This is a genomic window from Nitrosomonas sp. H1_AOB3 (genome assembly GCF_015709435.1).
GTDB classification, from domain to species: domain Bacteria; phylum Pseudomonadota; class Gammaproteobacteria; order Burkholderiales; family Nitrosomonadaceae; genus Nitrosomonas; species Nitrosomonas europaea.
Genome location: NZ_CP054389.1, coordinates 115,344 through 576,716, shown reverse-complemented (window position 1 = coordinate 576,716; position 461,373 = coordinate 115,344). Strand labels below are relative to the sequence as shown.

The following is a 461,373-nucleotide window of genomic DNA, read 5'->3' as shown; positions in this document are numbered from 1 at the left end:
CCCATTCAAGCTGTCTGGTATTCACAAAATGGCCCAACCCCGGATGAAAGGGATCGACATGGTAATCTTCCAGATAAACCTCGATGAAGGTTTTCCAGTTGCACTGATAGTGGTCGATCTGAGCACGATCCAGTACATACCCTGAGAAATCCAGCTCGTTACGTGAGCCCATCCCTGCAAGATCCCGGTTAATGTCACGCTTGCCGGCAAAAATCATCCCGTTCCAATGCTGCAAAATCGTTTTACCCAGATTCAGGCAAGGATTCTTACTGAAATGTGGTGCTCCCAGCAATTTGCCATCCATTGCATAAGTCCAGCGATGAATCGGGCACACTATATTTCTGGAACTGCCCCGTCCCTCCAGAATGGTTGCCTGACGATGGCGACAAATATTCGACAGCAGTTCGATACCATTCTCGTTACGAACCAGGATTCTGGCATTGTTTTGTGTGGCCGGCACATAGTAATCACCCATCTCCGGCACCATCAATTCGTGCCCGACATACCCGGGCCCCTGGTCAAACAACAGCTGTTTTTCCAGCTCGAAGATCCGCGGATCTAAGTACCAGTCAACAGAAAGTTGCGGTTGTGCAACAGCAGTATCAGGAGTTTGTACAAAGCTGGACATATATTTTCAGTACCACCTCTCAGTCAGGAATAAATATCAGAACCAACCGGGAAAGAATTAAATTTTGTCGCGACAGAATACCTTAGCAGTGAATATGATCTTTTTCCACAAAATCAAACCGCAATGGCAAAAGAACATCCCTCGCCCGTAGATGCCCCTGCCGCGGGTATGATGATGCCAAACGGACTGCGAACCTGCCACTTCAAGATTTAAACCACACTACTTTACTCATCGACTATAATCAGGCGCTGATATCAGGTTCACAATCTGCAAAAACCGTTAAAGTGGCGCATTATCCTCTTCTATTACAGGATTACAATTGTAATATGCCACCAACGAGCGGATTGTCATGTCACAAATGATCTAACTCGCACCACTTCAATGAAATGAAAACAGATAACAAGCAAACAACCATTCAACTGCTCATCACAAGCCTGTTCGCATTAACTCTGACAGCTTGTGACAGCCAGCAGGAAGCCACATCGAATAAAAAACCGGTTGCACAGGCACAAGGGCCCGCTACCGGGATACTGGCCGATTCGGCAGTAGAGGGGGTGTCCTACTCTGCCTCATCAGGTGCATCAGGTATGACTGATGTAACCGGACTTTACAAGTTCAATCATGGTGACAGTATCGAATTTCATATCGGCAAACTGAATCTCGGCAAGATTCCCGGAACAGGGCTCACCACGCCGATCGAACTGGCTGCGGGTGACCGGAATAAACTGCTCAATCTGCTGGTTCTGTTCCAGTCACTCGATGCTGACAACAACCTCGCAAACGGTATTTCCATACCCAAAACTGCGGCTGATGCCCTGGATGCTTCACTTGATCTGAAAGCAGATCCCGGCACCTTTCCCTCTTCTCCTGCACTCGCTACTGCACGGGAAGCCGCTGGCATAGCTGGCAGCATTAAAACAGCGGATGAGGCCAATGCACATTTTCTGTCGCAGGCAGTCAACCTGCTGGGCGGCCATCTCTGGGTGAACCAGGACGACACCAGTTTAAACTTTTTCCGCTTTTCAACCGATGGCAGCGGAGAATATCTGCATGGGATTGCCACACCGGACGATTCATGTGACGCAAACCGTGCATGCGGCAGCAAACTGGTATTTACCGCCGGTGTCGAGTACGGAACAGCCAAAGCAACTGAATACGATGAACGAGGCTTCAAACTCGTCAGCACACCCGAAGTCGATACCGATCTTCAGTCAGGACTGTCTCATCCTCGCCCCAACTGGCGTGTTTATACCAACGGAAATGAGCTGATCATCTCCGATATCGTCATTGTGCAACGCGAAAGAGAACAGGCAAGTCTGTTCGGTGAATTGTTCCATATCTCGAAACCGATTGAGCTCAGTTCTGATGATGAAGTAGCCGAAACTACGGTGCAGGAAATTCGTTACCATAAAATGGATAACTCCCAGAGTATCGTTGGTGCCTGGACAATGGACAAGGATTCGATCAAATCGCCTGTCTTCCTGTTCTTCCCCGATAACCGCTACATGCTGGTTGACCCGGTCGGCAGTGCTACACAATCCACGCCGGCTGCGTGCGCAAAACCCGGAGTCGAGCTGGCCACTTATGCATTTGATGCAGCCAGCGGCACACTCAAATTATCCAGCTTTACCTACAATACGGCCGGCTGCGCGGGCTTGTCGGAGTACAGTGGAAAACCGATCACCTTCAAAATTGATACTGGCGCACAAAACGCAACACTCTCTGGAGAAAGATTGGCGCCCATCACATTACAACGCCTCTCCAACTGACAGTATTTCTGAGAAACATCAATTTACCGGAAGAATATTCTGATCACGATGTTCTTCCGGTAAATTAAGCCCGGACATCTCCGGTATGATAATCATCCGTGTTGCGCTCGATGTTCCGATTGACCGGCTGTTCGATTATCTCGCCCCGGATGCAGACACAGCAGATATCGGCCGGTGCGTACGTGTTCCTTTCAGTAGCCGGCAAATTTCCGGGATTATCATCTCTGTCTGCGAGACCTCGTCCGTCCCGGAAAGCAAACTGAAATACGCCGGTCAGATCGACCGTCAAACCCCTCCCCTGCCTCAACCATTGCTCGGGTTATTCGAGTTCTGCAGTCGTTATTACCATCACCCGATCGGACAGGTCGTCATGAATGGCTTACCCGTATTACTGCGGAAGTTCAAACATACCGGGAAAGAGCAGCCCCCGAGCTGGAGATTGACCGATACGGGCAAATCCATCACCCTTGCCGATCTCCCGATTCGGGCAAAGGCAAAACGCCAGTTGATCTCCTTACTGTCCGAACGTGGAATCATTACTGCTGAAATCTGCAAGGCCATGTCATCGCATTCCCGCAAGCTGTTGCATGAATTCAAGGATCTGGGCTGGGTAGAACAATTCACTGCCTTGCCGGAAAAAGCTGTATTCAGTACGGCATCTTCCCCTGCTCCAACCGCTGAACAAGCGCAGGCCATATCCGAAATCCTTGACAGAACCGGAACGTTTACACCCTGGTTACTCAACGGCATTACTGGTAGTGGCAAAACGGAAGTCTACCTGCAGGTGACTGCTTCATTACTGGCACAACAAAAGCAGGTTCTGATTCTGGTTCCCGAAATCAATCTCACCCCGCAACTGGAAGCAGTTTTCAGGAAACGCTTCCCGGGAACAACACTGGTCAGCCTGCATAGTGGATTGAATAACAGTGAACGCTTGCAAGGCTGGCTGCAGGCACAACGGGGAAAAGCCGGAATCGTTCTGGGCACACGCCTGGCAATCTTTACCCCGATGCCTGAATTGAGCCTGATTATCGTCGATGAAGAACAGGATCATTCTTTCAAACAGCAGGATGGATTGCGTTACTCTGCACGTGATCTGGCAATTTACCGGGCCAGGCAGGCCAATATACCCGTCATTCTTGGCTCAGCCACTCCTTCTCTGGAAAGCTATCACCAGGCTCGCACCGGCCGCTACAGGTTGCTGCAACTGCACTCACGGGCAATCAGCCAGGCTGCACTGCCAACCATTCGCTGCATCGATTTGCGTGTCATTCCAGCTCAGGAAGGATTGTCGGAACCAGTACTCGATGCACTGCGCCACTGCCTTGCCAGAAAACAGCAAAGCCTGGTGTTCATCAACCGGCGTGGCTATTCTCCGGTATTGCTCTGTAAATCCTGCCGCTGGATTGCAACCTGCAAACGCTGCTCCAGCCGTCTGGTCGTCCATTTGCGTGACCGGCAACTGCGCTGCCACTATTGCGGTGACCAGCAACCCGTCTCACCGGCATGCCCGCAATGTGGAGATCCTGATGTCCTGCCGTTTGGTCACGGAACACAACGGGTCGAGGCAGCCCTAATCAGACATTTCCCGGAAGCACGCATCTTGCGTGTCGATCGCGACAGTATTCGCCACAAAGGCGCCTGGCAGCAGATGCTCGATCGCATTCACCGGGGAGAAGCGGATATTCTGGTCGGCACCCAGTTACTCGCAAAAGGACATGATTTTCCAAATCTCGCGCTGGTATGCGCGCTCAATGCCGATGCATCACTTTACAGCACCGACTTTCGTGCCGAAGAACACCTTTTTGCACAGTTGATACAGGTAGCAGGGCGTGCCGGCCGGGCAAATGTGCCCGGCAGCGTTCTGATTCAGACTGAATTTCCACAACATCCGCTCTATCAAGCATTAATACGGCAAGATTACGCAGCGTACGCACAGGCTCATCTGAAAGAACGTAGATCCGCCGGTTTCCCCCCGTTTGTTTACCTGGCGGTATTGCGCGCAGAAGCACCAGTATTAACAGATGCCCTGGAATTTTTACGACAGGTAGCTGCACTCGCAGCCGTTACGGAGAATTACCCTCATATCCAGCTTTTCGACCCGGTTCCCGCTCACATGACACGGCTCAAGGGGCTGGAACGTGCTCAACTGCTGATTCAGGCCCGCTCACGCAGGCATTTGCAAACATTTCTAGGTGACTGGCATCAGCGTATCACTGCATTACCAGCCCACAGCAGAATACGCTGGCACCTGGATGTCGATCCACTGACACTCTGAGATCGAGTCAGGATAATCTGCGAAAATTTTCCTCAATCCCTGGCGCCGCGAATCAATAACACGGGAATCGATGCCATCCGTACCACTCCCTCAGCCACACTACCAAGCAGCAACCGGCTGAAGCCCGAATGGCCGTGTGTACCGATTACAATCAGTTCTGCCTGCCAGCGTTCCGCTTCTTTCACCAGAAGACTGGCGATCCGCTCATTGTTCGATTGAACCAATCTGGTTTCGACTGGAATACCGGATGCGCTGACCACTGCGGCAGCTTCGGCAAGTATTTTCTCGCTGCTGCTGTGGATCGTTTTTTGCAGTTCCTCGTAATTGAAGTAGTTCTCATCGACCAGATAGATTGCATCCTCGTAAACATATACGAGTTCAAGACAAGCACCTAACCGCTTCGCCAGTTTGACTGCCTCCTGCAAAGCAGAATTGGAAGTAATGCTGCCATCAACCGGAACCAGAATTTTCTGATACATCAACACCTCCTGCAAGAAATGCCTGAATCAATAATTGGTACCCATCTATCATTCATCTCAGGCACTGCGCAAACGGGTGTACCTGATCATTATCACAACCAGCATGGGCAGTACGAAGCCTAAAACCGACACGGTAATCAGCAAAGTACCCAACTCACTGTAATCAGCAGAAACCAGTATTTCACCGGTTTTCGTATCTTTGACCTCACGAGTGACCGTAAACACCTGATTGATATATTTGGTTGTCAACTGTGAAGCAGATAAAGCCAGATTGGTAAAAGATGCCATGACGGCAAAAAAAGTCGCCTTGAGTTTTTCAGGTGCAGAATTGGCAATCCAGGCCAGCATCGGAATCATCGATATCTGCCCCAGTGGCGATTCGAGAGCAGTATCGATCACCGCGATAAAGCGGGCATCGACGACTCCACCCGTATGCGCCGAAGTCCATTCGTGTAAACCGAAATACATGGAAATAACCGGCAGTGACAAAACGGTACCGGCAATAGTCAGTGTACCAATGACATAAGCCATCGATCGTTCAGCCATGAAACGCCTGAAGATAAACATACCTGCAAGCGTCAATACTGAACCGATCAAGGAAAGTGTCGCCATAAACTGCTGATCGAAACCCAGCTCATCGATCATCCACCAGGTCGAACCTGCACCTGATGCGGGCATGGCACGGAACACAAATACCAGCAAAGCAGTTCCTACCAGAACGTTACGCGCATCGTTTTCCAGCTCGGCAGTCAGCTGCCGGATCAGAAACAGCACAATCGCCATCGACAGGCAGAATATGATTTCCTCGGCATAGGAAACCTGCACGAGCCCGACTCCCAGGGAAACAACGGTAAAAGCCAGCCCACCACCGAGTATCCACCAGTTGACAGGAGGCGCATCGTTATGCACCCCCAGCAGAATATCGATTTCATTGCGATCCAGCCCCCGGGCAGCATGCCGTTTCAGCTCACGCCATTTCAGCCACCCTGCCAGCCAGATTCCACAGACGGATACAAATGGAATCACGAGCGCAAGCTGATAAACAGTCAGATAGGCTGCAGTCTTGTCCGCATCCGAGAAGGAAGCAACGTCTTTCATGAGAACGACATTTGCGACTGCAACCAAGACGCCGCCACCAATAATGGCAACACGACCCAGCGTCTGCATCGTGATATGCATCTGCTTACGTTCTTCCAGACCGATCAGCCGACCATCCGGCTCAACTCGTGGTACGGCTTCCACGGTCATGGCGTCGGCCACCACATCCTGCAGCACATAACCGAGAGGTGCCAGCAGGGACGCCAGTACATACCATTGCGCCAGCGGCGCAAATTCACGCATGGCCTCATCATGCCCGAGTAACCCGATCATGATGAGCAGACTGGTCGCGATCAATCCTGCTCCCAGATAGACCAGCAGACTCTTCCAGCGCCACATCAGATCCACCAGATGACCCAGCGGCATTTTCAGCGCCCAGGGCAATGCCATCCAGAAACCGAGTGCTGCCAGAAATTCTGCTGACAACCCCAGCCTTTCCTTGACGTAAAAAGTACCAACGATCCCGGTCAGGCTGGAAATACCGGCTGCCAGATAAACCATCAGGGGTGGCAGATAAGAGAACCGCATCTCCCTGCCCAAAGCTAGCAAATTGACATCAATCCACCGCACCACCGTGACAGGCAGCCTTGTCACGGCAAACCAGATATCCATCTATAAATCAGCTGGGACGTTTACCGATACGTACCTGGATATCCTGCTGGCCTCCATGGCGCAGGATGGTGAGGGTAGCTGATTTGCCAGGCGCAAGTGATGCCACCATATTCAGCATTTCAGACGAGTTAAAGATGGGTTTGCCATTTACCGCCACCAGAACATCCCCGGGTTTGATCCCGGCATCATCGGCCGGCCCGTTTTTGAGCACACCGGCAATCAGTGCACCTCCTGCTTTCTTCAAGCCGAACGATTCAGCCAGCTCCGGAGTAAGATCCTGCATGCTCACCCCCAGCCAGCCGCGTACCACACCCCCCGTTTCGATGATCTGCTGCATGATCTGTTTGGCAGCATCTACCGGAATGGCGAATCCGATCCCGAGCGAACCGCCGGAACGTGAATAAATCGCTGTATTGATCCCGATCAGATTGCCGGAAGTATCAGTCAGCGCTCCTCCCGAATTACCGGGATTGATTGCCGCATCGGTCTGAATAAAGTTCTCGAATGTATTGATGCCCACCTGAGAGCGCCCCAGCGCACCGATAATCCCCATGGTCATCGTTTGCCCCACTCCGAATGGATTACCGATTGCCAGTACGATATCTCCCACTCTGGCCTTTTCGGATTCACCGAAAGTAATACTGGGCAGTTCACCCAAATCAATTTTCAGCACAGCCAGATCGCTTTCAGGATCTGATCCGATGATGCGCGCCTCAGCGTTTCTTCCATCCATCAGTGCGACCTGAATCTCGCTGGCCGCTTCCACCACATGATGGTTCGTGAGAATATAGCCTTCAGGACTGACGATAACTCCTGATCCGAGGCTGCGCTCGGTTCTCGGGCCAAAACGGTCACCAAAGAACCGTTGGAAGAAAGGGTCATCCATGAATGGATGGGAAGGCGCTCTGACTTCCTTGCTGGTAAAAATATTCACCACGGAAGGCATTGCCACTTCCGCCGCTGTATGGAATCCGCCAGCACTCAGCGCTTGTTCGACATTTGCCCTGGTTGCTTCACGGATAGTCGCGAGCTTCCCGCGTGGAGTCCACGGCAGCAACTCGGGACGCAAAGTCGAAACAACGAAAAAAACGGCAAGGAGGACAGTTACAGTTTGTGTAAAAATCAGCCAGAGTCTTTGCATGGAAAATCCTGCATCCCAAATAAACAGAAAAGGTATTATGCATCAAAATATGCTGGAGAATTATCTGAATGACTTGCTCGGCATTCAGCAGTTTCGTGACTATTGTCCCAATGGTTTGCAGTTGGAAGGGCGTGCTTCGATACAAACGCTCGTCAGTGGCGTAACCGCCTCACAAGCCTTGATACAGGCGGCAGTGGGTTTGCGTGCAGATGCAATCATCGTGCACCACGGTTACTTCTGGCGAGGGGAAGATGCCTGTCTGCGCGGCATGAAGCGTCATCGTATCGCCACATTGATCAAACATGACATCAACCTTTATGCCTACCATTTGCCGCTGGATGCGCATACTGAACTGGGCAACAATACACAGCTTGGAAAAAAACTTGGAATAGTGGAGGCAGGTCGCTTCGGCGAACAGAATATCGCCGCTTACGGGCATTTTCCGGAATCAGTCAGCCTCGATGAGCTAAGCAACCTGCTAAACTCGGTGCTCGGCCGTAAACCGCTGATCATTGGCGATCCACTCAAACCCGTCCGGCGTGTCGCCTGGTGTACCGGAGCAGCACAAAGCTATTTCGAGGAAGCGATCAGACTGGGCGTGGATATATTCATCACTGGTGAGATTTCCGAGCAGAATGTACATACCGCCAGAGAATCCGGCACGGCCTTTATTTCAGCAGGACATCACGCCACCGAGCGTTACGGGATACAGGCGCTGGGTGAGCATCTCTCGCAGAAATTCAGTATTGCACATCATTTCATCGAAGTGGAGAATCCGGTATGACTGTATACCGGCATGTATCAGACACAGAAATCATGAACAAAAATGGCCTACCGTTCTCAAACGATACAGAAAGTACGACCTACCGGTTTTCATCCTTATCATCCAACTTCTTGCTTTTTTTACGGGGAAGCGTCCACCAGATGAGAAAAATAAACAATCCCAGCGCCAATGCTCCTTCGAGTGCCAAAACCCACATATTCTTTCCGGATAAAATGTTTTTACAAAGCAGCTACTTTAACCGATATCTGCTGAAAACCCAATTTACCGCCCTGCTGGTCTCGATTTCATTCGGCCTGACAAGCTGCAAAACTGAAACGAGCATTACCACTCGGCCTGCTACCCCCCCGGCAAAGGTAGCTGCCATTCCCACTGATCCACAACCGGCACAACCTGCTCGGGATATGGGAAACAAAGTAGAAAAGAAGTCACTCAAGGCTGCCAGCTGGTCGATGCTGCCGGGTTGGCAGCACGAAAACCTGATTCCGGCATGGAATACTTTCATACAAAGCTGCAAATCGCTCGAACGGCGCCCATCCTGGCAGGAAGTATGCGCACAAGCCACTACCCTCCGGCCTACCAGTGAACGAGCCATCAGGAACTTTGTTGAAAACCACTTTGCCCCCTATCAGGTGACCAACCCGGACGGCACTACTACCGGGTTAGCAACAGGCTATTACGAGCCACTGCTCAAAGGCAGCCGCAAATACTCCAACCGTTTCCGTTACCCGATTTATTCCGCCCCGGACGATCTGCTGACGATCGAACTGAAAGACACACAATCCGGAGCGGGTCAGACCTCGTTACGCGGTCGCCTGCAGGGACGAAAAATCATCCCCTACTACACCCGTGCCGAAATCGAGAACAACCGCAACCTGCTGAAAGGAAAGGAGCTGTTATGGGCTGAAGATGAAGTGGAACTGTTCTTTCTCCAGATACAGGGGTCCGGCCGTGTCGTGCTGGAAGATGGCAAAACTGTAAAAATCGGCTTTGCTGATCATAATGGATACCCCTACCGCTCCATCGGAAAAATATTGATCGATCGGGGCGAGCTGCCTGCCTGGAAGGTATCCATGCAAGCCATCAAGCAATGGGGTCGGCAAAATCCTGCCAAACTGAAACCTTTGCTCCAGCAGAATGCACGTTACATTTTCTTTCGTGAACTGCCGCCTGATCTCACTGGGCCGGTTGGCGCGCTGGGAGTACCTTTGACTGCCGGCAGAAGCCTGGCCATCGATCCGGAAAGCGTCCCGCTGGGCGCACCGGTTTACCTTTCCACCACCTGGCCCAATACAGCACAGCCGCTCAATCGGCTGATGATCGCCCAGGACACCGGTAGCGCCATCAAAGGCGGAGTACGTGCCGATTTTTTCTGGGGGCACAGCCCGGAAGCCCAGGTTCAGGCCGGGAAGATGAAACAGCAGGCTCAGATGTGGGTTTTGCTCCCCAAACAATACCGGGAATAACGGCAGAAAACAGTAAGCGGGTCGGATACCAGGTTATTTACTTGCCGCCTGATCCAGCTGTTTTTCGATTTCCTGCTGCGGAATAAACCCGGGTACCACCGAACCATCAGCAAAAATCAGGGTAGGTGTTCCTGTAACCCTGTTTTCTCGACCTGATTCCAGCAATTTTTGCAAGGGTGTTTGACAGCCCTTGCCGGCCGGAGCAACTGATCGCAGCATGAAATCATCCCATGCCTTGACCCGATCTTCAGAACACCAGATTGCTTCAGCCGTTGTCATGGAACCGTTGAGAATGGGATAAAGCAGGGTATGGATGGTGACATCCGTCACATTGACCAGCTCTTTTTCCAGCCTTTTACAGTAAGGGCAGTTCGGATCGGAATATACGATCAGCATGCGTTTTCCGTTTCCCTTGACTGTTTTCATCGCATGCTCCAGCGGCAGGGTATCGATTGCGATCCGCCGCGCATCGCGGATCTGCTGCATACGCTCGCTGGTCAGACTAACCCGTCGTTTGGCATCGACCACATGCCCCATAAAGAAATAATCTGCCTTCTTATCTGTATAAAACACTTCTCCGTCGATCACAACCTCATACAACCCCAGATAAGGGGTCTGGGTCACGCTCTCAATTTTGCTTTCCGGAAAATGGGCCTGAATGGTCTCTTTCAGATCAGCACTATCTGCCAGGACGATTCCGGCAAAAAACAGGCCCGGCAGAATCAATGAACGTAAAAACAAATGCATACCATTTCTCCAGTATAAAATCCAATATCCATAAAAAGATTCATCAGCTCAGCGCGTGGCGCATCAACCTGTTTTTCAGAAGTGGCAGACGGTTGGTAATCCCGAGCCCCACATTCCTGATGCGCATGATTGCTGCATCCTCACTGCCAAATAGTTTCTGCAGTCCGTCCGTCACCCATCCCATGGCGAGAATATCCTCCTTGCGATTGCGCTCATAACAACGCAGCAAAGAAAATTCACCACAGTCCCCTATTCCGCCAAACTGCCGCTGCAGGCGAGCCAGTTCACGAACATCGCGCAATCCGAGATTCACTCCCTGGCCGGCAAGCGGATGAATGCCATGCGCCGCATCACCGATCAAAGCCAGTCTTGGTTTAATGAGTGATCTGGCATGTACGAAGTTCAACGGAAACCCGAGTGGCGCGGTAACGAGCCGCATGCTCCCCAGCTCATACTCCGCTGCCCGGGCAACCCGGTCGCATAACGCCTCGGCGGACAGATTGAGCAGTTCATCTGCAAGTGCCGTATTCGCCGACCAGACCATGGAAACCCGTTTCCCCGACAATGGCAGAAGTGCGAGAATGCCATCACGGCGAAACCACTGATACGCAATGTGATGATGCGCCCGCTCCGTCTCGAAATTGGCAACGACACCCGTCTGATAATAACTGTGACGGTCAACCCCGATTCCTGCCTGCTCACGCACCCGGGAATTGATACCATCTGCACCGATCAGCAAAGCTGTCTGCAAAACCGTGCCATCTGCCAAAGTCAGTTCGACATGAGAATCTTGCCAGGCAAGTGAGTCACACTGTGCGGGACAAAAAATCTGTACATTTTCCGCACTAGCCAATTCTTCCCAAACTGCATGCTGCAACTGCCGATTCTCGATGATACAGGCCAGTTCCGGCACACCACTTTCATAAGCGCTGAAATCGATTCTGGCCGCATTATCGTCTCCATGCACCCGCATTTCATGGACGGGCGTAATACGCGCTGCATTCATTCGTTGCCAGATACCAGAGGATTGCAAGAACTCCACACTGCCCGGGCTGATCGCATACACCCGTGCATCCCAGCTATCATCATCGGGCAATGGCGCAGGCGGCCGTGATTCGATCAGCGCCAGTCTGAGCCCGCTACCTTTGAGAGCAGCCAGCAGACTGGCTCCTGCCAGCCCACCTCCAATCACTACAATATCGAATTTCATCACCGGATCATCCTGAAAACCGTGTTGAGTATACTGCCCGGCTCGCTGCGCACTCGCCAAATATGTACATGAAAAACAATGAGATAATGATTTATTTTCAGCAGGTTACGAATCCTGCCTGACAGATGGCCGGGACTCTCAGGATTATACTAAGGAACTTCTGCCCAAATCACTGTTTTGAACAGCATTCAGAAAATAAGCTCAGCCGGCAGATTACAGATTGGCAGCTTTATTTGCCATAGCTCAATCATCCCCGTTTTCTTCCATCAGAAGAGCTATCCTGCCATTTCCAGCGCAGCCAGACACGCAGTCGTCTGAAGCTGTTTGCATCGATGCTGTCCGGCAGGATAACCACCGTATAATAGTGCTTTGTTCGTTCCTTCCGCAGGCAGAGTACGGTCATATAAGGGGCAACAAAAGTACTGGTATCGACAACGGTATCAATGTATTCATCTGCATGAGCTTTCATTCTGCAGCTGTTTCTGCCCGTCAAATGCAGTGCGACGATGGATCGTGGTGATGTGAGCCATGCATAGCGCCGCAAGTAATAATAGAGGCTGCCTGCCAACAACAGGGTAATGATAAGCTTCACTACCACAGGCAGTGCCAATGGCCAGAATACGCCGGCTGCCGTACAATGCGCGAGACTCAACAGCACGGCCAGTCGGCTGGAAGGTTGCAACTGGATTGAAAGTTCATTCATCGACTGGTTACCGGATCACCCAATGTAATGCTTTTTCCGCTTATCCATGAATCCCGACTGGTTTACATTTCTGACTCACCGTAATGCCCATATCGAACAAAATCGGGTGCTGCACTTTGGACAACCTGCTGCCGAACTGGCACAAGCAGCATCAGGCCCGGTATTGATCGATCTCTCTCACCTTGGCCTGATCCGTCTTTCTGGTGAGGATGTACAAAATTTTCTGCAGGGGCAGTTGAGTTGTGATGTCCGCTCGGTTGATTCCACACAAGCCAGTCACGGCGGCTATTGCACGCCCAAAGGCCGTTTGCTGGGCAGTTTCCTGTTATGGCAGGATTCCGATAACAGTTATCTGATGCAGCTCCCGGCAGAGCGAGTGGAAACGATTACCAAGCGCCTGAAAATGTTTGTGTTACGGGCAAAAGTATCGATTCAGGACAACACCGATGATCTCATTCGTATTGGTATTGCTGGTAAGAATGCGCTGCTATCGTTGCAAAACATGCTGCCAGATACGACCATTTCACCTGCGCCATTGGCTGTAACCTCCATTCCGGACGGGCAGATCATTTGTCACAGTGAAAACCGGTTTGAAATCATGACAACTTCGATCCAGGCACCTTCATTGTGGGAACAGCTGAACAAACAGGCACATTGTGCAGGTGCGGCAATCTGGGACTGGCTGGAAATCCGTGAAGGAATCCCCACCATCTTCAATGCCACTCAGGAGCAGTTCATCCCGCAAATGGTCAATCTGGATATCATTGGCGGAGTCAGTTTCAAGAAAGGATGCTACCCGGGCCAGGAGATCGTCGCTCGCACCGAATATCTCGGCAAAGTAAAGCGCCGTATGTACCTGGCTCACCTGGATGCAGATTCATGCCAGGATATCGCAGCAGGCGATAGCTTGTTTGGTACAGATACCGGCGATCAGGCATGCGGAATGATTGCCAACGCTGCACCTGCACCTGCCGGGGGAGTTAATGTTCTGGCTGTGATCCAGATCAGCAGCGTGGAAGCTGGCTCCATCCACTGGAAAACACCGGATGGCCCGCAATTGGCGATACTATCTCTCCCCTATGCGATCACCTGATACTCCCGCCGGAACAGTGCTGCGATACTGATTTGCGACCACAAGCCACCCGACCTCAGTAAACGTTCAATCCGCTGTACCGTTACGCGTCAGCAACTGTACGATGCTGGTATGGCCCTGTTTCCTGGCCCAGCCCAAGGCTGTACCATCAGCTTCATTTCGGACCAGCGCATTCGCACCCTGTTTCAGCAACAGCTCGACGGTATCGTAATGATTGCCACGAACAGCCATCATCAGTGCCGTCGTACCGTTATCAGTCGCAGCATCGATCCTCACTCCGTAATTCAGCAGAAACTCAACGATTTCCTTATAACCTTTACTGGCGGCGTAGATCAGCGGATTCCATCCATCATGGTCGATTTTGGCACCTTTTGCGTATAGCCGCTTGACCAGATCCAACTGCCCGTAATAGCACGCCAGCATGGTAGCCGTCTCACCATATTTGTTGCGAAGATCCGGATTTGCACCAGCCTCCAGCAGCAATCCACCCATTTCCGGATTTTTATTTCTGGCCGCCAGCATCAGGGCCGTTTCACTTTGCAGATCGCGCGCATCCGGGCTGGCTCCTTTCGTCAGCAAATCCCTGACACGGTGAGTCTTATTGTCTTCGACCGCTCGAACCAAGTCCTCATCAACCCCGGCATGGGCAGGTGAATAGAGACAAAAGGCACAAAACAGAACGATGACTGATGCAATACTCCATTGTGTCCACAGGGATCTGTTCATCTCAAACCACCTTGAATAAGTTGAAGAAGTTGTTTGTCGTTACCGCAGCAATTTCGACAAGCGTCGTTTCACGCAAATGGGCAATTTCCTCGGCAACATGCCGGACGAACGCCGGCTGATTGGTTTCACCCCGGTGAGGAACAGGGGCAAGATAGGGTGAATCCGTTTCGATCAGCATCCTGTCAGCGGGTACTTTTTTCGCCACCTCTTTGATGATTGCCGCATTCTTGAACGTCACGATCCCGGAAAACGAAATGTAAAAATTCAAATCAAGCGCACGTCTGGCGATTTCCCAGGACTCGGTAAAGCAATGCATGACGCCCCCGACGCTGGCTGCTCCCTCTTCTTCCATGATGCGCAGTGTATCTTCTGCAGCAGCACGGGTATGAATGATCAGGGGTTTACCGCACTGCCTGGCAGCACGGATATGTCGCCGGAATCGCTCACGCTGCCATTCGAGATCGCCCTTCAGCCGGAAATAATCCAGACCGGTTTCCCCCAGCGCAACGACCTTTGCATGATCCGCCAGCTTCAGCAGCTGCTCCACCTCTGGCTCTGCTGTATCTTCATAATCGGGATGCACACCCACCGAAGCAAAGAGATTCGAGTGTGATTCAGCCAGAGCGAGCACACGCGGAAAATTTTCCAGATTGACGCCAACGCATAACGCATGAGTGACCTGGCTGGTTTGCATGTTCACCAGCAACTCATCCAGGCTGCTGGCGAGATCAGGAAAATCAAGGTGACAATGAGAATCGACAAACATAGGATTTAAAAACTAACGCTATCTGGTTTTATAATTAAAAATAGTATCAGGAAAATATAAACGCTTCTGTCTATGATTCCGCGATCCTGCCGACTGTTGCAGATTTGAAAACAGCTTTATCCACATCCGCCCAGCAGTTGGGGGTTTCGAACAGACGCACATGTTCCAGCTCCAGCCTGCCAGCGTATCTGTTCCGGAATGTGTGGTGCAATATATCGAAAGCAATCAGGGCGAGATTCTCCGCCGTGGGCTGCACTTCCAAAACAACCGTTTTATGATTTTCCAGCGATTGCAGAAATTCCAGCACGCGAGTATCACCAGCATAAACCAGAAAGGCATGATCCCACCGATCCACCAAAGCTTCTCTGATAACGCGTTTGACATCGGAGAAATCCATGACCATGCCTTGCTCCGGCACCCCGGCATCAGCGATAATACCCCCTGCAATCGTAACTTCCAGTACATAACGGTGCCCGTGCAGATTGCGGCATTGGCTCAGATGCGTGGATATACGATGACCCGCATCGAATTCGAATTTTCGTGTAATCAACATCCCGGAAATTATAGCATTGTCACCTTCTGCCGGACGATTGAGCCAGGATGATCACAGCCGTGACAGCGCCGGACTGACCTACGTTTATCCGGTCGTTTCCCGCCGTGCAGGTGGCGTATCCATCGGCATCAATCTCAACCCCAACAACGCATGCAACTGGCGCTGCATTTACTGCCAGGTACCCGATCTCAAACGCGGCACTGCGCCAGTCATCGATCTGGTCAGACTGGAGCAGGAGCTGCGTGATTTTCTGCACGAACTGGTTTATGGAAACTTCATGCAGGAGAAAGTCCCACCTGAAACCAGAGTCATCAAAGACATCGCCTTATCTGGAAATGGTGAACCGACCAGCGCACGGGAATTTGAGCAGATCATCGAAATCATCGGCAGAGTAAAAGCTGATTTCCCTCTACCGGAAGAACTCAAACTGGTGCTCATCACCAATGGAAGTCTGATCAACCGCATGTATGTACAAAAGGGGTTGCATCTGATGGCAGGGCTCAATGGTGAAGTCTGGTTCAAGCTGGACAGCGTTACGCAAACCGGCCGCCTGCGCATCAACAACACCCGGGCAAGTCTGCAACGTATGCGCGACAATCTGCAAACAGCTGCATCACTTTGCCCGACATGGCTGCAGACCTGCGTATTCAAACTGAAAGGTGTACACCCGGATACCCATGAAACCGATGCCTATATCGGCTTTATTCGCACTCTTTTGCAGGAAGGAACCCAAATTCGGGGAGTGTTACTGTACACCCTGGCACGCCCGGCTTTACAACCCGAAGCACCCGACCTATCGAAAGCCGATCCGGACTGGATAAAAACCTTCGCCGACAAAATCCGGGCACTTGGGATACCTGTAAGAACTGCCTTTTAACAACAGCAGTTGTTTGAAAATATCAGATTCATTTCAATTGTTTGGCTGATTTCTTGAGATTTTTATACAAATCGGGATACTGAGCCTTCAGCATTGCCGCAACGATCAGATCATCCCGTTTTATTTTAGTCAGATCGATATGTTCGATATGGACCAGCCTCAATAACTCTCTCACTGCTTTCGGCATTTCCCGTCCGCTTTCATAGCGCGAACCACCACTCTGGGTGACACCAACCTTGCTCCAGAACTCATGCTGATTCAATCCCAGTTTCTGACGAATTTCTTTCGGGTTAGGTATGCTCTTAAAAAGTTTCATTTTTTATTGAATATCAAAAATATAAGATGGTTATTCAGTGCAACATCATATTTTTGTTATCGTCATAAAATGGTTTAGCTTAAGCTCATCTATTCATTCATCAAGGATATTTTTACCCGCTTCTTTATCCTTTTAGCATGATCCTTGATCAGAACAATTATTCCCCAGGAATATTGCCGGCAGTAAGTCAACGCCTTCCAATCAAACAGCCTGAGAACGATACAGGATTCAACAACGCAATATCGATTGATAAACAGGTTGCAAAAGAACTTGATTCAGATAACAGACTGACACAAACACCATTTACTATGAGATTGGAATATCGGAGAGAAGTTCGCCAAGTGCAATAACCCGATAAAATCTGCTCAGGTGATAAAGCCCTTTCTACCTTGCGTAGAAAGATCCTTTCTCATTCAGCCATTTAAGGATAGAAAAAAACAACATATTTTGCGATGATTCTTCTGTAGGCGAAACCGATAGCACTGGCAGAGGACTACACTATGAGTAAAGCTGCTAAAAATCCCGATACTCTCTTTCCCGTTTCATCGCCCGCCAAAGTGTGGCCCTCCCGACATTCAGCCGGGCAGCGATTTCAGCAGTACTCAATGTACCGGTTGCAGATAATTGTTGTGCCAGCCTGATCTGCGCCTCCTTGATCGCGAGCGGACGACCAAGACGTTTACCACGCCGCCGGGCTGCCTGAAGACCGGCTTTGGTCCGTTCAGAAATCTGAACACATTCATATTCCGCAATCGCACCAATCACATGAAATAGTAACCGTCCGGTCGCCGTTTCCGTATCTATGCCATCGGTAATCGACCTAAAACCGATCTTGCGCGTTTCCAGTACCTGAAGAATATTGATCAAATCCTTGAGGGATCGCCCCAAGCGATCCAGCTTCCAGACCACCAGCATATCCCCCGGCCTGAGAAGTTTCAGCACCTTATCCAGAGCGGGCCTGGCATTGTTTCTTCCTGTCAGCTTTTCTGTGAGGATCTCGCTGCATCCATCTTTAGTCAGATGGTCGATTTGCAAATCAAGGTTCTGGTCTTCAGTAGACACACGAGCATAGCCAATTTTCATTAAATGCACCTACTACAATCGTAAAAAAGGATCAAAAACAGAAGAACAACAAGGCAGGAAGATCCAAAAAGGATCGTATCTGACAAACCAACGCAGAAGTGCCGGTGCTGATTCCAGTAAAGTTGAAACCGGTTGATTGACCATATCGGGCAGATCTGGGTGATGATAGATCCGGTAGATAGCCGAGGTGAGTCCACCCCCCTAGCCCAGTTACATAATAGCCTTAGGGAATCTATGAAAAGCTACCTGCATTGCCATTTCTGCGTTAAAAGTCGGCATCAAAATGCTCATTTATTATGTATAAACTCCGCTTTTTCGCCGATTTTTGCCTTGAACTGACTGCCTCGCTAACGTTTTTCAGAGGTTCCTTAGCATCGATTTCATGTTTTACAGCAGATTATCGCTATGGAGATATGATAATCCATGATTATAATATGATATTTTCATACATTTTGCCTAAGAACCTGTTTACGATCTTTTTGTTATCCCTGATAATGCATGGATGAAAAGAATCGAGTATGCCAGCGATATCAGTAGAGAGAAGTTTGCCGAGATAGAGCTGCTATTGCGCAGCGTACGACGCAGGACCAAGCCCACGAAGGTGGATCTGTACGAGGTGTTCTGCGCGGTGCTGTACCTGCTGCGCACTGGTTGCCAATGGAGATTCCTACCCGGAGAGTTTCCCAAGTGGCAGAGTGTATATGCTTATTGGAGCAAGTGGAGTGAGCCCGACCAGTACGGCGTGAGCGTATTGGAGCGGGCACTCAAAAAATCAGGTTGGCGCGGTCCGAGAGAAACAGGGGCGCAACGTTTGCAGCGCGCTCTTGATCATGGACGCGCAGAGCGTGAAAAACACAGACACGGCCGACCAGAAAGGTTATGACGCTGGCAAGAAGGTATCGGGTATCAAGCGCCATATCGCTGTCGATACCCAGGGTTTGCCGCATGCTATTGCGGTGACGACGGCGGAAGTGACTGACCGTAAAGGTGCATTGCAAGCTCTGGAGCGCTGCAGGCTGGGCTTGGGGCAAGTACAAAGTTTGCTGTGCGATAGTGGCTATACTGGAGAACCATTCGCTGAAGGCGTGCGAGAAATTCTGGGCGAAGCTGTCACGGTGCAGATTGCCAGGCGCAGTGAACTGCATACCTTCAAAGTTATGCCCAAACGCTGGATCGTCGAGCGTAGTTTCGCCTGGCTGGAGAAGAGCAGAAGATTATGGAAAAACTGCGAGCGTAAGCTCAACACCAGCTTACAGTTCATTCATCTGGCCTTCCTGGCATTACTGCTCAAAAGATCGTAAACAGGTTCTAATTGTTTAGTCCCACTTTGTGATGGTATGGATTGATGATAAAACGTTCAGGTTCGTTTTGCCAGCATTTGATGATGTATTCGTAAGGTGTGAGTCCTCGTAAGGTTTTGAGTCGCCTGGCGAAGTTGTAGGCATTCAGGAAGCTGTAAAGATGCTCTCGCAACTGTTGATGATTTTCATAATGATAGCGTTTGACGGTTGCTTCCTTGAGGGTGCGGTTCATGCGTTCGACTTGACCATTGGTCCAGGGGTGATTTGGCTGGGTCAGGCGATGTTCCGTACCATTTTCCAGGCAGACACGGTCGAAGATATGCAAGAAAGCATGCCTGTCTGTTTTGCGGTGGGTGAACTGGATGCCGTTGTCTGTGAGGATAGTATGGATTTTATAGGGTACGGCGGCGATGAGATTGCGCAGGAACTGCGCTGCTTCCATCTTGCCGTACTTGGGCAGTAATTCAGCATAAGCGAACTTGCTGGTTCGGTCGATGGCGACGAATAGATACAGTTTGCCTTCTTCTGTCCGTACTTCGGCAATGTCGATATGGAAATAGCCGATGGGATATTGGGCGAACTTTTTTCTGGCAGGTTTCTCGCCTTCCACCTCCGGTAAGCGGCTGATGTTGTGGCGCTGGAACAGGCGATGCAGTGATGATCGGGTCAGGGTGGGAATGCTGCTTTGCAAGGCGTAAAGGCAGTCATCCAACGGCAGCAGCGTATGTTTGCGGAAGGCTACGCAAGCGGCTTCCTGCTCTGGTGTCAGAACCGTGGAACGCGGCTCTTTCGGACCCATCCTGGCATCGTGCGTAAAGTTGCGCTTCTTCCATTTCGCCACCGTCTTGGGATTGATGGCGTAGCGCCTGGCCAGCACATTCAGGCTCTCTTCACTATGTTGTATCGCTCGACGCACCGCCGCTGTCGTGCGGGCGCTCCCGTGTAATATCTGTCCCATAATTCCTCCTGTGTCGGTAGCAAATCATACAATACACCATCACAATGCGGGACCAAACATCTAAGGAGTTATGATCATGGCGACCGTGCGTAAGACCATCTCACTAACCAACCAGCAAGATGCCTGGATTACCGCACAAGTCGAAGCTGGGCGATTCACGAATGATAGCGAGTTAATTCGTGACCTCATCCGGCGCGAGCAGGAACGAATGGCCGAAATTGATAATATCCGGGCCGCACTCATTGATGGCGAGCAAAGTAGGGAGCCGCAGCCGTTCGATTTTGATCAGTTCAAAAGACATAAGCTGGCGCAGCACAAACCAGGTTAATGCATGGCTGAATATCATCTCAGCCCGGCAGCGCAGCGTGATCTTGATGGAATTTTTAACTACACCTTTCAACAATGGGGCGCAGATCAGGCCGTACGCTATATCGATATATTGGAAGCCGCCTGTACCGAGTTAGTCGAGACATCATCCCAGGGACAGGACTGCAGCTATATTCGACCAGGCTATCGCTATCGCCACGTTGAACGCCATATTACTACCGAATAGAGCCTTTCGGTGTGGCCATCATCCGTATTCTGCACTATCGGCAGGACGTTCTCAGGCATCTGTAACATACGGCTTTGCCGGTACGTGTTAATTCCCCTCAGACGCTCTCGGGCTGAAGGCAAGATTATCATTGGAGAAACGAAGGTAAGCTATTCACTGTAATCAATAGCCAAATCACAACATGAAATCGTTTCTCAACCCACTCATCTTTTTCACACTTTTCACTACTATCGTATCCTGCACCCCATTATCCACTCTCAACCCCACAGTTTCAGTCATCAGTTCGGTCGTTTTCGTTTCAGATTCCGGGCAGGTAGTACAGGCGATTTACCGGGATGATGACACGGTTACGCTTACCTTCCCGAACAACAGAATAGAGATGCTCAATCTTGCGGTTTCTGCATCAGGTGCACGTTATGTTGCAGGAATGAATGAATGGTGGGAGCATCAGGGAGAAGCCACCTATTCTGTCAATGATGAGCGGGTGTTCACGGGCAGACTGCAGCGCCAGCCTGCTAATTGAAGGAGTAACCGGGCGAATACCCGGTTTTAAGAAAGTATATTACAGTGCTTCAAACACACCGGCAGCTCCCATCCCGCCTCCGATGCACATGGTAACCATGCCATATTTGAGTTTGTGACGTCGTAAACCACTAAGCAGAGTGGCCACCCGAATGGCACCGGTTGCGCCCAGCGGATGCCCCAGTGCGATCGCCCCTCCCAGCGGATTGACTTTCGCCCGATCCAATCCGAGATCGTTGATTACTGCGAGACTTTGGGCAGCAAACGCCTCGTTCAATTCGATCCAGTCGAGTGCATCCTGTTGGATCCCGGTCTGTTCCAGCACTTTGGGAATCGCCTTGACAGGACCTACTCCCATGATTTCCGGCGGCACACCCGCCACTGTATAACCAATGAATCGCCCGATCGGCGTCAGATTGAAGCGCTGCAATGCTGCCTCGCTCACCACCATCACTGCACCAGCTCCATCCGACATCTGTGAGCTGTTACCGGCGGTTACAGATCCCCGGGCGGCAAATACCGGGCGTAATCGGGCAAGTGCTTCCGCGCTGGTATCTGCCCGGGGGCCTTCGTCGATATCCCGGACAATAGCTGTATTTTGGATTTCATGCGTATTCAGATCCGGCCGGTTTTCCTGAACGGGATAAGGTGAAATCTCGTCTCTGAATTCACCTTGCTCGATGGCGCGAATCGCGCGGTGATGGCTTTCCAGGGCAAATGCATCCTGTTCCTCCCGGCTGACTTTCCACTGTTCCGCCACTTTCTCCGCAGTAATGCCCATGCCGTAGGCAATGGCTACCTGCTCACTGCCTGGTTTGAACAGCGCCGGATTCATCGCGACCTTGTTACCCATCATCGGCACCATACTCATGCTTTCGGTCCCGCCAGCAATAATGACATCCGCTTCTCCCAGCCGGATCCGGTCGGCCGCCATCGCAACTGCCTGCAGACCAGAAGCACAAAACCGGTTGATCGTCACACCCGGCACACTGACCGGCAGACCAGCCAGCAGCAACGCCACGCGAGCAACATTGATCCCCTGCTCCGCTTCCGGCATGGCACAACCGACGATCACATCCTCGATTGCCGCGGGATCGAGTCCCTCACACTGTTTCAACACTGCCTGCAGCACATGCACCAGCAAATCATCCGGCCGCACATCCTTGAACATACCTCGTGGCGCTTTGCCTACTGGTGAACGTGTAGCGGCTACGATATAAGCATCCTGCACCTGTCTGGTCATGAGCTTCTCCTTCCATCCTTAAATTTTTGTTTCATTGCGCCCATCTTCTGCAATTTGAAATCACTCTACTCAGTTTCGCAGCGGTTTGCCGGTTTTCAGGGTATGCGCAATACGATCCTGGGTTTTCTCAGTTGCCAGTAATTCAATGAAGGCGGTCCGCTCCAGTTTCAGCAACCATTCCTCATCCACCTGGCTGCCGGCGACGATATCGCCACCACACATGACATGCGCAATCTTGCTGCCGATCAGATAATCATGTTCGGAAATAAACCCGCCTTCCAGCATATTGACCAGGATACTCTTGATTGTCGCGATTCCCGTAGCGCCTGCCACCACGATTTCACGCGGACGCAACGGGGGACGGTAACCTGCCTCGGCCAGTGCAAGCGCCTGTGCCTTGGCAACATACAGCAATTCGAGACGATTCATAATGATCACGTCGGCAGGTTTCAGATAGTGCATTTCCTTTGCCTGTTCCGCACTCTTCGCCAGTTGCGCCATTGCCACCGTCTGGAAATAATGTTTCAGATAAGGAAAAGGATCACCATCGACCGCATTACGCGCAGCACGCAAAGCAAACTCCTTGCATCCTCCCCCGGCCGGCAGCAATCCCACTCCTGCCTCGACCAGGCCAATATAGCTTTCCATCGTCGTCACCGCACGATCACTGTGCATGACAAACTCACACCCGCCCCCCAGCGCCAATCCATCGACGGCTGCAACGGTCGGTATCAGACTGTAACGGAGATGCTGTGAAACCTGCTGGAAATGCGCAATCATCACCTCCACTTCAGCCAGCTTCCCGGCCATCAGCATATCAGCCACATCCAGACTGCGAGCTGCCTGCAAGATAGCCGACTGGGTAGCGCCCCTGATCTGTTTGATGAATTTCTCGAATGCTGAAGGAGGAGCAGGTGGTGCGGGTGGTGCTTCAGTTTTGGGCCGCTCGGTTGCCTTTTTCAGGTTGGCACCCAGTGAAAACGGCGGTTCGGTCTGCCAGATCACCAGTGCACGAAAATGATGTTCAGCCTCGGTAATGGCCTGCTGCATTCCTTGCAGTACCAGATTGTCAATCGTATGTTTTTTGGTCTTGAAACTGACGATGGCAACCTGATCTCCGGTATGCCACATACGCAACGCATCCGTTTCAAAAACCGTTTCACCATAAACGATTTCCTCGCCCACCAGCCTGTCGGGAAAAAGCTGACGCCGGTACACTGGCAACTGCGAACGTGGTTGCCAGCTTTCCGTTATCGGAGCATAAGAACCTTCCTGCGTATGTACTCCCTGGACAGCACTCTGCCCGACTGTCTGCACCCAGGCCGGCAAGGGTATTTCAGCCATGGCCTTGCCGGCAGCAATATCCGCCTCTATCCAGCCGGCAACCGTACTCCACCCTGCTGCTTGCCATATCTCGAAAGGACCTCGTTCCCAGCCGAATCCCCAGCGTATCGCCAGGTCGAGATCACGCGCATTATCGGCGATCTCTGCGAGATGTATCGCACAGTAGTGGAACAGATCCCGGTGAATCGCCCATAAAAATTGGGCCTGTGGGTGCGGATGATCATGCAGCGCAGTAAATCGGGCTACAGGATCTTTCTGCTTCAGCAGCGCCTCGATTTCGTCGTCCACTTCGTTCTGTGCCGGCTCATACGTATCTGTGGCCGGATTCAATACATGGATGTCCTTACCCTGTTTCTGATACACCCCTTTGCCACTCTTCTGCCCGAGCGCACCATGATCGACCAGTTTCTGCAACCAGTCGGGAATAGTGTAGTAAATATGCCAGGGATCCTCCGCAAGGCCGTTCTGCATGGTTTGCACGACATGCACCAACACATCCAGCCCGACCAGATCAGCAGTACGGAATGTGGCACTTTTCGGCCGGCCGATCAGCACACCGGTAAGTTTATCTACCAGATCGAACGCCAGGCCAAACTGCCGGGCATGATGCATGGTCGCCAACATGGAAAAAACCCCGATCCGGTTGGCAATGAAGTTGGGAGTATCCTTGGCACGAATGATCCCTTTACCCAGACTGGTCACCAGAAAGCTCTCCAGCGCATCGAGTACCGCTGCATCGCTTTGCGCGCTCGGGATCAACTCCACCAGATACATGTAACGGGGTGGATTGAAAAAATGGATACCGCAGAAACGTGGTTGCAAGGCCTCAGGAATAACCGTGGCCAGCTGATTGATGGAAAGGCCGGAAGTATTGCTGGCTAAAACAGCCTGGTCATGCAGATAAGTAGCAATTTTCTCGTATAGTTCCGATTTCAGCTCCAGCCGTTCGGCAATCGCTTCGATCACAAGATCACAGTCCCTCAATTTTTCCAGATGCTGATCGTAAGTGGCCGGTTCGATACAGTTTGCCCGGTCGATCACCGACAAAGGTGCAGGTTCCTGTTTCTTCAGTTTCTCGATCGCTTTCAGTACATTGGCATCGGGATTTCCAGATTCGGCCGGCAGTTCGAACAGTAAAGTCTCTATGCCGGCATTGACCAGATGTGCGGCAATTTGCGCACCCATGACCCCCGCTCCCAGTACTGCAGCCTTTCTTACGATGAATGGATTGCTCAAGATACCTCCTGCGTGATCAGATTTCAGGGCAAATACTACCTGCTCACAACAAGAGCAGGATCAATCCTGTTAAAAAGATTACAAGCATGAACCCCAAAGAGCAAGCTGTTACTACCGGAGCTGATCATGCGGCTCGACCATGCCTCACGGGTTGCTCACATGTTCCTGTGCAGTAGCAAACAGATACGATTTGCCTGGTGAAAAAAGATAAATCAGCCGGAGATACTCTTTATCCACCGGCTGAGTGAAGGCAGATCAGTCTGAACGAGTGTTCGATCTGCCTGAAAAAGTGTGGAAACGCATTATCTTCAGAGGAAACCTGGAGGGTCACTTGCTTGCGGACGAAGCATCCATACCGACACGCGCCAGCCAACTCTTGACATATTCCTGGCCGACCAGCCCGGTCTTGGCTTCACGCTGATGGCTCTGATCATAAAAATAGGTGCGCGGCACCTCGCCATACCAGCGCCGGTCGATCTCAAAACGCAGGCGTTCCGGCATATCCTCGGCAAACACCCACCGCTCGACCTTGTTCAACCCGTAATCAGCAAGATGAGAAACGATCTCCGGCTCATCATCCGGCGTATCCGCCGCAATCAGCACCAGATTCAGATCAGGATGCTGTTGCTTGAATTCACCGAGCATTTTCAGTTCAGTTGGACAGTAAGTACATGTCAGCGACCAGAGAAACAGTACGAAAGGTTTGCCTGCATGCTCTTCCTGAATCTGCGTCATACTTCCGAGTACAAACGGACGTACACCCTCGGTCGCCGATGCAACCCCGGCTATCGTCAACAGCCAGATAAACAGTAAACGACGCATCATAAATCCCCCTCTGCATTAAAGAAGCGCACTCCATCTCTGGCACTGTTCCACACGACGAGTGGTTTCTGTGCACCGACTACAAATACTGGCAGGTCGGCTGCACCACCGGTCGTTGCCACAGCACGAGCTGCTGACCAGGTATCGCCACGATCAGCCGAAACGGAGGCCATCAATTGATAATTATTGCCATCAAATTCGCGCCAGACCAGATAAACCTTCTTTCCATACGCAAATACAGCTGGGTAACCCGGCTGAAAATCAAGGTCACCAAATGCGTGCGGTGCGGTCATATTCTCACCGTCAGCACGCCGGTAAAACAATCCGGGATTCTGCGGATTCCCGGTAAACCACGCCAGATGGCGGCTACCGGCTTCATCCACTGCGATGTCGCCACCATGATGAGGACAGGCATTGATTTCCCAGTTATCCTCACTTGCCCGCAACACTTTTGGTTGCGAATCCAGTCGTGCCAGTGCGAAATCACGAATGCTGCCCTCGAACACATGCCGCCAGAACACAACCGGTACCCCATCGGAATCGAGCGTCATGCCGATTCTGCAGCATTCACAGGCATGATCGGCCAGTTTACGATTCGCAGAAAAATTCGCCCCGCCATCTTCCGACACTGCATAGTAAACCGTGGTGCCAACATACTTCTGCCCGGTCTTGCCAGCCGCATCACGCTCACGTCCGTCGAACCAGGCCAGCGTCACACGGCCATCGTCACCCAGTGTCAAGGCGCTGAACCCATGGCTGATTTCGCCGTGGTCATCGTTCACGGTCACGGGCTCTGAAAAAGTACGGCCACCATCGACAGAACGGGCAAAACGGATATTCCCGGCAAACACCTTCGGCAGCGCCTGTACCCAGGTTACTGCGATCACTCCGTTACGCACCGCGATCTTCGGCCGGTTCTGGTTTTCCGCAAGAATCGCTTCAGGTTGCGGATTTACCGTTACACCTTCAGAAAAATGCTTGCCGCCATCTTCCGAGTGGCTCACCCGGATATGACCATCCTGCATGCGTGCCAGCCACAACCCTCCCTTTTCATCAGATGCCACGGAAACAGCCATGCCAACCGATCGTGTGCGCATTTCCGCCCACATTTTGTTCATATCGTGACCGGATTTTGCTGATTTGGACTGGGTGTCATGCACATGTTCAGCCACTACAGTCAAAGGAATCACTGCAGAAATCACAGCGAGCGCAACAACCGTAATGAAATGTTTTACTGACATCATCGATCCCTTGAAGTTAATCATCCATCAAACCTGAATATGGAAACGACGATTATTTATATATAGCGGCAAAGAACTGCACAGCAAATCATATAAATAAATCGACCTGGCCGATTGTATCCTTACATCCGATATTCCAGACCCGCAAAGAAGGAACGGCCATCTCCCGGCAGGAATTGCGCCTGGTCGATTCCCCTGGCGTTGTCGATGACACCCGTGGTAGCAGCATACTTGCGATCGGTCAGATTGCGCGCCTCGGCAAACCAGGAAAAGCCGGTTTTGTTGCGCTTGCCGATCTTGAAACCCAACAGCGCGTAGGAGTCTGCATACACCGTATTGGCGTGATCCACGTAATACTTTTCGGGCGACCATTCCACGTTCGGACCAAGATAATAGCCTTCCGGATGACGGTAGGTCAGCTCAGCCTTATAGAAATGACGCGGAATACCGGCAAGCTGATTATTGCCGAAAGTAGGATCACCATCAAACTTGAAATCATTGAACAGGTACATCTGGCGCAGATAAAACATTTTTGCCAGCTCTACATCCAGCCCCAGCTCAACTCCCTGATGTACCGTTTTACCCGCATTGACCGTACCCAGCGGAGAACTGGTCACAGGATCGACCAAGGCGAGCAGCTCATTGCGCACATGAGCACGATACAGTGCAATGTCCCATTCGGCCATATCAAACAATCGGCCCCGGCTACCGACCTCAAACGTGATTGCGCGTTGTGCCTTGGCAAAAACGGGGGCGATAACCGGCCCGGCAGTCAGCTCGGAAAAACTGGGTGGCTCGAAACTGGTACTGACGTTGCCAAAAAATTGTATCTCCGGATTCAGCTCATAAATCAATCCTGCTTTGGGCGTAAAGCGTTGATAGTTCTTGCTTCGATCCAGAGCGCCTGCAGTGAACAAATCCTTCTGCTTGCGTGTGGTGTAGGTGTACTGCGCACCGGCGATCAGCGAAAGTTCCGGCAGCAGATAAAATTGATTCTCCCCATAAACCACATAGCTGCTGACATCCTGGTCAAACTTGGCGGTACGCGCGCCTGCTCTGCCACCAACGTTGACGAACCGGTTATCCATCACGGTGCCCCAGGTCGGTTCGAAACCAGCCACAAAGCGGTTGCGCCAGCCGGCGATCGGCATTTCATTGATATAGCGCAACCCCAGACCATAATCATGCGAGGGTTGATCCAGCACCTGAAAAATCGGATGCCACAACTGCTTGTGTGAATAAAAGGCAGAGAACTCCAGTTGCTGGCTATTCCCCAGTTTGAACACAGTGCGATTGGCCACCCGGATCAGATCGAAATCACGCTTTTGCCGACCCATCAGACTGTTGGCATTTGCCTGGGTAGGGTCCGACCTGAGCTGTGCCTTGGTCAGATTACCCGGCAATTGCGAATCGGTTTTGGTATAAGTCAGATAAAAACGGGTTTCCAGATCAGGCGTGATGCGATAACCGACATTACTGAACATGCGCCAGTTTTCCTGCTCCGACCAGTCACGGAAACCATCCTGGCTGTAGCGGGAAACACTGGCAAAATAATCCAGCGAGCCATGCACACCGCCGGAAGAGAGCATCAGACGGTTATAACCAAAACTGCCTGCCTCACCACGCGCACGGAAACGTTCGGCATCATAACCGGTAGGGGTAACGAAATTGATCGCGCCACCCAGTGTGGTCGATCCAAACTGCAGCGCATTACCTCCCCGGTATACCTCGATGTAGCGTGCTGCCAGCGGCTCGATTGCCTGAAAATCCCCTCCGCCATCGGCCAGATTCAGCCGGGAGCCATCCTGCAACAGTTTGATACCGCGCATATGGAAAGTGCGCTGGATACCGGAACCGCGTATCGACAGACGTGCTTCCTCAGCACCAAAACGAGGCTGAACGAACACCCCCGGCGAGTAGCCCAGCGCATCCTGCAGCGTCGAGGCACGGCCGGTAGCGTAAGATTCGCTGTCAATGACATTCGCACCTCCCGGAACCTGACGCATGGTAGCTTTCACTTCCGGCAAACTCGGTACAGTCAGCGATGCCTGCCCCGGTGCAACTACTTTGATCGTTTCCAGCTGTACCGGATCATCCGTGTTCTGCGCCTGCGCCCATGTAGATGCCATGGCTGCCAGCACCCCGGTTACCGCAATCGCCAGCGGTTTTCGGGCCATAATATTTCCGGCTATTTGAGCAGACAGTCGTACCCGACCAACCCCTTTTCCCTTCATTTCTTCTCCTTCCTCTGGAATTATTAGTATGGTGTTCACGTAAACCACTAATGTTAAGCCCAGTAGAAAGGCATCTCAATGCGACAAATTGTCGCACCTTGAAGAAAAAACAAACGGATTAACGGGTTAATTCGAAATTCGGATCAGCAAAAAAAGCTAGGGAATACCATTTTATTCGGTTTCCCGGCATACCTCATTACCGAGGTATGCCGCTTTGATCTATTTTATGTCTACATCCGATACTCCAGACCAGCAAAGAAGGAGCGGCCATCTCCCGGGAAGAACAAGGCCGAGTTTGCGCCACCAAAGGCACCAACCCCCGCGATGTCGGTTACGGAAACCGTCGCCGCATATTTCTGGTTAGTCAGGTTACGCCCCTCGACAAACCAGGAAAAGCCGGTTTTGTTACGCTTGCCCAGCTTGAACCCGAGCAGCGCATAGGTATCGACAGACAACGTATTGGCATGATCCACATAATACTTCTCGGGTGACCATTCCACATTCGGACCGGCATAATAGCCGGCAGGATGGCGATAGAGCAGCTCCGCCTTGTAGAAATGACGCGGAATACCGGCCAGCTGGTTGTTTCCGAAAAGCGGGTCGCCATCAAACTTGAAATCGCTGAATGTATACATCTGGCGCAGGTAAAGCATTTTTGCCAGTTCCATATCCAGACCCAATTCCACTCCCTGATGCACGGTTTTATCCGCATTGACCATTCCTATCGGGAAACGGGACACTGGATCCACGCGGGCAAGCAATTCATTGCGCACATGTGAGCGATAGAATGCAACATCCCATTCGGCGATACCAAAACGGCCCCGGCTTCCCACTTCGAAGGTCAGTGCGCGCTGGGCACTGGCCAGTACCGGTGTCGCCTGCCAACTGGCCAGCTCGGAAAAACTGGGTGGCTCGAAACTGGTACTGACGTTGGTGAAGAATTGAATTTCCGGATTCAGGTCATAGATGAGTCCTGCCTTGGGGGTGAAGCGTTCGTAGTTTTTCTTCTGCCGCGGATCACCCGTATGCAGATCTTTCTGTTTGAGTGTCATGTTGGTGTACTGGGCACCCACCACCAGTGCAAGTTCCGGCAGCAGGTAAAACTGATTCTCTCCATACACCGTATAACTGCTGACATCCTGATCATATTTGTGAATTCGCGGGCCAGCCTCACCATTGATATTAACGAACTGGTTATCCATCACCTTGCCCCAGCTTGGCTCGAAACCGGCCACAAACCGGTTACGCCAACCAGCAACCGGCATTTCGTTGATATAGCGCAACCCAAGGCCGTAATCATGCGAAGGCTGCTCCATCACCACATAAATCGGGTGCCATACTTTTTTATGCGCATAGAATGCGGAAAATTCCAGTTGCTGGGCCTCACCCAATTTCATCACAGTACGATTGGCCACGCGGATCAAATCAAAATCCCGCTTGTACCGCGCTATATTGCTGTTAAAGAAATTTGCCTGCTTCGGGTTGTCTTTCAGTTCTGCTTTGGTCAGCTCGCCTGGCAATTGTGAATTGGTTTTGGTATAGGTCAGGTAAAAACGGGTTTCCAGATCGGGCGTGATTCGATACCCGGCATTGCTGAACATGCGCCAGTTTTCCTGCTCCGACCAGTCACGGAAACCATCCTGGCTGTAGCGGGAAACACTGGCAAAATAATCCAGAGAACCATGCACACCACCGGAAGAAAGCATCAGACGGTTATAACCAAAGCTGCCTGCCTCACCACGTGCGCGGAAACGTTCAGCATCGTAGCCGGTGGGCGTAACGAAATTGATCGCACCACCCAGCGTGGTCGATCCATACTGCAATGCATTGGCACCCCGATAAACTTCGATATAACGTGCTGCCAGCGGCTCGATCACCTGAAAATCCGCGCCACCATCAGCCAGATTCACCCGTGAACCATCCTGCAAAATCTTGATGCCACGCAAATGAAAGAAACGCTGGATGCCGGAACCGCGAATTGACAGACGCGCTTCCTCGGCACCGAAACGGGATTGAACAAACACCCCCGGCGAATACCCCAGCGCATCCTGCAACGTCGAACCCCGGCCATTGGCATAAGATTCGCTGTCAATGATATTTGCTCCGCCCGGGATTTTGCGCATTTCATGCTGCGCCTCAACCAGCGTTGGAACCGTAAGCGACCCCTGCCCGGATGCCACGACCTCGATTGTTTCCAGTTGCACCGGTTCCTTTTTACTTTCCGCCTGCGCCCACGCCGATGTCATGCCCGCCAGCACACCCGCCACCGCAACCGCCAGCGGTTTTCTGATCATGGCATCCCCAGCCTTGAGCAGATGTTGTCGCGATTGCTCAAATCTTTTTGTTCCCTTCATGTTTTTATCCCTGTTATGAAACCCTCAAAGTGATTGCAGTTACTGCAGAGCACCCATCATAAAGCGGGAGAAAGGGCATAACAATGTGACAAATTGTCGCATCACCGGCTAACAGCGGATAAAACGCATTTTGAAGTGGTGGCGAAAGCAACCCGCTTCCCGCTATCGGGATTTAGGAAGCCCTTGATTTATTCTGCCACCTGGATTGCTTCCTGCTTCATTACCTTCGCTGTCGCAACGACATTTATTGATTTAATCAGAGGTTTCAGGGAACCTCTGAAAAACGTCGGCGAGGTAGTCAGTTCAAGGCAAAAATCGGCGAAAAAGCGGAGTTTATATATAATAAATGAGCATTTTGATGCCGATTTTTAACGCAGAAATGGCAACGCAGGTAGTTTTTCAGAAGTTTCTCAGCTACTGAAAAACTGCTTCAGTGCCTTGATGATGTACTCATGGTCCTGAACACCGGCGCTTTCCCGGATACTGTGCATCGCCCACATCGGGCAGCCGATATCGATACTGCGTATGCCGAGCTTTGCCGAAGCAATCGGCCCGATGGTACTCCCACAGGGTAGATCGGAGCGGTGTGAATAACGCTGGTAAGGTACACCGGCTGCTTCACACCAGCGCATGAAATGCGCAGCAGAAATACTTTCGGAGCTATAGCGACGGTTGGCGTTGAATTTGATGACCGGACCCCGGTTCACGAAGACTTTATGATCCGCATCGTAGGATGAAGGGAAGTTGGGATGATAGGCATGCGCCATATCTGCACTGATCAGAAAACTGCGGGCAAACGCACGCGCACCATCCTCCGGATCTCGTGAGGCCGACAGATTGATGCGTTGCAATACATCGGACAGGAAACTGCCTCCGGCACCAATATGACTTTCACTACCGATTTCTTCATGATCGAAAAATGCGCATACCAGTGTGCTTTCGGCGTGATCCAGAATGGTATCGTCCAGCACTGCCTGCAGTCCGGCATGGCAACTGGCCAGATTATCGATCTGGCTGTTGGCATAAAATTCCTGATTTACTCCCCAGAGTGTCCCTTTCTGGGTGTCATAAACCACGAGATCCCAGGACAGAATTTGTGTGGCGGGGATACCAGCCTTCTGTTCCAGCAACGCCAGAAAATAAGGCTGTGGCAACTGATCGTCGGTCAGTTGTGCAAACAACAGCGGCAATTCATTCTGTTTATGCAGCTTCAGCCCATCCTCATTGACTCCCCGATTCATATGAATCGCCAGATTCGGCAAACGCAGCAGAGGCTGATCAAAACAAATCCGTTTGTGCGCAACCTGTCCACCGTCATCGGTATAACTGATGCGCCCGGCCAGGCTCAGATCCCGGTCAGTAAACGTCGCCAGAATCGGCCCGCCATAAATTTCGACCTTGAGCCGGGCCAATCCATCGCTGGCGCTTACCCCGTTCGGCCTGATCCGCAACCCGGGTGAATCGGTATGCGCCCCGACAATCCTGAAACCCGATTCGGCAGGTGCCTTGCTCCCCAGGATAAACAAAACAATGGAGGAATCATCCCGTACTACATAGTACCGTCCACCCGCCTGCAATGACCACTTGTCTGTTTCTTCCAGCCGGATGAACCGAAATTCCCTGAGCGTTGCCTCGATTGTAGCCACCGCATGCCACGGACTGGGACTCTGGTCGATGAAATTCAGCAAATCTCGTACATACCGCTGAGCTGTCATGATTGATATCTTTGAATGTTATTTACGTCAGAAACCGGCGCTTGCCTGAAACCGGACGAATCAGGATACAGTTTCAGGAGGTTGTTAATACCTATTTTAACAGGCTGCCTTACTGAAACTCAGCCTCCACTTCAAAGTACAAAAACGGGAGATCTATTTCGATTTGTTGATTTTATGGTGGAGAGGATTATCTGATTGACTCCAGCATGGCAGTCAATTGCAGCAAGAGTTTGGGAATCTCATCCTGAATGATGCTCCAGATCGTATCGTTATCGATACCGAGATAACCGTGTATCAGCCGATTGCGCGTAGCAATAATCATACGCCAAGGAATATCGGGATGTACCGACCGGATATCATCCGGAATATGGGTCGCTGCCTCGCCGATCAATTCGAGATTGTGCAGCGTAGCGTCGTAATTCAGGCCACTGGCTTCAAAGCGTATCTGGTCGAGTATACCTGCACCTTCTCGACGAAACTGATCATGTCAGTCAGGTAAAAACGCCACTCGCGGGTCAACTCAAACATAAACCGCTTCTTTTTCGATGAAAGGACGCAGCTCCGGCCGCAGCGCCTTCTCGGATACCAGATCTACCGAGCAACCCAATGCATCTTCCAGGTGGAACTGAACGCCAAAATAACGCGCTGCACTTGCCACACCATCGAATACCATCAGCACATCAACATCACTGTCATCACGTGCTGTATCTCGTGCTATGGAGCCGAACAAAGCCAAACGACGAACACCGTACCGAACTGGCCAATATAGGTTTACTATGGCGCAATACTGCCAAAACCTGATCGCGATTCATGTGTTTCCTCCTGAAACCAGCAGACCCGACGCCACCTCGGGGGTTTTCTTCGGCATCGGGTCGGCTCATCATAGCATCACGAACACAATACTTTAACCTCATCCTACCGAACCCACATTAACAGCTCGGTAGCTTCAATTACGTAAGCACACTCTGCAGATATTTTTACTGATGTCTCAGATCACATAATCGGGCAGAAAAACACCTGTACTTCAATAACTGAACGCAGCTTCGAGCAGATAGGTACGCTGCGGATAGGGATGAAATACCCAGGCCTTGTCGTTGTTGAGGTTGCTGATACCGAATGAGAATCGGCTTTTCAGCCCGTTGTTGAACCGATACCGGTAGCTGGTCTTGAAATCCATGAAGAAGAAATCGCTCTGGGCACCGAATACGTTGTTCTTATAGTCCCTGTTATCAGGATCATTATAGGAATCGCTGGTATAGCGGCCGGACAGGGAAACATCCCAGGCATCCGTCACATGGTAAGTACCGAAAACATTGACTCGCCAGTGTGGCAGGCGAATGACCTGTTTCCCGGTCAGGCTGTAGTTGGCAGGCACGCCGGTTGATTCGGTGAATCTCACGACCGGCCCGTCTTCCACTTTTGAGTTCATCCAGGTACCGTTGAACATAAAATCGAACCGTGAGCCCAGAATATTTCGCTGTTCGAAGATCAGCTCCACACCGGTTGTACCAACTTCACCGATATTCTGGAAAGCGCTGGTTGTAAGTGCTCCCGAGGCGGAAGTGATCTGGCGGATGGCATCCTTGATGTCATCCCGAAATACGTTGACACGAACATAACCCTTCGGTAACCCGTACTCCATCATAAAATTATGATGCACGCCATTTTCAGGTTTGAGCGTCGCATTCGCAATCAGAATACTGGTAGGTGTACCAAGTGACTGAAAAAGCTCTGCAATCACCGGGAAACGGTGCGCACGCCCGAAGGAATAGCGGAATTTCCACTGTCCAGGCTCATATCCCAGTGAAACCTTCGGAGAAGTGGCTGTTTCGGTGCGATCGGGCACGGCCACATTGGAGGCGACTCCCTTGCTTGCTTCCCACCATTCCTGACGCACACCGGCGGTAATATCCCAGTCCGGCATGAAGCGGAACATGGATTGGGCAAAGATCGCGTGGGTCGATGTACGGCCATCATTATTGCGGTTGGCCTGCAATGCACCCCGAGTCAGATCTTCATAACTGGTCAGGCTATATTGCCGGAAACTGAGGTTGTACTGGTCAAAATGGTATCCGGCCAGAAACGACAGTTTGTCGTAACCCAGCAGCATGGGCGTACTCAGCTTGAGATCGTAATTCCACCAGTTGAATTTGCGGAAATCCTGCAATTGCCCGGCACCGGTATTGCCCGGATCGGCATGATTGAAAAACGCCGTCGCACGAATATCCTTCAACACATCGAAATAGCTGAATGTGGTATCGACATCCCAGTCGGGCGTCAGCGCACCGCGCAGCGACAAACCCAGATTCAGCGTCTCACGCTTGTCACGACTCTCACCGAAACCACTGCGCACCACATCGAAGCGTGTGCCATCCAGAGAAGCATTACCCGGAGTCGAACAGGTGGCAACCGAATTACAGGTAGGCGCATTCCCTCCCCAGAAATAATCCCCGTTCGCCGTATACAGGTAGTTGCTCGGATGGTTCTGGTTGCGGGTACGCTCTTCATACGCCACGGTAAACAACGCCTGCAGATCGGAAGTGATGTCGTACCCAAATTTACCCTTGAACAGGTGAGTATTCACTTTTTCGGGACCGGTATCACCATAAATGATACTGGGTGTACCGCGCGTATCCGGTGTCCTGATACCCCCCGTCACCGATGTTCCTCCAGGCACGCTGGATAACCCGGTATTATCAATAAAATAAGACATTGGCTGACCCTGAGCTTCCAGCCGGTTGTAAGCCAGGAACACCGTAAACTTGTCCTGAATCCTGTTGCCGTAGGAAAAATACTGCCGGTCACCAATGAATGTTCCTTTATCCTCCCCGTAATTCTTGTAGGGCTGAATGAACAGGCTGCCTTCAAAGTAAAATTCCTGCTTGTGCGGCATGCGCGTTCTGATATTGGCAACGCCCCCTATCGAGTTGCCGCTGTACTCGGCCGAGAAAGGGCCATAAACGACATCAACCGAGTCGATTTCATTAGGGCCGACCAGCGACCAGCGCGGCGCACCATTGAAAGAAGCCTGCAGAAAGTTGTGCAACGGCAGACCATCGGCATAAACCATGCTGCGCGCAGTTGAAAACATATCGGCTCCGCGAATCCCCAGCACACCATTCGGATCGCCCACGTAGCGCTGACGTATTTGCAGGCTGGGCATGTATTTGAGCACTTCTTCGGTAGTTTGCGCATTCTGCTGTTCGACCTGTGCCCGGGTTACGCGCATCGAAGGCGAAGTAAAGTGCGAATCCCGCTCTATTTCACCTGTAATCACCATTTCCCTGAAAACAGTTTCATTCTGGCCAGCCGGCTCACCACTATCCTTCTCTTTCTGTTCATTCAGGTTGTCACTATTGCTCGATTTACCGGTTTGCACCTGTTCGTCCGCCGCTTGCGCCAACTGCTCCCCTGCGTGCTCCCCGTTTGCGCCTGATACCCGGATTCCGTCTGAACTGTTGTCTGCCTGTGTTGAAAGATTTTTGCGGGAAAACTGTTTCTGTTGTTCGACATCTTGAGCTGCCCAGGCTGATGAGGCGCAAAGCAGGCCAATCAGTGCCAGAGGGAACTGCTTCATGGTCTGATCCTTTCGATTTTTATTGGTAATTAGTATTTGCAGCAGCGCCTGATGCCATTGCGATCCATGTCATAAGCCGCCTGCTGCTTATTATTGTTTTAAAGATTCTCAGCCGTCGGATCGGTTGATGACTCTTTCAACGGGCAAAACCCGCAAACCCTCGTTTTCGGTATTCCATACAACCAGAGCTTTACTGTCACTGATGAGCGGTACCGGGTAATCGTTTGCGCCGGCAGACAACATCAGGCGCCATGGCTCACTCCAGGTTTCGCCACCGTCATTCGAAAACATCATCTTTGCGGAATACACGTTTCCGTCAAATTCACGCCAGGTGAGGATGACGGTTTCACCATGTGCCACCACTGCAGCATGGTTGGGCTGCGCATCCATATCACCCAGTGCCATGGGTTCCGATTCCTGGTTGCCGCTGATCCGTTTATAGAACTGCCCCTGTGCAGCAGTGCCGCTGGTGAACCAGGTCAGATGCAATTGCCCTCTGCCATCTGTCGCAAGACTGCCACCGTTGTGCGGGCAGGCATCGATCTGCCACTCATCGCGGGTAACTCTTCTGACGCCTTCTTCCACTTTATCCAGGCTGGCCACGGCAAAATCACGGGTATTGGTGCCGAAAATATTCCGCAGCAGCACGACCGGCCCCTCACTGGTCCAGGTAAGCGCAGTCCGGCAGCATTCGCAGGTATGCTGGTGAATTTGCCGGTTTGGCTCAAAGTGCGCGCCATTGTCGAACGACTGACTGCTGTAGAGTGAGACCCCCTTGAACTCCTCCCCTTTTTCCCTCGCTGCATCACGATCTCTGGCATCCAGCCAGGCCACCACCACCCTTCCTTTTCCGTCGATTGCCAGGGAATCGAAGCGGTGACTGGTCACACGGCCATCATCGTTCAGAACGATTGGCTCTGAGAACGTCCGACCTGAATCGGTCGAACGCGAGAACTTTATATTTCCGGCATATTTTTCCGCCAGCAGCTCCGTCCAGGTGACCAGCACGGTGCCATCACGTGCCACCTGGATCTTGGGACGATTTTCGCCATCATTGCCTATGTTTTCCGGCACAGGAGTAACCGTCACCGATTCGGAAAAATGCTTGCCATCGTCTTCTGATCTGGAAACCAGCAAGCGCTGATCAATCACTTTTGCCAGCCACAACTGCCCTTCCTGATCCAGTGTTACTCCCACTGCAAGTGCGGTCTTTGGGGGCTTTGAGGCTTGCATGACAGACGGTTGCTGAGTTGGGTCGCCGGTACCTGGCCCGGCTGCGATTGCAACCACAGAAGCGAGTGTGAGAAAGAATCCGGCCAGCGTGGGGAAAGAATAGGTCGACTTCTTCATGGTTCACGCAAAAATTCGGAGAATAACCGATTCCAAAAAGGATGGAAATGCGACAAATTGTCGCACCTCGCCGTACAAATGAAGCTCCGCATGATTCATGCAGAATCGGCTGCAATACAAAACACAATTGATTACGTTAATGATAATTGTTATTATTAGTATTAAATACAATCCATTCTGTCTGATCCAGACTGATATTTTCACCACGAGGAGATACCGTATGCATGCACCTGCCATTCTGCGACAGTCGGGAATCGATGCTTTATTAGCAGGAGATGGATCGTCCGAGATCATGGTAACCGATTCCCCTTCTCCCCCGGTGAAGCGTTCAAAAATCTGGGAACTGAGCAGAACCTATCACTGTCCTGTCATCGGCCTTTGTCTGCCCGCCTCGGATCTCGAGCGTTTTGCCAAACGCTTTCATTTCAAAGCTTCGATAAACAATGCGCACGATCTGCACGTTGAAGCAGTCTGCCGCGTAACCTCCAGAAACGCCGTATCGGAAACGATTCATAAATATCTGGACAGACTGTACGAAAACCACATTAAACAGTTCGACGCCGCCAAAACCGACAGCGAGGTGCTGGCGCTTTGGGAAACCTGTTTTACCAACGGAAGAATAGCCGGTCCATTATGGGCAGCACTCACCCACAAACGGATCAGCTCCGAAGGCAGAGAGCAGATCCATGACAGGGTTCACATGCACATGCATGAGGCGGTTGCCGAGCTGTCAGCCACGCAGCACCGGCTCAACCAGGCGGAACAAATGCTGAAGGAACTGGCCGGGCAACTGGAACAGATCAGAGAAAAGCACGTACAGACCGAATCGCGCCTGCGCCAGCAACTGCAACAGGCTGCGTCTGAAATCAAGCAGTTGCAGCAATCCCGGCGAGAAAGCGAGACCACCCGCCAACGGCTGGAAACACTGGAATCAGGCCAGGCCATACTGCAAATGGGTCAGCGCCTGATGCAACTAACGGTGGAAAACGAGCAGCTGCAGATCAAAGCGGCACAGGCCGACGATCTCAAGCAATCACTCAAAAATGCCTGCCACAACCTGACCGAACTCTATCACGAGCGCGATACGCTTCGTGCCGAGCGGGATACATTGGAAAACCTGCTGCTGACCCTCAATTCCGATAGTACCGCGGATACGGAAACAGAGAATACCGCCGAAACAAAAGCTGCTTCTTACGAGTGCATTCTGTGCGTAGGTGGCCGATCCACGCTGCTGCCGCAATATCGCACACTTGCCAGACAGCTTGGCCTCAAATTATCACACCATGATGGCGGCCAGGAAGATGCACTTTCGCGCTTGCCGGAAATGATCTATGGCGCTGCAGCAGTCATCTGCCCGACTGATTACGTCAGTCACGCCGCTTACTATCAGGTCAAAAGACTTTGCCGACTGGGGCACAAACCCTGCCTGCTGTTCAAGGGCACAGGCGTTTCCAGCTTTGCAGCAGCACTGACAAAAATCACATCAGGCCAGGCCAGTATCAATAGTTCTCCCGTCGATACAGTTGAAACCACGACATAACACTACGGCGCAGTCGGCCTGCATGACAGTCGTACCCTCATCCATAAACACATTTTACGATTCACAACCCGGAGGAAATATGCTTTTCTGGATTAAAACAATCCAAACCGCTGCATGGTTTTATTTATTGACGTTCGCTCTGCTTGCAGGATCGGTGCACGCAGCCGAACCGAAACCGGCCGATCAGACCGGTTTCCTGATAGTTGCAGCTGACCGGGGATTTGTCGGTAATGAAGAAATCCGTGATGCTTTTGCATCGTTCTCAGCCAATCACCCGGCTGCACTGGTCTTTGTTACTGACGAGCGCACCCGGCAAACGCTGCAATCCGGTCTCGCCAGCCTGCACCAGCAGAATATAGGCCGTATCGTCGTACTGCCACTATTCATTTCTGCTGCAGAATCGCGCTATCAGCTCATCCGCACACTGGTCACGGAAGAAAACCAGACGATCCCTGTAACTTTTACGAAACCTTACGGAGAAAGCTATTTCGCTGTCGAGGCACTCGCCACCCGCTTGCGCGGCATGCAGCATACCGCTCAGCAACATCTGCTGGTAGTGGGTTACGGGGCACAGAACGATACTCACCGGCGGGCGATGTATGACGACTGGATGCGCATTGTCAAACAGGCATCACAGGGAGTCAGTTTTCGTTCGATCAACTCTCTGATTCTTCTGGAAGCACAAAAAGACGAAGAACCGGAAAGTTATGGCAATAAGACAAAACAGCAGCTTGCCACTGCATTGTCATCTTTGGGCACGGCTACCAAAAACAATAAAAATCAGGTAATTGCATTCGCCCTCGGCCCCAAATACGACAGCATGATGTCACTCGAATCACGGCTGGAACGGCTGTTACCTGAAAATGCAGCACTCAATCACTTCGAGATCGAACCACAACATCTGGCCATGTGGATGGAGCGCGAAGCCAGCCGCAATCTGCCTCTGGCCGAAGAAGATACCGGTGTCATCCTGTTTGCTCATGGCTCCGACTTTCACTGGAATGAAAATCTGCGCGTAGCGGTAGAGCCATTGATGAAACGCTACAAAATCGAATTTGCCTTTTCCATGGCGGATCCATACACGATCGAACGTGCCCTGCACAAACTGGAACAGCGCGGCGCAAAAGCAGCCATTGTTGTCAGCGCCTTTGCCAGCCGCAGCTCCTATCGCAATGAAATCGGTTATCTGGCCGGTCTGGATATCGAAAATCAGGACGACCACATACATGACAACAACAGTGGACACGGCAGCCATGGGGGACATGGGGGACATGGGGGACATGGGGGACATGGGGGACATGCAAAATCCAGCACACCGGTTCCCAGAATCCTGACGTCTCTGCCGGTTATCTGGACAGGCGGTTACGAAGACAATCCCCTGTTTGCCAGTGCATTGTTCGATCGCGTACTGGCACTCTCCAAAGATCCAGCCAGAGAAACAGTGATTCTGACCGCACACGGCACTCAGGATGATCGGAAAAATGATAAGTGGCTGGAGAAACTCAACAGCATTGCCAGCCAGATGCATGATCAGGGAGGCCAGAAATTCAAGGCATTCAAAGTTGCCACCTGGCGTGAGGATTGGCCGGACAAACGGGCACCCTGGGTCAAAAAAGTAAGAGCCATGGTCACCGAAGCCAGCAAGCAAGGTGACAGGGTGATCGTCATCCCTGCCCGTACCACTTCCGTCGGGCCGGAAAAGCGGTTTCTTGCCGGACTGGAATTCGAACTGGGTGAGGGTTTCGCACCCCACCCCTTATTTACTCAATGGGTAGATGAACAAATTCGACAGGGACTCAAACTGCACGAAGATGCACTTGCCCGTTAAGTACCCGTAATGGCTGCTTGTTGCCATTACCTGAATCCAATAAGAATCCAGGTTGATTGAAGACCTGTTCTAACCAGCCAGCCAGCATTGAGCCAGCCAGCCGGGAATAATTTATTTTCTGGGGGAATGCTATGTTTTCAAGGTTCAAATGTTGTCCGGCTGGCTGGAAGGTTTATCTTGCCACCACCATTACTTTTTCGCTGTTTATCCATCCTGCTCGTGCAGAAACTGCATCGGCCGACACTGAGCCTGTCGGTAAACTCATTGCCGCTACCAATCTGCAGGAAGTCACCGTTACCGCTACCCGTACCAGCCGGAAGGTCAGCGAAATACCGGAATCAGTCAGTGTAGTCGATACCGAACAGATACGAACCCGACAGGCGGCTGATATCGGTGATGTGCTGCGTTATCTGCCCAATATCGATCTGGGCGGAGGACCACGCAATCTGGGCATCAGCCCGACGATACGCGGCATGGCCGATGACCGCATCCTGTTCCTGCTGGATGGAGCCAGACAGGATTTCAACCGGGGGCATAATGCCCGTATTTTCACTGACCCGAGCCTGCTCAAGCGAGTAGATGTCATGCGCGGCCCGGCTTCTGCAATCTGGGGAAGTGGTGCCCTCGGTGGTGTCATTTCCTTCACCACGCTGGATGCAACCGATCTTCTGCGCCCGGGTGAACGCTCCGGGATCAAGGTCAGGGGAGGATTCCAGAGTATGAATGAGCAATATATCCCCGGAACCAGCATTTACGGTCTGGTTGGAGAAGAGTTTGACTATCTGCTGGATTTCTCTTACCGCAATGCGGCCGATGATATCCGCCATGGTGACGGTTCCAAACTGCAAAACTCTCAGTTTCAATCCTATGCCGGTCTGGCCAAATTCAACTGGACACCGGGCGATCATCGCTTCACATTTTCCACACAAACCTTTGATCAGGCCGGGAAAGTCCCTGCCAATTCGCAAACGGCTTCCACCCCGGATACCCTGGTAGATCGGGACACCGAACAACGCAATTACACATTGCGCTATCGCTACGAGAATCCTGACAATACCTGGTTGAACCCGGAAGTGCTGGTTTATCACAACACGACTCACAGCCTTGAGAAACGGCTGCTTGACCGGAGACGTGACGAGACCGATTTTTCCACCACGGGTATCAATGCGCGTAACAGCTCACGTCTCGATCTGAGCAGCTTCGCCACCCAATTGATTACCTACGGGGTCGATTATTTTCACAATGAAGCCAAAGGAAAACGTAACGGTGCCATACGACCGGAATTCCCCCGCGGTAACGCAGATGTGGTAGGTGTGTTCCTGCAGGATGAAATTACGTTGTGGGATCGGTTGTCGCTGATTCCCGGTGTACGCTGGGATTATTTCCGCAGTGAAGCCGAAGGCATAGCTACCAGCGCCAATAAAAATGACCGCGTCAACTTCAAAATCGGCGGATTGTTCAAGGTTACTGAATGGTTTTCACTCATCGGCAATTACAGTGAAGCATTCCGCGCTCCGACACTGGGTGAATTGTTTACCACCGGGACCCATTTCACCTGCGGCCCGGGCTGTGCCAATCTGTTCGTACCCAACCCCAATCTCAAACCGGAAACAGCATTCAACAAAGAGGTGGGAGCACGCATACAGAAATCTGATCTGCTGTATGAGGATGATCGCCTGGCTATCCGGGGAGCCTATTTTCATAACAAGGTCAAAGATTTCGTCGACCTGATGGTCGACTTCGTGTTCTTCCCGGTCCCCGGTAACCCTGGCAGAGGAGGCGTCACGACCAGTGACAATGTGCGTGATGCCGTACTGGAAGGATTCGAAATAGAGGCAAACTACGCAGCCAAATACGGCTATACCGGCTTCTCCTATTCCCAGACGCGCGGCTACAACCGGACGGATGGAGGAGTATTGTCCAATGTCCAGCCGGATAGATGGATTGTAATGGCCGGTCTGAACTGGCCGACTTACGACCTTTCCCTCGGCTGGCGCAGCAGCATCGTCGAAGCACAGAATCGTGTACCGACAGGTGGAACCCCTACTCCTGGTTATACGCTGCATGACGTTACACTGAGCTGGCTGCCGCAGAATGGCTCATTAAAAGGGGTACGGCTGGATTTCGGCATCGACAATCTGACCGATAAGGATTACCGGCGCCACCTTAACGTGCTAAGAGATCCGGGACGCAACTACAAACTGGCCGTATCTTATCAATTTTGAATCTGCAACTGGATCACTATCCACCACAGCTAACTTCGATACTTTGCTCGCGATTTGCGGCTCAAATCTTACTGGAGGTATCTCTAAAAATCTGATTATGTGGGATGAAGCAATCCAGAATGTTCACCAACTGTTCCGGGTTGCTTTGTCTTTGCAGGCTCATTACGGATTCGTGTTGTGAGACTGCAAAGGTATTCAACTTTTACTCAACGTAACCACATCGATTACGCCACCTGGATATATCAGACCAGATCTACCGGCGACGTAGCCACAGCATAGCCAGGCCACCCAATACAATTAACAGCGAGCTGGCAGGTTCGGGAACACTATTACTCTCAGGGCCGTTAATCGGGATAGTAATAGGAGGGGGAGTAACCCGAATTGTACAACTGTAGTAAAAGTTCGGCCCAGGAGAAGAGCAGAAATCGTTGGAGTCAGCATTGGCAACTCCAAAGAAAGAAAACAGTGTTACTGCAAATATAATTTTTTTCATAAAAAGTTCCTGATTAAATTTGTTTGAAACCTTCCTGATGGGCAGAACCCATAAAATTTTTAAGATACCCGACCAACGAGCCAAATTCCGGATACCAAATATTCACAAGCATTTATCATGCCACCATCAATAAACTTTATATTACAACAACTTAATAAAGAATAATTATGACATGTAAATATTTTCGACAATTATGGCTGCTTCGCAAGCAGTTTTACGAATAAAAACCACCTCTCTATCCACATAAAATAATTTTAACTACCTGTAAAAACAATAAAACCAATACACAAAAGTGTAAAAATTTCCGACAGAATTGTGATTCTTCTGCAAGTGATAATTAATAAACCACCCCACCGCAAGCTGCAGAGTAGTTTATTTTTTTCAACAAAAATACTTGCACAAATTATTTTAATCATTATAATGATAATCGTTCTCATTCAATATTCAGCCAGAGCATAATATGAACTCAGTCGATGTCAAATACCACGCAGATCCCGGGCTAAACAATGAGCTGGTTTCGCCATTTGCACAGTTCCCCATCAAACTGATCAGCAGTGAAAACCTGTTTGGAACAGGCAAGGAAGTACTCATTCAGCATCGAGGAGAACAGTATCATTTACGTCTGACGCGTAATGACAAACTGATACTGACGAAGTAATCCGTAAACCTGCATGATGTACTCTCACGCTGACAAACATCAACTTTCCTGGTAATCACTGGCAGTTCTCTCTCCTCTTCCAGTGATTTGTGACGGCAAGCCAGCCCCCTCCTCCCGGGCAAGCCAGCCTTTTTTCTGATACGGAATCGATCATGAAATTCTTCCAAAGAACAGTACTGGAGCCGGCATATCAGGGAGCGCAACTCCATCCCGGTAAACTGTCCGGAATCTATCAGAATGAAATCCTCTGCAATTCGCTTTTCCATCACTACAAACAACGCACACTGAAACTGGGGCGAGAACTGGAATCGCGACTGAAGCACCTTTATCACCTGGTCCGTATGGCCTTGCCTGGTACTGTTTCCGCGAATACAACCCGGCGTTCACCTGCAAACTCTATTCACACTGAAGTTCAGATCGACAGCCGTACTGACACACATCTCCCCCGAGTATCTGATGACGAGGATTTACGCTGGATCAGAACAGGCCTGCCGCATCAATATCATGCTTATCTGGCCATCGATCGTCTGAAAAGCAGTCATCATCTGGCGGGCCAGTCTGTCCTGTGTATCGGTGGGCGTGCTGCACTCTATCCGAATTACCATCAGTTGATTGAAGCTGCCGGGGGACATTTCATGGTGTTTCGTGGCGGTGCACAGGACAACAGTGAATGCTTGCTTGCCCTGCTCGCTCGTGTAGACAGCATCATTTGCCCGGTTGACTGTATCAATCATGAGGATTTTTTCACCGTCAGACGCTATTGTCAGCGTACCGGCAAAAACTGCGTCATGCTGGAGCGTTCTGATCTGGTCACTTTCGGCAAGGCAGTAGAAACCCTTGCCCGGGGTGATTGCCACAACTCCGGAACTGACTTTCTCAATCAGTCTGCGGCCTGATCACCGCAGACTGCTTCCACCTTCAGCAGATTCTTTAATCATGATTGAATTGTTAGTATTTCGATTATGGTTATCAAAAATTTGTTTTAAAGAACCTATCCATGCACACCAGAAGAAACAATAACCCGTTTTTGTATTCCTGCCTGACCCTGTTTATCCTGATTTTCCTGTCTCTGTCATCCTCTCTGGCGCAAGCCGGGAAAGTACGGGAATACTGGATTGCAGCGGAAAAAACAGACTGGAATTACGCACCGACCGGTGCAAACCAGATCGATCCCGCAAGTGATCTGGGAGTCTGGGGTAAAACCCTGACTTACACCAAATATCGTTATATCGGTTATACCGACAGCGGTTATTCCCACCCCCTGCCCCAGCCGGAGTGGATGGGGATTCTGGGACCCACGATCCGTGCTGCGGTAGGTGATACCATCAAAGTCCATTTTCTGAACAAGACCGATATGCCACTTTCCATGCACCCTCACGGCGTGATGTACGATAAAGACAACGAGGGTGCAGATGGCAGCAAAGGTGGCAGTATTCCACCGAGTGAGCGCTACACTTATACTTGGATCGTCGACCAGGATGCCGGCCCCGGCCCGGGTGATCCTTCATCCATCGTCTGGCTGTATCACTCGCACGTGATGGCAGAGGAAGAAGTCAATCTGGGACTGATCGGAACCCTCATCATCACAGCTGCCGACAAGGCGCATTCAGACAAGAATCCGGCTCCGCGCGATGTCGATCAGGAATTCATCGCGCTGTACATGATCTTCAACGAGGAAAACGATGAGGAAAGCGGCCTGAAACATGCGATCAACGGCCGGATTTTCGGCAATCTGTCCGGTTTTGAAACCAGGCGCGGACAGCGTGTCCGCTGGCATCTGGTCGCACTGGGCAATGAAGTGGACAACCATACCGTACACTGGCACGGGCAAACCGTGCTCGATCATGGCCGCAGAACCGATGTCGTCGAAATCATGCCGGCCAGCATGACTTCCGTCGACATGGTTCCCCGCTCACCGGGCAACTGGCTGTTTCATTGCCATGTCAACGATCACATGATCGCAGGTATGGCGACCCGCTGGCTGGTGAAGTAGCAAAAATCCTTATTGATTCAGACACGCATCCCAGTAAGGCATCCCTTCAAACCGCTGGCTTAGAAAATCGACAAATGCCCGAACCCGCTGCGAGAGGTGGCGGGTTTGCGGGTAAATGGCATAAGCAGCCAGCTGGGCGTAGTGGTATCCGGTCAATATCGGGATCAATGCACCGCGCTGGATTTCCCGGTAAACGATAAAAGTTGGCAGCAATACGATACCCAGACCATCGACGGCAGCATCACGGAGAAATTCTCCGTTACTGGCCTTGAAATAGGGAATGATCCGGGTTTTGATCAACTCTCCCGTGGTGCCATAAACATTCCAGTTATCGCTGTGACTGACCAGGTTATAAACCAGGCAGCGATGCCGGATGAGTTCTTCCGGCGCTTGCGGCGTGCCCATGCGCTCAAGGTATGCCGGGCTGGCACACATGACAGCCTGAATAGGTGCAAGGCGACGTGCGATCAGGCTGGAATCGGGCAGGTTTGCGATGCGGATGGCAAGATCAAAACCTTCCGCCAGCAAATCGACCTGCCGGTCATTGAAATCCAGATCAAATTCGATATCCGGATGAGTTTGCAGAAAGGTGGAGATGGCGGCCCCCAGATGCATCAAGCCAAAACTGAGCGGAACCGCCACTTTCAAATGACCTTTCAGCCTGCCGTGAGATTGTGACGTGGCGTGCTCGGCTTCGAGAACATCAGCGAGGATGCGCACGGATTGCTGATAAAAGGCGCGCCCGCTATCGGTGAGATTCATTTGCCGCGTGGTGCGGTGAAACAATTCCACCCCCAGATGTTCCTCAAGCTCCTTCAAACGCCGGCTGACAACGGATTTGGCTACATCCATGCGATCGGCAGCCGCACTGATGCTACCTGTTTCTACAACACGCACAAACGCATTCATATTTTCGAATCGATCCATAACGCCTCCCCATTGTTGCCAATACAGGAACAATCATTTCCAAAAAACGATATTTATTCCTGTTAAAGCAACGATGATAATGCTTCCAGTAAGCAGAATCTGTCAATGCATCACAGAAAAGGAGAAAACGATGAATACATCGATGAATGCTGTACGAATCATTCCCGCAATGGCGGTACCCGAAGGTGCCGGCGTGATCGTACATCGTACGATTGGCACACCGGTGCTGCGCAATTACGACCCTTTCCTGTTGCTGGATCACATCGGCAGCGATAATCCGGATGATTACATCGCTGGTTTTCCGCCACATCCGCACCGCGGGTTCATCACTTTCACTTATATGCTGGATGGTCATATGCAGCATCAGGACAGCATGGGCAATACCGGTGATCTCGGGCCGGGATCAGCGCAATGGATGAAAGCAGCCAGCGGCGTGATTCATTCGGAAATGCCGAAACAGGAAAATGGTTTACTGCGTGGATTTCAATTATGGATCAACCTGCCGGCAATCAACAAAATGGATCACCCGGAATATCAGGAATTTCCCGCAGCCGCTTTCCCGGTGGTCGAAACTGCGGATTACCGGCTGAAAGTATTGATCGGCCGTTTCGGCGATACCGTTGCACCGATTCGGGATGATCTGACGCAAGTGACTTATTTCGATGTGCAGTTACAGCCCGGGCGGCATTTTCAACACCGGCTGCCAGCGCAAAACACAAGTTTCATCTATCTATTCGAAGGAAACGGACAGTTTAACGGCCAGGATATCGGGCTTCATTCCCTGATTGCAGCTGGCACTGACAGCGGCACTTTCGACTTTGTCGCAGGAAAAAAAGGCGCACGTTTTATCGTAGTCAGCGGTAAACCACTGCATGAACCGGTCGTGCAACATGGCCCTTTTGTCATGAATACCCGCGAACAGATCGATCAGGCACTGAAAGATTTTCAATCCAATCAATTTGTGCGTGACCGGGCGTGGGTTAAACGGAATCAATAAAAACGATCATTCATTTCAAGGAGACAAAAATGGAAAAAATCAGTCAATTCGTGGCACGGCTCTTTCTGGGGCAAATATTCCTGCTCGCAGGCATTTCCAAAATCAGCAGCTACGCTGGCACGCAGGGCTATATGGACGCGATGGGCGTACCGGGCACGCTATTGCCACTGGTGATAGCACTTGAGATCGGCGGCGGTCTGGCGATCATCGCTGGCTGGCAAACCCGGCTGACATCCATCGCGCTGGCAGTATTTACGCTGGCAGCTGCGGCCATTTTTCACAACAATCTTGCCGATCAGACACAAACGATCATGTTCATGAAAAATATTGCCATTGCGGGCGGTTTCATGCTGCTGGCCGTGCATGGCGCGGGCGGCTACAGCCTGGATAGCCGCCGCGCCCGGCCTTGATGAAATCCGGATTATTCGTGGCGATCATTAACCCGGTTGCATGCAACCGGGTTTTTCACGAATGGATGATTGCTTGTCATTCAGGATGTAAACAAAGCAAAGCTTGACAGTTGTTCATTCTCCGGTAGTGTAACGACAAAGGAATCTCTGATTAAGTCCTCCATGAACCGCATTGCAGGCAAAATCGTGATGATCGCAAGAAGCACGACGAAAGTCGTAGCCATAGCTACGATGCCGAGGAGTGCGACACAGTGAGCGCATGATTTTGCCACAACCCTGCAGGGTGCTGGTTTTGCAGACGGACTGCAGCATTGAGCTCGTTGTGAAGGCCAACCATTCACTGCCTCACTCACCTTGCGTTCCATCCGCAAAATACAGTGTGCAGCCATGTGGGATCTGATCAGAAGTTCCTGAAAACCACTCAAAAACTCGGGGAGGAATCATGCTTGAATTTCTTGTTGTACTTATCCTGTTGATCGTGGCGAGTGTGGCACTGTTCGCAGTGCCGTTCCTGCGTATCAATATTGTTTCCAGCCTTGTTTTAAGAATCTTTCGCAAGCTGTTGCCTCAAATCTCGCAAACCGAGCAGGAAGCACTCGATGCCGGCACGGTATGGTGGGAAGGGGCGCTGTTCAGCGGCAAACCCGACTGGAATCAGCTGCTTGCCTACCCCAAACCGGAGCTGACCCCGGAAGAAAAAGCCTTTCTCAACGGACCGGTTGAACAGTTATGCGCCATGCTCGATGAATGGCACATCACCCATGAACGCCACGATCTGCCCCCTCACGTCTGGCAGTTCATCCGGGAAAACCGCTTTTTCTCGCTGATCATCCCCAAGGAATACGGCGGACTTGGTTTTTCTGCACTGGCGCATTCGGAAGTAGTCATGAAAATCAGTTCGCGCAGCAATACGGCGGCAGTGACTGTGATGGTGCCCAATTCACTCGGCCCGGCTGAACTGCTATTGCATTACGGAACGGAAGAACAAAAAGATCACTATCTGCCACGGCTGGCGAATGGCAGCGAGATTCCCTGTTTTGCGCTGACCGGGCCGGACGCCGGTTCAGATGCAGGGTCGATTCCTGACACCGGTATCGTGTGCCGGGGGGTATTCGATGGCCAGCCCGATGTACTGGGTATTCGCATCAACTGGGAGAAACGCTACATCACGCTGGGACCAGTTGCCACACTACTGGGGCTTGCTTTCAGACTGTACGACCCGGATGGATTACTCGGAAACGAAAAAGAAATCGGCATCACGCTCGCGCTGATCCCAACCAGTACATTGGGTATCCAGATCGGCCGCAGGCATTATCCCCTGAACGGAGTTTTCCAGAACGGGCCCAATTCCGGCAAGGATGTCTTCATTCCCATGGACTGGGTCATCGGCGGACAGGACAAAGTAGGGCAAGGCTGGCGCATGCTGATGAACAGCCTCTCCGTCGGCCGGTCGATTTCGCTGCCGGCCACCAGTGTCGGTGCAGCCAAGCTGTCGGCCTGGAGCAGCGGGGCCTATGGCCGGGTACGTGTACAGTTCAAATTACCGATCGGCTATTTCGAAGGTGTAGAAGAAGCGCTTGCGCGTATCGCCGGCAACACCTACATGATGGATGCAGCACGTGTCATGACTGCCGGCGCGGTCGATCTGGGCGAGAAACCTTCCGTCATTTCCGCAATCGTCAAATATCATCTGACCGAACGCAGCCGGCAGATCATCAATGACGCCATGGATATTCACGGTGGCAAGGGCATCTGCCTGGGCCCCTCCAATTATCTGGCGAGAACCTATCAGCAGACACCCGTAGGCATCACGGTGGAAGGCGCGAACATCCTGACACGCAATATGATCATCTTCGGGCAAGGCGCCATCCGTGCCCATCCTTTCACACTGCGAGAAATCGATGCTGCCTGGGATCAGGACAAAAAACGTGGATTACGGGCATTTGACGAGGCGCTGACCGGGCATATCGTCTTCACCTTCAGAAATGCGTTCCACAGTCTGATCTACGGATTCAGCACGCGGCTGGTCAAAGACATACCGCAAAACGTAACGCACGAAACAGTGAATTACTACCGGCAACTGACACGCTTCTCCGCAGCATTCGCACTGTTGACCGATATCGCCATGCTGAAGCTGGGTGGCGCACTCAAACGGCGTGAACGTCTTTCTGCGCGCCTGGGTGACATTCTCAGCATGATGTATCTGTGCTCGGCCACCCTCAAGCGTTTTGAGGATGATGGCCGCCCTGCGGCAGATCTGCCTCTGTTACACTGGTCGGTACAGGATGCGCTTTATCGTACCCAGCAGGCATTCCATGAGTTTCTGCTCAATTTCCCCGTGAGCAGAATCACGCGAGGATTGCTGCGGTTCATCATTTTTCCGCGGGGTATGCGTTGCCTGCCCCCTGCCGACTCACTCTCTCATGAAGTCGCACGGCTCATTCTGACCCCCGGGGAAGTACGTGATCGCCTGACGGCAGGCATCTACCTGCCCGAGCAGGATAATGAACCACTGGCCCTGCTCAAAAAAGCCCTGGCCTGTACCATCGACTGCGAACCCATCGAGGCCAGATTGCGGCAAGCCGTCAAAGATAAAGCGATCACCGCCCACGAACATGAGCAAATCAACCAGGCGCTGGCACAAGGGATCATTACCAGTAAAGAAGCCGCCTCGCTTGAACAGATGAAAACCCTGCGGCGCCGGGTCATCATGGTGGATGATTTTCCTGCTGATCTCCGCCAGACAGGCAATTCACACGGAGAAGCCCCGCTATGAACCCGACGACCCACACCCTGCCCACTCACAACCTGGACATGATTCCGGTCGAAACGGCCCGAACACTCGACGGCCTGTTCAGAGAACGTGTCAGACGTTCTCCCCATGCTACAGCCTACCGCGACTACGATGTCAGCGAGGAAATCTGGCGGGATTACACGTGGGACGACATGGCGAATGCCGTCAAACGCTGGCAGATGGCACTTTCACAGGAAAATCTCTCTCCTGGTGACCGGGTAGCAGTCATGGCACGCAACTGCCCGCAGTGGGTGATGTTTGAACAGGCTGCACTGGGATTGGGGCTGGTGGTCGTCCCGCTTTATACCGAAGATCGGGCAGAAAATGCGGCCTGGTGTCTGGATAATGCAGGCACCGCGCTACTGCTGCTGGAAAACATGACGCGATGGGAAGCCATGAACGAGGCCATGCCCGGACTTCAGCAACTGAAGCGTATCGTCATTCTGGATGCTTCCCCCGAAGATGTTCACCAGACGGGCGACAAGCGCGCCATCGCACTGCAGGACTGGCTGCCGGAAACACCGGGCGATATCCCTTCCGTGCAAAACGACCCTCATGCACTGGCCACCATCATTTACACGTCAGGGACGACCGGCCGCCCGAAAGGGGTCATGCTGAGCCACAACAATATTCTGTCCAACGCATACAGCAGTGCACAGGTTGTCACTGTCAGACCGGATGATGTACTGCTGTCTTTCCTGCCGCTATCACATACGTTCGAACGCACGGCGGGCTATTACGTACCCATGCTGTGCGGTGCCACGGTAGCGTATGCCCGGTCCATCCGCCAATTGCAGGATGATCTGCTGATCATCCGGCCGACCATCCTGATTTCGGTTCCCAGAATTTATGAAAGAATCTATGCAGGAATACAGGCCAAACTGGCGGAAGGGCCTGCAATTTCCAGACTGCTGTTCAAACTGGCAGTCGATATAGGATACAGCCGGTTTGAACGACAACAGAAACGAGCCGGCTGGCAGGTTTCACACTTGCTGTGGCCGCTGCTCGATAAACTGGTTGCGCGCAAGGTCATGGAAAAACTGGGAGGCCGTTTGTGGCAGGTCATGAGTGGCGGTGCGGCATTATCACCGGAGATCTCACGTGTCTTCATCGGCCTGGGATTACCTATCCTGCAAGGATACGGCCTGACTGAAACGAGCCCGGTTGTCTGTGCCAATCGGTTGGACGATAATCTCCCGTCAAGCGTCGGCCGCCCTGCTCCCGGTGTGGAAGTCAAGCTGGGAGAACAGAATGCCCTGCTGATTCGCGGACCCAATGTCATGCTCGGCTACTGGAACAATCCGGAAGCCACTCATGCCATTCTATCCGCAGACGGATGGCTCAATTCCGGAGATACCGCCAGTATCGATGCACAAGGCAGAGTCACCATCACCGGCCGGCTGAAAGACATCATCGTTACTTCTACTGGTGAAAAAATCCCGCCAGCTGATATGGAGGCAGCCATTCTGCGTGATCCGATCTTCGAACAGATCATGATCGTCGGTGAAGGCCGCTCCTATCTGAGCGCACTGACAGTACTGAGCAAGCGCGGATGGGAAGTTGTCGCCACCCACTGCAATGCAAAAAATGATCCCCATGCACTGGCGTGCGACGAGTATGCGGAAGAAATCATTCTGGAGAAAATCGCACGCCAGATCAGCGGATTCCCTGGCTATGCCAAGGTTCACCGTGCATTACTGATTTCCGACCCCTGGACAGTAGAGAATGAAATGCTCACTCCGACCCTCAAGCTGAAGCGGAAAAAGATTTATGAGCACTACCAAGGTGAAATCGACCAGCTTTATGCCAGCCGTTAGGGAAGCCGTACAACTTCTGGAAGAATGATACCGGTCAGCTGCTCTTTCGATCGATACAAATATCGTATCTTCCAGTAAGAATTAGAATATTCCAGAAATTTATTTATTAACAATCATATTGTTAGCACTATTTAAAGGAGATTATGCGACAAATGAGCCAGATTATCGGACATCCAGTGTCGTATATATTACGTTAGCTGTCATGGACGCATCCGTCATTGCGCCAATCGTCGCCGCACTTGCTGCTCTAGGTGGCGTCGCCCTCACTGCATTTGTTCAGGCTCGCAACCAAGTGAGGAATCAAGCTTTCCTGGCAGCTATGGAGGTAGAGAGGCACCTTCGCAAGCAGCAGGCCCTAGACCAAGCGGAGATGCTAAAGAGGCTGGTCGTCATGCACAAAATTGTCAGTAAGATTGAGCGCGAGTTCTCAATCACGAACTTAGTCATTCTGTTGCAAGCGAACACGACCAAGGCCGGGTACGATGCGCGATATCTGGAGATATGCGGCGAAGCAGATGAGCTGACGGCACTCGCGCATCTTTACGAACCTGCAATTTATGACGAAGTCGAGCGCATGAACGGGCAGATGAACATGTTCTGGGGAAACTTCAAGCAGGTGTTGTATCAACGTGCCAACGGAGAGGTAACCGGTCATCAGAGTCCTGCCTTGACTGGCGCACATGCAGCGGCGAGGGAGGTGGCAACGTTGGGGCGGGCGGTTAAGTACCATCTATCACAGCGTATGCGGAGAGTCCGAAATGACTGCTAACTCGACGTTAGTAGCAAAAGAAGGAGGCACATGAAAGCACGGCTAGATACCATGATGAGAAACTTCAAGATGAAGCCACTTGAGGAGGTCATCTCATATTTGGAGCACCTCGGTGTTGCTGTTGCATTCATGGCAGGGTCCGTTGCCATCATGAAGTTTCGAGCATTGTTGGTTCCAGAGTACCCCTTCGTCGCTGGTTTCATTGGCTTTGGCTTGTTCATCAGCTCCTTCGTAGTGCTCGTCTGGGTCGCAATGTCAGGCTGGCACAAGATACTGGAGCATCGAGGCTACACCCGGAGCAACCATGTGCTTGGGTTCATACTCGTCTTTGTATCCAGTCTTTTTGTGGTTGCTGGTATCTATGCGACACTCAGCTCCTAACGATTAAGGTTATGTATAAATGGCTGGAAACATAACAATTCAATCAGCCGATGCCTTCGGTGCGGATAATTTCAAACGTTAACCAGAAGAGAAAAATGAAAGGGAATTGTCTATGTGGAAGTGTAGAGTTCGAAATCGATGGAAACGAATTCAATATATATCAATGTCATTGTTCTCTGTGCAAAAAGCAGAGCGGAAGTACCTCAAACTCGTCCACAATTGTCGCTAAAGAAAATCTTCGATTCATCAAAGGTAAAGATTTCATAAGTTCATGGGTCAAGGATACTGGTTTTCGGTCAGATTTCTGCTCAAGGTGCGGCTCACCTGTTCCGAATCCGTTAAGAAATCTCGATTTATACTGGGTTCCCGTCGGTTTGCTTCCAGTTTCGGTAAAAGCTACTGTAATTGCACATTTGTGTATCAGCACCATTTCCAGTTGGCACCTATTAGAACCTGGCGTGGCTAAATTTCAAGACGTTCCGGATCTTGGGTTATTAAAAGAATTGCTAACAGGTAGCTCGCATGGCAACTAACAACCGATTGCAGAAAAACATCAGGCACCGCAACGATGCATTGCCGTAGTTTTCCTCCGATTGCAAGCCCAGGCTCATGGGTATTGATTCTTGGCACGATGCCCGGGAAAGTTTCACTTCGTGAGCAGCAGTATTATGCTCACCCGCAAAACCTCTTCTGGAGAATCACTGCGGAGATTCTCGGTTTCGATGCCACAAGCGCATATCCTCTACGCGTATCTTCGCTAAAGGATCATGGCGTTGCGCTCTGGGATGTGCTGCAGTCATGTACGCGCGAAAGCAGTCTGGATGCTGATATCGTAGCGCATACGATCGTGCCAAACGACTTCGGTCACTTTTTCACGGCCTGTCCTGACATCCGACGGGTGTGTTTTAACGGTGCGAAGGCAGCAACACTGTATGCCCGACATGTCAAACCGTTCTTACAAGACGCTCCCACAGTCGAGTATGTGCAGCTTCCCTCCACAAGTCCGGCGAATGCTGCTATTCCGCGAGCCGATAAGCTCCGCGCGTGGAGTGTCATTAAGCATAGCGCCTAATCCGCGACTGGAGTCGGCGTGCTCCAGCAAATTTCAGCAGGACACTTCACCATAAAGCAGCGCCTTTTCAACTTTTTACGATAAACCGGAGAAAAGATATGCGCCTCTTGATCGTTTTTTTACTGTTGTTGCCACTGCCTTCGCTGGCATTGCCACAGTGCGGATCAGAAGCGATTTTGCAGGCCCAAAAGCTCCTTTCCTTTCATGTCGATGGTGATGACCGTGCACACGTCGATCCGAAAGCAATTGCTCTGCCATCTATCCGCAACCCGGCCAACAGGAAACAGAAGTTCCTGGTGTTTGAAGTTGGCGGTACAGTTTACAAAGGTAAATACCGTATGCGGCTGATCTACTACCCGCTCAGTAGCGAATGCGTGCTCATGGGCCAGGAAATCCTGGAGCTCGCATCCCCGTAATGAAGCTGCGGCCTGACAATTCGTCCAGGCTGATGCCGCCTTGCAAAGTGACTTAATTCGAGTGTTATCTGGTATCTGGTTACCGCACACACAGTCTTGCATACTCTAAATAAGATGCTAATATAAGCGCTTTATTTGGATCTCACTGGAGTATTTATGCACCAAATACTGGCTTCATTTAGCGCAAGCATCTCTGAATTAAAGAAAAATCCAACAGCTTTGTTAAGAAAAGCCGAAGGGGAGACTATCGCTATTCTCAACCATAACCTGCCAACCGCTTACCTTGTTCCAGCCGAGGTATACGAGTTGTTGATGGAGAAATTGGAAGATTATGAATTAGGCGAAATTGTTAAGGCCAGGCAAGCGGAAAAACATTTGGCAATTGAAGTATCGCTTGATGACTTATAAATTAAAATTTTTGCCAAGTGCAAAAAAAGAGTGGGATAAACTGGACAGCAGCATCAAAACCCAATTTAAAAACAAATTAAAAAAATGCCTGGAAAATCCTCATATTCAGCCTAATAAACTACGTGGTTTTGATAACGCTTATAAAATCAAACTCCGCTCTGCAGGCTATCGACTTGTTTATGAAATCAATAATCAGGAAGTCGTTGTTTTCGTTATTGCTGTAGGCAAAAGGGAAAACAATAAGATTTACGATAAAGCAATCAACAGAACCAAAACTTAACGCTTACCCCGCTCACTATCCGGCTCCTGTCAGCCGGATTTCCAATATCAATACGTATGGACTCTACAAAGGCCAGTCTATTGCGCAAAAGAACTTTTCTTTCCTGGAGTAGTGGCAAAGACAGTGCATGGGCGCTTCATGTCCTGCGGCAAGATCCGCATGTCGATGTGATCGGGTTATTTTGCACAGTCAACAAAGTGTTTGATCGTGTTGTCATGCATGGCGTAAGGGTGGCACTGCTACAGCAACAAGCAGAAAGTGCCGGTCTGCCGCTACACATCATCGAGATTCCCTATCCTTGCAGCAATGACGAATATGCATCCGCCATGTCTGCGTTTGTTGATTCCGCCAGAAAGGAAAACATTGAGTGCTTTGCATTTGGCGATCTCCTGCTCGAAGATGTGCGGCAGTATCGGGAAGATCGTCTGAATGGAACCGGGATAACACCCATTTTTCCGCTTTGGGGCATTCCAACAAAAACCCTCTCCCGGGAGATGGTGGCCGGTGGATTAAAGGCTGTGATCACCTGCATTGATCCGAAACGTATTCCGGAGAGTTTCGCGGGCAGGGAGTACAACGAATCTTTTTTAGATGATATTCCGGGTAGCGTTGATCCTTGCGGTGAATATGGTGAGTTCCATACCTTCTCATTCGATGGGCCCATGTTTCAGAATCCGATAGACGTAGTGTTGGGAGAAACTGTCCATCGAGATGGTTTTGTATTCACCGATCTGCTGTCACTCACATCCAGCACCGAGCCGACCCATTAGTTTTCGCTCGCCCTCCTCTATTACCACAAATGAATTTCTCAATGTTTTCGATACCTTTTCAAGATTCAGGATACTCTCCGATCATCGCCTGAGAATTGGCAATACCGTCATAAGCTGGCAAAATCTGCAATTTTCCGGATCTGGCTTCATTGTATGCTTACGCCATATCAGGTCTGGCTAAGGCATGATCCCATTTCCAGCCTCTATTTACTTGTCAAATAATCCGGTGGTAATCCCGCCTGCCAGGCAGGAAACTGAACTACTCTGCACTGGCAGCCACAATCATTCTCACTATGAAAGCTTTATTTTTTCTGCGCCATTACAACGATATCGATCACATCACGCCGGTAATTTCAAAATGGTCAGAATCTGGTCATGAAAGTCTCGTAGTTCTGCTGGGCCGTCCCAAATTTCTCAAGGATTACCGCATCAAGTTCCTGAGCACGCTCGACCGCGTTCGAGTCGCCCCTATCCGGCGTTTGCTATCCCCGCTGAAGTTTATGCAATGGCGCCTGCAGACACTTCTCCTGAACAGAAGCGTGAAGCGCCTTTTTCTGATTGGCAAACTTATCGAGAAGTTGGCCCGAAAATATGATGCTCAAAAACGTACAGCAGTCTGGCAAAGCACTGCCGGACGGTTGCTGGAGCATAGCTTCAGCGATGGGAATGAAGGTGGAGTAGTTGTGTTCGACTGGATCACCAGCGATTCGCCTGTCCCGATCGAATGGGTTGAGATCGTTGTAACGATGGCAAAAGCCCGGGGTCTCGGTGCGGTATCTCTACCGCATGGTGACAGCCCGCATGCCAGTCAGCTGATACGCCATCATGAATGGGTTCTGAAGCCGGATGCCTTGTACTCGGCTGCAAGAATATTCGACAAACTCGTAGTTCCCAACGAATTGTGTGCAACCCGTTTCCGGCCATTTCTGAGCAACGAGGCGATTGCCGTTCTGGGTTCACCACGCTACTGCGACGAATGGCTGGATAAACTTGCCACACTGTCACCAGTCCCCCGGTTAAAAACCAACCAGGACACCCGCCTCAGAATCGTCATGTTCCTGAGAAAAAGCGAATTCACCACATTCTGGGAAGAAGTCGGTGAAATCATTGGCATGATCGCCACATTTCCGGGAGTGGAACTGGTGATCAAGCCCCATACACGGGGAGGCTGGAGACAACCGCTGACTGGCAGCGCCTCTCTGCGCCAGCTTGCAAACGTACGTGTGGCAGAAGACAGCGAGCATTCGATTTCTCTGATGAATTGGGCCGATATCATCATCGATCTGGCTACTTCGGTGGTGTTTGAGGCTGTCAAGGCAAAAAAACCGGTGATGGCAGCCGATTATCTCCACGCCGGCCGGTCTGCTCTGGCTCACTTCATGCCGGAAACAGAACTGAAATGCCGGGATGATGTGTACACAATGATCGACAGATTTTTAACCGCGGGATACGATTCCTATTATGTGGAGGCGCATCGTCAGCGCTTCATCGAAGAAATGCTGCATGTCGGCGGCGCTGATGTCCTCCCGCGTTATGTCGCTCTCCTGGAAGAGCAGACAATGCGCAAGAAACCGGATCAGGCCAATAACACGAATACTCCTGAATAATATGGCCTCCGACAAAGCAAATGCCTGTCTGATTTGCACCGGCCGGCAACCGATCCACCCCATTACGCGCTTGTACCGTTATGCAGGTTTCATTGAATGGGATACCGGTTTTTCACAAATGAGGACGATTCCATCCCCGGAAGTTCATTTTGGCAGCCCCGGTCAGACACCCGGCCACCTGCGCGATATCCTGGCAGAACAGATCACAGCTGTACCTGCTGGAGGTACTATCAACTGGGTAACCTATTATTTCCGTGACCTTCGTCTTGCCAAAGCACTCATTCAGGCGCACAAACGGGGCGTCCGCGTTACGCTGACCCTCGAAGGCAGACCGCGTATTCCATACGCCAATGATGCAGTGATCGCCCTGCTCTCGGGGCCTGACGGGCTGGGTGAAGCATTGCGCATCGTTACCCTCCCCGGTGTACCGTCACCCGCAACGAAATCATGGAAACCCCAGCTGCACGAGAAACTCTACTGTTTCTCGCACCCAGAGCCCGTTGCCTTCATCGGCTCCTTCAATCCATCAGGCAACGGCCCGGGAGATGATCCCGATATCATCCGGGAGATCGGTGATCAGGATTGTGGTTACAACGCTTTGATCGGTCTCAAGGATCCGGTTCTGGTCGAGAAACTGACAGAACATGCAAGACGGCTGCACCAGTCACCGCCCGGGCTTTTCTACCGGTTCACCGCTGATACGAGCAGTGATATCCATGGTACAGATACCGATATTTATTTCTGGCCCCGGACCGGTGCACATCCTGTCGTGCAATTTTTATGCAAAATCGGCAGCGGCGCACGTGTCCGCATCGCAGCCTCGCATATCCGGATGGAAAGCGCGGTCGATATCATGGCCGGGCTTGCAAGGCAGGGCGTTGCACTGGAAATACTGGCCGAATCCACCCTCAGGCGTGTCACACCCAGGGTGGAACAGCGTCTGGCCAACGCCGGAATCCGGTTCAGACGCATCCAGCCTTCCGGCTCTCTGCCCATGCATCTCAAATTTGTACTGATTGAAGAGGGTGATCGTGTCTGGTCGATCTTCGGAAGCTTCAACTGGACCAAACCTTCATTCTGGCTGAATCACGAAATCGCCGCGATTTCCAGTAACCCTGTCATTTTCGAATCCCTTGCACGCTGTTGGGATATGCTGAAGAACGAAAGCAACTGATCAAGGAAACAGCAGCTTTCCATCGGTGCTATTCAGACAAGAAAATAAAATCTTCCTTTTGACTGAAATGGATACGCAGAAAAATACCTATAACGCTGTCCATCCCCCATCGATGACCAGATTTGCACCCGTCATATAACTGGATGCATCCGAAAGCAGAAAGAGGATGGCTCCACGATACTCCTCTTTTTCCGACATACGCCCCAGAATGGTTCGCGAAGAATAGTGACCGGTAAACTCGGAATCGTGTTTATTCCAGACACCGCTGGGCGTGAGCAGATTGATGCGAATGGACGTATTCATGTAATAGGCAGCCAGAAATTTGGTGAGCCCCAGCAACCCTGCCTTACACACCGAATACACCGCTGGTTTATAGGTCTGCGCTTCCTGCCCGGCTTTTTTGTAGATACGTTGATCCGGCCCCACGAGACCGTAATTGGATCCGAGAAAAACGACGGATCCCCTGCCGGATTTCTCCATTATTCTGCAGGTGGCCTGTGCGAGCTGGAATGCACCCGTCAGATTGACATCCAGAGAAATCTGCCAAAGCGCCAGGGGAAATTCAGTAAATTTTGAAAAGCGGGAAGTATCAGAGCCTTGCTCAAATTTCGGATCGATCGCGGCACTATGAACGACCCCATCGATCCGGCCAAACCGATCTTCACATAATTGTGCGATGGATTGGCATGAATCCGCACGGGTCACATCCAGCACCTGAATCAGGACGTGTACATCCGGATGGGAAGCAATTATTTCATTTTTCAATAGCTCCAGCCGGTTACCATCCAGATCACCCAGTATCAGGTCCGCACCGGCTGAAGCAGCTGCAAGAGCGAATTCCGTACCGAGAAGGCCCGTCGCACCGCTGATGAGAACGGCCCGCCCGCTGAGATCAAAGGGCGTTCCTTTATAGAGTTGGTTCATAATCTGACCTGCCGTCCGGTTTGAAGAGATTGTCTGGCTGCAAGCGCTGTATTCAGCACATCGATACCCTCCTGCAAAGTGACTCGCGGAATCGATCCGCCGGGAATACCTTCGATGAACTCCTTCATCATGGACAGAAAAAGTTCATTCCGATCCCAGGAAGGTGCCAGGATGACTTCCTCCAGGAGATGCCCATTCTGCTGCAGTGTAGTGAGGCGCGCAGGATAATCCCAATCGACGATAGCCTTTTCAGCAACGATATTCATATGCCGAACCGGGGGTTTGCGCCAATAATCCATACGGAGCTGAACACAGATCCCCTGCTCCGTTTCGAATGAAATGAGCGCTGTATCTTCTGCCGTGACTTCCAATGAGGTTCGATGCCCCCCGATGGCAAAGACACTCCTAGGTTTGCCGAAAAGCCAGTGCAGATAATCCAGCTCATGGATCAGTGTGAGTATGACACCGCCTCCCTGATCAGCCCGTGCCGCATAACTCTGCCGATAATCCTCCCACGGATGCCAGTCAGGCAGATACTCGCCCAGATCGACCTGTACGGAATAGATTTTTCCCAGTCTGCCCTGCTGCATCCACTCTTCGATTTTCCGTAATCCCGGATGCATTCTGAGCTGACAACCAACCAGCACGCGAGGCCCGCGCGGATCAACACAGCGCATCAACTCGGACAAATGCCGTTTTTCATGTGCGACAGGTTTTTCCACATAGACGTGACATCCAGCTTTAAGCGCCCTGACAAGGGTTTTCAGGTGTAACGAAGTCGGATTGGCCACCACCACCAGATCAAAGTTTTGCTTGAGTGCCTGATCGAGGCTCTGAAACAGCTGCACATTTTTCGGGATGATCTGTGCGGGAGGCGGTAAATTTCGGGTACGCACTGCGCCCAATTCCCGAACCCCGAGTGTATACAAATTATTGAGATGCCTGACTCCGATGGAACCCAGTCCGACTACCACAGCCTTCAAAGCTGAAATCTTCAAAGGGTGACTCCCCGTTTTTCCATCAGAAACTCAGCCAGTTGAAACGAAAATTCATCATCGATATCGATCGAATCTCTGCCTTCAATCTTCAATGGCAGTATGCGGGTGCCCGTGAGGGATTTTTTTTCCAGAATCGTCCGGGTACGTATCAGATCCAGATAACCGACCTGCCAGTAGACCGCAGGCAAACGTTGCCTGGGCTCGTTAAAAGGTTCCGGAACACCGGGAATATTCAGCAGAGCCCGCAGGAAACCATTGTCATCGATGGTCCACATCTTGTAAGGGTTCTGCGCCGGCTCGGTCACTCCACGCACAGAATCGGCCTCCGGATGTTTTTTCAGGAGTTCGACCGCTTCCTCTATTTTTTCAACCCTGCGCGCAGGAGAGGTAGGACGGAACTGAAAAATGGCATCGGGAAGAGGCACATGGTTTTGTTCCAGCCAGCCCAGAAAATGCAGGAACACCGGCAGATCGCGCGTATCGTCCTGTGCCAGATCGGCCGGCCTCAGAAAAGGCACTTCTGCACCGGCATTTCTCGCTACCTCTGCAATTTTCTCCGAATCGGTGCTGACAAACGTTTTCTGAATGGAAGGCGATTTGAGCGAAATTTCAATTGAATGGGTAATCAGCGGCTTGCCACATAACAACCGGATATTTTTATGCGGCACGCCTTTTGACCCTCCCCGCGCGGGGATGAGAGAATAAATCAACATTGGCTAGAATTTATCTAATCAGATTCCGAATAAACAATATGCGAGTAAAGTCAAATTCTGGCGATTCTGCAAATCAGCATTTTGCAAACCGGTCACCAGCTCTTCCGGCCGGCACATGGTAAAAATGACAGACAATTCTACTGTTTAAGCACGCCGGATGCACATAAACCCTGCAAACTGTTTAAGCACGCCGGATGCACATAAACCCTGCAAACTGTTTACAGTTCAGCACGCTTATTCAAACCAGGATTACCGCAATCAGGACATGAGCAAAACATCCGCCGAGGCAACGAAACAATGGTATAAGGCATGGGCACATTCATAAGCGATAAGCGCGCCACACCGACCCTAGACAACATTGACACATTCCAGGGTATGAATTTTTATATTCCTGTCATACACACCCGGCAATAATTACCTCCATCAAACAGGATTGCAGCATGCGCATTGAAAAAAAGATCAAGGATCATCTGGTTTTTTCCGGAGACAGTATCCTCGATGCTCTGAAACGCATCAATGACAACCAGTCCCGCATCGTTTTCGTCGTACAGGATAACGGGGTATTGATCGGGGCGGTCAGCGATGGTGATGTACGACGCTGGATGACTCAGGCAACCGAATTCAATCTGAATCTGCCGGTCGATCACGTGATGAACCGTAATTTCATTGCTCGGCCGGTTACCGAATCTCAACATCAAATTGCCGATTATTTTGATCACAAACGCGACATCATTCCGCTGATCGACGAACAGGGACGTTTTGTCGCCCTGGCGCGAAAATCAGCCACAGGACTTCAGATCGGGGACTTCCTGATTGCCGACCAGAATCCCGCATTCATCATCGCCGAAGTCGGTAACAACCACAACGGCGATATCGGCCTTGCGAAAGAACTGGTGAATCTGGCAGTGGAAGCTGGAGCGGATTGTGTCAAATTCCAGATGCGGGATCTTTCCTCCCTGTACTCGAATCAAGGCAGGAATGCGGAAGCGGGTTATGACCTCGGATCACAATACACGCTGGATCTGCTCAATAAATTCCAGCTGAGCCATGACGAGCTTTGTCAGGTATTCGATTACTGCAGGCAGCAGGATATTTTGCCCCTGTGCACACCCTGGGATCTGGTAAGTGCCCATGTACTGGATGAATACGGACTGGAAGCCTTTAAAGTGGCTTCGGCTGATTTCACCAACTACGAAATGCTGGAGACTCTGGCGAAAACGGGCAAACCATTGCTCTGCTCCACCGGAATGAGTTCAGAAGCAGAAATCAAAGGTTCAATAGATTTATTGCGCCGACTGGGAGCTCCCTTTGCCTTGCTGCACTGTAACTCGACCTACCCTGCTCCCTTCAAGGATGTAAACCTCAATTACCTGCCGCACTTGAAACAATTGGCAGGCACGGTAGTGGGTTATTCCGGTCACGAACGCGGGTTTGCGGTACCGCTGGCCGCCGTTGCCCTTGGAGCCCGCATCGTGGAAAAACATTTCACTGTCGATCGCAGTATGGAAGGCAACGACCACAAAGTCAGCCTGCTGCCAGAAGAATTTGCAGAAATGGTGCGGCAGATTCGTAACATCGAGGAAGCCCTGGGACAAGGCGGTGAGCGCTCACTCACACAAGGGGAAATGATCAATCGTGAAAATCTGGCCAAAAGCCTGGTAATCAATTGCGATCTTTCGCAAGGGCAGCTTATCAGGCGCAGTATGATCACAGTGAAAAGCCCCGGGCAGGGTCTGCAACCCAATCGTATCGATGAGCTGGCAGGTAAGGTGGCACAGCGCGATTTCAAGGCCGGAGATTTGTTCTTTGAAACGGATATCACCCCGAAATCAGTCAAAAAACAGCACTATGTCTTTTCACGCCCTTACGGGATCCCGGCACGCTATCACGATTACCGCACGCTGATCGAGGGAATGAAAATCGACTTTGTCGAGTTTCATCTGAGCTACCACGATCTGGACGTAAAGCTGTCTGACTATTTCTCTGATCCGCTGTCGATCGGTTATGCCGTGCACAGCCCGGAGCTGTTCGCTGGTGACCATATTCTCGATCTGGCAAGCCATGATGCGGATTATCAGGCGCATTCCATTGCCGAATTGAAACGCACGGTGGCTGTAGCTGCCGAGTTGCGCCAGTATTTCCCGGCGACACCGAAACCGGTACTGGTACTCAATGCCGGAGGCTGGACGCCACAGAATTTCCTGCCGGTTGAAGCACGTACGAAACTTTATGACAAAGTAGCCAAAGCACTGGATGAAATCGACTTGAGTACTGTTCAACTGGCTATTCAGACCATGCCCCCTTTTCCCTGGCACTTTGGGGGGCAGAGCCACCATAACCTGTTTGTCGACCCGGATGAAATCGCGGCATTCTGCGAAAAAACCGGCCATCGTATCTGCCTCGATGTTTCACATTCCATGATGGCCTGCAACTATTACCAGTGGGATTTCAATACGTTTCTCAAGAAGGTGCTGCCGCATACCATCCATCTGCATATAGTCGATGCCAAGGGAGTGGATGGTGAAGGAGTTCAGATCGGCCATGGTGACGTGGATTTCACCTTGCTGCGTGATCAGTTGAACCAATTTTCCCCCGGAGTACAGTTCATACCTGAAATCTGGCAGGGTCACAAAAATAAGGGAGAAGGATTCTGGTCGGCATTGGCATTTCTGGAGAAAACGAGCCTCTAGGGAACCTCTGAAAAACGTCGACGAGGCAGCCAGTTCAATTCAACGCGGGTTCAGGACTGGCAATAATTGTTCCCTTTGACTCTCGAATATTTAATAATGACGCAATTCCCCGAGTAAATCGCCTGCTGGTTTCCCGCGCTTCTTACTGCCAACCTATTCCGATCTGACCGAACATGGCTGCTACTTCTGCTTCAACCCTGATCATTCCCGTCGAAAACCAGGTACGCGAACTGGATGCAAAGCTCCTGCTGGCTTGCGTAGCGGCTGAGCGCGGGTTTCCGGTGATCATCGGCTCACGTGCCTTCGTTCATTTTGAAATCGCATCACTGCCACGCGGCATCTATCTGGCAAAGAGTATGCGCAGCCTGAGTAATTCCATGTTCAGGATCATTCGGATGCTCGGGCACGAAATCGTTGCCTGGGAAGAGGAAGCGCTGGTTCACCCGCCAGCCGACACTTATTACACATTGCGACTCTCTCCCACTACGATCAGGAATGTTTCCCATATTTTTGCCTGGGGTCAGGAAAACGTCGATCTGCTTCAACACTATCCGCAGTTTCCGGAAAATCTGCCTGTTCACCTGACCGGAAATCCACGTGGAGATATCCTGCGGCCGGAAATGCGCGCCTATTTTGCGGCAGAAGTAGAACGTCTACGCAATCTTTACGGTGATTTCATTCTGATCAATACCAATTTCACCGACGTCAATCCTTTCATCCCCAATATCGGCCTGTTCATTCCGGCAAAGGATGGAGATAAAAAATCCCGGCGCGGACAAGCCGGGATCGGTATGAGCGAAGAATTTGCCGAAGGCCTGTGGCACCACAAGAAAGCCATACTGGAAGATTTCAGGCAGCTCATCCCGGCGCTGGAGCAGGCATTCCCGGATGTCACGATCGTGGTACGGCCTCATCCAAGTGAAAATTTTCAGGTTTATCACGATATCGCTGCTCGATGCCAGCGCGTAAAGGTCACGAATGAAGGCAACGTCATCCCCTGGCTTCTGGCTTCGAAAACCATGGTGCACAACGGCTGCACGACTGGCCTGGAAGCCTATGCTCTGGGAGTTCCGGCCATTTCCTATCTTGCAACCTTCAATGAATATTACGACTACGATTTCCAGGGCCTGCCTACCCGGCTGAGTTATCAGTCATTCAATTTCAGCGAGCTCCAGGATACCCTGTCCCGAATTCTGAACGGCGATCTGGGCGCTCCGGGAGGCGAAGAACGCAAGACACTCATCGATTACTATCTGGCGGCACAGAACGATCGTCTCGCATGTGAACGTATCGTCGATGTTCTGGAAGAAAGTGGCTACAGTCAGTCCCAACCACCGGCAAGCACTGCTCCGGTGTATCTGGCAGGATGGGCACTTGCAAACCTCAAAGCCACGCTGACCCAGCTAAATATGCGCCGCCCCGGACCGAACCGACTTTCTTACCACGATCACCGTTTTCCCGAAATTCCGGTTGAACAGATCGAACAGAAAATTGCACGATTTGGCAACCTGCTGAATCGCTTCGATTCCATCAAAGTAAAACAGCATTCACGCCATCTGTTCAGAATAAACAGTTCACTCTGAATAACCCGTGGCAAAGCAGTTGAGTGCAGGGTTTCTGGATCGCCGCGTCACTGCGTGACTCGCGATGATGAAGTGAGCATGGCGCAACTGCGCAATAATCGAAACGAAAGCATAGCTCGCACCGGCTTCTGGCTCAAAATTTTCTCGATTGCTTCTGTCCGTGCAGCAGAAAGACGGTCGGCTTTTTTTGCAGATCAGGCCAGTTGCCTGCACGCCACTCGCCAATCGATTTTGTTGATACGTATTCATCTGCCTGGGTCAGATTGCAGGCTACACATAAATCTGTTTCCGTATGGCATTGCTGCACCAGCGCTTCCAGCAGTTTCTGGTTGCGGTAGGGGGTTTCGATGAAGATCTGGGTTTCATCTGCTGTGATGGATGTTTGTTCCAATCGGGCAATCTCTTTATTTCGTATGTCCGATGCAACCGGCAGATAGCCATGGAAATGGAAACGCTGACCATTCAGCCCGGAAGCCATCAATGCCAGCAAAATCGAAGAAGGGCCGACGAATGGCACCACCCGGACTTTCTTTTGATGTGCCATCCGGACGAGTGCGCCTCCGGGGTCGGCAATTGCCGGACAACCCGCTTCGGAAAGCAAGCCGACATCCTCTCCGGCGAGCAGTGGCGCCAACAGTGCCTCAACTTCACCTGCAGGGGTATGTTCATCCAGCACTTCCAACTTGAGAGTTTGTATCGCCCGCAGCGGATTTATCTGCTTGAGGAAATGGCGAGCTGTTTTGGGATGTTCGACGATAAAACGCTCCAGCAGGCTGACTTGCTGCCGGACTTCAGCCGGCAGTATCCAGGCGAGATCGCCTTCACCCAGGGGAGTCGGGATCAGGTACAGGGTGCCGTGGAGCGTGGCATCTGGAGGCATGTTCTGCAGATCAGTGCAGCACGCGCGGCACGCTCAGGATGAATTCAGGAATTTCCACCGAAAAATGAAAACCGTCTTCAGCCACCATCTGATAGGAGCCCTTCATCGAACCGGCAATCGATGAAATCGCAGTTCCGCTGGTATATTCAAAGGTTTCACCGGGTTTGAGCAAGGGTTGCTCGCCGACTACGCCCAGCCCGCGCACTTCACGCGTAACGCCATCCCCGCTGGTGATGATCCAGTGGCGGCTCACCAGTTGTGAAGCCACACTGCCGGTATTGTTGATCGTAATGGTATAAGCAAACACGTACCGCTCCGCCTCGGGATCAGACTGATCTGGTAAATAAATTGTGCGTACTTCCACCTTGATGCTATATTTTCGTTCGTTTTCCATATGCCATATTCCACACTATTTTAAGAGTGACAGCAAGCAGCCGTCATATCAGAGCTGCGCTGTATCAGCCAAAGGGGAAACCTGTACCAGAATTTTCTGAGATCTCGAATCACGTGAGTTACTCGAAACCAGTGCCGTAAAGATTCAGAACAATCCTGCCGTATCCATACCAGCATCATGTTGTAACCGACAAAGGCTAACCTGTCGTAAGGCGGGGGCGCAAAGTTTCCGGTCCTGATCCATGATCAGGAAAGCGGGACTGCCGAAGTTCGCATCCGATTTTCCATTCGGGCATGCGTGCTGATGAGTCGGCTTTCTATAACCCATCTTCTCAAGGAGCCGTGCATGGCAAATGCAAAACCAGTTTGCTCACTCTTTCACTCTACTTTTCATGATGGTATTGCCAGTGTTTTTCACCGTTCTTTCAGCTTTCCATTTCTCCTGATTCTGCTGATCGCCTTTTCCGGCAGCGGCTACGCCAATTCGAGCAAAGAAACCCGGGCAGCTGCCAGATCGGAATCTGCTGGTAAAACTGTTTCATCCCGCTGGGCGAAAGGCCGCTTGCTGGTCATTCCCCGTGCCGGTTTGACTACGATGGAATTCGATAAAGCCACCAAACCATATGGCGTGAAATCCAGACGCAGGCTCAACGGACTGAATGCTCACGTCTACGAACTGCCCGATGGCGTGGATGAAGTCAAAGTATTGGACAAACTCAAGAAAGACCGGCGCTTCAAGGCGGTAGAGCTGGACAGGCTGGTTGAACCTGCTCAAGTCGTCACTGACCCCGCTTTTGGCAACAGTTGGGCACTGCCTAAAATTCAGGCGCCTGCCGCCTGGGATATTGCGACCGGTGACGGTATCACCATCGCGATTCTGGATACCGGTGTGGATGGCACTCACCCTGATCTGGCCGCCAACATGCTTCCCGGCTGGAATGCGTATGACAATAATACCGATACCAGTGATATCTACGGCCACGGTACCAAAGTGGCCGGCACGGCAGCCGCAGTCGCCAATAACGGTGCCGGCAGTTCCGGATTGGCCTGGAATGCACGCATTCTGCCGGTGCGTATTTCCATGCCGGATGGCCGTGCATACTTGAGCGACATGGCCAAAGGTATCCGCTGGGCGGCAGACAACGGCGCCAGAATAGCCAATATCAGCTACGGCGGTGCAGAAAGCCTGACTGTCCAGTCAGCTGCCAATTACATGCGCAGCAAGGGTGGAGTGGTAGTCATGTCCGCGGGTAATTCCGGTGGATTGAACAATTTTCCCGCCAGTAACGCCATCATCGTTGCTTCAGCTACGGACAGCAAAGATGCCCGTGCCAGCTGGTCCAGCTACGGGCCTTATGTCGATGTGGCAGCCCCCGGTGTGAGCATCTATACCACGATACGCGGTGGTGGTTACGGCTATGTCTCCGGCACATCCTTCTCCAGCCCGATCGTAGCGGCAGCTGCTGCATTGCTGTTTTCCATCAACCCGGATCTTGCTCCGACGGATATCGACCAGATGCTGACCGCTACTGCGCAAGACCTTGGCAACGCCGGATATGACCAATATTACGGCCATGGCCGTATCAATGCCGCCAGTGCGGTCAATGCTGCCCACGCACGCATCAGCGTAGACAGAACGGCACCGCTGATCAGCATTGCTTCCCCCACTGGTGGAACAGTCTCTGGCAGCGTTCCGGTAGATGTCAATTATTCCGACAACAAGGGCGTGGTGCGGGTGGATCTGTACGTCAACGGCCGCAAAACAATCGAAGATACTCAACCACCTTTCGCCTTCGCCTGGGATACCACGACACTGGCTAACGGCAGCTATACGCTGGTCGCATATGCCTTCGATGCCGCCGGCAACCAGGGCACTTCTTCCACTGTGAATGTCACGGTAAAAAATACTGTGGCCGATACCACCCCGCCGACGATCAGCATTACCTCCCCTGCCGGTGGAGCCGTCGTCTTAGGCAGTGTGCCAGTCAATGTCAATTCTTCCGACAACATTGGAGTGGTACGCACGGAGCTACACGTCAATGGTAAAAAAGTGATGGAAGGTACCGGCTCCAGTTTTGTCTGGGATACCAAATCACTGGCAGATGGCAACTATACGCTGGTAGCGTATGCCTTTGATGCTGCCGGCAACCAAGGTGCTTCCTCTCCGGTAGCTGTCAGTGTAAAAAATACCGGCACTACTACAAATACCGAACCACTGCCGCAAATCAACTCATTCAACCTCAGGGATGGGCAGAACGTCAGCCGTAACCAGAATATCAGGGTAACTGCCGACAGGAACACCCGCAAAATCAACCTGAAAATCAATGGCGGCATTATCGCCGCTGCTAACGGTAACTCGTTGAGTTATCGCTGGAATACCAGTGCGATCCCCAAAAATAGTAATATCACCGTCACGGCAGAAGCATTCAATGCCAAAGGGGATGCCACCAGCAGAACAGTCACGGTAAGAAATTAGTAAACTTCTTCATCTCCATTCTCAAACGCCCTGTTTCCACAGGGCGTTTTTTTGTCGGGAAAATTGACAGTGTTATATTGAAGCCAGGCTTATAGCGTATAAGGATGTTTATAAACAACAACATAATATATTGGCATGTTTTGTGCTTATATATGCTCACACATTTACATTACGTAATAGCACCAATAAATAAAGACAATCTGGAGAAAAATGAAATTGGCACACTGGACTACGAGTATTGCAGGCACGATGCTGGCGTTTGCTGTTACCACGGCAAATGCAACCCCGTCAGTTAATGATGTAAAGTTTGGTCCAGACATGAACCATCTTCAATCAGCAGACGCTTATTATGGCCCCGTAGAAAATCAGAAAGGCAACAATAATGATCCCAATAAAATTTCTGACCAAAGCCCGGGCTCTATCGAAAGTTTTGTTAATAGTCACACTTCAGGTTGGATAACCGAGAGTGGAACAACGATGAGCATAGGAAATGGCTGGAATTTTCTGGTAAGAGATAACAACGGTACTGGTACTGGTGCTGCTAGTTATGGTGGTTTCAGCTTCACACTTGCGGCCGCTAACGATCAGAATGGCCAGCCCAATCCTGCTGCATGGACGTTGACAGTTGCTGATCTTACTCCAGATTCAGGGCTGTCTCTCCCGTTCATGATGGATTTCGTGGTTCACATGCATGGTGGAAGTAATAACAGCTTTTATTTTTTCGATGACAGAACAGTTGAGACTTCTAATGCGGGTACTTTCCAGATAACATTTACAAATAATGGAGGAAACCCCCCCGGCCTTTCCAATTTTGATCTGCTGGTTCGGGATCTGCGTGATATCCCTACGCAGCCCCCAACAGAAGTCGATATTCCTGAACCGGCCAGCATGTTGCTGTTTGGGGCCGGGTTACTGGGACTGGGGTTGAGCCGCCGCCGTAAACTGGTCTGATCAGAAACAGATAACAAAATAACCATAAGTGAAACAAAGACTCAGGCGCCGGGAAACCGGCGCTTTTCTTTTATACTTTTAGTTTTATTCAGGTTTCAGTTGGTAAAACAAGCGGTCGCTCGCTGCGCCAAATACGGATCACTTTTATGGCGCTTTTTTCCCTCAGATAAATCATCCTGAAAGGAGCAAAGATAATTTCCCGGATATGGGAGAGTTGGAACTCAGGCACTATTCTGCCCATATCCGGATGGTCGGCCAAAATCTGAATATGCTCGATTATTTCTTGGGCAAATTTGAAACCAACATCAGGAACACCTTCTGCAGTGTAATAACTGATCATGGTTTCCAGGTCATTAAAAGCAGAATTGGAAATGCTGACTTTCATTCGATGCCTAAACGCTTTTTCGCCTCAGACAATGACATGGTATTGCCCTCTTTGATGTCCATAAGACCTTGGGCAACCGCTTTGACAAAAGCCAGCTCTTCCTGGCTCTTTTCATATTCATCGAGGTCTTGCACTACAGCCACACCTCGGCCACGACTGGTTAAAAGAACAGGTCTGCGAGTTTCTTTAACTCGGCTTACAACGCGACCAGGATTGACTTTTAAATCTGCAAGGGGAATTACATCTTCAGAGAATTTGATTGTCATGACTGCCTCCAAAATGATTTAGACCAGTTTATAGCACCTATTAACATAACTTGTAAAAAGACATAATTGAGGGTATGCAGCCCGCGTCATCGGTTCGGAATGATGTGGTTCAATAGATCTGTACACTGCAGTCAGGAGATGATCACAAGGAAGCAGTATTCAAAAGAGTTCAAACTGGACGCTGTTAGTCTGGCACTGGATCAAGGAGTATCGGGAAGATAGCAACGGACAGGCATTCAGGGGTAACGGCAAGCTGACCCCGGAGCAGGAGGAAATCAGAAATCAAAGGATCAGGTCCAGAATCAATAACACTTGTTATCTTATTTTCTTCATTCTCGGCCTGTCCCCTATTATTTCTAGCTGCCGATAATTTCATTTAAACCTTCAACAATCTGCGCAAGCTCTTCAGGAGCAATCGCCCCGATCTTCTTACCAATGCGTTCAGTGGAAAGTGTACGGATTTGACTTATCTTTACCCAGGAGCGTTTAGGCAAGCTGGATTTCAGAATTTCGTATGTCAACGGAAATCCGGCGCGCTGTTCCTGACTGGTGAGCGCCATAGCAATGACTGTTCCGGACCGCTCATTGAATATATCCTGACTCAGGACAAGAATCGGCCGCTCACCTGATTGCTCTCGACCAACAGTTGGATTGAGATTAGCCCACCGGATCTCGCCCCTCAATATTTTGGCCACGCAACCAGCTCCTCAGACAAACCTTCGTCTGCCATTGCCTTTTCAAAGGCAGGATCAAGTTTTGCGCATTCCTCGGCCAGACGGCTACGATCCATGCGCTCCAGCTTTTCCTGCACAGCCTCCTGGATCGCACGGCTGCGGTTAGCAAATACACGCTGCCTCACCAGCGCATCCACTCTGGCAAGCACCTCTTCTTCGATTGTGATAGCTACTTTGGTCTGACTCATAACGACACCTTACTTTGGTATGACGATTTATCATACCTTCTAAATTTTGTCAGTACAACCTGAAGTAGCTAACAATTTAGCCCTCTATCACAACCTTGCGAAAAACAGCGGTGATTAGCGCTCAGGTAGAGATAAATTCCACGAAACCCGGAATCAATAACACTTGTCAACTTAAAAACAGCTTGATCAGGTATAAAAAAGGGTATTTATGCTTCGGTTTCCCAGGGATTAATTACATTCAAACCTGCAATGTCCTCAAAATCAGCGGTATTACGCGTAGATAAGAGCATTCGATATGCCAGCGCAATCGCAGCGATCTGAGCATCCTCCACGCTGATGGGCCGACCCATTCGGGTCCGTGTAGAAACGATACGCCCATAGTAACTGGCCGCGATTTCATCAAATGGCAGGCAGCGCCCGGCAAAATCCTCATCGAACATTGTCCGGGCGGCCTGGCTTAAACTTTTCTGTCGCTTACTCTCCGGCATCAGTGCCAAGCCTAATTCGATTTCGGCACGGCTAACAGCGTTTGTCCAGATCTCATTGGGCGCCTGCCTGTCCAGCCAAACAACCACTTGAGTAGCGGGTTGCAGACGCATAAATTCAGAAAGCACATTGGTATCGAGCAAAATCATATTGGCTCATCCCAACTCGGCGGAGTGCGCGGCACCTGACGTGCGGGCAAAGCAAACTCTTCGCTTGTTGACTCAGCAAAGCGACTCAGCAAATGCTGGCCAAATGGGAATTGACTACTACCAGCACGAGAAAGCTCCTGCCGAAGGATTCGCCGCACCTCCTCTTCCATTGACACCCCATGCTGCGCCGCACGAATACGCAGCAACCGTTTGGTTACATCGTCCACATTGCGAATGGTCAACGTTGCCATAAGAAATCTCCCAGATTGACATCAATGCTATCATTATCAGCATTGATATCTTAGCTGTCAAACAAGAAAAATGACGGGGAAAACGGAGACAAACCATGGTTATCATTAACGCTAGGCTTATTTTCTTGATTCGCAACCTGACCCTCATCACGCTTTGGTGATCAGAACGGCAACGGCCGGATCAGCTTCCATTACCGCGACAACCGCCCGCCACTACCAGGCCGACGTTCCTATGCCCACACTGCGGCGAACCGATGCAGATGATTTGACAGCGTATTTCACCAACAGCAATCAGACAACAAATGACGAAACTGGCAACAGAAATGACTGTGCACACCTGTCCACTGACAAAAGACGCGCTGACCAGCGCCACGGCCACATTCGGCCGAAAAATGGGAAGAACGTGGGGTAAACCACAGAAATTACCCAGTTATTCAGGTCTGAGTACCGACACCAGCACTCTCCGGTGAAAACGCCAGACCTTCAACCCAACTTCAGGGCGACCACGACATAACCTTAATTGTTATGGCTTTATGAGACCATTTTAAAGTACCATAATTAGTCTTTACTATTCCTGTTCTTTGGATCAAAGCCATGCCAAATAAAATACTTACTGAAATTGCAGCCAGCATATCCGAGCTCAAAGCCAACCCGATGAAGGTAGTAGCCAGCGGTAAAGGCATGCCAATCGCCGTGCTAAACCACAACGAACCCGCCTTTTATTGCGTACCCGCCGCCGCCTATGAAGCAATGATGGAATTGCTCGATGATATCGAGCTGCTAAAAATCGTGAAAGAACGAATGGACGAACCCAGCGTCAAGGTCTCGCTCGATGACCTATAAACTGGAATTCAAAAAATCTGCACTCAAAGAATGGGAAAAACTCGGCCATACCATCAAAGAGCAATTCAAGAAAAAACTCAAAGAACGACTGGAAAATCCTCATGTACATTCAGCAGCTTTGCCTGGGGCCAAAAACATATACAAAATCAAATTGCGCCAACCTGGATACCGCCTCGTATACTCCGTTGAAGATCAAACTATTACGGTAACTGTCATCGCTATCGGCAAACGCGACCGCAATGAAATTTACGATATAGCTTTATCACGATTGCATGACAAATCCTAAGCTATAACGCTGGAATCAAGCCATACAGCGAAGTGAGGTGTGATGCAATAGCGGTTATTTATCAACTATCAACCGCTGTTCATTGCGAAATCCTGCAAGGATGAAGCAATCCAGTGCCTTCGCTACTCTTGTTGCCGATCTGTTTAGACTATTTTCTTGATTCGCGACCTGACCCTGATCACGTTGAAAATATTGGCATGATAATTAATCATACTTTTCAAATTTCACCGGTCAACCTGAAGCAGCCAACGCTGTGCTCTGCGGAAATTTGGGAGCGGCAGCGAGTAAATTTTCCGTAGCAGCGCCTTGCTAGCTGCTGACACTTTCCTATCTGTCCGGTCCCTAATAATTCTTAAGATAGCAAAGAACGTGATAACAAAAACAGAAATTAAAATTCTTATTTATTTATTTAACCTATTGGTCAGAGCACCATAAAAAACTAAATGTGTGTATATGAAGATCGTTTTATTAAAGATTCAGCAGGGATACCCAGCTCATAGTGAAGTCTCTGAATCATTCTGAGTGTCAGGGAACGTTTGCGGTTTAGAACTTCGTATACGCGATTACTTTTTCCAATCATGGGTTCCAGGTCTTTTACAGTCAGGCCTTTCTGTTCCATTTCAAATTTGATGGCTTCAACAGGATCAGGCAGATCAAGTGGGAAATGTTTTTGTTCATAGGCTTCGATCAGTGTTACCAGAATATCCAGTTTGTCACCTTCGGATGTGTTGGGTTCTGCAGTCATAAGCATTTCGACTTCCTTTAGTGCTGTGCGGTAGTCGGTGTCTGTTCTGATTGGTTTGATATCCATGGTCTTCTCCATTGAATCAGATAGTTTGCGCATCGATCCGATCATATTGGGCATGGGTGCCTATAAATCGGATATACACAATTTTATAAGGGTAATTAATCCATACCACCAGCCGATATTTGTTTCCGGCAATATTGAATACCGCCCTGCCATCTTTAAGGATACTGGCATTCTTGAAGTCTGCTTTGACCTCCGCAGGTGATGACCAGTCAGCCTTCAGTGCATGTCTGTGCCATGCAAGCGTTGGTTGAATTGCATCTGCACGAGACGAGTCGTTTTCCCAAAACACCTTCAACGTAGACAGAGCAATTACTCTCATAAAGGAATATTAGTCCCATTATGGGATTTTGACTATTAATTCGATAAAGGAATCCCACACTCATAGATTTCTCTGATCTGCCTCCAATCTTTATGTCTCATCTACTGAGTAATCCAAAGGGAGCGCTGACTTTTCAGGCTTATGTCTTCGCTCGCCGCCCGTTACTCCAGAATCATTTGATGACGACAACCCGAATTATCAGCAAATCAACAAGTCAAAAATCCAGAATCAATAACGCTTGTTATACTTATTTTCTTGATTCGCGACCTGACCTCGATCATGCAGGCAGCGCGGCATAACTGTTCTCATCAGAATGAAGCGGTAAGCCAGTCAGGAAACCGTGGTCTCTCTCCTATTGTTTCCCGCTTTCCTTACGAATGCTTGAGATCGCGATAGAAATTTTCGTGCGGTCCGATTGCTTCGAGATACACCAGATACACAGCCTCATCGATACTGTAGCTGAGCAGATATAATTGATTCTGGCTGTGGAATTTATAGACCAGGAGCTCCGCCAGATCTCCTTTTTTGCGCTCACCTATTGCCGGCCTGGCTGCCACAACCTTAATCGCAGCATTGACATCCCGCGCTACATTATCGTGTCATTTTTGATTTGGGAATGGAATTACTACAAATGTAGAAAGATTGAATCCAGGGGTTAGATTGCTTTGTGCTTTTGGCATATCATGATGACAAAATGGCTGTCCTTGTGAGGAGGCTGCAGACCAACGCAGCAACCCAGTCTCTCATTGCCATTACGAAACGGCGAAGCCGGTGAAGCAATCCAATGCCTTCGTTGTCATCGCCGCTCGCTTAATTCTGATGGGTTGATCCCAAGAGGTGTCTGGCGCGATTCGTCGCAGCCATGATTTGAAGAAACGGATGTATCGGCTACTGCAAACGGAGAGCATGTTCCAAAACCAGCGGCTCGCACCGCCATGGATTCCTTTACTCGCCTGACTCCAGCCGGCTAACGGGTGCCCCCTATTATTACTCAATCTCTTTCTCGTCCCTCACGAACCGCAGAAACGATCTCACGCCGACTCAGATCAAGCGGTACAGCTTCTACCGCCAACGGCGAAGGGCTATCCCCCACCGACTGGATAATAAAGATTCCCATCACGACGCATGATCCGAACCGCACCCTCCTTCTGAGCATTGTCGAGCACTGCAGCAAAATTTTGCCGGGCCTCAGAGAATGAATAGACTTTCATGACCTCAACCTCCAGCGTTTCGATACCCAGTGCCTCGGCATGGACCTTGAGCACCTCATCCAACGTTCTTCCAGGGCGACAGGCGGAGTCATCGCCGCTTGCTTGATCTTGACGGATATCCCCCATTATTTTCAACGATATCGAGGTGATAAACCGGTTTTTTAGCTGCTACATTGACTCGCAGAGAGTGCAAATGCGATATCTGGAAACGTCCTTAGCAATTTACCATCCATCGTTACCAGCTTCGCACCCAGCTTTATTGCCAGTGCAACAAATTCGCAGTCATAAGCTGAGCATTCGCTGTCACGCACCAACTCCAGAATACTGAATGAATTCACTTCATACTCAGCGCCAGCGAGTAAATCCTCTGCCTCACACTGGAGATTATATGCCTGCAAGAATGTCAGGCTCCCGCGCCTGAAATACCCGGCCAGAATGTTTCGAAACTCACTTCGCCACAAAACCGGTGCTACCCAATCAGGATCATGTTCAAACAAGGCTTCTGCAGCGGCGGTGTATTCGCCGGGCAGATAAAAATAAGCCAGTACATTTGAATCCACGACGATCATGGGCGCCCCTGTCTTTTCATAACGTCAATATCGCATGCCTGAAATTTTTCGGAGTTCAGCCCAGCCCGTAACTGACGGGCGCGCTCCAGTCGTTCGCCGGGGGAGATTCTGGTTGGCATGAGCACGGTCTCAAGGCACACAATGATTTCACTGTTGAGGCTGCGGCGGTGCACTTCTGCAGCAACTTTGAGCCGTTCGTACACATCATCCGGAATATTTTTCAGTGTTAAGGTTGTAGGCATGGCGTTTCTAAGTTTTCTAATTGAAATGGAACCATAATGGTTCCATTGTATAGTCAGCCTCCTGCCCGGGCAAGTTATAGGCTAAACCGATGAAATCGGGTAGTAGTGGAAAAGCGGTTGCCCAATGATCTGGCGAAGATTCTGGCGATACTCATACCGTACAAGTATGGATCAAGCGCAATGCGGTCAAATGACTGCTCGATTTCATCCAGAAACCGCGCGCCTAATCGGGATAGGAAGGCACCTTGGATTTTCTCCTCCCACACCACCGGGCATACGGATCACGTACCACGGCGCTTCACATAGTTGGGGTCATACATAAAATCCCCGTCTAGGTGCATCGTATTCCGGCTAAAACACCAAACAGGATGGGCTTTGTGGTTCAATCCGATGATTTGGCGCTTCAGAAAATTGCATGGAGTTGTGATCACTTCGCTCAAATCAAGCAAATCAAGGGGGCAGATCCAGAATCAATAACGCTTGCTGTACTTATTTTCTTGATACCAGACCTGATCCCAACTATGTGCATTCAACAACCGGCTCATAGCGTGGTTTGCTTTGCAGTCATGACATAGCCTTAACGTTATGTTCGACTTTTCCACCGATGCGGATTTCGGCTGCCATGCATTACCGCAACCACGATGATTGTTGCTTTCTTTACTTGAAAATAGATACCAAAAGGAAACCGTCTGATAACTGCGCGTCTTGTACCGCGATGAACATTCGGGTATGCCAGCGGGGTTTCTGCAATATTCGATAACGTTGTCGTCACTTCATCGAGAAATTTGTGACCCAGTCCTTGCCGCTGCTCTTCATACCAAGCCGCCGCATCTGCCAGATCCTGCTCTGCTTCCGGCCGGAGTCGAACTTCACAGGTCACAAATTACGCCGAATTTCTGCGATAGCCTCCAACGCTGATCGGCCTGGGTTTTTATCGACCTCATAGGCGTTTAGACGTCTATCGAGTTCAGCCTTTTGTTCAGTGGTAAGTCGCAGCATCTTTTGATCAGACGCGATGCTATCCCATAAATCCTCAACAAGCTGTATGCGCTCGTCAATTGGCAATTCGGTGAGCTTTCTATTCATCATGATTGCTTTATCCGACTGTAATACTTTCATAAAGAAATGCAGAATAGCGCATAACGTAAATTTATACGATAGTAGTCAGACAACGAAGATGGGACTGGCAACGAAGATATAATCGTGTAAACTCAATCCACTGACAAAGCAGCACGTCCACCGGCGTCAGCATTTCCCGGTAAAGACACCGGACTTTCCGCCCGATTCAGGGAAAATCACAAAAAGCTGTTTCCAGAGAACCCGGAGCCGGGCTTGTTCACCGACCGGTTCATGGCGCAGTTTACTTCGCGCTGCGCGTTCGCAATAACAGTTTTTATCCAAACGCTCAAACAACCGCCAATTTCCCTTTCAGTTCCCGCCTTCATTGTTTAAAAAAGAAAACCTGTTTTTCCTGCTTATTTTGCTAAACCTTTCCCCGGGTTGTCCGTTTACTGCTCTCAACGGCGGTTGAAAATTCTGCAAACACTGAAAGCAGATCAGAGCCGGAAAACGTCGGTGGCACAGGCGCCACAACACTTTAAAAAGTAGTACCACTCTGAAGGAGAAACTGAAATGCCACAAGTTATCAATACCAACATTGCGTCACTCAATGCACAACGTAACCTGAATGTATCCCAGAACTCATTGAGCACCGCCTTGCAGCGTTTATCCAGCGGCTTGCGCATCAACAGCGCCAAGGATGATGCTGCCGGGCTCGCGATTTCCGAGCGTATGACCTCACAAATCCGGGGTATGAACCAGGCTGCGCGTAATGCCAATGATGGTATTTCACTGGCACAAACGGCCGAAGGTGCACTGGTCGAAATTGGCAATAACTTACAGCGTATTCGCGAGCTGGCAGTGCAATCGGCTAATGCCACCAATTCAGAAGATGATCGTGAAGCGCTACAAAAAGAAGTCACCCAGTTGATTGATGAAATTCAACGCGTGGGTGAGCAGACCAGTTTTAACGGTACCAAGCTGCTGGATGGCTCCTTCGCAAGTCAGATATTCCAGGTAGGAGCCAATGAAGGTGAAACTATCGATTTTACCGATATAGCTGATGTTACAGCGAGCGGATTAAGTGTCGATAGCGTTGATATTACTGGTACTGATGGTACTGCTGCTGCGACTGTAATTACAACCATAGATGACGCCCTCAAAATCGTCAATAGCACTCGTGCAGATTTGGGTGCTATCCAGAATCGTTTTAGTTCTGCAATAGCCAATCTGCAAACTTCAGCTGAAAATCTGTCTGCTTCCCGCAGCCGGATTCAGGACGCAGACTTCGCTGCTGAAACCGCCGCACTGACCCGTGCGCAGATTCTGCAGCAAGCGGGTGTGGCGATGCTGTCACAAGCCAATGCATTGCCGAACAATGTGTTGTCGCTGTTGAGATAAGCACTGCGTTCGTCATCGCGAGGAGTAACATGACGTGGCGATCCAGCTTCGGGTAACTGACTGGATTGCCACGGCGGCTTACAACCGCCTTGCAAAGGCGGTACCCCTCGTCATCGCGATGACAAGTCAGCCAGGCAAAAACTGATCAGGTAGATTAAAAGGAGATTGACATGAATATCAACGCAGTAACTGCTGAACTATTTCAGGCTACAGCACCCGTTCAGCCGGCAACGCCTGCTGCCCGGACAGGAGAGCGCGAGATGGTGCCTGTTGCCCAGCCTCCGGCTGAAACCAGCGACATCAAACCGGAACAGGTGAAAGAAGCGGTAAATCAGATTCAGCAGTTCACACAAGCGTTAACACAGAATCTGAAGTTTTCCATTGATGAGGACACTGGCAAAACCGTGGTCAAGATTGTTGATGCGCAAACACAGGAAGTCATTCGGCAGATGCCTTCGGAAGAAGCAATCAAGATTGCCAGCGCGCTGGGAAAGATACAGGGATTGTTGTTCAACGGCCAGGCCTGAGAAAGTGCTGCAAAATTGTTGCAACTCGCGCCGCTCTCCAGAGCTTTTCCGGTTATTTGATTATTTTCACACTATTTCTCAAAGTTCACCGCTGTCCAGCCGTAAACAGAAACAACAGGTAATAAATAATTTCACCCACAGACAGGGAAGAGGAAACACATCATGATTTCAGCACCGGGAATCGGCTCAGGACTGGATGTCAGCGGAATCATCAGTAAACTGATGGAGATCGAGCAGCAGCCACTGACGCAGCTCAACACCAAGGAAGCAAAACAGCAGGCGCAGCTCTCTGCCTTTGGCAGCCTGAAAAGCGTGCTCTCAACGTTTCAGGACAGTGTGAAGGCGCTGGCCAAACCTGCACTGTTCAATGGCTACAAAGCCACGCTGGCAGATACGACTGCAGCCACGGTAAGCACTTCTTCGAGTGCTGCGGCCGGCACGCACGACATCGAAGTGCAATCGCTGGCGCAAGCGCAGAAAATCAAGTCAGAAGCATTTGCTACCACCGATACCGTAATCGGCAGCGGCACACTTACGATCGAATTCGGCACGTATAACGAAGATGGCACGTTTACCGCCAATGCGGAGAAAGCAGCCAAAACCATCACGATCGACCCGGCCAAATCAACCCTGGCAGATATTCGCAGTGCCATCAATGAAGCGAATGCGGGAGTGACGGCCAGTATCGTCAACGATGGCAGCGGCAACCGGCTGGTGATTTCTTCCAAAGATAGCGGGTTGGCCAATGCGCTGAAGATCAGCGTGGACGATACCGATGGCAATCACACCGATAACGCCGGGTTATCGAAGCTGGCGTTTGATGCTTCGACTGGCGGCGTCAGCAACATGACCGAAACCGTAGCAGCCAGAAATGCAGTCATGGTGATCGACGGCATTACAGTGACGAAGTCATCCAATACCATCAACGATGCGCTGGAAGGGGTGACGTTCAACCTGCTCAAGGCCAACCCTGGCACAACGACCACGCTGACAGTGGAGAAGGACAAAAGCAGCGTTGAGGCAGCAGTCAATGCGTTTGTAAAAGCGTACAACGATCTGGAAAAAACGATCGGCAATCTTTCCCGTTACGATGCGGCCAACAAGCAGGCATCGGTGCTGACCGGAGATTCCACCGTGCGCATGATACAAAACCGGATGCGCGCCATGCTGAACGGCAATCAATCCGCTGCCGGCGGAATCAACTCGCTGTCCGAACTGGGTATCAGCTTTCAGAAGGATGGCACACTGGCGTTGGATAACAACAAACTGAGCGCCGTGCTGAATAATCCGGACAAAAATATTGCAGCATTTTTTGGTGACATACCCGGAGCCACCACTACTTCGTCCACCACCAGTCAAGCAGTCAATGTCAGCGACAGCCTGATCTCGATTATCAACCAGCCGCCCACCTTCACACCGGGCAGCCTGGCAGTGAATATCAGCCAGCTTGCCACACAAGGCAGTGCGACTGGAAGCAAGGTAGCCGAGCTGAGCATTAATTCAATCCTATTTCCCAATAATGTGCTAAATCTAATAATCGATGGCGTCAGCGCCAATATCACATTAGCCAGTGGGAACTATACAGCTGTAACACTCGCCGCAGAAATCCAGTCGAAGATCAACAATAACACTACCTTCTCCAATGCCGGTGTTTCGGTTGCGGTAACACAGAATGCAGGCAAGCTGAGTATTACTTCCAGTCGTTACGGATCAGCTTCCAGTGTTCAGATCACCGGTGGAAATGGCAAGGACAATATTTTTGGAACACCCGCGCAGACAGCAGGCCAGAATGTGGCTGGCACGATCGGCGGCCAGGCTGCCACGGGTTCCGGCAAGGAGCTGAGCAGTAACGGCCTGACACTGAAAATAGATGGCGGCAGCACGGGTAACCGGGGAACCGTGGATTTCGTGGAAACCACTACCACCACTTCGTCCACTGCACCATCGACCCCTGGGTTCATCACCCAGCTGGATCAGTTGATCACAGGGATGACTCGCAGCGATGGCCTGATCAGCAGCCGCATGGATGGCATCAACAGTACGATCAAAGGAATCGGCAAACAGCGTGAAGCGTTGGAATTCCGGCTGGAAAGTGTGGAAAAACGCCTGCGCGCGCAGTTCACCGCGCTGGATACGATGATTGCCAGCATGAACCAGACCAGTAACTATTTGCAGCAACAACTGGCGAATCTGCCAAAGATCGGTGAATAAATAGCCGATAGCGTAACTGCACACTCATTTCTGAAAAGGAGAACTCATGTTTACTGAATCCCCCAGCCGCGCGATCAGCAGTTATCAGCGAGTGGGCGTCGAATCCGGCGTGGTATCCGCCGATCCGCACAAACTGATTCTGATGCTGTTCGAAGGCGCGCGCCAGGCATTGGACTGCAGCCTGCTGTATATACAGCAGAACAGGATTGCCGCCAAAGGGGAAATGATTTCCAAAGCGATCATGATCATCGACCATGGCCTCAAAGCCAGTCTCGACAAAACAGCCGGCGGAGAACTGGCCAACCGGCTGGAACAGCTGTATGACTACATGACCGCCCGGCTGCTTACGGCCAATCTGCAGAACGATGCCGTGATCATCGAGGAAATCAACTGCCTGCTGGGCGAGCTGCATGAAGCGTGGGCATCGATTGGGAATCAGCCTGCCGGAAAAACAGATGTACAGACAGCAGTCAAAAATACGATCGAGGATACGGCCGGTACAGGTGCAATGGCATGAAGCCCGACACCTCATCCGGATATTCACCCGAAGACAATAAAAACGGTATGCAGATCATCGCCACGTATGAAGCCATACTGGCAATCACTGACCAGATGCTGCAAGCGGCAAAAAACAGCGACTGGGACAAGCTGGTAGCATTGGAACAGGATTGTAAACGCCTGACCACCTGGCTGATGGAACAGCACACTTACGAGCAACTGAGCGAAGAACAGAAGAAAAAAAAGATCAGCCTCATCCACGGCATACTGGAACGTGATGCCGAAATCCGTGCCATTACCGAACCCTGGATGGCACAACTGCAAAACAAACTGACCAGCTACGGCCACAAACGAAAACTGGGACAGACTTATCAAACTGATTCGTAAAACCGGATCACCACGTTTCGCAACACAGCGCTTATCACTGTCACTCTATGCTTGAACACTCATCTGAATAAACATATTTTAGTCGAGGAAGAGAAGGGATAGAGGCCGGTTCCATCTTTGACTATTGAGGCTGTTCGCAATGTGGATCACCCTTCCCTGCGATTACATGTATCAAGCGGCAAACTTCAGGGGATATATGCAATTTCAATTAATCTTTCTTATCGGATTACACTGGAATTCCTGATCGAGGATAAGCAAATTATCCCGATCAATATTGGAAACCACGATATTGTTTATTAACTTGCGAATGAGATGGCCCGGTAATTTCCGAGAGACCTGAATCATTCTTTTGTTAATGGTTTGAACAAATAGATAAGCGGTTAGAATCGTTAGCCCTTTGTATCGATCGCTTTATGGTCTGCTCATTTGCCGCCACGCTGATGGTAAGGGGACTGGTTGTGGCCGCTATCCGGTTTTTACCCTGATTCTGAAACGCCTGGCGACGTTCACAAAAACGGCAGTAGCGGTGCGGTTGGTTGTATCAGCAATCGAGCGGCTAAGAAACCTCTGCAAAACATTGCCATCACTGCGTTTTTCAGAAGTTCCCTAACTGCTGCCTATTTCATGAACCGCCTGACAGTATCCAGCAGCAGTTCATTTTCAGGATGTTCTTCCAGCGCTGACTGCCAGATTTTTTCGGCATCTTCCTTTGCACCGTTCATCCAGAGCAATTCGCCGTAGTGTGCTGCAATTTCAGGATCGGAGCGAGCGTCGAAGGCAAGTTTCAGGTAATTGACTCCTTTTTTCAGATCACCCATACGGTAATAAACCCAACCAAGGCTGTCCATGATGTAGGGATCATCGGGAGAAAGTTCGATGGCTTTCTGGATCAGTGCCAATGCTTCCGGCAGTTGCAGACCACGCTCAGCCAGGCTGTAGCCCAACGCATTATAGGCATGGGCGTTATCCGGTCTCAACTCGATCAGTTTGCGCAAATCCCGTTCCAGTACATCCAGCTTGCCGATCTTGTCAGCCATCAGTGCCCGGTCGTACAACAGTTCGACCTGATCCGGATACTTTCTGAGATAAGCATCCAGCAGATCATACGCGCCACGAAACTCGCCACTATCCCGCAGCAGCTGTGCTTCAGACATCAGCAACTGTGTACGCTGCTGTTCATTTTCAACCTGAACGGTTTTCAGATATCTTCTGGCAGCGGCTATTCCATCCCGCTTTGCCAGCAAGAAAGCATAGCGCACCCGGGCAGCGATATAACGTTCCCCACCCGTCACCCTGAGGTAGGCATCCATTGCTTCAGCATTGTGCTGTGCAATTTCATGGATACGCCCCAGATTGAAATGAATCGTGTTGGTGTCCTCAAACCCGAGTTGCAGGGCACGTTTGAAATACTTTTCTGCACTCCCCAGGTCATCCAGCTCGGCAGATAAAAGGCCGATCGCCAGCGCAATATCAGGGTTGGAGGGGTTTACCTGCTCCAGTTTCTGGAACTGCTCACGCCCCCGGTCAAATTCTCTCTCCTCCATGAGCATGCGGATATAGGCAATCCGTATATCATTGGCTCTGGGAAATCGGTCGAGATACTGATCGTAAAAAGACAATGCCTTGTCTTTATCAATTTTCTGCAGAATCTGCCCCTGATGCACGGCGGCCATTTCCCATTCCGGCCGTAATTCGAGCGCCTGATTCATGGCTTTTGCCGCAAGTTTGAATTCATTGGCAGACCATGCAGCCTGGGATACAGCAAAATGGGCTTCCGGCAAATCAGGGTAGGATGCCGCAAGCTGCTGCACCAGTTTCAGCACGGCTTCTCTGTCTGGATGATGAGACAGGAGTTTGTTGATCTGCATGAACGCTTTATCGACAGTTTCCGGCTCCAGCTTCAACAACTGTTCAACGTGGGGACGGACATTATCGAGCTGACCGTTCGCAACGAACAGCGCTACTGCCGCCTGGCGCGCATGCATGGAATCAGGCTCCAGTGCTACCCATAAATCGATGGCTTCTTTTGCCTCCCCGAAATGACGCGTCCGCAGTGCGATATCAGTCGCATGTTCAGCGATCCTCGGGTTGCGTGTTTCTCTTGCCAGCCGGATGAAACTTTCCACTGCAACGTCTGGCATATTTCGCTGCAGGGCCGTTTCTCCCATCAGAAAATCAAAGAGGGAATCAGCAGTCAGTTCCGTGGCGGGTGCTGCACCGGCGGAAGCTGCGGAACCATGAGCAATGGCATCCCCCGTTCTGGGGAGTTGGGTACATCCCGCCATGCTCAGCAATAATGCTAACTGTATCGTCAAAATAACTTTCATTTCGTATGGCCTTCGGCAACCTTTTATCTGTACTGAGACTTCCAAACAACAAATCCGGTTCTTATGTTAGTTACTAATTACGGCATATCCACTGATTTCAAGATATTTCACTCGAGTAAGTCCGGAAAAACCTCTGCACTCATTCGCTATTCTTTCCTCTTTCCAGATTTTCTTTAAAACGCATCATTGCCGGTTGGCGGAGATAGATTCGGAGCAGGCTGGTTTTGTGGAGGCGGATTAAATCCAGTACCCGGCAATCCCGGCATCGGCGTATCGCCCTGCATGTTTCCCCGACCTTCCGCCTGCTGTTTTTCCTGCCCTCCTGCAGTACTGGCAGCATGGACAAATTTCCAACCCTGATAATTCCCGGCCTTTTCAAAAGCAATGTAATCTGCCGGAAAATTGGCACGCTTGATCGGCACGCCAGTCGAAAGACTGTAGACACCGGTAATCCCGCCGTCCTGCTGCCTGACCAGCCCCCAGTTGTAGCTGTTCGTCATCGGATCGGGGTAAATTCTTCTGAGATGCCGTTTCACTACCAGAGAACGCTCATCCTTGAGCAACTGTTCAAGAGATGCCGGGTAGCGGCTGGCACCCGCCTCCCCCGCTCTCCCCGACACTTGAGAATCGTTATAGTAGGACTCGATCGCCCGCCGGAACTGGTCACCGGCGAACAGCAGTTCCAGCTCCTTTTCCCGTTTGACTTCTGTCTGCCAGATCAACCCGGCGGCAGCCAGCATCACGCCCGCAAGCATAACAGCAAACAGCATCCAGATATAAATATATCCCCGTTCTTGCCGGCATGACATTGTCACCATTTCTCATAAAACGTCCCGTCCAGCGCCTGCCGGTCGGAAGTCGTATGCACATCGAACACGCCTTCCATTTCAGGATCGGGCGGCGGAATTTCCACCCAGACGTTTTCCTCGGTAATCGGATCGACAGGTATCGCGCGAATATAACGATCCTCGACCAGTTGATGCAGATCGGTCGGATATTTGCCGGTATCGGCAAAATATTTGTCGATCGCGTCGCGCAGAATACTGAGATTCTGCTTGAGTACCGTTTCCTTCGCCCGGTCGACAGAATTGAAGTAACGCGGCGTCACAATCGTGAGGAGGATAGCAATAACGACCATCACCACCAGTAATTCGATCAGCGTGAACCCCCGTTCACGCCAATGGCCACCGGGCCGCTTCAATCGGTTTGATACCGATTGGATCACAGTCTGATCAGCGAGCTTTACCATTGATTGTAGGGAATCCCGTTCAATCCCGCTTTTTCGGAAAGGGAATAAACATCGTAAATGTCATCTCCCTCCTCCGGACTGTCGGGCGGGCTGGCATAACTGCGTTTTCCCCAGGTTTCGGCAGCAGGTACCTCAGTATCCGGAAACATCGGATCGCGCGGCAAACGGCGCATGAAAAAGATTTTCTTGCTGTCAGGGTCTTTTACGTCGTCCATGCCCGTATCCAGATCTTCCAGCCGATGAGGATAGCCGGTTTCATCAGCCTTTTTTTCGACTAATCCCTCATCCGCCGCCTGCTTATAGGCATCGATCGCCGTGCGGATCTGGCGCAGCGCTATACGCAATTCTCGCTCCTTTTCACGTTTGACGACCATTTCACCTAATGGCATCGCCGCGGAAGCCAGGATTCCCATGACTGCCACTACGATCATCAGCTCGATCAGGGTAAATCCGCGGCAAGATGCTGTCTGCAACATATCCGCTCAGAAAAGACGAAGAAATGTCATCACTGAATCCTGATACTCGCTGCCGGTGGCAGATTCACTTCAACCGGCTGCCCTGTCTCATCCCGCACCTGCAGATTCTGTAAAGCAATTTCAGTTGAAGTTGCATTTGTGCTGATCACCTTGAAACGCAGCACCGCTGTCATTCCGGTGGATTGATCCCGGCCGAGCTTCAGGCTGCGCATTCCGGATTTTTCCCCGCCATCCACCAGTTCCAAAGTATCCGGGTCATAGGTCAGGTTCAACTCGCCGGATAGCATGGGATCCTGGGTCACCAGCCTGACAGTAGCGGTAAATTCCCGGCCTCCCGCCACACTTTCCGGCACACGCAACGTCAATGAGGGAGAAGCCTCTCTTGCCTGCGTAACCGCTTCCTCAAACAGATCGGGTGCCGCTCCGAATAACCCGGCAGATCGTGCCCGTCCTAATGACATATATCCTCCGTCTGACGCACTGTTCGAGGATTCCATCGCCAGTGAACGCGGTGCCGTTTTCCGTATGATTACAGGCAGTTTCCCGGCGGCGCTGGCCGTACCGGAATAAAACTCGCTTTCAAAGTGGTTGGGCTGAATGACATTGCGGACGATATGCGGTGTGATCAGCAGAATTATTTCGGTTTTGTTATGTTTTCTGACCTGCTTGGAGAAAATATCACCCAGTACCGGTATATCGGTCAACCCGGCGATACCCGATCTTACTCTGCTCAGATCATCCTGAATCAGTCCGGCCAGCACCTGTGTCTCTCCGTCCCGCAGCTCCAGAACCGTTTCCGCCGTACGTGTGCCGATGACGATGGCCGTGGCTGCATTTTCTCCGCTCCCGGATCTTTTTTCACCGAGATTACTGCTGACTTCCAGCAGCGCTTTCAAGGTGACCTCATTATTGGTTCTGACCACCGGTTCGACTTCGAATTTCAGCCCGACATCGATATAAGTTGCTGAAGCAGCCGATCCGACATTGGCTGTATTCGTGACCGTGAACACCGGCTCCTTGTTACCGATATGGATTTTTGCCTTCTCCCGGCTTTTGACACGAATGCGGGGGTTGGCCAGCACATCCGCGTTGGTCAGGGTCCTGCCGAAATCGATTCTGGCCTGATTGCTGATAGTGAAACTCCGCAACCCTTCGAAGCCGGTATTCTTGATCATGCTCATTTTAACCACGGAATCCGCCGCTGCCTGAGCGGGTGTACCTATACCGGGAACGGCACTGAATGTCACCGAAGTAGGCATATTTGGCCCCAGATCGAGCGTGCTGTCACGTTTCACTTCCAGTACTACCACATCCAGCATCACTTCCGGATCGGGAAAATCGTTGATGGCAACCAGACGTTCCACCAATCGGATCATCTCCAGCGTATCCCGTATCACGAACAGGTTGAGTTTCTCATTGACGTAAATGTCACGTGCCTTGACCAGTCCACGAATCATGGCCACCATCTGTTTGACATCCGTATTGGCAACGTGAAAGCTGCGCACGACCAGCTCCTGATAATCCTTCTGCTTGGCGGGTGTATCCGGATAGATCAGCAGCGTGTTGCTGTTGAGTACCTTGTACGCGAGCTGATTGGTCAGGAGCATCAGTTTCAGCACATCTTCAATCGAATTATCACGGACGAAGATTGAAGCCGTTGCTTCCTGCTGAACATTACGATCGAATACGAAATTGATGCCGGCCGTGCGCGAGATCAACTCAAACATGGTTTTCAGCGATGTATCGCGGAACTCCATGGTAATGGGCTTGCTGAATTCGGTTATCAGAGACAATTCAGACATCTCGGCCCGTGCAATCTGTTCACTGAGCGCCTTGATCAGTTGTCTCGCTTCAGATTGCATCGGATTATCGGCCAGTACCCCCCTTACGATTTTTTCTGCTCCGTCTACATCACCATGCGCAAGTGCCTCTTTTGCCTGATTGACCAGAACGATATGGCGGCGCTCCAGATCAACCGCATCCAATCCTTCCCGGGCACGTTCACTACTGGCCCTGATATTCAGTACACGCTGATAATTCTGCTCGGCCTGATCCAGATTGCCAGCAAACCGGGCGTTATCTGCCTCGAACAGAATCTGGCCGATGATGGTGTCACGTTCTCTGGCCAGCGTCGCGCCGACTTCCCTGTCACCCGGTTCCTCACGAGCGGCCTGTTCCAGCTTGCCCAGACCCTCTTCCAGCCGCCCTTCTGCAATCAACCGTTTTCCTTCCAGAAAAGATGGATTTCGCGTCGTATGCATCGCACAACCGGTGATCAATGCGAGCAGCAGCAATATCAAGATTCTTTTTGTTGTATTCATCCCCACTTTTCCAGATATTTAAGGAACCTCTGATCAAGTCCCAATAGCTACAACCTTTGTCGCGCTTCTTGCGATCATCACGATTTTGCCTGTAATGCGGTTCATGGAGGACTTAATCAAAGGTTCCCTGATCGATAGTCAATGTCTGTCTGATACCCAGCGGAAGATAAGTCAGTTCGATCGTATCTTCCCGGATCCGGTCGATCCGGTATTCAGTGCCGATCCGCTCCCCCGCACCGGCAACATAATTCTGATCTGCCTGGGCGAGAAAGACCCGGATCTTCCCTTCGGAAACGACCCGGCCCAGATATTCGAACTGCAATGGTGGCGCGGATGGCCGCCTTACCACCTCCTCCTTCCGAGGCTGGAAGATCTGCGGGTTAAAATCAGTAGATGCAGTACGTTTGGGCTCCCAGGACGTCACAGCGAATATATCGTCCGCCTTGGCGCTGAATTTCCGTTTTCCCAGCTGATCGACCGGTAATGTTTCGTGTGTTTGCCGTATTTGTCGGGTTTGTCCGGCAGTACGCCTGTCAGCGGAAATATCCACTGCCGGCTGCACCACATCCTCCACGGATAACTCAGTCCCCTCATCGACCAGCAACGCAGCCAGTACGGTAGCCGCCAGAGCACCCCAGAGAATCAGTTTCCGGTAAAGTGTGCCGGCCATGTCAGATTCCACTGAAAACCCGGCAATGAAGCAGGTTGGAGAACACGGCCGCCAGGACTGCCAGAAGTGATTTGGATAACGAAGATAAATGCTTAGTAGTCATTCAGATAAAGGTGCATGTTCAGGCGCGCATCCACTCTGCCGGCCTGTATGGTTTCGCGCCTGATGATGATATCAGCCAGCGCGAGTGCCGGCACGGCCTGCAATGCGCTTGCAATGAATGCGCGAATCTGGGGATAGGTCCCACGCAACGGCAATTGAATCTCATAGCGTACCAGTTTCGATTCTTTTTCCACCTTCAGCCGGTAATCACTGCTATTCAGCTCCACACCACTGTCTTTGGCGATCCTGTCGAGTTCACTGATCCAGTAAGGGGAAGAATCACTGCGCGGAAGGAAATCATAAAAAACCTGCAATGCCTGATTATTGTTCAGCTTCGCCTGACCGGCAGAATCAGGCTGTGCCTGCTGCATTGCCTGTACTTTGCTTTTCAGCCCTTTCAGGTGCTCCTTCTGGGGCATGACTGCCGCTATAAAAAATACCAGCGTCAACACGAGCAATCCCGCCCCTGCCCGGCCGACGGTCCCCAGACGGGTAACCTGCCAACGTGCCCTGACCAGCCAGTTTTCTAAAGCGATTCGTGCCACGTTGCAATGATTGAAAAAACAATGGGACGGCGTGGATGATCCTGCCGGGCTTTATAGCTGGCCAAATGCGCATTTTTCAGTACCGGCTCCAGTTCGAGTGCCTGGACATACTCCACCAGAGCGGCAAGATCTCGCGCTTCACCCGTAATACGGATGGTCTGACCGGTAACACTGGGCTGCAGCGACAGCAGTGCAATCTGCTCGCTGGCAGCCAGTTCCAGCGCATCGAACAACGCTTCCCAGGGTAGATTGAGCTGGCGCAGAATATCATCCGCCTGTTTAAGCTCCTGCTGTGTGGCTTTATTGATGCGCGCCATCGGCGTTCGGGGCTGCCTGGTGTGTTTCTGCTGCTGAACGATGCGCGCCTCGCGTGCTTCCCAGTACGTGATTTTCGACATGGTCTGCTTGAGCGTATACATCACTGCAAGCAGCAGCACCATTCCCAGAAACAGCAGCAGATAATCCACCAGTGGAATCTGCTGCCTGCGGTAGGGGAAATTCAGTTTCAGACTACGCATGATTCTGGCTGTCATCCATTCCTGTTACCCCGGGAAAATACGAAGGTGCGGGATGTTTTTCATCTGGCAGGCGTACGAACTGCCAGCGGAGATCATGCACCGGTAACTGTCCGGTCAATTCGGGAGCGAACACATACACCCGCTCTACCGACCGATCCGGGCTGAGAATGATCGATTCCTGTTTCAGTGCTGCCAACAGTTCTTCCTGCAGATTCTCCACGACTCTCTGGTTGCGTGCACAACGCCAGGCGCCCTCGGACAGCACAACCAGGCAGAACCGCCCTGTTTCCACCAGAACAAACCACACCTGCTTTTCAACCAGCCGCTTCGACCAGTGATCCAGCGCCGCAGCAAGATAAGGTTCTATGCACGCAAACCGGGTATCGTATTGCCGGGCGAACATTATCAGCTCTGACTGCAAATCGCGTGCGATGGCCGCACACAATGCGCCGCCATAAGGGTCCCAGGTACTCAGGCTGAGTTCCCAGTCATCGATACGTTCACCGTAAATTTCGCGCATCTGGAAACCGGCATAAGCCATCAATTCATCCGGATTCGCCAGGGAAGGCTGCGGTGCGATGACACCATAGCGAACGAAGTGATTGGATAGCGTGATATGCAACTCGCTACCCCGCCTGAAACGATCATCCATCTGTCCGATCATCTGTTCCAGCAATCGCAGAGGCGCTTTCCACTGCTGTCTTGAATCATTTTCCTGAACACACACGCCTGATTGCCTGAACTGCTGCACAGGCCTGATACCGCGTGCAATCCCCGTCAGATCGACCCGATCCGGAGCCAGAAAAATCTGAATCCGATTACGCCACGACAGTGACACGATTGGCCTCCTGTAAGCTGGTCTGTCCGGTTTTAACCATATCCAGCGCCGCTTCACGCAAGAAACGGGTGCCGTTGAGCCGGGCTGCCTCCTTGATGCGACGAATTGGTGCCTGCGCAATGATCAGCTCACGGATTTCATCATTCAGCAGCAAAATCTCGGCAATTGCGCTGCGCCCGCGATAACCGCTACCCCGGCAATGGCCGCACCCTTTGGCAGAGCGAAAATCGAACTGCTCTGCCTGTTCCGGGGTAATCCCCGAATCTGCGATCATCTGCTGACCCGGCTGTTCTGCAACCATGCAATTCGGGCACAGCAGGCGCACCAGCCGCTGCGCCACGATGCCGTTCAGTGCCGAAACAAAACTGTAAGGGTCAACACCCATGTGTGCAAACCGGCCAATCACGTCAAACACGTTGTTGGCATGAACCGTGGTAAAGACCAGATGCCCCGTGAGTGCAGCCTGAATTGCAATCTGTGCCGTTTCGGCATCGCGAATTTCACCCACCATGATTTTGTCAGGATCGTGCCGCAGAATCGAACGCAATCCGCGGGCGAAAGTCAGCCCCTTTTTCTCGTTGACCGGTATCTGCAATACACCAGGCAACTGATATTCGATTGGATCCTCGATCGTAATGATTTTGTCATGGCCGTGATTGACTTCCGAAATGGCGGCATACAGCGAAGTCGTCTTGCCGCTGCCGGTCGGCCCGGTCACCAGCAGCATGCCATACGGCTCCGCGCTGAGCCGGCGTACGCTGGCAATGGAAGTTGCGTTGAATCCCAATTGGTTCAGTGTCAATCCTTCGACATGATCGGTCAGCGCCTGACGATCCAGGATCCGCAACACGGCATCTTCCCCAAAAATGCTCGGCATGACCGATACGCGGAAATCGATTTCCCGCCCCTGGATGGAAACCTTGAAACGGCCATCCTGCGGAATGCGGCGCTCGGCAATATCCAGATCCGACATGACCTTGATCCGGGAAATCACCTGCTCGGCCAGATTCGCCTCCTGCATGGTGCCTATACTGGTCAGCACACCGTCGATCCGGTATTTGATGGACAATGCGCCCGGCGTGGTCTCCAGATGAATGTCGCTTGCCTGCGATTTATGCGCATCGTACAGGGTCGAATGAACCAGACGCACCACCTGACTGGTCCCTTCGTGAATCGTTTTGAGTGATAACTCCTCGATACCACTCTGGATCAGATTTTCCTGAACAGAAGACAGCACATTGTCCATCGCACGCATGGTCTGTTCCTGCTGCACGAAAAAGGCCGCCAGATCTGCCGGATGCACCAGATGCCACAATGCATCCACCGGTACATATTCCTCCACCCAGTCGCGCAGACCCGTCCGGAAAGGATCACTCACCGCCAGCAGATACGATTGATCCTGTTTCTGCAGCAACATGCATTCACGTTTGGCAGCCAGTGCAAAAGACAGTCTGTCAAAAGCCGGATGCAATGCATGCAGATCATTCATGGTCAGTACCGGCATGCGCAGCACTTCCCCCAGTACAGTCACCAGTTCATCTGGCGTGCCCTGATAAGTTTCTTCCAGTACTCTGATCAGTGAGGTGCTGCGAGCGATGGCCTGTTCACGCGCCTGGCTGAGCATAGCCGGATCGATCGCCGGTTTATCCGGCAGGGCGACGTTGGTCTGCATCAGTTGATACTCCCCGCCAGTTCGAAAATCGGCAGATACATGAGAATGATGATGCCGCCGATGACGGTTCCGATCACTGCCATCAACAATGGCTCGATCAGCTTGGTCATCCATTCGACCCAGCGTCCGATTTCCTCATCGTGAAAATTACCGATGCGTTCCATCATGTCACCCATCATCCCGGTGCGCTCCCCCACACGCAGCATACGGCTTCCCACTGCAGTGGTCAGCTCTGCGCTCTGCATTGCACTGGAAATAGCCTTGCCTTCACGGATGAGTGCAGCAGCTGTTTTCACCCGTGGACGAAAGTGCGGCTGCAACAGGTCGCTGACCATTTCCAGCGCCTGGGTCACGGGAATCCCGCCGCGCAGCAGCATCCCCAGCGTTTTGTAGAAACGGGCAAGCTGATAGACCCGCATCCTCTCGCCGATTGTTGGAATGCGCCATACCGCGCGCAACAGATGAGCCCGGATCTGCGGCCGGGAAAAGGTATAAAACGCTGCTGTCAGAAAGAGCGCTGCCATTCCTGCCAGCATCCAGCCATTCTTCTGCACCAGGTGCCCCCACTCGATCAGCAGCATGGACATCCAGGGCAGATCCGTACCCATATCTTCATAAATGGCGCTGAATTTAGGAACGACGAACACCAGCAGGAAGATGGCTACCAAGCCCCCGAGCACCAGCAGCAGAACCGGATAGATGGACGCCCCCACCAGCTTTTTGCGCACCAGATCCATCTGCGACTGATAGACGAGATAACGTGATAGTGCTTCGCCCAGATCCCCCGTCTGTTCGCTGGCACGAATGGTGGCGACATACAGTGACGGAAATACCTGCGGATAGAATTCCAGCGCACGCGAAAACGTTACTCCTTCACGCAAGCGCGCCAGTATCTGCTGGAGTAACTCGCGTGTCACACTGTCCTCTTCTTTCTCGACCAGTGTTTCGATACCCTCTACCAGACTCAAGCCGGCTGTCAGCAAGGCAAGCAGTTCCTGGGAAAAATCAGACAGCGGAAAACGGGAACCCGATCTGGGCAGAAAACCGGAAAAATTCCGCCGTATACTCAGGATCACCCCCCCTTGAGCACTGATCCGGTTGCGTACCTCGGCTTCACTGGCCGCATCGAGTTCGAGCAGCACAGCGCCTTTTCCGGCCAGCAAGGCTCTTACCGTGTAACGCATCAGCGGTATCGAATACGGTTACCAGTTGGTGATATCCGCATCCTCACCACTCCCTCCGGGCTGGCCATCCTTGCCGAATGAGAACAAATCGAAATCGTTCTGCGCACCCGGATATTTGTATTGATAGGGCCTGCCCCACGGATCGGCCGGCAGACGCTTGCTCAAATAAGGTCCCTGCCATCTCGGCTCATTGGCAGGGGCGGTGAGCAATGCATTCAGCCCCTGCTCGGTCGTGGGATAAGTTCCAACATCCAACCGGTACTGATGCAGTGCCTTTTCCAGGGAATCTATCTGAGCCTGCGCCATTTTGACTTCGGATTTACCCACTTGTGAAAAATACTTGGGCCCGACATAAGCCGCCAGCAAACCGATGATGACCATGACGACCAGCAATTCGAGCAAAGTGAACCCGCGTTCATAAACCATACACGGCCGGATGTTTGACGCATACTTCATATTTAGGTGATCCTTGAATTTAGATTTTTCCGGAAAGCTCCCGGGAAGAGTGCAGATGAGCAAAAGGAATATGATCTGGAAACCGGGGATATGGCCAGTTCGGCAGGTTTGTTGACATGCAGGCAGAAGATCGTCTGTTACAGAGCGATGACATACGCATCATACATTGCCTTTGCAACTCGTTCCCATCCCCATATCATCGGTGGCCCGAAATGGAAGGAGAACTACTCCCCACCACGGCCAAGTTTTGACATATTTCAACCCCGGTATAGTAGAGTTGCGTTCCATCCCGGTCAAGCGGGAAAATATGACATCTATTTCCGGGATCGGGCCCTGTTCACCGCCCGGTAACTTGGAACAAGTATGCACATCCTGATCAACCTGAAAGATTCTGCAGATGAAGTTGAAGTTTACGAAAATGCATGGATTGGGTAACGATTTCATCGTGATCGATGCGATCAATCAGTCCGTTTCTCTCGATCCTGCCACGATCCGCCGGTGGGCAGATCGTCATTTCGGTATCGGATTCGATCAATTGCTGGTGGTGGAAAAACCCGGAGAAAGTGGGGATTTCCGTTATCGCATCTTCAATGCCGATGGTGGAGAAGTGGAACAATGCGGTAACGGTGCCCGCTGCTTCGCCCGCTTCGTACGTGATCACGATCTGACCCGTAAAAACACTATCCGCGTCGAAACCGCATGCGGCATCATCATGCCAACTGTAGAGGAGAATGGTGAAGTCTCGGTCGATATGGGCATTCCCCGATTCGATCCGGCCCGGATTCCTTTCATCACGCAGGAACGTGCCCTCACCTACCCGCTGAATGTCAATGACCGGGAAATCGAGATTTCTGCCGTCTCGATGGGTAACCCGCATGCCGTACAAATTGTGCCGGACATCGATCTGGCACCCGTCACGAGCGAAGGACCTGCAATCGAATCACACCCGTTTTTCCCTGAGAAAGTAAATGCCGGTTACATGCAGATCGTGGATCGCACCCATATCCGGTTACGTGTTTTCGAACGCGGAACCGGTGAAACACTGGCTTGCGGAACCGGCGCCTGCGCCGCGGTCGTTAGCGGTATTGCCCGCGGGCTGCTGGATTCCGAAGTACAGGTAACCATGCGTGGCGGCAATCTTCGTATCCGCTGGGAGGGAGAAGATCAGCCGGTCTGGATGACCGGGCCGGCCGTTTCGGTGTTTGAGGGTACGATTGATCTGTAAACACCATACAAACATGACAGGTAGCCAGGAGGATTATCACGGCCGGAAGCTGCCTGTCCGATTGATTTTGCGTCACTGCCAACCCGCCCGCATTTTTCCAGCCCGGATCAACTCACCTGCCCCATCATGCGCACACTGATCACCTATATCATGGTTTTTCCGAAGCGCAGTGCATTCGTACTGGTTGCGCTGCTGCTGGCCGGCATTGCCGAAGCACTCAGCCTGACTGCACTGCTTCCCCTGTTATCCATCGCAGTAGGTGAATCGATCGATTCCAGCATGGGCAAACTGGTAGTCGATACGCTGCATCAGGTCGGGCTGTCACCCACACTGGAAATCATTCTGCTGGTCATCGTCGGCGGCATGTTTCTCAAAGGTGCGATTCTGTTGCTGACCAACCAGCAGGTGGGCCATACGGTTGCGCATGTCGCCACTGCGCTGCGGCTGGACCTGATCAAGGCGCTGCTTGCCAGCCGGTGGCAATACTATCTGCGCCAGCCTGCCGGTGCGCTGGCAAATTCAATTGCCACCGAGGCTTATCGTGCCGCCATGGGTTTTGAACATAGTGTCAATGTGCTGGCACTGGCAATCGAAGCACTGGTATACAGCATCGTAGCCCTGTTCATTTCGTGGGAGGCCACGCTGGCGTCACTGTTGATCGGCACTATCCTGTTTGTGGTACTCAATCGCCTGGTCAGAGCAGCCAAACGCGCCGGTAACAAACAAACCCATTTACTGCGTCATCTGCTGACGTACCTGTCCGATGTACTCGGCTCGGTCAAATCCCTGAAAGCCATGGCACGCGATAACGTGGCCGATGCCATACTGCACGAACAGACCCGGATGCTGGAAAAAGCGACACGCAAGGAAGTCACCAACCGGGCAGCCCTGCTTGCCCTGCAGGAGCCTATCCTGGCAGCCCTGACAGCAAGCGGCCTGTATCTGGCACTGGTGGTCTGGAAATTGTCATTGCCGGAAGTCATGGTCATGGTCTTTCTACTGACCCGGATTCTGGGATTGCTGAATAAAACGCAGCGCCGTTATCAGCAGCTCGTGGCCCAGGAAAGTGCCTACTGGGCCTTGCGCAATGCCGCTGAAGAAGCACGTATGGAAGCAGAAAGATCGACCGGTACGCTGGTACCGACTCTGGAACAGGGGTTGAACCTGCGCCACATCGTTTTCGGTTATGAACGAAAAACGATTTTCAGCGATTTGAATCTTGAAATTCCGGTTCACTCGTTCACCGCGCTCATTGGTTCCTCAGGTGCCGGCAAAAGTACCCTGCTCGATTTACTCTGCGGGCTGGCTGAACCGAAATCCGGTGAAATCCTGATCGACGGGGTATCCTTGCATCATATCGACCTGCGCCGCTGGCGGCACATGATTGGCTACGTTTCTCAGGATACCGTGCTGCTGCACGATACCATCCTGAACAATATCCTCGTGGGTGAGCCTGCGATCAGCGTCGAAGATGCGGAACGCGCACTCAGACAAGCCGGCGCATGGGATTTTGTCAGTTCATTCCCCGACGGAATCCATACTGTCGTTGGCGAGCGGGGCGGCATGCTTTCAGGAGGACAACGGCAACGCATCGCCATTGCCAGGGCATTGGCTCACCAGCCGAAGCTGTTACTGCTGGATGAACCTACCAGTGCGCTGGATCCGGAAAGTGAACGCATCATCTGTGCAACGCTGCAGAATCTGGCAAAGGAATTCACGATCATCGCCGTTTCCCATCAACCTGCCGTCATCAACGCGGCAAGCCAGGTATTCATCGTTTCCAATGGCAAAGCAGAGTTACTGTCCGATGCTGCTGCCCACCTGCCTGATATTACAGGTGCGAAAGAAGGGAACTGATCCGCTCGACTCGTGCAGCGTATACCTGGCGATTGATTCGCATAGGCAGATCGGCTTTACCGGCGTGTGACTGGTTGAGCTGCATGGCAATGGCACCTGCATCCACGCCAACCGCAACCTGTAATGCTTTGCTCAAATGTTCCTTCTGGGGATAGGGTTTGTCTGCGAAACCCGGTCGCCCGTGAAAATCGCTGGCACACGCCTGCAGAAAGGCCTGGAAACGAGCTTTCTTGCGATAGGCATCCGTTGCCTGCAACATGTCGGCAATGGTTGCGGGGCGTAATTCCAGCGCCCGGTGAACATCGCCGTGAAAACGCGCTACCAGCAGCGCCAGATCCCTGGATTCTCCGGGAACCCGAATACGTTCGCACAACCCCATGACCAGTTCCACACTGCGCGCTTCATGGCCAATATGGCGTGGCCATTCATCAGGAGAGGTCGTTCCTTTTCCCAGATCATGAGTCAACCCGGCAAAACGCACTTCGAGAGGATATTGTTTTGAAGCAGCATGGTCGATGACCATCATGACGTGAATACCGGTATCGATTTCGGGGTGAGCGTGCGCAGGCTGCGGCACACCGAACAAAGCATCCACTTCGGGCAGAATGCGGGCAAGCGCACCACACTCCCGCAAAACGTAAAACATGCGTGAAGGATGAGATTCCATCAACCCGTGAGCTATTTCCTGCCAGACCCGCTCCGGCACCAGTGCCTCTGTCTCACCGGTATGAACGATCTCTTTCATCAGTTCGAGCGTTTCCGGTGCAATCTGAAAACCGAAGCGTGCCGCAAATCGTGCAACCCGTAACACTCTCACGGGATCTTCGACAAACGCCGGACCGATATGGCGCAGAATGCCCGCCTGCAGATCCGCAATTCCTCCGAACGGATCGACGATATCGCCTGCCTCATCCCTGGCCATGGCATTGATCGTCAGGTCGCGACGCGCCAGATCCTCCTGCAGAGTCACACCGGGAGCCGCATAAACTTCAAACCCCTTGTAACCTCTGGCAATTTTCCGCTCGGTCCGCGCCAATGCGTACTGTTCATGTGTTTCAGGATGCAGAAATACCGGGAAATCCTTGCCCACCGGGCGGTAGCCCAGCCGCACCATCTCCTCCGGAGTGGCTCCCACCACGACGTAATCCTGATCCTTGACGGGCAACCCCAGCAGTTCATCACGTACGGAGCCCCCTACCCGGTAAATCTTCATATCCAGGATCAGCGCTTCGGGGCAACCGTCCCGAGCCGCTGTTTCAGAGTCGGCTTGTTTGGATGACCGAAATTATTGGCGTAATACATCGAATTACTCAGCACCACTTTGACGTAGTCACGTGTTTCGTTGAACGGAATGGTCTCGGCATAGATCGCCCCTTCCAGCGGCCGGATATCTCTCCATTGCCGTGCCCGCCCGGGCCCGGCGTTATAGGCAGCCGCTGCCAGTAATGGCTGATCGTCCAACTGACCCAATACATGCTTCAGATAGTAGGCGCCCAGCTGAAGATTGGTATTGATATCGGTCACCAGGCTGGTATGAAAATCCTGTAAACCCAGTTTGCCGGCAACCCACTTGGCTGTCGCCGGCATCAACTGCATCAGGCCGGTTGCTCCGGCACTGGACTTGATATCCGAGATAAAGCGGCTTTCCTGTCGTATCAGTCCGTATACGAACGCTTCATCCAGCTGATGCTGCTGCAGGACTGTATGCACCTGCTCACGATAAGGCGCCAGATAACGCAGACTGAAGTCATGACGCGCAACGGTTTTGATGGCCGTATTGATCGCCCGGTCATAAATGCCATGACGCTGAGCCACTCTGGCTGCTGCCAGCAGTTGTTCATCGCTGAAATGCTGTATCGTCCAGATCCATTCACGATTTGCCTCTATCCGCTGATCGAGCCGATACAGCGCCAGCGCCCGGCGAATCCCCGGGTTCTGTTCCATGAGATGGATTTCTTCCGGCCTGACCTGATACTCGTCAGCCGGAACACTGAGCATCTCACCCAGTTCTTCCCGGGCCATCTGTCCGTAAAAACTGTGTTCACGGCTCAGGGAAACGAGCAATGTATTGGCTTCAGAATTCTTTCTGCTGACTTTCAATGCGCGTGCACGCCAGTAACGCCAGACATCCTCCTGCTGCATTGCGGCAGGCATCTGGCCAAGCGTGTCCAGCAACATTTTCCAGTTGCCTTCACGCAATGCTATCCGTGCTTTCCATGCCTGTTTGGTTTCAGATAACGGATAGACATGTCTGCCCGTCGTGGCATCCATGAACCAGTTCATGGCGCGCGAATCCTGTCTGATCGCTGCCCAGTAGGCGAGATTCCCGGTGAAATAAGATCGATCCGCTTCAGGAAATTGCCCGCGGATTTTATGCCAGCGGGCCAGTGCCTGATTGGTCTCACTGCGCAACAGGCGCAACAGCGCAAACAATACGATTTCACGATCGGCACGCGACTGGACGGATACCGGCCGATCGAGGAAACGCCGGGCATCTTTGATCACGGCATTCAGTTTTTGTAAATCGAGAGCCTGATGGCGCGGGAGATATTTGTTTATGTTTCTGGCCACACCTGTATTGCCGGCTTCGAAGGCCAGCCTGATTCGGGTCCAGACATCCTCTACCGAGATGGCACCGATCCTGACCAGTGAATCGAATACGGTCACACAACTGGCCGGCATATCACGCCCGGTGAACCAGAGTGAACGAACCTCCCCGTTTGCAGTTTTATCTCCCGTGGCCAGCCGGTGTTGCAATGCATAACACTGCAGGCTCTCTTCCCGATTGACCAGCTTCGGATATTCTTCGGCAAACGTCGCCCACTGCTGGCGTTTGCCGAGAATCTGCAACCAGTCCGCCCGCAGTCTGTCTGCTACGAAACTGCCGTCGTGACGTGCCAGAAATGCCCTGACTGCCCCGGTCTCTGCGGTTACCAACGACAGGCGCAACCGAAAGTATTCGGCATAAGGCGACAGCACATGGTACTTCATACGTTCGGCGTATTCGGCAACACGTGCTGCATTACCCGCCCGGAATGCTTCCCGTATTTCCAGGTAATCTTCATCCCCCCCGGCAACGAGCAGCTGTGACCAGAACGCCAGTAACACCCCGATAAATATCTTACTCATGACTACCCGTCTATTCATACCATGATCAAAATCAAATCCGGCCGTGCGGCTGACCGGTTGCAACCAACCCAGCCTACAGGGGAAACAACATACTCATGTCATAATAAAAGGGCATATCGTTCATCTATTACCGTCAGAGCCAATCGTTTTTTGTTATGGATTTTCTGAGAAATGCTGCAAGAAACTACAAACTCTTATCAGATCACCCCTTGCGCCAGCATTGCCTCGGCCACTTTCACAAATCCGGCAACATTGGCACCATCCACATAGTTGACCGTACCGTCAGGCTTCTTGCCGTATTCGGTGCAGGAATGATGAATGGCACGCATGATTTCCTGTAACCGCATATCGACTTCTCCGCTCGTCCAGGAAAGTCGCATGGCCTGCTGGCTCATTTCCAGACCCGAGGTAGCCACTCCGCCCGCGTTGCTCGCCTTGCCAGGTGCAAACAGTACTTTCGCATGATGGAATCGTTCCACGGCACCTGCAGTGCATGGCATATTGGCACCCTCGGCCACACAATTCGCACCATTCCTGATCAGTATTGCGGCGTCGTTTTCGTTCAGTTCATTCTGGGTCGCACAGGGCAAAGCGACATCCACCGGCACATGCCACGGTTTTTCACCCGGAAGGAACTGTGCTTCCACCCGTTCAGCAAATTCATTGACACGCCCGTAGAGACGATTCTTGACTTCGGCCAGAATTGCCAGTTTTTCTGGTGTAAAACCGGCTTCATCCACCACTGTACCACTCGAATCTGAAACCGTGACTACTTTGGCACCCAGCGACATGGCCTTGTCAATGGCAAACTGTGCCACGTTCCCGGAACCGGATACGGATACCCGCATGCCTTTCAATGAACAACCGGAGTGATTCAGCATCTCTTCGGCAAAATAGACCAGACCGTACCCGGTAGCTTCCGGCCGCAGCAGCGATCCCCCGAAGGTCAGGCCTTTGCCGGTAAATACACAGTCCGAACGGTTGGTCAGCTTCTTGACCATACCGGCCATGTAGCCGACTTCCCGTCCGCCCACACCGATGTCTCCGGCAGGTACATCCGTATCCGCACCGACATGCCGGAACAGTTCGGCCGCATACGCCTGGCAGAAGCGCATGATTTCACCGGGACTTTTACCCTTGGGATCAAAATCTGATCCACCCTTGCCTCCTCCCATCGGCAATGTTGTCAGTGCATTCTTGAAAGTCTGCTCAAATGCAAGGAATTTGAGAATGGAAAGGTTGACTGACGGATGGAAGCGCGTACCCCCCTTGTATGGGCCGATCGCCGAATTATATTGAATGCGGTACCCCCGATTGACCTTGACTTCACCCCGATCATCCACCCACGCCACCCGGAATATGATCATGCGCTCCGGCTCGATCAGCCGATCCAGCAACCCCTGCTCAGCGTAACGAGAATGATCGACGATAAAAGGCCACAAGCTTTCAATGACTTCTGAAACGGCCTGCAGGAATTCGGGTTGCCCTGGATTCCTTTCGGAAACATAATTCTTGAATTCCTCGATACTGCTGTATTTCATTTTTCATCCCCCCCGGTAAATAACGTAAAAATAAATGCACAAAAAATCGGCCACCAACCCACCGCCGATAATAATCGCAAAATTTCACTGGCTCCGGGGAAGATTGTAAGCTATTTCTGAAAAAACCCTGATGCTATACAGACTATTTGCCACAAGAAAGAAACAGGCTGCCATTATCTCATCGAAACCCGGTTGCATAGTCCGTACTGCATCTTATAAAATGTGAATAGTTCTCATTAACTTATTGAATTAACATATGCACTCGCGTGATTACCAGGAGGATGTCGCACCAGCCGCCAACCCTGCAATGCAGCAGGTTCACTTTCTCTACAGCGATCATCATTGGCTGTACGGCTGGTTGCGCTTTCGCCTGGGCGATGCGACCGATGCAGCCGACCTGGCGCACGATACCTTCGTGCGCCTGATTGCCCGCCCCCGGCGCTTCGACAGCAGCCAGGAAGCCCGCGCCTACCTGCGAACCATCGCCAACGGCCTGTGCATCGACCTGTGGCGCCACCGCGAAATCGAACGTGCCTGGCTGGAGACCCTGGCTACACAACCCGAGGCGTACGCGCCCTCGGCCGAGGAACAGACAGCGGTACTGCAGGCGCTGCACGAAATCGATGGCATGCTGCGCCATCTGCCGCTCAAAGCCGCTCGGGCTTTCGTCCTGGCGATGGCCTGCGGCATGACGCACCAGGAAGTCGCACGCGAGCTGGGCGTGTCCTCGCGCATGGTCGGACACTACATCACCCGGGCCATGCTCCATTGTATGCAACTCGAAGCACGCAATCTGGGCCAGGCCGGCGCCATCGCTCCATGAGCACTTCACCCACAGGCCAGAGCCCGGCCATGCCCTCGCATGAAGCCATGGAGCAGGCCGCCGCGTGGTTTTCGCTGCTGCAATCCGGAACGGCTACCGATACCGACCGCGCGCACTGGCAAGACTGGCTGGCCCGCACCGAGGATAATCGCGCCGCCTGGGCGTTCATCGATCGAGTCAGTCAGCGCTTCCAACCCCTGCAGACCGATACCTCGCCGCGCCTGGCCGCAGACGCACTGCAGGTAGCCAGGCGCCGGCTTGCCCGGCGCCGGATCGTACTAGGCGTGGCCGTCATGGCCGGTGCGAGCGGCGTGCTCAGCTGGGCTGTCTGGCAACGGCCTAGGACCTGTTAACACTAATTAAATAATCTACAATCAGAGCGAAATGGATGAAGAATCGGAAAACTGAATCCAACTTGTCAAAGCGAGAGAAGATTCTTCTGAATCTCTTCAGGCGACGAAACAGCCGCTCCACCTCATTACGCTTTTTGTACATTTCAACATCGTACTCCCATGGCGATACACGATTTGCTTTTGGTGGCACCACTGGAATCATCCCCAGATCAAGCACTAACTGCCGGGTTTCATCCCCTTCGTACGCTTTATCCATGATCACGTGAGTGTCAGAGAATCCCTTATTCTCCAGGGTTTTCAGCAACTTTCGTCCTTCTGGCGCATCACCGGCCTGGCCGGGGGATAACGAAAACACTACCGCGGTTCTGGCATCTGCCGCGACCAGATGAATTTTGGTAGTCCAGCCCCCTCGTGATTGACCGATAGCTTGAACACCGTTTTTTTTAGTGCACCAGTACCATCAGGATGGACTTTGACTATCGTACTATCCAGCGACATGTGATCCACTTCCAGCTGTATCAGCTTGTTTTGCTGGAGTGCGAGGAAAACCCGATCCAGGACGCCATTCCTAGCCCAACGGTTGGCGCGCGTGTAAATGCTGTGCCAATTGCCGAATTTCACAGGCAGACCACGCCACTTACAGCCGTGCTCTGCAACATACAAAATCGCGTTGAGCACTTCCAAATTCGAGAGTGTGACGTTACCCCGTTGTATCGGCAGTAGATTTTCAATAAGCTTGAATTGCAATGCAGATATTTCCATTCGGTAATTTTAATACAAATAGTGTTAACAGGCCCTAGGAAAAATGCTCAACCAAGTACAGTACTGCAATGACAGCATCGTCATCAGCAAGAACGGCAAGCCAGTCGCACTCGTCAATGCTGAAATGTTTGCCTGCATCCTGCGCATACGTGAGCGCTTCGACACGCCGAGTAAGCGCATTGCCGAAAGTTATGCCGATATACCGGTCGAAGAAGGTCTGACCGAGATCGATGCCGTCGTGGCTGCTGAGCGCAAGCAGCACCGCTGATGCCGGGTCTGCGCATCGTGCCCGACACCAGTACACTGGTGTCGGGGTTAGCATACCCGGCCAATATCCCGGGACGCATCATTAATGCCTGGCGGCAAGGCGGATTGAATGTAGTACTGTCGCATTACATCCTGGATGAAATGATCAGAGTATTGCCGCGCTTGAGCAGGATTCAGATGACCCCGGCAGAAATCCGCGTTTAGCAAACAGTTTCATGTTTCTGGCCGACGTCGTCGAGCCGCAAGGGTCACAGGACTCAAATCTGCGCGATTCTGGCGATCAACCTGTACTGCTGACATTGATAACCGCTCAAACTGACTATCTGGTGACTGACGACAAGGATCTGCTGGCACTGGCGCGCGATTACCCCATCGTCACGCCTGCCGAGTTCTGGTCACGTCACGGAGAATGATATAGCGAAGCTCAGATAGATTGATTATAATTTACAGATGACTTATCCCATTTCATTTCGCCGCAAAGTTTTATCAGTTCGAGAGAAGGAAGGACTCACCATTGTGCAAACGGCAGCCCGTTTTTGTGTAGGAATTGCCAGCGTGACACGCTGGATAAAAAATCCTGTTCCTCAGGAGACCCGTAACAAACCGGCAACGAAGATCGACATGGCTGCGCTGGCTCGTGATGTACGGGAATTTCCAGACGCCTATCAGGCCGAACGGGCTCGTCGACTGGGTGTGAGCGAAAAAGGTATCGGCCACGCACTAAGGCGTATGAACATCAGCTATAAAAAAAACACTGCAGCATCCCAAAGCGGACGAAGACGAACGGCGCATCTTCCAGAGACGATTAAAGCGTATCAAGCTCAAAACCGTGTCATCGTCTATATTGATGAAAGTGGTTTTGCTCACGATATGCCACGAACACACGGGTACGCGCCCATTGGCAAGCGATGTCATGGAGTGTGTGATTGGCACGCAAGAGGCCGTGTCAATGTCATCGGCGCATTAATCGATAAATGTCTGCTGACGGTGGGATTGTTCGAAAGCAATATCGATGCAGATACTTTTTTCGGCTGGACGATACACGATCTGTTGCCAAAACTCCCGCCAGCGTCAGTCGTGGTCATGGATAACGCGACCTTTCACAAGAGGCTGGATATTCAAAATGCAATCACACAAGCCGGACATACGCTTGAATATCTGCCAGTGTATTCACCTGACCTTAATCCTATTGAGCACAAATGGGCTCAAACCAAAGCAATCAGAAAACAACAAAACAAAACCGTCGAGCAACTCTTTAAAATCGAATCATTTTATGTGACGTAGGCTATAATATGCCGGCAGCCAGTGAAAACATCACCATTCATTGCCTGTCTGAGGGGTACACCTGATCTCCGGCCCTGAAGCGGTTAAGGAACCTCTGAGAAACTACCTGTGTTGCCATTTCTACGTTAAAAATCGGCTTAAAATGCTCATTTATTACGTATAAACTCCGCTTTCTCACCGATTTTTGCCTTGAACTGACTGCCTCGTCGACGTTTTTCAGAGGTTCCTTAACGCTCATACGCCAGGACAGGCGCAAGCCACCTTTCTGCTTCTTCCAGCGTCCACCCTTTGCGTCTTGCATAATCCTCGACCTGATCTTTTCCGATTTTTCCGACGGCAAAATAACTGGATTCGGGGTAAGAGAGGTAGAAGCCGGATACTGCTGCAGTCGGCACCATGGCAAAAGATTCCGTTATGACGATTCCGCTGCGTTTTTCCGCTTCCAGCAGAGCGAACAGCGGCCCCTTCTCGGTATGATCAGGGCAGGCAGGATAGCCTGGTGCCGGACGGATTCCCAGGTATTGCTCGTCGATCAACTGTTCATTGTCCAGACTCTCATCTTTCACATAGCCCCAGAATTCTCGCCGCACCCGTGCATGCATGTGTTCTGCAAACGCTTCAGCCAGACGGTCAGCCAGTGCTTTCAGGATGATGGCACTGTAATCATCGTTTTCAGCTTCAAAAGCGCGTATGCGTTCATCGATACCGAAACCGGCGCTGACGGCAAACAAACCGATGGTATCGTCCAGCCCGGTTTCACGCGGCGCAATGAAATCGGCCAGTGCCAGATTGGGACGCCCTGCCGGTTTGGCCGTCTGCTGCCGCAAGGTGTGCCAGGTCATGATCACCTGACTGCGACTACGGTCAGCATAAATCTCGATATCATCTCCATTGACGGTATTGGCCGGGAACAGGCCGATAACGGCGTTGGCGGTGAGCCATTTTTGCTCGACGATTTTTCTGAGCATATTCTGGGCATCGCGAAACAGATTGCTGGCTGCTTCCCCGACGAGTTCATCCTGCAGGATGGCAGGATAGCGCCCGTGCAGTTCCCATGCCTGGAAGAAAGGTGTCCAGTCGATGTGCGGCACTAGTGTTTCCAGCGGATAGTTGTTGAGGGTGCGCAACCCCAGGAAATCCGGCGCTGGCGGAGTATAACGGGCCCAGTCGGTTTTGAGCGCATTGGCCCGAGCTTCCTCGAAAGTGAGCAGCTTGGACGGCCCTTTCTTGTTGCGGTGCTGCACTCGGCTCTTCTCCTGCTCGGCCTTGACCTGCCGGACATAGTCATCACGCAGATCCTGCGACATCAGATTGCTGCACACCCCAACTGCCCGGCTGGCATCCGGCACCCATACAGTCACCCCGCCGTAATGGGGCGCGATTTTGACTGCCGTATGCATCCGCGAAGTAGTAGCGCCGCCGATTAACAGTGGAACGGTGAATTGTTCACGCTCCATTTCCCGGGCAACATGCGCCATCTCTTCCAGCGAAGGGGTGATCAGGCCGGACAGACCGATCATATCGACCTGTTCACGACGAGCTGTTTCCAGAATCTGTGCACTGGGAACCATCACCCCCATGTTGATGACTTCAAAGTTATTGCATTGCAACACGACGGAAACGATATTTTTGCCAATGTCGTGCACGTCCCCTTTGACAGTGGCGATCACCACCTTGCCCTTGGGTTTGCTGTCGCCGGAAATTTTTTTCTCTGCCTCGATGTACGGCAACAGATAGGCAACCGCCTGCTTCATCACCCGTGCCGACTTGACCACCTGTGGCAGAAACATCTTGCCTGCGCCAAACAGATCCCCCACTACATTCATGCCATCCATGAGCGGGCCTTCGATCACCTCGATCGGTTTGCCTCCCTGGCTGTCGATCTCCTGCCGGACGAGCTCGGTATCCTCGACGATGTAGGTGCTGATACCCCTGACCAGTGCATGAATCAGGCGCTGCCGCACCGGTTCATCACGCCAGGCAAGGTCTTCGACCTGTTCCTTTTTCTGGCCTTTGAAATTTTCCGCAAACTCTACCAGACGTTCGGTCGCATCAGGCCGCCGGTTCAGCAGTACATCCTCGACATGTTCCAGCAGATCAGGCGGAATGTCGGAATAAACCCCAAGCTGACCTGCGTTGACGATACCCATGGTCATGCCTGCCTTGACCGCGTGATACAGGAATGCGGTATGAATGGCTTCGCGGATCGGTTCGTTACCCCGGAACGAGAAGGAAACATTGGAAACACCCCCGCTGACTTTGGCATAAGGCAGCGTTTGCCGGATGACGTGTGTCGCCTCGATAAAATCCACTGCATAGTTACTGTGTTCTTCGATACCCGTAGCAATGGCAAAAATATTGGGGTCGAAAATGATATCCTCGGGTGGGAAATCAGCCTGTTCAATCAGTGTATGGTAACAACGCGTGCAGATTTCCACCTTGCGCTGCAAGGTATCGGCCTGCCCGGTTTCGTCGAAAGCCATGACAATCACCGCGGCCCCGTAACGGCGTGCCAGCCTGGCATGATGTAAAAACTCCGCTTCACCTTCCTTGAGGCTGATGGAATTGATGACCGCCTTACCCTGGACACATTTCAGCCCGGCTTCGATCACCGACCATTTGCTGGAATCGAGCATGATCGGCAACCGGCTGATATCCGGTTCGGCAGCGAGCAGATTCAGAAAGGTCACCATCGCCTTCTGTGAATCCAGCATCGCTTCATCCATGTTGATATCGATGATCTGTGCGCCGTTCTCCACCTGGCTGCGCGCGATCACCAGCCCTTCAGCATAACCGCCATTGAGAATCAGCCGGGCAAATGCCTTGGAGCCGGTGACATTGGTACGTTCACCCACGTTTACGAACAGGGAATGTTCATCGATATTGAGCGGCTCGAGGCCGGAAAGCCTCAGTTTTTTAGGAATATCGGGCAGTGGGCGCGGAGGGATGTCCCGTACCGCTTCTGCAATGGCGGCGATGTGTTTCGGCGTAGTCCCACAACATCCCCCGACGATGTTGACGAACCCTGATTGCGCAAAATCTTTGATCAGACGGGCAGTATATTCCGGCGTTTCGTCATAACCGGTTTCCGCCAGCGGATTGGGCAGACCGGCATTGGGATGGGCGCTGGTGAAAACCTCAGCCACATTGGATAATTCTTCCACGTAGGGGCGCATCAACTCCGCACCCAACGCGCAGTTGATTCCCACCGAAAGCGGACGCGCATGCCGTACCGAATTCCAGAAAGCTTCCGGTGTCTGCCCGGAAAGATTACGTCCCGAAGCATCGGTAATCGTGACCGATATCATCACTGGCAAGCGTAATCCATGCGTTTCGAAATACTGATCGATGGCAAACAATGCGGCTTTGGCATTCAAGGTGTCAAAAATGGTTTCGACCAGCAGAATATCCGCGCCTCCGTCGATCAGCCCGCGCACCGACTCGGTATAGCTTTCCACCAGATCATCGAAGGTAATGGCCCGGAATCCGGGATCATTGACATCCGGTGAGAGTGAAGCCGTTTTGGTGGTAGGCCCGATCACACCGGCAACGAAACGGGGCCGGTCAGGTTGCTGCGTTTCCATTGCCCGCGCTTCCTCACACGCCAGGCGCGCACCCGCCACATTCAGTTCATACACCAGATCCTGCATGTGGTAATCCGCCATCGACGGCGCATTCGAGTTGAACGTGTTGGTCTCGATGATATCCGACCCGGCTTCGAGATAAGCGCGATGAATGGAACGGATGACTTCCGGTCTGGTCAGGCAGAGCAGATCATTGTTGCCTTTGAGATCATGCGGAAAATCAGCAAAACGTTCCCCCCGATAATCCGATTCGGTCAGTTTGTAGCTCTGGATCATCGTACCCATGGCACCGTCGAGCATCAGGATACGTTCGGCAAGCAGCTGTTTCAGCAAATCAGCACGTTCATGCATTGTCATGACAAGTTCAGGAATAAAATTATTCAGTCAGTAAAAAAGCAGCCTTATCCTCGTAAAGGATGGCCATCCGGTATTCTATGTATTCCATTGTGTACTCAGCCAGGCAACCAGAGATCAGGAATGTCATCCAGGAAAAATTTCCATCCGGCTACGCAAACGATGCAACGTTTCTTCTCTTCCAAGCAACTCCAGCACTGCATCGATTGCCGGGGTTTGCGCTTCTCCTGTGACCATGACACGTAACGGCATCGCCAGGCTGGGAAATTTCAGATTGTGTGAAGAAACCGTTTGTTTGATTTCGTGATGAATGGTCTCCCGCTTCCATTCGATCTGTGCGAGGCGATCGACCAGGTATTCCAGCACCGGACGTATTTCGGCAGTGAAATACTGCGTCCTGAGTGCTTCAGGAGGCTCGATCGTCCGGAAAAAATAAGCGGATGCATCGGCCAGTTCTTCGATAGTGCTGGCACGATCTTTCAGCAGATTGACGATCTTGAGCAAGTTCTCTGTCGCTGGCAGAGGGTAGTTTCTCTCCCGCAGAAAGGGCATGACCAGCTCCACCAGCCGCGCATCATCAGCCGTTTTCAGGTAATGCTGATTCAACCAGGTCAGTTTCTCGGGATTGAACTTCGCCGGTGAACGACTGATCGCAGCCAGATCAAACCATTCGACCAACTGCTCCCGGCTGAAAATTTCCTCATCCCCGTGTGACCACCCGAGTCGCGCCAGATAATTGATCAAAGCTTCCGGCAGATAGCCCTGATCGCGGTAATGCATCACCGATACCGCACCGTGCCGTTTGGAAAGCCGTTCACCATCCGCACCCAGGATCATCGGCACATGCGCATACTGCGGGATGGCTGCACCCAGCGCCTTGAGAATGTTGATCTGACGGGGAGTATTGTTGACATGATCGTCACCGCGGATGACATGCGTGATTCCCATGTCGAGATCATCGAGCACCACACCGAAATTATAGGTGGGCGTACCATCACTCCTCAGCAATACCAGATCATCCAGCTCATGGTTGGCGACACTGATTTTACCTTTCACCAGATCATCGAACACCACATACCCTTGTTGGGGTGTTTTCAACCGCACGACCGGCTTGACACCCGCCGGAGGAGTTTGTCTGCTGTCGCGCCAGCGACCGTCGTAACGCGGTTTCAACCCGGCCAGGCGCTGCTGCTCACGCAATGCATCCAGCTCTTCTCTGCTGGCATAGCACTGATAGGCAAGGCCCTGGGTAAGCAATTGCTCTGCCACTTCCTGATAACGATTCAACCGCTGCATCTGGTAATACGGCCCTTCATCATAATCGAGTCCCAGCCAGGCCATTCCATCGAGAATCGCCTGTACGGATTGCTGCGTCGAACGTTCAAGGTCAGTATCTTCGATTCTCAGAACGAATTTCCCTCCCTGTTTTCGGGCAAACGCCCAGGAAAAAAGGGCAGTACGCGCACCACCGATATGAAGATAGCCGGTAGGACTGGGGGCAAAGCGTGTTTTTACCATCTGATTACACTAAAGTTGGAAGTTGTGATACGCGGTCGTATCTGTCTCCGGGAATCCCGGTGGATACGTGCAGGCAAAAAACTCCCCGGCTGAGCCGGCATGAAGCAGGTTGATACCACTATCCCTACAACCCTTGTTTTTTGCTGACGGTGCATTATGTTACCATGAACGGCGTATTTTCCTGTCGCCCCCGGGTGGTACGATATTTAGCCCCACTGAAGGTATATTGGTATGGTGCGCTACCAACGCAGGAAAAGTTATGAAATGGATATTACACAGCACAGGCGTGCCGGAAAACTCGACCGGCATCTTGTACGTGAGCAACAGCCAGCTTTGAGCCTTCTCCATTTGAACAAATTTAATAAAATTACCGTAACATAATTTACATTGTGTTTTACTATTGTCCCGTTGAGTGGTTCACATTGAAATGATCTCGACCGCTATTTAGGACTTGTGTATAGTGAAGATAAGGAGATGGTGTTCCTCCTTTTGAAGAAACCGCAGCCGTTTAGCGCTGCTGATGACGCCTACAGGACCTGACCTTCGTTAGGGCTGTAGGCGTTCGTGTTTACATCCTTTAGCATTGTCAGCCCGATTGTTTCGAGCGAATGACCAATAATGTCCGATGCAGATAGACACCAACCAAGACGGAGACTCCAATGACGACGTCTAGTACTCAAACCCTCCATACGCGTGAAATCCTAGACTCGCACGGCAATCCCACTATTGAGGTTGACGTTCAACTGGAAGGTGACGCAACAAGGCATACCACGGTGCTATACGGTCTGGAAAACATTTTTTCACACGCTTTTCTGGGTTAAGCCGAGGGTTGATTTGGTAAACGTTTTTTACGAGGAAGCAGGTGCGCTCAAGGTCGGCAGCATTCTGACCGACAATACGACCTCTCTGCAGATCGAATCTGCACATGGAAAGCGCTCCAAGATCAAGGCCACATTGGTTCTGTTGCGCTTCGAAAACCCGCCCATGCATGGATTCATGCAGCAGGCACAGGAAAAAGCGGCCGACATCGACATGAATTTTCTATGGGAGTGCTGCGAAGAGAACCGGGAATTCACCGGACAGGAGCTGGCTGGTGATTATTTCGGCCACACACCTGACCCTCTCGAAACTGCCGCCATCCTGATTCTGCTCAGCCAGAATCCGATTTATTTTCATAAGAAAGGAGTGGGGCGTTTCAAGGCGGCCCCGCCGGAAATTCTGCAGGCTGCGCTTGCCAGCCGTGAAAAAAAACGACTGGCCGAGGAAAAACAGGCCGGTTACGTGCAGCAATTGATGGCATTCGAACTGCCCGATACCTTCCGGCCGCTGCTCGATGACCTGTTGTACAAACCGGACAAAAACACGATCGAATGGAAAGCACTGGAAACCGCGTGCGACGCTACCCGGTTGAGCGTGCCCAGGCTGCTGGAACGATGCGGTGCCATTCCCTCAACGCATGATTACCACTATAACCAGTTTTTGTACGAACACTTCCCGGAAGGTATCGACACAGACGCATACCCTGCCGACTTTCACCTCATGGACCCGGAAGATTTGCCAGTGGCCGGCGTCAAGGCATTCAGCATCGACGATGCCACCACGACTGAAATCGATGATGCCTTTTCAGTCACCCCGCTGAACTTCGGCAGTTTCCGGATCGGAATACACATTGCCACCCCTGCTTTGGGAGTGGCACCGCACTCCCTGCTCGATAAATTTGCGGCAAAACGCCTGTCCACTGTCTATCTGCCCGGCCGCAAAATCACCATGCTGCCGGAAAGCGTGATACAGCACTTTACACTGGGAGAAGCACACCACCGGCCGGTACTCTCGCTCTATCTGGAAGTTGCGGATGATTTCACCGTTACTCGTACCTTCAGCCGGATCGAAACCATCGAGGTTTCCACCAATCTGCGCCTCGATTCGCTCGAACGGCAATTCAACGAAATCACGCTGCGCGAGAATCAGACGGATTATCCCTTTGCCCATGAGCTGAGATTGCTCTGGAATTTCTCCTGCAAAATGGAAAAATTGCGCGGCAAGGATCAGGACATCAACAGCGAAAAGATCGACTACAGTTTTATCATCGATCAGGATCGTGTTTCGGTTTACGAACGCCGCCGGGGAGCGCCCATCGATAAAGTGGTATCGGAACTGATGATTTTTGCCAACGCCGAATGGGGCAAACAACTGGCAGATGCCGGTTACGCCGGGATTTATCGCAGTCAGGGAAACGGCAAGGTGAAAATGAGCCTTTCCCCCGCACCGCATCAGGGGTTGGGCGTATCCCAATACGCCTGGAGCAGTTCACCCATGCGACGGTATGTCGATCTCATCAACCAGCGCCAGTTGATCGCGCTGGTATCGGGCAATCCACCTCCCTATACCCGCGAGGATGATACGCTGCTGATCGCCATGCGCGATTTTGAAATGGCGTATGCAACCTATGCGGAATTCCAGCGCGGCATGGAACGCTACTGGTGCCTGCGCTGGCTGCTGCAGGAAAACATCAGCACATCCGGTGCCATCGTCATCAAGGAAAACATGATCAAACTGGACCGCCTGCCACTGATCGTACGTATACCTTCGTTACCCGAACTGGCACCCGGCACATTGGTGGCCGTCGGTGTCTCACAGATCGACCTGATCGATCGATCACTCAATGCCAGCTTTCTTGGCAAAAGTGAAGGCTGATGATCGATGCAAATCACCGCGGTTTTCAACTCCCCCATGCAGCCCGACTACAGGATTTTTCCGGCACTGCTGATCTCGCTGCTGTTGCATACAGCCATCATTGCGGGCGTATCACTCAGCCTGCCTGAACAGAAAACGACCAAGGTCACCAAGTCCATGGATGTGATTCTGGTCAACAGCAAATCTCAAACCAGACCCGTGGATGCCAAAGTGCTGGCGCAGGCCAATCTCGATGGCGGCGGGAATGTAGCAGAAGATCGGCGAGCGAAAACCCCCCTGCCGGTTCTGCCAGGTGTGAAGCCGGTGACAAGCCTGTCCGAAGTTACCCGGAAAACCAGACAGCTGGAAAAAGAAGTCAAAAAACTGCTGACTGCAGCTGAAAGCAAAGCCAAGGTCGTACAACCCCTGCCCCACACAAAACCGGGGCAGGATAAGCCCGTACAGAATCAGCCTGCCGCCCTCAATCCGGACAACCATGACAATCTGTTGCAGCGCAGCCTCGAAATCGCCCGTCTGGAAGCACAAATCGCGAAAGACCATGAAGCCTACCAGAAACGGCCAAAACGAAAATTCATTGGCGCACGCACTCGCGATTACCGCTTTGCCCGCTATCTGGAAGACTGGCGGCTCAAGGTCGAACGCATTGGCAACCTGAATTACCCGGACGTCGCCAGAAAACAAAAGCTGTACGGCAGCCTGCAACTGACGGTCGGCATCCGCTCTGATGGCAGTCTGGAATCGATCGGGATCGACCGCTCCTCGGGAGTACAGGTACTGGATGATGCAGCCATTCACATAGTGCGGCTGGCCGCACGTAACGGGTTTTCACCTTTCCCGCCCGATATCCGCCGCGATACCGACATCCTGCATATCACCCGCACCTGGGTATTTTCCCGTGCGGATAAACTGCTGAGTGAATAACGCAATTTTTCCGGATACCTGAGGTAAAGCAGAATGGATACCTACGCAGTCATCGGCAACCCGGTTGCGCACAGCAAATCGCCCTTCATTCATGCCCGGTTTGCACAACAGACCGGCCGGATCATCCATTACACCGCCCTGCTCGCACCACTGGACAGGTTCGAGCAGACTGTTCTGGATTTCCGGAAAACCGGCGGCAAAGGCATGAATATCACTGTTCCCTTCAAATTCGAAGCCTTTACACTCGCCAGCCGGCTGACCGATCGCGCCAGTGCTGCACGTGCAGTCAACACTTTCCGGTTTGAAGAAACAGGAGAAATACTCGGCGACAACACCGATGGTGTCGGATTGATACGTGATATCGAGGTTAATCTGAATTTCCCGCTGGCAGGCAAGCGCATTCTGCTGATGGGTGCAGGTGGTGCCGCAAGTGGCGTCATCCTGCCACTGTTGCAGCAGCAGCCTGACCTGCTGGCCATCGCCAACCGCACGCCAGATAAAGCAGTGTCATTACAACGCCAATTCGCCAGTTACAGCAATATCACAACCGGGCATTACCATGATTTTGCCGGGCAGCATTTCGATCTCATCATCAATGCCACTTCAGCCAGCCTGCACAACGAACTCCCCCCCGTACCGGCAGATCTGTTCCGTAACGCTTTTGCCTACGACATGCTGTACAGCAGCAGGCTGACACCGTTTCTGGAGCTTGCCAGGGTGCAGGGAGCTGGATATCTGGCAGATGGTGCCGGCATGCTGGTAGAACAGGCTGCAGAATCCTTTCTGCTGTGGCACGGGATCCGCCCGGAAACGCAGACCGTCATCAGACAGCTCAGGGATAATCTGCGCCACCCTACCTCGTGAAATTGGCACAAGCACGCCGACCTGCCACCTCTAAACCGAGGCTGATCAGTACCTGGCTGTTACGGCCGCTGTTGCTGCTCCTGACAGCCGCCCTGCTCTACCAGTCCTGGTTCCTGCTGCATATTGTCTACTGGCGTTCATATTCCCCGACCACCAGCGCGTTCATGCAGGATCGCCTGAAGATCATGCGCCAGCAAAACCCTGCTGCAAGCTTACAGCACCAATGGGTCGATTATGAACAGATTTCCAGCCATCTCAAGCGAGCAGTCATTGCTGCCGAGGATGCCCGCTTCCTGCAGCACCAGGGGTTTGATTACAAGGCGATTGAAACTGCCTGGAAAAAAAATCTGAAGCAACGCAAATGGGCAGCTGGCGGATCAACCATCAGCCAGCAACTCGCCAAGAACCTGTTTTTATCCACTGAAAAAACTGTGTGGCGCAAATCCCAGGAAACCCTCATCACGCTCATGCTGGAAGAATTTCTGACCAAGCGTCGTATTCTGGAAATCTATCTGAACATCATCGAATGGGGTGATGGTATCTTCGGAATCGAGGCAGCCGCCCGTCATTACTTCGGCATATCCGCTGCATCACTCACACCCGCACAGGCGGCCTGGCTGGCATCGATCATCCCAAACCCGCGTTTTTACGACACCCGCCGTACATTACCGAAATTGCTCAACAAATCCAGGATCATTCTGTCACGCCTGCCGGCAGCAAAAATTCCATGACAAAACAGAAAATGGATACGAACCGGCTTCTGCCGCGAATGGATCCGCCTTATTCGCCTGCTTACCCCGCCCTCACCTCACTTATCCTGATCGATGTATTTCATAATAATGTCACCCGATCTGCGAGAAAATTCGAGCGGCTGGAATCATAAGGACGTAACAAAGATATCAGAATGAAAAACACACAACCCTATTCATGGTGGCTGCTTCCCTGCCTGCTGACCACGCTTCCGGGCTGCCTGTCACCGATCACACTGCATCACGCGGTAAGCGCCTACGATGATGCCATCACCAGTACGATTTCCAGACAACTGCTGACGAATATTGCCCGTGCCCGCCATCACCAGCCGATCCATTTCACCGGGGTCTCGAATGTGGCGGCCACTTTCGATTTTCGTTTCAGTGCAGGCGCCACTCCCGCACTGGGTGGGCTGGCCGGAACAACACTGATGCCGCTATTTGGTGGCAGTGTGGCGGAAAATCCCACAATCAGCATCGTCCCGATCGAGGGTGAAGAATTCACCAGACGGCTGCTGACACCTTTCCAACAAAACAAATTCATGCTGTTACTGCGCCAGCGTTTCGACATCGACCTGCTGCTGAGACTGATGGCGCAGGAGGTACGCATTCAGGAATCGACATCACAAACGACTTATCGTAATACCCCGTCCGATATGACAGGCTACGAAACATTTCGCAAGGTGGTACTGCATCTGTCGGCAATCCAGGATCGGGATCAGCTCTATGCTGAACCGCTGAATCTGGAATACGACTGGACCCTGCCTGCGGCAGCGGTATCCGCCGAAGGCTTCCATACGCTGGCAAAGGAATTCGTCGTCCACCACGATCGGCAGAATGATCTGTTCATTCTTCACCAGAAAAAACAGGGGCCGATCCTCATCACCAACTACGATCCTGGCATCCTGTCCGAAAAGGAACGTGCACAGTTGAGCAAAGAGGCGGAAGGATGGGAGCCGAATGATGTGGCGTTCGACATCCGTCCTGGTGGAATGGGGGGAGAATGGCCCATGAAGGGTATTTTCCGGTTAAGAAGTTTTCACGCAATCATCAGCGCTCTCGGCCGTTCACTGAGCGATGAGCCGGAATACCACGTAGAAAAAGATCTACGCACACTACCTGTCTCCCGTGATGAAAATCCTGTTGCCACGATGGCGCTTCTCGTGACGGATACCCCCTCGCCGAATACCGATCTGTCAATCCGTTCACATGACAGGCATTACGCAGTGGATACCCAAGGGCAGCAGGCCCGCTGGAATCGCGATGCATTTCAGATGCTGTACCTGCTGTTTCAGATGACGGTGACCGACTTGCCGCGCACAGGTGCCCCCGGTATCACCATCGCCAAATGAACGGTATCGTACCGGATACTTTATCCACCAGTGACGAGGCATCAGGAACAGCCCACCATCGTACCCAAGCCGGGTGCAACTGCACTACCACCTTCACCCACAATAGGATGAATTTGGTCGCATTGTCTACCTCCCGCTTGAAGGTACTAAGATTTTCCCGAGTGTCCGCATCGAAATGCAGTGAAGGTTCTTTCTCGATATGACGGATCGTCTCCGAGGCAAGATACATACCGTTACACACGTTGGCCATCACAGTCGCTGGCAGGCAGGCGAATGAACCATGTTCCCTGACCTGCTGACCGATGCTGCCGGCCACAGCAGCCAGTGAAAGCAGCAATTCCGGTGTAACGACCCGGGCACGCACGTATCCAGACAATACAGCACGTGAATCAACCGGTGCAGGTACGATATTCACAATCGAATCCCGGGTTACTTGCGCAATGGCGGTAACTGTGTCACCTCGTACATATCCCCTTTTTCCTGACTCTTTCGTGATGTGGTGACCTGGTTGATAGCCCTATACTTCGCAGCTGCAAAAACGAAAATACCACGCCTCCGCAAGCATCCATGTCGTCGCCCTGTCTTTTTTCTGTAAAAAATTCCATGCTAAAATGAAAAACGGATACAGGCTGAATGTGCTGGTCCGATTCCGACTGATCCGGATTTCCCTGTCTTTTATATACCGTTTACAGCCAGTAGATGCATTTTTTACTGCTGCAACGATGATTGGATCCGTGAAAAAACGCTATACCCCCGATCGGTATTCCGATCATTCGGAAAAATTTCACGGAATCATCTTTTTCTTTTCATCTTCTAAACGGTATTTCTGACATCAGACAACCACGTGGCAGGTGTGTGCCTCGCCAGTTCGATTGTATAACCACCCTCGACCGACAACTTCGATTACAGATCAGTCATGACTGAAGAAAATCACGAAAACCTGGAAGACAAGCTGCAGAAAGTCACCTATCTGCTGCAAAAATACAAACTGGTCGAAGGTTTCGTCCGTCTGCAGGATACGCCCGAGCCGGAACTGATCGAATCGATCATACAAAAACAGAATCTCTCCAATCTGCGACAGGCACTGGACAAGCTTCACCCGGCGGATATCGCCCATATCCTTGAAGCTTTGCCTCTCGAAGATCGGCTGATCATCTGGGGGCTGGTCAAGGCCGAGCAGGATGGTGAGGTACTGCTCGAAGTCTCCGATGCCGTTCGCCAAACGCTGATCGAGGACATGGACAGCGAGGAGCTGGTTGCTGCGGCAGAACAACTGGACGCGGATGAAATTGCCGATCTGGCCCCTGATTTACCCAGCGATGTCATGGAAGACGTCTTCCAGGCATTGCCTATGGAAGAACGTGAGCAGCTGCGTGCCGCCATGTCCTACTCCGAGGATGCGGTAGGCGCACTGATGGATTTCGATGTCATTACCGTACGTGGAGATGTGCGCATTGAAGTCGTGCTGCGTTACTTACGCCGGCTTGGCGAATTGCCGGATCATACTGATCAGCTGTTCGTGGTCGACCGTACTGAACAACTGCAGGGAGTCTTGCTGTTGAACCAGTTGCTGGTAAGTGACCCTGAAGCCACTGTGATGGAAGTCATGGCGCGCGACACGGTCAAATTTCTTCCAGACGATAAGGCTGAACAAGCCACTCATGCATTTGAACGGTACGATCTGGTAACCGCCCCCGTCATTTCTTCAGAAGGGAAGCTGCTGGGCCGAGTAACGGTCAACGCAGTCATTGACTTCATGCGTGAGAAGGCAGATCTCGAAGCACGCAGCCAAGCCGGTCTGAGCGAAGAAGAAGATCTGTTTGCTCCCATCTGGAAAAGTGTACGCAACCGCTGGGCCTGGCTAGCGATCAACCTGGTCACGGCATTCATTGCTTCTCGCGTGATCGGATTATTCGAGAACTCGATCGAGAAACTGGTTGCACTTGCTGCGCTGATGCCCATTGTAGCGGGGGTAGGTGGAAATTCCGGTAATCAGACCATCACCATGATCGTTCGGGCCATTGCGCTGGGACAGGTGAATCAGGACAGCACCTTGAAACTGATCAGCAAGGAAATCGGTGTCGGTATCGTCAATGGCATCGTATGGGGAAGTGTAGTAGGGCTATTCACCTACGCCATCTACCGTAACATGCAACTGGGTCTAGTCATGGCACTCGCCATGCTGCTGAATCTGCTGCTGGCTGCATTCGTCGGCGTACTTATCCCGCTGACACGCAAGAAGTTCGGGCGTGATCCTGCCCTCGGCTCCAGTGTCCTGATCACTGCCGTCACTGATAGTGGCGGTTTCTTTATTTTCCTGGGCCTGGCTACGTTATTCCTACTTTGATGTTTCAGCCCTGGCCGGAAACACGGACAGATAAAACTTATAGGCCAGGTGCGGTACCAGACGGTAAAGCGGCATGCGCAGCCAGTGGCTGCGCCAGTAAAGCCACATACGCGCGTATCCCGCCATCCTGGAAGGGTGATCAGGATGCTGCGGCAGTAATGCCAGCGGTACGCAATGATGCATGACACGCCGCGCCAGCCAACCGGGTTGCCGATCGAGCTGTTTTTCCAGATCATCCGGAATCGCTGATCGCAGCAATAAGCGACTGAAATACAAACTGTAAAACAGCGGATTTCCTAATCCGAGCTGATTAGCGCGCTCGATCAGCTTTTGTTGAAAAAACGGCTGCTGACTGCTGAAAAACAGCATCATCTCGTGAAAATCGAGCAGATGCCGCAGATCGTCGGCCAGCTCGTTGTTCTGAAACAGGTTGACTGCACAATGCAGCACCATATCTTCCGGGCTCAACACATAAATACCTGCATCTTTCACTTTGACCGCTGCTTCCCGGAATGGCAGTGGATCGATCTTCAGCTTGCCCAGCGGTGAAGAAAGTGTATGGTGAACATCCACTTCAACACTGCGTTCAGGATGCACCAATGCGGGAATTTCATGACTCCACTCACGATAGTAACGCTCATCGTAGTCGGTCAGTGCATGATGCCGCCAGCCTTTCTTCAGCAGGCTGGATTCGATCTGACCCAGATTTTCTTTCGACACCAGCAAATCCAGGTCAGCAAACATGCGCCCCGGAGCATTCGGCAGATCCTGCAACAGATATGCCATTCCCTTGAGGACGATAACCGGGATATCCTGGCCATCCAGCGCCCAAATCACCCGGTTCAGCTCCCAGTTGACCGATTGCTGCTGTTTTCTTGCCTGAATTAAGCTAGAGCGCAACAGATTGGAAGCACGCCGCGGAATTTTGTCCAACAGCTCATCTTTTTCCAGTTTGGCTGCAAGGTAGCCGGATAGCTGCGCCCGTCTCGCCAACCGCAACAATAATTCCCATTGCCGATTGTCGTATCTGGTCAGGGAAGCAGGCTGAACGATCGCTTCCAGCAGCAACCGGTGATGATCTGGCCTGGTATCAACCTTAGCCATCGGTCAGTTCATCCAGCGCGGCCAAAGCGCTATCGAAATCGGAATAAACCAGTTTGCGGCACTCACAGTTACGAACCAGACTGGTTACCGCATCAAATGCGGTTTCTCCCAGCACTTCGTAATTGAATGCATTGGTTGCCAGCAACAGAAACGCCTCGGATTGCGGCAAAGATTCCAACCGCAAAGCAGCACCCGCTGACCATTTCGGAAAAACGATCCAGCGTGGTTTCGCAGTTTCATCCGCCCGTTCGATACTTTCCTGCGGCGGGCGCACATGGGCAACCGTTCCTTTCAATGTACCCGGTATTTCCGGCCCCAGCACTGCTTCCGGCAGATAATCACGAATCACCCCGATCGATTGATTTTTGAGCGGCATCAACCGGGGTAGCGGAAAAAATTCACCCGACTGCGGATCCATCAACCCAAATTCATCGGAAAACAGCCGATAGCCACGGTGAATCAGTGCCGTGCACAAGGTTGTCTTGCCGCTGCCTGGCCAGGCTGGCAGCAACAGTACATGGCCATTGCGCTCCACGGCAGCAGAATGAAACAGTAACAGGTGATTGACACGCATGGCGATGACGAGATTGATACCCCATTCCAGTGTTGCCAGTGCTTGCTCTACAGGAACAGGTGGGAATGGAGCGCGGCCATCGACTTGAAACTGAATCAGCCGGACAAATGGCCGCCTGATCGAATGTTTAGGAATTATTCGAACATGAAATTCAGCAATTTCTGTTTCATCCACCAGCGAGTAGTGGGAGTACATCCGATAGAGTTGATCGGTAAGTGAGGGTAAGCAGGTCTGAATAGACAGATTGAACGGCCCTGCTTTTACACGCAGACCTGATCCGGCAAGTAATGTGCGTAACTGATCCAGCGAAAATTGCTCAACCTTCACGCGTGTTCTTTCACTCTGGTGATCAGGCCAAGTGTTTCAAAACGATGTAGCGTTTTAGCGATTTGTCCCGGAAAATCTTTGTCAGGTTGCAACGAAAAATACTCTGATAACGCTTTGCAAACTGTTTCCAGCGTGGCAGGAGATTGATCAAGTATCGTGAGGATTTTCAGCCCCATCTCATTCAGAAAATGGGTTTTACCGGATTCCGGCTGGAATACAGTAAATTCACCTTCCCAATTCTCTATGCGTAATGATAAGAAACAAGATAAATACCAGTCATTCATTCGACCTACACTATCACTACTAACCGCTCGGTGGAATCCAAAAAGAGCCAAATGCTCCTTGAGAAAGCAAAATCCCACCTACTGGTGGATTTTCACACTCTTCTGGACTATTTGCCAAAAATACATTCGGAGAATCACCCAGATCGTAGGGTGGAGCAGCTGACTGGTCTTCATTTGGATCTGGAATAGCACACGCATATTTCCCATCAACTTGATGTACATCCTCCGGAGCAGCCGGACCTACCAAATTGCTTGATCGCGCTAGTACCGCACCACTATGCAGCGTCATGATAACCGGAATGGCGACCGTGCTCTTGAGCAATCGCCTGCGCGCCGGCTGAGGAGCAGCAGCTGTTTGTCCCTGAATTTTTTCTTCTGTCACGTTAATCACCTTTCATGTAAAAAACATACAAAACTTAGGGAAATAAAATATCGCCAGTATAACAACAGGAAGCCAATAAAGTCTGCTGTTGTACTTTTAACATGCATATTTCGTACCATACCGTAAAGAATAATTTAATACCATAAAAAACATGAAGATAAAAACCACTCCCGGCCATGGCTGATCAGTAATCCACAAAAATGTAAAATTATTCGACATTCATTGTCTCATAGCATCTGCCCGCTCGCCGGTAAAAGAACGCTCTGTACCACTACAATTCCCGATTATCCCTGACTCAGCTCATTCGGCCATTGCACAACGGCAGAAAGTGGAAAAAATTCCGACGCGGCCGAAATCCTCATGGAATGTTCGCATCCGGCAGCATCTCCGTTTTTTTCTGATAACTCTTTCCATCCTCTTCCTGGCGTTTGTAAAACACGTAATACAACACGGGCAATACCAGCAATGTCAGAATCGTTGAGGAAAGGATACCACCAATCACGACCGTGGCTAGCGGACGCTGTACCTCAGCGCCAAGACCAGTTGCCAGTGCCATGGGAATGAATCCAACGGCATCGGTGAGCGCTGTCATCAGCACCGGGCGCAATCTTGTGAGCGCACCAATTTGTACAGCATCCACCAGGGCGCGGCCTTCCTGGCGTAATTCGCGGATGAAAGTCAGCATGACCAGCCCGTTGAGCACTGCGATTCCTGACAGCGCAATGAACCCAACCCCGGCTGAAATGGACAGCGGAATGTCACGCAGCCATAGCGCCAACACCCCTCCCGTCAGCGCGAACGGCACACCGGTGAATACCAGCAACCCATCCCGGAAATTGCCGAATACGGTATAAAGCATCATAAAAATCAATGCCAGCGCAACCGGTATCACGATCTGCAAACGTTCCGCCGCTGAAATCATTTGTTCGAACTGACCGCCCCACACCAGCCAGTAACCCGGTGGAATCCGAATTTTTTCATTGACCAGCATTTGTACTTCCCTGACGAAGGAGCCCAGATCACGCCCTCGCACGTTGGCTGTTACTACCACCCGACGCTTGCCATTCTCGCGGCTGATCTGGTTCGGCCCCTGCATGATTCTGAAATCAGCCACCTCACCCAGCGTCACAAAAGCGGTTGAGCCAGCCAGCGGCAATTGTCCGGCCAGCAATCCTCCCTGTGTGCCAGGTTGAACCGGCAAACCAAGGGGTAAATAACGCAACGCTTCAATATCGGCCCGCAACGATTCAGGCAGACGCACCTGCAATTCAAAACGACGATCCCCTTCGAAAATCAACCCGGCACTTTTACCCCCCACTGCGATAGCCACTGCATCCTGCACATCGGCAACATTCAGCCCATAACGCGAAACATTGGCGCGATCGGCCTGGATGGATAACACTGGTAATCCGGTCACCTGCTCCACTTTCACATCCGCAGCCCCTGGCACGGTTGCAACCAGTGCTTCGATATCCTCCCCCAGGGCAAGCAGCTTATCCAGATCATCACCGAATACCTTGATGGCGACATCGGCACGTACTCCTGAAATCAGCTCATTGAAGCGCATTTCGATCGGCTGAGTAAATTCATAGTTGTTACCCGGCACTTGCAACACCGCTTTCTCCATTGCAGCAATCAGTTCATCTTTGGTCCGGTACTGTTCAGACCACTCCGATTGCGGCCTGAGCATGACAAAGATATCCGCTACGCTGGGTGGCATTGGGTCGGTCGCAACCTCGGCCGTTCCAATTTTGCTGAATACCTGCTCCACTTCCGGAAACGACTGAATCACCTTTTCCAGTTCCCCCTGCATGGCAATGGCAGTGGAAAGGCTGGTACCGGGAATACGAATTGCGTGCAGTGCAATATCACCCTCATTCAGGCTGGGTACAAATTCACTGCCCAGACGTGTAGCGAGCAACACTGATAACCCCATTACCACTGCGGCAACGGTGATAGTCAAGCCCTGATTACGCATCACTACCACCAGCATCGGCTGGTAGAAACGTTTACACCATACGACGATCCGGCTTTCTTCATCTGCCACTTCGCCGGTCAGAAACAGGGCAACAGCTGCCGGCACGAAAGTGACTGACAGAATCAGCGCACCCAGCAATGCTGCCACCACGGTAAATGCCATGGGATGAAACATTTTGCCTTCCACGCCAGACAGCGTAAAAATCGGCAAGTAGACAATCATGATGATCATCTGTCCGTAAATCAGCGCGCGCCGTACCTGTTGCGTGGCTGTAAACACCAGCTTCAGCCGTTCTTCCCGGCTCAATGCCCGCCCCAGCCTTGCCTGTTCCTGCGCAAAACAGCGGATGCTGTTCTCGATGATGACGATGACACCATCGACGATGATGCCAAAATCCAGCGCCCCCAGACTCATCAGGTTGGCACTGACATGATTGACGACCATGCCGCTGAATGTAAACAGCATCGACAGTGGGATGACGAGTGCCGCGATCACCGCTGCACGGAAATTACCGAGAAACAGGAACAGTACGACGATGACGAGCGCGGCGCCTTCGATCAGATTGCTGGAAACGGTATGAATCGTGCCATCGATCAGTGTGGTTCGATCATAAACAGGAACGACCACCACCCCAGCCGGCAGTGAGCGGCCAATTTCCGTCAGTTTCCCGGCAACCGCATGGGCCACGGTACGACTGTTTTCCCCGATCAGCATAAGGGCGGTTCCCAATACCGTCTCTTCACCATTACGGGTGGCAGCACCTGTACGTAATTCCTTGCCAATCAGTATATCGGCCACATCCTTGATGCGTAACGGAGTTCCCTGCCTGCTGCCCAGCGTAATCTCACCGATTTCATCCAGATTGCTGACCTGGCCGGGCAAACGTACCAGATACTGCTCGCCCCGTTTTTCGATGTAACCTGCCCCCAGATTAAGATTGTTACGCTCGAGCGCCGCCACGATTTCCTGCAGCGTCAATCCGTAAGCGACGAGTTTTTCCGGGTAGGGAGTAACGTGGTACTGTTTGACGAACCCGCCGATGGTGTTGACTTCGGTCACGCCTTCCACCATGCGTAATTGCGGCCGAATGATCCAGTCCTGGATTTCGCGCAGATCAGTAGACGTGTAGGCAGTTCCATCTGGTTTGCGTGCGTCCGGAATACTTTCGACTATCCACATGAATATCTCACCCAGTCCGGTGGAAATCGGCCCCATTTCAGGTTCGATACCGGCAGGCAATTGCCCCCTCGCTTCCTGAATACGCTGACTAACCAGTTGTCGGGCAAAATAAATATCTGTTCCTTCCCGGAATACTACCGTCACCTGGGATAATCCATACCGCGATAATGAGCGCGTGTAATCCAGCCCGGGCAACCCTGCCATGATGGTTTCAACCGGGAAAGTGATGCGCTGCTCGACTTCCATGGGTGAATAACCTGGCGCTGCGGTGTTGATCTGCACCTGCACATTGGTAATATCGGGCACGGCATCGATCGGCAGTTTCTGGTAGCTGTACAAACCCAGTGCCGCCATCGCCAGCACTGCCAGCATGACCAGTCCACGATGCCGGATCACTGCTGCAAGCATACGTTCAAACATGAGTGACCTCCCCGACCAGATCACGGTAGCAGCCAGCAGAACAAAAAGAAATCAGACTGGTAAACACAATAATCGGGCAGCACGGAAGATCAACCGGTATTTCCTCAGTGATCATGCGCGGCTCCTGCTTTACCCAGCTCTGACTTGATGATGAAACTGTTACTTACGGCATAGCGCTCGCCTGCGAACAAACCTTCGATCACCTCGGCCATCCGGTTATCACTGCGCCCCAGTTTGAGCGGACGCATTTCGAAATAATCGCCATAACGGCCAAATACGACTGACTGGTCACCGATTGTCTGAATCGCTTCCAGCGATACTGCCACCGGAACTTCGGCTGCTTCGGTCTGCAAATCAGCTTTGACGAACATGCCAGGCCGCCATCGTTCATCCTGATTATCGAGCTGCACCCGTGCAACCGCTGTACGAGTCTGTTCGTCGAGCAGCGTCGTCACATAGGTGACTTCTCCTTCCCGCGTCAGATCATAGGCATTTGCCCGGATGACGGCACGCTGGCCTACATGAACCTGGTGCAGATTGCCGGGAAAAACCCTGACAGCCGCCCAGATCGTGGAAATGTCGGCGATGATAAATGCAGTTTTATCCTCCTTAACGACTTCTCCGGTAACGATCGCTTCATCGATAACAATTCCGGAAATGGGAGAGCGGATTTCATAACGGGCAAGATTTTTCCCGGATAAATCGGATTTCGGCTGCACACCCAGTGCCAGCAAGCGTTCAGCCGCCAGCTGGGTGGTAATACTGGCTTCTTCCCGCTGCTGCCTGGCAGTAAGGTAATCCTGTCTGGCGGTAATCTTCTCCCGCCATAACTGTTCTTCCCGATCATAAATCGTTTGCGCCAATGTTTGTCGCCTGCGGGCAAGCAGATACTGGCTGTGCAGATCAGCCAGCATGGCGCTTTCCATGACAGCAAGCACCTCACCTTTTTTCACCCGCTGCCCGTGGTGGCGTTTGATAGACACCACCATACCGGGCAGACGAGGAACTACATGCACAATATTATGTTCATTGAAGATGATTTCACCCGGCAGGGTAATCTCCGAGCGGATAACAGCAGGACCGGCCGTGGCCAGCTCGATATCGCTGCTTTGCATCATCGTATCGGACATTTCCACTCGTGCCTCGACCTGGCTGTGATTCCAGCGATAGGCCTTGCCCTGATACTCAGCAGCGACGACCAGTTCGAAAGAATGCGGCTCTTCCACTTCCTGGTCACTGATCAGATAGTCGCTTTCCGGCCGGAAATGAAACAGTTGCGCCGGCCTGCCGAGGCGTGACAATGCCACCGTTACCTTCACCTCTGCCGGTGACAAGGATTGCTTCTGCCAGTATGGATAGATTCTGAAGTGTGGAAACACACCCTCTTCATGGATGATCAGTTCCAGGCTCAAATCGTCTTTCGTAAATAATTCCCCGCCCCTGGATCCGGTTGCTGATCCGGATTCAGTTTCCGGCTCCGCAGAAGAAAATCGCTCTACGATATCCGGGGATCCGCCGATCAGCAGCCATGTTCCCAGCAGGATACCGGCCAGAATAACCGCTACGATGGGTAACCGTCCGGTAACGTTCATTGATTGTGCTCCTTCCCTTGATTGTTGAGTCTCGTTGAATCCGTAGCTGAATCAGCAAGCGGTGCTGCAATCAACTGCTCGATCGTGTTGACCAGGCGCTGATAATTGGCCAGCGCCCGCACATAAAGAATGCGATTCTGAAAAAAAGTACGCTGAGCATCCAGCATTTCCAGAAAACTGAATTTGCCCAGTTGATACCCCCGGTTGGTGATCTCGAAGGCATTCTGTGCACCCGGCAGCACTGCATCATGTAACACCCTGATTTCATTCCGGGCTGCCAGCAGACTCTCGTAGTTACGTACAAACTCAGTCCTGAGCTGCAATTCGACCGACATCCGTTCATCCATTGCCTTGTTCAGGCGCTGGCGAGCTTCCAGCTCATTCCCCTGATTACGGTTAAAAATCGGAATGGGAATCGACATCCCCACCACGGCAGTAGTGTCGTCCGTTCCCAGATAACGCCGAATACCCGCATCGACCGTTATATCAGGAATTTTCCTGGCTTTTTCCAGCTCGACCATCGCCTCGCGTTGTGCAACATTCTTGAGACTTTGCCGCACGACCGGGTTTTCTTCGAGGCGCTTTACCAGCTGATCAAACTCCGGTATCTCGACGAATGATTCCAGTTCTCCCAGCACCCGGTCGAATCGAGGTTCTGCTTCACCCCAAAGTAAGGCAAGCTTCGTTCTGGCGGCTGACAGGCTGCGCCGGGCCTGTTCCAGCTCGATGCTTGCAGTGGATAGCGCAACTTTCGAACGAATTGCCTCCATGGGCGGTGCTTTCCCGGCTTCGACCCGTTTAACCACCGTCTCCATCGCAACCTGGACCAGATGCAAGGTATCGTCCATTACACTCACCTGCGCCTGATTTTCCAGCACATCGACAAAGGCACTGGCGGTACGTGCAATGATTTCCAACCGTTTGGCGGCATGAGCCTGATCGGCCAGTTCCTGCCCAAGCGTTGCTACATTCACCCGGGCCGGCCGCTTACCGCCAAGTTCAATCAACTGACTGATACGGAAAGTCGCAAATTTCTGAATGGCACTATTGGAAGAGTTGATGTCTTCCGCTTCGATACTGAACTCCGGATTATTGAACAGACCGGCCTGTAATTTCGTACCTTCATGAGCGGCTATTTCTCTGGAAAAAGCGGATAACTCAGGGTTATTCTGCAAAACCAGTTGCAGCACCTGTTGCAAGGTAAGATCCCCTTTTTCACTGATACCACCTGCCTGTACATCCGCGGTCAGCGCTGCAGCATTTGCGAGCGCCACGCCATAATTCTGGACAGGCATCATTCCTGTCAGTACGAACGCCAGGAAAAATATCGCCCCCCCCTGGTGAAATGACCCGGGTCTTCTTTCTACCTGATATTCCATCATGATGATTGATAACGAAGTCATGCTGTGAAAACACGTCGAACGTGACACAGCGAATAAACCGGATTGCCGAACGGCCAACCCGGCGGCTACCCGGCTCTGCTGCAGTTTCAGCCAGCCAAGACTGGATCAGGAAAGTAATCGGGGAGGGTGGTAAAGACGGTCGGGAATCGTTTCCGGAAAAGAGCTGTCAGCAATTTCCGGTGTCATCTCCCTCACGTCAGCAGTATTTATCTGCAATGATGCGGGCAGGTAAAACGGTTGAAACTGGCCGGCAGCGTGCAGACACAAGTGAGTAGCGGCATCCAGATCAACACTGTCATCAAGCGCGTGGTGCAGCTCAAGATGCGCATCGGGATACATCAGAAACAACTCCCTGTAATGATGATGCGCCAGTTCATGCGTGAACACCTTACCGTTGAATGACCATCCGAACGTATTTGTCAGCATGCTGACAAGAAATGCCAGAATGATCAGCCTGGCAGAGGAAGGTTTATTCATTATCACCAACGGAAAGTTTATTCATCTGGAAAACAGCGACAGGTATCTACATTGGGCTGCTGCAATGTAACATGAAAATACGGATTCCGGCCATTCCACAGCCAGATGGAAAAATAGGGAAAATGGTTCAGCATTTGGGCAGAGGATTGGCAACGCTAAAACAGTTCCACCCCCTCCTCCATCAACATCTCCACCAGTGCTATCAGCGGCAGTCCGATCAGCGCGTTAGGATCTTCCCCGGTAATGCGTTCAATCAGAGCAATCCCCAGACCTTCCGCTTTTGCACTGCCGGCACAATGGTAAGGTTGTTCCTTTGCAAGATAGTGCTCGATCTGACTGTCGCTCAACTCGCGATACTTTACCGAACACGGTATGACACGCGCCTGCAGACGGGTTGTACGACTGTTGAACAGGCATAGCGCCGAATGAAAGATGACTTCCCTGCCACGCATCAAACGGAGTTGTTGGACAGCATTTTCATGACTCAATGGTTTGCCCAGTTGTATTTCCCCCAGGGCTGCAACCTGATCTGCTGTGATGATAAGTGCATCAGGAAACAGCTTTGCTACCGCATGTGCCTTTTCTTTTGCCAAACGCAACGCAGTTGTCCCAGGCGCTTCCCCGGGCAAAGCAAACTCGTCGACGGCCGGACTTGCGGTTTCAAAAGGTATCTGCAGACGCTGCAGCAGTTCACACCGGTAAACCGAGCTGGAACCCAGTATAAGCGGAGGGTAATTCGTGCGATTTTTCAAAATATTATAGTAATATGCCGATTTGTGATTTTGACACTTTGTTATAAAAAATATAACATGCGCGCCTTATGTTCGACCAACTTGTCATAGATGCACTGGATTTTGTCCGCAGTGGCAAATCACTTCAGGGAAATGTCCCCCTGCTCAATCTTGAGCGTCTAAGAGATTATCTGACAAACTCAGCGGGAGAATTGGCTTATCTGGTCACCGGATTACTGGATGAACGTGACAGGCCGCTGCTGAAAATGTCAGTCAACGGAATCATCGACTTGAGTTGCCAGCGCTGTCTGGAAAAGATCGAATACACACTCGATGTGAAGACAGCACTGCTTCTGGCCCGAAACGAGGATGAGTTGTCACGTTATGACGAAGATATGTTTGTGGATGCGATTTATGCTTCGAATGAACTCGATATTCTGGCTTTGATAGAGGATGAAGTGATCCTGAGCCTGCCGGTTTCCCCTCGTCATGAAGATACCGCCGGGTGTCACCCGTCAACTGGAACCGGAATACATGAAGCCGCCGTAAAAGAACATCCTTTTACCGTGTTGGCGTCACTGAAGCAATCACATTGAACCGGTACTTTTATAAGTCGTTTTTACTCTGGAGTTAAACATGGCTGTACAACAAAACAAAAAATCCCCCTCCAAGCGCGGGATGCATCGCTCTCACGATGCGCTGACCAATCCTCCGCTTGCGATCGAACCCACTACCGGGGAAACCCATTTACGGCATCACATCAGCCCGAACGGGTATTATCGCGGCAAAAAAGTAATCAAAACCAAAAACGACGATTGATGGTATCTGCCCATACTGCATTAGCCCTGCTGTCAGATCCTTCTTGACAAGTGAATATAACGGTAGCAATTGATTGCATGGGTGGCGATCACGGTCCGCATGTCACAGTTCCATCAGCTGTTGAATACTTGCATCACGACTGCGAAACCAACATTATTCTGGTTGGTAAACCCGAGGTCATTTCCAGAGAATTGGATGCGCTTAAGGTATCGCCCGGCTCGCGGCTCAGATTACACCCGGCGAACGAAGTCGTCGGCATGGATGAACACCCGGCTGTTGCCTTGCGCAACAAGAAAGATTCTTCGATGCGTGTAGCACTCAACCTGATTAAAAGTGGTGAAGCACAGGCATGCATCAGTGCAGGAAATACAGGCGCATTACTGGCCACTTCCCGATTTGTGCTCAAAACCATCCCGGGAATAGACCGACCCGCACTGGCAGTTATCCTTCCAACCATTTCAGGGCATACCTACGTGCTGGATCTGGGAGCAAACGTAAACTGTACAGCTGAACATTTGCTTCAGTTTGGCATAATGGGAGCAACACTGGTTTCGTCAGTCGAGAACAAACCCAATCCAAGTATCGGCCTGCTGAACGTTGGTGAGGAAGACATCAAAGGTAATGATGTAGTCAAGCGGGCAGCCGAGTTGTTTCGTTCCAGCGGTTTGAACTTTTATGGCAACATCGAGGGGGATGACATTTACCGCGGGACGACCAATGTAGTAGTATGCGACGGCTTTGTCGGCAATGTCGCACTCAAAACTTCGGAAGGACTGGCTCAAATGCTGGCAAGTTATCTGCGTGAAGAGTTCAGGCGTTCCTTATTCAGCAGGCTGGCAGGACTGGTGGCCTTACCGGTGATCAATGCCTTCAGGCGGCGGGTTGATCACCGCCAGTATAATGGAGCGAGTCTGCTGGGGTTACGGGGTGTTGTCATCAAAAGTCACGGATCAGCCGACAGCTACGCTTTCCGCTGTGCCATCAGGCGTGCGGTGGAAGAAGTACGTGGTGGCACGTTACGGAACATCGTCGAGCATATTGAGACATTGCGAAACAATATTGAACAAAACATCGCACAACCGGTATCGATAGAGTAAACATGACCATGTATTCACGGATCATTGGCACCGGCAGTTACCTGCCGGAGAAAATCCTGACCAATCAGGACCTCGAATCGATGGTTGATACCAGCGATGAATGGATACGGACGCGTACCGGTATCGAACGACGGCATATTGCTGCAGAAGGCCAGATGGCAAGTGATCTTGCGCTGGAAGCAAGCCGGAATGCCATTGAGGCTGCAGATATCCAGGCAAAGGACATTGATCTGATCATCGTCGCAACGACGACACCGGACATGATCTTTCCAAGCACAGCCTGTATTCTGCAGAACAAGCTTGGTATATCCAACGGGCCGGCCTTTGATGTGCAGGCTGTCTGCAGCGGATTCATTTATGCGCTGGCCACGGCAGACATGTTTGTCAGCTCCGGGAAAGCGCGTAATGCGCTGGTTGTTGGTGCTGAAGTCTACTCTCGTATCATGGACTGGAACGACCGCAGTACCTGTGTCCTGTTTGGTGACGGTGCAGGAGCAGTGATTCTCACTCGTGATCAGAAACCGGGGATCCTTTCATCCCATCTGCATGCAGATGGGAGTTACAGCCAGGTTCTCACAGCACCTGCGTCGATCCATTCCGGTAAAATACAAGGGACTCCTTTCATTACCATGGAAGGCGGTACAGTCTTCAAATTCGCGGTCAAAGTCCTGGAAGAAGCCGCACTGGAAGCACTGCAAGCGAATCAGCTGCAACCTTCCGATATCGACTGGCTGATTCCACATCAGGCCAATATTCGCATCATTACCTCGACGGCAAAGAAACTGGGTATCCCTGAAGAAAAAGTGGTAGCAACGGTTTCACAACACGGCAACACCTCGGCTGCTTCCGTTCCACTGGCACTCGACCAGGCAGTACGTGACGGTCGTATCCAACCGGGCCAGCATATCGTGCTGGAAGGTGTAGGAGGAGGATTCACCTGGGGATCAGTTCTGGTACGCTGGTAAAATATGAAAGCCGCTTTCGTTTTTCCCGGACAGGGATCTCAGTCAGTTGGTATGATGAATAGCTATTCCGAGCTGCCATCGGTACGTGGAACTTTCAATGAGGCATCGGATATCCTGCAACAGGACCTATGGTCGCTGGTCAGTAACGGACCTGAAGACAGTCTGAATCTCACTACCAATACCCAGCCTGTCATGCTGGCTGCAGATGTATCCATTTACCGGGCGTGGCAACAGGCAGGGGGAATTGAGCCGCATTATCTGGCCGGCCACAGTCTTGGTGAATACGCTGCGCTGGTTGCAGCTGAAGTACTCACTTTTACTGATGCCCTGAAACTGGTTCGTTATCGTGCAAAAGTCATGCAGGAAACCGTTCCCGAAGGAACCGGAGGCATGGCAGCTATTGTCGGACTAGATGATGATATCGTCTCTTCAGTATGCACCGAAGTAATAAATGCGATGCCAGATACATCGCTTGAACCGGCAAATTTCAATGCGCCCGGCCAGGTGGTGATTGCCGGCCATTCCCAGGCAGTTGCCCGAGCAGTAGTGCTCGCAAAATCAAAAGGAGCAAAGCTGGCGGTCATACTGCCAATGAGTATTCCTTCACACTGCTCGCTCATGCAATCGGCAGCAGAAAAGTTTGCTCTTCTACTGGAAGAAATTGCGCTGCAACCTCCCCGCATTCCTATTTTGCATAATGCTGACGTCCAGCAACATTCTGAAACCGCTTCCATTCGTGAGATACTTGTGCGCCAGCTCTATCGTCCGGTTCGCTGGACAGAGACCATTCAGGCCATCGCGGCACAGAATGTAAAATATGTCGTGGAATGCGGTCCGGGTAAGGTGCTGTCCGGACTGAACCGGCGCATCGATAAGAATCTGGAAAATATCGCGCTGACCGATTCCGGCTCACTTCTCAAAACGGTAGAAACGTTGAAATAATACGTCGGCAATATACCATCAGAAATAGTCATTCCAATTACTCACAAATTCTCGGATGCTACTGGAACATAAAATCGCACTGGTAACGGGCGCAAGCCGTGGAATCGGCAAAGCTATCGCACTTGAGCTGGGAAAGCATGGCGCTACCGTCATCGGAACCGCCACTTCCGAAACTGGAGCCGGCCATATCAGTCAGTATCTCAGCGAAGCTCGCATTTCGGGGATGGGGCTGATCATGGATGTCAGCAACATCGAGCATATCAAGAGTGGTATTGAGACCATACAACAATCACTGGGAGATGTTGCAATACTGATCAACAACGCCGGTATCACACGAGACAACCTGCTGGCCCGCATGAAGGATGATGAATGGGATAACGTTATCCAGACCGATTTGAAATCCGTGTTCTGTCTCAGTCGTGCCGTACTGCGCACCATGATGAAAGCACGCAGCGGTCGGATCATCAATATCTCATCAGTAGTGGGCGCAACCGGAAATCCTGGACAAACCAACTATGCAGCGGCCAAGGCCGGGATGATCGGTTTCAGCAAGTCACTCGCAAAAGAAATTGGCAGCAGAAACATCACTGTGAACTGTGTAGCTCCAGGCTTTATCGATACCGATATGACCCGTTCTCTTTCGCCAGATCAACAACAATCACTGATTCAGCATATCCCTCTCGGAAGATTCGGGCGCCCTGAAGATGTCGCTGCGGCTGTCGTTTTTCTGGCTTCTCCGGCAGCAGACTATATTACTGGAGCCACACTTCACGTCAATGGCGGAATGTATATGGAGTGAGCGGGTTATGGACATTTTTATCCAGGCCCTCTCAAAACCGGGAAAGGTTCAATATTTTTTGCAGCAACAAAAAGTGCTTTACTTGCAGAACTGGGCAGGTATTGCCGGTAGTTTGAAATTTGTTAAACTTGTGAGAGTTTCTTTACCTGAAAAGGATGGGTGTATCAATGGAAATTACTGAAATAGAGCAGCGCATCAAAAAAATCGTAGCCGAGCAATTGGGCGTCAACGAATCAGATGTCAAAAATGAATCTTCCTTTGTCAGCGATCTGGGTGCAGATTCACTGGATACTGTTGAGCTGGTCATGGCGCTCGAAGAAGAGTTCGAATGCGAAATTCCTGATGAGCAAGCTGAAAAAATCAATACGGTTCAGGAAGCGATCGATTTCGTAGCAGCCAACGCAGCTCAGTAAAAACAGTTTTTTCAATGATTCATTGGAGTCGTTTTGTCCAAACGTAAAGTAGCCATTACCGGGTTAGGCATAATTTCACCCGTCGGCAATACGGTTTCTGAAGCATGGGAAAACGTCATTGCCGGAAAATCCGGTATTACACGAATCACGCGCTTCGATGCATCAGACTTTTCCTCGAAAATTGCAGGAGAAGTCAACGGATTCGACATAACAGAGTACCTCTCCGCCAAAGAAGCGCGCCGTATGGATATATTTATCCAGTACGGAATGGCGGCTGCCATCCAGGCTATCAGAGATGCCGGCATCAGTGATGTAAGCGGGTTCAACGCAGATCGTATTGGTGTGAACATCGGCTCCGGGATCGGCGGCCTGCCCATGATTGAAAATACCGATGCTGCCTATCATGCTGGCGGCCCCCGGAAAATCTCCCCCTTCTTCATCCCCAGTACCATCATCAACATGGTAGCCGGTAATCTGTCTATCATGTTCGGGTACAAAGGGCCCAATCTTGCCATCGTTACTGCTTGTACAACTGCCACGCACTGTATAGGTAGCTCTGCCAGAATGATCGAATATGGCGATGCTGATATCATGGTCTGTGGGGGTACGGAATCATGTGTTACACCACTTGCTGTCGGTGGATTTGCTTCAGCACGTGCCTTGTCATCGAACAATGATGACCCGGCGGCAGCAAGTCGACCATGGGATCTCAAAAGAGATGGATTCGTTCTGGGAGAAGGAGCAGGTATTCTCGTTCTGGAAGAGATGGAGCATGCCAGAAAACGTGGTGCAAAGATTTATGCGGAACTGGCCGGATTCGGTATGAGTGCAGATGCTCATCACATGACTGCACCCTGTGAAGATGGAGAAGGCGCAGCCCGTTGCATGACAAATGCATTATCTGATGCGCAAATTCACGCTGATGAGCTCCATTACATCAATGCACACGGAACATCGACTCCATTAGGAGATATTGCAGAAACGATTGCAGTCAAGCGCTGCTTTGGTGAACATGCAAAAAATCTGGCAGTCAGCTCCACCAAATCGATGACCGGGCATTTATTGGGTGCTGCAGGAGGTGTAGAAGCAATTTTTTCTGCTTTGGCTGTTTATCACCAGATTGCCCCTCCCACTATCAATCTCGATGACCCGGATCCTGCATGCGATCTGGATTATGTGCCCAACAATGCCAGAGAAATGAAAATTGATGCAGCTCTGTCGAACTCGTTCGGGTTTGGCGGAACTAATGGCACACTAGTCTTCAGAAAAATCTGAATATCATTTCCGGAATTTTCGGAATATGTTATTTGGAAATAATCGAATTCCAGATTGGGATGACTGGTTATGCTTTCTCCGGGGTGTAAAGGCATAACCAGTTGAGCGAACATCCGAGTGTGCTGACATGCCTAAATCAACACGTTTTCTGAAACTCACCAGTTTCGTTCTTATTGTCATTCTGGTTGGCAGTACGCTGTTTTCAGTATGGTTCTATCGACTGGCTACAACTCCGTTGAATCTCCCTGCAGTACCCAGTGAATTTTCAATTGAGCCCGGAAGTGGATTACGCCGTATTGCCGAACAATTGGCCGAAGCAGGTATCCTTTCCAATGAATGGTCTTTCATATTGCTTGCCCATATCACCGGATACAACGCATCACTCAAGGCTGGGGATTATCAGCTTACCGAGAAGCTGTCACCGTTAGACCTGCTGAAATATCTCACCCGTGGAAAGGTCAGGCAATATGCGATCACCTTTCTTGAAGGATGGACCTTTTCTCAATTCAGAAAAGCTCTGGACGAACATCCTGCTCTCCGGCATGACTCCGACAAACTCAACGACTCAGAATTACTGCGCGCAATCGGAGCAAAAGAATCTCATGCTGAAGGTCTTTTCTTCCCGGATACTTACTTCTTTACCCGAAACAGCAGTGATCTGACCATTCTGAAACGTGCCTACCAGGCCATGCAGCAGCACCTCGAAACAGTGTGGCTTGCACGACAGGAATTTCTCCCGTTAAAAGATCAGTATGATGGCCTGATTCTGGCTTCGATCATAGAAAAAGAAACCGGAGCAGATAATGAGCGCACCCAGATTGCTGGTGTATTCATCAACCGTCTGCGTCACAATATGAAACTCCAGACTGACCCGACTGTAATCTACGGGATGGGTAACAAATTTGATGGAAACCTGCGCAAGATCGATCTTCAAACCGACCATGAATATAATACTTATACTCGCTTCGGCCTGCCGCCCACTCCCATTGCCATGCCAGGCCTGGCTTCCATCCGGGCAGCCTTTAATCCTGCAATTACTGATGAACTTTATTTTGTTGCCAGAGGTGACGGAACTTCCCACTTCTCATCCACACTTGAAGAGCATAATCGTGCCGTCCTGAAATATCAGAAATCATCCATAAAGCATTCTGTCCATTAACAGCGAACCTCCTGCCAATGCACTGTTCATCCTGGAGAAAACGCCCCAGTTCCTGATCACCAGGGCTGCGGGGAGCAACCTGAGCTTAACATGTCATTTTCACTCATTATTCCCACCCTGAACGAAGCTGAAAATATCGATCCGCTGTTATCAGGCATTTTTTCTCTTGATACTCTGGGAAGCCAGTTCGAAGTCATTATCGTGGACGATGGTTCTACTGACGGCACGCCTGACAAAGTCAGACAATGGCAAAACACGCATAACGTGCGTCTGATCGAGAGACACACACAACCTGATCTGACCGCTTCCATTCTCGATGGAACAGCGGTCGCCAGGCATGAAATCATTGCCGTCATGGATGCTGATCTGAGCCACCCGCCGGACAAACTGGCCGCACTGATCCAGCCGATACTGGATGGTACCCATGACATCACCATCGGCAGTCGGTATATCGCTGGCGGCAATACTGTTGGCTGGCCCTTTTACCGGCTCTGGCTGTCACGAGCCGGTGGCTGGCTCGCACGCATCATTTGCGATGTAAATGATGCAACTTCCGGTTTTTTTGCTTTCCGGCGGGAATTGATCGGAAACATCACAAAAAATGCTCGCGGCTACAAGATCCTGCTGGAATTGCTGATGACCGGACAAGGCCGGTTGCGTGTAAAGGAAATACCCATCAGTTTCCGCGATCGGCTGCATGGCAATTCCAAACTTTCCCTCACCCACCATCTTGTTTATTTACTGCAACTCATCACCCTGGCGGGAGGAACCGTCTCATTCCACACAGCCAGCCGCTTTGCCATTGTCGGATTTCTGGGAGTCTTCGTCGACGTCCTGATTTTTCAGTGGATGACCGGGCACGGAGCCAGCCTGGCTTCGGCACATATTTCCAGTTTCATTGCTGCCGCCAGCTTCAACTACACCATAAATTCAAAATGGTCGTTCCGGCTGCATCACGCGGGTCATCTGCATTGGCAGCAATTCATCCGTTTCCTGACAGTTGGTGTATTTGCACTGCTTCTGAGAGGCGCTATCCTGGCCTGGCTGGTCTATACTTGGGGTATATCTGCTGAATGGGCAATTTTCCCTGCCATCCTGACAACAGCAATGGTGAACTACCTCGGCTCTGCTTTTTATGTATTCCCTCGGACAGAGCCCCCTGTTTCCACTGACACACGGTGGCGCGTTGCCTCTGTGGGGATTGTCTGTTTTGTCATCCTGTTACGCCTGGCCTACATGGATGTAGCGCAACTGATACCTGATGAAGCCTATTACTGGCAGTATGCACAACACATAGATCTGAGCTTTTTCGATCACCCCCCGATGGTTGCCTGGTTGATCTGGCTGGGAACCACGCTGGCTGGCCATAATGAGTTCGGAGTCAGAATCGGTGCTTTCCTGTGCGGATTGATTGCAATGGCTTATGTATTCGCACTTGCGCGCAACCTTTACGACAAACCCACTGCCATGCGTTCGGTACTGCTGTTTGCCATCGTACCATTCGGTTTTGCAACAGGGCTGGCAATGACACCGGATGCTCCACTGATTGCAGCCTGGGCTGCCACACTCTATTACATGGAACGCGCCTTGCTTGCCAATCAGAGCCAGGCATGGCTTGGAGTCGGCATTGCTTTCGGGCTGGGGATTTTATCCAAATATACGCTTGGTCTGCTTGGCATCGCCGCATTGATTTATGCTGTCCTGGATCCTGTTGCGCGCCGTTGGTTGCTCCGTCCTCACCCTTATCTCGCTATATTGATTGCACTGATCCTGTTCAGTCCGGTAATTATCTGGAACATGGAAAATGACTGGGCTTCCTTCCTGTTCCAGACTGGCAGAGTCGGGAATACACAACATACGTTTGCCACACATCTATTGATACTCCAGATTGCAACCGTACTTACCCCGGTTGGACTGATTGCTGCTGTATTTGCGTTACGATCCATTTCCCTGAGTTACCGTCAGGCTCCCCGAAAATATCTCTTCATCAGCGTATTCACCGGGACTCCCTTGCTGGTTTTCCTGGCAATCAGCACTTTCGATCCTCTGCGTTTTCACTGGACCAGCCCCCTCTGGCTGGCACTGATACCTACCATGGCCTGGATGATCGGCCAGAATGATGTGCCCATGGGCCTCTCTGCGCGACTTCGTGCTGCCTGGCAACCGATGATCGTCCTGTCATTACTGACTTATGCCTTCATCCTGCATTACGTCACACTGGGAATACCAGGATTACCTTACCAGTTCCTGAGCGAGCATTATTTCTGGAAAGAAGCTACAGCAGAAGTCGAGAAAATTGCTGATGAAATCAGGCAAACAACGGGAGAAATGCCAATCGTGATCGGAATGAGCAAGTGGTCGACCGCCAGTGCACTTGCATTTTATAAGGACACGCCTGCCCTGGATATCCGGTCACGCAACCTGTTTGGTCAACACGCCGCCATGTACAGCTTCTGGAATCGTGTCGAACCTCCTTCTGATCAACCGATACTACTGATCGGGATGAAACAGCAGGCATTGGAATCCAGTAATGCAACGGGAAATTTTGAGAACAGGTTAATCAATCTGGGAAAGATACATTCTCGCTCCATCTATCGACACGATGGCGTTTTATTGCGGACACTTTATTACAGGGTGGCTGCAGGATATCGTGGCAACTTCAACCCACAACCAACGCCAGCCGATGCAAGAACCAGGCAATATTCACCTGAGATTGTCAGGTTCAATGGTTATGACCAAAGAGCAACCCTATCAGCCATATCGTACTGATTCCCAAGATGATGAGTGTGACCTGCTGAATGGTCGCTCTGATTTCCGGCCGTTTATGCAGACTGGGGATCAGATCGGACATCGCTACGTATATCATGCTTGCCGCAGCAATAGCGAGTATGGGCGCTATCATGTGATCCAGCTGGTATAGCATGAAATAACCCAGCAACCCGCCAAACAGTGTCGCCGCACCTGATAACAGATTGAGCCAGAGGGCACGCGCCCGGGTAAAACCCGAATTGAGCAAAATGATGAAATCTCCTGCCTCCTGCGGAATTTCGTGTGCAGTAATGGCAATGGCCGTAACGATTCCGAGTTGAATATCCGCCATAAAAGCCGTTGCAATCAGGATACCATCTACAAAATTATGAAAGGTGTCACCCAACACGATCATCATGCCACTGCGACCATGATCGTGGACATCTGATGACTTTATCTGTATAGCGGGTTCATGCGCCTCACATTCCGATAAATGACAATGGCGCCATAACAAAAGCTTTTCCAGAATAAAGAAAATAAGAATACCAAGCAGCAGGATCAACGTCAGTTGCTTGGGAGACTCTGTGAGCTCAAGTGCCTCAGGCAATGCATTCAGAAATGCTGCACCAAGAAGTGCGCCGATCGCGTAGGAAATTAATACAGAAATCCACTTATTACTGTGGACATTCAGGGCAAATAGTGCTGCCAGTCCAATACTCAGTAAACCACTGGCTAGGCTGGCAAAAATGATCCAGGCTAATACTGGCATAAGTTACGTACCCAGGATAATCAGAAACAGACAGAAACTACACACATGATTACTTACGGATCGCAGTACAGACAGGAAAGGATAAGATAAGAGGCTAATAACGATTTCCAGCTGAACTGAATTACATCAAGGAAGGCAATGGGGAAGGGAGTATTATTTATCGTACTCAGCCGGCAAACATTAACGGCGCAGTCACTGCATACCCGCAGGCTGCGTCATCCATAATAAACCGGCCATTCTTCCTGTTTTTCCATCACGGCGATAGGAATAAAATTGTTCAGGATTGCTGAACGTACATAAATCACCACCATAAACCTGATTTACCCCGGCATGAGATAGCCTCTGACGCGCCAGATCAAAGAGATTTGCATACCATTTTCCAGCCTTCTTGCCAGGCAAGAACGCACATGCTGCCCGGTGATCGTACTGAGTAAATACCTCTCGCACTTCGTCTCCGACTTCAAAGTGCCGTGAGCTGATTGCCGGGCCCAGCCATGCAATTATCCGATCGCTACTACTGAACCTGCGTAACTCTCTGACCGTATTTTCGATAACACCTCCGGCCAGTCCGCGCCAGCCCGCGTGGGCAACACCCACGACACTGCCAGCCATATCACACAATAAAACCGGCAAACAATCTGCCACCAGAACCGCACACACCACACCAGGGCGACGGCTCATCGCGGCATCGGCTTCAAGTTCAAGTGTTTCATTACTGGAATCCACCCAGACTGGCTGTGAACCATGGACCTGTGTCAGCCAGCGAGGATGATCAGGCAGATATTGACGCAGTTGGTTACGGTTTTGTTGAACAATCAGCGGATCATCATCGACATGGCTTGCCAAATTCAGACCGGCATAAATTCCCTTGTTCTCAGCAGCCCCAATATTCCGGGTAGTAAACATGGCGTCAACATTCGCAGGAGCAGGCCAATCTGGCACAATCCAGTCAATCACAGGTAAGAACCTTTATCATCCAGCGACTCTTATGAGCGTAAGCCTAGTGGTAACCACATCTGCTCACTTACGCTACGATAGGATGCAGTTTAGAAAAAACATCACACACCTGATCAATCTGTTCAGTCGTATGGGCTGCATTGATGCTACAACGCACCAGTGACTTTCCTTCCGGTGCAGCAGGGGGCAATACCAGATTCACATAAATATCGTGCTCCATCAGTCCATTCCACAGTGTAAGTGCCTGCTTGGGATTATCAAGCAAGATGGCCACGATGGGGCCGGGTTGCGGACCGAGACGATATCCGCTCTTTTCAAGGCTGGAATAAAGCCGATGAGCATTCTGCCACAGACGTTCACGTAATAAACGCCCCTCTTGCAACAGTTTCAAAGCAGCACGTGTGGAAGCAATAGTTGCCGGTGAAGGAGAAGCAGTGAATATATAGGGATGGCTTACATACCGGAGCTGGTCAAGCTGAGGGTGATTGCTGACACAAAAACCACCGATACCACATAAACTCTTACTGAAAGTTCCAGTTATGAAGTCGATCTCATCATTCATCCCGGTTTTCTCCACTAACCCCTGACCGGTTTCTCCCAGAACACCGAGTGAATGAGCTTCATCGAGCAGTAAAGTGCTCTGATAGGTATTTTTTATTTGCACAATCTCAGCCAAAGGAGCCTGATCTCCTAGCATGCTGTAAATACCCTCGATAATGATCAGTGTATTTCGACTGCGATCACCCAACCGACGAAGCCGTTTTTCAAGATCAGCCGGATCGTTATGCCGGAAGCGAATGATATCCGCCCCACTCAAAATACAGCCATCATAAATACTGGCATGGGCATCCCCGTCGATCAGCACGACATCACCCGCCCCTACCAATCCAGAAATCGTTCCTAAATTAGCCTGATAACCTGTTGTAAAAACAATACATTCACGATATTTATAAAATTCTGCAAACTCACGCTCCAGTGCTCGATGACCATAGTAATTGCCATTGGCCATGCGCGAACCGGTGGTACCGGTACCTTCCTGATCAATGGCCTGATGAGCGGCTTCTCTGCATTCTGGTGCGAAACTGAGCCCGAGGTAATTGTTGGTTCCCAGCATCAATACACGACGTTTGCCGATTCTTGCTTCGGTTGCCGAGTAGGATTCTTCTATAGGAATGCCAAAAGCCCCAATACCTTCGGGTAATTGTGCTTTCCTTGCCGCTGCGGCTGCATCAAGTTTTTCCAGCAGACTCATTGTGATAATGATTTTATTTTGTAGATCAGATTGGCGAGGTCCTGTACCGTCAGAACATCTACGAGTGTGTTCAGTGGAACGGATATATCAAACTGATCCTCGATTTCCATCACTAGATTCAACAGTTTGACCGAATCAATCGCTAAATGCGTGATGAGGTTCGTTTCCGGAGATACTTCCGCTTCAATCTCCGTAAAATTTGCCAGGCGCTGGCAAAGCAGTGCTGTAATTTGCTCTTGAGTTACTTCAGACATGAGATCAATCCCTGAACAGTTCATATCGACAAATCATTCCCGGATCAGGGAATATGAAAATACCCGGTATCAAAACAGAAGTGATACCCGCGAAAGCAATATATTGTCGACGAACATTTGGAATGCTTCAAGAATAAATATCCGTTACATTCTGACAAGCAGGGGCAACACCGTTTCCAGTTTAGTTACCGGAGACCAGCCAGCCAGTTCTCTCTTCAGAGAAGAAATATCGCACGTCCAGTCTGGATGCTGAAATTCCATCACTTTGCCCGGTGTCAGTATCGGAGCATAATTCAGGAGGTGCGCCAGCCATAAATTAAAACGGGCCAGCATACGTATACCGCCCAAAGGTATCTGGAGACAATGCACCGGCCTGCTCAAAGCTTGTTCAGCAAGCGCAGCGATGGACGTATAGTCATATCCTCCTGATGTTCCATCATCTATTTCATAAGTACCCTTCACAGGCTGCCCGGCCTCAAGCCAGTTATGAATGGCAGCAACCATATCGTCCACATGTATCAGGCCGAAACGGTTACCAGGATCTCCCGGCACCGGGAGAATACCATAGCGCATCGCCTGAAAAAATGGCTGCATCGCTTTGTCACCCAGACCGTAAACCGCTGCCGGCCTGAATACAGTCGATGCCAGTCCGGAGAATCCCGGGATCAGCTGCTCAGCCTCGAATTTACTCCGTGCATACCAGGAGAGATGGGGTTCACGCGCGGCCAGCGAAGAAATAAATAGGAATCTTGAACAGGAAGGTGCTCCGGAAGCAGCTCTTAATATATTTCTTGTTCCAGTCACGTTGGTTCGGGAAAAATCATCCCAGGATTTTCCTCTGATTGCTCCTGCACAGTGTATAACCGCTTCGGTACCAGAAACGAGGTCACACAATACACTGTCACAATTCATATCTCCACAAATCCATTCTACGAGTGGAAGATCCTGTCTGAAAGGTACTCGCCTGGCCAACGCACGAACCTTCCATCCGGACGCTGCCAGCTTGGCGATAAGAACTCGGCCGATAAACCCTGTGGCGCCCGTTAATGCGACAGTTCTAAACATGAAGCGTACTGAACATGAGAAGGAACTTCCATCTCCTTCTCGTGCGAAGATCTGGCCTTACCGATGGAAACTATGTTATCAGCCAGCGGTATGAATAGTCGTTGCTGCAGTGGGCTGTTCCAGATTTGCGCGCCGCAGGAATCCCTGACGTGCTGCAAAGCGTGACAACTTTCCTGAAGATGTCCGGGGCAATGTATGCGGCGGTACTAACTCAACCAGACAGCTTACCCCGAATGCCATGTATACCATCTGCTGAAGTCTATTGATAAGCGATTGCCGGTCTACTGCCGATGCGAGTCTGCATTCAACAACCAGCACAACCGATGTCGAACCATCCTCATTACTGATTCCAAATGCAGAAGCTTCACGTGCCCTTACTTCCGGCTGTTGTTCAGCCAGCTCTTCCACATCCTGAGCTCGTATATTTCTACCATTGACGATAATGACATCCGTTCGCCGGCCTGTAATATACAAATCATCCTCGAACAGAAAGCCAATATCACCCGTATCCAACCAACCATCCGGTCTGATCGCTCTCGCGGTCTCTTCTGCGTTGTTGAAATACCCGTTCATTACACTCCCCCCCCTGACTAGAATACTTCCCACCGTCATGTGAGGGACCTCATGATCCGTGTCATCGACTATTCTGACTTCATGGCCTGGTAATGGGCGACCACAATTCACGAATTCATTATATTTTCTACCCTCTGCCTGGACTCTCACCGCAATCTTTTTCTCGATCAGGGTTCTGGCATCCACACGCAAACTCCTTGCTCCCCGGCTGATATCAGGGAAAGAGACGGCAAGGGTCGATTCAGCCAACCCGTAGCATGGTAGAAAAGCACGCTCATCGAAACCCGCAGCAGCAAATTTAGCTGCAAAGCTTTTCAATGTATCCATTCGGATCATCTCAGCACCGACACCGGCCGCTCGCCAGCAGCTCAAATCCAGATCAGCCAAATCTGATTCACGGGCACGCAGCGTACATAACTTGAGACCAAATGGTTGGCTGAAAGCAATAGTGCAGCGATTACGACTGATTAACTTAAGCCACTGCAGGGGGCGGACTGCAAAATCCCGGGTTGCCAGATAATCTACAGATAATTGGGCCGCCAAAGGGGCCAATACCAGACCAACCAAGCCCATATCATGATAAAAAGGAAGCCATGAAGCGCATCGGTCACCCAGCCGAACATCAAGACCATTGCAAACGATACCGCGCAAGTTGGTCATCAAAGCTCGCTCGGTAATGACCACCCCTCTTGGCAAACGAGTGCTGCCGGAAGTAAATTGCAGATAGGCGGTTTCATCTGGTGTATTGGGGGAAAACACTACGTCAGCTTCCGGCAGCAAATCAAGCTGTTCAGGTGTACCGCTCCATTTAAGTTCGCTACTTACCAGACTGCCAACCGCCTCATTGAGAAATTCAACGAAATCAAGATTGGCGACTGCAACGCTTGCCTTACTGCTCTCAAGCATACCTCTCAGTTGCTGTACATAGATTGCACGACTGCCAAGATTTACAGGTACCGGCATCGCAAATGGAACAAGGCCTGCAAACCGGCATGCAAAAAACAGCTCGATGAACTCCGGAGTAGTATCGGCAATCAGAGCAACCCGACTGTTACGCGCCAATCCAAGACCGGATAACCGTCTTGCGATTATTTTCGAGTTGGCACACAAGTCTTTGTATGCAAGTACAGATTTTAGATTACCTCTCGAATCGTAGAAATTGTACCCAGTTTCCCCTTGTGCAGCATACTCGAGCGACTCCACCAAAGTTGTAAAATCCGCTCTTTTCTGAGGCGATGAATTAACTGTAGGCGTTGGCACAACGACATCTATTCTGGAAGACAGGGAATTACTTTTTTGTACTGGCGGAACGCCCAACTTGGCTATTGTCGAACTCAAAATCTTCCCCTAGAAATGTTTTCTGGCCAATTTACTGAATGGACTGAACGGATACTGTGATCACTCAACCTGTTTATATAAGCAGCAACCAATCAACCAATAATTCACAGTCTGAGAACCTTACGCTTCCGACAAATGCGTAGTCTCTATTCCATGGTATATATGGGCTGCGAGCTTATAGGAGGGCCCCTTAACTGTCAAGAAAACATTACTTTCTGTTGTTTTATAGCAACAATCACAAAAAAACACCAAACACAATTAGCCTTCGATAATGATTCTTGCTCGCAACAATACTGCTACTTCGTCTGTAAAAAGCTAAAATCATTAGCTTTTGAATTTCATGCCGGATAAAATCATCGGCATTATAAATTGTTCACAACACGATATGAAATGAGGCATAAAGATAAGCAAAAGCCTGGAATCAGTTTATTACTGCTGTTTACGACATTACCAGCAGTGGTCCATGTTTATGCCGGGAGTTGGGTACGTCCGCCCGATGACATTGATATCTTCGGCCAGATGCAAACAGTAACCGCCAGCCGCGAAGAAACGCTACTTGATGTGGCACGCCACTATGGTATCGGCCAGGATGAAATGGTGCTGGCCAACCCCAATACAAACCGCTGGCTGCCTGAAGATGGAGCCGAGGTTGTATTGCCACTGCGTTTTATAATCCCGCAGGCTGAACGAATCGGCCTTGTCATCAATCTGCCGGAAATGCGGCTCTATTATTTTCCCAAACCAGCAAAGGGACAAAAGCCGGAGATCATTACTCATCCTGTCAGTATCGGCAGAATGGATTGGAATACACCACTAGGCAGAACTACCATTGTCAGAAAACAAAAAGACCCGACGTGGACACCGCCCCAATCTCTCAAAGCTGAGGCAATAGCAGAGGGTAAACCTCCATTGTCGGATGTCGTTCCGCCTGGCCCGGATAACCCTCTTGGACGATATGCGCTGTATCTCGGTCTGCCTGGCTATCTCATCCACAGTACCAATAAGCCATTTGGTGTAGGCATGCGTGTCACGCACGGCTGCATGCGTCTGTACCCTGAAGATATCGAAGAACTGTTCAATCTTGTACCTACAGGTACACCAGTACAAATCGTCAACCAGCCTGTCAAGCTGGGGTGGCAGGAAAACCTTTTATTCATCGAACTTCACCCGCCACTGGAAGAAGATGACACCACACCCTATGACTATGAGCAAAAAGTTCATAGTGCAATTGCAGAATTCCTTGAAAAAACAGCCAAAGATCCTGATGGAAGAATGACAAGGAATACCAGAATCAGCCCTGAAGCGCTGGAATCGGCAATTCGGGCCAGAAATGGCATTCCGACCCTGATTTCGGAGAATCTGGAAAATTAGCTCTCAGATATATTTAACATCCAGAATTTCGTATTCTCGAACACCACCAGGTGCCTGAACTTCAGCTATATCCCCCGCATATTTGCCAATCAATGCCCGGGCAATGGGTGAACTGATAGAAATTTTACCCTGTTTGATGTCGGCTTCATCATCCCCTACGATCTGATAAGTCACGGTTGTATTATTGCCCAGATCCATCAGATCGATAGTGGCACCGAATACGCACGCACCATCTGCATTCAGCGTTGCGGGATTGATTATCTGTGCGTTGGACAGTTTACTCTCCAATTCTGCAATACGTCCCTCTATGAACCCTTGCCTTTCTTTTGCAGCATCATATTCGGCATTCTCAGACAGGTCACCGTGGGAACGTGCTTCCGCAATGGCGGCAATGACAGCAGGGCGATGGACCGTTTTCATCTCATGCAACTCTGCGCGCAATTTCTCTGCACCAGCTTGGGTAATGGGAATGGCATTCATAACTTGATTTCTCTTTCCATGGAAAAACAATAAAGCAATATTCATCAAACAACAGACACTCAACGCATCATTCGAATGATGCACGATAGTTGACTGTCTGGCTAAAAAGAGCTCGTAAACAAATACCAATCTCTCCAGATTGGAAGTTCATCAAGCTTGGGAGGGAAGATTATTGTTGCCTAGATGGCAAGATTTTGCAAACGGTAAACCTGCAATTCCTGGCGACTGGCCATACCGGCACAGGCAGCACGCGCACCGGCAATGGTTGTGTAATAAGTAATCCTGGCCTGCAAAGCCACACGCCGGATCGAATAAGAATCACGCACAGCACTACGTTTATTGGCAACTGTATTGATGATCAAGACAATTTCTCCATTCTTGATCATATCCACGATATGCGGCCGGCCTTCAGCCACCTTATTCACAGCAATAACCGGCAATCCAGCCTGCTGCAGAGTTCGAGCCGTACCACGCGTAGCATAAAGTGAAAACCCCAGTTCAACCAGCTTGATAGCGATTGAAACGGCTTCCAGTTTATCACTGTCTCTCACACTGATCAGTACATTACCCGATACCGGCAATTGAACGCCTGCTGCAAGCTGTGATTTGACAAATGCTTCGGCGAAATTTTTACCCACTCCCATCACCTCACCGGTTGATTTCATCTCCGGCCCAAGGATGGTATCCACACCGGAGAACTTAGCAAACGGGAAAACAGCCTCTTTTACCGAAAAATGAGAAGGATAAACTTCTTTGGTGACACCTTGATCAGCCAGTGTCCGGCCTACCATGCAGCGGGCTGCGATTTTAGCCAGTTGCAAACCGGTTGCTTTGGAAACGAAAGGGGCAGTACGCGACGCTCTGGGATTAACCTCCAGTACATAGACAGTGTCATCCTGAATGGCGAACTGAATATTCATCAAACCGTTAACATTCAGCGCATACGCCATGGCCCCGGTCTGCCGACGCAATTCCTCCTGCAAGGAAGCGGAAAGACTAAAAGGAGGCAATGAACAAGCGGAATCACCGGAGTGAACCCCGGCCTGCTCGATATGCTCCATGATTCCGCCGATCAGTACGGCTTTCCCGTCAGAAATGGCATCAACGTCCACTTCGATTGCATTATTCAGGTAATGATCCAGCAGCACGGGAGAATCATTGGACACCTTCACGGCTTCCTGGATATAGCGCTCCAGATCACGCGCCTCATGTACAATTTCCATGGCACGGCCACCCAGCACATAACTTGGTCTGACGACAAGCGGGTAACCGATTTTATCGGCTGCAGCCAACGCTGCTTCTGCAGTACGTGCCGTAAAATTGGGAGGTTGTTTAAGGCCCAACCCCTGCAGCATAGCCTGAAAACGCTCACGATCCTCGGCACAATCGATCATATCCGGACTGGTGCCAATGATGGGCACACCATTGGTCTCCAGCGCACGCGCCAGCTTTAGCGGAGTCTGCCCGCCGTATTGTACGATAACACCGGCCGGTTTCTCTACGGCCGCAATTTCCAGAACATCTTCGAGCGTAAGGGGTTCAAAGTACAATCGATCAGAAACATCGTAATCAGTCGAGACTGTTTCAGGATTACAGTTGACCATGATCGTCTCATACCCGTCTTCACGCAGCGCCAGAGCAGCATGTACACAACAGTAATCGAATTCGATCCCCTGGCCGATGCGATTAGGCCCGCCTCCCAGCACCATGATCTTCTTGTTATCAGTCGGACGCGACTCGCATTCTTCCTCATAAGTCGAGTACATATACGCCGTATGCGTATCAAATTCAGCTGCACAGGTATCCACCCGCTTATAAACCGGGCGCACCCCCTGCTCATGCCGTCTGGCGCGCACCTTATCCTGACTGGTACCAAGCAGTGCAGCCAAACGCTGATCTGAAAAACCACAACGTTTCAAATGGTATAACTCACGCCGATCCAGTATTTCCAGCCGTCTCTCTGAAAGAGCTTGCTCCTGCCTGATCAGATCTTCAATCTGAACCAGAAACCATGAATCAATCCGAGTAAGCGCGTGAATTTCATCAAAAGGGATATTGCAACGGAATGCATCAGCGATATACCACAAACGCTCAGGCCCGGGATGACCCAGCTCGGCCTTGATGATTTCGATATCCGTGGTCTTTTCGTCCAGACCATCCACGCCGCTTTCCAGCCCGCGCAATGCCTTTTGCAGCGATTCCTGGAAGGTGCGTCCAATCGCCATGACCTCGCCTACTGATTTCATCTGTGTAGTCAAACGATCGTTTGCCTGAGGGAATTTCTCGAATGCGAAGCGAGGTACTTTGGTTACGACGTAGTCGATAGTCGGCTCAAACGAAGCCGGGATGATATCACCCGCAATATCGTTGCCCAGTTCATTGAGCGTATAACCGATTGCCAGTTTGGCAGCAACCTTGGCAATCGGGAAGCCTGTTGCTTTCGAAGCCAGTGCAGAAGAACGTGACACCCGTGGATTCATTTCGATCACGAGCATGTTCCCGTTCTCGGGATTAATAGCAAACTGTACGTTGGAGCCGCCTGTTTCCACCCCGATTTCCCGCAGTACCGCGATCGACGCATCACGCATACGCTGGTACTCCTTGTCCGTCAGCGTCTGGGCAGGCGCAACCGTAATCGAATCTCCCGTATGAACTCCCATGGGGTCGACGTTTTCGATGGCACAGACAATGATGCAATTATCCTGTTTGTCGCGGATAACCTCCATCTCATACTCTTTCCAGCCAATGACCGATTCCTCGATCAACAACTCCCGGGTAGGTGAGGCTTCCAGGCCTCGCTCACAGATCTCGATGAACTCTTCCCGGTTATAGGCAATCCCGCCTCCGCTGCCTCCGAGCGTGAAAGAAGGCCGGATAATGGCCGGGTAGCCGATCATTGCCTGAGCCTGCATTGCTTCTTCCATACTGTGTGCCATGGCGGAACGCGCTGATTGCAGGCCGATACGTGTCATTGCCTGCTTGAACTTCTCGCGGTCCTCAGCCTTGTCGATAGCCTCACGGGAAGCGCCGATCAGCACTACACCGTATTTCTCCAGTACGCCATGCCGAACCAGATCCAGGGCACAATTGAGTGCAGTTTGTCCACCCATGGTCGGCAGCAATGCATCCGGCCGTTCGATCTCGATTATTTTTTCAACTGCCTGCCAGGTAATCGGTTCTATATAGGTGGCATCCGTCAGCTCCGGGTCGGTCATGATCGTCGCCGGATTGGAATTGATCAGAATGACGCGATAACCTTCCTCCCGCAGTGCCCGGCAAGCCTGCACACCAGAATAATCGAATTCACATGCCTGGCCGATGACAATCGGCCCGGCGCCAATGATGAGGATAGATTTCAGGTCGGTACGCTTTGGCATGATGACGAAGGTTGTTCTGATGACTCAGGCTGACTGCTTGTTTTTCACTATCCGACTGATGAAACGACTGAATAAATAATTAACGTCTTGCGGGCCCGGGCTGGCTTCAGGATGTCCTTGAAAACATAGAACAGGATGATCCGTCAATTCAAATCCCTGAAGACTTCCATCAAACAATGAATGATGGGTGACGCGCACATTGGCAGGCAGTGTATCGACATCCACTGCAAATCCATGATTCTGGCTGGTGATCATCACCCGGCCACTATCGACATCCAATACCGGATGATTGGCACCATGGTGCCCGAATTTCATCTTGATCGTCCTGGCACCAATCGCCAGTGCAATTATCTGATGACCCAGGCAGATACCGAACACAGGGATTTTGCTTGCCAGTAATGCACGTGCCATATCGATTGCATAATCACAGGCTTCCGGATCTCCAGGACCATTGGAAAGCAGCACACCATCAGGCCGGGCGGCAAGAATTTCATCAATCCGTGTCTGCGCGGGATAAACGGTAACATGACAACCATGCTCGACCAACTTGCGCAGAATCGCACGCTTGACACCAAAATCCAGCACAGCAACCCGGCAGCGGCTCTCGCCCGCAGCTTGATAGCCTGTTTCTGGTGACCATGCGCCTTCACTGAATTCCCATGGCTGACTGCAACTGACCACTCGCGCCAGATCCATTCCCGTCAGACCGGGAAATGCCTGCGCCTGTCGCAATGCTTCGGTTTCATCGATATGACCGGTCATGATACAGCCTGCCTGTGCGCCCTTCGTTCTCAGAATACGCGTAAGTTTGCGTGTATCGACCCCGGCAATCGCCGGCACACCATGCTGTTTGAGAAAATCCGGTAACGTATGACGACTGCGCCAGCTGCTGGTGACGAGTGACAGATCACGAACCACCAGCCCTGCCGCATGAATGATCCTGGAAGCCGTAGTTGATTCAATGTCCTCGTCATTCACACCGGTATTACCGATATGCGGATAAGTCAGCGTAACGATCTGGCGGCAATAAGAAGGGTCAGTGAGAATTTCCTGGTAACCGGTCATGGCCGTATTGAAAGCCACTTCACCGATAGTAATACCTTCTGCACCAATCGAATCTCCGTGAAAAACAGTACCATCAGCCAGAACAAGTACAGCACGCGGACGGTTAGACACAGAACTCCCCAATAATTTTTAATACGATGCAGACGGACAGAAAAAAGCGGCTCAAGATTGACCCTGCACCGCTAAAATCAATTATACGCGAGATACAAAAGCTTTTCCAGAAACGGTTCCGGCTTCTGCGCCCGGTAAAGGTAAAATACTCCTCTGAACCGCCTCATTACCACTCGCTGTTCGTGTGGAGAAAGTGCCATTTTCCATCATCAGGACAGAATATTTTTTCATCGCCTGTAAACAATCCTCTATCCCGCAGACTAACGATCTTCAACAGATGATGACAAGAAATACATTGCTCAGGCTGCCATACCATGATGCCGCAGCAACGCATCAATTTTTGGCTCGCGTCCGCGAAATGCAATGAATGATTCAAGTGCCGGGCGGCTACCACCTACGGCAAGAATTTCATGCCAGAAACGCTCTCCAGTTTTTGCACTGACCACCTGGCCGGCACCATTCTCTTCGAACAGGCTGTAAGCATCGGCAGACAATACTTCCGCCCATTTATAACTGTAATAACCGGCAGCATAACCTCCAGCAAATATATGTCCGAAGCTGTCCGGAAACCGGTTGAACGCGGGTGGAATGATGACGGCAACCCGCTGGCGGATTTTATCCAGACGCTGTAACACGGTTTCACTGCCCTGCGGGTCAAAATCCGTGTGCAAATGCATATCAAACAAGGCAAACTCAATCTGACGCAAAGTCTGAAGGCCGCTCTGGAAGTTCTTGGCTGCGAGCATCTTATCGAATAACGCGCGCGGTAGCGGATTGCCGGTTTCCACATGCGCAGTCATACCACGCAATACTTCCCACTCCCAGCAGAAGTTTTCCATGAACTGGCTGGGCAGTTCAACCGCATCCCACTCGACCCCGTTGATACCGGAAACACCCAGCTCATCCATCCGGGTCAGCAAATGATGCAATCCATGACCAAATTCATGAAACAGCGTAATTACCTCATCATGCGTGAACAATGCCGGGCGCAACTGGCCGTCGATCGTCACGGGTGCCGAAAAATTGCAAGTAAGGTAGGCAACTGGCGCCTGGATTTCGGAACGGCCGATTTCAGGTACCTCAATCTTCCGCCGGGTGATCGCGTCATCCATCCAAGCCCCGCCACGCTTACCGGGGCGGGCATAAAGATCCAGATAGAACTGCCCCAGCAAATTACCATTCGCGTCAGCAATATCGAAAAATTTCACATCCGGATGCCAGCACTGAATGTTACGTGCCGGCTCTGCTTCGCTGATACGTATGCCGTACAGAGTCTCCACCAGTCGGAACATGCCAGGCAATACCTTGTTCTCCGGGAAATATTGCTTGACCTCCTGCTCAGAAAAAGCATAACGCTCGATACGCAGCTTCTCGCTGGCGTAGGCAATATCCCACATTTCGAGTCGATCCAGTTTCAGCTTATCAGCGGCAAACTGCTGCAGCTCTGCCAGATCTCTTTCTGCGTAAGGTCTCGCTTTGGCTGCCAGCTCATTCAGAAAATCCAGCACCTGCTGCGGCGTTTCCGCCATCTTGGGAGTCAGTGACACCTGTGCGTAACAATCGTAACTCAGCAGCCTTGCTTCCTCCTGGCGCAAACGTAGCATCTGTTCGATCAAAGGCATGTTGTCACGATTCACAGTCTGCTCCGGAACAGCTTCAAGCTCACTCGCCCGTGTCACATATGCCCGATACATCCGTTCACGTAAACCGCGGTTATCCGCATACTGCATGACTGGCAGGTAGGAAGGCGCATGCAGAGTAAATTTCCAGCCCGGCACAGTAATCGAAGTATCTTTGGTTGCCGCTTCACGCGCCACCTGCAATACATCCTCCGGAATTCCGGCAAGTTCATCCCGGTTTTCTATAAACAAAGAAAACGCGTTGGTTGCATCCAACAGATTATCGTTGAATTTTGAGCTCAACGCCGACAGTTCTTCCTGAATCTGCATGAATCGGGCTTTATCTTCCAGCGGCAGTTCGGCACCTCCCAAGTGAAAATCACGTAACTGATTGTCCACAATTTTCCTGCGTGCCTGACTTAAATCATTGAATGCCGGATCTGCCCGCAACTGCCGGAATTTCTCAAACAATACTGGATCCTGCGACAACTCGGCATAGTACTGCGTAATACGCGGCAGATTGGCGTTATAGATTTCGCGCAGCTCCGGGTTATTCATGACCGCATTCAAATGCGCTATCTGCCCCCACGCACGCGACAAACGCTCATTCGCATCCACCACCGGCTGCACAAAATCCTGCCAGTCAGGAGATTCTGTCGCATTTTTAACTCTATTCACTACCGCACGGCAGTCGCGCAACAACTCGTCCATGGCAGGCGTGATGTGTTCGTTCCGAATTTCCTCATAGCGAGGAAGCGTGGAAAAATCTAACAGCGGGTTTTTCATATCAGTAATAATTCAGAAAAAGTTTTTGTTATCGATGAATATTCAGAATACCCGGTCTGCCGAATAACCCGGGATTTTAATATGATCTTGACGAAACCAGTGTTTCCCGGGAATTGTTATCAACCATACACGATACGCCCACCAATCAGGGTGAATCGGGTACGCCCGTATAATTCCATTCCGAGAAATGGCGTATTTTTACCTTGGCTTCTCAGTTCGGTGTGACTGACGACCCAGTTTGCATCAGGATCAAAGATACACAAATCAGCCACAGCACCTGCTACCAGCTGCCCGGTCTCGATTCCCAGAATCCGTGCAGGATGGAATGTAATTCTCGTCAGCGCTTCAGGTAATGACAACCTATTTTCCACCGCCCATTTCAGCGTGAGAGGCAACAGCAGCTCCAGCCCGGTGGCACCGCTTTCAGCCTGAGCAAATGGCAACGACTTGGCATCTTCATCTACAGGCGCATGATCCGAACAGATTGCGTCGATCGTTCCGTCCATCAATCCGGCACACAACGCATCCCGGTCTGCCAGGCTTCTGAGTGGCGGCATGAGATGGCAATTTGCATCAAAGAAACCAATATCCATATCGGTCAGATGCACATGGTTGATGGAAACATCACAGGTCAGCGGCAGTCCCTGTCGTTTGGCTGCCCGCACCAGCGCAGTTCCCTCTGCACTGGAAATACGGCAGAGATGTACGCTGGCACCCGTTTCCTTCATCAGTGACAGAATACTGGCCAGTGCAATCGTCTCTGCACACACCGGGATTGCCGGTAAGCCAAGACGGGTGGCAATCTCACCTTCATGGGCCACACCGTGATTGGCCAGATGTATATCCTGAGGACGCAGCCAAACCTTGAAACCAAACGTGGCGGCGTACTGCATGGCTCGCATCAGCACATGCAGATTGGCAATGGGCGCATCGACCTGACTAAATGCGACACAACCGGCATCGTGCAGTTCGACCATTTCAGTCAAACGCGCCCCCTTGAGTCCCTGGGTTAGCGCGCCCACCGGATACACTCGCGCCTGATCGAGATTACGGGCACGATGCTTCAACATCTCCACCAGGCCCGGCTCATCCAATGGCGGATCTGTATCAGGAGGACATGCCAGACTGGTCACCCCTCCTGCTACCGCAGCTTCCAGCTCTGATTCCAGCGTAGCCATATATTCAAGTCCCGGCTCACGCAAGCGTGCTGACAAATCAACCAGACCGGGACATACGATCATTCCACCGGCCTCGATCTCACGATCATCATGAAAACCATCCGGCCGGGAACCGATCGACACGATTTTGCCTTCAGCCAGATACAGATCATCAGTACGATCCATTCCACTGCCGGGATCGATCAGACGACCATTTCGGATATGAATGTGCATATCAATTTCCGGCAAGGATCGACATCACCGCCATGCGGACGGCAATACCAAAGTTTACCTGGGGAAGAATGACGGATTGGGTACCATCCGCCACCTCTGAATCGATTTCCACCCCCCGATTCATCGGGCCGGGATGCATCACGATTGCATCGGACCGGGCAAGCGCCAGCTTCTCCGGTGTCAGTCCATAATATTTGAAATACTCTTCGGTGCTGGGCAAATGTGCTGACTCCATACGCTCATGCTGCAATCGCAACATCATCAGTACATCCACATCTTGCAGACCCTGTACCATATTATGGTAGACATGCACGCCAAGTCGCTCGACTTTGGCCGGCAACAGTGTCTTGGGAGCAATGACACGAATCTCAGGTACACCCAACGTCGTCAGTGCGTGAATCTGCGAACGCGCAACGCGGGAATGCAGAATATCCCCGATAATCGCTACACGCAACGCATGGAAATCCTGCTTATAGCGGCGAATGGTAAACATATCCAGCAATGCTTGTGTGGGGTGTGCATGCCATCCGTCACCCGCATTGATGACATGAATTTCCGGCCTGACATGACGGGCAATCAGATGCGCTGCCCCACTTTGGTTATGACGCACGATAAACATATCCGCATGCATGGCAGACAAATTATCCACCGTATCCAGCAACGTTTCTCCCTTGGTCTGAGATGAAACTGCCATATTGAGATTGATCACATCCGCCGAAAGGCGTTTTGCTGCAATTTCGAAAGTTGTGCGGGTGCGGGTACTCGGCTCAAAAAACAGATTGAATACCGATTTACCCCGGAGCAGGGGAATTTTCTTGACATCACGCTCTGTTACACCGGTGAATGATTCTGCAGTATCGAGAATATGGCGCAAAATCACAGCAGGCAGCCCTTCCGTCGTCAACAGATGCTGCAGCTCACCATTTTTGTTCAGCTGGGGGTGTACGCCCATTACGCAGAGATCCCGCAGGAATTACGACAACACATAGGCTTTAAATATCAGTGAAGAGAACCCATACATAACAACCAAAGCCGGCTGGATAACACCAGCCAAACAGGAAGGCAGCAATCAAATTCCGGATAGCCATCAACCTGTCGTCAGGCTGCGTAAATCCAGACTCAATTTACCGTCATCCGACTGTCTCAGTTCCAGCATGCTGTTTTCCGGCAATGTGAGCACCTCCCCCGTATACCGGGCGGCAATCGGCAATTCCCGTCCTCCGCGATCCACCAGCACAGCCAGATCGATACTGGCCGGACGACCATAGTCGAACAGTTCGTTCACTGCTGCACGGACTGTTCTGCCGGTATAAAGCACATCATCCACCAGAATGATGTGACTGTTCTCGGCATCGAAAGGAAGCTGAGAAGGTCTGACTTGTGGATGCAGGCCGATTTTACTGTAGTCATCACGATAAAAGGAAATATCCAGCACCCCCACCGGCAACGCAATCTCCAATGCCTGGTGAATACGCCTGGCCAACCAGGCACCTCCGGTATGAATGCCCACGATAGCGGTATTTCCGGCTATATCCGGCCGTATTTTTTCAATGAGTTGTGTCAGTAATTGCTCGGCGTCAGGAAGCTGCATGAGATAAATCAAAATAAGTCTGAAGAATATGTTGTGCTGCGATCTGATCGAGCATCGGCCGCTGTTTTTTGCCAGTCACACCTGCTTCTTCCAGCACTGAACGGGCAATCACAGTCGTGTAGCGCTCATCCGCCAGTGCCACTGGAATCCTGAATCGCCCTTCCAGCCGCCTGGCAAAACGACGACACAACCGGGTTATTTCATGCTCAGTACCATCAGCATGAACTGACAGCCCCACCACCAGCAGAACCGGCTGCCATGCCTCGATCAGCTCCGCAATCTTTTCAAAACGGGGCCTCGTCATCGACTGATCGATCGTCGTCAGAGGATGAGCCATTCGCAATTCATGTTCACCAATCGCCACACCGATGCGCTGTTTACCGAAATCAAAAGCCAGTACCGTGCCAGACGAAGCACTGGTCATATCAGGCATGACCGACTTCACTGGACAAATTACAAAAATCGATTCCCAGCAACTTCATGGCGGCAGGCAGCCGTTCTTCAGAAGACAACTCAAACAGTATCTGCGATTCGGCGGGTACCGTCAGCCAGGCATTTTGTGCCAGCTCCTGCTCGAGCTGCCCTGCTGCCCATCCTGAATAACCCAGCGCTATCAGCATTCTCTTCGGGCCCTCGCAATCGGCAACTGCCTGCAGAATGTCGGCGGATGAAGTCAAACCGATCGACTCATTGGAAGACAGCGTAAATTTCCACGATCCGACCGGTTCGTGCAATACGAATCCACTATCGATCTGCACCGGACCACCCAGCAATACCGGCAGATTGGAAGAAGCTGTACTTTTGGGAAACATCCCCAGTTGCAACAACAAGTTTTCCACGGATAAATCCGTCGGGCGATTGACCACGAGACCCAGTGCACCACGTTCGCTATGCTCACAGATATAGGTCAGTGTCCTTGCGAAGAAAGAATCTTCCAGCCCCGGCATGGCAATCAGAAAATGATCGGTAAGGTTGATGCTTTGCATAACGATTACACCATCCTGGAACAGATAAGAATTTGCTTCCGGTTTCACACCCAATAGGCGGTGCGCGTCATGATCCTGGAGCTGAACTTCATGGCAACTTTGACTGGAGCAGGCAACTGCCCTCCCCCATGTGAAACCGCCATGGTAGCGTGACACGCTTCATCCACTTTCATTTGTGTCACGATGGCTCTGCTGCGAACATCCTGATGAGGCAATCGCTGCAGATGATCTGCCAGATGTGCCTCGACCTGGCGCTCGGTTTCGGCCAGAAAACCAAGATTCCATTTATCGCCGAGCACACCGGCCACCAGCCCCAGAGTAAACGATCCGCCATACCACAGCGGATTCAGAAAACTTTTACGCCCGCCCAGCTCCGCAATGCGGCGCTCTGTCCACGCAAGATGCTCGGTTTCTTCACGTGCCGCCTGATCCAGCGCCTGTCGCACCCGGTCATTACGCGCTGTCAGTGCCTGCCCCTGATAAAGTGCCTGAGCACAAACTTCACCAACATGATTGATGCGCATCAGTGCTGCAGATTCACGTTTCTCGATCTCGCTCAGCTCATTTTCAGGCAGATCCTTCCCCGGTACCGGGCGCAGGGTATTGGCAGGAGCCAGTAATGTCCGTAAGGCGCTATCAAAACCTATGATCAATTTATCGATATTCAACATAAAACTCTCCATTGCCTGCTTTGGTTGATTTTGTGTTTTACGCCAAACCAACCCAAGCTTTCATTTTATACGCATTTGCCGCGCGAGCAATGTTACCGGATGCAAAACCTCTATATTTGTTCCTTTCTTCGCCAATCCGTTGGCAATATGCAAGGCACAACCAATATTCCCCGTCACCAGACAATCCGCACCAGTGCTCTCAAAGGCCTGTAATTTCGCATCGAGCAAGGATTTTGCAAATTCGGGTTGATCGAGAAAATAAGTGCCGGCCGCACCACAACACTGTTCGTTACCGGGAAGCTCCACCACTTCAATTCCCGGAATACGCCGGAGCAAAGGGTACATGTGCTTTGAAGTACGTAAAGTGTTACGCAGCGTACACGGCTCATGCACGGCAACTCTACGTGACAAAGGTGCAAAACCGACCTCGTCCCACTCCTGTTCATCGAGAAACTGGCTGATATCCATTACTGGCACAGAAAATCCGGTATCCAATCGCGATGAGTATTCCGTCAGTTGAACACCACAGCCGGAAGCGGTATTGATGATGGCCTGAATATTCAAGCCTTCAAAAGCATGGAGATTTTGTTGTGCCAGCGATCTGGCCGCATCAATCCGGCCGCTGTGCTGATGCAGTGCTCCGCAACAGGTTTGCGTATCTGGCACACGCACCGTATAGCCCAGCCGGTTCAGCACAAATATGGATGAAAGCAGTGTTTCAGTATCGATCAACCTTGCCACACATCCCAAAAACAACCCCACTTCACCGCGCAGCACCCCCCTGGCCGGATATGAACGACGCCACAGCTGGCCTGGCAAATTGCGAGTTGCCAGAAATAGTAGAGACTGGATCAAATCGCTTCTTCTCAAGACCTCCAGTCGCAACAGTAACGACAGCAAACCACTACCGGCCAGCAAACGCAACACTGGCCGTAACCTGTCGAATCGACCAGGCTTGGCAATGAATTCCCGCTCCAGAAAATCTCTTAACCGGCCCTTTTCATACTGACTTTCTTTCTGCACGGATGAATACTCATGAATCATGACACGTGCACCATCGATCAACTGCCCATAAGCAACATTATTCGGACAAACCTGTTCGCAGGCACGGCAAGTCAGACACCGATCCATGTGCTGAATAAATCTCTCATTCAAAGGAATACGCCCGCTGGCGACTCCACTCATCAGCGCAATCCGCCCGCGTGGTGAGTCTGCTTCAGAATGCGTCAGATGATAAGTCGGGCAATGGGGCAGACACAGTCCGCACGCCACGCAGCGATTGGCTTCAGTCAACAGCTTTTCGACTGACGAATCATTTCGATCAGTATTTTTCATAGTCTTCAAGCCAGCTGTTCCAGCAAAATCGAATCATTGTATGATTTGGATATATTCCGGGTCGAATAATTACGGTCGATCATTCTGATTCTGCCACGATCTTTTTTGAATACATAGTCAATCCCCATTTAATTTACTGCTTGCCATGCGGGCAGAAACTGCCATAAAATTGGCGGTTTTAGTTAACAAACAACCACTTTTACAAGGGGCAACATGGTAGTAGTGAGACTGGCACGCGGTGGTGCCAAGAAGCGTCCTTTTTACAGCATGGTAGTGGCTGATTCCCGTAACCGGCGGGATGGCAAGTTCATAGAACGTGTCGGGTTTTATAATCCGCGTGCTACTGGCGGCGAAGAAAGTTTGCGTATCCAGATGGATCGCCTGACCTACTGGCAATCCAAGGGAGCCCAGCTGTCCGATACCGTTTCACGACTCGTCAAGCAGTTTGGCAGACAGCAAAAGGCTGCACAACCACAGGAGTGAAACAGGGCTCCCTCTACCAGAGGAGCCTATGGTTGTGCTGGGTCGGATCGCCGGGCCACACGGCATTCGAGGTCAGATTAAAGTCATTCCCTTCACCGAGTATGTTGATGGGTTGATGGAGTACCCTGTGTGGTGTCTCAGCAGAGATGAGAAAAACTGGCAAATCGTGCGTCCAGCTACCTTTTTCATTCACGATAATCTGCTGATCGTCACTCTCACCGAGTATATCGACCGGACGAGTGCATCTGAACTGAAGGGATTGCTGGTTGCAGTGCCGCGCAGTCAGTTGCCCCCGCTGTCAAAAGATGGAGAGGACGGTTACTACTGGACGGATTTGATCGGGATCAGTGTTGTCAATATGCAGGGCGAACCACTCGGCACAGTAACCGGCTTGTTTGAAACCGGGGCAAATGATGTATTACGAGTCCGGCTGTCCGGAAGCAGTAAAGAGGAATTGATTCCTTTTGTCGATCAGGTTATCAGACAGGTGGATCTGGAATCACGACAAATCACAGTAGACTGGGAACTGGGTTATTGAATTTCATATCATGCCGTTCGAGTTTGACGTCATCACACTGTTGCCTGATATGTTTGATGCCATCACGCAACACGGTGTAACAGGCAGAGCGCACAAAAGTAATTTATATCGTCTGCATACCTGGAACCCTCGTAATTATGCTATGAACCATTACCGGACGGTAGATGATTCGCCCTATGGCGGGGGTCCGGGTATGGTCATGATGGCCGAACCACTGGATAAGGCGATTACGGATGCAAAAGCCAGACAGGGTGAAGACGGAGTCAGCAAAACCCGTGTCATTTACCTTTCACCACAAGGTAAGCGACTGGACCATAAAAAAGTTTTGCAGATTTCTCAGTTGGATGGGGTTGTGCTGCTCTGTGGTCGCTATGAAGGAATTGACGAAAGGCTGATAGAGGATCAGGTAGACGAAGAAATTTCAATCGGAGATTATGTCATTTCCGGTGGGGAACTGGCAGCAATGGTTTTAATCGATGCGGTGGTAAGGCAATTACCGGGAGCGTTGGGCGATACACGATCAGCCGGACAGGACTCTCACACGGATCATTTGCTGGAGTATCCACACTATACCCGGCCCGAAGTGTATAAGGAAAAACCGGTCCCCCGGATACTGCTATCCGGTGATCACGCAAAAATAGAACGCTGGCGCCTGCAACAATCCATTGGCAGAACCTGGTTGAAAAGGCCGGATTTGTTAGCAGAAAAATACCCGGAAGGGCTCCCTGACAGGGAAAAGGAATTACTGGAAGAATTCAAGCAATTACGATATAGAGTGGTTGCCAACCAATTGATGGATAACACTAAAGAACAGGAGCAATGAAATGAACTTGATCGAACAACTAGAACGGGAAGAAATTGAAAGACTGGGAAAAACCATCCCTGATTTTTCACCAGGCGATACACTCGTGGTTAACGTCAATGTAGTAGAAGGTGACCGTAAACGTGTCCAGGCTTTTGAAGGAGTCGTTATTGCCAAACGCAATCGCGGACTCAATTCTTCATTTATCGTAAGAAAAATATCCAGCGGCGAGGCAGTCGAGCGTACGTTCCAGACTTATTCACCCCTCATCGCAAGTATGGAAGTCAAACGGCGCGGTGCAGTACGCAGAGCAAAACTTTATTATCTGAGAGACAGATCCGGTAAGGCTGCAAGAATTCGAGAGAAACTCCCTGCACGCAGTGTCCAACAGGAAAATGTGGCAGAAGCATTACAACCTTAATCAGGATCACCCTACCGCCCGCAATATCCTTCATCAGGAGGAGAGTATTTTCAGTGCAATCTTCTGTGTACCTGAAGCAATAAGTATTTCTACAATGTCTCTGCATTGCAGAAAGAAAACTCTCCTCTCATAAAGCCGGTTCCCAAGCTATGCTGGACGAAACAGCACGATCTTGCTCAAAACGTATTGACGTCATAATACCGGTTTACAATGCACCTGTTCTAACCAGGCGTTGTATCGATTCTGTGGTTACCCACCTCGGAGAGTCCATCCACAGGGTACTCATTCAGGATGATGCATCTGACAACGAAACTCGTGTCATGCTGGATCATCTCCCCTACTCATGCGTGGAAGTTTTTCACGCAGAAAAGAACCAGGGTTTCGGCATGGCAGTCAATACGGCTGTCAGCCGGTCTGATGCATTCTATGTATTCGTTCTCAACTCTGATACTGAAGTCAAAAGCAATATCCTGCCACTCCTCTGCTTCGCTTTTGACGCAGATCCAGAGCTGGCGGCCATTGTTCCCGCAGGAAACAGTTACGATAATTTCGACCTTGGCCGTTATATGCTGTATTCTGGCAACTATATCCGTAACTACTATTTACGCGGACATGCTTTCCTGATACGTCGCGATATTTTCCTCGCAATCGGTGGATTTGACCCGATCTTCGGTCGCGGGTACTACGAAGATATCGATCTTGGTCGTCGTCTTGATCTCAATGGCTGGCGTTTCGGAGTCCACCCCGAAGCTCATATTTACCACAAAAAGGGGGGGTCATTTGGTGATAATCGTCGCCCGTTATCCCGGCATAACCGCGCTGTTTACCTGTCACGTTACCCGAAAGCACAGCAAAATATCTTGCTACTTACGGTCAGTTGCACATTGATTGATTTTGATGAAGAGCTTATTGGTATCATGGACCAGATTTTTCATGATGGAGGTTACGTTCACTGGTTTACACCAGCGCGACCGAGTCAGTTAACCTGCCTGCAAATGTACAACCATGCCCTGAATGCATACTCGGTAGTCAGAATCCTGCTGCGAGGCTGGAAACGTGCAGACAGACAGGTTACAGAAATCTGGATCGCACCGGAAACCCCCTTCTTTCTTCGCACACTGCTGACTGCCTGGGGAAAATGGCAGAACCTTAAAGTTTTGTTACTCAAACAAGCCACAAAATAAGGCTTTGTTATCGGACCTGATTGTGAAGCTGATTGCCGAACCAGCTCCGGTTCAGTTATCCAGCAGCTTTTTTATTCTTTCTGGCGGTCGCCCCAGTACTGCGCTGTCACCCCGAACGACGATCGGCCGTTGAATCAGATCAGGATTTTCCGCCATCAGCCGTAACAGCTCATCATCATCCACTGATTCCGTACCTCTGGCAAGCGGTTCATCTGCACGCAACAGATCTCTCACCGAAATACCCAATTTACACACGAGCTCACGTAACACTTCGACCGTCAGCCGGTCGTCATAATAATTGATACTGTCAAACTCTCTGCCACTTTCCTTGAGAATGGACAAAGCGTCACGGCACTTGCTGCAGGTTGGTTTCTGATAAATGGTTATTTTATCGCCCATGTATCCATCTCACTTGATCCCACATTCTTTGGAAATAGCAGTGTAGGCTGCAGTTGATCCTTTCAGACCAAAAGTATCGGTTGTGGCCGTTCCCTGCGAGGAAGTTCCACTCACTACCATCTGACTGCCTCCGCGTATCGCTGCTACCAGTTTGTTATCGATTGCCGAATCAGGCGCCCATGCAGTCTCATTCTGGGTAAACAGTTTGAAACGCTGATTACCAATGCTGACCGTCACTTCACTGCTCTGCTTATAAGGATAGCCCGCAACGAAGCTGAACACATTTTTACTTTTCTCGGCAGGACGGTGCGTGACCAGTGCATAAACTGCTCCACGCTTAGTATAGTTGCCTTCCTCTTTCTTAGGCTTGCCAACCATATAACAAACCTTGCTGCTGTCTTCCGTGTAAACATAGGCAATCCAGTCATCGAACTCCCCGATTACCTCAGGATCGGCAGCCTGTACCAGATTACTTGTCATAAAAGAAACGGCTGACAGCATCAGTACTTTTGCGAATATCCGTCTCATTGCATCAGACTCCATAATTATCGGCATAGTCTGGCCCGACATCCGGGTGCGGGCCGTTTACCCGTGGTTTATCAGTTACATCCTTCCATTTTATAAATGAAGTAGCCATTCTGTTTAATTGCTTCAATAACCTCATCAGGTGCTTTCTGGCTGTGGCAGAAGCGACATTCCTCACTGGTTACGGTTGCCCCTTCTTCTCCGATCGAAGAAAGCCATTGTTTTGCAAATTCAATAGCCTTTTTGTCATCCCTGATATCAGTGAATACATCAAAATGCATGACATGCCCGTCTTTGGCTTTGACATAGGTATCGTATACATGAATTTGCATGAAAAACTCTCCTTGACAAGAAATGGTAAAAAAACAGAAACGGCCGAATACTGGCCTATTATGCCATTTTTCTACGTGCCACGATAACGCCATCACGGGTTGGGTTGATAAAGGCATCAAACTCCGGATCTGTCGAAATCAACCGGTTATGCTCTCTGATTGCTTTTGTCCAGTCCGGTTTGGCATCTGCAGAATCTTCCACAGCGACCCGGCCATGCCACAATACGTTGTCGGCAATATACAAACCACCAGAGCGGATTCGTTCTCGGGCCATCAGCCAGATATCGGGATACCCCCCTTTATCGGCATCGTTGTAGCAGATATCGAAATTCCCATCTGTCTGGCCAAATATGTCCTGAGCATAGCCTGTACAGAACCTCACCCTCTCCCACAACCCGGCAGCAGCGAGGTATTGTTCCGCCTGTTCCCGATTGAGCGGATTACTATCCGTACAGACAACCTGCCCACCAGGCCCGACTGCTCTGCCAAACCAGTAGGCAGAATACCCATACCCGCTGCCAAACTCGAAAACCCTGCGCGCTCCAATCATTTTTGCGTAAATCTCCAGCGAGATGCCGACAAGCCTGCCGACGATCGGGAAACTTTTTTCCAGCGCAAACGCCTCCATCTCATCGAGAACCGGGTGATCAGACTGTCTCGCCAGTGTGTGCATGTAATGTTCGATGATCGGGTCAACAATCATCAATACTATCCGGTTCATCAGCAGTGAAAATCCGGGAAATCTGCACGGTCAGGCACTCATCAAAAACATTTGCGGATTCTGATTTCCATTCCTCTCACCGCTCGTATATTTCTGCCAGATTCTGTCAGGGTCTTCCCTGTATTTCCGCCAGCAAACGGCTATGGCAGTCACTGTGAGTAAAAATGGTGGAATACGACTAGTTATAAGAAAAGTATCAGTTAGCCCGGACAGAAAAATAAAACACACGATTGCGCTGCCCAACAAAGTCATCTGATGTTCTTTGAATGTTCTGAACCAAGACCATAGTAAAAATGCAAAAGCTAATATACCCAGCAATCCCAAATGTATACCAATTTCAACCAACTCATTATGGAAATGCCTTGCTTCATGAAATTCGGCTAAATCTCTGTAAACTCCCTGCTTATAAGTTATATAACTATCTTTAAGATACTGCTTTGCCATACCGGAACCATGCCCTAGCAGCGGACGCTCAACAATACCATGCAAACCAATATCCCATATTGCCAACCGGTAACCCACACTGGTCTGGTAATCCCCTTCCTGAAAGGACCGCAGATCTGCACTAGTTTGTTGTACCCTCTCATGGAAAACATCACTATTGACAGCAAATAGTACGGCTATAGCCACAATTGAAATAAAACCACCCGCAAGCATTTTTCTCTCTGACCAATACCGCTGGATGATCATCAGCAACAGCGCTAATAATGTTGCGAATAAAAATCCCCTAGAACTCTGATTAAACTGAAGAAACAACAACAATAAAGCCAGCAGCCATAACAAAACTGCCAGAAACCTGCTCCCCCTGGATAATACAACCCAACCTCCAAAAACAGCCAGAATGACACCGATTCCCAAGGCTGCCGAGTAGTGCAAATAGAGCATGCCAAATAAAGGAACTCCCTGCATGTCCTGTATTAGCCAATTATAGCCACCCAGCACCACCATAACCGAATAACTACTAGCCAATCCACCAATCACCCAAGGAAGCCGCTCTTTATTCAAAAGTGAATATAAAGGGAGAAATGTCAATAAAAGAAAATATTTCCTCCATCTATCTTGGAAAGCCACGGCAGGATCACTCCACAACAAGCCGATTACCCATACACCGCAAAACAACAGGACGCCCAGAACTAAAGGCTCTTTAATCAGATCGGAAAGTCTGGATATCCCCCCATCTGCCAGCCAGGCAAGAACCAGCACACCCATTCCCCAGTAAATCACCCCCTTTGGCCACAGTGTGAAACAAAAAAATACCAGTGCAAACCGCACCAGTAACTCACACCAACTTTGCATAAGCCAATCTTTCAAAATAAATCCTCTCAGATTTTTTATGGAACCAGCGAATAAGATATCTATTTATTTCGTGCCAGAACCCATTGCTTCCAGCAGCATCACATATCGCGACAATACATCCTGCCCACCGGCATCCAGCATTTCGCTGATGAACCGTTGCCGATGTGCTTCCACATAAAACCCATCACGACCTTTAGCGAGAACGTCACTGATTTTCTGGTATACATCATCCCGACAACGTAATTCTGTTTCCGGCATATAAACAGCAGCGGCAGAGCGCCCGGCGTGCAGATAATCTGCTGCCAGCACAGGCTTGCCACAGCGTATCGCTTCGAATACCACCGAAGTTGCCAGGTCGATACATATATCTGCCCAGTTCATGAGATAGGTGGAATGCACGGAATCATCCGCCACTTTTACGTTCGCCAGTTTTTTCAGTGATTTGCTGCGTGTCAGAGACTGTTTCCAGCCACTGCGGGTATGTGGCTTGATGATGATTTCCACATCACGAAAAGCGGCGATCAGATGAATGACCTCACTTACTTCCTCCCAGAAAGTAGTGAAGTTTGCTTTTCTCAGAAATATCACGATCCTGAGCCGATCCTCTGGTGGAGTCAACGGCGAAGGTGGCATCAATTCAGTCAGCCTGTCCAGCCATTTTTTACTGAAACGGGGGGAACCAAGCACGGCGATTGCATTCTCCGGCAGAAACGGACGGAAACGTTGTGCACACAATTCGTTTGGAACCACTACCCGATCGAAAATGCGCGCAGTTGAAAAGGTCATATCCGGTCCCAACCGCCACTCACCCCGCCGAATCAACTGATTGGCATGCGGGCTGTCGCCGTGCGGCAATGATACCGTGCCTATTCCCCGGTCACGCGCCATGGAAACGATCGTCTCCACCCACTCTGTCGCAATGACCGAATTACGTTCAATCCAGTCGAACGCCAACACGCCCTGTTCCCCATCCTTGAAGCTGCGGGCCAGCAGTATCCTGGTAACTTTTTGCCACAATGGTTTACGCCGCTCAGCACTATGGATCTCCGCCAGACGGCTTACGAGCGGGCCAATGAATGATCGGCGCAAATTTCCTGTCAGCAACAGCATCTGCAACCGCCAGGTGCCGTAAAGCCACCCTCCCAGCAACTCCCGAATATGCGCTACCCTGACACCTTCCAGACTTGCCAGGTAGCTGACACGGAAATCATGACGAAACTTGCCGGCCCCGATCAGTACTACATCACATGTATGGCCAGCTTCGACCCATGCAGTGATAACCGGTGTTATATGATCGATATCGTTATAGTGGCGCAGAAAAAATAAGGCTTTCATAGCTGTGTTATCATGCCACGCATTGGCGGGGGAAATATGATACCTGCAAAAATGCATCATTATAAAAGTACACAACGTTCCTACCCGGCACTTTACAGCAGTGTTCATTCATCTTGCTGACAGGACCTATTCCACTTGCTTCATTACATTCTGTAAATTCAGTTACCCACCCGAATTCACAATCATGAAAACAGTCGCCATCATTCCGGCACGCATGGGCTCATCACGCTTTCCCGGCAAACCGCTGGCCCAACTGCTGGGGTACACCATGCTGGAGCATGTTTACCAGCGTGTTGCTATGAGCAAGTCGCTCAGTGCGACTTATATCGCCACCTGCGATGAAACGATCCGGCAGGCCGCAACCGCCTTTGGAGCGCCCGTCATCATGACCTCCGACAGTCACGAACGGGCCAGCGACCGCATCGCGGAAGCCGTCGCACACACCGATGCCGATCTGATCGTCATGGTGCAGGGAGATGAACCAATGGTTCACCCTGCCATGATCGATACCGCCGTAGCACCTTTCCACACTGATCCGGAACTGGAATGCGTCAATCTGACACGACGTATCGACGATGAAACCGATTTTCGCAATCCCAATACCATCAAGGTCGTCATGGATCAGCAGGGAAATGCACTGTACATGACCCGCCAGCCGATTCCGACACTGGCTCCCGGCGGCTTTGGCGCAACTGCTGTCTACAAGCAGGTGTGTATCATTCCGTTTACGCGCACCTGCCTGATTGAATACAGTCAGCTGCCACCCACGCCGCTGGAACAACTTGAATCGATCGATATGCTACGCCTGCTGGAACATGGCCATCATGTCAGAATGGTGGAAACCAGTCATGACACGCAGGCAGTCGATACCGAAGCTGATCTGATACGTGTCGCAGGGTTGATGGCCACTGATCCGCTGCTGGCTGAATACCGAAAATACTGACATACTGACCGGAATTCCCATGTCATTAAAAACCCGACTCGCCCGCCACGAACTGACCATCGGTTCATGGATCACCCTGGGTCATCCCTCGGTTGCCGAAATCATGGCCAAAGCCGGTTTCGACTGGCTCGTGCTCGATACTGAACACAGTGTGCTGGAACTCAGTGAAGTACAGGCCATCATTCAGGTACTGGATGGACAGCAATGTCCGGCCATCGTGCGGCTGACTTCCAATCACCCCGATCAGATCAAACGTGTCATGGACGCCGGTGCAAGCGGGATCATGGTACCCATGATCAAATCCGCGGAAGATGCCCGTGCTGCAGTCAATGCCGTTTATTACCCGCCTGAAGGCACCCGCGGTGTGGGGCTGGCACGCGCTCAGGGCTACGGTTCAGCTTTTCAGGCATATCGGCAATGGTTGCGTGACAACGCCGTCGTCATCGCGATGATCGAACATATCCAGGCCATCGAAGATATCGATGCGATTCTGTCCACCCCCGGTATCGATGCCTATATCATTGGCCCCTATGATTTGTCAGGGTCGATGGGACGACCGGGTGAGCTGGAGCATCCTGATGTCCAGGCGGCCATCCGGCAGATACTCCAGGCCGGAATCCGTCATCACAAGGCAGGTGGAGTTCATGTCATCGAACCCGATCCGGCCATGCTGCAACAGCGTATCGAACAGGGTTTCACCTTTCTGGGATACAGTCTGGATATCCGCATGCTCGATTCTCTCTGCCGTAACCATCTGAACATCATCAAAGCGCCTGTATGAGTAAAATCGTCGTTTCCACTTCATCTTTCGGCTTCGATCATAATCCGGCCATACAGCAGCTGCGCGCACAAGGTTTCACCATCACCGGCAATCCTTACCAGCGCAAACTCACCGAAGATGAAATCATCACCCTGCTGGGCAATGACACCGTTGCCCTGCTGGCAGGAGTCGAACCGCTTACGGAACATGTGCTGACAAGCGCCAGTGCTTTGCGCGTCATCGCGCGCTGCGGCACTGGCATGGATAATGTCGATCTGGAAGCTGCCCGGCGGCTGAACATCCAGGTTTCCAACACACCTGAAGCCCCGGCGCAGGCTGTTGCAGAACTGACACTGGGGCTGATGCTCGACTGCCTGCGCCAGATCAACCGTATCGACCGCTCTGTACGCCAGGGGGAATGGCCTCGTTCACAAGGAAGGCTGCTGGCCGCACGCACAGTCGGCATCGTCGGGCTCGGCCATATCGGACGGCGAGTTGCAAAATTATGTCAGGCATTCGGCGCACAGGTCATCGCGCATGATCCCCATTTACAACTGGCGCCTGACGGAGTAGAACTCGTTGCACTGACTACCCTGCTCGAACAGGCTGATCTCGTTACCCTTCATTTGCCTTATTCCCCGGCAGTTCACTATTTGATCGATGCCGAAGCCATTGATCGTATGAAACCGGGAACGATCCTCATCAACGCCGCCCGTGGCGGGCTGGTCGATGAAACTGCCTTGTGTGCAGCACTGAATACCGGCCATCTCGAAGCTGCTGCTCTGGACAGTTTTGAGCAGGAACCCTATCACGGGCCTTTATGCGAATGTAAACAGGCGATACTGACTTCCCATATCGGCTCACTGGCGCGAGAAACCCGGCAGCGTATGGAGATCGAAGCTGCAGAAAATCTGAAGCAGGGATTGATCGAAGCAGGTCTGATCGATGAGTGAAACGATACAACCCGGACAAACGGCTGTCGTACTTGGCGCAGGCGGCTTTCTGGGCAGCCATGTCGCTGATGCCCTGTCCAATGCGGGCTACAAGGTACGCCTGTTCGACCGTAACCCCTCCCCGTTCCGGCGATCCGATCAGGAAATGATCATCGGCGATCTGATGGATATCAGTCAGGTATCCAATGCTGTTCAGGGCGCTGCTGCCGTCTACAATTTTGCGGCCATCGCCGATATCGATGAAGCCCATGACAACCCGCTCGGTACAGCCAGCATCAATGTACTCGGCAACATGCATGCGCTCGAGGCGTCCCGGCTTGCAGGAGTGCGCCGCTTCATCTTTGCCAGCAGCGTATATGTCTATTCGGAAACCGGTTCTTTTTATCGTGCCAGCAAACAGGCAGCTGAACGCTTCACCGAAACCTATCACGAACGTTATGGACTGGAATATACCATCCTGCGCTACGGATCATTGTACGGCCGGCGTTCGGACAGGCGGAACGGTATCTACCGTATGCTGCACGAAGCCATACAGCAGCGTGCCATCACTTATCGTGGCAGTGGAGAATCGATCAGGGAATACATCCACGTCGAGGATGCTGCACGGATGAGCGTGCAGATTCTCGCCCCGGAATTTGCCAACCGGCACCTGATCCTGACCGGGCAGGAAAAGCTGCGCATACGCGATGTCATGACCATGATTTCAGAAATGTTACCCTGGAATGTCGATCTGCATTACGATCAGGCCAAACCGGGGCACCATTATCAGATCACCCCTTATGCATTTCAACCACGTGTCGGCCGCAAACTCGTGCTCAATGAACATGTCGATCTGGGCCAGGGATTGCTCGACTGCATCCAGGAAATTTACCAGCAGATCAGTCATGGCAACGAAGAAGGCGGTACGACTCCCTCTTCCACTGATAATCAGGCATGAATATAGCAACCCGCCCTGCTGACTACTGGCAGGCCATCATTTTTGATTTCGATGGTGTCATCGTGGAATCCGGTGACATCAAGGCGCAGGCCTTCGCTGAACTGTACCGCCACCATGGCGAAACGATCGCACAGGCTGCAGTCACCTACCATCGCGCCAATGGCGGTATGTCGCGCTACCTCAAATTTCACTACTTCCAGCAAAACCTGCTGAACTATCCTCCGCTTACCAAAGAAGAGGAACAGGAACTGGATCGGCGATTCTCCGAACTGGTCATGAACGCCGTCATTTCCTGCCAGCCGGTCGCAGGTGCGGAAGCATTACTGCACAGAATGGTGGATCAGATTCCGCTGTTCGTCGCTTCCGGTACACCGGAGAGCGAATTACGCATAATTGTCGAACAGCGCGACTTGTCCCGCTATTTTACCGAAGTGCGCGGTTCCCCCAGGCTGAAAGAAACACTGGTGGCCGATATTCTGTCCGCCTATCCGCTTGTACCCGAACGTGTATTGATGATCGGTGACGCGCTGGTTGATTACGAAAGTGCCCATCAGAACGGGATTGCATTTCTTGGCCGGGTCCGTCCAGGCGATGACAACCCCTTTCCGGAATCAGTCGAAATCGTGCCTGATTTATGTCCAGTAGCCATTTAGCCGAGCGTCACGCTTTCAGCGACTTATCCCTACTGTCCGAAGCATTGGCACAATCGGTTACCGTAACGCTGCGCAATGCAATCGAACGATACGGCAAAGCCAGCCTGGTCGTTCCTGGCGGACACACACCTGTGGTTTATCTTCCCCGGCTGGCGCAAATGGATCTTCCCTGGCAGCAAGTTTTCATTACGCTGAGTGATGAACGCTGGGTCGAACCGACCAGCGAGCAGTCCAATGAGCGACTGGTACGCGAACATTTCCTGCAACATATGCAGCAACAGCCTCATTTCATCGCTCTCAAAACCGGGCATATCCATCCCGATCAGGCAATTACCGACATCGATGCACGCCTGGCAGAATTACCGCAGCCATTCAGCCTGGTCATCCTCGGGCTGGGAGAAGATGGCCATATTGCCTCGCTGTTTCCCGGTATGGCCCTCAATCCCGATACCACCAGCCTGTGTCAGACTGCTACCCCCCCGGCAGCGCCCTCTTTACGTATCAGCCTGAGTCTGCACGCACTCATCAACAGCGACCGCATCATTCTGGTGATTACAGGAAAAGAAAAAAGGCAATTAATTGATCGGCTCATCGAATCGCCCGATCAGAACATACCGTTTGTCCGGCTCATGCAATTCAAACCGGTAGAATTGTTCGAAACGGATTAACGAAACAGGGCATCGGATTTCACCATGCGCGAGATTGGACTTACCATCGGGTTGCTGTCCATCAGCAATGTATTCATGACATTCGCCTGGTATGCACACCTGAAGGATCTGAGTACCAAGCCATGGCTGGTAGCAGCGCTGATCAGCTGGGGAATCGCATTCTTCGAATATATGCTGCAGGTACCGGCAAACCGTATCGGGTTCAATGTTTTATCCCTCGGGCAGCTCAAAATCCTGCAGGAAGTCATCACCCTGTCGATATTCGTTCCTTTCAGCCTGTTCTACATGAAGGAACCACTCAAACTCGACTACCTCTGGGCGGGATTATGCATCCTTGGCGCCGTATACTTCATCTTTCGCGGTAATATGGCAGATGCAGGAAGTTGACCATCTCAACGGCCTGCCAGGATTGAAAACAGATACCCGCCAGACGGTTACTTTTCTTCCTGCCCGACGCTATCACCGGTAGAAACCGGTGGAGAAGTAATCCTCAGGAATCGTGCCATTTTCATCAGCAATCCCCTGATCAGCGTCCACAGTTTTGGCAGCAGCCAGATCGCCAGGCCGATGAATCCAATAAACAGGATGATGAACAGGATCGGGTGATTCAGCGCCGTCCACAGCCCGGCAATCACCATCAAATCCTCGCTGATCGAGGCAGTCCAGTTGGTTACCGGCTCGGGTGAAGTATTGATCATCAGGCGTGTACCGGTTTTAGTGGCATGACTGGTTGCCGCGGTACCACCACCGAGGATACCCGCGGCAATCTCCAGCGCGGGGGAAACGTCTCCTACTGCACCGGCTGCCAGCATAGCACCGGCTGGAATACGTACGAAGGTATGTGCCGCATCCCAGATGCTATCCACGCCCGGGATCTTGTCGGCAAAAAACTGGATCAAGTACATAACTGCCGCCGCCCCGATCACGAAAGGATTCTCCAGTACCGCCAGCTCATTTGGCAAAGCGATGTTGCCGGTGGCACCTCCCAGGCCGAGTATCAGTAATGCGGCATACAGATTGATCCCGCTCGCCCAGGAACTCCCCATGGTCAAGGCCAGTGTCGCAATCAGGGTTTCATAACCGTTCATTCAGCTATCCTTCGGCTACTCTGCCATCTTTGCAGATGCTATTCTTCATTGTTGCCTTCATTACTGCCGGGATGATACAGTCTGATGCTGCAGCATGCGCTGCGCAAGCAGTCCGGCACCCAGCAGACCGGCCTTCGGATTCATTACCACATACACAGGAATATCACGCACCAGCGCACTGTATCGTCCCTTGTTGCAAAACGCCTCGATGAAACCGGATTGCTGCAAAATCCGGATGATACGTGGTGCGATCCCTCCCGCAATATAGACACCACCGCGGCACAACCCCGCCAGCGCCAGGTTGCCCGCATAAGTACCGTAAATTTCCACGAACAGATCCAGCGCCTGCAAGGCAATCGGGTAGTGATGTTCGAATGCCAGACGAGTCACGGTGGCTCCATCGTCGACGTTCAGTTCGATACTTTTGAGATGAGTCCCTTCAGTGGCGCGGGTTTGCAGAAAATTGAAAATGTGGGTCAACCCCTGGCCGGAAAGCAGCCGCTCGATCGAAACACGGTGATACCTGACCATCAGATACCGGAGCAGTTCGATCTGAATGGCACTGGTCGGTGCAAAATCGATATGTCCCGCCTCAGTCGCAAGGGGCTCATAGTACTGGCCGCGCCAGGCCAGCCAGGCAACGCCCATACCGGTCCCTGCTCCCAGCACGACACGCATTGCCGAAGAAGAAGGTTTACCGGCCTGCAATGTAATCAGATCATCCTGCGGCAATATTTCTATGGAAGCTGCTGTTCCCTCGAAATCATTGATAATTTTCACGGCGGGAATCGAAAATTTTTCTGCAATGCCGGCTGCACTGATCGTCCAGGGCAGATTGGTCAGATGAACCTGTTGTTCAACGATCGGCCCGGCTACTGCCAGGCAAGTAGCAACCGGCTGGCAACCGGATCGCTCCAGAAAATCTGTCAGAATGGCGTCAAAATCATCGTACTGGTGACTGTCATAGAGATGCTCATGATGGAATTCAACCTCTTCACCTCTTACCACGGCAGAACGTAACAGAGTCTTGGTTCCACCGATGTCGCCAGACAACAGGTACTGATCCATCAATTATTTTCCTCTTCTTCGGTTAAGGAATCTCTGATTAAGTCCCACATGGCTGCACACTGGCGCAACACACAATCGATCATTCCAAGCGTCAGTCAACAATCTCAAGGTAACAAAAGTAACGCGGGCGGGTACAATAGGCCGCCTGTTTTTCCAATTCCGCAGCCATCGGGCCGGGCTGATTCCCGGCATGGCCGGCAGGTTCTCCGGGCAACATTTTCCCGGGTATTGTTTGATCATGATAAAAAACAGGGGGTATTGTGACAGATATCAGTGTTGCAGGCGATTTGCTGCTGAAGAGCACGCATTTGCAGATCAACGAAGTCGTGGCTGAATTGCGTAATGTACGCACTACCGCACTTCTCGACCGGCAGGGGCACCTCAAGCCGCCCCGGCTGCCTTCCCGCAAAATTCTGGCCGGGGTCATCGAAGGCCTGCGCACGGCCTTGTTCCCCAATCGACTGGGACCTTCTGATCTGGCAGTGGAAGGAGTCGACCATTATGTCGGCCATATCCTGAATTCAACGTTACGCGCCCTGCTGGTCCAGATTCAGCACGAGCTGCACTTCAACTCGGGAACCGAAGAGCTCGATCAGGAAACTTATGCGCAAGCGGCTGAAATCACCCAGGCATTTGCTAAACGGCTGCCTGCAGTCCGCCGCCTGCTCGATGGTGATGTTCTGGCCGCCTATGAAGGTGATCCGGCAGCACGGGGAATCGATGAGGTACTGGTATGTTATCCAGGTGTTGCTGCCATTACCTGGCACCGGCTGGCACACGAACTGTATCAACTGAATATGCCGCTGATCGCCCGTATGATTTCGGAGATCGCTCATTCGCAAACCGGTATCGAAATCCATCCGGGTGCACAGATCGGCGAACGTTTTTTCATCGACCACGGTACTGGTGTCGTCATCGGTGAAACTTCCATCATCGGCAGGAACGTACGCCTGTATCAAGCTGTCACTCTGGGTGCAAAACATTTCCCGGTAGATGAAAACGGCACACTGGTAAAAGGAATCGCCCGCCACCCCATCGTCGAAGATGATGTCGTCATCTATGCCGGGGCAACCATCCTGGGACGTATTACCATCGGGCACAGTTCCACCATCGGTGGTAATGTCTGGCTGACACGCAGCGTACCCCCCGGCAGCCTGATTACCCAGGCGCAAACGCACAACGACTAGAACACCGCAGATCCACCGCTGCTGCACGGCACAGGGAGTCACTCCGGCGTGCTCCTTTCCTGGAAACCGTTTACAGCAGCATGACAATGAAAATGAATACGGCACAATCAGGCAACGGATCTTCCCGGTATCTTCCGGGAGAAACCAGGGCGTACGCCCACCGCTGGTTTTTTACGGCAGCGTGCATTTATGCAGCACTCATCATCCCGCTGACCCTGCTGGCAAGGCACGGTTTCGGCCCTGCTGTACTGTCTGTGCCAACCGGGCACGCTTTTGAAATGCTGTTTGGTCTTGCTCCGGCGCTGATTGCAGGCTACCTGCTGGGGCCCATGCCCGCCCGGCGACTGGTATGGTTTCTGTGTTTCTGGCTGCTGGCAAGAATAGCGGGCCTGATTGCTCCTTTTGCCTGGCCTGCGCTGGTATTCAATGCGTTGTTCGTCATACTGTTTGCCCGGCAATTGCTCCCCCGCCTGTGGGTTGCCAAAAAATGGCGTAACCGCTCACTCGTCCCGTTACTCGGTCTGATCTGTGCGATCACGATTGCTGTCATTCTGGCCGGCCGACTCGATGAATACCTGCTGCACCGTTATCTGATCGATGAAAGCGTGCAACTATTTGCGTTGCTGATGCTGTTCATCGGTGGCCGTATGCTGGCACCCGCTGCTGCTGGAGAATTTTATCGCCAGGGTATGGAGCTGGAGGCCAGAGTACAGCCCAATATCGAAGCAAGTTTGATCATCACTATTGCAGCCGCTTACCTGTTGGCGCCTGTAGCTGTCCCGTTTTCCGGCATGCTGTTGATTCTCTGTGGCGTACTGGCAGGTATACGCCTGTTCCGTTGGCAATTATGGCATTGCCTGGCACGCCCTGATCTGATCTGTCTCGGGCTGGGTTATGGCTGGCTGGCGCTGGGACTGATATTGCTGGGATGGGCAAAACTGGATGGCGGCAGTCATTTCAGCACTGCAGTACATGCCATTACCGTCGGGGCACTGGGTACCCTGGCGACCAACGTCATCGTGCGGGTAACGCTGCTGCACGTAAAACAATACCCTTCACGCATACCGCAAATCGTCATCATGACGGGATTCATGTCGATCGCCGCCGTAACGCGCATGGCGGCAGATTTCAGTAATTACCGGGAGACACTGCTGATAATAGCCGCCTCAGGCTGGAGCATCGCCTTCCTGTTCGCGTTACATGTTTTATTGACAAGCCGTACTGCACCACGGGTAAAACCCACCCAAAACCCGTCGACAAATTCCTAATCCTGGAAAGCCTGCTCTACATCGGCAATCAGATCGTCAATATGCTCGATGCCGACACATAAACGCACCAGATCAGCACTGACACCGGCTTTTGCCAGTTCTTCATCATTGAGCTGACGGTGGGTGGTCGTAGCCGGGTGGCAGGCCAGCGTTTTGGCATCCCCGATGTTGACCAGCCGTTTGATCAGCATCAGTCTGTCCATAAAGCGAGCACAAGCCTCGCGCCCGCCCTTGATGCCAAAACTCAGAATCGATGAGGGAATACCGCCATCCATGTATTTCTGCACCAGTGCGTAATCACGGTTATCTTCAAGGCCGGCAAAATTGACCCAGCTGACTTTGGGATGCCTTTGCAGATAACGTGCAATCGCCAGCGCATTGGTGCAATGCCGTTCCATCCTCAACGGCAGGGTTTCGATACCTTGCAGAATCAGAAAAGAATTGAAAGGTGAAATTGCCGCTCCCATGTTGCGCAACGGTACCACACGCGCACGGCCGATAAACGCAGCCGGACCAAATGCATCCACATAAACCACACCGTGATAGCTGGGATCAGGTTGGTTGAATTGTGGAAAACGCGGGTTGCCTTCCCAGGAGAACTTGCCGGAATCCACGATGATTCCGCCGATGCTGGTGCCGTGACCACCCATGTATTTGGTCAGCGCATGGACGACGATATCGGCACCATGTTCGAAAGGACGACAAAGCACCGGGGTTGGTACGGTATTGTCCACTACCAGCGGCACGCCCGCTGCATGTGCCACTTCAGCCAGTGCGGCGATATCCACCACATTACCGGACGGGTTTCCGATCGACTCGCAATAAATCATTCTGGTATTGTCATCGATGGCATCGGCAAAAGCGGCCGGATTACGACCATCCACCATGCGAACTTCAATACCCAGATTGGGCAACGTATGGCAAAAGAAATTATAGGTGCCACCGTAAACCTGGCTGGTGGAGATAATGTTGTCGCCCGCCCTGGCCAGAGTCTGCACACAGGCTGTAATGGCGGCCATGCCGGAAGCCATGGCCAGCGCTCCCACTCCTCCTTCCAGTAACGCCACTCTTTCTTCCAGGACAGCAGTAGTCGGGTTCATGATGCGTGTGTAGATGTTACCCTGCACCTTCAGATCAAACAAATCAGCCCCGTGCTGAGTATCATCAAAATAGTAGCTGGTGGTCTGGTAAATGGGGACCGCGACTGCATGAGTCTGCGGATCGCCGGCAAAACCGCCATGAATGGCAAGCGTTTCCCGTTTCATCGTATTTCCTCTGTCAATAATCTGTTTACGTCGTCTGCACCCGTTCTGAAGCAGATCCTCCACTTCATCGAGGCCAAATAAATACCCGGATTTCAAAAAGGTGCACTCTTCCGGATGTTTCCCGAAGTTTATAACCCGGTACCAGGTATTACTATGACTATGGAATCCAGCAGTGAAAAGTGTTATGACTGCAGGTACCAATATAAACAATAAGCTTACAAAAAGGATAAAAAATGCTGAAATTCAATCTGGCTGTGTTGATTTCAATGTTACTGATCTCTTTTTTCCCGCAAGCGTATGCAGCAGGATGGAAAAAGATCGAAATACCCGATAACGTGTCGACCATTCTGGATGATGACGGACGCTATAAAGATATCAAAACCGGTTGTGCGTTCAGTCATTTACCGGATGAAGCCGGTTTACCCAATAAACCGTTTCATTTTTATTACCGGAAAGGCACCAAAGCAAAAACACTCATCTATTTCAACGGAGGAGGCGCCTGCTGGAATGGTGCAACATGCCTGACTTCGCTGACCGTACCGGTTACACAGACGACTCGGCCTGCCTATAATCCTTCGATTGAAAACGAAAACGATCCTGAAGAACTAGGTGGAATACTGGATTTCACTCGTGCAGATAACCCGCTTAAAGACTGGAATATGGTTTTCGTCCCCTATTGCACGGGAGATGCACATCTTGGCTCGAAAAATGAAGTCTATGTCGATCCTTCAGGAATCATCAATCATGGTGATGCCGTTCTCGTGCAGCATCGCGGTTTTGACAACTTTATGGCGGTGCGAGAATGGCTGAAACACCGAGCTGATCGACCAGGTACCGAACAAGTACTGGTAGCCGGATCCAGTGCAGGTGCTTATGGCGCTTTAATGAATTTTCCCCGGTTACACAGCATTTACCCGGATAAAACGAAAATTTCATTACTGTCTGACGCAGGGACAGGCGTCTTCACCAGCAATTTTCTGAATACGGTTTTTGAACCCGATGGCCCATGGGGAACTGAGCATACCCTCGCAACCTGGATACCGGGAATCAACCGGATCGGCAATTATAACGCACTCAACTTTTTCACCAGTCTGGCAACCGGGATCGAACGTCATTTCGTCAACAGCAAGTTTGCTTATGTAACGACCGCCTGGGATGACGTGCAGATGTTATTTCTCAACATCATGAGAAAGACAGGACAGGGCGTCAACGATCCCAACCAGTGGTTCAATCTGACACCGGTAACGGCTGTGGAATGGAGCTTGAGGATGTTGACCACATTGCATGCAAATGCCCTGATCAACCATAATTCGAAATACTATATCAGCGCCGGGACATATCACGTCGGGCTGGTCGATGTATTTGCACCGGGTGTTTTTTATACCGAAAAAAGTGCGGGGGGTATCTACCTGAAAGACTGGGTCAACCGGCTGGTTACTGATGACAGAAAATATCCACTGATCAATCTGATGTGTAGCGGTACTTGCGGAGCACCTTTTCCTCCCTGAGTTGAACAGGCTCTGAGGAAAAACAGATCACCTCTCCAGTATTCTTCGGTTATTTCTGTTTTTAAAAGGATGAATGATCAGAAAACGAACAAAGTGACTGTAAATTTTGTTCTTCGTGGCTGCAGAAATAGTTCTGCAGCCATTTTCATTACTGTCGGTTGTCTGTGCAGCCTTATCGAGGGGCTGAGTGTTCACGCAGCCATGCCTCCAGCTCGATTGCCGGTACCGGCCGGTGAAACAGGAATCCCTGATAATAATCACAACCTTGCTGACGCAGGAAATCCAGTTGCTGTTCCGATTCGATACCTTCTGCCAGCACACCCAATTTCAGCCCGCGCGCCATGGCAATGATCGTTGCGGCAATCTCACGGTCGTTGGGATCATGCGCCAGACCGCGTACAAAACTTTGATCGATCTTCAATTTGTCGATGGGAAATCGTTTCAGATAAGTCAATGACGAGTAACCCGTACCAAAATCATCGATCGCCAACTGAATGCCAAGTGCCTTCAGCCTGTTCAGCGTTTCAATCGATCGCTCCGCATGTTCCATGAACATACTCTCGGTCAGTTCAAGCTCCAGACAAACCGCCGGGAGCCGCGTTTCCTCCAGGATCCGCTGCACCAGCTCAACCAGATTCTCCGATTGAAACTGCCGCACCGACAGATTGACGGCCATCACGAGTGGTGGCAATCCGGTATCGATCCAGGCGCGACCCTGCTCACAGGCGGTGCGCAACACCCATTCCCCCAACGGCACGATGAGACCCGTTTCTTCTGCTATAGGAATGAATTTTCCCGGTGGCACGATGGTATTATCAGGCGGCTGCCAGCGTGCCAGTGCTTCCACCCCGATCACGTGGCCGGCACGCGCATCGATCAAAGGCTGATAATGCAAAATGAATTCTCCGGCAGCCAGTGCATGGCGCAAACGGTTTTCCATTATCAGCCGTTCATTTGCCGCGATGCTCAAAGCTTCCGTATGGTAGCGATAGGTATTGCGGCCTTCTTTTTTCGCCTGATACATTGCCATGTCGGCGTGCTGAATCAATTCGGTCGCATTGCTTGCGTCATCCGGGAAAAGGCTGATCCCGATACTGGCATTGATGAAAATCTCGTGACCACTGGGCAGCACAAACGGGGTGGCAAGTAAATCGATCAGGGTTTGCGCGACAATTGCGGATTCACTTGGATCTTTGACATCTTCCATCACCAGTAAAAATTCATCCCCACCCAGGCGGGCCAGTGCATCTTCCTCACGCAATCGGTTCTTAAGCCGCTCGGTCAGCTTGATCAACAGCTCATCCCCGATCGGGTGCCCGAGACTGTCATTGACATTCTTGAAACGATCCAGATCGATATAAAGTGTCACTACCCGCAGGTTGTACCGCTGCGCCCGCTCCACGGCATGATGCAGGCGCGATTGCACCAGCAGCCGGTTAGGTAATCCGGTCAGTGGATCGTAATGCGCCAGATGTGCCAGCTGCGCTTCGGATTGTTTTATTTGTGAAATATCGGTAAATACGCCGACATAATTGCAGAGTTCCTTCCTGCCGTTACTCGCTGAATTGATACTTACTGCACTGATAGTCAGCCATTGCGGATAAATCTCACCATTCTTGCGGCGATTCCAGATTTCTCCACTCCAGTAGCCTTCTTCCTGCAGGCTGGACCACATCGCCTGATAAAACGACTTGTCATGGCGCCCGGATCGGATGATCTTGGGATTTTTGCCCACTACTTGAGCAGCACTGTAACCGGTAATCTCCATGTACGCGCGGTTGACAGCAACGATACGCGGTTCCAGATCCGTAACCACAATACCTTCGCGAATAGATTCGAATACCGTGGCTGCCAGTCTCAAGGCTTCTGCCGCATAGACTTTTTGCACGGCCAGCGCCGTAAAGGAGGCAAATTCTTCAACCAGTACCAGATCGGCAGAGGTAGGTTCACGCACTGTACGATGATAGATGGCAAACGTACCCAGAACGCTCTCGTTTTCATCTTTGAAAGGAACAGACCAGCACGCATGAAGATCAGCTTTCTGTGTAAATTCCAGATAAGGCTGCCAGTACGGATGATGATCGATATCGGAGACGATCACCGCTTCACCCCGCCAGGCGGCCGTACCACAGGAACCAACACCCTCACCAATCACCAGTTGATCGGCTGTTGCATTGAAATCATCCGGCAAACTGGGTGCTGCACCCAGCTTAAGACATTTTGCCTGCTTATCCAGCAGCAAAATGGAAACCAGCATATCGGGATTGATCGTTTCGAGGTGCTTTGCAATATCGCTCAGAATAACCGGCAGCGGCTGACTGGCAACGATCAGATTCAATGCCGACTGATGTGCCTGCCTGATCAATTCGGCCTGTTTATGTTCACTGATATCCAACCAGGTACCGACCACCTCATGCGGCTGACCATCAGCATTCCGGATGAGCCGCAGTTCGTCGAGAATCCAGATGATTCGACCATCGCGGTGGTAAAAACGGTAGTCATGCGTCAACTGACCATCTTTCAGCAGTATCGGCTGACGCTCTAGCACCTGCTCACGATCATCCGGATATAAGTGAGAAAGCCACCAGCCGGGAGCAAGTGCTTCCCCCGGGGTATAGCCGATCAAACGCTCGATATTCTCGCTGACCCAGACAGGTTGCAGTACATTTCCGGTGAAACGCAGGTTGTACAGAACCATCGGACTGGCAGCCAGCAAATGGGAAAGACGCAGATTGGTCTGTTTCAGATTGATTCGTTCTCGCGTCAGCTCGGCCAGCCAGCGCGCTTTTTCCAGCGTAGCGGGAACTTCGAACAGATAGCCTTCATGCCTCGACAGATAATCTTCCACGCCCAGATGCAGTGCACGCGCCGCAATCATTTCACTTCCCTGCCGGGTAATCAGCACGATAGGAATATCCAGCTTGCGCTCCTCGCGCAACAGCCTGATAAACTCCAGACCATCCATACCTCCGGACAGACAGTAATCCACCAGCACTATATCGAAATCTGCGATCTGATCCGGATTGACAGGCAGCAGCGCCAATGCGTCCTGTGCACTCGTCACCGCCGTCAGATGCAAATGAGGTGCATGTTGAGCCAAATGATGGCGCATCAGATCGATATCGGAACGGCTATGTCCGACATACAGTACTCGTGACAAAGGCGAATTACGCTCTGTGCCATTCGTGCGGAAACGTACCAGTGCACTGCGCAATGTCCGCGGCAACCGCTCCAGATAATCCCCTTCCCTGACCAGATAACCGTCAGCACCCGCCTTGAAGGCTGCACCCCCCCTGTCATGCTCACCCGGTCCGGTCATGATCACCACCGCCAGTGGCAGCCGCCATTCCCTGATATAACGCAGCACTTCCAGACCCGAACCATCGGGCAGATCAAGATCGGTCAGCAGCACATCATAATGAACGGATTTCTCCAGGCACGCCAGGCACTCAGCAAGCGATGCAACCGTGGTCAAATCAATTTCAGGAGTTGTTCGCGCCAGCGTGCGCCGCACAATATCGGCATCACTAAAATTGTCATCGATATAAAGGACCCGCATTACGATTACCCGTCTGATCCATCAGGCATGCAACCGTAAATCCCTGTCTGCTGCACCATATCCATAAAACTATCAAAATCAACCGGCCTGACTAACTGTATAAAGTCGACCCCAAGAGACTGAAAAAGCCCGCTGATTATACTGCATGTCAAAATCAATGCCATTGTCACAAATCCGCGGGATAATCCATTTATTTGCCGGAATTCCAGACCGGGCCAGAACCGGAAATGCGCTGGATTGTCAGAAAATCATATTTACTTTTTATATCTGTAAAAAATGAAAATCATTATTGCTGCTTTGACTGGTTTAATAATGGTTGTAACTGTCTTTGTAATGGAGAAAACCGTGACACCCAATTCTGTAAATGTGAAACAGACCATCGACTCAAAAACGGATTACATCGTTCTGGGAATGGGGTGCTTCTGGGGGGCCGAGAAGCGCATGGGAGAACTTCCCGGAATAGTTGATGTGGAAAGCGGCTACGCAGGGGGCGACCACGTCGATGCCGGTTATCAGGACATCCTGAATTTTGAACATGCCTTGCGTGCCGGCAAGACTGCCGGACGAAATCATGCCGAAGTGGTGAAAGTAACATTCGATCCCGCACAAGTGACACTGGAACACGTACTGGCCAGATTCTGGGAAAGTCATAACCCGACTCAGGGCGACCGCCAGGGCAATGATATCGGCAGCAATTACCGCAGTGCTGTTTATTACCATGACGAAAACCAGAAAACACTTGCACTGACTACCCGAGAAATCTATCAGCAGGCACTGGCAACAGCCGGCTATGGCCAGATCACGACCGAAATCCTGCCCCTGAAAAATTACATTACCGCAGAAGAGTACCATCAGAATTATCTGCAGAAAAATCCCGATGGTTACTGCGGTCTGGGAGGAACAGGTGTGAAATATCCAGCTCCCGATCAGCATATTATCCGGGGCGACACCTCGTCTGTTCCAGCAAGCCCTTCCCCGCAATCACTGGATGGCAAAAATCTGAATTTTGACCAGCAACTGGTGATTTTCGAATCAGAAAATTGTGAATTCTGCGCTCAGTTCGACCGGGATATTCTCGCCCACTGGCAGGCGGATATTCCAATGGTAGCGACGAAAAATACCAATCCTCCCGCGGGCTGGACACTGGATAAACCCTTGTTTGCCGCACCCACGATCGTACTGTTCAGAGAAGGGAAAGAAGTGGCCCGCTACACCGGCTACACTGGAGAAAAAGAGAACTTCTGGCAATGGCTGGGCTTTCAGATGCTGACACCGGAACAGCAGAAAATCGCCTTTCAGCAGGGGACTGAGCGACCTTTCACCGCCTCCAATCTGGATGAGAAACGTCCGGGCAGATTTGTCGATCCGATCACCGGCGCTACACTGTTTTTCAGCAAAACCAAGTTTAATAGCGGAACCGGCTGGCCCAGCTTTTTCGAACCCGTTGAAGGATCAGTGACCTACCATGAGGATCATTCCGGCTATATGCAACGGATCGAGGTTCGCAGCGCCAGCTCCGGTATTCACCTCGGCCATGTTTTCGATGATGGCCCTCCCCCCAGCTATAAGCGCTATTGCATCAACGGTAATGTGCTGAAATTCATTCCGGATTGATCGTCACGGTATCCTGCAGGAAAAAGAGAAAGTGCGAAGGCAGAGGTACAGCCTTCGCACGTGGATCAGATTTTACTAAGTCTTATTAAGCCAGACTGATTCTCGGACTGCGACGCCGCAGCATCAGCATCGCCAAACCACCCAGCCCGATCAGTAAGCCGCTGGCAGGTTCCGGAACGGTATTATCCCCAGGTTCACCAGGATTACCCGTATCACCGATACCCGCAACAGTCAGCCGGAGAGTCTGGCCATAACCTGAAATACCGCTGTCCACAATACTATAGGCCAGCAAACCAGAATTGAAGCCGGTAAAGGTGTTGAGGAACTGGATATCATCAAAATTACCCCATGTACCGGTAATATTGCCGCCGACGTGGATAAGATCATAGAAAGTATCCGCTACAGGCTGGAGGAATGAACTGAAATCCAGCGTCAGCAAGCCATCAATGGTGAAATCACCACCAATGAAAAGTTGGTCATATACTGTCGGGCCAAAAATATCGAAGGCCAGAGTACCGTCGCTTGAAAGATCGCCGGTAATCGCGAGTATCCCTGCTCCGGACGAGCTGCCCAGGCTGATCAACCCATGATTGATGACATCACTGTCGAGCGTACCACCATTGCCCGAGAGGCTGCCGATGGACCCGATCGTTACGCCATTGGTTGCCGAAACGACGCCGCCATTCTCGATGTTGAGCGTACCTTGACCGAAGGAGCTACCAACAGTAAGGGCTCCTGAGTTTTGCCAGAGCGAATTTGCACCAGTAACAGTGGCAATACCCGTAGCATTAGTACCAGTGCCAATGTAACCAACGGTATTGGTAACTTTCCCGCCATCCTGTACGTTGAGTGTGCCACTAACATGAAGAGTGGTTGAGTTTTGCCAGAGTGAATTCTGCCCAGTTACAGTAACAATGCCAGAAGTAGCAGAAGAACCAGTAAAGCCACTGATAGAACCACCGGTATTAGTCACTTTCCCACCATTCTCGATGTTAAGTGTGCCCCGATCAACACTGAGACCGGCAGAACTTTCCCAGAGCGAGCCCGTGCCGGTAACGGTAACGTTACCGGTGGAACCGGCATAATAGCCAATGGAATTCCCGGCACTACTAACCTTCCCGCCATCCGCAATGTTAAGCATACCCTGGCCATATTCACCGACACGGAAAGAACTCGAACTTTGCCAGAGTGAGCCTGCGCCGGTAACGGTAGCGATACCGGTAGAGCCGACATTGCTGCCAAGATTACCCCCGACATTAGTCACTTTCCCGCCATCCGCAATGTTAAGTGTGCCCTGGCCATTGAAACCAACGGAGAGACCACTCAGGTTTTGCCAAAGCGAGTTGGCGCCGGCAACGGTAGCAACACCGGCAGAACCGGCATTGAGCCCAATGTAACCGTTACTACGCAAGAGATTCACTCCTCCTATACTACCGAAGAAACCACTACCACTATTCATCAGCGTCGCACCGTTATTGACGGTAAGGCTACCGTCACCACCAGTAGGGCCAACACCAGCGTTGCCGATAACGACGCCCTCAACAGCGGTATCAGTACTAATGGTCTGATTGCCGCCAAGAATCAGTGGAGCTGCCTGTACCACTTGCCCAAAAGCCAGCGTGGCAGCAAGCAGCGCGCCGGTATAAACCAATTGATTATTATTTTTCAAATCAGGATCCTCATGGAAACACTGCCGGGGACAGCCATTGAAATGGCTGAGACTGCTTGCCAGACTGTGCTGCCCCGGACTGGAATTTATTGAAAAACCTGCCAACCCTGGCAGGCATGAAAAGCAGAGACGCTGAATACCGGCTGCCCTCTGTCAGCCGGCATCCAATATCACTAGAGCAATTTTCATGCCAAAAATACAAGATATTGAATAAAAACAATAAAACACGGAATAATGGCAATGTTATGTTATGTTATGTTATGTAAAAATTGCCGACACACTTTTGGGTGCTCTGCAAACTTTTTTTGAATTTTTTACGGGATTTTCAACGAATTTTTCCGTTCTTTTCCACAAGAGCGAGAAAAATGATGTGGAATTTCAAAGATGAATGAACGAAGAAGAGGAAGTGTAAAAAATCCCGACAGATTGCCCGCATCGATCAGACCCTGTCTGCCAACAGCCTGGGGAATCTTTGATCAAATCCCACATGACCGCACATTACGTGTTGCGGATGGAATGCAGCTCATGGAAAACTCGATCTGAGATGTCTTATTCTATTTCCAAATCAAAAATGACGAGAAGGCGAGCCGCAGACAGTATGAACAATACGGCAAGGGGAAGCCGACAAAGTAAGTTTTGATTTAGAATTGAAATTAATCCATGATTCCGAATTCAGCAGCTACCTTGACATAAAAAAGACGTACACCCTCGGTACGCAATCGTGCAAAGAGCTGATCGGCCTCTTCTTCACTGACCACCATCACCACCTCCAGCGGCTGGTCCGACAACTCGAAAAAATGCACCGAATGAAAACGCTTGTCATGCCCCATGCCTTCACTGCCCGGAATCAGCGTCGCTCCGCGCAAGCCCATCTCTGCAGCCAGATGCATGAGCCAGTCAGCCAAAGGTTTACCGGCGTGCTGTCGATCCTGCTGGGTGAAAAACGTAATCTGGTAACCATTCATGACAATCTCCTCATGAGGATTTAAACCACGTCACCGTGGCGATACCTGCCAACGTCATAATCAGTGATCCCGCGACATGAACAGCAATCGCGCTCATGGCCCATGCATACAGACCACGCTGCAACAGGCTGACGATTTCGGCCGAGAAGGTAGAGAAGGTAGAAAGCCCGCCGCAGAAGCCGGTGATGACCAGCAAACGCCACTCTGGTGACAAATTCGGCATGTGGGCAAAAAAGGCTATTGCAACACCGACGACATAGCCGGCTATCAGATTGGCCACCAATGTACCGGGCGGCACGTCAGGAAACAGGTTGTTGAGCTTGAGTCCCAAGCCCCATCGCAGAAGTCCGCCAATCGTTGAACCCAGGGCAATGGCGAGAATAGGTTTCCACACGGTATCGTCCTCTCTTGAAATTGTTTTTGAGGACAGGCCAATACCTACGCGCAGCCTGTCCGGCCAGTCGTAGGCATCATCAGCCACTGATTGTGGCGGTTAATGGAGGAATGCCATCTCCAATCATTATTATATCGGAACCGGTAAGAACAAGTCATCGGGCAGTTTCAGCCTGGCACAAACAGTACAAGCCTCACTGCGCGGGTGAGGAAAAAATGTAAGCAAACGAGGGTTAGCAACACGGCGAGTATAATGGCAACCAAGATAGGATTCCCGGTACGGAGATACGCAGCAAATCGATTCATACCGTCTTCATATACAAGGCAGAAACGCAATCGAGCCCATTCAAAGTACCAACGCGAGAAGATCCAGCCACTCCACCTTGTCAGATTTGCCTCCAGAAAATAACGGTATAAAAACAAATTATCGTTCTATATGAATAAAGCAGAACAATCTTCACACACCCCCATGATGCAGCAATATCTGCGGATCAAAGCGCAGCATACCGATAAGCTGCTGTTTTACCGCATGGGGGACTTTTATGAACTGTTTTACGAGGATGCCGAGAAAGCAGCAAAATTGCTGGATATCACCCTCACCCAGCGTGGATCCTCTGCCGGGGAACCGATCAAGATGGCAGGTGTACCGTTTCATGCAGCCGATCAATACCTGGCCAGACTGGTCAGGCTGGGTGAATCCATCGCCATCTGTGAACAAACCGGAGATCCCGCCACCAGCAAGGGACCGGTAGAACGGCAGGTTATTCGCATTCTTACCCCCGGCACTCTGACTGACGCCGGATTGCTGGAAGAACGCAGCAACAGTATCGTACTGGCACTGGCACTGCATCGTGGCTCGATCGGGCTGGCCTGGCTCAACCTGGCGGCGGGCGATATGCGTGTACTGGAAACCTCTTCGGATAACCTGACAAGCGAGCTGGAACGCCTGCATCCGGCAGAAATTCTATTGCCGGAATCGCTCGATCTGCCAGCAACGTTGAATAATTTTGCTGGACCCAAACGTTTACCGGACTGGCAGTTCGACTATGAACATGCCATGCAGCAGCTTACCCGGCAATTTGGCACTCGCGACCTGAATGCCTTTGGCTGCGAGGATTTGCACGCAGCCATCATGGCAGCTGGCGCATTGTTCGAATACGTCAGACTGACACAACAAACCGCAACAGATGGATCATCCGGGCAGTTGCCCGGCCATCTGCATACATTACAGGTAGAGCGACAGGATGCCTACTTGCGCATGGATGCCGCCACACGCCGCAATCTGGAAATTACACTGACACTGCGCGGCGAGGATGCACCCACACTGTCGTCTCTGCTGGATACTTGTTCGACCGGGATGGGCAGCCGGTTGTTGCGACACTGGCTGCATCATCCGTTACGCAACCGGATCACGCTGCAGCAACGGCTCGATACCGTATCCGACCTGATCGGGGCACAACCGGAAACCCTCTATGCGGGTATCCGGCAGCAGTTCAAACATATTGCCGATATCGAGCGCATTACCAGCCGGATTGCACTGAGAACGGCCAGACCCCGCGATCTGTCCGGCCTGCGTGACAGCCTGATGCGACTCCCCGGAATCATCGAACTGATCGCAACCTCGGCAGCAGCTGCCGTTCATCGTTTCATCCCGCCCATGCAACCAGATCCCTTACTCACGCAATTGCTCGTTCGCGCACTGCAACCGGTACCCGGCGCAGTCATCCGCGAAGGCGGCGTGATTGCTGACGGCTTCGATGCCGAGCTGGATGAGCTGCGAGGCTTGCAGGGAAATTGCGATGAATTCCTGCTACAGCTGGAAGCGCGCGAACGTGAGCGTACCGGAATCCCGAATCTCAAAGTGGAATATAACCGGGTGCATGGTTTTTATATCGAAGTGACCCGCGCTCAAGGAGAAAAAATCCCCCCGGACTACCGCCGCAGACAAACCTTGAAAAATGCGGAACGCTACATCATTCCCGAGTTACAGGCATTCGAGCACAAGACATTGTCCGCGCGCGAACAGGCGCTGGCCCGGGAAAAAATGTTGTACGAACGACTGCTGGAACAGCTGGCTGATTTCATCATTCCCTTGCAGGAAATCGCCCGCTCGGTTGCAGAACTGGATGTCTTGTGTGCCTTTGCCGAACGCGCCGATCTGTCCGGTTATACCAAACCGGTATTCACCGATGATCCCGTTCTGATCATCGAAGCCGGCCGGCATCCCGTGGTAGAAAATCAGGTGGAGCACTATATCGCCAATGATGTACAACTTGGAGCAATCACACGGGAAAACCGGCAAATGCTGGTCATCACCGGGCCGAACATGGGCGGCAAATCCACTTACATGAGACAGACGGCACTGACCGTCCTGCTGGCACATTGTGGCAGCTTTGTTCCAGCCCAAATTGCCCGCATCGGGCCAATCGACCAGATTTTTACCCGGATTGGTGCTGCCGACGATCTCGCGGGCGGGCGTTCTACTTTTATGGTGGAAATGACGGAAGCAGCCGGTATTTTACGCAATGCAACTGCCCAAAGTCTGGTACTGGTCGATGAAATCGGCCGGGGTACCTCAACTTTCGACGGGCTTGCACTGGCTTTTGCCATCGCCCGCCACCTGCTGACCCAGAACCAGAGTTATACCCTATTTGCCACCCACTACTTCGAACTGACCCGGCTGGCAGAAGAGTTCCCGCAAGCTGTCAATATCCATGTCACAGCGGTAGAGCACAAAAGGCGTATCGTTTTTCTGCACCGGATAGAGGAAGGGCCTGCCAGCCGGAGTTACGGGCTGCATGTCGCCGCACTGGCAGGTGTACCTGATAGAGTCATCAGGAATGCTGCAAAAATTCTGGCGAGACTGGAGCAGGAAACGCTCAGCAGAAGCCCTCAGCAAACATTATTTGAAACAGTCGAGGAAAATGCGAAAGCCGTGCCTGCTTCCGTGCACCCGGTGCTTGATTACCTCGAGCGGATCCACCCCGATGAACTGACCCCCCGGGGTGCACTGGAACAGCTTTACCTGATCAAATCGATGCTCAATCAAACGGATTGATCAATGCTCATGGCCGTGCGGTCCGTGCACATGGCCGTGAGATAGCTCTTCCGCCGTTGCCGGACGTACTTCCGTCACCGTGCACTCGAATTGGAACGTCATACCGGCGTAAGGATGATTACCGTCTACCACTACGACATCATCGGTAATCTCTCTCACCGTATAGATGCAGAAATCATCGGAATCTTCCTCACCGCCTTCGAATTGCATTCCGACTGCGACTTCTTCCGGGAATGCATTGCGTGGCTCGACCCGCATGAGCTCTTCATCGTACTCACCAAAAGCATCTTCCGGTTCCATTTGCAAGGATAAGGCTGCTCCAGTCTCTTTTTCATGCAAAGCTTCTTCTACTGCTGGAAATATCCCGTCATAGCCGCCATGCAGATAGCTGACGGGCTCTTCGGTTTCTTCCATTACATTGCCTTCCTGATCGATCATTTTGTAGTGGAGTGACACTACCGTATTTTTTACTATGCGCATGTTTTCCGCCTGAATCAGGCTTCCTTTTGGTTGATAAAACTCGTTGTTCGAGCTCCCGATACTGATTGCCCGACACATGGCGCGAAACTCCTGCGATGAATGTCGGTTATTCCATGTAAACGAATCGCTTCCAGGTGAGCCTTGGTGGGATAACCTTTATGCCGATCGAAACCGTAGACCGGGTAAGCTTCGTGCAATCGCAACATTTCAATATCCCGTGCAGTTTTGGCAAGAATCGAGGCTGCTGAAATCTCGGCCACCAGACTATCCCCCCTGATTACTGTCTGCACTTCACAATCCAGTCGTGGCGCATGGTTGCCATCCACCAGAACCAGCGCATTGGGAATCGGCCGCAGGCTGACTACTGCTCTTTGCATTGCAAGCAGGCTGGCTTGCAGAATGTTCAGCCGGTCAATCTCTTCAACCGAAGCAGAAGCAATTGCCCATGCACGAGCACGCTGTTTGATCTGGTCAGCCAGGCTGATTCGCTTTTTTTCGCTCAACTGCTTGGAATCAGCCAGTCCCTCGATGACATCAGCAGGATCGAGCACCACACAGGCAGCGTAAACGGGCCCGGCCAGTGGCCCCCTGCCTGCTTCATCCACACCGTAGATGACCTTCCCGTCCTGGGCATATTCATGCTTCAACGGGATCCGTCTTTCCGCCACGTGTCCGCTGCGAACCGAATCAGATTGCCCGGGCAGTACACATCAGTTGCGCTTCGGTGACCACCTGGCCATCCACTTCAGCACAGGCAGCATATTTCCAGATACCTTTGAGCTGGCGGGTGATTTCAACTTTCAATACCAGTTGATCCCCTGCGATGACCGGTTTCTTGAACCGTACCGCGTCGATACCCACAAAATAGTACACCTGCCCATTATCCTTTTCCATGTTCTCCGACCGAATGGTCAGTAAGGCGGCTGCCTGGGCCAGTGCCTCAACGATCAGTACGCCCGGCATGACGGGATGATGGGGGAAATGTCCGGAAAAATAGGGTTCATTGATGGAAACATTCTTGTATGCATGAATCCGTTTACCTGATTCCAGGGAAACCACCCGGTCAACCAGAATCAATGGATAACGATGCGGCAGGTATTTCAGTATTTCATGAATATCCATCACGGTTTGTCTATCTCCCTGTTTCATAGCAGTAATCGTATATTTCTATTGCTTCCTGGCAGCAGATTCCCTGGCGTTCAATACTTTGATGACCTGGTCAGTGATATCGATGCGAGCGCTCCGATAAACCGAATCCTGCAACTGCAGGATCAGATCATAGGACTGCTTCTCTGCAAGCTCCCTGATCACCTGATTGATACGCTCCAGAATCAGACCATATTCCTCATTCTGGCGCAAACTCAGATCTTCCCGCATCTGCTGCTGTGCACGCTGATACTGTCGACTGAGACCGGCGAGTTCACGTTCCTTCAGACGCCGTTCTTCTTCATCCACAGTGCCCGTATTTTTTTCCAGCTCCTGCTGCAATGCTGTAATCTGCGCAGAAAGTTCCCTGATGCGTGCATCGCGTGCCTGAAATTCCCGTTCTATCTTTTTCTGTGCCTCGATAGCAGGCATCGATTCCCGTAAAACTTTCTCGGTATTGACCACTCCGATCTTGATTTCTCCGGCAGACGAATGTACCGGGAGAACGAACATCATCGTAACAACGAATACCTTCACGAACCGGAAAAACATTCCCTGCCAGTATTGATCCAACGGGTATCTCATTGCTTTCAGATAATCTCTTCTCTGATTCAGAAAGTTTGTCCGAACTGAAACTGAAAACGCTGCAACTTATCACCCGACTGATTATTGAGGGGTTGTGCAACACTGAATTTGAGCGGCCCCATGGGTGAGATCCAGGTTGCAGCCAGTCCGGCGGAATAGCGGAAATCATCAAAACCCAGACCGGAGAATGAATTGACAATCGTTCCTCCATCTGCAAACGCACTCAGACGAACCGACTTGTCTTCCTTCATAAATGGCACCGGAAACAATACTTCGATATTCCCTACGATACGCTTGCTGCCACCCAGTACCCGGTCATCGCTGTCACGCGGCCCCAATGTATTGATGTTGTATCCCCGGACAGAGTTGAAACCGCCTGCAAAGAAATTCTTGAAAAAGGGGAGTGGCTTGTCGGAATAGCCGTCCCCAACGCCCACTTCGCCATTCAGCATCAAAGTGAACATTTTGGTGACAGGAAAGAACCATCGCTGCTCATAACTGACTTTGTAATAATTCAGGTCACCAAACGGCAAACCGAATTCGCCGAACAGCCGCTGTGTCAGCCCGGATGTCGTCCAGATAGCACTGTTACGGCGATCACGTGCCCAGCTCAAGGTAATCGGAAGATTATTGGAAGTCTTGCCGAATTGATCGACGAAATCTTTGAATCGTTGCGGACTATCATCACGCAAATCAATTTTAGTGTGTTCATATCCCAAACCTAATGAAACGATATCATTCTCTGCAACGGGAATACCAAACCGTATATTGGCACCAGTCGTATCAGTATTGAACATCCCCACGCTACTCAAGGAACGGGTATTGATATCACGTTTGAATGCTTCCAGACCGAGACTTACCCCGTTGATCGTATAGTAGGGATTGTTGAATGAAGCAGAGATGACCTTGTTAACGCTACCAGTATTTACCTGCAGACTTAAAAAGTTACCCGTTCCCAGAATATTGTTCTGGGCAATCGATCCGTTCAGAATGATCCCTTCGCGATCAGAATAACCGGCACCAAACATGATTGCTCCGGTCGGTTTTTCAACCACATTGACGTTGATATCCACCTGATCCGGAACATCTGCCACCGGGGGGGTTTCAATATTCACGCCAGTAAAGAAATCCAGCCTGTCCACTCGCTGCCTCGAACGGTTGATCTGCTCGGTCGAATGCCATCCCCCTTCCATCTGCCGGAATTCACGACGGATCACCTCATCACGGGTACGTTCGTTACCACTGATATTGATACGTCTGACATAAACCCGGCGCCCCGGATCGATGAAAAAAGTAAATGCAGTCTTCCGGGTTTCCTTATCCAGTTCAGGTGAGGCATTGACATTGGCAAATGCATAACCGTCATTCCCCAGCCGGTCACTGATCAGCTTGATTGATTCGGTCAGTTTCTCGCGTACGAATATTCCACCGGGTTCAAGTTTGATCAGTTTACGTAATTCTTCCTCCGGCACGAGTAACTCACCGGCAAGTTTGATATCGGATACCGTATATTGAGGGCCTTCGGTCACATTGACCGTAATGTAGATGTCCTTCATATCCGGTGTAATCGAAACCTGCGTGGATTCGATATTGAACTCCAGATATCCCCGATCGAGATAGTAGGAGCGCAACGTTTCGAGATCCGCCGATAATTTCTGCTTTGAATACTGATCATCCTTGGTAAACCAGGTCATAAAACCCGGTGTTTTGAGACTGAACAGATCGACCAGATCATCCTCGGGGAAAACATGATTGCCAACGATATTGATTTGTTTGATACGGGCAGTCTTACCTTCCTTGATATCGAAGTTGATGCCGATACGGTTGCGCTCCAGCGGGGTGGTGGTCGTGGTGATTTTGACCGCGTACTTACCGCGACTGATGTACTGGCGTTTCAGTTCCTGTTCAGCTTTTTCCAGCAGCGAGCGGCTGAAAATGCGAGATTCCGACAAACCAGCCTGTTTCAAACCTTCTTTGAGCTTGTCTTTATCGAACTCTTTTGCACCATTGATGCTGATTTGAGCAATTGCAGGACGCTCCTGAACCTGCACAATCAGCAACCCGCCTTCAGATTTCAGTTTGACATCACTGAAAAAACCCGTGGCATACAATGCCTTGATGGCTGCACTGGCCTTTTTACTGTCGAGTACATCTCCAACCTTCACAGGCAAATAGCTGAATACCGTTCCGGCCTCGGTACGCTGGATTCCCTCCACCCGTATATCCCGGACTACGAGCGAATCATTCGCCATACAACCCAACGAATAAAGCGAAAAAAACAATATCAGGAACCTGAGTTTCATGGCTATTCAGAAACTAGACGAAGTAGATCATTATGTATTGCGAATATCATCAGGGTAACCAGCAGAACCACGCCGATCTGATGACCGATATACATGATTCTCTCGGGTAACGGTGCTCCCCGTACCATTTCGATCAAATAGTACATCAGATGTCCGCCATCCAGAACCGGGATCGGCAGGAGATTCAGCACCCCCAGGCTGATACTGATCAACGCCAGAAAACCCAGATAAGCAGCCAGTCCCATTTGGGCCGACTGGCCGGCATAGTTCGCGATGGTGATCGGCCCACTGATATTTTTCAGCGAAACATCGCCCGTAACCATTTTTCCGAGCATACGCAAAGTAAAGTAAGACATCTCCCAGGTTTTAGTCACTGCTTTAGCCAGAGCCATCGCTGGCGGGTAGCTGGTTTTCACCAGCAGCCCTTCCAGAAGTGCATGCTCGATTTTGGGCGTAATACCTGCCTTGCCGATTTCGGTACTTCCCTCGGAGACTGCTTCCGGCTGCAATGACAAATCGAGCTCCTGTCCGTCCCGGATCGCTTCAATCAGAAGTATGCGACCGGGACTTGAGCGTATCACCGTAACGACCTCTTCCCAGGTTGTAATCCCCTTTCCATTTATCGCTACGATCCTGTCACCTGTCTCGAGGCCAGCATGCTCTGCCGCACCGCCAGCCATCACCTGGTCGATCACCGGAGCGATGATCGGCTGATAGGCACTCAAACCCAATTTTCCCAGAAAATCTTTTTCGATATCTTCTGCACCAAGACTGCTCAAATCAAATCTGAGCTGGCGTGAAATTCCACTTTCACCCGTCACCGTTATCCTGACATCAGCATTTTTATCCACCGCATTGTCCAGCAGCAGCAGTCGTGCTTCCTGCCAAGTGGTAATTGCCTGATCGCCGATTCCGGTAATGGTATCTCCACTCCTGAAACCGGCCACAGCGGCAGGCGTTGCGGGTTCGATTTCCCCCAGTATCGGCTTCACGCCACTGACTCCAAGTATGAAAAGCAGCCAGTACAGCAGGATGGCCAGCAGAAAATTGGCAACAGGTCCTGCTACCACGATAGCAAAACGTCTGGAGACGGGTTGGTGATTAAATGCACGATGGCGTTCGCCGGCTGGAACCTGCCCCTCATGCTCATCCAACATCTTGACATATCCCCCCAGCGGAATCGCTGCAACCACCCATTCTGTCTGGTCATTGCCCAAACGTTTTTTGAAAAGGGGCTGACCAAAACCGAGCGAGAAGCGCAAAACCTTGACACCACACCAGCGGGCGGCCAGATAATGACCGAGTTCGTGAAAAGTGATCAGCAGGCCAAGTGCGATTACGAATGCAAAAATCGTTGCGAGCACTGTCATGTCAGAATGTATGAGGATTATCCGTTTTACTGCCCGGCACTGAGTGAGGATGCTGGCTTTCCTGGTTGCCCTGTACTTTGCCGGATGTTACAAGCCAGCCATTCACGAGCTGTTGCGCGCGCCTGCAAATCAGCCAGGAGCACACCTTCCAGATCAGGGACATCCCGTCTTTCCGTTGATTTCATCACGTCCTCGATCATCACGGGAATTGCAGTAAAGGGTATTCTACCAGCCAGAAAAACTTCGACAGCCACTTCGTTGGCAGCATTCAGCACTGCCGGCATATTACCTCCCGCTGCAAGCGCTTCGTACGCCAGCCTGAGACAGGGAAACCGCTTGAAATCTGGGGATTCGAAATCCAGCCGCGCAACCTTGAACATATCCAGGGATTGCACACCACTTTCCATTCTTTCAGGATAACTCAACGCGTGTGCTATCGGTGTACGCATGTCCGGATTGCCAAGTTGGGCGAGTACCGAGCCGTCGATATATTCAACCATTGAGTGAATAACGCTTTGCGGATGGATAACCACCTGAATCTTCTCTGGCTCGGCGTTAAACAGCCAGTGAGCTTCGATGACCTCCAGCCCTTTGTTCATCATGGTAGCTGAATCAACCGATATCTTTCTGCCCATTACCCAGTTGGGATGCGCGCAGGCCTGTTCTGGTGTCACAGTTTCCAGCATTTTCAAATCCACTGTGCGGAAAGGCCCGCCCGAAGCGGTCAGCAATATCCGACGCACCCCCGATCCCGCCAGATCTCCATTGAAATGTTGTGGCAAGGATTGAAAAATCGCATTGTGTTCACTGTCTATCGGCAGCAGTGTCGCATGGTGCTGTCTGAGCGTATCCATAAAGACACGCCCCGCCATCACCAGTGTTTCCTTATTGGCCAGAAGAATATGTTTTCCCGTCCGTGCAGCAGCAAGCGTAGGCCGAATACCAGCTGCCCCGACAATCGCAGCCATAACCGTATCGATCTCCGGCAGGGATGCCACTTTCTCCAGTGATTCGATGCCTGAAAGCACCCTGGTATCCAAACCCGCTGCATGCAATCTATCCTCCAGCTGTTCGGCACTCTGTGCATCGAGCATCACAGCGTATGGCGGATGAAACTGTATGCACTGCTCAAACATTTTTTCAACATTCCTGTCAGCAGTCAGCGCAACTACCTGATACAGGCCAGGATGCCTGGCCACTACATCCAGCGTACTTTCACCGATGCTACCGGTCGAACCCAATATGGTCAGATGACGGGTTTTGGTCATGATTCAGTCGAATAAAATAAAATGGCCGCAAGAGCGGCAACGGGAAGAACGGGCAGTAATGCATCAATACGATCCAATACCCCGCCATGACCGGGAAGTATGGTGCCACTATCCTTGACACCGGCCTGCCGTTTCAACAGTGATTCATACAAATCACCCACTATTCCCAGCACCGCAAGCAGGAGTAACAGAGGAATCAACCAGCCAACCAATGCCTGATCTTTATGTACCGAATAAAACCAGACCAGTGCATAAACCAGTACCCCGATCAATGCGGCAGCTACTCCTTCCCAGGTTTTGCCCGGGCTGATCCGGGGTGCAAGCTTGTGTTTGCCATAGGCACGCCCAATGAAATAAGCAACACTGTCTGATACCCACACCACCCCCATAAACCCAAGCAGCAACAGCGGATCCATTGCACGAAGCTGATAGAGCGACAAGCATGCCGGCAGTAAAACCAGCCAGCCAATGGACATGAGCACCCATATATTACGGATCGGCCGGTTCATCGCCAACTGGAAAGGTACTGCCAGCAGCCAGAAAACGGCAGATGCGGCATAAAACCAGACCATCGATGAATCTGCCGGATTTTTGGATAACACCACACTGACCAGAAACAGCAGTTCCCCCCCCAGCAAGGTAGTCAGGATCATGTACAGAACAGTCTGGCCAACTGAAAACTGCCCCAGGCGGCACCACTCCCGTGCCGCAGTAACAGTCAGTCCCAAAAGCAATACAGCCCAGAAAATATCCGGCAGATAAAATAATGCCGCCAGGAAGGCGGTCAATAGTATGAATGCGGTAAGGAGTCGGGTGCTAAGCATGAAAACGGGTAAATCCCGTTGGTTGGATAATGACGGTTAAACCCGGTCTTCGTTCGAGACCGTATTTTTATTTTCCTGCTGGCCGGCAATCTGTTCACTTGTCCGCCCGAACCGGCGCTCACGTTTCCGGTAGGATGCAATTGCCTCATCAAGGGCCGATGCATCAAAATCCGGCCATAACGTATCGGTAAAATACAACTCGGTATAGGCAAGCTGCCAAAGCAGAAAATTACTGATCCGACATTCACCTCCCGTCCGGATGAACAAATCCGGCTCGGGAGCATCGGCCAGCGCCAAGTGCCTGGCAATATCAGGTTCATCGAAATTCGCAGCCGAATCCGGGTTCTCGGCAATCATTTTGCGTACAGCCTGCATGATATCCCAGCGCCCTCCATAATTTGCTGCCACCGTAAAATTCAATCGGCTATTCCCGGCTGTAAGCGCCTCGCCCTGTTGAACAAAATCGACTATTTTAGGATCGAATTTTGAAATATCACCAATTACCCTGAACCGGACTCCATTTTCATGCAGTCCAGTCACTTCCCGTTCAAGGGCAACCAAAAACAACTGCATCAGCAACTTGACTTCTTCTGCGGGCCTGCGCCAATTTTCACTGCTGAACGCAAAAATTGTCAGATGTGAAACACCTCTCTCGATACAGGCTTTGATTGTACCTCGTACCGCTTCAACACCCTGCGTATGCCCCGCTATCCTTGGCAGGAAACGCTTCCTGGCCCATCGCCCATTACCATCCATGATAATGGCGATATGCTTGGGTATCGCACCGGTTTCCGGAATTCCACGTGTCGAACTTGGGGTTAGGGGCATGAATCAGACAGCCATCAGTTCTGCTTCTTTGGTCTGAAGTAACTTATCCACCTCAGCAATATAACGATCTGTCAATTTCTGGATTTCATCTTGTGCACGCCGATCCTCATCTTCGGCAATCAACTTATCCTTCAGTAATTCTTTCAGATGGGCATTGGCATCACGCCGAATATTCCTCATCGCAACACGTGCAGCTTCAGCCTCCGTTTTGACTATTTTGGTCAGATCCTTGCGCCTTTCTTCTGTCAAAGGAGGCATGGGAACTCGTACCATATCACTTACCGTCATAGGATTCAGGCCTAGATCGGAATCACGTATCGCTTTCTCAATCGCTGAGAATATTTTTTTATCCCACGGGATGATACCAATGGTTCGTGCATCAGCCAAGGTCACGTTGGCCAATTGTTTGATCGGAGTCGGGGTACCGTAATAATCAACCATGATGTGATCCAGCAAGCCCGTGTGGGGACGTCCGCTTCTTACCTTACTGAAATCGACTTTGAGTGCATCCAGGCTTTTCTGCATTTTCTGCTCTGCAGATTTTTTTACATCAGCAATCATATTTAAGTGGGTTTATTGATATTGAAGTGTATCGACAGCAACCGGCACAGACCCCGCCGTTATTGTGCTAATAACATAAAACCATTCCCGCAGACATCGCAGAATTCAAACGAATACCGATGTCCCTTCGTCCTCGCCCATGATAACCCGTTTGAGTGCCCCGGTCTTGAAAATACTGAATACGTTGATGGGAAGTTTCTGATCCCGGCATAAAGTCAGTGCAGTAGCATCCATCACTTGCAGGTTTTTACTGATCGCCTCATCGAAAGTCAGGCTCTGGAAACGCTGCGCATCCTTGTTCTTCAGCGGATCACTAGTATAGATCCCATCCACCTTGGTCGCTTTCAGGACGATATTGGCATTCATCTCCATGCCACGCAAAGCAGCCGCCGTATCCGTAGTAAAAAAGGGATTGCCCGTCCCCGCAGCGAACACGACCACTTTACGTTCATCCAGATAACGCAAAGCCTTACCACGAACATAAGGCTCGACAACCTGATCTATCCGTAAAGCTGACTGCACACGTGAAACAACCCCGTTTCGTCTCATCGCATCGTGCAAGGCCAAGGCATTCATGGTGGTAGCGAGCATCCCCATATAATCAGCCGTTACACGATCCATTCCATCTCCCGCAGATTTCATACCACGAAAAATATTGCCTCCGCCTACCACGATCGCAACTTCAACACCGAGCTGCAATACTCCAGCAACCTCGACTACGATATGTTCAACTACCGCGCGATCGATGCCATAGTGGCCATCGCCCATCAGAGCTTCGCCCGACAATTTCAATAAAATACGTTTATAGACGACTGGCATACATGCCTATGAACAGGAGATTTATCGTAAAGTTCTTCTGGAGATCAAGCACGTCGTAGCTTTCAACGCTAAAAAAGCCAACCTGCTCATGACGATCAGTCATTATTTTCTTGAATTCAACTAAAACCAAGCCAATCCCCAGAAGAAAACCTTCTTATTTGGACTGGGTTACCTGCGCCATGACCTCGGCCGCAAAATCATCGGATTTCTTCTCGATCCCTTCACCAACGATATACAGCGTAAACCCACTGACTTTGGCAGATTTTGTCTTTAACAATTTCTCGACAGTCTGATCCGGATCTTTGACGAAAGGCTGGCCAAGTAAAGTCACCTCTGCCAGATACTTGGCAATTCGTCCTTCTACCATTTTCTCGATGATATTGGCAGGTTTGCCGCTTTCTGCCGCCTGGGCGGTAAATATCTGGCGCTCACGCTCAAGTGCGTCGGCAGGTACCTGATCGCTGGATACACACACCGGCTTGCTGGCCGCTATATGCATGGCCAGATCCTTACCCAGCGCCTCATCGCCCCCTGCATAGTCAATCATCACACCAATTCTGCTTCCATGCAGATACATTGCGAGATGATCTTTAGTCTGGTAGCTGATTCCGCGGCGGATACTGATATTCTCGCCCAGCTTCATGACCAGAGCCTTGCGGACAGACTCAATCGTTTCTCCCTCAGCTATAGACATATCCTCCAGCAACGCTGTATCCGATATATTTTTGTCTGCCATCAGCCTTGCCAGATTGCCGGCAAAATTAATGAAATCTTCATTCTTGGCAACAAAGTCGGTTTCACAGTTGACTTCCACCAGGGCTCCCTGTTTGCCATCTGCCGTAACAAACCCGCTGATGACTCCTTCTGCAGCAATACGGCCAGCCGCTTTACTCGCCTTGGCTCCGCTTCTGATTCGTAACAAATCCTCGGCTGCTTTCATGTCTCCGTCAGCTTCGACCAGCGCCTTCTTGCACTCCATCATGCCAAGGCCGGTAAGCTCACGCAGTTCTTTAACCATGCTTGCGGTAATTTCCGCCATACTGACTCCAAATCAAGTTAATACGAAAAATTTCGAATGCTCTTATTCAGAAAGTGCACTGACAGCGTGTTTACTCACGCACCCGCAGATTGATCTCTACCCGACATGATTTCATCGTCAGACTTACTCATTTCGATAATTTCCTGAACGGACTGGTTACGTCCTTCCAGAATGGCATCCGCCATCGCACGCGCATAAAGCCGTATAGCCTGACTGGAATCATCGTTACCCGGCACCACATACCGGACACCTGCCGGACTGTGATTGGTATCCACCACGCCCACAACCGGAATCCCCAGCTTGTCCGCTTCCACGATTGCACCTTTCTGATAACCGACATCGATCACAAACATGGCATCCGGCAAACCTTTCATTTCCTTGATACCACCAAGACTGTTATTCAGCTTTTCCAATTCACGCTGAAAATCAAGAGCTTCTTTCTTCGTAAGTTTGTTCAGCGTTCCGTCCTGTACCATTTTCTCCATATCCTGCAGGCGTTTGATCGACTGCCTGATCGTTTTGAAATTGGTCAACATCCCGCCCAGCCAGCGCTGATTGACGTAAGGAGCACCACATCGTATTGCTTCTTCCATGACGATGTCACGGGCCTGACGTTTGGTTCCCACGAAAAGAATCGTCCCCTTGTTTGCTGTCAATCGGCGGGCATAGTCCAGCGCCTCTCTGAGCATTACGAGCGTATGCTCAAGATTAACGATATGGATCTTATTACGCTGGCCGAAAATATAGGGGGCCATTTTCGGATTCCAGAAACGGGTCTGATGACCAAAGTGAACGCCCGCTTCCAACATTTGCCGCATAGTAACTGACATGAACTCTCCTTAGGGTTAACCGCAACTTATCGACATACTTCCTTACGAAGACACCCTATCCTGATAAGTGTGCGTTGTAGATTGTGTATTAAAAAGGTTAATAAAAAAATTTCCCGCTCCGGGAAATTGCTACCTATATAAACAGACCAGGAGCGCGCGCGATTATAACATGGCACACTCTGCACTCAAGAAAAGTCATCCTGCAACACCACTGAGAACCTCTGATCAATCCATCGAATTGCCGATCATACGATTCAGTTTGCCGAGATCATGCAAGGTGACATGCTTGTTGTTAACCGTGATAAGACCTTCTTCCTGCAGTTTGGAAAACGACCGGCTGACCGTTTCCAGCTTGAGTCCCAGATAACTGCCGATATCTTCTCTGGTCGCTCGCAAAATAAAATCGGTCGACGAGTACCCTCGCCTGGCCAGACGAGTGGACAGATTGAGCAAAAATGCAGCCAGTCTCTCTTCCGCCCGCATACTGCCCAGAAGCATCATCACTCCTCTATCCTGCACAATTTCACGACTCATGATCTTGTGGAACTGGCTCATCAGCGAAGGAATACTTCGTCCGATCTCTTCAAGTTTTATGAAAGGTACTTCACAAACTTCACTGTCGACGAGCGCAACTGTGTCGCAGGTATGCTTCTCCGGACTGATCGCATCCAGGCCCAGCAACTCGCCGGTCATGTAGAAACCGGTCACCTGCTGGCGTCCATCCACTCTCAAGGTATAGGTCTTGAAAGAGCCATTTTTTACGGCATAGAGAGATCTGAAATCAGCCCCGGCATGCAACAGATATTCCCCCCGCCGTACTCTGAGCTTATGGTTGGTCAGATTGCCAACATACTCTATTTCTTCATCAGTCAACCCCACCGGCAGACACAATTCACGAAGGCTGCATGTCGTACAGCTGGATCTTTGTTGTGGTGCCGTGGGGTGGCCGGGTATTGCGCAGTTATGCAAAGCTGACTCCTACCTTCGTCAGGAAATTTTAGTACGATTGTCTCAGGAAAATCCGATTCGATCCTGATTATCGGGTGACACTGTTCTCCAGCACATACTCCGCCAGATTCTGCACTGAATCTCCCGTCAAATTTGGAAAAGCAGGCATACCGAATCCCTTTCCGTTCGTTACTCTTTCAATAATGGCCTCCTTATTGGCCATCTCGGATCTCAGTATCATTACCTTGCCATTCACTGGTGTATGACACTGCACGCAGGCTCCCTTGAAGATTTTTTCACCTGTCGCCCCTGCCGGGGGCATATAGTCGTTTTTTCTGGCACAGCCAGCCAATATAAACAGCAGGCAACCAGAAAGTATCATGATGGATAAAATGAGTTTCATTTTTACGACATCTCTCAGGGATCGCACTTCCAAAGAAAACAGCCAGATATGCAAATAATTATTTAAGTTTAGCACATTTGCCGTTTTACCAAACTGTAAACGAATAAAGTCTATAAAATTTAATAAGTTATTAAACCATTGTCCGGCATGATAAGTGCATAACATCCCAGATAAAAGATCCGCAACCAATCAGCCCTAAAAATTCACGCGCACTCCCACCAGCCCGGAACGTCCAGGCAACGGTGCCCGATCTTTCAAAAAAGAAGTGTGGCGTCTCGCCTCTTCATTCAGCAAATTGGCACCTCGTATGAACAGGTTGTAATTCATCTTTCCCCAGTCAAACCGGTAATCCAGTTGAACATTCAGCATAGTGTAACCGGCGGTGTCTGTTTCGAGCAGAGCGATATCCGCCTGTTTATGCACCCGCATTACGTCAATCCGACCTCGCCATGGACCGTAAGCATAATCAAGTGCCCCTCCAAAACGAAATGGTGTCATGCGCGGTAAATATCCTCCTGATGACAGCCGCCCGCGGACATAATCAGTCCACAAGCGCAGATCCAATTTACCGCGACGATCACTCAGCAGATGAGCAATCGTCTCAAATTCCATCCCCAGAAAATTTGCATTATTTTGACGGTACTTCAATAACAAATACCCATCTTCATCTGGCCTGCCTTCCATATTGACCCGATCTGGCAGGCCGTCACCCGTCAGATCCAATTCTTGCTGAAAAATGAAATCATCGACCAGCTTGGCAAACAGATTCAGAGTCCAGTCCAGGCTGCCACCCTTTTTACGCAGAAATAAATCAAAATTGCTGGATTTCTCTCGAGTGAGAGAGGTGTCACCTCTTTCAAACGTACCAGTAGCCAGGTGTGCTCCGTTGGAAAATAATTCTTCCAGTGCCGGCGCGCGTTCTGTACGAGAAATATCACCACCTACAGAATAACCATCGCCGAATTTTCGGATCACTCCGCCGGAAATACTGAATGCATCGTGACTGGTCTCGAAGCCATCATCTTTGCGTTTTGTCCGCTGGTGCTCGAAACGCCCGCTCATCTCAAAATGCCAGCGCCCGACATCCCGTCTTTCCAGCAAGAACACTCCCAGCGAATCCATTCGAGAACTGGGAACAAATGCTTCTTCTCCGAGGGTGGCAAGATCCCGGTTCTGATACTGAAATCCCAGCACACCCTTCCAGCCGGCTAACGGCTGATGCAGCATTTCAACACGGCCATCCCATTCACGATTCATCAACAACGTCCCGACCTCATCACCTTCCGATTCCTTGTGCACATGGTTGTTATACCCCCAGCGTGTTTTTATTTTCTGCACTCCAGGCAGAGGATGATTTACTGCCCCTTTGATATCGAAACGTGTCTGTTTTTGTCTGATCCGTGCTCCCTTTCCTTGCTCGTGGTTATGGCTATCGTGGTCGTGGTCGTGGTCGTGGTCGTGGTCGTGGTCGTGGTCGTGGTCGTGGTCGTGGTCGTGTCCGGGAACACCATAATTATTAACAAAACGGCTGACTGCAACTCCTAGAAATCCCCGTTCACCGACATAAGACAAGCCACTGGAAAAATTCGTTGTCCGGACATCGCTATTCTCAAGCACACCTTTTTTTGCGTCGGATCCCGGTTTAAGTTCTGCATATCCTGGAATCGAATAATCCCCGGTATGCCGTTTCATCCCGTCCAGGTGCCAGGCAAAACGCCCTGCTCCTGCATTCAACCGGAATGCCCCGGTAAAATCATCCGCAACCGAGTTGTAATGGGTATACAGATCGCCCCCTGCTTCATCAGGCAGCCGCTCAGGTATCCGGTGGTTAACGATATTCACCACCCCACCGCTGGCACCGGAGCCATAAAGCAGAGCCGAAGATCCGCGAAAAATCTCAACCTGATCGGCAAACAGCACTTCTGCCGCCACGGCATGATCCGCGCTGATCGTGGAAACATCCATCGTACCGATACCATCCTCCAGCACCCGTACTCGCGCTCCGCTCAGACCACGGATTACCGGACGACCGACCGCCGGACCAAAATCACTGGAAGAAACCCCCAGTTCCTGAGAAACCGCTTCACCAATATTGCGCAAATCGCGTGTTTGCATACGTTCCCGCTGCAAAACCGACACAGGCTGAGCGATATCCGCCTGGTCTCCACTTAAAGGATCAGCCGTTACAACCACCGGTTTAAGTGATGTTTTGATCGATGTGCGATCCGTTACTTCAGATTCACGAACCGGACTGTTTGTTACTTCCTGAGCACAGACACAAAACGATAATCCTGTAAAAGTTATCAGGCCGATTAAGGCTTCCAGTTTTTTCACTTATTTATGTTTCCCGGTTTTTATTTATCGTTTTTTACATGTCAACACCCAATTGCCTGTTGATACCAGCAACAGATGACAAAAACAGACACGGAGGAAGAAATGCTGCATAAATACCCCTATCCGGGGCAGATGTATGATTCGGTTGGTGCGTACCTGCAGAAACCCCATAGCCGCAACATTGTTGCAATTATAGACACAACAATAGCCAAAACGCAACTATGTTGCAATTAATATCACGACATCACTGGCTCATCATGGCGCGACCGCAATCAGCGCAGATACCCTTGATATTGAGTTCGATGGAATCGATAGAGAAGTTAGAGGGCAGCTCTTTTGGCAAAACCGGCTGAACCTCCGGAAGGCAAAAAACTTTATGACAATGGTGACATTGAAAGTGGGCGTGACGATGCATGGATTCACTGCGTGTAACCTGAAAACGCCAGGCTCTGCCGGCCCCAGCTACTTTATGCACCAAACCCTGGGTAACCAGCCAATCCAATGCACGGTATACAGTAACCCGGTCAAATGCACCAAGTTGCTGCAGATGTTCTAATACTTCGCTATGGGAAAGCACATCCTCGGCATTTAGCAACACGCCCAAAACCGCACTGCGAACCGGAGTCGAACGCTTCCCGGCGTTTTGTATCAATTGCTCGGCAATATCCATACTGACTAAGCTACCGGTAATAGCAGGCCATCGTCAAACGATCTCGCTATAGTAAGAGTACAGGCCAGCGCCTCAACCGAGAGCATGAGTCTTCCTGGTATATGGAAAGCAGTAGAAAATGAATATGTCAAAGCTGAAAATACCGTAAAAACTGCCTGCACCAGATTAAAACCGTCACCGGGAATACTCTGCCAGTACCGTTTTCCGTAAGCCACACTGTTGTATAAACCGGGCGCTTATACTATCATCCAAAGCTTCTCAGCAAACTAACTTGAGGAAAAAACCATGAAATATGTATATTTATTGATCGCATGCACGACTATTGCATTAAGTGCCTGCGGGGAGAAAAAAAGCCTTGATGGACACTCAATGGAAAAACCACCTCCCTCTGCTTTTATAGAACGTGATTCTGCCCCTGATCTCGACAAGACTGAGGAAGCGACAGAAGACACATCTTCACCAGAAGAAAAGAATTAATTTTAAATTCTATTCAGGGCGCATGTAGCAGCATCACCACCCATAGATTCAGGTGATGTGACATGAGGCCATGCATAGCCTTTTCCTCGAAAAATTGCCACACCGATGGATAAAGGCTATGCAGTGAAAACAAACCGGCAGTACCTTCTTTTTTCGTAGAAATACAAATTCAACCGGCTTTGCCATCCACGCGAGCCCGCCAATAAATTGGCGCATACTTGATCACCCACAGCAGAAAACAGCTCAGCCACACACCGCTTGCAATCAGATAAAACTGGGGCGCCAAGGGTGCAACACCTGGAAAAATATCCGGAATCACTCTAAGCAGAACAACTACCTGAAAAGCAATAAACAGCAGCCATGTGAGATTGTCCAGCACCAGCGGAAAACCTCCGTGGCCCAATGTGACACGTGACGCCATCCCCAAAACCATGCTCGCAAAATAACCCACAGCCAGCATGTGCAGCGGCGCCAGTCCAAACCAGTAACGATCGCCGTCACTCAACCAAAACAGCATACCTTGCAATCCGAAAAACAGCATTGCAATCCCCAGCCAGGCAAATGAAATATGCAGCACCGCCAGTAGTCGCACACGAAAACTGCGGAAAAACCGCCAGATATAACTGAGATAAAATGCACAGCCGGCAAGCAGCATATCTGCCCACCAGACATATTCCTGCAGGCCGGCCAGTTGAAGTGCGCCGTGTACCACCGTACAACCAACCATCAGCCACAACAGCCCGAATGGTCGAACCACGACATAATTCTCCAGCACGCGGCTCGAAAAAAACGGGATCATCCGGTGCGATACCGTCATCAGAATCGGCAGCATAAAGAACCAGATACCGGCCTGGCGCGAGAAATCCAGCATTTCCCTGCCGTCCGTCAACACCCATAACGCATAGGCACACAATCCCAGCCATCCGGCAATAAATGCCATACCGGCCACCCAGGCATGGCGCTTATCCCCGGCCGGTGCTGTAAACAGCACATGAAACAGGATAATAATGGCATACGCCCACCCGGACAGCATCAGCAGCAATCCGGCAGATAGCAGAAATTTACCGGCAATCAGTCCGGCATAGAACAGGACGACACCGGCTGCCATCAGCAGGCAGACCGTCATATACTGATTGGCCTTGATTTTCTCGCCATTCATCCAGTTAGGAAACGTAGTAAACAAAAATCCCAGAATGAAAAAGGGGAAAAATGTGTACACCATCAAAAATCCATGCACCCAGATCGGCATGATGCTCGAAAAACTTACGCTTTCCATCAATCCGGCACGCCCGGCCAGTTCTATCACCCACCACAGGATGGTCAACACCGCCTGAAAAGCTCCCATAAGAAACAGGCTGCGATGAGGTGCTGCCGAAAGATACTTCCAGATTGTTCCCGATTTATTCATAAGATTTTCCTGTAAAACCCAATAAGAAATTGATGCTCACGCATGTCCGCGCCTGTCGGGCTATTTTTATCATGGCCGTAATTTGCTATGATGAGAAGCCACGTAATTACACACTTTTCGATGCCCAACATTGATCTGCACAGCCATTCGACTATCTCTGACGGTATGCTGCCACCTTCTCGCTTGCTAGCGCACGCTGCTGTGCGCGGTGTGAATGTACTGGCGCTGACCGACCATGACGACATTGCCGGACTGAGTGAGGCCAGTCGCAGCGCTCAGCAGGAAAATATCACATTGATCCGTGGTGTTGAAATCTCTGTTACCTGGCATGGCCGGACTTTGCATATTTTAGGACTTGGAATCAACCCTGAACATCCACCACTGGCCGAAGGACTGAAGAAGATCCGGGATGGCCGCATGGATCGGGCACGGGCAATCGCCGCACAACTGGACAAATTCGGCATTCATGGCAGTTTTGAAGGTGCCAGCGCCCAGGCGGGTACCAGCAGGCTGATCGGCCGCACTCACTTTGCCCGATTTCTGGTAAGTCAGGGATATGCTAAAAACGTAAAGTCTGTTTTCAAGAAGTACCTCGTAAAAGGTAAACCCGGTCATGTCTCTCATGTATGGGTCAGCCTGGATGAAGCCATCGGCTGGATTCGTGGCAGCGGAGGTCAGGCAGTCATTGCTCATCCAGCTCGCTATAAATTGAGCAATGACCTGCTCGAGCAGTTACTCTGCGAATTCCGTGAACTGGGAGGAGCAGGAATCGAAGTGGTCTCATCCAGCCATACTCCCGAGCAAACGCGGCAATTTGCGGCACTGGCCACCCGCATGAATCTGTATGCATCGTGTGGATCTGATTATCATGGCCCGGGAGAAAGCTACTTTGATCTGGGCAGACTACCTGCACTGCCTCCAGAATGCACTCCGATATGGAACGAATGGGAAATTCCTGATTACGCCGAAACCGGCGCAACAACCCCGAATGAACGATCAGAACAAACCGGGTTACAGTCCCCCGGCAAATCAGTCTGATAACAGCCAGTTCTAAACACCCGACGTTTTCCACCCATAACAGCTTACCAAACAGCCATGGCCCAATTTTTTTCCATACACCCGCAAACGCCTCATACAAGACTGATCCGCCAGGCAGTCGATATCGTACGCAAAGGCGGAGTCATCGCTTATCCAACCGATTCCTGCTACGCACTGGGTTGCCAGATCGGTAACAAAGAGGCGATGGATCGTATCCGTACCATCCGCAAAGTGGATCAGAATCACAATTTCACACTGGTATGCCGGGATCTGGCGGAGATTGCAACGTATGCGAAAGTGGATAATGCACAATACCGTCTGCTCAAGGCAGCCACTCCCGGCAGCTATACCTTCATTCTGGCAGCAACCCGCGAAGTCCCGCGCCGTCTGCAGCATCCCAAACGCCACACGATCGGGTTGCGTATTCCTGATCACCCTGTCGCACAGGCTCTACTGGCCGAACTGGACGAACCTTTGCTGAGTTCGACGCTCATTCTTCCCGGAGATGAACTGCCATTGAATGATGCTGGAGAAATCCGCCAGCGTCTGGAGCACCAGATCGAACTGGTCATGGATGCCGGTTCCTGCGGCACCGACATGACCACGGTCATCGACCTGACCGAAACCACCCCGAAAGTTGCCCGTTCTGGAAAAGGCGATCTGTCACCCTTTGGAATCATTAATGGATAATATCATTCAGGGCATCGCCATCTACGCGCTACCCGTCATTTTTGCCATTACCCTGCATGAAGCTGCACATGGATATGTTGCCAAATATTTTGGTGATCTGACTGCAGAAATGGCCGGACGTATCACCCTGAACCCGCTCAGGCACATCGATCCTGTTGGTACTATTCTGCTTCCTCTGATGATGTTTGTAACCAGTAAACTGTTGATGGGAAGTGGCCTGCTTTTCGGCTGGGCCAAGCCGGTACCGGTCAACTTCGGGCGGTTACGTCAGCCCAAAAAAGATATGTTGTGGGTGGCTGCTGCCGGGCCCGGTGCCAATCTGCTGATGGCTTTCTTCTGGGCTGCCATCATCAAACTGGGAATGAACATGCCTGACAGCATTTATCTCAAACCCATGGTCCTGATGGGAATTGCCGGCATCGAAATCAATGTGGTTCTGATGGTGCTGAACCTGCTGCCGCTGCCACCACTCGATGGCGGGCGTATTGCTGTCAGCCTGCTACCCAGCAGGCTGGCCTGGAAGTTTGCCCAAATCGAGCCCTATGGCTTTATCATTTTGCTGGTACTGTTCATCAGTGGGGTACTGAGCGTAGTGTTATGGCCTCTGATCATATTCACCAAGCAGATGATCGTCACGCTCTTCGGCCTCTATATATAAATCGAACTACCTTTACATTTCACCAACCGACCTTGTATTTTTTTGATTCTATGATATCCGGAGCTTTGTAGAATGTTCGTCGACCGTGTTCTCTCAGGCATGCGCCCCACTGGAAACCTGCATCTGGGGCACTATCACGGTGTTTTGAAAAACTGGCTGACCCTGCAACAGAAGTATGAATGCCTCTTTTTCGTTGCCGACTGGCATGCACTGACGACCCACTATGACTCCCCTGAGATCATCGGACAAAACAGCTGGGATATGGTGATCGACTGGCTGGCTGCGGGAGTGGACCCTGCCCGGGCAACTCTGTTCATTCAATCGAAAGTTCCGGCGCACGCTGAACTGTATCTGCTGCTGTCGATGATCACCCCGCTTGGCTGGCTGGAACGTGTTCCCACTTATAAGGATCAGCAGGAAAAACTTGCTGGAAAAGATCTCAGCACCTATGGCTTTCTTGGGTATCCGCTCCTGCAGAGTGCAGACATCCTGATCTACCGGGCCAATCTCGTTCCTGTAGGTGAGGATCAGGCTCCTCACCTGGAGTTTACGCGCGAAATTTCCCGGCGGTTCAATCATATCTTTGGCAAAGAACCGGATTTTGAGAACAAAGTAGCGCAAGCCATCAAAAAAATGGGCTCCAGGAAAGGAAAGCTTTACAGTGAGCTACGCAATCGCTACCAGGAACAAGGTGATGAAAGTGCGCTGATCGCAGCCAGATCACTACTGGAGGAACAACAAAACCTGAGTACTGATGACCACGAGCGGCTGTCCGGTCATCTGGAAGGAAAAAGCAAGATCATTCTGCCTGAACCACAGACGCTATTGACCCAGGCATCCAGAATGCCCGGTCTGGACGGTCAGAAAATGTCCAAATCGTATGGCAATACGATTGGTCTGCGGGAAGATGCCGACAGTATCACCAGAAAAGTGCGTACCATGCCGACCGACCCGGCACGCATCCGACGCAGTGACCCAGGCAATCCGGAAAAATGCCCGGTATGGCAGTTTCATCAACTTTATTCATCAGCAGAAACCCGCAACTGGGTACAACAAGGCTGCACATCAGCAGGAATCGGCTGTCTGGAATGTAAACAACCTGTCATTCAGGCGATACTAGACGAGCAGGCACCTATTCTGGAACGTGCCAGAATGTACGAGAAGGACCCCGCCCAGGTAAGAAAGATCATCGCTGACGGATGTGAAAAAGCCCACTGGCTGGCCGAGGAAACCATGCGAGATGTCAGAGCGGCACTGGGGTTGGGATATCTCTGATTTGACAACCTGCTTGAATATGGATACAGACAAAATACATTGGACAATCCCACGCTGATCGACCCGGTTGCAAAAGTGCAAGGTGTTCCGCTGCTGGAAGTCCCGCAGGATTTGTACATTCCTCCCGAAGCACTCCAGATTTTTCTGGAAACTTTCGAAGGCCCGCTTGATCTGCTGCTTTATCTGATCCGTAAGCATAATCTGGATATTCTGGACATTCCCATGGCCGAACTCACCCGGCAATATATCGCTTATGTCGAAACCATGCGCGCCGATCAGTTTGAACTGGCTGCTGAGTATCTGCTCATGACCGCACTACTGATCGACATCAAATCCCGCATGCTGTTACCCCGCCCGGTAACCGCCCGGGAAGATGACGCCGACCCCCGTGCAGAACTGGTACGGCGGCTTCTGGAATATGAACGGATCAAGCAGGCTGCCATCCATATACACAGCCTGCCGGTTGCCGGCAGGGACTTCATGCCAGCCTGTATCTGGGTGGATTTCGTTACCGAAAAACAGCTTCCCGGTATCAACCCGCAGGATTTATACGACACTTGGCTTGCCCTGCTGGAACGCCTCAGGCTCAATCGCAACCATACCATTCGTTACGAAACGATTTCTGTGCGAGTGTGTATGAGTGAAATCCTGAGAAACCTTCAATCCCGGGGAAACGTCCCGTTTACCGAACTGTTCAGCGATATCACCAACGTTCATAAACTCGTGGCCAGTTTCCTGGCCTTGCTGGAGCTGGCCCGCGAGGCGCTGGTCGATATCGTTCAGCCAGATCGCTTTGGAATGATCTATGTCCACGCAATCCATACTGACCAAGCCGACTGAAGCAACGGCCTTTCAGCCAGATCAGGTTGTCAGGATTCTTGAGACTGTACTGCTGACGACACCCGAACCCTTGTCCATCAGTGATCTCAAGAAATTATTCGAAGGGAATATCGACAAAAAAACATTGCATGAATCCCTGACCATCCTGAGTGAAAAATGGCATGACAGCGGAATAAATCTGGTCTCGGTCGCGGGAGGCTGGCGTTTTCAAAGCAAACCCGAAATGCAGGTTTTTCTGGATCGGCTCAATCCGCAAAGGCCACCGCGCTATTCACGCGCCGTGATGGAAACATTGGCCATCATTGCTTACCAGCAGCCCGTCACCCGGGGAGACATCGAAGAAATCCGGGGAGTAGCAGTTTCTACCCAAATCATCAAAACCCTGGAATCACGCGGCTGGATTGAAACCATCGGGCAGCGCGATATACCGGGCAAGCCCTATCTTTATGCAACCACCCGGCATTTTCTCGATGATCTGAATCTGCAATCGCTGGAACAGCTACCCTCTCTGGACAGTTTCAATTCGCTCGACCTGTCTGCTGACGAGGCTGAATCGGTCGATACGGATACGACCACCATTCAGGAATCCGGCGAACCCGCCTCACACGAACCGACACAACTTCTTTAATTTGGAGACGCTATGTATCAGCATATCAAAGTACCAACCACTGGCAGCAAAATTCGGGTAAAGGATGATTCTTCCCTGGTTGTGCCCGACAACCCGATCATTCCTTTTATCGAAGGCGATGGTATCGGTGTGGATATCACACCTGTCATGATCAGCGTTGTCGATGGTGCAGTAAAAAAAGCATACGGCGACTCCCGGAAAATTTCCTGGATGGAAATATATGCCGGTGAGAAATCTACCCGGGTCTATGGTCAGGATATCTGGCTGCCAGATGAGACTTTGCAGGCAGCCAAAGAATTCGTGGTATCCATCAAAGGGCCGCTGACCACACCGGTAAGTGGAGGTATCCGCTCGATCAACGTGGCATTGCGCCAGTTACTGGATCTGTATGTGTGCCTGCGCCCGGTACGCTATTTCCAAGGGGTACCCAGTCCGGTCAAACAACCGGAGAAAGTAGACATGGTCATATTTCGTGAAAACTCGGAAGATATCTATGCGGGAATCGAATGGGAAGCCGGAACGGAAGCTGTTGAAAAAGTGATCAATTTCCTGACGGCAGAAATGGGAATTACCAAAATCCGATTCCCTCGTTCCTCTGCGATCGGGATCAAACCGGTTTCAAAAGAAGGCAGTGAGCGTCTGATCAGAAAAGCCATCCAGTATGCAATCGACCATAAACGTCGCTCTGTCACACTGGTGCACAAAGGTAATATCATGAAGTTCACTGAAGGTGCCTTCAAGAAATGGGGTTATGAACTGGCAGCGAAGGAATTCGGTGCGGAGCTACTGGATGGCGGGCCATGGATGAAACTGCGGCATGACGGTAATGAAATCATCATCAAAGATGTCATCGCCGACGCCTTTCTCCAGCAAATCCTGCTGCGCCCGGATGAATATGATGTCATCGCCACCCTTAATTTGAACGGTGACTACATTTCCGATGCTCTGGCCGCACAGGTAGGCGGCATTGGAATCGCGCCCGGTGCAAATATGAGTGACAGCATCGCAATATTCGAAGCGACACACGGCACTGCACCCAAATATGCTGGTAAGGATCAGGTCAACCCGGGGTCGATCATTCTGTCAGCAGAAATGATGCTCAGACATATCGGCTGGCATGAAGCAGCCAATATTGTCATCAGCTCAATGGAAAAAACGATTCAGGATCGAATCATGACCTACGATCTGGCAAGACTTACGCCGAACGCCAAACAGGCCACTTCTTCAGAATTTGGGAATGCCATGGTAGCGAGGATGTAACCTCATCTGATTGAGGTTTCCGAAATTGTATCGATCCTCAGAAAACAAGCCCCGACCTGATATTTTATTAATATCAGATCGGAGAGGCTGATCCGACAGGATCAGCCTCTATACATCAGGTCAAGCAGACTGGATATTTGAAGCCTGTTTGCCTTTTGGTCCTTGCGTAACTTCAAAACTTACTTTCTGGCCTTCTTTCAGGGTCTTGAAACCTGTCATATTGATCGCGGAAAAGTGTGCGAACAAATCTTCGCTGCCGTCGTCCGGTGTAATAAAACCAAATCCTTTTGAATCATTGAACCACTTTACTGTACCTGTTGCCATTTCTACTTCCTATAAAAAACTGGGCCGGATACCCTGATACTATTTGAATTTCAAGACCGCAAACGGCTCTAACCAGTGCTGCAGAAAACTTGAAGCCAAACGCCGGTTGCAGTTTTACGCAAAATATGTCTCAAGTCAAGCGATGGATGTGATCTGTCAAATCCTTGCTGATGGAAAATACGGCAGCTAACTGTCCAACCAACTGCTCAATGTCCAACCAACTGCTCAAGAAAAACCAGGGCCTTGTCGTAATCGACCCTTATGGCTTCGGGAGATAAACCAGCCGTAAATGCCGAGTGAGCTGGATTAGCGGTTAGAATTAATGGAAGTAAGTACTAATAAATATTTTTCTTATAAAATAAGACATATGAAACATCGGAAAATGTAAGCCATGGCAGCAGATTACCGGAATCCTGAAAGTATCATCGAAAAGGGCAGAGCCAGGTTGAATCCGCCCCCTCTATACAAGGTGATACTGATCAATGATGATTTCACGCCTATGGATTTCGTGGTAAAGGTATTGCGCCATTTCTTTCTCATGAATGAAGAAATGGCAACCAAGGTCATGTTGAAAATTCATATCGAAGGTGCGGGAATCTGTGGAATCTACCCCAGTGACATCGCAGTGACAAAAGTACAGCAGGTCAATGATTTTTCAAGACAAAATCAGCATCCGCTCATGTGTGTGATGGAGAAGGAATAATATGATTGCGCAAGAACTGGAAGTAAGTTTGCATATGGCTTTCGTCGAATCACGGCAGAAACGCCACGAATTCATCACGGTTGAGCATCTGTTACTGGCATTACTGGATAATCCCAGTGCTGCGAAAGTGCTGGTCGCCTGTACAGTCGATATCGAAGATTTGCGCAAATCCCTGCAGGATCATATCGCCCGTCACACTCCGGTTGTCGAAGGTTCTGAAGATGTTGACACCCAGCCCACCCTGGGTTTTCAGCGAGTGATTCAGAGAGCCATTCTTCATGTCCAGTCTTCCGGCAAGAAAGAAGTAACCGGTGCCAATGTTCTGGTTGCGATTTTTGGTGAGAAAGATTCACATGCGGTTTATTTTCTGCAGCAAAGGGGGGTAACACGGCTGGATGTGGTGAATTATATTTCCCACAAGATAGGCAAGGCTGCGCAAAGCAGTGAATCCGAAAAAAATGAGGAAAATGCTGATGGTGAACAGCAGGATTCAGGCAGTACACTGGAAAATTACACTGTCAACCTGAACAGCCAGGCAATCGCCAACCGGATAGACCCCCTGATTGGACGTGAAAAGGAAGTCGAGCGCGTCATCCAGACACTATGCCGCCGTCGCAAAAACAACCCCCTGCTGGTGGGTGAGGCAGGGGTAGGGAAAACCGCCATTGCTGAAGGACTGGCCAGAAGGATTACTGAAAACCGAGTGCCGGATGTGCTTGCCAATCACCAGGTTTATGCCTTGGATATGGGTGCATTGCTGGCCGGAACAAAATACCGCGGTGATTTTGAACAGCGGCTGAAAGTCGTATTGAAACAGCTTACCGATAACCCCAAAGCCATTTTGTTCATCGATGAAATTCATACCCTGATCGGTGCCGGTGCCGCATCGGGTGGAACGCTGGATGCATCCAACCTGCTCAAACCCGCACTCAGCTCGGGCCGGTTGAAATGTATCGGTGCCACCACCTACAACGAATACCGCGGAGTTTTTGAGAAAGATCACGCTTTATCCCGGCGCTTTCAGAAAATCGATGTCTCCGAGCCTGATATCGGTGAAACCGTGGAAATTCTGCGCGGCTTGAAATCCCGTTACGAAAAACATCACAACGTCAAATACACCGAGGTTGCACTGACAGCCGCAGCTGAATTATCAGCGCGTTTCATCAACGACCGCCATTTGCCGGACAAAGCAATCGATGTCATCGATGAAGCTGGCGCAGCACAGCGCATACTGCCCAAATCCAGACAGCGCAAAATTATCGGCCGCCAGGAAATCGAACAGGTCATCGCCGGAATTGCGCGGATACCGCCACAAAACGTATCCAGCGACGACCGCAACAAACTCAAGACACTGGATCGCGACCTCAAAGCCATCGTTTTCGGGCAGGATGCAGCCATTGATGCGCTCACATCTGCCATCAAAATGGCGCGCAGCGGTCTGGGAAATGCCTGCAAACCTATCGGTTCCTTCCTGTTTTCCGGACCCACCGGCGTGGGAAAAACTGAAGTTGCGCGTCAGCTCGCCTATACACTGGGAATCCCGCTGCATCGCTTTGATATGTCCGAATACATGGAACGCCATGCCGTTTCAAGATTGATCGGTGCGCCACCAGGATATGTCGGATTCGATCAGGGTGGTCTGCTGACCGAGACCATCATCAAGCAACCGCACGCTGTACTGCTGTTCGATGAAATTGAAAAAGCACATCCCGATATTTTCAACGTCATGCTCCAGATCATGGATTATGGAACGTTGACGGACAACAGCGGACGCAAAGCCGATTTCCGTAACGTCATCATCATCATGACCACGAATGCGGGTGCCGATGTGCTCACCAGAACATCGATCGGGTTTACCGAACATACCAAATCCGGAGATGAAATGGTCGAAATAAAACGACTGTTCACCCCCGAATTCCGCAACCGTCTGGATGCAATCATCTCGTTCACGTCACTGACTGAAGATATCATATTGCGCGTCGTCGACAAGTTCCTGATCGAACTCGAAACACAGTTACAAGAAAAGAAAGTGGATGTCACATTTACCGATAATTTGCGTAAATACCTCGCTCGCCACGGATTTGATCCGCTGATGGGCGCCCGTCCCATGGCAAGACTTATTCAGGATATCATCCGCCGGGCACTCGCTGATGAACTGCTGTTCGGCCATCTGGCCAATGGCGGTAAAGTAACCGTGGATATTGACGAAGATGGCAAAGCCCGTCTCACATTCGAGGACAAGGAAAACATTGCGTCGCCCGCCATTTCCTGAAATATATAATCTATACCCATGTCAGATTTCCAGTGGCGATTCATTGATTTTGCCCTCCAGTATGACGTACTGCGCTTCGGCAATTTCAGAACCAAAGCAGGCCGGCCCTCGCCCTACTTCTTCAATGCCGGCCTGTTCAATGATGGCTTTGCACTGAAGCAACTTGGCCAGTTCTACGCACAGGCCATCCTTGCTTCCGGAATTCGTTTCGATGCTCTGTTCGGGCCGGCCTATAAAGGCATTCCGTTAGTCAGTACCATTGCCATCGCACTTGCCGAGGTCGGACATAATCATCCCTTCAGCTTCAATCGCAAGGAAATCAAAGATCATGGAGAAGGAGGCAACATCGTGGGTGCTCCACTGGCCGGACGTATCCTGATCGTTGACGATGTCGTATCAGCGGGTTTGTCTGTCGGGGAGTCCATCACACTCATTCACGCAGCCGGTGCCACCCCGTGCGGCATCATGGTCGCACTCGATCGCATGGAAAAGGGTAAAAGCGAATGCTCCACGCTGCAGGAAATTAAAAATAAATATGATATACCGGTCATCTCCCTGATCACGCTGGACGACATCGTCGCTTATTTGCACACCCGGCAAGACCTTGTCCACCATATCCCGGCGATAGAAACCTATCGTACCTTCTACGGCGCAAAGGTACCGGATACCGTTAACCGATAACCACACAGGCAGAAGTACCTCTGTCTGATGACAGACCCCTATCCACCACATTTTTGCAATCCGCACAGCTCCATTTTTCTTCACAAGCTGCGCCACCCGAAATTTCATCTTCACGAACGACACCGAGCCCCCCCGATTGCGAGGAAGCTGCAGCGGATCTTCAATCGCGAATCGCGAACAAGGTGTGACGGGTAACGGCTCGGTACCTTTGTCACCAACCGCTGCTGCCGGATTGCTTCATGCTGCTGGCTTTTCAGGTAATTCCGATTACAATATCCGTTTCTGAGAATGATCAGTCTACTTTTATGGAGAATCCCCAGTCATGATCAAAAACATCATTGGCCATCTGACTAAAAGGAATACTACTGCTCCGGCAGTCGCACGAACGGACAATACGCTGTTCATCCCGGCAAGACGCCGGTTTCTGTGCACCTGCGGATGCGGAATGTTCTACGTTACTGCTGCCGGAGCAGGACTGCTGGCCACGGCCACACGTGCAGAAGCCGCTGCGGGCGGTATCGCCATTCGTGTCGGTCATTTACCGGCAGGCTGTGTTTCTCATCTGTTACTGGCAAAAGTAAGAGGCATGTTTGGCAAGGCAGGGCTGAATGTCGTGCTGACACAATTCAACAGCCCTGCCGATTCCATGCAGGCACTGGTCTCCAACAATCTCGAACTGATCCATAGCCCGTGGACCATGACCGCAGCCGCTTACACTGCCGGCACCACCGATTTGCGCATCATCGGTGGCTCAGGCCAGGCCGGGATCGAGCTGGTCGCACGCAATGGCTCGGTCAAATCAGTAGAAGAATTCATCGATGCCGCCGGCAAAGGACTGCGTGTGGGAACCTTGCGGCTGGATACGCTGGAATTGGTCGGATACGGCACGATGTCGCAGCATGGCAAATCCTATGACGACTACCGCATGACCTTCTTCCCAAGTATGGTTGGAATGGGAGAAGCCATCGCCAACAAGGCGCTGGATGTCTGCACACTGGCACAGCCTTACGCCGAACATGTCGTCGCTGAACAGGGAGCGGTTTATCTGACGGATTCAAACTCGGTCTGGGGACCTGAAGCGGCAGATTGTGTTGTCAGTACCAAACTCCACACCATCGATCGGCAGCGTGACGTACTGAAAACTTACCTCAAGGTACTGCAGGAATCCGCCCGTGCCTTTAGCGAAGATTACGAGGCGGTACTGAATGATTTACAACCTATCTATGGCGTACCGCGGCCGATTTTAGCGGTTGCACTCAAACGCCAGTTCCCCAACCCGGTCATCAGCCAGGCGGGAATTGGCGGACTGCGCCAGGGCGCAAAATATCTGGCCGAACTGGGTTATCTCAAACCGAATGTCATCGACACTGTTCTGGATCTGAAATACCAGCCAGCCTGACACGATGCAGCCCCATTCCACAGACAGGCCCGACCGGCAGATCACACTGATCAGCCGATTCGTCCTTCTGATTCTCCGGTCAAACTTACTCTGGTTCTGCCTGGCCTGGCTGCTGATCATCCTGCTCTGGGAGCTGGGTTCTTATATGGAGTGGCTGAATCCGCAAATCCTGCCTCCTCCCAGCGAAACCATTCCCTATGCCTTCTCCGGCAATATCAGCATCGGTTTCGGTCAGCAGAGAACCGGGCTGTTCGAAGCCACTGCCATCACCCTTGCACGTGTCGGCATCGGTATGCTGGCCGGGCTTCTGGTCTCATCCTGTCTGGCCGTCATGGTCATCGAACTGCCTCTCCTGCGGCGGCTAGTTCTGCCGATTGTCCAGTCACTCGCCCCTATCGCTCCGGTTGCCTGGATTCCCTTCACCATCGCCGTTATCGGTATCGGCGGTCAGGCTGCGGTATTCATCGTATTCATGGCGGTACTCGGAACGATGTCCCTATCGCTGATCGCTGCGCTGGATGGTATTCCGGCTGAATACCTGAAAATTGCCCGCAACCTCGGTACTTCACGCATGAGAATGTGGTGGCACGTGCGACTGCCCGCCATTACCCCCGGTGCCATGACTGCCATTCGCATGTCCTTCTTCGGCGCATGGATGGCTGTTCTGGCGGGAGAAATGGCCGGTATCAACTCCGGCCTCGGTTACATGATCATCATGGCACAACAGATGTATAACATGAAACTGGTGATGATCGGTATTCTCGCCATCGGTTTCATCGGCTTTGCCATCGACCGCCTGTTACTGCTGGCAAACGCCAGACTGCTGCAATGGGTACAGTAAACTCCATGAATGATATAGCCACTCATTCAGTCGGCGCCCGGCTGGAATTCAGCAACATCCGTAAATCCTTCGGCAACACCGTTTCAGTCGAAGCAGACAGCCTGACCATAGAACCAGGCAGTCTGACTGTACTGCTCGGTCGTAGTGGATGCGGAAAAACCACTCTGCTCAACCTGGCTGCAGGGCTGGATTTACCGGATCAGGGCAGCATCAGCTACGACAATCAGATACTGCAGGGCCCGGCTCCCGCAACTGCGCTGATTTTTCAGACCCACAACCTGTTCCCGTGGATGACGGCAGAAGAAAACGTCGCCTTTCCCTTGCGCAATCAGGGAATGGCAAAAGCCGATGCTCAGGAACACGCACGACAGTATCTCAAACAGGTCGGACTGGAATCCTTTTCCGGCCACAAGCCTTCACAACTTTCCGGCGGCATGCGCCAGCGTATCGCCCTGGCGAGAACCATCGCTACAAAGCCGCGGCTGCTGCTGCTGGATGAACCCTTCTCCGCACTGGACATGCAAACCCGCCGGATGATGCAGCGTTACCTGCTGCGTGTCTGGAACGATTCTACTGCCACCATACTGATGATCACCCATGACCTGCACGAAGCACTCATGCTGGCAGACCGCATTGCCCTCATGGCCTCTTCTCCCCGGGGGCACATTGCCGAAATCATGGATATTGAACTCACTCGCCCCCGCAACCCGGAAGATCCGGCTTTCCGCGCTATCCAGCAGCAACTCGATCGATTCCTGGAACACGAAACCCTCTTGGCAGAACACGACCCCACCCTCGAATCAACTGATCAACAAAAATAACCGGCACAAAAACTGAATGCCATGCCACCGCGTGACTTGTAAAAACAGTGGTTTTTGTCCTGGTGCAAGTACTGAATCACACTGCCCACCACTCACTACACTTTGTTCGCAGCTCACGGCTGAAGGTCTGCTACGTGACTCACAAAAACGCTACGGTGTTACACTTGCCCGGTGGACCATGATCACTGTTACAAATTACTTGTTCCCACATCGGAGAAAATTAATAAGGGGACGGTTAAGGTGAGGAATGGTTACCGGTCAGGTGGCGGGTAAGGGGCTAGAGATATGGTTGGGGCACTTGCAATTCTGATGGTCGGATATTCGGCAGCGGAAGCCGGGGGGCTGCGTGATTTATTGGAGCAAGGGGGATTGTCAGCCAAAGTGGATTGTGTAGCGATGGCAGATATGCTGCCGGGGAGGTTGCAACAGCAGGAATGGGATCTGGTGCTGACAGATGACCGGCCGGATCTGAGCGCGGCACAGGTGCTGGGTTTACTGGCGAGGCTGGGGCTGGATGTGCCGGTAATTGCGCTGGTTTCCCGGCAGGATGAGCAGGCCGCGGCACATTTGATTGCTGCGGGGGTACAGGATGTACTGCTGAAGTCTGATCCGGTACAACTGATGGCGACAATCCGGGGATGTCAGCGGTATATCGGGCATTTACGGGACTTGCGTGAAGCGCAGTTGGCACTGGAAAGAAGTGAGGCTCGTTTCCGTGCCATTGCTTCCAATCTGCCTGGACTGGTGTTTCAGTTTGTACTGGAATCGGATGGCAGCGTTTTTTTTCCTTATGTCAGCGAGGGTTCCAGGTCATTGCTCGGGCTTTCTCCCGATTATCTGCAGAAAAAACCGAACTCATTTGCCAGGTTGATCGTGGCGACAGATGTCGCAAGTTACGATCAATCGTTGCAGGATTCGTGTGAACATCTCTCAGCATGGAACTGGGAAGGACGTATCCAGGCAAAAGGGGATATGGATGTCAAGTGGATCAGCCTGCGAGCTACGCCACGCCGAACACCACGTGGAGCGGTGCTGTGGGATGGGATTATGCTGAATATCACGCGCAATAAGCAGATCGAACTGGAAATCGCCCGTTCGCGCGCGCAACTGGAGGAGCTCTCGGCTTATTCACAAAAGGCGAAGGAGCAGGAACGGACACGAATTGCCCGCGAGATTCACGATGATATCGGCGGAACCTTGACAGCAATCAAGTGTGAGCTGGTACCTTGTCTGGATAATTCCAGTCGTACGCCCGAGTTTTATCGCAACAAGGCCGAGGCGGTAGAGTCGCTGGTCGATATGGTAATCGACAGCACACGCCGGATTGCGCTCGATCTGCGACCGGGAGTGCTCGATTGCGGAATTGTGGCTGCAGTGCAATGGCAGGCACGGGAGTTCAATCAGCGTACCGGCGTTTCCTGTACTGTAGCGTGTGATTATGAAGATATCTCGCTGGATGGTGATCTGGCCGTGGCGATTTTCCGGATTTTCCAGGAAGCACTGACCAATATCGCCAAGCACGCAAATGCATCGGAAGTACGGGTAAAACTGGCTGAAACAGGCAGTCAGGTCTATCTGGAAGTAACAGACAATGGCTGCGGCATTACGAGTCCGGACATGGAAAAGGTAAACTCGTTCGGTATACGCAGTATGCGCGAGCGCTGTCAGCAGCTTGGCGGGCAGTTTCATATCCAGGGCGGACCTTTGGCGGGAACCGAGGTGCTGATCCGGATTCCGGTCAATGGTCAGTCGACAGTCGGCCGGGAATCGAGGTTGAACTGAGGCGCATGGGAGTGAGGTTATGATAAAAGTGATGATCACTGATGATCATGCAATTGTGCGCCAGGGGCTCAAGCAGATTTTGAGTGAGACCGGTGATATCAGCGTGACCGGGGAGGCGGAAAATGGCATTCAGGCCATCAGGATCATACGTCAGCAGGCGTTTGATGTGATGCTGCTGGATATCTCACTGCCAGACCGGAACGGGATCGAAGTGCTCAAACAAGCCAGGAAGGAGTGTCCGGACTTGGCAGTGCTGATGTTGAGCATGCACAATGAAAACGAGTTTGCAATCCGGGCACTCAAAGCGGGTGCAGCCGGTTATCTGAATAAGCAAAGCGCACCGGCACAACTGGTCGTCGCGATCCGCCAGGTAGCATCCGGCCAGAAATACATTACACCCGCGCTGGCAATGGAACTGGCGAATGCGATTGCTACCGATACGGATCAGCCACTGCATACTTCCTTATCCGACCGGGAATACCAGACGTTATGTCTGATTGCCGCCGGCAAGGGATTGACCGAGATTTCAGAGGAAATGTGCCTGAGCCCGAAAACCGTCAGCGTCTATCGTGCCCGGCTGCTGGAAAAACTCAAGCTTACCAACAACAGTGAACTAATCCGCTACGCCATCATGCACCATCTGGTCGATTGACCGTTTTTCTGTATCCCGCAGTTGATTATTTTTTGAATGAAGCGGTTATTCCTTTGCCATCTGTATCAACCCGGAACCTTATCCTCACAAGCTACACAACCCAAAATCTATCTCCGCAATGCACCACACCTACTCTGGGCAATCGGGATTAGGATCTGATTTCATCTGGCAGGCAGCTATTTCCCGCGCATGAACATTTTGTCCAGTTCAGCCAGGCTGATTTCAAACCACGTCGGCCGACCGTGGTTGCACTGATCTGAACGTTCGGTTACTTCCATTTTGCGCAGCAGTTCATTCATTTCGATCAGCGTCAGTGGACGATTGGCACGAACGGCGCCATGGCAAGCCATGGTTGCCAGTAATTCGTTGCGGCGGGCAGCAAGTAGCTGGTCAGGATCTCCGTTTCTGATTTCATCCAGCAGGTCGCACACCAGCTTTTCCGCATCGGCACCCTGCAGAATGGCCGGTAGCGCACGCACGGCCAGTGTAGTGGCCGTCAATACGGTCACTTCGAAACCCAGTTGCTGCAACAGCGACTGATTCTCCTCGGCCGTGGCAATATCGAGGCTATCCGCGTGAAATGTCACCGGAATCAGCAACCGTTGTGCGGACAGCGTCTGCTCATCCATCTGCAACTTCAATTGTTCGTAGACGATGCGTTCATGTGCCGCGTGCATATCCACGATCACCAGCCCTTTCCGGTTCTGCGCCAGAATATAAACACCATGAAGCTGTCCCAGGGCAAAACCCAGCGGAGGCAGTGCCGGATGCTCATTGCTCTCCCCTGCTCCGGTTTGACGAAATGGGTTCTGCATGGCAGTGGAATCAGATTCGCTACCGGATAAAACCTGATAAAAATTGAAAGGCTGCGCAATCATTTCTGATGAAAACCCTGTTTGTCTGGGGTAGTTCAACATCGGCGCGTCAGGTATCCGCTTTTCAGCAGGCGGCACAATGTCATCTGCCATGAGCTGTGATGACGACTGCAATGATTCCGTACCGGAACGGGGTGAGGACAGTGCCTTGCTGACACCATGGTAAATAAACTGGTGTATTGCCCGCGCTTCACGAAAACGGATTTCGGTTTTGGTCGGGTGTACGTTGACATCCACCTGTTCAGGATCGATGTCCAGATACAGCACGAAAGCAGCGTGACGATCCAGGTGCAGCACATCACGGTAGGCTTCGCGCAAGGCATGGGTAATCAGCTTGTCGCGCACGAAACGCCCATTGACAAAGAAATACTGCATGTCACGTGCAGCGCGTGAATACGCTGGCAACGCCAGCATACCCTGCAGCCCGATACCGGCTGATCGTTCATCGATCCATGCCGCCGATCGGGTGAATTCCTCACCAAGCACTGCTTTTATGCGACCAGCAGCCTCTGCCGATTGCCAGTGGCCGCGCAGATTTCCGTTGTGCCGCAACGTGAAGGCAATACCGGCATGGGACAGCGCCATCCTGCGGATGATTTCCTCACAGTGGGCAAATTCCGTGGTTTCAGTTTTGAGAAATTTGCGCCGGGCGGGAAGATTGAAAAACAGATCCCGGACTTCAACTGTAGTACCCACCGCGTGTGATGAGGGTTCCGGTTGCATGACCCGTATGCCTTCGCTGCGTATCTGCCAGGCATGCTTGCCACCCGGCTGGTGGCTGATGAGCAATAAATTCGAAACCGATGCAATACTGGCCAGCCCTTCTCCCCGGAATCCCAGGCTGGTGATTCTGTACAAATCCTCCTGACTGGCAATTTTGCTGGTTGCATGGCGTGTCAGGGCAAGAGGCAGCTCTTCTCCTGATATACCTTCACCGTTATCGGTCACACGAATCAGTTTCAACCCACCCTGGGCGATGTTGACCGATATGTCAGTCGCACCCGCATCGATGGCGTTCTCCAGTAACTCTTTCAATACTGAAGCCGGACGTTCGATGACTTCTCCTGCGGCTATCTGGCTGATCAATCCATCGGGAAGTAATCTGATTGGTCTCATTTGGGAATCGGGAGCGGGGTAATGGAAACCTGCAAAGGACTCAGGAACCTCTGATCAAGTTCTCCATGAGCCGCATTGCAAGCAAAATCGTGATGATCGCAAGGAGCACAACGAAGGTCGTAGCTATTCTACGATGCCGAGGAGTGCGACATAGCGAGCGCATGATTTTGCCGCAACCCTTTGGGGCACTGGTTTTGCAAACGGACTGCAGTGTTGAGCTCGTTGTGAAGGGGCCAACCATTCACTGCCTCACTCGCCTTGCATTCCATCCGCAAAACACAGTGTGCGGCCATGTGGGACTTAATCAGAGGTTCCCTCACTGAATCAGCATTATACCGGCTTCAAGTTATGGTACGCTTTAGGCTGAGCAGGTGGGGGAGAGTGTGGTATTTGACTGATACCGGCAGGTTATCGCAAAAATAGCACTATCCCGGAAATTTGGCTCGATTGCAGCAATAATGAATTTCAAGAACAAAATATTTAAGACCATCATGACACAAGACGAGCAGAAACGGGCAGTGGCACAAGCAGCCCTGCAGTATGTGCCGACAGGTGAAATCATCGGCATCGGAACAGGATCGACCGCCAATCTTTTTATCGATGAGCTGGCTAAGATCAAACACAGGATTGAAGGCGCCGTAGCAAGCTCCGAGGTTACTGCAAACCGTCTGAAGCAACACGGCATCGAGGTTCTGGATCTCAATTCCGTCGGCGAACTCCCGGTGTATATCGATGGTGCAGATGAAATCACCCGGAATATGCACATGATCAAAGGAGGCGGTGGTGCGCTGACACGTGAAAAAATCGTAGCGGCTGTTGCACGTAAATTCATCTGTATTGCTGACCAGAGCAAGCTGGTCAAGGTACTGGGAAAATTTCCACTGCCAGTAGAAGTCATCCCGATGGCACGCAGCTATGTCGCCCGGGAAATCACATTACTGGGTGGACAACCGGCCTGGCGTCAGGGATTTACTACCGACAACGGCAATATCATTCTCGATGTCCATAACCTGAATATCATGAATCCGGTTGAACTGGAAACTGCCCTCAACCAGATTGCAGGGGTAGTGACGAACGGTCTGTTTGCCAGACGAGCGGCCAACGTGCTGCTGATGGGTACCGACCAGGGAGTGGAGACCATTACAGTATAGATGCAAGGCTGATTGCTCTACCTCATTCTGGCAGGGTAATCAGCCCGTCAATCGCAGCATCCCCGGCACGGCGCTCTGCCTGTCATCAGATCATCATCATTGACGTATAAAATTACGCGACTATCTCTTTCCAGGATGCACAACATGGTCAATAAAGAACATTTCTCAAAAAAATTCGATGCTGATCTCGAAGAAATCCGTACCCGTGTCCTGCAAATGGGCGGGCTGGTCGAGGAACAGATCAAGAATGCGATCGAGGCACTGACTGAGGGCAATGAGCACATGATCGAACAGGTGATCGACAATGATCATCGCGTCAATGCCATGGAAGTGAAAATCGACGAACTCTGCTCCCAGATTATCGTGCGCAGGCAGCCGACCGCCATCGATCTGCGCATGATCATGACCGTCATCAACACTATTACTGATCTGGAAAGAATCGGTGATGAAGCAGCGAAAATCGCCCGTATGGCAAAACTGATTTACGCAGCGGATCGCATGTATACGCCGCGTTTCGTCGAAATACGGCATATTGCGGCCATTGCCATGGACATGTTGCGCAAGGCGCTGGATGCCTTCGCCCGGGTGGATCCGAACGCATCGGCAGAAATCGTTCGCCAGGATGAACAGGTGGATGAGGAATTCCGCTCGATCATACGGCATCTGGTCACGTTCATGATGGAAGATCCGCGCAAAATTTCAACCGCGATCGAGATACTGTTTGCAGCCAAGGCTGTCGAACGTATCGGCGATCATGCCAAAAACATGTCGGAGTATGTGGTCTACATGGTCAAGGGCAAAGATGTTCGCCATGTATCGGCAGATGAAATCGAGCGTGAAGTAGGCAAGTAAACAGTCTGGGGAAAACCGGAAATTATGCATGAATACTCTACGCTGGCAGCGGTCGATCTGGGCTCCAACAGCTTTCACCTGCAGGTTGCCAGAATAGCGGAAAAGCAGCTTTATCTGCTGGACAGTCTGAAGGAAATGGTACAGCTCGCAGCGGGACTGTCCGATGATCAGATTCTGGATGAAGCATCACAGAATCGTGCACTGGCCTGTCTGGAGCGATTCGGTCAGCGCTTGCGCGGATTCCCGCATCATGCAGTCAGAGTGGTGGGAACGAACTCGCTGCGTGTCGCCAGGAATGCTGCGGATTTTCTCCGCAAAGCTGAAAGTGCCCTGGGCTTTCCGATCGAGATCATTGCCGGACATGAAGAAGCACGGCTGATTTATCTCGGCGTCGTGCACAGTCTGCCGATCTCTGATAACCACCTGCTCGTAGTCGATATCGGTGGGGGATCGACCGAGCTGATCATTGGTAACCGACTGAAATCCAACAAACTGGAAAGCCTTCCCGTAGGCTGTATCAACCACAGCCTGCACTTTTTTCCTGACGGAAAAATTACCAAAGGATCACTGAAACAGGCCGAGCTGGCAGCACGCACTGAAATACAGGCCATTGCAGCCGAATTTTCCTCATCCCACTGGCAAAAAGCTTACGGCTCTTCCGGAACTGCGCGTGCACTGGCCCATATCCTCACATTGAACGGCTATAACAATGGCAACAACGAGGAAGTCATCACGCTTGCAGGATTGGAAAAATTGCGTGAATTCCTGCTCAAAACCGGTGATATCAAAAAGCTGGAAATCACGGGATTGAATCCTGCCCGTAAAGCGATCATCGCGGGCGGATTTGCCATCATGTCAGCCGTTTTCACGGAACTGAATATCGACCACATGGCGATTGCCACCGGCGCACTACGCGAAGGCGTGCTCTACGATATGCTGGGGCGCTTCCACAAGGAAGACACACGTGAAATATCTGTACAGGAATTCATGCAGCGCTACCGGGTGGATCCGGTACAAGCGGCCCGTATCGAATCACTCGCGGTTACGCTCGGCAAACAGCTCCTCGCCGACCATCCTGATACGGAAAAAGTGGAAGATGCACTGAAACTGCTCTCCTGGGCGGCACGTTTACATGAAATCGGCATTTCAGTAGCTCATACCGGTTACCACAAGCACTCCGCTTATATTCTCGACAATGCCGATATCCCCGGTTTTTCCAAAATGGAGCAGTCCCAGTTGAGCCAGCTGGTACTTTCGCATCACGGTTCACTTGTCAAAACCCGGGACTTCCTCAGCCAGCCCGTCAACTTTGCCCGCTCGATCGCCTTGCGTATCGCCACTATTTTTTACCGCAGCCGCACGCATATCAATCTCCCGGACATGACACTCTCCATGGACGGGAAACGCTGCACGCTGCTTATCCCACAGGCGTGGCTCGAACGCAACCCGCTGACCGGCACACTGCTGAATAATGAAACCGAGACGTGGGCTAAAGTGGATATCGATTTTCGTATCGAGAACCGGGTGGATGGTCGTCGCACCAAATCCGGCGCGGCCTAAGGAATCTCTGGTCAAGCTCTCCATGAGCCGCATTGCAGGCAAAATCGTGATGATCGATCAGAGGTTCCCTAAGACCTATCGCTGCCAGCATTCGGCAACAACCCCATCTGAACCCCTGACACCCGTCTGGGTCAGCGTCAGTGTCCCGCAGGCATCCCCTGCCATGGAACCTTCCGGAACAGCTTCCAGCGTGTAGGTATTGCGGGTAAGTGTATCTGCAGAAAACTGGACAGTATATCTTGCAGTACCCGTTCTGGGTGACTGCGAAACTGGCAGCACAAAATTTTCGTAGCTGTTGGCTTCGGTATAATTTCGTTCGAGTAATTGCGCCATTTCCAGCAGGATACCCCTGGCCTCAGCTCGATTGGCACGGCGTACATGTTCCTGATAAGACGGATAGGCAATGGCCGCCAGAATCCCGACAATCGCCACGACCACCATCACTTCGATCAGCGTAAATCCACTGTTTCCTGTATATATCCGAGTCCTGCTCATTTAACTGAACCTCCTGCTCACTGTAGCTGTTTCCAGGACCGGCGCGGTGGCGGAGCACCGTTGCTGATCGTTACCTTCTCAACCGCTCCGGTCGTTGTGGCTGCAATCAGGTGCGTCAGACTGCCGGCACTGATAGCTACCGATTCACTGCGAATTCCGTCTGACCCCACTGCGGCAATCACCCGATCAGTACTGTTCAGCTTACCGTCACCATTGGTATCGAACTGTGGTTTGGGCATCATTCCGCCAGTTTCAGCGTCCAGCAGCATCAGCCAGTTGCGCCCGCCTGCTTCACATGGATCGATGGAAGGAATCAACGTGGTGAAAATAATGCGCCCGAAATTCAGCATGGGCATGATGACTGAACGCTCACCCTGCTGCGTCCCTTCCGGTGGCTGCAGCAGATCGATATACCAGCCGCGTTTGGTCGACCAGTCGACTGAATGATCGGATACAGTACGCTCAAAAGGCGGGATGACTGTTTCAGCCGTAATGGTTTGTTGCTGCAGCACACTGCGATTTGTTTCTGCAATCGAGCTGCCTTTGTCCCAGATCCCATACAGGCTTTGCACCTTCTTGTCGGTTTTATCACTTTCAGCGACAAACTGACCAGTACCAAAGAAAATCATATACCCCCCCTGTTTGTGGTAACCCACTTCCAGTGGCGAAGTAATCGGTTGCGCCTGATTGCTGGCATTTCTGGCAGTAAAGAGCGGCACACTGGCACTGCCAGATTTATATGCTACATCCCATTGGGTAGAATCGGATTGTGATAGATCAAACTTCCACACATTTCCCCGCAAATCACCCGCATAAACAATATCGATAATCTTGTCGCCATTGGTATCGACCAGCGCCGGAGTGGAAAGACCGTTATTTGTACTGGTACTAGTCGGAATTTTTTTGATCAGCGCTCCCGTCTGCAGGTCGACGATGAACAGCCAAGCCCGATCACTGTTACCGTTATAGCCATTACCGATGATCGCTGCCCAGGAGCCATCATTCAACCGTGCAATTTTTGCCTGGCCATGCACATAACCCAAATCAGCATCGGTAAATTCCCACAGAACATCCGATTCGGAAAAATTGACCGGATCAGTAATATCCAGCGCAAATACACTCTTACCACCCCCCCCCAGCGTTCCCAGCAACACTGTTTTCCAGGCAGGTGTCGCACCCATGTAGGCGTCGCCGACATAAGCATTGCCATCAACAAAATAACGGTGGGTATAGCTGGAAGCAGTCAGACGGTTCAGCCCGGAGTAAACGGCTGCCGGAACGTAAGCAAACAACTCCACACCCATCTCAGCATTAAACGCATGCAGCATGCCATCATTTGCCCCGGTATAAACCACCGGGGTACGACTGTTGTTCGATTGTCTGTAACTATGATAGGACGCCTGCCCCGGCGTTGCAGCCGGCAGGGAATCGTAGCTGAAATCCAGCGATTTGATATACAGCAGATCCGAGTTGACAATATCGCCCAGCACCCCGTTATTACGGTTGCGGAAACTCCCTCCCTGACTGATTTCACCACTTTTATCGCCCCGCAGCCATCCGATACGAGCCATCCCCTGCCCGTCATCGACGCCTGATATATTCTTATCCAGCGCCGCCTGCTGTGCTGTGGAAAGTGAGGAAAAATTAGCGACAGCGAATGCCAGACCACTCGTCCCGTTATGCGTAAAAATCGACCGGTCGGTATGCTCCGGCAGCTGTGAAGAAGCTTCCCACTGCAATTCCCCCAGCGATCCGTCGGATTCCAGATTGAACGCCAGCAGTTGTCCGCTCCAGTCCGCACTGTTGAATTTCGCCTGATAGATCTGTGCACCGGTGTTGAGCCGGCTGGTATTGGTTGTTACCGCAGCGGCAGAGCTGATTCTGGCAGTCATATTATTGAGCGCACTGCTCAGCCCGCTGGCAAAGGTAACCGGGTCCTGCGCACTGAAAAACTCACCCCGGCTGTTGACAGCAGCATGCCAGAGATCATCGATCTTCGCAGCTTCACTTTTTGTAGGATCAGGCCAGCCTGTCGGTCCGCCAGAGCTGCCTGGCAAACTGGACAACGTACCTTCAACTCCCAGCCCAACTGTAAAACTTACCATGTGCTGCCAGAAAGCCGGATCCCTGGCATTGGTCGGCACCTTATTGGCCAGATTAGAACGCAGATCAGTTTTCCAGTAATGCATCGCTACATCAGCGAGGGTATCACTGTATTTATCTGAGTAGGGTAATACCGGTTTGTACTGATAAGTCGCAGGGGTGGCATTGGGAAAATGGTTGATATGTTTTTCACCATTGGCATTATCTGAATTGCCCGATCCGGAAAATGATGAATCGCTCCAGTAACCATCCGTCATCAGAATATGATAATTCTGTCGGCATATGGGTTGAACACCGCCACTCTGCCCCGGCGTATCACTCCATGGCCCTTCGTCATCTTCGCGCATCAGGTATTTGCCGACACCATCCGTCGCCGCAAGTAGTGGCGTACCATTATTAGAAACAGTGTGCTGATACAATTTATCGAAAAAATTGGTTCGATCAGATCCGGAAAACTGCCTGACACCGGTGATGAGCGTACTGGTGGATTTACCATCTATGGTAGTACTTCCCTTATTGATCGCGCCGAACGCAACACGCATGTTGCTACCCTGTGCTGCAAACGCACGGCCGACCCCCGCTCGCGCCAACAACACACGGGAACGGTAATAGGTGTACCAGTTGGCGAAATTCTGAATTTCCTCGTCGTAGGTACACGTCGATGCGGCTGCACAATCGGTACGGCCAGGCCCCCCGGTATAGGTCTTGCCGGATTTGATTTCAACCTGTGTATAGCTGCTGGCTGAATCAATGCTACCGCTTCCCTTATATTGGAAATAAACCGCCGGATAAAATGTTCGAGACTCGGTTGTTACTTTACCCTTATCTTTTCCTGAGGCTATAGTCGTCAACGTACCATCATTATTGAGCCAAGTCGCACTTTGTGTATTGTTCGTGGTTAAGTTACGACAGTGTGTGGTAGGATCATTTTTACTAGAGATGAGCCATGGATTATGCGGTGCACACGTAACACTGGCATTATCCATCAAGGATCCATCCGCTTTGCTCCATGGCAGGTAGCGCACCTCCGGGTTGTAGTAAATTTTATTGACATGACTAGAACGTAATTTAGCCGTATAGCCATTATTTGCATCAAAACCAACCACATAGTTACTGTAGGTATTTCCCCCATAAGTGCCCGTTCTAACGGGATAAACAAAGCGTACATCTTTTGTAATCAATCCTTCTGGCATGATTTCGAACTGCATCGATCCGGAATCATCCAGCGTGAAAATGATGTTGGGATCGACCGCGGTCGTCAGAAACAGTGGCACATCAGACAACGATAAAGCCGCCTGAACAGGTAATGGCATCAGAACGAGCAGCAATACCGCCCTCCGGATAGCCGATATGATATAGCCGGTTTTCATTTCAGACTCCTTTTCTCATCTCCGATAGGTACTCTGCAACACCACCATCGTTGCATCATTTCCTCCCACTCCGCGGGCAATGATGCGAAACATGCTCGCGTTCAGTGATGAACCGGATTGCTGGGCACTACCACTGTCCCCCATCAATGGAACATTGGGAAGTTGCTCGACCACGTAGCGAGGCTGGATGGCTACGCCATCCATGGTGACATCGATCGTTTTGCCACTGGTTTCCCAGTCCTGCCAGTTGACGGGATCGGGTACCGGGAAATCTGCGTGGTGGTACAACCCATCCGAGCCGTTGAATTCCGGAAGAGTGACTTGCTCAAGGAAACGCTCACCCGATCGCAGGGCGGCTTCTGCCGCCTGGAAAGCAAGCGTCTCATCGCGCAGATTGCCAGCCATTCTTTCTTCCAGCAGCGTCCCCTGCATGGCGGTTGTACCCATCAGCGTGAAGATGATCAGAAAGATCAGCCCGGTCACTAGCACGGCACCCCGCTGCCGGGAGACAATGCTTCCCCCATCATTGCGAACACTGGAAGGATGTCGTTTAGTGTCGCCAGAGTCTGATGGAAGAATCGAATCCATATTGTTCCTCTCAGGAAGCACGGTTGCGCAACGAAATCACGGTAGAAAATACCTGGCGCAGCCGCCGGTCAGCAGGCACTACTGCTGCACCATTGAATGTATAGGCCTGCGGCTGGCTGGCAATACCATCTTCCACGGATTGCACCAGCAGATCGATGCGCACACTGACCACAGCTTCCCAGTCGGCTACCTGATCCGCTGTGCGGTAAATATCGGCTGCCCGATCTCCATCAGTATCCTCACCGTACTGGATCTGCATATTCTCTATGCCCTCGACCAGTTCTTCGATATTTCCTCCGCTTCTCCAGTAAAGCGCAGGAATTCCACGAGGATTCAGCCGAATGTAATAAATCCTTGTGCCAATACGCGCTATTTCTCCACCGGTAAAAGTCCGCCCCAGTGCGGCCGTGGAATTGGGCTTACCGGCTCCACCATCGTGTTCTATGGTGTCCTGACCGCCTGAGGTACTGATACCGGTAACCTGGAAAATGGCGGCCCCCTGGCAGTTACTTACCAGAACAGCATCATCGGCCTGCAATCCGCTACCGGACGGGATATTCAAACCGGCAGAATCTGACGGGTGTGAAAGTACATTGGCGCCAATCCCCTCCACCCCTCTCACTACAATGACATCCCGGCTCCCCTGCGGAGAGGTCACTTCAGATGGCAGGGCGGGTGCCCAGCCATTTGCACCGGCTTCAAATCCTTCCAGAGACTGGTCGAGCCTCCACAGGAATCCTGTAGCGTCTTCCAGAACATTGGTTACCGCAACACCATCACCTGCGCATCCCCGGTACCCTGCCATACGAATGTCGCGGGACAAGAGTTGAAAGGCGTAACGGGCATTTTCCTGCAGCCTTGCCATCGCTTCATTGACACGGTAAGTATTCTGGCTGGAAGACAGTACGGTTATTATTCCGCCCAGCAGCACCAGTCCGATAGTCATGGCGACCATCATTTCCACCAGCGTCAAGCCCTGCTGATTCCGGCTGAATGTGTGATTTCCCCGCATGCTTTCCATGACCATCACAGCCGGGTAGTCATGGCAAACTGCTGGGGTGCCACGGCACCACGACTATCGTCCCACTGGATCAGAACGGTTACCTTATTGTCTGCATCTACATCGATACTTCCCAAACCTTCCGGCAGCCGCAAGGCAAGTTCATTGAGCCAGTTGCTTACATCCTGCCCGGAAATAGTCTCTCCGGCTGGCACTGCATCTTCCAGTAAATGGTTATAACTGCCTGCGCCCGCTTCGATCCGGTTGGCGCGCATACTGTCCAAAATGCCGTACGCCATCACAGAGGCAGTCGAACGAAAGCTGGCGCTCTGGTTGTGCATCAACCCGGCTGTCTGCAACCCTGCCAGTCCAAGCAGCCCGACCGACAGAATGATGATTGCCACCAGTACCTCGATCATGCTGACGCCTGCTTGGGTATAGGTAAACGCAGAACGGCGATAAGTACTCAGCATGGCGATATCCTCTCCACTCTTGGACGACCGGCATTATTCACAACGACATTACGTCCGCTGGCCTGGTTACACAGGCTGAAAATTCCATTGGCAAGATTGCTGCTCCCCTGACTGCGCCCGTTGGGCAGATAAGAAACCCAGTTGGTGAAATTCCCTCCTCCACCCAATGTACTGCCATTCAATCCCGGAAAAACCCGCAACACTTCGTCTCCTCCATCAACCGTGCCTGCCGTACCCGCATCGCTGAAAATCAGCCAGCCATCCTGCCAGCTACTTCCATTGGTACAGGATGCACCATCCGAACTTTTACAGATCGTTACCCTCATCCCCCGTTTCACCGCTTCGGAGCGAGCATAATGCAGCGAAGTCATCAGCTCGTTCGCCTGCGTGGTCAGGCGCGATTCCCTCATCAGTGACTGATAGCTCGGCACAGCCATGGCAAGCAAAATGGAAGCAATACTGATGGTGAGCATCAGTTCGATCATGGTGAAACCTTTGCTGACAGCTTCAGTCATCCCCGTTTCCATAAATAAAGCCGGTTCTTGAAAGGTAATGGCAGAAACTAGCCTGGCACCTCTATTTTTCCCGGATGTACTACGGGCCAACGGCTGTAATCCACGAGAACTTTAGTTTTTATGAATGACCGGCCGGTCAGGAGCAAAACAGAAAACGAAGGCAGAAGATGGACATGGCCGGTTGAAGAACCCCCAAAAAACAGGAACTTTCAACCGGCCATCAAGAGAAGAAAATTACAGTCAGAATACAAAATTACTGCCGGCAGTACATTTTTACAGCTACCGGCGTCGGGTCAGATCAGTTTCCAGGTTTAGTGATCATGATCCGATTTCACTGCTTTCAATTTACCGATCTGTTCGGGAGTCAATATGCTGCGAACGGCTTTGCGCTCATCGATATGGTACTTGATCATTTCATTGAAGCTGTCGATATGCGCCTGCCCCAGTTTATGCAACGTTTCATCGTCGGTAGCTGGTTCGCCAACAGCTTTGCGGAATGCTTTCATGCTTTCCATCATTTTTTGTTTGATACGCTCATGCGCCTGCTTGTCCTCTTTCAGATGAAAACGCACGATTTTTCCGAGCTGCTCATCGGAAAGACCCAATGCTTCAGCCTGCATGGCAACACTGTGGGCGTAGCTGGGTGGATGCCCATGATGCTCCATATCTCCCTTTCCGTGTCCGCCATGACCCGAGTGACCACCCCCTCCCTCGTGCCTGCCTTTTCCTTCTCCCTGACCTCCCTGTCCGTGCCCGGCATGGCCTGAGCCACCCGAATGTCCCTGGCCTGCACTGCCACCCTGATGCCCCTGATGCTGATGCGCATCAGCCAGGATAAGGTAACTGGCTGTTCCTTGCCGGATCGGTGTATCAGTGACTGGGGAAACGGCTGTTGCCGTGGTAGCGGGAATGGCAAACAAGGCACCGATGAGGATGGATAGGCCGGTCGATCTGATATTCATGTCATTTCTCCTGTTGTAGAAATCCTGCAAAACACGCTGGACAACCTGTTTTTATACAAAGTTATGAAACCGGGAAAATTTCTCGGCATAATCCGTTTTCCATTATCCTGTGACTGGCATTGTTCTGTTCTGCCCCTATCTGCGGGATAATTCTGACATGATATCCGAAAACACAATCGAAGAACGCCTGCAAGCATTGCGTGCAGCCATTGCGTTACATGACTTCCATTACTATGTTCAGGATGCACCGGTCATTCCGGATGCAGAATACGATGCACTCTTCCGCACCCTACAACAACTGGAACAGCAGTATCCGCACCTGGTCACGCCGGATTCCCCGACACAGCGGGTAGGCGCTCCACCGTTAAAGGTATTTGCACAGCTCACCCATCAGACCCCCATGCTGTCGCTGGCCAATGCCTTCTCTGAAGAAGAAGTGACTGCATTTGATCGACGTATCCGCGAAGCGCTGAACATAGACAGAGTCGATTATGCTGTCGAGCCCAAATTCGATGGGCTGGCTATCAGCCTGATTTACGCGAACGGTATCCTGACAAAAGGTGCCACCCGGGGAGATGGTTATACCGGAGAAGATATCACGCTGAATTTACGCACGATTCCATCGATCCCTCTGCGACTGCAAGTGCCATTCCCGACCGGCCAGTTCGAGGTACGCGGCGAAGTAGTCATGCTGAAAACGGATTTTGAGCGCCTCAATGAACAACAGCGAAAGAACGGTGAAAAAACTTTCGTCAATCCGCGTAATGCTGCTGCCGGTTCGCTGCGCCAGCTAGATTCCCGCATCACCGCCGCGCGCAGACTGACTTTTTTTGCCTACGGCATTGGTGCTTACCATGAAGATCAGCCGATTTTTTCGACACACAGCGAAATTCTGGCTTATCTTGCTGCGCAGCAATTTCTGGTAGCACGACAAAGCAGCACAGTGATGGGTGCAGACGGGCTATTGGCCTATTACCGTGAAATAAATGCTATACGTTTATCTCTGTCTTATGAAATCGATGGTGTGGTGTACAAAGTCAACGATCTGGCACAACAGGAAAAGCTGGGATATGTCTCGCGCGCCCCTCGCTTTGCCGTTGCACATAAATTTCCAGCACAGGAAGTCAGCACTGAACTGCTGGCGATCGAAATCCAGGTGGGGAGAACCGGTGCCCTGACTCCGGTAGCACGCCTCGCCCCGGTATTCGTGGGAGGTGTAACGGTCACCAATGCCACTCTGCATAACGAGGACGAAGTGCAGCGCAAGCAGATCATGATCGGTGATACCGTCATCGTACGGCGGGCGGGCGATGTCATTCCGGAAGTGGTTGCCGTGATAGTGGAACGGCGGCCCACCCACGCTCAAGCATTCGTCATGCCGGACCATTGTCCGGTATGCGGATCAAAAGCCGTTCGTCTGCCAGATGAGGCAGTTACTCGTTGCACCGGGGGGTTATATTGTCCGGCGCAGCGCAAGCAGGCAATTCTGCATTTTGCTTCCCGCCGCGCCATCGATATCGACGGGTTGGGAGAAAAACTGGTTGATCAGTTGATCGATCGCGAGCTGGTTCATACACCTGCCGATCTGTACAGACTGGATATCGATACGCTGGCCGGCCTGGAACGCATGGCCGGGAAATCTGCCCGTAATCTGGTTACAGCCATTGAGGACAGTAAAAAAACCACGCTGCCACGCTTCATCTATGCACTGGGTATCCGCCATGTCGGAGAAGCAACCGCGAAAGCACTTGCCAGCCACACAGGCGATCTCGATCGTCTGATGGATATGAATGCCGAACAGTTGCAACAGATTCCGGACATCGGCCCGATCGTTGCGCAAAGCATCGCAGACTTTTTCTCCGAGACCCATAACCGGGAAGTAATCGAACAACTGCTGAGTTGCGGGCTGCAATGGGAGAAACCCAGCCATATTGCTCAACCATCATCGCGGACGAACCTGGCTGTTCCCGGCAAAACTTTCGTTCTGACCGGAACTTTACCGACCATGACGCGCGATCAGGCCAAAAACAGAATCGAACAACAGGGCGGCAAGGTAACCGGCAGTGTTTCATCCGCCACCAGTTACGTCGTCGCCGGATCAGACCCCGGCAGCAAATATGCCAAAGCCATCGAACTGGGTATCCCGGTTCTGGATGAAGATCAGCTGCTGTCGCTGCTGCGGGATACTTCTTCCAGTGAATGATGGCAGGGCGAGTGACCGGTGCCTGTAGCTGCTGAATTCCTCTGTACGCTGATTACGTGCATATTATCCCGTTCTATATAATGAAGCGGTGCAGAGGTACTGGATCTAACGGCATTCTGCAGTAAACGAATAATTTCTAATATAAAAATCAATATGCTTGCAATCATCGGTGGCAGAAGTATGAATAAACTTGCCGGTCTGGAAGTTACACATCGCCAGGTCATGAGAACACCTTACGGCGAACCTTCCGGTGCATTGATTTTTGGCACGATCGGTACACGGGAAATCGTTTTCCTGTCCAGACATGGCCACGGTCTTACCATTCCCCCTCACGCAGTTAACTATCGAGCCAATATCTGGGTCTTGAGCACACTGAAAATCAAAACGATCATTGCTGTCGCTTCAGTTGGCGGTATTCGCAAAGACATGGGACCCGGGAAAATTGTCGTTCCTGATCAGATCATCGATTACACCCACAGCCGGGAAGCCACCTTCCATGGCCGTTCCAATGGCACGATCATCCATACTGATTTCACGCAGCCCTACTGTTCGCAGACGCGGACAAGCCTGCTGCAGGCAGCCCGGGATGCGGGTGAATCAGTCATCGATGGCGGTGTCTACGCTGCCACCCAAGGCCCCCGATTCGAGACTGCTGCCGAAATCAATCGCCTGGAGCGAGATGGTGCAGATTTAGTAGGGATGACAGGTATGCCGGAAGCTATCCTTGCCAGAGAGCTGGGCATTTCCTATGCGACCATTGCTGCTGTTGCCAATCATGCAGCCGGGCGCGGAGAAAGCATACAAGCCATTCCGCTGCAGGCTGCCCATCTCGCGCTGGAGAATGCGATGGGAAGCGTCAGGAATATACTGGAACACCTGGTAAGGAATCACGATGATTAAACCTGTACTGAAAATGGGCGACCCGTGCCTGCTGCAACCCGCACACCGTGTCGATCAGCTAGGCACACCGGAGCTTGAAGAATTGTTGCAGGACATGCAAGATACGATGGTCGCACTCAACGGTGCCGGACTGGCCGCCCCGCAGATCGGAGTCAGCCTGCAAGTAGTCATATTCGGGGTTGAGCACTCTCCGCGCTATCCGGATGCTGAAAATGTACCGTTTACCGTGCTGATCAACCCCGTACTCACACCGCTGACCGAACGGATGGAAGAAGACTGGGAAGGTTGTTTGAGTATCCCGGGAATGCGCGGGCTGGTCCCTCGCTACACCCACCTGCGTTATCAGGGCGTGGACGCAGCCGGTGCTTCCATCGACAGAACCGTCACAGGATTTCATGCGCGTGTGGTACAACACGAGTGCGATCATCTGAACGGAATACTCTATCCCATGCGGATCAATGATTTACGCAAATTCGGCTATACCGACACACTGTTCCCGGGCCAGACAATCGCGGATGACTGAGTCATCACACATGCCTGCGCGATTAATACGGTTTGACCACAACCAGTATGATGATTGCAAACAGTGCCAGCACCGGCAATTCGTTGAACCAGCGGTAGTACACATGGCCGTGCCGGTTGCGGTCGTTTCTGAAGTCGATCAACAACTTCCCGCAATAGAGGTGGTAGGCAACCAGTAACACGACCAGGGCCAGCTTGGTATGCAGCCACCCCCCGGAAAAACCGTAGCCCAGCCACAACCATGTACCAAAAATGATTGTCAGCAATCCGCCGGGAGTCATAATGCCGTAATAGAGCTTACGCTCCATCACCTTGAACCGGTCTATGCCTGCCTGGTCCGTACACATGGCATGATAGACAAACAGCCGGGGCAAATAAAACAACCCGGCAAACCAGGTCACCATGGAAATGATATGTAATGATTTTATCCAGAGCATAAGAAAAATTACGGTAAAAATTCAGTCAGGCTGATAAGCAACTGCTGTAGCACATTCTTGCGCACCAGCCTTACGCGTCAAAAAGCCCAACACAGGAATTTCAACGAGCCATGATCACCCGCTTCAGTCATTATAGTCTTCAGCAGGGATTTTTAAGCTGTTCCAGTGCCGGGATTTCAATTGTGCTGACCGTATCCGTTGTTTCTGCCGGAAACATTTATACAGAAAATCCAGATACGTATCTAGCCAAATTAAAAATACTGCAACCCGGTGATCACATGCTGCTTCTGCCGGGTGAATACAAAAGTGGCCTGCCCGTCCATTTCCTACGGGGTAAGGCAGAAGCCCGAATCGTTATTTCCGGGCCGGAAAATGGCCTACACGCCATATTTGTCGCCCGACCGGGATACAATACGATCAGCATCAACAATTCAAATTTTATTACTATCCGCAATCTGGAGATTGACGGACGCAATCAACCAGTGGATGGCGTCAAATGTGAAGGCCATGCAGACTGGGCGCACCATATCACACTTGAGAATCTGCTGATCCATGGACATGACCGGAATCAGCAGATCGTTGGTATCTCCACTAAATGTCCGGCCTGGAACTGGATCATTCGTAAAAATACAATCAGTGGAGCGGGAACCGGAATATATCTTGGCAATTCGGATGGACGGGCACCCTTTATTGCAGGACTAATTGAATACAATCTGGTAACCGCTACAACTGGCTACAATCTCCAGATTAAACATCAGCTGCCGCGCCCACCTCTATTGGGTATGCCTCGCACTCCTTCCGTTACCGTCATTCGGCATAACGTATTCAGCAAGGCAGAGGACAATAGCACAATCGGAGCTGCCCGCCCTAATGTACTCGTCGGGCACTGGCCTCTGTCCGGAACCGGACAGCATGATCAATACTTGATTTACGGAAATTTTTTTTACCAGAATTCGCACGAAGCGCTACTGCAGGGGGAAGGCAATCTCGCAGTTTATAACAACCTGTTTATCAATCGTTCCGGCGACGCAATACGCATTCAGCCGCATCGTGATATTCCACGAAAAGTAGATATATTTTTCAACACTATTCTTGCAGCAGATACAGGCATATATCATGCCGGATTTCACAAACCACAGCTGCCGGCACCCTGGATTTCCGGTAACGCTATTTTTGCAAAACATCCTTTGATTACACCTGCTAACAATAACGAAAATATACTAAACACTTACCAAGCAGCAGGGGATTATTTACAAGCCCCTTTTCAGACACTGGGGACGATCAATCTAGCACCTCGACCACAAAAACTGTTACCACCGAGAGTCAGCATAGTCCGCATGCAACACTATCCGGCATGGAATCTGGACTTTTCCGGTTACTCAAATATTCACCGCACTGGAGCTTATGCATGCAGTACCCAGCCGGAATGGCTGCCGAATCTAGAAATAAAACCTGAAAATCACCCAAACTTCTGCAATCCACAGAGTAAACAGCCATGATCATCAGAAATTTATCCTCCAATACAAAGATTCTGATTGTCCTTGTTCTGTTGATCACGTATGGGTCGCTCTATCCCGGTAATTTTTCGCACGTTGACCCGGATGCATTTGAACAGTTTTTTACCAATATGCTCTGGGTAACATCGACCGGTGATCTGCTGGGAAATATCGCACTATTTTTGCCACTGGGAATAAACGGTGGATGGGTCATTCATACTCGGTACAGAACGACTCATCTACTGTTATGGCTAGCCGCCGGTTTTGTCTTTGCACTGACTTTGCAAATCCTGCAAATATGGTTGCCTACCCGGTCTGCAGCCCTAGCTGACGTACTCTGGAATATGGTTGGACTGTTATCCGGAATAGGGACAGGTTTTCTGGTCAGGCAATCCCTTTCTTCCCGTTCCCTTGATAAATTGTCGCTTCTCCGAACTGGAACCATTATTCCTTTCGTGATACTGCTTTTATGGACAGGCAGCGAATTGTTACCGCTGGTTCCTTCTCTGGACTGGCAGAAATTCAAGGATGCGCTAAAGCCGCTGCAGGAAACCGATTTCAGTTTTTCCTATTTTGGGTTTCATGCAGCAGGTTTTATGGCTGCCGGCAGTATTCTTTCGCTGCAAATCCACAAGCCGACAGTCTGGCTGACTGGCACCCTGCTATTCGTACTTGCTGGAAAAATTGTCGTTATAGACCAGTTTCTCGATTTATCAACCTTAACAGGATTACTGGCAGGTTATCTGGCAACTATTTTGCTTCTGCAGACTAACCATCGTATCAGGGCAGCAGCTGCTTTCTGGCCATTACTGTTCGCCTGGTCCCTCTATGCCCTGACACCCTTTTCTTTTACGTCCGGGGGTACATTCAATCTCATTCCTTTTACCACCATGCTGGAAGGGTCAATGCTGGACAATACGACAGGGCTAGTACGATCGCTTTATATCTATTCAGCTCTATTGTGGCTTGGATCGCAAATTGGTGGAAATTTTCGCGGCATAGTTTTGGCACTGATCTTCTGGTCGATAGTCATCGAACTAATTCAAACGGGGTTATTAGGACGCAATGCTGACATTACCGAACCGCTCCTGATCGGGCTGATTGCATGGGGGTTATCCGAATCCAGGCAACTTGAATGCCATACTGCGATATCCCACCCTATCACCAGCCCCGTACCAGACAAGCCTACTCCATCCATATCTCATTCTTATCGGATTGGTTTCTCCGAAAATCAGCCTCTGTTCAGGGAGTGGATTCCCGTCATTCTTTTGTCGATGGGAACTGCAGCCCTGCTTTGGCTGATTCTGCGCTTACCCGGAATACCTTATAACCTCAAAGAGCTATTTCTGTTTGATGGCAACATATTATTCATATTCATTTTTGTTCTGGCATTACTATGGATCGGGGCAGGAGCCGCATGGATCAGTTCCAGGATACTTTCCAGCGCCAGGCCATTGATAAGCCTGCCAGGATGGGTATTTGCAGCCAGTCTTATCAGCTTGGGACTGCTCTCAATCAGCGTAACCCAGGAAAGTATTGCTGATATCGCCGGATCAAACAATCTTTACTGGTTTGTTGTTAACAAAGATATCTGGGGGGAAAGCTGGCGACATATTTTTGAATGGCTTGGACCGACATTGATTTCCATGCTGGAAAGACCGGTTCGCTATACAGCACTATATGCACCCCTTGTTATCTCTCTGGCGCTGATCATCAGTTTCTTTAGCCTGCGCAAACAACATGAACAAGTCTCAGGAAAAATGCTTACTCTGATTATCAGCGCACTACCTTGGCTCTGGTTGGCCAAAGCCATTGCTTTTAGCTGGTCCTCAACTGACAATCTGAATGAATTGATTGCTCGCAATGGTGCCTTGGGTATGGGAGGCGGCTTCTATCTTTACCTCCTGCTCTTTGCTCTCTGCGTGAATGCCATCATACTTACCAATATGTCCGCTCACATTACGGAATGGATCTTGGGGATAGCACTATCCCTCACAATGCTGCCACTAGGATGGTTGCTACTCTCCCTAGGGCTGGAGCCTGAAGTTCATAAATATGGACACACTTTTTCTGGAGCCCAGTTTCTACTTGGCCCTGATCGCAAACAAATTCTGCCTGAAACAGAATTATTCGCCCGCTGGTGCCTGGTACAAGCCGGCTTCATCACAATCATCAGCTCAGGCATACGCAGTTTTAGCAGAGTAACCCGGCAATACTTATAACCACTTTCTCCTAATAGCGATAAAGTGTTCCCCAACGAGAGATGTGTTGGTATAATTGCCGCCTTCGGGTCGTTAGCTCAGCCGGTAGAGCAGCGGACTTTTAATCCGTTGGTCGCGCGTTCGAATCGCGCACGGCCTACCAGATACAGGCACTTGATCAGTCTATGACCAAGTGCCTTTTTTATTGCTTAGATTTTTAAGGCGTTTGGATCAGATCCGGACCATACTTCACACTGGTTGTGACACGATCGAACCCGTCAGCAGAGAGAACCACTTTTCCTCCACTCATGTTTCTTGTTGATTTCATTATTCATATTGATAGCCATCTGCAGGAACTCGTCTCGGAATACGGTGTATGGGTGAATGGCATTCTTTTTCTGATCGTATTCTGCGAAACCGGGCTGGTCGTATTTCCTTTTCTGCCTGGAGATTCCTTGCTGTTTGCTGCAGGCTCACTGGCATCCTTGCAGGGATCGCAGCTCGACCCTCATTTCCTGTTCGTCGGACTGACGCTGGCAGGTATTCTGGGAGACAGCGTCAATTACTGGGTGGGTAAGAAATTCGGAATAACCATTTTTACTTCAGGAAAATTCCGTTTCCTGAAACAGGAACATCTGGATAAGACTCACGCTTTTTACCTCAAATATGGTGGCAAGACCATCATCATCGCTCGCTTCATCCCCATCATCCGTACTTTTGCCCCGTTTGTCGCAGGTATTGGGACGATGCCTTATCGCAAATTCATTGCCTATAATGTCATCGGCGCTGTTCTGTGGGTCGGCATATTCGTTTATGCCGGATTTTATTTCGGGCAACTGCCGCTGATACAAAAAAATTTCAAACTCGTCATTCTTGCAATCATCATTTTATCGATCACTCCTCCGCTCATCGAATATCTCAGACACCGTTTCGGGAAAAACAGGCCAGGCGTGAGTTGATCTGCTTTATTCGGACATATCAGATTGACAGAAATCTTACGCCACTACCCGCTGCCGATTAGGATTTCTCAGCAGGGAGGGCAAAATGATGAGTGTACAGATCAGGGTAAACGCCAGTCCGACCGTAAGCAGCGCCCCCATGCTGGCAGTACCTTTGTGCGATGAGAACATGAGGCTGGCAAAATCAACCAGAGCGGTCAGGGCACTGTAGAAAATAGCCCGTGCCGTGCTGGTATGGATCAGGATTTCATTCTCGACCCTGTTATCCATACTGCGGTGGACCATGTGCAAACTGCTGTCGATACCCAGGCCCAGCAAAAGCGGTAGCGCAATGATATTGGCAAAATTGAACGGTATATCCAGCAGAACAGTGAAAACCCCGGTGAATATGCTGGATAACAACAGCGGGATCAATACCAATACAGTATATTTTATGCTGCGCAGCATGATCAGCAGCGCAACCACCACCCCCACCAGCGCCAGTGAAAATGCCTGAACAAAAGCATCGATTACGGCATCGCCTGCTTCCAGGCTGATCACCGGCATTCCCGTCGCCTGGGGAGCCACCTGCTGTACCGATCTGACGAAATGGCGCAGTAATCCGTTATCACCGATATCTTCCGACGGATACACGGCAATACGATACTCTCCCGTATGGCTGTGCCAGCGGCCGGCGATCGATTCCGGCAATTCCTGTTCGCTGAAAGGCACCGCCTCGATCAGATTGTATAAACGCTGAAGTGCGACCGATAGCGTGGAAAGCAGATCTTCCTCTAATGAACGCAACAATTTCTGCCTTTCACCCGCATCTGCTTTATCCAATCGGTCGAGTAATGATCTGACTGAATCTCTGAGCCCCCGTGCAGAAGCCGATACGGCCGAATCAGGGTGCTGGACCAGGTATCGATCCAACGCCGTATTCAGAGTAGTAAGCGCCTGTATCTGTTGGGGTATGGTATGTTCATGTGTCGCTGATCTGGTAACGGATAACCCGGGGCCCATGATCAGCGACATTTCTTCGATGACTGCCAGTTTCGCTTCCTGCTCTGATGGCACGAGATCCAGAATCGAAACCACCTTGCTTACCTCGGGCAGCTTGATCAGATTGTTCTGCAGCTGCTGAATCTCCTTGCGATCCTCAGTCAGCACAACTGCATACCACGGTGAATGATCGGGTGATGCCAGCAACTCACGAAAAGTTTGCACGGCCTCTCCTTTTGGATCCTGCATATTGAGCAGATTGTAATCAAACCTGATCTGTGGCCACAGTACGATGGCAAGCAACAGTAACAAACCAACCGAGATATGCGTCAGTTTCCGCCACTTGAGTGAAAATTCGAGCGCCTTGCCCAACGTTTTTCTACCGTTGGGTTCAACGGCTGATCTCCCTGACAAATACCGCAATAGTGCAGGCCCGATGATGAAGGTGACGATCAGGCTAATCAGCATGCCTGTGCCGGAAATGATGCCCAGTTCTGCCACTCCGCTGTAACTGGTTGGTATGAATGCGTAGAAACCAAGCGCATTTGCAACGGTGCAGGCAGTCAGGGCAACACCGGCCTCACCCCCAGCCTTGTATATCGCGTCGTTCGCGGATAGCCCATTCTCCAGCATTTCCCGGAAGCGAAGCAGGAAATGGATGGCAAAGTCCGCACCCAGGCCGATATATAACACCGCAAAAGCGATGGATATCACGTTCAGCTGGCCAATTGCAACCGTTGCAAAAGCGGCTGTCAGAATCAGGCCCACTCCCAGGCAGATCAGCACGGCAAGAGTCATGCCCACCGTATGCATGGCTGAGTAAAGTACCGCACCCACCATGATGAATGTGACTACCCCGGCGACTTCCATACCATCCAGCGAGCTCTTGAGCTCGTCATCCGCCAGTGCTACGTCTCCGGTAATACGCAGTTGGATCGGACCATCATCTGTCAAACCGATCTGTTCTGCTGCCGTACGCACTGCCAGTATGGGTTGCTTACCCGGAAGCAACTCCGAATAATCCGGCCTGGGTTTGACGATGATTATTTCCTGATAGCTGGTTTTTGCAGGCTCACCACGAAACAATGTTTGCCACGACAACGGTCGTGATTTCCCGGCGAGCCGTGCATCCATCGTTTCACTCACACCGTTGAAAACCGGCCCCAGTTCCAGGTACTGGCCTTTATTCAATTCATCAACCGCCTGCGTGAGCAGTCCAATAAAGGAATACAGTGTCGGATCACGGCTGATCTGTGCAATCAGTGGCTGTGCCTCAGCCAGATGATCTGCAATGTGATTGAGCTGTGGAATATCCTCGTAGAGCAGTCCGTTACGCCCAAAAAAATCATCCGTACCGGGCGCATAAACATCAGAAAAGTTTTTACTGTCTTTTTTTAGGGATACCGCCAGACGGCTTGCAGTGGAATAAGCCTGTTCAGGAGTCGGTGCACTCAGCACCAGCAGCAGAATGCCTGAATCCTGCGGAAATGCTTTGTCGTACTTTACGCTGTTGATACGAAACGGCAAATGTTCGGAAAGCATATCCGTAGTATCGGTATTCATGCCCAAATTGCGTGCGGTATAAACCGCACTTGCCACGGTAAAAAGCAATGCAATCAGCAGAACCCAGGGAGCATAGCGGTAACTGAAGCTGGTACAAAACGCGAAAAGATTGTAAGTACAGTTATGTGAAAATTTCATTGTTCCCTGCTCTGGCTCCAGATCGTATATTGCATTTCAGATTTCTCATTACGGACAGTATTTTAGAGCAGTTGGGGTGAAAATACCGTCAGATCTCTGATGACTGCTGCACAGAACAAGTGCAGGCAATACAGATAGAGAATAGTTGGCGCGAGAATACTCGGAAAATGCAGAATGAATCAGGTGTTCAATCTCGCTATGCACTGACAGTGGCATCAGTGCAGGGAATCCGGAAAAAATCCAGAATTCCCCGCATTTTTAAAGGCTGATCAGCTCCGGAAAACTAACCGTGAATCTATCTTTTTCAACTGCTTTTTAAACTCCGATTCAGCCTTTGTTGCTGTTGACAAGCAGGTTGGGTGGAGGACCGATCGGCTCGAATGTTTTCAACAGCGGAATATCCTCTTTGCTTATCCAGCGGATATCGGTATCAAATGTGTTTTGAGGTCCCCAGCTGCCGGTAAATTTCTTGCCATCAGGCGTGAAAGTCCAGCACATTTCTTCACCTGGAGTATTGATGATGTCACCGAGGTTGATCGGTTTCTGCCATTCTCCCTTGGCATCCTGATGTGAAATCCACATATCATGCCCACCGCGAGAATCCGGATCCATCCGTGTACTGGTGATGACCATACTTTTGCCATCTTTTGACACTCCGGTCCAATGCATGTGGTCGCGTTGCGGAGAGTTGATTTTCGCTCCCAGGCTCACCGGTTTCTGCCATACCCCATCTTTTTTCTCGACTTTCCAGATATCACTCTCCTGAGTGACGCCTGGCTGACTGTAATTGAAATAAATCAGACTGTCAGAAACAATGATCGGACAATGCTCTTCGCCGGTCGGGGTATTGATACTGGGAAGTTCCGGCACGTCATTCCAGTTTTTGGCCGATTGCCATACACCATTCACTTTCTGTACGACATAAAGATCACCCGACAGCAGGTTACCCGGTTCATATCGCGTGAAATAGATAACATTGCCATCATCCGAGAAACTGGGTTCCAGCTCCCAGGCTGTTGTATTGATATTGGGTCCTACGGCCGGATCGATATCAGCACCGAGATGGACGGGTTCCTGCCACACCCCATCTACATTGTGCGCCATCCATATATCAAAATTGTAAGGGGTACCAGGTGATTCGACACTGCCCGCGCGGGTTGACACAAAAATAGCCGTTTTGCCATCTGCACTATAGGTGATTTCTATTTCCGAACCTGACGAGTTGATGGGTGCTCCCATATCTTTCGATGCAGCTGGCGGCTCAGTCGCTCTGCTGCCTTCAGTTCCGTGCATACCCGGCATGGCATAAGACAGATGACTTGCCAGCATTAAAACCGGTATTGTGGAACACAATTTCATAACAGAGCTGTCTTTCATTCTGTTTCTCCTCTTCTTCAGATAAAAGTAAACCAATCGTTCTCTTTTTTTAAGATTGAGAAGGTATACGATGAATTACTGGAATGTCAAGCCGGAGAAATAGAGCCACCTTCATTCTATTTCTCCTCCTGAGGTTTATGAGTTGAACTTACCAGCGTTAATCTGAGGTTCCTTAAGTGGATTCACGGTAAGTGTGTGGGCTTCCCTGCTACTTCATTTTCCGCTCAAGATGTTTTGCAGTAGTAAATCATTCAGTCGTTTGACGAAACCGGCCGGATCCTCAAGCTGCCCCCCTTCGGCCAGTAAAGCCTGATCAAACAGAATATGACTCCAGTCGGCAAACTTGGCTTCTTCATATTTTAACCGCTGAATCATCGGGTGATGTGGATTGATTTCCAGGAAAGGTTTGCTGTCCGGGACTTTCTGTCCGGCAGATTTCAACAAGCGTCCAAGATTGCCACTCACATCATGAGTATCAGCGACCAGACAGGCTGGTGATTCTGTCAAGCGGTAGGTGATGCGCACATCTTTTACCTGTTCGCCCAACACTTCCTTCATTTTGTTTGTCAATTCCTGAAAATCTCCAGCCTCTTTTTCATGCTCTTTCTTTTCTTCTTCATCTTCCAGTTTGCCCAGATCCAGATTACCCTTGGCAATGGATTGTAAAGACTTGCCCGTATATTCATTCAGATTGGCCACCAGCCATTCATCGATACGGTCACACAACAGCAGCACTTCAATTCCCTTCTTACGGAATATCTCCAGGTGCGGGCTGCTTTGGGCTGCCTTCAGGCCGTCAGCAGTAATGTAATAGATTTTTTCCTGTTCCGGCTTCATCCGGGCAATGTAATCATCCAGCGAAACGGTCTGTTCTTCACGTTCATCATGTGTCGAAGTAAATCTCAACAGCTTGGCGATACGCTCGCGGTTGCTATAGTCTTCTGCAATCCCCTCCTTCAGCACCTGGCCGAATTCGCGCCAGAAGGTTTTGAATTTTTCCTGATCTTCACTCTTGTCACTCATGGCAAGATCTTCGATCAATCCCAGCACCTTCTTGACTGAGCCTGCACGAATACTGTCGATATCTTTCGATTCCTGCAGGATCTCACGCGAGACATTCAGGGGCAGATCACTTGAATCGATGATACCGCGGACAAAACGCAAATATCCTGGCAACAGTTTTTCCGCATCATCCATGATGAATACCCGCCTGACGTAAAGTTTGAGGCCATGGCGATGTTCACGGTCAAACAAATCAAACGGGGCATGAGCCGGGATATACAACAACTGGATATATTCCTGCTTACCTTCGACTCGGGCATGCACATGAGCAAGTGGCGGTTCGAAATCATGAGCAACGTGCTTATAGAATTCGTCGTACTGCTCCTGCGTAATTTCATTCTTTGGCCGAGCCCAGATCGCGCTGGCCTGATTGATGGTTTCATCCTCGTCGCTCAGCCGGTACGATTTGCTCTCGTCATCCCACACTTCCTTTTTCATGACAATGGGAAGCGTGATGTGGTCAGAGTACTTACGGATGATGGAACGCAGCTGAAAACTGCTCAGCAGTTCATCTTCTCCTTCCCGCAGATGCAGAACGATTTCAGTACCTCGATCCGGCTTTTCCACAGTTTCCAGCGTGTACTCACCCTCGCCAGCGGATTCCCAGCGCACACCGTGTTCGACTGTCAATCCAGCGCGACGCGTAGTCAGGGTTACTTTATCCGCAACAATGAATGCCGAATAAAAACCCACACCAAACTGTCCGATCAGGTTGGCATCCTTGGCCTGATCACCCGTCAGTGAATCAAAAAATTCACGCGTACCGGATTTGGCAATAGTCCCGATATTATTGATCACTTCCTGCCTAGACATACCGATACCGTTATCGATAATCGTGATGGTGCGAGCCTCTTTATCGTAAGCAATGCGGATTTTAAGATCAGGGTCGGATTCGTACAGCGCCGCATCGGACAACCCCTCAAACCGCAGCTTGTCTGCTGCATCCGATGCATTCGAAATCAATTCCCGCAGGAATATTTCTTTATTACTGTACAGGGAATGGATCATCAGCTTCAAAAGCTGGTTGGCTTCAGCCTGAAAGTTCAAATGTTCGATGTTTTCCGCAGTTTGCATGCTTTCCTCCTTTAAAAATACGCTAACATTGTGCGGTCAGGTTTCCTGATTTCAAGCTGTTTCAACTTCGAAACCCTTATTCCGCAATTTTTCACTTTGTTAGATTTGTATGAAATTTTTATCTTTTATTTTTCTGGTGTCACTGTGTGCTGTTACTTCTCAAATCAACGCCCAGGTACCAGAACTGCCACTCGACAAAATCAAGTTACCGCCAGGTTTTTCCATCAGTGTCTGGGCGAATGTGCCGGATGCACGCACAATGACACTGGGTGACAAAGGAACGATATTCGTCGGTTCGAAATCAGCCGGTAACGTTTATGCCATCACGGAAAATGCAGGAAAACGCCAAATCCGGATCATTGCCAGCAAGCTTAAAATGCCAAACGGAGTCGCATTTCATGACGGCGCATTATATGTCTCCTCCGTCAACAGGATCCTGCGTTTCGATAATATCGAGAATACCCTCGACCAGCCTTTACCGCCGCGCATTATAACGGCTGATTATCCTAAGGAAACCTACCACGGCTGGCGCTTCATCGCGTTTGGCCCGGATGGCTGGCTGTATGTCCCGGTCGGTTCATCCTGCAATGTCTGCGAAACAGATCTGGAACATTATGCTCTGATATCACGTATCCGGCCGGATGGATCAAATTATGAAGTATTTGCAAAAGGTGTTCGCAATACGGAAGGATTCGACTGGCACCCTGTCACTAAAGCGTTATGGTTTACCGATATCAGCCGGGAGTGGATGGGAGACAATTTACCACCCGATGAGCTGAATCACGCATCCAACCAGGGCTTGGATTTCGGTTTTCCGTATTGTCATGGCAAGGAAGTTTCTGACCCCAAACTCGGGGCAAAGCGTGATTGTAATAAATTCATTCCTCCTGCCGTTGAGCTCGACCCGCACGTTGCTCCCATGGGAATGCGGTTTTACACCGGCACTATGTTCCCCGCTGAATACCATAACGGAATCTTCATCGCAGAACATGGCTCATGGAACCGCAGCACGAAAATTGGCTATCGCCTCGAGTGGGTACAACTCGAGGCAAATGAGGTCGCCAGAAAAGAAATTTTTGCTGAAGGCTGGCTGCAGGAAAACGAAGCCTGGGGCAGGCCTGTCGATGTTCTGGTAATGCCGGATGGAGCGTTGCTGGTCTCGGACGATATGGCAGGTGTGGTTTACCGTATCAGCTACGATCAACCATAAAAGCCGTTTTCACCTGCCAGTTAAAACCTGGAATCGAATCACATGGAATGCTGAATGGCGGACAAACTCAGTCCCATAAGCATTTGAGGGAACATGCCCAGCAGTATTATGGCTAGGCCATTTATGCTAACGAGTACTTTGACATCCGGCTTGAACATAATCGGCTGGGTCTGTTCCGGCGCATCGAAATACATAAATTTAATGATGCGCAGGTAGTAAAACGCACCTATCAGGGAAAGCATGACTGCAACCACCACCAGCCAGATGTATCCCGCCTCCAGGACAGCCTGTAGCACGGAAAGTTTTGCATAAAATCCGATCATGGGCGGAATACCGGCCATCGAAAACATTACCAGCAGCATCATAAAAGCGAGCCATGGATTACGCTGGTTAAGTCCTTTGAGATCACTGATCTTATCCGCTTCAAATCCCTCTCGCGAAACCAGCATGATGATACCAAAAGCACCTAACGTCATCAGCACGTAAGCGATTACATAAAACATGGATGAGCTGTAGCCATTTTCTCCTGCCGCAATGAAACCGAGCAGAACGAAACCCATATGTGAAATAGTGGAATATGCCAGCATCCGTTTGATATTCTGCTGTGCGATCGCCGCGATATTCCCCACAGCCATGGAAGCAACTGCCAGTAATACCAACATTCCCTGCCAGTCAGTCACGAGATCACCCAGACCTCCCACCAGCAATCTCATGACAAAACCAAATGCTGCAAATTTGGGTGCTGATCCGATGAATAAAGTAACTGCTGTAGGCGCACCTTCATAGATATCCGGTGCCCACATGTGAAACGGTACCGCGCTCAGTTTGAAGCCGATACCTGCAACGACAAAAACCAGCCCGATGATAAAAATTTCATGATCTGCCTGACCGGAATGAATGACTTTTGCCAACTCCGGCAAATGCAACGTACCGGTCGCACCATATAACATGGACATGCCATACAGCAGAAAACCGGAGGCCAATGCACCCAGAACAAAGAATTTAATGGCAGCCTCGGTTGCAATGGCTGATTCACGCTGTAATGCCACCATGGCATACAGTGAAAGAGACAGAAGCTCAAGCCCCAGATAGAGTGTTATCAGGTGATTTGCCGAAACCATGACCATCATGCCCAGCGTTGCAAACAGTGCAAGACTGAAAAATTCGCCTTTTAACAATCCTCTGGTACTAATGTAGGATCGGGAATAGATCAGTACCGCTGCAACCGTCACATAAATTAACAGCTTCAGAATATCTGACATCGCATCGCCGACGAACATGCCGGTAAATGTGTATCGAACTTCTGTGGAATAGATACCACAGGTAACCAGTGCACATCCTGCAAGTGTCAGCAAAGATAAATAAAATGCCAGATAGCGATTTCTCTCACCGACAAATAAATCGGCAAGCATCACCACACAAACCATGAGCAGCAGGAAAATTTCAGGGTAGGCTGGTGTAAAGTCAGGTAACAGAAAATCCATGAAAAATCCTTAATTTCCGGTCAGGAAAAAAACCTTCATCATCCAAAAAATATTGTTTAAGTGCCTCAAAGCTTGGTACGTGCGACATGTTCAAGCAGATTATCAACCGTGACATGCATGACCTCAGTCAGCGGTAACGGATAGATACCAAGCCCCAGCACCATTACCGCCAAAATAGCCAGGATCAGAAACTCACGTGAGGAAATATCCTGCATTCCTCCTACGTTACTGTTGGTGACTTCACCAAATATGACCTTTTTGTACATCCACAAGGTATAGGATGCACCGAGTATTAAAGTGAGTGCCGCGAAGAAGCCATACCAGAAATTGACTTCGATGGATCCCATGATGACCATGAATTCACCAACGAAACCGCTGGTGCCCGGCAGCCCGGCATTGGCCATTGCAAACAACATGAACAATGCTGCAAACACCGGCATTCTGTTTACCACACCACCATAATCGGCAATCTGGCGAGAGTGCAGGCGGTCATACAGGACACCTACACACAGAAACATTGCACCTGAGATGAATCCGTGAGAAATCATCTGTACCATGGCTCCCTCGATTCCGTATGCATTGAACAGGAAGAAGCCCAACGTCACGAACCCCATGTGAGAAACCGATGAATAAGCAATCAGTTTTTTCATATCCTGTTGCATCAACGCAACGATACCGATATACACAACCGCAATCAGGGATAAAACAATCAGGATTCCCGACAGCTCATGACTTGCATCCGGAGCGACAGGCAAAGAAAACCTGAGGAATCCATATCCACCCAGTTTCAGCAGGATAGCGGCCAGTACGACAGATCCGCCGGTAGGCGCTTCAACGTGTGCATCAGGTAACCAGGTATGTACCGGCCACATCGGTACCTTGACTGCAAATGCGAGCATGAACGCGATGAATATCAGAATCTGTGCTGTCATCGGCAAAGGCAGATGATGGTAGTCCAGAATCGAGAAGCTGCCTCCTGAGGTCTGATACAGATAAATCAGGGCAACGAGCATCAACAGTGAGCCAAGCAAGGTATAAAGAAAAAACTTTATGGCGGCATAGATCCGGTTAGGTCCTCCCCATACACCAATGATAATGAACATCGGTATGAGTGAAGTTTCCCAGAAGGAATAAAACAACACGGCATCCAGAGAGGAAAATACACCATTGACGACACCGGACATGATCAGAAATGCTCCCATATACTGAGAAACACGCTCCCGAATCACTTCCCACCCGGCAATCACGACAATTGGGGTTATAAAGCAATTCAGAATGATCAATGGCATCGATATCCCGTCTACTCCCAAAGAGTAGAAGACGTTGAGCCGCTCAAACCAGATGAGATGTTCCGTAAACTGCATGGCACTGGTTGATGGATCAAATCCACTGTACAGAGGAAGAGCCACCAGAAACCCGGCCACAGCTCCAACAAGGGAAAACCAGCGTACAGCCCGTACGTTCCGGTCACCCATCACCAATACGATCAGACCAAAAATAATTGGCAGCCAGATAATCAGACTTAACAGCGGAAATCCAAACAACATGATCTTTTCGTCTCAAATTGCATATCAATGCGTGTTATTTATCCCAGAGAGTCAGCAATAGTAAAAACTACTTCTTCCCTGAATCCTAGAAATGAAACAGCCACAGACTCATCAACACAAAAACACCCACAATCATGCTGAATGCGTAATGGTAGATATATCCTGACTGGAATCGACGGATTACCGTAGAAAACCATGCAACAGCCTTTGCAGAACCATTCACCATCAAACCGTCAATAACTTTGATATCCCCGTATTTCCAGAGCACGTTACTCAGAGAGCGCAAGCCACCTGCAAATAACCATGAATAAAATTCATCGATGTAGTATTTGCGATCCAGAAGAGTATAAACAGGACCGGCAATTTTCCGAATTTTCCCCGGCAGCTCAACCTTGTACTGATACAGGAACCAGGCAGTAAAAATACCGGCCATTGCCAGCCAGAAAGGCAGTGTCATCAATGAATGAATCATCATTCCCACTATGCCTGTGTAGTGTTCTTTCATGAGCGCCACCACATCATGCTGTTCCTGTATTTCAATAACCCCGGCAAAATAATCTCCAAAAAGCAGCGTACCAATCAACCAGCCTGACGCGACGGTTGGAACGGCCAGCACAACCAATGGGACGGTTACTACCCAAGGCGATTCATGTAAATGCTCCCGCGTATGCTTATCCATTCGTGGCTCACCATAGAAAGTCATGAACATCAGCCTGAAGGTATACAGTGCGGTAATAAAAACTGTTGCCAATACACAGAAATAGGCAAAGCCTGACCCGGGAAGCTGGGAGAAATGCACCGCTTCAATAATCGCATCTTTGGAAAAGAAGCCCGAAAATCCAGGGACTCCGGCACTGGCCAAAGCAGCGATGAACATGGTTGCAAAAGTAATTGGCATATACCTTCTAAGCCCTCCCATCTTGCGCATATCCTGCTCATGGTGCATCGCAATGATGACCGAACCGGCTCCAAGGAAGAGTAAGGCCTTAAAAAAGGCATGCGTCATCAAATGAAAAATAGCTGCTGAGTAGGCCGATGCGCCTAGTGCAACCGTCATATAACCAAGCTGCGACAGAGTAGAAAAAGCGACAACCCGTTTGATATCATTCTGAACTACTGCAACCAGTGCCATAAACAGTGTCGTAATGCCCCCTATTACCAGAACAGTCGACAGTGCAGCTTCAGAATACTCAAACAGTGGCGACATACGGGCCACCATAAATATACCGGCTGTCACCATAGTGGCAGCATGAATCAAAGCAGATATCGGGGTGGGCCCTTCCATTGAATCCGGCAGCCAGACATGCAAGGGAAACTGGGCAGATTTACCCATCGCCCCAACAAATAACAGCAGGCAGATGACAGTCATCAGCATCCAGGATTGACCAGGCCATATTTCGACCGAACGGGATGCCATATGCTCTGCATGAGCAAACACAAGTTCGTAATCCAACGTACCGAAATACATCAATACCAGGCCAATACCAAGCAAAAAACCAAAATCTCCAACTCTATTGACAAGAAAAGCTTTCAGATTTGCATAGATTGCCGTTGGACGTGTGTACCAGAATCCGATCAAGAGATAAGAAACCAATCCAACGGCTTCCCAACCGAAAAACAACTGCAGGAAGTTATTGGACATCACCAGCATCAGCATCGAAAATGTGAACAGCGAAATGTAGCTGAAAAAGCGCTGATACCCGGGATCTCCGTGCATATACCCGATCGTGTATATATGCACCATGAGTGACACACTGGTTACCACAACCATCATCGTGGCAGACAATGTATCTATCAGAAAGCCGATTTCAAATATCGTTTCACCAGATGTCAACCAGGTGTAGACACTACCGTTATAAGTATTCCCCTGTAATACATCGACAAAAATGATGATGGAGGAAACGAGTGACAGCGCTACTAAAATGATTGTTGCGCGGTGACTCCATATCAAACCAACCCGTCGCCCGAAAAGGCCAGCAATAATGGCTCCCACCAAAGGGGCCATTGGAACCAGTAAATAAAGATTTTCCATTTAAGCCATCAATTACCAGAATTGGTTTAACAAATTGCTTTTGATCTCGAAGACACAGGGATACTCAGCCTTTCAATTCATCCAGATCATCCACGTTAATGGTGCGCAGATTTCTGAATAGCGCAACTAAAATTGCCAGTCCGATGGCTGCTTCAGCTGCAGCGACAGTCAGAATAAAAAACACGAAGATCTGCCCCGCCGTATCCTGTAGAAAATGTGAAAAAGCGACAAAATTCATATTGACGGCCAATAGCATCAATTCAATCGACATCAGCAGGATAATGACATTTTTCCGATTGAGAAAAATACCGACGACCCCAATGGCAAACAGGAGAGCACCCAGCACAAGATAATGTGATAGTGAGACCAAGATGATTACCTTTTAGATGAAGAAAATAGGAAACAGATGGAGTCCTGAGCAAAAATTATTCTTTTCTTTCTGCTGGTATGGATATAACTTTTAACCGCTTTTCACGACTAGCAGCTACTTGTTTTGAAACATTCGAAGATTTTTTATCGGTTCGGTAACGCAACGTTATAGCAATGGCAGCAACCATCGCTACCAGAAGAATGACGGCTGACAGTTCAAAAGCGTATACGTAGTCGGTATAAAGCAATTGTCCCAACTCTTTCGTATTACTGTAGTCCACTGATTTGGAAACTGGAATTTGTATATTTTCAGGTCCGAATTGTTTACTCATCAGTACCATACCTATCTCACCCGTCATAATCAGAGCCAGTATGGCGCCAAACGGGAACCACTTCCAGAATCCTTCCCGCATACGATCCAGGTTGATATCCAGCATCATTACCACGAACAGGAACAACACCATGACTGCACCGACATATACCAGAATCAGAACGATGGCCAGGAACTCTGCTTCAAGCAGCAACCATAATCCGGAAGATGTCACAAAAGCGAGTACCAGTAATAGCGCCGAGTGAACAGGATTGCGCAGTGTAATCACTCCCAGTGCAGCAATGACTACTACACTTGCCAGGCTATAAAAAACGAAATCCTGTAAATTCATAAATTTATATCTGTTTGTTAGCGATAAGGAGCGTCTGCTGCCCTGTCTCTGGCTATCTGTTCTTCATAGCGGTCACCCACTGCCAGCAGCATCTCTTTCGTATAGGTCAGATCCCCGCGAACTTCACCATGGTATTCCAGAACACGAGTCTCAACAATCGCATCAACCGGACAAGCTTCCTCACAGAAACCGCAAAAAATACATTTAATCATGTCGATATCGTAACGAGTGGTCCGGCGCGTACTATCGTCACGCTGTTCTGATTCGATAGTAATCGCCATGGCCGGACATACAGCCTCACACAGCTTGCATGCAATACAGCGCTCTTCCCCGTTAGGGTAACGGCGTAATGCATGCAACCCCCGGAAACGGGGTGATTGGGGCGTCTTCTCTTCCGGATAATGCACAGTGATTTTGGGCGCAAACAAATAACGTCCAGTCACTTTCATCCCTTTCAGCATTTCAACCAGCAGAAAGGATTTAAAAAACTGCTTGATACGTTCCATTTCGCTATTACTCTCAGTTAAACCAGAGATTCAACGGGAAACTTTGCCGAACAACCTCTGGTAATTGCATCACCATACCCAGCACCACAATCCAGACAAGTGTGAGCGGGATAAATACCTTCCAGCCCAGTCGCATAATCTGGTCATAACGATAACGCGGGAAGGTAGCACGGAACCAGAGGAAAAAGAACAGCATGAAGGCTATTTTCAGAAGCAGCCAGACCATGCCGGGAATCAGATTAAAAGGGGCGATATCCACAGGGGGCAGCCAGCCACCCAGGAACATGATGCTGGCCAGAGTCGCAACTAGAATCATGTTGGCATACTCGGCAAGGAAAAATACCGTAAAGGCCATTCCTGAATAGTCTACATGGAAACCTGCAACGATCTCCGATTCCCCCTCCGCCACGTCAAAAGGCGCTCTGTTCGTTTCAGCCACACCCGATATGAAATAGATCAAAAACATCGGGAATAACGGGATCAGGTACCAGTTCAGAAAACTGCCACCCTGCTGCCCTGCCACAATATCTCCCAGATTGAGACTTGAAGACATCATCAATACACAGACCAGCGCAAATCCCATCGCCAGCTCATATGAAACGACTTGTGCAGCAGAGCGCATGGCTCCCAGGAAAGCATATTTTGAATTTGATGCCCAGCCGGCAATAATGACACCGTAAACTCCCAGTGATGTCATGGCCAGAATATAAAGCAGGCCTGCATTGATATCCGCCAGCACCAGCTCCGGCGAAAAGGGAACAACGGCCCAAGCAGCCAATGCGGGCCCTATGGCAAGAACCGGTGCAAGCAGAAACAGGAATTTATTGGCGCCTGTCGGAATAATGATCTCTTTCATGATTGCCTTGACAGCATCAGCTATGGGTTGCCCCCAGCCACGCAACCAAGGTATATTAAAGAAGGTCACTCTGTTTGGCCCCACCCTGACTTGCATATAGGCGATAATTTTTCTTTCTGCAAAAGTAAGATAAGCAACTGCCAGAAGTAACGGAATGACAATCGCCAGGATCAGCAGCAGATTCTTTATCAGCAGAAAGAGAGGTCCCCCCCATTCACTGCCAAACAATTGCTCAAATAATGGTTGCAAGCTATCCATTGATTAAATCCCGATCCAGATTTTTATGATTTTTCCAGCTTGATTTCATCGAACATCCCGCCTAATCCGGATGTCTGCAAGTGAGCACATGCCAGTCGGACACAGTTATCAGGCAGGTTGGTATCAGCGAAAATTTCCAGCTGAATTGTCTCACCCTGCTGTTTTATCTTGACTGTCTCACCAGCCTGTATTCCAGATTTATCAAGTAGGTCAGGTGAAGCAAATGCAACAGGTGATACGGCATCATGTGTTTTCTGTAATGAGCTCGCACGCCTTACGATTGGATCAGCCTGATAAATTGGTACCTCACCAATCCTTTCAATGCCACTATTTTTTTGATGATTTTCTGAAATTGAAAACGCTTCCAAAGCGTTATTCAAGCCACGTACAAATTCTTCTTCTGCAGACACTATTTCTGCACGAACCTGTTCTGATGAATCGTAATCGAATCCTTCCAATTGCAACAGATTTCCCAATACCCGCAAAATTTTCCAGGCGGGACGTGCTTCACCGAGAGGAGGTACTACACCACTGAAACTTTGTATCCTTCCTTCAGTATTAACAAAAGTGCCGGATGTTTCAGTAAAAGGAGCAACAGGCAAAATAACATCGGCATAATCAGGAATGTTACCTTTGTAACTGCTCAATGAAACTACAAATTCAGCTTTATTCATTACCTGAAGCGCCCGCCCCGTATCATAACAATCCAGTTCCGGCTCCAGGTTCAACAGTACGTAAGCACTACAGGCTGGTTCACCATCAGGTGAACCTAACCCCAGCATTTGTCCCGCATTCAAACCAACCTTCTCTGATACAGTTTTATTTACAGAATGAGTCCCGGTGCTCCATGGTAACGCACCCGCAGAATAGGCTCCCACACTATTTGCAGCTTCACCCAGCAAACCAAACTGTGCTTCGGTTATTTTCGAAACAGCCAGTGCCGCACAGTGTAGATCAGCAAAATGAGGGTGATGCTGAGCAAAATTACCCAGAAAAACAGCAGCTGGAGCGTGGTTGATGAGACTATTCGCAATTCCCCGTGCAACTTCAGAAACTTCAACTGCATTTGCTACAGATTTAATATGCCCGGGCACGGGAATATTCTTGATTTCTGCTGCTGCTTTCAGTACCTGTAATACCATGTCAAGCATAGCTGAAGGAGCAACAATCGCGCGATAGGCAATCTTGGTCAACTGATCGTCACCTGATGGATTGATCAGACTTAACTGCCCCCCCTCTTTTACTGCCTGACGCATCCGCTGGGCAAGCAGCGGATGGTCTTTACGCAGTGTACTGCCAACGACCAGCACAGCTTTTAACTGTGAAACCTCGGCAATTTGCATTCCCAGCCATGGTGCTCCACGCAATACGGCATCGGTACGAAAATCAGATTGACGTACCCGATGATCGATATTGTGACTGCCCAGTCCACGCATCAGCTTTTGCAGTAAGTAGAGCTCCTCCAACGTGCTATGAGCAGATCCCAATGCACCTATACTCTGCGGCCCCTGATTTTTAACGACATTGCTGATGCCCTCAACAGCATAGGCCAAAGCCTCCTGCCAGCCACATACCTGCCACTGTCCGGATTTTCTGATCATTGGTACCGTCAAACGATCCTCCGAATTCAGTCCTTCATAAGAGAACCGGTCCTTATCTGACAACCAGCATTCATTGACGGCTTCATTCTCACGCGGTAATACGCGCATGACCCGATTTTTTTTCACTTGCACGACCAGATTACTACCCAGCCCGCAATGCGGACTGATCGATTTTCTGCGTGATAACTCCCAGGTTCTTGCTGAATAGCGGAAAGGTTTACTGACCAGAGCACCGACCGGACATAAATCGATTACATTACCAGAAAGTTCAGAATCAACCGCTCTGCCGACGAATGTCAGAATCTCGGAATGTTCTCCCCGGCCAGCCATTCCAAGCTCCATGATTCCGGCGATCTCCTGGCCAAAACGAACACACCTCGTGCAGTGGATACAGCGGGTCATATCCGTTGCTATGAGCGGACCAAGATTCTTGTTGGTCACAGCCCGTTTGGGTTCCTGATAACGGGAACCGCTTGAACCATAGCCGACAGCGAGATCCTGTAGCTGGCACTCCCCTCCCTGGTCACAAATCGGACAATCCAGTGGATGATTGATCAGCAGAAATTCCATCACTCCTTTTTGTGCAGTCACCGCCTGCTGAGAATGTGTCGATACTTTCATTCCTTCGGCTACCGGTGTCGCACACGCAGGTAACGGTTTGGGTGCCTTTTCGACCTCTACCAGGCACATCCGGCAATTAGCCGCTATTGACAGCTTTTTGTGATAACAAAAATGCGGAATATAGATCCCGATCTGCCTGGCAGCATCCATTACGGTACTACCCTGCGCAACCGTTACCTGTTTGCCATCAATTTCAATATTAATCATCAGCAATAAATCCCGGAATCAGTGGGAATCAGATAAATATGACATAAAAAACCGCAGCCTACCTAGACCATGCACTTTTTATGTTCGATATGGAAAACAAATTCATCCCGGAAATGCTGCAGCATTGCTCTTACCGGCATTGCGGCAGCATCACCCAGCGCACAGATCGTTCTACCCTGGATGTTATCCGCTAGATTATCAAGCAAATCCAGATCTTCAACCCGCCCCTTTCCGTGCTCGATCCGGTTGATGATCCGGTAAAGCCAGCCTGTTCCTTCCCGGCACGGAGTACACTGGCCGCAGGATTCCTCATAGTAAAAATAAGAAAGCCGCTCCAGCGCACGCACCATACAGGTCGTGTCATCCATGATGATCACCGCGCCCGAGCCCAGCATGGAGCCTGCTTTTGCTATTGAATCATAGTCCATGTCAGTTTCCATCATGATGTCACCAGGCAGAACCGGCATTGACGATCCACCCGGAATACATCCCTTCAGCTTTCTGCCACCACGCATCCCGCCAGCAAGTTCCAACAGCTTTGCAAAGGGTGTTCCCATGGGTACCTCATAGTTACCCGGCTTATTGACATGTCCGGAAACTGAAAATATTTTAGTACCACCGTTGTTTGGTTTACCGAGCTGCAGATAACGCTCCCCTCCGTTACGGATGATCCAGGGAACAGAAGCAAATGTTTCTGTATTGTTGATTGTCGTAGGTTTACCGTACAAACCAAAATTGGCAGGAAATGGCGGCTTAAAGCGTGGCTGACCCTTTTTTCCTTCTATGGATTCCAGGAGGGCGGTCTCTTCTCCACAAATATAGGCACCGTATCCATGATGGTTATAAAGTCGGAAACTAAAGCCGGAACCCAGGATGTTATCCCCCAGGAAACCTGCGACATTCGCCTCCTCGACAGCCTCCTCCATTCGCTCGTAAACATCCCATATTTCCCCGTGTACATAGTTGTAGCCGGTACGGATACCCATCGCATAGGCGGCAATCAACATACCCTCGATCAGGATATGGGGATTGTAACGCATGATATCACGGTCCTTGAATGTACCCGGCTCACCCTCATCAGAATTACAGACGAGATACTTCTCACCCGTATACTGTTTCGGCATGAAACTCCATTTCAGTCCCGTCGGGAAGCCCGCGCCACCGCGGCCGCGCAGTGCAGATTTCTTGACTTCATCAATTACTGCCTCGGGAGAAATTTTCTGTGAAAGAATTTTTTTCAACGCGGCATAACCGTCACGCTTAAGATAATTCTTTAGCCGCCAATTATCCGAATCCGCAGTATCCACACCTGCCATGATGACTTGAGTAGGCTGGGTCATCTGTTTAATTCCTCAAGCAGTTTATCTATCTGGTCTTCAGTCATGAAACTGCACATACGCTTGTTATTGACCAGAAGCACCGGCGCATCCCCGCAGGAACCCATACATTCACCTTCTTTGAGAGTGAATAACCCGTCTGTCGTGGTTTCATTGAAACCAATACCCAGTTTCTGTTTAAGATAATCTGCCGTCTGGTTTCCACCTGACAATGCACAAGGCAGATTGGTACAAACCGTAAGCTTGTACTTTCCGACCGGCTTCAGGTTATACATATTGTAGAAAGTCGCAACTTCATAGACAGCAATTGCAGGCATCTCAAGATAATCTGCAATAAAATCCATCGTTTCAGTTGCCAGCCAACCTTTTTCATCCTGTGCGATCGCCAGTGCAGACATCACGGCCGATTGTTTCCGGTCAGCAGGATATTTAGCGACTTCCCGATCAATTTTTCTCAGAGCTTCAGTGCTTAACATCGACGAACTCATCTGTCTATCTCACCGAATACAATATCCTGGGTACCAATGATTGCTACAAGATCAGCAATCATGTGTCCCTTGGTCATTTCATCCAGTGCTGCTAAATGTGCAAATCCAGGAGCACGAATTTTCAAGCGATAAGGCTTATTGGCACCATCTGAAACAATATAAATACCAAACTCGCCTTTAGGATGCTCCACAGCCGCATAAGCTTCACCCCGCGGAACATGCATACCTTCCGTGAACAACTTGAAGTGATGAATCATTTCTTCCATATTCTGCTTCATGGCCAATCTGGATGGTGGAGCAACCTTATGATTGTCAGTAATCACAGGACCAGGATTTTTTCTCAGCCATTCGACGCACTGTTTTATTATATGGTTTGACTGACGCATTTCCTCGATACGCACCAGGTAGCGATCATAACAATCACCATTGGCGCCGACGGGAATATCGAAATCCACCCGATCATAAACTTCGTATGGTTGTTTCTTGCGCAAATCCCATTCCACTCCGGATCCGCGCAACATTGGGCCGGTAAAACCCAGTGCTTTGGCACGATCAGGCGAAACCACACCAATATCGACCAAACGCTGCTTCCAAATCCGATTATCTGTCAGCAATGCCTCATAATCATCAATGTAGCCTGGGAATCGACGAGTGAAATCCTCAATGAAATCAAGCAGTGAGCCTTGCCGGTTTTCATTACGTGCACGCGTCGCCTTCTCATCGTGTATTGCTGATGGCTGGTACTGCGGCATATTGTCAGGCAGGTCACGATAAACCCCGCCTGGTCGGTAATAGGCAGCATGCAACCGAGCACCCGACACCGCTTCGTAACAATCCATCAAATCTTCCCGTTCGCGGAAAGCATATAGAAAAACCGTCATCGCCCCGACATCCAGCGCATGAGCGCCTAGCCACAGCAGATGATTGAGGATACGTGTTATTTCGTCAAACATTACACGAATATATTGCGCTCTGATGGGCACTTCTATCTGCAACAACTTTTCGATCGCCATCACGTACGCATGTTCGTTGACCATCATGGATACATAATCCAGACGATCCATGTAAGGTACAGACTGTACGTAAGTCTTGTTTTCTGCCAGTTTCTCCGTGGCCCGATGCAGTAATCCGATATGAGGATCAGCACGCCGGATAACTTCGCCATCCAGTTCCATCACCAGACGCAGAACACCATGAGCTGCAGGATGCTGCGGCCCAAAATTCATAGTGTAATTACGAATTTCAGCCATTTCCTAGGCACCCTCTCATTTGAAAATCCCACATGCCCCGGCAATCAGTCATAGAGTGCTTCATATTTCCTCTCTACCATATTGTTCTTCACGAATGACATACGGTGTAATTTCGCGAGGCTCGATTGTAACAGGCTGGTAGACAACCCGTTTCTGATCAGGGTCATAACGCATTTCCACATGTCCTGACAAAGGAAAGTCCTTGCGGAAGGGATTTCCAATAAATCCATAATCCGTCAGAATTCTTCTGAGGTCAGGATGATTATTGAAAATGATTCCAAACAGATCAAACGCCTCTCGCTCAAACCAGTTGGCTGAAGGCCATACAGGCATCACCGAATCAACCATGGGAAATTCATTGTCTTCCGCAAAGACACGCACGCGCAGCCTGTGATTATGCTTGACTGAAAGCAGGTGATACACGACAGCGAACCGTCTGTCCTCCCGTTTATATCCCGCATGTGTATCTGTCGAATATTCACTGAAATCCACACCACATAGATCAATCAGCGTATCAAACCCCAGATCCTGATGATCTCTCAATACCTCAGCGATATCCGGCAGATCCCGGGAATGCACCAGAAGCGTCAGCTCCCCAAGCGCACAACTGATATCAATTTGCCGATCACCCAATATTCTCTGTAAATCTGCCGCAAGTTTTTCAAGGCGACTGTTTGTCATTTCACCCCCTAGCTAGCGCGCGATTGTATTGGTACGCTTAATTTTATTCTGTAACTGAATGATTCCGTAAAGCAGCGCTTCAGCAGTTGGTGGGCAGCCTGGCACATATATATCGACAGGCACTATCCGATCACACCCACGTACAACTGAATAAGAATAATGATAATACCCACCGCCATTTGCACAGGATCCCATGGAAATTACCCAGCGAGGTTCAGCCATCTGATCATAAACTTTACGTAATGCAGGTGCCATCTTATTACACAGCGTTCCGGCAACAATCATGACATCTGACTGACGGGGACTGGGGCGAAAAACAATACCGAACCGATCCAGATCATAACGGGATGCACCCGTTTGCATCATCTCGACCGCGCAACACGCCAATCCGAAAGTCATAGGCCACATCGAGCCCGTACGCCCCCAATTGATCAAGGAATCAAGGCTGGTCGTAACAAATCCTTTGTCTAATACACCCTCAATACCCATTATTCAATCCCACTCCAAAGCACCTTTGACCCATTCGTAAATGAAACCTACTACGAGTAATCCAAGAAATACCAGCATCGCAACAAAACCAAACCACCCGATTTCTTTCAAGACAACAGCCCAGGGAAATAAGAATGCAATTTCCAAATCGAATAATATGAACAAAATTGCGATCAGGTAATAGCGCACATCGAACTTCATACGCGCATCTTCAAACGCACCAAAACCACATTCATAGGGTGACAATTTTTCGGCATCCGGTTTGTTTGGCGCCAGCAACCATCCTGCCAACATTGATAACACGCCGATTGCCAGCCCGACCAAAATAAATAATAGAATCGGGAAATAATTCCCGAGCATGGTGTTCAGCATCTTCAATATCCTTACTAAAATCACCAAACTCAGATCACACAATGATCTGACATTCAAATATGCTTGCCTGGTGCCGACGGCGAGAATCGAACTCGCACAGCTTTCGCCACCGCCCCCTCAAGACGGCGTGTCTACCAATTCCACCACGTCGGCCAAAAACCTCAACCGCTCGCTTTCAACGAGTAAAAACTATTCGGGAATTTCTCCAACTCTGGAAGCATCACCTTCTCCTTCCTTCTCTGAAGTTCCGAGTTTATCACCCCCTGCAGCAGGAGCAGCTACTTCACCTGATTTCATATCCAGTTTTTGCATAACACTCTCTTCACCAGAATGACTGGTGCCGGAAAAATATGTTAGCGTTAGACTGGTAATAAAAAAAACCGTAGTAGCCAACGCAGTCATTCTGCTCAAAAAATTAGCCGACCCACTGGCACCAAATAGACTTCCAGATGCACCACTACCGAAGGCTGCTCCCATATCAGCACCTTTTCCCTGTTGTAACAGGATCAGGATGATGATTATGACCGCAGCGATAATATGTACCGACCAAATAAGTGTTTCCACAATACATTATCCCCAATTAATTCTGTGCTGCCAGACAAATCGAAATAAACTCCACGGCAATCAGCGAAGCCCCTCCGATCAGCCCACCATCTATATCAGGCATTGTGAACAATTCACGTGCATTATCTGCTTTTACACTTCCACCATAAAGTATCTGGATATTCTCAGCAATCCCGCCGCTATGAACAGCTATCCGACTTCTTATAAATTTATGGACATCCTGCGCCTGTTGAGGAGTAGCAGTCTTGCCAGTACCGATTGCCCACACCGGCTCATAAGCTATGACTGATTGTCCGAGCGCTTCGATACCCGCCAGATCAATCACGGCATCGAGTTGCATAGCGATTACCTGTTCAGTCTCATCCGATTCACGCTGAGCCAGGGTCTCACCTACACAAAGTATTGGTGTTATCGAACACTCTTGTGCAGCACGAAATTTTTCAGCGACGACCTGATTCCCTTCGCCGAACAGTGTTCGTCGTTCTGAATGACCCACAATCACGTACTGGCACCCTAAATCGGCCAGCATATCTGCCGATACTTCCCCGGTATAAGCTCCGTGGTGGTACTGACTGACATTCTGCCCCCCCCATAGCACATGAGAGCCCTCAAGCACTGACTGTGTCTGTGCTATATAGGGGTAAGGCACACACACCACACAGGATACATTCTGTAACGAGCGAGTACCTGAAACAACCGCATCAAGCAACTCCTGATTCCGAACCAGGCTGCCATGCATTTTCCAGTTCCCGGCCACAAACCCTGCACGCCCCATCATCCCTCCTGTTTATCCAGCTTCAGACCCATAAAACCGGGGGATGCTACCCGCGAAACCGGGTTGCGTCAATGCCCGTATCACCCGATCTGACATATTCACAACCAAAATTACTCTGATTTGCTGCGTCCTGAAGCAAAATATAATAAAATACTGCACATGGTGTTTTGCATAAATTTGCCCCCGTTTAACCAAGGTTGACATGAAAAAACTCGTTCTCCTGCGACACGGAGAAAGTATCTGGAATCAGGAAAATCGCTTTACCGGCTGGACTGACGTCGATTTAACGCCCAAGGGACTAAAAGAAGCCGAAGAGGCAGGCAGATTGCTTCGCGAAAACGGTTTCTCCTTCGACATTGCTTATACATCTCTACTCAAACGGGCAATTCGTACACTCTGGATCGCACTGGACGAAATGGATCAGATGTGGACCCCGATCGAGCTCAACTGGCGACTCAATGAACGGCATTACGGGGCACTTCAGGGTTTGAACAAAGCAGAAACCGCCAAACAATATGGCGATGAACAAGTACTCGTCTGGAGACGCAGTTACGATATCCGCCCACCTTCCATCACAATCAACGACGAACGCTATCCCGGCTTTGATCTTCGCTATAGAAACATGTCATCCGGCGATATTCCGCTTGCTGAAAGTCTCAAGGATACGGTTGCAAGATTTCTGCCCTACTGGAATCAGTCAATCGCTCCGCAAATCAAGGCAGAAAAAAAGGTAATCATTGCTGCACATGGAAATTCGCTGCGCGCTCTGATCAAACACCTCGATAATATCTCGGACCAGGATATCCTGAATTGCAATATACCCACAGGGATTCCACTAGTTTATGAACTGGATGACGACTTGAAACCACTCAACAGTTACTATCTGGGAGATGCTGGCCAAATTGGGGAAGCCATTTCGGCGGTCGCCAATCAGGGTAAATCCGGAGCTTGATGTTTGCCGATTTAATTACAAGTTCAAAATCAACTCAACATTGCCTTTCCCGGAAAGCAAATAGATTGCTTAGAGCTACCTTTCTGTTGCTTTCAGTCAATGTGTTTTTACCTTCCGTGCTGTATGCAATTCCCCAGGCCAACCGGGATAGTCAAAAACAGTTACAGGAATTACGTACTCGTATTGATGCTCTGCAGAAAGATCTGGTTGATAAAAAATCTTCGAAAGCCAAGGTGGCTGATGCACTGCGTGAATCTGAGCGATCCATAAATGATCTGCACGCAAAACTTGCCAAACTCGCACAACAGCAGAAAAATGCACAAGAAAAGCTGAATCAACTGCAAAACAGCTCGGCACTGCTTCAAGACGATATCAATAACAGGCAAAAACAGCTTGGAAAGCTGATCTATCATCAGCATCTGGCAAAATATGGGAATTATTTGCCATTATTACTCAAGCAGCAAAACCCTGATAAAGCCACACGTAATTTTTATTATTACAGTTACATTGCACAGGCGCGCTCAAAAAATATCGATAATTTACGTAATCAACTGACTGCTTTGGACACACTGGCTCACGAAAGCCATATTCAGAACGAATCGCTTAAGCGGATCCACAATGAGCAAATCCATCACAAACGACAGCTCGAACTGGAAAAAAACCGGAAATCAGAAATTCTGGCAACACTCTCTCAAGAAGTTACCCGCCAGCAGAAAAAAATTGATGAACTTAAACAAGATGAGCAGCGCCTTTCTAATCTGATTGAAAAACTCAACAGACAGCTTGCCCGGAAAAAAAGCGCTCCGGCCAAAGCAGATGGAAAATCGGTATTACGCAACGACAAATTACCTGACAGCACTGAACACAGGGGTTCCTTTGCGGCACTGAAAGGAAAGTTGAGATTGCCCGTCAAAGGGGAACTTGCCAACCGTTTTGGCAGTCCACGCGAAAGCGGAAGCATCAAATGGCAAGGGTTGTTCATTCGTTCTGCCGGAGGTAACGAAGTCAAAGCAATTGCAGGTGGAGAAGTGATATTTGCTGACTGGCTGAGAGGATTTGGAAATTTGATGATTCTGGATCATGGCAACCACTACATGAGCCTGTACGGTAATAATGCAGCGATCCACAAACGGGTAGGCAGCAAGGTTAAAAGTGGTGATACGATAGCAACCGTTGGTAACAGCGGTGGAAACGCTGAGACAGGTTTATATTTTGAACTCAGATATCAAGGAAAGCCGTTTGACCCATTAAGCTGGGTAAAGCTGGAGTAATCGGGATTGAGCCGATACTTCTATCAAACAATGGCTTAAATTTTAATTGGCATTACAGAACTTCCGAAAACACAAAGTGCGGAGCAAACACACACCATGCATAATTTTATGAAGAAAATCAGTTTAGTTTTTGCCGGCGTCATTGCTGGAATCATGGTCAGCCTGAATTTCTCCGCCATCGCCGACAAAGAAATCAAAGAGGAATTGCAAACGCTCCCGATTGAGGAGCTGCGTACATTTTCCCAGGTTTTCGGTCGCATCAAAAGCGACTATGTCGAACCTGTAGAAGATAAAAAACTGATTACCGAAGCGATCAACGGGATGCTGGTCGGGCTGGATCCGCATTCGGCTTTTCTGGACAGTGAGGAATACAAAGAACTGCAGATCGGTACACAGGGAGAGTTTGGCGGACTGGGTATACAAGTAACAATGGAAGATGGCCTGGTCAAGGTTATTTCTCCGATCGAAGATACACCTGCTTTCCGTGCAGGCGTCAAAACCGGTGACCTGATCATAAAAATTGATGATACAGCCGTAAAAGGTATGACCCTCAACGATGCTATCAAGCGGATGCGAGGAAAACCGGATACCCCGATTACACTGACTGTCATTCGTGAAGGTGAAGCAGAGCCCCTTACCTTCACACTCGTTCGTGCCATTATCAAAATTGACAGTGTCAAGTCCAAGCTTATTGAGCCGGGTTATGCCTATGTCCGCATCACCCAGTTCCAGGAACGTACTGGTGAGAATCTTGCGGAAGCCATTACCAAGCTTTACAGCGGAAGCAAAGTCCCTATGAAAGGTCTGATACTGGATTTACGAAATGACCCGGGTGGATTGCTGAACAGTGCTGTCGCAGTCTCAGCTGCTTTTCTGCCGAGCAATGCGCTGGTGGTATACACTGAAGGACGTACGAACGATGCCAAGATGCAACTTCGCGCCAATCCTGAATATTATCTTCGTGGATCAGGACGTGATTTCCTGGCCAATCTCCCTCAAAGTATCAAAACCATACCCATGGTGACACTGGTCAACGGTGGTTCGGCTTCTGCCTCGGAAATCGTAGCGGGTGCTCTGCAAGACCATAAACGATCTATTGTCATGGGTTCGCAAACCTTTGGCAAAGGATCGGTACAAACTATCCTGCCGCTCAGCAATAACACAGCTATCAAACTGACGACAGCACGTTACTTCACGCCCAATGGTCAGTCGATACAAGCAAAAGGCATCACTCCGGATATACTGGATGAAGAAACTGACAATGACTCACGTCTGTTGAGAGAAGCCGATCTCAACCGCCATCTTAGCAATGGTCAGGAAGAAAAAACCGATAAGGCAGCAGCATCCGACAAAAAAGGTGCACAATCTTCCAAAAGATCAAAAAACAAGGCAGATAAGAAGCAGAAAAAGCATGAACCCATGGAATTCGGATCTAGTGATGACCTGCTGCTGGCCAAAGCAGTCAATCATTTGAAATCCATGGCTCAGAAATCCAAGCATAAAACAGCCAAATCAACTCAAAGCTGATTTTTTCCTGAATGAGGTGGCGGGAGTACTGTGGATGATCAGCAGCTTTTACGTTACAGCCGCCACCTTTTATTACCGGAAATCGATATTCCCGGCCAGGAAAAGTTAACACATTCCAGTGTTTTCATTCTGGGGGCAGGTGGTTTAGGCTCTCCTGCTGCGCTCTATCTAGCTGCCAGCGGAGTTGGAAAATTAACTATTTGCGACCATGATCAGGTCGATTTGACAAACTTGCAACGCCAGATTCTGCATGAAACCGCCTCGATTGGTAAGTTCAAGACAGATTCTGCCAGAAATACACTGCAACGCATCAATCCGGAAATAGAAATTATCTCCTTGCCGGAACAGGCTACTGCCCGCCTGCTCAACAGAGAAATCAAAAGCGTTGATGCTGTCATCGATGCCAGCGACAACTTCTCAACACGCCATCTGATCAACCAGGCCTGCCTTGCCCATCGCAAACCTTTGATATCAGCAGCGGCTGTCCGGTTTACCGGGCAGATAACCGTATTCGACCTGCGCCATCCTGATAGCCCCTGTTACCACTGTCTGTTCCCTGATTCAGGTGACAGTGATGACCCCGCATGCGCAATCATGGGTGTATTTTCTCCACTGACAGGTATTATCGGCTGTATCCAGGCAGCTGAGACCATCAAAGTATTGCTGGGAATCGGTGAAACACTCCATGGTCGGCTACTTCTCCTGGATGGACTAACCATGCACTGGCGTTCACTCAAGCTGAGTAAAGATCCACAGTGCCCGACATGTCACTCTGCTTCAGTGCAAAACCTGTCTGATTCTCAGTAAAACAAGTCAGCCGGGGATTTGAAACTGCGCTATCGCCAGACGCGCATACAGTTCACTGGATTCCATCAATTCCACGTGTGTACCCAGTGCTTCCAGACGGCCATGATGAATAAGAGCAATGCGATCAGAAGTCAGGATGGTACTCAGGCGATGGGCAATGACAATGGTTGTCCTGCCTGTACTCAATCTGGTAATTGCCTGTTGCACCCAGTGCTCACTCTGACTGTCCAGTGCACTGGTAGCTTCATCCAGTAATAAAACCGGAGCATCTGCCAGAATAGCCCGGGCAATTGCCAGCCGCTGTTTCTGGCCACCCGATAACCCCAGTCCGGTATCACCCAGGCTGGTCTGGTAACCTTGTGGTAGAGAAACAATGAAATCATGTATAAAAGCAGCTTTAGCCGCCATTTCGATTTCCGCATCCGAAGCATCCGGGCACGCATAACGCAGATTCTGCTCGATACTGCCATGAAACAGCACAGGATTCTGAGATACCAATGCAAAACTGCGCCTGAGATCAGACAAATCCAGATCGCGGATATTCACACCTTCCAGACTGATGCAGCCCGACCGCACATCATAGAAACGCAGCAGCAAATCAAATAAAGTTGATTTGCCTGCGCCCGAGAGACCAACCAGCGCCAACGTTTCACCCGGGCGCACCGCCAATGAAAAATCATTGATCACTTGTATTTCAGGCCGTGATGGATAAGCAAAACATACTCGCTGGAACACGATATTGCCTGTCACTGCCGGCAATTGACGAGGATCGGCAGGCGAACTGATCTGGCTGGGCTCCTCCAACAGCTCCATGGTTCGCTCCGCAGCCCCCGCAGCACGCTGCAATTCCCCCAGCACCTCTGATATCGACCCTACCGCCGAGCCAATGATGATGCTGTAAAAAACGAATGCCGCCAGTTCTCCCCCACTGATTTTACCTTCGATCACATCCATGCCACCGACCCAGAGCATCATACCGATCGCACCGAATACCAGAACAATTACCACCGCGATCAACCAGGCACGTTGTAATGTCCGCTGGCGGGCGATATGAAACGCATCCTCAACATACTGATCGAAATGCATTTTATCCATTGCCTGATGGTTATAGGCCTGCACTGTCTTGATCTGCCCAAGCATTTCTCCAACATAAGCGCCAACGGCCGCTACCCGATCCTGGCTTTGTCGCGACAGCACACGCACACGCCGACCAAACAGCAGAATGGGGACTATGATCAATGGAATGCTCAGCATAACGATCACCGTCAGCTTGACATTGGTAATAAACAACCAGACGATGCCACCGGCCAACATAATCAGGTTACGTAACGCTACCGAAATGGAAGAACCCACTACGGATTGCAGCAAAGTCATATCCGCAGTCAAGCGAGACTGGATTTCAAGGCTACGGTTGGCTTCGAAAAATCCAGGATGCAACTCGATCAGATGTGCGAAAACTTTGCGCCGTATATCTGCGATCACCCGCTCCCCCAGCCAGGTCACCCAGTAGTAACGTGTAAACGTACCTATCGCAAGCAGTACCACCAACAACAGAAAAACCAACACATACCGGGTCAGCAGATCAGGCGACTGTGTAGCGAATCCACGATCCACCATCAACCGTATCCCTTGCCCTAGCGATAAGGTAATTCCGGCAGTCAGGAATAACGCTGCCAGACTAAAACTTAACGATAGTTTATAAGGTTTGAGGAAAGCAGCTGTTTTCAAAACAGCCTGCCAGCGATTGCTCGTCATGAATAAATCCCGGGGCTCAGGCAGAGAAAGGAAACAGAGACGGAAATTCTGAATTTTGACGATCAACAGTATAATTACAGGGTTTTCGGTTCAATTATAACAGCAGGATAAATGAAACATTCAGAAGCAGAAAAAGTTGGTGTGCTATTCGTCTGTATGGGAAACATCTGCCGATCACCCACTGCAGATGCGGTTTTCAAACATCATGTCAAATCAGCCAGACTGGAACACCTCTTTCATATAGATTCTGCCGGAACTCACGCCTATCACATCGGCGAACCACCGGATCGACGCTCACAGCAGGCTGCACTCAGACGAGGCTACAACATGCAGAGTTTACGTGCCAGAAGAGTCGTACCGGAAGATTTTTCACGCTTCCAATATATTCTGGCCATGGATCGTCATAACCTGGAGGAATTGCAGCAAAACTGCCCGTCACGATATACCAGCCGGCTGGGAATGTTCCTGCAATACAGTAACCAATGGGATATTCGTCAGGAAATACCTGATCCATACTACGGCGGCAGCCACGGATTCGAAAGAGTGCTGGATTTGGTAGAAAATGCGAGTCAGGGACTACTAAAGCATATTCTTGGAAATATGAGTACCTGAATTTACCGTACAGACCAAAATTAGTAGGAAATGGCGGCTTAAAACGCAGCTGACCTTTCTTATCTTCTATGGATTCCGGGAGGGCGGTCTCTTCTCCACAAATCACCGTATCCATGATGATTATAAAGTCGCCCAAGATGTTATTGTAATCCCCCCAGAAAATAATCGAGGTTTTGAGTAGAGACTTTTACAATGATCGCATAAGGAGCGATAGATGAAGAAGTCTCGATTTACCGAAGGCCAGATACTGGCGATACTGAAGCAGCAGGAAGTTGGAGTTCCGGTCACTGAACTGTCTCGCGAACACAACGTCAGCACTGCACTGATCTATCAATGGCGCTCGAAGTATGGCGGCATGGCGGCATGGATGCATCGATGATGAAGCGTTTGAAGGAGCTGGAAGCCGAGAATGCCCGTCTGAAGAAGATGTATGCCGAGGAGCGGATCAAAGCTGAGCTGCGCCAGGAAGCGCTTGAGGGAAAGTTGTAAGGCCATCTCAGCGTCGGGAGATGGCCAGGAGAGGCGTAGCCAAACACGGTATCAGTATCCGATTGGCCTGCGTGGTGTACGGCATTAGCGAGACCTGCTATCGCTACCAGACCAAGCTTGATGGCGAGAACGCCCTGATCGCAGACTGGTTGCTAAAGCTGACGCAGACTCACAAACGCTGGGGCTTTGGCCTGTGTTTCATGTATCTGCGCAACGTGAAAGGCTACCCCTGGAACCCTAAACGTGTCTATCGCATCTACCGGGAATTGGAGCTGAATCTGCGTATCAAGCCCAAGCGACGAATCAAGCGTGACTACCCCGGGGAACTTGACGTTCCGACTGCACCTAATCAGGTCTGGTCGATGGACTTCATGAGTGATCAACTGGCCAGTGGCAAGACATTCCGGACATTCAACGTGATCGATGATTACAATCGCGAGGGGCTGGGCATTGAGGTGGATTTGTCACTACCTGCTCTGCGTGTCATTCGTGCGTTGGAGCAGATCATTGAATGGCGTGGCAAACCTGCGGCACTTCGCTGCGACAACGGGCCGGAGTATATTTCTCAGTCGCTCGTGGACTGGGCCAACAAAGAACAGATTACGCTGATCTATATTCAGCCAGGCAAACCAACGCAGAATGCCTACATCGAGCGTTTCAACCGGACTGCACGGCATGAGTGGCTTGACCTGCATGAGTTCAACAACATTGCCCACGCTCAGCTGTTAGCGACTCAGTGGTTATGGGAATACAATAACGAACGGCCAAACTCGGCTATCGGGGGAATCCCACCAACCCAGCTGCTACAAGCAGCATAACCCTCTACTCATACGGACAGTTAAAAATGGAGGGATTACAAGGGATTACAATCCCTCAGAAAGCCTGCGACATTGGCCTCCTCGACAGCCTCCTCCATCCGCTCGTAAACATCCCATAAAATATGAGTACCTGAAAAATCTCACCAAACAGGAATATAATTACCGGCTCTTGAGGTAATCATGTATATGTAAAGGCAAATTTTAACCAGTGGGCCAGAAAGGCTGAACAGATTAATACTTAATATAATTTAATTGCAGATGAGTAATTCCCTAAGACGCGTCGTAGCAATTTTTGCACATAACGAATCTCGCAGAATAATAGACTGCCTTGAAGCATTACGTCTTTCTCCTTTGTTACCAAACACGACTTGCTATGTTTTAGCAAATGGCTGTACAGATGATACTGTTACATGTGCAATCGAATATGCTCGGACGGCACCATGGGTTAAAGTCGTTGACCTCAAAATTGGTGATAAAGCGAATACTTGGAATTATTTTGTGCATGAGATAGCTGCCGAGGCTGAAATTTATTTTTTTACAGATGGAGATTGTCAGATTGAGGGTGGTGCACTTCAACACTTGGAAGAATGCCTGTTATCCGATCCGCATATTAATGCCGTTTCAGGCGTTCCGAGCTCTCGAAACCTGTCACTGGGAACTTTCAGGTCAACCATTACTTCAGAAGGGGGGGTTGCGGGTAATCTGTATGCACTTTCACAGGGTTTTATTACCAGGCTGCGTAAAAAGCACGTACGACTTCCTCATGGATTGATTGGGGATGACAGCCTGATAGGAGCCTTGGCATTATGGGATCTTGACCCGAGTACTCGGTGGAATCATGCGCTTATCCGGATAGTAGCTTCTGCAACCTTTAGATATGAATCTATTATCCAAGCGTCACTTCATGACCCAATGTTCTATATCCGCCGGTTAAAACGCTACAGTCTGAGACATTTTCAGAATCAATTAATTAAATCTCGTATAAAACAACTAGGACTCTCCGTATTGCCCTACCATATCAACACCCTTTATCTCGAAGCTGAAGATCAAGAACTTATACCAAGGCGTTCATTAAAACATTACTGTTTCGACTACTGGACAATCAGGCTGATTCGTGATATACGCAAACTTACCTCAAGTTCGGGAAGATAAAGTAGAAATTCAGTATTTTTCCCCTGACTCCAAATTCCGCCACCCTTCAGATGTTACCCATTTCTTTGCTAATACGACCAACACCATAATGTTATACGGAAAGTCAAAATAGCCCAGACTTAAAAAAGCCCCTCCAGTCGCATATCCTACAAGGCTGACTTGCGCCATAGCTCCCAACTGGGCTGCCCACAGAGTATGCGGATTACTTCGAGCATTTCTCATTAACCAGCCAGCTTCACGATAAGTGGTTATCCATAACAATAAAAAGAGAAATAACCCTATGAAACCATGATTCCCCAGAATCTGGAAATATATACTATGTGCAGCACGTACGATATGATCATATTTTGCATAAAGTAAAAAATAATCTAGGTATTGGTAGCTCATCCCACCACCAAACAAATTATGTGATGCTACTTCCCATGCCACACCCCAAGCATTTAATCGTCCCATGGCTGAACCATCTGTCTGATATTCTGAAATAGTATCCATTCGCTCCCACCATTGCTCTGGAAGCATAGGGATCATTGCCACAGCCACGATAAGAATAAATATTGCCACCTCTCCTTTCCTCGGACTGCGCCACCAGAACATGCCACCCATAGCAATAATAGCAAGCAAAGCACCCCTGGAATACGACCCGAAAGCAGAAACAGCACACAACAACATTACTATGCTGAGTATAGTACGCCAAGCTTTCTTTACCACCTGCAACTGCAAAAAATATATTAGAGGAATCGTCATGATAAGAGCTAGAGCGAATTCATTGTTATCTTCGATAAATGATCCAGGAGGACCCCATACCCGATAATTTCCTAAAGTTGTAAGCGTAAAGAAACCACCTTTTGCACCTAATACTGCTAATGAACCAATTAAAATCCAGGCAAAAGCCATAATATGTTCTTTAGTCTGGAGTAACGCTAAAGTAACAAAAATCATTAAATAAATTTTTATGCACTTATTCCATTGAAAATAATCTCCAGATACATCATGTCCCATTAACCAGGATAAAGTCATCCATATAACAAAGAGTGCAAAAATAATAACCGGTGTCCCAATAAATGGAGAACGTCGCTCTTTGGTAAACACTAGCCCCAATAACGCTATTCCACCAGCGAATGCCGCGACAGGAGCGGAGAAAAGAAAACCCCAAGTATAACGATGAGGGTTCATGGTACTTATCCAAGTCCAAAACAACACACCAACCCATGCACGGCGCAAAGCATACAATCCTGCAACAAGGATAATAATACTTAAGACAATATCACGTAAGGACAAAGCAGTAACCTTCAGTTATGCTCTACTTGCAACTGCAGTAAGATGTGTTGCCAAAAATGGAGTCCATATATTTAAACAGCGACTAGATTTGCATAGTATCGTTGTTTAAATTCTGCTGGCGATAGGTAGCCCAGTCTTTCTTGTTTTCTCTGCCGGTTATAAAAGATCTCCATATATTCAATAATCCCCTGTTTTGCTTGTAATCGTATTTTAAATTTTTGATGATGTACCAATTCGCTCTTTTGAGGATCCTCCAGAAACTTTCCATGGAAGTATTATCTAGTAATCATGTGTGAAATCTTGATCACCACGATCCAAGTAAAGAATCAAGCCTTTCTCCGGAAGTTTTCTATCAATTTCGTCTGTAGGAATATAAGTGATATTGCTAATCTACGCTTTATCAAGTGCGCTAACAGCAAATTCTCGTTTCAGTATATTGGATGCAAACGGCAAGTGATGTTTAGAGTCAGTCGTTACCTTGAATTTGCGTTTTTGCTTGCAATACAAATTTAGCTTTTGCGCAACACTCGAACACGAAATGAGGTGATTTGTATACCGTGATCCACCAAATCACAATACAAACGTCTCGTACTGTAAGTCTCTCGGGGGCGCTGGTATGCCGCCAACATTTCTATTTCCAGCCGCATATTTCCTTTTTACGCTCACAAGGTACACAAGTATTCCAGCCGCTCTCTGAAACATCTAGTACACGACACATAAGAACGGTAAGATGGTGCTGTCGCAACATATCAATCATACCGTATCTCACCGCGATTCCTTTGCGAAACAGGTCGCACACTTTTTTATGAAATTGTAGTCGCTCCATCTTTACTTCTGTCAGCTCGCATTTGATCCTGGATAGCTCTGGCTTCTGGCATTTAACTCCTAGAATAAGCTTGCCTTGTCTGCCTGCATAAATCCAGTTTTCTTTAATGCCTCCTTGAGTAAAGATAGTCGTTTCACTGCTTCAACCAGCGTTAATCCACTTTCTTTAAAAATTTGACTAATTGCTCACAAAATTCTTGGTATATTGAGCTCGCGGCAATTGTTCCACCTCTGTCCTCCATTCCATATCTACATTTTACGAAACCTTGGATTCCATAAAACTCAGCACATCTCAAGATTTATTTTACTGATCTATTCTTATAATTCAATTATGAATTATTACAATTGATCTCACTAAATTTCTTTATTTTTTTACCGATTAAATTAACACACAGATGCTCCACTCCTTGTGGCCGGCCAGACAATATCCATAAACCTATAACCGTAATAGTATAAATACCAGCTCCAAATACTGCATCACTTATCAGTCTGAGAATTGCCCAATCAATACTTTCCGGATGCAATAATTTAACGGACAAGTACATTACTAGCGCCCCTAAAATTGGGCGCCATGATACTTTAGCAATAGTTAAAATGGGTAAATTAACCACTTGTCTAATTTCATGATAAACAAGTGGCAAATAAATCAATGGTGCAACAACCGTTGCTTTCGCAAGGCCAAGTGAACCTTCAAGAGATAATCCTATCCATAAAATGGGTACCGTAATCAACAGCCTAATCCAAGCAAGTATTGCTGCTTGGCGCTCACGACCAGCTGCTACTAAGATTTGGTTATACATTATAAAAGTAATCGCATAGAGTATTCCACTAAGAGCTATATATTCAATCAAAGGAATAGCCATATCCCATTTTTTTCCCAATAATGACGCAACTAGATCAGCCGCAGTAACAGATACACCAACACCCATTGGGATAACTAGCAATATTATCACACCCAATATTTTTATATATAATTCGGTCAGCTGGTCACGATCATCCATAAGTCTTGCATAATTGGGATAAAGCCCTCTACCTATAGGACTAACAATTTCATGTGTAAATGAAGTAGCCAAATCACTCGAAACCGTAAAGTTACCCATAATATTTGCACTACCGATTCCCCCAACAATAAATTTCGGAGCCATTTCATGCAATTTATAAGCTATTTGCATTGGAATAATAGATAACGCAAAATGCAGATACTCTGAGCCTCGCACAAACGAAAAAGAAGGACGATAAGGATGGATAGCGTAACTAATTAGAACATTTATAATTGTCCCTATAAGATTACCAAATACCAATGCCCAGTAATTACCCAGCCATATCGCCAATCCTATCGTTGGAAAAAAAATTGAAAGTTTTATATAAATACTATAGCGGAAATCGAGATCAAATTTTAATTCCTTCCTTATTAAGGTAGGGCCAATACTTGAAACTCCTCCTATAAATACTGAGATTGCCAGGATATGCAATACCTCAATTATTCGTGGCTCATTAAAATACACAGCAGCTATTGGTGATAAAACGATAATTAACAATCCTATAAAAATATTTTGAAGTAATGAAATAGTCCATGCAGTATCACAATGAGCTTGATCAAACTCCTTAGCACGAATAAGAAGTGATGCCGCTCCAGATTCAGTAACAGCAAAAAGCAAACCGATCACCAGACTCCCCATCGCAGCAATTCCAAAATCTTCTGGACTAAGAAGTCGCGCTAAAACTAGTGTACTTATTACACCGATAAAACGAACAACCCATCTCATTAAAATTGACCACGAAACACCACGAAGAATCTCACGAGAAGGATTATAATTAGCTGAAGTGGTAGATTTATGTAATCTCATAGCTTACAGAAAGCTATCTCTGAGTCACTCTTTTTAGGAAATGGAAGCACAGTAGTCAGATGGAAAAAATTGAAAATTTTCGAGATGCGCAAGGTAATACTATGTTTTTGAATGTTATCCCCGGAGAGGAGAGATTACTAAATAAGTTGCTCATATTAGTTATCAAAGTTTCTTTATATGTGATGATAACAATAACTTTAACGTCATCTTAAGATTGGAACATTTTATTTAGGAATGCTCTTAATCCTCGGAGTATATAAGAGCTATAGGCCTTGCTTTTATCCTCGAACTGTTTACATCCTTCCCCACAGAAGCGCACAAACCCAATTTTCAATACACCCTCCAGCACACTTACACTTTGCTAATTCATTCAACGTAAAGCTATAAAACAAATGTGTTACTCATAATTTTTTCCAAATTTAAGGATATTTCATATTTTTTCCATGAAATAAAGCGACCACCAATCCATCGTAATAGTATGGGCTGTTTCTCTTCAAACCTTACCCAAAGTAATCGCCCATCAAACATTAAATCATCATAAATACATGCGCTACTAACATTTTTGTTTACGATCAGTAAGTCCTTACCGTTAATATTTTTGAGATGTAATACTACGAGATTCCCGTCATTTTCTATACTTACGTTGACTGATTCAGGAACTACTCTCGATTGGGTCGTAATTACAAACGCAGATGGATTGCCATGCTTAAGTTTGTAGCGAACCTGTGGAGCGGACAAAAGCGAGCCATAGCTTGGAGAAACCCACCCACCAAGTGGATTAAGGCTTCCCTCTATAATTGTAGGAAAATCCAAAAGACTAGTAGCCATAAAGAAATTTCTGCCATTATTTTCTATCCGGAGTGTTTTTAAAGCTGTGGTTGATAGTCGGGAACCAGGAGCGCATTGAAAACCATACCAACACAATTGATTATCAATTTTTAATAGAGAAGGATCATCATAAACAATCCAGTAATACCCTTTCACATGAATACAACCTCTAACGTAGCCTGAATAAATTCCCACGTTGGAAAGCGTACCTTCACTCCAGGCAAGAGATGGCCCAATAGAGTAGTGACACTGTACAGGAGATGCAATATCAAATTTTCTAAAATCTCCAGAAATTTTACCGAATGGATCATGTCCTTCAATACACAGTGTATTGTGTGCGGCTGGGCCGGCAAAATAGTTACGCCAATCTGGAGAATTTTTTGGCCATTTTCGAGATAAGCTTCGATAAGTATAAGTTCCTGCATCTCCAAGAACTATTTGCTCTCCCATAGACAAGTAAATACTTAAAAGATCAGCATGTGCGTGTCCGGCAGCAAGAGAAGAATTACAAAGAGGACCACTACGAAAAATTAATCGCCCATCTAATTTCATATCAGGATAGACATGAATCCCTCCTTTAGGAAAGGATTGACATACAGAATCATCCTCAATACCGCGACCAAACTCCCAGATATTTCCACCGAGTAACCAAAAAGCTCGTTCTATTGTGAGATCATCATCAGGAGCAGGTGCTACTCTAGCATCAAAGAGGGCTCGGTAAATCTCACGTAAAGCTCCGGAACACCATCCTCCTCCACTATCTAAAGGAAATAATGTGTCTTCAGTTGCATTACCAAGTGTAAGTGGATTTGTATTTGGTCCTGTCAACGCTGCTTGGAAGCGGAGCAATGCTTCAACTCGTTGACGAATTTTCTCATCAGAAGTCCTCCCCTGCTGACGACAAAGCAAAAGATAAGCGATACCCATTTCACACGCAAACTCATGATAGTGTGTAGAATGCTCGAAACTTCCACCATCATCATAAGTTTGTCGAAGTAATTCATCTCGAAATTTTTCTTCAACACCGCACTCAATCTGTTGAGAAAACTCTGGAATTATCGTCTGTATAAAATAAGCAACAAATCGATCAGCAAGTAAATGATTATTAGGTGCGGAAGAACCAATTCTTGGTACTAAAAATTGGATATCAGCCCACAATATTCTAAGCAAACGACTTTCTAGCCCTAAACCTTCTACATTCCATGCTACAGGTCTCGCTGCAAGAAAAAACCATGCCCAAGTAGTCGCAAGTATCCGTTGAATAACTACCAAATTGGAAGCATAAAAGAATGGATTTCTACCTGATTCTGCCCCTTTTATCCAACTTTCTACAATACTCAAAAGATGGCTAGCCGGAATTAACTGCTGATAAGTCGCTAAAGCTAAACGAGGGAGAAAAGCAAACCGATGTGGCCGGATTGAATATAAGCTATCTCCTCCCGGCCCTGCTGGAACTGACTGCCAAGGAAATTCTTCGGATAACTTTGATCCTCGTACCCCATAAATGCATACTCCATCATTTAATATCTCAGATACGAACTTAATTAGCTGATGGCTCCAAATAGAATAAGGTTGATATGCTTGCTGACAAAGCTTACCAACATTAGCTGGATGTAGAAAGAAGCGAGGCCCTATTCTTTCTCTAAATTCTAAGGCAATATGACTTGCATATTCAAAGTCAGAAAATTCATGAGCATCTCTTTTATTGATGGAAAGGATGTCCGGACATCTACCTGAGATATAGAAATTAAATGCTCGCTCTGATAAAGCTGGCCGATATATTTCAGATCTGGTGTCACCTATTAGATTGTCTAATAACTGACGAACTAATTGATACATATTTGAGTTATTGATTACGCTATATCTGCAGTAGCCAGGGAGTTTATTATCAATGGAAATTCTATTTTAGAAACCATATATTTTCCATAATTCTGATCAGATCAATGTTAATTATTAGTCATCCAGTTAATTATCTTAGTGATGCAATAAAAGGATTTTACTGAGATAAATATTTGCACCCTCCTTTCATCTCAGCAACAACATCATATATTAGCTCATTAATATTTTTTTCATTAAATCGCAAAGAAAAAGAAAGTAAATGTGATATGTTACTTAACCAGTTTAGATATACCAAACCTTTATGCAAGCAAGGATCGATCCCCCAATAATCATATTGTTTTGCTAAAAACCGCCTCTCCTCAGTATCTTTGAAACTATCGCCGATTAATATATCTATTGTATCGCTCATGGTTGCTTGTGTATTTAAATAACGATAGCAACTCCCCGCAAAATTAATTGAATCTAGTATTGGAATCCCATTTTCCATTCCTCCTTCCCAATCTATTAACTGATAAGAGTTATCTGAAGTCGCTATGATATTACTTATGCTCACATCCCCATGATAAATACCGGAGCTTATATACTTACCCCTTAAATTTTCTGAAAAATAATTACGTAAATAATTGTCTAGTTTTCTGTCTTTAAGCTCTTCAAATAAAGCTTCTAACGGATATTCAACAACTCGTTCATAAACCTCCCCCAAAAATTCAATTCTTCCTTCAAATATAGTAGACATTGGATTTAATTTATTTAGCAGCTTACCTACACTTTGATATAAATCTTTGAGAGGCATTCTTGATGGAATCAATGTAGAGATTGCACTCCCTTTAACTTCTTCTTCTACAAAGCCCTGTAACCCATTCACTTCTACTTGACAAATAAAATTAGGGGATATGGATAATCCAGATACCTTAGTCAGCAGATCTTTATTTCTTTCCTGTGCTAACAGAGATGCTCCGTTTAATGGTATTTTAACCACAACATCTTTAGTCACCACGTTGCATCTCATAACTAGTTTTTCCTTATCCGTTACAATATAATCTTTGACAGTAAAATTTGAAGGTATATTCCCATCCATCTTCTGGGAAATAGCACTAAAAATTTTGTCATGTAAACTAGTACTCTTTCTCTCGGAAGAAGATGCAATAATGCCATAGGCAGGAACAAAATATTTATTTGCGGATATCTTTTTCTTTAAAGATTTCACTTTACCTTGTTCCCAAACTTTCCCTGATTTTGAAAAAGGTAGCATTTGTCTAAGAAAACTATACCCATTGAACAAACCAACAAATTCTAAAGAATCGAAACCAGCATCTGCAAATAACTTCCTATACCCAGGTATTGAATATGTAAATGTTCTATATGGCCGATGCTTAACCAGAATAGAATATACGTTTGCAATAAATCGTGGCATTAAAGAACCATACTTCAAGTTTGAATGATGATCTGGCCTGCTTATAAAATATTCATAGTTAAGGCGATTCTCGATGCCTACAAATAACTGGCCATCTTCCTTTAACACCCTTTTTATTTCTTTCAAAAAAGCAATTTGTATATTGCGCGGATTGGTCGCTCCAAAATGGAGCGCTAGCATATTCCAAAGTTTTCGCAACTTACTACCCGAATTATGGGGATCTGAAGCTCCTTCTCCCACCCATTCCAAAACACCAGATAATGTCACACAATCCACTGAATGATCTGGAAATGGCAAATACCTTTGATCTCCCCCGGCAATAAAGCTAAAGTTAGTTGAGGCGTTAAAAATTGAAGATCTTTTCTGCGTAAACTGCAACCTTTTATAAGTAAGATCCATAGCATAGACTTTACCGACATGCGGAGCTAGATTAGATACCAAATTTCCCAGCCCACAACCGATGTCAAGCAAATTCTTGCCTTCATTTAAATCAAGGAAAATTTTCCAGGCATAACGGCCATCAACTACCAAATTATCAATCCAAGAATCAGGAGATTTTGGACCAACATATTTGATAAAGGATCGTACTGTTTCTGACCAATTATCCACTTTCATTTGATCAATTAGAGTATCCATATCGGTACTGGAAACAGGGTTAAAGTAATAATCTTGCCTTTTCCCGCGAAAATCAATAATTCCATTATCTATAATAAATTCACTCATACAATTACTACATTGGAATTTTTGCTCCTGACGGAGCAGATTTCCCTTGCATTTTGCACAAATAAAACCACTACTAATCTTATTTTTCATTTTCTCATTAATTTTTTGGAATAATATCTATTCTGATCGAATAAAACCGAATATCTTATTACGCTCTTTTCTCAAATACCTGGGAAATCATATCTCCCAGAGCTGAATACAGTCTGCATGAATGTACCCCAGCTGCAGCCTTTCCTTTCCCTTTTCGCTTTTTTCTATTGAAGACAATAGCTCAAGAGTATACGGTATCGTCTCTTTTCTAAATTGAAATAGGATAATATTTTACCTAGCATACTTCATTTGACTCGATACAAAAACAATAGTATTACTCATTTTTGACATGTGCCTGCCCCCCTCTGACTTGACTACCATGCCCGAACGTATTTTGCCGGTTTCACCAATTTCTCCATTCAACCCTCAGTAGTCAGGTATGCAACAGCGTACTGCTTTAAATTGTATGAAGCTCTGCAGACACTGAGAAACACGGATGTGTTATTAATGGAACCCACCACAGGTTTCAGTTATCTGGAATCACCCAAACTTGGAATTCTCGCATATGGGCACTGGTGCTAGCAGCCCTGCGGATACAGGAGAAAAACACACACACGGCCTGATTGCCCTGAGCATGCCTGAGTTGCATAAGCTGTTATCGCATCTACTGTGGCACACCAGCCAAACTATTGAGCATGTACTGCACTGGTCCGCGTGGCGTAGAAGACATCATCAAATGCTGGCAAAATGAACCAGAACGCTTTATCATCAATTCGTTCCACTACAAAGTAGGACTAAACAGTTATATAGGCCAGCCCTTTGCACAGGATGCGCGCGAAATCTTGGGGGCGCACGTGCAAGTACAGATTGCCAAACACAGCGAACTGCATACCTTCAAAGTTATACCCAAACGCTGGATCGTCGAGCGTAGTTTCGCCTAGCTGGAGAAGAGCAGAAGATTATGGAAAAACTGTGAGCGACCAGCTTGCAGTCCCTTCGTTTAGCCTTCCTAGCCCTTCACTCAAAAGACTTTGAAACAGGTTCTGAGAAAAGACTCAAACATTAACAACGTCCAGATAGGTGCACTGTAATCCCGTCTGCCGGATTGGTGCTGGTCAAGCATTTTTTTGATGAATCCCATATCAAAAATTCCGGTACCAGCCAGTGTATTGCCCAGTAACGCAGTGCGCACACGTTCACGTAATGGGCCGCGGAACCAGCTGGCCAATGGTACTGAAAAACCCATCTTGTTCCGGTAAAGCACTTCGTTCGGTAAATAGGGTTCCAGTGATCTTTTGAGAATATATTTTCCTTCCTGTTGACGTAACTTCATGGAGGCAGGCAACCCCGAAACCCATTCGACCAGTTCATGATCCAGCAGCGGGACCCGCACTTCCAGTGAATGCGCCATACTGGCACGATCCACCTTGGTCAGAATATCGCCCACCAGATAAGTTTTCATATCCAGATACTGAATCAGTGATAAAGCATCTTTTGTCGGGCTTTTATCCGCATAATCACGTAATACCTCTACCGCCCGATAGCCCTGCAGATCACGATAAAAATCCCGGGTAAATAACTGCATACGCAGCTTATTATCCAGAATGGATACGCTGTGGAAATAACCTTCCACGGAATCGCGCGCAAGTGATTCAAATGTAGTTTTGGCACGCAGGAATTTCGGTGCCCAGTCCGCCTTAGGATAAACACTGCCCAACAGACCAAATAAAGGTTTACGCAATCCCAATGGTAATTTTGAACGCAACCGTTCCTCTATCATGTGCCAGCGATAACGGCGATAACCGGCAAAATTCTCATCTCCTCCATCTCCGGAAAGCGCTACTGTCACCCGTTTCCTGGCTAACTCACAGACACGATAAGTCGGAATAGCAGAGCTATCAGCAAATGGTTCATCGTAGAGCGCAGCCAGTCGATCGATGAGATCAAAATCATCTTGCTGAACCTGTTCAGTAAAATGCCGGGTCTGGTAGCGTTCAGCAACCAGCCGGGCATAATCCGATTCATCAAAAGCGGGATCGGAAAAAGCGATTGAACAGGTATTGACCGGTTCTTTCATCAGCCCCCCCATCATCGCAACGACAGCACTGGAATCCACTCCACCGGAAAGAAATGCACCCAGCGGTACTTCACTCATGAGGTGACTATCCACCGCATTTCGCAATCGGAGAATCAATTCTTCTGCAGCTTCCTCTTCACTCAGAGAACCGTGCGGTGTAAACGGTATATCCCAGTATTCGCGGGATTGCACAGTCTGTTGCCCACGCTGCAATGACAACAGATGGCCAGGATTCAGTTTGAAGGCATTTTTAAAAATAGTTTTTGGCTCGGGAATATAGCCATAAGCAAAATAGTCTTCTATCGCCCGATGATCGAACGTTTTGTCAAAATCCGGATGAACCAGCAAGGCTTTGAGTTCCGAGGCAAACAGAAATAATCCGTTATCCAGCAGGGTATAGTAAAACGGTTTGATACCCAGCCGATCACGTGCCATGAACAATGTTTGCCGGTTACGATCCCACACACCAAAGGCAAACATACCACTGAAACGTTCGACACAACGTTCACCCCATTCTTCCCAGGCATGCACGATCACTTCCGTATCGCAATGGGTACGAAATTGGTGACCCAGCGCTGTCAACTCTCCGACCAGTTTCTGGAAATTATAGATTTCACCATTGAAGACAACGACCACGCTGCCATCTTCATTGAACAATGGCTGCTGACCGCTGGATACATCCATGATCGACAGGCGACGGTGCCCTAATCCCAGCCCTGATTCAACATATACCTCTCCTTCATCCGGACCGCGATGTATCAGCGTCTCATTCATGCGATGAAGCAGATTACGGTCGATCTCACTTGTACTGCGCGTATCAAATACACCTGTTATGCCACACATATTTTTATCCGGTCAGTTGATCGTTTCAGTTTTTGATTTATAACCCAGTACCCGATCATAAACCGCAAGATAACCATTTGTCATTGAACGCATACTGAACTGCTGCTCAATGATTGCTCGTGCATGCTGTCCGTGCTTGTATACCGCGGTATTATCCTGATGATATTGACTTATTGCACGGGCCAGCGCGACCGGGTCTCCCGAAGGCACCAGACGGCCGGTTTCCCCCTCCAGAACCAGTTCGGTATTGCCTCCCACTCGAGTTGCAATAACCGGCAGGCCACTCGCCATGGCTTCCAGAACAGTATTGGAAATTCCTTCCCCCAAAGAGGGCAGTACGAACACATCCATTGCCTGCATCAGCTGAGGAATGTCGTCACGTTCTCCCGGAAGCCAGGCAAATTGCTCAACTCCGGCTGAGCGCAGCATGGCCTCGCATTCTGCTCTCGCCACACCCTCTCCTGCAATGATGAGCCGTAATGGCCTGTCGATTTCAGATAATTCATTTCGCAACATCAGAAAAGCCTGTACCAGTGTCGGAAAATCCTTGACTGCCGCCATTCGGCCAACACTCCCCACAACGAATGGCCTGCCAGCGAAGAAATCCGGAGGAAATATCTCGACCGGAACAGTGCCACCTGGATGGAAACGCAGATGTTCCACGCCGTTATAAATCTGGTGTACTTTCACTGGAGATACCTTCACCGTATCAATCAACCAGTTTTCCAGATCTTTACTGACGGTAATGAAGTGGTGGATAAACGGGCGAATTGCCTTGCGCAACAGATTGTATTTCCAGTTTTTACCGTCGAGGTCAAAAATATCCCGGCCATGTTCCCCATGCACCCGTGCCTTCACACCTGCCACAGCAGCAACCACCTGCGCTTCCATAGCTGTGAGATTACGCGTGTGCACGATATCCGGCTTAAGTTGCCTGAACACTCTGTAAAGTTTGCCGTAGACACTGAAATCTTTTCCTTCGCGTTTGTTCAGCGCAATGATCTCGACATCATCCCGGTTAAGGCGTTTGTGAAATTCCGAGAATCCCTTGAGGCAAATGATGGCATGCCGGTAACGATCCGCAGGAATATGATTGATCAGATTCACCAGACCATTTTCGAGCCCGCCTACTCCCAGATGAAAAATTACGTGCGCAATCAGCGGAGGATGGGACATTACTCTGATTTCTGCTTTAGTCAGTCTGTGCGCTGTGAACAGCCTGAAGTTTCCCGGCAATCACTGGCTTCATATCAGCCATAAACTCGCGCAGTACTGCTGCAGCCTCTTCGGGATCATGCTCATAGCCCGCAGCAATGATGATCTCGGCGCCATCATCTCCATTGCCCCAAACTCGATTTAGCGCCTGAATCATTTTGGCAACGTAAGGGTCAGCCGTTTCATAGCCGATCAGCCAGAACCACCTCCAGATCAGCAAGCGCTCTTTCGAAGCATGTAACTGATTCTGGTGCACAGTGAACGGTGCATCACCCAGTGAAATATTCCGCTTGCTTCCATCCATATTTCGCCACCTGCTGTCCCGGTCGCTCACCAGAACATTGCTGGAACTGACCAGTTTGTTATCCTGATCCTGATTCCGGTAATATGTTATATAAAGACCAACATGTTTATTTTCGCGATAGAAATGACCAATGAACTGCCTGGGAGAACCAATATAACCAGGTATCCAGTCAGTAAGAGAAGCTGAGGCTGTACTCCATTTACCGGAAAGATCTGCCACACTGATTTCCGATACCGGGCGTACATCGGATTTATTATTCAAATAATTCAGATAAACTGGCCAGATCATGGCGACTGCCACCACCAGTCCAGCCATGCCCAACGTTGATTTAATCGGGACGGAAAAAGATTCCAGGTCAGCCGGAGAAGAATTCTCAACCGATACGATTCCATCAAGATGATCTTCCCGCCAGAATGAGCCGATCCAGAACAGCAGCAGCATGACCAGACCAAAAAAGATCCAGCCATAAATCAGATGATCGACACCGACCGCCAGTTGCATATCACTGAGATGACCGGTCATGACGATCAGATATGCGCGCACCCCGTTGGCAACGATCGGCACTACGATCGAAAATGCAATGAATATCAGTCTCCGGCTGATACTGTGGTAGGTCAGATAGGCGTAAAGTGTTCCCAACGTCACCGAAGCAATCAGATAACGCACTCCGCTACAGGCTTCCACAACCGACCAGTTACCGCTGGGAATACTGAAGAAACTCCCCTCACGATAAACCGGAATACCAGTTGCCTGTAACGCGCCAACGGTAAAATCAGCTGTAAAATCAATGAGAGGTGGAATAAATACTTCACCGAATGGTACAGCAAACAGCAGATATGCAAGCGGGAACAGAATGGCACTGAAAGCACGCAGACCAAGCAAAGCCCAGACGATCACTGGTATCATTGCGACCAGAGCGTACTGTTCCACCACCACAACACTTGCAGCAGAAGCCAGCAACCACCCCGCCCCCAGCCCGACCAGCACCGATAATGGCATATAGTCAGGACGGTATTGAATCGTCGATAGCATTGCACGCTTTTTCCAGATCATGTACACGCTGAACGGGAGGATCAGGTAACCATGAGCATAGGTATCAGACCGGTTCCAGATAGCTACCATCGATTCGACGGTTGTATGATAAATACCCAGGATGACGGCGATTACCAGCAAGGTGATCAATGCTGCCACACTTCGCCCGTTAATCATTCTGCTGCCGACAGCAGTACGTTGTGATTGAACTGTAATATTCATGGCAGAACCATCAGTCAAAATAACCTTCCGCTAATGTATCTGGATATGGCAGAAACGGCCCATTTTTACTGAACCTTAACCTAGGGTGCCGCAAGCAACGCATCGATTCGTGACAGATTAGCCGGCCAGGTGTAATCCTGCAGAACTCGTTCTCTCGCCAGTCGTCCCATGGTTACCTGTTCATCAGAGTCGAGAAGCAAGAGAATCTGCTCAGCAAAATCCCCGGCATCCCCAGCCACGATCAGTTCCTTCTCTGATACGGCATGAATTCCCTCCATTGCCTGTACGGAAACAACAACAGGTTTTTGCATGGCCATTGCCTCCAGCACTTTGTTCTGGATACCCCGCGCAATCCGCAAGGGAGCAACTGCCACTGCTGCATGTATAAGATACGGCCGAATATCCTCTACAGCGCCGGTCACATAGATCCCCGGCAAATCTGCCAGCATCTGTACCTGTCTGGCGGGTTTAGCACCCACAATATAAAAATCGACATCCGGCTGTTTCGTGCGTATCGCAGGAAATACTGAATTTGCAAACCAGCTTACTGCATCGATATTAGCCCAATAATCCATGGCACCTGTAAACACCAGCACTTTCTTTGCAGCCGGATAAGGATTGGGATAACTGCGCTGAGTGGAAAAAAAATCGGTATCGACACCATTATTGAAGAATGTCGTCTTACTTGCTGCATCCGGCGCAAGCTGCCGGAATAATTCTGCCTCTTTTTCCGAAACGAAAGTCGAATAGCTGAATTCTTCCGCCACTTTCCTTTCATAATTCAGCAAATATCGTGATTCCCTGTGATAAATCCGGTTGAACGGCCACTGCTTTGATAAAGCGTACTGCCGCCATTTATCCGAATCCACATCAACGAAATCGATGATGCGCCGACAACCAGATAAATGTTCAACATACTGCGCCATGGCAGAAGAGAAAACCACAATATCCTGTATGGATTCATTGCTGAACAGCGCTTTAATCCACTGCATCAGCCTCGCGTCGCGATAATAAGCCAGTGTCAGCGGATCATTCCCGAACAACGCAAACAGGCTTCTTATCCTGGCTGACAGCGGATTCAGCCTGACAATGCATACATCCTGACAATACTTTCTGACTTCATCTTCATACTGCCAGTCTTCTTCATCATCAATGAACGTTCCCAAGTACACACGATAACGCTTGCTGAGGTGCTGCAGAAGATGAAAAGAACGTATCTTGTCTCCCTTATTGGGTGGATAAGGAATTCTGTGTGTCAGATAAAGGAGTCCCCGCATCCTTTCTTAACCCAGATTTTTAACGATATGCGGGCCGAGCATATTGGCCAGAGCCAAAGGCATCTTCTGCCAAGCCTTGATAAAAAGCTGATACTTTGGATTAAGCGGATTATGTTCAGGAATCGTTTTTGCTTGATGGAGCTGGTATTCATAAAACAACGGCTGCGGCTCAAACCCCCAGTTCTTTTTAAAACTGTATGATCCGGTTCCTCGCTTGCTGCGTCCGAAATCGAAAACCCGGTAGCCCCGTTCACAGGCACGCCGCATCAGTTCCCAGTACATGAAATCATTACCCGCCAGATCTCGAGCCGCGTCCGTTCCACCGCCATAATAAGGCAGCACTTCATCCCGGAAATAGAAACTCATGACTGCGCTGACTACATTTTCATCTTTAGTGATAATGAGCAGCTCACAATCTTCTGCAAAAACACTTTTCAATAACCGGAAATATTTGCGGGAAAAAACTGGTGTACCCAGGCGATGTACACTGGCTGAATAGGCTCGAAAAAAATGGTCGGTATCCTGATCCAGATAGCTCTGCAACTCATATTTCATCCCTTTACGTACCATGGCACGCTGCTTGCGGGGAATTGCCAGCATGTTTTGCTCTACATCAGAATCCATGGTTTTGCGGAACGTAACGTATAAATCTTTAGTGGGCCAATCGTGGTGAAAAGGGTGAAGATGACGATATTCCAGATAATCAACCTTCAGATATGTTGCCAACATCTGGGCTGCCTGATCAAGGCGGATTCGTGCGTCATCTGATATTGCAGCAATACCACCATACACACAAAATGGCAAAGCACTCAGGCTGTGCCCGAATAACAAACTGTCAATCTCTGCCAGAGGCAATACACCTTGAATACACCCGCCCTCTTCTATATACAGGAACCAGGTTTTATGCCCGAAAGCTTGTTCTATCACCTGCTTCCATCCGGCACGGTGAAAAAAGGTCGCTTCAGGACAAGCCATGATGAACTCATCCCAAGCCTGGAATTTATCTGGGGATAACACAGAAATCCCGGGTAATGCGCCTGGAAACAAATAAGGCGTATTTTGCACAATAGAACCGCTGAAACTCACACCGACTGTCGCAGGAAAATCTGATCCATACGCCCCCAGTCGAAATGTCGGATCAGGGCATCGAGCCGTTTTTCCATACGACCCAGATTAAGGTAATGACGAAAACGCGTCTTGAAGCTAATTCCCACTTGCCGGGGCTGATCGGGATCGATCTCCCATGGGTGAAAATAAAAAATTGCAGGTTGACGATCAACTGAGTTGACTCTCTGCAAAAACCAGCGCGAAACCGCATAGGGCCAAAGACGGAAATAGCCGCCTCCACCTGCTGGAAAATTACGATCCAGCAAGCGTACAGTAGTTACCGGTAATTCAAGTATTTTCCGGGAGCCAGTCGGATTAAAGGCAAAACGCGGAGCGTCCGGCATACCGTAATGATCATGCTCTACCGGATAAATACTGGAACTATATCGATAGCCTGCTTCTTCCAGGTAATCCAGCGCCCAGAGATTATCTTTATTGATAGAAAAACTGGGGGCACGATACCCCCAGACAGACTGCCCACCAATATCTTCCAGCAGGAATTTACTGCGAGCAATATCATCATAAAACTGCCCGCGGCTCAGCTCAGTAACACGGTGATGGGCATAACCATGACTGGCCAGTTCATGACCATTCTCAACAATTCTTTTCACCATGGACGGATAACGCTCTGCTATCCAGCCCAATGTAAAAAAAGTGGCCTTGATTTTATGCTCGTCCAGCAACACGAGAATCCGGTCAATATTGCGCTCGACTCTGCATGGCAAACTATCCCAGGATGAACGCGGAATATACCGGGCAAAAGCCGATACCTGGAAATAATCTTCCACATCAATGGTCAACGCATTACGGATCATAAGATTCATTCAGGAGAAACCGCCAGATCAAACTCTTTTTGAATATCGAGCATTACTTCATTCGCTTCAGCTTTACCCAAAGTCTGTAATTCTTCCAAACACCCCATAATCAGCAATCTGTCACAAAACAGATTGATTTTACGAGGAATCCCGGCAGAAAAATTATGTATCACTTCAAAAATCTCATCCTGCAGTACAGGACTTCCATTCCAACCGGCTTTTTGAAGACGATGTTCGATATAGGCCCTGGTTTCCGCCTGATCCAGCGGACCCAGATGATAGGTGGCAATCACTCTCTGGCGCAGTTGCTGCATTTGACTGCCGAGCAACGTCCTCCTGAACTCTGGCTGGCCAAGTAAAAAGGTTTGTAACAAAGGCCTGTTATCTGACTGAAAGTTCGATAACATCCGCAATTCTTCAAGTGTCTGCGGAAGAAGATTTTGTGCCTCATCAACCACTAGTAAAACTCGTGTACTTTCCCGTTCACACTTACGCATAAATTGTTCAAGCTCGAGCAGCAATGCAGCCTTGGACAGACCTTCATAAGAAAGGCCAAAAGCAGCAGCTACCATTCTCAAGGCATCATCCGGGTCCAGCCGTGTACTCACCAATTGTGCAGCCGCCACCCGCTCTTGCCTCAACTTCTGGAACAGGTAGCGCATCAGGGTTGTTTTGCCAGCGCCTACATCACCCGTAATGATAATAAAACCATCTTCCTGCGAAAGGCCGTATTCAAGATAAGCCGCAGCACGTTTATGGCCTCGACTGGGAAAAAAGAAATTCGGGTCGGGTTTTAACTGAAACGGCTTCTCGGCAAAACCATAGTAGGCTAAATACATAATAAAGCTTCAACTTTCTAAAAATTCATATTCAAAGTCGCTGTCACCGCATTGGCATCATAGCTACTATTATTGCGATTGGATTCACGCTGCAGGTGATAGTACATGATCGAACCAGTGATATGAGAGGTAAATTGTTTATTCAAGCCCGCCCTCACTATCATGTTGTCATCTTTCAGATTAACTGCATCATAACTGGTTCTTATGTATCCCAGATTGATATTGGCACTTGTTCTAGGAGACAACCGATAATTCCACAATATATTACCCCCAGTCTGCGTAGTATCCCGGGTCAGTACTGCATTACCGATACCAATCAAATCAGCATCCTCCTCATCCGAACTGAATGATTTTCTGGAATAGTTAAATCCACGAAATACAAGTGAGTTTTTCTTACCATTTATAGTAAGCGAGGCCTGTAAACGTCTAAGTAAAAACAAACGATTAGTCAGAAAATTATTTGGATCAGCAAATGAGGATGGAAGCCCTTGGTTCAATAACGCTTCTCCTCCCTGCAAACCAGAAAATAACTGGCTCAACATAGAGGCATTCAGAATCGAGCCACCAGCCAGAGATTGCTGACCGAAAGTGGAGATATCTTCTATGTAACTCAGATTCCATACTGTATTGCGAGTACGGTGATCAACTGACGCCGCGTAAGTATTCCCGAAAAATCTTTTTCCTCCCGATGCATCAATTTTTGTCCTTTTGGTAGGCGTCCAGGAAAAACCAACTGTCCACAAAGGGCTGGATGTTCGCCCTCTTATCGAAATAAAACTGTTACGTTCATACCCCGCTGTACCGATCAGGTTAAATTGTGACGTTACAGCATATCTGAGCATACCAGTAGTTCGTTCCAGCTCAATCGTTTGCAACCTCCCAAGATTGGGCCTGGCATATTTTCTATCGATCTGTGTATGACTGTAATTGATTCCCCAGCCAAGCGTCTTGAACGCCGAACCGCTATTCAGAGAAAGAATTGCTGTATCAGAACTGCTATTGGAAAAATTGTTGACATTTGAACTAACCTCGCCGTGAACGTAGCGAACTTCACCTGAAGCAAGATTGCTGAAACGCTGGCGCACATAGGGGCTGATACTCCACCTGTAAATATTTCTCAGATTCCCTGTCAAGGTAGCATTATCCAGCGCCTGAGATCCAAATAAAAAAGCATTCTGCTGGGAAATTGCTGCTCGACCATCTATAAAAAAATGGTGCTTGATAATTTCAGCACTCGTATCAGCATTCAATAAATTCCGTATCCGGAATCGCTCATTTTTTGCATAAACGAGATTATTCAAAGTGTAACTAAGATTCGATTTAAAGCGACGTCCTTCGCCTGTTATATTCACTCCTGGACTGATCTGTGTAATAAACTCACTCCCGCTGCCAAGCCCGCCAAATCCCCCGAAACCGCTCCCTCCACCCAATCTTACATTATCAGTATATGTCTCACTAACCGTTAACCGTGGCTGAATATTCCACTCTGCTGCACTTACCTGAAACCCCCAGCTACTCAATCCAACAATACAACCAACCCTCAGACACATCCTCAAACGGGAGAGATTGTCATTACCGCACCCAAATGATTTCATCAATAATAGCCGTAGTATCCGGTGCTGCCATGTGCTCTGGCTTTGTTATAAATGAGGTTAACTACATCGCATGCCTCGATCTGCTGTAAAGCCTCTTTTACCGTCTGCTGAGTTGTCCTCTCCGCCTCGACTACCAGCACGATTTGTCCCATCTGGCTTGCCAGCACTCGCGCCTCACTGGTCAACAATAACGGGGGAGAATCAAAAATCACCACACGATCATGATAGCGTTGCGCAAGCTCTACCAGAATAGAATGCATACTCTGGCTGGCCAGCAATTCAGTTGCATGTGTATGGCGCCTCCCTGCCGGTATCAGCGTCAACTTCTTTATATTGGTTTTCATCATCACATCAGATATCGACAGCTGTGAATCACGAAGCATATCCAGCAATCCCGGTTCTTCCGGACTAAAGCCCAAGGTTGCAGGAATAGAGGGACGCGCGACATCAGCATCCACCAGCAAAACCCGATGGTCCATTTCCATTGCGATACTCATTGCCAAATTCAGTGAGCAAAAGCTTTTCCCTTCTCCGGATAAAGAGCTGGTAACCATGATCAGGTTACCGTTCTTTACTCCACTGTCCGGATTGAATGCGTTAGCAAGTAACGGACGCTTTATCAGCCGAAACTGTTCAGCTATTTCAGATTTAGTATGGTGAAGAGTGACAACACCCTTACGGTGCAGATTTTCCAGATCGACTTCGATTCTTTTAACTGTCTTTTTTGTGTCAGCAGCTTTATTAATCCGATCAGCTCCCGCCTCTTCTTTGATAATCCTGCCGTACCCAGTTTTTTTACCCGGCACTCCATCAGATGAAAATAACGAATCGGGGCCAATTCCTTCACGAGAATCATGCTGCGACACACCGCCTGGCATAAAGCCATTCATATCATTCTTTACAAGCTTGTCCGCAGCCCTTTCTATCAGGCTCATATCCACTCCATCATTATATTACAACCCTTACACCATCAATTCAGGCAGCTGTCATCCCATGTGGCTTTACATAAATCATCAAGACAACATAGCATGCCATCAGCATCAACAGAGAAATACCAAACGCATAAATCTTCCTCTTGTCTTTTAATTTTTGCTGTTCTGTCCATACCATTGGAATCGTCCCCAGAATCGGCAAACCTGTCAGCTCCCTCAAAGTACTCTGGCTATGGAATGTTGGCCGGATCTGGCTAATAATGAAAGCAAAACCAATTCCTCCCGCTAGGGCTCCAATCAAAACAAGTGTAAAAAATTTCTTGCGATCCGGTCCGGATGGAGCTTCTGGAACCGTAGGAGGATCAACGATCCTGAAAGACATCAAGCCTGAAGTAGAAGTCAGCTCACCAGAGATTTCAGCAGATGCTCTACGCTCCAGCAGCTTCTCATAATTGGCTTTATTCACATTGTAATCACGGTTGAGCTGCTGCATCTCCACCTCTACGGCAGGAACCGTATTACTCATCGATTTCAGACGTTCAAAGCGGGCTTCATACTCCGCCACCCGCGCCTTCATGGATGCCACTTGTGCTTCGGATTCAGCCAGTGCGATATTCAGTTGCTGCATCATCGGATCATAATTTCTACCACGATTATTGACTGTACCGGCAAGTTTGGCTTCTTCGACCTTACGCTCCTCCAATTGAGAAATCAGTCGTTTGGTGGCGACAACATCAGGATGTTGATCGGTAAAATTCAACATCAAATTATCCAGATTCGTATTCAATGCCTGAATACGGGAATCGATCTCCGGATTGACAATACTTTGCGGTGATACTTCACCCACTTCGAACAACAGCACCGGCTCATCACCCGTTATCTGTTTCTTGACTGCATCACGTGCCTGCTCAGCCTCAAGCAAGGTAAGCCTGGCCTTTTCCAACTCTTCTGCAGCCGATACCAGTTGACTGTAGTAATCCCCCCCCTGTCCGGGCAAAAAACCAATATTCTTCTGTTTGAAAGCCGTCAATGCTGCTTCGGCAGCAACCAGCTTTTCCTCATAGGCAGCAATTTGCTGGTCGATAAAACGCAATGCAGAAGCTGAATCCTGTTTTTTACCTTCCAACCCACCTTCAACAAAAATAGTCAATAGTGACTGGACAATGTCCTTGGCCAGCCTGGGATCTTTATTATCATATGAAATCATGAAAATATTATCGCTACCCGTCGTTGAAAGCTTAATATCCTTCATCAGGGTAGTGACCAGCTTTTCTCTGGCACTGTCATCTGTAATCTTGATATCCAGATCAACCATACGAATGATTCTCTCGACATTCGGTCGACTGATGAGTGTTCGGCTCATTATGGTAATCTGCTGGTCCGGGTTGGGGGATACCGTCATCCCGGCCATCAGCGGGCGCAGAATACTCTGGGTATCGACGTAAATCCGTGCAGAAGCCTGATAATTGTCCGGCATCTGATAAACGAAGAACCAGCCCGCAATCGCGACAATCCATGCGGTCGCAACTGAAGCCCATCTATATTTCCAGATACCCTTGATATAAACCAGCAGTTGAGCAATCAACTCACTCATATCGGGTCACCTCTTCATTTATCACGATCAAATCAATCAAAAAAAGCTTTCAGGAATAACCAGCACATCGCCCTGGTAAACCGGAACATTGGCGGAGATATCACCATCCCGAATCAGGTCTTCCAGTCTGACCCGGAATTGCTGCTGTTCACCATCGACATTCCGAATAATTCTTGCTCTGTTTCCTGCTGCAAAATCAGTCAACCCTCCCACCGCAATCATGACATCCATCAATGACATGTTTTCCCGGTAAGGTAATGCCTGTGGTTGCGCTGCCTCGCCGATCACCCGGATCTGCTCACTGAACGGTCCGACGAAACCAGTTATAACGACGGTGACTACCGGCTGCTGTAAATATTTAGAAAGAGTCTCTTCGATATTACGTGCCAGTTCGGTTGAAGTCTTTCCACTTGCCGGCAAATCCTCTACGAGTGGTGTAGTAATCTTCCCGTCCGGACGCACCGGCACACTCATGGATATTTCCGGATTGCGCCAAACGATGATATTTAATGTGTCACCCGGTCCGATCAGATAATCATGCGGCACCTGTTCACCTTGAGTAGAAAGTAATGGATAAGTCGTGCAACCACCGAGTGCAAGCAGATAAAAAATGACTGATAGACTGACTATCCAGGCTTTAATGGAAATATTCACTCGAAACCCTCAATAAAAAACAAATATGTCTCTAACCCCGGTTCTCACTACAATCACTACAGCTGCATATATTACTATTACTCGCCTGCAAACCGAGTGTTAACTTATGTTTATCTATCAGTTCAGCAGCGTTCCGTAAAAATAACCGGAGTCGTAACGAAAAATCTGCTTGTGACAACGGAACAACTTATTACACTTTTAAATAGCGGGATATGACTAATATCACTTTTTTTCACCCGGATATGGCACCAGATAAACATAACTCCGCTACCCATCAGAAATATTACGATTGAACCATATCGATAAATCAACCATCTAATATTTTTTAACACGACAGGCATTTTTGGAGTTATACAGTACACATTTACAACAGTGACCGACTGATCCAGGATTGCTGCTAGTGTTTCCCTTCTCCGGCATGACATCGATGAGGCCTTGAACCAAACGATGTAAATTCTACTCTGAGCACTTCTCCACCCACTTTCTTGGCCATTTCTTGAAATTCGGTAACGTGTATCTCGGCCGGAACAATAAAAACTTGAACTTCCCCCGACTTATAATGAACTGTAATTTTCATACCCCCCCCGATGATAAGTTCATATCCGCTCAGACAAACGACTCTACCCGCTTGATGGAATGCTTCACTTCTTCAGCGCCAGTATTTGCCTTTTACATTTTTGCCTTTTAATATAATTAAGATGTAAATCGTCTGCTCTGCCATACTGGCTGCCGGCTTTAAACTGTGGCTTTTTCTTATTAAATCCCGGCAGAAATTCCCCAGATTCTAGATTGTTCAGATCAATTCAAATTCAGGATTAATAAAGCATTTATGGCCCAATACGTTTTAATTATGAATCGCGTCGGCAAAATCGTTCCTCCCAAACGCGTCATTCTCAAAGACATCTCGCTGAGTTTCTTTCCAGGAGCAAAAATCGGCCTGCTCGGCCTGAATGGTTCTGGTAAATCTACCCTGTTAAAAATCATGGCCGGTGCGGATAAAGATTTTGAAGGGGAATGTACACCCATGCCAGATCTCAAGATTGGCTACCTGCCGCAGGAACCGCAACTGGATCCCAAACTTACCGTGCGCGAAACAGTTCAGGAAGGGCTAGGAGACGTGTTCAACGCACAACAACAACTGGAAGCGGTTTATGCAGCCTATGCCGAACCAGATGCCGATTTCGAAGTACTGGCAGCCGAACAGTCACGACTGGAAGCAATACTAACGACACAAAATGGGGATAATTTATCCCAACAGATGGAAATAGCCGCTGATGCACTGCGCCTCCCGGAATGGGATGCTCATATCCAGCATCTTTCAGGAGGAGAAAAACGTCGCGTTGCACTCTGCAGACTGCTTCTATCCAAGCCGGACATGCTGCTTTTGGATGAGCCTACCAACCATCTGGATGCAGAATCAGTCGAATGGCTCGAGCAGTTTCTTGCACGTTTCCCCGGCACAGTAGTAGCCGTTACACACGACCGGTATTTCCTGGATAACGCAGCAGAATGGATACTGGAGCTGGATCGCGGCCACGGTATCCCCTGGAAAGGAAACTATTCAAGCTGGCTGGAACAGAAAGAAACACGCCTGAAACAGGAAGAAAGTGCAGAATCCGCCCGCCAGAAATCACTCAAACAAGAGCTGGAATGGGTACGGCAAAATCCCAAAGGCAGGCAAGCGAAATCCAAGGCCCGCCTGGCCCGGTTTGAAGAACTCAGTTCCCAGGAATACCAGAAACGCAACGAAACACAAGAGATCTTCATTCCCGTCGCAGACAGACTGGGAAATGAAGTCATTGAATTTATCAATGTCTCCAAGGGATTTGGAGATCGCCTGCTGATTGACAATCTGAGTTTCAGAATACCGCCAGGTGCAATCGTTGGAATCATCGGCCCCAATGGTGCCGGAAAATCCACCCTATTCCGCATGATTACGGGAAAAGAACAGCCGGATACAGGTGAAATCAAAATAGGTGAAACAGTCAAAATCGCCCATGTGGATCAGTCACGTGATGCTCTGTCCGATAGTCAGACCGTATTCCAGGCCATCTCAGGCGGAAACGACATGCTCATCGTCGGCAAATATGAAGTACCTGCACGCGCCTACCTTGGCCGCTTCAATTTCAAAGGTCCTGACCAGCAGAAAATCACCGGGACACTTTCCGGTGGTGAACGAGGCCGGCTGCACCTTGCCAAAACACTGATAGCGGGAGGTAACGTATTGCTGCTGGACGAACCTTCCAATGACCTGGATGTAGAAACATTGAGAGCACTGGAAAATGCCTTGCTGGAATTTGCCGGTTGTGTGCTGGTGATTTCTCATGATCGCTGGTTCCTGGATCGCATTGCCACCCATATCCTGGCCTTTGAAGGCAATTCACAAGTCACGTTTTTTACAGGCAACTACCAGGAATACGAAGCCGACAAACGCCAACGCCTTGGAGAAGAAGCGGCCAAACCCAAACGAATTCGCTACAAACCGATTACACGTTGACCAGTCGCTTGCGCTCAGCAATTCCATAAAAACTCAACCTTTACTGTAATTTACTGTATACTTACCGCCCTGCCTCTATCAAGTCAAGGCAGGGTTTCAGGTTTCATCGTTTCTGACCTCTCCAGATTTTTTCTTCTCGAAATTGTGCAGTATCCCTGGTTAGCAGCGATGTTTTATAGATATGCGCCAGCGGTACCAGCATTGTTTGCTGCGGTATATTCCTGTTCGCGCATTAAATTTCTTCATTATCAGGAAAACCAAAGTGTCATTTGAAAATTTGAATCTGCATCCCGCAATCGTAAAAGCCGTACTGGCAGCGGGTTATACTGCCCCCACCCCCATTCAGCAGCAAGCCATTCCGGATCTGATCGCAGGCCATGATGTCATGGCAAGTGCACAGACCGGAACCGGCAAAACAGCCGCCTTCATGCTGCCGGCATTGCATCGTCTGGCCACACCCGCACAAATTCGCGGACGTGGCCCGCGCATACTGGTTCTGACACCAACACGTGAACTGGCTCTGCAGGTTTCCGATGCTGCCAGCAAATATGGAAAATTCCTGCCACGTATCAATGTCGTCAGTATTCTGGGCGGTATGCCCTACCCCCTGCAAAATAAACTCCTGTCACAAACCGTCGATGTACTGGTCGCCACACCCGGGCGTTTGATCGATCACATCGAACGCGGGCGGATAGATTTTTCGCGGCTGGAAATGCTGGTACTGGACGAAGCAGATCGCATGCTGGATATGGGATTCATCCAGGATGTCGAGCGCATCGCTCTCTCGACACCCGCAACCAGGCAAACACTGCTGTTCTCGGCAACGCTGGACGTTGCAATCGAGAAAATCGCCACACGTCTGCTGAAAGCACCGAAACGCATTCAGGTGGCTGCTCAGCATACCAAACTCGATCACATCGAACAGCGTATGCATTATGTAGATGACCTCACGCACAAAAACAGGCTACTGGACCATCTGCTGCGTGACACCACCATCAAACAGGCAATCGTATTTACTGCAACGAAACGTGATGCCGATTCCCTCGCAGATAACCTTTCTTCCCAGGGACATAAGGCTGCCGCCATGCACGGAGACATGACGCAGCGTGAACGTACACGCACTCTGACCGGCCTGCGTCAGGGCCGGCTCAAGATTCTGGTGGCTACGGATGTCGCCGCACGCGGAATCGATATTGCCGACATTACCCATGTCATCAATTTCGATTTGCCAAAGTTTGCAGAAGACTATGTGCATCGGATCGGGCGGACCGGCCGGGCTGGCGCTTCCGGTATCGCAGTTTCGTTCGCATCCGGGAAAGATGTTGCTCATCTGAAGAGAATCGAACGGTTTACCGGCAATCGCTTTGAATTTCATGTCATACCCGGTATAGAACCACGTACCAAACCAAGATTTGGTCGTAGTGACGACAAACCAGGAAGAAGACCATCTTCCTCTGCTGCTGCACACAAAACCAGACGTTCATGGTCGGACAATCCCAATACACGCACGGCTTCCCCAGGTCACCGAGGAGACAAAGATGCTGGGTTCGGGCAACCATTTGGTCGTGAAACCCGTAAACGTCCGTTCAGGGACAGCAAATTCAACAGCGCCGATCGTTTTGCCCGCACGGAGTAAAACTGGATCTCCCGGGTATTGATTGTCATGTCGATACCCGGGTCATTTAGCTCGCTGCGTAACTCACCACATGATTTATGTCGCTTTCTCCCGCCTGACAACCCACATACTGGCATTCATGCCGGAAAAATCTGCACATGATCTGTTCAGAACTCAGAAAAGTGCGCTGACAGCTTCTTCTACTCGCTCCACAGCGATGATTTCGATTCCTTTGACAGCTTGCCTGGATTGATTGGCCTTTGGAATCACCGCACAGGTAAAACCCAGTTTGGCAGCTTCTTTAATCCGCTCCTGTCCTCGCTGTACCGGCCGTACTTCACCTGCCAGTCCAATTTCTCCAAATATGACTGTTTTTTCAGGCAGAACCCGATTCTTCAATGACGAAACGATCGCCAGCATTACCGCCAGATCAGCTCCTGGCTCAGTAATTTTGACCCCCCCGACCGCATTGATGAAAATATCCTGATCGAAACAGGGGATACCGGCATGACGATGCAACACCGCCAACAACATTGCCAACCGGTTCTGTTCCAGTCCGACGCACAATCTTCTGGGACTGGGTGCATGCGCCTCATCCACCAATGCCTGGATTTCTACCAGCAGAGGACGTGTGCCCTCTTGCGTTACCATTACACAAGTACCCGCTACACGCACACCATGGTGAGAAAGAAACAGTGCTGAAGGATTTCCCACTTCCCGCAATCCTTTTTCAGTCATGGCGAAGACGCCCAGCTCGTTAACCGCCCCAAAACGGTTTTTGAAAGCACGAATCAAACGAAATGTTGAATGCGTATCTCCTTCAAAATAGAGCACCGTATCCACCATGTGCTCCAGAACACGCGGCCCGGCCAATGAACCATCCTTGGTTACATGCCCTACCAGTACGATACAGGTACCACTGGTTTTTGCGAATCGGGTCAATCGTGCTGCACATTCACGCACCTGAGCCACCGAACCGGGTGCAGACTGTAATGTTTCGGAATAAATTGTCTGAATCGAATCGATAATTGCGATACGCGGACGATGCTCAGCCAGAATCGATTGGATCGCCTCCAGCCGGATCTCAGTCAACAAATCAACCCTGGCCACATCCAGAGACAGCCGCCTTGCACGCAACGCTACCTGCTGCATGGATTCTTCACCGCTGACGTACAACACCCGATGATGAGCAGACATTCGAGACAACGCCTGTAACAACAACGTCGATTTACCTATACCCGGATCGCCACCTAATAACACAACCCCGCCTTGTACCAGCCCCCCTCCCAGCACCCTGTCAAACTCATCCATTCCCGTCAGGAAACGAGGCATATCCTCAGTCTCGACCTCGCTCAAACTCAACACCTGTTTCTGCATCGAATCTGGCGAAAAACGCAGTACATTCTTCTCTTGTACAGTCTCAGTCAGCGTATTCCATTCACGGCAATGCGGGCACTGACCCTGCCATTTCAAAGTCTGTCCGCCACAAGAATTGCAAACGTAAAGTGTCTTGAGCCTGGTCATGAACAGATCACATAACTGGAATTTTCGGATAGATGACAGTAAAGCCCGCTATTACGACCAGCGCGCTCTTGCCAGATAGAACAGTAATACAAGTGATAACCCTTTACGCAAAGCAGCTCGACGATAAACAGGCTGAAAAACTGATAAAATAGCACCCGTTGTTCGCCGCAAACCGGAGAGGTACCGAAGTGGCCATAACGGCGCTGACTCGAAATCAGATGGTCAGGATTTCCTGGCACGTGGGTTCGAATCCCACCCTCTCCGCCAAATGCCAAGTATATATCAAACATTTTCTACCCTCGCCAGATAGCCCTGAGTAACCACATCCTCCAGCAGCAAATCTGGCTGGTTATTGGCAACGACAGCAAAGCATAATAAAACTAGAATAGGTTTATACCCTTTTACTTCTTACCCTACTTCCCCGTAATAAAACTGACTGATCCACTCATTGCAACCAGAGAACCCGAAAGCTGTATCACAGCAGCTGTGCTCGGTCACATTTCAGCCGGCGCATCGCGTGATATCAAGGAATGGCTGAAATCGGATCGTTGCCGGTGCTATAATTTCGCAAATCCGACTGGTAATGCTGCCAAATTTTCAAAAATATCACTTCCGTGTTTCCGGTTTTACCCTTCAATTCCACACATCTGCTGGTCTTTATGAACGACCGGGACCCTCACCGGCAGTATTCATACATCCCAGTATCCACACATAACATCATATTTAATCCGTTGGAGGAATAATGAGTCATACCCTGTATGAAACCAAAACACCGCGTGTACAGCGCTGCGAACTGGCTGTTCCGGGTTCCCGTCCCGAAATGTTTGAAAAAGCGCTGAAAAGCGGAGTGGACTTCATATTTCTGGATCTGGAGGATGCAGTCGCACCAGATGACAAGATCCAGGCAAGAAAAAATATCATTCAGGCAATCAATGATCTGGACTGGAAAAGTCACGGTGTCACGCTTTCTGTACGCATCAATGGTCTCGATACCCAATATATGGTGCGTGATGTGGTCGATCTGGTAGAGCAGGCCGGGCACAAGATCGATACGTTGCTGATTCCCAAAGTAGGTGTTTATGCTGATGTTTACATGGTCGAAGCCATGCTCAGCCAGCTTGAAATGCAGCAGGGGCTGAAAAACCGGATCGGTGTGGAAGCACTGATCGAAACGGCACTGGGGATGGCCAATGTTGAAGATATCGCCCGCAGAGGAACGGCCGGACGTCTGGAAGCATTGCATTTCGGTGTAGCTGACTACGCTGCCAGCAATCGTGCACGTACCACCAATATCGGCGGGCTCAATCCGGATTATCCTGGAGATCAGTGGCACGCAGCCATCAGCAGAATGACCGTTGCCTGCCGCGCATTCGGCCTGCGACCAATCGATGGCCCATTTGGTGACATTCAGGATCCCGAAGGTTACAAACAGGCAGCCAGACGTGCTGCAGCACTGGGTTGTGAAGGTAAATGGGCAATTCATCCGACACAGATCGCGCTAGCCAATGAAGTCTTCACCCCACCTGCAGCAGAAGTCGACAAAGCCAAACGCATTCTGACAGCATTGAAGGAAGCTGCAGCTCAAGGTAAAGGTGCAGCCTCACTTGATGGCCGGTTAATTGATGCCGCCTCGGAAAGAATGGCAAACAACATCGTCAAAATGGCAGAAGCGATCGCTGCCAAAAGCAAATAAACAAATATCCAGGGAAACTCTGAAAAATTACTGCACACTTAGCCATCCCCTATTGGAATCAGGCATACAACACTCATTCATCTTCGTGAACCGTGCTTTTCCGCCTGATTTCATCCTGACTGGCTAATTGATCACACCTTTCCAGAATTTTTTCAAATCCAACAATTCCATCAAATTCAAGGGAGAAGATATTGGATATCCATGAATATCAGGCCAAGGAAATCCTGGCTGAATACGGTATCAAGCTGGCTGAAGGCGGACTGGCACACACTGTGGAAGAAGCGGTACAACGCAGCCGGGAAATCGATGGCAATGTGTGGGTCGTCAAGGCACAAATCCATTCCGGCGCCCGTGGTAAAGCAGGCGGTGTCAAAGTATGCCGGACACATGAAGAAATCGAAGTCGCAGCTGAATCACTGCTGGGAAAAAAACTGGTCACACACCAGACCGGCCCGGCGGGTAAACTCTGCTCCAGACTGTATATCGAAGCCGGTACCGAAATTGCCCGGGAAGTGTATCTCGCTTTCATGATCGATCGCAGTCATGAACGTATCGTCATGGTGGGTTCCGCACAGGGGGGAATGGATATCGAGACCCTGGCAGCCACGAATCCTGATGCCATCAAAAAAATTCACATCGAGCCTGCTGTCGGCCTGCAGGATTTCCAGGCAAGAACCATGGCTTTTGCACTGGGTCTGGAAGATGTTCTGCTCAATCACGCCGTCAAGACGATCAGAGGTTGCTACCGCGCCATGCGCGATCTGGATGCGAACATACTCGAAATCAACCCGCTGGTTGTCACGCGCAACAACGAGCTGATCGCACTGGATGCGAAGATGAGCTTTGATGAAAATGCACTGTTCCGGCGCCACCGGATTTCCGAATTGCGTGACAACTCACAAATCGATTCGCGCGAAATTGCTGCAGCGGAAGCAGGTCTCAGTTACGTCGGACTGGATGGTGACATCGGCTGCATGATCAATGGCGCCGGGCTGGCAATGGCGACCATGGATATGATCAAACTGGCCGGCGGCGAACCGGCCAATTTTCTGGATGTCGGCGGCGGCGCATCTGCCGAGCGAACTGAAAAAGCATTCCGGCTGGTACTGGCGGATAACAACGTAAAAGCCATGCTGGTCAATATCTTTGCCGGTATTAACCGCTGTGACTGGATCGCCGAAGGTGTGGTTCAGGCTGTACGGAATATCGGAATGACGGTCCCTCTGGTCGTGCGCCTGTCTGGCACCAACGTGGAAGAAGGCCGCCGTATCATCGCTGACAGCGGGTTGCCGATCATTACTGCAGAAACCCTGGCCGATGCAGCAGAGAAAGTAGTGCACGCTCGCAACCAAGCTGCAGTTTGAATAACACGAACAAAAAAGGGGAATAGAAAAGTGGCAATTCTCATCAATGAGCAGACGCGGATCATCGTACAGGGCTTTACCGGCCGGATCGGCACCTTCCATGCTCAGGAAATGATCGATTACGGATCTAATGTAGTGGGAGGCGTAACGCCCGGCAAAGGCGGGCAGAAACACCTGGGGCTGCCAGTATTCAATACCGTCCGGGAAGCAGTCGAGCAGGCAGGTGCGGAAGCCAGTATCGTATTCGTCCCGCCGGCATTTGCGGCTGATTCGATTATGGAAGCAGCCGATGCCGGTATCAAATATTGCGTATCCATCACCGATGGCATTCCAACCCAGGACATGATGACCGTCAAAAACTTCTTACGCCTCTTCCCTGGGAAAGACAGAATGATGCTGACCGGCCCCAACTGTTCAGGCACTATCAGCCCCGGACGGGCGATGCTGGGCATCATGCCGGGGCATATTTACAGCCGTGGGGTCGTTGGTGTCGTCGGCCGTTCCGGTACACTGGGTTATGAAGCTGCCGACCAGATGCGACGGCTGAATATCGGGATTTCGACTTCGGTAGGTATTGGCGGAGACCCGATCATCGGCAGTTCACATCGGGATGTACTGCAAAAGCTGGAAGAAGATCCGGAAACCAAAGTCACGCTGATGATTGGTGAAATTGGTGGCCCAATGGAAGTAGAAGCAGGACTGTTCGCCAGGGAAAACATGAGCAAACCGCTGGTTGCCTACATTGCCGGCCTGACTGCACCTCCCGGAAGACGGATGGGACACGCCGGAGCAATCATCTCTTCAGCCGGTGAAAGCGCAGCAGAAAAAGTGGAAAGACTGAAAGAACTGGGCGTCACCATCTGCCCGACTCCGTCTCTAATGGGTGAAACCGTCGCAAAAGTTCTGGCCGGACTTTAATCTGGACAAGGAACCCTACCCGGCCAGTACTCTGCCTGAAGAAGCAAATTATTAGGCAGCCAGTTTCGCCCGCTCACCGCATCCTGCGGGTTGGTATCCAAAAGGGCACCCAACTTGACTTGATTACAGCCAGGTTGGGTGCATAGCGAAGTAAAATCAACGCGTGTCAAAACGATCCAGGTCCATCACCTTTGCCCATGCCTGGGCAAAGTCATGTACGAATTTCTCTTTGGTATCGTCCGATGCATAAACTTCGGCAACCGCACGCAACTCGGAGTTGGAACCGAAGATCAGATCAACGGGCGTAGCTGTCCATTTGATCTGGCCGGTAGCACGGTCCCGCCCCTCGTAAAGACCTTCGGTTGCCGACCTTGCCCATTTAGTAGACATATCGAGCAGGTTCACAAAGAAGTCATTGGTCAAGGTACCGGGCCGGCTGGTGAATATCCCGTGTCGGGAATGACCAGCATTGGCATCCAGCGCCCGCATGCCGCCGACCAGCACCGTCATTTCAGGTACGCTCAAGGTCAGGAAGTTCGCACGCTCGACCAGCATTTCCGCAGGCGAATACGCATTACCCTTACCAAAATAATTGCGGAAGCCGTCGGCTTTAGGCTCCAACACCGCGAACGACTTGACGTCGGTTTGCGCTTGCGCGGCATCCATACGGCCCGGTTTGAAAGGTACCTGCACCTTGTAACCGGCTTTCCTGGCAGCTTCTTCCACGGCCGCGGAACCACCCAGCACGATCACGTCAGCAAACGACACTTTCTTGCCGCCTTTCAGCGTACGATTGAAGTCGTTCCGGATGGATTCCAGACGAGTCAGCACCTTGGCCAGTTCGGCTGGATCATTGACTTCCCAATCCTTTTGTGGCGCCAGGCGAATGCGCGCGCCGTTGGCACCGCCGCGCATATCGGTACCGCGGAAGGTAGCGGCAGAAGCCCATGCCGTCCGGGCCAGTTCAGGTATCGTCAAACCCGAGGCCAGGATCGCCGACTTCAGCCTGGCGATATCCTGGGCGTCGATCAGCTTGTGATCAACTTTGGGGATAGGATCCTGCCAGATAAAGTCTTCCGCAGGTACCTCGGCACCGACGTAGCGGGCCTTGGGTCCCATGTCGCGATGGGTCAGCTTGAACCACGCCTTGGCAAACGCAATTCCGAATTCCTTGGGATTATCGAGAAAACGCTTGGAGATTTTCTGGTACTCAGGGTCCACTTTCAAAGCGATATCGGTTGTAAACATGATCGGTGCATGGCGTTTAGTCGGATCGTGCGCGTCTGGAACGAAGTTGTCGCCTTTGCCGCCCTTCGGAATCCATTGCGTCGCACCGGCCGGGCTCTTGGTTGTTTCCCATTCGAAAGCGTACAGCCAAGTTAAATAGTCATGCGTCCAGCGCGCCGGATTGGTCGACCACGCCCCTTCCAGACCACTGGTGACTGTATCGACGCCATAGCCGCTGCCACATTTATTGGCCCAACCCAAACCTTGCTCCTCGATACCGGCCGCGGCCGGTTCTTTGCCAACGCATTCTTCCGGCTTGTGCGCCCCGTGCGCCTTGCCGAAGGTATGGCCACCGGCGATCAGAGCCACCGTCTCTTCGTCATTCATCGCCATACGGCCGAAGGATTCGCGGATATGCCTGGCAGCTGCCAACGGATCGGGGTTACCGCCCGGCCCTTCCGGGTTGACGTAGATCAGCCCCATCTGCACGGCAGCCAGAGGCTTCGCCAGTTCGCCTCTTTTATCATGGCGCTCATCGGCGAGAAATTCCTTTTCGGTTCCCCAGTTGACGATCTCGGCTTCCCAATCATCCGGTCGCCCACCCGCAAAACCTATGGTTTTGAATCCCATATCCTCCAACGCCACATTGCCGGCCAGCACCATCAGATCAGCCCAGGAAAGCTTGCTGCCGTATTTCTGTTTGATCGGCCATAGCAAGCGCCGCGCTTTGTCCAGATTGACGTTATCCGGCCAGCTGTTGAGCGGTTCGAAGCGTTGCTGTCCGCCGGAAGCGCCACCACGTCCGTCGAAAATGCGGTACACGCCGGCACTATGCCAGGCCATGCGAATGAACAATGGTCCGTAGTTGCCGTAGTCCGCCGGCCACCAGGGCTGGGAGGTATGCAGTACGTTCGCGATGTCCTCTTTCACCGCTTTGAGGTTGAGCGTTTTAAACTGTTCGGCATAGTTGAACGCTTTGCCCAACGGGTTAGACTCAGCCGAATTCTGGCGCAACGGTCTCAGATCCAGTTGATCCGGCCACCAAAAACTGTTCATCGTCGGTTGCGGTTGCGACTCGGCCTGGATCGGATTGACCGTCAACACGGTGGATATGGCAACTGCCATTGCAGAAACCAGAAATGTTTGTTTCATTTTCATAAGTACTCCTTTACTCTTTGTTGGGAGGGTAATGTGAAAAAACATACCGGAGAATTTCGAGTTTAGACTCCTCCGGCGAAAAGAACCAGCGACTTGTCAACACCTGGCCCATCGCCGCGAATAAAGGGATAATGAACGATCAGAATGGCGCTGCCTTTTCGTTTTTCATGGGAACTCTCCCGGATGAGTAACAGACCTATGGATCAGGTGCACCCATGCAGAGTACTAACGTGCCAAGCTCGGGAGCGCACCCTTGCGGTGTATCTCTTGGAGCAATAGGTTGGATGTCACTTCAGTAGATGGAAAGAAGAGTTGCATTACCTGCTCGTACCGTGTGCTCAAAGAAAGTTTGAAGTTCCTTGACCATACTCCATAGTTCTTCCAATTGCCGTTGCCGTTCAGTATGTTCGGAAGAAACTTTCCAATAGATCTCGGTCGCTTCAATCTCACTGGCGACATAAGCAGAGTCCAGCATCTTGAACGACTGAGTATCGAGAAATCCAGCGACAGCCCTGGAAAGCTCAGAGTCAAAGAGACGAATTGGCCCATAGCCTTGGTCAGGCCCGATCTCCTCGCCTCCTGATATGAGAAATCCGCCAGGCCATGGACTTTCTGCATTGGTGCCAGAAAACAGGAAATGCAGGATATGCCAAGCTTGATTGAGTTCAAATATGTCGCTTTCTGCGACAGGTTCGAACTGCTGCCCTGAAGAAGAAAGTTGTTTCGGGGGCTTCCCAAAGAGCTTTGAGAGGAAGCTGACCTTCGGAGGAGGCGCAGTAAAGCCAACCAACTCGCCGATCGCGTCGGGAAAATCTTTCAGCTTTGTGACCTGCTCAGGGGTGATTCGATACAAGCTGCACAACATGCTCATGATTTATGATCTCCGTGCAGTGTAAGTGAAGTGCTCCTGTTGAACGATCGGGCTCATTGTGGAGTAGGCTGCACCTTACCAACGAAAAAGCGCCCTGAGAACGGGTGGCTTTGAGTAAATATCCGCCGGAGCGCTAAACAGCTCTTCGTCACGATCAGGGCGCTTCCCAGTCATCATAGACACTATTTCGAAAACGATATCTTCACCGAGTGCATCTAGGGTAAATGTTTCGCCATCGTCGTCCACATAGACAATTTCTCCATCACCGTTAGAGATCTCTGCGTACTGACTTGTCACTTTCCGCTCGGCGGACAACACCTTGCCTGTGCTTGCAAAAACACCGTCGTCGCCCGAAGCAGCGAAACAACGCTTCAACTCTCCCTTTTCGTAAAGCGCAAACGCCGCAAGATTAACGACACTATGCAATACGCAACATAGTATTTGCCGATCGGCAAAGTTGGCCACAAGACGGTTAGCATCTTGACCTGCTGGATAGTCAATTATGCTCGTCGGCAGCTTTGGGTCAGCCACCAGAGTACAGCCGGAATACGCCCCGATTACCAAGGAGCGGGGTGGGAACATGTCGCCACAAGTGCCACGCTTGTGAATAGAGTAGCCCGGACGGCCAATCACCTCCAACAACTCTTCTCGGCTGGCAACGTCCCCCTCAATAAGGATTAAATCTGTCTTCCATCCCATTTATGATCCTTCTCTCCGTAGCGACCGGCCATGCAGTCTAACGCCAAAGCTCACCTGCGGGAGCCTTCACTGACGCTCCCATGTAATATCTGTCCCACAATTCCTCCTGTGTTAGTAGTGAGTCATATCACAATATGGGACTAAACACCTAGCGGGTCGAAAATTGTGCAACACTCCGAAACAATCAAGATACACGCAGTGTATTGAAGATTGTCGGACATAGCCGCGAGGCGATATTCGCTCGAATGAGGGGATAAGCAGCGCTATGCGCCATTCCCCAAATTCGATCAATTCGCAACCCGTTAGACGACATGGCTAAACGCCGAAGCCGGGATGCTTGAAGGACCGAGGCAAACGCTCTTGCCACGTATCTCCGACAAAGCGATCTAGCAGCATTGAGTTACCCACGGTGTAGTGAACCTCTGTACCGATCGGAGTATTCAGCTCAACGAGCTTCTGCCGGATAACACCTAATGCTCGGTCACGATCTGTGACGTCAATGTCGATCCCGCAGAACTTTACGCGAGGACAACCGTCAGGATATGGCTCGCCAAGCTGAGAGCCCCCACCAGAGATGCTACCGACGCCAACTACCTCCAACACCTCAGTCAATGGGTCCTCGAACTGTTCACCCCTCATGAGAGGTTGAATATCGCCAGGGATCATCACGTAAATGAACATCTCCGGATCCAATCCTGGATCAGTCTCGGCCGGAAACCTACCCGAACGACCGAGAAGCTTGCGCAGGAACTTAAACATGTCATCTAACGGGTCGCGAATTGTGCGACACCCCGAAATAATTGAGATACACGCAGTGTATCGAAGATTGTTGAGTGGACATAGCCGCAAAGCGATGTTCGGTCGAATGAAGGGATAGGCAGCGCTGTGCACCGTTCCCCGAATTCGATCAAGTCCGCGACCGTATCCGTATCAAACACTATAGCTTACGTACCGAAACCCAATATACACAATGGATAAAGCGTTTTATTCTGTTCCATGGCAAACGTCATCCACAAGCAATGGGCGCAGCAGAAATAGAGGCGTTTTTAACGCATTTGGCAGTAGCGGGTAAGGTATCAGCCTCAACTCAAAATCAGGCATTGTCGGCTTTACTGTTTTTGTATAAGGAGATACTGTCAATTGATTTACCTTGGCTGAATGAGATCGTCCGTGCCAAGCAACCTCAGCGGTTGCCCACTGTTCTGACACGTACCGAAGTACAGGCTATCTTGGTCAGGATGAGCGGAACCTATGGTCTGATGGCGAACCTTCTGTATGGCACAGGAATGCGTTTGATGGAATGTGTGCGCCTCAGGGTAAAGGATGTGGATTTCGAACGCAGGGAAATTCTGATTCGCGATGGTAAAGGGGCGAAAGATCGAATCACCATGTTACCGGAATCATTGGCAGATCCTTTACAAACACATTTGCTTCATCGCCGGATTTTGTTCGATGATGATAGCCGCTTAGGTAAGGCATCGGTATATTTACCAGATGCATTGGAACGCAAATACCCCAACGCAGCAATGGATTGGGCATGGCAATATATTTTCCCTTCCGGAAGTTTCTCGATCGACCCACGCAGTGGTACCGAGCGGCGGCATCATATCGACGAAAAGCTATTGCAACGAGCAATGAAAAAAGCAGTGCAGGCCAGCGGTATAACCAAGTTGGCCACTCCGCATACTTTACGCCACTCGTTTGCGACTCATTTACTCGATTCTGGTTACGATATCCGCACTATCCAGGAGCTGCTTGGCCATAAGGATGTCCATACCACGATGATTTACACCCATGTTCTCAATAAAGGCGGACAAGGCGTTAGAAGTCCACTGGATATGTAAAATCAGTACTGCCAGCTAGACCACATATCACCTGACGATTCATCCAGCTGATGCCCGCAAGCGGGCACAGCTTGATTCAGGCTAAGACCTGATCAGATTAATTTATTACATCTTCATCATGCAGTCAGGCTTTGTAGGAATTTTCGATTCAGGAGTTGGCGGACTGGCTGTCTACCGTGCCGCTCGTAAGCTGCTCCCGCACCAGGCATTTGTCTATGTTGCAGATTCTGGGTTTGCGCCATACGGTAGTCGTGAATCTGCCTACATCATCCGCCGCGTCACTGAAATCGCGGATGCTCTGGTCAATAATGGAGCGAAAGCACTCGTAGTCGCGTGCAATACCGCAACGGTGACTACCGTAACCGCACTCAGAGCCAAGTATTCCCTGCCTATCATCGGTATCGAGCCCGCTATCAAACCTGCCGCAGCAATCAGTCGGAATGGCCGGATCGTTGTCCTCACAACGCGAAGAACCGCGGAAAGCGAAGCTGTTGCACAACTTTGCGTTCGCTATGGGACCCATGTTCAAATCATGCTTCAGCCATGTCCCGGACTCGCAGATCAGGTCGAAGCAGGAAATATCGATGGGGAAGAAGTAAAGGAAATGCTCAGGCAGTATCTCGCTCCAGCGGTCTCACTGGCCAATGATGTTGTTGTGCTGGGCTGCACCCACTTCACCTTCCTGGCGGATCAGATTCAAAATCTGGCAGGTCCGCAAGTTACCATCATTGAACCTTCGGAGGCTGTGGCTCGACAACTTGCCTACCGCCTCTCATCCAGCGAAATGATTCCGGTGAATCAGACTCAAGCTGCCGAAGCGTTCTACACTACAGCCGCCTCACCGTCTGCTGTCGGTGACATCATGTCCAAATTACTCGGACGCCGTATCGAGGTGTTGGCGGCTAATGGTCTGGGCCTTGCAAGTATCGCCTGACCCGGTCCTAACAATAGTAGCTTTGGCAAGTTTATTGCCAACTGGCAGAGAGAAACCCGCCAGCCGTCGCATCAGTGTCAAAGTCACGAATAGCCACCATTCACCACTCACAAGGAAGGTGGTGGTTGGCATGCGCAGCCTGTCCGATAACCTTTACGATGGCCACACACTGGCTCAAGTCATTGAGCAGATCACCCACCTGACCAGCCAAAACCCCAGTACGTCACAAAATCCCACTCCCCATCACTTCTTGATAGGGGAAACAAACCGTTCCGGATGGATGAATTCTCAATATTCTTTATTAACCATATTGAATTCATGGCTATTAAGGTTCACACTGCCGGAGCGACTGAATAAATATCGTATAAGAGTTGTAAATGGAAGGTGAAATGTTAATTCCTGACCGCAGTGAAATAGATATGGAATTAGGCAGCCTCTGACAGAACAGCCAGACAATCATTTATTTATGAGCGCCCAAGCTTCGTCGGACCTGGTAAATAACAATAGAAATCAGAATCAGGTTTTCGCTTATTTATGCGGAAAATATTCCTGTTTAATGAACTGATCAAATGAGGTTGATCTTAGCACCATAGCTGTATCAACCAGAATCCGGCAGGCACATACGCGGGGTAACCCGGATAACTTCAATTTAAGATATAGGGAGTCAACAAATGAGTAAACACCTATGTTTCACTGCGTTCAGTTCAATCGCTCTGTTTCTGTTGTGTTTCAGCAGTTGGGCGAGCGCAGTTGCTCCTGCAGAGATCAACGAAGCGCGTCTGGTAGCGCAATATAATTACTCCATAAACATTCTGGCCATGCTGCTGGTCGGTTTCGGTTTTTTAATGGTTTTCGTACGAAGGTACGGGTTTAGCGCAACTACCGGTACCTATCTGGTCGTCGCCACTGGACTTCCACTCTATATTCTTTTACGCGCAAACGGGATTTTCGGGCACGCATTGACGCCCCACTCCGTTGATGCAGTAATCTATGCGGAATTTGCCGTGGCTACGGGGCTGATTGCCATGGGAGCAGTACTCGGGCGTTTACGGGTTTTTCAATACGCGTTACTGGCATTGTTTATCGTGCCGGTTTATCTGCTGAATGAGTGGCTGGTGCTGGATAATGCTTCAGGGTTGACTGAAGGATTCCAGGATTCTGCCGGATCGATCGCTATCCATGCTTTTGGTGCATATTTTGGTTTGGGAGTCTCCATCGCTCTGACTACAGCGGCGCAGCGGGCTCAGCCGATCGAATCGGATGCGACTTCGGATCGCTTTTCAATGCTGGGATCAATGGTACTGTGGCTTTTCTGGCCGAGCTTTGCGACTGCAATCGTACCATTCGAACAGATGCCCCAAACCATAGTCAACACACTGCTTGCTTTATGCGGCGCCACACTCGCCACCTATTTCCTGAGCGCATTGTTTCACAAAGGAAAAGCATCCATAGTAGACATGGCCAATGCAGCACTTGCTGGGGGGGTAGCGATCGGGTCAGTCTGTAACATCGTCGGACCAGTGGGTGCTTTTGTGATCGGTTTGCTGGGTGGTGCTATTTCTGTCGTGGGTTTCGTATTTATTCAGCCCATGCTGGAATCCAAAGCCAAGACGATAGATACCTGCGGGGTACACAATCTGCATGGATTACCAGGATTATTGGGCGGATTTAGTGCGATCCTGATAGTGCCAGGTATTGCCGTGGCTCAATTGACGGGTATCGGTATCACACTTGCGCTGGCTTTGATTGGCGGTGTGATTGCTGGAGCACTGATCAAACTAACCGGTACAACGAAACAAGCTTATGAGGACAGTCACGAGTTTATCCATCTTGCAGGACCTGAAGATGAGCATAAAGCTGAAAGGCTGGTATTAGAGGCAAAAACTGAAATACAAGGACTGAAAAATCGTATTGATGCTGCTGTATTGAGTGCCAAGTCAGAAGGATAGAGCTTGTTGTCCATGAGTTTTTGGCAGTCGGGGGCGGGCCACGAATCAAAAAGATTAATGTTCATGTCCGGCCCCCCCTTCTTTTAGAATTTCCAAATACGCTTTATCACCTGACATCACGTGGAAACCGCTGCAGTTGGGCTTATTCCACAAGATATTTGATGCTGAAACAAAATGAGACAAAGACAAGCATGATCCTTAACTACCGCTGGCTTTACGATACAGTACGCAAGCGTTTTGAATCGGATGAAGCGATGGAAGCTTTCCTGCCCAAAGCGCTCACCTCTGCAACGTTAAAACAGAAAGGTGATGACCGTTATCTTTCTGCCATGAGCCAGCGGGTATTTCAGGCCGGCATGCAACACTCAGTAGTCAATGCCAAGTGGCCTGCTTTTGAAGAAGCCTTCTGGGGCTTTGTACCTGAAACAATGGTAATGCTCAGCCCGGAACAGATCGAAGGCTATATGAAAAACAGCAGCATCATCCGTCATTACACCAAACTGCAAACCATCCCCAGAAATGCCCAGTTTATTCTGGATATTCGCCAGGAACAGGGTTGCAGTTTTGGCGAGTTTATTGCTGACTGGCCGAGTGCTGACATTATCGGCTTATGGCGTTTACTGGCCAAACGTGGTGCTCGTCTGGGCGGGTGCTCGTCTGCCGGATTTTTACGTTTGGTCGGAAAGGATACTTTTTTATTGACCAGCGACGTGACTGCACGCCTGATCGCTGCAGGCATTATTGACCATGAACCCACCGGTCAGCGCGATAGGCAAATCATCCAGGATGCTTTCAATGAATTGCAGCAAGATTCAGGAAGACCGTTGTGTCAGCTATCGGCCATGCTGTCGTTGAGTATTAATCCGCGGTTTTAGTGAGAAATTCAAGGCCTGACAGCCAGCTTCATTCAAGCTATGCCGCTTCGTGGCATAGCTTGATTCAGGCATTAAAGCGTCAATACGGGATACAGTGAATCCCAGCCGAAATGACACAATTCTTGATCTCAATGGAGGAATAACATGACAATACCAGCAAAAAATACGGTTTGCCTTTGGTACGACGACTGCGCCGAAGATGCAGCACGGTTTTACGCCGATACCTTTCCCGATTCATTCGTCGGTGCAGTACATCGCGCACCGGGAGATTTCCCATCAGGGAAGCAGGGGGATGTGCTGACCGTCGAATTTACTGTGATGGGCATCCCATGCATCGGGCTCAATGGCGGACCAGTGTTCATGCACAACGAGGCATTTTCGTTTCAGGTCGCAACCACTGACCAAGCCGAAACAGATCGCTATTGGAATGCGATCATCGGCAATGGCGGTCAGGAAAGTGAATGTGGCTGGTGTAAGGACAAGTGGGGGCTAAGCTGGCAGATAACGCCAATCGTCCTGATAAATGCAATCACCCATCCCGATCCCGCTGCTGCCAAACGTGCGTTCGATGCAATGATGCAGATGAGAAAAATCGATATCGCCACAATCGAAGCAGCACTTCGCGGTTGAAATACGGACAGTCTGCTCAGACGTGCACATCCGACAAACAGCTTAACGTTCCGGGCTGCTTCTCTGGAAGAGCGCTTCGGCAGTTAACGGATCATCAGCTTCTGACAACCCGTTTGATACAGACATATCATCAGCCAATCTGATGATTTTTATCAATCAGTGTGATAACGCACACTTTGCGCATGGACTGCTTCAATCAATGCCAGCGCATTCTCAGGCGGGGTGAACTGTGAAATGCCATGCCCGAGGTTAAATACGTGGCCATGGCCGTGACCGTAACTTGCCAGTATCTTCCCGGCTTCAGCAGCAATCACTTCCGGTGAGGAAAACAGTACGGCCGGATCCAGATTCCCCTGCAAAGCGACTTTATCCTGGGTACGACGGCGGGCTTCGCCAATATCGATCGTCCAATCCAGCCCGATTGCATCACAACCGCTGGCCATGATGGATTCCAACCATAATCCGCCACCCTTGGTAAACAGAATATTCGGAATACGATCACCATTATGTTCGCGCTTCAAGCCATCCAGAATCTGGTTCATGTAGCGTAAGGAAAACTCCTGATAAGCAGCGTGAGACAACGCTCCGCCCCAACTGTCGAAAATCATCACAGCCTGTGCACCCGCTTCGATCTGGGCATTCAGATAGGCAGTGACTGCTTGTGCCGTCACACCCAGAATATGGTGCAGCAGATCGGGGCGTGCGTACAACATGGTCTTGATTTGTCTGAACTCACTGCTGCCTGCTCCTTCCACCATATAGCACGCCAGTGTGAATGGACTGCCTGAGAATCCGATCAGTGGAACCCGATTATTCAGCGCTGTACGGATCTGCCTGACAGCATCCGTCACATAGCGCAAATGAGTATCGGGATCAGGTACGATCAACGAACGGATTTCCCGTTCTTCGCGTAACGGGCGCTCGAAACGCGGCCCTTCCCCATCTGCAAAATATAATCCCAATCCCATTGCATCCGGGATCGTCAGAATATCGGAGAACAGAATCGCAGCATCGAGTGAAAATCTGGCCAGGGGTTGTAATGTTACTTCCGTGGCAAAGCCAGGATTCTTGCAAAGTGACAGAAAACTGCCTGCCCGCGCACGGGTCTGGTTGTATTCCGGCAGATAACGGCCAGCCTGGCGCATCATCCAGACAGGGGTATAGTCCACAGGCTGTCGCAGCAGGGCACGGATAAAGGTATCGTTTTCTAATTTGGTCATAGTGCTATTTAAATTCCCGGAAATGATTAAGCAGTGGAACAGAAGTCATAGCGATCTCGCTACATGGGTAGCCTCAACCCAGTTTATGCAGTTGCTGATCGAGTTTCTCCAGAGTGGCACTGAACGTAGCCAGCCGTTCTTTTTCCTGCAGCACCACCTTTTCTGGCGCACGCTGAAGAAAATCGGGATTATCCAGTTTCGTTCTGGCTTTGCCAATTTCAAGCGTCAGTCGTTGCATTTCCTTATTGAGACGTTCACGCTCGGCAGCGACATCCACCTCGATTTTCAACATCAGCCTGAATTCACCTGTAATGGCAACCGGTGCATCGGTATCCGGCAATCTGTCCGGCAGGATAGTTACTTCAGACAATTTGGCCAGTGCCAGCAGATAAGGTGAAAAATCTGCCAGCCGGGAAGGATCACCTTCTATCAGCAGTGGCACTCGCTCTGCTGGTGATAGTTTCATTTCCCCGCGCAGCGTACGGCAGGCGTTGACGATTTCCTTGAGCAGTTGAACATTGGCTGCAGCATGCTCATCCATACGTGCCGGATCCGCTTGCGGATAAGGTTGGTGCATGATGCTGGTACCGGTTTTACCTGCAAGGGGTGCAACTGCCTGCCAGAGTTCCTCGGTAATGAATGGAATGATCGGATGTGCCAGCCGCAGTGCTGCTTCCAGTACACGCACCAGTGTACGACGGGTGGCACGTTGATGCGCTTCATCCGCGCTGCTCAACTGCACTTTCGCCAGTTCTACATACCAGTCACAGTATTCATCCCAGACGAACTCGTACATCTCGCGCGCGGCAAGGTCAAAACGGTATTCATCAAAAGCCTGCACCACACCCTGCTCAGCCTGCTGCAAACGGCCAACGATCCATTTATCCGCTTGTGAGAAATTCAGCGGCAAGGTTTCATCCAGACCGGTGTCTTTGCCCTCACAGTTCATCAGCACGAAGCGGGTAGCGTTCCACAGTTTGTTGCAGAAATTACGATATCCTTCACAACGCTGCAGATCAAACTTGATGTCACGCCCATGTGAAGCCAAGCTGGCAAATGTAAAGCGCAGCGCATCGGTCCCGAATGCGGGAATCCCTTGCGGAAACTGCTTGCAGGTAGTTTTTTCGATGGATTCTGCCTGTTTGGGATTCATCAGGCCGGTGGTACGTTTTCTGATCAGCTCTGTCAGCGAAACACCATCGATCAGATCGAGCGGATCGAGCACATTACCCTTGGATTTGCTCATTTTCTGGCCTTCCGCATCACGGATCAGGCCGGTAATGTATACCTCCCGGAAAGGTACCTCACCGGTGAAATGCAGGGACATCATCACCATACGCGCCACCCAGAAGAAGATGATGTCGAATCCTGTCACCAGCACTGATCCGGGTAGAAAAATCTTGAGCTCGGGTGTCTGCTCCGGCCAGCCCAATGTCGAAAAAGGCCATAGTGCTGAAGAGAACCAGGTATCGAGCACATCGTCATCCTGTCGGAGGATTTCTTTACCGGACAGTTTTCTGGCTTCTTCCAGGTCATACGCAACGGTTACGTTGCCATCTTCATCGTACCAGGCCGGTATCCTGTGCCCCCACCACAGCTGGCGCGAAATACACCAGTCCTGGATGTTTTCCAGCCACTGATTGTAGACATGCGTCCAGTTCTCCGGCACGAACCTGACCTTGCCGCTTGCAACCACCGCCAGGCCCTGCTTGGCCAGACCTTCCATCGCCAGATACCACTGGTCGGTCAACATCGGTTCAATAACAGTATTGGTGCGATCTCCACGCGGAACCATCAGTTTATGCGGACGGGTTTCAACCAGCAGTCCCTGTGCCTGAAGATCGGCAATCACTTTCTTTCTGGCATCGAAACGATCCAACCCCTGAAACTCTGCTGGAGCATTGTCATTGATCCTGCCATCCAGTGTAAAAACATTGAGCGGGATCAATTTGTGCCGCAATCCGACCTGATAGTCGTTGAAATCATGTGCCGGGGTAATTTTGACGCAACCGGTACCAAAAGCAGGATCAACATAACTGTCTGCAATGATCGGGATCGTGCGTTCGGACAGCGGCAAACGCAAATGACGTCCGATCAGGTGACGATAACGTTCATCTTCCGGATGAACTGCAACCGCCATATCCCCCAGCATGGTTTCCGGGCGTGTAGTGGCAACGACCAGCCCCTGATGCTCACTGCCTCCTTCCAGTTGTTCGAAAGGATAAAGGATATGCCAGAGTGAACCCTGTTCTTCAACCGAAACCACTTCCAGATCCGAGACTGCTGTCTGCAGTACCGGATCCCAGTTGACCAGCCGCTTGCCGCGATAGATCAGCCCTTCCCGGTAAAGGCGCACGAATACCTCGGTCACCGCGCGGGAGAGTGTTTCATCCATGGTGAAACGTTCGCGCGACCAGTCACAGGAAGCCCCCATACGGCGCATCTGACGGGTGATCGTGGAACCTGATTCCTCCTTCCATTGCCAGACTCGCTCAAGGAAAGCTTCACGCCCCATCTGACGGCGATCCTTGCCTTCCTGATCCAGTTGTCGTTCAACCACAATTTGTGTGGCAATTCCGGCATGATCCGTGCCCGGTTGCCATAATGTGTTGTCACCCAGCATGCGGTGATAACGAATGAGTGCATCCATCAGGGTATGCTGGAAGGCATGCCCCATATGCAGCGTACCGGTAACATTGGGTGGCGGCAGCATGATGCAGTAGGCATCCGCCCCCTCAAAACCGGCCGGGCTGAAATAGCCGGCTGTCTCCCAGGTCGAATACCAGCGGGTTTCTATATCTTTTGGATCAAAGCTTTTTGCAAGTTCCATGATGATCAGGTAATTGAGGAAATACTGAAAAAAGAGCGCCAGACAAGACGTAGAAGGCAGTTGTCTTTCAGAATTTCCCAAGGCGAACCAGTAGAATAAAACCGGTCATTATAACCAATGAAGGCGGAATGGATGGCTTAAAGATTCTTGGGCAGCCGTTTTCCCAATGCTTGTATCAGGGTAAGCCGCTCAGCAGGATCAAGATGGATGGAGGTTTCTCTCAATGCTGCATCAAAGGCAAAATACAGCAGCTCGGAGATTTCTGACTGGGAGGGCCATTCGTCCAGCACGAGCGTCACCTGCTCAGTCAGAACGGGAATCCCGTCGACCTCGGACGATACACCCTCATCATTCTGAGGTACTTCAACAGATCCGACTTCGGCAGGCAGCATTTCCCCAGGATCATCCAGCTTTGCAACAGTCTGTTCCGATGATTGCATGAGGGAAGACTGTTCGCGCCGATGCCGGTGCAACATCGAATCCACTTTACCCAGCAGAAGTGTATCTTCTTCCGGTTCTGCAGAAAGATCAGGCTGATCGTCAGTCACCAGATTGCTCCTCGACGGATAAAAAATGCAAAATCCGAGATATGAACCATTCTTATATCGCCAGAAAACCCATCAATTTCCATCGAGCCGGTGATGGCGAACATCGTGTCCCTGTTCCTGGTAGTGCCGGTAACGTTTGCGCGCCTGCAGTTTACCATCCTCTGCTTCATCAACAATTTCCACCACGCGTGGAAACTGTTCAAATCCTGGCGGAACACCCGCATCCAGATTGAGTAATACATCAAAACAGCCGGCTTCCATCAATACGGGCCGACTGTTCATTATTACGGGCGTCACATCTGCCAGCTTGTTATCCACCCGGCAATGCGGCACGAAGCCGGTGGGTGTAAACGTCCAGAGTAACTTATCAAACTGGCCTGCCAGACGCTCATCCGGAACATGGACGACGGTTTTCAACCCCTGCTGCACCGCTTTTGCACACAGGCGACAGGCTATCAGCAATCTGTCTGCTGCCCCGGTGTAAAAATCAATCTGTGTCACATCAGCTTTGAGAAGTTAATGTTCCTTAATGTTTGTTTGCACGGCTGATCAGGAACTGCGTCAGCAATGGAACCGGACGCCCGGTGGCCCCTTTTTCCTTGCCGGATTTCCAGGCTGTACCGGCAATATCCAGGTGTGCCCAGCGAAATTTCTTGGTAAACCGTGACAGGAAACACGCAGCGGTGATAGCACCTCCCCAGCGGCTGCCAATATTGGCGGTGTCGGCAAAATTACTCTTGAGCTGTTCCTGGTATTCATCGAACAGCGGCAGATGCCAGGCACGATCATAAGTTTGCTCACCTGCCTGAAGCAGCTCCTGTACGAGCGGCTCATCGTTACCCATCACTCCGGATACCACATGGCCCAGAGCAACCACACAAGCACCGGTAAGCGTTGCGATGTCCACCACGACTTCCGGATCGTAACGTTCCGTGTAAGCCAGAGCATCACACAAAATCAACCGTCCTTCCGCATCGGTATTGAGTATTTCGATTGTCTGACCGGAAAGGCTGGTAACGACATCACCCGGTTTGGTCGCATTACCTCCTGGCAGATTTTCAGTGGTCGGGATAACACCGATCACATTGATCGGCAACTTCAGCTCTGCAACGGCTGTCAGCGTACCGAATACACTTGCAGCGCCACCCATGTCGTATTTCATTTCATCCATTTCGGCAGCCGGTTTCAGTGAAATACCACCCGCATCGAACGTTACACCTTTGCCGACCAGGGCAACCGGTTTTTCCGAATCTTTTCCACCATGATATTCCAACACAATCAGCTTGGCCGGCTGGTGGCTACCACGTGCTACGGCCAGTAATGCACCCATGCCCAGTTCTTCCATGTCTTTTTCTTCCAGTACGGAGAATTTGAGATTGAACGTTCTGGCCATTTCTTCAGCCTGTCCGGCCAAATAGGAAGGTGTGCAGATATTGGGAGCAAGATTGCCCAGATCCTTGGTTACTTTCATGCCGTGTGCAATGGCCAGCCCCTGCTGCAATGCCGTTTCTACCGCTGCTGCTGTGGATGTGTCGGTGATGCCAATATCTACCTCGGCCAGGGAGGGCTGGCGCCCCTCGGGCTTGCTCTTGAGACGATCGAAGCGATATGCACTTTCTTCGGCCAGGATCACCGTCTGCAACACGTTCCAGGCAACATCTCTTCCTTTTACGGTAAGTTCGGTCAGATACAAGCCGACATCCTTCACGCCAGTCGGCTGCAGCGCTTTGAATGTTGTACGAACAACATCCAGAAATACTTTTTCCCCGAATTCCTCTTCTTTACCCAGCCCGATCAGTAATACACGCTTACTGTCGATGCCGGAAATACCGTGCAATAACAGTGTCGTGTTTGCCCTGCCATCCATATCCCCCTGATCCACGATCCTGCCAAGATGGCCTTTGCCAGCTTCATCCAGCACTCTGGCTGCTTCAGTCAGTTTACGAGATTCGAACACCCCGACGACAATACAGTCGCCACGGTATTTTTCCGGATTATCGGATCTGATTGCGAAGTCCACGGTTTTATTACTCCTGTTTTATTTGTTTATTTTTGATAATGGCTACCGATCGGACTATGGCCATACTTCTACTTCCAAATCAAAAACTGAACTTCCTGCCATATTCCGGAATCCTGCTTGCGACATTCGACACAAATAGGTTTAATTAATAGTTCACGACATTCAACACAAATGAGTTTGATTAATAGCCCTTCTCCAGTGTTTTCATGGAATTATATCGGGTAGAATGACTATTCTCGGAAATCCGGAATGAATAAGCACGCTATCTGTTCACCACCTGAGAAGGATGTATGAAAGAAAACTTACTCGAACAATTGCGGTTTTGTACAAACCTGCCCAGTTTGCCTTCTATTGTGCTGAAAATCATTGATCTGGCAGGTAATGCAGACACCAGTCTTACGCAGATAAACCATTATATCTCGCTTGATCCTGCACTTGCCGCCAAAATTATCAAAACCGCCAACTCTCCACTGTATAAATCCAGGTATCCAGTCAGCAACATCAGTCAGGCGACCGGTATTCTGGGAACATACGGTGTGACTACGATAGCATTGTCCTTCTCGCTGGCTGATTCTCTGGTAAAACAATCCGGAAAAAAACTGGGTATGGCCGGCAGCAACATCTTCTGGCGTCGTTCGATCACCTCGGCACTGGCCAGTCGCGCTCTGGGTGAACGCCTGGGAATGAGCAGGATGCTGGATGACCTGTTCCTCGCGGGATTACTGCAGGATATCGGGATTCTCGCTTTCCATGCACTTCTGCCCGAAGACTATCCTTCGGTTTTTTCACTTGCAGACAATCATAATGCCCTCCTTGCGGCTGAACGCGAAACATTCGGCGTAGGACATGACGAACTGGGTGCCGCATTGCTCGAATACTGGAAGTTTCCCGGTTATGTACCTGCTGCCTGCCGCTACAGCCATACCGCACCAGGAAAACCCAATGCCGGGATCAACGAATGTGTCGCCACCTCCGGATACGTTACGGATTATTTTCTTTCACAGGACAGAAAAGAGAAAATTGGTGAAGTAACCCGCATAGCAGAAGCTTATCTCGGCCTCGACGAACATGCATTGATAGAAGTTCTCGAGGCCATGCAGAATGAGTTGCAACATGTAGAGGATCTGTTCGAAATCACCATTCTGAACCCGGCTCATCTCAGCAGCATCGTTACCGAAGCCAGGGAATTACTGATAGTGCACGCCACCATCAAAGTTCGCGAACTTGGAGATAAAATCCGGCATGATGGTCTGACAGGCGCACACAACCGGGCTTTCTTCGACGAAACATTCCAGAATGAATTTCAGCTTTCGATTCAGCAGGGGTCACCGCTTTCTCTGGCAATGATCGATATCGACAATTACAAGACCTTCAACGATACTTACGGACATGTTGCAGGGGATGGCGTACTGGTTACGATTGCCAGAGCCATTACCGAGCAGATCCGCCAAACGGATATTCTTTGCCGGTATGGTGGCGATGAGTTTGCCCTGATTCTGCCAGGTACTACACTTTCGGCTGCGCGTCACACCCTGACCAGGATAATGGAAAGTATTGCAGCCATTGCCTACAAGCCAAACGAGGTGAGTACCATTCGCATCACGACTTCCATCGGCCTGGCCGTCAACATGGACAAGGAAAAATCGTTCTCGACTCACAGAGAAATGCTGGAAGCTGCAGATCGAGCGTTGTATGCCGCCAAACATGCCGGCCGCAACCGGATCGCCGAATGGAACCCATCGCTTACATCACTTTTGAAAAGCTGATCACACCTGTCCGCACAGCATTTATACGGCACAACATTCCATGTATAGTGCCTGCTCCGTCACTTACTTAAAATAAAATAATTCTCATGAACCTCATCATTCAAGGAAACGACGTTCAGAATAACGATTTACGTGCCATTGCCAAACTTGCGGAAGCCAGCCGGATCGATCGTATCACCGGAGAAGCCTTCCGACTGCTGGATGCTCAACCCCATCCGGATATAACGGAATACTGCGAAGAAGCCAGTCTGGATCATGCCTTCGTCCCATCAGGCAAGAAACTGACTGATTTCGGTCTGATCGCCATGGATATGGATTCGACATTGCTTGCCATCGAATCCATCGATGAAATTGCTGACATGCACAATGTCAAACCACAAGTTTCTGCCATTACTCAAAGCACCATGCGCGGGGAAATCAGCTTCGCTGAAAGCCTCACCCGCCGCACCGCTCTGCTCGAAGGGCTTCCACAAGAGGCGCTGCAGAAAGTTTATGATGAACGTGTCCGACTGAGCCGCGGTGCTGAAAAAATGCTCCAGCGTATGCAGTCTGCAGGTATCAAAACCATGGTGATTTCGGGCGGCTACACCTTTTTCACCGATCGGGTCAAAGACCGCCTCAATCTGGATTATGCATTTGCCAATACTTTCGAAGTGCAGGATGGCAAGCTGACCGGGCGCGTGCTGGGTAATATCATCGGCGCATCCGGCAAAGGAGAAATCCTGAAACGGATACGGGATGAACTCGGACTGAGTAAAGAGCAGGTCATCGCTGTCGGGGATGGTGCCAACGATCTGAAGATGCTGGAGGAATCAGGCGTCGGTATCGCCTTCCATGCAAAACCCATATTGAGGGAAAAAGCGACTTTTTCCCTCAATCATGTCGGACTCGACGGTATCGTCAATCTGTTCGAATAATCTGATCGTCCCCCTGTTTTGCGGCTGTGATCTGGGGCGGACGGTTTCAATAACCAGGCTCATACATCAGGGTGTACACATACATTTCCAGGTCATCAGGTAGATCCGCGCCGGCCAGTCCCTCCTGACGGGCCACCTGACAAACCTTGACGGCGATCTTTTGTGAAACATCGCGTACCCGGGCAATCTCCGGATAAATCGATCCACGTTCGATTTCTTCAGGTAACACACAATTCGCCAGTTCTTCGGCCGTGGCCAGAAACATATGCTCAACGACCAGACGTGCATGACTGGCCACCATCCCCAGCCCGATTCCAGGGTAGATATACACATTATTTCCCTGCGCCGGGTAACGGGTTCGTCCATCCAACGTTACCGGAGCAAATGGACTGCCACTTGCAAAAACAGCGCGTCCGTCACTCCACCGGTACGCCTGGTCAGCAGTACATTCCGTATGTGAGGTTGGATTGGAAAGTGCGATGATCACCGGATGTTCCTGACATCGTGCCATTTGACGGATCACAATCTCACTGAATGCGCCTGCAGTTCCTGTTGCACCGATCAGCACATCCGGCCGGATAGCGGTAATTGCACCCACGAAATCCATTGCGGCATGTTCACTGGCAAAGGATCGGACACGCGGCTTGATCTCTTCCCGTGCAGTCACCACCAGACCTTGCCTGTCCACGAAACTGATTCTGGAACGGGCTTCAGCTTCACTCAACCCAGCCATCATGAATGCTGACAACAGTAGTTCAGCAACACCGGTTGCGGCCGAACCCGTTCCCAGCAGCATGATTTTCAGATCAGCAAATGGTTTGTGCGTAATCCGGCAGGAAGCATAAATACCCGCCAGCGTAACCGCAGCCGTTCCCTGAATATCGTCATTGAAACATCGAACCGACCCGGCGTAACGATCCAGCAATCTGAATGCATTCTGACTGCTGAAATCCTCGAACTGGATCAATGCCTGCGGAAATTTATCCTGCACAGCTGCCACGAATTCATCCACCAGTGACAGATAATCCTGACCAGTCAGCCGCGGATGCGGGTAACCCAGATATAGTGGATCTTCCCGCAGTATCTGATTACTGGTACCCACATCCAGCATGACCGGCATACAGTACTCGGGACGAATGCCGGCGCAAGCCACATACAAAGCCATTTTCCCGATCGGTATTCCCATACCGTTTGCGCCCAGATCTCCAAGCCCGAGGATGCGCTCTCCATCGGTGACGACGATGATCCGCACATCATTCTCCGGCCAGTTCTCAAACAAAGGCAGGATTTTTCCCCGATCTTCCGGAGTAATGTAAAACCCCTGCGGTTTTCTGAAAATCTGTGTGAACTTCATGCAAGCTTCACCTACGGTGGGCGTATAGACCAGGGGCATGATTTCACCAATATAGTCGATCAGCGTGCGATAAAACAGCCGCTGGTTCCGTTCGAGCAGGTCGTTCAAATATCCGTACTTCTCGATATTGCTGTTCTTACTGCGCAGATTGGCCAGTACCCGCTGCTGCTGTTTCCCGATATCCGTCACACTATATGGCAGCAATCCCTGCAAACCATAGCGTTCGCGTTCCTCCCGGGTGAAAGCAGTGGATTTATTTTGTACAGGATCATTCAGTAATGCTTTACCTCGCAACGGCTTCATTTTGTATTCCCCCGCCAGGCTATTGATGTCAATATTGCTCTTCCGGTTACCTGCTTCTCTCCAGACTTCATCCGGCCACGATTTCAACCGGAGTACCGGCTGACACCTGTTCAAACAGATCGAGCAGATCATGGTTATGCATCCGTATGCAGCCGATCGATCCGGGTTTGCCCATCTCGGCACTATCGGGGCTGCCGTGAATATAGATATAACGCCGCATGGTATCGACCGGCCCCAGGCGATTGAACCCCGGTTCACATCCTGAAAGCCATAAGATACGTGTCAGAATCCAGTCACGATTCAGGTTGCGGGCGGCCAGTTCAGGTGTATAAATCTCTCCAGTGGGACGCCGCCGGACAAATACGGTATTGACCGGTGCGCCCTGCCCGATTTTGGCACGGACGATATGTTTACCCAACGGCGTACAGTAACTGCCACGCTCTTGCCCTGTACCATTTTTTGCGGAAGAAATCGAATAGCGCCTGACAATCTGTCCTGCAGCATCCAGCAGAGTCATTTGTTGCAGTAAAATATTGACGATGATTTTCATGATGTATTCCGCTCTTTGATGCCACGCTTTGCGATGAAAAACTGTTTCAGCAAAGTGCCTGCTTCATCGGCCAGTACTCCCTGGCTCACCATCAGATGATGATTGAGCCGGGTATCGGCAGGCAGATCGAGCAGGCTGCCACATACACCAGTCTTGGGGTCATTCGCAGCGTAAACCAGCCGCGTGATTCTGGCATGAAACATCGCTCCGATGCACATCACGCAGGGTTCGAGTGTGACATACAATGTACACCCCGGCAGGCGGTAATTCCCCACCCTGCTGGCAGCATCACGCAGCGCTCTGATTTCAGCATGCGCTGTCGGGTCTACTGTCGTAACCGGGCAGTTGTGCCCACAGCCTACGATTCGGCCCTCTCTGACCATTACCGCACCGACCGGCACTTCTCCCGCAGCACCTGCCACACGAGCAAGATCAAGCGCCTGGCGCATGAAATACTCATCTTCCGTTTGAACCGGGACCCGAACTCCCTGTATTTTCATCAGTTCTTTTATGCTAAATTGCCTGCAGATAACCTCGGATCGAACCATGAACCCTACCAGACAACCCAACGATACTCCTGGTGATACCCCCATCCGCCAGGCCGCAGAGGAATTGCGCACCTTGCGCGATCTGCTGCGATTCGCAGTAAGTTATTTCAACCGCTCCGATCTTTTCCTGGGACATGGTCTGCCGACCGCCTATGATGAAGCCGCTTATCTGATCCTGCATACACTGCATCTGAGTGCCGATCAACTGGAGCCGTTTATGGATGCTACGCTGACCCGCAACGAACGTGATCAGATTCTTCGCATCATTGAACGGCGCGTGAATGAAAAAATCCCAGTGGCCTATCTGGCGCATGAAGCCTGGCTGGGCGATTTCAATTTCTACGTCGACGAACGTGTCCTCATACCGCGTTCATTCATTGCCGAACTGCTGCAAGACCACCTCGCTCCCTGGGTGATGGATCCGTACGACATCGGCACCGCACTCGATCTGTGTACCGGCTCCGGCTGCCTCGCCATTTTATTGGCACATGCCTTCGAGCAAGCACAAATCGACGCAGTGGATATTTCCTCCGATGCGCTGGATGTTGCATCCATCAATGTCAGAAATTATGACCTGATGAACCGGATCGGCCTGATCCAGTCAGATCTTTTTGCAGAGCTGCAAGGCAAGCGATACGATCTGATCATCAGCAATCCCCCCTACGTCAATGCTGCATCCATGGCCATGCTACCTGAAGAGTACCATCACGAACCCTCTGTTGCGCTTGCTGGTGGATCGGACGGACTAGATATCATTCGCCGGATTTTCAAAGAAGCTGCTCGTCATTTAACCGAAGACGGGCTGCTGATCATGGAAATCGGCCATAATCAGGCCGAAGTCGAACGGGCATTTCCCCAACTACCTTGTACCTGGCTGGAAACCAGTTCCGGAGATCAGTTCGTTCTCATGGTCAGGCGCGGCGACCTGCCTGCATAGAAGGAGGTTTATCCGGAATTCCGGCACCCGGCTGACTGACCAGCTTCAATAACTGCTCCACTTCTATATCCATCAGCTCGATCCACATACCGCGCTTGAGTCGGGGTGGCAGATTGACAGGACCAAACCTGACACGAATCAGGCGGCTGACCGTCAATCCCAGTGCTTCGAACATCCGACGTACTTCACGGTTTCTGCCTTCTTTCAGCATGATGCGATACCAGTGATTCGTTCCCGTTCCGCCTTCATCGAGCAACTGATCGAATTTTGCCAGACCATCTTCCAGTTCAATACCGGTAGTGAGGCGAGTAATCTGTTCCGGGGTCAGTTCGCCAACGATACGTACTGCGTACTCCCGCTCCATCTGGTAACGCGGATGCATCAGGCGATTGGCCAGGGTACCATCCGTTGTAAAAATCAGCAGCCCGCTGGTATTGAAATCCAGCCTGCCTATCGCTATCCATTTGGAAGATCGTATGTGCGGCAGTTTGTCGAATACCGACGGCCGTCCCTGCGGGTCTCGCACACTGACGATCTCACCTTCCGGCTTATGGTAAATGATGACTCGCGGTAAAAGCGCGGCAAGCCTGAATCGGATAATTTTTCCGTCTATCCGTATCATGTCACCAGATCCGGCACGATCACCGGGTTTGGCCGTCACTCCATTGATACTCACGCGCCCGGCAGCGATCATGTCTTCGATTTCCCGACGTGAACCCAGTCCATTACGTGCCAGCAGCTTTTGCAATCTGCTGGTTTCAATAGCAGCAGGCGCAGCACCGGATTGTTTCGAGGCAGGAGATGCTTTGCGTATGCGCCGGGGTTTCTGGTTCTTCAGCCGATCAGCCGACATGACGATAAATCCTGTGTTTGAGCCGGCCCGTCAGGAATACGTGACCAGATTTAGTTCAGAAAGGGAATTTCATTCCCGCGGGTAATCCCAAACCGCCGGCCACACTCGCCATTTTTTCCTGTGTTACGGTTTCCACTCGGCGCACTGCATCATTCACGGCAGCGGCCACCAGATCCTCCAGCATTTCCTTGTCATCACCGATCAGGCTGCTGTCGATATTGACCCGTTTCACATCATAGCGACAGGTCATGGTCACTTTGACCATCCCTGCTCCCGCCTGACCTTCTACCTCTATCGCCGCCAGCTTTTCCTGCATGGCCTTCATATTTTCCTGCATTTGCTGGGCCTGCTTCATCAGATTACCCAAATTGGCTTTCATCAATTTAAAATCTCCGTTAGTCGATCGGTTTAATGGAAGAAACATTTAATCTGGCATCGAACTGTTCGATCAGCTCCTGCACGTAGGGATCTGATTCAATCGCTTCAACTGCCTTGGATTGCCTGGCAAGTTTGTCACGATCCTGCAGCGCAGCCGAAGTCACACCAGTAATACTACCCTGGGAAAAAATCACTTCGACTGGTTTGCCAAAGTAAATTTCGAGCTGAGATCTCAATCTGTCCTGGTAGGATTTTTCCAGCAGATGTTTATGCATTTCTGCAACATACAACTCGATTCTGCTTTCTGAGAAAGATTTTGCCTCACTGTATTGCGCCAGCATTCGCGTCATCCCGCTCAGTTTGAGCTGGTTCACCAGCGCAAGCCAGGCTTCATTTGGAGAATGATCTGACACTGGCTTCGCTTCCTGGAGGTAGGGCAGTGCTTCAACTTTCACTTCACGCGCGTGATCCGTACCGGTATCTGCATAGGCTCTGCCAGGTTGCCGGGAATCCGGCATAAAAGCCAGCATCCGCATCAGTGTCATGGTAAAGCCACTGTATTCGTCCGGAGCATGGGCAAGATCGGTGCGCCCGTGCAGTACAATCTGATAAAACAATTGGATATCCTCGGGACTGAACCGTTTTGTCAGTGCAAGCAGTCTGTCACCGTCCGGCTGTGTTTCATCGAGCATCTGTGGGATGACCTGTGCTGTTGCCAGACGATGAAGCAACGCTGCCAGACCCTGCAAAGCCTGGTCGAACGATACACTTGCTGCTTCCAGCCGATCTGCAATGGCAAATATCGCTGCGCCATTCTGCTCTGCCAGTGCTTCCAGCAATGCAAAAATATGATCCTGATCCAGCACTCCCAGCATCGCACGGGTATCTGATTCATTCACTACGCTATTACCGAATGCAATAGCCTGATCGAGCAAACTCAACGCATCACGCAGACTGCCTTTTGCAGCCTGTGCCAGCAATCTCAAGCCAGCAGCATCCGCCGGAATCCTTTCCATGGAAAGAATCTCGGTCAGGCGCTCCACAATCAGGGAAGGAGGTATCTGCTTCAGATTGAATTGCAGACAGCGTGACAACACGGTCACGGGAATCTTCTGGGGATCGGTAGTTGCAAGAATGAATTTGACGTGTTCCGGCGGCTCTTCCAGTGTTTTAAGCATTGCATTGAATGCCGATCTGGAAAGCATGTGGACCTCGTCGATCAGATAGACCTTATAGCGTGCGGCAACCGGTGCATATTGCGCATTATCCAGCAGTTCCCGCATGGCATCCACTTGAGTATTGGAGGCTGCATCCAGCTCGATCAGATCAATGAAATTTCCCTGGTCGATCGCCATACAGGCTGCACATTTCCCGCAAGGTGCAGCCGTAACCCCCTGCTCACAATTCAATGCCTTCGCCAGTATTCTGGCTACTGTTGTTTTGCCGACTCCGCGTGTACCCGTAAACAGATAGGCGTGATGCAGCCGGTTCTGTTCCATCGAGTTGATCAGCGCTCTGACAACATGTTCTTGTCCGACCAGCTCCGAAAAATCTTTGGGACGCCACTTGCGGGCAAGTACCTGAGAATCCGTCAAGGTTTTCTATCGAAAAGATGATTATTGCGATCAGGATGATGGCGAAACTGCCGGGAAACAAATCTGCAATTGTACTAATTCCATTCCCAAATCAAAAATGACACGAAGGCGAGCCGCAGACAGTATAAATAATACGGCTAGGCGAAGCCGACAAAGCTAGTTTTGATTTAGAAATGGAATAAGACGGGTGGCGAGCCGAACCCCCGGCACTTGCGAAAAATAGCTGTGGCTGCTTCCTTCCGGATCTGACCAGATTCACTACCTCACAATGCGGGGAGGCCCGCCAAGCGCTCATTCTACCTCAAGCGGCCGCTTGAATATAGCTTGTTTTACAGCTGCGAGAATTGGTATACCTTGACACCACAATAATGGAAGCAGCCATCACTTCTACATTCATCCAAGTCTTATGATCCGTGTACCAGCCACCCTGTCGTGCAGGAATTGCCGATTACGATCAAACAAAGCCCATAATAGCCCAAACCCCAGAAAACTGATGCCTATTACTGCCATCAGGTAACGAACCATGGCCTGCTGTGTAGTGACTTTTCCATTATTTGCAGAAACAAGGCGTAATTTCCAGGTCTGCATGGCCAGAGTCTGGCCACCGTGTGTCCAGAACCAGATAAAGTAAATACCACCGACAATTAACAGGTAAAACTGGAACAGCGGCCTGAAGTATTCGGCTGTGGGATCTCGAAAAAGGAGATGAAACAGGAAGGCAGCGATGAACCATACTCCTAGTAACAGTAAGGATTCATAAGCCAATGCCAGCATACGACGCCAGAAACCTGGTACTGATCCTTCCATCAGCACACCCCCTTATGCTGGTTATTTGTTTCACTCTGAAATTTCATATATTGGAATAGGCGTATCGCTACCAGGCTGACCAGAAAACAGACTGAGTCAGCTCAGCTTGCGACAGACCCATAATGCAGCGGTGAACAGCAATACGGCGCCTGCCTGATGTGCTGCAGCAAATGTCAGCGGAACCGACAGCAACAGTGTGGTGATCCCCAGTGCAACTTGAGTACATAGCATAATCAGCAGCAGATGACAGGCTAGCCGACCAGACCACGATAAAGATAATTGTCTTGCTTTGAACCAGAATAATGGAATAGTAAACATCAGCAGCCAGGCGATCATACGATGATCAAACTGTACCGTAGTAATATTATCGAAGAAGTTCCGGTACCAGGGCTCCAGTACGAATAAGGCAGGAGGAATAAAAAAACCATCCATCAGGGGAAATGTATTGTACGCTTTCCCGGCGTGAATCCCTGCTACCAGTCCGCCGGACAACACCATAAAAAATATCAGTCCGGTCAATATCCTGGCAAATCGTCCGAGCTTGCGCACAGATGCAGGATCTGCTGAATGCGTATTCACTGGAGAGAGTAGGCCGGTTGCCACCCAGAACATGGCTGCATAAATAATGAAGGCAAGACCAAGGTGTGCGGTCAACCGGTATTGACTGACATAGACATTATCCGCTAATCCACTCATGACCATGTACCAGCCCATTAAACCCTGCAGGCCACCCAGTACAAATATACCCAGCAGCTTGGTACCAAGCACACGATCAACGCGCTTGCGCACCATGAAATAGACAAACGGGACGAAATAAACCAAACCGATCAGACGACCAAGTAAACGGTGAAAATACTCCCACCAGAATATGCCCTTGAATTCATCCAGCGTCATGCCTTTGTTAATCTGCTCATACTGCGGAATCTGACGATATTTTTCCAGCAGAATCTCCCAGTCTCCCTGACTGATGGGCGGGATAGTTCCTACTATGGGTTTCCACTCAACGATAGACAACCCGGAACCTGTCAGACGTGTTACCCCCCCAACTACGACCATGGCAAATACCAGCGCACAGCAAATCAGCAGCCAAATCGCAATGGAAGTATGGTTTTGAGTATTCTTATCGGAAATTACAGAAGTTACGGAGTGATATGAACTTGTTTGCATAAATATCAATCAGAGGAACGTCGTATACGCAACAAACGCTGCTTGTCACGCTCCCATTCCTTACGTTTTTCAGTTTCGCGTTTGTCGTATTGTTTTTTGCCTCGCGCGAGGCCAATTTCCAGCTTGATTCTACCTGATTTATAATGCATATCTAGTGGAATCAGGGTATATCCGGCACGTTCCACCTTACCGATGAGCTCCCTGATTTGTGATGTATGCAACAACAGTTTGCGCGTTTTAACCGGATCAGGATTTACATGAGTTGACGCCGTTGCTAATGGACTTATATGGCTCCCGATAAGAAACAACTCACCTTTGCGGATCAGTATATAGGCTTCTTTCAACTGAGCTCGTCCAGCGCGGATTGCTTTAACCTCCCATCCTTCAAGCACAATGCCGGCCTCATACTTTTCCTCGATAAAATAATCGTGAAAAGCTTTTTTATTTTGCACAATGCTCATCGAGTACAACGGAAAGAAAATTTGCTTATGAAAAATTTTCGTTTAGTGTATCAGTTTTTAGTATCCTTACGCCCTGAATAAGGGAATATGGCGTTATGGCTGAAATAGAAAAAACAGTGCTGGTAGGTTATTCAGCGAGTCAGATGTTTCGTCTGGTGGATACGGTAGAAAACTATCCGGATTTTCTACCGTGGTGTTCAGGTGCTTCAATGAAGCTTATGGAAGATAATGAAACGGCACAGGCAACCGTTCATATTGATTATCATCACATCAAGCATAGCTTTACCACAAAGAACACACGCCATCCGCCCGAACTGATCAAAATGGAACTCGTGGAAGGACCCTTCGAAAAACTGAACGGCTATTGGCGATTTATCCCTTTGTCGGAGAATGCCTGTAAGATCGAGTTCCAATTACATTACACATTCTCACATAAATTGCTTGAGAAACTGGTTGGCCCGGTATTTTATGTCATTGCTAATAATTTTGTAGAAGCCTTTGTAGAACAAGCAGAAAAAATTTATGGTCCCAGCATCTAGGAAGGAATCAATCACCATAGAAGTCGCCTTTGCACTTCCTCAACGACAATTCCTCAGGCGACTTCAAGTTCCAATGGGTACTTCAATGTACCAGGCAATCAAACTTTCCGGCGTAGAGAATTTCTATCCTGGAAGTGATAGTACCGCACTCAAAACAGGGATCCATGGGAAAATCACCGACCCGGAAACAATCCTCCATCAGAATGACCGTATCGAAATATACAGGCCTCTCGTTATCGATCCAAAAGAAAAGCGCAGACTGAAATCAGATCGTCTTACAAAGGGGCAAAAATAGAGGTTACCAGAGAGAGTTACTGTAGCCCTGGTTAAAAGTATTGTAGTAATATCGATGCGGTATTTTGGTGCCGCAGAGAGGAGTCGAACCTCCGACTTGCTGATTACGAATCAGCTACTCTACCAACTGAGTTACTGCGGCTCGCGGGAAATATTTATATTAATTGCTGACTTCTAGCAAAAATATTTTATTACTGAATTTCAATTGTAGAAATTAAAAACACCCCAACTCATCATTTATCAAAAATTCTGAACTGGGGCGATTTATCCGGCAACTTAGTTAACTACGTATAAAGAAGCAGGTCCAAACAAATTCTAAATAAGAAGATAATTACTTAATCTGCTGAATCATTAGAAACAATGCCAGCTTCAGGTCTATCCAACAATTCTACGATAGCCATTGGGGCATTATCACCTCTCCTGAAACCACACTTTAGGATCCTTATATAGCCTCCATTCCGGTTTTGGTAGCGAGGCCCCAACTCAGAGAATATCTTAATTACATTATCTCTATTTCTCAGTCTGTCAAACGCCAAGCGCTTGCTTGCAAGCGAGGGATTCTTACCCAAAGTAATCACCGGTTCAACGACACGTCGAAGTTCTTTAGCTTTTGGAAGCGTAGTTTTAATAATTTCATGTTCAAGTAATGAATTTGTAAGATTCCTGAACATAGCCAACCGATGGCTTGAAGTACGGTTTAACTTCCGTAAACCATTACGATGACGCATGACCGGGTTCCTTTATATAGTTTTCCAAATTAGCTGGTGGCCAATTTTCTAATTTCATACCCAAGGATAAATCACGAGAAGCAAGAACTTCTTTAATTTCATTAAGTGACTTCCTTCCCAAATTAGGAGTACGAAGTAGCTCTGCCTCAGTTCGTTGAATCAAATCACCAATATAAAAAATATTCTCGACTTTCAAACAGTTTGCAGAACGTACTGTAAGTTCCAAATCATCAACTGGACGTAATAGTATAGGGTCGATGACAGGTGCTTTTGGCTGTTCTGTCGGCAGCGGTGTACTTTCAAGGTCTGCGAAGAAAGAAAACTGCTCAACCAAGACCTTGGCCGCATACCGTATCGCTTCTTCAGGATCTACCGAACCATTTGTCTCTATGTCGATAATCAGCTTATCTAGATCAGTTCTTTGTTCAACACGAGCACTTTCCACAGCGTAACTTACACGTCTGATCGGACTGAAAGAAGCATCTAACAGAATATCCCCAATCGAAGAAGAACTTTTATCCTCTTTACTGCGATTAGCAGAAGGCCAATAACCCCTCCCCTTTTCAACAGTAATTTGAGCCTCAATTTTTCCGCCACTGGTAATGTGAGCAATCACATGATCAGGGTTTACTATTTCTACATCATGAGTAGCTTCAATATCACCCGCTGTGACAATACCTTCCGAACTTTTCTTCAGGGTAAGAACTGACTGAGTCTTATTATTGTGAAGTTTAAGAACCACCCCTTTCAAGTTCAGTATCAGATCAACAACATCCTCTTGTAAACCATCTATTGTTGAATATTCATGAACTACTCCGCTAATGCTGACTTTGGTTGGTGCACAACCAGGAATGGAAGATAGCAATACTCTTCGCAACGCATTACCCAAAGTATAGCCAAAACCATGCTCAAAAGGCTCCATTACGACCTTCGCATGCAAAGGTGAAATATTATGTACCTCTACAATCCTAGGTGTCAGAAAACTATTCGATGACATAAATACGCCAATATATAAAAAAGTGCCAACTACTTGGAATAAAGTTCCACAACTAAAGATTCGTTAATTGTCGAAGATAAATCACTACGCTCAGGCTTACTCTTATAAAGGCCCTTGAGGTTATCAAAATCCACCTCCAGCCAAGATGGAATGCTACGACGTTTGGCTGCTTCGATAGAAGCTTTGATTCTCAAATAGCTCTTTGCATGTTCAGCAATTTCAATAAGATCACCAGGCTCAACTAAATGAGATGGGATATTCGCTCTTTTTCCGTTCAATAGAACGCAGTTATGCCTTACTATCTGTCTTGCTTCTGATCTGGAAGATCCAAATCCCATATTATAGGCGACGTTATCAAGACGGCTTTCCAGAAGCTGTAATAAATTGTCACCTGTAACACCTTTTTGTTTATCAGCTCGCTTATAAACATTACGGAACTGGTTCTCAAGCAGTCCATAAATTCTTCTTATTTTCTGCTTTTCCCTGAGCTGCACTGCGTAATCAGACAACCTTACCTTCTTTTGTCCATGTTGCCCAGGTGGATAATTCCTTCGTTCTATGGGGCACTTATCACTAAAGCACTTATCCCCCTTGAGAAACAGCTTTTCACCTTCACGACGACACTGACGACACTTTGGATTTATATTTCTGGCCACAAATTTTCTCCTTCTTAGATACGACGTTTCTTAGGCGGCCTACATCCATTGTGAGGTATGGGTGTCACATCGGTTATGCTGGTAATTTTAAAACCTGTAGCGTTGAGAGCTCGTACAGCAGAGTCACGACCCGGCCCGGGCCCTTTTACTCTTACCTCCAAATTTTTAACGCCATATTCCAGCGCTGCCCTGCCTGCATGTTCTGCAGCAACTTGTGCTGCAAATGGGGTGCTTTTACGCGAACCCTTAAATCCCACCCCGCCCGATGTTGCCCAAGAAAGAGCATTCCCTTGACGATCAGAAATAGTCACGATTGTGTTATTGAAGGAGGCGTGAATATGCGCCACCCCCTCAACAACATTTTTTTTAACTTTTTTACGAGTTTTTAATGAAGGCTTTACCATTAATTTCTTTGTTTAAGAAGTATATTAGAAACAATTTTTATTACTTTGCACCTATCGCTTTACGTGGCCCTTTTCTGGTTCGAGCATTGGTTTTAGTTCTCTGACCTCGTACCGGCAAACCACGACGATGTCTCAATCCCCGATAACTGCCAAGGTCTATCAATCTTTTGATATTCATCGAGATCTCTCTACGTAGATCCCCCTCAACAATCAATTTTGAAACCGATTCTCTTAATTCATCTAGCTTAATATCTTCCAAATCTTTAAGCTTAATAAAAGGTGGAATCTGCAAATCAGAACAAATTTTACGAGCTGTCGTGTTCCCTATTCCATAAATTGCTGTCAATGCTATATTGACATGCTTGTTACTAGGTAAATTAACACCTGCTATACGAGCCATTTTTCCTACCCTAACATAAAATACTAAATTCAGCCTTGACGTTGTTTATGCCTAGCATCAACACAAATAACACGCACAACACCATACCGCCTTATTATTTTGCAATTCCTACATATTTTTTTGATTGATGCACGAACTTTCATAAAGTACTCACTATATATTTATACTATCAAAAGTTGGATTAAGTTTTATTTAGTCCGAAAGGTTATCCGAGCTCTCGTTAAATCATAAGGTGTCAAATCAACCGTTACCTTATCTCCTGGTAGTATCCGGATATAATTCATCCTCATCTTACCCGAGATATGACCTAACACAATATGACCATTTTCTAACTTTATCCTGAAAGTAGCATTCGGGAGTGTTTCTATAACCTCACCCTGCATCTGTATAGTTTCTTCTTTAGCCATTAAAAACCTATCGCGAGAAACTACTGCCACCAGCCTTAAAATTGGCTTTCTTTAATAAACTTTCATATTGGCCAGACATCACATGAGACTGAACTTGAGCCATGAAATCCATCGTAACTACTACTATGATTAATAGCGATGTTCCACCAAAATAAAATGGAACATTCCACTTCAGAATCATAAACTCTGGTAGCAGACAAACCAATGTGACATATATTGAGCCAATCAATGTAAGTCTCAACATAATACGTTCTATGTACCTTGTGGTTTGATCTCCAGGCCTTATTCCAGGTATAAAGGCACCGCTCTTTTTCAGGTTATCAGCCGTTTCTTTTGGATTAAAAACAAGTGCAGTATAAAAAAAACAAAAGAAAATAATTAAAGCAGCGTATAGCGCAACATAGATAGGCTGCCCCGGTGTTAATGCACTACTAAAATCTTTCAACCAGTCCAATGATAGACTATCCGAGAACCAACCAGCCAAAGTAGCAGGGAATAGAATAATACTTGAAGCAAATATCGGTGGTATGACTCCAGACATATTCAGCTTTAATGGTAAATGAGAGGATTGACCACCCATAACCTGCTTACCAACCTGTCTTTTCGCGTAATTAACCAAAATTTTACGCTGGCCACGCTCAATAAATACAACAAAATACGTTATTGCTATTGCAGCGACAAAAATGAACAATGCCGTAAGAAAATGCATTGCGCCAGTATTCACTAATTCTAAAGTACCACCAATAGCACTTGGAAGCCCTGCTGCGATTCCTGCAAAAATTATCAGTGAAATGCCATTTCCGATGCCACGTTCAGTAATCTGTTCTCCTAGCCACATAAGAAACATGGTTCCAGTTACAAGAGTAATAACCGTTGTAACAATAAAATAAAAACCAGGCTGAATCACTAAACCAGGTTGTGATTGCAGTGCAATAGAGATTCCGTAACTTTGCAATGTGGAAAGGAATAAAGTACCATAACGAGTGTATTGTGTAATCTTTTTCCTTCCAGATTCACCTTCTTTTTTCAAAGACTCCAAATAGGGCACCGCTACAGTACCCAACTGCATAATGATCGATGCAGATATATACGGCATGATGCCAAGGGCAAATATAGAAAACCTTGACAGTGCACCCCCAGAGAACATGTTAAACATACCAAGAATCCCGCCTTCCTGGGAGTCAAACAGATCTTTCAAAACAATGGGATCAATCCCCGGAACAGGGGCATGAGCACCAATACGGTATACTATCAGAGCTAATACTAAGAACCAGAACCGTTTCTTTAGATCGTAGAATCTATCAGTCAAAGCAGCTTTAGATTTAGACACCATTTACATCTTTTACAGTTAGTTCAACCAAACCACCCATTTGCTCTACCGCTTCTTTTGCTCCACGCGAAATTATCAAGTCTTTTATCTTAATCGCACGTTTAATTAATTGATTACCAAGAATAATCTTAACTGGATCATTTATATTTTTTATCAAGCCATGATCATATAAAACACGCGGATTAAACTCACTTGAATCAATTAGCTGCAAGGTAGAGAGCTTAATCTCCCTCACCTGTTTTTTACCATAAACAGTAAAACCTCTCTTTGGCAATCGACGTTGCAATGGCATCTGCCCGCCCTCGAAACCAACTTTATGAAAGCCGCCAGCACGAGATTTCTGTCCTTTGTGCCCTCTTCCACATGTTTTACCAAGCCCAGAGCCTATTCCCCGACCCACACGCCTTTTAGGCTTAGTAGATCCAATACCAGGTTTTATTGTATTAAGCTTCACGTTATTCCTCTACTTTTAGTAGATAGGCCGTTTTGTTGATCATTCCTCTTATTGATGGATGATCACACAGAGAAACTGTATGGTTCAACCTTCTTAACCCCATACCTTTGATGACCAATCTATGACTATGCCTTGTACCAATCAAACTTTTTACTAAGGTTACCTTTATAGTTTTTCGCTTTTCCATTTACTTCAAGCCCCAGTAATCTCGTCAATGCTTTTTCCTCTTTTAGCAGCAATCATTGCAGGCGTTTGAACTTTGCTTAATCCATCCAAGGTAGCACGTACAATATTATAAGGATTTGTGGAGCCCAAGCACTTAGCTAAAATATTATGAACTCCCATCACTTCAAAAATCGCTCTCATTGGCCCTCCGGCGATAATACCTGTACCTTCTGAAGCTGGTTGCATATATACTCTGGCTGCACCATGTCGCCCAATTACAGAGTGGTGAAGCGTCCCATTTATCAGGTTAACTCTAACCATGCGCTGTCGAGCTTCATCCATTGCTTTTTGAACAGCAAGAGGCACCTCTCTCGATTTTCCTTTGCCCATACCAACACTACCTTTTCCATCACCAACTACTGTCAACGCTGCAAAACCAAGAATCCTTCCACCTTTTACCACTTTGGTGACACGATTGACAGAAACCATTTTTTCTTTCAATCCATCTGTTTTTACCTCATCTGGGGTTTTAGTATTAGCAGATTTAGTTGTTTTCGTCACCTTGATTACCTCTAGTTTAAAACTTCATACCGGCTGATCTGGCTGCATCAGCAAGAGCTTTTATTCGACCATGATACTTAAAACCTGATCTATCAAATGCTACTTCATAAATTTGAGATTCAATAGATTTTTTTGCTACTAAGTGTCCTACATACTTAGCTGCCTCAATTGTTCCGCCGCTTGGATACTGCTTCTTCACTTCAGCTTCAACCGTAGAAGCACTAACAATTACACGATTTGAAGAAGGGTCTAAAATCTGAGCATAAATATGATTATTGCTCTTATGAACAGATAATCTAAACTGCCTTGAGTTTCCTATTTTAATTCTAGTCGCTTTGGCTCGCCTTAAACGCATCTGCTTAGTATTTAACAACATTACAAGCCCCTACTTTATTTTTTCTTAGTCTCTTTAATCGTAACTTTCTCATCGAAATAACGTATCCCCTTACCTTTATAAGGTTCAGGACGTCGATACGATCTCACCTCTGCCGCAACCTGTCCTACCTTCTGTTTATCTATTCCCTTAATCAAAATTTCGGTCGTGCTCGGTGTTTCAACCTTAATACCTTCTGGAACCGTATAAGCAACTGGATGAGAGAAACCTAAATTTAAATTAAGAATATTACCAGCTGCCTGAGCTTTATATCCAACTCCAATAATAAGCAGTTTTTTTTCAAATCCGGCTGTTACACCTTTTATCATATTGGATATAAGAGCCTTAAGGGTACCAACTATCGACTTAGTTTGCTTTGTAGCATTTAAAGCCTCAATCGTTAACTGATCAGAACTCACAACAATTTTAGCATTGTGTGCATCAATAGCTTGAAATAAACTGCCCAATGGGCCTTTTATAAATACGCCAAACTCGGTCAACTGAACTTCTACAGATTTTGGTATCTCTATAGGTTTTGTCGTTACAAAAACTGATGACATTGATAATTACCTCAAGTAACCACACACAATAACTCACCACCAACGCCAGCCATCCTCGCTGTACGTTCTGTCATAACTCCCTTGGAAGTTGACACTATTGCTACCCCCAAACCATTCATTACCCTCGGCAAATCATTCTTTGATTTATAACTTCTCAATCCAGGTTTACTTACCCGGCTAATTGAGGTAATAACAGGCTCACCATTAAAATATTTAAGAATTACGCTAATGGATGGCTTCTTATGATTGGGATCTTCTTGAAAATTCTCAATATACCCCTCTTCTTTCAATATTTTCAAAATTGCTTTCTTTAATTTTGAAGAAGGCATTTTTATTTCTTTCTGCTCAGCCGATTGAGCATTTCTTATACGCGTAAGCATATCGGCTATAGGATCAGTCATGCACATATATACACCATTCTACTCTTCATTTCCGGGAAACCAACTAATTACGAGTTTAATCTCTTCGCAACTCAATTATTACCAACTTGCTTTTATAAGTCCTGGAATTTCACCACGCATGGCTATCTCACGCAGCTTGATTCGACCCAAACCAAATTTACTAAATACTCCTCTTGGTCTCCCAGTTAAAGTACAACGTTGCCGCAATCTAACCGGGCTGGCATTTCTGGGTAATTTCTGAAGAAGATCTCTGGCTGATGCTTTAGCCTCAATATCAGATCCTGCATCTCTCAATATAGAAACTATCTCTGCACGACGTGCAGCGTACTTATTAACAGTTTTTAATCTTTTCAAATTTCGGTTTACAATTGACTTTTTTGCCACGATACATTCCTTAATTTTTAAACGGAAATTTAAAAGCTGATAAAAGTGCTCTAGCTTCTTGGTCAGTCTTGGCAGTTGTAGTAACAGTAATATTTAAACCACGCACTTTATCAATCTTATCGTAATCAATCTCAGGAAAGATAATCTGCTCTTTGATTCCCATATTAAAATTTCCACGCCCATCAAATCCCTTGACCTGAATTCCCCTAAAATCACGAATACGCGGAATCGCAACGTTAACAAGACGATCTAAGAATTCGTACATTTTTACACCCCGTAAAGTTACTTTACAGCCAACGGGGTAACCTTGCCTTACCTTGAAAGTGGCAATTGACTTCCTGGCCTTAGTCACAACAGGCTTCTGCGCCGAAATTTTTTCCAAATCACTAACAGCATTTTCTATAATTTTCTTGTCTGCGGATGCCTCACCAACACCCATATTCAAGATAATTTTAGTGATTTTGGGAACCTCCATTACAGTCTTGTAATTAAACTTCTGTGTAAGTTCCTTAGTAACCGTATCTCTATAATATTCTAGCAATCGTGCCATTTCTCTATCCACTTTTATGAATCTATCAAAGTACCATCAGATTTAAAATACCGTACTTTATTACCTGATTCATTAAATCTAAAGCCCACTCTATCAGCTTTGTTTTTTTCGGGATTGAAGATTGCAATATTCGAAATATGCAGAGGTTTCTCAGTTTCTACAATCCCACCAGCAATATTTTTGTTAGGATTAGGTTTGATATGAGATTTAACTTTATTTACCTCTCTCACTATTACCCTTTCAGTACTTTGAAATCGGATGACTGTAGATTGCTTACCTTTATCCTTGCCTGCTATGACAATTACACTGTCACCTTTTCTAATTTTCTTCATGACTTATAAATTCCCCTTTATATAACTTCAGGAGCAAGTGAAACAATCTTCATGAATTTTGCCGTACGGAGCTCCCGTGTAACCGGACCAAAAATCCGAGTACCTATTGGCTCTAACTTATTATTCAGGATTACTGCTGCGTTAGTATCAAATTTGACTAAAGAGCCATCAGCTCTACGAATTCCCTTTGCAGTACGCACGATAACTGCATTATATACTTCGCCCCTTTTAATACGTCCCCGTGGAGCAGCATCTTTTACAGCGACCTTGATAACATCACCGATCCCGGCAAACCTTCTTTTTGAACCGCCCAAGACTTTAATACACATCACTGTACGTGCCCCAGTGTTATCAGCCACTTTCAGTAATGATTGCATCTGAATCATGTTTCAGTTTCCTATCTATAATTTGGCTAGTGTATCGACTAACAAACAGAAATTAACCAAGACTCTCAATAAAAATTTCTATCAGTTAACTTTAATTACTCTAACTACCTGCCAAGCCTTAGTTTTTGACTTTGGACGAGTTTCACTTATGGCTACAATATCACCCAGTTTATATTGATTGAGCTCATCATGTGCGTGATATTTACTTGAGCGCGTAACAATTTTTCCATACAGAGGATGTTTTACTTTTCTGTCGATCCTTACCGTTACAGTTTTATCCCTTTTATCACTCACGACCTGTCCAATCAGTGTCTTGCTTTGATTGTCTGAGCTCATAATTGTCCTGTTTTCTCACGAATAATTGTTTTGAGACGTGCAATATCTTTACGAACTTTATTAATCTGGGATACGTTAACAAGCTGTTGTGTTCTATGTTGCAGTCTTAGGCCAAATTGCGCTCTTCTGAGAGAAAGAAGCTCTTTCCCCAACTCCGACAGATTTTTTTCCCGTAGCTCTTGTACCTTCATTTAAAAATCAACTCCCCAAATGCCGAATTACAAAAGTGGTCTGCATTGGCAGTTTTGCTGCAGCCAACCTAAATGCTTCACGTGCGAGTGACTCATCCACTCCATCCATTTCATAGAGCATTTTACCTGGTTGAATTTCAGCAACATAATACTCAGGATTCCCCTTACCTTTACCCATCCTTACCTCAGCAGGTTTCTGTGAAACAGGTTTATCCGGGAATACTCTTATCCAGATCCGACCACCTCGTTTAATATGCCGCGTCATAGCCCGCCTTGCGGCCTCAATCTGTCTTGAAGTCAATCTACCACGACCAATGGCTTTTAACCCAAATTCTCCAAAACTGACTTTTGCCCCTCTTGTTGCTATGCCAGTATTACGACCTTTATGCTGTTTTCTAAATTTGGTTCTGGCGGGTTGTAACATTACATATTTCCTTTGCTATTCCGGGATGTACGATGTTAACTGCAATCTTAAATAGTAAGCGTCTATCAAGATAACTGCAGAGTTAAAAGTTAGTTTTGCCTTTCCTTAATACCAAGTTGCTCACCTTTAAAAACCCATACTTTAACACCAATGATTCCATATGTTGTTCTGGCTTCTGAGGTTCCGTAATCAACTTCTGCACGTAACGTATGAAGTGGCACCCTGCCTTCTCTATACCATTCAGTTCGAGCTATTTCTATACCATTTAATCTGCCGGAACTCATAATTTTTATCCCTTGAGCACCAAGGCGCATAGCATTCTGTATAGCTCTCTTCATCGCCCTTCTGAACATTATTCTTTTTTCGAGCTGCTGAGTAATACTTGCGGCAATAAGCTGCGCATCAATCTCAGGTTTTCGTATTTCCTCTATATTGATGTGCACCGGTACATTCATCAATTTTTCGACATTTCTACGAAGAATCTCTATATCTTCGCCTTTCTTACCTATAACTACACCAGGACGTGACGTATGTATCGTAATCTTCGCATTTTTTGAGGGTCGTTCAATTATGATACTTCCAACTGAAGCATGTGCCAGTTTCTTTTGAAGATATTGCCTAACACTAATGTCTTCATTTAAAAAATCCGAAAACTTCTTTGTATTTGTATACCAACGTGAAGACCAGTTTTTTAAAACTGACAACCTGAACCCAGTTGGATTAATTTTTTGACCCATAAACTATTCACCCTTCTCTTATAAACTTGACTCGTTTTATTTATTCGAAACAGTCAAGAAAATGTTGCACGTGGGCTTCGATATCCGGTTACCCCTCCCTTTCGCACGCGGACTTACACGTTTAAGGGTAGCTCCCTGACCTATAAAAATCTGGCTGATTTTCAATTCATCAATATCTGCACCCTCATTGTGTTCTGCATTTGCTACAGCCGACTCAAGAAGCTTTAAAATAATTGAAGCTCCCTTTTTAGGGCTAAAAGTCAGAAGCCTAATAGCTCGCTCTACCTGTAGTCCACGTATTTGATCTGCAACGAGACGCCCTTTTTGGGCAGATAACCTTACGCTACGTAAAACTGCGGATGTTTCCATATATTATCCTATCGTTTAGATCCGGCCGCCTTCTTATCTCCGGCATGACCTTTAAACGTTCTAGTATGTGAAAATTCACCAAGTTTATGGCCAACCATATTTTCAGTTACAAAAACGGGAACATGCTGCCTACCATTGTGAACTGAAATTGTTAAGCCAATGAAATCGGGAAGTATTGTCGACCTTCTCGACCAGGTTTTGATCGGTTTTTTATCATTATTCTGACGAGCAGATAAAACCTTATTAACAAGATGAAGATCGACAAACGGTCCTTTGGAAACAGATCGGCTCATTTTTTTTAACCTTTCTTAGAATATCTACTACGAACAATCATATTAGATGTCCGTTTATTTTTTCTTGTACGAGACCCTTTCGAAGGAGTTCCCCAAGGACTGACAGGATGTCGTCCTGCAGCTGTTTTACCTTCTCCACCACCGTGCGGATGATCTATAGGATTCATTGCCACGCCACGGACGGTTGGCCTGACCCCTCTCCATCGGATAGCACCTGCTTTACCAATTGACTGCAAATTATGTTCGGAATTGCTTACTTCACCTATCGTGGCTCTGCAGCTTATATGAATTTTTCTAATCTCACCCGACCTTAGTCTGATTTGAGAATAATCACCTTCTTTCGCCATTAGCTGAGCTGATGACCCGGCTGACCGTGCAAGCTGTGCACCTTTCCCTGGTCTCAATTCAATGCAATGTATTACGCTTCCAACAGGTATATTCCGTATAGGCATCGCGTTACCCATCTTAATGGGCGAGCTCGAACCACTTACTAAATACGAGCCGACCTCAATATCTTTTGCCGCAATGATGTACCGCCTTTCGCCATCGGCATAACAAAGCAAAGCTATATAAGCACTTCTATTAGGGTCGTATTCAATACGTTCAACTTTTGCAGGAATATCATCCTTATTTCTACAGAAATCAACTATACGATAATGTTGTTTATGTCCGCCACCAATATGGCGTACCGTTATTCTTCCTGAGTTGTTCCTACCCGCATTCTTTTTCTTTTTTTCCGTTAATGCAGCAAAAGGCTTACCTTTATAGATAAAACTATTTACGGACTTAATTACAGATCTTCTGCCTGGTGAGGTGGGCTTGGTTTTTCTTAGTGCCATCATTTATCCTCGAATAATTTAACATCAGTAAAGTCTATCTCACGATCCCCTTTAAGACTTACAAATGCTTTTTTCCAATCCGATTTTTGTCCAAGATAACGGCCAAATCTTTTCTTTTTTCCTTTCACATTCACCACTTGCACACTCTTAACCTGAATATTCTGTGATTTCCAAATCTGTTCAATTGCTGATTTAATTTCAGTTTTATTTGCGTCGCGCGAAACATAAAATATGATTTGCTTCGTTTTTTCTGCAATAAAAGTTGATTTTTCGGAAATCTGTGGAGCTTTTATTACTTCTAATGCTCTTTCACTACTTATCGTAATATTTCTCATTGCAGCACGTTTTCAATTTTATTGACCGTATCCCGAGTAATAACCACATTGTCATATGCCAGCAAACTAACGGGATCTATTAAATCAACTTCAACCACTTTTAGATTTGGAAGATTTCTGGAAGCCAGATACAGATTGCTATCTATCTCACTGGTAATAATCATCACATTTTCCAGCTGGTAGTTTTTTAATTTCTGCAGACAAACCTTTGTTTTTGGCATCTCTATCTGAAACTCATCAATAGCCACCAACTTGTTATTTCTTAATAATTCTGAAAATATTGTGCACATTCCAGCACGATACATTTTCCGATTTAACTTCTGCTTGAAATTTTCTGTAGGCTTATTTGGAAAAATTTTTCCACCTCCACGCCAGAGTGGGTTGGTCGCGGCACCTGTTCTTGCCCTGCCCGTTCCTTTCTGCCTCCACTGTTTCCGCGTTGAGCCAGTAACATCTGAACGCCCTTTCTGAGCACGTGTTCCCACTCTCGCGTTCGCCAGATAAGACTTAACTACCTGATGAACCAACGCCTCGTTATAAACCCTGCCAAAAACAGATTCTGATGCTTCTATATCTTCTATTTGTCCGTTTTCGTATATACAAGGAATTTTAACCATTTACTCACACTCATCTGTTGTTATTTACTCGGCTGTTTCACGCCAGGACGTATAAAAACACCATTACCCTTAGATCCTGGAACCGAGCCTTTTAAAAATAGTAAACCCCTGCCGGCATCAACACGCACAACCTCTATATTCTGAACAGTACACTGTGCATTCCCTAAATGCCCGGTCATCTTTTTTCCGGGAAATACTCTGCCAGGATCTTGCGCCATACCAATCGAACCAGGAACATTATGTGATCTTGAATTTCCGTGACTGGCTCTGCTTGAAGAAAAATTATGGCGCTTTATGGTACCAGCATATCCCTTTCCTATTGATATGCCACATACATCTACCTTCGATCCCACTTCAAAAAGTTCAACACTGATTTCAGATCCAATTTTTATATCACTACCGATATCATGATCAACTCTAAACTCCTTGATCACAGTTCCGGCTTCAACTCCAGCTTGCGAGAAATGTCCTGACAACGCTTTTGTTATCCGATTTTTACGACGATATCCCTGTGTTAGCTGTACCGCCGAATAACCATCTTTTTCTTCTGTTTTAACCTGGACCACACGATTTCCTGATACGTCAAGAACAGTAACGGGTATGCTGTTTCCTGATTCGGTAAATACTCTCGTCATACCTATTTTTTTACCGATTAAACCTAGTTTCATTATTTTCCTCTTTAATGAATCTTTACCTGTTACAGCCAACCATTAAGTTAAAGCTTAATTTCAACATCGACTCCTGCCGGCAAATCAAGCTTCATTAATGCATCAACTGTTTTATCTGTCGGGTCAATAATATCCATTAATCTTAAATGCGTTCTAATCTCAAACTGATCTCGAGAAGTTTTATTTACGTGTGGCGATCGCAAAACATCAAATCGTTCTATACGTGTTGGAAGTGGAACAGGACCCTTGACAACTGCACCTGTACGCTTGGCCGTTTCTACTATTTCAATAGCTGACTTATCTATCAGGCGATAATCAAATGCCTTTAAGCGTATTCGAATTTTTTGATTTTGCATAAAAAACAGATTATATATTTTTAAAAAGTACCCCTGATCGTTACCACAACCAATCCCAGATTTACTCGATCACTTTAGCGACCACGCCTGCGCCTACGGTACGTCCACCTTCACGGATTGCAAAACGCAGCCCTTCATCCATTGCAATCGGCGCAATCAGATTGACTGTGACCGAGATATTATCCCCGGGCATCACCATCTCAACACCTGCCGGTAACTCAATCGATCCTGTCACATCCGTTGTTCTGAAATAAAACTGTGGGCGATATCCCGCAAAAAATGGTGTATGACGACCACCCTCTTCTTTGCTCAACACATAGATCTCTGCAGTAAACTTGGTGTGTGGCAGTATGCTGCCGGGTTTGGCAAGTACCTGCCCACGCTCCACTTCTTCTCGCTTGGTACCTCTTAACAGGATACCCACGTTATCACCAGCCTGCCCCTGATCCAGCAATTTACGGAACATCTCCACACCGGTACATACTGTCTTGATCGTGGGTTTCAATCCAACGATTTCGATTTCATCACCTACTTTGACTATCCCACGCTCCACACGCCCCGTGACTACGGTCCCACGCCCAGAGATTGAGAAGACGTCTTCCACAGGCATGATGAAAGCCCCATCAATTGCCCTTTCTGGCTCCGGTATATACGAATCCAGTGCCTCTGCCAATTTCAGAATGGCGGCTTCACCAATATCACTCTTATCTCCTTCCAGCGCTTTCAATGCCGAACCAATGATAATAGGTGTGTCGTCACCCGGAAAATCATAGTTGGACAATAGTTCGCGTATCTCCATTTCGACAAGTTCAAGCAATTCAGCATCGTCTACCATGTCCGCTTTGTTCATGAAAACGATGATGTAGGGCACCCCCACTTGCCGAGCCAGCAGAATATGCTCACGCGTTTGCGGCATCGGACCATCAGCTGCTGATACCACCAGAATGGCACCATCCATTTGTGCCGCTCCGGTAATCATGTTCTTCACATAGTCAGCATGACCAGGACAATCTACGTGTGCGTAATGGCGCTTGTCTGTTTCGTATTCAACATGGGATGTATTGATAGTAATTCCGCGTGCACGCTCTTCCGGCGCCGAGTCAATCTGATCGTATGATTTGGCTTCTCCACCAAACTTCTTCGTCAGTATCGTCGTAATCGCCGCCGTCAACGTCGTCTTTCCATGATCCACATGACCAATCGTTCCCACATTCACATGCGGCTTCACCCGCTCAAATTTACTCTTCGCCATTACGTCAACCTCTTATTGATTTGAGTAGTATTATTTCTTATTAATGATTGCCTCTGCCACATTCTTTGGTGCTTCGGAATAATGCTTGAATTCCATTGAATACGTCGCTCTCCCCTGAGTAGCAGAGCGTAGTATCGTTGAATACCCAAACATTTCAGCTAACGGCACCTCTGCACGAATTACCTTGAATCCCGGAATATCATCCATTCCCTGAATTATTCCACGGCGAGAAGATAAATCGCCCACTACATTACCCATAAAATCGGATGGTGTCTCTACTTCGACTGCCATCATTGGCTCTAACAAAACAGGGTTAGCTTTTCTCATACCATCTTTAAATGCTATAGATGCAGCCATTTTAAAAGCATTCTCATTAGAATCGACATCATGATATGACCCATCAAACAGAGCAACTTTCACATCTACTACTGGATATCCGGCAAGAACACCATTTGCCAATGAATCCTGCAATCCTTTTTCAACGGCTGGAATATATTCTCGCGGAACAACACCACCTTTAATCTCATCAAGAAATACGAACCCCTTACCCGCCTCGTTAGGCTCCATCCGCAGCCACACATGACCATACTGGCCGCGACCACCACTTTGTTTAACGAACTTACCTTCAATTTCAACTTGCTTTCTTATTGCTTCACGATATGCAACCTGAGGAGCACCTACGTTCGCTTCCACTCCAAATTCTCGCTTCATCCGGTCAACAATGATTTCCAGATGAAGTTCACCCATCCCAGAAATAATCGTCTGCCCCGATTCCTCATCTGTTCTAACTCTAAAAGATGGGTCTTCCTGTGCCAAGCGATTCAGTGCAATCCCCATCTTTTCCTGATCAATCTTAGTTTTTGGCTCAACGGCCACATGAATGACCGGTTCCGGGAAATCCATCCGCTCCAGTGTAATTATGTGATCCAGATCACACAAAGTATCTCCTGTCGTGACCTCTTTCAAACCCACAGCAGCAGCAATATCCCCAGTTCCAACCTCCTTGATTTCTTCACGCTGATTGGCATGCATCTGGAGCAATCTACCAATTCTTTCTTTTTTCCCTTTAACCGGATTAAATACCGTGTCTCCCGATTTAATCGTTCCGGAATACACGCGAAAGAAAATTAACTGCCCTACATACGGATCGGTTGCAATCTTAAATGCCAACGCAGAAAATGGCTTATCCTCACTCGGCTCACGCTCATCCTCAACACCATTTTCATTTGTCCCTTTTATTGCCGGAATATCCAGTGGCGACGGTAGATAATCAAGTACCGCATCAAGCATCGCCTGAACACCTTTATTTTTGAACGCGGTCCCACAAAGCATTGGGACAATCTCATTATTTATTGTTCTTACGCGCAACCCTTGTTTAATATCCTCTATAGACAAATCACCCGTTTCCAGATATTTGTTCATCAACTCTTCACTTGCTTCGGCAGCCGACTCAACCATTTTTTCTCGCCAGATGGCCGCATCAGCCTGCATTGAAGCAGGAATTTCACGCTCCTCGAATTTCGTACCTTGACTCGCATCATCCCAATAAATAGCCTTCATTTTTACGAGATCAATGACTCCAGCAAATCCATCCTCAGCACCGATTGGCAACTGAATCGGAACCGGATTTGTCTTAAGCCTGCTAATCATTTGCTCACGAACACGCATAAAATTAGCGCCCGACCTATCCATCTTATTAACAAAGGCAAGTCTCGGGACCCCGTATTTATTAGCCTGACGCCAAACTGTTTCCGTTTGAGGCTGAACGCCACCAACTGCACAAAATACCGTACAAGCTCCGTCCAACACACGCAACGAGCGTTCCACTTCAATTGTAAAGTCTACGTGCCCCGGGGTATCAATTACATTGATTCTATGCTCAGGATAATTTCCCGCCATCCCCCTCCAAAAGCACGTTGTAGCAGCGGATGTAATCGTAATCCCCCGTTCCTGCTCCTGCTCCATCCAATCCATAGTAGCAGCACCGTCATGCACCTCTCCCAACTTATGAGAAACCCCCGTATAAAACAGTATACGCTCACTGGTTGTCGTTTTCCCTGCATCGATATGAGCCATGATACCTATATTACGATATCGCTCTAACGGTGTTTTCTTTGCCACTTTTATTCCTAGTTTATTTTACTGTCGAGATACTCATTTACACGCATATGCACTCATATGCGAAAATTTCCTCAAAATCTAAAGTGAGAGAATGCTTTATTAGACTCAGCCATTCTATGCACTTCTTCACGCTTCTTGATTGCCGCCCCCCTATTTTCCGAAGCTTCCAGCAATTCGCTCGCCAATCTTAAATCCATTGACTTCTCGCTCCGTTTACGAGCAGCATCTCGCAACCAACGCATCGCCAAAGCACTTCTCCTAATAGATCTAACTTCCACAGGCACTTGATAGTTTGCCCCACCCACACGCCGGCTTTTAACCTCAACAACTGGTCTGATGTTTGACAAAGCCTGTGTAAATACCTCGACAGGATCCTTTCCCGTTTTTTTCTCCAAATGATTTAAAGCACCATATATAATTTGCTCAGCGACAGACTTTTTTCCCCGTGTCATCAGCACATTCACAAACTTCGCCAACTCGACATTATGGTATTTGGGATCTGGCAGTATTTCTCTTTTCGGCACTTCTCTTCGTCTCGGCATTTTACTTATCTCTATATTTCTCTTTTAAACGATATAAAATGCGCAGCGCTAAGCTGCGCACATATACTGACCGTGTGCTATGCGCTCTTCGGCCGCTTTGACCCATATTTTGAGCGAGCCTGTTTTCTATCTTTTACACCAGCTGTATCCAAACTACCACGAACCGTATGATAGCGAACACCCGGCAAATCCTTGACCCTTCCACCCCGTATCAACACAACCGAGTGCTCTTGCAAATTATGCCCCTCGCCACCGATATAACTACTTACCTCATAGCCGTTTGTTAACCTGACCCTAGCCACTTTCCGGAGGGCAGAATTTGGTTTCTTAGGAGTCGTAGTATAAACACGCGTACATACCCCTCTTTTCTGCGGGCAACTCTCAAGAGCAGGCACCTTGCTTTTCGTTCTTTTTGCTTTACGCGGCTTACGTACTAATTGACTGATCGTCGGCATTTTGCTCCTAATATCCCATCTGTTTAATTATTTCCTTAAGCTAACCCTTGTTATTCGCCTCTACTATGGCACAAACCTCAGCGCAGTAATTTATCTACTACAATTGCTCTTGTACCTTAGTACAGCACTGCCTATTTGACAGATACGCAGCTAAAAAGACTGCAAATTTTATGGTGTTATGATTTACATGTCAAGGTATAAACCACCTGATGCTTAGTCAGCCTGCTCTGCTATTTAAGTTAATTCACCTCAATGAAGACTGGTTGTTTCTCATCCTTTCAGGTATTGCTCATCAACAGTTTCTTGACCCAACATATAAATCTTGATTAAGTTAGGCATGATATAAAAGACAATGTCCTAATGTAGTAAAATTTGTCATTACGAATCATCGTATTACAACTTTCGTGCCTATTTTTATCCATGAACTTAATTCATCAATTTGCGCATTTGTCAGAGCTACACATCCATTAGTCCAGTTGAAACGTGAATGAACTGTACGATCTCCTCGACCAATACCATGAATCCCTATATAGCCCCCAAGCGGCGTATCTTGGGGAGGCAACCTTGAAGATTCAATGGCTTTGGTTATACTCAACCAGGCTTGTCGTGAAATTCTTTTTTCAGCCAAAGCCCGATCTGCCGCTTCCTGATTGGGAAAATCAATCCCAAAAAACCGATAGTAGCGATGATGCTGCTTAATCCAGCTAATTTGAAATGAGCCGAGCGGAGTCTGGTTATCACCTTTCATTCTCGAGCTACTAGCACCGTATCGGCCAATCGCAATATTATTAAAAGTCAACTGCGCCTTGTCTCCACGCATGACACTAAGTCGTTGCTCCAAAGTATCTATCAGAATCCATATGTCTGAATTTGCGTAACTCCGAAACGAAAATATCAGGGCAAGAAATAAACTCGTATACAACCAGTATTTCATGTAATCGAACGCGCTAATGAGATACGTCTAAGACAACACTTTGATTGTTATATCATCTTTGACTATACAGGGTAGGCTCATTGCTACCGAAATTTCCTGGTGGAGGGGCAGAGATGGTGTATGGATACAATAAACGATTCGATTGGTTACCGCTGACTGTTGCTGTGAAAACTCTATAACCCAAGAATGTTACTGGTAAACGACTCACTCCGTAAACCCGGCTTACAGAACCGTTTACCTCAGGAATAATCCCGAAATTGTTCGAGATGGATGATTGAGCCAAAAATTCAATCAGGCTGATACCTGACTGTTCATCCCATCGTATAAAAAAGGATAGTCTAAAACATCTAAAACATCTAAACTATCCTTTCTACACCTATTTTCAGCCGTATACACGATTTACGTAAAATTGGCTTACAAGGAATCAGTACTAGTGATGATGCTCTTCATTTTCTTCACTTTCTGCGGCATCACTTTGATCAGTAGGTTGTTGTTCGTGTTCAACATCTCCGTGATGATGGTGCTCACCTTGATCAGCATCTCCATGGTGGTGCTCTTCTTCATCTTCAGCCTTAGCAGAAGCTTTCTTCAACGGAGTAAAACGAGCAGCTTGTGTCTCTGCCCCATCCAATACTACAAATACGGAAACTACGGTTTCCGGTGTAATTGTAAACTCTCCCGTCCCTTTCATGAAATTTGCAAAAACCGGTATCAATGTTACCGATACCTTTTTCCCATCTTTATCAAAAACATTTGCCTTACCTGATCCACCTTTAGTAAGAACCTCATGATCCATGTGATCCGTTACATATAAACGTAATTCACCATCCTTGGCAACCAGTTCCAAATGATACGGACCTGCCATTCTTAATTGTCCGCCATGTGGAGCAGCTACCCCATCCAATTGTTCATCTGAATGTGCCCAAGTCGACCCTGTAAATAAAGTTAGCAATCCAAAAAGAACCACACCCGTCAGATATTTTTTCATTACTGTTCTCCCTATCACTGGTTAAAAACTACTTAACAAGCTTCATAAATTTATTATAAAACTTCTTACTCTTAACGATTACTTTAGGCTGTCTTCTCAGTTTCTTTGGACAGAATTAATGTACATGATCTCGCGGTGGTGGCAATATCTCCTTTTCCTGATTAAGTTGCAAAAGTTGACTGGTAAGCAAGTTTAAATCACTCCAGCCAGACTGATCCAAGGATGGTATCCAGCGGGCACGCAAATATCCAAAACGATCGACTAAAAACTCCATATGATCTGGAATATTACCTGAACCCAAGATATCGGGATATTTGAGAGTACGCCTGTAAAGGATATAGCTGTTTTTTACTTCAAACCATCCATCTCTTACTACTTCAAGTGGGGTATCAGCAGCAAAGCCAGCTACCGCTGCCTCGCTATACCCATCCAAAGGAACGGCGAGTACAACTGTCTTTAGGCTTCTCAGCTTCTCATAGCTTTCGCTTAACTCCTTTAATCTATCCAATGAATTTGGCCAGCTAAAAAATACCAATAATACATTTGCTGTTTGTCGAAAATCTTTGAGTGTGCCAGTAGTACCATCATAAGCAGTGAACTGAAAAACCGGTGGACCCATAGAAGGTTTATCTGGTATAACTGCAGGGCCCAGTAGTCTCGCCTGGTAGCCACGTGACATTGCATGAATGTAGTTGACCGTATCCCATCGATCCTCTTCAGACAAACTATTTATAAAGCCAGGCATCCCTGTATTTTCAATACCATACCCTAGCCAGTGGAAAAAATCACCGGCAGTATGCCTCGCGGTATGCGGTTCTGTCAGCAAATCTGCAGGTGGCATTGACAAAGTTTTAGCTAATATACCGTTACCTTTCCCTTGAGGACCATGACAACTGGTGCAAAATTCTGAAAAATGCACCGAACCATTCGAAATTGAAATAGCATCAAATGGAACAGGTGTATTACGATACGTCTCAGGATAAGCAACAACTGCAAATTGTGGCAAAATCGCAGCGATACCACTAACTACTAATACGCTTGTAATCAAAGCACGTTTTCTAAAATTCCAATCCTTCTTTTTACCCAACCAAAATAGACCAAATGCGGCAACAAGTAAAACTACTCCTAACCCCAAGAAGAATTGAACTGTTGGATCATTCCATGCCCCCGCACCTATCGACCCATCAATAGTAAAACGGAATGGATAAGGCCAATTTTCCACCATTGCATGCTTAGCGGGCACTGAATTAGAAAGTATTGTCGCAAATAGTACAAGAAGTAACGCTAATACAAATTCAACTCGAACCCATTTGCGTAATCTAACTACTCCAGAATCTGAGGTACCCTCCACATAACCATAGTTCCCAATTTGAGTAGTTTTATGTACCCACTTCGAAAAGAAAGATTGGCTAATTTCTCCTTCTTTATTCAAATCCAAGCTGGAACGGTCTATAGAATCACATACACGTTCGAATGATGGCAGCCACTTTGAACGAGCCTGGTACGCTATAAACAATATTGCTATCAGCAAAGCGATTTTCATAACCAGAGCCCAACCATAAGTACTAGCTACCAATGCATGATAATCTTCTTCCACCATCCGATCCGTTAGAATCAGGCCAGTTAGTACTATTGCAACCATGATGGGCAACGCAATGACCGAAAATCTTTTCAGGCTGTCTACGTTCAATACGAGCTGTATGCCTTTAGCATCACAATTGTGTCGATCGAAAACGATTAATAAAAATGCCGGAAGTGCACCAAACCATGCTCCGGCCATCAGGATATGAATTGCATAAATAGGCACATACACCATGAAATTTTCATCTGCACCCGCATGGCTCACCATCGCCGAAGCTACCAAGGGCAAGGATGCTATACAAGCTCCCATAACGTAATGCCATCTGGCCCGTTCACGTTTCATGTATATGAATACTGAAACAGCCATCAAAAATAGGGCAGAAATAGCACGTAATGCCCACATATGTCCCATATTGGTATGCCTGACAATCTCAATCCATGCATCAAGCTTCCAAGTATTGGACTCAATTCCGGTTGCTTTACCTGTAGTCGTAGCCAGAACTCCAATAAGCCCAACTAAAACTATAGCAGTCAATACAGGGAATAATTTCTCCAAACGTATGACCCACGCATTATCGAATAACTCTCGCCTGGTACCTGCTATGGCTAGATAAAGACAACTTCCAAGTAATACTAGATTGGCAACAAGCTGTGACCATCTAGCTAATATCGCAACGATTTCCATTACTTATTTTTTATTTTGTTACTTATTTTTAACTGTAAATTTATATTCTGAATCTACTACATGGCCGTCTACAGACAAAACACGAAACTTGACCGTATATTGACCACCAATCAGCTCGGGCAACTCAAGGTAAATCGATTTAGCATCATCAGGATGAACTAAAGGTTTTTTTTCAGTGAGTGCCTTACCATTTGCATCATGCAGTGACAAAGATGCATAGTCGGCTTCAATTTCTTCGTTAAACCATAACCTAACTTGTTTTGGGGAAGCAGTAAGAACTGCTCGACGTGCCGGCTCAGCTTTTGTTAGAGCAGCATGTGCAAACACTACATTTGAACTTGACAATAAAACTAAAGAAATTAATCCTATTACAAAACTGCTTATCTTCACCTTTGTTACAATTTTTTCTATGAACAACTCAACAAAACTTTCTCTTTTCATCTTACTACCCTTCTAATATTTAAAAATAAATATACAAAAACATTGATACTTACTTAAATAGTGTTATGCATATTGTGTGAAATACTTTATCCTCAAGGATTTTGTTTCTTTTTGAAGAAGAAGATGCCGGCACCTGCTGCAAGGGCTAATGCTCCGAGGATATACAGCATATCAGGCTTACCTCCAGTGCCTACAGCAAATGGAAAACGGGAAATATGCTCGGTACCATTATCTCTGATCGTCACCAGTCCCACGAACTTCCCTTCCGCAGGAAAATCGTGTTCAAAAGTTACCGATCCATTCATATATACCTTCGGTGGTGAATGAAAAACAGTAAGCTCATCAAGATTTCCTTCTGAACCCGGTTCAGCTCCTGTATCACGAATAATCCGCACTTCTGTCGTCATCGTACGTAACGCTTCATCTATGTAGTCCAGCGCTACAATTGTCCGGCCAATATTCGGTATGTCTTCACAGAATTCTTTTTCCTGTGTGCTTTCAGGCTGATAACCCGTAAAGTGCATGGTATAAGGACCAATGGTCAGCTTACACATATCTTCCGCCAATGATAACCCACCATGTGCTTGCACCTGGATTGAACAGACCATTCCCAGCAGTACCCCTCCAAGCCACTTGATACTTGTCATTGTCCACCCTTTTACCATTTAACCATCCTCCCTCTCCTTGATTTTCTTGTTGTGAATCACATCGCTGACGCAGGATGATCCAGTTTAATCATCCTGAGATTTGAACCAGCTTCTCAATCGACCAGATTGCACCAGTTTATACATCAACCAGCCCAAAAACAGTATTGCGACTGCCGGACCTGCCCAGGTACGTACCAGCTTGCCATAATCAACCATTTCAACCCGAAGCTGGTAATAATAATTCAGTGGGGGAACACCTTCTGCGGTCACCATTACCGAATATAACCCCTTGTCCAGTTTACCTATTCCATTGATGACACCATCAGGGTGATAATCGGCTTTTACCTGAACAATTGCTTCCCCTCCCTTTTCTTCACCCCTGAATACTTTCATGCTCACTGGCATGTTGCGTAAGGCTGGATCAATCAGATCTACCACCAGGTAAGTATCTCCCGCCGCCGGAATCTCTGTACAATAATGCCCCGCCTGATCATATTGGGGCTGATAGGTATTCAAGTGCACCATATTCTCGCCTACCTGACGCACACAGTTATCTTCTTCCAAAGATACACGACCATGTCCCCAGGCTGTACTTGTGGAACACAGGATTACAAAAACAAATGCTGTAACAATCAAGCACAGGGATTGCTTCAACACGACACCCCCCCCAGTACTTTTTACAACACCTTCATGCTTTTTCAGCAAACTCTCTCTTCTCATTTTTACAATCCCTTTCAATTCAGTATCCGCAATACTAAATTCGACAGGCTAATTGATGCTTCGTTCAAAACCAAGACTGTGTAATAAAAACCGGTACACCTCTGCCTTACGACAGTGATGTACCGGTATCTTTCAACTGATACTCAGTACTCAGTACTGTTTATCAGAGTTTGGTGAAGACAGGAATCACCGGACCAGCAATACTGTTGATATGGCGATTACCTTCTGCATCCCAAGACATCAATAATCCACCAAAACGGCTTTCCGGGTCACCCAGCAACGCCATCAGACGTTGGATTTCCCACAATGCATCTTTGGCTTCCATTTTCAGTTCCTTGGTCTGACCAGGTTGAATTGCGCTTTCATCGTCGAAATTCAAACCGACAGCGATCAGTTCACGAGGATACTGAGGATCCAAGTATTTACGGCCGGTAGAGTTGATGAAACGTATGCCTGCCGTGGTGAACTCACCAAATGTGACAGGTATGTCGCCATTATTGGTTACTTCCATGGTGACACGCAGTGCACGTCCCGGTACGTCATAGTTAGCATCTGTAATGACAATCGATACTGGGTTGGGTGCTACTGGTAATGCTGCCACTTTGGATTGACCTGCCTGGATAGGTACCGTGTAGGGATGTTTATTTTCCGTATAACGGTATCCACCCCATACCAGCGCCAGCGTCAGAATGGCAAGTACCCAGGTGATTTTTTTGTCCATCGGATCCATCAACAGATCATCACCGTAGGCCAGCAATACACGACTACGTGGCAGGAACATCGGCCGTGCTGTAAAAACACCAATCCAGAAAATACCGATGGACATCCAGACAACGTGCCAGAATATACCGTTCGATAAGTTGAAGGTTTCTGAATCAATTGTCTCACCCGTCAATAATTTCAGTGGGTTGGTAAAATCATCCCAGCTTCCGGTAATGTTCATCCATGCACCTGGCCCAGCAATCGGACCTGCATCTTTGACGTTCAGCATGGCATGCATGTGATGACGTCCCGGAATACGTGCACGCAGATTGACTTCAAACTCATAGTCACGGCCAATTTGCAGAGGACCTGAAATGAACCATGGATGGCCATTGATCTTGGTACTCAAACGTACAAATACCGGGCTTGGGCTTCCTACGTTAAAGAAGGAAAAATCAGGGCTTGCAGCTGCACGTGGCCAATCCTCAGCCAAGTGGAACTTACCGGTGATTTTTGCGTTCTCATTAACTTTGGTTACCTCAGGACCCCACTTGATGTCATACCATTGAACTGTACGCATCCGAAGGAATGGCTCCTGGGATCGCTCCCCATGAGCTGCTACCGTCGAGACATCCAATGTTACTGTCATGGCTAATGCGGCTACTGCATAAGCAACACCGTAAAGCCCCATCACTCCCCGTTTATAAAGGTTTTTGATACCCATTTTATTTGATCCCCTCTGGAAAGCCTTCTTCACCGAATGCGGTAACATCATTGCGATGTACGATACGACCTCTTTTACCTTTAACGTAGAAAAAGGCTGTACAGTAAACTTTTCCAAGATACCACCATACGGTGAACATCAACATTGATACGAACGCAGAGAAGAATGCTGCAATAACTGTGGTATGACCACCAAAGGTACGCAGTGAACCTTGCTCAATATGACGAACATACTCGGGTGTACCTGTACGAACATACATATGGCCCATGTAGTCAGCCATCGACAACAGTGTTCCTTCTACAACGATTGGCAGATGCGTTGGACCAAAGATCGGCCAGTTACCCGGATAGAACAGCAGACCGAAGAATCCGCCTCCAACCAGAGCCGTCACCAGCCAGTTGCGTGTCAGATACAGCGTGAAGTCCAGCATCAGCGCACCCGGAAGCATAATGCCCGGTGTTACGAAGTTGATGGGGTAGTGTGACCACCAGTAGAATCCCCAGTAACGTGTCAGCCACTCACCAATCAGCAGACACACCACACACAACGTTGCACCAAACGGTTGGCGGTAGTTGACCCACAAGTAATACATGATTGCCGAACAGTAGGTGATCCCCACGATTGGCGTTACAACCGGCCACCATTGACGATCTTTCCAGTCCATCCAGAAATCCCAGTCACCTGCCAGCAGCATGAAGTGCATATGGTAGGTACCTACCAGCAAAACAATCAGAATTGGAAAATAAACCGCGTCAATCAGACGTGACATATGGACCGCTTCTGGCGGCATCTTAGCCGCTTTCAGAATTTCTTCCGTTCTAAATATACTCACCCTGCCCTCCCTTCTTATAATTTAAAAGTAACATACGATTCCTCTTTTCCTCTAAGGTACCGCACTCTGGTTCTGACTGACCAGGCGCTACTTTCAGCACCCGGCCAGACTTCCTCTTTTAATGTACCCCAAGCGCAACTTCTGCCTGGAGTACATACCAGATTAAGCTACAACCCGGTTGTTCAGGATTTCTTTGCTCTGGTTATTCCAAATCACGTCAGTCAGATTGGAGTAACGGGTAATGATCTGAGCTGCAACACCACCCTGGAACAGACCTGCCCAACCCAGCACTACAAATCCCCAGTGCAGCGGTGCGCTAAACAACTCTTCCATGAACCAGAAAGCATGACCCCATTCGTTCAGACCAACATTAGGCAGAATCATCAGCGGGCCTGCAATTGCCATTACCAGCGGGAAGGAAATTCCACGGCTGAACAGTGGCAGACGGGTCATTGCATACAGGTAGGTTGCAACACCACACACGATGTACATCGGGAATGATCCGTAGAACACTACTACGTGGCTTGGCGTGAAACTGGTGTCACGAATAATCACCTGGTGCCAGGAAGCATCTTGCTCCGTGAAGAAGCTACCGCCCCAGTAAACACCAAAAATGTATACACCCAGCCACATCATGTAGTAGAAGTAGCGTTTGACTTCCAGTTTTGGATCCAGGTTGTCCAGCTGCTCTTTCGTATCACGGGTTTTCATGATCCAACCCCAGGTAACCAGCGCAAACAGCGGCATAATCGCCATGTGTACACGCCACAGCCCCATCCACACACGATCAAACTCTGGCTCCATCGAGTCCATTCCGTGTGAATAAGCAAAGTAACGCTGATACCATACCCAGAAAATCGCCACCAGAAGCATGGTAATCATGCCAAATTTGTAAAATTTGGAGTCATACCACAGTGACATGTCATAGCCTCTCGACGAGACTGATGAGGCACTGCTCGTTCCTAACGTAGTTGCCATCTCTTTATCCTCCTATTCACCACATTTTGTTAAAACCAGTGATGAAAACTAAACTTTTCATCACTCACTATCGCAAAGAAACCACAATAACATCATGGTCTCCGCTTGATTTTCGACTCCGTATTTCTCGTTTTGTTCCGGCAAAGCTCCAATACCTCCGCCAGATACATCTGAAAGGCTAGTCACCTTGACCTTTTTAGTCAAGCCCTTTTTTATCCAAACAACCAGCAGCATCAGTAGAATATCAAAAAATCAATCAGTTAAAATAATCAACCCATCCCACAACCATCACAAAAATTACTCACACCACTCAAGAGAAATTAACCATCTCGTGATTATGGATATAGGTTATTATATTTATCTTTAATAATAATTTACTGTTTGGAAGTGGAACCGACAGCTGCCGAAAGAAATTGCAAGACACCATACAAACTAAAACGATGGCAGCGACAAAAAAGACCAGGATTGAAATCAGAATGAAAATAAGTGTGTTCTGAAAGAACACGAGAAAGGTGAAAGCAGGAGTAACGAGCCAGGTAGTAAATTACCCAAGGTCATGTCTACTACTCCAAGTAACTTTAAGCAAGTCCCTTTGATTATCGTACCGCTATAATTGCCATCGGGAGAGATGAATGTCATCCGGAACCGCTGGATTGCTTTACTAAACTGATTACTCTCCTACCTAAAGGAGTAATACTGACCAAAATCAAGGACTACAGACTTGGGATCCGAGCCAAGGCATTTCTCGTTTAGTTAGATACTTAGAGATACATACCCGGAGTTGGCGAAGTAGCTGCGGTATTCTAGAGGCATCAAAGGATCGTTCAACAGCTTTACGCAGGAGGATCTTGATTTTGGAAAAGGCCTGCTCAATGGGATTGAAGTCAGAAGAATAGGGCGGTAGATAAAGGATTTTTGCGCCTTTGTCCTTGATCGAACGCCGGCGACCTTGTAGCTGCCCAATTGTTGCAGACGACGATATCACCTGACTTGAGGGCAGGACAGAGCTGGGTTCCCACACAAGCCAGGAAAGCTGCGCCGTTCATGAGAGCATCCAGACACTACGGCGCGAGCAGGCCACCAAATCCATATTTTCCAAATTTTCGTCAGTTCTCCTTAAGAATCGCACAAACCACCGGAGTATGGAGACTGTTGATCTGTCTCACATAATCTGGGGCACATAACCGTACCGCATCTGTAGCAACAGGAATAATGAGATTAAAGACATGGAATTTGCAATCAAACCCACTTGCGTTGCCTTTTCTCAACTCAGACTCCGGGCTTGAAATCAAAAATGATTCAGCCCTCAACAAGCCTGACAGATTGCTAATATCAGTAAGTATGTCGCACCAATATCGGTTCTGGAGATCCGGCTGTAGTAATGATATTTGCTGTTCGATTAGCAGCCTCCAAGTCATGAAACGGCCCTACGAATATCTTATGCAGTCCATTTGCCTGATTGATATGAGTTTGCTGAGTAATCGAAGGAAACTCTGACTTTAGTTGCATCAGATAAGACTGCGCATTATGTGCCGATCCGAATGCAGCAAGCTGCAAATAAAATTTCCCATTATCCCTACTGGAAGCTACTTTTGGCTCCCTACTCGTCTGTTTCCGTGTCATAGCAGGAGGATCAGCACTGCCGAAACGGCCGGGAATGATACTTTCAACCTCTACCCGAGCACTACCGCTTGCCAGGACACCAAGTTTATAGGCCGCCACATAAGATAGATCAATGAGACGATTTTCCAGAAATGGACCTCTGTCATTGATACGAACGACCGCAGAGCTTCCATTCTGCAAATTTGTAACACGCACATAACTTGGTATAGGCAAGGTCGGGTGAGCCGCAGTCATGGAATACATATCATAAATTTCTCCAGAGGCTGTACGTTTACCATGATAGCGCTTACCGTACCATGAAGCGTGACCACGAGCCTTATAAGGCTTGAGCGCAGTCATGGGTGTGTAGGTTTTGCCCAACGCAACATAGGGACGCATCGTAGTAGTTTTCAGAGGTTCGATACGAGGAACTGCATCAGGAACAGAATCAAGGTTTGAAGGAGGATTCTGTTCCGGGCCATCATCAAGATAATACCCCCCTCCCGCTCTGGTATGTGAATGTGTGGATGATTGACCCAATCGCGGAGTGTTGCTGCAGGCAGAAACTATGAGCACCACCATGACAGCAAGAAGAACAAACAGCGTATTTTTATGCGTGATTGCAAAACAGAAATCAAAATTTATTTTCATATTTTTACGTTTTAACAAGTTTTGGATGGGTATGAATGCTCATGAGAATTCCAAATCCCAGCAATATAGTAACCATGGAAGTCCCGCCGTAACTGATGAGCGGCAGTGGTATTCCAACAACGGGCAAAATACCACTTACCATACCCATATTGACGAACACGTAAGTGAAAAAAGTTAAGGTAATCGATCCGGCAACCAGCCTTGTAAACCGTGTTGGCGCTCTTGCCGTAATCACCAGGCAACGTCCGATTACTATCAAGTAAAGCGACAGTAACAAACTGTTACCAATCAGCCCGAATTCTTCCGAAAATACCGAAAAGATGAAATCTGTACTGGGTTCGGGCAGAAAGTCAAGCTGGGATTGGGTGCCTTTCAGCCACCCTTTACCTGAGATTCCTCCTGACCCAATAGCAATGCTGGATTGTATCGTATGATAACCAGCACCCAAAGCATCTTGTGAAGGATCAAGCATAGTCATGACCCGTTTACGCTGATAATCGTGCATACCGAAGGTCCAGAGTAAAGGCAGACTCACCGCTACCGCAACTGCCAGACCGACTATAATCCGCCACGATAAGCCCGCCAGAAAAATCACATAAAAACCACTGATCAAGATAAGTAGGGCAGTGCCCAGATCAGGTTGGCGCGCAATCAATAAAACTGGCAACAGTAAAATCAGCACTGCTACAACATAATCACGCCAGCGCAATGTGATGTGAGCCTTGTCGAAATACCACGACATCATGAGTGGTGCTGCAATTTTGAGCAGTTCCGAGGGCTGAATATTAATAAACCCAAGATTCAACCAGCGACGCGCTCCATTCTGCACCTCGCCAAACAACGCTACGGCAACCAGCAGAATGATACCCATTACATAAATTGGAAAAGCGAGCCGCATAATCCTCTGGAGCGGAATATTGGCTACCGTCCACATCACCACAAATGCAACAATCATGTTAATCAGTTGGCTGATTACCCGGGTAAGATTCCCGCCGGTAGCACTATACAGCACGATTAATCCGGTCAGCATGAGCAGAAAAATTCCGGCAAGCAGAAAATTATCGATATAGCGAGTGAAGTAGTACCATATCTTTTTGATATCCAGAGTGATCATATTGTGACCAGAATCCTGAAATTCACAGCTAATCAGCAAAATTTACGGCAATCATGAAATTGCTTTCTCCATTGCCGAAATCGAATCGCTGTGAGAGTGGTATATATTCTTTATCCCGCCTTTTCTGCCGGTTCAGGCATTTTGCCCAGAAAAAAATAATCCAGTACCTTACGTGCAATGGGTGCTGCGGTTGATCCACCTGAACCACCGTTCTCAACCAACACCGTCAGAACGATTTTCGGATCTTCAGCAGGCGCGAAAGCTGTAAACAAGGCATGATCGCGATGCCGCTCATTGATTCTGCTGGCATTGTAACGCTCCCCTTGTTTGATATTGATTACCTGGGAAGTACCGGTTTTGCCAGCAAAAGTGTAGGCTGCATTGGCACCCGCCCGGGAAGCCGTACCACCAGGGCGTGTCACATCTGTTAACGCCTGTTTGACATAATCCAGGTACTCCTGCTTCAAATTGAGCCGGTACATTTCTTCTACAAAATTATCCTCAACAAGATGTTTGTTGTGATCTACCTGCTGTTTAACGAAATGAGGCTTGTAAGCCCTGCCATCATTGGCCAGCAGCATCATTGCAAAGGTCAGCTGAAATGGAGTGGATAAATTGAATCCCTGACCGATACCCACCGAAATCGTATCGCCCGGCAACCAGTTCTGTTTGAATCGCTTCTTCTTCCATTCCGGCGAAGGCAACAGTCCACGGACTTCTCCAGGAATATCGATGCCGATCTCCCTGCCAAAACCAAATTGTCCGATGAAATTATGAATATTGGTAATACCCAGATCATGGGCAAGCATGTAGTAATAAGTATCACATGAAATCACCAGGGATTTACGCAAATCAACCCAGCCATGCCCTCCGGGTTTCCAGTCACGAAAACGGTGCGAGCTACCGGGCAAACTGAAGAAGCCTGGATCATTGAATGCGTAACGAATAGAACGTTTACCCAGCTCCAGTCCGGCCAGTGCCATAAATGGCTTGAAAGTGGAACCGGGAGGATACACACCGCGCAATGCGCGGTTGTTCAACGGTCTGTCAATGGATTCATTGAGCAAACGCCAGTTGGCATGATCGATGCCATCAACGAACAGATTGGGATCAAAACCCGGTTTGCTGACAAAAGCAAGGATTTCCCCATTGGACGGATCCAGTGCAACCAGAGCACCGCGATAATCCCCAAAGGCCTGTACGGCTGCCTGCTGCAGGCCAATATCGAGAGAAAGTGTAAGATCGTTCCCGGCAACCGGCGCAACTCGGGATAAGGTACGTACAGGGCGGCCAACGGCATCCGTCTCAACCTGTTCAAAACCCGTCTGCCCATGTAAAGCATTTTCATAGCTCTTCTCAATACCAATACGCCCGGTGTGCGTAGAACCACGATAATTCTTGAGCCGTTTGTCAGCTTCAAACTGTTCCAGATCCTTATCATTAATACGGCCAATATAGCCAATCACATGAGAAACCAACTCTCCCCTCGGGTAATGTCTGAGTGGATGTGCCTTGATATCCATTCCGGGAAAACGATATTGATTTTCCGCAAACCGGGCCACTTCGATGTCTGTCAGGCGGGAACGTATGGGCAGACTCTTAAATCGCGTACTTTCCCGCTTCAGCTTGTTGAAGCGCCTGCGATCTTCGGGTGTGATTTCGACTACAGTTGCCAGCTCATCAATAGCTGACTCGAGATTTTTAACCTGATCGGGAACTATTTCCAGAGTGTAGGCCGTGTAATTCTGAGCCAGAATTTCTCCGTTGCGATCAAATATCAGCCCCCGGTTAGGCGTCAGTGGCTGAATAGTAATACGATTTGCTTCTGCAAGTGTCGTATAGTGTTCACCCTGTGATACTTGCAGATAGAAAAAACGGCTAAATAACAAACCGAACAAAATGACGACGATGACTGCACAGATAGCCAGTCTGATACGAAAAAGCCGAATCTCTCGTGTATGGTCACGCAGTTCTACGGTATTGTTCATATTTCATCAGGTTCGATTCGCTGTTTTCGAAAACTCCCCAACAAAAATACGAACAGGGGCCAGCATAGTGCTCCAGTTACACTGCCAAGAAAAAAATACCATTCGGGAATATAAGTACCCGCCAGAATTCCAGTCAGGAATATCATCGCCTGACCGAGTAACAGTATCCATAAAACGGCAGGAATCTGCCGGAAAGCACTGAACAGCCGCAAGCGCCGATGCAAAATCAGGGCAAAAAATGTCATTAGACAATAAGCAATTGCGTGCTGTCCCATAATACTGGTATCGACGACATCCATTACCAGCCCGCACAAGAAAGCAATACCCATACCTGCCTGCTGCGGCTGGTGAATATTCCAGTAAAGCAGTGTCAAAGCCACGAAATCCGGGCGCAAAACCAGTATCACCTTATCAAATGGCATCAGGTTGACTAACACTGCCATTATCAGATTCAGATAAACCAGCGATCTTCTTGCAGGAAGAGAAAATTCCTGGGCAACGTAATCATGTTCCGTGATTCTTGGTTTGCCGGTTTTTCTGGGGCGCATAGGATTCAGGGTTATCTGAAATTTCCGGAGTGGGCACAGAGCCGATCAGGACGAGCACCTGCCTGTGACGATCCACACCCGCTACGGGGACACATATGATACGCGCAAACTTATGTGAACGATCATATTCGATATGAGCCACCCGCCCCACAGGCAGACCAGGCGGGTAAACACCACCGATCCCCGAGGTGGCCAACAAATCACCTTCCCGGATATCTGTATTGATCGATAAAAAACGCAGCTCCAGTTCACTGTTTTTGCCAGCCCCGGAGATCACCGTTCTCAAACCATTACGATCGATCTGCACAGGAACCATGTGATTCTTATCTGTGATCAACGTCACTTCTGATGTCCAGGGAAAAACCCGTGTTACCTGGCCGATCACACCGAGATCGTCGATAACGACCTGCCCCGGTTTGACCCCATTCGAGCTTCCTTTACCCAATGTTATCTTACGACTGAAAGGATCACGCGGTGTATAAAGTATCTCCGCCAGAACTGTCTGAATTTCTGTTTGCCTGGCAGCCCCAAGCAGTGCGCGCAAATGCTCATTCTCACTCGCCAATGCCTGTAACCGGAAGAAATCATGCCGGCTGGTCAGGTATTCACGCCTGAGATGATCAATCTCCTCGATGAGCTTGAAGTCCGAAATATACTGATCCACCTTCTCCTGCAGGGAAAAAGGCAGATACGCCAGTTTCTGCAACGGAGAAATAGCGACCCCAATCACACGCCTTGCTTCAGCAATAAAATCTGATCGGGAATCAGCGATCATTATGAAGACAGATAACAATACAAAGAAAAACATCCGTGTCAGCGGGCTCGGACCTACCTTGAAGAACTGCGGGGGAGTGTGCATGTAGCCTCTCAGCATTTGTTCCTGTACCCAAATCGATAAACTGGGCCTGATGTCTGTAAACAGGATCGCCGACAACCAGGAAGCTTAAATAAATGGCATATAATACATCAGTATACCAAAGCTCCCGAGATACAACGCCACACGGTAACATTGCTGAAAAAGAACTGGAACTCGAAACGATCAACCTGTTTCACCAAACTCACCATTTCGGCAAATCGGTCATCAAGGTTTGCAAAGGAATGTTTTTCAATCTGATACGAGCAGATTGCAGTAGCGGCATCAGATTCGAAGTATCCAATAACTCACGCTATAAAAAACTTTTATCGTAAAAGAAGATAAGCATATCTGTAACCAGGCACGCTTACCTCGAAGAGGTATCAATAGTCTCTGGCAAAAATCCCAACTGAATGATCAATACTCTCCAGAGCGATTCCCGCACCCCGCACAACACAGGTAAGTGGGTCATCGGCAATAATGACGGACAATCCTGTCTCCTCCATCAGCAGACGATCGATATCGTGCAGCAATGCACCGCCCCCCGTCATCACCATCCCCATTTCCGCAATATCGGAACCAAGTTCAGGAGGCGTTTGCTCCAAAGCGGTTTTAACCGCACTGACAATACTGTTCAGCGGTTCAGCCAATGCCTCCAGAATTTCATTACTGGAAATCGTGAAACTGCGCGGAATACCCTCGGCCAGATTACGCCCTTTCACCTCTATTTCACGGACCTCCGAACCTGGATAAGCAGAACCGATTTCTGATTTGATGATTTCTGCCGTGACTTCACCGATCATAATTCCGTAATTACGGCGAATGTAATTGATGATTGCCTCATCGAATCTGTCCCCCCCCACTCGCACCGAATTGGAGTAGACAACCCCGCCCAGTGAAATCACGGCGACTTCGGTCGTACCCCCCCCAATATCGACTACCATACAGCCGGTTGGCGTTTCGACAGGTAAATCAGCCCCCAGCGCAGCAGCCATGGGTTCCTCGATCAATTCGACTTTGCGTGCGCCCGCTCCGTAAGCAGCCTCTCGGATAGCACGCCGCTCCACCTGCGTCGAACCACAGGGCACCGAAATGACAATTCGCGGATTTGCAGAAAACAAACGAGGAGGATGAGCTTTTCTGATGAATTGCTTGAGCATCTGTTCGGTCACGGTAAAGTCAGCAATGACACCGTCCTTCATCGGCCGGATTGCCGTAATGTTTCCCGGGGTCCGGCCCAGCATTTGTTTTGCTGCCAGCCCTACCTGCTGAATCATGCGTTTGCCGCCCGGGCCACCTTCATGACGTATAGCAACTACCGAAGGTTCATTCAGCACGATACCATGGCCACGAACGTAGATCAGTGTATTGGCTGTGCCAAGATCAACCGCCATGTCCGTCGAAAAATAGTTACCCAGAAAATTGTTGTTCAGGAAGTTAAGCATGACGATTCCAGTATGACAGGTCCGGTATGTTTATTGCTCAGCAGGAATTTTGTAAGTCTGGCCTTGGAACAAGCGCCACAGACACATAAAAATATACGTTTAACAGGTGTGCATGATACTCTATTAGCTGTCTTGGTATAAATAGAAAGCTTCAAAATATGACCTTGTCACTGAACGATATCAAACGTGTTGCAAAGCTTGCCCGCATTGAAATCAGCGAAACGGATGCTCAGCAGAATCTGATCCGGTTATCCGGAATATTTGATCTGATCGAACAAATGCGGGCAGTTGATACGCAGGGAATCAAGCCAATGAGCCATTCTCAGGATATGGTACAAAGGTTGCGTGAAGATATTGTCACTGAATCCGATCAGCGTACTCTGTTTCAATCAGTTGCTCCTCAGGTCGAGGATGGATACTACCTGGTTCCCAAAGTAATCGAATAACGCAGACTGTAAAATCCGCATTTTTGCCCGTCTATTTCCAATATATTCCACTGCACTGACACATGTTAAATGCCAGCCTCAGGCAGCTTTCCTTGTTGCTCTCAGAAAAGAAAATATCCAGCACCGAACTCACCAGTGAGTTTTTATCCCGCATCAAAGCGCTTAATCCTGATCTGAATGCCTTTATCACTATCGATGAGGAAAAAAGTCTGGATCAGGCCAACGTTGCCGACAAGATGATTGCTGCAGGACGATCGACTCCTCTCACCGGAATACCCATTGCACAAAAAGATATTTTCTGTGCCAGGGGATGGCTGACCACCTGCGGATCAAAAATGCTCTCAAATTTTGTTTCACCCTATGATGCCACCGTGGTGGAACGATTCGATCAGGCAGGCATGGTGAACCTGGGTAAAACCAATATGGATGAGTTCGCCATGGGATCAAGTAACGAGACATCCTATTATGGTCCGGTAAAAAATCCCTGGGACAGATTGGCCGTACCGGGTGGCAGCTCGGGCGGCTCAGCCTGCGCAGTAGCAGCCAGACTGGCGCCAGCAGCAACCGGTTCTGATACGGGGGGCTCCATTCGTCAACCGGCTGCATTATGCGGAATCAGTGGAATCAAACCCACTTATGGCCTGGTTTCCCGCTACGGCATGATCGCATTTGCCTCCAGCCTGGACCAGGGCGGACCCATGGCCAAATCTGCTGAAGACCTGGCCTTGTTGTTGAATACCATGATCGGATTTGATGAGCGTGATTCAACCAGTCTGCAACGAGCAGAAGAAAACTATACGCAAGATCTGGAAAAACCGGTGAACGGGCTGCGCATCGGTCTGCCGAAGGAATTTTTTGCGGAAGGCATGAGCAGCGATGTTTCCAACGTGATTGAAGCCGCTCTGGCAGAGTATCGCAAACTAGGTGCAACATTTGTCGAGGTTTCCCTGCCGAACAGCAAGCTTGCCGTTCCGGTTTACTATGTGCTCGCACCTGCTGAAGCATCCAGCAATCTGTCGCGTTTCGATGGCGTGCGATATGGCTATCGCACCGCACAATACAGCAGTCTGGAAGATTTATATACCAAAACCCGGGCAGAAGGATTCGGTGAAGAAGTGAAGCGCCGCATTCTCATTGGTACTTATGTATTATCCCACGGCTATTATGACGCCTACTACCTTCAGGCTCAGAAATTACGCCGCCTGATTGCCGAGGATTTCAGGAAAGCTTTTGAACAGTGCGACCTGATCATGGGGCCGACTACACCTACCGTGGCATTCAATATCGGTGAGAAATGCGATGATCCCATCCAGATGTATCTGTCCGACATCTATACCAGTACCGCCAGCCTGGCAGGATTACCGGGCATGTCGATACCAGCCGGATTCGGCAGTAAAAACAGGCCGGTAGGTTTACATATCATCGGAAACTATTTCAGGGAAGCACAAATGCTGAATGTCGCCCACCGCTACCAGCAGGTAACAAACTGGCACGAACTCACTCCACCGGAAACCAGTAACTGAGATACGCCCCTGTTTTCTAACAGCAAACGATTAAAAGCAAAAGGATTAGCTGATCATGCAATGGGAAACTGTCATCGGCCTTGAGATACACGTACAGTTATCAACCCGATCCAAAATTTTTTCCGGTGCATCGGTAGCATACGGCGCCGAGCCGAATTCACAAGCCTGTGCCGTGGATATCGCCCTTCCCGGAGTATTGCCGGTATTAAACCGGCAAGCAATCGAATATGCCATCCGGTTTGGCCTGGCAATCGATGCAACTATCAACTCACCCTCTGTTTTCGCACGGAAAAACTACTTTTATCCCGATTTACCCAAAGGCTACCAGATCAGTCAGCTGGAACACCCGATCGTTGAAGGCGGACATATCGCCATTCAGACAGGAGATCAGGAAAAAACCATACGCCTGACTCGCGCCCATCTGGAAGAAGATGCCGGAAAATCGACGCACGAAGAATTTCACGGGATGACAGGGATCGACCTGAACCGTGCCGGAACAGGGCTGCTGGAAATCGTCTCGGAACCGGATATGCGCAGTAGTGCCGAAGCCGTAGCATACGCAAAAGTGCTGCACTCACTGGTACGCTGGATCGGTATATGCGACGGCAATATGCAGGAAGGATCATTCCGCTGTGATGCCAATGTTTCAGTACGGCCTGCGGGCTCGGAAACACTCGGAACGCGCTGTGAAATAAAAAACCTCAATTCATTCCGTTTTCTCGAACGAGCCATCGATTACGAAGTGGCAAGACAAATCGACATTCTGGAAAGCGGTGGCAGCATCACCCAGGAAACCCGCCTGTATGACGCGGATCGGGATGAAACCCGCACCATGCGCAGTAAAGAAGATGCGCATGATTACCGCTATTTCCCGGATCCAGATTTACTGCCAGTAATCATTCCCCAGGAATGGATAGATCAGATCAGGGAAAAACTGCCGGAGTTGCCGAAGGACAAGCGTCATCGCTACATTCAGGACTTCGGCCTGCAGGCCTATGATGCAAATATACTGACTGCAGCACGTGAGCTCGCAGATTATTTTGAGCAAATGGTCAGCGTTCTTCCCGGGCAAAGCAAACTCTGCGCTAACTGGATCATGGGTGAAGTCAGCGCGAGGTTGAATAAGGAAGGACTCGAAATCGCCCGGAGCCCGATCAGCCCCGAACAACTGGCCGGATTGCTGCTACGCATTACTGACGGCACCATATCAGGAAAAATAGCCAAGGATGTGTTCGACAGCATGTGGCAAAGTAACGGTGACAGCGCAGACACGATCATCGATGCAAAAAACCTCAGACAGATCTCAGATGATAGTGAAATTGAGAAATGGGTTGATGATGTACTTGCCGCGAACCCACAACAGGTGGCCGATTACCGTGCCGGGAAAGAAAAAGCATTCAATTCCCTGGTTGGGCAGGTAATGAAAACCTCAAAAGGGAAGGCCAATCCCGCTCAGGTCAACTCAGTGCTCAAAAAGCGCCTGACGGAATAAGGCTTAGACAAACCTGGAAAAACATACGATTCAATTATAAAGAAACTCTGGAAAAGACTTTGGCTTGTACTTTTTAGCCCCTGCAATCCATTGCCAATCCAGACTTGACGATTCAGGCCTGATGGCACTACAGAAGAACCCTGTAAACCGAGCCTGAATCCTCAGCAAGAAGTGTATTACCTGTATTTATTTGGGTAAAGCATTGCACTTATCAATAAATGCCTGCCGTTCGGCTTCATTATTCTTGTAAAAATCCAATGCTCTTTCCATTCCTCTTCCTGCACAATTCTCTGCGCTTACTTCCGGAGGTCCGCTGCAACCGATCAAAGCGGTACTAAGACCCAGAATACAAACGATGTAGTATTTAAAGTTCATTAAAATTTCCTCTATAAAAATTCGCTAAAGCCAGACTGGTTTGTCTACCTTTTGCGATCCTGAATCAGGTACTGAAATCCCAGCCACCTGAAACTGCCAGGCATTCACGGCCAATGGCCACTGGTAAAGCTATTCTACCTGACTTCCTGTAACTTGAGATTGTTTCAGATCTGCTCACGCTGAATGGAGTAAACGCAACAGCCATCGTACAAACGGGGCCCGGAAGCCCCGTTTGTCATCCATTTTATTGTGCGGTGACACTGACTTTTTTGGGTTGAACTGCTTCCCGCTTGGGGATGGTGACAACCAGCACCCCATCTTTGGTAACAGCCGAGATCGCACCCAGGTCGGCAGTATCCGGCAGACTGAAGCGGCGGTAAAAAGAACCATGGGTTCGCTCAACCCGTTTATACCCTTCTTTCTCGGTTCTCGCTTCGGTCTGCTTTTCACCCTTGATCGTGAGCACTCCGTTTTCTGTCGTCACATCGATTGCTTCAGGTTTCACTCCGGGTAAGTCAGCATGCACAATAAACTTATCGCTTTCCTCCTTGATATCGACTGCCGGTGCCCATTCAGCAATTGCTGAAGCTCCCTCGGTCGCCATATCATCCCGAGCCCGCTCCAGTTCCCGTTGTAATTGTGTCAGTAATCCCCATGGTTCATATCGCGTAATTGCCATAATAGCCTCCACATAAATCACAAACATTTACAAAATGGGCTGTCACCCAACACAGTGTGACTCACCCGACCAAAACACTCTGTCTGAATATTTTCAATCATTAAAAAATACCCGCTTCGATGATTGTTCACATTCTATGAATGCTGGCAGTAATATAAGCATGTCTTCGGTATTTTCAAGTCGGATACCCGGTAAAAGATGAACAGTGCCGACCTCCCGGCCGATCCGCCCCTTCAGACCCGGATCGAATCCGGTCTTCCCATAAACTGCATCAGCTGGGTGGTCGATAGCGGGCGGCTGAAATAATAGCCCTGTTGCAGATAGCAGTGATGTTTGCGCAGAAATTCCATGTGTTTCTCGGTTTCCACACCTTCTGCAATCACTCCCAGCCCGAGATTATCACCCAGCGCGATGATCGCCCGGGCAATTGCAAAATCAAACTTCTCATCACCGGGGTGGTCCTGTTCGATGCCTTGGATGAAGGATTTATCGATTTTCAGAATATCCAGCGGCAACTCACGCAGCAGGCTCAGTGAAGAATAACCCGTACCAAAATCATCCAGAGCAATGGCAACTCCCAATGCCTTCAAGCGCACCAGTGCTTCTGCTGCACGCGGTAAATCACTGATAACGGCGCTCTCGGTAATTTCCAGCATCAGCCGCCCGGCCGGCAAACCGGTACGTTCCAGCACGCCAGCCACCTTCTGCAGAAAATCCGGATGCAGCAACTGCCGTGAAGCCACATTGACGGAAATATCGACTGCCTGCCCTACTTTTGCCAGATCAGCAGCGATCCTGCAGGAAATCCACAACACCAGATCTCCCAGTTGTCCGATCAATCCGACTCGTTCGGCAAGCGGAATGAAATCACCCGGAGACAACAATCCACGTGTGGGATGGGCCCAGCGTACCAATACTTCATTGTGGACAACTCGCTTTTGCTGAACATCGACAATGGGCTGGAACAGAACATGCAGAGCCTTATCCTGATTCTCGATCGCCAGCCGGAAATCCCTTTCGAATTCGAGCTGCTCACGCGTCCAGGCATTCATCTGCCCCGAAGCATAAAACTGGAAACCATTTCCTCCCTGCCGTTTGACACGCCGCATGGCAGAAACCGCTTCATCCAGAAAAATTTCACTCTTTTCATCCACCTGGTCAGGCTGGGAAGATATCCTGATACCAATGCTCGCCGAGATGAAAACCTCCTGTCCGTTGATCTCAAATCTACGATTGATGGTTTCCTGGACTTTCCTGGCAAACTGCAGTTCCTGGCCTTCCCGCACTGGCCTGTCCACCACCAGCATAAACTCATCCCCGCTCCAGCGGGCAATCAAATCTTCACTGCAAACCAGTTTAAGCAACCGGTCGGCGATCATTTTCAACAAAGCATCTCCGGAGTGATAACCGAAAGCATCGTTGATCTTACTGAAATTATCGACTGACACCAGACAGACAATCAGTGCCGCGCCATGCTGCCGAGCAGAAACAGCCAGTTCACCAAAACGGGAAAGCAGAAAATTCCGGCTGGGCAGCATCGTCAGTACATCGTAATTGGCCTGGCGGGCAATTTGCTGCTTCATCTCCAGCGTATCGGAAATATCCGAAATCGTTACCACGGCACCCGCCGGAATACGCCACCTGTCATACAGCGCCCGATGTGTCACGCGAATGGTACGCCTGTCCCCGGAAGGCAGCGTGAGGACACAATGCTGTATCCGGGAATCCGGACGTGTATCAGCAGATCCAGAGCCATTCACATCTCTATCCTGTTTATCAGGAATCAGACACACCCCGATCAGCTGCTCCAGCGGCTTCCCGATCAGCTGTTCCGATCTCGCACCCAGAATTCGTTCACTCTCCTGATTGAGATAGAGAATGTTGCCCTTTGCATCGACTGTAATCACGCCCTCCTGCACTGAATCGAACACAGCCTGCAGACAGGATCCGGTGATGAATTGCGATTGTATGAACTCATTGATACGTTGCCAACTCTGTAACGGATACACAGCCAGTGTCCCGATCAGGGCTACCCCCGGCGGCAGCCAGATATGAAATACACCGAGCAGCATCGTCACCAGTCCAATACCTGCTGCGAGTGACACCAGAAGCACGAGACTCCTGAATCGCCCCGGTACGATATTGACGACGAGCAATACCGCCAGCACCCATAATACCGTCACCGCGATAGCAACCATTTCGGGAACAGGATAAATCGAACGCCCGTTACGCAGCATGTCAACCACACTGGCGTGCCACTCGACACCGCTCATATAGTTATGCCGGGTAAGTGAAACGGGTGTCAGAAAACCCTGCTGCAAACCAGTGGCCGTCATACCAACGATGATGATTTTTCCCCGCAAGTCATCCAGCAGATCATCATTGAGTAATCTGGCATAAGAAATCCGGGGATAAGTACCCGGCGGCCCGGCGAAAGGCACCATGATTTCACGCGAACGCACCCAGCTATTCCCGGTATTCACGATTGTTTTATCTGCCTCGGGCATCCGGCTCAGCAGACGCATACGATTCGGCAGACTGCCTTTATCCGCCAGCGCCAGACCCAGCGCCGGAAATGCAGGAATATCGATACCGGCGTACAGAAAAGTCCTGCGTGCCACGCCGTCCCGATCCAGCTCGACATCCACGTGACCAAGCGTGGCACGACGTTGTAACGATGCAAGCGGCTGGATGAGAGAGAATCTGTCACCGGAAGCATTCTGCGCCGGTGCAACCGGCAACACGACATTACCATGCGTAAAAATTGCCGTCTTGAGACGCTTATCGGCTTCCGGATGATCAACATCGGGTTCAGACAACAACAAATCAAGTGCTACCACATTCGAGCCAATCTGACTCAGGCGATCGATCAACCCGGCATGCAGCTCGCGCGACCAGGGCCATTTACCAATGGTTCGCAGGCTTTCTTCGTCGATTGCCACAATGACGATATCGCTATCCGGCTGAAAAGACTGACGACTGATGATTTCATCATAAACCAGCCAATCGAGACGCTGCAGCCAGCCCGACATCGACAGCAGCCCGACGACTACCAGCAACATTGCGGCACGAAGTTTAGAGGTACCGGTAATACTGCGTATACCCCACCCCGCCATTACATAAACCCTAGAAACGGCAGAAAGAAAGGAAAACGATACGGAATCTCGAATGACTGGACTGGCCCGAATACCCCTTCTTCACCATCGGCTCTGATCGGTTTGATACGCAGGTAATAACGGCCACCACCAGAATTGGGGATGACGACTCTCGGTTCACTGACCAGGACATCACTGATGATGTTATCGAATCCGGAATCACGCGCCATCTGGAACTGGAACTGTTCACCCGTCTCTCCTGCAGGCCAGGCAAATCTGATTTCTTCACGCTCGATCTCGACCGAATCCAGTTCCGGACCCGGTACTGGCACTTTGAAAGATACCGAATCACTGTAAGGCCCCACCCCAATGATCTCGGATTCAGCAGCTATCCGCCACCAGTATTCGCCCGGTGTCAATGGTTCCGACAACATGAAATATCCTTCTGGAGAATCAGATTCATATTTTCTTGATTCTCTGAAATCAGCTGTACGATCTACTTCGATCAGATAACGTTTGATATCCGGCCGGGTAGCCCACTCAAAAACCGGTCGATTATCCCCGACTCTTGCACCCGATTGAGGTGCCATGATGAATGGCGGTTCCGGACGAGCATGTACCCTGATTTTCTTGACACCATCCTTGCCTTCCAGTCCCGACACATCCTGCCCGCGTACCCGCAGCCAGTAATCGCCATCGGCCAGTTCACGACCGCGCAGTGGCAGATTCATCGCGACCAGATCAGTCGAAATCTGCCTGAACTCAGGATCCAGGGCAATCTGCACCCGATACGAACGTGCACCTGCCAGAGGTTTCAGAGAAATGATCAGAGGTACCCTCTCGTACAAATCCGGTGTCGCGGAAAAATCCGGTCCGGGCAATAATTCAACCGGGCTGACGGGTGACTGGTCCGGCCGCGTAACCGTGCCATACCCCTCTCGTACCTGCACATTCCGTCCCTGTGCACTCACCTCCAGCAGCCCCTCCAGAACTTCGCTGCGGGTAGTGCCATCCTGTTTATCCGCCCCTACACGAAAACGGGTACCCCGCACTGAACTCACGGCAGCAGGCGTCCGTATCCTGAATCGGGTGGCAGGCTCCGATCCATGCGGAGCGATATTTACCGTGCGGCCGGACTCCAGCTCGACTTCTGTCATCACCACCCCATCCTGCCCCAGTACCTCGGCCTGTTTCAGGCGGATTTTACTTTCACTTTCCACTCGCAGCCGGGATCGATCCCTGAATTCGAGTGTAACCTGGGAATCCGGCCCGGTACTGATTTCATCCCCGATTGCCACACGCAATTTTTCCGTAATCGGTAAAATCTCAGCACTGGCAGTACGTCTGAGGGTTGCCGTCCCGTAACAATCAACGATCTCAGCATCCCCCGGCCGGCGGGTCGCCCATTCGACCGGAATCCGGATTACCTTGCCTGGCGGAATATGATGCGGATCCTGGATGCGGTTGAGCTGCTGCAGACGCGGCACATATTTCATGCTGACCAGATGACGTTCTGCCACGTTCCAGAGATTATCCCCTGAACGAATCGTGTATAGCCAATCCTCGGCTCTGACACCATCGGAACCTATCAGCAGGAAAAGCGCATACACCGGCAGCAACCAGTAAATCGTCTTATCACACACTTGGTAACTCGAACGGATTGATAGACCATCATATTGAAAAAACAGACAAATACCATAATACCTGATACTGGAAAAGAAAATCTGATTATTCAAAATGAATATATGTTTCCACTGGATTGGAAAAAATAAGCCCTTGCAGGGCCTGCAACAGTAATTTCGCAATGACAGAAAAATTGAGTGAAATCATACGCAACCAGATAAGGCCGGGTTATGATTGACACGGACTGTCCGTCGAGTCCGATATCGAAACCAGTTACATCAAGGTGATACCATGATTTCAAATCCGGTCAATTCTGCAGTTATTGTGTCTGCCACCCCAACTGATGCAATTTCACAAACTCGGCCGGTCAGTGCAGTTACCCCGGTACCGGATGCCACACAATCGGATACACCTGCCTTTATTCTGGGCCAGAAATATAGGGCACAGATCGGTGAACGGCTGACGAACGGCCATTCCCTCGTCAATGTCGCCGGCAGATGGCTGCAAATGCGCATGCCCGCTTCGGCAAACCCTGGAAATATTCTGGAATTAACGTTGATCGAGCAGTCTCCCCGGCTGAAATTCTTGCTGCACAGCGGTACTCAAGGTGGCAATAACCCGACAACACTCAGTCCGGCCGGCAGACTCATCGCACAGTTGCTGAGCCAGCCTGCCCCACCTGCCATGAAAACTGCGAACGAAGCAGCCCCGCTGTTGCCGATACCACCCGCTACCGGTAGAGAAAGAATTCAGTTGCCCGCTCAACTGCAGCAAGCACTGTCAGCCAGCGGGTTATTCTACGAAGCTCATCTGGTGCAATGGCTCAGCGGCAACCGTTCGCTGCAACAACTCCGGCAGGAACCGCAAGGCAAACTGCCCGCACCGGCAACCGTATCCACAACGATTACTGATTCAGCCACGGCTTCACCAGTCGCATCCCAGGCAGTGTCACTGATACAACAGCAACTGCATACCCTGGAAACCGGAACCATCCAGTGGCGGGGAGAAATCTGGCCAGGACAGACCATGGAATGGGATATCACCGAATATCCGGATGATCAGGGGAAAGAACAGGCCGACAATGAAAAAACCGGGAAATCAGGTCGCTGGCAGACCCGGATTCACCTGCAACTGCCAAATCTGGGAAAAATCACTGCCACTATCATGATCGAACCACAGGGTATGCGAATCCGGCTGGATGCCGATTCCGATGAAATTACACGACAGCTCAGGAAAGAACAGATTACGCTGGCAAGCGCCATGCAAACGACCGGGCTGACGATTCGTGCGATGGACATTCAGCAACATGAAGCGACCTGAGCCAACCGGGCAAGAGAATCAGGGCGAACCGACTGATTCACCCGCCCCACCAGAACATACTCCGATTCCCGGAGCAGTAGCACTCGCCTATCACAGCGGCATGACTGCTCCCCAGGTGGTTGCCAAGGGCCGGGGACTGATTGCTGAAGAAATCATTCGCCGCGCTCAGGAAGCCGGCGTGTATGTGCATGAATCGGCAGAACTGGTGGCACTGCTGATGCAGGTCGATCTGGATGATCACATTCCACCGGAACTGTATATCGCCGTAGCAGAGTTGCTGGCCTGGCTCTATCGGCTGGAAAACGATCTGGCGATGCCCGCCGACTCACCCGATCCTTCTCAGTGACAGTGTTACCGGATCACACACTGCCATGCAGCTCGCGGCTAATAGTGCATGTATGGCTTGTAATTCCATTCCCAAATCAAAAATGACACGAAGGGCAGGAGTAATGATGACATCAGATTTTTTAATGTGATCTGTAACGATGTCAGAAGTGTGATTTCGTATCGAATTTTCTGGCCTGTTGTTCGAGCCAGATAATGTAACGTTGTATCAGCGTCCCTGATTTCTCAGACAAATTTACAAATTCACAACCGATGCGCGAGCAGGTGTTGCCATTGGAAAGAATGGCCATACTGATGCTCACGATCCGGACGGTAGTTTCAATCGTGTCGAATTCCGGTAATTCAATCCGGCAGTGCTCCAGCGTCATACCAGCTTCCAGCGGCGCATCGGTATCCGGCCGATCGATCAGCGCCATGCCACCGCGGCTGATATCCAGCAGATTGAGCGTAAGAAAAACTTCCTCATGTTGCCTCAATGGTGGAATGACGCAAGTTGCAGGGTTTGCCACGGGCGTTGCGATCCGATAAAAATTGCGCCGCTGCAGACGTTTCAGCGATGTCGGGAGATCTGCACTGAATGCATTGCGACCCTCAAACCGGATGTGTTGCAGGTTGTTGCAATCGAATTCGATCCTGATGCGGTTATGGCTGGTGACACAACGCAACATCCCGCTCTTGAGTGCCATTTGATTGAGTGTTTCATTGATCCCGTAATCCAGTACCAGTAACTTCTTTTGCAAATCGACAGCCAGAATGGATGAGAGAATCGCAGAGTGGCTGTTGCGGGCGAGATGCAGTGAAATCAGTGATTTTTCCTGCATGATTCCATTGAGGAAAAAACATACTTCAGTCAGAGAATGCACGATGTAGTCGGACTCATTCGTATCCCGCGATACGGATGAAGGCGCTGCCAATTCTGGATTTTTCCGAAGTATGGCCATGATTTCCTCGCTATTTTTATCGGCCCGACGCTACACTTGCATGTTCATGATCTCCTGATACGCTGTTACCAATCGGTTGCGTACCTGAATCATGGACTGAAAGGAAACATTCGCCTTCTGCAGAGAAATCATGACATCGTGCAGTTCGACATCCTGATTGCCACCCACGAATTCCCGACTCAGCTGACTGGCAGTCTGCTGAACGGTATTGACCTGATCGACCGCAGACTTGAGCAGCTGGCCGAAATCTGCCTGTGAGACCGTGGAAACGGTTGCAGAAGATTTACTGCCACCCGCTGCCAAATCCGAAGTGGCCTTGAGCTGAGCCAGAATCTGATCCATGCCTGATGTAACGTTCATATTTCTTTCTCCAGTATCTGGTTACTTCGTAAAACCCACCGTGCGGCTGAATCACTGTGGCGCATCTTCACTCACCCCGCGCCTGTCATGTTGATATGCCTCGGAAAATTCAAACCGCCTGTAACGGTTTTTACCGAAATACTCATTTATAAAATCGATCAACACCGGGCAAGCCGGTATTGCTGCAGTTTGTAACGCAAGGTGCGCTCGGAGATACCGAGTTTCTGCACCGCCAGCTTACGTGAGCCATTCACCGCCGCCAGCGTTTGCAGAATATGATCCCGTTCGAGTGATTTGATATCGCGTAGCGGTGAATCACCTTCCCTCTGTGCTTCTCCCCGGAAGGTATCTCTGGCAGAGGATCTCGGCAGATTCAGGTGTACAGCCTCGATTGAGCCTACTGCCAGGATCATGGCACGCTGAATCACATTTTCCAGCTCCCGTATATTTCCCGGCCAGGTGTACTGTTCCAGACTATGCATGGCTGATTGCGTCAGCACACAGCGAGGCTGGGCAGATCGATCCAGAATGCGTTGTGCCAGCGGCACGATATCCTGCAAACGTTCACGCAGCGGCAAAATTTCCAGAGGAAAAACATTGAGGCGATAGTACAAATCTTCCCGAAAGCGGCCTTCCTGCACATACGCCGGCATATCCCGATTGGAAGTCGCAATCAGGCGTATATCCAGCTTGACGGGTTTACTCCCGCCTATCCGCTCCACCTCACGTTCCTGCAGGACACGCAGCAGTTTTGCCTGAAGACCGAGCGGCATTTCCGAAATTTCATCCAGCAGCAAAGTTCCCCCGTTGGCCTGCTCGAATTTTCCTGCCTGCGCCTGAGATGCCCCGGTAAACGATCCTTTTTCGTATCCGAACAGCGTCGATTCCAGCAGATTTTCAGGGATGGCAGCACAATTGATGGCAACAAACGGTCGAGATGCACGCGGTGAATGGCGATGAATGAATCGGGCCAGTACTTCCTTGCCACTACCGCTCTCGCCCGTCAGCATCACCGTGGCGCTGGTTGCAGCCACCTTCTTCGCAAGAGACAACAATGTCAGGGTGCGAGGGTCTTCAGCAACGATTTCCGATTCATCCTCATCACTGACAGTCAGCAGATAATGCCTGACATGCGCCAGCAGACTGTGCGGATCAAACGGCTTGAGCAGGTAATCACTGGCGCCGGAACGCATCGCAGCCACGGCCTTGTCCACTTCGCCATAAGCGGTCATCAATACGACCGGAATCCAGGGATGACTCCGCTTGATAGCCTGCAGCAATGTATAACCATCCATCGGGCGCATCTGCACATCACTGATGACCAGCCCTGCCGGATGAGTCCGCAGCAGATCGATCGCCTGCTCGCCACCGCTGGCTGCAAGGGCAGTGTATCCGTCCAGCTTGAGCGTTGCACACAATGCCTCAAGCAGATCCGGATCATCTTCCACTATCAATACAGGCAAATTCCGCATTTCTTATCTGTCCTCATTTTTCGGCTGTTTCAGCCTTATTCGCAAATCAGGTACATTCTCAAACTCTTTTGCCATTCTCGGCAGGCTGATCGTAAACCGGGTACCGGCACCTGGCGCCGAATCGATCCGGATTTCACCTTGCATCGACTGGATCAGGTTATGCACGATCGCCAGTCCTAAACCGGTTCCCTCCGTCCGTGTCGTGAAAAACGGCTCAAATACCCGTTCATGCAGGGTGGGATCGATTCCCGGACCCTCGTCACTGATGATCAGCCTGGCTTCATCTTCCGTCGTTTCACAAGTCAGTGTGACGAGGCTGCCGACAGGAGAAACCTGCACGGCGTTATCAAGCAAATTCGCCACGGCATTACTCAGCGCTGTACGATCCACATTCAGACTGACGCCCATGCTGTTATCCTGAACGGCAAACCGCAGATTACGCTGCTGCATCTGGGGTGCCATCACCCGCTGCATTTTGCGTAGCAGTACAGACAGTTTCACCCGCCCTGCCGGCACCGGTTCACCTTTCACGAACTGCAGCATGTTACGGATCAGATGCTCCAGATGATGGAGCCGCTCAATCGCTTTAACGGCAAATCTTTTCCTTTCCTGAGGATCGAGTGCTTCACCGCTCAAATGCCCGGCATACAGCAATGCGGTAGATAACGGCGTGCGCAGCTGGTGTGCCAGGCCGGCAGCCATTTCGCCCATTGCCGCAAGCCGCTGGTTACGGCGATTCTGTTCACGCAACGCATAGGCTTCTGTCATATCGTGAAGCAGCAGAATGCATTCCCCGGTCATTTCCGAAACACTGCTCTCGATATACAGCCTGCGCGAACAGAATAAAGCAGGATCTTCTTTGCCTGCATGCCATTCACCAGCCACACCTGTCGGCTGTAAACGCTCCTGTACGATCTGCTGCCACGTTATCCCCAGTAATGGCTCTCCCAGTAAACGAATCGCTGCCGGATTGACCCGGCTGATACTGTTCTGGTGATCCAGCACCACAACACCACCAGGCAGTGCCGTCAGCAATTGCCCAAGCTGCTGCGACAACGCTTCCTTGGCAGCCAGCTCGCGCTGCAGTTCTCCATTGGCCAGCGCCAGTTCTTCCGTCAGGCGGAAAACCTGCTGCTGCAATTCACGATAGATCCCGGAAAGCTGGCTGGATGCCTGGTTGAATACGGTAAAAGCCTGTCGGAGCTGTTCATGATCAACCACCGGTGTAACGCTCATCTCTGTTTTCATGGAGAAAATCTCCCGATTGCGACGCTGCACAGCTTAGATCACACGCTGCACCGATCATCGATGAAATAACACGAGCAAATGTTCTCTTTTCAGAGATTCGGGCCCGAGGAATATCCTGATAATGCCGGTATTCGTCAAACCGCAACACATATATTCAAATGACAAACCAGAGCGGTCTCGGATATCCATCAGGCTTCGTAAATCTCAGAGAACAAGGCAGGAGGTGATTGTTATGGCAACCGTCCAGGAAGAAATCCAGGAAGAAAAAAAGATGTTCAATCAACTGGATAAAATCAAACAACTGCCAACCCAGAAGAAACTGGGCCTGATGGTGGCAGCCGCCGCCGTCATTGCGCTGATCGCCGGTACATGGTTATGGAGTCAATCCCCGGATTACCGTGTTCTTTATGCCAGCTTATCGGATCAGGAAGGGGGAGCGATCATCGATGCGCTGCAGAAGATGAACGTTCCGTACCGGTTCAGCGAAAGCGGCGGCTCGATCCTGATTCCGGCCAGTCAAGTGCATGAAGTGCGCCTGCGTCTGGCGGGGCAAGGGTTGCCCAAAGGCAACCTGTCCGGTTTCGAGATTCTGGAAAACCAGAAATTCGGTTCCAGCCAGTTTCTGGAGCAAGTCAATTATCAGCGCGCACTGGAAGGCGAACTCTCCCGTTCGATTCAATCTCTGTCAGCAGTTCAGGGAGCACGCGTGCATCTGGCAATTGCCAAGCCGAGTGTATTCACCCGGGAACGTCCACAGCCAAGGGTTTCCGTACTGCTGAACTTGCATCCCGGACGGATGCTGAGCACCGAACAGGTCAGTGCAATCGTTCATCTGATTTCCAGCAGCATTCCCGATATGCCGGTCAAAAACGTTACTGTCGTCGATCAGCAGGGTAATCTGTTGAGTGGCCAGAAAGACAACCAGGCGGAAACCGGACTCGACCCCGGCCAGCTCAAGTATGTGCAGGATATGGAGCAGAATTTCGTCCAGCGCATCGAGGCCATTCTGACACCCATCACCGGTGAAGATAACGTACATGCACAAGTGACCGCAGATGTCGATTTTTCCCGCATCGAACGTGCCGAAGAAATCTACAAACCCAACAACAATCCGGCAGAAGCAGCTGCAGTTCGCAGCCAGCAACAATCCGAGTCGGTTTCCATTTCCCAGCCGGAAGGAGGAGTACCGGGTGCGCTGTCGAATCGTCCTCCTGCTCCGGCCGAGGCACCGATAGAAGCCAAACAAAGTTCGGAAGCAGCCGCCAAGACGACACCGACCGATACTCGTAAGGAATCAACCACCAACTATGAAGTGGATAAAACCATTTCACATACCCGCCAGGCAACGGGTCGCATCAACCGGCTTTCAGCAGCAGTAGTCATCAATTACCGGGCGAAACTGGATACTGAAGGCAATCCGGTCAATGAACCGCTGTCCGGTGAAGAGATCGAAAAAATCACCGCCCTGGTGAAGCAGACTATTGGTTTCAATGAAACACGTGGCGATACGCTGACAGTTACTAACAGCCAGTTCAACCTGAAAGGAGATTCGCTGGAAGAATTGCCGCTCTGGAAAGATCCGGATACCGTCCTGCTTGCCAAAGATATCGGCAAGCAACTGCTGATCGCAGCGATCGTACTATTCTTCCTGCAAAAGATCTTCCGGCCATTTCTCAGGAATTTACTGCCCCCTCCACCACCTCCACCCGTTCCGGCATTATCTGTCAAGGATGGATTGGAACAGAGCGAAGTCGAGGTAAGTACTGTCAAGGTGGTGACGCTGGAAGAAAATCTGGAAAGAGCAAGGTTACTGGCTGTCACTGAACCGGCTATCGTAGCTAACGTCGTGAAAGGATGGGTATCAGGCAATGAGCGATGAAGGGATTCATAAAAGTGCAATTTTGTTGATGTCGCTGGGGGAAGAAGAAGCTTCCCGGGTATTTCGCCATCTCGGCCCCAAGGAAGTTCAGAAACTGAGTGAGGCCATGGCCGCCCTAAACGATATCAAGCAGGAAACCATCGAAAGCGTACTGGAAGAGTTCTGCCTGCTTGCGAATGGCAAAACCTCACTGGGACAGGGAGCGCTCGACTATCTGCGCACAGTGCTGATCAAAGCGCTGGGAGAAGAAAAAGCAGCGGGACTGATGGATCGCATCAGCCAGGGAGACGATACCAGCGGTATCGAAAGCCTGAAATGGATGGATGCCGTTTCTGCTGCCGAACTGATCAAGAACGAGCATCCGCAGATCATCGCCACTATCCTGGTGCATCTGGAACGCGATCAGTCCAGCGCCATTCTGGCTCTGTTTACCGAACGCTTGAGAAATGATGTCCTGCTGCGCATCGCCACACTGGACAGCGTTCAGCCGATAGCCCTGCGCGAACTGAACGGGGTGCTGAGTAAATTGCTGTCAGGCACTGACAGTATCAAGAAGCCGCGTATGGGTGGAGTTCGCACCACGGCAGAAATCCTGAACTTCATGCCGACTGCACTGGAAAGCGACATCATCGAAAATTTCAACCAGTATGACGAGGAAATCGCACAGAAAATCATGGATGAGATGTTTGTCTTTGATGATCTGTTGAATGTCGATAACCAGGGCATCCAGCTTCTGCTGAGAGAAATCCAGTCCGATGCACTCATCACTGCACTCAAGGGAGCCAAAGAGGAATTACGCACCAAAATCTTCAAGAACATGTCACAGCGCGCTGCCGAAACACTGCGTGAGGATCTCGAAAGCAAAGGGCCCGTTCGTGTTTCCGAGGTAGAAACCGAACAGAAGAAAATCCTCAAGACTTTGCGACAGCTTGCCGATGATGGTCGTATCGCACTGGGTGGAAAAGGAGGAGACGGTTTCGTCTGATCGGCCTGCGTACAGCCGCTGTCCAATCTGGCCACCCGACCATATCATTCCATTCCCAAATCAAAAATGACACGAAGGCGAGCCGCAGACAGTATAAATAATACGGCCAGGCGAAGCCGACAAAGTTAGTTTTGATTTAGAAATGGAATCAAAGCCCGTAATCATCTTTCATCAGGCACCTCATCAATTCGAATAAGGAAATACGGATATGGAAGCAGCTTACGTCATTCCAAAAAAAGAACTCTCTTCCTGGCAGAAATGGGAATTTGGCTCGCTCGATCCGCTTAAATCCAGGCAGAAAACCGAATCTCCGGAAAAAACACCGCATAGGCCGGCAGATCAGCCTGAAAATCAGGTAGCAGTCGGAGTAGAAGCCACAGGACACGAAGCCATCGTTTTACCTACCGCCGAACAGATCGAACAGATCTATCAGCAAGCCCGTGAAGAAGGCAAAACTGCCGGTTATCAGGAAGGCATGCAGCAGGCAAGACATGCCGCTCTGGTAGAAGTCAAGCATTTACAATCGCTTATCGGCACTCTGGAACAGGAATTGAAACAGATCGATCAGACCATGGCACAGGATTTACTGACACTCGCCATCGATCTGGCCAGAAAAATCACCAGCCATGCGCTGGAAATCAAACCTGAACTGATTCTTCCGGTCGTCGAGGAGGCATTGCGTCAACTGCCCGCTGTCTCGCAGCCGATCCGGCTGACCCTGCATCCCGATGATGCCGCACGAATACGGGATCATCTGGAAAATCATCCGGCCCACCCCAAGTGGCATATATACGAAGATACACAGATCGAGCCCGGTGGCTGCCGGATCGAATCCGGTGGCTGTGAAGTGGATGCAACGCTGGCCACCCGCTGGCAACGCACTCTGGCTGTCCTCGGTCAGGAGCAGCACTGGCTGGTATGACGATACCAGACGAATACCACGTGAATACCAGCGGACCGGTCCACACCCCGCTCTGGCGTGATTTCCTCCAGAACTGCCAGCGACTGATCGAGCCTGCGAATTCCTTTCTCGTCAGCGGCACACTTACCCGTGTTGCCGGGCTGGTGATGGAAGCCGTCGGCCTCAAGCTGGCAGTAGGTACCAGCTGTATCGTTTTTCTCCCGAACGGGAACAGTGTCACGGCAGAAGTGGTTGGCTTTTCCGGAGAACGGCTTTTTCTGATGCCGTCTGGCGATATTTACGGACTGACGCCCGGTGCAAAAGTCGTCCCTACCGAATATACCGGCGCAGTACCCCGCATCGGAACCCTGCAGCATCCGCGACGCCGTGCGGCCGACCGGACAAAACATATCAGCGTCGGCCCGGAGCTGCTCGGGCGCGTTCTGAATGGAGCCGGCGATCCGCTCGACCGCTATGGCCCGCTCCATTGCGGAAATAGCGTGCCGCTTTACAGCCGTCCGTTCAATCCGCTGGAACGGGCACCCATTGAAAAAACGCTGGATGTCGGCGTGCGTGCGATCAATACATTGCTGAGTGTGGGGCGTGGCCAGCGTATGGGATTATTTGCCGGCAGCGGTGTAGGTAAAAGTGTCTTGCTCGGAATGATGGCACGTTACACCAGTGCAGATATCATCGTGGTGGCGCTGATCGGTGAACGGGGTCGCGAAGTTCAGGAATTCATCGAAACCATTCTGGGCGAGGAAGGTCTGGCACGCTCGGTTGTCGTTGCCGCCCCTGCCGATACTTCACCACTGATGCGTTTGCACGGCGCCGCCTATGCTACTGCCATTGCCGAATATTTCCGGGATGAAGGCAAGCATGTGCTGCTGATCATGGATTCCCTCACCCGCGTTGCCATGGCGCAGCGGGAGATTTCACTCGCCATTGGCGAACCGCCTGCCACCAAGGGCTACCCCCCCTCCGTATTCGCCCGCCTGCCCCAGCTGGTAGAGCGTGCGGGTAACGGCCGGCGGGGAAGCGGATCGATCACTGCCTTCTATACCGTGCTGACCGAGAATGATGATCCCAATGATCCGATTGCCGATAATGCACGCGCCATTCTCGATGGCCATATCGTACTGTCACGACGCCTGGCCGAGGCGGGTCACTATCCGGCAATCGACATTGAGGCCTCGATCAGCCGCGTGATGGCCAGCCTGGTAACACGTGAACAGCTTGGTCAGGCGCAGCGCTTCAAGGCCCTGTACTCCCGTTATCAGCGCAGCCATGACCTGATCAGCGTGGGGGCATACGCAAGCGGCAGTGATCCGCAACTGGATCGAGCCATCGAACTTTACCCGGTACTCGAATCATTTCTGCAGCAAGGCATGTTCGAGCAGGAAAGCTATGTCGAAAGTATGGAAAAGCTCTCGGCGTTACAACTGTAAAACAGTAAGCGCAAAAGATGGCTACCTCCCATTCACTCAAACTGCTGCTCGATCATGCCCGCAAACAAACGGATGATGCTGCCATCAATCTGGGCAAGCTGAATCTCAAGCAACAGGAAGCTGAGAAAACCCTACAACTGTTAGTCGAATATCGCGAAAATTACCAGTCGCAATTCATGGAATCCGCCGGGAGTGGCATCAGTCCGGTTGAATGGCGAAATTTCAAGGCATTCATCTGCAAGCTCGATACTGCCATTCAGTCACAGCAAAGACTCGTCACGATGACGCAACAGCATACGGAAGCAGGAAGCACGCAATATCACGCTCACCGTCAAAAGCTGAAATCCTATGACACCCTGTCGCAGCGCGCCGAGCTTCATCACCAGGCACGCTTACAGAAACAGGAACAGCGTCAGCTGGATGAACATACGGCGCACAACTTCAGCAAACAGCAAAAGAATGCAGATTAGTGGCATGATAATTGCTTGATATTTGCCATACAACAAATCTTCTTCGAGGACTACCATGCCGAATCTGCCCGCCCTTCCAGATATGGGTCTGCCTGTCGTAACCAGCGACCTCGCAGCAACGCTTTTACCGGGCGTTGCCAGCCCCATTGTTCCCGGGCAGCAACCAATCGAACAGGCATTTGGCAGCATCCTGATCAGTATGATGAAAAGCGATCAGGCCATTGAAGACGACACCGAAAATCCGGCACCGATATCAATCGATGCACTCATAGCCGGGATGATGGCTGCGCCGGCCAATCCACCCCAGCCTGCTCCATCTCAGCCCGCACCAGATGCACTGGATGCACTGGATGCACTGGATGCACCAGACACCCCGGCGGAAGAACTGTTATCCATGCTGGCGGCAACCGTGTTGCCGAATACCGGCCAGCCGGTGGCGGATGAGCCCGTTACCTTCCCCGCAGGCGGACCGGCATCTGCAACGCCGCCAAATCTGCCATCGGACCCCGGCCGACACACTGCCGATCCACTCCAGACAACTGGCCAGGCTCACGCTGCTCCTCTCCCCGCTGAATTCCCGGCCGGAAATATCAGTACAAGTACCCCGTTTCCCGCTCCTGTGAACAGCTTTAATCAGGCAATCGATGCGGCAAATTTTGCCGATAGCGGCAAATCCTTGCCGCCTTCGATGACATCTGTCCCGGTAACACCTGTAGCCGCACATACCAACAGCACGCCACTGACTGATACTGCTGCTGATACCACAGCGAATGATGCGCCAGCTATTGCCGCAGAATTTGGCCAGCCGGACTGGCCGGAAGAATTCGGCCGTAAAATCACCTGGCTGGCGACACAGCGGATGCAAGCGGCAGAACTGAAACTGCATCCGGCCCATCTCGGCCCGATAGAAATTTCACTGCAGTTATCCGATGATCAGCGACTTACGGCTCAATTCGTTTCACACCACCCCGCAGTCCGCGAAGCCATCGAAGCCAATCTGCCAAGATTGCGTGAGATCATGGCAGAAAACGGAATTACGCTGGCTGATACCTCAGTCAGTGCAGATACACCCGGGCAGCAGGCAGAAAACAGACAAGGCAGTCCCTTCCGCCGCCCGGCAGCCGGTGATCATTCCCCCTACGGCTCCACCAGTCCACAAACACCAGCCTTACAGGTAACCAGACGTTCCAGCCTCATCGATACGTTCGCCTGACAGGCTTACGCTTCTGCCTTCGCACTCATCCCCCCATGCACGGCATCGGCAAGGGCCATCTACTTCATTGGTAGGCCCGACAGGTAAAACCCAGATCTCTTACCAGAATCAGAAAGTCTTCTTCAGGATTCTCTAAATGTAACAAGACGCTATGCCGTAAAGAGAAATAACGCCATAAAGGCTAGTGTAATGCCCGTAATACCGAGCATATTTTAGATCTACCGCCCTCGATCGAATCAAAGGGCCAATCATGGAGAAAATAATCATGGCAAGCATTGGAGGAATACCTACCACAGCAGTTTCCAGCTGGACAACAAAGGAAATAAAGGGCATTAGCGCTCAAGATATAAAAACGCTCACCACTGAACAGGTAAAAGATCTAAGTGACGAGCAATTAAAAGTATTTTCTGCCAAGCAGCTCAATGCCATGACTTCTTCACAGATCAAAGCTATTGAGGTGGGCGATCTGGTTACCCTGAGCGGCAAACAGATCGGAGCATTTGATCCGAATGAATTTACCTATGGCATGTCCACCGAGCAAATCAAGGCACTTACCTCGGCGCAAACCAAGGGGCTCACTACTGCCCAGCTGAATAGCATGACCAACACCAATATCGCCGCAATGGATGCCGAAGATATTGCTGCGATGTCTGCCAAGCAGATTCAGGCACTTACCACTGCTCAGCTTAACGCGCTGAGTGAGGAAAAGATTCAGAGCTTTACCGCCAAACAAGTTGCTGCTTTTAGTGTCGACCAGATCAAAAACCTGAGCACGGCTAACGTCAAAGCACTTACATCTGACCAAGTTAAAGGATTAACTGCCAGCCAGCTACAGGCGATGAGTGGCGCCCAGATCGCGGCTATTGATGTCGAAGATGTTGCTGCCATGACTGCCAAGCAGATCAAGGGCATGAGCACCAGTAATATTGCCGATCTCACCACCAGTCAGATCAGTGCGCTGTCTGATAAACAGCTCAAGGCATTTTCTTCCGGCCAGATCGGAGCTATAGAAACTGCAGATCTGGCAAAACTCAGCTCCAGCCAGTTGCAAGCACTCAGTGCCAAACAGGTTCAGGCATTTTCTACCCTTCAGCTTGATAAGCTGAGTACCGATCAGCTCCAGGGTTTCACCGCCAAACAGGTTGCGGGTTTCAGTACAGCTCAGGTTGCCAGCCTGAGTACGGCCAACGTCAAGGCGCTCACAGCAGATCAGGTTAAAGGATTAACCGCTTACCAGCTGGTGGCGATGAGTAGCGCCCAGATCCAGGCCATTGATACCGAAGATGTTGCTGCCATGACTGCCAAGCAGATTAAAGGCATGAGCACTGATAATATTGTTGCGCTTACTACCGGCCAGGCCAGTGCACTCACGGACAAACAGCTCAAGGCATTTTCTTCCGGCCAGATCGGAGCTATAGAAACTGCAGATCTGGCAACATTCGGCTCCAGCCAGCTGCAGGCACTCAGCGCCAAACAGATTCAGGCATTTTCCACCGCACAGCTTAATGGGCTGAGCACCATTCAGATTCAAAGCTTCACCGCCAAGCAGGTTGCAGGCTTCAGCACAGCCCAGGTCGCTGGTTTGAGCACTGCCAATGTCCAGGCGCTCACCTCAACACAGGTGAAAGGACTCACTGCTGATCAGTTAAAAGCGATGACTAGCGGTCAAATTGCTGTTCTTGATACCGAGGATATCGCTGTTCTCACTGACAAGCAGATCAAAGGCATAAGCACTGATAATATTGTTGCGCTTACTACCGGCCAGGCCAGTGCACTCACGGACAAACAGCTCAAGGCATTTTCTGCTGATCAGATCAAAGCCATAGAAACTGAAGATCTGGCCCAACTCGGCACAAATGCCATCAAGGGCCTGAGCGCCACACAAATTGGGGCGCTAACCAGTGGTCAGGTTACCGCTTTCACAACAGCACAGGCGGCAGCATTTTCCTACGCCCAGGTCGCTGGCTTGACAACAGCCAACATCAAAGGACTGGAAGCTGCAGATCTTGAAAAAATCAGCACCGCTGCCATCAAAGGGCTACAAGCAACAGCTGTTGGGGGAATCTCCACTGGTGCTATCGCCAACTTGAGTTCAAGCCATATCAGCGCATTTAGCGATGCTCAGGTCAAGGCCTTCACGACAGCCCAGGCAGAAAAACTCACCTCTGCCCAGGTCGCTGGCTTGACTGCTACCAACATCAAAGGGCTGGAAATTGCTGATCTGGAGAAACTCAGCACTGACGCCATCGCTGGCTTGAGCGCTTCCAGCATCGGTGCTCTCAGCGCTGCTCAGGTTGCGGCCTTCACAACAGCTCAGGCAGAAAAACTCACCTCTGCCCAGGTCGCTGGCTTGACAGCAACCAACATCAAAGGACTGGAAACCGCTGATATGGTGAAAATCACTGATACAGCTATTAAGGGCCTGACGACTGCTGCAATTCAGGCACTTGATAACAAGGATAAAGTTACCACAAGCCAGATCACAGCACTGAAGACTGCTTACACAACAACACAACTCAGTGGCTGGGGTTTCACCACGGATCAGCTCGCTTGATTCTCACCAATTCGCGTGCATGACCTTTCCGGCATGACGCAGTAGCACAACCGCCCACGGTATTGAACAGATACCGTGGGTTTTTTATAAATGGCTTGAGGCGGATCTTCTTACAAATAGCCTGAAATTGTCGGACTAATCGGCACTTTTGCAGGATCACCTAACTGATAGATTGCAGGACATAACTGTTACTGCTTTTTATCAGGAGCCAAACGTGCCAACTCATTCCCTATCTGATTACACCAGCTGGATCGAACGCACCTGGCAGGGCCAGGTTTCCTTTACGGATCTCGTCACTTACGCTGAAACATTAAATTCACACCCCGCGCTGTGCGCTGCGCTCTACCGCACCTGGCTGCAGCGTAATGCAGGCGCTTTCAACAGCGTTGCCTGGTTCAATCTCGGCGTTATTCTTTTTGCTGAAAATAACCTGACTGATTCGATTGAAGCTTTCCAGAAGGCACTAGCACTTAGCCCGGCTTTTCCCCAGGCTCATATCAATCTTGGACTGGCGCTTGAACGCCAGGGCAATGCAGAAGCCGCCATTGAACAATGGCAGGCAGTTGTTGAAAACGTTATCACGCCGGAAGCTGATCAAAATACCGGACCAAACCAGGCAGATCAGATAAAAAACCTGACCATGGCGCTCAACAACATCGGGCGCCTGCAGGAAACCCGGCGGCAATATCAGGCAGCCACTCAGGCGCTGGAAAAAAGCCTGCAGCTTGACCCGGATCAACCGGATGCCATCCACCACCTGATTTTTCAGCGCCAGAAACAATGCCAATGGCCGGTTTACGCACCAGTAGGCAAGGTCACAGAAGCGGCATTGCATGAACACACCTCGGCGCTTGCCATGCTGAATATTTCGGATGACCCCGCTGCACAGCTTGAAGCAGCACTAAACTACAGCCGCCGCAAGATTCCAGCTGATCTGCCCCGGCTATCCCCTGCCAATGGTTACCGCCACGACAAGATTCGGGTTGCCTATTGCTCCAGTGATTTTTGTACTCACCCGGTTGCCATGCTCACGGTCGAGCTGTTTGAGCACCACGACAAAAACCGCTTTGAAACCCATGCTTTCTGTTGGTCACCGGACGATGGTTCAACCTTGCGCCAGCGCATTCTTTCTGCCGTGGATCATTACATTCCTGTGCACGGCAAAAGTGATGACGAAGTTGCTCAACTCATCCGCCAGCACGAGATTGATATTCTCATCGATCTGCAAGGCCAGACCAGCGGCGCTAAAACCCGCATGCTGGCATTGCGTCCGGCACCTGTGCAAATCACCTATCTGGGCCTACCGGCCACTACGGGTTTGCCGGGGATTGATTATGTCATCGCCGACCGCTACCTGATTCCCGAAGAATATGCCCGCTTCTACAGCGAGAAGCCGCTCTACATGCCGGATGTCTATCAGGTTAGCGACCGCAAGCGCGAACACAGCCCCGCCCCCAGCCGCAAGGATTGCGGCCTGCCCGCGCGCAAGTTTGTGTTCTGTTCCTTCAACAACAACCACAAATACACCCTGGAAGTGTTCACCACCTGGATGAACATTCTGCGCCGCGTTCCCAACAGCGTGCTGTGGCTACTGGCGGACAACCCCTGGGCCAGGGAAAACCTGCAAAAACAGGCCAAAGCACAGGGCATTGACCCGACACGACTGGTATTCGCCGAACGCACCACGCCAGCCGATTACCTGGCGCGCTATCTGGTGGCCGATCTGTTCCTCGACACCTTCCCCTTCAATGCCGGCACCACCGCTAATGATGCGTTATGGATGGGCCTGCCGGTGCTGACCATGAGCGGACGTTCCTTCGCTTCCCGCATGGCAGGTGCCTTACTCACTGCCGCTGATCTACCTGAACTCATCACCCACGATCTGCAAACTTATGAAGATAAAGCGGTAGCCCTGGCTACAGATACCAAAGTGCGCAAAACCATGCGCCAGAAACTGGCACTGGCCAAAGAAAGTGGCCCACTGTTCGATTCGCTGCGCTTTACCCGTAATCTGGAACAGCAATACACCGCCCTCGTCAGTGAACTGCAAAACCCGTCTCAGCACATTCATATCAGCGCACAACCTGAACCGACAAAATTGGGAGAACCGGCACAACCCAACCCAATCACCGCTACTGTTCAAGAAGCCGAAGCACTGCAAGCCAGGGGAGATACACAAGGCGCTATCCAGCTCTACCGCCAGTGGCTTGAGCACGCCCATTCAGGAGATGAATGGATAGCCCAGTTCAATCTGGGTGTACTGCTCAAGGACAGTGGCGATTTCACCGGAGCGAAGCAGGCTTTTCAGACTGTACTCAAGCAAAAACCGGATTTCGTACAGGCAAGAGCGGCGTTAGGGAAATTACCGGCGCCGGTGACAACCGAGAACCAGAAACACGGGGCAATCATTAGCCCACTACAAACCAACTCTTCAATTAGTACAAAGAGCAAGGAGCAAATAACGCAGATCTTTTCAGAAACGCCTAAGATCAAGTTGCTGGTCGAGGGATGGAGAGGAATAAACCATTCGTTTGCCTTGGTAAATCAATACCATCTGTACGAGTGGATGCGATCCAGTCAATTACATATTTATCATCGCGATATGCCCCTGCTCTTCGCGCATTGGGAAATGAACAAGAACAGGGGTAATACAGGGCTTCCGGAAACCTACAGCAAGCTACTAGCACAAGTTCAGCACTGGAGTGGTCAGACCTATGATGCATGTTTCCGCATCTATTCACCGGTCACATTGGCGCCGGATGACAAACATCCAGTTTCTACATTTCTCGTAACAGAACTCGGATTGGATGAAGCGCAAATTGCTCATTTCAGACCCAATCTCAAGGCCTATTTCAATATGGGAGGAAACATTGTCACTCCATCTCATTGGTCAAAAGAAAGAATTATTGAAGCTGGCATACCAGCTGAGCATATCCATCTTATTCCCCACGGTGTAGCCTCAAATATCTTCCATCCAATGCATTCAGATGAACGCGCCATTCATCGCCAACGCTTGGGATTTGATCGTGAGGCAGTTATTTTCCTCAATGTGGCTGCTCCGATATGGAACAAGGGACTAGATCTCTTGATTCAGGCTTTTGTCCAGTGTTTCCATCAGAATCCTCATACCAGGCTGCTCATCAAAGATCAGCAGGCTGTTTATGGTATCAGCACCAAGGATGCAGTTTTACGCGAGATAACACTGCTGGGCGAAAGCAAAAATGAATCCTTGCTGAATGCCATCCGAGTTATTCCGGATCTGAATCTGCTCCAACTCAGAGAGTTATATTGCATCGCCGACTACTATGTTTCGCCGTACCGTGCCGAAGGTTTCAATCTGCCTGTTATTGAAGCTCTTGTGTGCGGCACGCCAGTCATTGTTACAGAAGGCGGCGCCACACAAGATTTTTGCAGCGAAAAAAATGCCTTGTTCATTGAGGCTGTGCCTTACAGAAATGTCAAAATCAACGACAGGCACGTTAATGCTTATCAGGCCCCCATTCTGGACTCACTAATTACTCATCTAAATGTATGCGCACAGGATAAGCCTTTCTCCGAAAGCCAACGTCTGCAGAATGCGGCATCTATTGCCAAGAATTTTACCTGGGCAAAAGCGGCTGACACGATTTCCCGATTGTTCACGCAATCAAATGATTGCAATACCAGCACATCTCAAATAACTGGAGCCTTACATGAAGAACCCCAATACTGTAATTAGCTCTGACTACGGTCCAATCATTATTAACCTGAACGACAATGCAATTGGACGGCAAATCAGCCAATATGGATACTGGGCAACAGATGACATCAATATCATCAATACCTTAGTTAATGTTCAGTTAGATAAATTTGGCCAAATCATGTTCTACGATGTAGGTGCGAATATCGGCACGCATTCACTAGCAATTGCCAAAACTCATCCCGATACAGTTGCTATTCGGGCATTCGAAGCACAGCGGCAAGTATTCAATATGCTGTGCGGCACTATGGCAATCAACGGGCTTTCGAATGTCCATTGCCACCATAATGCCATTAGTGAAAAAATCGGAGATTTTATTGACATCCCCATACCAGACTATAACAGCGCCAACAACTTTGGAAGCTTAGAGCTAATCCCACCAAAAAACTCCGACAACCAAGGCATCATCCATAGCGGAAAAATGGAAAGTGTCAAAACATTATCAATTGATTCATTCAATGAAAAAGTTGATTTTATCAAAATGGATATTGAAGGGATGGAAGACAAGGCGCTCTTGGGAGCAATCAACACAATCGAACATCATCGGCCAATTCTCTTCCTCGAAATCCTGAAAACAGATGTTAATTTTGTTATGACCTTTCTGAGGGAAAGAGGTTATCTCGGATTTCAGAAATCATTTGATCTGATCGCCATACCGATTGAATATCAACTACAAGTCAATGGCACAAATCGGGTTTTCTGAAAATTATTTGTATCTGTTGCCACAGGCCATACTGAAAGTAAGAAATATAATTACAAAGTGGATTAATCAGTTGCAATGACGGGAAATTTATTCTCATTTGTGCCACAACCACCAGCATTTTTATGAGACCACAGACTGTAGAGCCAACAGTAACCCACTAAATACAACCCCTTTTCAAAGCTTAAATGGCAGCACTTACACCTTATTCTCCCTCGTATCTGTTTGATGATCGAGAGCTTGCATCCGAGTTGAATGACAAGCGCAGTTTTAAGCATCTAAACGATAAAAAGGGAGAAGGCTTTGTTTGACGTTAATTACGAAAAACAAGCTCAGGACTATTACAGCAAGGCCCCCATCATAATTTTAGGTAGTGGTGCCTCGGCTACGCATGGAATGCCTGGCATGCGGGGGCTTGCGCAACATCTGACCGACAAAACCGATGTTTCAGGACTGTCTGATGCTGAGATGGAGCCTTGGAGGAGCTTTTGCCGGACACTCACAGATGGTGTGGATTTGGAATCGGCACTCCGCCAGGTAGCCGTATCTGAAGAGCTGACTTGCAGGATCATAAATTCCACTTGGTCACTTATCAACTCTGAAGATGCTGCAATCTTCAAGAATAGCTTGCAAAACAGCTCGATGTTCCCGCTGAGCCGTCTGCTTGAACACATGTTCAAAACAAGCCTAAAAAAAATAAATATTGTCACTACAAATTATGATCGCTTGGCAGAGTATGCATGCGACCAAAGCAGAATTCATCACTACACTGGATTTACTCACGGATTTTTCCGCCAACTGGCCACGCCCGATGAATTAACCTGCTCACGCAGAGTGAATATTTGGAAAGTACATGGATCTCTCGACTGGTTTCAGTCGCCACTAGAAGACACCATCGCAATTTCAGGCGCACAAGAAATTCCTGAAAATTACAGCCCACAGATTGTGACACCTGGCACGCAAAAGTACCAAAAGACGCACCTTGAGCCATTTCGCTCCATCATAAATAACGCCGACATAGCTATTAATGAGGCGGGTTCATACTTGTGCATCGGGTATGGATTCAATGATGAGCATGTTCAGCCAAAACTTATGGCTAAATGCCAGCGACAGGGGGCGCCAGTCACCATTATCACATACGCACTTTCCGATTCGACTAAAAAACTTATTCTTGGCGGCAAAGCACAAAATTATTTAGCGATAGAGCGTGGGGCGACAGATGGCCAGTCTGTTGTCTACTCTTCTCTGAGCAGTTCTTCGTTCACAGTAGAGAAGAACATCTGGAGCCTTGAAGGCTACTTATCACTCATCATGTAGAGAGGGCATATGCCAATATTCAACTTTAGGGATGAAGAAGCGCTCGGGAAGGTTGCTTCCGTTGATACCACGAATGTAATTGTGGATGTGGAGAATGTCGCTCATCTAAAAAGGTTACAGGTTAATCATCTCGCCGTGCTTCAGAGCAGCAGGCCTGGGCAGCACCTCATTGGCCTTATTACGCAGGTGACTAGAAAGCGAGGCATCGAAAATATTTCCGATGATGGAATCGTCGACCAAAATTCAGAATTGAATCTGTGTCGCATTGCCTTAATTGGAACCATGCTAGATCGCGATGGCTCCAAGGAGAATGTTTTTCGTCGAACAATCGAAAGTGTTCCCGAAATAGATGCCAACTGCTTTTCGCTCGAAGGCGAGAACCTCACTGGATTTATGCGCACGCTCTCCAGCGTTTCAGCGGAAGGAAATGCCTTGACGCTAGGGAAGTACACGTTGGATGAGAATGCAGTAGCCTACCTTAATGGTAATAAATTTTTCCAGCGCCATGCCTTTATCGGAGGAAGTACAGGTTCTGGAAAGTCTTGGACAACTGCCAAAATTATTGAGCAAATGTCAGGGCTTTCTACAGCGAATGCCATTGTCTTTGACCTTCATGGCGAATACTCTCCATTGACAGGGCCAGGCATTCAGCACTTCAAGGTTGCAGGGCCGGCAGATGTTGAAGCCAAACGCACCATCTCTGATGATGTGCTTTATCTTCCTTATTGGCTGCTTTCTTATGAGGCGCTAGTTTCCATGTTTGTGGATCGTAGCGATCAGAATGCCCCTAACCAAGCTATGATAATAGCTCGCGAGATCAATCAAGCGAAAAGAAAGTACCTTGAGGACAATGGGCAGCAGGCGTTACTAAAGCACTTTACTGTTGATAGCCCAGTTCCATTCGATCTCGATTTCCTTATGGAGCGATTGAATTCGATTAACGTCGAGATGGTTCCCGGCGCTAAAGCTGGAACCGAAAAGCAAGGCGATTTCTTCGGAAAGCTCGCGCGCATGATTTCCAGGCTTGAGAACAAAATTTCCGATAGGCGTCTCGGATTTATGTTCAACGGTGGCGGAGACATTCTTGACTTCGCTTGGCTTGAGAAGTTTGCCAATGCTGCTCTCGGAAGCACGGGCGAGAACGGCAAGGCAGGTATCAAGATCATCAACTGTAGTAGTTCAGATTTGATCTGACAGCAGGTCTTGCCAAGAGGTGGGATTACCCGGTTTGATAGAGGTGCGAATCTTTATCAACCAAACGCGAAAGCGTAAAGGAGTAATCCCATGAGCAGTGTTCATCATAAAATCATTAAACACAAGATTGGCTTGCTTAATCTGGCAGCTGAGCTTGGCAATGTATCCCGTGCCTGTAAGGTGATGGGTTTTTCTCGCGATACTTTCTATCGCTATCAGGCAGCTGTGGAAACAGGAGGTGTTGAAGCTCTGATAGATGCAAACCGACGTAAGCCCAATATCAAGAACCGTGTAGAAGAAGCGACGGAAGCAGCGATCCTGGCCTTTGCTCTGGAGCAACCGGCTTTTGGTCAGGTTCGTGTTTCCAACGAACTGCGTAAGCATGGAATTTTGTTTCTCCGTCTGGTGTCCGTTCGGTATGGCTGCGCCAGAATCTGGAATCGTTCAAGAAGCGTCTGTCAGCCTTGGAGAAACATATTGCTGAGACTGGGGCAGTGCTGACCGAAGCACAGGTGCAAGCATTGGAGAAGAAGCAGGAAGATGATGTTGCTCAAGGCGAAATTGAGACGGCTCACCCGGGTATCTCGGTAGTCAGGATACCTTTACGTCGGTACCCTCAAAGGTGTGGGACGAATTTACCAGCAAACCTTCGTCGACACTTATTCCAAGTGGGCAGCAGCGAAGCTGTATACCAACAAAACACCAATTACATCAGCTGATATGCTCAATGACCGGGTACTGCCGTTCTTTGCTGAACAGAGTATGGGCATTATTCGCATTCTGACCGACCGCGGTACCGAATATTGCGGCAAGCCGGAAAATCATGATTACCAGCTTTATCTGGCACTCAATGACATCGAACATTCCAAAACGAAAGCCAATCATCCGCAGACCAACGGTATTTGCGAACGCTTTCACAAAACCATCTTGCAGGAGTTCTACCAGGTGACATTCCGGCGCAAGATTTACCAGTCCATTGAAGAGTTACAACACGATCTGGATGATTGGATGGCGTACTACAACAGTGTGCGGACTCACCAGGGAAAAATGTGCTGTGGACGCACCCCGATGCAAACTTTAATTGACGCAAAGGAGATATGGGACGATAAAATTACCGAATTGAATAACTGAATCTGATCTAACAGGCACTCGTCAAATCGGGTAACTGTCAGATCAGATCTCAACTACTACACATCAACTTCTCTGAGGTTCCCTCGGACGTTCTTCCCCTGATAGTCTCCCTTGTTGCACGAGTCACATTTTCGGTGCAGCAGTGGACTCCATCAGAGCTTCGCCATCCCATTGCGCTTCTCTGTGATGAAGCTCACCTCTATATGCCCCAGCGCAACATGGCAGATTCCGCAGACGATATTTCATTGGATATATTCGAGCGCATCGCGAAAGAAGGACGAAAATATGGCGTCAGCTTGGTTGTAATCAGTCAGCGTCCATCCGAAGTAAACAAAACGCTGCTTAGCCAGTGCAGCAATTTTGTATCTATGCGTCTGACTAATGCCGAAGATCAAGGCGTTATCAAACGCCTTCTCCCCGACAGCCTTGGCGGCTTCAGTGACATCCTTCCCACACTCGATACTGGTGAGGCTTTGGTTGTCGGCGATGCCAGCTTATTGCCAAGTCGCATCAGAATCGACGAGCCACAGAACAAGCCGAATAGCGGAACTGTGAACTTCTGGGATGAATGGCAGAAGCCAGTCAAAGACAATCGGCTATTGATTGCCGTCGATAACTGGCGCAAGCAAAACATCCAATAGCGATCTATTTAAATAACCAAAAAACTTTACCATTGTTTTCTGAGTTGGCACTACTTTGACCTGCCCCATCAGAAGTGAATTGCCCCGGGTTTTGAGGAGGCTCCAACTTTTGAGAGAATGGAGCCATGAATAAACAAAACAAGCGAAACAAGTTTTCCCCTGAAGTTCGTGAACGATCTGTTCGTCTGGTACAGGAGCATCGCGGCGAATATCCATCGCTATGGGCGGCGGTTGAATCAGTTGCACCCAAGATTGGCTGTGTGCCCTCCACGTTGCTGGAATGGGTTAAACGTAGCGAAATTAACAATGGCGCACGCGAAGGTCTGACAAGCAGTGAACGTGATCGCCTCAAGGCGTTGGAGCGTGAGAACAGGGAACTGCGCCGAGCCAATGAGATATTGAAAACAGCCAGTGCTTTTTTCGCCCAGGCGGAGCTCGACCGCGTTCTGAAGAAGTAAACGCTTACATTGACCAGTATCGGAGTATCTATGGGGTCGAGCCAGTCTGCAAGGTGTTGCAGGTTGCCCCTTCAGCGTACTGGCGCCATGCTGCCCGCCAGCGCTATCCACAATTACGCAGTGCGCGGGCTCGCAGAGATGAGTTGTTGATGGCTGATATCCGGCGTGTCTGGCAGGCCAATATGCAAGTCTATGGTGCACGCAAGATCTGGCATCAATTGCAACGTGAAGGCATGACTGTGGCGCGTTGTACGGTCGAACGTCTGATGCGCCAGCTGGGTTTACAAGGTGCCCGACGGGGCAAAATCATTCGCACCACTGTTGTCCGGCAGAACGCGACTTGCCCGCGCGATCTCGTCAACCGGATGTTTCATGCCAATCGGCCCAATCAGCTGTGGGTCTCGGACTTCACTTATGTATCAACCTGGCAGGGCTGGTTGTACGTGGCTTTTGTTATCGATGTATTTGCCCGCCGCATCGTTGGCTGGCGTGTCAGCAGCACCATGAGTACGGGTTTTGTGCTTGATGCGCTGGAGCAGGCTTTGTATGATCGCCATCCTGCTGATACCCTGATTCATCATTCCGACAGAGGATCGCAATACGTGTCGATCCGCTATACCGAACGCCTGGCACAAGCCGGTATTGAACCGTCTGTCGGCAGTCGCGGTGACAGTTACGATAATGCGCTGGCTGAAACGATCAATGGCCTGTACAAGGCTGAACTGATACACAGGAGAGCTCCCTGGAAAACCAGGGCTGCTGTGGAGCTGGCAACTTTGGAATGGGTCGCCTGGTATAACCATCAACGCCTGCTTGGATCTATCGGGTATATTCCTCCAGCTCAGGCTGAAGAAAACTACCGACAAACCCAGGATAATAAGGCCTTGATGAACACTTTACTTTAACCAAATAGCCTCCTCGATTGTCGGGACGGTTCATTTTGGCTCATCCACCACGACAAAGTCGATCTTGTGATCGTCACGACTCTGTGCGCAGCGATTGGCTTTCTCCGGTGCCACATTGAACGGAGCCCCAGCAATTTGTGTTTCCAGAAGGCAGATAGGAGAGCGCATGTTCTTAGCAGCTAACGCCTGAGTTAAGCCGCGCCGCGAAGCGGCGTCGGCTTGAATGAATTGTGTGCGCCCAGCATGGGCGCGAACTTATGGGGTGCAAGTCCCCTGTGGGAGTACCGACTTGGATTCATTGTGAACCGAGTATAACCACGAGCCTGAACCGTCCCGACAATCGAGGAGGCTATTTGGTTAAAGTAAAATATCCATCAATGTCTTATTATCCTGGGTTTGTCGGTAGTTTTCTTCAGCCTGAGCTGGAGGAATATACCCGATAGATCCAAGCAGGCGTTGATGGTTATACCAGGCAACCCATTCCAAAGTTGCCAGCTCCACAGCAGCCCTGGTTTTCCAGGGAGCTCTCCTGTGTATCAGTTCAGCCTTGTACAGGCCATTGATCGTTTCAGCCAGCGCATTATCGTAACTGTCACCGCGACTGCCGACAGACGGTTCAATACCGGCTTGTGCCAGACGTTCGGTATAACGGATCGACACGTATTGCGATCCTCTGTCGGAATGATGAATCAGGGTATCAGCAGGACGGCGATCATACAAAGCCTGCTCCAGCGCATCAAGCACAAAATCCGTACTCATGGTGCTGCTGACACGCCAGCCAACGATGCGGCGGGCAAATACATCGATAACAAAAGCCACGTACAACCAGCCCTGCCAGGTTGATACATAGGTGAAGTCCGAGACCCACAGCTGATTGGGCCGATTGGCATGAAATGTCCGGTTGACGAGATCGCGCGGGCAAGTCGCGTTCTGCCGGACAACAGTGGTGCGAATGATTTTGCCCCGTCGGGCACCTTGCAAACCCAGCTGGCGCATCAGACGTTCGACCGTACAACGCGCCACAGTCACGCCTTCACGTTGCAATTGATGCCAGATCTTGCGTGCACCATAGACTTGCATATTGGCCTGCCAGACACGCCGGATATCGGCCATCAACAACTCATCTCTGCGAGCCCGCGCACTGCGTAATTGTGGACAGCGCTGGCGGGCAGCATGGCGCCAGTACGCTGAAGGGGCAACCTGCAACACCTTGCAGACTGGCTCGACCCCATAGATACTCCGATACTGGTCAATGTAAGCGTTTACTTCTTCAGAACGCGGTCGAGCTCCGCCTGGGCGAAAAAAGCACTGGCTGTTTTCAATATCTCATTGGCTCGGCGCAGTTCCCTGTTCTCACGCTCCAACGCCTTGAGGCGATCACGTTCACTGCTTGTCAGACCTTCGCGTGCGCCATTGTTAATTTCGCTACGTTTAACCCATTCCAGCAACGTGGAGGGCACACAGCCAATCTTGGGTGCAACTGATTCAACCGCCGCCCATAGCGATGGATATTCGCCGCGATGCTCCTGTACCAGACGAACAGATCGTTCACGAACTTCAGGGGAAAACTTGTTTCGCTTGTTTTGTTTATTCATGGCTCCATTCTCTCAAAAGTTGGAGCCTCCTCAAAACCCGGGGCGATTCAAGCCGAAGGCAAGGGCAAGCCCGTGAGGGATTGTCTGGAGGAAGCCGGAGTGCAAGAGGTGCGAGGCGACGGACAGAAACCGCATAGAAGGCCGAGGCAGGCGAGGCGAGCTGGCACATGACAGCGAAGCCCAACGGTACGCCGGCCACGGTAAATGCGGCGCTTGTGCACCGACAGTTCGCGTTCTTACCTGGGGAGGTCTGTGCTGACGGCGGCCAGCCTGATCGTGACGATGACCCGGCCGGTCCCACCGGGCAACCAAGGACCAGGAGCCGTGGCGAGCTGCCCGCCACGAGCGAAGAAACCGGCAGCGACGCACGATCAGACGGGCAGCGCGTCCACTGGCAACAGTGGGCGTGACGGTGCAGAAGTCAGCAGAAGCCATAGTAGGCAGCCAGGTGTCGGGCTGCCGAAGGGCTGAACAACGAGATACTAAGGAGCAGACGTGACCGAACTCGACCAAACCGATGAAGCCCGCATGGGCCAGGCACGGCGGCGGTCGGCATGCACCGAGCCTTGAACCAAGACGACGACCATAACCAAGACGGCCAAGACCTGCTCGAGGCCGTGCTGGCCAGAGACAACCTGGCGCGGGCGTGGCGCAGGGTCAAATCCAATAGGGGGGCGCCGGGTATCGACGGCGTGACCACGGCGGAATGGCCCGAACACGCCCGCGCACACTGGCCAGCCACGCGCGAGCAGATCGAGGCCGGGCGATATCGGCCGCAACCGGTGCGACGGGTGGATATCCCCAAGCCCGATGGCGGCCAACGGCAACTGGGCATCCCGACCGTCACGGACCGGGTCATCCAGCAGGCCATCGCCCAGGTGCTCATACCGATCTTCGATCCGGGCTTTTCGGCATCGAGCTTCGGCTTCCGACCGGGCCGCAATGCACACCAGGCGATCCGCCAGGTGCAGGCGCACGTGAAGGCCGGCTACCGTTGGGCGGTAGATCTGGACTTGGCCAGGTTCTTCGACAACGTCAACCATGACCTGTTGATGAGCCTGCTGAGTCGAAGCATCGCCGACAAGCGACTGCTGGCCCTGATCGGGCGCTACCTGCGCGCCGGGGTGCTGGTCGGGGAGCACCCCCAACCCAGCGAGGTGGGCACGCCGCAAGGCGGGCCGCTCTCGCCGCTGTTGGCCAACGTCCTGCTGCACCAGTTCGATCTCGAACTGGAACGCCGCGGACACCGCTTCGCCCGCTACGCCGACGATGTGATCATCCTGGTCAAGTCCCGACGCGCGGCCGAGCGGGTGATGCAAAGCCTCACGTACTTCCTGCAATCCACCCTCAAGCTCACCGTGAACCTGGCCAAGAGCCAAGTCGCACCGATGAGTGAATGCAGCTTTCTAGGCTTCACTCTTGTGGGCAAGAAGATCCGCTGGACAGAGAAATCCCTGGCGAATTTCAAGCATCGGGTGCGGCAACTCACCGGCAGAAGTTGGGGCGTCAGCATGGAGTACCGGCTGGAAAAGCTCGGTCAGTATCTGCGGGGATGGTTCGGGTACTACGGGATCAGCCAGTACTACCGGCCGATCCCGGAACTGGACGAATGGATCCGACGTCGGGTGCGTATGTGCTACTGGAAACAGTGGCGCTGGGCGCGCACTAAGATCCGGCACCTGCTGGACTTGGGCATACCGCTGAAGGCTGCCATCCAACACGGCGTGAGCAGCCTGAGCTATTGGCGCATGGCCAGAACTCCGGTGACCCAACAGGCCATGTCCAACGACTGGCTCAGGGCACAGGGACTGCTCAGCATCAAAGACCTGTGGTGCAAAGCACAGAGCTACGGGCCGGACAAGGGTTGAAGGCGTCGTCGTCACACGAGCACGCTCGTTGAACCGCCTACTGCGGACCCGCACGGTGGGTGGTGTGGGGGCTGGGAGTTAAAAGCTCCCAGCTACCCGATTAGGCATCAATGCCAACAATATCCTTGCTAACTCCAAGCTTGCTAGCGACGTAGCTGATAAGTTCATCTTCCGAGCGGAACTCCGCGTTGTCGATAAGCTCTTGGTGGTCTTGCAGGTCGTTACCATCTTCGTCTTGAGATGTGACGGAGCCACAGCGAATTATCCCATCCATGTACTCAGGGACGTTATCGTCAAGTTGTACGGACACATAAGCTATTTCTTTTGACATAGTTTTCTCCTATAAGTTTGATGGTGGATGTCTCCACCATAGCTATTTATCACTGCACGTGAGAGATGCGAACGACTGATGCCTAACGTTGAAGGTAAGAGGCGCGTAGCCGGCTTGCCGGCGGAGCGTCCCTCTTGACCGAAGGGTTGGGCGTCACTTTGTTACGAGTTCGCTTTTCGGATTCGTATTGCTTCTGCCACTGCATTTTCGAGGTGCTGAGCAATCCATGCGTAACGATCCTGACTGGTAGCACCCGCAGGGTTATAGCACTTGACGAGAGAGGAAAGCGGCTTCTTACTTGGGCCATGAGTTATGTGATCGAAAGGGTTTTTCCCCATTGCTGACGTATTTCCGTTTCGATCCTTTAGGCCATGAATTCGAATTCCGACCACACCCAGCCCATCATTCCAGGACTTAACTATCTCGTGATTGATCCATTTGCGATTAGCGGTAGATGTGCCGACAAGAACAATCGTGCAAGTGCGGCCTTGCATTTGTTCTGCGATCCAGCGCTTGATTTTCTCGTCTTGATTGGCGCCGCTAGCAATCGACTCCCAATCATTGTCTTTGGCCGGTTGGTTACCTTCGATTGAACCGTCCCGACAATCGAGGAGGCTATTTGGTTAAAGTAAAATATCCATCAATGTCTTATTATCCTGGGTTTGTCGGTAGTTTTCTTCAGCCTGAGCTGGAGGAATATACCCGATAGATCCAAGCAGGCGTTGATGGTTATACCAGGCAACCCATTCCAAAGTTGCCAGCTCCACAGCAGCCCTGGTTTTCCAGGGAGCTCTCCTGTGTATCAGTTCAGCCTTGTACAGGCCATTGATCGTTTCAGCCAGCGCATTATCGTAACTGTCACCGCGACTGCCGACAGACGGTTCAATACCGGCTTGTGCCAGACGTTCGGTATAACGGATCGACACGTATTGCGATCCTCTGTCGGAATGATGAATCAGGGTATCAGCAGGACGGCGATCATACAAAGCCTGCTCCAGCGCATCAAGCACAAAATCCGTACTCATGGTGCTGCTGACACGCCAGCCAACGATGCGGCGGGCAAATACATCGATAACAAAAGCCACGTACAACCAGCCCTGCCAGGTTGATACATAGGTGAAGTCCGAGACCCACAGCTGATTGGGCCGATTGGCATGAAACATCCGGTTGACGAGATCGCGCGGGCAAGTCGCGTTCTGCCGGACAACAGTGGTGCGAATGATTTTGCCCCGTCGGGCACCTTGTAAACCCAGCTGGCGCATCAGACGTTCAACCGTACAACGCGCCACAGTCACACCTTCACGTTGCAATTGATACCAGATCTTGCGTGCACCATAGACTTGCATATTGGCCTGCCAGACACGCCGGATATCAGCCATCAACAACTCATCTCTGCGAGCCCGCGCACTGCGTAATTGTGGATAGCGCTGGCGGGCAGCATGGCGCCAGTACGCTGAAGGGGCAACCTGCAACACCTTGCAGACTGGCTCGACCCCATAGATACTCCGATACTGGTCAATGTAAGCGTTTACTTCTTCAGAACGCGGTCGAGCTCCGCCTGGGCGAAAAAAGCACTGGCTGTTTTCAATATCTCATTGGCTCGGCGCAGTTCCCTGTTCTCACGCTCCAACGCCTTGAGGCGATCACGTTCACTGCTTGTCAGACCTTCGCGTGCGCCATTGTTAATTTCGCTACGTTTAACCCATTCCAGCAACGTGGAGGGCACACAGCCAATCTTGGGTGCAACTGATTCAACCGCCGCCCATAGCGATGGATATTCGCCGCGATGCTCCTGTACCAGACGAACAGATCGTTCACGAACTTCAGGGGAAAACTTGTTTCGCTTGTTTTGTTTATTCATGGCTCCATTCTCTCAAAAGTTGGAGCCTCCTCAAAACCCGGGGCGATTCAGTCGTCTATTATGGCTGCTGCTTCATAGAGACTCGCATTGAGCTCCAAGTATTGGGCCTTCTTTAATAGTTCAATATCCTGACGGATGAACTCGATTCCCTTCTGTCTTTCCTCGCACTTGTTTTCATAATATTGAATTCTCTTATCTAGTTCATTTTTTCGCTGCTCAAGCTTACGCAATAGTTCTTCCGAAAAATTGATGGGAAAACCGTACTCGCCATCTCTGACGAACAGGCCCGTTAGCTTTCTTCTAGCTTCTTCTCTATTTGCGTATTCAAGAGCTGCCAGAACCGCTTCTCGCTTTACCTTTAGCGGTTCCACGGTGATAGATATGTTTTGAATTTTCCTCTCAAAGCTTGATATCTTATTTTCCGCTTCGACCAGCAGTCTAGAAATTTCTTGACACTCAAATGTCACGATAAAGTATTCCTTGGCGTTTTAAGTAATTGTCCCAACGAGGCAAAGCAATACATAACGTTTGAAATCAGCCGCGCCGCCCGTAGGGGGGGTGTCGGCTGGATTGAATAGTTAGACAATTATTTGCGCTTTAGTACGAGCCTATCTTGGCTGCGTAATACTTGTTTATACCCACGAAGAGTTGTTAATGCCCCAACTCCACCGGCAGCTATGGCAATGGCTATTGCAGAATAAGTAACAGCGCCACCTAAAACACCAACTGCTACAGGAGCAGCAATGAAGGCACTGGTTGCTGTTACCGGCGCACTTGTGCCACCTGTTCCTAGTGTTGCAGCCGTTCCGTAAGCGGCTATGGAGATTGCACCAATAGCGACAACCCAAGCAACTTTCCCAGTTGCTCTTATTTTGAATGTTTTATTGGCAAGATCCCCTTCTATTTCAATAGTCTCTTCTTTGTTTTTAAGGGCCTCACCGAGTTCGGCCTCTGTTCTTACCTTCGCCATGTATGTACTCCAAATGTCTAACAGCCCAGATAAGCCGCCCGCCGTAGGCAGGTCGGCTTGAGCGCAATGTTAGGCACTACGGTGGCCAAGAATTTTAGCCCTTGCTTGTAAGAATTCGTCACGCGAAATTTCTTTCGCACTCCGCTTAGCTTGCAATTCCTTCAACGCATCTTCTGTTTCCTGTTCTTCAATATAAACTGCCTCCCAAGGTGCATAACCACACCCAGCAGCATCAGCTATGTCTGCGGCGCTATAACCACGGTCGTGCATTTCATGAAGAAAATCCCAATCACTCATTCCATACTCCTTTTGCCTAACGTTTAGTATGCACCGTAAACGGTGCATACTTCTTTATAAACGGATGTATAACAAAACTCATTATTCAGTAAGGTTTTGAATTTAAAAAAACTGTATGAATGAAATATCGCAATCTTCTGTTCTGATCACACCTTGCTCATTCGATCAGCTTCGTAGCAGCCTGCTACCCTGATCAGGAGCAAATCAGCTCCTTTGAAATTTCAAAAATGAGGTTTCAGGCATTCTGCTGCGTTTGAAGTTGATCTCAATCAGCGAGAAAAGGAGGAATTATCTGTTTATTACAGTGAGAACGAGGGTGACTGATATATCAACATCCAGGATCCTGGATGATTCATTCATATTGAAGTTGTTGGTGCGTATGCTGGCCGTTCCGGGATTTCTGTCTGTCGATTGCTATTAAGACGGTGTGTGCAGGAAAATGGGGACCGACCACGTTGTGTGGGGATTACCGTACACAACACTCCCGATAAAAAGCTCTTCACCATCGTATCCCTTCCCTTCAATCCAGAATAGCTGCAAGTTTCGCCAGTACCTCCTCGACAATTATTGTCGCCAGGCTTTCTATCTTGCGACCCTTGCGTGACCTGACGATGGTTGGCTGGAGTATGAGTACAAGAATGAAAGTAAAACTGGTTTGTGATGCATTGCAAATGGCTGTCTGGCAACGTCAACCATAAGCAGGACTGATAGCACATTCGGATCTTGGATCGCAATACGCCAGCAAACAGTACCGCCAACTTTTAAAAATACATGGCTTTATCAGCAGTATGCATCGTGTGAAAATTTGTTGAAAAAACAAGCGTAGCGTAGTTTCGCAAGCTGACAAGCGAGAGGACAAGGTCCGGCATAATTCAGTGGCCGAGAGCTTTTTCGGTAGCCTTAAACAGGAGCAAATCCATTGGCAATGCTACCTGACTCGCTATGCAGCACAGCAAGATGCGCTGCAGTATATTTCCTGTTTTATAACAGCCATCGACTGCATTCATACTTGGGCTACAAAAGTCCAAACCAACATGAGGCAGAAATGGAAATGTTGAAAAATGTTGCTTAACTGAGGTGTACAGAAAGCTTTGACCACATCACCGGGTTATTCAGGTCTGAGTACTAACACTGGCATTTCCCGGTGAAAACACCGGACCTTCAGTCCAACTTCAGAACAGATCACAAAAAGCTGTTTCCAGAGAACCCGGAGCCGGGCTTGTTCAACAACCGGTTATGTCGTGGTTCGCTTCACGATCACGACATAACCTTAATCGTTAGACGGCAACGCGCTACTTCCACGAGAGATTCAGCCGCTTACCTGATGCTGCGCATTCCTTCAGATAGAGATTGATCAAGCTCTGATACGGAATGCCAGTTTCCTCGGACATCGACTTGAAGTAGGAAATCGATTCCTCGTCCAGCCGAATCGTCACCGACTTCTTGAGCTTCGCTGCGTAGGGATTCTTCCTCGATGAACTGAAGTCATACTGTTGTCTCATGGGCATACCTATGGGTAAAACCGCCTCTCCTCTCGTGTCGCCTTCCGGGCGGAAATAAGGCGAATCGTGCTTCCAGATCTCCGGTAACAATGAACCACGACAAGGACTCGAAGATTCGCGCTGAAACCCAGCAAGACGAACCGTTCCTCCTCAGCCGAATGGTCGGGATCGTCAATGAGGCGAGCTCGCTCGTCGGAGAACACTGACGCAGCCTCTTCGAACGAAACACCATGCTTGCGCAGGTTCTGGATCGCCTTTTCTGGATCCCACTCGAAGGATAGGCTCATACGTATATTGTACGTACGACGTATGCAATATGCAATCGCTTCAATTGCAGGCTAACGTTGGACATAAGGGGCGCGCTTTAGCGCGTCCCGCTTGATGAATGGGTTAGAGCAGCCTTTTCGAGGCGTTCGGCAAGCCACACCTTAATGATAGATTGCCTGGTCACACCAAGCTTTTCAGCTTCCCGGTCAAGAGACTCAATCATCCACGTTGGGAAATCGACATTGACACGTTTTTGCTCTTGTAATACGCGCTTTGCCTTTGACAAATCCAGCGAAGCAGTAATATCGACGCCTTCGTCAAACTGCTGTTCAAAATCTTTAGCTTTCATATAGTGTCACCTCCTCGGTACGTGAGCAACGAACGGAAATAAGCCTGATATTTGTACCCCTGTAAGTGATAACGGCAGACCAGTGTTTGCCGTTAATCAGCCCTATCATGAGGTATTGTGGTTCATCTTCTGTTTTTGCGGGAATCTCCAGTAATCTTGGATCATTCCATAATGCTTGAGCATCAATAAAGCTGATGCCATGTTTCAGAAGATTGGCCTGACTCTTTGCCTCGTCAAACTCAAAAGTTATCATGGTATAGAAAGTATACCTTTATTGAGTGGGAATCAAATATCTGGATGATATGCTCTAACGCCGCCATAAACGGCGCGAGCTTGCGAGCGTCCGGCGACCGCAGGGAGCGAACTTAATGGCCTTGTTAGGCATTTTCATGACCAAGCAACCCTGACAGGATGGCTGCACCAATAACCATATATTCGTTTGTGTATTCGTTGAATTCAATTACAGCACCACCAAATCGAACATTTCCACTCCGATCCATACCGTATAGCGCGCTCCCACTCATGCCTATCGGTGAGAACCCCTCAGGAAAAAGCGTTTTTACTTTAACCATGTGACAATGATCAAAAGTACTTTTCCTTGAAGAAACGATCCCATGGGTTACGTACGTATACTGATAATTCCAGGATTTTTGTCTGTCGATTGCTATCAAGATGGTGTGTGCAGAAAAATGGGGATCGACCACGGTTTTCATGCTGCTCTAAAGATTTCGTTCGGGAGAGTAAGCTCCCCCAGAACAAAAGAAGAGGAAATTGCACAAGCAGAAGAACCTCTTCTTCGTTCTGGTAATCATCGCGGCTTTTATGTGCATGTGACTCGGTAACCTTTCATTCACCACTATTTTGTAGAGGATTACCTACACAGCACATCGTAAAACTGACAAAAATGAAGAGGCTACGGGGATTGTCGTCGTCGAACCCACGGCTAGCCATTGCCCTGGCCATAGGAGAAAAGCACAGGCCAATAGATGCTACATTTCGATCACCATGCTACCGTATTCCTTGCGCCAGGTGTGTAGCGCCTGACAATCTCGGCCACTGTATCCTTGTCCGTTTCCGCAGGCCGGACGATCTGTTCATCACTGTATTGCATCTTCTTCATACGCCTTTCTCTCGTCAAGATGACATTGTCTCAAGTTCCCTTAAATCGAAAAAGGCTGGTCACAGGCCACTTTGAATAGAATCCTTATCTTTATCAATGATATGATCTTTTGAGTGTAAGTATTTAATCATTTGATGGTGTCAAATAATGAACATTGGGCGAAAACAAGCCAAACAAAAGGAAATATCATCCGGACATTCTTTCCTGGAATGGGGCATGACGATCCTGAAAATGCCTCCGGCTAAAAGGATTAAGATGGTGCGAGATGGAGTAAAAGTAACTCACTTAGTTGGTGCCGGGCGGTACTACGGTATATCTCAAGCAAAACTTTCAAAGTTACTGGGTATCTCTGATGCAACCATTACCAGAAAGATCAGATCAAGCGGAAAACTTGGTCCTTTGGAATCCGAAAGATTGGCACGAATTGCACTAATCGAGGCCGAAGCAGAAAAAGTTTTTGATTCTTCAGACCTGGCGAAGCGTTGGATGCTCGAATCTAATCTGGCTTTGGGCGAATCCCCTCTATCGTTACTTGATACTGATATGGGTGCTGATGAAGTAAGGAAAGTTTTGGCTTCCATTGCTTATGGAGGCGTTGCCTAGTGTTTGTCTGGAGAATTTCCAGAAAAGAATTTGCTCTGGACCGTACCGGATATGGAGCCAGCATAAAAGGTCAACATTGGAATAGTGCTGGCATACCAGCAATTTATGCTGGTCTCTCGCTGGAAATCGCTGCTATGGAGAAGCTGGTACATACAGGTTCGAATCTTCCACTGAATCTTGTGGTCGTCAAAATGACTTTGCCGGATGATAATAGCCTTTACAAAATTCCACCGCCTGATGCTTTACCAGATGGTTGGAGTGCCCTTCCCGGATCTCCAACTGCAGCTACCTATGGTGATTCTTTCTTACTCAATGGAAAATATCTCGGTTTAATTGTGCCATCAGCGGTAATTCCAGAGGCTCGAAACATAGTCATCAACCCAAATCATCCAATGATGAAAGAAGTTACGATTGAGATTATCCGTAATTTTACATTCGATTCCAGGCTTCGTTCATGACTGCTCTTTACTCTAAGATGTAACTCCATTGCGGCGACGAACTCTTCACCGAGACCGAAGCTTTGCAATTCATACCACTCTTGTGCTTCGCCAATTTCACGCAACGCTCACGAAGAGAATTTTAGGCGGAACGCCATGAGTCATCTTTAAGGCAGGATTTCACCTGCTCCCAAGAATAACCAGCTTCGGGGTTTGCCTCAAACTCTGCCATTCGTGCTTCGAGTTCAATTTTTAGTTCAGGCGAAATCTCCACGGCTTCAGGCACCGCTGCAATGCTGTCCCAGATAAGCTCAACAAGACGAATACGCTCTTGTATTGGAAGTTCAAGAATATCGGAAATAGAAATATTGTTCATGTCGGACATTGTACCCTTTTCAGAAAACACGCTAACGCAGGTGACCGCTAACGCTTGAATTAATCCGCGCCGCAAAGCGGTTTCGTTCAATTTCGGTATCAAGGGGTATATTTTGGTCTGGGGGCATTTCTTTACTTTCGATTCAATACATACCAGGTCGCTCTGGCCTTGCCATGACGTTGAATTCGTCCCATGGAAACCAGTTCTCTCAGGCGCACTTTAAGCGTATTCCGGTTTGCGCCTGTATGTTCCACCATCTCCGCGATAGAGAGCCGTTCGTGCTTTTTAAGCAATTCCAGGATCTGAATAGATAAAACGGACAAGGTTGTATCATCCGAAGCTTTCTCTTTTTCTATCTTGGCGGCAAGATTGGCTTTCTGTTTTTTCAGGCAGCGCAGGAAAAAACCAAGCCAAGGCTCCCAATCCGGGCTGTCTGTTTTTAGGGTGGTTTGTGTGCGCCGGAGTGCCTTGTAGTATAAATCCTTGTTATCCTCCACCACGCTTTCCAGAGAAGCATACGGCACATAGCTGTACCCGGCCCGAAGCAACATAAGCGTTGTCAGGATGCGTGACAGTCTGCCATTGCCATCCTGAAACGGGTGGATGGCCAGAAACACCACCACAAAGACCGCCACGATCAATAGCGGGTGAAAGCTGTTCTCCGTAATCGCTTTGTTGACCCATCGCACCAGTTCTTCCATTTTGCGCGGGGTATCGAAGGGCGTGGCCGTTTCAAAAACCACGCCAATTTCCTTGCCGTGCTCATCTATGGCAACAACGTGATTATCGATTTTCTTGTATTCCCCCCGGTGGCGTTCATCTTTATCGCTGTGCCGCAAGAGCGTTTGATGAAGTTGTCGGATATGGTTTTCGGTGATGGTCATATCCTCGTAAGCTTGGAAGACGATATCCATCGCCTCGGCATAGCCAACCACTTCCTGCTCGTCACGGGTCTTGAAGGACAGGGACGATAGATTGGACAACAGGGTTTCCACCTGCATATCTGTCAGCTTTGCTCCCTCGATCCGAGTAGACGAACCGATACTTTCAATGGTTGCCACCTTGCGAAGCTGGCGCAGCCGCTCCGGGGATAGATTTTTCAAAACTTCCCACTTGCCTTTAAATTCATCAATCTCGGCAATGAGCTTTAATAATTCTTGAGTAATGAGAATTCTGGGTTCTTGCATGAAAGTTTTCTATATCCGATTCTGTACCCGATCATACCCGATTACACCCGATTACACCCGATCTAACCGGTTAAAACATATTTATCAAACAGCTGAAAACTAAGGTTCCTCACCCTGATTAAGCTTGAATTTTGATACATAATGTCGTATGTTTGTAACAGGTATATGTCGTGTTTTTGTATATATAAATGGCTGACATAAAATGTCTAAATACGAAAGATTATCATATAAAGTATCTGCAAGAATAGCGAGGAAAAATAATGCTGTTTTTGTCCGTAAAGATTTTGAAGATTTAGGCGGATATGACCAGATTGGCCGTATACTGCGCCAGCTTGCGGCTGCCGGAAAACTCGTCAGAATTGGATATGGCCTCTATGCCAAGGCTAAACGTTCTGCCCTGACGGGAGAGGTTATACCCATTCTTCCTTTGCCAACCTTGGCTAAAGAAGCCTTGGAGCGTCTGGGTATTGAGATCGGTGTTTCGCAACTGGAAAAAAATTATAATGCGGGCATAACGACGCAGGTTCCTACCGGTCGTAAAATCGCTGTTAAAGGGCGAGTAAGCCGGAAGATCGGATATAACGGAGCCTATGTCAGTTATGAACGTGCGACCGGATAAAGACCTTCTCATCGAAGTGGCTGCCCTGAAAGGGATGAAAGAATCTTTCGTGGAGAAAGATTGGCTGGTCACACAGGTAATTCGCACTATCAGGGGGATCAATCAGGATGGATTTGAAGTCGTCTTTTCTGGTGGCACCGCCCTTTCAAAAGCCCATAACCTGCTTTTTCGATTTTCAGAAGATGTGGATTTCAGGCTTCTGGTGAATCCTGAGCTTCATACCCGCAAAAATCTTTCCAGCTTCAAATATACCGTTCTGGATGCCCTTCGTGCCGATGGCTTTGCCATAGAAGCCCATCATGTGAAAGCCAGAGATGAAAACCGCTTTTTTTCGATTGATCTGGAATATGAGACGGTCTTCCCGAGAGAGAACTCATTGCGTCCCCATATCCAGATTGAAATGACAGCACGGAATATCCAGCTCCCCCATATATCCCTGCCGGTCTCGTCATTTTTGAACGAATTGGCAAAGCACCCGCCGGAGGTGGTAGCCATAAGCTGCATTGATCCGGTCGAAAGTGCTGCTGACAAGCTGAGCGCCATTGCATGGCGCATTCCGGACAGAGTACGCGGGGGACAATATGACGATCCCTCCATTGTCCGGCATATTCATGATCTGGCTATTCTGAAAGACCGGGCGCTGGCCCATGCAGGGTTTGCAGGCTTGGTTGCAAAATCCATGCAGGAAGATAACAACCGCGCTAAAAACGACCTGTCTTTGGAAGGCATGGCTATGCCTCAGAAGCTGGACAAGATGCTGGATATTTTAATAACAGACAAAGCATATGCGGAAGAGTACAGGCGATTTGTCGAAGACGTTTCCTATGCGAAATCTAGTCAAACTCTCGATTTTGAGAATGCTATTCAGGCTGTCCAGGTACTTATAAAAGCTGTTTCTCAGTAAGAAAAGGCGGGAAGTTTCTTGGCCGCGCATCCCCCATCGCTCAACCCTACGTGGATTGGATGCGCGCCAAAGGGTATGTGCCATAGCCCCCTTGGCATCTATCAGGATGATAAAGGCAAGGAGCCTTTTACAGAGCAGCTCGATGGCTTGCGCGACCAAAGAGGCGTCGCTTCATTTTGAGATGCATCGGCAGACTGGAACAAGGGTTATATGGCGATTGTCGCCCGGTTGGTGAAGACGTGTCGGAACTGCGAATATTTTTCGGCCCCGGCTACCGGGTATATTTTGGTGAAGAGGCTGGTCATATGGTTATCCTGTTATGCGGTGGCGACAAGGACAGTCAAGACCGGGATATACAAGCTGCAAAAGAATATTGGAAGGAGTGCAGGGATCATGGCTAAACGAATATACCGACAATTCAGGGAAGTTGAGGAAGATTATTTCCGCAATCACCCGGAAGAAATCAATGCTTATCTTGACGAAATTTTCGATGAGTACGGAGAAGATCATGATTCAGCTTCCCTGCTGGCTTCGCTGCGCGTTATCGCCAAGGTAAAAGGCATAAGCCACATTGCTGAAAAGGCAGGGATGACGAGGCAGGGAATTCAACATGCCCTGTCCAGCAAAGGCAATCCCAGATTTGATAATGTCAATTCGATTATGAATGCGCTTGGCTATCGCTTGGTGCCAGAAAAACTCGATGATAATAACCAGCACACGTGAATCTGAATTCTCTGAAAAACTACCTGCGTTGCCATTTTTGCGTTAAAAGTCGGCTCATAATGCTCATTTATCATGTATAAACTCCGCTTTCTCGCCGATTTTTGCCTTGAACTGACTGCCTCGCTAACGTTTTTCAGAGGTTCCCTGGCTGCGAAGGCTATGCAGCGCCTGCAGAAAATGGTTAGCTCGCAGCGTACGTTACGGATTGACCCTATTCACCCGACAGGATAGACATAGTCATATGTCTAGTTATTTATACTTAATGGAGATTCCTGATGCATGTTTGGCCTGTTCAAGACGCCAAGGCTCGCTTTAGCGAGTTTCTGGATGCCTGCATAACCGAAGGACCCCAGATTGTTTCCCGCCGGGGCGCCGAAGAAGCGGTATTGGTGCCCATTGGAGAATGGCGGCGCTTGCAAGCGGCTGCACGCCCCTCGCTTAAGCAATTGTTGCTCTCTGACTCAGCCCGCACTGAGATGCTCGTTCCCGAGCGAGGTAAAGCCCGCCGGCGCCAAGTTGAACCCCTGCGGTGAACACAATGTATCTGCTGGATGCCAACGTTGTTTCAGAACTCCGCAAACCGCGCCCACATGGGGCTGTACTCGCCTGGATAAATTCCGTGGACGACGCCAGCCTACACCTGGCCACCGTAACGCTCGGTGAAATTCAGGCCGGCATTGAGTTAACTCGCGAACAAGATCCGGCCAAAGCAGCTGAAATTGAGTCTTGGCTGGACCTTGTGAGCGACTCTTACAACGTATTGGTCATGGACGGTCCAGCATTCCGCTGCTGGGCGAAGCTGACACATAAGAAGTCCAACACACTCATTGAAGATGCGATGATCGCGTCCATTGCCAAGATTCACGGTCTGACGGTGGTGACTCGTAATGTCTCTGACTTCTCGTCGTTCGGCGTCGGGATTTTCAATCCGTTCGAATTCAACGCGAATGCCTGAAATGCGGGCTAACGTCTGAGGCAACAGGTAGCCGAAGCGAAGGGCACCAACAAGCGCCAGTTTGCTGGCTGTCCTGTTGACTGAATTGTTAGATGCGATCACTCGAAATAGTCCTTTGCGTCACATCCTGTCACATTGTTTCTGGATCGCTTCCTGCTTCCCGCTTCATTTCATTCGCTGCCGCGATGACGAAGCGCACTGAAAAATATTCCGGATGATGTGTATGAACGGCTCAAAGTTGCCGCAGAAATGCACCGCCGCAGCCTCAACAGTGAAATCATTGTGTGCCTTGAGACTGTGCTTATGTCAACCAGAATCTCCCCCGGCGAGCGGCTGGAGCGTGCCCGTTAGCTATGGGCCGGGCTGAACCCTGAAAAATTTCAGGCATGCGATATCGACATCATGAAAAGGCAGGGGCGCCCATGATCGTCGTGGATTCAAATGTGCTGGCTCATTTTTATCTGCCTGTGGCCCCGAATACACCACCACTGCAGAAGCCTTGTTCGAACACGATCCTGATTGGGCAGTACCGGTTTTGTGGCGAAGTGAGTTTCAAAGCATTTTGGCTGGGTATCGCATTCGCACTTTCTGCGAGTTAAGTATAGTTCATCACATCCGGGTGCTTCGTTTTCAGCCATCTTCAGGTTCATGATCCGCAATATCTGGGGGGAGAAGATTTCCATTGCTTAAATTCTGTTCAATGTCCATGTTCTGATATGGGATACCGATAACCTCGATTACGCTTCCAGCCATGCGATAAAATATTACGTGGTTGCCCTCACTGAAACTGCGGTAGCCTTCCTTTATTTCATCTCTTGCTCGCCCAAGTATTGGATTGTCTGCCTGCGTTTTTCCCCATTGCTGGGTTGTGTATTGACGTATGTTGGTGATATCCGTTTTTGCTTCCGGTGAGAGGAGGTAGTGTTTCATTTCTCATTTAACAGTTCGGCAAAGAATGTTTCGCCTTCCACGCCTTCTCCCCTGTCCAGTTGCGCCTCACCTGCTGCCAGTTTTGCACGTAATCTTTCGAGTTTCATTTGCTGATATTCCTGCACTGACATGATCACGGCAACCGCCCGTCCATGTTTTTCGATGGTAAGCGGTTCCCGCTGCGCAGTGTCCAGCATTTCTCCAAATTTATTTTTTGCATCCTTAGCGGTAATGGCTTTCATTACGAGGCCCTCCTAAAAAGCCTATTATAGCCATAATAGCCACTCCTAGTGTTTTACTCCCATCAGTGAAAAATAGTTCGGCAAAAAATGCTTCGCTTTCCATACCTTTTCCTTTGTCTAATTGCTCTTCACCTACCCGCGGAAGTTATGATCCGGAGGGCTTTGATAGATACAAGTTGTCATAGTTGGCAAAGTATACAAAGGTGCCTAATCTATCCCCACTTTATTGGAGGGAGCTATCCATGACCAGGACGCTGGAATTCATTGCTGATCACTTGCCTAAGGAACCTCTGAAAAACGTCGACGAGGTAGTCAGTTCAAGGTAGAAATCGGCGAAAAAGCGGAGTTTATACGTAATAAATGAGCATTTTAAGCCGACTTTTAACGCAGAAATGGCAACGCAGGTAGTTTTTCAGAGGTTCCCTAAAGTAACATTGGAGGAAGTACGCCGTTTCTCCGATACTGTCGAGATTCGGGATGCTCAAGCCTTTGCAGCCGAACTGGAAGCGTTTGTGCAGGAACGTCTTGAATCAGTTGAACTCCCGCCATCCATGAAAATTCCACTTGAAATAGAGACGGTGGAACAAACCTTAGCCAGGAAAGCTGCAGCATTGCGTACTGATACCCGCCGGGTACCGGGTGAAACCAATATTCAGCGCGGTCGTGCTGTGCTGTTGGAGGCTTTCGGGGAATCGCACAACCTGCCACTACCTGATTTTGCCCGACTGGCAAACAAGTCACGTCAGCAGATCTATAAGGATATCAAGGCGCGCCGGTTGCGTTGGCCGAAGTCCGAAACCGGCTGGTGCGCGCAGTCGGTGTAATTGATAACCTGCAGCTGGCTGATCTCACAGCTGAAGGCATTATGGCAGGCTACTTTGGTTTGACCCTGGAGCAATTGGCCAACCGTGACTATACGCATACGCAGCGAGTATCCGCTCAGGTGTATGTGATGCTGGATGCCGATAACGTGCCGTTGTTCGAAAAGTTCGAATATCTGCCACCGCAAACAAATTTCAAATAGCGATAAGTAGTAGCTGATATGGCCACGAAGAAAACAACCAAATCCGCCACCAGCTGGGGTGTGGGTGACCGAGTTGGTCAAGCGCCTGCGACGGGTGAAGTGATGTGTCATGAGCGAATGAAAGCCATCTTTAATTGTTGTCAATTAAATTAAAGAATGCTTTAATCTTCAGGTGCACTACTAAAGGCCGCTTTCAATGACACGCACAACAGGGATCTACTCGATTTCCACGAATCCGGGCGAATCGGTGCGCGCATTCGTGCCCCATTCCCTGCCTCCGTCTGATCCAGATCTGTCACCCAAGATGTTCACCGACCTCAACCGGCAGGCCGAATTGGCGCTTGCGCGTTTGGCAGGCGTGTCCGGTTTGGCGCCATCAGTGGATTGGTTGTTGTACAGCGCCATCCGTAAGGAAGCCTTGCTCACGTCGCAGATTGAGGGCACGCAGGCCACACTGACCGACTTGTTCGATGAGGAAGCAGGCTTCAAAGTCAGTAATACCGATGGTGTGGAGGAGGTAACCAACTACCTTCGTGCTTTCCGCTGGACTCAGGAGCAGCTGCGCGATCCCAAAGGGCTGCCCATCAGTATGCGGCTACTATGCGAGGCGCACCGACGCCTGCTGGATGGTGTGCGCGGTGCTGGCAAGCAACCGGGCGAGTTGCGGCGGTCACAAAACTGGATCGGTGGCACACGGCCCGGCAACGCGGTTTTTGTACCGCCACCGCCGGAGCACGTTCCTGCGCTGCTGGCCGATATGGAGCGGTTCATCCACGGCACTGCGACCGATTTGCCACCCATGGTGAAGGTGGCACTCATCCACGCTCAATTTGAAACCATCCACCCCTTTCTCGATGGCAACGGGCGCATCGGACGGCTGCTGATCGCGGCCCTGTTCGAGCATTGGGAGTTGCTGACCGAGCCCCTGATGTATCTCAGTGGCTACCTCAAGCAACACCAGGCCGAGTACTACCGCCGCTTGTCGGCGATCCGCACTGACGGGGATTGGGAATCCTGGGTGACTTTCTTTCTGGAGGGGGTAGCAACCGCCGCTGGCGATGCGGAGAAAAATATCATTGAAGTCGCCAGCCTCATCGCTACAGACCGCAAACGCATGTTGCAATCCACCAAGGCCGGCCCTGCGAGCTACCGGCTTTTCGAAATGCTGCCGATGATGCCGCGCTTCACCATCGAACGCGTGCGCCGGCAACTCGATACCAGCTTCCCCACCGCAACTGCGGCCGTCAGGGTACTGGAAGATTTAGGCATCGTGACGGAGATGACCGGGCAGAAAAAGAACCGCAGCTACAGCTACCAGGCATACGTTGAACTGCTCTCCCGGTGACAAACACCCGCTCCTCATCTTCCTCACTGAGTTTCTCCGTCCAGCTTCTGTTTTTTATCTTTCCTGAACGCTTCCCACACGTTACCAGTGCAAAAAAGCAGCTATCGCTCACCGGCATCTGCCGGTGTAGGATATGGTCATCAATTGCTGCGAAGGAGGGAAAAATGTTCGAAGATCGTACCGCAGCCGCCATCCGGCTGGCAGAACAGCTCAAAATCTACCGGGGACAGAACCCGCTGGTACTGGCGATTCCACGCGGTGCGGTACCTATGTCCCGCATCATCGCAGACAAGCTGGGTGGTGAACTGGATGTCGTGCTGGTACGCAAGCTGCGCGCGCCCGGCAATCCGGAATTCGCGATTGGTGCCATCGATGAGAACGGGCAGGTTTATCTGGCCGGCCATGCTGCACAAAGCGGTGCCACTCCCGCATACATCGAAACCGAAAAGGCTGCCCAGCTCGAATTATTACGTGAACGGCGCCTGCGCTATACGCCCGTTCGCCCGCCTGCAGATCCGCATGACCGGATCGTGATCGTGGTGGACGATGGCCTGGCAACCGGTGCCACTATGATTGCGGCACTGCACACCGTGCGCAGCCGGCGGCCGCGCAAACTGATATGTGCTGTACCTGTTGCACCTGCCGGAACACTGGCTGACATCACGCCGCTTGCGGATGAGACCATCTGTCTGGAAACACCGGCAGTATTTTATTCAGTAGGCCAGTTTTATCATTCGTTTCCACAGATCGATGACGATCAGGTCATCGCGGCGCTGGGGACCGCTCCGTAAAAACGCATCGACAAATCGACTGCCTGGATGCCCCTGGTCAGGCTGCCGATCGAAACACGATCCACCCTCGTTTCGGCATACATTGTGCTCTGGAAGCAGTTCGTACTGGACACATCCCAACATTCCATGATCCGGTGGGGTGTGCTATCGTTCGTCAGCATGTGTGCAATCATCAGTCACGCCAGAAATGGCTATCTGTCACTTCTTTTTGCACCACGTCAGCACAAAAATCCTCATCGGAGCTGGAGTTTACCAAAGGTTCCAATCTTTTTACCTCACGATCTCGAGCGGTAATGACAAAAAAGCTACCTATTGGCATTCAGACCTTCCGCGAAATTCGCGAAGAATCGTATTACTACGTTGATAAAACTTCGTTTGCCCTGAAACTGGCAATGGAGGGAAAGTACTATTTTCTCTCCCGCCCGCGCCGGTTTGGTAAAAGCCTGTTTCTTGATACACTTGCCGAGCTTTTTGCCGGCAATGAAGCCTTATTCCACGGGCTTTACTGTCATGATCGGTGGGATTGGTCAGTCAGATATCCGATAATTCGTCTGAGCTTTGCCGAAGGGCGGCTGGAAAGCCGGGCGCAACTGGATAAGCGCATTTACTGGCTGCTGGAACAGAATCAGCAACGTCTGGGAGTGACTTGCAAACAAGAAAGTGATATCCCGGGCAGCTTTGCCGAGCTGCTGCAAAATGCTGAAGCAAAATATGGCCAGCGCTGTGTTGTTCTGGTCGATGAGTACGACAAACCGATTCTTGACAACATTACTGAACCGGAAATTGCGCGTGCCATGCGGGAGGGATTACGTAACCTGTATTCAGTCATCAAGGGACAGGATGCCCATATCAGATTCGCCTTTCTCACAGGGGTGTCAAAGTTCAGCAAGGTCAGTATTTTTTCAGGGCTGAACAATCTCAATGACATCACGATCGACGCTGATTATTCGGCCATTTGCGGCTACACCGATGAGGATGTGGATACCGTTTTCGCACCAGAATTGCCGGGGCTGGATCGTCAACAGATCCAGGACTGGTACAACGGTTATAACTGGACAGGTCAGCCGGTCTATAACCCGTTTGATCTGTTGCTGCTGTTTGATAAACGCGAGTTCCGTGCCTACTGGTTCGAAACGGGTACGCCGACTTTTCTGGTTGACTGGTTGATGCAACGAGGGTATTTCACGCCCAGCCTCAGCCGCCAGTATTCCAGTCTTGAGCTGCTTTCCGCTTTCGATGTTGACCATATTGAACCGGAAGCACTGTTGTTTCAAACCGGCTATACCACCCTTCAGGGTGTAGAGGAATATCTGCCGGGACAGCGCATTTACTGGCTGGGTTATCCCAATAAGGAAGTGCAAATCAGTCTGAACAATGCCCTGCTGCCAGCACTCGGGATTGAAGGCCAGAAGGTGCTGACCCATCGCATCAGGTTGCTTGAGTTATTGCGAGCCAATAATTTTGCCGGGTTGCAGCAGTTGTTTACCAGCTTCTTTGCCAGTATTCCGCACGACTGGTACCGCAACAACCCGATTGCGCAATACGAAGGCTATTACGCCAGCGTGTTTTACAGTCACTTTGCTGCGCTGGGGCTGGATATCGTGGTGGAGGATACGACCCATCATGGCCGCATTGATATGGCAGTTACATTTAACTCCAATGTTTATCTGTTCGAATTCAAGGTGGTGGAACTGGTGCCAGAAGGTCATGCCCTGGAACAACTCAAGACAAAAGGTTATGCAGAGAAATACAAAAGCCGTAATGAGCCGATTTACCTCATCGGTGCTGAATTCAGCAAGGACAGCCGCAGCGTGGTGGCTTTCGATGTAGAGCTGTTTGCGTGATTGAGCCCTTGCCCTTTTCACCAATCAATCTATAACGGACATATCCCATCATTTGATGAGATATGACAGCCAGCCGCTCATTTTTTATCACAATACCGCTTCATAAAAACGCATCGACAAATCGACTGCCCGGATATCCTTGGTCAGGCTGCCGATCGAAATACGATCCACTCCCGTTTCAGCTATCGCACGCACAGTATCGAGCGTGACGTTACCGGAAGCTTCAAGCACCGCCGGCCCACCCGGGAACTGCCGGTTAAAAGCAACCGCATCCCGCAAAGCGGGCAAATCGAAGTTATCCAGCAGAACCATGCGCGCTCCGGCAGACAGGGCCTGCATCAGCTCACCCTGTGTTTCCACTTCGATCTGGATGAACACTTCGGGAGGAGCGATTTCGATCGCCTTACGCAAGGCAGCCTCGATACTGCCGGCCGCAATGATATGGTTCTCCTTGATCAGGATACCGTCATAAAGACCCGTACGATGGTTGACCCCGCCTCCGCACCGCACGGCGTATTTCTGCGCGAGACGCAAGCCAGGCAGGGTTTTGCGGGTATCGACGATTTGCGTGCCAGTGCCTTCGATCGCCTCGACAAACTTGCGGGTACGTGTCGCCACTGCCGAAAGCATCTGCAGAAAATTCAGAGCAGTGCGTTCCCCAGTCAACAATGCCCGGGCATCTCCATCGAGTACGCATAACGTCTGGCCAGCGCTGGTTTGCTGCCCTTCGCTGACATGCCAGTCGATCCTGACAGAGGGCGACAGCTGGCGGAAGCTTTCATCGAACCACGGGATACCGCAGATGACGATGGCCTCCCGCACGATTACCTGCGCACTGAGGCATTTGCCGGGCGGGATGAGGGAAGCAGTCAGATCCCCTGTACCGATATCCTCACTCAATGCCAGGCGAACCTGGTTACTGATTGCTTCACTTTGCAACATGCTTCAAACTCGATCCTTTCAACAATCAAGAAAACGGGGAACCATGCCTGACAGCCTGATCGATCTGATCATTTACAGCGTCGGCACCATTCTTGGGCTGATCGTCGTCGGCGCCATCGTGACCTTTTTCATCCGCGACGTCACCCAGAAAGAACACGCCATACTGCGCAATTATCCCATTATTGGCCGGTTGCGCTATTTTTTCGAGATCCAGGGAAAATATTTCCGCCAGTATTTCTTTTCCGGTGATCGCGATGAAATGCCGTTCAACCGCGCCACCCGGAAATGGATATACAAAAATGCCAAGAACAGAGGCGGTATCATCGGCTTTGGTTCCACCTACGATCTGCGTGAACCGGGCGCATTCATTTTCGTCAATGCTGCTTTTCCCATACTGGAAGAAGATCAGTTACCCACCCCGGCCTTATCCATTGGCGAAGGATACTGCGACCAGCCTTTTCTGGCGCGATCCATCATCAATATCAGCGCCATGAGCTATGGCGCCATTTCCACACCCGCTGTGCGCGCACTATCACGCGGTGCAGCCAAAGCCGGATGCTGGCTGAATACAGGTGAAGGCGGGCTGGCTCCCTGCCATCTGGAAGGGGAATGCGATCGCATCATGCAGATTGGTACCGCCAAATACGGCATTCGGGATATACAGGGAAATTTTTCTGCTACCCGTGCAAAGGAAATCGCTCAGTCGGTCAAAGCATTCGAAATCAAGCTCTCCCAGGGAGCAAAACCGGGTAAAGGAGGTGTACTGCCCGCCTCCAAGGTCAACCCGGAAATTGCTGCTATCCGGGGAATTCCGCCTTATCAGGATTCCATCAGCCCCAATCGGCATCATGATATCGGCAATATCGATGAATTGCTGGATCAGGTAGCTTTCATCCGGGAACTGACCGGACGACCGGTGGGCGTCAAAACCGCCATTGGCGGCTGGCATTTCATCAACGAACTGTGTGATACCATCCTGCGCCGCGGTCTGGAATATGCACCTGATTTTCTGACGATCGATGGTGGAGAAGGCGGCAGTGGTGCGGCACCGCAGACGCTGCTCGATCATGCCGGCCTGCCGATCACGGAAGCACTGCCACGAGTGGTCGATGCCCTGATCGAATCCGGTCTGAAACAGCGCATACGCGTCGTGGCGGCAGGGAAACTGGTTACTTCTGCACAGGGTGCCTGGGCATTGTGCGTCGGCGCAGATTTCATCAACACCGCCCGCGGATTCATGTTTGCCCTGGGTTGCATCCAGGCCATGCGCTGTCATCTGAACACCTGTCCGACCGGCATCACTACCCACAATCCGCGCTTACAGCGCGGCCTGGTAGTAGAAGAAAAATACCTGCGAGTAGCCAATTACGCGCTCAACGTCAGTCATGAAATCAATATGATCGCCCATTCCTGCGGATTAAAGCACGCCCGCGAACTGCGCCGGGAGCACATACGTATCGTCGAAAAAGCCGGGATAAGTGTAGCGCTCAACATATTGCACCCATATCCGGAAACGAAATCGACTGTTCGTAATTGACCGACTGGTTCAGCCTGTTTTTTGGCGGAAGTAAAAACAAGGAAAATTCAATATACTGCCGGACTTGCTGTTCTCACCTTCCTCGCCTTCTCCCTACCCCACCAGCCTCTGAGCTCTTCTGATCCGGCGACACAAGCCCCTGTAAATCTCTCCCGCCCGTCATAAAGGAAATATTGATATTAATATTAACTATAACTATAATAATTCTCACTAAGATTTATTTTTTTATTAAAAAGTCCCGGTGAATTTGCTTTGCGGGCGAGTTTTCCGGTTTTTTAGTATGTGTCTTGGCTGTAATACTAATTATCAGCAGCGTCTCAACTGATGAGCAACAAATCGGGATTGATCTGAACAGCGATCTTTCTGAACCAGAAACCCTTAATAACAATTTTTTAATTACCAGCAGCAAACCAATCAACAATCTCATTAGAGGGAAATGAAATGTCGCAACAGCAAAAAACGCTGCTCCCCCTGGGCGCAGCACTGATGGCCGGCGGGCTGTCGATCAGCGCCTTTGCAGCGGAAGGGAGTGAATCATCCGAAGCTGCCGTTCTTCCTACCATCAAGGTGCAGACGAGCGCCGAAGAGCAGGATGGTTACCGTGCCACTGCGACTCGTGTCGGTAAAAAATTGCAGGATCCGCACGATATTCCGCAGGCAGTGACCACTATTACCAACCAGTTCATGGAAGACTACCAGGCAAGCTCACTGAGGGATGCGCTGCGCCACGTGGCCGGCTTGTCTTTCAACGCTGCAGAGGGCGGGCGTTCCGGTGACAATATGATGTTGCGCGGTTTCTACACCTTTGGTGATATGTATCTGGACGGTATCCGTGATACTGCACAGTACAACCGTGAAATCTTCTATATGGAGCAAGTGGATGTACTGCGCGGAGCGGGTGCCATGATGTTCGGACGTGGTCAGGCCGGTGGTGTCATCAACCAGGTCAGCAAGGCACCACATATTGGGGATAGAGGCAAAATCACCGGTAGCGTCGGGATGTACGGTTACTACGAAATGACCGGTGATTTCAACAAACAGATCACTGATACCATTGCCATCCGTTTCAATGGAATGAAACGTACCGAAGACAGCTGGCGCAAGAATCCGGCGGCAGATGACAGAGCCAGCCTGGATCGTGATGGATTTGCCATCAGTGCCGGGATAGGTCTCAACACTGCTAATGAATTCATCCTGAGCCATATCCGCACGACAACGAATGACAAACCGGATTTTGGTGTCAGCTTTGATGCGACGACGCGCAGACCACAAGAACGATTTCCAGCAAAATATTACTGGGGAACCAACAGTAATTTTGACAAAAGCACGGTAAATATCACCACGGCAAGCTTTACTCACCGTTTTTCGCCTGACAGTGAATGGCGTACCCAGTTACGCTACGGCGATTATGAACGCAGTTACTGGGCACGTACTCCCAGCCTCACTGTTGCTCCTAATATCGGAGGCACGATTTGTACACCTAACTGTAATGGCGGGCCGACGCGCGCAATGGACTACGAAACACTAGCCATTCAGACGGATTACAATAAAAAATTCCAGTTGTTTGGAATGAACCACGAATTCCTCGCCGGTGCAGAATATCTCAATGAAGACGGCTTCCGTCACTCCTTACAGAATTTCGGCGGGACGACAGCGGCCAATCCTCCTCTGTATCGCCCTTACGAGATTAATTCAGCAGGGAACCCAGTCGATTTCAAATCCCGCACCTATGCCGTTTATATGCAGGATACGATCGAGTTCATTCCTAAATGGAAACTCACACTGGGCGGGCGACGCGACGAGATGAAAGCGATATATTCGAATACGCTCTCTCCCAGACTGAGATATGGCGAGTGGAGTACACGCGGAGCCTTGTCCTACCATTTTTCAGATCAGTCACATTTTTATGTAGCCTATAGCGATTCGTTCAGTCCGACGGCTGATCTGTATCAGCTCAACGTTGCGCCTCTCCCGCCGGAACGCAGTCAGGTCAAGGAAGTCGGTGCGAAATGGCTGTTGTTTGAAGGCGATCTGGCACTGCGTGCAGCACTGTACCGTGCCGACAAGCAATGGGAACGCAATACCGATCTCGAATCAACCGCATCTGTCCTTACCCGAAAACGCCGCACCGATGGAATTGAACTGGAAATGGCAGGCCGCATCACCCCCAACTGGGAAGTATTCTCCGGTTTCACCGTGATGGATTCAGAAGTCCGGAAAGTGGCTGTCAACGTCAATCCGAATACCGGTGCCCTGACTTCGGGTAACCCGGCATACGAGGGTGAACGCTCACGCAACACTCCCCCTTATACATTCAACCTGTGGACGACCTATAAACTGCCCTATGGCTGGAGAGTAGGTGGAGGTGTCGAAGTAAAAGGCAAGCGTTACGCCTACAACCCAAGCGGTGCCGGCCCTATCCCCACCCTGCCGGGTGAAACCGAATTCCATCCCAACACTGCGCCTTCCTATATGCGCTGGGATGCGATGGTTGCCTATGAACAACCAAAATGGGCGGTACGGTTGAATGTTCAGAACGTATTCAACAAGCTGTATTATGATGCTGTTTACGACAATGGCGGGTTTGTCATCCCAGGCCAGCGTCGCAGAGCGATCATGACTGCTGAATATCGTTTTTAACCGGAAATCCAACTGAGTGCTTCTGACTATCGATGATGTTTTGACACAAGAGGAACTGGCCATCGCAAGAAGTATGCTGGCCAGATCTGCCTGGGTAAGCGGGCTGGTAACGGCCGGTACCCAGGCTGCCCAGGTGAAAAACAATCAGCAAGTGCAGGAAAACGATCCGCAAATAGTCAACCTGCGCCGCCTGGTATTGGGAGCACTCAACCGCAACGCCCTGTTTTTCACGGCGACTCTGCCTGAAAAAATCGTACCGCCGTTCTTCAATCGCTACAGCGGGGAAACCAATCATTACGGTTTTCATGTGGATAATGCCATGCGCCTGCTGCCGGATGGCAGTGGATATGTCCGCACCGATGTATCCGCCACATTGTTTCTGTCTGATCCGCAGGAATACGATGGCGGAGAACTGGTCATCAACGATACTTTCGGCCAGCATGGTGTGAAACTGCAGGCAGGCAGTATGGTGATCTATCCTTCTTCCTCGATCCATCAAGTCACACCGGTCACCCGCGGAGAACGGCTGGCCTGCTTCATATTCATCCAGAGCATGGTGCGTAACCCCGATCAACGACGCCTTCTGTATGAAATGGATATGGCATTGTTGCAGCTGCGCCAGAATATTGGTGAAACACCCGCCGTCGTCAGCCTGACCGGCACTTACCATAACCTGCTGCGACAGTGGGCTGACAGTTAGTGGGCGAGTTACTGCCTAAGCTTGCAACCATTCCGGAAGGAATACAAAGCGCAGCCGATTACCTGCCTTTAGCCAGAGAACGCCTGCTGCCGGCAGTCTGGCACTACCTGGAAGAAGGCAGCGGCAATCAGGTAACACTGCACACCAATAACTGCGTATTCGATTCGATCCGGCTTATACCCCGGCCTATGGCCGATGTGCGAGACGGTCATACCCGTATCACCCTGTTTGGCCAGACACTGGCACATCCTGTCATCCTGGCACCACTCGCCTACCAGCGCCTGTATCACCCGCATGGAGAATCGGCCAGCGCCATGGCGGCCAACGCACAGGGGGGACAACTGTGTGTAAGCAGCCTGGCAAGCCAGACACTGGAAGAAATCATCACTGCAGCCGGGCAGCCTTTATGGTTTCAGTTGTATTGGCAGGAAGATCGTCCGAGAACACTGAAACTATTGCGCCGGGCCGTTACCGCGGGCTATCAGGCGATCGTATTCACGGCGGATGCACCGATCAAACAGGCAACCATTCAACTGCCCGCCAGCATCAGCGCGGTCAATCTGGATACACCGGCGCCGTTTCCGGCACTTTTGCCGCATCAAAGCCAGGTATTCAATGGCTGGATGGCGCAAGCGCCCCGCTGGGAGGATCTTGCCTGGCTGAGAGCGCAAACCTCGCTGCCACTGCTGGTAAAGGGCATCCTGCATCCGGAGGATGCCAGGAAAGTGATGGATCTGGGATGCGATGGATTAGTAGTATCCAACCATGGCGGGCGCGTGCTGGATAGTGCTCCTGCGAGCCTGGCGTGTCTTCCGGAAATCGTCAGTGCTGTATCCGGCCGGGGAAAGGTGCTGTTCGACAGCGGTATCCGCAATGGGCGCGATATTTATAAAGCGCTGGCGCTCGGAGCCGATGCCGTACTGGTTGGCCGCCCCTACATCTGGGGGCTGGCAACGGCCGGTGCTCTGGGTGTGGCCCATGTCATCCGCCTGCTGAAGGATGAACTGGAAATGACCATGGCACTTACCGGCACAGCCAGTATTAGAGAAATTACCCGGGAGAAAATAATTTCTGATCGGAACTGAAAATGATCGAGTTTGAACAGGCACCTGACACGGCTCCTTCGCTCCCCCGATAACTTCCGGCTAAATCGATCCTCATAAATCGATCGCTGCCCTATCAAGCTGTCCGGTGGTCCATTTCAGTAATCTCAATGCTGGCTGTGATGAATCACATGTGGAATGGCTGCTCTCAGGTAGTAGATCATCGACCACAATGTCAGAATAGCTGCAATGTAAATCAGCCAGGTGCCAACCGTCTGTGAATCGAACGCATCATTGATCCTGTCATGATAGAGCAGCAGGGGAATTGCCACCATTTGCGCAGCCGTTTTGATCTTCCCCAGAAAAGACACTGCCACACTCTTGGATTTGCCAATTTGCGCCATCCATTCACGCAGTGCGGAAATTGTAATTTCACGACCAATGATGATCAAAGCAACCGGGGCATCCAGCCGGTCCAGATACACCAGCACGATCAGGGCGGCGGCTACCATCAGTTTGTCTGCTACCGGATCGAGAAAGGCACCAAATGCGGAAGTCTGGTTGAGCACCCGCGCCAGATAGCCATCCAGCCAGTCGGTCAACGCGGCGCCGGCAAATACGATGGTGGCAACCAGATTCTGCGTGGCCGGAGACATCCAGTCCGTCGGCAGATAAAAAATACCGACAAACAGGGGAATTGCCATGATACGCAGCCACGTCAGAAAATTGGGAAGATTCATCAGCATAACCAAACGCACTCCAGTCTGTTTTCATCCTGTCAGATTGATAATCCGCGATACCAGATTCACCACGGGTTTTCTCCGCTTTATTCTGCATGTTCCACACACTCGCTCCTACTGGCGGGAATCTGATGTGGCAGGTTCAGCAGCATTTCCGGAAGTATGTAACAGCGACTGAATCGCCGTTTTCCAGCCGGTATACAGTCGCTTTCTTTCAGCTTCCGTCATCGCAGGAGTGTAGATTATATCCCGTTGCCAATAATGTTCAGTTGCTTCCAGCCTGGCGAACAGCCCCACTGCCAATCCGGCCAGAATTGCCGCACCCAGTGCCGTTGCTTCCGTTACTTTCGGCACTTCCACCGGTCTGTTCAACATATCAGCGAGAAACTGACACATGAATCCGTTTGCCACCAGCCCTCCATCCACACGAATGACGTCGGCCTGATGGCCGCCATCTTCCTCTATTGCCGCCATCAGATCCAGGGTCTGATAGCCCTGCGCTTCCAGGGCGGCACGAACGATATGCGCCCGGGTCGTATCACGTGACAACCCGCTGATCATGCCACGCACATCCGGTCGCCAGTAGGGTGCGCCCAAGCCGGTAAAAGCAGGTACGAAATACACTTCATTACTGTCCGGCACACTGCGCGCCAGTGCCTCACTAGCTGCTGCATCCTGAAAGAATTCCAGCCCGTCCCGCAGCCACTGAATCGCTGCACCCGCAACGAAAATCGATCCTTCAACGGCATAAACCATCTTGCCATTCAGACGATACGCCGGCGTGGTCAGTAAACGATGTCGTGAAAGCCTGAAATCCGGACCGATATTCATGAGTGCAAAACAACCGGTACCATAGGTGGATTTGACCATGCCCGGCCGGAAGCACCTTTGTCCGATCAGCGCCGCATGCTGATCTCCTGCCATGCCGCCAACAGGAATTTCCCGACCGAACAAAGCCGGGTCGGTCACCCCGAATCCGGCAGCATTATCGCGGACTTCCGGCAGAATCGCTGCCGGAATATCGAACAATGCCAACAGGTCTGCATCCCACTGCTGTTCGACGATATTGAACAACAATGTCCGTGCAGCATTCGTTACATCAGTGGCATGTACTCGACCGCCTGTCAGATGCCAGAGCAGATAGCAATCGATCGTGCCAAACGCCAGTTCACCCCTTACTGCCCGGGCACGCACGCCTTCAACGTTATCCAATATCCAGGCAATCTTGGTTGCAGAAAAATAGGGATCGAACAGCAGGCCGGTTCGGGCTGTTACCATCGGCTCAAATCCTTGTGCTCTCAATCGCTCACAAACAGTACCAGTGCGGCGATCCTGCCAGACAATGGCAGGATAAACAGGTTTGCCTGTCTTACGATCCCATAAAATGGTCGTTTCGCGCTGATTGGTGATGCCAATGGCAGTAACCGCTTCCGCCCTGCCGGCAGTGCGTTCCAGGATCGCACGGCAGACTTCGAGCGTATCCTGCCAGATGGTTTCTGGATTCTGCTCGACCCAGCCCTTGCGCGGATAATGCAACTTCAGCTCTTTCTGTTGCACTGCAAGGATTTTCAGTTCCGCCGAAAACAGAATGGTACGAGTGCTGGTCGTCCCCTGATCGATGGCCAGAATCGTCGGCTGATCATTCATGGTCGGTTTCGTACGAAAGAAACAGGAAATATCATTTGCAAGTCACCCGGTCGGCCTGTCTTCAGTCAGCATGGAATCTCCCGGAAAAGAGCCCGTTTACCGGTAATATTCACCGGAACGCTCCGGCTGATAAGTCACTTCCATGATGCGCACACGCAATACGCCACCACCCGGTTTGGGCCACTCGATTTCATCTCCCTGTGCAAGTCCCAGCAGTGCACTTCCTACCGGCGCAAGGATCGAAATCTTTTCCCCGCTGGTATCGACATCCTTCGGGTAAACCAGCGTCAGGCAGAATTCTTCGGCAGAGGATTCGACTCTGAATCTGACAGTCGAATTCATCGTCACAACGGTGGGTGGAATCTCCTCCGGATCTACCACTTCTGCCCGGGCAAGCTCGGCTTCCAGATCATCCCTGCCCGGAAACGCATTTTGCGAGAGAGTTTCCAGCAATATTTCCAGGCGCTCTGCATCGAGCGAAGAAATCATGATTTTGGGTTTGATACTCATTTTAATTCCTCGTATTAGATCGTCCACATGAATTGTTGCAGAAAAAAGCCACGGCTTTCAGGTGAAAACACTCCTCCTGAAATGGCTCTGCAAATGGAAAAACTGATTGACGGACGCAACCGGTCTGTGTTGCATCCCGTTATAGAGAACTAAGTCACACTTGAAAAGATGAAAAGCCGGGAAATCTCTTGCACTTACCAACCACAGCTAAACTCGCCCGATCCCTGTCAGCGCAGTATAGCCTACCGCCCTGCCATTGACCAGTACAGGCCAGTCTTCAGAGTTCACTCTCACCGCGCGTGGAAAAACGATACCCCGCCCCTCTGACTGTCTGCACGAGATCGGCTTTTCCTGCTACATCCAGCGCCTTGCGCAACCGGCGTATATGCACATCAACCGTACGATCTTCGACAAAAACATGATCTCCCCACACCCGATCCAGTAGCTGGGCGCGGGTATGCACACGTTCAGCATGCGCCATCAGAAAATACAACAGACGGTATTCGGTAGGACTGAGCAGCAACTCTTTCTCATGCGTACCATCGCTCAGATCGGTAACGGTCACCCGGTGTGTCATCGGGTTGATCTGTACCCCCCCGATATCGAGAATTTCATCGGAAGCTTCAGGCAGGCTCCGGCGTAATACTGCTTTTATCCGGGCAATCAACTCACGCGGGGAAAACGGCTTGGTAACGTAATCATCCGCCCCCGTTTCCAATCCGATTACCTTATCTCTCTCATCCACTCGAGCAGTCAGCATGATGACGGGAATCGGTTTGGTACGCGGATCGCGTCGCAGCGATCGCGCCAGCTCAATACCGCTTTTTCCAGGAAGCATCCAGTCCAGCAATACCAGATCGGGCAACACCTCATTCACCATGGCTGCCGCCTGCTCGGCACTGTTTGTACATACAGCGGTATAGCCCGCATTGCGCAGGTTATAGGCGATCAGCTCCTGAATCGCCGATTCATCTTCCACTACCAGAACTGTTGCAGACATTTCTCACCTCACTGGAAAAAGGGATATAACCCACATCAGGAACATACAGAGCAATAATGACAGAATGATGACAGATCAGCCCTTTGGTGGATCACAGCCCTAGCGATAATAATCGCTATACTCACGCCACCGCACTACGATAAGCAAGCACCCAGCCACTGTACTCTCGATCTCACAATTTCCTTACAGCAGGCATGTCGCCACTGATGATTCAGATCGTGCCTAAAACCGGCCATGAAGTTGAGGCGCAATCGATTTTGCCAGCCGACTTGAGTCAGGTCCAGCAACGATATCCTTCTGTTGATAATGATAGCAAGCCGTGTTCAGCATGATGTTCGGGCGCAGAACATAGTCGATGGCCAGTGCGTGTTGCAGGCAGTTGCGTAGTGTCCATGGCTGAACGCCCACAGACAGGCGACTTACATGAACTGGAGAGCGAGAACACCATAAAAAGCCGCTTGATGGTGACCTTCGGCTTTCAATCGGGATATATTTCGATACTTTGATCGTAGTCAGGAATTCGTCGGGCAGGATACTGATCCTGCCAGAATTCCACTATTTGGTGGGTGGCGGAGAGAGAGGGATTCGAACCCTCGATAAGCTTTTTGAGCCTATACTCCCTTAGCAGGGGAGCGCCTTCGACCACTCGGCCATCTCTCCGTGGGTGATATTCTTATATCAGCTTACGCTGCAAAAGTCGGTAATACTAACACGTTTTTGTGCTGGTGTTATTCACCTGATCCAGATCAAAAGCTTTGTGCAGAACCCGGACCGCTAATTCCATATACTTCTCATCAACTACGACAGAAATTTTGATTTCTGAAGTTGCAATCATACGAATATTGATTCCCTCTTCTGCCAGAACACGAAACATTTTGCTGGCGATACCGGCATAGGAACGCATTCCCACCCCGATCACCGAGACCTTGGCGATTTTATCCCCGCCAATGACTTCACGCGCACCGATATGAGGCAATACCTGTTGTTTCAGTACATCCATCGTTCTGGCATATTCGTTCCGGTGAACCGTAAATGAAAAGTCAGTGGTATCATCATGTCCAACGTTCTGGATGATCATATCGACGTCTATATTGGCATCTGCCACCGGGCCCAGTATCTGATAGGCAATACCAGGGTGATCCGGCACACCTACCACCGTGATTTTCGATTCGTCACGATTAAATGCAATCCCCGAGATTATGGGCTGTTCCATCTTGTTATCTTCCTCAAACGTGATCAGCGTACCTTCGCCTTCCTCAAAGCTGGAAAGAACCCTGAGCTTGACCTTGTATTTACCGGCAAACTCCACCGAACGTATTTGCAGCACCTTGGAGCCCAGGCTGGCCATTTCAAGCATTTCTTCGAATGTAATGGTATCCAGTTTCCGGGCTTCCGGCACCACACGCGGATCAGTGGTATAAATACCGTTGACGTCCGTGTAGATTTGGCATTCGTCCGCCTTGAGCGCTGCAGCCAGTGCAACCGCCGTAGTATCTGAGCCACCCCGCCCCAACGTCGTAATATCACCCGTTTCATCAACGCCCTGGAATCCGGCCACAATAATCACGTAACCCGCTGCCAGATCGGCACGAATGGGGTCTTCATCGATCTTCAGGATACGCGCCTTGGTATGGGCACTGTCAGTCGTGATACTGACTTGAGGACCGGTATAGCTTTTTGCCTTGATCCCCAGCTCACGCAAAGCCATCGCCAGTAATCCGATCGTTACCTGTTCGCCGGTGGACAGAATGACATCCAGTTCACGGGGATCAGGATTGGGTTGAATCTCTTTTGCCAGCGAAATCAGACGATTGGTTTCTCCGCTCATGGCTGATACGACGACTACCAGCTCATGCCCCTGCGCCCGAAACTCAGCCACACGATGCGCAACCTGTTTAATGCGCTCGGTGCTGCCTACCGAAGTGCCACCATATTTTTGAACGAGGAACGCCACGAAATTTTTTCTCAGGAATAAATGATCAAACAGCCTGAACGGCGGTGAATTCTACACATTTCTCTGAAAGAATTCTATTTCCAGACCAGACGAAAGCCAAAAATATGAGTCTGCCGCTACCTGTAGAACCAGATCGTAAAGATCAGGGGACTGATTTCAGCAGACTCATGACATTTCCATAAAACCTGAGAACAATCAGAAATCGATCCCCAGTTCGCGCAGTGTTTCTTTGGTTATTTTGCCTTCAGCCAAACCATGTTGTTTCTGGAAATCGATCAATGCACCTCTGCTGCGTGGCCCCAGTTTACCGTCCGCCACTCCCGGATTCAAACCGGCATCCGTCAAAGCCTGCTGAACTTTGCGGATCAGATCCGGTGTGGCTTTGACGACTTCCTGACCATCATCAGCAGATCCTGCTACTGAATCTGTTGCAGGGGCTGCTGCTACAGACCCGGTTTCTTCAGCGCCACTCGCAGTCGTTTCTTCCGGTTCAGGTTCTACTTCACCATTTAAAGCACCACCAGTACGCTGGATAATTTCATCTGCTTTTGCCAGAATCGATTCCAGTGATTCTTCTTCCATGATTTCGCCAGACTCGGTCTCACCAGATTCAACGGGTACTGATCCAGTCACGATCTCATCACTCTGAACAGCTTCTTCGGTTACCCCGATCTGATTCTGCGCGGTGGTTTCTTCCGGTTCATCACCACAACCCGCTACAAACGCAACCAAAGATAGCATCAGAACACATTTTGCAAAACGATCAAGATTTATCACTTTCATTCCCGAACCTCCTCATGAAAAAATCAATGAATCTCCCGGATATCTAAAACCAGGCCTGAAAATTCCCGCTTCCTGAACCGACCAGGCCATGCCCGGCCAATCAGGCAGATATAACCCCGCAATATACACCCTTCATACGATCATTCCATCCTATGATGACATAAGAATCGTTTTTAATGATCTATCGGGTGAAAAGCAAAATCGCACAAATCGATAACAATACCCGGCAACTGTTTTTCAGGAGAATTACTATGAACAAAACCATTCTCGTCCTCAATGCCGGCTCATCCAGTCTCAAATTCGCACTCTATCAAACGACACATGAAAGCATATCGATGATCTGCCGGGGAAAAATCGAGATCGGCGGTAATGCTTCATCCCGGTTTCAAGTCAAGGATTCCCGGGGAGAGCTACTCTGGCAGAAGTCTCTTCACATTACCCATCATGAAAACGCGATAGAGGTACTTTTACAATGGCTGGAAACACGAACGGACAAACGACAGCCAATAGCAGCAGGTCACCGTGTCGTCCATGGCGGCATGCTATTCGACCGACCGGTCCTCATCGATGAACAGGTCATCACCCGACTGCTGCAACTGGTTCCACTGGCACCGCTGCATCAGTCCGACAGCCTGGCAGGAATCAGCGCATTACGACGACTCAGACCGGATTTACCACAGGTTGCCTGTTTTGATACCAGTTTTCATCGTACCATACCCGATGAGGAACAGATTTATGCGCTGCCCGGCCATCTGACAGACCAGGGAATCCGGCGTTATGGTTTTCATGGTCTGTCCTACGAGTATATTGCCCACATCCTGCCCGATCATCTGGGCGACCGGGCAGCAGGACGTATCGTAGTGGCGCATCTTGGCAACGGTGCCAGCCTGTGCGCTTTACGGCAGGGCAAAAGTATCGCCACGACCATGGGATTCACACCGCTGGAAGGTTTGCCGATGGGTACACGTTGCGGCAACCTCGATCCGGCGGTACTGCTTTACCTGATGCGGGAACAACAAATGAACCACGATACTCTGACGAATCTGTTACATCGGCAGGCTGGGTTACTGGGTGTTTCCGGTATCAGCGCCGATATGCGCACGTTACTGGCCAGCAATGATCCCGGCGCCAAACGGGCCGTTGACCTGTTCGTCTGGCAGGTATGCCGTCAGTTAGGGGCAATGGTAGCCTTACTGGAAGGGATCGATGGTCTGGTTTTCACTGCAGGTATCGGCGAGCATGCATCGCAGATCCGTACACGGATATGTGCCCGCCTCAAATGGCTGTCGATCGAGCTCGATGAATCTGCCAATCAGGCCAATGCCATCCGTATCAGCACTGCCGACAGCCATACACCGGTCCTCGTTCTGCCAACCGATGAAGAAACCATCATCGCCCGCCACACATTGCGACTCATCGCGGCATGAACCGGGACACCTCCCATGACTTAACCTTAATGAGGTAATTTGCCATGACTCAAATCCCGCACCCTCTCACTCCGGATGAACTGCAGAAAATCGACGCCTACTGGCGCGCTGCCAACTACCTTTCGGTCGGCCAGATTTATCTGCTTGATAACCCGCTGCTGCAGACCCCGTTGACATTGCAGCATATCAAACCCCGTTTGCTGGGGCACTGGGGAACGACACCCGGGCTCAATTTCATTTATGCCCATCTCAATCGCATCATCCGGCGTGATGATCTGAACATGATCTACATCGCTGGTCCCGGCCACGGCGGACCCGCACTGGTCGCCAATACCTACCTGGAAGGCACTTACTCCGAACACTACCCCGATATCTCGCAGGATATCCAGGGAATGAAACACCTGTTTCGCCAGTTCTCTTTTCCCGGCGGGATCGGCAGTCATGCCACACCGGAAATTCCCGGTTCCATCCACGAAGGAGGTGAACTCGGTTATGCACTCTCTCACGCCTTTGGGGCAGTGTTCGACAACCCGGATTTGATCGCAGCCTGTGTCGTAGGTGACGGAGAAGCCGAAACCGGGCCATTGGCAACTGCCTGGCATTCCAACAAGTTTCTCAACCCGGTTCATGATGGTACCGTGCTGCCGATCCTGCATCTGAATGGCTATAAAATTGCCAACCCCACCATTCTGGCGCGTATCAGCCGTGAAGAACTGGATCAGCTGTTCCAGGGCTATGGCTATCAGCCCTATATCGTCGAAGGAGAAGATCCTCTGACCATGCACCAGCTCATGGCCGGTACACTGGACCAGGTACTCGCTGAAATCAGATCGATCCAGACCAGAGCTCGCCTTGATGGTGTGACGCAATACCCTCGCTGGCCCATGATCATCCTGCGTACCCCGAAAGGATGGACCGGGCCCGCAACAGTCGATGGACTGAAAACGGAAGGCTCCTGGCGTTCCCATCAGGTACCGCTCTCGGAGCTGGCAAAAAAACCGGAACATATCCAGCAACTCGAAGCCTGGCTCAGAAGTTACCGCCCGGAGAAATTATTCGATACTCAAGGCCGGCTGATCGAACCCCTGCAGGCGCTGGCACCACTCGGCAATCGTCGAATGGGCGCCAACCCTCATGCCAATGGCGGATCACTGATAAAGCAATTGCGTATGCCGGATTTCCGGAAATATGCGGTCGAAATCGTGCAACCTGGTCAGATCGAAGCCGAATCGACCCGGATCATGGGCAGTTTCCTGCGGGATGTCATGTGCCTGAATCTGAAAACCTGTAATTTCCGGGTATTCGGACCGGATGAAACGGCTTCCAACCGGCTCGGGAGCTTGTATGACGCCACACCCAAAACCTGGCTTGCCGAAACGCTTCCCGAGGATGAGCACCTGGCACCGGATGGACGGGTAATGGAAATCCTGAGTGAACATACCTGCCAGGGCTGGCTGGAGGGTTACCTGCTGACCGGGCGACACGGCTTGTTTTCCTGCTATGAAGCCTTCATTCACATCGTCGATTCGATGTTCAACCAGCATGCCAAATGGCTGAAAGTCAGCAAGGAAATTCCATGGCGCAGACCCATCGCCTCACTCAATTACCTGCTGACTTCCCATGTCTGGCGTCAGGATCATAATGGTTTCTCTCACCAGGACCCCGGCTTTATCGATCATGTGATCAACAAAAAAGCCGATACCATCCGCATCTATCTGCCACCTGATGCGAATTGCCTGCTGTACATTACGGACAAATGTCTGCGCAGCCGCAATTTCGTCAACGTCATCGTCGCCGGCAAACAGCCACAACTGCAATGGCTGGATATGGATGCCGCGATCAAACACTGCACGGCCGGCATTGGTATCTGGGGATGGGCCAGCAATGATCAGGCTGGCGAACCGGATGTCGTCATTGCCTGCGCCGGAGATGTTCCCACCATCGAAGTCCTGGCCGCTGTCAGCATCCTGCGGGAACATCTGCCCGACCTGCGTATCCGTGTGATCAATGTCGTTGATCTGATGACGCTGCAGCATGACCGGGAACATCCACAAGGACTTTCCGACAGGGAATTCGATACCCTGTTCACTACAGACAAACCTATCATCTTTGCCTACCATGGCTATCCCTGGCTGATTCACCGCCTGACCTACCGCCGTACCAACCACGCTAATCTGCATGTGCGCGGCTATAAAGAAGAAGGAACCACTACTACACCGTTCGATATGACGGTACTCAACGACATGGATCGTTTCCATCTGGTCGATGATGTCATCGACCGTGTTCCCCATCTGGGATACAAAGCGGCCTATCTCAGACAAATCATGCGTGACAAACTGGTCGAGCACCGCGAATACATCAATCGTCACGGTGAAGATATGCCGGAAATCAGGGATTGGAAATGGACTGCACCCTGATGGTGATAACGAATGGCCACCCGGTATTTCTGCCGGTTCCCGACCATAATAGCGGACACCGTCAGCACATCTGATATCTTAAACAGGCTCTGAGGAGCCTCTGAAAAACGTCAGCAAGACAGAGTCAGTTCAAGGCAAAATCGGCGACGCAAGCAACGCGTAGCGGACAGCCATGAGGCTGGCCCGTAGGGCGAGACGCTAACGCCGAGTAAAAAGCGGAGTTCATAATGGCAAATGAGCCTTTTGAGCCGACTTTTAACGCAGAAATGGCAACGCAGGTAGTTTTTTCAGAGGTTCCTCAATCCGTTTTTCCCCTCTTCAGGGCAGTGCATTTCGAATCAATCACCGCCATCAATTCCTGCCAGGAAGTCACGAATCCTTTTGCTCCCTCCTGCTGGAGTCGAATTGCCAGCGCATCGATATCAACCCCTGCTCTGGCAAACTGTTCCAGAACCTGTTCACAATCTCCGCCATCATCAGGCATATAGTCGAGGCTCTGATCATCATAGTCCGCAAGTGCCTTCAAGGTAGCTTCAGGCATCGTATTGACCGTAAAGGGAGCGACGAGTGACATCACATACAGAACTGGCGAAGCAGCAGGATCTTTGGTCCCCGTGCTTGCCCATAACAGGCGCTGCGGCCGTGCACCGGCATTGTAGGCACGCAACCAGCGCGGTGAGTCAAAAAGATCACGAGCAGCTTTATAAGTACGTCCGGCAATCGCAATACCCAGCCTGTTGCGCAACGTTTCCGGAACCTTGCCGGCAACTGCAACATCCCACCGGCTGACGAACAAAGAAGCAACGGACATCACATCAGGGTTGAGACCGGCATCGATGCGCCGTTCGATACCGCGCAAAAACGCCTCGGCTGCATCCACATACTGTTCACGACTGAACAGCAACGTCACATTGATCGGTATCCCCGCAAAAATGGCTTCTTCAATGGCAGGCAGACCTTCCCGGGTTCCCGGAATCTTGATCAGCAGATTCGGCCGGGCCGCCCGGTTGCAGATTTCCTTTGCAGCCACTATGGTACTGGCGGTATCGTAGGCCAACAGGGGAGATACCTCCAGCGACACCCATCCGTCAACACCATTGGTACGATCGTAAACCGGCTTCAACAGATCGGCAACCCGGGTCAGATCTTCCAGCGCCAGATCAAGAAAAATCTCCTCACTCGATTTACTCTGTTCCAAACCTGAACGGATTCCCGCTTCGTAAGCACTGCTGTTTCTGATTGCCTGGTTGAATATGGTCGGGTTCGAAGTCAATCCCGTTACCGAAAGCTCGTCGACGTAACGCTTGAGTGTGCCGTTAGTCAATAAATCACGTGTAATGTTATCGAGCCAGAGACTCTGGCCGAGATTATGCAAAAGTTGTGTCGCTTTCATAATTTTGCTCCTTGGAAAATCGCCGGACCGATAACTGCATGCCGGCAATACCCAGTATACGTGCATCAGATAAAATCGCTATGGCTGGCGCCCTTGAATGATGTTGCCGCATCGGCAATCCGGCAGCAGCTCGTGTTCCACCGCCCCCTCTCTGCGACAATTTGTCACATTCTCATTTCCTTTCGTTGTCCGGATAATTTCACGCGCTGTCATTATTCCAACGAGGGATTATCGAGTTTATGTACAAAATACTGGTTGTCTTTTTATTGTTTTATACCGGTTTGAGCGTTGCAGGTGACAAAAAAGCGATGCGGTCTGAAGAAATAATGCTGGGAGAACTTATTTTCAAGGATAAAAATTTATCCTTGAACAGGAATCAGTCTTGCGAAACCTGCCACAGCCTGAGCCCGGTCACAAAGCCGGGTCTGCCGGCGGTGCCAGGCTTCGTCGATCCTGACAATGTCACCGCAGGCTCTCCCGTATCGAAAGGCTCCGACATCGATCCCGAAACCAACTTGCCTTTCAACGGCACACTGAATACACCCAGTGTCGGCTATGCGGCCTTCAGCCCGAAGTTCAAATGGGATAAAAGCCTGAACGCCTATAGCGGAGGATTCTTCTGGAACGGCCGCGCCGGAGATCTGACGGCACAAGCGAAGGAACCTTTCCTCAATCCGGTCGAAATGGCAATGCCCAACGCTGCCGACGTTGTCAATCGTCTGAGTGAGAATGCCACTTACCGCAAGCTGTTCAGAAAAATTTACGGTATTTCACTACCACTCAAAAAACAGTCGGACAAAATGGTAGAGAAGGTTTTTCAGAGCATGGCCCAAGCTGTTGCCGCCTTCGAACGAGACAGATCATTCAGTAAATTCAACTCCAAGTTTGACTATGTTCTCGCCGGAACAACGTCATTTACGCCTGTCGAACAACTGGGATTCGATCTTTTCAAAGATCCGCAGAAAGGCAATTGCGCAGTTTGTCATCCCGTGGAAAGTACATTCGATAAAAAAGGGAACATCGCTGTTCCGCCCTTGTTCACCAACTTTGGCTATGAAAACATCGGTGCACCCCGCAACATGAAAATCCCCGGATCGCCCGAGCCTGATCTGGGCCTTGGCGGACGGGCAGACATTCAGAAACGCGATAAATCAGGTTTACAAATCGGCAAACATAAAGTCATGTCCTTGCGCAACGTGGCGGTTACCGCCCCGTATGGCCATAATGGCGTTTTTGCATCTCTGGCAATGATCGTACATTTTTACAATACACGCGATGCATTGCCGCACGATTGCGATAACACTTCACCCCGGTTTCCATCTCAGTGCTGGCCATTGCCCGAAGTCGGGCGAAACGTCAGTAACGAGTTTGGCAATCTGAATCTGACAGCAGAAGAAAGAACAGCACTCATCGCATTCATGAATACCCTGACGGATGGCTATCCCGCCTGGGGCAATGATCCGCTGATCCCGCCCGGGACACCTTCTCCCTATCCGCATCTTCGGATACCGTCCAGATAAGCCGTCATCCTTCCAGCGATCAGTACGCAAGGTGCCCGGGATACCACTCGATTGTGTGCAGAATGAGCACTGCATCGATGATCCGGTTACCGGCACTTACCCGGGCATTCTTCCCTGCGACAATTTGTCGCATTCTCATTTCCTGCTTTTGTCCGGATAATTTGATCCGGACAAACAATAGTTACACACCTCTTTTCGCGACTGCATCATGTCTTCATCGGATTCCCCCGTATTTACAGCACTTTATAAACAATACCAGTCACAATTGATCAGTCGCATCACTCGTCTGGTCGGTTGCCGTGAAACCGCAGCTGATCTCGCCCAGGAAGCCTATATCCGGTTACTGGGCCACCGCGATTTATCGAATATATTGAGCCTGTCCGCTTATCTGTTCCGGATCGGCCATAATCTGGCCATGGATCACCAGCGTAATCCTGCAAATAAAATAGAATATCTGCTGCTCGATGAGACACT

Annotated in this window: 443 protein-coding genes, 5 tRNA genes, 1 other RNA gene, 10 pseudogenes, 3 riboswitches and 3 other annotated features (2 of these 465 running past the window's edge); of the genes and pseudogenes, 184 read left to right on the top strand and 275 right to left on the bottom strand. The window is 49.9% G+C overall.

All coding sequences use genetic code 11. From position 1 onward, the window contains the following. A protein-coding gene (locus HRU73_RS02795) for an aromatic ring-hydroxylating oxygenase subunit alpha (RefSeq protein ID WP_287399375.1) crosses the window boundary here: on the bottom strand, positions 1-628 show its 5' portion. Its footprint begins 479 nt before the window's first position; only the first 628 of its 1,107 coding nucleotides appear in the window; the start codon lies at positions 626-628; its stop codon lies off the left edge, out of view. A 386-nt stretch (positions 629-1,014) separates the two neighbouring features. Between HRU73_RS02795 and HRU73_RS02790 the strand changes: the two genes are divergently transcribed. Both HRU73_RS02790 and HRU73_RS02785 read left to right on the top strand, forming a co-directional pair. Further along, on the top strand, positions 1,015-2,397 hold the full coding sequence (locus tag HRU73_RS02790; RefSeq protein WP_287399373.1) for an adhesin: 1,383 nt from the start codon (positions 1,015-1,017) through the stop codon (positions 2,395-2,397). An 85-nt stretch (positions 2,398-2,482) separates the two neighbouring features. Beyond that, on the top strand, positions 2,483-4,675 hold the full coding sequence (locus HRU73_RS02785) for a primosomal protein N' (RefSeq protein ID WP_287399371.1): 2,193 nt from the start codon (positions 2,483-2,485) through the stop codon (positions 4,673-4,675). A 32-nt stretch (positions 4,676-4,707) separates the two neighbouring features. Here HRU73_RS02785 and HRU73_RS02780 read toward each other — a convergent pair whose 3' ends face one another. The 3 genes from HRU73_RS02780 to HRU73_RS02770 are packed head-to-tail and all read right to left on the bottom strand — an operon-like array spanning position 4,708 to position 8,005. Next, complete coding sequence (locus tag HRU73_RS02780) at positions 4,708-5,154, bottom strand: universal stress protein (RefSeq protein WP_276679342.1); 447 nt, start codon at positions 5,152-5,154, stop codon at positions 4,708-4,710. A 57-nt stretch (positions 5,155-5,211) separates the two neighbouring features. Next, the gene (locus HRU73_RS02775) at positions 5,212-6,864 is read right to left on the bottom strand and encodes an MFS transporter (protein ID WP_287399370.1); all 1,653 of its coding nucleotides are present in this window, start codon (positions 6,862-6,864) and stop codon (positions 5,212-5,214) included. 7 nt (positions 6,865-6,871) lie between these two features. Further along, the gene (locus HRU73_RS02770; protein WP_011112076.1) at positions 6,872-8,005 is read right to left on the bottom strand and encodes a Do family serine endopeptidase; all 1,134 of its coding nucleotides are present in this window, start codon (positions 8,003-8,005) and stop codon (positions 6,872-6,874) included. Positions 8,006-8,042: 37 nt separating this feature from the next. Here HRU73_RS02770 and HRU73_RS02765 point away from each other — a divergent pair, with 37 nt between their 5' ends. After that, positions 8,043-8,789: a Nif3-like dinuclear metal center hexameric protein gene (locus tag HRU73_RS02765; RefSeq protein WP_287399369.1), complete on the top strand. Its 747-nt coding sequence runs from the start codon at positions 8,043-8,045 to the stop codon at positions 8,787-8,789. A gap of 212 nt (positions 8,790-9,001) precedes the next feature. After that, complete coding sequence (gene mltA / locus HRU73_RS02760) at positions 9,002-10,252, top strand: murein transglycosylase A (RefSeq protein ID WP_347887965.1); 1,251 nt, start codon at positions 9,002-9,004, stop codon at positions 10,250-10,252. 33 nt (positions 10,253-10,285) lie between these two features. Here the strand turns inward: mltA and HRU73_RS02755 are convergent, their stop codons facing one another. The 3 genes from HRU73_RS02755 to HRU73_RS02745 all read right to left on the bottom strand — a co-directional run bounded on the left by HRU73_RS02755 (position 10,286) and on the right by HRU73_RS02745 (position 12,912). Then, positions 10,286-10,999 carry a DsbC family protein gene (locus tag HRU73_RS02755; RefSeq protein WP_287399367.1) on the bottom strand — a complete coding sequence of 238 codons (714 nt, stop codon included), beginning with the start codon at positions 10,997-10,999 and terminating at the stop codon, positions 10,286-10,288. Positions 11,000-11,042: 43 nt separating this feature from the next. After that, on the bottom strand, positions 11,043-12,209 hold the full coding sequence (locus HRU73_RS02750) for a UbiH/UbiF family hydroxylase (RefSeq protein ID WP_287399366.1): 1,167 nt from the start codon (positions 12,207-12,209) through the stop codon (positions 11,043-11,045). 247 nt (positions 12,210-12,456) lie between these two features. Next, entirely contained in the window at positions 12,457-12,912 is a 456-nt protein-coding gene (locus tag HRU73_RS02745) for a protein YgfX (protein ID WP_287399365.1), read from the bottom strand. A 46-nt stretch (positions 12,913-12,958) separates the two neighbouring features. Between HRU73_RS02745 and ygfZ the strand changes: the two genes are divergently transcribed. Continuing rightward, complete coding sequence (gene ygfZ / locus HRU73_RS02740; protein WP_287399364.1) at positions 12,959-14,005, top strand: CAF17-like 4Fe-4S cluster assembly/insertion protein YgfZ; 1,047 nt, start codon at positions 12,959-12,961, stop codon at positions 14,003-14,005. Positions 14,006-14,071: 66 nt separating this feature from the next. Here the strand turns inward: ygfZ and HRU73_RS02735 are convergent, their stop codons facing one another. The 3 genes from HRU73_RS02735 to queD all read right to left on the bottom strand — a co-directional run bounded on the left by HRU73_RS02735 (position 14,072) and on the right by queD (position 16,050). Continuing rightward, positions 14,072-14,731, bottom strand: coding sequence for an ankyrin repeat domain-containing protein (locus tag HRU73_RS02735; protein WP_287399363.1), 660 nt, complete (start codon positions 14,729-14,731; stop codon positions 14,072-14,074). A gap of 1 nt (position 14,732) precedes the next feature. Next, positions 14,733-15,497, bottom strand: a complete 765-nt coding sequence (locus HRU73_RS02730) for a TatD family hydrolase (RefSeq protein ID WP_276678721.1) — start codon at positions 15,495-15,497, stop codon at positions 14,733-14,735. 70 nt (positions 15,498-15,567) lie between these two features. Further along, positions 15,568-16,050 carry a 6-carboxytetrahydropterin synthase QueD gene (gene queD, locus HRU73_RS02725; protein ID WP_276678723.1) on the bottom strand — a complete coding sequence of 161 codons (483 nt, stop codon included), beginning with the start codon at positions 16,048-16,050 and terminating at the stop codon, positions 15,568-15,570. A gap of 16 nt (positions 16,051-16,066) precedes the next feature. On the opposite strand from queD, the gene HRU73_RS02720 reads away from it, so the two are divergent. Then, the gene (locus HRU73_RS02720) at positions 16,067-16,927 is read left to right on the top strand and encodes a radical SAM protein (protein ID WP_041356775.1); all 861 of its coding nucleotides are present in this window, start codon (positions 16,067-16,069) and stop codon (positions 16,925-16,927) included. Between the two features lie 28 nt (positions 16,928-16,955). Here the strand turns inward: HRU73_RS02720 and HRU73_RS02715 are convergent, their stop codons facing one another. Continuing rightward, on the bottom strand, positions 16,956-17,243 hold the full coding sequence (locus HRU73_RS02715) for a helix-turn-helix domain-containing protein (RefSeq protein WP_011112087.1): 288 nt from the start codon (positions 17,241-17,243) through the stop codon (positions 16,956-16,958). 513 nt (positions 17,244-17,756) lie between these two features. Then, positions 17,757-18,326: a recombinase family protein gene (locus tag HRU73_RS02710; RefSeq protein ID WP_287399361.1), complete on the bottom strand. Its 570-nt coding sequence runs from the start codon at positions 18,324-18,326 to the stop codon at positions 17,757-17,759. Positions 18,327-18,828: 502 nt separating this feature from the next. On the opposite strand from HRU73_RS02710, the gene HRU73_RS02705 reads away from it, so the two are divergent. Next, positions 18,829-19,627 (top strand): IS5 family transposase gene (locus HRU73_RS02705; protein ID WP_502709294.1). Its coding sequence is split into 2 segments (ribosomal slippage): positions 18,829-19,101 and positions 19,103-19,627, totalling 798 coding nucleotides; the frame shifts between segments, so codons are not numbered across the junction. Positions 19,628-19,634: 7 nt separating this feature from the next. On the opposite strand, the gene HRU73_RS02700 is transcribed toward HRU73_RS02705, so the two are convergent. Beyond that, positions 19,635-20,585: an IS481-like element ISNe2 family transposase gene (locus HRU73_RS02700; RefSeq protein WP_011112474.1), complete on the bottom strand. Its 951-nt coding sequence runs from the start codon at positions 20,583-20,585 to the stop codon at positions 19,635-19,637. A gap of 76 nt (positions 20,586-20,661) precedes the next feature. Between HRU73_RS02700 and HRU73_RS02695 the strand changes: the two genes are divergently transcribed. The 3 genes from HRU73_RS02695 (at position 20,662) to HRU73_RS02685 (ending at position 21,661) form a co-directional block, all read left to right on the top strand. After that, on the top strand, positions 20,662-20,913 hold the full coding sequence (locus HRU73_RS02695) for a type II toxin-antitoxin system ParD family antitoxin (protein ID WP_287399360.1): 252 nt from the start codon (positions 20,662-20,664) through the stop codon (positions 20,911-20,913). 3 nt (positions 20,914-20,916) lie between these two features. Next, positions 20,917-21,138, top strand: a complete 222-nt coding sequence (locus HRU73_RS02690) for a type II toxin-antitoxin system RelE/ParE family toxin (RefSeq protein ID WP_287399359.1) — start codon at positions 20,917-20,919, stop codon at positions 21,136-21,138. A gap of 181 nt (positions 21,139-21,319) precedes the next feature. Beyond that, positions 21,320-21,661: an MliC family protein gene (locus HRU73_RS02685; protein ID WP_287399358.1), complete on the top strand. Its 342-nt coding sequence runs from the start codon at positions 21,320-21,322 to the stop codon at positions 21,659-21,661. A 39-nt stretch (positions 21,662-21,700) separates the two neighbouring features. Here the strand turns inward: HRU73_RS02685 and HRU73_RS02680 are convergent, their stop codons facing one another. The 8 genes from HRU73_RS02680 to HRU73_RS02645 form a co-directional block, all read right to left on the bottom strand. Continuing rightward, on the bottom strand, positions 21,701-22,903 hold the full coding sequence (locus HRU73_RS02680; protein ID WP_287399357.1) for an acetyl-CoA C-acyltransferase: 1,203 nt from the start codon (positions 22,901-22,903) through the stop codon (positions 21,701-21,703). A 69-nt stretch (positions 22,904-22,972) separates the two neighbouring features. Next, the gene (locus HRU73_RS02675) at positions 22,973-25,483 is read right to left on the bottom strand and encodes a 3-hydroxyacyl-CoA dehydrogenase/enoyl-CoA hydratase family protein (protein WP_287399356.1); all 2,511 of its coding nucleotides are present in this window, start codon (positions 25,481-25,483) and stop codon (positions 22,973-22,975) included. 327 nt (positions 25,484-25,810) lie between these two features. Then, complete coding sequence (locus HRU73_RS02670) at positions 25,811-26,308, bottom strand: TlpA family protein disulfide reductase (RefSeq protein WP_011112095.1); 498 nt, start codon at positions 26,306-26,308, stop codon at positions 25,811-25,813. Further along, positions 26,305-27,549 (bottom strand): sialidase family protein, encoded by a 1,245-nt coding sequence (locus HRU73_RS02665; protein WP_287399355.1) that lies wholly within the window; start codon positions 27,547-27,549, stop codon positions 26,305-26,307. Before HRU73_RS02665 ends, HRU73_RS02670 begins: the two co-directional genes overlap by 4 nt. 119 nt (positions 27,550-27,668) lie before the next feature. Then, positions 27,669-29,723: a TonB-dependent receptor family protein gene (locus HRU73_RS02660; RefSeq protein ID WP_287399354.1), complete on the bottom strand. Its 2,055-nt coding sequence runs from the start codon at positions 29,721-29,723 to the stop codon at positions 27,669-27,671. Positions 29,724-30,010: 287 nt separating this feature from the next. Next, a complete protein-coding gene (locus HRU73_RS02655; RefSeq protein WP_287399353.1) occupies positions 30,011-32,134 on the bottom strand; it encodes a TonB-dependent receptor family protein in 2,124 nt (707 codons plus the stop codon). 410 nt (positions 32,135-32,544) lie between these two features. After that, positions 32,545-33,849, bottom strand: a complete 1,305-nt coding sequence (locus tag HRU73_RS02650; protein ID WP_287399352.1) for a M18 family aminopeptidase — start codon at positions 33,847-33,849, stop codon at positions 32,545-32,547. A gap of 187 nt (positions 33,850-34,036) precedes the next feature. Continuing rightward, entirely contained in the window at positions 34,037-34,240 is a 204-nt protein-coding gene (locus HRU73_RS02645; protein WP_287399350.1) for a HepT-like ribonuclease domain-containing protein, read from the bottom strand. Between HRU73_RS02645 and HRU73_RS02640 the strand changes: the two genes are divergently transcribed. Beyond that, positions 34,190-34,348 (top strand): hypothetical protein, encoded by a 159-nt coding sequence (locus HRU73_RS02640; RefSeq protein WP_287400095.1) that lies wholly within the window; start codon positions 34,190-34,192, stop codon positions 34,346-34,348. The genes HRU73_RS02645 and HRU73_RS02640 overlap by 51 nt on opposite strands. A 21-nt stretch (positions 34,349-34,369) precedes the next feature. On the opposite strand, the gene HRU73_RS02635 is transcribed toward HRU73_RS02640, so the two are convergent. The 3 genes from HRU73_RS02635 to HRU73_RS02625 form a co-directional block, all read right to left on the bottom strand. After that, complete coding sequence (locus HRU73_RS02635; RefSeq protein WP_287399348.1) at positions 34,370-34,585, bottom strand: nucleotidyltransferase family protein; 216 nt, start codon at positions 34,583-34,585, stop codon at positions 34,370-34,372. 288 nt (positions 34,586-34,873) lie between these two features. Further along, positions 34,874-37,426 carry a TonB-dependent receptor gene (locus HRU73_RS02630; RefSeq protein WP_287399347.1) on the bottom strand — a complete coding sequence of 851 codons (2,553 nt, stop codon included), beginning with the start codon at positions 37,424-37,426 and terminating at the stop codon, positions 34,874-34,876. Between the two features lie 108 nt (positions 37,427-37,534). Beyond that, entirely contained in the window at positions 37,535-38,776 is a 1,242-nt protein-coding gene (locus HRU73_RS02625; protein WP_287399345.1) for a sialidase family protein, read from the bottom strand. A gap of 220 nt (positions 38,777-38,996) precedes the next feature. Between HRU73_RS02625 and HRU73_RS02620 the strand changes: the two genes are divergently transcribed. From HRU73_RS02620 to HRU73_RS02610, 3 genes are all read left to right on the top strand, one after another. Continuing rightward, entirely contained in the window at positions 38,997-40,316 is a 1,320-nt protein-coding gene (locus HRU73_RS02620; RefSeq protein ID WP_287399343.1) for a DUF2325 domain-containing protein, read from the top strand. Between the two features lie 79 nt (positions 40,317-40,395). Further along, the gene (locus HRU73_RS02615; protein ID WP_287399342.1) at positions 40,396-42,144 is read left to right on the top strand and encodes a CbiX/SirB N-terminal domain-containing protein; all 1,749 of its coding nucleotides are present in this window, start codon (positions 40,396-40,398) and stop codon (positions 42,142-42,144) included. A 131-nt stretch (positions 42,145-42,275) separates the two neighbouring features. Further along, a complete protein-coding gene (locus tag HRU73_RS02610; RefSeq protein WP_287399341.1) occupies positions 42,276-44,369 on the top strand; it encodes a TonB-dependent hemoglobin/transferrin/lactoferrin family receptor in 2,094 nt (697 codons plus the stop codon). Between the two features lie 253 nt (positions 44,370-44,622). On the opposite strand, the gene HRU73_RS13370 is transcribed toward HRU73_RS02610, so the two are convergent. Continuing rightward, positions 44,623-44,862 carry a PEP-CTERM sorting domain-containing protein gene (locus tag HRU73_RS13370; RefSeq protein WP_353765075.1) on the bottom strand — a complete coding sequence of 80 codons (240 nt, stop codon included), beginning with the start codon at positions 44,860-44,862 and terminating at the stop codon, positions 44,623-44,625. Positions 44,863-45,322: 460 nt separating this feature from the next. On the opposite strand from HRU73_RS13370, the gene hemP reads away from it, so the two are divergent. The 3 genes from hemP (at position 45,323) to HRU73_RS02595 (ending at position 47,513) form a co-directional block, all read left to right on the top strand. Beyond that, complete coding sequence (gene hemP, locus HRU73_RS02605; RefSeq protein WP_011112107.1) at positions 45,323-45,520, top strand: hemin uptake protein HemP; 198 nt, start codon at positions 45,323-45,325, stop codon at positions 45,518-45,520. A 152-nt stretch (positions 45,521-45,672) separates the two neighbouring features. After that, on the top strand, positions 45,673-46,416 hold the full coding sequence (locus HRU73_RS02600; RefSeq protein WP_287399340.1) for a DUF2325 domain-containing protein: 744 nt from the start codon (positions 45,673-45,675) through the stop codon (positions 46,414-46,416). A gap of 101 nt (positions 46,417-46,517) precedes the next feature. Then, entirely contained in the window at positions 46,518-47,513 is a 996-nt protein-coding gene (locus tag HRU73_RS02595; protein ID WP_287399338.1) for a multicopper oxidase domain-containing protein, read from the top strand. A gap of 9 nt (positions 47,514-47,522) precedes the next feature. On the opposite strand, the gene HRU73_RS02590 is transcribed toward HRU73_RS02595, so the two are convergent. Then, positions 47,523-48,440 (bottom strand): LysR family transcriptional regulator, encoded by a 918-nt coding sequence (locus tag HRU73_RS02590; RefSeq protein ID WP_287399337.1) that lies wholly within the window; start codon positions 48,438-48,440, stop codon positions 47,523-47,525. A 130-nt stretch (positions 48,441-48,570) separates the two neighbouring features. On the opposite strand from HRU73_RS02590, the gene HRU73_RS02585 reads away from it, so the two are divergent. The 14 genes from HRU73_RS02585 to HRU73_RS02525 all read left to right on the top strand — a co-directional run bounded on the left by HRU73_RS02585 (position 48,571) and on the right by HRU73_RS02525 (position 61,335). Then, on the top strand, positions 48,571-49,437 hold the full coding sequence (locus tag HRU73_RS02585; protein WP_281871627.1) for a pirin family protein: 867 nt from the start codon (positions 48,571-48,573) through the stop codon (positions 49,435-49,437). Positions 49,438-49,466: 29 nt separating this feature from the next. Next, on the top strand, positions 49,467-49,847 hold the full coding sequence (locus HRU73_RS02580) for a DoxX family protein (RefSeq protein ID WP_276817830.1): 381 nt from the start codon (positions 49,467-49,469) through the stop codon (positions 49,845-49,847). A 442-nt stretch (positions 49,848-50,289) separates the two neighbouring features. After that, complete coding sequence (locus HRU73_RS02575; protein WP_287399336.1) at positions 50,290-52,623, top strand: acyl-CoA dehydrogenase; 2,334 nt, start codon at positions 50,290-50,292, stop codon at positions 52,621-52,623. Further along, complete coding sequence (locus tag HRU73_RS02570) at positions 52,620-54,458, top strand: AMP-dependent synthetase/ligase (protein ID WP_287399335.1); 1,839 nt, start codon at positions 52,620-52,622, stop codon at positions 54,456-54,458. Before HRU73_RS02575 ends, HRU73_RS02570 begins: the two co-directional genes overlap by 4 nt. A 202-nt stretch (positions 54,459-54,660) precedes the next feature. Further along, positions 54,661-55,227, top strand: a complete 567-nt coding sequence (locus tag HRU73_RS02565; protein ID WP_287399334.1) for a hypothetical protein — start codon at positions 54,661-54,663, stop codon at positions 55,225-55,227. A 30-nt stretch (positions 55,228-55,257) separates the two neighbouring features. After that, positions 55,258-55,608 carry a hypothetical protein gene (locus HRU73_RS02560; protein WP_287399333.1) on the top strand — a complete coding sequence of 117 codons (351 nt, stop codon included), beginning with the start codon at positions 55,258-55,260 and terminating at the stop codon, positions 55,606-55,608. 50 nt (positions 55,609-55,658) lie between these two features. After that, positions 55,659-56,141, top strand: a complete 483-nt coding sequence (locus HRU73_RS13365) for a GFA family protein (protein ID WP_353765072.1) — start codon at positions 55,659-55,661, stop codon at positions 56,139-56,141. A gap of 35 nt (positions 56,142-56,176) precedes the next feature. Further along, on the top strand, positions 56,177-56,680 hold the full coding sequence (locus tag HRU73_RS02555; protein ID WP_287399332.1) for a DNA-deoxyinosine glycosylase: 504 nt from the start codon (positions 56,177-56,179) through the stop codon (positions 56,678-56,680). 98 nt (positions 56,681-56,778) lie between these two features. Further along, entirely contained in the window at positions 56,779-57,096 is a 318-nt protein-coding gene (locus tag HRU73_RS02550; RefSeq protein ID WP_276817825.1) for a hypothetical protein, read from the top strand. A gap of 156 nt (positions 57,097-57,252) precedes the next feature. After that, on the top strand, positions 57,253-57,504 hold the full coding sequence (locus HRU73_RS02545) for a type II toxin-antitoxin system Phd/YefM family antitoxin (protein ID WP_011112126.1): 252 nt from the start codon (positions 57,253-57,255) through the stop codon (positions 57,502-57,504). Continuing rightward, positions 57,494-57,784 (top strand): type II toxin-antitoxin system RelE family toxin, encoded by a 291-nt coding sequence (locus tag HRU73_RS02540; RefSeq protein ID WP_011112127.1) that lies wholly within the window; start codon positions 57,494-57,496, stop codon positions 57,782-57,784. The genes HRU73_RS02545 and HRU73_RS02540 overlap by 11 nt, the downstream gene beginning before the upstream one ends. Positions 57,785-57,840: 56 nt before the next feature. After that, positions 57,841-58,554, top strand: coding sequence for a Dph6-related ATP pyrophosphatase (locus tag HRU73_RS02535; RefSeq protein ID WP_287399330.1), 714 nt, complete (start codon positions 57,841-57,843; stop codon positions 58,552-58,554). Positions 58,555-58,847: 293 nt separating this feature from the next. Beyond that, positions 58,848-60,161, top strand: coding sequence for a hypothetical protein (locus tag HRU73_RS02530; RefSeq protein ID WP_287399329.1), 1,314 nt, complete (start codon positions 58,848-58,850; stop codon positions 60,159-60,161). Position 60,162: 1 nt separating this feature from the next. Beyond that, positions 60,163-61,335 carry a phospholipase D-like domain-containing protein gene (locus HRU73_RS02525; protein WP_287399327.1) on the top strand — a complete coding sequence of 391 codons (1,173 nt, stop codon included), beginning with the start codon at positions 60,163-60,165 and terminating at the stop codon, positions 61,333-61,335. Between the two features lie 87 nt (positions 61,336-61,422). On the opposite strand, the gene HRU73_RS02520 is transcribed toward HRU73_RS02525, so the two are convergent. From HRU73_RS02520 to HRU73_RS02510, 3 genes are read right to left on the bottom strand one after another with little or no spacing between them, the layout of a single operon-like run. Next, positions 61,423-62,259 (bottom strand): SDR family oxidoreductase, encoded by an 837-nt coding sequence (locus HRU73_RS02520; protein WP_287399325.1) that lies wholly within the window; start codon positions 62,257-62,259, stop codon positions 61,423-61,425. Continuing rightward, positions 62,256-63,257 (bottom strand): Gfo/Idh/MocA family protein, encoded by a 1,002-nt coding sequence (locus HRU73_RS02515; protein WP_287399324.1) that lies wholly within the window; start codon positions 63,255-63,257, stop codon positions 62,256-62,258. Before HRU73_RS02515 ends, HRU73_RS02520 begins: the two co-directional genes overlap by 4 nt. Beyond that, positions 63,254-63,970, bottom strand: a complete 717-nt coding sequence (locus HRU73_RS02510) for an acylneuraminate cytidylyltransferase family protein (RefSeq protein WP_281871617.1) — start codon at positions 63,968-63,970, stop codon at positions 63,254-63,256. Before HRU73_RS02510 ends, HRU73_RS02515 begins: the two co-directional genes overlap by 4 nt. A 440-nt stretch (positions 63,971-64,410) precedes the next feature. On the opposite strand from HRU73_RS02510, the gene HRU73_RS02505 reads away from it, so the two are divergent. Together HRU73_RS02505 and HRU73_RS02500 are read left to right on the top strand one after the other, a co-directional pair. Then, positions 64,411-66,660 (top strand): N-acetylneuraminate synthase family protein, encoded by a 2,250-nt coding sequence (locus HRU73_RS02505; RefSeq protein WP_287399322.1) that lies wholly within the window; start codon positions 64,411-64,413, stop codon positions 66,658-66,660. A 173-nt stretch (positions 66,661-66,833) separates the two neighbouring features. Further along, positions 66,834-68,243: a surface carbohydrate biosynthesis protein gene (locus HRU73_RS02500; protein ID WP_287399320.1), complete on the top strand. Its 1,410-nt coding sequence runs from the start codon at positions 66,834-66,836 to the stop codon at positions 68,241-68,243. A gap of 133 nt (positions 68,244-68,376) precedes the next feature. Here the strand turns inward: HRU73_RS02500 and HRU73_RS02495 are convergent, their stop codons facing one another. After that, positions 68,377-69,123 (bottom strand): SAM-dependent methyltransferase, encoded by a 747-nt coding sequence (locus HRU73_RS02495; RefSeq protein WP_276817818.1) that lies wholly within the window; start codon positions 69,121-69,123, stop codon positions 68,377-68,379. Between the two features lie 10 nt (positions 69,124-69,133). Continuing rightward, complete coding sequence (gene apaG, locus HRU73_RS02490; RefSeq protein ID WP_011112137.1) at positions 69,134-69,517, bottom strand: Co2+/Mg2+ efflux facilitator ApaG/CorD; 384 nt, start codon at positions 69,515-69,517, stop codon at positions 69,134-69,136. A 184-nt stretch (positions 69,518-69,701) separates the two neighbouring features. Next, positions 69,702-69,784: riboswitch (cyclic di-GMP riboswitch) on the top strand. A 78-nt stretch (positions 69,785-69,862) separates the two neighbouring features. Here apaG and HRU73_RS02485 point away from each other — a divergent pair. Both HRU73_RS02485 and HRU73_RS02480 read left to right on the top strand, forming a co-directional pair. Continuing rightward, on the top strand, positions 69,863-71,992 hold the full coding sequence (locus HRU73_RS02485; RefSeq protein WP_287399319.1) for a S8 family serine peptidase: 2,130 nt from the start codon (positions 69,863-69,865) through the stop codon (positions 71,990-71,992). Between the two features lie 210 nt (positions 71,993-72,202). Continuing rightward, positions 72,203-72,943, top strand: a complete 741-nt coding sequence (locus HRU73_RS02480) for a PEP-CTERM sorting domain-containing protein (protein ID WP_287399318.1) — start codon at positions 72,203-72,205, stop codon at positions 72,941-72,943. An 88-nt stretch (positions 72,944-73,031) separates the two neighbouring features. Here HRU73_RS02480 and HRU73_RS02475 read toward each other — a convergent pair whose 3' ends face one another. Together HRU73_RS02475 and HRU73_RS02470 are read right to left on the bottom strand one after the other, a co-directional pair. Continuing rightward, positions 73,032-73,328: a type II toxin-antitoxin system RelE/ParE family toxin gene (locus HRU73_RS02475; RefSeq protein ID WP_287399317.1), complete on the bottom strand. Its 297-nt coding sequence runs from the start codon at positions 73,326-73,328 to the stop codon at positions 73,032-73,034. Beyond that, a complete protein-coding gene (locus HRU73_RS02470) occupies positions 73,325-73,594 on the bottom strand; it encodes a type II toxin-antitoxin system Phd/YefM family antitoxin (RefSeq protein WP_041356785.1) in 270 nt (89 codons plus the stop codon). The genes HRU73_RS02475 and HRU73_RS02470 overlap by 4 nt, the downstream gene beginning before the upstream one ends. 138 nt (positions 73,595-73,732) lie before the next feature. Between HRU73_RS02470 and HRU73_RS02465 the strand changes: the two are divergent. Next, positions 73,733-73,895, top strand: a pseudogene (locus HRU73_RS02465) (transposase); the annotation flags it as partial. A gap of 55 nt (positions 73,896-73,950) precedes the next feature. Here the strand turns inward: HRU73_RS02465 and HRU73_RS02460 are convergent. The 4 genes from HRU73_RS02460 to HRU73_RS02445 all read right to left on the bottom strand — a co-directional run bounded on the left by HRU73_RS02460 (position 73,951) and on the right by HRU73_RS02445 (position 75,402). Continuing rightward, on the bottom strand, positions 73,951-74,289 hold the full coding sequence (locus HRU73_RS02460) for a type II toxin-antitoxin system PemK/MazF family toxin (protein WP_011112143.1): 339 nt from the start codon (positions 74,287-74,289) through the stop codon (positions 73,951-73,953). Next, positions 74,274-74,516, bottom strand: a complete 243-nt coding sequence (locus HRU73_RS02455; protein WP_011112144.1) for a CopG family ribbon-helix-helix protein — start codon at positions 74,514-74,516, stop codon at positions 74,274-74,276. Before HRU73_RS02455 ends, HRU73_RS02460 begins: the two co-directional genes overlap by 16 nt. A gap of 206 nt (positions 74,517-74,722) precedes the next feature. Continuing rightward, positions 74,723-75,151: a type II toxin-antitoxin system VapC family toxin gene (locus HRU73_RS02450; RefSeq protein ID WP_281870975.1), complete on the bottom strand. Its 429-nt coding sequence runs from the start codon at positions 75,149-75,151 to the stop codon at positions 74,723-74,725. Further along, positions 75,148-75,402, bottom strand: coding sequence for a FitA-like ribbon-helix-helix domain-containing protein (locus HRU73_RS02445; RefSeq protein ID WP_287399316.1), 255 nt, complete (start codon positions 75,400-75,402; stop codon positions 75,148-75,150). The genes HRU73_RS02450 and HRU73_RS02445 overlap by 4 nt, the downstream gene beginning before the upstream one ends. Before the next feature lie 302 nt (positions 75,403-75,704). Between HRU73_RS02445 and HRU73_RS02440 the strand changes: the two genes are divergently transcribed. From HRU73_RS02440 to HRU73_RS02430, 3 genes are all read left to right on the top strand, one after another. Beyond that, positions 75,705-75,872, top strand: a complete 168-nt coding sequence (locus HRU73_RS02440; RefSeq protein WP_281870976.1) for a hypothetical protein — start codon at positions 75,705-75,707, stop codon at positions 75,870-75,872. Positions 75,873-75,996: 124 nt separating this feature from the next. Then, the gene (locus HRU73_RS02435) at positions 75,997-76,245 is read left to right on the top strand and encodes a type II toxin-antitoxin system Phd/YefM family antitoxin (RefSeq protein WP_011112147.1); all 249 of its coding nucleotides are present in this window, start codon (positions 75,997-75,999) and stop codon (positions 76,243-76,245) included. After that, a complete protein-coding gene (locus HRU73_RS02430) occupies positions 76,235-76,531 on the top strand; it encodes a type II toxin-antitoxin system RelE family toxin (RefSeq protein WP_011112148.1) in 297 nt (98 codons plus the stop codon). Before HRU73_RS02435 ends, HRU73_RS02430 begins: the two co-directional genes overlap by 11 nt. A gap of 439 nt (positions 76,532-76,970) precedes the next feature. On the opposite strand, the gene HRU73_RS02425 is transcribed toward HRU73_RS02430, so the two are convergent. The 8 genes and pseudogenes from HRU73_RS02425 to HRU73_RS02390 all read right to left on the bottom strand — a co-directional run bounded on the left by HRU73_RS02425 (position 76,971) and on the right by HRU73_RS02390 (position 80,802). Further along, on the bottom strand, positions 76,971-77,342 hold the full coding sequence (locus HRU73_RS02425; protein ID WP_287399313.1) for a helix-turn-helix domain-containing protein: 372 nt from the start codon (positions 77,340-77,342) through the stop codon (positions 76,971-76,973). A 16-nt stretch (positions 77,343-77,358) separates the two neighbouring features. Continuing rightward, entirely contained in the window at positions 77,359-77,661 is a 303-nt protein-coding gene (locus HRU73_RS02420) for a type II toxin-antitoxin system HigB family toxin (RefSeq protein ID WP_276677514.1), read from the bottom strand. Positions 77,662-78,032: 371 nt separating this feature from the next. Further along, positions 78,033-78,248, bottom strand: a pseudogene (locus HRU73_RS02415) (type II toxin-antitoxin system RelE/ParE family toxin); the annotation flags it as partial. Positions 78,249-78,743: 495 nt separating this feature from the next. Next, entirely contained in the window at positions 78,744-78,935 is a 192-nt protein-coding gene (locus HRU73_RS02410) for a type II toxin-antitoxin system Phd/YefM family antitoxin (RefSeq protein WP_287399310.1), read from the bottom strand. 98 nt (positions 78,936-79,033) lie between these two features. Beyond that, entirely contained in the window at positions 79,034-79,441 is a 408-nt protein-coding gene (locus HRU73_RS02405) for a type II toxin-antitoxin system VapC family toxin (RefSeq protein ID WP_287399308.1), read from the bottom strand. Further along, positions 79,438-79,683 (bottom strand): FitA-like ribbon-helix-helix domain-containing protein, encoded by a 246-nt coding sequence (locus HRU73_RS02400; protein WP_287399307.1) that lies wholly within the window; start codon positions 79,681-79,683, stop codon positions 79,438-79,440. The genes HRU73_RS02405 and HRU73_RS02400 overlap by 4 nt, the downstream gene beginning before the upstream one ends. A 583-nt stretch (positions 79,684-80,266) precedes the next feature. Continuing rightward, complete coding sequence (locus HRU73_RS02395; protein ID WP_287399305.1) at positions 80,267-80,563, bottom strand: type II toxin-antitoxin system RelE/ParE family toxin; 297 nt, start codon at positions 80,561-80,563, stop codon at positions 80,267-80,269. Beyond that, positions 80,560-80,802: an addiction module protein gene (locus tag HRU73_RS02390; protein ID WP_011112156.1), complete on the bottom strand. Its 243-nt coding sequence runs from the start codon at positions 80,800-80,802 to the stop codon at positions 80,560-80,562. Before HRU73_RS02390 ends, HRU73_RS02395 begins: the two co-directional genes overlap by 4 nt. A gap of 513 nt (positions 80,803-81,315) precedes the next feature. On the opposite strand from HRU73_RS02390, the gene HRU73_RS02385 reads away from it, so the two are divergent. The 5 genes from HRU73_RS02385 to HRU73_RS02365 all read left to right on the top strand — a co-directional run bounded on the left by HRU73_RS02385 (position 81,316) and on the right by HRU73_RS02365 (position 85,766). Next, positions 81,316-82,143 (top strand): flagellin domain-containing protein, encoded by an 828-nt coding sequence (locus HRU73_RS02385; protein WP_287399303.1) that lies wholly within the window; start codon positions 81,316-81,318, stop codon positions 82,141-82,143. 170 nt (positions 82,144-82,313) lie between these two features. Beyond that, positions 82,314-82,670: a flagellar protein FlaG gene (locus tag HRU73_RS02380; protein WP_281870978.1), complete on the top strand. Its 357-nt coding sequence runs from the start codon at positions 82,314-82,316 to the stop codon at positions 82,668-82,670. 162 nt (positions 82,671-82,832) lie between these two features. Next, positions 82,833-84,881, top strand: coding sequence for a flagellar filament capping protein FliD (gene fliD / locus HRU73_RS02375; protein ID WP_287399301.1), 2,049 nt, complete (start codon positions 82,833-82,835; stop codon positions 84,879-84,881). Positions 84,882-84,927: 46 nt separating this feature from the next. Next, positions 84,928-85,398 carry a flagellar export chaperone FliS gene (gene fliS, locus HRU73_RS02370; RefSeq protein ID WP_287399299.1) on the top strand — a complete coding sequence of 157 codons (471 nt, stop codon included), beginning with the start codon at positions 84,928-84,930 and terminating at the stop codon, positions 85,396-85,398. Further along, positions 85,395-85,766 (top strand): flagellar protein FliT, encoded by a 372-nt coding sequence (locus HRU73_RS02365; RefSeq protein WP_276817804.1) that lies wholly within the window; start codon positions 85,395-85,397, stop codon positions 85,764-85,766. Before fliS ends, HRU73_RS02365 begins: the two co-directional genes overlap by 4 nt. Positions 85,767-86,383: 617 nt before the next feature. Here the strand turns inward: HRU73_RS02365 and HRU73_RS02360 are convergent. From HRU73_RS02360 to gspG, 12 genes are all read right to left on the bottom strand, one after another. After that, a complete protein-coding gene (locus HRU73_RS02360; protein ID WP_287399296.1) occupies positions 86,384-88,081 on the bottom strand; it encodes a tetratricopeptide repeat protein in 1,698 nt (565 codons plus the stop codon). Positions 88,082-88,266: 185 nt separating this feature from the next. Next, on the bottom strand, positions 88,267-88,863 hold the full coding sequence (locus tag HRU73_RS02355; protein ID WP_287399294.1) for a type II secretion system protein: 597 nt from the start codon (positions 88,861-88,863) through the stop codon (positions 88,267-88,269). A 41-nt stretch (positions 88,864-88,904) separates the two neighbouring features. Continuing rightward, positions 88,905-89,342: a type II secretion system protein gene (locus HRU73_RS02350; protein WP_011112166.1), complete on the bottom strand. Its 438-nt coding sequence runs from the start codon at positions 89,340-89,342 to the stop codon at positions 88,905-88,907. Continuing rightward, a complete protein-coding gene (locus tag HRU73_RS02345) occupies positions 89,336-89,818 on the bottom strand; it encodes a type II secretion system protein (RefSeq protein WP_011112167.1) in 483 nt (160 codons plus the stop codon). The genes HRU73_RS02350 and HRU73_RS02345 overlap by 7 nt, the downstream gene beginning before the upstream one ends. A gap of 29 nt (positions 89,819-89,847) precedes the next feature. Next, positions 89,848-92,139 carry a secretin GspD/PilQ domain-containing protein gene (locus HRU73_RS02340; protein ID WP_287399291.1) on the bottom strand — a complete coding sequence of 764 codons (2,292 nt, stop codon included), beginning with the start codon at positions 92,137-92,139 and terminating at the stop codon, positions 89,848-89,850. A 112-nt stretch (positions 92,140-92,251) separates the two neighbouring features. Continuing rightward, complete coding sequence (locus tag HRU73_RS02335) at positions 92,252-92,809, bottom strand: hypothetical protein (protein WP_276677802.1); 558 nt, start codon at positions 92,807-92,809, stop codon at positions 92,252-92,254. A gap of 92 nt (positions 92,810-92,901) precedes the next feature. Next, on the bottom strand, positions 92,902-93,456 hold the full coding sequence (locus HRU73_RS02330; RefSeq protein WP_287399289.1) for a type 4a pilus biogenesis protein PilO: 555 nt from the start codon (positions 93,454-93,456) through the stop codon (positions 92,902-92,904). Then, complete coding sequence (locus HRU73_RS02325; RefSeq protein WP_287399287.1) at positions 93,438-93,989, bottom strand: PilN domain-containing protein; 552 nt, start codon at positions 93,987-93,989, stop codon at positions 93,438-93,440. The genes HRU73_RS02330 and HRU73_RS02325 overlap by 19 nt, the downstream gene beginning before the upstream one ends. Further along, positions 93,967-94,812 (bottom strand): hypothetical protein, encoded by an 846-nt coding sequence (locus HRU73_RS02320; RefSeq protein ID WP_287399285.1) that lies wholly within the window; start codon positions 94,810-94,812, stop codon positions 93,967-93,969. Before HRU73_RS02320 ends, HRU73_RS02325 begins: the two co-directional genes overlap by 23 nt. Beyond that, entirely contained in the window at positions 94,793-96,484 is a 1,692-nt protein-coding gene (locus HRU73_RS02315) for a GspE/PulE family protein (RefSeq protein ID WP_287399283.1), read from the bottom strand. The genes HRU73_RS02320 and HRU73_RS02315 overlap by 20 nt, the downstream gene beginning before the upstream one ends. Then, positions 96,484-97,668 carry a type II secretion system F family protein gene (locus tag HRU73_RS02310; RefSeq protein WP_011112174.1) on the bottom strand — a complete coding sequence of 395 codons (1,185 nt, stop codon included), beginning with the start codon at positions 97,666-97,668 and terminating at the stop codon, positions 96,484-96,486. The genes HRU73_RS02315 and HRU73_RS02310 overlap by 1 nt, the downstream gene beginning before the upstream one ends. A gap of 18 nt (positions 97,669-97,686) precedes the next feature. Then, positions 97,687-98,124, bottom strand: a complete 438-nt coding sequence (gspG, locus tag HRU73_RS02305) for a type II secretion system major pseudopilin GspG (protein ID WP_041356791.1) — start codon at positions 98,122-98,124, stop codon at positions 97,687-97,689. 397 nt (positions 98,125-98,521) lie between these two features. On the opposite strand from gspG, the gene dapF reads away from it, so the two are divergent. Together dapF and HRU73_RS02295 are read left to right on the top strand one after the other, a co-directional pair. Continuing rightward, positions 98,522-99,349 (top strand): diaminopimelate epimerase, encoded by an 828-nt coding sequence (gene dapF, locus HRU73_RS02300; protein ID WP_281870909.1) that lies wholly within the window; start codon positions 98,522-98,524, stop codon positions 99,347-99,349. 126 nt (positions 99,350-99,475) lie between these two features. Further along, positions 99,476-101,206 (top strand): ABC transporter ATP-binding protein, encoded by a 1,731-nt coding sequence (locus tag HRU73_RS02295; protein ID WP_276677813.1) that lies wholly within the window; start codon positions 99,476-99,478, stop codon positions 101,204-101,206. Here the strand turns inward: HRU73_RS02295 and HRU73_RS02290 are convergent. The 3 genes from HRU73_RS02290 to gdhA form a co-directional block, all read right to left on the bottom strand. Continuing rightward, positions 101,181-102,419 carry a multifunctional CCA addition/repair protein gene (locus tag HRU73_RS02290; protein ID WP_281870908.1) on the bottom strand — a complete coding sequence of 413 codons (1,239 nt, stop codon included), beginning with the start codon at positions 102,417-102,419 and terminating at the stop codon, positions 101,181-101,183. The two genes, HRU73_RS02295 and HRU73_RS02290, sit on opposite strands and share 26 nt — an antisense overlap. An 8-nt stretch (positions 102,420-102,427) precedes the next feature. Continuing rightward, positions 102,428-104,335, bottom strand: a complete 1,908-nt coding sequence (locus HRU73_RS02285; RefSeq protein ID WP_287399279.1) for a lytic transglycosylase domain-containing protein — start codon at positions 104,333-104,335, stop codon at positions 102,428-102,430. A gap of 197 nt (positions 104,336-104,532) precedes the next feature. Next, positions 104,533-105,876: an NADP-specific glutamate dehydrogenase gene (gene gdhA, locus HRU73_RS02280; RefSeq protein ID WP_276677818.1), complete on the bottom strand. Its 1,344-nt coding sequence runs from the start codon at positions 105,874-105,876 to the stop codon at positions 104,533-104,535. A gap of 256 nt (positions 105,877-106,132) precedes the next feature. Here gdhA and HRU73_RS02275 point away from each other — a divergent pair, with 256 nt between their 5' ends. Together HRU73_RS02275 and HRU73_RS02270 are read left to right on the top strand one after the other, a co-directional pair. After that, positions 106,133-106,699, top strand: coding sequence for a sigma-70 family RNA polymerase sigma factor (locus HRU73_RS02275; RefSeq protein ID WP_287399277.1), 567 nt, complete (start codon positions 106,133-106,135; stop codon positions 106,697-106,699). A gap of 29 nt (positions 106,700-106,728) precedes the next feature. Further along, on the top strand, positions 106,729-107,052 hold the full coding sequence (locus tag HRU73_RS02270; RefSeq protein WP_287399275.1) for a DUF4880 domain-containing protein: 324 nt from the start codon (positions 106,729-106,731) through the stop codon (positions 107,050-107,052). Here HRU73_RS02270 and HRU73_RS02265 read toward each other — a convergent pair. After that, a protein-coding gene (locus HRU73_RS02265) for an IS5 family transposase (RefSeq protein WP_287399273.1) occupies positions 107,039-107,814 on the bottom strand; the annotation gives its coding sequence in 2 pieces (ribosomal slippage) (positions 107,039-107,499 and positions 107,499-107,814; 777 coding nt in all). The genes HRU73_RS02270 and HRU73_RS02265 overlap by 14 nt on opposite strands. A gap of 43 nt (positions 107,815-107,857) precedes the next feature. On the opposite strand from HRU73_RS02265, the gene HRU73_RS02260 reads away from it, so the two are divergent. From HRU73_RS02260 to HRU73_RS02245, 4 genes are read left to right on the top strand one after another with little or no spacing between them, the layout of a single operon-like run. Continuing rightward, the gene (locus tag HRU73_RS02260; RefSeq protein ID WP_287399271.1) at positions 107,858-108,082 is read left to right on the top strand and encodes a hypothetical protein; all 225 of its coding nucleotides are present in this window, start codon (positions 107,858-107,860) and stop codon (positions 108,080-108,082) included. Further along, entirely contained in the window at positions 108,082-108,285 is a 204-nt protein-coding gene (locus tag HRU73_RS02255; RefSeq protein WP_287399270.1) for a PIN domain-containing protein, read from the top strand. Before HRU73_RS02260 ends, HRU73_RS02255 begins: the two co-directional genes overlap by 1 nt. Before the next feature lie 11 nt (positions 108,286-108,296). Next, on the top strand, positions 108,297-108,494 hold the full coding sequence (locus HRU73_RS02250; protein ID WP_287399269.1) for a PIN domain-containing protein: 198 nt from the start codon (positions 108,297-108,299) through the stop codon (positions 108,492-108,494). A 37-nt stretch (positions 108,495-108,531) separates the two neighbouring features. Further along, complete coding sequence (locus HRU73_RS02245) at positions 108,532-109,365, top strand: IS630 family transposase (protein ID WP_287399268.1); 834 nt, start codon at positions 108,532-108,534, stop codon at positions 109,363-109,365. A gap of 227 nt (positions 109,366-109,592) precedes the next feature. Here HRU73_RS02245 and metH read toward each other — a convergent pair whose 3' ends face one another. Together metH and gltX are read right to left on the bottom strand one after the other, a co-directional pair. Continuing rightward, positions 109,593-113,306 (bottom strand): methionine synthase, encoded by a 3,714-nt coding sequence (gene metH, locus HRU73_RS02240; RefSeq protein WP_287399266.1) that lies wholly within the window; start codon positions 113,304-113,306, stop codon positions 109,593-109,595. 123 nt (positions 113,307-113,429) lie between these two features. Continuing rightward, entirely contained in the window at positions 113,430-114,821 is a 1,392-nt protein-coding gene (gltX, locus tag HRU73_RS02235) for a glutamate--tRNA ligase (protein WP_287399265.1), read from the bottom strand. A gap of 461 nt (positions 114,822-115,282) precedes the next feature. After that, a riboswitch (Fluoride riboswitch) is annotated at positions 115,283-115,358 on the top strand. Between the two features lie 297 nt (positions 115,359-115,655). Here gltX and HRU73_RS02230 point away from each other — a divergent pair. Genes HRU73_RS02230 through HRU73_RS02205 form a run of 6 tightly spaced genes read left to right on the top strand, consistent with a single transcriptional unit; the run spans position 115,656 to position 121,401 of the window. Further along, a complete protein-coding gene (locus HRU73_RS02230; RefSeq protein ID WP_287399264.1) occupies positions 115,656-117,515 on the top strand; it encodes a ribonuclease catalytic domain-containing protein in 1,860 nt (619 codons plus the stop codon). Positions 117,516-117,521: 6 nt separating this feature from the next. Beyond that, positions 117,522-118,436: an energy transducer TonB gene (locus HRU73_RS02225; RefSeq protein ID WP_276817788.1), complete on the top strand. Its 915-nt coding sequence runs from the start codon at positions 117,522-117,524 to the stop codon at positions 118,434-118,436. 33 nt (positions 118,437-118,469) lie between these two features. Continuing rightward, a complete protein-coding gene (gene aroE, locus HRU73_RS02220) occupies positions 118,470-119,300 on the top strand; it encodes a shikimate dehydrogenase (protein ID WP_011112187.1) in 831 nt (276 codons plus the stop codon). Continuing rightward, on the top strand, positions 119,297-120,031 hold the full coding sequence (gene mtgA, locus HRU73_RS02215; RefSeq protein WP_276817787.1) for a monofunctional biosynthetic peptidoglycan transglycosylase: 735 nt from the start codon (positions 119,297-119,299) through the stop codon (positions 120,029-120,031). The genes aroE and mtgA overlap by 4 nt, the downstream gene beginning before the upstream one ends. Continuing rightward, positions 120,028-120,183, top strand: coding sequence for a hypothetical protein (locus HRU73_RS02210; RefSeq protein ID WP_276677842.1), 156 nt, complete (start codon positions 120,028-120,030; stop codon positions 120,181-120,183). Before mtgA ends, HRU73_RS02210 begins: the two co-directional genes overlap by 4 nt. Before the next feature lie 21 nt (positions 120,184-120,204). Then, complete coding sequence (locus HRU73_RS02205; protein ID WP_287399262.1) at positions 120,205-121,401, top strand: hypothetical protein; 1,197 nt, start codon at positions 120,205-120,207, stop codon at positions 121,399-121,401. Here the strand turns inward: HRU73_RS02205 and HRU73_RS02200 are convergent. Continuing rightward, positions 121,385-121,816, bottom strand: coding sequence for a hypothetical protein (locus HRU73_RS02200; protein ID WP_281870892.1), 432 nt, complete (start codon positions 121,814-121,816; stop codon positions 121,385-121,387). The genes HRU73_RS02205 and HRU73_RS02200 overlap by 17 nt on opposite strands. Positions 121,817-122,317: 501 nt before the next feature. On the opposite strand from HRU73_RS02200, the gene mgtE reads away from it, so the two are divergent. Then, a complete protein-coding gene (mgtE, locus tag HRU73_RS02195; RefSeq protein WP_011112190.1) occupies positions 122,318-123,748 on the top strand; it encodes a magnesium transporter in 1,431 nt (476 codons plus the stop codon). On the opposite strand, the gene HRU73_RS02190 is transcribed toward mgtE, so the two are convergent. The 9 genes from HRU73_RS02190 to HRU73_RS02150 form a co-directional block, all read right to left on the bottom strand. Then, positions 123,740-124,852: a nucleotidyltransferase domain-containing protein gene (locus HRU73_RS02190; RefSeq protein WP_287399261.1), complete on the bottom strand. Its 1,113-nt coding sequence runs from the start codon at positions 124,850-124,852 to the stop codon at positions 123,740-123,742. The genes mgtE and HRU73_RS02190 overlap by 9 nt on opposite strands. Continuing rightward, the gene (locus HRU73_RS02185; RefSeq protein ID WP_281870891.1) at positions 124,845-125,753 is read right to left on the bottom strand and encodes an HprK-related kinase A; all 909 of its coding nucleotides are present in this window, start codon (positions 125,751-125,753) and stop codon (positions 124,845-124,847) included. Before HRU73_RS02185 ends, HRU73_RS02190 begins: the two co-directional genes overlap by 8 nt. Then, positions 125,750-126,037, bottom strand: coding sequence for an HPr-rel-A system PqqD family peptide chaperone (locus HRU73_RS02180; protein ID WP_287399259.1), 288 nt, complete (start codon positions 126,035-126,037; stop codon positions 125,750-125,752). The genes HRU73_RS02185 and HRU73_RS02180 overlap by 4 nt, the downstream gene beginning before the upstream one ends. A 19-nt stretch (positions 126,038-126,056) precedes the next feature. Beyond that, the gene (locus tag HRU73_RS02175) at positions 126,057-126,419 is read right to left on the bottom strand and encodes a hypothetical protein (RefSeq protein WP_287399257.1); all 363 of its coding nucleotides are present in this window, start codon (positions 126,417-126,419) and stop codon (positions 126,057-126,059) included. Positions 126,420-126,777: 358 nt separating this feature from the next. Next, positions 126,778-129,996: an efflux RND transporter permease subunit gene (locus HRU73_RS02170; protein ID WP_287399256.1), complete on the bottom strand. Its 3,219-nt coding sequence runs from the start codon at positions 129,994-129,996 to the stop codon at positions 126,778-126,780. Positions 129,997-130,100: 104 nt separating this feature from the next. Then, positions 130,101-131,588: an efflux RND transporter periplasmic adaptor subunit gene (locus HRU73_RS02165; protein ID WP_276679294.1), complete on the bottom strand. Its 1,488-nt coding sequence runs from the start codon at positions 131,586-131,588 to the stop codon at positions 130,101-130,103. Further along, entirely contained in the window at positions 131,585-132,991 is a 1,407-nt protein-coding gene (locus tag HRU73_RS02160) for a TolC family protein (RefSeq protein ID WP_287399255.1), read from the bottom strand. Before HRU73_RS02160 ends, HRU73_RS02165 begins: the two co-directional genes overlap by 4 nt. A 105-nt stretch (positions 132,992-133,096) precedes the next feature. Then, positions 133,097-133,468: a hypothetical protein gene (locus HRU73_RS02155; protein ID WP_011112198.1), complete on the bottom strand. Its 372-nt coding sequence runs from the start codon at positions 133,466-133,468 to the stop codon at positions 133,097-133,099. A gap of 155 nt (positions 133,469-133,623) precedes the next feature. Next, positions 133,624-134,220 (bottom strand): Maf family protein, encoded by a 597-nt coding sequence (locus HRU73_RS02150; RefSeq protein ID WP_281870885.1) that lies wholly within the window; start codon positions 134,218-134,220, stop codon positions 133,624-133,626. A 68-nt stretch (positions 134,221-134,288) separates the two neighbouring features. Between HRU73_RS02150 and HRU73_RS02145 the strand changes: the two genes are divergently transcribed. The 11 genes from HRU73_RS02145 (at position 134,289) to HRU73_RS02095 (ending at position 144,437) form a co-directional block, all read left to right on the top strand. Then, positions 134,289-134,795: a YceD family protein gene (locus HRU73_RS02145; RefSeq protein ID WP_011112200.1), complete on the top strand. Its 507-nt coding sequence runs from the start codon at positions 134,289-134,291 to the stop codon at positions 134,793-134,795. Positions 134,796-134,835: 40 nt separating this feature from the next. Next, complete coding sequence (gene rpmF, locus HRU73_RS02140) at positions 134,836-135,018, top strand: 50S ribosomal protein L32 (RefSeq protein ID WP_287399254.1); 183 nt, start codon at positions 134,836-134,838, stop codon at positions 135,016-135,018. A 50-nt stretch (positions 135,019-135,068) separates the two neighbouring features. Beyond that, positions 135,069-136,115 (top strand): phosphate acyltransferase PlsX, encoded by a 1,047-nt coding sequence (plsX, locus tag HRU73_RS02135; protein ID WP_287399253.1) that lies wholly within the window; start codon positions 135,069-135,071, stop codon positions 136,113-136,115. Positions 136,116-136,123: 8 nt separating this feature from the next. After that, positions 136,124-137,080 carry a beta-ketoacyl-ACP synthase III gene (locus tag HRU73_RS02130; RefSeq protein WP_502709312.1) on the top strand — a complete coding sequence of 319 codons (957 nt, stop codon included), beginning with the start codon at positions 136,124-136,126 and terminating at the stop codon, positions 137,078-137,080. Between the two features lie 3 nt (positions 137,081-137,083). Further along, positions 137,084-138,022, top strand: coding sequence for an ACP S-malonyltransferase (gene fabD / locus HRU73_RS02125; RefSeq protein ID WP_011112204.1), 939 nt, complete (start codon positions 137,084-137,086; stop codon positions 138,020-138,022). A 55-nt stretch (positions 138,023-138,077) separates the two neighbouring features. Next, the gene (gene fabG, locus HRU73_RS02120; RefSeq protein ID WP_011112205.1) at positions 138,078-138,821 is read left to right on the top strand and encodes a 3-oxoacyl-ACP reductase FabG; all 744 of its coding nucleotides are present in this window, start codon (positions 138,078-138,080) and stop codon (positions 138,819-138,821) included. Positions 138,822-138,828: 7 nt separating this feature from the next. Continuing rightward, positions 138,829-139,002 (top strand): hypothetical protein, encoded by a 174-nt coding sequence (locus HRU73_RS02115; RefSeq protein WP_281870882.1) that lies wholly within the window; start codon positions 138,829-138,831, stop codon positions 139,000-139,002. Next, positions 138,995-139,234 carry an acyl carrier protein gene (gene acpP / locus HRU73_RS02110; protein ID WP_086935149.1) on the top strand — a complete coding sequence of 80 codons (240 nt, stop codon included), beginning with the start codon at positions 138,995-138,997 and terminating at the stop codon, positions 139,232-139,234. The genes HRU73_RS02115 and acpP overlap by 8 nt, the downstream gene beginning before the upstream one ends. A 33-nt stretch (positions 139,235-139,267) precedes the next feature. Further along, on the top strand, positions 139,268-140,509 hold the full coding sequence (gene fabF / locus HRU73_RS02105) for a beta-ketoacyl-ACP synthase II (RefSeq protein ID WP_276678440.1): 1,242 nt from the start codon (positions 139,268-139,270) through the stop codon (positions 140,507-140,509). 127 nt (positions 140,510-140,636) lie between these two features. After that, positions 140,637-141,668 (top strand): endolytic transglycosylase MltG, encoded by a 1,032-nt coding sequence (gene mltG / locus HRU73_RS02100; RefSeq protein ID WP_287399251.1) that lies wholly within the window; start codon positions 140,637-140,639, stop codon positions 141,666-141,668. A 90-nt stretch (positions 141,669-141,758) separates the two neighbouring features. Beyond that, positions 141,759-144,437 carry a glycosyltransferase family 39 protein gene (locus tag HRU73_RS02095; RefSeq protein WP_287399250.1) on the top strand — a complete coding sequence of 893 codons (2,679 nt, stop codon included), beginning with the start codon at positions 141,759-141,761 and terminating at the stop codon, positions 144,435-144,437. Here the strand turns inward: HRU73_RS02095 and HRU73_RS02090 are convergent. From HRU73_RS02090 to HRU73_RS02065, 6 genes are all read right to left on the bottom strand, one after another. Further along, positions 144,391-145,185: a ZIP family metal transporter gene (locus HRU73_RS02090; RefSeq protein WP_276678443.1), complete on the bottom strand. Its 795-nt coding sequence runs from the start codon at positions 145,183-145,185 to the stop codon at positions 144,391-144,393. The two genes, HRU73_RS02095 and HRU73_RS02090, sit on opposite strands and share 47 nt — an antisense overlap. Positions 145,186-145,377: 192 nt before the next feature. Next, on the bottom strand, positions 145,378-146,142 hold the full coding sequence (gene pgeF, locus HRU73_RS02085) for a peptidoglycan editing factor PgeF (protein WP_287399249.1): 765 nt from the start codon (positions 146,140-146,142) through the stop codon (positions 145,378-145,380). A 67-nt stretch (positions 146,143-146,209) separates the two neighbouring features. Beyond that, positions 146,210-147,394 carry a serine palmitoyltransferase gene (gene spt, locus HRU73_RS02080; protein WP_287399248.1) on the bottom strand — a complete coding sequence of 395 codons (1,185 nt, stop codon included), beginning with the start codon at positions 147,392-147,394 and terminating at the stop codon, positions 146,210-146,212. Continuing rightward, positions 147,391-147,648: an acyl carrier protein gene (locus HRU73_RS02075; RefSeq protein ID WP_287399247.1), complete on the bottom strand. Its 258-nt coding sequence runs from the start codon at positions 147,646-147,648 to the stop codon at positions 147,391-147,393. The genes spt and HRU73_RS02075 overlap by 4 nt, the downstream gene beginning before the upstream one ends. A 144-nt stretch (positions 147,649-147,792) precedes the next feature. Then, a complete protein-coding gene (locus tag HRU73_RS02070) occupies positions 147,793-148,713 on the bottom strand; it encodes an NAD-dependent epimerase/dehydratase family protein (RefSeq protein ID WP_287399245.1) in 921 nt (306 codons plus the stop codon). 78 nt (positions 148,714-148,791) lie between these two features. Next, on the bottom strand, positions 148,792-150,603 hold the full coding sequence (locus HRU73_RS02065) for a fatty acyl-AMP ligase (RefSeq protein WP_234989031.1): 1,812 nt from the start codon (positions 150,601-150,603) through the stop codon (positions 148,792-148,794). Between the two features lie 411 nt (positions 150,604-151,014). On the opposite strand from HRU73_RS02065, the gene HRU73_RS02060 reads away from it, so the two are divergent. Further along, positions 151,015-151,995, top strand: a complete 981-nt coding sequence (locus HRU73_RS02060) for a L,D-transpeptidase family protein (RefSeq protein WP_276678453.1) — start codon at positions 151,015-151,017, stop codon at positions 151,993-151,995. Between the two features lie 3 nt (positions 151,996-151,998). Here the strand turns inward: HRU73_RS02060 and greA are convergent, their stop codons facing one another. The 11 genes from greA to HRU73_RS02005 form a co-directional block, all read right to left on the bottom strand. Beyond that, the gene (gene greA, locus HRU73_RS02055) at positions 151,999-152,475 is read right to left on the bottom strand and encodes a transcription elongation factor GreA (RefSeq protein ID WP_041356798.1); all 477 of its coding nucleotides are present in this window, start codon (positions 152,473-152,475) and stop codon (positions 151,999-152,001) included. A 179-nt stretch (positions 152,476-152,654) separates the two neighbouring features. Further along, complete coding sequence (carB, locus tag HRU73_RS02050) at positions 152,655-155,852, bottom strand: carbamoyl-phosphate synthase large subunit (protein WP_287399244.1); 3,198 nt, start codon at positions 155,850-155,852, stop codon at positions 152,655-152,657. A gap of 24 nt (positions 155,853-155,876) precedes the next feature. Then, positions 155,877-157,028, bottom strand: coding sequence for a glutamine-hydrolyzing carbamoyl-phosphate synthase small subunit (carA, locus tag HRU73_RS02045; protein WP_011112219.1), 1,152 nt, complete (start codon positions 157,026-157,028; stop codon positions 155,877-155,879). 299 nt (positions 157,029-157,327) lie between these two features. Further along, a complete protein-coding gene (locus tag HRU73_RS02040) occupies positions 157,328-159,433 on the bottom strand; it encodes a M3 family metallopeptidase (protein ID WP_287399242.1) in 2,106 nt (701 codons plus the stop codon). Between the two features lie 119 nt (positions 159,434-159,552). Further along, positions 159,553-160,824, bottom strand: coding sequence for a dihydroorotase (locus HRU73_RS02035; RefSeq protein ID WP_287399240.1), 1,272 nt, complete (start codon positions 160,822-160,824; stop codon positions 159,553-159,555). Position 160,825: 1 nt separating this feature from the next. Further along, on the bottom strand, positions 160,826-161,776 hold the full coding sequence (locus tag HRU73_RS02030) for an aspartate carbamoyltransferase catalytic subunit (protein WP_011112222.1): 951 nt from the start codon (positions 161,774-161,776) through the stop codon (positions 160,826-160,828). Between the two features lie 135 nt (positions 161,777-161,911). Next, a complete protein-coding gene (pyrR, locus tag HRU73_RS02025) occupies positions 161,912-162,415 on the bottom strand; it encodes a bifunctional pyr operon transcriptional regulator/uracil phosphoribosyltransferase PyrR (protein ID WP_011112223.1) in 504 nt (167 codons plus the stop codon). Next, complete coding sequence (ruvX, locus tag HRU73_RS02020; protein ID WP_287399238.1) at positions 162,402-162,848, bottom strand: Holliday junction resolvase RuvX; 447 nt, start codon at positions 162,846-162,848, stop codon at positions 162,402-162,404. Before ruvX ends, pyrR begins: the two co-directional genes overlap by 14 nt. Beyond that, positions 162,841-163,401, bottom strand: coding sequence for a YqgE/AlgH family protein (locus HRU73_RS02015; RefSeq protein ID WP_276817764.1), 561 nt, complete (start codon positions 163,399-163,401; stop codon positions 162,841-162,843). Before HRU73_RS02015 ends, ruvX begins: the two co-directional genes overlap by 8 nt. 44 nt (positions 163,402-163,445) lie before the next feature. Further along, on the bottom strand, positions 163,446-164,072 hold the full coding sequence (coq7, locus tag HRU73_RS02010) for a 2-polyprenyl-3-methyl-6-methoxy-1,4-benzoquinone monooxygenase (protein WP_011112226.1): 627 nt from the start codon (positions 164,070-164,072) through the stop codon (positions 163,446-163,448). Positions 164,073-164,132: 60 nt separating this feature from the next. Next, positions 164,133-165,407, bottom strand: coding sequence for a (Fe-S)-binding protein (locus tag HRU73_RS02005; protein WP_287399236.1), 1,275 nt, complete (start codon positions 165,405-165,407; stop codon positions 164,133-164,135). A 213-nt stretch (positions 165,408-165,620) separates the two neighbouring features. Between HRU73_RS02005 and rpsP the strand changes: the two genes are divergently transcribed. The 5 genes from rpsP to HRU73_RS01980 all read left to right on the top strand — a co-directional run bounded on the left by rpsP (position 165,621) and on the right by HRU73_RS01980 (position 168,835). Then, on the top strand, positions 165,621-165,890 hold the full coding sequence (gene rpsP, locus HRU73_RS02000; RefSeq protein ID WP_011112228.1) for a 30S ribosomal protein S16: 270 nt from the start codon (positions 165,621-165,623) through the stop codon (positions 165,888-165,890). 28 nt (positions 165,891-165,918) lie between these two features. Then, complete coding sequence (gene rimM, locus HRU73_RS01995) at positions 165,919-166,428, top strand: ribosome maturation factor RimM (RefSeq protein WP_287399235.1); 510 nt, start codon at positions 165,919-165,921, stop codon at positions 166,426-166,428. Between the two features lie 10 nt (positions 166,429-166,438). Beyond that, on the top strand, positions 166,439-167,251 hold the full coding sequence (gene trmD, locus HRU73_RS01990) for a tRNA (guanosine(37)-N1)-methyltransferase TrmD (RefSeq protein WP_287399234.1): 813 nt from the start codon (positions 166,439-166,441) through the stop codon (positions 167,249-167,251). 1 nt (position 167,252) lies between these two features. Beyond that, positions 167,253-167,651 carry a 50S ribosomal protein L19 gene (gene rplS / locus HRU73_RS01985; protein ID WP_011112231.1) on the top strand — a complete coding sequence of 133 codons (399 nt, stop codon included), beginning with the start codon at positions 167,253-167,255 and terminating at the stop codon, positions 167,649-167,651. A 149-nt stretch (positions 167,652-167,800) separates the two neighbouring features. Further along, positions 167,801-168,835 carry a glycosyltransferase family 2 protein gene (locus HRU73_RS01980; protein WP_276677427.1) on the top strand — a complete coding sequence of 345 codons (1,035 nt, stop codon included), beginning with the start codon at positions 167,801-167,803 and terminating at the stop codon, positions 168,833-168,835. Positions 168,836-168,886: 51 nt separating this feature from the next. Here HRU73_RS01980 and HRU73_RS01975 read toward each other — a convergent pair whose 3' ends face one another. The 6 genes from HRU73_RS01975 to HRU73_RS01950 form a co-directional block, all read right to left on the bottom strand. Further along, positions 168,887-169,234, bottom strand: a complete 348-nt coding sequence (locus HRU73_RS01975) for an arsenate reductase family protein (RefSeq protein ID WP_276817760.1) — start codon at positions 169,232-169,234, stop codon at positions 168,887-168,889. 9 nt (positions 169,235-169,243) lie between these two features. Beyond that, entirely contained in the window at positions 169,244-169,762 is a 519-nt protein-coding gene (locus HRU73_RS01970) for an invasion associated locus B family protein (RefSeq protein ID WP_011112233.1), read from the bottom strand. Between the two features lie 71 nt (positions 169,763-169,833). After that, the gene (locus HRU73_RS01965) at positions 169,834-170,091 is read right to left on the bottom strand and encodes a DUF2024 family protein (protein WP_276817759.1); all 258 of its coding nucleotides are present in this window, start codon (positions 170,089-170,091) and stop codon (positions 169,834-169,836) included. A 58-nt stretch (positions 170,092-170,149) separates the two neighbouring features. Further along, positions 170,150-170,794 carry an O-methyltransferase gene (locus HRU73_RS01960; RefSeq protein WP_276680049.1) on the bottom strand — a complete coding sequence of 215 codons (645 nt, stop codon included), beginning with the start codon at positions 170,792-170,794 and terminating at the stop codon, positions 170,150-170,152. Positions 170,795-170,842: 48 nt separating this feature from the next. After that, on the bottom strand, positions 170,843-172,123 hold the full coding sequence (locus HRU73_RS01955) for an O-antigen ligase family protein (protein WP_276817758.1): 1,281 nt from the start codon (positions 172,121-172,123) through the stop codon (positions 170,843-170,845). A 48-nt stretch (positions 172,124-172,171) separates the two neighbouring features. Further along, entirely contained in the window at positions 172,172-173,443 is a 1,272-nt protein-coding gene (locus HRU73_RS01950; protein WP_287399232.1) for a hypothetical protein, read from the bottom strand. A 184-nt stretch (positions 173,444-173,627) separates the two neighbouring features. Between HRU73_RS01950 and HRU73_RS01945 the strand changes: the two genes are divergently transcribed. Genes HRU73_RS01945 through HRU73_RS01915 form a run of 7 tightly spaced genes read left to right on the top strand, consistent with a single transcriptional unit; the run spans position 173,628 to position 178,744 of the window. Continuing rightward, positions 173,628-174,386 carry a 3-deoxy-manno-octulosonate cytidylyltransferase gene (locus HRU73_RS01945; protein ID WP_287399230.1) on the top strand — a complete coding sequence of 253 codons (759 nt, stop codon included), beginning with the start codon at positions 173,628-173,630 and terminating at the stop codon, positions 174,384-174,386. Between the two features lie 19 nt (positions 174,387-174,405). Next, entirely contained in the window at positions 174,406-175,167 is a 762-nt protein-coding gene (locus HRU73_RS01940; protein WP_287399228.1) for an HpcH/HpaI aldolase family protein, read from the top strand. Continuing rightward, complete coding sequence (locus tag HRU73_RS01935; RefSeq protein ID WP_011112242.1) at positions 175,164-176,099, top strand: phosphoglycerate dehydrogenase; 936 nt, start codon at positions 175,164-175,166, stop codon at positions 176,097-176,099. The genes HRU73_RS01940 and HRU73_RS01935 overlap by 4 nt, the downstream gene beginning before the upstream one ends. Then, positions 176,092-177,036: an NAD-dependent epimerase/dehydratase family protein gene (locus HRU73_RS01930; RefSeq protein ID WP_011112243.1), complete on the top strand. Its 945-nt coding sequence runs from the start codon at positions 176,092-176,094 to the stop codon at positions 177,034-177,036. The genes HRU73_RS01935 and HRU73_RS01930 overlap by 8 nt, the downstream gene beginning before the upstream one ends. Continuing rightward, on the top strand, positions 177,033-177,689 hold the full coding sequence (locus HRU73_RS01925) for an HAD family hydrolase (RefSeq protein WP_011112244.1): 657 nt from the start codon (positions 177,033-177,035) through the stop codon (positions 177,687-177,689). Before HRU73_RS01930 ends, HRU73_RS01925 begins: the two co-directional genes overlap by 4 nt. Next, complete coding sequence (gene pgl / locus HRU73_RS01920) at positions 177,671-178,357, top strand: 6-phosphogluconolactonase (RefSeq protein WP_011112245.1); 687 nt, start codon at positions 177,671-177,673, stop codon at positions 178,355-178,357. Before HRU73_RS01925 ends, pgl begins: the two co-directional genes overlap by 19 nt. 24 nt (positions 178,358-178,381) lie before the next feature. Then, positions 178,382-178,744: a DMT family protein gene (locus HRU73_RS01915; RefSeq protein ID WP_011112246.1), complete on the top strand. Its 363-nt coding sequence runs from the start codon at positions 178,382-178,384 to the stop codon at positions 178,742-178,744. A 47-nt stretch (positions 178,745-178,791) separates the two neighbouring features. Here HRU73_RS01915 and HRU73_RS01910 read toward each other — a convergent pair whose 3' ends face one another. Together HRU73_RS01910 and glk are read right to left on the bottom strand one after the other, a co-directional pair. Further along, positions 178,792-179,445, bottom strand: a complete 654-nt coding sequence (locus HRU73_RS01910; RefSeq protein WP_011112247.1) for a DUF4126 domain-containing protein — start codon at positions 179,443-179,445, stop codon at positions 178,792-178,794. Positions 179,446-179,505: 60 nt separating this feature from the next. Continuing rightward, positions 179,506-180,513 carry a glucokinase gene (gene glk / locus HRU73_RS01905; RefSeq protein WP_287399226.1) on the bottom strand — a complete coding sequence of 336 codons (1,008 nt, stop codon included), beginning with the start codon at positions 180,511-180,513 and terminating at the stop codon, positions 179,506-179,508. A gap of 260 nt (positions 180,514-180,773) precedes the next feature. On the opposite strand from glk, the gene epsC reads away from it, so the two are divergent. Both epsC and HRU73_RS01895 read left to right on the top strand, forming a co-directional pair. After that, positions 180,774-181,700: a serine O-acetyltransferase EpsC gene (gene epsC, locus HRU73_RS01900; RefSeq protein ID WP_276678184.1), complete on the top strand. Its 927-nt coding sequence runs from the start codon at positions 180,774-180,776 to the stop codon at positions 181,698-181,700. 86 nt (positions 181,701-181,786) lie between these two features. After that, entirely contained in the window at positions 181,787-182,968 is a 1,182-nt protein-coding gene (locus HRU73_RS01895; protein WP_287399223.1) for an NnrS family protein, read from the top strand. Here HRU73_RS01895 and HRU73_RS01890 read toward each other — a convergent pair. Then, a complete protein-coding gene (locus tag HRU73_RS01890; RefSeq protein ID WP_287399222.1) occupies positions 182,965-184,233 on the bottom strand; it encodes an O-acetylhomoserine aminocarboxypropyltransferase/cysteine synthase family protein in 1,269 nt (422 codons plus the stop codon). The genes HRU73_RS01895 and HRU73_RS01890 overlap by 4 nt on opposite strands. Before the next feature lie 233 nt (positions 184,234-184,466). On the opposite strand from HRU73_RS01890, the gene HRU73_RS01885 reads away from it, so the two are divergent. Next, positions 184,467-185,741, top strand: coding sequence for a pectin acetylesterase-family hydrolase (locus HRU73_RS01885; RefSeq protein WP_287399221.1), 1,275 nt, complete (start codon positions 184,467-184,469; stop codon positions 185,739-185,741). Between the two features lie 172 nt (positions 185,742-185,913). Here the strand turns inward: HRU73_RS01885 and HRU73_RS01880 are convergent, their stop codons facing one another. Continuing rightward, positions 185,914-189,300, bottom strand: a complete 3,387-nt coding sequence (locus HRU73_RS01880) for an EAL domain-containing protein (RefSeq protein WP_287399219.1) — start codon at positions 189,298-189,300, stop codon at positions 185,914-185,916. Positions 189,301-189,645: 345 nt separating this feature from the next. Between HRU73_RS01880 and msrA the strand changes: the two genes are divergently transcribed. Continuing rightward, positions 189,646-190,914 carry a peptide-methionine (S)-S-oxide reductase MsrA gene (msrA, locus tag HRU73_RS01875; protein ID WP_287399217.1) on the top strand — a complete coding sequence of 423 codons (1,269 nt, stop codon included), beginning with the start codon at positions 189,646-189,648 and terminating at the stop codon, positions 190,912-190,914. An 85-nt stretch (positions 190,915-190,999) separates the two neighbouring features. On the opposite strand, the gene HRU73_RS01870 is transcribed toward msrA, so the two are convergent. The 3 genes from HRU73_RS01870 to crcB all read right to left on the bottom strand — a co-directional run bounded on the left by HRU73_RS01870 (position 191,000) and on the right by crcB (position 193,942). Next, a complete protein-coding gene (locus HRU73_RS01870; protein ID WP_287399216.1) occupies positions 191,000-192,583 on the bottom strand; it encodes a beta strand repeat-containing protein in 1,584 nt (527 codons plus the stop codon). 653 nt (positions 192,584-193,236) lie between these two features. Continuing rightward, a complete protein-coding gene (locus HRU73_RS01865; RefSeq protein ID WP_287399215.1) occupies positions 193,237-193,548 on the bottom strand; it encodes a DUF190 domain-containing protein in 312 nt (103 codons plus the stop codon). A gap of 10 nt (positions 193,549-193,558) precedes the next feature. Next, a complete protein-coding gene (gene crcB, locus HRU73_RS01860; protein ID WP_287399214.1) occupies positions 193,559-193,942 on the bottom strand; it encodes a fluoride efflux transporter CrcB in 384 nt (127 codons plus the stop codon). Positions 193,943-194,005: 63 nt separating this feature from the next. After that, a riboswitch (Fluoride riboswitch) is annotated at positions 194,006-194,072 on the bottom strand. 305 nt (positions 194,073-194,377) lie between these two features. On the opposite strand from crcB, the gene mutS reads away from it, so the two are divergent. Beyond that, positions 194,378-196,999, top strand: coding sequence for a DNA mismatch repair protein MutS (mutS, locus tag HRU73_RS01855; protein WP_287399212.1), 2,622 nt, complete (start codon positions 194,378-194,380; stop codon positions 196,997-196,999). Here the strand turns inward: mutS and HRU73_RS01850 are convergent, their stop codons facing one another. The 17 genes from HRU73_RS01850 to HRU73_RS01770 all read right to left on the bottom strand — a co-directional run bounded on the left by HRU73_RS01850 (position 197,000) and on the right by HRU73_RS01770 (position 213,407). Continuing rightward, the gene (locus tag HRU73_RS01850; protein WP_011112260.1) at positions 197,000-197,479 is read right to left on the bottom strand and encodes an FKBP-type peptidyl-prolyl cis-trans isomerase; all 480 of its coding nucleotides are present in this window, start codon (positions 197,477-197,479) and stop codon (positions 197,000-197,002) included. A 14-nt stretch (positions 197,480-197,493) separates the two neighbouring features. Then, positions 197,494-198,147 carry a ribonuclease HII gene (gene rnhB / locus HRU73_RS01845; RefSeq protein ID WP_287399211.1) on the bottom strand — a complete coding sequence of 218 codons (654 nt, stop codon included), beginning with the start codon at positions 198,145-198,147 and terminating at the stop codon, positions 197,494-197,496. Positions 198,148-198,166: 19 nt separating this feature from the next. Beyond that, complete coding sequence (gene fabZ / locus HRU73_RS01840; RefSeq protein WP_276677405.1) at positions 198,167-198,628, bottom strand: 3-hydroxyacyl-ACP dehydratase FabZ; 462 nt, start codon at positions 198,626-198,628, stop codon at positions 198,167-198,169. Between the two features lie 18 nt (positions 198,629-198,646). Then, on the bottom strand, positions 198,647-199,141 hold the full coding sequence (locus HRU73_RS01835; RefSeq protein ID WP_324544521.1) for an OmpH/Skp family outer membrane protein: 495 nt from the start codon (positions 199,139-199,141) through the stop codon (positions 198,647-198,649). A 95-nt stretch (positions 199,142-199,236) separates the two neighbouring features. After that, the gene (gene bamA / locus HRU73_RS01830) at positions 199,237-201,513 is read right to left on the bottom strand and encodes an outer membrane protein assembly factor BamA (RefSeq protein WP_287399210.1); all 2,277 of its coding nucleotides are present in this window, start codon (positions 201,511-201,513) and stop codon (positions 199,237-199,239) included. Positions 201,514-201,515: 2 nt separating this feature from the next. Then, positions 201,516-202,883, bottom strand: a complete 1,368-nt coding sequence (gene rseP, locus HRU73_RS01825) for an RIP metalloprotease RseP (protein WP_011112265.1) — start codon at positions 202,881-202,883, stop codon at positions 201,516-201,518. A gap of 26 nt (positions 202,884-202,909) precedes the next feature. Then, positions 202,910-204,151: a 1-deoxy-D-xylulose-5-phosphate reductoisomerase gene (gene ispC, locus HRU73_RS01820; RefSeq protein WP_287399209.1), complete on the bottom strand. Its 1,242-nt coding sequence runs from the start codon at positions 204,149-204,151 to the stop codon at positions 202,910-202,912. Further along, positions 204,148-204,975 (bottom strand): phosphatidate cytidylyltransferase, encoded by an 828-nt coding sequence (locus tag HRU73_RS01815; RefSeq protein ID WP_287399208.1) that lies wholly within the window; start codon positions 204,973-204,975, stop codon positions 204,148-204,150. Before HRU73_RS01815 ends, ispC begins: the two co-directional genes overlap by 4 nt. A 36-nt stretch (positions 204,976-205,011) precedes the next feature. Next, positions 205,012-205,803, bottom strand: coding sequence for a polyprenyl diphosphate synthase (uppS, locus tag HRU73_RS01810; protein WP_287399207.1), 792 nt, complete (start codon positions 205,801-205,803; stop codon positions 205,012-205,014). Between the two features lie 3 nt (positions 205,804-205,806). Next, on the bottom strand, positions 205,807-206,364 hold the full coding sequence (gene frr / locus HRU73_RS01805) for a ribosome recycling factor (RefSeq protein ID WP_011112269.1): 558 nt from the start codon (positions 206,362-206,364) through the stop codon (positions 205,807-205,809). Positions 206,365-206,469: 105 nt separating this feature from the next. Next, the gene (pyrH, locus tag HRU73_RS01800; protein ID WP_011112270.1) at positions 206,470-207,183 is read right to left on the bottom strand and encodes a UMP kinase; all 714 of its coding nucleotides are present in this window, start codon (positions 207,181-207,183) and stop codon (positions 206,470-206,472) included. 154 nt (positions 207,184-207,337) lie between these two features. Further along, complete coding sequence (gene tsf / locus HRU73_RS01795; RefSeq protein WP_287399206.1) at positions 207,338-208,222, bottom strand: translation elongation factor Ts; 885 nt, start codon at positions 208,220-208,222, stop codon at positions 207,338-207,340. A 74-nt stretch (positions 208,223-208,296) separates the two neighbouring features. Continuing rightward, entirely contained in the window at positions 208,297-209,052 is a 756-nt protein-coding gene (rpsB, locus tag HRU73_RS01790) for a 30S ribosomal protein S2 (protein WP_011112272.1), read from the bottom strand. A 225-nt stretch (positions 209,053-209,277) separates the two neighbouring features. Continuing rightward, a complete protein-coding gene (fnr, locus tag HRU73_RS01785; RefSeq protein WP_011112273.1) occupies positions 209,278-210,021 on the bottom strand; it encodes a fumarate/nitrate reduction transcriptional regulator Fnr in 744 nt (247 codons plus the stop codon). A gap of 67 nt (positions 210,022-210,088) precedes the next feature. Then, complete coding sequence (locus HRU73_RS01780) at positions 210,089-210,568, bottom strand: c-type cytochrome (protein ID WP_287399205.1); 480 nt, start codon at positions 210,566-210,568, stop codon at positions 210,089-210,091. A gap of 30 nt (positions 210,569-210,598) precedes the next feature. Next, positions 210,599-212,737, bottom strand: a complete 2,139-nt coding sequence (locus HRU73_RS01775) for a TonB-dependent receptor (RefSeq protein ID WP_287399203.1) — start codon at positions 212,735-212,737, stop codon at positions 210,599-210,601. 244 nt (positions 212,738-212,981) lie between these two features. Next, positions 212,982-213,407 carry a Fur family transcriptional regulator gene (locus HRU73_RS01770; RefSeq protein ID WP_011112276.1) on the bottom strand — a complete coding sequence of 142 codons (426 nt, stop codon included), beginning with the start codon at positions 213,405-213,407 and terminating at the stop codon, positions 212,982-212,984. 285 nt (positions 213,408-213,692) lie between these two features. Between HRU73_RS01770 and HRU73_RS01765 the strand changes: the two genes are divergently transcribed. After that, positions 213,693-213,884, top strand: coding sequence for a hypothetical protein (locus tag HRU73_RS01765; RefSeq protein ID WP_041356800.1), 192 nt, complete (start codon positions 213,693-213,695; stop codon positions 213,882-213,884). 169 nt (positions 213,885-214,053) lie between these two features. Here the strand turns inward: HRU73_RS01765 and HRU73_RS01760 are convergent, their stop codons facing one another. Beyond that, a complete protein-coding gene (locus HRU73_RS01760; RefSeq protein WP_281871814.1) occupies positions 214,054-215,292 on the bottom strand; it encodes an NnrS family protein in 1,239 nt (412 codons plus the stop codon). 120 nt (positions 215,293-215,412) lie between these two features. Between HRU73_RS01760 and HRU73_RS01755 the strand changes: the two genes are divergently transcribed. The 7 genes from HRU73_RS01755 to icd all read left to right on the top strand — a co-directional run bounded on the left by HRU73_RS01755 (position 215,413) and on the right by icd (position 221,681). After that, entirely contained in the window at positions 215,413-216,330 is a 918-nt protein-coding gene (locus HRU73_RS01755) for a 3',5'-nucleoside bisphosphate phosphatase (RefSeq protein ID WP_287399201.1), read from the top strand. A 57-nt stretch (positions 216,331-216,387) separates the two neighbouring features. Beyond that, a complete protein-coding gene (locus HRU73_RS01750) occupies positions 216,388-217,020 on the top strand; it encodes an L-threonylcarbamoyladenylate synthase (protein WP_276677376.1) in 633 nt (210 codons plus the stop codon). Further along, complete coding sequence (locus HRU73_RS01745; RefSeq protein ID WP_011112280.1) at positions 217,013-217,678, top strand: site-2 protease family protein; 666 nt, start codon at positions 217,013-217,015, stop codon at positions 217,676-217,678. The genes HRU73_RS01750 and HRU73_RS01745 overlap by 8 nt, the downstream gene beginning before the upstream one ends. A gap of 72 nt (positions 217,679-217,750) precedes the next feature. Next, positions 217,751-218,953 carry a tryptophan--tRNA ligase gene (locus HRU73_RS01740; protein ID WP_287399199.1) on the top strand — a complete coding sequence of 401 codons (1,203 nt, stop codon included), beginning with the start codon at positions 217,751-217,753 and terminating at the stop codon, positions 218,951-218,953. A gap of 39 nt (positions 218,954-218,992) precedes the next feature. After that, complete coding sequence (locus tag HRU73_RS01735; RefSeq protein ID WP_287399198.1) at positions 218,993-219,793, top strand: segregation and condensation protein A; 801 nt, start codon at positions 218,993-218,995, stop codon at positions 219,791-219,793. Then, positions 219,759-220,421 (top strand): SMC-Scp complex subunit ScpB, encoded by a 663-nt coding sequence (gene scpB, locus HRU73_RS01730; protein ID WP_287399196.1) that lies wholly within the window; start codon positions 219,759-219,761, stop codon positions 220,419-220,421. The genes HRU73_RS01735 and scpB overlap by 35 nt, the downstream gene beginning before the upstream one ends. 12 nt (positions 220,422-220,433) lie before the next feature. Next, positions 220,434-221,681 carry an NADP-dependent isocitrate dehydrogenase gene (gene icd, locus HRU73_RS01725; RefSeq protein ID WP_276817732.1) on the top strand — a complete coding sequence of 416 codons (1,248 nt, stop codon included), beginning with the start codon at positions 220,434-220,436 and terminating at the stop codon, positions 221,679-221,681. 120 nt (positions 221,682-221,801) lie between these two features. Here icd and HRU73_RS01720 read toward each other — a convergent pair whose 3' ends face one another. After that, a complete protein-coding gene (locus HRU73_RS01720) occupies positions 221,802-222,005 on the bottom strand; it encodes a cold-shock protein (protein WP_011112285.1) in 204 nt (67 codons plus the stop codon). Positions 222,006-222,396: 391 nt separating this feature from the next. Here HRU73_RS01720 and clpS point away from each other — a divergent pair, with 391 nt between their 5' ends. The 8 genes from clpS (at position 222,397) to HRU73_RS01680 (ending at position 231,156) form a co-directional block, all read left to right on the top strand. Continuing rightward, positions 222,397-222,708, top strand: a complete 312-nt coding sequence (gene clpS / locus HRU73_RS01715) for an ATP-dependent Clp protease adapter ClpS (RefSeq protein WP_011112286.1) — start codon at positions 222,397-222,399, stop codon at positions 222,706-222,708. A gap of 1 nt (position 222,709) precedes the next feature. Further along, complete coding sequence (gene clpA / locus HRU73_RS01710) at positions 222,710-224,980, top strand: ATP-dependent Clp protease ATP-binding subunit ClpA (protein ID WP_281871817.1); 2,271 nt, start codon at positions 222,710-222,712, stop codon at positions 224,978-224,980. A gap of 18 nt (positions 224,981-224,998) precedes the next feature. After that, the gene (pyrE, locus tag HRU73_RS01705; protein ID WP_287399190.1) at positions 224,999-225,661 is read left to right on the top strand and encodes an orotate phosphoribosyltransferase; all 663 of its coding nucleotides are present in this window, start codon (positions 224,999-225,001) and stop codon (positions 225,659-225,661) included. Between the two features lie 322 nt (positions 225,662-225,983). Then, positions 225,984-227,060, top strand: coding sequence for an ABC transporter substrate-binding protein (locus HRU73_RS01700; protein ID WP_287399189.1), 1,077 nt, complete (start codon positions 225,984-225,986; stop codon positions 227,058-227,060). Between the two features lie 4 nt (positions 227,061-227,064). Beyond that, positions 227,065-227,901, top strand: a complete 837-nt coding sequence (locus tag HRU73_RS01695) for an ABC transporter permease (protein WP_287399187.1) — start codon at positions 227,065-227,067, stop codon at positions 227,899-227,901. Positions 227,902-227,906: 5 nt separating this feature from the next. Continuing rightward, the gene (locus HRU73_RS01690) at positions 227,907-228,722 is read left to right on the top strand and encodes an ABC transporter ATP-binding protein (protein ID WP_287399186.1); all 816 of its coding nucleotides are present in this window, start codon (positions 227,907-227,909) and stop codon (positions 228,720-228,722) included. 285 nt (positions 228,723-229,007) lie between these two features. Beyond that, entirely contained in the window at positions 229,008-230,504 is a 1,497-nt protein-coding gene (locus HRU73_RS01685; RefSeq protein WP_287399185.1) for a hybrid sensor histidine kinase/response regulator, read from the top strand. 19 nt (positions 230,505-230,523) lie between these two features. Continuing rightward, positions 230,524-231,156, top strand: coding sequence for a response regulator (locus HRU73_RS01680; protein WP_276677371.1), 633 nt, complete (start codon positions 230,524-230,526; stop codon positions 231,154-231,156). 176 nt (positions 231,157-231,332) lie between these two features. Here HRU73_RS01680 and mutL read toward each other — a convergent pair whose 3' ends face one another. Continuing rightward, positions 231,333-233,147: a DNA mismatch repair endonuclease MutL gene (gene mutL / locus HRU73_RS01675; protein WP_287399184.1), complete on the bottom strand. Its 1,815-nt coding sequence runs from the start codon at positions 233,145-233,147 to the stop codon at positions 231,333-231,335. 491 nt (positions 233,148-233,638) lie between these two features. On the opposite strand from mutL, the gene rpiA reads away from it, so the two are divergent. From rpiA to ppx, 3 genes are all read left to right on the top strand, one after another. After that, a complete protein-coding gene (gene rpiA, locus HRU73_RS01670) occupies positions 233,639-234,298 on the top strand; it encodes a ribose-5-phosphate isomerase RpiA (RefSeq protein ID WP_011112295.1) in 660 nt (219 codons plus the stop codon). Positions 234,299-234,442: 144 nt separating this feature from the next. Next, on the top strand, positions 234,443-235,150 hold the full coding sequence (phoU, locus tag HRU73_RS01665) for a phosphate signaling complex protein PhoU (RefSeq protein WP_011112296.1): 708 nt from the start codon (positions 234,443-234,445) through the stop codon (positions 235,148-235,150). A 24-nt stretch (positions 235,151-235,174) separates the two neighbouring features. Continuing rightward, positions 235,175-236,710, top strand: a complete 1,536-nt coding sequence (gene ppx / locus HRU73_RS01660) for an exopolyphosphatase (RefSeq protein ID WP_287399183.1) — start codon at positions 235,175-235,177, stop codon at positions 236,708-236,710. A 75-nt stretch (positions 236,711-236,785) separates the two neighbouring features. Here the strand turns inward: ppx and HRU73_RS01655 are convergent, their stop codons facing one another. The 7 genes from HRU73_RS01655 to HRU73_RS01625 form a co-directional block, all read right to left on the bottom strand. Continuing rightward, positions 236,786-237,205, bottom strand: coding sequence for a type IV pilin protein (locus HRU73_RS01655; protein ID WP_276679298.1), 420 nt, complete (start codon positions 237,203-237,205; stop codon positions 236,786-236,788). A 17-nt stretch (positions 237,206-237,222) separates the two neighbouring features. Further along, positions 237,223-240,678: a pilus assembly protein gene (locus HRU73_RS01650; protein ID WP_287399181.1), complete on the bottom strand. Its 3,456-nt coding sequence runs from the start codon at positions 240,676-240,678 to the stop codon at positions 237,223-237,225. A 15-nt stretch (positions 240,679-240,693) separates the two neighbouring features. Further along, the gene (locus HRU73_RS01645) at positions 240,694-241,266 is read right to left on the bottom strand and encodes a pilus assembly PilX family protein (RefSeq protein ID WP_287399180.1); all 573 of its coding nucleotides are present in this window, start codon (positions 241,264-241,266) and stop codon (positions 240,694-240,696) included. Between the two features lie 10 nt (positions 241,267-241,276). Further along, on the bottom strand, positions 241,277-242,278 hold the full coding sequence (locus HRU73_RS01640; protein ID WP_287399179.1) for a PilW family protein: 1,002 nt from the start codon (positions 242,276-242,278) through the stop codon (positions 241,277-241,279). Positions 242,279-242,292: 14 nt separating this feature from the next. Next, complete coding sequence (gene pilV, locus HRU73_RS01635) at positions 242,293-242,739, bottom strand: type IV pilus modification protein PilV (protein WP_287399178.1); 447 nt, start codon at positions 242,737-242,739, stop codon at positions 242,293-242,295. Beyond that, positions 242,733-243,254 carry a GspH/FimT family pseudopilin gene (locus tag HRU73_RS01630; protein ID WP_287399177.1) on the bottom strand — a complete coding sequence of 174 codons (522 nt, stop codon included), beginning with the start codon at positions 243,252-243,254 and terminating at the stop codon, positions 242,733-242,735. Before HRU73_RS01630 ends, pilV begins: the two co-directional genes overlap by 7 nt. Before the next feature lie 311 nt (positions 243,255-243,565). Then, positions 243,566-244,216: a Spy/CpxP family protein refolding chaperone gene (locus HRU73_RS01625; RefSeq protein WP_287399176.1), complete on the bottom strand. Its 651-nt coding sequence runs from the start codon at positions 244,214-244,216 to the stop codon at positions 243,566-243,568. A gap of 157 nt (positions 244,217-244,373) precedes the next feature. Here HRU73_RS01625 and ligA point away from each other — a divergent pair, with 157 nt between their 5' ends. From ligA to def, 3 genes are all read left to right on the top strand, one after another. Continuing rightward, positions 244,374-246,419: an NAD-dependent DNA ligase LigA gene (gene ligA, locus HRU73_RS01620; protein ID WP_287399175.1), complete on the top strand. Its 2,046-nt coding sequence runs from the start codon at positions 244,374-244,376 to the stop codon at positions 246,417-246,419. 153 nt (positions 246,420-246,572) lie between these two features. Then, positions 246,573-247,319: an S-methyl-5'-thioinosine phosphorylase gene (locus HRU73_RS01615; protein WP_276679604.1), complete on the top strand. Its 747-nt coding sequence runs from the start codon at positions 246,573-246,575 to the stop codon at positions 247,317-247,319. Continuing rightward, entirely contained in the window at positions 247,312-247,842 is a 531-nt protein-coding gene (gene def, locus HRU73_RS01610; RefSeq protein WP_287399174.1) for a peptide deformylase, read from the top strand. The genes HRU73_RS01615 and def overlap by 8 nt, the downstream gene beginning before the upstream one ends. Before the next feature lie 22 nt (positions 247,843-247,864). On the opposite strand, the gene hemJ is transcribed toward def, so the two are convergent. Beyond that, entirely contained in the window at positions 247,865-248,278 is a 414-nt protein-coding gene (hemJ, locus tag HRU73_RS01605; protein WP_011112308.1) for a protoporphyrinogen oxidase HemJ, read from the bottom strand. Positions 248,279-248,556: 278 nt separating this feature from the next. Here hemJ and HRU73_RS01600 point away from each other — a divergent pair, with 278 nt between their 5' ends. From HRU73_RS01600 to HRU73_RS01585, 4 genes are all read left to right on the top strand, one after another. Continuing rightward, positions 248,557-249,777, top strand: coding sequence for a right-handed parallel beta-helix repeat-containing protein (locus HRU73_RS01600; protein ID WP_287399173.1), 1,221 nt, complete (start codon positions 248,557-248,559; stop codon positions 249,775-249,777). After that, positions 249,774-251,996, top strand: coding sequence for a VanZ family protein (locus HRU73_RS01595; RefSeq protein WP_287399171.1), 2,223 nt, complete (start codon positions 249,774-249,776; stop codon positions 251,994-251,996). The genes HRU73_RS01600 and HRU73_RS01595 overlap by 4 nt, the downstream gene beginning before the upstream one ends. Positions 251,997-252,062: 66 nt before the next feature. Further along, a tRNA-Lys gene (locus HRU73_RS01590) sits at positions 252,063-252,138 on the top strand. A gap of 145 nt (positions 252,139-252,283) precedes the next feature. Further along, the gene (locus HRU73_RS01585; protein ID WP_011112310.1) at positions 252,284-252,934 is read left to right on the top strand and encodes a DedA family protein; all 651 of its coding nucleotides are present in this window, start codon (positions 252,284-252,286) and stop codon (positions 252,932-252,934) included. A 36-nt stretch (positions 252,935-252,970) separates the two neighbouring features. Here the strand turns inward: HRU73_RS01585 and HRU73_RS01580 are convergent, their stop codons facing one another. The 3 genes from HRU73_RS01580 to htpG form a co-directional block, all read right to left on the bottom strand. Then, on the bottom strand, positions 252,971-255,616 hold the full coding sequence (locus tag HRU73_RS01580) for an MMPL family transporter (protein WP_287399170.1): 2,646 nt from the start codon (positions 255,614-255,616) through the stop codon (positions 252,971-252,973). A 327-nt stretch (positions 255,617-255,943) separates the two neighbouring features. Continuing rightward, positions 255,944-256,993: a hypothetical protein gene (locus HRU73_RS01575; protein ID WP_287399169.1), complete on the bottom strand. Its 1,050-nt coding sequence runs from the start codon at positions 256,991-256,993 to the stop codon at positions 255,944-255,946. A gap of 213 nt (positions 256,994-257,206) precedes the next feature. Further along, positions 257,207-259,129, bottom strand: coding sequence for a molecular chaperone HtpG (htpG, locus tag HRU73_RS01570; protein ID WP_287399168.1), 1,923 nt, complete (start codon positions 259,127-259,129; stop codon positions 257,207-257,209). 109 nt (positions 259,130-259,238) lie between these two features. On the opposite strand from htpG, the gene HRU73_RS01565 reads away from it, so the two are divergent. Continuing rightward, a complete protein-coding gene (locus tag HRU73_RS01565) occupies positions 259,239-260,339 on the top strand; it encodes a PQQ-dependent sugar dehydrogenase (RefSeq protein WP_287399166.1) in 1,101 nt (366 codons plus the stop codon). Between the two features lie 38 nt (positions 260,340-260,377). Here HRU73_RS01565 and nuoN read toward each other — a convergent pair whose 3' ends face one another. From nuoN to tpiA, 17 genes are all read right to left on the bottom strand, one after another. Continuing rightward, the gene (gene nuoN, locus HRU73_RS01560; RefSeq protein WP_287399165.1) at positions 260,378-261,823 is read right to left on the bottom strand and encodes an NADH-quinone oxidoreductase subunit NuoN; all 1,446 of its coding nucleotides are present in this window, start codon (positions 261,821-261,823) and stop codon (positions 260,378-260,380) included. A 65-nt stretch (positions 261,824-261,888) separates the two neighbouring features. Continuing rightward, complete coding sequence (locus tag HRU73_RS01555; RefSeq protein ID WP_287399164.1) at positions 261,889-263,370, bottom strand: NADH-quinone oxidoreductase subunit M; 1,482 nt, start codon at positions 263,368-263,370, stop codon at positions 261,889-261,891. Positions 263,371-263,455: 85 nt separating this feature from the next. Then, positions 263,456-265,402, bottom strand: coding sequence for an NADH-quinone oxidoreductase subunit L (gene nuoL, locus HRU73_RS01550; RefSeq protein ID WP_287399163.1), 1,947 nt, complete (start codon positions 265,400-265,402; stop codon positions 263,456-263,458). Positions 265,403-265,466: 64 nt separating this feature from the next. Next, positions 265,467-265,772, bottom strand: a complete 306-nt coding sequence (nuoK, locus tag HRU73_RS01545) for an NADH-quinone oxidoreductase subunit NuoK (RefSeq protein ID WP_011112318.1) — start codon at positions 265,770-265,772, stop codon at positions 265,467-265,469. 55 nt (positions 265,773-265,827) lie between these two features. Further along, positions 265,828-266,433 (bottom strand): NADH-quinone oxidoreductase subunit J, encoded by a 606-nt coding sequence (locus HRU73_RS01540; protein WP_276817712.1) that lies wholly within the window; start codon positions 266,431-266,433, stop codon positions 265,828-265,830. Positions 266,434-266,450: 17 nt separating this feature from the next. After that, positions 266,451-266,939, bottom strand: coding sequence for an NADH-quinone oxidoreductase subunit NuoI (nuoI, locus tag HRU73_RS01535; RefSeq protein WP_011112320.1), 489 nt, complete (start codon positions 266,937-266,939; stop codon positions 266,451-266,453). 13 nt (positions 266,940-266,952) lie between these two features. Continuing rightward, positions 266,953-268,053, bottom strand: a complete 1,101-nt coding sequence (nuoH, locus tag HRU73_RS01530) for an NADH-quinone oxidoreductase subunit NuoH (protein ID WP_287399161.1) — start codon at positions 268,051-268,053, stop codon at positions 266,953-266,955. A gap of 23 nt (positions 268,054-268,076) precedes the next feature. Further along, positions 268,077-270,482, bottom strand: coding sequence for an NADH-quinone oxidoreductase subunit NuoG (gene nuoG, locus HRU73_RS01525; protein ID WP_287399159.1), 2,406 nt, complete (start codon positions 270,480-270,482; stop codon positions 268,077-268,079). Positions 270,483-270,544: 62 nt separating this feature from the next. After that, the gene (gene nuoF / locus HRU73_RS01520) at positions 270,545-271,822 is read right to left on the bottom strand and encodes an NADH-quinone oxidoreductase subunit NuoF (RefSeq protein ID WP_011112323.1); all 1,278 of its coding nucleotides are present in this window, start codon (positions 271,820-271,822) and stop codon (positions 270,545-270,547) included. Then, positions 271,819-272,295 (bottom strand): NADH-quinone oxidoreductase subunit NuoE, encoded by a 477-nt coding sequence (gene nuoE, locus HRU73_RS01515; RefSeq protein WP_041357229.1) that lies wholly within the window; start codon positions 272,293-272,295, stop codon positions 271,819-271,821. Before nuoE ends, nuoF begins: the two co-directional genes overlap by 4 nt. A gap of 8 nt (positions 272,296-272,303) precedes the next feature. After that, complete coding sequence (locus tag HRU73_RS01510; RefSeq protein WP_287399158.1) at positions 272,304-273,557, bottom strand: NADH-quinone oxidoreductase subunit D; 1,254 nt, start codon at positions 273,555-273,557, stop codon at positions 272,304-272,306. 60 nt (positions 273,558-273,617) lie between these two features. Next, complete coding sequence (locus HRU73_RS01505) at positions 273,618-274,238, bottom strand: NADH-quinone oxidoreductase subunit C (protein ID WP_011112326.1); 621 nt, start codon at positions 274,236-274,238, stop codon at positions 273,618-273,620. Positions 274,239-274,250: 12 nt separating this feature from the next. After that, entirely contained in the window at positions 274,251-274,727 is a 477-nt protein-coding gene (locus tag HRU73_RS01500; protein ID WP_011112327.1) for a NuoB/complex I 20 kDa subunit family protein, read from the bottom strand. Positions 274,728-274,730: 3 nt separating this feature from the next. Next, a complete protein-coding gene (locus HRU73_RS01495; RefSeq protein WP_041357230.1) occupies positions 274,731-275,087 on the bottom strand; it encodes an NADH-quinone oxidoreductase subunit A in 357 nt (118 codons plus the stop codon). 80 nt (positions 275,088-275,167) lie between these two features. Next, positions 275,168-275,252 (bottom strand) — tRNA-Leu (locus tag HRU73_RS01490). Between the two features lie 36 nt (positions 275,253-275,288). Further along, entirely contained in the window at positions 275,289-275,663 is a 375-nt protein-coding gene (secG, locus tag HRU73_RS01485; protein WP_281871011.1) for a preprotein translocase subunit SecG, read from the bottom strand. Between the two features lie 16 nt (positions 275,664-275,679). Further along, the gene (gene tpiA, locus HRU73_RS01480; protein WP_287400021.1) at positions 275,680-276,438 is read right to left on the bottom strand and encodes a triose-phosphate isomerase; all 759 of its coding nucleotides are present in this window, start codon (positions 276,436-276,438) and stop codon (positions 275,680-275,682) included. 202 nt (positions 276,439-276,640) lie between these two features. On the opposite strand from tpiA, the gene gpmA reads away from it, so the two are divergent. The 4 genes from gpmA (at position 276,641) to HRU73_RS01460 (ending at position 280,995) form a co-directional block, all read left to right on the top strand. Continuing rightward, complete coding sequence (gene gpmA, locus HRU73_RS01475; RefSeq protein WP_011112331.1) at positions 276,641-277,390, top strand: 2,3-diphosphoglycerate-dependent phosphoglycerate mutase; 750 nt, start codon at positions 276,641-276,643, stop codon at positions 277,388-277,390. A 65-nt stretch (positions 277,391-277,455) separates the two neighbouring features. Continuing rightward, on the top strand, positions 277,456-278,661 hold the full coding sequence (locus HRU73_RS01470) for a murein hydrolase activator EnvC family protein (RefSeq protein WP_287399156.1): 1,206 nt from the start codon (positions 277,456-277,458) through the stop codon (positions 278,659-278,661). A 96-nt stretch (positions 278,662-278,757) separates the two neighbouring features. After that, entirely contained in the window at positions 278,758-280,188 is a 1,431-nt protein-coding gene (locus HRU73_RS01465; RefSeq protein ID WP_287399155.1) for a S41 family peptidase, read from the top strand. 30 nt (positions 280,189-280,218) lie between these two features. Then, a complete protein-coding gene (locus HRU73_RS01460; RefSeq protein WP_276679942.1) occupies positions 280,219-280,995 on the top strand; it encodes a HesA/MoeB/ThiF family protein in 777 nt (258 codons plus the stop codon). 6 nt (positions 280,996-281,001) lie between these two features. Here the strand turns inward: HRU73_RS01460 and HRU73_RS01455 are convergent, their stop codons facing one another. Then, positions 281,002-282,750 carry an ABC transporter transmembrane domain-containing protein gene (locus HRU73_RS01455; protein ID WP_276679944.1) on the bottom strand — a complete coding sequence of 583 codons (1,749 nt, stop codon included), beginning with the start codon at positions 282,748-282,750 and terminating at the stop codon, positions 281,002-281,004. Between the two features lie 111 nt (positions 282,751-282,861). On the opposite strand from HRU73_RS01455, the gene HRU73_RS01450 reads away from it, so the two are divergent. Next, on the top strand, positions 282,862-283,362 hold the full coding sequence (locus HRU73_RS01450) for a low molecular weight protein-tyrosine-phosphatase (protein WP_287399152.1): 501 nt from the start codon (positions 282,862-282,864) through the stop codon (positions 283,360-283,362). A 1-nt stretch (position 283,363) separates the two neighbouring features. Here the strand turns inward: HRU73_RS01450 and HRU73_RS13360 are convergent. Further along, positions 283,364-283,490 (bottom strand): annotated as a pseudogene (locus tag HRU73_RS13360) (NADH-quinone oxidoreductase subunit F); the annotation flags it as partial. Between the two features lie 86 nt (positions 283,491-283,576). Here HRU73_RS13360 and HRU73_RS01445 point away from each other — a divergent pair. Further along, positions 283,577-284,669 (top strand): annotated as a pseudogene (locus HRU73_RS01445) (IS3 family transposase). Between the two features lie 258 nt (positions 284,670-284,927). Continuing rightward, positions 284,928-285,821: a glycosyltransferase gene (locus tag HRU73_RS01440; protein ID WP_287399150.1), complete on the top strand. Its 894-nt coding sequence runs from the start codon at positions 284,928-284,930 to the stop codon at positions 285,819-285,821. A gap of 9 nt (positions 285,822-285,830) precedes the next feature. Here HRU73_RS01440 and HRU73_RS01435 read toward each other — a convergent pair whose 3' ends face one another. The 5 genes and pseudogenes from HRU73_RS01435 to HRU73_RS01415 form a co-directional block, all read right to left on the bottom strand. Continuing rightward, a complete protein-coding gene (locus HRU73_RS01435; protein WP_287399149.1) occupies positions 285,831-287,099 on the bottom strand; it encodes a putative O-glycosylation ligase, exosortase A system-associated in 1,269 nt (422 codons plus the stop codon). Positions 287,100-287,170: 71 nt separating this feature from the next. Further along, a pseudogene (locus tag HRU73_RS01430) lies at positions 287,171-288,153 on the bottom strand (IS3 family transposase). Positions 288,154-288,253: 100 nt separating this feature from the next. Then, complete coding sequence (locus tag HRU73_RS01425) at positions 288,254-289,771, bottom strand: lipopolysaccharide biosynthesis protein (RefSeq protein ID WP_287399148.1); 1,518 nt, start codon at positions 289,769-289,771, stop codon at positions 288,254-288,256. A gap of 381 nt (positions 289,772-290,152) precedes the next feature. Then, a complete protein-coding gene (locus HRU73_RS01420; RefSeq protein WP_287399147.1) occupies positions 290,153-292,438 on the bottom strand; it encodes a heparinase II/III family protein in 2,286 nt (761 codons plus the stop codon). 157 nt (positions 292,439-292,595) lie between these two features. Next, positions 292,596-294,665, bottom strand: coding sequence for a class I SAM-dependent methyltransferase (locus tag HRU73_RS01415; protein WP_287399146.1), 2,070 nt, complete (start codon positions 294,663-294,665; stop codon positions 292,596-292,598). A gap of 737 nt (positions 294,666-295,402) precedes the next feature. Between HRU73_RS01415 and HRU73_RS01410 the strand changes: the two are divergent. Continuing rightward, positions 295,403-295,671, top strand: a pseudogene (locus HRU73_RS01410) (hypothetical protein); the annotation flags it as partial. Here HRU73_RS01410 and HRU73_RS01405 read toward each other — a convergent pair. The 11 genes from HRU73_RS01405 to HRU73_RS01355 all read right to left on the bottom strand — a co-directional run bounded on the left by HRU73_RS01405 (position 295,627) and on the right by HRU73_RS01355 (position 309,111). Continuing rightward, positions 295,627-297,525, bottom strand: coding sequence for an XrtA/PEP-CTERM system amidotransferase (locus tag HRU73_RS01405; RefSeq protein ID WP_287399144.1), 1,899 nt, complete (start codon positions 297,523-297,525; stop codon positions 295,627-295,629). The pseudogene HRU73_RS01410 and the gene HRU73_RS01405 sit on opposite strands and share 45 nt — an antisense overlap. Before the next feature lie 12 nt (positions 297,526-297,537). Continuing rightward, positions 297,538-298,701: a TIGR03088 family PEP-CTERM/XrtA system glycosyltransferase gene (locus HRU73_RS01400; RefSeq protein ID WP_287399142.1), complete on the bottom strand. Its 1,164-nt coding sequence runs from the start codon at positions 298,699-298,701 to the stop codon at positions 297,538-297,540. Between the two features lie 16 nt (positions 298,702-298,717). After that, complete coding sequence (xrtA, locus tag HRU73_RS01395) at positions 298,718-300,298, bottom strand: exosortase A (RefSeq protein ID WP_287399141.1); 1,581 nt, start codon at positions 300,296-300,298, stop codon at positions 298,718-298,720. Between the two features lie 80 nt (positions 300,299-300,378). Beyond that, complete coding sequence (locus tag HRU73_RS01390; protein WP_287399139.1) at positions 300,379-301,575, bottom strand: TIGR03087 family PEP-CTERM/XrtA system glycosyltransferase; 1,197 nt, start codon at positions 301,573-301,575, stop codon at positions 300,379-300,381. A gap of 6 nt (positions 301,576-301,581) precedes the next feature. Then, positions 301,582-302,598, bottom strand: a complete 1,017-nt coding sequence (locus tag HRU73_RS01385; protein ID WP_371937211.1) for a FemAB family XrtA/PEP-CTERM system-associated protein — start codon at positions 302,596-302,598, stop codon at positions 301,582-301,584. 59 nt (positions 302,599-302,657) lie between these two features. Continuing rightward, positions 302,658-303,506: an XrtA system polysaccharide deacetylase gene (locus HRU73_RS01380; protein ID WP_011112348.1), complete on the bottom strand. Its 849-nt coding sequence runs from the start codon at positions 303,504-303,506 to the stop codon at positions 302,658-302,660. Further along, positions 303,503-304,336 carry an XrtA/PEP-CTERM system-associated ATPase gene (locus tag HRU73_RS01375; protein WP_287399138.1) on the bottom strand — a complete coding sequence of 278 codons (834 nt, stop codon included), beginning with the start codon at positions 304,334-304,336 and terminating at the stop codon, positions 303,503-303,505. The genes HRU73_RS01380 and HRU73_RS01375 overlap by 4 nt, the downstream gene beginning before the upstream one ends. Positions 304,337-304,353: 17 nt before the next feature. Beyond that, positions 304,354-305,931, bottom strand: a complete 1,578-nt coding sequence (locus HRU73_RS01370; protein ID WP_287399137.1) for a TIGR03016 family PEP-CTERM system-associated outer membrane protein — start codon at positions 305,929-305,931, stop codon at positions 304,354-304,356. Next, entirely contained in the window at positions 305,931-306,866 is a 936-nt protein-coding gene (locus tag HRU73_RS01365) for an XrtA-associated tyrosine autokinase (protein ID WP_287400020.1), read from the bottom strand. The genes HRU73_RS01370 and HRU73_RS01365 overlap by 1 nt, the downstream gene beginning before the upstream one ends. Positions 306,867-306,906: 40 nt before the next feature. Next, entirely contained in the window at positions 306,907-308,457 is a 1,551-nt protein-coding gene (locus tag HRU73_RS01360) for an XrtA system polysaccharide chain length determinant (protein ID WP_287399136.1), read from the bottom strand. 36 nt (positions 308,458-308,493) lie between these two features. Beyond that, positions 308,494-309,111, bottom strand: a complete 618-nt coding sequence (locus HRU73_RS01355) for an XrtA/PEP-CTERM system exopolysaccharide export protein (RefSeq protein WP_011112353.1) — start codon at positions 309,109-309,111, stop codon at positions 308,494-308,496. Between the two features lie 829 nt (positions 309,112-309,940). Between HRU73_RS01355 and ettA the strand changes: the two genes are divergently transcribed. Then, a complete protein-coding gene (gene ettA, locus HRU73_RS01350) occupies positions 309,941-311,608 on the top strand; it encodes an energy-dependent translational throttle protein EttA (protein ID WP_287399134.1) in 1,668 nt (555 codons plus the stop codon). Positions 311,609-311,870: 262 nt separating this feature from the next. Continuing rightward, positions 311,871-313,244, top strand: coding sequence for a DEAD/DEAH box helicase (locus HRU73_RS01345; RefSeq protein ID WP_011112355.1), 1,374 nt, complete (start codon positions 311,871-311,873; stop codon positions 313,242-313,244). Between the two features lie 153 nt (positions 313,245-313,397). On the opposite strand, the gene radA is transcribed toward HRU73_RS01345, so the two are convergent. Further along, positions 313,398-314,747 (bottom strand): DNA repair protein RadA, encoded by a 1,350-nt coding sequence (gene radA / locus HRU73_RS01340; protein ID WP_287399132.1) that lies wholly within the window; start codon positions 314,745-314,747, stop codon positions 313,398-313,400. Positions 314,748-314,921: 174 nt separating this feature from the next. Here radA and HRU73_RS01335 point away from each other — a divergent pair. From HRU73_RS01335 to sucD, 4 genes are all read left to right on the top strand, one after another. Beyond that, positions 314,922-315,014: transfer RNA gene (locus HRU73_RS01335), tRNA-Ser, on the top strand. Between the two features lie 475 nt (positions 315,015-315,489). Beyond that, positions 315,490-316,440, top strand: coding sequence for an HpcH/HpaI aldolase/citrate lyase family protein (locus HRU73_RS01330; RefSeq protein WP_287399131.1), 951 nt, complete (start codon positions 315,490-315,492; stop codon positions 316,438-316,440). 191 nt (positions 316,441-316,631) lie between these two features. Further along, complete coding sequence (locus HRU73_RS01325; RefSeq protein WP_011112358.1) at positions 316,632-317,804, top strand: malate--CoA ligase subunit beta; 1,173 nt, start codon at positions 316,632-316,634, stop codon at positions 317,802-317,804. A 30-nt stretch (positions 317,805-317,834) separates the two neighbouring features. After that, the gene (gene sucD / locus HRU73_RS01320) at positions 317,835-318,722 is read left to right on the top strand and encodes a succinate--CoA ligase subunit alpha (RefSeq protein ID WP_287399129.1); all 888 of its coding nucleotides are present in this window, start codon (positions 317,835-317,837) and stop codon (positions 318,720-318,722) included. A 156-nt stretch (positions 318,723-318,878) separates the two neighbouring features. Here sucD and katG read toward each other — a convergent pair whose 3' ends face one another. The 3 genes from katG to HRU73_RS01305 all read right to left on the bottom strand — a co-directional run bounded on the left by katG (position 318,879) and on the right by HRU73_RS01305 (position 322,677). Continuing rightward, positions 318,879-321,101: a catalase/peroxidase HPI gene (katG, locus tag HRU73_RS01315; RefSeq protein ID WP_287400018.1), complete on the bottom strand. Its 2,223-nt coding sequence runs from the start codon at positions 321,099-321,101 to the stop codon at positions 318,879-318,881. A gap of 298 nt (positions 321,102-321,399) precedes the next feature. Next, a complete protein-coding gene (locus HRU73_RS01310; RefSeq protein WP_011112360.1) occupies positions 321,400-321,978 on the bottom strand; it encodes a YfbM family protein in 579 nt (192 codons plus the stop codon). A gap of 75 nt (positions 321,979-322,053) precedes the next feature. Next, complete coding sequence (locus tag HRU73_RS01305; RefSeq protein WP_287399128.1) at positions 322,054-322,677, bottom strand: DUF6928 family protein; 624 nt, start codon at positions 322,675-322,677, stop codon at positions 322,054-322,056. A 923-nt stretch (positions 322,678-323,600) separates the two neighbouring features. Between HRU73_RS01305 and HRU73_RS01300 the strand changes: the two genes are divergently transcribed. The 5 genes from HRU73_RS01300 (at position 323,601) to HRU73_RS01280 (ending at position 328,909) form a co-directional block, all read left to right on the top strand. Then, the gene (locus tag HRU73_RS01300) at positions 323,601-324,521 is read left to right on the top strand and encodes an integron integrase (protein WP_502709311.1); all 921 of its coding nucleotides are present in this window, start codon (positions 323,601-323,603) and stop codon (positions 324,519-324,521) included. Positions 324,522-324,639: 118 nt separating this feature from the next. Next, the gene (gene murI / locus HRU73_RS01295; RefSeq protein ID WP_287399127.1) at positions 324,640-325,455 is read left to right on the top strand and encodes a glutamate racemase; all 816 of its coding nucleotides are present in this window, start codon (positions 324,640-324,642) and stop codon (positions 325,453-325,455) included. 671 nt (positions 325,456-326,126) lie between these two features. After that, positions 326,127-327,404 carry an ammonium transporter gene (locus HRU73_RS01290; protein ID WP_011111083.1) on the top strand — a complete coding sequence of 426 codons (1,278 nt, stop codon included), beginning with the start codon at positions 326,127-326,129 and terminating at the stop codon, positions 327,402-327,404. Between the two features lie 191 nt (positions 327,405-327,595). Next, the gene (locus HRU73_RS01285; RefSeq protein WP_287399126.1) at positions 327,596-328,279 is read left to right on the top strand and encodes a DNA-3-methyladenine glycosylase I; all 684 of its coding nucleotides are present in this window, start codon (positions 327,596-327,598) and stop codon (positions 328,277-328,279) included. A gap of 144 nt (positions 328,280-328,423) precedes the next feature. Then, the gene (locus HRU73_RS01280; RefSeq protein ID WP_276677912.1) at positions 328,424-328,909 is read left to right on the top strand and encodes a VOC family protein; all 486 of its coding nucleotides are present in this window, start codon (positions 328,424-328,426) and stop codon (positions 328,907-328,909) included. 152 nt (positions 328,910-329,061) lie between these two features. Here HRU73_RS01280 and hemE read toward each other — a convergent pair whose 3' ends face one another. The 5 genes from hemE to HRU73_RS01255 all read right to left on the bottom strand — a co-directional run bounded on the left by hemE (position 329,062) and on the right by HRU73_RS01255 (position 335,527). After that, positions 329,062-330,129, bottom strand: coding sequence for a uroporphyrinogen decarboxylase (gene hemE / locus HRU73_RS01275; RefSeq protein WP_287399125.1), 1,068 nt, complete (start codon positions 330,127-330,129; stop codon positions 329,062-329,064). A 73-nt stretch (positions 330,130-330,202) separates the two neighbouring features. Continuing rightward, positions 330,203-332,959 (bottom strand): valine--tRNA ligase, encoded by a 2,757-nt coding sequence (locus tag HRU73_RS01270; protein ID WP_287399124.1) that lies wholly within the window; start codon positions 332,957-332,959, stop codon positions 330,203-330,205. Between the two features lie 137 nt (positions 332,960-333,096). Beyond that, entirely contained in the window at positions 333,097-333,507 is a 411-nt protein-coding gene (locus HRU73_RS01265; protein WP_287399122.1) for a hypothetical protein, read from the bottom strand. Between the two features lie 72 nt (positions 333,508-333,579). Further along, positions 333,580-334,008, bottom strand: a complete 429-nt coding sequence (locus HRU73_RS01260) for a DNA polymerase III subunit chi (protein ID WP_287399121.1) — start codon at positions 334,006-334,008, stop codon at positions 333,580-333,582. 25 nt (positions 334,009-334,033) lie between these two features. Beyond that, positions 334,034-335,527: a leucyl aminopeptidase gene (locus HRU73_RS01255; RefSeq protein WP_287399120.1), complete on the bottom strand. Its 1,494-nt coding sequence runs from the start codon at positions 335,525-335,527 to the stop codon at positions 334,034-334,036. 290 nt (positions 335,528-335,817) lie between these two features. On the opposite strand from HRU73_RS01255, the gene HRU73_RS01250 reads away from it, so the two are divergent. Together HRU73_RS01250 and serB are read left to right on the top strand one after the other, a co-directional pair. Next, positions 335,818-337,293 carry a GGDEF domain-containing protein gene (locus HRU73_RS01250; protein WP_287399119.1) on the top strand — a complete coding sequence of 492 codons (1,476 nt, stop codon included), beginning with the start codon at positions 335,818-335,820 and terminating at the stop codon, positions 337,291-337,293. Positions 337,294-337,379: 86 nt separating this feature from the next. After that, positions 337,380-338,210, top strand: a complete 831-nt coding sequence (gene serB, locus HRU73_RS01245; protein ID WP_276679517.1) for a phosphoserine phosphatase SerB — start codon at positions 337,380-337,382, stop codon at positions 338,208-338,210. Between the two features lie 46 nt (positions 338,211-338,256). Here the strand turns inward: serB and HRU73_RS01240 are convergent, their stop codons facing one another. From HRU73_RS01240 to tadA, 3 genes are read right to left on the bottom strand one after another with little or no spacing between them, the layout of a single operon-like run. Further along, positions 338,257-339,954: an NAD-dependent malic enzyme gene (locus HRU73_RS01240; RefSeq protein WP_287399118.1), complete on the bottom strand. Its 1,698-nt coding sequence runs from the start codon at positions 339,952-339,954 to the stop codon at positions 338,257-338,259. Continuing rightward, complete coding sequence (locus HRU73_RS01235; protein ID WP_287399117.1) at positions 339,935-340,417, bottom strand: L,D-transpeptidase; 483 nt, start codon at positions 340,415-340,417, stop codon at positions 339,935-339,937. The genes HRU73_RS01240 and HRU73_RS01235 overlap by 20 nt, the downstream gene beginning before the upstream one ends. Next, positions 340,414-340,917 (bottom strand): tRNA adenosine(34) deaminase TadA, encoded by a 504-nt coding sequence (gene tadA, locus HRU73_RS01230; protein ID WP_287399116.1) that lies wholly within the window; start codon positions 340,915-340,917, stop codon positions 340,414-340,416. Before tadA ends, HRU73_RS01235 begins: the two co-directional genes overlap by 4 nt. A 46-nt stretch (positions 340,918-340,963) precedes the next feature. Between tadA and prmB the strand changes: the two genes are divergently transcribed. Then, entirely contained in the window at positions 340,964-341,902 is a 939-nt protein-coding gene (gene prmB, locus HRU73_RS01225) for a 50S ribosomal protein L3 N(5)-glutamine methyltransferase (RefSeq protein WP_287399115.1), read from the top strand. Here the strand turns inward: prmB and rluB are convergent. From rluB to smpB, 7 genes are all read right to left on the bottom strand, one after another. Beyond that, entirely contained in the window at positions 341,877-342,755 is an 879-nt protein-coding gene (gene rluB / locus HRU73_RS01220) for a 23S rRNA pseudouridine(2605) synthase RluB (RefSeq protein WP_287399114.1), read from the bottom strand. The two genes, prmB and rluB, sit on opposite strands and share 26 nt — an antisense overlap. A 55-nt stretch (positions 342,756-342,810) precedes the next feature. Beyond that, positions 342,811-343,134: a YbaB/EbfC family nucleoid-associated protein gene (locus tag HRU73_RS01215; protein WP_011111069.1), complete on the bottom strand. Its 324-nt coding sequence runs from the start codon at positions 343,132-343,134 to the stop codon at positions 342,811-342,813. Between the two features lie 16 nt (positions 343,135-343,150). Then, positions 343,151-344,728 (bottom strand): DNA polymerase III subunit gamma/tau, encoded by a 1,578-nt coding sequence (gene dnaX, locus HRU73_RS01210; RefSeq protein WP_287399113.1) that lies wholly within the window; start codon positions 344,726-344,728, stop codon positions 343,151-343,153. Between the two features lie 186 nt (positions 344,729-344,914). Then, positions 344,915-345,013: signal recognition particle sRNA small type (gene ffs, locus HRU73_RS01205), an RNA gene on the bottom strand. Positions 345,014-345,121: 108 nt separating this feature from the next. Beyond that, positions 345,122-345,535, bottom strand: a complete 414-nt coding sequence (locus HRU73_RS01200) for an RDD family protein (protein ID WP_276679312.1) — start codon at positions 345,533-345,535, stop codon at positions 345,122-345,124. Between the two features lie 96 nt (positions 345,536-345,631). Then, positions 345,632-346,702 carry a COX15/CtaA family protein gene (locus tag HRU73_RS01195; RefSeq protein WP_276679314.1) on the bottom strand — a complete coding sequence of 357 codons (1,071 nt, stop codon included), beginning with the start codon at positions 346,700-346,702 and terminating at the stop codon, positions 345,632-345,634. 5 nt (positions 346,703-346,707) lie between these two features. Continuing rightward, the gene (gene smpB / locus HRU73_RS01190) at positions 346,708-347,163 is read right to left on the bottom strand and encodes an SsrA-binding protein SmpB (RefSeq protein ID WP_287399112.1); all 456 of its coding nucleotides are present in this window, start codon (positions 347,161-347,163) and stop codon (positions 346,708-346,710) included. Positions 347,164-347,258: 95 nt separating this feature from the next. On the opposite strand from smpB, the gene HRU73_RS01185 reads away from it, so the two are divergent. Both HRU73_RS01185 and HRU73_RS01180 read left to right on the top strand, forming a co-directional pair. Continuing rightward, a complete protein-coding gene (locus HRU73_RS01185) occupies positions 347,259-347,702 on the top strand; it encodes a type II toxin-antitoxin system RatA family toxin (RefSeq protein WP_011111064.1) in 444 nt (147 codons plus the stop codon). Continuing rightward, positions 347,686-347,997, top strand: coding sequence for an RnfH family protein (locus tag HRU73_RS01180; RefSeq protein ID WP_011111063.1), 312 nt, complete (start codon positions 347,686-347,688; stop codon positions 347,995-347,997). The genes HRU73_RS01185 and HRU73_RS01180 overlap by 17 nt, the downstream gene beginning before the upstream one ends. Positions 347,998-348,062: 65 nt before the next feature. On the opposite strand, the gene HRU73_RS01175 is transcribed toward HRU73_RS01180, so the two are convergent. From HRU73_RS01175 to HRU73_RS00930, 51 genes and pseudogenes are all read right to left on the bottom strand, one after another. Then, positions 348,063-348,138, bottom strand: a tRNA-Thr gene (locus tag HRU73_RS01175). A 193-nt stretch (positions 348,139-348,331) separates the two neighbouring features. Continuing rightward, the gene (gene rplQ, locus HRU73_RS01170) at positions 348,332-348,724 is read right to left on the bottom strand and encodes a 50S ribosomal protein L17 (RefSeq protein ID WP_276818716.1); all 393 of its coding nucleotides are present in this window, start codon (positions 348,722-348,724) and stop codon (positions 348,332-348,334) included. Further along, positions 348,711-349,721: a DNA-directed RNA polymerase subunit alpha gene (locus HRU73_RS01165; RefSeq protein WP_011111061.1), complete on the bottom strand. Its 1,011-nt coding sequence runs from the start codon at positions 349,719-349,721 to the stop codon at positions 348,711-348,713. Before HRU73_RS01165 ends, rplQ begins: the two co-directional genes overlap by 14 nt. A 29-nt stretch (positions 349,722-349,750) precedes the next feature. Beyond that, on the bottom strand, positions 349,751-350,377 hold the full coding sequence (gene rpsD, locus HRU73_RS01160; RefSeq protein WP_011111060.1) for a 30S ribosomal protein S4: 627 nt from the start codon (positions 350,375-350,377) through the stop codon (positions 349,751-349,753). 14 nt (positions 350,378-350,391) lie between these two features. Beyond that, entirely contained in the window at positions 350,392-350,781 is a 390-nt protein-coding gene (gene rpsK, locus HRU73_RS01155) for a 30S ribosomal protein S11 (RefSeq protein WP_276818717.1), read from the bottom strand. A 40-nt stretch (positions 350,782-350,821) separates the two neighbouring features. Next, positions 350,822-351,181 carry a 30S ribosomal protein S13 gene (gene rpsM, locus HRU73_RS01150; protein WP_011111058.1) on the bottom strand — a complete coding sequence of 120 codons (360 nt, stop codon included), beginning with the start codon at positions 351,179-351,181 and terminating at the stop codon, positions 350,822-350,824. A 29-nt stretch (positions 351,182-351,210) separates the two neighbouring features. Continuing rightward, positions 351,211-351,324: a 50S ribosomal protein L36 gene (gene rpmJ, locus HRU73_RS01145; RefSeq protein ID WP_074671290.1), complete on the bottom strand. Its 114-nt coding sequence runs from the start codon at positions 351,322-351,324 to the stop codon at positions 351,211-351,213. 45 nt (positions 351,325-351,369) lie between these two features. Next, positions 351,370-351,588 carry a translation initiation factor IF-1 gene (gene infA / locus HRU73_RS01140; RefSeq protein ID WP_011111057.1) on the bottom strand — a complete coding sequence of 73 codons (219 nt, stop codon included), beginning with the start codon at positions 351,586-351,588 and terminating at the stop codon, positions 351,370-351,372. A 7-nt stretch (positions 351,589-351,595) separates the two neighbouring features. Next, positions 351,596-352,921, bottom strand: a complete 1,326-nt coding sequence (secY, locus tag HRU73_RS01135; protein WP_287399111.1) for a preprotein translocase subunit SecY — start codon at positions 352,919-352,921, stop codon at positions 351,596-351,598. Beyond that, complete coding sequence (gene rplO / locus HRU73_RS01130) at positions 352,911-353,372, bottom strand: 50S ribosomal protein L15 (RefSeq protein WP_287399110.1); 462 nt, start codon at positions 353,370-353,372, stop codon at positions 352,911-352,913. The genes secY and rplO overlap by 11 nt, the downstream gene beginning before the upstream one ends. A gap of 1 nt (position 353,373) precedes the next feature. Then, positions 353,374-353,559 (bottom strand): 50S ribosomal protein L30, encoded by a 186-nt coding sequence (gene rpmD / locus HRU73_RS01125; protein WP_011111054.1) that lies wholly within the window; start codon positions 353,557-353,559, stop codon positions 353,374-353,376. Between the two features lie 5 nt (positions 353,560-353,564). Beyond that, a complete protein-coding gene (gene rpsE / locus HRU73_RS01120; RefSeq protein WP_011111053.1) occupies positions 353,565-354,098 on the bottom strand; it encodes a 30S ribosomal protein S5 in 534 nt (177 codons plus the stop codon). Between the two features lie 16 nt (positions 354,099-354,114). Next, positions 354,115-354,474, bottom strand: a complete 360-nt coding sequence (gene rplR / locus HRU73_RS01115) for a 50S ribosomal protein L18 (protein ID WP_011111052.1) — start codon at positions 354,472-354,474, stop codon at positions 354,115-354,117. 14 nt (positions 354,475-354,488) lie between these two features. Then, positions 354,489-355,031, bottom strand: a complete 543-nt coding sequence (gene rplF, locus HRU73_RS01110; RefSeq protein WP_011111051.1) for a 50S ribosomal protein L6 — start codon at positions 355,029-355,031, stop codon at positions 354,489-354,491. Between the two features lie 11 nt (positions 355,032-355,042). After that, positions 355,043-355,438: a 30S ribosomal protein S8 gene (rpsH, locus tag HRU73_RS01105; RefSeq protein WP_011111050.1), complete on the bottom strand. Its 396-nt coding sequence runs from the start codon at positions 355,436-355,438 to the stop codon at positions 355,043-355,045. 72 nt (positions 355,439-355,510) lie between these two features. Beyond that, positions 355,511-355,816: a 30S ribosomal protein S14 gene (gene rpsN / locus HRU73_RS01100; protein ID WP_287399109.1), complete on the bottom strand. Its 306-nt coding sequence runs from the start codon at positions 355,814-355,816 to the stop codon at positions 355,511-355,513. Positions 355,817-355,826: 10 nt separating this feature from the next. Further along, on the bottom strand, positions 355,827-356,366 hold the full coding sequence (gene rplE / locus HRU73_RS01095) for a 50S ribosomal protein L5 (protein ID WP_287399108.1): 540 nt from the start codon (positions 356,364-356,366) through the stop codon (positions 355,827-355,829). 14 nt (positions 356,367-356,380) lie between these two features. Further along, positions 356,381-356,698, bottom strand: coding sequence for a 50S ribosomal protein L24 (rplX, locus tag HRU73_RS01090; RefSeq protein WP_287399107.1), 318 nt, complete (start codon positions 356,696-356,698; stop codon positions 356,381-356,383). Between the two features lie 17 nt (positions 356,699-356,715). Then, positions 356,716-357,084 (bottom strand): 50S ribosomal protein L14, encoded by a 369-nt coding sequence (rplN, locus tag HRU73_RS01085; protein WP_011111046.1) that lies wholly within the window; start codon positions 357,082-357,084, stop codon positions 356,716-356,718. Between the two features lie 81 nt (positions 357,085-357,165). After that, positions 357,166-357,420 (bottom strand): 30S ribosomal protein S17, encoded by a 255-nt coding sequence (rpsQ, locus tag HRU73_RS01080; RefSeq protein WP_011111045.1) that lies wholly within the window; start codon positions 357,418-357,420, stop codon positions 357,166-357,168. Then, complete coding sequence (gene rpmC / locus HRU73_RS01075; protein ID WP_287399105.1) at positions 357,417-357,611, bottom strand: 50S ribosomal protein L29; 195 nt, start codon at positions 357,609-357,611, stop codon at positions 357,417-357,419. The genes rpsQ and rpmC overlap by 4 nt, the downstream gene beginning before the upstream one ends. A gap of 7 nt (positions 357,612-357,618) precedes the next feature. Continuing rightward, the gene (rplP, locus tag HRU73_RS01070; RefSeq protein WP_011111043.1) at positions 357,619-358,035 is read right to left on the bottom strand and encodes a 50S ribosomal protein L16; all 417 of its coding nucleotides are present in this window, start codon (positions 358,033-358,035) and stop codon (positions 357,619-357,621) included. A 110-nt stretch (positions 358,036-358,145) separates the two neighbouring features. Beyond that, a pseudogene (rpsC, locus tag HRU73_RS01065) lies at positions 358,146-358,772 on the bottom strand (30S ribosomal protein S3); the annotation flags it as partial. Positions 358,773-358,808: 36 nt separating this feature from the next. After that, complete coding sequence (rplV, locus tag HRU73_RS01060; protein ID WP_011111041.1) at positions 358,809-359,141, bottom strand: 50S ribosomal protein L22; 333 nt, start codon at positions 359,139-359,141, stop codon at positions 358,809-358,811. Between the two features lie 8 nt (positions 359,142-359,149). Continuing rightward, positions 359,150-359,434, bottom strand: coding sequence for a 30S ribosomal protein S19 (rpsS, locus tag HRU73_RS01055; protein WP_011111040.1), 285 nt, complete (start codon positions 359,432-359,434; stop codon positions 359,150-359,152). Between the two features lie 5 nt (positions 359,435-359,439). Beyond that, positions 359,440-360,273: a 50S ribosomal protein L2 gene (gene rplB, locus HRU73_RS01050; RefSeq protein ID WP_287400091.1), complete on the bottom strand. Its 834-nt coding sequence runs from the start codon at positions 360,271-360,273 to the stop codon at positions 359,440-359,442. Next, positions 360,273-360,608, bottom strand: coding sequence for a 50S ribosomal protein L23 (gene rplW, locus HRU73_RS01045; protein ID WP_276679319.1), 336 nt, complete (start codon positions 360,606-360,608; stop codon positions 360,273-360,275). Before rplW ends, rplB begins: the two co-directional genes overlap by 1 nt. Continuing rightward, positions 360,605-361,225, bottom strand: coding sequence for a 50S ribosomal protein L4 (gene rplD / locus HRU73_RS01040; RefSeq protein ID WP_287399104.1), 621 nt, complete (start codon positions 361,223-361,225; stop codon positions 360,605-360,607). Before rplD ends, rplW begins: the two co-directional genes overlap by 4 nt. 20 nt (positions 361,226-361,245) lie before the next feature. Next, positions 361,246-361,932, bottom strand: coding sequence for a 50S ribosomal protein L3 (gene rplC / locus HRU73_RS01035; protein ID WP_256335815.1), 687 nt, complete (start codon positions 361,930-361,932; stop codon positions 361,246-361,248). A gap of 8 nt (positions 361,933-361,940) precedes the next feature. Then, positions 361,941-362,249: a 30S ribosomal protein S10 gene (gene rpsJ / locus HRU73_RS01030; RefSeq protein WP_011111035.1), complete on the bottom strand. Its 309-nt coding sequence runs from the start codon at positions 362,247-362,249 to the stop codon at positions 361,941-361,943. A 61-nt stretch (positions 362,250-362,310) separates the two neighbouring features. Beyond that, on the bottom strand, positions 362,311-363,501 hold the full coding sequence (tuf, locus tag HRU73_RS01025; RefSeq protein ID WP_011111034.1) for an elongation factor Tu: 1,191 nt from the start codon (positions 363,499-363,501) through the stop codon (positions 362,311-362,313). Between the two features lie 30 nt (positions 363,502-363,531). Further along, positions 363,532-365,622, bottom strand: a complete 2,091-nt coding sequence (gene fusA / locus HRU73_RS01020) for an elongation factor G (protein WP_287399102.1) — start codon at positions 365,620-365,622, stop codon at positions 363,532-363,534. 71 nt (positions 365,623-365,693) lie between these two features. Continuing rightward, positions 365,694-366,164 (bottom strand): 30S ribosomal protein S7, encoded by a 471-nt coding sequence (gene rpsG, locus HRU73_RS01015; RefSeq protein ID WP_276679662.1) that lies wholly within the window; start codon positions 366,162-366,164, stop codon positions 365,694-365,696. Positions 366,165-366,241: 77 nt separating this feature from the next. Then, positions 366,242-366,619: a 30S ribosomal protein S12 gene (gene rpsL, locus HRU73_RS01010; protein WP_011112567.1), complete on the bottom strand. Its 378-nt coding sequence runs from the start codon at positions 366,617-366,619 to the stop codon at positions 366,242-366,244. A 385-nt stretch (positions 366,620-367,004) separates the two neighbouring features. After that, positions 367,005-367,553, bottom strand: coding sequence for a L,D-transpeptidase family protein (locus HRU73_RS01005; RefSeq protein ID WP_287399101.1), 549 nt, complete (start codon positions 367,551-367,553; stop codon positions 367,005-367,007). Positions 367,554-367,983: 430 nt separating this feature from the next. Continuing rightward, complete coding sequence (locus HRU73_RS01000; protein ID WP_011112569.1) at positions 367,984-368,541, bottom strand: hypothetical protein; 558 nt, start codon at positions 368,539-368,541, stop codon at positions 367,984-367,986. A gap of 115 nt (positions 368,542-368,656) precedes the next feature. After that, positions 368,657-370,807: a CopD family protein gene (locus HRU73_RS00995; protein ID WP_287399099.1), complete on the bottom strand. Its 2,151-nt coding sequence runs from the start codon at positions 370,805-370,807 to the stop codon at positions 368,657-368,659. An 18-nt stretch (positions 370,808-370,825) separates the two neighbouring features. Further along, positions 370,826-371,248 carry a copper resistance CopC family protein gene (locus HRU73_RS00990; RefSeq protein ID WP_287399098.1) on the bottom strand — a complete coding sequence of 141 codons (423 nt, stop codon included), beginning with the start codon at positions 371,246-371,248 and terminating at the stop codon, positions 370,826-370,828. 92 nt (positions 371,249-371,340) lie between these two features. Then, positions 371,341-371,895: an LPXTG cell wall anchor domain-containing protein gene (locus HRU73_RS00985; protein WP_011112572.1), complete on the bottom strand. Its 555-nt coding sequence runs from the start codon at positions 371,893-371,895 to the stop codon at positions 371,341-371,343. Positions 371,896-371,979: 84 nt separating this feature from the next. After that, positions 371,980-372,615, bottom strand: a complete 636-nt coding sequence (locus HRU73_RS00980) for a hypothetical protein (protein WP_287399097.1) — start codon at positions 372,613-372,615, stop codon at positions 371,980-371,982. Positions 372,616-372,778: 163 nt separating this feature from the next. Beyond that, on the bottom strand, positions 372,779-374,041 hold the full coding sequence (locus tag HRU73_RS00975; protein WP_276677381.1) for a methane monooxygenase/ammonia monooxygenase subunit B: 1,263 nt from the start codon (positions 374,039-374,041) through the stop codon (positions 372,779-372,781). A 1-nt stretch (position 374,042) separates the two neighbouring features. After that, positions 374,043-374,873: a methane monooxygenase/ammonia monooxygenase subunit A gene (locus HRU73_RS00970; protein WP_281870758.1), complete on the bottom strand. Its 831-nt coding sequence runs from the start codon at positions 374,871-374,873 to the stop codon at positions 374,043-374,045. 162 nt (positions 374,874-375,035) lie between these two features. Next, the gene (locus tag HRU73_RS00965; protein ID WP_287399096.1) at positions 375,036-375,851 is read right to left on the bottom strand and encodes a methane monooxygenase/ammonia monooxygenase subunit C; all 816 of its coding nucleotides are present in this window, start codon (positions 375,849-375,851) and stop codon (positions 375,036-375,038) included. Positions 375,852-375,911: 60 nt separating this feature from the next. Next, positions 375,912-376,085 carry a hypothetical protein gene (locus HRU73_RS00960; protein ID WP_158297462.1) on the bottom strand — a complete coding sequence of 58 codons (174 nt, stop codon included), beginning with the start codon at positions 376,083-376,085 and terminating at the stop codon, positions 375,912-375,914. 472 nt (positions 376,086-376,557) lie between these two features. After that, entirely contained in the window at positions 376,558-376,836 is a 279-nt protein-coding gene (locus HRU73_RS13355; RefSeq protein WP_353765142.1) for a transposase, read from the bottom strand. Between the two features lie 347 nt (positions 376,837-377,183). Continuing rightward, positions 377,184-378,104, bottom strand: coding sequence for a septal ring lytic transglycosylase RlpA family protein (locus HRU73_RS00955; RefSeq protein WP_502709316.1), 921 nt, complete (start codon positions 378,102-378,104; stop codon positions 377,184-377,186). 4 nt (positions 378,105-378,108) lie between these two features. Further along, positions 378,109-379,218, bottom strand: coding sequence for a rod shape-determining protein RodA (gene rodA, locus HRU73_RS00950; protein ID WP_011112575.1), 1,110 nt, complete (start codon positions 379,216-379,218; stop codon positions 378,109-378,111). Positions 379,219-379,328: 110 nt separating this feature from the next. Beyond that, a complete protein-coding gene (gene mrdA / locus HRU73_RS00945) occupies positions 379,329-381,206 on the bottom strand; it encodes a penicillin-binding protein 2 (protein ID WP_276679477.1) in 1,878 nt (625 codons plus the stop codon). Further along, positions 381,203-381,754: a rod shape-determining protein MreD gene (gene mreD / locus HRU73_RS00940; protein ID WP_011112577.1), complete on the bottom strand. Its 552-nt coding sequence runs from the start codon at positions 381,752-381,754 to the stop codon at positions 381,203-381,205. Before mreD ends, mrdA begins: the two co-directional genes overlap by 4 nt. After that, a complete protein-coding gene (gene mreC / locus HRU73_RS00935) occupies positions 381,711-382,613 on the bottom strand; it encodes a rod shape-determining protein MreC (RefSeq protein ID WP_041357268.1) in 903 nt (300 codons plus the stop codon). The genes mreD and mreC overlap by 44 nt, the downstream gene beginning before the upstream one ends. 377 nt (positions 382,614-382,990) lie before the next feature. Further along, positions 382,991-384,052 (bottom strand): rod shape-determining protein, encoded by a 1,062-nt coding sequence (locus HRU73_RS00930; protein ID WP_276818356.1) that lies wholly within the window; start codon positions 384,050-384,052, stop codon positions 382,991-382,993. Between the two features lie 158 nt (positions 384,053-384,210). Here HRU73_RS00930 and gatC point away from each other — a divergent pair, with 158 nt between their 5' ends. From gatC to gatB, 3 genes are all read left to right on the top strand, one after another. Beyond that, positions 384,211-384,498, top strand: a complete 288-nt coding sequence (gene gatC, locus HRU73_RS00925; RefSeq protein ID WP_287399093.1) for an Asp-tRNA(Asn)/Glu-tRNA(Gln) amidotransferase subunit GatC — start codon at positions 384,211-384,213, stop codon at positions 384,496-384,498. Positions 384,499-384,560: 62 nt separating this feature from the next. Then, on the top strand, positions 384,561-386,021 hold the full coding sequence (gene gatA / locus HRU73_RS00920) for an Asp-tRNA(Asn)/Glu-tRNA(Gln) amidotransferase subunit GatA (protein ID WP_281870547.1): 1,461 nt from the start codon (positions 384,561-384,563) through the stop codon (positions 386,019-386,021). Between the two features lie 55 nt (positions 386,022-386,076). Further along, positions 386,077-387,513: an Asp-tRNA(Asn)/Glu-tRNA(Gln) amidotransferase subunit GatB gene (gene gatB, locus HRU73_RS00915; protein WP_287399091.1), complete on the top strand. Its 1,437-nt coding sequence runs from the start codon at positions 386,077-386,079 to the stop codon at positions 387,511-387,513. Between the two features lie 186 nt (positions 387,514-387,699). Here the strand turns inward: gatB and trbK are convergent, their stop codons facing one another. From trbK to HRU73_RS00895, 4 genes are all read right to left on the bottom strand, one after another. Continuing rightward, positions 387,700-387,888, bottom strand: coding sequence for an entry exclusion lipoprotein TrbK (trbK, locus tag HRU73_RS00910; RefSeq protein ID WP_074671278.1), 189 nt, complete (start codon positions 387,886-387,888; stop codon positions 387,700-387,702). Between the two features lie 244 nt (positions 387,889-388,132). Beyond that, entirely contained in the window at positions 388,133-388,567 is a 435-nt protein-coding gene (locus HRU73_RS00905) for an Hsp20/alpha crystallin family protein (RefSeq protein WP_011112583.1), read from the bottom strand. Between the two features lie 233 nt (positions 388,568-388,800). Then, complete coding sequence (locus HRU73_RS00900) at positions 388,801-391,683, bottom strand: EAL domain-containing protein (protein WP_287399090.1); 2,883 nt, start codon at positions 391,681-391,683, stop codon at positions 388,801-388,803. Continuing rightward, positions 391,683-393,305 carry a FecR family protein gene (locus HRU73_RS00895; RefSeq protein ID WP_287399088.1) on the bottom strand — a complete coding sequence of 541 codons (1,623 nt, stop codon included), beginning with the start codon at positions 393,303-393,305 and terminating at the stop codon, positions 391,683-391,685. Before HRU73_RS00895 ends, HRU73_RS00900 begins: the two co-directional genes overlap by 1 nt. A 271-nt stretch (positions 393,306-393,576) precedes the next feature. Here HRU73_RS00895 and fliK point away from each other — a divergent pair, with 271 nt between their 5' ends. Beyond that, positions 393,577-394,605 carry a flagellar hook-length control protein FliK gene (fliK, locus tag HRU73_RS00890; protein WP_011112586.1) on the top strand — a complete coding sequence of 343 codons (1,029 nt, stop codon included), beginning with the start codon at positions 393,577-393,579 and terminating at the stop codon, positions 394,603-394,605. After that, positions 394,592-394,951, top strand: a complete 360-nt coding sequence (locus tag HRU73_RS00885) for an EscU/YscU/HrcU family type III secretion system export apparatus switch protein (RefSeq protein ID WP_011112587.1) — start codon at positions 394,592-394,594, stop codon at positions 394,949-394,951. The genes fliK and HRU73_RS00885 overlap by 14 nt, the downstream gene beginning before the upstream one ends. A 142-nt stretch (positions 394,952-395,093) precedes the next feature. Here HRU73_RS00885 and HRU73_RS00880 read toward each other — a convergent pair whose 3' ends face one another. From HRU73_RS00880 to HRU73_RS00865, 4 genes are all read right to left on the bottom strand, one after another. Beyond that, entirely contained in the window at positions 395,094-395,891 is a 798-nt protein-coding gene (locus tag HRU73_RS00880; RefSeq protein ID WP_011112588.1) for a flagellar brake protein, read from the bottom strand. Positions 395,892-395,921: 30 nt separating this feature from the next. Beyond that, positions 395,922-396,251: a flagellar hook-basal body complex protein FliE gene (fliE, locus tag HRU73_RS00875; protein WP_281870554.1), complete on the bottom strand. Its 330-nt coding sequence runs from the start codon at positions 396,249-396,251 to the stop codon at positions 395,922-395,924. 158 nt (positions 396,252-396,409) lie between these two features. Next, positions 396,410-397,723: a sigma-54-dependent transcriptional regulator gene (locus HRU73_RS00870; RefSeq protein ID WP_287399087.1), complete on the bottom strand. Its 1,314-nt coding sequence runs from the start codon at positions 397,721-397,723 to the stop codon at positions 396,410-396,412. Between the two features lie 3 nt (positions 397,724-397,726). Continuing rightward, a complete protein-coding gene (locus HRU73_RS00865) occupies positions 397,727-398,971 on the bottom strand; it encodes a sensor histidine kinase (protein WP_287399086.1) in 1,245 nt (414 codons plus the stop codon). A gap of 232 nt (positions 398,972-399,203) precedes the next feature. On the opposite strand from HRU73_RS00865, the gene fliF reads away from it, so the two are divergent. From fliF to HRU73_RS00795, 14 genes and pseudogenes are all read left to right on the top strand, one after another. Beyond that, positions 399,204-400,850 carry a flagellar basal-body MS-ring/collar protein FliF gene (gene fliF, locus HRU73_RS00860; protein ID WP_287399084.1) on the top strand — a complete coding sequence of 549 codons (1,647 nt, stop codon included), beginning with the start codon at positions 399,204-399,206 and terminating at the stop codon, positions 400,848-400,850. Continuing rightward, positions 400,840-401,835 carry a flagellar motor switch protein FliG gene (fliG, locus tag HRU73_RS00855; protein WP_287399083.1) on the top strand — a complete coding sequence of 332 codons (996 nt, stop codon included), beginning with the start codon at positions 400,840-400,842 and terminating at the stop codon, positions 401,833-401,835. Before fliF ends, fliG begins: the two co-directional genes overlap by 11 nt. Positions 401,836-402,043: 208 nt before the next feature. After that, positions 402,044-402,757 (top strand): flagellar assembly protein FliH, encoded by a 714-nt coding sequence (locus tag HRU73_RS00850; protein WP_287399082.1) that lies wholly within the window; start codon positions 402,044-402,046, stop codon positions 402,755-402,757. Continuing rightward, a complete protein-coding gene (fliI, locus tag HRU73_RS00845; protein ID WP_287399081.1) occupies positions 402,754-404,184 on the top strand; it encodes a flagellar protein export ATPase FliI in 1,431 nt (476 codons plus the stop codon). The genes HRU73_RS00850 and fliI overlap by 4 nt, the downstream gene beginning before the upstream one ends. 17 nt (positions 404,185-404,201) lie before the next feature. Next, positions 404,202-404,654 (top strand): flagellar export protein FliJ, encoded by a 453-nt coding sequence (fliJ, locus tag HRU73_RS00840; RefSeq protein WP_276818364.1) that lies wholly within the window; start codon positions 404,202-404,204, stop codon positions 404,652-404,654. Positions 404,655-404,709: 55 nt separating this feature from the next. Next, positions 404,710-405,867 carry a flagellar hook-length control protein FliK gene (locus tag HRU73_RS00835; protein ID WP_276818365.1) on the top strand — a complete coding sequence of 386 codons (1,158 nt, stop codon included), beginning with the start codon at positions 404,710-404,712 and terminating at the stop codon, positions 405,865-405,867. Positions 405,868-406,132: 265 nt separating this feature from the next. Continuing rightward, the gene (locus tag HRU73_RS00830) at positions 406,133-408,421 is read left to right on the top strand and encodes a hypothetical protein (protein ID WP_287399080.1); all 2,289 of its coding nucleotides are present in this window, start codon (positions 406,133-406,135) and stop codon (positions 408,419-408,421) included. A 214-nt stretch (positions 408,422-408,635) separates the two neighbouring features. Then, on the top strand, positions 408,636-412,139 hold the full coding sequence (locus HRU73_RS00825; RefSeq protein WP_287399079.1) for an O-linked N-acetylglucosamine transferase family protein: 3,504 nt from the start codon (positions 408,636-408,638) through the stop codon (positions 412,137-412,139). Next, on the top strand, positions 412,114-412,863 hold the full coding sequence (locus HRU73_RS00820) for an FkbM family methyltransferase (RefSeq protein WP_011112602.1): 750 nt from the start codon (positions 412,114-412,116) through the stop codon (positions 412,861-412,863). The genes HRU73_RS00825 and HRU73_RS00820 overlap by 26 nt, the downstream gene beginning before the upstream one ends. Before the next feature lie 300 nt (positions 412,864-413,163). After that, on the top strand, positions 413,164-414,177 hold the full coding sequence (locus tag HRU73_RS00815) for an SIR2 family protein (RefSeq protein ID WP_011112603.1): 1,014 nt from the start codon (positions 413,164-413,166) through the stop codon (positions 414,175-414,177). Positions 414,178-414,186: 9 nt separating this feature from the next. Next, the gene (locus HRU73_RS00810) at positions 414,187-415,371 is read left to right on the top strand and encodes an ATP-binding protein (RefSeq protein WP_287399078.1); all 1,185 of its coding nucleotides are present in this window, start codon (positions 414,187-414,189) and stop codon (positions 415,369-415,371) included. 90 nt (positions 415,372-415,461) lie between these two features. Next, positions 415,462-416,502: pseudogene (locus HRU73_RS00805) on the top strand (IS481 family transposase). Positions 416,503-416,636: 134 nt separating this feature from the next. After that, complete coding sequence (locus HRU73_RS00800; RefSeq protein WP_287399076.1) at positions 416,637-417,143, top strand: ATP-binding protein; 507 nt, start codon at positions 416,637-416,639, stop codon at positions 417,141-417,143. 125 nt (positions 417,144-417,268) lie between these two features. Beyond that, positions 417,269-418,506, top strand: a protein-coding gene (locus HRU73_RS00795; protein ID WP_502709302.1) for an IS3 family transposase whose coding sequence is annotated in 2 segments (ribosomal slippage) — positions 417,269-417,560 and positions 417,560-418,506 — 1,239 coding nt in all. Because the reading frame shifts where the segments join, the coding sequence is not laid out codon by codon here. Then, positions 417,556-417,672 (top strand) — a sequence feature (AL1L pseudoknot). It overlaps the preceding gene by 117 nt. A 30-nt stretch (positions 418,507-418,536) precedes the next feature. Here HRU73_RS00795 and HRU73_RS00790 read toward each other — a convergent pair. Both HRU73_RS00790 and HRU73_RS00785 read right to left on the bottom strand, forming a co-directional pair. After that, complete coding sequence (locus tag HRU73_RS00790; protein ID WP_158297473.1) at positions 418,537-418,674, bottom strand: hypothetical protein; 138 nt, start codon at positions 418,672-418,674, stop codon at positions 418,537-418,539. A gap of 189 nt (positions 418,675-418,863) precedes the next feature. Further along, positions 418,864-420,101, bottom strand: a protein-coding gene (locus tag HRU73_RS00785) for an IS3 family transposase (protein WP_287399074.1) whose coding sequence is annotated in 2 segments (ribosomal slippage) — positions 418,864-419,813 and positions 419,813-420,101 — 1,239 coding nt in all. Because the reading frame shifts where the segments join, the coding sequence is not laid out codon by codon here. Continuing rightward, positions 419,698-419,814, bottom strand: a sequence feature (AL1L pseudoknot). Its footprint overlaps the gene before it by 117 nt. Before the next feature lie 566 nt (positions 420,102-420,667). Between HRU73_RS00785 and ltrA the strand changes: the two genes are divergently transcribed. Further along, positions 420,668-421,969 (top strand): group II intron reverse transcriptase/maturase, encoded by a 1,302-nt coding sequence (ltrA, locus tag HRU73_RS00780; RefSeq protein ID WP_198407847.1) that lies wholly within the window; start codon positions 420,668-420,670, stop codon positions 421,967-421,969. 100 nt (positions 421,970-422,069) lie between these two features. On the opposite strand, the gene HRU73_RS00775 is transcribed toward ltrA, so the two are convergent. From HRU73_RS00775 to HRU73_RS00750, 7 genes are all read right to left on the bottom strand, one after another. Next, positions 422,070-422,300 carry a hypothetical protein gene (locus HRU73_RS00775; RefSeq protein WP_041356832.1) on the bottom strand — a complete coding sequence of 77 codons (231 nt, stop codon included), beginning with the start codon at positions 422,298-422,300 and terminating at the stop codon, positions 422,070-422,072. 161 nt (positions 422,301-422,461) lie between these two features. Further along, positions 422,462-422,890 carry a TIR domain-containing protein gene (locus tag HRU73_RS00770; RefSeq protein WP_287400090.1) on the bottom strand — a complete coding sequence of 143 codons (429 nt, stop codon included), beginning with the start codon at positions 422,888-422,890 and terminating at the stop codon, positions 422,462-422,464. Positions 422,891-422,923: 33 nt separating this feature from the next. Continuing rightward, positions 422,924-424,161 (bottom strand): IS3 family transposase gene (locus tag HRU73_RS00765; protein ID WP_287399072.1). Its coding sequence is split into 2 segments (ribosomal slippage): positions 422,924-423,873 and positions 423,873-424,161, totalling 1,239 coding nucleotides; the frame shifts between segments, so codons are not numbered across the junction. Next, positions 423,758-423,874, bottom strand: a sequence feature (AL1L pseudoknot). Its footprint overlaps the gene before it by 117 nt. A gap of 47 nt (positions 424,162-424,208) precedes the next feature. Beyond that, a complete protein-coding gene (locus HRU73_RS00760; protein WP_287399070.1) occupies positions 424,209-424,628 on the bottom strand; it encodes a hypothetical protein in 420 nt (139 codons plus the stop codon). A gap of 119 nt (positions 424,629-424,747) precedes the next feature. Beyond that, positions 424,748-425,131, bottom strand: a complete 384-nt coding sequence (locus tag HRU73_RS00755; protein WP_287399068.1) for a PM1101 family membrane protein — start codon at positions 425,129-425,131, stop codon at positions 424,748-424,750. A 17-nt stretch (positions 425,132-425,148) separates the two neighbouring features. Further along, on the bottom strand, positions 425,149-425,208 hold the full coding sequence (locus HRU73_RS13350; RefSeq protein WP_353765141.1) for a DUF1010 domain-containing protein: 60 nt from the start codon (positions 425,206-425,208) through the stop codon (positions 425,149-425,151). Continuing rightward, the gene (locus HRU73_RS00750; protein WP_287399066.1) at positions 425,201-425,428 is read right to left on the bottom strand and encodes a hypothetical protein; all 228 of its coding nucleotides are present in this window, start codon (positions 425,426-425,428) and stop codon (positions 425,201-425,203) included. Before HRU73_RS00750 ends, HRU73_RS13350 begins: the two co-directional genes overlap by 8 nt. 611 nt (positions 425,429-426,039) lie before the next feature. Between HRU73_RS00750 and HRU73_RS13520 the strand changes: the two are divergent. Together HRU73_RS13520 and HRU73_RS13515 are read left to right on the top strand one after the other, a co-directional pair. Continuing rightward, positions 426,040-426,229, top strand: a pseudogene (locus HRU73_RS13520) (DDE-type integrase/transposase/recombinase); the annotation flags it as partial. 68 nt (positions 426,230-426,297) lie between these two features. Further along, a pseudogene (locus HRU73_RS13515) lies at positions 426,298-426,500 on the top strand (IS3 family transposase); the annotation flags it as partial. Positions 426,501-426,720: 220 nt separating this feature from the next. Here HRU73_RS13515 and HRU73_RS00740 read toward each other — a convergent pair. From HRU73_RS00740 to HRU73_RS00720, 5 genes are all read right to left on the bottom strand, one after another. Further along, positions 426,721-426,930 carry a BrnA antitoxin family protein gene (locus HRU73_RS00740; RefSeq protein WP_287399064.1) on the bottom strand — a complete coding sequence of 70 codons (210 nt, stop codon included), beginning with the start codon at positions 426,928-426,930 and terminating at the stop codon, positions 426,721-426,723. An 8-nt stretch (positions 426,931-426,938) separates the two neighbouring features. Continuing rightward, positions 426,939-427,217, bottom strand: coding sequence for a BrnT family toxin (locus HRU73_RS00735; protein ID WP_287399062.1), 279 nt, complete (start codon positions 427,215-427,217; stop codon positions 426,939-426,941). A 77-nt stretch (positions 427,218-427,294) separates the two neighbouring features. After that, entirely contained in the window at positions 427,295-427,546 is a 252-nt protein-coding gene (gene brnA, locus HRU73_RS00730; RefSeq protein ID WP_287399060.1) for a type II toxin-antitoxin system BrnA family antitoxin, read from the bottom strand. Beyond that, on the bottom strand, positions 427,536-427,799 hold the full coding sequence (locus tag HRU73_RS00725) for a BrnT family toxin (RefSeq protein ID WP_287399058.1): 264 nt from the start codon (positions 427,797-427,799) through the stop codon (positions 427,536-427,538). The genes brnA and HRU73_RS00725 overlap by 11 nt, the downstream gene beginning before the upstream one ends. Positions 427,800-427,923: 124 nt before the next feature. Then, positions 427,924-428,259, bottom strand: coding sequence for a hypothetical protein (locus HRU73_RS00720; RefSeq protein ID WP_287399056.1), 336 nt, complete (start codon positions 428,257-428,259; stop codon positions 427,924-427,926). 554 nt (positions 428,260-428,813) lie between these two features. On the opposite strand from HRU73_RS00720, the gene HRU73_RS00715 reads away from it, so the two are divergent. Both HRU73_RS00715 and HRU73_RS00710 read left to right on the top strand, forming a co-directional pair. After that, the gene (locus HRU73_RS00715; protein WP_276818291.1) at positions 428,814-429,269 is read left to right on the top strand and encodes an Xre family toxin-antitoxin system antitoxin; all 456 of its coding nucleotides are present in this window, start codon (positions 428,814-428,816) and stop codon (positions 429,267-429,269) included. Further along, the gene (locus HRU73_RS00710) at positions 429,269-429,727 is read left to right on the top strand and encodes an RES family NAD+ phosphorylase (RefSeq protein ID WP_287399054.1); all 459 of its coding nucleotides are present in this window, start codon (positions 429,269-429,271) and stop codon (positions 429,725-429,727) included. Before HRU73_RS00715 ends, HRU73_RS00710 begins: the two co-directional genes overlap by 1 nt. Positions 429,728-429,848: 121 nt before the next feature. Here HRU73_RS00710 and HRU73_RS00705 read toward each other — a convergent pair whose 3' ends face one another. Together HRU73_RS00705 and HRU73_RS00700 are read right to left on the bottom strand one after the other, a co-directional pair. Beyond that, on the bottom strand, positions 429,849-430,172 hold the full coding sequence (locus HRU73_RS00705; RefSeq protein ID WP_287399053.1) for an addiction module protein: 324 nt from the start codon (positions 430,170-430,172) through the stop codon (positions 429,849-429,851). 41 nt (positions 430,173-430,213) lie between these two features. Beyond that, positions 430,214-431,269: a Fic family protein gene (locus HRU73_RS00700; protein WP_287399052.1), complete on the bottom strand. Its 1,056-nt coding sequence runs from the start codon at positions 431,267-431,269 to the stop codon at positions 430,214-430,216. Positions 431,270-431,471: 202 nt separating this feature from the next. On the opposite strand from HRU73_RS00700, the gene HRU73_RS00695 reads away from it, so the two are divergent. From HRU73_RS00695 to HRU73_RS00665, 8 genes are all read left to right on the top strand, one after another. Next, entirely contained in the window at positions 431,472-431,888 is a 417-nt protein-coding gene (locus HRU73_RS00695) for a DUF6088 family protein (protein ID WP_287399051.1), read from the top strand. Then, a complete protein-coding gene (locus HRU73_RS00690; RefSeq protein WP_287399050.1) occupies positions 431,869-432,792 on the top strand; it encodes a nucleotidyl transferase AbiEii/AbiGii toxin family protein in 924 nt (307 codons plus the stop codon). The genes HRU73_RS00695 and HRU73_RS00690 overlap by 20 nt, the downstream gene beginning before the upstream one ends. A 176-nt stretch (positions 432,793-432,968) precedes the next feature. Continuing rightward, the gene (locus tag HRU73_RS00685; RefSeq protein ID WP_287399048.1) at positions 432,969-433,193 is read left to right on the top strand and encodes a type II toxin-antitoxin system RelE/ParE family toxin; all 225 of its coding nucleotides are present in this window, start codon (positions 432,969-432,971) and stop codon (positions 433,191-433,193) included. Next, positions 433,186-433,515 carry an addiction module antidote protein gene (locus HRU73_RS00680; RefSeq protein WP_287399046.1) on the top strand — a complete coding sequence of 110 codons (330 nt, stop codon included), beginning with the start codon at positions 433,186-433,188 and terminating at the stop codon, positions 433,513-433,515. The genes HRU73_RS00685 and HRU73_RS00680 overlap by 8 nt, the downstream gene beginning before the upstream one ends. Positions 433,516-433,790: 275 nt before the next feature. Further along, positions 433,791-434,048, top strand: a complete 258-nt coding sequence (locus HRU73_RS00675) for a type II toxin-antitoxin system Phd/YefM family antitoxin (protein ID WP_011112617.1) — start codon at positions 433,791-433,793, stop codon at positions 434,046-434,048. Between the two features lie 5 nt (positions 434,049-434,053). Beyond that, a complete protein-coding gene (locus HRU73_RS00670) occupies positions 434,054-434,470 on the top strand; it encodes a type II toxin-antitoxin system VapC family toxin (RefSeq protein WP_287399044.1) in 417 nt (138 codons plus the stop codon). Positions 434,471-434,668: 198 nt separating this feature from the next. Then, on the top strand, positions 434,669-434,821 hold the full coding sequence (locus tag HRU73_RS13345) for a FitA-like ribbon-helix-helix domain-containing protein (protein ID WP_502709315.1): 153 nt from the start codon (positions 434,669-434,671) through the stop codon (positions 434,819-434,821). Between the two features lie 71 nt (positions 434,822-434,892). After that, positions 434,893-435,069, top strand: a complete 177-nt coding sequence (locus HRU73_RS00665) for a hypothetical protein (RefSeq protein WP_287399043.1) — start codon at positions 434,893-434,895, stop codon at positions 435,067-435,069. A 31-nt stretch (positions 435,070-435,100) separates the two neighbouring features. Here the strand turns inward: HRU73_RS00665 and HRU73_RS00660 are convergent, their stop codons facing one another. Genes HRU73_RS00660 through HRU73_RS00650 form a run of 3 tightly spaced genes read right to left on the bottom strand, consistent with a single transcriptional unit; the run spans position 435,101 to position 435,745 of the window. Next, entirely contained in the window at positions 435,101-435,400 is a 300-nt protein-coding gene (locus HRU73_RS00660; RefSeq protein ID WP_287399042.1) for a type II toxin-antitoxin system RelE/ParE family toxin, read from the bottom strand. Next, the gene (locus HRU73_RS00655) at positions 435,397-435,642 is read right to left on the bottom strand and encodes a type II toxin-antitoxin system Phd/YefM family antitoxin (RefSeq protein ID WP_281871647.1); all 246 of its coding nucleotides are present in this window, start codon (positions 435,640-435,642) and stop codon (positions 435,397-435,399) included. Before HRU73_RS00655 ends, HRU73_RS00660 begins: the two co-directional genes overlap by 4 nt. Then, the gene (locus HRU73_RS00650) at positions 435,623-435,745 is read right to left on the bottom strand and encodes a hypothetical protein (protein WP_287399041.1); all 123 of its coding nucleotides are present in this window, start codon (positions 435,743-435,745) and stop codon (positions 435,623-435,625) included. Before HRU73_RS00650 ends, HRU73_RS00655 begins: the two co-directional genes overlap by 20 nt. Positions 435,746-436,034: 289 nt before the next feature. On the opposite strand from HRU73_RS00650, the gene HRU73_RS00645 reads away from it, so the two are divergent. From HRU73_RS00645 to HRU73_RS00625, 5 genes are all read left to right on the top strand, one after another. Next, on the top strand, positions 436,035-436,466 hold the full coding sequence (locus HRU73_RS00645; protein ID WP_502709301.1) for a hypothetical protein: 432 nt from the start codon (positions 436,035-436,037) through the stop codon (positions 436,464-436,466). Continuing rightward, positions 436,448-436,666 (top strand): hypothetical protein, encoded by a 219-nt coding sequence (locus HRU73_RS00640; protein ID WP_287399040.1) that lies wholly within the window; start codon positions 436,448-436,450, stop codon positions 436,664-436,666. Before HRU73_RS00645 ends, HRU73_RS00640 begins: the two co-directional genes overlap by 19 nt. A gap of 196 nt (positions 436,667-436,862) precedes the next feature. After that, positions 436,863-438,011, top strand: coding sequence for a Fic family protein (locus tag HRU73_RS00635; protein ID WP_287399039.1), 1,149 nt, complete (start codon positions 436,863-436,865; stop codon positions 438,009-438,011). Between the two features lie 164 nt (positions 438,012-438,175). After that, positions 438,176-438,802: a phosphoribosyltransferase gene (locus HRU73_RS00630; protein ID WP_276818295.1), complete on the top strand. Its 627-nt coding sequence runs from the start codon at positions 438,176-438,178 to the stop codon at positions 438,800-438,802. 293 nt (positions 438,803-439,095) lie between these two features. Further along, positions 439,096-440,646, top strand: coding sequence for a PD-(D/E)XK nuclease domain-containing ATP-binding protein (locus HRU73_RS00625; protein WP_287399038.1), 1,551 nt, complete (start codon positions 439,096-439,098; stop codon positions 440,644-440,646). An 87-nt stretch (positions 440,647-440,733) separates the two neighbouring features. Here the strand turns inward: HRU73_RS00625 and nadC are convergent, their stop codons facing one another. Further along, positions 440,734-441,588 carry a carboxylating nicotinate-nucleotide diphosphorylase gene (gene nadC / locus HRU73_RS00620; RefSeq protein WP_011112624.1) on the bottom strand — a complete coding sequence of 285 codons (855 nt, stop codon included), beginning with the start codon at positions 441,586-441,588 and terminating at the stop codon, positions 440,734-440,736. A 43-nt stretch (positions 441,589-441,631) separates the two neighbouring features. On the opposite strand from nadC, the gene HRU73_RS00615 reads away from it, so the two are divergent. The 4 genes from HRU73_RS00615 to HRU73_RS00600 all read left to right on the top strand — a co-directional run bounded on the left by HRU73_RS00615 (position 441,632) and on the right by HRU73_RS00600 (position 447,550). Next, a complete protein-coding gene (locus tag HRU73_RS00615) occupies positions 441,632-443,125 on the top strand; it encodes an FMN-binding glutamate synthase family protein (RefSeq protein WP_287399037.1) in 1,494 nt (497 codons plus the stop codon). Positions 443,126-443,566: 441 nt separating this feature from the next. Further along, entirely contained in the window at positions 443,567-445,765 is a 2,199-nt protein-coding gene (locus HRU73_RS00610) for a TonB-dependent receptor (RefSeq protein WP_011112626.1), read from the top strand. Between the two features lie 16 nt (positions 445,766-445,781). Further along, positions 445,782-446,465: a Fe2+-dependent dioxygenase gene (locus tag HRU73_RS00605; RefSeq protein WP_287399036.1), complete on the top strand. Its 684-nt coding sequence runs from the start codon at positions 445,782-445,784 to the stop codon at positions 446,463-446,465. Continuing rightward, entirely contained in the window at positions 446,465-447,550 is a 1,086-nt protein-coding gene (locus HRU73_RS00600) for an alpha-hydroxy acid oxidase (RefSeq protein ID WP_287399035.1), read from the top strand. Before HRU73_RS00605 ends, HRU73_RS00600 begins: the two co-directional genes overlap by 1 nt. Before the next feature lie 125 nt (positions 447,551-447,675). On the opposite strand, the gene pgsA is transcribed toward HRU73_RS00600, so the two are convergent. The 7 genes from pgsA to HRU73_RS00565 all read right to left on the bottom strand — a co-directional run bounded on the left by pgsA (position 447,676) and on the right by HRU73_RS00565 (position 454,142). Continuing rightward, on the bottom strand, positions 447,676-448,254 hold the full coding sequence (pgsA, locus tag HRU73_RS00595) for a CDP-diacylglycerol--glycerol-3-phosphate 3-phosphatidyltransferase (RefSeq protein WP_287399034.1): 579 nt from the start codon (positions 448,252-448,254) through the stop codon (positions 447,676-447,678). Between the two features lie 108 nt (positions 448,255-448,362). Next, positions 448,363-449,895 carry a glycerol kinase GlpK gene (gene glpK / locus HRU73_RS00590; RefSeq protein ID WP_287399033.1) on the bottom strand — a complete coding sequence of 511 codons (1,533 nt, stop codon included), beginning with the start codon at positions 449,893-449,895 and terminating at the stop codon, positions 448,363-448,365. A 96-nt stretch (positions 449,896-449,991) separates the two neighbouring features. Then, complete coding sequence (gene rnk / locus HRU73_RS00585; RefSeq protein ID WP_287399032.1) at positions 449,992-450,405, bottom strand: nucleoside diphosphate kinase regulator; 414 nt, start codon at positions 450,403-450,405, stop codon at positions 449,992-449,994. A 277-nt stretch (positions 450,406-450,682) separates the two neighbouring features. Further along, positions 450,683-451,405, bottom strand: coding sequence for a phosphate regulon transcriptional regulator PhoB (phoB, locus tag HRU73_RS00580; protein WP_287399031.1), 723 nt, complete (start codon positions 451,403-451,405; stop codon positions 450,683-450,685). 567 nt (positions 451,406-451,972) lie between these two features. Next, positions 451,973-452,065 (bottom strand) — tRNA-Ser (locus tag HRU73_RS00575). Positions 452,066-452,111: 46 nt separating this feature from the next. Continuing rightward, positions 452,112-453,359: an aspartate kinase gene (locus tag HRU73_RS00570; RefSeq protein WP_011112632.1), complete on the bottom strand. Its 1,248-nt coding sequence runs from the start codon at positions 453,357-453,359 to the stop codon at positions 452,112-452,114. A 195-nt stretch (positions 453,360-453,554) separates the two neighbouring features. Continuing rightward, a complete protein-coding gene (locus HRU73_RS00565; RefSeq protein ID WP_287399030.1) occupies positions 453,555-454,142 on the bottom strand; it encodes a peptidoglycan-binding domain-containing protein in 588 nt (195 codons plus the stop codon). A 251-nt stretch (positions 454,143-454,393) separates the two neighbouring features. On the opposite strand from HRU73_RS00565, the gene HRU73_RS00560 reads away from it, so the two are divergent. Both HRU73_RS00560 and HRU73_RS00555 read left to right on the top strand, forming a co-directional pair. Further along, on the top strand, positions 454,394-455,569 hold the full coding sequence (locus HRU73_RS00560; RefSeq protein ID WP_287399029.1) for an acetate/propionate family kinase: 1,176 nt from the start codon (positions 454,394-454,396) through the stop codon (positions 455,567-455,569). Positions 455,570-455,613: 44 nt separating this feature from the next. After that, positions 455,614-457,986 (top strand): phosphoketolase family protein, encoded by a 2,373-nt coding sequence (locus tag HRU73_RS00555; protein WP_287399028.1) that lies wholly within the window; start codon positions 455,614-455,616, stop codon positions 457,984-457,986. A gap of 298 nt (positions 457,987-458,284) precedes the next feature. Here the strand turns inward: HRU73_RS00555 and tal are convergent, their stop codons facing one another. After that, on the bottom strand, positions 458,285-459,379 hold the full coding sequence (gene tal, locus HRU73_RS00550; protein WP_287399027.1) for a transaldolase: 1,095 nt from the start codon (positions 459,377-459,379) through the stop codon (positions 458,285-458,287). A 239-nt stretch (positions 459,380-459,618) separates the two neighbouring features. Here tal and HRU73_RS00545 point away from each other — a divergent pair, with 239 nt between their 5' ends. After that, positions 459,619-460,899, top strand: a complete 1,281-nt coding sequence (locus HRU73_RS00545) for a cytochrome-c peroxidase (protein ID WP_287399026.1) — start codon at positions 459,619-459,621, stop codon at positions 460,897-460,899. 208 nt (positions 460,900-461,107) lie between these two features. Then, positions 461,108-461,373 carry the 5' portion of an RNA polymerase sigma factor gene (locus tag HRU73_RS00540; protein ID WP_287399025.1) on the top strand. It continues 244 nt past the right edge of the window, so only the first 266 of its 510 coding nucleotides appear in the window; its start codon is at positions 461,108-461,110; the stop codon falls past the right edge of the window.

Coding starts and splice junctions, on each gene's coding strand:
- HRU73_RS02790 (WP_287399373.1), top strand. CDS start 1,015: ATGAAAACAGATAACAAGCAAACAACCATTCAACTGCTCATCACAAGC.
- HRU73_RS02785 (WP_287399371.1), top strand. CDS start 2,483: ATGATAATCATCCGTGTTGCGCTCGATGTTCCGATTGACCGGCTGTTC.
- HRU73_RS02780 (WP_276679342.1), bottom strand. CDS start 5,154: ATGTATCAGAAAATTCTGGTTCCGGTTGATGGCAGCATTACTTCCAAT.
- HRU73_RS02775 (WP_287399370.1), bottom strand. CDS start 6,864: ATGGATATCTGGTTTGCCGTGACAAGGCTGCCTGTCACGGTGGTGCGG.
- HRU73_RS02770 (WP_011112076.1), bottom strand. CDS start 8,005: ATGCAAAGACTCTGGCTGATTTTTACACAAACTGTAACTGTCCTCCTT.
- HRU73_RS02765 (WP_287399369.1), top strand. CDS start 8,043: ATGCATCAAAATATGCTGGAGAATTATCTGAATGACTTGCTCGGCATT.
- mltA (WP_347887965.1), top strand. CDS start 9,002: ATGTTTTTACAAAGCAGCTACTTTAACCGATATCTGCTGAAAACCCAA.
- HRU73_RS02755 (WP_287399367.1), bottom strand. CDS start 10,999: ATGCATTTGTTTTTACGTTCATTGATTCTGCCGGGCCTGTTTTTTGCC.
- HRU73_RS02750 (WP_287399366.1), bottom strand. CDS start 12,209: ATGAAATTCGATATTGTAGTGATTGGAGGTGGGCTGGCAGGAGCCAGT.
- HRU73_RS02745 (WP_287399365.1), bottom strand. CDS start 12,912: ATGAATGAACTTTCAATCCAGTTGCAACCTTCCAGCCGACTGGCCGTG.
- ygfZ (WP_287399364.1), top strand. CDS start 12,959: ATGAATCCCGACTGGTTTACATTTCTGACTCACCGTAATGCCCATATC.
- HRU73_RS02735 (WP_287399363.1), bottom strand. CDS start 14,731: ATGAACAGATCCCTGTGGACACAATGGAGTATTGCATCAGTCATCGTT.
- HRU73_RS02730 (WP_276678721.1), bottom strand. CDS start 15,497: ATGTTTGTCGATTCTCATTGTCACCTTGATTTTCCTGATCTCGCCAGC.
- queD (WP_276678723.1), bottom strand. CDS start 16,050: ATGTTGATTACACGAAAATTCGAATTCGATGCGGGTCATCGTATATCC.
- HRU73_RS02715 (WP_011112087.1), bottom strand. CDS start 17,243: ATGAAACTTTTTAAGAGCATACCTAACCCGAAAGAAATTCGTCAGAAA.
- HRU73_RS02710 (WP_287399361.1), bottom strand. CDS start 18,326: ATGAAAATTGGCTATGCTCGTGTGTCTACTGAAGACCAGAACCTTGAT.
- HRU73_RS02700 (WP_011112474.1), bottom strand. CDS start 20,585: ATGGGACAGATATTACACGGGAGCGCCCGCACGACAGCGGCGGTGCGT.
- HRU73_RS02695 (WP_287399360.1), top strand. CDS start 20,662: ATGGCGACCGTGCGTAAGACCATCTCACTAACCAACCAGCAAGATGCC.
- HRU73_RS02690 (WP_287399359.1), top strand. CDS start 20,917: ATGGCTGAATATCATCTCAGCCCGGCAGCGCAGCGTGATCTTGATGGA.
- HRU73_RS02685 (WP_287399358.1), top strand. CDS start 21,320: ATGAAATCGTTTCTCAACCCACTCATCTTTTTCACACTTTTCACTACT.
- HRU73_RS02680 (WP_287399357.1), bottom strand. CDS start 22,903: ATGACCAGACAGGTGCAGGATGCTTATATCGTAGCCGCTACACGTTCA.
- HRU73_RS02670 (WP_011112095.1), bottom strand. CDS start 26,308: ATGATGCGTCGTTTACTGTTTATCTGGCTGTTGACGATAGCCGGGGTT.
- HRU73_RS02665 (WP_287399355.1), bottom strand. CDS start 27,549: ATGATGTCAGTAAAACATTTCATTACGGTTGTTGCGCTCGCTGTGATT.
- HRU73_RS02660 (WP_287399354.1), bottom strand. CDS start 29,723: ATGGCCCGAAAACCGCTGGCGATTGCGGTAACCGGGGTGCTGGCAGCC.
- HRU73_RS02655 (WP_287399353.1), bottom strand. CDS start 32,134: ATGAAGGGAACAAAAAGATTTGAGCAATCGCGACAACATCTGCTCAAG.
- HRU73_RS02650 (WP_287399352.1), bottom strand. CDS start 33,849: ATGACAGCTCAGCGGTATGTACGAGATTTGCTGAATTTCATCGACCAG.
- HRU73_RS02640 (WP_287400095.1), top strand. CDS start 34,190: ATGTACCGACCGGATATCATCCGGAATATGGGTCGCTGCCTCGCCGAT.
- HRU73_RS02630 (WP_287399347.1), bottom strand. CDS start 37,426: ATGAAGCAGTTCCCTCTGGCACTGATTGGCCTGCTTTGCGCCTCATCA.
- HRU73_RS02625 (WP_287399345.1), bottom strand. CDS start 38,776: ATGAAGAAGTCGACCTATTCTTTCCCCACGCTGGCCGGATTCTTTCTC.
- HRU73_RS02620 (WP_287399343.1), top strand. CDS start 38,997: ATGCATGCACCTGCCATTCTGCGACAGTCGGGAATCGATGCTTTATTA.
- HRU73_RS02615 (WP_287399342.1), top strand. CDS start 40,396: ATGCTTTTCTGGATTAAAACAATCCAAACCGCTGCATGGTTTTATTTA.
- HRU73_RS02610 (WP_287399341.1), top strand. CDS start 42,276: ATGTTTTCAAGGTTCAAATGTTGTCCGGCTGGCTGGAAGGTTTATCTT.
- HRU73_RS13370 (WP_353765075.1), bottom strand. CDS start 44,862: ATGAAAAAAATTATATTTGCAGTAACACTGTTTTCTTTCTTTGGAGTT.
- hemP (WP_011112107.1), top strand. CDS start 45,323: ATGAACTCAGTCGATGTCAAATACCACGCAGATCCCGGGCTAAACAAT.
- HRU73_RS02600 (WP_287399340.1), top strand. CDS start 45,673: ATGAAATTCTTCCAAAGAACAGTACTGGAGCCGGCATATCAGGGAGCG.
- HRU73_RS02595 (WP_287399338.1), top strand. CDS start 46,518: ATGCACACCAGAAGAAACAATAACCCGTTTTTGTATTCCTGCCTGACC.
- HRU73_RS02590 (WP_287399337.1), bottom strand. CDS start 48,440: ATGGATCGATTCGAAAATATGAATGCGTTTGTGCGTGTTGTAGAAACA.
- HRU73_RS02585 (WP_281871627.1), top strand. CDS start 48,571: ATGAATACATCGATGAATGCTGTACGAATCATTCCCGCAATGGCGGTA.
- HRU73_RS02580 (WP_276817830.1), top strand. CDS start 49,467: ATGGAAAAAATCAGTCAATTCGTGGCACGGCTCTTTCTGGGGCAAATA.
- HRU73_RS02575 (WP_287399336.1), top strand. CDS start 50,290: ATGCTTGAATTTCTTGTTGTACTTATCCTGTTGATCGTGGCGAGTGTG.
- HRU73_RS02570 (WP_287399335.1), top strand. CDS start 52,620: ATGAACCCGACGACCCACACCCTGCCCACTCACAACCTGGACATGATT.
- HRU73_RS02565 (WP_287399334.1), top strand. CDS start 54,661: ATGGACGCATCCGTCATTGCGCCAATCGTCGCCGCACTTGCTGCTCTA.
- HRU73_RS02560 (WP_287399333.1), top strand. CDS start 55,258: ATGAAAGCACGGCTAGATACCATGATGAGAAACTTCAAGATGAAGCCA.
- HRU73_RS13365 (WP_353765072.1), top strand. CDS start 55,659: ATGCCTTCGGTGCGGATAATTTCAAACGTTAACCAGAAGAGAAAAATG.
- HRU73_RS02555 (WP_287399332.1), top strand. CDS start 56,177: ATGCATTGCCGTAGTTTTCCTCCGATTGCAAGCCCAGGCTCATGGGTA.
- HRU73_RS02550 (WP_276817825.1), top strand. CDS start 56,779: ATGCGCCTCTTGATCGTTTTTTTACTGTTGTTGCCACTGCCTTCGCTG.
- HRU73_RS02545 (WP_011112126.1), top strand. CDS start 57,253: ATGCACCAAATACTGGCTTCATTTAGCGCAAGCATCTCTGAATTAAAG.
- HRU73_RS02540 (WP_011112127.1), top strand. CDS start 57,494: ATGACTTATAAATTAAAATTTTTGCCAAGTGCAAAAAAAGAGTGGGAT.
- HRU73_RS02535 (WP_287399330.1), top strand. CDS start 57,841: ATGGACTCTACAAAGGCCAGTCTATTGCGCAAAAGAACTTTTCTTTCC.
- HRU73_RS02530 (WP_287399329.1), top strand. CDS start 58,848: ATGAAAGCTTTATTTTTTCTGCGCCATTACAACGATATCGATCACATC.
- HRU73_RS02525 (WP_287399327.1), top strand. CDS start 60,163: ATGGCCTCCGACAAAGCAAATGCCTGTCTGATTTGCACCGGCCGGCAA.
- HRU73_RS02520 (WP_287399325.1), bottom strand. CDS start 62,259: ATGAACCAACTCTATAAAGGAACGCCCTTTGATCTCAGCGGGCGGGCC.
- HRU73_RS02510 (WP_281871617.1), bottom strand. CDS start 63,970: ATGTTGATTTATTCTCTCATCCCCGCGCGGGGAGGGTCAAAAGGCGTG.
- HRU73_RS02505 (WP_287399322.1), top strand. CDS start 64,411: ATGCGCATTGAAAAAAAGATCAAGGATCATCTGGTTTTTTCCGGAGAC.
- HRU73_RS02500 (WP_287399320.1), top strand. CDS start 66,834: ATGGCTGCTACTTCTGCTTCAACCCTGATCATTCCCGTCGAAAACCAG.
- HRU73_RS02495 (WP_276817818.1), bottom strand. CDS start 69,123: ATGCCTCCAGATGCCACGCTCCACGGCACCCTGTACCTGATCCCGACT.
- apaG (WP_011112137.1), bottom strand. CDS start 69,517: ATGGAAAACGAACGAAAATATAGCATCAAGGTGGAAGTACGCACAATT.
- HRU73_RS02485 (WP_287399319.1), top strand. CDS start 69,863: ATGGCAAATGCAAAACCAGTTTGCTCACTCTTTCACTCTACTTTTCAT.
- HRU73_RS02480 (WP_287399318.1), top strand. CDS start 72,203: ATGAAATTGGCACACTGGACTACGAGTATTGCAGGCACGATGCTGGCG.
- HRU73_RS02475 (WP_287399317.1), bottom strand. CDS start 73,328: ATGAAAGTCAGCATTTCCAATTCTGCTTTTAATGACCTGGAAACCATG.
- HRU73_RS02470 (WP_041356785.1), bottom strand. CDS start 73,594: ATGACAATCAAATTCTCTGAAGATGTAATTCCCCTTGCAGATTTAAAA.
- HRU73_RS02455 (WP_011112144.1), bottom strand. CDS start 74,516: ATGAGTCAGACCAAAGTAGCTATCACAATCGAAGAAGAGGTGCTTGCC.
- HRU73_RS02450 (WP_281870975.1), bottom strand. CDS start 75,151: ATGATTTTGCTCGATACCAATGTGCTTTCTGAATTTATGCGTCTGCAA.
- HRU73_RS02445 (WP_287399316.1), bottom strand. CDS start 75,402: ATGGCAACGTTGACCATTCGCAATGTGGACGATGTAACCAAACGGTTG.
- HRU73_RS02440 (WP_281870976.1), top strand. CDS start 75,705: ATGACGAAACTGGCAACAGAAATGACTGTGCACACCTGTCCACTGACA.
- HRU73_RS02435 (WP_011112147.1), top strand. CDS start 75,997: ATGCCAAATAAAATACTTACTGAAATTGCAGCCAGCATATCCGAGCTC.
- HRU73_RS02430 (WP_011112148.1), top strand. CDS start 76,235: ATGACCTATAAACTGGAATTCAAAAAATCTGCACTCAAAGAATGGGAA.
- HRU73_RS02425 (WP_287399313.1), bottom strand. CDS start 77,342: ATGGATATCAAACCAATCAGAACAGACACCGACTACCGCACAGCACTA.
- HRU73_RS02420 (WP_276677514.1), bottom strand. CDS start 77,661: ATGAGAGTAATTGCTCTGTCTACGTTGAAGGTGTTTTGGGAAAACGAC.
- HRU73_RS02405 (WP_287399308.1), bottom strand. CDS start 79,441: ATGATCGTCGTGGATTCAAATGTACTGGCTTATTTTTATCTGCCCGGC.
- HRU73_RS02400 (WP_287399307.1), bottom strand. CDS start 79,683: ATGCCTACAACCTTAACACTGAAAAATATTCCGGATGATGTGTACGAA.
- HRU73_RS02390 (WP_011112156.1), bottom strand. CDS start 80,802: ATGAAAGTATTACAGTCGGATAAAGCAATCATGATGAATAGAAAGCTC.
- HRU73_RS02385 (WP_287399303.1), top strand. CDS start 81,316: ATGCCACAAGTTATCAATACCAACATTGCGTCACTCAATGCACAACGT.
- HRU73_RS02380 (WP_281870978.1), top strand. CDS start 82,314: ATGAATATCAACGCAGTAACTGCTGAACTATTTCAGGCTACAGCACCC.
- fliD (WP_287399301.1), top strand. CDS start 82,833: ATGATTTCAGCACCGGGAATCGGCTCAGGACTGGATGTCAGCGGAATC.
- fliS (WP_287399299.1), top strand. CDS start 84,928: ATGTTTACTGAATCCCCCAGCCGCGCGATCAGCAGTTATCAGCGAGTG.
- HRU73_RS02365 (WP_276817804.1), top strand. CDS start 85,395: ATGAAGCCCGACACCTCATCCGGATATTCACCCGAAGACAATAAAAAC.
- HRU73_RS02355 (WP_287399294.1), bottom strand. CDS start 88,863: ATGCTGTTTGCTGTTATGCTTGCGGGCGTGATGCTGGCTGCCGCCGGG.
- HRU73_RS02350 (WP_011112166.1), bottom strand. CDS start 89,342: ATGGTAAAGCTCGCTGATCAGACTGTGATCCAATCGGTATCAAACCGA.
- HRU73_RS02345 (WP_011112167.1), bottom strand. CDS start 89,818: ATGTTGCAGACAGCATCTTGCCGCGGATTTACCCTGATCGAGCTGATG.
- HRU73_RS02340 (WP_287399291.1), bottom strand. CDS start 92,139: ATGAATACAACAAAAAGAATCTTGATATTGCTGCTGCTCGCATTGATC.
- HRU73_RS02335 (WP_276677802.1), bottom strand. CDS start 92,809: ATGGCCGGCACACTTTACCGGAAACTGATTCTCTGGGGTGCTCTGGCG.
- HRU73_RS02325 (WP_287399287.1), bottom strand. CDS start 93,989: ATGACAGCCAGAATCATGCGTAGTCTGAAACTGAATTTCCCCTACCGC.
- HRU73_RS02315 (WP_287399283.1), bottom strand. CDS start 96,484: ATGCAGACCAACGTCGCCCTGCCGGATAAACCGGCGATCGATCCGGCT.
- HRU73_RS02310 (WP_011112174.1), bottom strand. CDS start 97,668: ATGCGTTACACGGTAAGAGCCTTGCTGGCCGGAAAAGGCGCTGTGCTG.
- gspG (WP_041356791.1), bottom strand. CDS start 98,124: ATGAAGTATGCGTCAAACATCCGGCCGTGTATGGTTTATGAACGCGGG.
- dapF (WP_281870909.1), top strand. CDS start 98,522: ATGAAGTTGAAGTTTACGAAAATGCATGGATTGGGTAACGATTTCATC.
- HRU73_RS02295 (WP_276677813.1), top strand. CDS start 99,476: ATGCGCACACTGATCACCTATATCATGGTTTTTCCGAAGCGCAGTGCA.
- HRU73_RS02290 (WP_281870908.1), bottom strand. CDS start 102,419: ATGAAGATTTACCGGGTAGGGGGCTCCGTACGTGATGAACTGCTGGGG.
- HRU73_RS02285 (WP_287399279.1), bottom strand. CDS start 104,335: ATGAGTAAGATATTTATCGGGGTGTTACTGGCGTTCTGGTCACAGCTG.
- gdhA (WP_276677818.1), bottom strand. CDS start 105,876: ATGAAATACAGCAGTATCGAGGAATTCAAGAATTATGTTTCCGAAAGG.
- HRU73_RS02275 (WP_287399277.1), top strand. CDS start 106,133: ATGCACTCGCGTGATTACCAGGAGGATGTCGCACCAGCCGCCAACCCT.
- HRU73_RS02270 (WP_287399275.1), top strand. CDS start 106,729: ATGCCCTCGCATGAAGCCATGGAGCAGGCCGCCGCGTGGTTTTCGCTG.
- HRU73_RS02260 (WP_287399271.1), top strand. CDS start 107,858: ATGCTCAACCAAGTACAGTACTGCAATGACAGCATCGTCATCAGCAAG.
- HRU73_RS02255 (WP_287399270.1), top strand. CDS start 108,082: ATGCCGGGTCTGCGCATCGTGCCCGACACCAGTACACTGGTGTCGGGG.
- HRU73_RS02250 (WP_287399269.1), top strand. CDS start 108,297: ATGTTTCTGGCCGACGTCGTCGAGCCGCAAGGGTCACAGGACTCAAAT.
- HRU73_RS02245 (WP_287399268.1), top strand. CDS start 108,532: ATGACTTATCCCATTTCATTTCGCCGCAAAGTTTTATCAGTTCGAGAG.
- metH (WP_287399266.1), bottom strand. CDS start 113,306: ATGACAATGCATGAACGTGCTGATTTGCTGAAACAGCTGCTTGCCGAA.
- gltX (WP_287399265.1), bottom strand. CDS start 114,821: ATGGTAAAAACACGCTTTGCCCCCAGTCCTACCGGCTATCTTCATATC.
- HRU73_RS02225 (WP_276817788.1), top strand. CDS start 117,522: ATGCAAATCACCGCGGTTTTCAACTCCCCCATGCAGCCCGACTACAGG.
- aroE (WP_011112187.1), top strand. CDS start 118,470: ATGGATACCTACGCAGTCATCGGCAACCCGGTTGCGCACAGCAAATCG.
- HRU73_RS02210 (WP_276677842.1), top strand. CDS start 120,028: ATGACAAAACAGAAAATGGATACGAACCGGCTTCTGCCGCGAATGGAT.
- HRU73_RS02205 (WP_287399262.1), top strand. CDS start 120,205: ATGAAAAACACACAACCCTATTCATGGTGGCTGCTTCCCTGCCTGCTG.
- mgtE (WP_011112190.1), top strand. CDS start 122,318: ATGACTGAAGAAAATCACGAAAACCTGGAAGACAAGCTGCAGAAAGTC.
- HRU73_RS02190 (WP_287399261.1), bottom strand. CDS start 124,852: ATGGCTAAGGTTGATACCAGGCCAGATCATCACCGGTTGCTGCTGGAA.
- HRU73_RS02180 (WP_287399259.1), bottom strand. CDS start 126,037: ATGAATGACTGGTATTTATCTTGTTTCTTATCATTACGCATAGAGAAT.
- HRU73_RS02170 (WP_287399256.1), bottom strand. CDS start 129,996: ATGTTTGAACGTATGCTTGCAGCAGTGATCCGGCATCGTGGACTGGTC.
- HRU73_RS02165 (WP_276679294.1), bottom strand. CDS start 131,588: ATGAACGTTACCGGACGGTTACCCATCGTAGCGGTTATTCTGGCCGGT.
- HRU73_RS02160 (WP_287399255.1), bottom strand. CDS start 132,991: ATGACTTCGTTATCAATCATCATGATGGAATATCAGGTAGAAAGAAGA.
- HRU73_RS02155 (WP_011112198.1), bottom strand. CDS start 133,468: ATGAATAAACCTTCCTCTGCCAGGCTGATCATTCTGGCATTTCTTGTC.
- HRU73_RS02145 (WP_011112200.1), top strand. CDS start 134,289: ATGTTCGACCAACTTGTCATAGATGCACTGGATTTTGTCCGCAGTGGC.
- rpmF (WP_287399254.1), top strand. CDS start 134,836: ATGGCTGTACAACAAAACAAAAAATCCCCCTCCAAGCGCGGGATGCAT.
- HRU73_RS02130 (WP_502709312.1), top strand. CDS start 136,124: ATGTATTCACGGATCATTGGCACCGGCAGTTACCTGCCGGAGAAAATC.
- fabD (WP_011112204.1), top strand. CDS start 137,084: ATGAAAGCCGCTTTCGTTTTTCCCGGACAGGGATCTCAGTCAGTTGGT.
- fabG (WP_011112205.1), top strand. CDS start 138,078: ATGCTACTGGAACATAAAATCGCACTGGTAACGGGCGCAAGCCGTGGA.
- HRU73_RS02115 (WP_281870882.1), top strand. CDS start 138,829: ATGGACATTTTTATCCAGGCCCTCTCAAAACCGGGAAAGGTTCAATAT.
- mltG (WP_287399251.1), top strand. CDS start 140,637: ATGCCTAAATCAACACGTTTTCTGAAACTCACCAGTTTCGTTCTTATT.
- HRU73_RS02095 (WP_287399250.1), top strand. CDS start 141,759: ATGTCATTTTCACTCATTATTCCCACCCTGAACGAAGCTGAAAATATC.
- HRU73_RS02090 (WP_276678443.1), bottom strand. CDS start 145,185: ATGCCAGTATTAGCCTGGATCATTTTTGCCAGCCTAGCCAGTGGTTTA.
- spt (WP_287399248.1), bottom strand. CDS start 147,394: ATGAGTCTGCTGGAAAAACTTGATGCAGCCGCAGCGGCAAGGAAAGCA.
- HRU73_RS02075 (WP_287399247.1), bottom strand. CDS start 147,648: ATGTCTGAAGTAACTCAAGAGCAAATTACAGCACTGCTTTGCCAGCGC.
- HRU73_RS02070 (WP_287399245.1), bottom strand. CDS start 148,713: ATGTTTAGAACTGTCGCATTAACGGGCGCCACAGGGTTTATCGGCCGA.
- HRU73_RS02060 (WP_276678453.1), top strand. CDS start 151,015: ATGAGGCATAAAGATAAGCAAAAGCCTGGAATCAGTTTATTACTGCTG.
- greA (WP_041356798.1), bottom strand. CDS start 152,475: ATGAATGCCATTCCCATTACCCAAGCTGGTGCAGAGAAATTGCGCGCA.
- carB (WP_287399244.1), bottom strand. CDS start 155,852: ATGCCAAAGCGTACCGACCTGAAATCTATCCTCATCATTGGCGCCGGG.
- HRU73_RS02040 (WP_287399242.1), bottom strand. CDS start 159,433: ATGAAAAACCCGCTGTTAGATTTTTCCACGCTTCCTCGCTATGAGGAA.
- HRU73_RS02035 (WP_287399240.1), bottom strand. CDS start 160,824: ATGCACATTCATATCCGAAATGGTCGTCTGATCGATCCCGGCAGTGGA.
- HRU73_RS02030 (WP_011112222.1), bottom strand. CDS start 161,776: ATGGGCGTACACCCCCAGCTGAACAAAAATGGTGAGCTGCAGCATCTG.
- pyrR (WP_011112223.1), bottom strand. CDS start 162,415: ATGCAGCTTCCTGACGCCGAGCAATTACTGACACAACTCATTGAAAAA.
- ruvX (WP_287399238.1), bottom strand. CDS start 162,848: ATGCCTGATATGACCAGTGCTTCGTCTGGCACGGTACTGGCTTTTGAT.
- HRU73_RS02015 (WP_276817764.1), bottom strand. CDS start 163,401: ATGCAAAGCATCAACCTTACCGATCATTTTCTGATTGCCATGCCGGGG.
- coq7 (WP_011112226.1), bottom strand. CDS start 164,072: ATGTTGAATATCGATAAATTGATCATAGGTTTTGATAGCGCCTTACGG.
- HRU73_RS02005 (WP_287399236.1), bottom strand. CDS start 165,407: ATGAAAAATACTGATCGAAATGATTCGTCAGTCGAAAAGCTGTTGACT.
- rpsP (WP_011112228.1), top strand. CDS start 165,621: ATGGTAGTAGTGAGACTGGCACGCGGTGGTGCCAAGAAGCGTCCTTTT.
- rimM (WP_287399235.1), top strand. CDS start 165,919: ATGGTTGTGCTGGGTCGGATCGCCGGGCCACACGGCATTCGAGGTCAG.
- trmD (WP_287399234.1), top strand. CDS start 166,439: ATGCCGTTCGAGTTTGACGTCATCACACTGTTGCCTGATATGTTTGAT.
- rplS (WP_011112231.1), top strand. CDS start 167,253: ATGAACTTGATCGAACAACTAGAACGGGAAGAAATTGAAAGACTGGGA.
- HRU73_RS01980 (WP_276677427.1), top strand. CDS start 167,801: ATGCTGGACGAAACAGCACGATCTTGCTCAAAACGTATTGACGTCATA.
- HRU73_RS01975 (WP_276817760.1), bottom strand. CDS start 169,234: ATGGGCGATAAAATAACCATTTATCAGAAACCAACCTGCAGCAAGTGC.
- HRU73_RS01970 (WP_011112233.1), bottom strand. CDS start 169,762: ATGAGACGGATATTCGCAAAAGTACTGATGCTGTCAGCCGTTTCTTTT.
- HRU73_RS01965 (WP_276817759.1), bottom strand. CDS start 170,091: ATGCAAATTCATGTATACGATACCTATGTCAAAGCCAAAGACGGGCAT.
- HRU73_RS01960 (WP_276680049.1), bottom strand. CDS start 170,794: ATGATTGTTGACCCGATCATCGAACATTACATGCACACACTGGCGAGA.
- HRU73_RS01950 (WP_287399232.1), bottom strand. CDS start 173,443: ATGAAAGCCTTATTTTTTCTGCGCCACTATAACGATATCGATCATATA.
- HRU73_RS01945 (WP_287399230.1), top strand. CDS start 173,628: ATGAAAACAGTCGCCATCATTCCGGCACGCATGGGCTCATCACGCTTT.
- HRU73_RS01940 (WP_287399228.1), top strand. CDS start 174,406: ATGTCATTAAAAACCCGACTCGCCCGCCACGAACTGACCATCGGTTCA.
- HRU73_RS01935 (WP_011112242.1), top strand. CDS start 175,164: ATGAGTAAAATCGTCGTTTCCACTTCATCTTTCGGCTTCGATCATAAT.
- HRU73_RS01930 (WP_011112243.1), top strand. CDS start 176,092: ATGAGTGAAACGATACAACCCGGACAAACGGCTGTCGTACTTGGCGCA.
- HRU73_RS01925 (WP_011112244.1), top strand. CDS start 177,033: ATGAATATAGCAACCCGCCCTGCTGACTACTGGCAGGCCATCATTTTT.
- pgl (WP_011112245.1), top strand. CDS start 177,671: ATGTCCAGTAGCCATTTAGCCGAGCGTCACGCTTTCAGCGACTTATCC.
- HRU73_RS01915 (WP_011112246.1), top strand. CDS start 178,382: ATGCGCGAGATTGGACTTACCATCGGGTTGCTGTCCATCAGCAATGTA.
- HRU73_RS01910 (WP_011112247.1), bottom strand. CDS start 179,445: ATGAACGGTTATGAAACCCTGATTGCGACACTGGCCTTGACCATGGGG.
- glk (WP_287399226.1), bottom strand. CDS start 180,513: ATGGATCAGTACCTGTTGTCTGGCGACATCGGTGGAACCAAGACTCTG.
- HRU73_RS01895 (WP_287399223.1), top strand. CDS start 181,787: ATGAAAATGAATACGGCACAATCAGGCAACGGATCTTCCCGGTATCTT.
- HRU73_RS01890 (WP_287399222.1), bottom strand. CDS start 184,233: ATGAAACGGGAAACGCTTGCCATTCATGGCGGTTTTGCCGGCGATCCG.
- HRU73_RS01885 (WP_287399221.1), top strand. CDS start 184,467: ATGCTGAAATTCAATCTGGCTGTGTTGATTTCAATGTTACTGATCTCT.
- HRU73_RS01880 (WP_287399219.1), bottom strand. CDS start 189,300: ATGCGGGTCCTTTATATCGATGACAATTTTAGTGATGCCGATATTGTG.
- HRU73_RS01865 (WP_287399215.1), bottom strand. CDS start 193,548: ATGAATGGTTACCAGATTACGTTTTTCACCCAGCAGGATCGACAGCAC.
- mutS (WP_287399212.1), top strand. CDS start 194,378: ATGAATAAAGCAGAACAATCTTCACACACCCCCATGATGCAGCAATAT.
- HRU73_RS01850 (WP_011112260.1), bottom strand. CDS start 197,479: ATGCGCATAGTAAAAAATACGGTAGTGTCACTCCACTACAAAATGATC.
- fabZ (WP_276677405.1), bottom strand. CDS start 198,628: ATGAAACAGGGAGATAGACAAACCGTGATGGATATTCATGAAATACTG.
- HRU73_RS01835 (WP_324544521.1), bottom strand. CDS start 199,141: ATGATGTTCGTTCTCCCGGTACATTCGTCTGCCGGAGAAATCAAGATC.
- bamA (WP_287399210.1), bottom strand. CDS start 201,513: ATGAAACTCAGGTTCCTGATATTGTTTTTTTCGCTTTATTCGTTGGGT.
- rseP (WP_011112265.1), bottom strand. CDS start 202,883: ATGACAGTGCTCGCAACGATTTTTGCATTCGTAATCGCACTTGGCCTG.
- ispC (WP_287399209.1), bottom strand. CDS start 204,151: ATGACCAAAACCCGTCATCTGACCATATTGGGTTCGACCGGTAGCATC.
- HRU73_RS01815 (WP_287399208.1), bottom strand. CDS start 204,975: ATGCTTAGCACCCGACTCCTTACCGCATTCATACTATTGACCGCCTTC.
- uppS (WP_287399207.1), bottom strand. CDS start 205,803: ATGCCCCTAACCCCAAGTTCGACACGTGGAATTCCGGAAACCGGTGCG.
- frr (WP_011112269.1), bottom strand. CDS start 206,364: ATGATTGCTGATGTAAAAAAATCTGCAGAGCAGAAAATGCAGAAAAGC.
- pyrH (WP_011112270.1), bottom strand. CDS start 207,183: ATGCCAGTCGTCTATAAACGTATTTTATTGAAATTGTCGGGCGAAGCT.
- tsf (WP_287399206.1), bottom strand. CDS start 208,222: ATGGCGGAAATTACCGCAAGCATGGTTAAAGAACTGCGTGAGCTTACC.
- rpsB (WP_011112272.1), bottom strand. CDS start 209,052: ATGTCAGTTACTATGCGGCAAATGTTGGAAGCGGGCGTTCACTTTGGT.
- HRU73_RS01780 (WP_287399205.1), bottom strand. CDS start 210,568: ATGTTATGCACTTATCATGCCGGACAATGGTTTAATAACTTATTAAAT.
- HRU73_RS01770 (WP_011112276.1), bottom strand. CDS start 213,407: ATGGATATTGCCGAGCAATTGATACAAAACGCCGGGAAGCGTTCGACT.
- HRU73_RS01765 (WP_041356800.1), top strand. CDS start 213,693: ATGAAATATGTATATTTATTGATCGCATGCACGACTATTGCATTAAGT.
- HRU73_RS01760 (WP_281871814.1), bottom strand. CDS start 215,292: ATGAATAAATCGGGAACAATCTGGAAGTATCTTTCGGCAGCACCTCAT.
- HRU73_RS01755 (WP_287399201.1), top strand. CDS start 215,413: ATGCCCAACATTGATCTGCACAGCCATTCGACTATCTCTGACGGTATG.
- HRU73_RS01750 (WP_276677376.1), top strand. CDS start 216,388: ATGGCCCAATTTTTTTCCATACACCCGCAAACGCCTCATACAAGACTG.
- HRU73_RS01745 (WP_011112280.1), top strand. CDS start 217,013: ATGGATAATATCATTCAGGGCATCGCCATCTACGCGCTACCCGTCATT.
- HRU73_RS01740 (WP_287399199.1), top strand. CDS start 217,751: ATGTTCGTCGACCGTGTTCTCTCAGGCATGCGCCCCACTGGAAACCTG.
- scpB (WP_287399196.1), top strand. CDS start 219,759: ATGTCCACGCAATCCATACTGACCAAGCCGACTGAAGCAACGGCCTTT.
- icd (WP_276817732.1), top strand. CDS start 220,434: ATGTATCAGCATATCAAAGTACCAACCACTGGCAGCAAAATTCGGGTA.
- HRU73_RS01720 (WP_011112285.1), bottom strand. CDS start 222,005: ATGGCAACAGGTACAGTAAAGTGGTTCAATGATTCAAAAGGATTTGGT.
- clpS (WP_011112286.1), top strand. CDS start 222,397: ATGGCAGCAGATTACCGGAATCCTGAAAGTATCATCGAAAAGGGCAGA.
- clpA (WP_281871817.1), top strand. CDS start 222,710: ATGATTGCGCAAGAACTGGAAGTAAGTTTGCATATGGCTTTCGTCGAA.
- pyrE (WP_287399190.1), top strand. CDS start 224,999: ATGTCAGATTTCCAGTGGCGATTCATTGATTTTGCCCTCCAGTATGAC.
- HRU73_RS01700 (WP_287399189.1), top strand. CDS start 225,984: ATGATCAAAAACATCATTGGCCATCTGACTAAAAGGAATACTACTGCT.
- HRU73_RS01695 (WP_287399187.1), top strand. CDS start 227,065: ATGCAGCCCCATTCCACAGACAGGCCCGACCGGCAGATCACACTGATC.
- HRU73_RS01690 (WP_287399186.1), top strand. CDS start 227,907: ATGAATGATATAGCCACTCATTCAGTCGGCGCCCGGCTGGAATTCAGC.
- HRU73_RS01685 (WP_287399185.1), top strand. CDS start 229,008: ATGGTTGGGGCACTTGCAATTCTGATGGTCGGATATTCGGCAGCGGAA.
- HRU73_RS01680 (WP_276677371.1), top strand. CDS start 230,524: ATGATAAAAGTGATGATCACTGATGATCATGCAATTGTGCGCCAGGGG.
- mutL (WP_287399184.1), bottom strand. CDS start 233,147: ATGAGACCAATCAGATTACTTCCCGATGGATTGATCAGCCAGATAGCC.
- rpiA (WP_011112295.1), top strand. CDS start 233,639: ATGACACAAGACGAGCAGAAACGGGCAGTGGCACAAGCAGCCCTGCAG.
- phoU (WP_011112296.1), top strand. CDS start 234,443: ATGGTCAATAAAGAACATTTCTCAAAAAAATTCGATGCTGATCTCGAA.
- ppx (WP_287399183.1), top strand. CDS start 235,175: ATGCATGAATACTCTACGCTGGCAGCGGTCGATCTGGGCTCCAACAGC.
- HRU73_RS01655 (WP_276679298.1), bottom strand. CDS start 237,205: ATGAGCAGGACTCGGATATATACAGGAAACAGTGGATTTACGCTGATC.
- HRU73_RS01650 (WP_287399181.1), bottom strand. CDS start 240,678: ATGAAAACCGGCTATATCATATCGGCTATCCGGAGGGCGGTATTGCTG.
- HRU73_RS01645 (WP_287399180.1), bottom strand. CDS start 241,266: ATGGATTCGATTCTTCCATCAGACTCTGGCGACACTAAACGACATCCT.
- HRU73_RS01640 (WP_287399179.1), bottom strand. CDS start 242,278: ATGCGGGGAAATCACACATTCAGCCGGAATCAGCAGGGCTTGACGCTG.
- pilV (WP_287399178.1), bottom strand. CDS start 242,739: ATGCTGAGTACTTATCGCCGTTCTGCGTTTACCTATACCCAAGCAGGC.
- HRU73_RS01630 (WP_287399177.1), bottom strand. CDS start 243,254: ATGACTGAAGCTGTCAGCAAAGGTTTCACCATGATCGAACTGATGCTC.
- HRU73_RS01625 (WP_287399176.1), bottom strand. CDS start 244,216: ATGAATATCAGATCGACCGGCCTATCCATCCTCATCGGTGCCTTGTTT.
- ligA (WP_287399175.1), top strand. CDS start 244,374: ATGATATCCGAAAACACAATCGAAGAACGCCTGCAAGCATTGCGTGCA.
- HRU73_RS01615 (WP_276679604.1), top strand. CDS start 246,573: ATGCTTGCAATCATCGGTGGCAGAAGTATGAATAAACTTGCCGGTCTG.
- def (WP_287399174.1), top strand. CDS start 247,312: ATGATTAAACCTGTACTGAAAATGGGCGACCCGTGCCTGCTGCAACCC.
- hemJ (WP_011112308.1), bottom strand. CDS start 248,278: ATGCTCTGGATAAAATCATTACATATCATTTCCATGGTGACCTGGTTT.
- HRU73_RS01600 (WP_287399173.1), top strand. CDS start 248,557: ATGCTGCTTCTGCCGGGTGAATACAAAAGTGGCCTGCCCGTCCATTTC.
- HRU73_RS01595 (WP_287399171.1), top strand. CDS start 249,774: ATGATCATCAGAAATTTATCCTCCAATACAAAGATTCTGATTGTCCTT.
- HRU73_RS01585 (WP_011112310.1), top strand. CDS start 252,284: ATGTTTCTTGTTGATTTCATTATTCATATTGATAGCCATCTGCAGGAA.
- HRU73_RS01580 (WP_287399170.1), bottom strand. CDS start 255,616: ATGAAATTTTCACATAACTGTACTTACAATCTTTTCGCGTTTTGTACC.
- HRU73_RS01575 (WP_287399169.1), bottom strand. CDS start 256,993: ATGAAAGACAGCTCTGTTATGAAATTGTGTTCCACAATACCGGTTTTA.
- htpG (WP_287399168.1), bottom strand. CDS start 259,129: ATGCAAACTGCGGAAAACATCGAACATTTGAACTTTCAGGCTGAAGCC.
- HRU73_RS01565 (WP_287399166.1), top strand. CDS start 259,239: ATGAAATTTTTATCTTTTATTTTTCTGGTGTCACTGTGTGCTGTTACT.
- nuoN (WP_287399165.1), bottom strand. CDS start 261,823: ATGGATTTTCTGTTACCTGACTTTACACCAGCCTACCCTGAAATTTTC.
- HRU73_RS01555 (WP_287399164.1), bottom strand. CDS start 263,370: ATGTTGTTTGGATTTCCGCTGTTAAGTCTGATTATCTGGCTGCCAATT.
- nuoL (WP_287399163.1), bottom strand. CDS start 265,402: ATGGAAAATCTTTATTTACTGGTTCCAATGGCCCCTTTGGTGGGAGCC.
- HRU73_RS01540 (WP_276817712.1), bottom strand. CDS start 266,433: ATGAATTTACAGGATTTCGTTTTTTATAGCCTGGCAAGTGTAGTAGTC.
- nuoI (WP_011112320.1), bottom strand. CDS start 266,939: ATGGAACGTATCAAGCAGTTTTTTAAATCCTTTCTGCTGGTTGAAATG.
- nuoH (WP_287399161.1), bottom strand. CDS start 268,053: ATGGATAGCTTGCAACCATTATTTGAGCAATTGTTTGGCAGTGAATGG.
- nuoG (WP_287399159.1), bottom strand. CDS start 270,482: ATGATTAATATTGAAATTGATGGCAAACAGGTAACGGTTGCGCAGGGT.
- nuoF (WP_011112323.1), bottom strand. CDS start 271,822: ATGACCCAGCCTACTCAAGTCATCATGGCAGGTGTGGATACTGCGGAT.
- nuoE (WP_041357229.1), bottom strand. CDS start 272,295: ATGTTAAGCACTGAAGCTCTGAGAAAAATTGATCGGGAAGTCGCTAAA.
- HRU73_RS01510 (WP_287399158.1), bottom strand. CDS start 273,557: ATGGCTGAAATTCGTAATTACACTATGAATTTTGGGCCGCAGCATCCT.
- HRU73_RS01505 (WP_011112326.1), bottom strand. CDS start 274,238: ATGACAAACAGTCGCCTTGAAAAACTTGCGGCAGATTTACAGAGAATA.
- HRU73_RS01500 (WP_011112327.1), bottom strand. CDS start 274,727: ATGGGTATTGAGGGTGTATTAGACAAAGGATTTGTTACGACCAGCCTT.
- HRU73_RS01495 (WP_041357230.1), bottom strand. CDS start 275,087: ATGCTCGGGAATTATTTCCCGATTCTATTATTTATTTTGGTCGGGCTG.
- tpiA (WP_287400021.1), bottom strand. CDS start 276,438: ATGGGGCGTGCAGGGTTTGTGGCCGGGAACTGGAAAATGCATGGCAGC.
- gpmA (WP_011112331.1), top strand. CDS start 276,641: ATGAAAAAACTCGTTCTCCTGCGACACGGAGAAAGTATCTGGAATCAG.
- HRU73_RS01465 (WP_287399155.1), top strand. CDS start 278,758: ATGCATAATTTTATGAAGAAAATCAGTTTAGTTTTTGCCGGCGTCATT.
- HRU73_RS01455 (WP_276679944.1), bottom strand. CDS start 282,750: ATGACGAGCAATCGCTGGCAGGCTGTTTTGAAAACAGCTGCTTTCCTC.
- HRU73_RS01450 (WP_287399152.1), top strand. CDS start 282,862: ATGAAACATTCAGAAGCAGAAAAAGTTGGTGTGCTATTCGTCTGTATG.
- HRU73_RS01440 (WP_287399150.1), top strand. CDS start 284,928: ATGAGTAATTCCCTAAGACGCGTCGTAGCAATTTTTGCACATAACGAA.
- HRU73_RS01425 (WP_287399148.1), bottom strand. CDS start 289,771: ATGAGATTACATAAATCTACCACTTCAGCTAATTATAATCCTTCTCGT.
- HRU73_RS01420 (WP_287399147.1), bottom strand. CDS start 292,438: ATGTATCAATTAGTTCGTCAGTTATTAGACAATCTAATAGGTGACACC.
- HRU73_RS01415 (WP_287399146.1), bottom strand. CDS start 294,665: ATGAAAAATAAGATTAGTAGTGGTTTTATTTGTGCAAAATGCAAGGGA.
- HRU73_RS01405 (WP_287399144.1), bottom strand. CDS start 297,525: ATGTGTGGCATAACAGGTGTATTTGATACGCGCAGTACAAGTGAGATC.
- HRU73_RS01400 (WP_287399142.1), bottom strand. CDS start 298,701: ATGTCCCATCCTCCGCTGATTGCGCACGTAATTTTTCATCTGGGAGTA.
- xrtA (WP_287399141.1), bottom strand. CDS start 300,298: ATGAATATTACAGTTCAATCACAACGTACTGCTGTCGGCAGCAGAATG.
- HRU73_RS01390 (WP_287399139.1), bottom strand. CDS start 301,575: ATGCGGGGACTCCTTTATCTGACACACAGAATTCCTTATCCACCCAAT.
- HRU73_RS01380 (WP_011112348.1), bottom strand. CDS start 303,506: ATGAATCTTATGATCCGTAATGCGTTGACCATTGATGTGGAAGATTAT.
- HRU73_RS01375 (WP_287399138.1), bottom strand. CDS start 304,336: ATGTATTTAGCCTACTATGGTTTTGCCGAGAAGCCGTTTCAGTTAAAA.
- HRU73_RS01370 (WP_287399137.1), bottom strand. CDS start 305,931: ATGAAATCATTTGGGTGCGGTAATGACAATCTCTCCCGTTTGAGGATG.
- HRU73_RS01365 (WP_287400020.1), bottom strand. CDS start 306,866: ATGAGCCTGATAGAAAGGGCTGCGGACAAGCTTGTAAAGAATGATATG.
- HRU73_RS01360 (WP_287399136.1), bottom strand. CDS start 308,457: ATGAGTGAGTTGATTGCTCAACTGCTGGTTTATATCAAGGGTATCTGG.
- ettA (WP_287399134.1), top strand. CDS start 309,941: ATGGCCCAATACGTTTTAATTATGAATCGCGTCGGCAAAATCGTTCCT.
- radA (WP_287399132.1), bottom strand. CDS start 314,747: ATGACCAGGCTCAAGACACTTTACGTTTGCAATTCTTGTGGCGGACAG.
- HRU73_RS01330 (WP_287399131.1), top strand. CDS start 315,490: ATGAGTCATACCCTGTATGAAACCAAAACACCGCGTGTACAGCGCTGC.
- katG (WP_287400018.1), bottom strand. CDS start 321,101: ATGAAACAAACATTTCTGGTTTCTGCAATGGCAGTTGCCATATCCACC.
- HRU73_RS01310 (WP_011112360.1), bottom strand. CDS start 321,978: ATGAGCATGTTGTGCAGCTTGTATCGAATCACCCCTGAGCAGGTCACA.
- HRU73_RS01305 (WP_287399128.1), bottom strand. CDS start 322,677: ATGGGATGGAAGACAGATTTAATCCTTATTGAGGGGGACGTTGCCAGC.
- murI (WP_287399127.1), top strand. CDS start 324,640: ATGCAGTCAGGCTTTGTAGGAATTTTCGATTCAGGAGTTGGCGGACTG.
- HRU73_RS01290 (WP_011111083.1), top strand. CDS start 326,127: ATGAGTAAACACCTATGTTTCACTGCGTTCAGTTCAATCGCTCTGTTT.
- HRU73_RS01285 (WP_287399126.1), top strand. CDS start 327,596: ATGATCCTTAACTACCGCTGGCTTTACGATACAGTACGCAAGCGTTTT.
- HRU73_RS01280 (WP_276677912.1), top strand. CDS start 328,424: ATGACAATACCAGCAAAAAATACGGTTTGCCTTTGGTACGACGACTGC.
- hemE (WP_287399125.1), bottom strand. CDS start 330,129: ATGACCAAATTAGAAAACGATACCTTTATCCGTGCCCTGCTGCGACAG.
- HRU73_RS01270 (WP_287399124.1), bottom strand. CDS start 332,959: ATGGAACTTGCAAAAAGCTTTGATCCAAAAGATATAGAAACCCGCTGG.
- HRU73_RS01250 (WP_287399119.1), top strand. CDS start 335,818: ATGAAAGAAAACTTACTCGAACAATTGCGGTTTTGTACAAACCTGCCC.
- serB (WP_276679517.1), top strand. CDS start 337,380: ATGAACCTCATCATTCAAGGAAACGACGTTCAGAATAACGATTTACGT.
- HRU73_RS01235 (WP_287399117.1), bottom strand. CDS start 340,417: ATGAAAATCATCGTCAATATTTTACTGCAACAAATGACTCTGCTGGAT.
- tadA (WP_287399116.1), bottom strand. CDS start 340,917: ATGAAAATACAGGGAGTTCGGGTCCCGGTTCAAACGGAAGATGAGTAT.
- prmB (WP_287399115.1), top strand. CDS start 340,964: ATGAACCCTACCAGACAACCCAACGATACTCCTGGTGATACCCCCATC.
- rluB (WP_287399114.1), bottom strand. CDS start 342,755: ATGTCGGCTGATCGGCTGAAGAACCAGAAACCCCGGCGCATACGCAAA.
- HRU73_RS01215 (WP_011111069.1), bottom strand. CDS start 343,134: ATGAAAGCCAATTTGGGTAATCTGATGAAGCAGGCCCAGCAAATGCAG.
- HRU73_RS01200 (WP_276679312.1), bottom strand. CDS start 345,535: ATGGAAGGATCAGTACCAGGTTTCTGGCGTCGTATGCTGGCATTGGCT.
- HRU73_RS01195 (WP_276679314.1), bottom strand. CDS start 346,702: ATGCAAACAAGTTCATATCACTCCGTAACTTCTGTAATTTCCGATAAG.
- smpB (WP_287399112.1), bottom strand. CDS start 347,163: ATGAGCATTGTGCAAAATAAAAAAGCTTTTCACGATTATTTTATCGAG.
- HRU73_RS01185 (WP_011111064.1), top strand. CDS start 347,259: ATGGCTGAAATAGAAAAAACAGTGCTGGTAGGTTATTCAGCGAGTCAG.
- HRU73_RS01180 (WP_011111063.1), top strand. CDS start 347,686: ATGGTCCCAGCATCTAGGAAGGAATCAATCACCATAGAAGTCGCCTTT.
- rplQ (WP_276818716.1), bottom strand. CDS start 348,724: ATGCGTCATCGTAATGGTTTACGGAAGTTAAACCGTACTTCAAGCCAT.
- HRU73_RS01165 (WP_011111061.1), bottom strand. CDS start 349,721: ATGTCATCGAATAGTTTTCTGACACCTAGGATTGTAGAGGTACATAAT.
- rpsK (WP_276818717.1), bottom strand. CDS start 350,781: ATGGTAAAGCCTTCATTAAAAACTCGTAAAAAAGTTAAAAAAAATGTT.
- rpsM (WP_011111058.1), bottom strand. CDS start 351,181: ATGGCTCGTATAGCAGGTGTTAATTTACCTAGTAACAAGCATGTCAAT.
- rpmJ (WP_074671290.1), bottom strand. CDS start 351,324: ATGAAAGTTCGTGCATCAATCAAAAAAATATGTAGGAATTGCAAAATA.
- infA (WP_011111057.1), bottom strand. CDS start 351,588: ATGGCTAAAGAAGAAACTATACAGATGCAGGGTGAGGTTATAGAAACA.
- secY (WP_287399111.1), bottom strand. CDS start 352,921: ATGGTGTCTAAATCTAAAGCTGCTTTGACTGATAGATTCTACGATCTA.
- rpmD (WP_011111054.1), bottom strand. CDS start 353,559: ATGGAAAAGCGAAAAACTATAAAGGTAACCTTAGTAAAAAGTTTGATT.
- rplR (WP_011111052.1), bottom strand. CDS start 354,474: ATGTTGTTAAATACTAAGCAGATGCGTTTAAGGCGAGCCAAAGCGACT.
- rplF (WP_011111051.1), bottom strand. CDS start 355,031: ATGTCATCAGTTTTTGTAACGACAAAACCTATAGAGATACCAAAATCT.
- rpsH (WP_011111050.1), bottom strand. CDS start 355,438: ATGTGCATGACTGATCCTATAGCCGATATGCTTACGCGTATAAGAAAT.
- rplE (WP_287399108.1), bottom strand. CDS start 356,366: ATGGCACGATTGCTAGAATATTATAGAGATACGGTTACTAAGGAACTT.
- rplX (WP_287399107.1), bottom strand. CDS start 356,698: ATGAAGAAAATTAGAAAAGGTGACAGTGTAATTGTCATAGCAGGCAAG.
- rplN (WP_011111046.1), bottom strand. CDS start 357,084: ATGATTCAGATGCAATCATTACTGAAAGTGGCTGATAACACTGGGGCA.
- rpsQ (WP_011111045.1), bottom strand. CDS start 357,420: ATGAGCTCAGACAATCAAAGCAAGACACTGATTGGACAGGTCGTGAGT.
- rpmC (WP_287399105.1), bottom strand. CDS start 357,611: ATGAAGGTACAAGAGCTACGGGAAAAAAATCTGTCGGAGTTGGGGAAA.
- rplP (WP_011111043.1), bottom strand. CDS start 358,035: ATGTTACAACCCGCCAGAACCAAATTTAGAAAACAGCATAAAGGTCGT.
- rplV (WP_011111041.1), bottom strand. CDS start 359,141: ATGGAAACATCCGCAGTTTTACGTAGCGTAAGGTTATCTGCCCAAAAA.
- rpsS (WP_011111040.1), bottom strand. CDS start 359,434: ATGAGCCGATCTGTTTCCAAAGGACCGTTTGTCGATCTTCATCTTGTT.
- rplB (WP_287400091.1), bottom strand. CDS start 360,273: ATGGCACTAAGAAAAACCAAGCCCACCTCACCAGGCAGAAGATCTGTA.
- rplW (WP_276679319.1), bottom strand. CDS start 360,608: ATGAGAAATATTACGATAAGTAGTGAAAGAGCATTAGAAGTAATAAAA.
- rplD (WP_287399104.1), bottom strand. CDS start 361,225: ATGGTTAAAATTCCTTGTATATACGAAAACGGACAAATAGAAGATATA.
- rpsJ (WP_011111035.1), bottom strand. CDS start 362,249: ATGCAAAATCAAAAAATTCGAATACGCTTAAAGGCATTTGATTATCGC.
- tuf (WP_011111034.1), bottom strand. CDS start 363,501: ATGGCGAAGAGTAAATTTGAGCGGGTGAAGCCGCATGTGAATGTGGGA.
- rpsG (WP_276679662.1), bottom strand. CDS start 366,164: ATGCCGAGACGAAGAGAAGTGCCGAAAAGAGAAATACTGCCAGATCCC.
- rpsL (WP_011112567.1), bottom strand. CDS start 366,619: ATGCCGACGATCAGTCAATTAGTACGTAAGCCGCGTAAAGCAAAAAGA.
- HRU73_RS01005 (WP_287399101.1), bottom strand. CDS start 367,553: ATGAAATACTGGTTGTATACGAGTTTATTTCTTGCCCTGATATTTTCG.
- HRU73_RS01000 (WP_011112569.1), bottom strand. CDS start 368,541: ATGAAAAAATATCTGACGGGTGTGGTTCTTTTTGGATTGCTAACTTTA.
- HRU73_RS00995 (WP_287399099.1), bottom strand. CDS start 370,807: ATGGAAATCGTTGCGATATTAGCTAGATGGTCACAGCTTGTTGCCAAT.
- HRU73_RS00990 (WP_287399098.1), bottom strand. CDS start 371,248: ATGAAAAGAGAAAGTTTTGTTGAGTTGTTCATAGAAAAAATTGTAACA.
- HRU73_RS00985 (WP_011112572.1), bottom strand. CDS start 371,895: ATGACAAGTATCAAGTGGCTTGGAGGGGTACTGCTGGGAATGGTCTGT.
- HRU73_RS00980 (WP_287399097.1), bottom strand. CDS start 372,615: ATGAGAAGAGAGAGTTTGCTGAAAAAGCATGAAGGTGTTGTAAAAAGT.
- HRU73_RS00975 (WP_276677381.1), bottom strand. CDS start 374,041: ATGGGTATCAAAAACCTTTATAAACGGGGAGTGATGGGGCTTTACGGT.
- HRU73_RS00965 (WP_287399096.1), bottom strand. CDS start 375,851: ATGGCAACTACGTTAGGAACGAGCAGTGCCTCATCAGTCTCGTCGAGA.
- HRU73_RS00960 (WP_158297462.1), bottom strand. CDS start 376,085: ATGCTGCTGGTTGTTTGGATAAAAAAGGGCTTGACTAAAAAGGTCAAG.
- HRU73_RS00955 (WP_502709316.1), bottom strand. CDS start 378,104: ATGAAAATAAATTTTGATTTCTGTTTTGCAATCACGCATAAAAATACG.
- rodA (WP_011112575.1), bottom strand. CDS start 379,218: ATGATCACTCTGGATATCAAAAAGATATGGTACTACTTCACTCGCTAT.
- mrdA (WP_276679477.1), bottom strand. CDS start 381,206: ATGAACAATACCGTAGAACTGCGTGACCATACACGAGAGATTCGGCTT.
- mreD (WP_011112577.1), bottom strand. CDS start 381,754: ATGCGCCCCAGAAAAACCGGCAAACCAAGAATCACGGAACATGATTAC.
- mreC (WP_041357268.1), bottom strand. CDS start 382,613: ATGCACACTCCCCCGCAGTTCTTCAAGGTAGGTCCGAGCCCGCTGACA.
- HRU73_RS00930 (WP_276818356.1), bottom strand. CDS start 384,052: ATGCTTAACTTCCTGAACAACAATTTTCTGGGTAACTATTTTTCGACG.
- gatC (WP_287399093.1), top strand. CDS start 384,211: ATGACCTTGTCACTGAACGATATCAAACGTGTTGCAAAGCTTGCCCGC.
- gatA (WP_281870547.1), top strand. CDS start 384,561: ATGTTAAATGCCAGCCTCAGGCAGCTTTCCTTGTTGCTCTCAGAAAAG.
- gatB (WP_287399091.1), top strand. CDS start 386,077: ATGCAATGGGAAACTGTCATCGGCCTTGAGATACACGTACAGTTATCA.
- trbK (WP_074671278.1), bottom strand. CDS start 387,888: ATGAACTTTAAATACTACATCGTTTGTATTCTGGGTCTTAGTACCGCT.
- HRU73_RS00905 (WP_011112583.1), bottom strand. CDS start 388,567: ATGGCAATTACGCGATATGAACCATGGGGATTACTGACACAATTACAA.
- HRU73_RS00900 (WP_287399090.1), bottom strand. CDS start 391,683: ATGGCGGGGTGGGGTATACGCAGTATTACCGGTACCTCTAAACTTCGT.
- fliK (WP_011112586.1), top strand. CDS start 393,577: ATGATTTCAAATCCGGTCAATTCTGCAGTTATTGTGTCTGCCACCCCA.
- HRU73_RS00885 (WP_011112587.1), top strand. CDS start 394,592: ATGAAGCGACCTGAGCCAACCGGGCAAGAGAATCAGGGCGAACCGACT.
- HRU73_RS00880 (WP_011112588.1), bottom strand. CDS start 395,891: ATGGCCATACTTCGGAAAAATCCAGAATTGGCAGCGCCTTCATCCGTA.
- fliE (WP_281870554.1), bottom strand. CDS start 396,251: ATGAACGTTACATCAGGCATGGATCAGATTCTGGCTCAGCTCAAGGCC.
- HRU73_RS00870 (WP_287399087.1), bottom strand. CDS start 397,723: ATGCGGAATTTGCCTGTATTGATAGTGGAAGATGATCCGGATCTGCTT.
- HRU73_RS00865 (WP_287399086.1), bottom strand. CDS start 398,971: ATGAAAACAGAGATGAGCGTTACACCGGTGGTTGATCATGAACAGCTC.
- fliF (WP_287399084.1), top strand. CDS start 399,204: ATGGCAACCGTCCAGGAAGAAATCCAGGAAGAAAAAAAGATGTTCAAT.
- fliG (WP_287399083.1), top strand. CDS start 400,840: ATGAGCGATGAAGGGATTCATAAAAGTGCAATTTTGTTGATGTCGCTG.
- HRU73_RS00850 (WP_287399082.1), top strand. CDS start 402,044: ATGGAAGCAGCTTACGTCATTCCAAAAAAAGAACTCTCTTCCTGGCAG.
- fliI (WP_287399081.1), top strand. CDS start 402,754: ATGACGATACCAGACGAATACCACGTGAATACCAGCGGACCGGTCCAC.
- fliJ (WP_276818364.1), top strand. CDS start 404,202: ATGGCTACCTCCCATTCACTCAAACTGCTGCTCGATCATGCCCGCAAA.
- HRU73_RS00835 (WP_276818365.1), top strand. CDS start 404,710: ATGCCGAATCTGCCCGCCCTTCCAGATATGGGTCTGCCTGTCGTAACC.
- HRU73_RS00830 (WP_287399080.1), top strand. CDS start 406,133: ATGGCAAGCATTGGAGGAATACCTACCACAGCAGTTTCCAGCTGGACA.
- HRU73_RS00820 (WP_011112602.1), top strand. CDS start 412,114: ATGAAGAACCCCAATACTGTAATTAGCTCTGACTACGGTCCAATCATT.
- HRU73_RS00810 (WP_287399078.1), top strand. CDS start 414,187: ATGCCAATATTCAACTTTAGGGATGAAGAAGCGCTCGGGAAGGTTGCT.
- HRU73_RS00790 (WP_158297473.1), bottom strand. CDS start 418,674: ATGCGCTCTCCTATCTGCCTTCTGGAAACACAAATTGCTGGGGCTCCG.
- HRU73_RS00775 (WP_041356832.1), bottom strand. CDS start 422,300: ATGTCAAAAGAAATAGCTTATGTGTCCGTACAACTTGACGATAACGTC.
- HRU73_RS00755 (WP_287399068.1), bottom strand. CDS start 425,131: ATGGCGAAGGTAAGAACAGAGGCCGAACTCGGTGAGGCCCTTAAAAAC.
- HRU73_RS00750 (WP_287399066.1), bottom strand. CDS start 425,428: ATGAGTGATTGGGATTTTCTTCATGAAATGCACGACCGTGGTTATAGC.
- HRU73_RS00740 (WP_287399064.1), bottom strand. CDS start 426,930: ATGAGACAACAGTATGACTTCAGTTCATCGAGGAAGAATCCCTACGCA.
- HRU73_RS00735 (WP_287399062.1), bottom strand. CDS start 427,217: ATGAGCCTATCCTTCGAGTGGGATCCAGAAAAGGCGATCCAGAACCTG.
- brnA (WP_287399060.1), bottom strand. CDS start 427,546: ATGAAAGCTAAAGATTTTGAACAGCAGTTTGACGAAGGCGTCGATATT.
- HRU73_RS00725 (WP_287399058.1), bottom strand. CDS start 427,799: ATGATAACTTTTGAGTTTGACGAGGCAAAGAGTCAGGCCAATCTTCTG.
- HRU73_RS00720 (WP_287399056.1), bottom strand. CDS start 428,259: ATGAAAACCGTGGTCGATCCCCATTTTTCTGCACACACCATCTTGATA.
- HRU73_RS00715 (WP_276818291.1), top strand. CDS start 428,814: ATGAACATTGGGCGAAAACAAGCCAAACAAAAGGAAATATCATCCGGA.
- HRU73_RS00700 (WP_287399052.1), bottom strand. CDS start 431,269: ATGCAAGAACCCAGAATTCTCATTACTCAAGAATTATTAAAGCTCATT.
- HRU73_RS00695 (WP_287399051.1), top strand. CDS start 431,472: ATGTCTAAATACGAAAGATTATCATATAAAGTATCTGCAAGAATAGCG.
- HRU73_RS00690 (WP_287399050.1), top strand. CDS start 431,869: ATGAACGTGCGACCGGATAAAGACCTTCTCATCGAAGTGGCTGCCCTG.
- HRU73_RS00680 (WP_287399046.1), top strand. CDS start 433,186: ATGGCTAAACGAATATACCGACAATTCAGGGAAGTTGAGGAAGATTAT.
- HRU73_RS00675 (WP_011112617.1), top strand. CDS start 433,791: ATGCATGTTTGGCCTGTTCAAGACGCCAAGGCTCGCTTTAGCGAGTTT.
- HRU73_RS00670 (WP_287399044.1), top strand. CDS start 434,054: ATGTATCTGCTGGATGCCAACGTTGTTTCAGAACTCCGCAAACCGCGC.
- HRU73_RS00665 (WP_287399043.1), top strand. CDS start 434,893: ATGATCGTCGTGGATTCAAATGTGCTGGCTCATTTTTATCTGCCTGTG.
- HRU73_RS00660 (WP_287399042.1), bottom strand. CDS start 435,400: ATGAAACACTACCTCCTCTCACCGGAAGCAAAAACGGATATCACCAAC.
- HRU73_RS00655 (WP_281871647.1), bottom strand. CDS start 435,642: ATGAAAGCCATTACCGCTAAGGATGCAAAAAATAAATTTGGAGAAATG.
- HRU73_RS00650 (WP_287399041.1), bottom strand. CDS start 435,745: ATGGAAAGCGAAGCATTTTTTGCCGAACTATTTTTCACTGATGGGAGT.
- HRU73_RS00645 (WP_502709301.1), top strand. CDS start 436,035: ATGGCAACGCAGGTAGTTTTTCAGAGGTTCCCTAAAGTAACATTGGAG.
- HRU73_RS00635 (WP_287399039.1), top strand. CDS start 436,863: ATGACACGCACAACAGGGATCTACTCGATTTCCACGAATCCGGGCGAA.
- HRU73_RS00630 (WP_276818295.1), top strand. CDS start 438,176: ATGTTCGAAGATCGTACCGCAGCCGCCATCCGGCTGGCAGAACAGCTC.
- HRU73_RS00625 (WP_287399038.1), top strand. CDS start 439,096: ATGACAAAAAAGCTACCTATTGGCATTCAGACCTTCCGCGAAATTCGC.
- nadC (WP_011112624.1), bottom strand. CDS start 441,588: ATGTTGCAAAGTGAAGCAATCAGTAACCAGGTTCGCCTGGCATTGAGT.
- HRU73_RS00615 (WP_287399037.1), top strand. CDS start 441,632: ATGCCTGACAGCCTGATCGATCTGATCATTTACAGCGTCGGCACCATT.
- HRU73_RS00610 (WP_011112626.1), top strand. CDS start 443,567: ATGTCGCAACAGCAAAAAACGCTGCTCCCCCTGGGCGCAGCACTGATG.
- pgsA (WP_287399034.1), bottom strand. CDS start 448,254: ATGCTGATGAATCTTCCCAATTTTCTGACGTGGCTGCGTATCATGGCA.
- glpK (WP_287399033.1), bottom strand. CDS start 449,895: ATGAATGATCAGCCGACGATTCTGGCCATCGATCAGGGGACGACCAGC.
- rnk (WP_287399032.1), bottom strand. CDS start 450,405: ATGAGTATCAAACCCAAAATCATGATTTCTTCGCTCGATGCAGAGCGC.
- phoB (WP_287399031.1), bottom strand. CDS start 451,405: ATGTCTGCAACAGTTCTGGTAGTGGAAGATGAATCGGCGATTCAGGAG.
- HRU73_RS00565 (WP_287399030.1), bottom strand. CDS start 454,142: ATGAAAGTGATAAATCTTGATCGTTTTGCAAAATGTGTTCTGATGCTA.
- HRU73_RS00560 (WP_287399029.1), top strand. CDS start 454,394: ATGAACAAAACCATTCTCGTCCTCAATGCCGGCTCATCCAGTCTCAAA.
- HRU73_RS00555 (WP_287399028.1), top strand. CDS start 455,614: ATGACTCAAATCCCGCACCCTCTCACTCCGGATGAACTGCAGAAAATC.
- tal (WP_287399027.1), bottom strand. CDS start 459,379: ATGAAAGCGACACAACTTTTGCATAATCTCGGCCAGAGTCTCTGGCTC.
- HRU73_RS00545 (WP_287399026.1), top strand. CDS start 459,619: ATGTACAAAATACTGGTTGTCTTTTTATTGTTTTATACCGGTTTGAGC.